This window comes from Bradyrhizobium sp. CCBAU 11357 (genome assembly GCF_028128865.1).
In the GTDB taxonomy this organism is placed as follows: domain Bacteria; phylum Pseudomonadota; class Alphaproteobacteria; order Rhizobiales; family Xanthobacteraceae; genus Bradyrhizobium.
Genome location: NZ_LBJW01000017.1, coordinates 115,344 through 572,766, shown reverse-complemented (window position 1 = coordinate 572,766; position 457,423 = coordinate 115,344). Strand labels below are relative to the sequence as shown.

Here is a 457,423-nt window from a genome sequence, read left to right as displayed (position 1 = left end):
TTCGCAGCGATCACTGCTTCCGTCGAGCCTTCGGATATTGGGATCATCTCGCCCCATCGAGCGTCTTGGTCGAGGGCGGCTGGCCGGTTAGTGAGCATCGCCCCGAGGACATTCCTGTTGCGGACTTCGTGTCCCTCCGTGACGCCGAAGAATGAGTGAACTGGAAGCAGGGCGTTCCGAACTGACACGTGAACAGGCTCTGACCGCTTATACTGCCGGCGACGCGTATGCCGCGGGCGACGAGCGGCGCAAGGGACGGCTTGCGCCCGGTTTTGCCGCCGACCTCGCCGTGCTCTCGCACGTGTCTTGACGATTCCAACGCCGGAACTGCCCGCCACCACGAGTCTGTTGACGATCGTAGATGGTGAAGTGATTTTCGCAGATGCGACATTCACGTCGTCGAAGTAGTCGGCAATGTCCCCCTGGGGCCGTTCGCGTCGGTCTAAGGTTTACAAGGCCTTCCGGTCTACCCCAAACAACAGCCATTCCTCTTGTTTGTTGGCATGTCTCAAACGGCCCACGTCGGGCTTGCGTCAAGCTGCGAACGTCCTGCAGGGTGGAAAGGGATCATTGCGCTCGCGGCCACGACGCGAGCAGTTCTCTTTTGCTTGCTGACGGTGTTTGCTCATCGCGGAGGGAAAACGGGCGGATGCGGGGATCACTCGGGGAGAAGATCGGCGAAGGCACCTCTGCAGACATTCATGCTTGGGCGCCCGGTCAGGTCGTGAAGCTGTTCAAGGCCGGCGTCCCGGAGCGACTCAGCCGGTGGGAAGCGCGCATGACCCGCGCGGTCTTCGCAGCCGGCGGCCCGGCGCCGGAGGTGCTCGACGAGGTCGTACTCGGGGGACGCTTCGGCATCGTGCTGCCGCGCCTCAACGGACCGACCCTGCTGGAGCCGGAGCTCATCTCCCTGCGCGACCGGATGGACGCCGCCTTGAGTCGCTCCGGCGACGTTGTTCCGAAGCACATCGCCACCGGTATCCTCGCCCTGATCGACCGCCTCGGCCGGGGGACGAACTGTGCCATTGCGACCTCCACACCGACAACGTGATCATGACGGCGGATGGTCCGCGTCTCATCGACTGGACCCTTGCGGTCCGCGCGCCCGCTGCTTACGACCTTGCGTGCTGCCACGTCTCGTTGTCCGAGATCGCCCCTGAACGCGTCGACAATCCGCAGCGACCGCGCGCGATCAATGCAGCCGCGCAGTCTGAGTACGCCCGGCTGGCCGGCACTTCGCAAGCGACGCTGACGGCGGCGATGGAGCCTTACTTGCCGATTGCCCGCGCCCGCATCCTCCTAGGCGGTGTATTTCCTGCCCTGCGGGAGTGGCTGATCCAGCGTATCGAAGTGGCCGTACCCCCGGAGGTTTGAGCCGCGCGAACCGGAGCGGCCTTTCGATGCGGCTCGTATGTCCGCTACGGGTCTTGGCTGTGTGAAAAAGGTCTTGGCTGTGTGAAAACGCCAACGTGCGCAATCGTGATAGAAGAAGTTATTCGTCCAAGGCCGCTTTAGTCGCTCAATTCGGGAGCGGATTAAACTTAGGGGTGGGACTGGAAAATACCATTCTTCGCGGCGTTTCGATTTTTTAGTTTTCACACAGCCAGGGTCAAAGGCTGCCCTCGGTGGCTTCACGATCGCTTTCCGCTCGGCCCTCGGAAGCGGACCGTGCGAGGCCAAGAGGGGAAGTCAGCCACGGGCCAGGAGCACACCCCACAATCATTCGATTATTTCGTCAGCTCGAGCGCTTATAGACTGTGAGATGGTCAGCCCAAGCGACTTGGCAGCCTTCAGATTCACGACCAACTGAAATCTGGTGGGCTGAAAAACTGGAATGTCGCCAGGTTTTGCCCCGTTTAGGATTTTGTGCACGTTGTCAGCAAGACGTTGGGCGAGTTCGCCCAGATCAGGCGCGTAAGCCATCAACCCACCTAAGTCCACATAGTCGCGGTACGGATAACAGACCGGAGGACGGTATTTCTCGGCCAATTCAACGATAAGGACTCGTTGCGCCAGAAATCCGCCCCCTTCGTCAATGAGGACAGCTTCGAATTGTTGTTGCGTCATCGCAGCGAAGGTGTGGCGGATTTGAGTTTCGTTGAACTCTGCAGGGAATACCCCATTCACAGACATTCCCAAGTGGCTCCCGGCCTGGCGAGCCGATGATCCTGCGTCGTGCTCCCAGGGCCTTCCGCGCTCGCATTGCTAGGGAGGGTGGAAGGGTGAGCCGCGTCAAATCAATCACCGTTCTACGATGCATGGGGTTGCCTGCCCGCCTGCTCGTCAATCGCAATTTACGTGGAGCGACGCTGTTGCTTGGCGAATGGCTTCTTTGGAATCGTCGCCTTTGCTTGCTTCTTGCCGGCTGCGGGCATCAGGATTTCCTTCTGCGCGACTTGGGCGACTTAGGCGCCGCACTGGCAGGCATCGCCGATACTTCCGTCCTGACGCTCCGACGCAGCGCCATCAGATCGCCGTTCGGCCGCGCCTTCGGGCGGATCAGCTTGCCTGCCCGCTTCTCGTTGATCCAAAGCAAGTGGCCCCTCGGGCCAACCCGGTCCCTTGCGGCTGGAGGGGACAAGTGTGGGGCCAGGCAGTCCGACGGGCAGGCGCGTGAGGACGCGCCGTGCAAGTGGAGGCTAGTCCTAGTTGAGGATATCGCTGTGTTCACTTGTGACCGGGAACAGGTTTGTAATGTTCTGCAGGGGAACACTAATTGTCTACGCGATGCGACCGGCCTTATGAGGCCGTTGGTGCAAGTACTATTGGGTAAGGAAAAAACCGCAAGACAGTCGCGGAAGTTTACCCCGACGCATCATTCGTAGGAGTGCGAAGTTGGGGCGCGTAGTCGATACACCTCGTCGGCTTATGAGCTGCCTACCCTCGGGTTTCCGACATAATCGGCCGGTGCGTCGCCATTCAAATCAAAAGGGCAGCCATCGGCTTCGGATGTCTGCCAAGCATGCCCGGCATCTTTCCGGCTACCCCTCGTTGTCCGCAATGCTCCAGGCGGACGCGAGATCGTCGCGTGATGGGGAATGGCCTTCGTCGCCAACGGCCTTGATGGACGCAGCGAAGAAAGCGCGCTGAGAAGCTCGTTTTGCCGATCTCGCATTCAGGCATGTTGAGCCTTGAAAAAGGAGAGGAAACGATGCGGGCAATCGCGCATGGGCAGGATCGTTAGCGTTCCCGCGGCCGCGTTTGATCCGCGACCGTCCGACGATGCCATCATCCGAGCAAGGCATGCTTTGCGGCGAGTCTTTCCTTTCCCTCCCCTCGATCGAAAAATCACTGGATGGGCGTAGCGGCTGCGGGCGCTGCGTCGCTAACCCGCGGCTTTGCTCCGAACTGCTCGTCGCCACCTGCGCAGTGTCGGGCCTGCGCTTCACCTTCGCGGCTTACCTCGGCTCGTTGGTGCAGGCTCGCGGACGCAGCACTCGCTCTCGTCTACATCTTTCTTCCGTGAATTCGCTCCTGCTCGAACCCCTCGGAAGCTCGTCGATGCGCAGATGCGCAACCCGCCACCGCCGCGCGGCTAGAGGAACCGACTGCTGATATGCGCATGAAGCGCGCCCGTCTGGCTTTGTGCACAAAACCGTGCATTGAGTTCCGTTTTAAGGACCTGGAAACTGTTGAGAATTCACGGCTTTCGCCAGAGGTGTTGCGTAGCGGCTACAGCAATCTCTAGTGGATACCTTACACTCAGTTTGGCAGGTGGGCGAACGCGCTGATTCATTGAACTCGTTATTGTTGGGGAGACACTCGAATGAGAAAACTTTTCGCGGCTGCGGCCGGTGCTCTGGCACTCGGTCTAGCGGCTCCCGCCAGTGCGGCGGACTTGGCGGCTCGGCCCTACACCAAGGCTCCGCCGATGGTGGCTGCGATCTATGACTGGAGCGGCTTCTACATCGGCATCAACGGTGGCTGGGGCTCCTCCCATACTTGCGCCGACATCGTGGCGGTGGGGGTTGTACCGGTCGTGCCGGCTGTGGCTGAGGGTTGCCACGACGCAACCGGGGGAACGGTTGGTGGCCAGATCGGATACCGCTGGCAATCGGCAAACTGGGTCTTCGGCGTTGAGGGTCAGGGCAACTGGGCCGATTTTCACGGCAGCAACATTGGCCTTTTCACTGGTGCCGATAATCGCACCCGCATCGACTCGTTTGGTCTGATCACCGGCCAGGTGGGCTACGCGTGGAACAATGTCCTCCTCTACGTCAAGGGCGGTGCCGGGGTGGTTGGTAATCGCTTCGACAGCTACGTTCCCCCGGGCTTCCTTGGTGCTGGTACGCTCCTGGCTTCAGCACGGGAAACTCGCTGGGGCGGTACGGTCGGCGCCGGCGTTGAATTCGGCTTTGCTCCGAATTGGTCGGTTGGCTTCGAGTATGACCATATCTTCCTGGACCACCATGACACTGTTTTCACGACACCGGCTGGCGCTACTTTCGGGACTGCTCGTATTGGACAAGATGTCGACTTGGCCCTGGTTCGGGTAAACTACCGTTTTGGTGGTTTTGGCGCTCCGGTCGCCGCCCGGTACTGAGCAGCTTCACTACGAGAACAAGGGCCGGCTCGTTTGAGCAGGCCTTCTTTTTTGGGAGGCTCTAATGACGAAGACTTACCCGCCAGTCATGCGCTCGCAGCTCGCCGACGAGCTGAACCAGGCATTCGCTTCAGCCGAGCCTCACAAGATTTCCAGCGCGATCGGACAAGCGCTCAAAGATTTCAACGTTTCAGAAAAAAGACCGGGCTGCCGCGCACAGGCATTTATTGAGCGTTTGGCAACGACCTCCTAGCTGTGCTCACGGCCATGGGGCTGCAGCTGAAGGTTGTCCCTGTCGGTCCTAAGCAGTGCTCAAGACCAGGGAGGCCACCCCCATCTTGAGCTTCTGTGCGAGCTTGTTCATCTCGGCGCGCCCATCGAGTTCATCTCCGAAACGCTGAACCGGACCGAGCAAGAGCTTCGCCTGCGCGGTTACCACATTGGATTGCCAATGAAGTGGTTCAAGCCCCGTAGCGCCGCATAGGTACCGATGCTTTCTAGCGGCACTTTCGCTCGGTCCGACCGTCCATATACTTCACGGCGGCGAATTTGACGCCCAGACTCAACACGGCAACACCGCCGATAATCAAAAGCCTGCCACCATACCCCGACCATTAATTCCTTCGGGCATTAAGACAGCAATTCACGATATACTACGGGTGTGAAACAAACGACCGGGCGGCGCGCTTCCGCAGAAGTTGTAGATTTGCGCTACAGCATTCGCCAACCGTCGTTGCTAGGCTTCTACGCTCAGTGGAGGCCCCAGCCATGTCAACGGAAGTCGCTCAGAGCACTGACCGGGACGAACATCGCACGAAGGTTGCTCCAGTCCACGCTCAAACGATAAGACCAAAAGTTAGTGTTGACCTCTCGGTGTCCCCGGCGTCTGCGGATGGTCCTCTTGATCTCTACTTGCCCAGCAAGTGGAGTTGGGGGCCGGGAAAATCCTCCATTGATTGGTAGGTAGCTGTTCAGGCGTCGCGCGGCCTGCGCCCCTTTGAAATATGACTCGGTAACTTGCCACTCGGCAGCGGTGCTGCTTTGATTTCTGTGTGCCCCGCCAGACGCCACACACCCACAAATGCTGACGGCCGACCTCTCAAGATCACTTTCGGCCAGATGCGCGCGATGGCCGTGCGAAGCGTCGTGGTGTATTGCGCCGATTACCGATGCAGCCTTAGCGTTAACAGGCATGCCTGAGGGGGATTGCGTCTGTGGCCGGCGCGGCTGATGTCCTGTCGCCGCCCGGATTTTCAACAATTGCTCAAATGTCCTGTGAGATCTGACGCAGGCGCTTGAGGATTCGCCAGACTTGCGTGGCGGACCATCTGCCTTGCCCGGCTGGCGTAGGAACGCAGGTCTCATTGAGTTTCTTTGCAAGCGCCCCCAAAGACGTGGCACCTGACTTCTGGAGAGCTTTGACAATTGGAGCCAGTTCGGCTGCCCGTGCGTTCGCGCGAGCCTCCTGAACGGCGCCGGTCGCTCAAGGCTACTCAGCCCATGCCGCTTGGCATGTGATGTCTGCTAGCCATTCGTACGATAATCGACTCGACACCTGCGGGCCACTCTGGCAGTCGCTGGAAAGTACCGCAATAGAGAGGCCGCCAGCCTAAACCGGCCGGACCACGGCAGGTCGTTTTCCACCCCCGACCTGCAGTAGCTCTCGCGCGAGCCAAGGTCCAAGGGATTGATAATTTGCCAGGTACTTACGATGCCGCGTTGATGCGGGTATGCCTCGCCCTCCTCGACGCGACACGTCTGCCCCGCCGACGGCCGGCCGCTCAAGATCACGTTCGGCCAGTTGCGCGAGATGAGCTTGCGCGGCGTCCTGGTCTATTGATGATGTTCGATTGTCCGATATCGAGCCGCGGTTCGTCTGCCGTGGATGCGGCAATCACGGCGCCGAGGTCAGGCCGGTTTCGAGCGGCAGGCCGCCGCAATTTGCGGGCTCGCGGCCTTAAGCGAAGCGGGCCCGGTGTGACTAGGAGGCCGGGCCCATAGCCTCAGCAACGGCTGCACCGTCGTTCGGCTATCAGGCCCTTAAGTGTCTAAAGAAAACATTGGTTCCTTCGGTCGGTGCCGCGACGTTCCGCACGATCGGCGCGGCGGCTGGACCTAGGCATATCCCGCGCCAAACTCGCCACGATCTCAGCCCATCATTGAGCGAGAATCTGATAGGCTATGGGGACACGCGGCCTCTTTCGCAGCGTGAACGACCACGGCGCTAGCAGAGAAATCATCTGGCCTCTTGTTTGCGCGCCTTGCACAACATTTGCGCCCATCCATCGCGCACCGATCGCGTTCACTAGTTATGCGGGGCCTTGGTGCGACACCTCATCCGCGTGAGCCTCGCGCCATCCACCTGCACGGCCCCTGTCGCGTGCACCGGCAAGGGCTTGTTGCTGAGGGTCCATCAGCCAGTCCCCGGCGGGCCTTCCCTCAAAAAACGGCCCCGGCACAACCCGCCGAGGCCGCTGGAGCCTCGACAGTAATGGGGGTGCCGCCGAGGTATGGTCAGGTCTAGGTAAATTCGGCAATCAGGTCTGTATCCCTTTGGACATAACAGACCCCTGATCGTGCTCTTTGAGTGACGCAATACGGATACACCCAAACGAGGCAATGGCGGATCACTCTCGCTGTCCGCCTCGACAGCTCTCACGCAACAGCTGGCCAACTCGGCGGGGACCATCCCACACCTCAACAATAGGATGCGCCTCCAAGAACTTCTCGGCTCTGGTCTGGGCGTCTATATCGGTTGGGCAATCGAGCTCGTAAACAGCGCGAGCAACGCCGGTTAGATCAACCGCGCAAGTAACGTATCGCATTGCAGTCCCCCAGCTGAGGAAAGCTGCTCGCTACGATTCATTTGCGGGCTTAAGGTTCCTGTGCCTAGCGTTTTGGTGGTTAAAAGCCCGCCACGCCAAGCCCTACATCAATGGGGAGTTTTGTCTTCCCGGTTCAGTAGCCCTAATCGCCGTTCAAGCTCTTCCTTCTTAGCGACCAGTCTCGCGGCGAGAATCTCATTGACGACCGTGTGAAGTCGCCAAAGCTCTTCGAGAGACATGCTCTCAAACGGCTTTCGTTGCATGAATCCCCCGACTCACGAACTGTCGTAGCTTGGTGCTATGAGGGCCAGATGGCAACTCGGGGGTTGGTTGCGCTGAAAGTTACCTGCACCTACGCTGCCGACCTAGTCTATTGGAAGGTGAACGACCGGGCCTCAACCGCGAGCGTCAAAGCTGAGCTTGGGCCAATCGGCTTCGCAGGACACCCAATTCAGCAATTTGACCTTCGAGAAAAACGGTACGTTGGTGCAGAGCAATAGCAGCATCAAAAATGCGACCGGAAATACTCATCATTACCTCAACGCAACAGGACTGAAAAATACCTTAACAAACAAGGGATCACGACAGTAGACGAGGACAATTGCAAGGGGAATTCCTCGGCAGGAGCCACCGAGGAGTAGCACGTGAGGCTGCGAGGCCCGCCAGCGTGAACCGGCGGGGTCTTGTATTTCACTGCCTTGCCCTGCAGAAGCGGCCTGTCCATCAACTGAGTTTGATTTCCCGGCTCAGCCACTCGTCTAGCTCCTCGGGATCAATTCGCCAGGAAGGCGATACGCCCTCCGCCGTTCGAGCCGCCAGCCGGTAGCCTTTCCGACGGAGCTTGGCCGCCAGACCGCGTTATCAAGGACGAACAGGACCAGGTGCAGCACGCGCGACGACGCTTGTCGTCATGCTGCTGCATGCGATCACTGATTGTCAGGGCGATCGGAGAAGGGGGCCAAAGGCGTTAATGTAACAGAGGAGTAATCCGATCAAATTGGCTCAAGCATCAGCATTAGTCATTTGTCTGCTCGCCATCGCTCCGGACGTATCGCTCGCCGGAGACGCCAAGACCGATATCGAGAAAGCGTATGCGGCGTGGGACGCCGCATTCAACAAGCAGGACGCGAAGGCCATTACAGCAAACTGTGTCGCAACCGCCAAGCTGATGCCGCCGACCCACCAGGTCGCGTCGGGCCCGGCGGAAATCGAGAAGTTCTGGGCCGAGCTCTTTGCGAGCGGAGTGACGGGTCACAAGCTGGAGATGATCGACGCCGGCGGAGACGACAAAATCGTGTTCGGCACGGCCAAGTGGACCGCCACCGGCAAGGACAAGGACGGCAAGCCGGCGCCCTTCAGCGGTCTCGCAATGCACGTATTCGAGCGGCAAGCGGACGGCTCGTTGAAGCTCCGGCTTCAAACCTTCAACTGAGTTGTTGTTCTACTGAACTGACGACCGGGAGGGCGGATCGGTGTGATCCTCCCCCCTTCGATGCCGATGAAACAAGTAGTCACGGGAGATGATGATGATGATGCGAAGTCTGGCGCTGGTGATTACATTCATGATCGCGTCGATGGTCCCTGCGTCGGCGCAGAAGGCGGAAATTGAGGCGACCAACGCGAAATTGATCGAATTCTTCAAGAAGGGCGATTTCGCTGGAATCACGTCACTCTACGCCACCGACGCGACCGCATTGCCGCCCGGTTCTGCAGCGGTGCGCGGCGCAACGGCCATCGAGGCAATGTGGAAAGGCATGGCGGAACAGGCTGGTAATCTGAAACTGACGACCATTGAGGTCAAACCGCTCGGCGCCTCCGCCGCACGCGAGATCGGGACCTATAGCCTGAAGACCAAGGGCGCGACGCCGCAAGAGGCATCTGGGAAATATGTGGTGGTCTGGGAAAAGGTCGGAAACGACTGGAAGCTCGGGACCGATTCTGGAACGACGGTAAGTAGGCCGTCGATAGCTCGCCTGAAGCTCGCGCATTAGCGGATCTTGGTGATATTAGATTTGAATCATCAATGCGAAAGAGGAACAACGTGGCAAAGACCCAGCCCGAACCCGTCCGCGACCCGAAGGCCGATCACCTTCTGACCCCGAAAAACTGCGTTCTGGTCCTGATCGACTACCAGCCTGAGCAGTATTCCAGCGTGACTTCATCCTCCCGTGAGGAGATCACCCTCAATGCGGTTGCGCTGTGCAAACTCGCTCAGGCCTACGGCATCCCTGTGGTGCTCTCGACGGTGGCGGTCGACATGGGCGTGAACGAAGGCACGATTCCGGAGATCCGCGCGGCTCTGCCGGGAGTGGAAGAAATCGACCGCACGGGCGTCAATGCGTGGGAAGACGATGACTTCCGCAAGGCGGTCCAGGACACGGGCCGGCGCAAGGTGGTCATCGGGGCGCTTTGGACCGAGGTCTGCCTCGCCTTTCCGACCCTCGACATGTTGGCCGAAGGCTACGAGGTCTATCCGGTCGCCGACGCCGTAGGCGGCATCTCGCCGGCGGCGCACGAACGCGCGTTCGACCGAATGATCCAGGCCGGGGCAAGGCCGATCACGGCGATCTCCTTCGGTTGCGAGATCATGCGCAATTGGGCGCGGGGAGATTCCGACAAGCTGCGAGAAGTCATGCGATGGTATTTCCCTCAGCATCGCCGTCTGCATAAGTCGGCTTGAGGAACAACGTCGGCCCTTTTCGTGGTCAGCCACGCGAAGTTGAGATTCCTCAAAGCGAACCGCGTTCGGAGGCGTAGAGTTGGCTTCGTGCCGAGCGAAGAGCGCGCGCTCCGGTGCCGTTACGGTTGCGGAGGCCCGGACTCGGGCTCCGCCCCAAGATTTTGCGACCGCAGATACGGCGTCGGCTCCGAGAGCGACCCGCGGGTACGTTCGATGGAACGAAGCCAGGACCTGCGGGTTGGACGGCGAAAGCATTTGGACAGTTTGAGAGCGCGATCGGCCTCGGCAGCAATACGGCTGCCGGGGCCGATCTGCATTCCATCCTATTCCTCGCTCGGCGCGGCGGCATTTCCGGGCTCGAGCAGGCTGAGCGCGGTCGCGATCTGCGCGAGCAGCCGTTCGATTTCCTCGCGTTCGTTCGGTCCGGGATCGCTCTCCAGCCGCTCCAGGAGTGCCTCCTTGCGCGCAAGCAGCTTTGCCACGGTCGACATCGCACCTCCCCAGCGTTTGGAACCTGCAAACGATTTGGTGCGCCGCCGGCGAACTTGCCAGCCCTCTGGGCGATCGTGGATATACTGATCAGGCGGAGCGCTGGCGACGCGACCAGAAGCAAAGCTTCTGTGGCCCGAAGCTGCCTCCGGCTTTGTCCGGGCGAGCTTCACTGCTTGACGAGACCACGCCAAACCTTGCCCGTATAGGGGCCGATGAACTTTCCGGATTGCATGCAGGCGTTCCCGGCGGCGCTACACTTCGCGTCCGCTTCCGGATGCCGGGAGCCGTCCTGTTTGCAGTGCGCGATGGCTTGAGAGCACGTCTCGGCGGACGCGGCAAGGCGGCCAGGCAGACCAACGAGGAGACGACGACTGACAGTAATCGCATGGCAGCAAACCTCGGGTCGCGGCACTCGAGCGATCATACCAGAACGCTCGCTTGGCAAACGTAGCCCTACTTGGCCGGTGCCCGTAGCGGGCTATCAGCCCACCTGCGGGCGGCGGGATCGTGCATCGGATCGGTATCGCAGTGCGTACAGACATAACGCTGCCGCCCCGCTACGACATCGTCGGGGACAGCCGTCATCGGCTTGCCGCACGTCGGACAAAGCTTCCGGCTCGAAAACAGCACAGCCATCGGATTTCCCCTGCCGGCCGCAGCGTAGGTCGGTCCGGGCCGCCGGCGCAACAGTGTCGCCGAAAAATCGTTCTCGCTCCCCCTCGCTTCTTGACCTTTCCGCCGCCCGATATTGAAATCGGGCTTTCAGTGATTGTTGCGGGGGTGGCGTCGTGGAAGAGTTCTACAGAGGCTTCGCGCAGCGGGCGCGCGATCTGGCGGAGAATGCGGACCCGTTCACCAAGCGGCGGCTGCTCGATCTAGCCAAGCGGTACGATCTCAAGAGCAGCGGATCAAGCTACGGACGCGCTCCGGTGCCAAGGGCAACGCCGCCGAACTTGCTGTTCTCTGGCTCGGGAGAGTCCTGACTCAGTCCTTCGCGTCCGGCGAAGCATTGGCCCGGCGTTCGTATTCTTCCGCCAGGGCGGCGAGCCGGTCGATCACCTCCGGATCGGTGATGGAAGCAGCCAAGCCCCTGCACCTCCGGGCTTCGGCCAGCAATCGGGTCTTCTCGTCTTTCATGGCAATTCCAGCCCGCTTCCAGGCGGGTCGCGGCGTCCTCCGCAGCCGCACGTACGTCAGCCGTCCTTCGGGGCGTCCTTGGTGTCCTTCGCAGGCCAACCGTCGCCGACGGGCCTGACACGCACCTTCCCGCCAGCGCCCAGCAGTTGGTGGGTGGCGACCTCGTCTTCGGCCTCGACGACCGTCAGCTCGGTTTCGGGCTTCCAGTCGAGCGTCAAGTCGAGATCGCCCGGAAAGATCTGCCAGCACGAGCCGTCTTCGAGTTCCACGATGTGGCTTTCGGAATGGGAGCGGATCTTCATCTCAGGCTGCATCAAGAGTCCGAGGCGGGTCGCGCGGCACGAACGGGCGCCGCAGCCGGCCGGCCTCGTCACCGTGACACCTTGGACACCTGAACCGGACATCCGGCTGCGCGGATGACGTCCGCTGCAGGCTCGCGGCCATCGGCCAGGCGCCGCAGCGGAGGCATTTTTCCAAGAGGGTCTCGGTTTCGATCATCGTGACGGCTCCTAAGGCGAGCCCCCAAGCTTGCGAACGGCCTGGACTTGCACAGGTTCCCGCCTCGGCGCCTCTCCTCGATATCTGCCGGCGAACCACCAATCGCTCTTGCCGTTGTGCCGGCATCCGGATCGCCCTCGACCACGTGCACCGAAACGACAACCATGAAGACCTACTCACACCCGCAACTCGATCCAGCCGGCGCTTGGGACCGGACCTACCTGGAGTCGCTGATCCGCGAGGACTACCAGCGATGCCATCCCGGTGAGACCCTGGATGATCTCAAGCGGCGAGCCTCCTTTTCGCGAGAGGACAGAGGCCTGCTGCGGGACTGGATGGCCGTCGCGGCGGCTCGCGCCGCGGCCGCAATGCGCGGCTAAAGGAGAGCGCGGGCAAGCGACGATCGGCCGCTACTGATCGGATGAACGGAAACTCACGACGATGCCGGTTCAAGCCGGCGAGGCCCCGCTCTCGAGTAGCTGCGAGACGGCGGCAGTCAATTGTGCCGGCGCAAAGGGCTTCTGGATCAGGACGCTACCTTCGACGCCCTGCGACTGCCACTCAGGCGCGCTGGCGCTCGTCATGTAGACCACCGGAAAGCCAGGCGTGATTTCCCTGATCTGCTGCGCCAGCTCCCAGCCGCTGATGCCGTGACCCAGGTTGATGTCCGTCAGCAGGACCCGACATCCCTCGCGGCCATCGCGAAACGTGGATATGGCCTCCTCCCCCGAATGGACCGAGCAGGCCTCGAAACCGCCATCAGACAAGGCGTCCTCCACGAAGCCGGCGATGAGAGCTTCGTCCTCCACGACCAGAACACGAACGGCATCATTCACTTTCAAGTCTCCGCGGCGATCAGGCCGGGTCGTCGGCCAGGCGTCGGGGGTGCGGCGAGCTTCGCGTCGAGCCGGCGCCAGAGTGTCCTGCCTTCTCAAGCCACCGGCACGCCGTAGTAGGCGTTCACGGAGCGCGTGGTCGCTGGGTCGCTCAAATTCCAACTGCTCTCGTCGTCGTATTTGGGGGCGCCGCGGAGCTGGTCCTGGGTGATACCGGTGACGTAGCCGCCGAGGTTGGTGTCGTATTTCAACGCCTGCCAGGGCAGCGGATAGTGATCATCGCCGATGCCGAGCAGCCCGCCGAAGCTGAGCACGGCGTACGAAACCTTGCCGCTGACCTTGTCGATCATGACGCGCTCGATGTAGCCGACCTTTTCCCCGTCGGCCCCGTACACGTTCGTACCCTCCACCTTGTCGCTACCGATCAGATTGAACGTCTCGCGATCTTCCATGGCCATGTTGACCTCCTAGGTGTTATCTTCGGAAATCAACGGTGCGACGATGCCTCCGTTCCTGGCACAATCCGCGGCGGAATGTTGATTTCCCAGGGATGAGGCGGCCGGATCGGATGACGCGCCGCAATGTCTCGGACGAAGTCGGCGAGCGGAGGTCGAGGATGGAGCTGACCGATCTGGAGCGTGATTTTCTGAGGAAGCTCCTCGGCGAATCCTGGGTCAGCCCGCCGACGTTCGACCACGAAATCGTGGCGCGGCTCGTGGAGCTGGGTCTCGTGGAAACCGAACCACTTCCATCCGGAGATATCGAGTATCGCATCACCGACGCCGGGCGGGCGGCGGCTACCGCGTGAACCACAGGTCGACGAACCCCGGGCAGATTGGAGGAACGATAACCTTGCTACCCTACTGAACTGCGGGGCCGTCCCCCGCCGTTGAACTAGGGCGCCTGTCGCGGATAGCCAAAGGTCTCGCGACCCGCTATTCAGAACTAGCGCTCGCGAGGACAGCCAAAGGCGGCGGCCTCTCCGGACTTCTGTGTTCTCGAAGCCACGCGCCTAGGCGCCCGCCCGGCCTCGAGGGCCACCCCACACCCGCCTTACCTGCCGGTCAGCGAGAGACTGATGCGCGTTACGATGTCGTCCCACTCGCGCTCTTCGCTCGCCGGGTAGTTGATCAGGACGCAGTGAATCAATCCGCTCGAGAAGTTGCACCGGTTGTACCAGACCTTCTCGCCCTTGTAGCTGGACACCGCAAAGAACCGAGGCGCCGTTCGCTTGTACTGAATGCGCGCGGGCGGATGCTTCTTTGCGAGAAATGCAGCCGGTGAATCGTTCGAGACGTTGGGTGCGGCCTGTATCGTGAGGTCGGCTCGGCCGTCAGCCGTCCGAAATCGCTGTCCGTACCCGTCCGGACGGCCGGCTTCTTCGGTAAAGATCGAGGCCGGGAAATCGACAGAGGTGCCTGTCTGCGGGATGGAATAGATCGTCCATCTCACCCGTTGAGCCGAGACCATGGAGCTCGAGGCGGCAAGTCCGAGAACGAGCGCTGACACCAGCCATTACATCGCGTCTCCTCCCAGGAGTCATGAAGACCCGACGAGCGGCGTCTCGGCTTGGCTATCGATCGCCAACGACAACGTCACTGCTGATCCGGCTTCTTGGCCGGCGGACCGCTCTTGTTTCCGGGCAGCCCCTTGATGTTGGACGTGTCCTGCTGCTGGACTATCGGATTCTGCTGGTTGAGCGTCGAGCTGGAGCCGACGGTCTCTCCCGGTTTTGCCGCCGGGCCATTCTTGTTGCCAGGCTGGCCGGCGATGCCGGCGCCTCAATTCTGCGCGCTCGGCGCGGATGAGACATCCGGTTTGGTTGTCTGGGCAAATGCGGCCGGAGCCGACATCGCCAGGGCGAACACGAGAGCGCTCGCGATGGACCTCATTTGGAATCCTCCACTGTGCGTTCGGAATCGCGGATCGCGAATACCTGGAGCCCGAACGTGCGGTTGCGTCGTGCGTTCCTAGTCCAGACGCCGTCGCTGACGTCGCTCGCCATGATCCGAGAAGGCCGAGCGCGATGCGCCAAACCACCGTCGAGGAGCCGAGCGCGTCGGCGGGCAGATCCCAGACACCTCGAAATGTCGGGATGGATCAAACCCGTTGATCTGGGGTTGATCTGCCGAAACCCGTATCGAAAGGCTCGCCCCTATGGCTGAGCTGACTCCGGCGGCGCCGCAAGGCACACCGGCCACGCGAGTCGCGTCTTCGCCCATGCTGACGGCCGGTGGCATCGTCTTGGCCATCGGAGCGCTCTATCTCGGCCGGGAAGTCTTCGTTCCTTCTGCTCTTGCTATCCTGCTGAGCTTCGTTCTCACACCCCATTGGCTAAGACGCTGGAAAGTACCTCGCATCGCAGCGGTACTAATCGCGGTTTCCCTTGCTTTTATCGGTCGCGGGAATCGCCTTGGTCGTCGGGCGGCAACTTGTCCAGCTCGCCACCAACCTCCCCAATTATCAGACCACCATCACCGAGAAGATCCACTCATTGCAGAGCTCGGCCCCAGGCGGTGGAGTCGTCGACACCGTCACCACGACGATGCAGGATCTTGGCAGAGAGATCTCGGGCGACGAGAAAAGGTCGGGGAACGCCTCGTCCGGGCTTGGCGCAGGTACTGAGCCTCGGGAACCCGTCACTGTGCGGCTCGAGCCGCCACAGCCGAGACCGTTGGAGCTCATTCGCTCTGTCATAGGTCCGTTGCTGGCACCGCTCGCTACTTCCGGGCTAGTCGTCATTTTCGTGATCTTTGTGCTGCTCGAGCGGGAAGACCTGCGCGATCGATTCATCAAATTGGCAGGAGCCGGTGATCTTCAGAAGAGTACGCAGGCCCTCAACGATGCCGCCTCCCGGGTCAGCCGTTATTTGCTGATGCAGCTGGTTGTTAATCTGACTTACGGTATTCCGATCGGTGTTGCACTTTACTTCGTGGGCGTACCGAACGCGATTCTTTGGGGCCTGCTCGCAGCGGTACTCCGATTCATTCCCTATCTCGGTCCTTTTCTGGCCGCGATATTTCCTGTTGCCCTGGCCATCGCCGTCGATCCAGGCTGAACGATGCTGTTCTGGGTCGTCGGGCTATTCCTCACGGCTGAACTCATCAGCAATAATGTCATTGAGCCCTGGCTTTACGGCTCCAGCACGGGGCTGTCATCCCTTGCGATCATCATCGCCGCGATCTTCTGGATCGATGCTGTGGGGACCGGTTGGGCTATTCCTGGCGACACCTTTGACCGTCTGCCTGGTCGTCATCGGGCGTTACGTCCCGCAGTTGGAGTTCTTGGGAGTTCTGCTTGGCAGCGATCCTGTGCTTGCGCCGGAGGAGCAGCTCTATCAGCGTTTATTGGCTGGCAATCTCGAGGAGGCGGTCGAGTTCGCTGAGAACTATGTCGACGAGTGCTCCTCGCGCGAGCTGTACGATAACGTAGGCATTCCGGCTCTGCGCTTGGCTGAAAATGATCGTCAGCGCAGCAGCACCGACACGAACTACCGGCGCCTTGTCGCGGAAACGGCTATCGCGGTTGTGCGGGAGGTTGACGACCATGTGCGCGAGAAGCCGTCTGCGGTGGAAGAGGGAAATCATCTGACGCAGCGACCATGCGTCCTCTGTCTCGCCGGACGTACGGAGCTTGACCATGCAGCGTCCGAGATGCTCGCCCAGGTACTTCAAGAGCGCAACCTCCGCGCAAAAGTGTTGCCGCCGATCGTGGTCAGTCGGGGAGCACTGGAGCAGCTTGATCTCCAAGGGGTGGACGTGGTGTGCCTGTCCTATTTTCACCCGCAGCCCCAGGTCTATGCACGCTATGTCTTTCGTCGCCTACGTCGCCGGGCGCCCCACGTGAAGTTTGCCGTCTGCTGCTGGAATTTGAGTGCCGGAATGGAACAGGCGAAGAGCTCAAGAGGCAAATGGCCGCCGACGCAGCATTCGCATCTCTGCAAGCCTGCACCGAGCAGGTGGAGGCATGGATCGGTCGAGCAGCAACTCGCGGCGATGCGCCCCAGGTTACGGCTGAGGCCGAGCGAGCGCAGCTCACCGCGCTACGCAGCCTTGGCTTGAATACCTCGAAACGTCAGGCCTTAGATGAGGCGTCCAAAAAGGTTGCACAAGCCTTCAACGTTCCGATCGCGCTGGTGTCCTTGGTTGATGATACTCACCCAACTGCCCCCGATAGCCTCCCCCAGGAGGTTCAAGCTGTGCAGGGCAACCACGAGGGCTCCCTCGCGCGCATGTGATCGCTGCAGACGATATGTTGGTTTGCGAGGATGTCTCCGAGGATCCGCGCTTCGCCGATGATCCGCGTGTGCTGGAGAGAGGCATTCTCTTCTACGCAGGAGTCCCCCTGAGAACTTTATCTGGTCATGTTGTGGGTTGCCTTTGTCTAATCGATACCGAACCGCGGGAGTTCGCTGATCGAGATCGACACCGTCTGCAGGAGCTGGCGAACCAATTGATGGCCGATCTCCAGAACGCCCAAGCGACCAATGACGTCGATTCCGAAACTCGAACCTCCGACCCTCGGAATCGAAATCAGGGGACACGCCGATAGTTTCCTGACGGCATCGGACAATTTCCCACGTTCGGAATGCGAACGGGGATGACCATGCCTGAGATCCGGTTAGATAGCGCTCGCATTGAGCGGCAGCGAAACTCGCCGACGTCAACGATGCCGTCGCGCGGGAGCTATGGGATCTGGTGTACGAACGGGGGCACGATCTGCCCCCGGCGATCGCAGTATCTCCTCGCGGATGAGGTAGAAGCCGCCAGCTGAGGCGGCCTTTTCGGGGCGGGCTCGCTAAGCAGCGCCTTCGCCTTGGCTATCAGTTCGGCCGATCGCTGAATCATTTCCTGCTCACGCTCGGTCTTGGCGCGTATCCGCTCCAGCTTGATTTCGATCTGTTCGGCAAGCCATTTCAAGTCGCGTGTAGTCATATGCGCCTCCCAGCCAAGTCCGGGAACTTAACTCAGGTTAAGAGTTCCGGTTCCGTCAAGTCAACCCAGACGAGTTCCCCGCACATTTGAACACCCGCACGTAGCGGGCGGTCTTAGGGCTCAAGAGGCGCTCCAAGAGCTGCATGGGCTTGTGGCACTTGGGGCAGCGAAATATCAGGTATGAGGCTGGGGCTTGCGACACGGGCACGCCTCGACACGTCTGGTTTTCGTCAGAACGTAGCGCAGGCGATTAAGGCCGCAAATTAATTTAAGACACCTGCACGAACAAACTAGAAGACTGAGAAAAATACGGACAGTACCGGCAATGTAATTAGACGGGACCCGGAGAGGGTTTGTCCGGGTCCCAAACATTCCGGAACAGACGCCATCCCTCTGAGGCCGCTCGGAATGCTAGTCCAGATTCGACAAAACGGCTGAACCGAAAATGAACGCGGCCCGCCAGCGGGGCCGGCAATCTCCTCTATTCTACGTTGGCGAGCATGCAAGTTTCATTTTCGGAACCGCCGAAATGATTCGCTTTTCCGTTTTCCCGATTAAGTTTTTTTTCACCGGGGCTGGCCGCATATTTCACTTAATCTTTTTACCCGGATTTTTGACAGACGTGGGCCGCAGCGAATGAAACCTCCGCTGCGGCCTTCGCGTGTGTCTAGGCCCGCCAGTGTGAACCGGCAGCAATAATGTACAGCTGGTCCGAGTATTCCTTGCGACCCGCCGCGATTGGGAGAAATATGCAGCGCGCGCCTATTTTTTGGGCTGCGCCGAACGGCCTCAGCATCCGAGCCAGCCCCGGAGCCTGCTTGAGGCCGTTTTGCTTTGCGTCAAAAACCACCTGGCATTCACATATGCGAATGAATCCACCAAGCTGATGCTCTCCCCTGCTGTCGCTGGGCACCGGGAGCTACTTCATTGATTAACGACATTCCGCCGCCGAGCCGATTTTTTTGTTCGAATGGGCGGCAAGGGTTGGATGATTTACGATCGAGAACGCAAGGGCCCTGCATTGATCGGGGATTACATGGCGGCCAATTTGACGAAGGAGCGAGCTGAACAGATGCTACGTTCTCTTGCGGCCTCGAATGTAAATAAAGAAGCCCGACAGCGTAAACCGGCGGGTTCTCCTCTTTAACGCCTCAGCTTCGGCGGTGCGTCATCAGCCTGTGCCGGTCGCGCTTTGCGATTAGCTTTCCACACCCACGAGGCGCAGTAGCTCTCGCGCGTTCCGATGCCCAAGGGATTGATAATTTGACTCTGGCCGGCGCCGCGCTTCGATGGCGAGATGCCACGCTCTGCACGCCACACCCTCACGCACGCCGACGGCCGGCCGATGAAGATCACTTTCGGCCAGATGCGCGAGATGGGCTTGCGCCGTGTGCTGGTCTACTGTCATTGCGGCCACCACGTCGCGCTGAGCGCCGATCGCTGGTCAGACGATGTTCGCTTGTCTGATGTCGAGCCGCGCTTCGTCTGCGCCGGCTGCGGAAACCGCGGGGCCGACCTCAGGCCGGATTTCGAGAGCGGCAAACCACCGCAATTCGCCAATTGACCGAGCTTACAGGCTCATGGAAAGGATGGCGGCCAAACCCAAGGCCGCTGCCCCCCACGCCAGTACATGAAACATCCAAGGCTTGATCCAAGGTCGCATCGACGCCTCATGCTAGGGAGGCTGTATCGGGATCAGGCGCGCTAGTTGCGATAGATCAATGTCCTTGGAAAAATCATCGGTGCTCAGAGAGACAGAAGCGCTATTGCTGCGAGCACCGTGTTGAGGGCGCCAACTGCGATGATGGCGGGCGTCACAATCCGGTCATTACTCATTGTACTTCCCCATCGCCAATAGTGGAAACCTTAGTACAACAATTTAAGATGGAAAAGGGTGGCGATGCTGACCCTGGGCGCCAACTGAGGCGGCCTTACTCCTTGGCTTCGGTCCAAGTCTGTTCGCCGCAATCGCACTTATAGATGTTCCGCTTATAAATACACGCGCGAGAACAAAGAACGGCCGATTAAATATCACAAATTGTTCTCGCCGGAGAACGCCCGCTGACATAGAGCTTACGACAGGACGGCCCCAGCAGGGGGCGGCTGCTGGGGCCTCCCTTGGGGTCTGCTCCGGCTTCATGGGGGGCGTTGGGGTCGTCGGAGCAGAGAAGTAATCCGCCAGATTGCCACTTGTTCCCGACTCCCAAAGGCGACGAGAAGTCTTATCTTCGGCACATGCGTATGGCGTACGAACTCTGCTTAGCCACCGCCGCCAAGCAAGTCCCCTCGGGGCCCGACTGGATCCACGAAGTGAAGCACGACGGCGAGGAATTCGGGCAGCGGGCCCGCTTCGCCCTCCTGCTCCACCGGCGCCGCATTGGGATGGACGAGTCGCAGGGGCCCCGGCAACCAGCCCGAGCCATCGAGAAGCCGCTCTGCCTCCTTGGCCATGTCAGCCTTCTTCAGGTGGTCGATCAGTTGCGCGGAGGATTCACCCCGTGCTTCCCGGACCGCCTCCAGAATGCGAGGCTTGGTGACCCGGCCGAGATAGTTGTCGGCGGTCGGTCGCCAGCCGGCCTGCACCATGTCGAGCCCGACCGCGCGCGCCAGCACATTTGCCTGGTCGAGACGCGTGCGGACGCCGTGGGCGGAGACACGGCCCTGATTGTAGCGGTTGGCTGGCTCGTAGAGAGCGTTGACCGCAAATGAGGCACAGTGAGCGAAAAGGGACGCCTGAGCAGCACCGTCGAGAGCTGTGAGCGCATCCCAAAGATCGCTTTCGCCCTTCGGCAAACGTGCTTTCCAGGACTCATGCCGCGCCTCAACGGCCTTCGCGGACGCGCTCTCCCTCAGGCCGGGGGCTTGAGCGGGAAACGTCGGCGTACGAAGTCCGATCTCAAGAGAGCTTCCAGAAGACGAGAACCGGTAAAATGCGGTCAGCACGAAGTTGTGCAATACCGCCTGGAACGCGATGGCGGGATTTTCCGCCAGTGCATCCCGCAATGCCAGCGTGCGATGCGCAGTCAGCTCGGTGACCAATCGATCCGGCAATGGCCTCGTCACATCGTCATCATCCTCGTCGGCTTCGACCGGCGCACCTGCCACCGAAACCACCGTACGCTGAACGGAATCACTGGCGTCGCGTCCCTCGGTTGAAGACGTATCGGTGCTCTGGCCGACGTCGGGATCGGTTGCCGGCAGGTCGTCCTCTGGCCGGACGTAACCTCGGTCTACCGAGAGGCGTCCTTCGGAATCGACACTTACGAATACGCCAGCTCGGGCAATCTCCGCGGGATCGTAGAGCACCGACCGCTCTTCGAACGCCATCAGCGCCGCCTCGATCTCGCCGAGACGCTGGTCGACCTCATCGGGGAGCTCATCTGCATCCTGGTAGTCGGATTCAAGCTTGGCCTGTTCGGCGTTCAGCGCGTCAATGGTGACCTGCTCCTCAGGGGAGAGGTCGACAGGTTTGCCCTTCAGTTCGCGCAGGTCTGTCGTATGGCCGTAGGGGAAATCGACGGCCACGGAAATCCACTTCCAACCCTCGGCGGCAATCGTCTCGGCTTCGGCCTTGAGCCTTTCTGTCACGAGGCGGTCGAGCAAAGGGACATCTTGAAGCCAGCCGCCGTCATCGTGCTCGAAGAGGTCCCGCAAAACGGTGCCGCCGGCCTGCTCGTAAGCGTCCAGTCCGACGAACTGGGCGCGACGGTCGGAAGCGCGCACGGTATTCTCCGTCAGCATCCGCCGGATCTGATATGGCTCGTCGTTGCCCGATCTGCTGGCATTGTCCCAGACCTGCTCCTGACGCGCCTGGTCGGCCGCGACGGAAAAGGCCATCAACTGCTCGAGCGTCATGCCATCTTCGGCATAGACGTCGTGCAACTTCGGCGACACCGATGCCAGACGCAGGCGCTGCTTGACGATCGCTGGCGAGACGAAGTGCCGCGCGGCGATATCCTCTTCACTCATGCCACCGTCGTGCAACACATTGAACGCGCGGAACTGATCCAGCGGGTGCAGGCCGACCCGCTCGTCGTTCTCCGCGAGGGAATCGTCTTCGGCGATACCGCCATCCCTGATGACGCAGGGGACAGGTTGCACCCTCGCCATACGCTTCTGCTTGATCAGCAGTTCGAGCGCGCGGTAGCGGCGTCCACCAGCCGGCACCTCGAACATGCCAGTCTCCTGACCGTCGGCATCGACGACCGCACGAACGCTCAGGCTTTGTAACAATGTGCGCTGAGCGATGCTCTCGGCCAGTTGCTCGATCGAGACGCCAGCCTTCACGCGGCGGACGTTGGACTGACTCAAGACTAGCTTGTTGAAGGGAATATCGCGGGAGGGACTGAGTTTGATTTTCTGAACGCTTGCCATGTCGGATTCTCCGACGGGCGGCCGAAAGACTCTCTCTCGACCTCCTACCCGTCACAGGCAAACCGGCGCTCCTCTCACTCTCTGACGCGCAGCACCAACTGTAGGCGGACACTGAGACGACGTGCGGATGCATCACGCGGCCTCCTCATTGCCCTCAACGATGGACTCGATCGCGGGCGGCAGAAAGGCGAGCAGGAAATCGGCGGCCTTCGATGCCGCACTCGCGGCGCGCACGACGGCGTGATTATCCTCGCGCAGCACCTCGAGCCAGGAACCGATATAGTCGGCGTGGCGCACGGTCGGCACGATGCCGAGTGAAGCACAAACGAAGGCACCAGCCATTTCCGCGACCAGTTCTTCTCGCGCGACGATTTTGAGCCGAACGAACCGGAGTGGTCGCGGTTGAGGCGGGACGCCTGGCCGGTCCAATGACCAAGCTCATGAAATGCGGTCCGGTGCCAATTGATCGGCTCGAAATAGACAGCCGGCGGTGGGGCCTGCACGAAATCGCCCACCGTGTTGTAGTAGGCGCGCACACCGCCGATGCGAAAATCCGCGCCGGTGGCGGCGATCAACGCCTCGGCTCGGGGCTCAATCTGATCTGGTGGCGCCGGGACGACCGAGGCAGCGACCCCCTCGGGCAAGCCATCGCACTGGTCCGTGTTGAAGACGGTAAAACGCTTGAGAAACGGGATGGCGCCCGGCTCTTCACCGGCCTCCGCGGCGCGCCGACGTTCGTCGTCCGGGGTGAAGCGATCGGCATAGACGACGGTCGTTCCCCGTTCGCCCTTCCTGACGTAACCGCCAAGCCCAAGCGCCTGGCGAAAGGTGAGCCAGCTCTGTCCGGAAAAGCCGTGCTCGATAACGGCACCCCACAGGATCAGCACGTTGATCCCGGAATAACCGCGCTGCGTCGACGCGTTGCGCGGCATGGCGAGCGGCGCCTTGATCGCCGCCGTCCCCCATGGCTGCCCCCACGGGATACGGCCGGCCTCCAGCTCGGCGATGATCTTGTCGGTGATTTCGGTGTAAAGGCTCGCGCGGTCTTTGCCGGCGCGAACTCGGGCGGTATGTCCAGGCATCGCGGTTCTCCACGACGGGCACCGGAAGCCTGTCCTCCGATCTTCAACCCGTCGCAGCAGACCCGGCCCGCACTCTCACTCTCAGTGACGGTGACGCCACGCGCTCTTAGAGAAGCGGATTCGCGGTCGCGCCGCGTCTTGGCGTTAGGGATGAAAGCCCGGCGAGCGACTCAAGAGCGATCTCACCACTCATTGGTATCAATTTTGCATTTGTGATATCGTCTCAATGTTGCGCATGTCGATTCACGGCGTGCGCATGTTCACTGAGCCAGTTTTTTACAGAGGACGACATGGCCAAGAAAGCGAAGAAGGCAAAGAAGACCGCCAAGGCAGCCACCAAGAAGGTGGCAAAGAAGACTTCAAAGAAAAAGAAGTAGTCGTATCCGCGACTGAGAGATTGCCGCCTGCGGGTCGCCGCAACCGGACGCAAAGCGAACCTGTCCAAAGGATGTGAAATCTCCTTTGCATGCGTTTCTCTAGCGCGGCAAGGCAACATAAGGCCGGCCCTTTGTGCAGCTAGCTACTGCATAAAGGTCTGGTTTTTCGTTTCTGCCCGGCGAGGGCATGATCTGCTCTTACGCGAAGCATCAATACCGCCACTTCCAGCGACGATGACGCCACGATTCTCTGAGAGAATGGTTTTCGCGGCAGCGCAGCCTTCTTTCGCAAGAGTGATGGAAGCCCGAAGAGCGCGGAGCGAAGGGAAGAAGGCACCCGGCGCGCGGGGCAGTGATAGCGATGCCGGCATGAAATGGCGGCGGGACCCGCGACCGAGTGAAGTCGCGAGACCGGTTAACAAGGCACCCGCGTTCGGGGCAGTGATAGCGGCGCCGGCATGAAATGACGGCGGCCCCTAACGCGAGTGCCTCCGGCGAGCGACTCATGATCGCGCGAGGGATCGAAGCCGGATGGCCGAGACGCCTTGCGGCTCGGTTCACGAGAGCCCGGTGCGGCACTTGCCGCACGCGCCCAAACGAAAAGCCAGGAGACTAAGTGCGGGGACTGGGTGTCTGCGCGTCCGCCAAACCTTGAGCTCCCGGCATTGCGAATCCCAGCCATGTGTTAGCAGCCGGAACGAATGACGGACAAAACGATTCGCCGTTCAGGAGCCCTTTCCATGCTGATGACAAATGAACGAAGACCGGCGATACGGACGATGCGCGGATGGGCGATTGACGTGCTTCAGAACGCTGGCGCCATCCGCGAGTGCGAGGAGCACGGTTGGATGCAGGACCGCGCCGATCCGCATGCAAGGGAGCGGGCCTTCGAAAATGCCCGCCTAGAGCCGCCCGCGGGCGTCTCCCCTGATGCAGCGGCGGCCGAGATTCGCGACGTGCTGAACTCGATCGGTGATACCTGCCCAGAATGTTCCCACCGGCGCCGAGCCTGACGCCAACCTAGTTCTCCGGCTCAGCGGCCTAGCCGTTTCTCCACGCGCTTACGCGCGTTGCCAACCTTTTTGACGGCCTTTTTCACCGCGGGTGCGGACTTTCCAGTCTTCTTCGCCTCGTACTGCACTTCGTAACGCTGCCCGCCAGCTACCTTCGCCCGATCCTGTTTTCGCCCGCGCGCCGTCTTCGTCTTCTTCGCTACCGCCATGGGAGCCTCCTGTTGTGACATCGAAGCAACGCGACAAGGATTCGCAGGTTCCAAGCCGAGCTACATCAGACCGTCATGGAGCTCACTCCTGAGGACCGACGTGACCGGGCCGCGTTGAACCAAGCTGCAGCACGCGTGCTAGATCCCGAACGATGAACGCTTGAAGGGGACCGCTTGCCTGCATCCGTGGGTACGGCCAAAGACTAACCTCGCGCGCGCCGCAGCGCAGCTTCAAATCGCTCCTTCTCCTTATCCCAGCGGGCTTTTTCGGCTTGCAATCTCTTCTCGAGAGCCTCGACCTCGGCCTCGATGACGGCGGCCCGCTTCCCGTGCTCCTGCTCGGCCTTGTCCAAAGCAGCCTGCGCCTTGTCGATGGCCTCCTGACGCCGTTCACGGTCCTTCTGCCTGGTGGCCTCTTCCTTCGCCCGTTCACGCTCGACACGCTTCTGCTCTCGTTCGTAGGCGAGAGCCGCCTTTCGTTCCGCCGCCTTGTCGACGGGGCAAGACGAAGGCCCTTTCGGCCTAGAACCTTTCGACTTGCGGGCGGCTTTCGTTGGCCCGGTACCGCCCAGATCGGTGGGCAGCTCGGCATGTTCGCTGAAGGGCCGGTCGGTCCCAACCGGGCGCCTGAGAACGACACCGGGCCTTGCCAGCGTCGCGGCGATGACGTCCGGATCGTGGCTCTCCTTCGCAGCCCCCTGATGGAATCGGCGCCCCACGCCTCCAGAGCTGCCTTCATGGATGGCGCGGCGATCGCCTGATCGAAAAAGCCCAGCGAGGTCTGATAGGTCTTCAATTTTCTGGCCATCAGTCTGATCCGCCCTTACCGAAATCGTTCACCTCGCGCGCCGCGGCGCCTGCGGAACACGACGCGGTCTCGAAGCGTTCCCTCATCCTTGAAGGACGTCCATGCATTTCGCAGCGCGCTCTTAAGGATTGGCCTCGAATGAGCCGGACGTCGACCCTGCCCAAGCGCCTGCAGCCGATGCTCGCTACTCTTACCGACGCGCCGTTCGACGATCCCGACTGGGTTTTCGAGGACAAGTACGATGGCTTCCGGATGATCGCGGAAATCCGGCGGGGTAAGGTTGCGCTCTACAGCCGCAACGGCAAGATCATTAGCCGTAGCTATATCGAGGTCGCCAAAGCGCTGGAGGGCGTGAAGGGCGACGCCGTGATCGACGGCGAGCTCGTCGCGATCGGAAAGGACGGCGTCTCGCATTTCCAGCTGCTTCAAAACGCGCTGCGCCATGAAGCGAAGCTCCTGTATTGCGCCTTCGATCTCATGTTCGAGAACGCAGCGGACTTGCGCAAGCACCCCCTCCTCGAGCGTAAGAAGCGACTGAAGGCGATACTGCCGCGCGACAAGCTGATCGCCTTCAGCCATCACCGTAAAGCGAACGGCACGAAATTCTTCGCCGAGGCCCAGCGGAAGGGTCTCGAAGGCATCATGGCGAAGCGCGCCGACAGCGCGTATGCGTCCGGAAACCGAACCCCGGATTGGCTGAAGATCAAGACGGCAAAGCGCCAGGAAGTGGTGATCGCCGGCTTCACGGCGCCAAGGCGCACTCGGCCGTTCTTCGGCGCCCTGGTCCTCGCCGTGCGGGAAGACGACGCATGGCGCTACATCGGACATGTAGGCACTGGCTTCAGCCACAAGGTCCTCGAAGACCTCAATTCCAAGCTCGTGAAGCTCACGGTCCCAAAATCACCCTTTCCCGCAAAGGTGAAGGACGAGGCCGCCACGACCTGGGTCAGGCCGTCGCTGGTTGCCGAGGTCAAATTCGCTGAGTGGACGAGCAAGGGGGAACTGCGCCAGCCCGTCTACCTCGGGCTCAGGTCCGACAAGCGGGCGAAGGATGTCGTGCGCGAACGAGAACGTTCGCGCAAATAGCGCTTCCGTTCGGAAGTAACCGGCAAAACGAATTAACGCCTTCACCTCCTCCGCTGTGAATTCCCTCCGCGGTCGTGTGTTCAGTCCCCTCCAAGGTCGTGGATCTCCGGCCGCATGCCCTCGGGCGTGACTTCGATCGTCGCAAGCGTGATCGGCAGCTTGAAGCGTCGCCGTCCCGCGCTGCCGGGATTGAGGTAGAGAACGCCACCGAGCGTGTCGATCTTTGGCACGTGGGAATGCCCGGAGACGATGACGTCGATGCCGTCGCCGGGATCGGCCTGCAGCGTCTTCAGGTCGTGCAGAATGTAGATCGACTTTCCGGCCAAGCGCACAAAGTTCGTGTCGGGATATTCGCGAGCCCACTCGCCATTGTCCACGTTTCCACGGATGGCGGTAACAGGCGCGATCCGGCGAAGCGCGTCGACGATCTCGGGGCGCCCGATGTCGCCGGCATGAATGATGTGATCGACGCCCGTCAGGCCTCGTTCCGCCTCTGGCCTCAACAGGCCGTGCGTGTCCGAAATGATTCCAATCCTGAACATCATTTTCCGTCGCTCTCAGCCGCGATCGCCAAAAGACGATCGAGAAGTTCGACCTGAGCGGACAGCATCTTGGTCCGTGCGAACTCGATATCGAACCATTCCGCGCGGTCTACTTCGGGAAAGCTCTGCCGTCGACCGCTTCGGGGCGGCCATTCGATATCGAATGTATTGCTGGTCAGCGCCGCCGGGTCAAAATGGCCCTCGCCGGCGAATGCGATGACGCGCTTCCCTCCTCGCTGCCGGATCTCCCCGAGCGATTGGATTGGACCAATCGAAGCACTTTGGCCGAGCTCCTCGGCAAACTCGCGCCGCGCGACCTGCTCTGGAGCATCCGCGGCATCGATTTCGCCCTTCGGAATCGACCAGGCGCCATCGTCCTTGTTGCGCCAGAACGGACCGCCGGGATGAACGAGCAGGACCTCGAGCCCGCGAGCGCCCTTCCGGTAGGCCAAAATGCCCGCGCTCAACGTCGATCGCTTGGTAGTCTTTGTCAACGCTGCCATATCGCTCCTATTTTGCGGCGCAGACCGAGTATTAAGCAACGGCGGAAGATCTGAGGGCGGCGACTGGCTACTTGCGCAACAAAGAACGTTCGAAACAGGCCAGAAGCGCAGCAGGTCCCGGATACACCTCGGCGCACCCGGCTTTCCGCAATTCGTCCTCCGTGAAGCCTCCGCAGAGTACGCCCACCGTACGAACTCCCGCCTTCCCCGCCGCTTCCGCAGGGCCAGGGTCATTCCGATGCATAGTGTGAGAAAGGCGCGATCGCGGAAAAGGCGGAGGCGGGCAGGCCGGGCGGCCGCTTCAGCGGGCGCGCCGCCGAAAAGAACCGCAGCGGTGAGGGGGCCGCCGTCGGGGGCCTGGTTCAGGCCCTCCGGTGTTCGCGTCAGCACGAAGACTGCCAACGCGCCGAGAGTGGCGAGCATCGCCGCGCTAACCACGAGTGCCGCGGCAGGGAACCACCGGATAAGGGCCTGTCAGACGCTGCCGCGGATTGGAGCTTGCGTTGATTACGCTGAAGGTTCTTCACACGACGACCTATCGATTCAACGAACACGTGCACCTGTTGCCGCACCGCTTGATGCTTCGTCCGCGCGAAAGCCGCGAGCTTCGTTTGATTTCGAGCAACGTCACGGTGACGCCGCATGCGGCCTTGACCTGGGCGCACGATGTGTTTGGCAATGCAATCGCGACGGCCACGTTTCAGATGACAGCCTCCAACCTGGTGATCGCCAGCGTCGCGGAGCTTCAGCTCGACGCGGTTGCATGGCCGGTGTTCGATATCGCTGTCTCGGCCATGTCTTACCCATTCCGCTATTCTGATGACGATTGGACCGATCTCGGCGCCCTGGCTCTCCCCCAGTTCTCGGACACGGCGGGGGTCCTACGAGGTTGGGCACAAATGTTCGTTCGAGGTTGTCGGACTGATACGCTGTCGCTGCTAAAGGACCTGAGCGTCGGCGTTTCGGAAGCTGTCCTGTACCAGAGCCGTGAGGATGAGGGTACCCAAACGCCGGTAGAAACGTTAAATCGTGGCTGGGGGTCGTGCCGGGATTTCGCGGTGCTGTTTACCGAAGCAGCACGCATGCTCGGGTTCGGAGCCAGGATCGTCTCCGGCTATCTTGACAATCCAGAGCAACAGAGCGTCGGATCGAGCAATGCGGGATCAACCCATGCGTGGGCCGAGGTCTTCGTACCGGGCGCCGGCTGGATCACTTTCGACCCGACGAATCGCGGCCTCGGCGGCCTCAATCTGATCCCAGTCGCGGTCGCGCGCGACATCCGGCAGACGATTCCAGTGTCCGGCAGCTTCGTCGGCAGCATCGGCGCCTTCGCCGGGATGTCCGTAGAAGTTCTTGTCACATCATAGATCGACGCATTGGACCTTCGGCAACCTTTCTGATCAGTCGTTCAGCTTCAAGGCCCTCACGTTTTCTAGAAGGGACTTCAGGCGCCCGCTCATGATGGGCATCGCCTGTTGCGCCTACTCGTCAGTGGGCTTGGGCCAAAGAGTGACATTGCGATCAGTGATCGCCGTCCTAATCTGATGGCAAAATCCCTTTCGTTAAATTTTCTTGAATGAGCAATTTTGACCATGAGCTCGCGCCGCGTTGCGGCACAATACTTCTCACCGCCCTGCTCTCGGCATCCATCGATGATTGAGAGAATGTTTGCGAGGAGCGCAGCTATAGCCAAATGATTCCCGCTAACGGCAACACCCGCTGAAGGATCGCCGCTAGGCAGAATGGAATTGGGCGATTGGCATAACCTGTCGACAGACTTTCAGGGCTGTCGCTGACCCACGTCAATCCACACGAAACAAACAAATCGGCGATAGCTGGAACTCTTGTCGGCTTGCCCTGTTCATTCTTTGTCCGATTCCGGACGCATAAGAATTGGTGGATACTATGAAAAGAATTCTATTAGCGACAGTCTCTGTTCTCGCATTCGCTTCTCCGTCATTCGCGGCGGAGACTGGCAAAACCGTTGGCCAATCGCCCTCCTCGTTCTACCTGGCTCAGGATACTGCGACCATGAAGTGTCAGATCGTCGAGAGCCAGCCTGCTGCCGGCGGCAGCATGAAGGTTGTCGGCGCCGCTCACACGACAAAGGCCTCGGCAGAAGCGGCTTTGAAGGCGGACAAAACTTGCGCGAAGTAATCGGTTAAGTCGCGGCGCGAGTACAAAGGCGGCTCTGCGAGTTCGCTAGAACCACGAATCCTCGGATCCGCCCCCACCAGCGCCTCGAGCGCCCTGGGTCGAGGTTCTTTATCGGCCAGCGGCACGCAATCGACTTGCCGCTTGAGATGCTCCAAATTCGAGAGGATACGACCATGAACCAGCAGACAATGAAATACGCGATTGCGGTCGCACTCTTCGGTGCGGCGACGCTCGCCTCGGTGCTGCCTTCGGGGGCAGCTCCGATCTCGCCGAGCACGGCTCTTCTGACACAAGCGGCTTCGTCGTCCGCAGTGACAGAAGTCTACTACCGACGCCACTACCGCGGTCGCGGCTACCACGGCGCTCCGGGGGCCGCAATTGGTCTTGGCATCCTGGGTGCCGCGGCTGGAGCCGCCGCTTATGGAGCCTACGGTGGTAGCTATTACGGGCCAGGCTATGCGCCGGGCTACTATGCGCCAGATTACTACGGCGGCCAGTATCCCTATCGCCGCCAATACTACGCCCCGTATTGAGGGCACGAGCGACGCTGTTTGGGCGTGGCAACCTCTGTCACAGACCATGCCCACTCAACGCGCGCTCGAGCGCGATGGCGCGGCTGCGCCCTTGTGATCCGGTCAACTGCATCGGCCCCTCCCATCCGGGGTCGCCTGCGGACTTTTGCAGGAGTCGGCGAATCGCAAGACAGACAAAACTTGCGCCGGGGAGCTAAAGGCGCGAGCGCGGGGCGGGTCTATCGGCTCGACCAGCAATCCCGAAGCGACTGACTCGTCCCGGCAACGCCACGGGCACCGCCGACCACGAGCCAAACGATACCAAGGCTGCCTCTCTCAAGCTCAAACTGCCTCCTGCTCCGCGTCCGCCGCGCCGGGTGGCATTTCAATCGAGAAGAAGTAGCACAGCACTTGCCCAGTGATGCCGCCGACAGTCGTCGCCGGAAGCTTGAAGATCGCGCACTCAACTCGGACTACCGTGAGACCCAATATCCACAAGGTCCCACCAAAGGAGTCGGACAATGTCGATCGGACTTATCCTCATCATCCTCCTCATCATCTTCCTGCTTGGTGGCTTCAGCGGCCGCTTCGGCGGCTACGGCTACGGCTATGGCCACGGTGGGATGGGGGTCATCGGTACCATCCTGGTCATCCTCGTCGTATTGCTACTTCTGGGTCGGCTCTGACCCTCGCAGGGTCGGCTGTGTCGACCGGGCGCCTCCCAAAATATCCTGTCCCCGGCGTACCGGGTCCCAACGAGCCCCGACCAGCTGAAGCCGACAATGCCCGCCGATGAAGGGGTGTTTGTGCCTGCCTCGGTCCTGCTGCAGCGGCTGCACGACGAGGCACCGGCAAGATCGCTTTACCCTGGGCTGACTGATGGGTCGCCTACACAAGCACTCCTTCGGCCCTATTATGCTGCTGCTCGCTGTGGTCGCTATTGCACCGGGTGTCTCGATCGTAGCCGGCCTGCTACTCATGATCCCCGCGCCCCAGATGATCGCGGTCTTCGGTCTAATCACGGGGGCGACCAACCAAGGCGGAGCTATGCACTTCCCAAAATCCAGTAACGATGGGGTGCGTCCTGACTGGTTGGTAACAATTCTCACCCGCCACCCGGCTGCATCGGCGGCTGAGGATCCGGTGAAGGCCAGCTGTGTGGTGCGAAAGTCGTTGGACGCCGCGTCATCAAATTTAAGAAAGCTTCCCATCGCGCAGGGGCATTGCGTTGTTCTCGACGTGCGCCAGAATACGCCGGACGTCAGTCGCTTCTTGTGCAGCCATTCAGCGGTGCTTGTCGAGATCGAGTGGCTCGTCACTCACGAGGCGCGTCGGCATCAATGCGCTGAGCGTCAGCCAAATCGACCGGGTTGATGGAAATCCTCTCCACCGTTGAAGTGCGCGGCGGCGCCGCCGGCACCGTGATCATAGTGGCAACCCGGCGAAACGCCTCGAACGACAATCCTTCGATCATCTCCTCATCGGTGATGACCTCGTAGGCACCCGGAGGCAGGAGGCGGTCGATGCCCTTGATCCGGAAGGGATGCTTGAAGGTGACCGTTTCGCGTCGGGAGCGCATGGTCATGATCGGCTATCCTTCAGAAACGGCTTTGCATCGGCGCGATAGTGAAGCAATCCGTTTACAGTGCTCTTTGTGCCGAGATTAGCTATCTCTTTATCATGAGATGGCTGCGAAGTCACCAAACACAAGGCAATACACATCGCGGATTTGTTATAGATGCCGGCGGACGAAATGCTTGCTGATGCCGAGTGAAAAAATGCGAGTTGGCGATCGGCAAGCATCGCGACTCGGAGAGAAGAAATGCTATCTCGCAAATCTACCAGCCGAGATAGACTCGCGGCAGTTGGCTACAACCGCCATGGCGCGATGGGACGGTTCTGGCACGGTCTTCATCGTCACGCTCTTATGACGATGATTGCTTACGCCTTCTTGCAGCACTTCCGCATTGCCAAGACGGGGCGCAAAAATCAATCGACGGCCACCACCTCAGCCCAACCTGCCAGCCTCGCGTCCCGCCATCGTCGCTCTCATTCTTAAGCCATCAGATCCGCGATACGGATACTGCAGAACACAGGTCAGCGAAGAGCAAGGCGTGAACAAATCTGCCAAAGTCGTGTTAGCGCCCACCCGAAGCGCCTTTATGATCGTGCAGGAAACGGGCGATCCGCGTCTTCAACACGGTGGCGTCGTGCGATTTGCCCGAGGCCGCGTGCTCGAAGAGCCTGCGCTGGACGTCAGTAGGCAGATCATTCCATTCGCTGACAAGAGCGGCACCCAGACATTCCAGGACTCTGCGCTCCACATCGCGCAAATCGCTGGCTTCATATGGTAAAGGCCACGCCAACTCCTGCGCTCCGCCTTCCTCGTCCCAACGGTCGAGAGCGGTTGCCATTTCTTCTCCCGACGTTGGCCTTCGACCTTTCTTTTTGACCATTCTATATAGTCGCACATGTCGGCATTAAGCGCCATTCGCTCGATCGCGGGGCGATCCGAAGCGCCAATCCTTCTAGTACCGAGAATGCCGCGGCCGCGGAACTCGGTAGTTCGCCCATCGGTTAGTGCAACGGTTTGTTCGCGCGGCGTACAGACCCAAGGTTCACCATGGATGTGAGGGAGGCACGGTTTGGCAGCTGACGGACCTGCTCGGCCGCTCGATGGGGCGCATCACGGCAAGCGCTCCCCGTCAATTCATGATCTATCCGGGGGGCCACGCCTCGGAAACTATGGCCGGCATACAGCAAGGGCCGCACGCCTCGCTCGACGCCGCACTGGCTGAGATCGAAAGGCACACCCGGGGCGTCTGCCGGCGCAATCCTGGCGAAGATCAGCTTTAGACAGCGCCCAACAATCCAGCTCGTCGCTAGAGTATCTACTGCGAGAGGATTTATGTATTTTACAAGTAACACTCTGATCTTGCGGCTCAATGTCCATGCGTCGCGCCCGACCTCAACCGCCCAGATTGCCTGATGACGGGACCATCGGTTCCGGTAGAAGGACTTGTGGATTTTCGCGCGAGGACCGAGGCGAATGTGGGCTCCGGCGGATGTCACCGCTCGATCATTTGCGGTGCCGTGTTCGCCGAGATCTTTTGGCGGCTGGGTTTGACGCAACCCTGACAGTGCGGAGGGAACCCGCTTGAGCCGCTTGGTCATCGTCTCCAACCGTGTCGCCTTGCCGGGGGAAGCTGCGCAGCGCAGCGGCGGGCTTGTGACCGGCCTCGTCGACGCTCTGCATCAGGCTGGAGGCTTATGGTTCGGGTGGAGTGGCAAGCTTGGAGAAACAACACCAGAGCCGAACGTTTTTGAGACCGAGGGAGTGACGTACGCTACCGTCGATCTTACCCGCGCGGACCATGACGGCTACTACAGCGGCTTCTCCAACGCGGCACTGTGGCCCTTATTCCACTATCGCCTTGACCTCATGAACTTTACCCGCGGGGACTTGGCCGCCTATCGACGGGTGAACGCCCTGCTCGCCGACGCCCTCGCGCCCCTGCTCAGGCCGAGTGACCTCGTCTGGGTGCATGACTACCATCTGATCCCGATGGCCGAGGAACTTCGCCGCGCCGGGGCCACACAACGGATCGGGTTCTTCTTGCATACGCCGTTTCCGTCGTTGGGGGTGCTGGCGACCCTTCCTCACTACAGCGACCTGCTGAAATCACTGTGCGCTTACGATCTCGTCGGCTTCCAGACGGTGGAGGATTTGACCGCCTTCCATGACGCCATCCTTCGCCGCGCAGGCGGCAAGGTTTCGTCCGATGGCCCCGTTCACGCCTTCGATCGGGATCTACGCGCCGGCGCCTTCCCGATTGGTATCGATACTGAAGCCATCGCCGACATGGCCGGTCGCGCTGTGAAATCCCGAACGGCACGCCGGCTGCAGGAGAGTCTCCGGGGGCGCAAGCTCATCATTGGGGTTGACCGGCTCGATTACAGTAAGGGACTCGAGCACCGGTTCAAAGCGTTCGCCGCCTTTCTCGACGGCTATCCCGCGTACCGCAACCACGTCCGCTTCCTGCAGATCGCCACCGCAACACGCAGCGACGTTCCTGAATACCGTGCGCTGCGGCAGAGGCTCGGTGCGCTGGCAGGCGACGTGGCCGGTCGCTTCGCGGAACTCGATTGGGCACCGATCCAGTATTTGAACAGGAGCTTTTCGCAGCGCTCGCTCGCTGGCTTCTTTCGGCTCAGTCGCGTCGCTCTTGTCACTCCGTTGCGCGACGGAATGAACCTGGTTGCCAAGGAGTATGTCGCTGCACAGGACCCCGATGACCCCGGCGTGCTCATTCTCTCACCCTTCGCCGGCGCGGCCTATGAACTCGACGCTGCCGTGATCGCCAACCCGTATGACCCCGACGCCGTCGCCGAAGCATTGCAGACAGCGCTGGGGATGCCACTTGGGGAGCGATGCGAGCGTTGGCGGACCATGATGGCGGTACTACGCCGCAATAGCATTGCGGCGTGGCGCGAGAGTTTTCTTGGCGCTCTCAGCCGCTAACTTGGGATGTCGTCCGGAACGTAGCATCGGTGCAGCAAGTCGCGATAATCTCGTTCGTCAACGAGGTTGCCCCAGTCCGCCGATAAGGTGTTACTTCGAAATCATCTCCCCGGCGGAAATGATCCACGAGCGACGGGACCACTTGCATCCGCTTCATCGTCGCGCTGAACCAGATAGACCAAAGGCAAGTCGCCCACAGTTCTCCGCTTTCGCGTCAACGTAGTACACTTCTCCTGCTTCCCATCCCAAAGCGGCCTGTACCGGATCGTCATACCCCTCTTAACCGTGGATGCAACGAATGACCAACGAGCAAAGCCACAAAGTGCACCTAGGTCCCGAAGATCAGGAGCGGTTGCGAGAACTTCGGGCGCAAAAGCCAGCCCGCAACGTACCCAAGCTCGCACTGACGCCGGGCGCGATGCTTGCCGACCGGGTTGCTGAAACAGTTGGTTCTTGGCGCTTCATCATCATCCAAAGCGTCCTTCTTGGCATTTGGATCATTCTGAACATGATAGCATTCATCAACCATTGGGACCCCTATCCCTTCATTTTGCTGAACTTGGTCCTTTCTTTCCAGGCAGCCTACGCAGCGCCCATCATCATGATGAGCCAGAACCGCCAATCTGAGATTGACCGCAGGCACGCAGAACACGACTACCGAATAAATGTGAAGGCTGAACTCGAGATCGAATTGCTGCACAACAAGATTGACGCCTTGCGTGAGCAAGAAATCTTGCAGCTACTCAACATCATTCAGCGTTTGTCCGCGCACCTTGCGCCCGAGCTTGTCGCGGCTATCGAGGCCGAAGCGGTGCCGGGTAAGACCTAGGCGGTGACGACCTTGTCTGTCATGGACCAGAAGGGAAGCGGGAAGCACTGATGTTTATCGGGCACGAGATTTTCATTCCCGCTCTATCGTCGAGGTTGTCAGTTAGAGGGCACTTGTAGCGCTGACACCTTCGAGACGACGCCAAGTTCGACCGGATCCGCTAGTCAAGGCACAGGCTGCTCGCGAGTTCCTGAAGCAGTTCGTCAAGTCGTTTTTCGCACCACGTGAACACCTTCGTGCGGATTCGCTCGATGTCGCCCAGCATTCCGAGATGATCTCGCCCACCGTTCCGATTTGAAGTCGCCCACCCATTCCGAGATGAAGTCGCCCACCCTTCCGGGATGATGTCGCCCGGGTGACGAGGTCTCTTCTGGCTCCCATAGGGTCAACCTTTCGGCTTTGCGAAGGGGGACCCTGGATGCCGACGGAGAGGCTTGCGATGCGCCGTGTGCGCGATGTGATCAGAATGAGGGCGGCCGGGCTGCCGAGCCGCGAGATTGCGCGACGGGTGGGCGCGGCACCCTCGACGGTGCGGCTGGCGCTCCGGCGGTTCGAGGCCGCGGGCTTGAGCTGGCCGTTGCCAGACGACGTCACCGATACGGTTCTGGAACTCCGCCTGTTCGCCAAGACCGGCAATGGCAACCGTCGGGGCCACCGCCGTATCGCCGAGCCCGACTGGGCGACCGTGCACCGCGAGCTCAAACGCAAGCACGTGACGCTGTCGATCCTGTGGGAGGAGTATATCGCCGCCGAGCCCGGCGGATACCGGTACTCGCGCTTCTGTGAGCTCTACCGCGCCTGGGAGGGCCGCCTGTCGGTGACGATGCGCCAAGCCCATGCGGCTGGCGACAAGCTGTTCGTCGACTATGCCGGCGACGGCGTGCCGGTGGTGATCGATCGCCTGACCGGTGAGCGCAGGAAGGCGCAGATCTTCGTCGCCGTGCTCGGCGCCTCGAGCTTCACCTACGCGCAGGCGACGTGGACGCAGGGGCTCGCCGACTGGGTCAGCGCCCATGTTGGCGCCTTCGCGGCGATCGGCGGCGTCCCGGCGCTGCTGGTGCCGGACAACACCAAGGTCGCAGTCATCAAGGCGAGTCTGTACGACCCGCAGATCAATCGTACCTATGCGGAGATGGCTGCGCATTACGGCACCGCCATCTTGCCGGCCCGGCCGCGCAAGCCGCGCGACAAGGCCAAGGTCGAGCAGGCCGTCCTCATCGTCGAGCGCTGGCTGCTCGGTCGCCTGCGCCATCGCACCTTCTACAGCCTGGCCGAGGTCAATGCGGCGATCGGCGAACTGCTCACAAGGCTCAACGAGGAGCGGTCGATCCGGCGGCTCGGCGTGACCCGTCGCCGGCTGCTCGAGGAGGTCGACCGGCCGGCGCTCAAGCCATTGCCGGCGAGTTCCTACGTGCTCGCTGAGTGGCGTATCCGCCGGGTCAGCCTCGACTACCACGTCGAGGTGGAGAAGCATTACTACAGCGTTCCGCATCGCTTCGCCCGCGCCGAGGTCGAGGTGCGGTTCACGGCCCGCACCGTCGAGATCTTCCACAAGGGCGAGCGGATCGCGGCGCATCAGCGCATGAGCGGCAATCACAAACACACCACCGTGCCGGAGCACATGGCCTCCAGCCATCGGCGCTACGCCGGCTGGACCATCGCGCGTATCCGCCAGGACGCCGCCGCGATCGGGCCGGCGACCAGCGCGTTGTGCGACCTCATTCTCGACGAGCGCTCGCACCCCGAGCAAGGCTTCCGCGCCTGCCTCGGCATCCTCAGGCTCGCCGCCTCCTATGGGCGCGAACGGCTGGACGCCGCGGCTTCGCGGGCGATCGACATCGGCGCACGCACCTATGGCTCGGTCAAATCGATCCTCGCCAACAATCTCGATCGGCGTCCTGCTCACCAGCGCTCCGCGGACGATGCGCCGATCCTGCATGCCAACATCCGCGGACCGCGCTACTACAATTAGGAGACCATCCCTTGCTCACCCATCCGACCCTCGACCGCCTCAACGCCCTCGGCCTCCACGGCATGGCCAAGGCCTTCGCCGACATCGAAGCCACCGGTGAGGCCGCAAGCCTCGGTCACGCCGAATGGCTTGCTCTGCTGCTCGAACGTGAAGCCTCGCTGCGGCACGATAAACGGCTTGCCACCCGCCTGCGCTACGCCAAGCTGCGCCAGCAGGCGTGCGTCGAGGACATCGACTACCGCACCCCGCGCGGTCTCGACCGCCCGCTGTTCGCCAAGCTTGTCGAGGGCCGCTGGATCGACGACCACGTCAATCTCCTGATCTGCGGCCCGGCCGGCGTCGGCAAGAGTTGGCTCGCCTCGGCGCTCGGCCACAAGGCCTGTCGCGACAATCGCTCCGTACTCTACCAGCGCGTCCCGCGCCTGTTCGACGACCTGGCGCTCGCCCGCGGTGACGGCCGACATCCACGCCTGTTGCGCATCCTTGGCCGCGTCGATCTGCTGATCCTCGATGACTGGGGCCTCGCCCCGCTCGATGCCGGCGCCCGCCACGATCTTCTGGAGATCCTGGAGGATCGCTACGGCCGACGTTCCACCCTCGTCACAAGCCAACTCCCCGTGGACACATGGCACGTGCTGATTGGGGATCCGACCTACGCCGACGCCGTGCTCGATCGCCTCGTCCACAACGCCCACCGTCTCGACCTCACTGGCGAGAGTCTGCGCCGAACACCGTCATCCACCCGAAAGGCCTGACCCCGCGGCGCTGTGGACATGCCGCTGCGCTTGGACAACGCGATCGCGTTGCCCACATGCCCACAGCAAAAGCAGACGAAGAAAACAGGTTCAAGTTGCGATTCCAGATTGACCACGCGGCTTGACCGATGCCAGAGAACCAATCGGCCAGAACACCTCGCTACTGGGCGAGATCAAATCGGAGAGGTGGGCGACATCGTCTCGGAATCCACGGGCCGACTTCAGATCGGTACGCCTGGGCGACTTCGTCGGAATCCGCACACCTTCGCCTCGGCCAAGGCAACGGCCTCAGTGCGGGGGCATCTGAGGCCGCTAAGCCTTCCGCCGGGCATTGGGGCAAAATGTCGACCGGTCAGTGGGCTTGGTTCTCGAAGATAAGATCTCCGATTGCGGAGGACCAAGAAGTCCCAAGATCAATCGTTCCAGCCGTTTGAGAATATTGCCTGTCCTAACTTGGGCAATATTCGAAAGACTCAGGACGCGCCCCTCCGCCCTCGGGGCTCACCGCCGGCACTGACTTGCCATTTGGCGGAAGCGATGACTTCGGTGCGTCGCCGTCTTTGGGTAGCGCTCGGACAAGCAATCCGCTCAAGCATGCCAGCACGCTACGCCGATTCTGCACCTGATGAATAACTCCCGCTTTGGGTCACCTCGTTGCGGAAGATGAAACCAATTGACCTTCCCGCGACCAAAACGGCTATCTCTTGATCCGGGGGTGGTCAATATTGACCAGCAGCTGTAAGAGTTTCAGGTCATATTTCGCCAAAATGGGGGTTGGCGGATCGATGCAGTCACTCGACGATAAGCTTTTTTACCTCCAATCCATTTCAAAGGATTTCAATACACAGCTGCTCACTTTGATCGCTTTGCGAGAGAGCACCAACGAGGCCTACAGAAAGATCGCCTATCGGGGCAGGCGCAGGCGGCGTCGACGCGAGAGAGAGAGAATTTAACCGCAATCTTCCTGTTCTACGCTTTGCAGAACTTACTTATGTCGGTCGACGCTCGCTCCTCCAACTGCTAAATAGGCCGAAGTCGCTCCTGCGCAGTGAGCCGAAGCGCGAATCAGGTTGAGCTGGACTCGCCACCGGTTGGACCTCGCTGGTCCCAGAGAATGACGGACCAGGCTCTTTCGTGAAGATAGTAGAGGATCATTTTCGTGATCGCTTCAGCGCCGGCGATCGAGCCTGCAACCTTTACGCTGCCCGTGAAGATGAAACTCAGCACGAAGGTGTCGATACTACCGGTAATCCTCCAACTGACGGCCTTGACGATAGAGCGAAAATGGGAATCTCGTACCCGAATGAACATCGGTTCCTCCCGGTCCCGGCGTCGGCATAAGATCTCGAGACCTACGGGCAACGAACTATATCAAAAAAGCAAAAGGCCGGGCGTCGCCATCCGCATTCTCGGGCGCCATGTGTCCGCCGGCGGCCGGAGCTTCGACTCGGCGACGATGGCCATCCTGCTGATCAAGAGAGCTGCCACCGAGGAGGCATTCCGGATCGCATTGGGCACTTTTGTCGGGGTCGATATCGATCTTGTTCTCCGAATTGTTGTTGAATGTACTGTGAGTCGAAACCGTATTGTACTGATCCTCCAGGATATTGCCGCCACGACCGAGCTGTGGTTTCGCGGCTCTGCTTATCGCCAAGCGCAGGTCATTCTTCTACGATTGTGGTACTGAGCGCACATGACTCCAGTCGCGGGACTCTCGTAGTTCAGGTCTCAGGCCAGTCTATGAAATGCTGGCGGCAACGCCTCACGAACGAGTTCACTTAGATCCAAAGCCTCGCCGCTTTCCGTAATGTCAGAGAATAGAACCTCGACAAAAGGATGCTGGCGGTTGAATGCGGCGCCTCGCTGGTATTTCGCGCTCACAATCCGCTGAAGTGCGGCAAGGTTCAGCCTGCCAAGCGCATTGTATTGATCGCGGAACAGACTTTGTCGTCCTCCACGATGCTCGACAGACTCCGCCCAAACGTCCATCGCCTTCCGGCCCATGAACGCCTCGACCCGTTCATTTCCATCCAGAGCAAAAAGCCGTAGCCCGTCCATGGTGTGTGGTCCGTCATCAACTCGAAACTGTGTAAATGACATGGGAGTCCTCCTGTTATTGACGTCTATTTTCATCGGCAGCCAAGTCGCGGACTGCGCCTCCCTCGTTGTCCCACCGTGACAGAGCCAGAGCGACCGTTCTCACATCGCTAGGCCTGCCTTCTGTTAAAGGCAGTTTGCTGCGACCGGCATCATCCTTGTGCTTATGCAGAAATCGGGCGATTTGCCCGCGGAGCGCCGCCGTCTCCAACAACTTGCCGACCGACCCGGCGGTGTCGAAGATCTCTCGCCGCAGCGTCGTGGGCAGGGCGTTCCATTGCATGATGATGGCCGCGCCGAGACAACGCAAAACGAGCTCTTCTTCGGCCGCAAGGGCTGCGCCGCTCGATCCGTCCCGCTCCGCAACGTGCACTGCGTTGTCATAGTCGTCCGCCAGACCCTGCTCGTTATCCGCGAGCGAGGCAAGTCGGTCCTGCAGTTGTTGAAATTTACGGATCTCAGCCGGACCGATCGAACGCTTAATCAGTTCGCCGTACTCGGCTGCCTTTGCACGATATTGCTGAGATTTAAACATGCCGGGCCCCTTTCGTTGAAAGTCTCGGCCCATTCCGATCAACCTCGATGGTTGATCAGACATACATAGATATGGGGACCAAAGGTTCGAATAACGAGCCCAGGGCACAAATAAACTGGCACGAAAAGACCGCGCTAGTTGGCAATGGTTGGCGTCTAACACTCGTGTCTCTCAAAGAGGCTTGCCGCTACAGCTGATTACAATCATCCCGTCAAATTTCTCATGAGTGAGCAATATTGACCAGCGGGCCGCGCTCCGAGTCGATACTGCTGTGATCACCCCCAGACCGTTGGCACCCATCGGTGACAGTGGATAGTGCGCCCGCCTGTCCCACAGGGGGTAAGTTTGCCCGATCACAAGCAAAGACCCTATCACCTCGCGCGGCGGCGCAGCCTCGTTGTCCCAAATGACAGTCGCGTACAGAGGTGCGAAACATTGCGGTGGCCCATGCTGGGTTCGAGCACTGGACCCTGCGTTGCATCAGGTGCGCCCATATTCATGAGGCGCAGATAGCCGCCGACCCGATGAAGTCCGGTGCTGTCGATTGGGAACACAGCCACCTGCGAGGGCCGCAGTAAGGATCATGACATGACAGAGCTGCCGCGCAACGATCTCGGTAGTCACGATTGGGCTGCCCGGGCATCTGAGGCTCTGGCACGGGCAGAGAAGTTGCCGGCCGGATCGATGCGATCCGAAGCCATCAGAAAAGCCGAACAACTTGGCTTTGCCGCTGACATGAGGAAATGGCTGATACCGAAAAAGCCCAACGGCGCACCGAAAGTGACCGGCTGACCGCGATCCAAGACATAGGACGCGTCCTCAACTCGGAACGGCAAACTGCCTTCCCACGCCGATCTCTGGGCTGGGTAGACGTGCACAGGTGGACGGTTGATGGCAAAGACTTATTCCTCGTCCCGCGTCTCACTCCTCGCCCAGCCAACAACCGCATTGTTTAAAATGCAACGCGAGGATGCATTTGGAGCGTTCAGCTGGGCCATCCGGCTTCGATATCCGCACACTTGAGTGCGCCAAGTGCGATCATGCTCACATCGTCACGGTCGCAACTGATCTGGTGAGTGACAGCCGCAGCCTGCACGCGAGAGCGATTGACGCGCTTGAGGAAGCGCAGGCGATGTCGCCCGGCGCACAGCGAACCGAGGGGCTCAAAAAGGCGGGCCTTCTCCGTAGAACTGCGGGCAATCAGGGGGTAATGTCTGCGAAACGGGGCAAGCCCCGCAAAGTGATCAGTTGGCTAAAGCAGCAGCTCGCCGCTCAGTTCGAAAGGCTTGGCGCTTGGCAGCCAACCGAGATCGAGCAAAATCGCTGAGTCAAAGGAGGCTCCCGTGGCGAAGCCAACCAAGGACATGTTTGACCCCAAAACGTTTCTCGCCAAAGTGGGCGCGGGGAAGACGATTCTCGAACTTCCCAAGAACCAACCCGTGTTTCGGCAAGGCGACGTTGCGGACTCGGTCTTTTACATTCAAAGCGGCAAAGTCAAGCTAACGGTCGTGTCGGAGCAGGGCAAGGAAGCAGTCGTTGCAATTCTGGAGCCCGGCCAGTTCTTTGGCGAAGGATGCATGAATGGTCATCCGTTACGCATCGCGACGACAACAGCGATGGACGATTGCGTCATCACGTCGATAACCAAAGAAGCGATGATGGCGGCTATTCGTGACGAGCCGAAATTCTCAGAGCTGTTCATGTCATACCTCTTGACCCGTAACAGTCGGATTGAGGAGGACCTGATCGACCAGCTATTCAATTCGAGTGAGCGGCGGCTTGCTCGGCTGCTGTTGCTGCTCGCGAATTTCGGCAAGGAAGGGAGCCCGCAGCCGATCAGCGTGAACATCAGTCAGGAAACATTGGCCGAAATGATCGGGACCACGCGATCCCGGGTCAGCTATTTCATGAACAAGTTTCGCAGGCTGGGCCTCATCAGCTATAATGGGCACATTGAGGTCCACAATTCGCTGTTGAGTGCGGTCTTGCATGAGAAGCCCCTGCTGAGAGTGAGAGAGCGCGACTAGAAGCACCGTTCCAAGGAACGGCCCCAGCGCGCGGGGGGACGAGCTGAGGCCGTCATTTCATCGGATGCTTGGGGGCACATGCATCCGGTCACCCGTCACCAAGTTGCGCCGACGACATTGGTTCCGGCAGAAGGTCAAGCCGCTTTTGGTCGGTTGATCCTTTTCCGAAGTCCCGGACCAGTTCTCGTGAAAGGGATTTAGCATTCAGCCTCATGCAACGCCGTCAGGGGATCATTTCCGCCTGGCGGCGTTTGTGCATCACAGAGCGAGGGGCGCAATCACTTCGCGCTCAAAATCGCATCATGAGACGGGCTATTTCTTGGAACGATACGAAGCAGCGGACCTTACCTTCTCAGAGCTGAAACGGTCCCATGAGTTAATCCAATGAACATCGTCCCCGTTGATCGCGCGCTAAAGATATACGGCGTCCTTGCGGACCGCTCCGAGACGCAGGGCGCCCGTGAATGTCTTTCCAAGCATCTGATGAAATTGTACATCGGCGGCGAAAAAGACCAGCACCGCTTGACGGTGCACGGACTATCGTACCTTCGCGACCTGGACCGGGCGATCGATTCCAGCAACTGAACAGGCAACCTGTCGGCCTGCACTAGCCCTTCTGCGCTTGACGCTGAGTCCGCAGGGAATTGCGCCGCATCATTCTTGCGTTCGCGGTGCGGACTGCATCCGCCCTTGCTTGTTGTTCTTTCGGAAGTGGCGTCCTGTGTTGCTCGCCGACCGTTGGCGCCATAGCCAGCTGGGTTGGCGCTGTCGAGCTATGCTCGACAGGCTGCACACTCATTGCGCCCGTGGATGGTGATTTGCGTTTAGGCATCAGGGACAACTCGTCGCTACCGAGTTCGTTCAATAGCTCTCCGACGGGACCTTGCTGGCGGAAACCTCAAGGTCACCGGTCCTCTCCACTCTTGCGACGTAGCAACCAGCTGCCGCAAAGTGAATATGCATAGTCGACATTCGACGGCGCGAGCCACCACTCTTCTATGACTGGTTCGATCTGAAGACCGTCGACTAACCGGATATCGACCATCATTTCCTTCGAATGACTTCACGGCAAGCGTACGTGTGCGCAGTTGTTCGGGAATTTCATCACTTTATCGTAGGTCTGATCGCCTTCGCGCACACGTAAACCGCATCCAATACGGCGACTCGACTGGACGGCGGATGGTTCTCCGATCGCGTCATCCCGCAATGTAGGGGGCGCTCCGAGGCAGCCACCGTTCTCAAAACCGTCAGCCCAAAGTCGTCACCCACATTTCCGTTGCTACGGGACATGCAAGCCAGCGGTAATGCCGCTATTCCCCTTCGAGGAAGTGCCCCAAGGCCTTGAGCGGGCGCAACCTGTCACAGATGATCTTCAGAATTAGCCAGCATCGGGACGGCCAGGATCGCGCCAAGCACGCCCCACATCCAAAACCAGAACACCAGCGACAGAATGATCAATACCGGATTCAGCGTGAAGCGCCGCGCCAGCAGCATGGGCGTCACTGTTTCACCTTCGACGAGATGAATGCCAAAGTAGAGGACCGGCGGCAGCAAAGCCCACCATAAGCTTTCGAAGCTCAGCATTCCGACCAGCACGAAGATGCATACCCCGACAAGCGGTCCCAAAATTGGAATGTAGTTGAGCAGGAAGGCTGTGGTGCCCCACAACAAGGGGTCTCCCAGGCCGCAAAGATACATCGCGGCCGCCGTCGTGACACCGACGGCGGCATTCATGGCTGTGATTGTCACCAGATAGCCCGATATGTCCTCCTGGACCTGCTGAGCGATATCGACGGCTTGTCGCTTGTTGTTGAATGTCGGCAGGATCTCAACGGTGCGTCGAAGGAATATATTGCCCGCTACCAAGAGAAAATAGAGCACCAAGACAGTCGTAAACAGGCCGTCGAGTACGGAGCGCGTGCCAGCGAAAAGTACGCCCGTTATGCCCAGATCGCGGCGAACCGAAACAATCGAACCCCGGCCAGGCGGCGCGTCTGCAGCCTGCTCGGCTTACCTTTTGCAGCGCTTGGATCGGCCCGCTTATAACCCGCAGGTGTGCCTCCAGACGCGGTATGCCCTCGGGCAGCCGCTCCGCCCAGGTCGTGGCCGGTACCGATAACGCCGCCACCAGACCTACAAGCGCTCCAATGACCAGGAAGACGGTCAAGAGCGCTCCGACAGCGCGCGGTAGATGCAAACGCCCCAAGAGACGGACAGCGGGTTGAAGCAGGAGATTCAGCACGAGGGCGAGCACGACGGGAAGGAGTGATCGAGCTTGCCACGTAGAGCGCCGCCAAGACACCCAACGCGAACAAACCACCGAGAAAGAACGTCCGCGGATCGGATGGCAGCGGCATCTCCGCCTCGTCGGCGGCCTCCGTCGCAGCGGCATGTGGCTCCGGCCGATCAACATCCAGCGGGAAGGAAGGACACTGTGTTGGCGGTATGGCGGCAACCATGGCTTTCCCTCTGAATGTGAGCGTATGATCGCTTCCGGTGTCAATCATAATCCCTTTCAGCGAACGAGTTCGTCCGGAAGAGCGCGGGCGTAACAAACCTACAGAGGAACAAATTCGAGAACTGAGCAATATTGACCAGTAGTAATCGCCGCCGGGGTACAAACTACCTCATCACCGCCCCGTCAGTGGCAGCTTTCGGTGACTGAGAGTCCGGTAGCGCTCTCGCCGATAACGTCAGGGGAGCATCACGTCTTCCGTCCACCGGTTGCCAACCTTCGAGCAGCGTCACAGCATTGAGGAGTTTATCCAGATAAGGCAAGATATGTTGCGCTATGCCCGCTCGTTCCCGCCGGGGGCTGAGCGCAATCAGCGGCGACAGATAGCCCTATCACTTCGAGCCCTGTTCAAGAACAAGGATTGGCTGAACGCCCATACATGGGAAGGAGCAAAGGTGCTCACTGATCGTCCTTCGCCTTCCCAAGTGAAATAGGGAAAGCTCCAATCCCAACCTTCCACAAGATCGTGCCGGCTGCGCTGGATGCGGTTCACCAATAACCCTTGCGACGATCGAGCCGGCGAAACGGGTTGTGTCCGCTTCGGACCGAGCTCCTCGCGGCATCATGCGGTCAGCCGCAATCGCTTCCGCGGCTGCGCACCATCATGAATTCTAGCGATGGAACTCTTGCCCTGCTCTGTAGAAGCGCAAATAAAGCGGACCGTGAAGCCCACTTAAATGGCAATGAGGACGGTTTCGTCGTGCCTGCACTTTGCGCATTCAAAGGTACGCAGATCAAAACCAGGCTTGTCCGGTTCGACGCAGACCAACCTCATCGCTGTGCGGCATCTCGAGCAGTTATGAATTCTGCAGTCTGCAACACTGAGCCTTGGATTGGATTGAGTTGACAGCATGATACTCCCCTTAAGACCCAGGCGGGAGCGCGACACTCTCAGTCACCGATTGTTGCCTATGCTAGGGCGGTGATCTAATCAATATAGTGTTTTGGCTCCATCCACGCTGGTCAACATTGCTCGCTTTCGAAAAAAGACTCGAAGAGGACAACGGTCGTCCTACTGTCGGGTGTCGAAGGCCTGGTCTCGGCAGTCGGAGATTTCAAGTCCTTTGAGGTGGTGGTCGAATCAGGTGATTTCGCCTTGCTGTCGGCTTTCATGTCGCTCGTCGCCTTGCTGTCAGAAGGCGACTTCGTTTCGGCGGTCGGATTTTTCATGTCCTTCGAAGTGGTGGTCGGAGTAATTGACTCTGAAGTCTTCGACTTGCCATCAGCTTTCATGTCGCCGGTCGTTTATCCGGCTTGCCCTGCGCATGTTGAGGCGCCGCTTCTTTTGACCCAGCGCCGGGTGTAGCGGTCTCGGCGCCCTTTGCGGGTGCATTCATCGGCGCCGCAGTATCACCTTTAGGCGAAGCGACAGTCGGAGATTCCTTCGCTGCTCCTTGATTACCGCCTTGAGCTGTCGCAAGCCCGGTCGTGGCCAACAAGGCCGCAACGGCCACAGACACCATTAATGACTTTCTCATCTGATTTTTCCAATTCAAGCTTCTATCTTGGGTTGGGAGATGAATTGGGAAGTAATGCGAGTGATCGCGTCGATCACTGGGCTGTCGCCAGAACCTTCAACCCCTGTGTGCGCTAAGTCATTTCTTGGGCTCGACCAGGCGCCAAGCAACGAGGAAACCTCTCTGCTCTCGCTCGGACCCACCCGGAAAGGCCGGAAAGGAATGGGCGTACTAGCAAAGAGCGATCTGGCCAAATATAGACCCGCATGAGCAACGCCATATCAGGAACGTTCAGGTTAAAACCGAAAGGCTGATCTTGCCGTCGGTGCAAGCCTGCGTGAAGCGACAAGGAGAATCCGATACGGAGCGAACCTGCACGCACCTGGCGGTGGCTGCGTATCATTTCAACAGAATTCTGTAGGGTACAAAACCCGGCGATCTGCGGGAGGGGGAGACACAACGGTTTTCGAACTGGCGATGAAGCGGCATGCTTCGACGCAACCACAAGCAAAATCAAGCCGACCATCTGTCCTGCTCTTTACGGCAATCGTCTTCGTTGAGACGGTCCGCGATATCCTCTGCGATGTCTGGCGTTTTCGCCTTGGCGATTGGCTTGCCGTCCGCAGTCATTAATTCGTCGCCCTCAACCTCACCGGAAAGTCGTCGGGCTTGAGGGGCTTATCATTTGGCATTGCACCCTCCCACGTTAAAGGAAAAAGCCGCCCGGGCATTACGCCGAGCGGCTTTTCGAGCAACTGCCAGTCGCCCGGTTCTGTTGCTGGAATGACAACATCGATCCGAAGGAAAGGTTTCTCCCGCCAGCAAGGCTATTCTTTCCCGCTTCGGTCCCGTAGCTCCGCTGGTCGTGTGGTCGAGCGAAGCAGCGCTGACGCCTTTGTTTGCGGCTTCAAACGGTCTCCGGACAGAAGCGACGCGAGTATTGTTGGCGCGGCCAACAAGCGGCATCGCACGGTTCGTTACCAGCGACAGGTCGCTACCAGAGATCGATGATCCATTTTGCGCCGACGACCGTCTGCTAAACTACCGCCGTCGCGACCGCACAAATGGCGGCGGCCAGCAAGGCGATCGAGAGACAGGACCCCATCCTCCTCGAGATAGGCAAGGGAGATCAAGGCAAATCACCAAAGCGGGGACGACATTGCTCAGGGTATTGGAATGAAGACCAGAGTAGCGCTCAGTACCACGACGAGCCGACCAGGCGCTTGGTTGCCTCCAACGGGTGCGCCACCGTGGATGAACTACCTTCTCAAGATATCTGAGCACCGGTAAGGATCGCTGCACCACAGCAGCGAGGTGTTTCGTCGGCAAGGAAAGAGTGGCGATGCGGCGTGGAAAGACCGGAGCGGGTTTGCCCGCGATCATCTGGAACGCGGGAATCGTGAGTAGCAGGCCAGCTACGATCGAGAGCCCGGTGCGAGCGCGACCAGCGCGAGCAGGATCATGATGATCCCGAAGGATCGCTTGCGAAGGCCGTGCATCAGCCAGCCCAAGGTGAAATGGTCCGCTGCAGCACGGCGGAGGTAGTAACAAGCCCTATCGGGTCAGCTGGCGGTCTCGACATCAGAACAGCGTCTCCTGGCCTCTTGATTGGCAGGCCGATGTCTCCGTCTCGAAGCCGAAACCGGTCGCTCCGTTGGTTGTTTTAAGTGCCATGCTGCCGATAGTCCACCGGGGTCAATCCAAGGATAGCACGTTCACATAGTTTGTTGGCGTCCCGCTCGCCGCTGCCTGCAGCCTGCAAAATACCCTTGGCAATAATTTCGCGATCTACCTCCAACTGCCCGATATTCTGAAGTGTTCGACATGCCAGGTCGTAGGCCTGGTTCACGGCGGTTACCTGCTCTGGATCAAAGGACAACTCTTGGAAAAGCGGATTAGGATTGGACATAATGCTCCTCGTAGCAAACGCGAGCGCAAGCTCCCAGCTGCCAGGATAGACGGATTAAGTGATGATCGGAAAAAACCTCGCGATGAGCAGGGTATTTGTGCTCTGACACACCGCGGGGAACGATTTATCGATTTGTCGAGGTCATCTTTGCAACAAGATCACCGAATGGCTTGTAGGACTGCTTGGCAAGATCGCTGTACAGTCCGCCAATCTTCTGTGACTCCGTAACGAACGTCTCGTAGGCCGTCTTGGCGAATTCGGTTTGAACTTCAATCGCCTTGTCGAGCGACTTCACGCCAGAGAGCTTCTCAACGAACAGTTTCGTGTCTTCAAACGACTTTTTCGTGTAGTCACCGTAAGCAGTGGCAATCGCCAGGAAGGCGTTAGATGACGCAGTCCCTGTATCGATTTGTTCGTTACTATTCTGCTGGTGCTCGAAATTTTGATTCGAATGAATCTGATTTGCGTTCGACATTTTTTGAACTTTCCCTTGTTTGTTTAACAGTGGACCAATGCCGCGCGCCACCAATGGTTGCTTCGGAATCTCAGTTCTCGCTTTTAATTAGGCGGTGCTTGTATGTTCGTACGATGATCACCAGGCGCAGGTTGCCGGGTAGCGCCGAGCGATCGCAGTCGACTCCGCCGCAATGCCAACGAGCGAAACGCACCTTAAGGTGCAGAATGTGATTTGGGCAAACCGGCTATTATCTACCGCGCGGGTGTCGAGAAGGCCGCAACTCATGCTACTCTCGCGCCGACGAGGCGATCGAATGAGACGCGCAATACTTGAGCCCAGGCGTCAGCCGCTTCTCAGGGATCTCGCCGCATGGGCAATGATTTACTGTTCCGTCGCTGGAACCAAAGTCACACCGCCTTATTGTTCCCAAAACAATGGAGGAACATCATGATTTCCAAATGTCTTGCAATAGCATTCCTGGCTATCGCGTCGATGACCGGCGCGGCGGCGGCGCAAACAGCCACAAACCAAGCGGCTTCGACAACCAGTGCTACCACGCACAAGCAGGGTGAATGGCGCGCGTCCAAGCTCGCCGGCGTCGATGTGTACAATGAAGCAAACGAGAAGATCGGCGACATCCACGACGTGATTTTGGATAGGTCAGGCAAGGTGGCCAATGTCATTCTGGGTGTGGGCGGCGTTCTCGGCCTGGGCGAACACTACGTTGCGGTCGCCTTCGATAAGCTGAAGTGGGTCGACCAGCCGGTGACCTCGACAACTTCGTCAACAACGTCCGCACCGGCAAATGCGCCTGCAACCACTCCCGCTCCAGATAGCACCACGCGAACCACCACCGGTGCCGCAACAACCACCACGACAACCACCACAACCAGCGCCAGTACGCGTTGGTATCCCGATCACGCGGTGTATAACGCCACCAAGGACGAATTGAAGGCCATGCCGGAGTTTAAGTACTAACTCTCGACATGCGGCGTTTTTTGACGAGAAGCGACACTTCGACCCTGGCAAGGGGGGCGGCCGGCGTTCTAGGTGGGTTCGCGTCTTGGCGGTCAAAGCTCACTTCGCTGGCGTCTGAATCAGAATGCGGTCATCTGGCACGCTCCTTACGGCCACCGTCGAGGGTCGAGATTGGCCTGCCATGAGGGCCAGCGCTGGCGTCTACGTGCGATGTCGGAGCGAGCCCGCTCGAGCGCGAGCAGCGTTTTTTTGAACCGCAGCCCTTCGCGGCGCAGGAACGTCCAAACCGCATTGTGGGAGACCTTGACCCCGCGCGCGGCGAGTTCGTCCTTGAGGGCGTGCAGCGTCAAATGCGGCGTCTGACTGATCCTCTCCTTGATGAAGGCGCGATGCGGCTCAAGAACGGGCTTGCGATGGCCGCCCATCTTGCCAGGGGCCACTGAGCCGGTCGCTCGATAACGTTGCGACCACTTCACAACTGACGACACCGCAACGCCAAACCGCGATGCCACCAACGGCAGCTCTCGCCCTTTGCAACCGCCGCAACCGCCCGCTTACGCAGATCATTGGATATCGGTCGGACCATCGGATGCTGGCCTCCAGCCCAGCCAGCATCTTGAATCATATTCGTCCGAAATCGGGAATCCCTCCCGATTTAATCAAGCCATGAACCGCTCTAGGTCTTCCAAAGCCTAGCGGAACCATCTGTTTTTCCTTGCGTTATTGGGATATGCGCAGGCCCGCCATCAGTGATTCACCCATCGTCAAGGTTGTTGCTGAAACCGGTGCCTACGTCGAGCCACCCCCGCCCGAAGTCGTTGAAACCGATCCGGATTTGTCTGCCGAAGATGCGGAGCAAATCCGCCGGGATTATCTGCTCACGCGCTTCTGGATCAGCGCCAAGGGATTTTGGGGGAAAAACGGTGACCGGGTGGCGTGGATATTTTCCATCGTCCTGGTGATCCTGATTGTCACCAATGTCGGCTTCCAATACGGCATCAATGTCTGGAATCGGGCGATCTTCGACGCGATCGAGAAGCGCGATTCCACCGCTGTGTTTTATTTGACCGCGGTGTTCTTTCCGCTCGCGATCGGCAGCGTCCTGCTCGGCGTTGCGCAAGTATTCACGCGTATGGGCATCCAGCGCCGCTGGCGGGCCTGGTTAGCCAATTCCGTGGTGTCGCGCTGGCTCACCAATGGCCGCTATTATCAGCTCAATCTCGTCAGCGGCGACCATCAGAATCCAGAATACCGCATCGGCGAGGATCTGCGCGTCGCCACTGATGCGCCGGTGGATTTCGCCGCCGGCGTCACCTCGGCATTCCTGTCGGCGACCACCTTCATCGTGGTGCTCTGGACCATCGGCGGCGCGCTGACGGTCACGATCGCGGGATCGACCATCACCATTCCTGGCTTCCTCGTGATTGCGGCGGTGTTGTACGCGGCGATTGCCTCAGGTTCGATCATGACGATCGGGCGCGGCTTCGTGCAAGTCTCCGAAGACAAGAATCAGGCCGAGGCCGAGTATCGCTACACGCTGACCCGCGTGCGCGAGAACGGCGAGAGCATAGCGCTGCTCGGCGGTGAGGAGGAAGAGCGCGACGGCATTGACAAGACCTTTACCAAGGTGCTGAGGCAATGGGCGCGGCTCGCCGGCCAGCACATGCGCACCACGCTGGTGTCGCAGGGATCGAGCCTGATCGCACCGGTGGTGCCGCTGCTACTGTGCGCGCCGAAATTTCTCGACGGCAGCATGACGCTGGGACAGGTGATGCAGGCGGCCTCCGCCTTCACCATCGTGCAGAGCGCGTTTGGTTGGCTGGTCGACAATTATCCGCGGCTTTCGGACTGGAACGCCTGCGCGCGGCGCATCGCCTCGCTGATGATGTCCCTGGACGGCCTTGAGCGCGCCGAACGTGGCGACGGCATCGGCCGCATCAAGCGCGGCGAGACCGAAGGCGACGCTATTCTCAGTCTCAACGATCTTTCGGTGACCCTCGACGACGGCACCGCCGTGGTCGGCGAGGCGGAAGTCGTGATCGAAGCCGGCGAACGCCTGCTGGTGGCCGGTGAGACCGGCACCGGCAAAAGCACATTGGTGCGCGCGATCGCGGGGCTGTGGCCGTGGGGCGGCGGCAGCGTCAATTTCCATCCAGATCGCCGCCTGTTCATGCTGCCGCAAAAACCCTATGTGCCGTTGGGCACGCTGCGGCGAGCCGCTGCCTACCCAGCCGCCGCCGAGGACTGGACGGTGGAACAGATCGGCGAAGCGCTCGACAAGGTCGGCCTCAGTCATCTCAAGGACAAGATCGAGGAAGAGGCGCCGTGGGACCAGACGCTATCAGGAGGTGAAAAGCAGCGGCTTGCCTTCGCGCGGCTGTTTCTGCACAAGCCAGATATCATCGTGCTGGACGAAGCGACCTCTGCACTCGATGAAAAGAGCCAGGACAAGATGATGGAGCTGATGACCAGGGAGCTGCCCATGGCCACCGTGGTCAGCGTCGCCCATCGCACCGAGCTTGAAGCCTTCCACAGCCGCAAGATAGTGCTGGAACGGCGCAAGGGTGGCGCGAAACTCGTCAGCGACGTCGATCTCGTCCCACGCAAGGGCAGGCGCCGGCTGCTCGGTCGCTTCCTCGGTCATCGCAAGCCGCGGCTGCAAAGGTGAAAACGGCTCGAAGCGCATTCGATTTTCGAGTTTTGCAACGGTGTCGAAGGCTAAACGGACTCTGGACGAAGGTTGTGTCAGGTCAGTCATGGCCATCTCGGATATGCGCCTTTTTGGGACCAATGTCCGGAGTGATAGCTTCTAAATCCGCTCGGCACCACCGGCAAACAAAGAGGCGGCCACACGGGCCGGCTATCTATTTTCAACTCAACGTGGAGCCCAACTAGTTGCCGGATTGCGCGAGTTCGCCGCCAATGCGGTTGAAGCGCGCCTTTTGCTCACTGCTCAATGACCCATAAAAGTCGTTGAGCGCAGGCTTCACCGTATTAGCTGCATCGATCATGGCCTGCAGGCGCTTCTCCATAGCTCCAACCGGCCGGGCGGAGTGATTGGCGTGTCCTCGGGGCAGGCGGCTTGCATGATCGAGACAGCCTTTGCGGTGGCCCTATCAAGGAGCTTCAAACCACCTTCCTGCGCATTGGTCGGCTTGACCGCGTCCTCGATCCGCTCGATCGGCAGATTAGCAAGCCCGGCTTTCGGTTCGCTGCAGCTCTTGCCATCCCGCGCCGATGTCTGGTTGGCCTCGGCGTTGCTCTTCTGCTTCGGCCCAATTTCGTTTAGGCGCTCCTTCTGCTCATCGTTCAACGAGCTATAGAACTTCTCCATCGCCGGGCGGACCGTCTGCACTGCTTCGAGCGTGGCTGTCAGCCGCAACGTCATCGCCTGTAGGCGACTGGGTGGCGTCATCGCGAAGGCGTTTTTCGCGGGGCATGAGGCTTTGAACACGCTGGCGGCTCTCTGGCCCGAGCTTCGCACCTGGTCGAGAAGCTGCTTCTGCTCGGTATTCAAGCCGACCTTGCTATTGATTTCTGCGAGCGGCCAAGCAGTGATGCCCGTGCCAGGCTGCGTGCACGGTTCTTCCACGGTGGAAGAAGTCGATCGGGCTTGGCGTCCGTTTGGCGGCGCATAGGCATAGCTGTACTCAGGCGGCAGACCGGCTTGGCCCCAGAACACGCCGTCGAAGAAATCATCATAGGCATAGGCAAAGTAACCGTCATCATAGCCAGAGGGCCAGAATGCGTAATCGAATACGTCCGAATAGCCATAGGGCCAGAACACGGGCCCGTGCCACGGCACGAAGGCCGCGCGCAGGCCGAGGCTCCAGGCCCGGCGTGGGGCGAGCGCAGCCGTGTCCGCACGGAAATTGGCACCTTGCGCCCGTGCCGCGAAACGCGCAGCGAAGCGGCCTTGCTGGGCTGCCTGCGGTGTAACACGCGCGACACCGTTACGACGCTCGCCGCGCTGCGCTTGCTCATTGGGTTGAACCAATGCACTCGGCTGAGCATGGCCGTTAGGTTGCAGCCGCTGCTGCACGCGCTGCTCACGCTGCTGATTGATTTCCTGCTGCTTCTGCGCGCGTTGCGCAGTCGGGAGCTTTCGCAGTTCACGGGTTTCCTGTTGGCGCAGCGTGAGCTCCTCGCGTTGCTGGCGGCGCAGCTGCTCGCGCGTTGGCGCAGCGGATACGGCGGCCTTGGGCGCGGCGTTGTGGGTGGTCGGCGGAGTTGCTGTTCGGGCGGGTGCATTGTCCCGCGGACTGTTGATGATGCGTGGCGTTGCTTGACGCGTTGGAGCTGCGGCCCTTTGCGGCGCATGGCCTTGTGGAGCGGCCTCGCGTTGCGGTGCGGCCTGGCGTTGCGGTGCGACTTCACGTTGCGGTGCGGTCTGGCGTTGCGGCACGGCCTCGCGTTGCGGAGCGGCCTGACTTTGCGGCGCGGCCTGCCGCTGTGGCGGCGGCGCGACAGCTGGGGCTGAACGCGCCGCCGGCGCTCCTTTGTTGTTTTCGTGCTTCTGTTCCTGAGCATTTGCGCTCAACGGGATCATCAACACTGCGAGCCCCAGCATTGCAGTCAGCTTCAAAACGCTTTTCATGAAAGAATTCTCCGCTACGACTATACTGATCGCAGCGCAAACAAACTGGCGGTGGCATTGTGCGGGGGTTTTGCCTCGCGGCGCGTTGATATTCACCAATCGTTGTGCGTCCGACATCGGGACAAATAGGGGGTCAGCCAGCAAAAGTTCCTGCCCTACCGCGCGATACAAGGTCGCGCAGATTGATCTGCATTAAATTGGACCCAATTCTGATGTTATCGAACACGACCGGCAATCAGGAAGAGTGCCAGCTTCTTTCGAAGATGATTATCGGGTGCGGATGCTGTACCCCCCGCGCCCCCAGTTTAAATCCAGGGGGTCTGAAATTTAAAGCCGGACAGTGTGGTCAATTTTGACCGGCGGCGTGCTCTAAGCGCACTTAGCCTACCGCCCTCACCAAGGAGGTGACCATGGCACAGGACCCTTCTCGGCCATTGCGGGCGGGTATCGGGCACCTGCTCTAAGCAGCTACCGAGGAGTCCTCAGATCTGTATAGCCTGGGACGGTTAGCGCGCCCCCAAAACCATCATCGCCGGCGTGCGACGGCAACGCCCAACAGGAACGCGACTAACAGCGAACCAAGTGGCGCTTCGCGCGCGATATTGCTCAAGATGCTCAACGGCATCCCTGGCTTTCGAGCCGCTTCTATCGCGCCGCTAACTCGATGGACTGCCCCCTTCACAGCTTCGGAGACTTCCGCGATGGTGGATTTCGGTTCTGGAACGGAATCCAAGCTTTCATGGGCGAAAGGGGCCAGCGGGATGTCATCACTCACGATCTCATCTCCAAGTCAACAAACAGCCAATCAATCAAAAAGCGTGAATAGCTCCGATATGGCCGTCATAGCCGTTGTCGCCCGCGCTGCGGCGGATGGTGCGGCGGGCGCGTCAGCAATAGCCCCAACGCAAAGCCGATCCCGCCCGCGATCAACATCGAACCGAGGGGATTGTCCTGCACCTTCTTCGCGATCGCTTGCGAGCCGTCACGGAAAGTATCACCGCTGTTCTCATAAGCGTCCTTGGCGTAGTTGACGGCGGCATCCGTAGCTTCCCGCGCTGCATCCTTGGCCTGGCCATACAGGTTCTGCGCGGTGCCTGTCGCCTCGCGGACGCGGCCTGCTGCCTGGGTCTTTGCGTCGCCGGCGATATCGCCGACGGTGCCCTCGACCCTACCGGCGAAGTCCTTCGCCGAGCCGGCAATTCGATCGTTCTCCATAGCGAACACTCCCTAAGATGAAGTCTCGGAGCGCTAACTGACAAGATCAGGCTACGTTCCTGCGCGCACAGAAGACCGGCTTGCAAATGTGGTCTGATCTAAGCTCTCACCATTCCACACTTGCTGCTCGCCGACGAGGCGATCGAGTATCAGAAAACTGTTGCGATGCATGGGCTGTCGATCCCCGCACGGCCCAGCGCCGTCTGGATCTTGAGAGAACTCACAGAATGGCTGCGGTTTCCGTTTGCAGCCGCAGCGGCGCTTGCTCACTTTTGCTCACTGTCAAAATTTCAAATTGCGAGTGTCCTGATCAGGACGGCTCGGGACGGTAGGTACTGGCCTGTTTCAGACGACAGTGGCCTAGTCTTAAAAATGGCAATGATCTAATTTGAAAGTGAGCAATTTTGAACAGACGATCGCAGTGCATACCTGCTGTTTTGGTGGTCACCGGGGGATTGCGCTGTCCGGACCTAATCCAACGCCACCAAGCATTATTGGGCTTGGTGGCGTTGTGCTTTCCCGGGTCCTAATTCGTTAACTTTTCGAAAGTGAGCAGAATAGAACGGCGCCGGGATAGCGATGATTCCATGGTGCCTCCATCACCGCCCCCATCACGGCATCTATCGGTGACTGAGAGTTCTGTAACGCTCCCGCCTGAGTTTAGGTGAGCATCATGTCATCCTTAGCAGTCTTGTTCGACCCAAGCCGCATAGCAGTTCAGCCCCATGCCTGCCCCCAATGCTTGGGTCCAATGACCCTGACGCACATTAAGCCCTCTCGGATCGGATTCGAGATTCGTACGTTTCAGGGCGTCAATTGCCATCACGTCGATAAAGTCGTCAGCGAAACCCATTCGATGAAGTGGATTTCTTCCGGGCTGCGGGCTCCGGTTTAGATCCCAACACGGTCCCTAGATGGGGATCTGGGCGACGACACAACCTGTCAGAAGAGAATAGTTTTCAACAAACATCTGGCGGCGCTATTTGCTCAGCCGTGCGCCGACGTTCAGCCTTAAATTCAAGGACATATCTTTGAACAGCGTGCTTGGCATTGGAGCTCCAACGACGCATGAGTTGCCATGCCTGCAGGGATGCGACCCAGTCCTGGTTTTGACAAAACCTGTCGTAGCACCAGGCGAAAACAGGAACTGACATAAGCTTATCGCGGCTAACGCTGAAGAGACGCTCAATAAGCAGGAGCTTGAGAAGCTCGCCAACGATGAGGACCATAAGCCCGTCAACGACGTGGCCTGTCGCCGTCAGGTAAGCCGCAACAGGCTTAACAGGTTCGAGCAAAATGACCGGCACGATGAACAGCGCCAGAGTTGATATGGGCGAAGCGACACAATCCACGCTCGCAAGCTTTCGAATACCCAGCAATCCGCCATCCGGCGAAGGACAGGTTTGAAGAGAGTGAAAAAGACGGCGTCCACCAGGAAGTAGATGGCGGCGATCAGAAGCACAAAGGGTTTGAATATACGGCTCAAGCTAGATTCTCCAACGAACCAAAGCGCGAATCATCATTAAGTTCACGAGCCAAAGCAGCGAATGACACGACCGCAACCAATGATCAAAACGCTCTCGGCCGTCGCAATTTCCGCCTTCATTGCCGCCGCCTTGTTCGTACTGTCTGTATATGCCCCAGAGGTCGAACCTGGGCAGTCGGCCGCTCTCCAGAAGAGCAACCGGCGCGATATTCATGTTGTCGACACGGGCTGTGCAAAGCAGACTTGGCCTCACTTCAGCGGCTCGTGCCTGCACGGGAATGGGGCGAAACTCGAGGCGCGCCTTGTCAGTGCAGCTCGCGAGTCAGAAAACGGTTCGAAATGAGACTTCAAATCGACCGCGCGTGCCTCTACCTGCGACCAAAGGAGTGGTGGACTGCCTGTTACCCTGACAGGCGAGCTCAACCAATTGCGACGAGGCCGATGGCGTGAGGCCATACCTGGCGCCAAAGCCAATATTCCAACAAGCTAATCAAATTTGCACAGACACCAGGCGGATCAGCTTGCAATACTGCGTCCAAACCAGAATGCCGAGGTGTCACAATGAATATGTCGAGCGAAGGCCTGCTGGTCATACTGTTTGTCGGTCTCGTTGCGGGCTGGTTGGCTGGTCAAATCGTCCAGGGGACCGGTTTTGGAATTATCGGTGACCTCATTGTCGGGATTTTGGGCGCCTTTATCGGAAGCTGGTTGTTACCTCAGCTAGGCATCCATCTCGGTAGCGGGATGATAAGCGCGATCGTCAACGCCACCATCGGAGCGATATTGCTGCTGCTAATCATGCGGCTGCTTCGAGGTGGCAGCGGATGGGGAAGTAGGTGGGGCGGCAATTGGGGTCGGCGATGGTAACGCATTCCCGCAGAGTGACTCGCGACCGCCCGCTGTGACCTGGCTATCGGCCCCGCGACTGTGGATCCGCTCTGAGTGATGCAGCACGCTGCATAATCGGCAATGCGCCGGCTCCCAGGGTCCCGCGAATGGGAGACCCCTTCAACGACGGCTTTGCTTTGGTCGTTGCTGTCGATGTTCAATAATTCGCTGATTGGATCGCGGTGGTCTTGGTAGCGGCGAAGGCCTTGGGAGTTTGTCCCGCCAAGGCCTGATGGGGTCTGTGGTTGTTGTAGTAGACGAGGTACTCGAACAGTTCATTGGCGAAGTGATCGAGGTTGTCGAAGGTCGCGCCGTCGATGACGTCGTCATCGAGGGTACGCCAGAAGCGTTCGACCTTGCCATTGGTTTGCGGCCGATAGGGCCTGGTGTAGCGGTGTTTGATGCCGAGCTCGAGCAGCATGGCCTCGAACGGATGCTCGCCCGGCTTGATGCGGGCGGCGAACTCGGCGCCGTTGTCGGACAGGATTTCCTGGAAGACGAGCCCATAGGTGACATTGAGGGTGTTGATCATCTTCAGGGTCTTGAACATGACCGGCAGCGCCTTCTTGGATGTCAGGACCTCGGCCCAGGCCAGACGCGAGCAGCTGTCGATCATTCCCGTTCCGGTCCTGATCGAGCAGGCCGATTTCGAGCGCGTGCAGGCAAAGCTCGCCCGGAGCAATCCCAAGACGACGCCCCCGCGGGTGGTCAACGGCCCTTCACTGCTGACGGGCATCGCCGTCTGCGCATCATGCGGCTCCGGAATGACCCGGACCGGTACGACCAATCAACAGGGTCGGTCGTACTCGTATTATTCGTGCGCAGGTTGCCAGCAGAAGGGAAAGTCGGTTTGCAAGGGCCGCCACATCCCGGCCGCGACCCTGGACGAAATCGTCTTGACCAACCTCAAGCAGCGTGTGTTGGCGCCTGACCGCATCGCCGACCTCCTGACGTCGCTGATCGAGCGCCAAGCCGCGAAGAGCGAGTCCGCCGACGGCCGGCTGCTGGGTCTGCAGAAGGAACTGACTGACTGCGAAGATCGCATGAAGCGGCTTTATCGCTCAATTGAAGACGGCATCGTCGAGCTCGACGATATCTTGCGAGAACGCATCGCCACTCTGAAAGCTCAACGCGACCGGGGTAAAGCAGCCCTCGATCACGCCCGCGCGCAGTGCGGCATGGCAGCCGCCGTCAATGCAGAGAAGATCGACGCCTTCGCGCGACTGATGAACGCGAAGCTAGATGCGAGCGACACCAACACCCGCAAAGCCTATATCAACTCGATCATCGATGCGGTCGAGGTCGACGACCAAGCGATCCGGATCATCGGCAGCAAGGATATCCTCCAGGCGGCCATTGCCGGTAAACAGACCGAGAACGGAAATGTTCGTGGTTTTGTACGCAAATGGCGCGCCATTCAGAACAAAACCACGAACTCTTATATAATTGAAATTACTATATAAGTTCAAGTTGCGGGGGAGCATCGGCGACCTGCGTCCTCCAACGTTGCCGCCGAGCTTATGATGGACGCGGCTTAGCGATCCCTGCAAACTGCCGCGCTCTGAGTTGCCCAGCACCAGAGCTAAGCAGGGTTGGAGACCAGACTTCCAGACGGCGTATGCCCTCCTTGACCGACCGCATTAACTAACTGCTGCTTCGCAGCCTTTTCCAGCGCAACTACTGGTTTACCGTGCGCAAGCTTTATGCAAAGAACGATGTCACCGCTCGAACGAACGCCAATGCCTTGACCGAGAGACGCCTCGCTCACCCAAAGACTCGAGAAAGCCCGCCACGCACTGACGTCGGGACGATCGTCCTCCATTGGGCGACTGCGCTCGCATTCGTCGTAAGCCTCGTGACCGGCCTGCGCATCGCAGCGGACGCGCTGCACGCCCCCTTCTCGAAATGGCTCGCTCCGGTCCTGCCGCAGGGCGAGATCTTTTCCTGGCATTTGCTCGGGGGGCTCGCCGTCTTCTTCTGCGGTTCGGCCTACGTCGTCTACCTCGCGCGCAGCGGCCTCGTCGAGCGTAACAGCCCCAAGAAGACGCGGATCCTCGCGATGCGCGCTCCGGCTCGCCTCAAATGGGGAGCCGTCAACGTCATCCTGCACTGGTTCGTCTATGCGCTCGTGATCTTCCTCACGGCGACGGGGGTCATGATGTATCTCGGCTATGGCGGCTGGTGGGCTTATCTCCACTCGACCGCCGCCTTCGTCGGGCTCGGCTATATCTTCGCGCATGTCGCGGCGCATTATCTCTATGGCGGCTGGCAGCAGATTTTCCGCGTGTTTCGGCCGACGCCGCTCGCGATCACGAAGGCCCTGCGGCCGAGGCCTGTTCTCGTCGCCACTGCAATCGGAGTAGCCGTCACGTGCGGCGTCGCCGGGCTCGACTGGGCGACGCGCGATACGCTCGTCGTGGCGCGGGTGAGCGACGCGCCCAAGCTCGACGGCGCCAGGGGAGATCCCGCCTGGTCGCGCGCGCGCCCCGTCTTCATCCGCACGCAGCAGGGTGCCAATCTCGGCGGATCGGGCGAATCGCTCGTGGAGGTGCGCGCCCTGCACGACGGCCAGAAGATCTATTTCGCCTACCGCTGGGAGGATCCCACGCGCTCCCTGCGCCGCATTCCGATCATCAAGCGAGAGGATGGCTGGCACGTCCTCGACGAGCGTGCGGGTCTGCAGGACGCTGTCGACCTCTACGAGGATAAACTGGCGGTTATTTTCTCGGACAATGCATCGCTCGGCGGCGCGGGCGCGACCGGTCTTGGCGCCAACCCGCTGCCCGGCAAACCGATGCCGATCAACGGCCGGGGGTTCCACTTCACGACGGATGGCAGCTACATCGACATGTGGCAGTGGAAGGCGTCGCGCGGGGGCATGCTCGGGCGTGTCGACAGCCAATATATCGGCCCGCCCTACGCCCCGACCCTGGACGAGCAGAATTACGATGCGCGCTACCAGGGCGGTTATTGGAATAAGCCTGGCCGCAGCCTCTATTCGTATAACTTCAAGTTCGTCCACCGGGACGACAAAGGGCCCGTCACGGTTCTGCGGCTTCCCAAGGACTTGAAGGCGCAGGTGGCAGCGCTCGGCAAATTCGATCTTGATCCCAACAGCAGCGACGACGAGAACGGCCGCTGGTACATGTTCGACTCGGAGAGCGAACCCTACACTCCGGAGGCCGACGCGCGGATTCCCGTTGGCACGATCCTGCCCGGCGTGATCATTGCCGGCGACACCGAAGGAGAGCGAGGCAATGTCACCGGGGTTTCAAAGTGGAGCAACGGACATTGGACGCTCGAGCTGACGCGCAACATGAAAAGCGATGGCCGATATGACAAAGCCTTCGTGCCCGGCCGCGATCTCTACATGTGGGTCGCTGTCTTCGACCATGCACAGACGCGGCATGCGACCCACAACCGCCCGGTGCGTGTCGTGGCGCAGAAATAGCCGTCTCATGCGGAGCGACGCACTCGACCGGCACCCACTCCCAGAGGCCTCGCGATGAAGAGGCATTGTCAGCTCGTCATCAACGGCAAGCCCGTCGAAGCCCGCGCCGGCGAAAGCCTGATCGACGCGGCGCTCGGCGGCTCGATTCTCGTTCCACATGACTGCAGATCGGGACAATGTCAGAGCTGCCGGGTGACAGTCGTTTCGGGCTCGGTCGATGACGGCGGCTCGGGCCATGGCCGCACTGTGCTCGCCTGCCAGGCAGCGGTCGCAGGCGATGCCGAGATCGAATTCGAAGAATTGCCGCTGCCGGTGAAGCGGGCGGGCGCCGTCACCGAGATCAACCAGCTTTCGTCGGAGATCGCCGAAGTCGTGCTGACGACGTCAGCGCCGCTCGAGTTTCGACCGGGCCAATATGTGCGCGTCAAGTTTTCCGGCTATCCTGCGCGCGAGTTCAGCCCGACCTTCAGGCTTGATGGTTCCTTCAAGCAAATCGAGCTCGTCTTCCACATCCGGTGCCTGCCTGACGGGACCGTGTCGGGGCAGCTCGGCAAAGCCATCAGGCCCGGCCATGCGGCGCATGTGCAAGGCCCGTTCGGACAAGCCTATCTGCGACAGGACCATGGGCCGCTGGTGCTGGTCGCCGGCGGCGCAGGCTGGGCCCCGATCTGGGCGCTCGCCCGCTCGGCACGCTCGATCCAGCGCGACCGCGAGATTGTGGTCCTCGCCGGCAGCCGGGATGCCGACAATCTCTATATGCTTCCCTCGTTGCAGTGGCTGATCGACGACGGTGTCCGCGACGTCATTGCGACGACGGAGGTCGGGTCTGCCCTGGGAGTCAGGCCCGGGCGTCCATCGCACTACCTGCCGCTGCTCGGGCTGGAGGATACGGTCTACGTCGCCGGCCCAGTTGGTCTCGTCGAGATCGTGAAGAACAAGGCGCACGCGGCCAATGCGCAATGCTATGCCGATCCATTCCTGCCGAGTTCTCAAGTCCCATCGCTGATGGACAAAGTCACCCGTCTGTGGCGAAGCCGGGAGCAGCCTCATCGCCCCAGTCTGTAAGCCGATGCCGAGAGCGTTTCCATCGGAACGGGATAAAGCTCAAGTTCAGCAGCGCCGGTGGCCGAACCCTGGCGCCTCACGGCTTGACGGGCAGACTACCGAGGCTAGTGATGACGTCGGCTGCCTTCCGTGCTTCGGCAAAGCGCAGAAAGGCCAGCGCGTCCGGATCCTGCAACGTGTCTAAATAGATCAACGCCAGCACCACGCTCGAGGGATAATCCGCGTCCGTCGGGTAGTGGCCGTCCACGCGAAGCACCGTGAGCCCCTGTTCCAACGGCCGCGAGAAAGGACCGAAGCCGATCGCGCCTTGAACATCGCGAACCGTCTCGATCGCTTCCTGCGTGGTCGTTGCCATCTTCGATTTCTCGGTGATCTGGAGATCATTCCAGCCGGGCATGCTGGCCCGCAGCACGGTGAGCGTGCTGTCCTGGTCCTCGCGCCGCACGACGCGGATGCGCATATCGGCGCCGCCCAGCTCCTTCCAATTCGCAATGCGGCCCGAATAGATCCCAACGAGCTGAGCGCTTGTGACGGCACTCACTCCGCAGGCAGGATGGACGATGAAAGCCGAGGGCAGCCGGGCAATCGCCTTGTAGACGATGCCGGACGCCGCTTCGGCCTCGGTCAGGCGGCGTGCGACGCGGCCCAAGATCGCCTTGCCGGACCCCACGGCCGCGATGCCTCCGCCAGAACCAATGCTCGGGGGGATCTCGACCTGTGCCGATCCTTCCTGCTGCATGAAGCTCGCGGCGACGGCGCGCAGGACATCGATGCCGTCTCCCGTCCCGACGATGTCGAGCCTGCGAGTTTCGGCGGCGGCGGCAGTCACCCCCGCAAGGCAAAGGCCCAAAAGGGCTGCCATCATCCTCAAAAATGCCATTGCAAACCCCTTCGAGCCACGAGGCACACAATCTGGCAAAGAAATCTAAACCTTCTGTTGTGGCAACGCCGTGCCTTTTGGAATCATCAATGTGCCGAACAGAAAGTGAAAGCACACAATCTGACGGTTTCGAAAAACCATTTGGTAATTAATCAACCACAAATAGACGACTGATAGACGATTTAGAGGGTACCACTGGCCTAAATTCGGCGCCTGAAACGACAACTCAATGGGGGCCTCGATGAAAGACATTGATCGGCCCCCGTAGTTAGAGTGCTGGCAGTGGCGGCGACTGACACCGATATAGCGAAGGCATCGAGGGCGCCGCCCCGCTGGCGCCGTTGGGCCGTTCCGTCCTGGCTGCCAGGTATTCCCTCGTCGATCGCCACGCGCCTTGTTGCCGTCGTGCTCGCGACCGGCGTGCTCGGGCTCGGCCTCATCGGCGGCTTGACGGCACTACGCCTGCAGCAGCAACTGACGCAGCAGGCTGCGGCACTCGGTGAACTCTCGGAAGACCAGCTCGCTCATCGCCTCGACGGCGAGGCGCAGTTGGCGCGAGCGCGAATCGAGGTCCTCGGCGCCGAAACGGCGTCACGCCTGCGTCAGATCGCTCAGCGCGCCGATGTCGCCAAGGCAGTCGCCTCGAACAACGATGTGACGATCCGCGAACTGCTCAGCATCGTTGCCTCGACCGCCGATTTCGAAAGGCTGATCGCCTTCGACGAGACCGGCCGGGTGATCGGTGCCAACACGCCCCTCGACCTCCTCGCTCTGAACGGGGCGATCGAGGGGACCGACCTCTCCGTCAATCTCGGGGCGATCGTCAAGGACAATAGCCGTTCGCATCCACGGGGTGAGGAAGGCACCCATGAGCTCAAATCGGGTGAATTGTCAGCGCTCCGCCTGCCGCTGCGCCACACTATAGCGCACACCGCAATCGAGCCCGTGTTCGACGACTTCGGCGACCTCATCGGCGCGCTTGTCGCCATCCGACCGCTCGGGCGCACGGAGAAGACTCTCGAGAAGTTCACTTCGCTGGCCAATGCCGGCGTGGTCATCATCACGGCTGACAACGAGATCGTGTCGTCCGCGGGGCCCGAAGGGGTGAAATTCAGCAGCGCCAGGACACGTTCAGGCGGGCTGCAGCGCTCGGATGACGGCAATTACGTCGCGCGCTGTGTCGATTATGAGGCGACGCTCAAGGTGTGTACGTTCGCGAGCGCATCGCTCGTGACGACGACTCGCGATCAGATGTTCCAAATCGGCGCGGCCCATACCCGATCGCTGATGTGGCAGTTCCTGGCATCAGCGGCGCTGGCGCTCGGTGCCCTGGTCGTCGCGTTATTGGCCGCCGTAAGGCACCTCACGAAAGGACTTTCGGCGCTCGCCAGGACCGCCCAGGAAATCGCGGGAGGCAATCTCGACACTCCGTTCCGCGCAACCGGCATGGGCGAGGTTCGCGGCCTCGGCCTCGCATTCGAGCGAATGCTAACGCATTTGCGGGCCAGCACGCGAAGAATTCGTCAGCTCGCCTTCTACGATACTGTGAGCCGCATTCCCAATCGGGAGAAGATGCGCGTCGATGCGCCGGCGCTCGTCGACGCGGAAGAAGGCGCGGCACTGTTCTTCCTCGATCTCGATGGCTTCAAATCCATAAACGACACGTTTGGGCACAAGGCCGGCGACGAGCTGCTCAGGATGGTGGCCGAGCGCTTGAGCAATTTGCTGACGTCCAAGGTCGCTGCCGGCAAGAGCCTGCTCGCCCGCGTCGGGGGCGACGAGTTCGTCGCCATCATCGCTGGGGTGAGGACGACCGAGGCCGCGAGCCTCTATGCCCGCGAGATGATCGAGGCGCTGCAGGTTTCCTTCAAGCTCCAGAGCAACCATGCGACGATCGGCGTCAGCATCGGCATTGCGATCTGTCCCACCCACGGCACAAGGTATGACGATCTCCTGATCCGCGCCGACCTTGCGATGTACGTCGCGAAGAGCTCGGGACGCAACACCCACGCGTTCTTTGCTCCGGATCTCGCAGAGGTCGCGCGCGCCCGGCATGCGCTCGAAACCGATCTCGCTTTGGCGATCCGCAATGAAGAGCTCGTCGTCCATTACCAGCCCAAGGTGTCCTGCGCGGATGGCCGCATCCTGGGGGTGGAGGCCCTGGCGCGCTGGCATCATCCGAAGGAGGGCGACATTCCTCCCCACCGCTTCATCAAGATCGCGGAAGAGATCGGCCTCATCATGGAGATCGACCGCTTCGTGCTCAGGCGCGCGCTCGCCGAAATCGGGGGCTTGATCCGGGGCGGCTCGAAACTCGTGCTCGCCGTCAATGTCGCGGCGTCGGACATCGAGAATCCGCTGTTCATCAAGGATATCGTCACGGCGGTTCGCCAGGCCGACTTCCCGCCGTCACACCTCGAGATCGAGATCACGGAATCGGTCGCGATGCGCAATCCCGATGTCGTGCGTGAGAGAATAAGCCTGCTCAGGCAATTGGGCATACGCTTCGCAATGGACGATTTCGGAGCCGGCTATTCCAATCTTTCGACGATGGCGAGGCTCCCCTTCGATGCCGTGAAGCTCGATCGCACGCTCGTCGCGGGTGTCGCGGAAGACCGCGAGAAGCAGACGATCCTTCGCCTGGCGCTCGGACTTGCGGACGAATTGGGGTTCGAAACGGTCGTGGAAGGCATCGAAACGGCCGAAGACCTTCGGTTCGCGGCCGAAAACGGCGCGACCATGGCGCAAGGCTATATTTTCTCTCCGCCAGTATCGCTCCAGGAGTTCACCGTCCTGCTCCAGCCAGCCCTGCTGGCTTCGGCGGTCGAAGTGCTGCCCAGACGACGCGGAGCGGAGCGGCAGGCCGCTATCCGCTGAGGCGTCAGCGACGACACAGCCGCAGATACCGATCGGGGACCGAATAGGACCACGAGAGCTCTGCAATGGCTCGCGGTTTTATACCGAATGGTGGAAATGGTGCGCCCGGAACGATTCGAACGCGCGCCCCTCAGATTCGAAGTCTGGGCCCGGTCGTTGAAATTGCTCAGGTTTGTTACCGAAAGCGCCCCTGTCACTCACGAGAAACCCTCGCCAAGACTGGGCGCTTTCGGTGGAGACGGTTACCAAGAATGGGGCTGGGTCGACAATCCCGTCGATATCCGACCTACGGTTTAGGAAACCGCTCTCGAGGTAAGAATATCAACAGGTTAGAGGTGTCGTGTTGCACATGTGTTGCTTGTCAAAGCGAGAAAGCGAAGCGAGCACCAGATGGTCTCCGCGAGCGTCAAATCGCGCGATTCTGCGTTGGCGCGCGTCCGCCTCCATCAGCCACCAGCACCGCTCTCGCGACCATAGAGCGCGGACTTCGACTCGCCGAGCCGCGCCACCGCCCGCATGATGCTGTTCGACTCAAAGATCCCGATTGTCCCATCAGGCCCGAAAGCTGCAGGCACATTGCCGAACGGCTGCGCTTCCATGAACGCATCGGTCTTGAAGAGTTGCGAACCGGTCAACCCAACCCGACCGGTTCGCGCCAGCGAAGATAGCGAGACGCGCTCATGCTCCGCCAATGGGCGGGCGTCATAGTCCCATAACCAGTCCCGGAGCTCCTTGGGGGGAGCTCCCCGGAGGAAAGCGCCTCGATGGAAGAGTTCATGGCCTATTTGTTCGGGCCTGATGGGAATATCGTGCAGCGCGTAAGACTAATTTGCGCTGATGAGGAAGCCGCTAGGCAGCGAGCCGAGCAATTGGCTGAGACCCACACAGTCGAGCTTTGGCAGCTCGCGCGCAAGATCGCGACATATACGTCACGCGCCAACTGAGGCAGCCTTAATGCCTTGTGGGGTGCTTCAATCGGGCCACGCAGCGTTCTCGTTGCCAGACTTCTAGGTCGTGCCCATCCAGAAGTTGAGACGCCTTTTCTTTGGCCTCGTCGTCGTTGGCGCAATCCAGCTCGTGGACGCCGATAATGCGCCCGTCATCGTCGAGGACGTAAGCTCGGTAATCCATAAGGCTCAATTCTCAGGCTCAGTTCTCTTTTAGGAACGAGAGTACATTTAAGCAGCAGGATCTAGAAGACCCTCTCGCCAGAAGGCATTTACCGCCAGCCAGGAACTTTTTCTTCCCAGCGGTATTATATTTAGTTTCGCCCCTTTTCTCCACTTCAGGTCCCCTCAATGAAAGCAAACAAGCTGGAAACCAGCCGCAGCCTCGAACTGCTCATTAATGGCATTGTCGACTACGCAATCTTCATGCTGGACCCACAAGGGACCATCAAGACCTGGAATACAGGAGCGGAGCGCCTGAAGGGCTATTCGGCCGACGAGGTCGTAGGGAGGTCCTTTTCGCTGTTCTATACGCCCGGTGATCGTGAAAAGGGACTCCCCGAGCGCGCGTTGGCTTCCGCCGCTGAAATCGGTCGGTTTGCATCCGAGGGCTGGCGGGTTCGAAAGGATGGCACAAGTTTTTGGGCGCTCGTTGTCCTCGACGCCATCCGTGATGACGAAAGAAATCTGATCGGCTTTGCTAAAGTCACCCGCGACATCACGGAGCGGCAACAAGCTCACGAAGAGCTATTGCAAAGCGAACGGAGATACCGCCGGCTCGTTGAAGCGGTGGTCGATTACGCCATCTTCCAACTGGATACCTCGGGCCACGTGGCCACCTGGAACACCGGCGCCCAACGTATCAAGGGGTACGCTCCGGAAGAGATCATCGGCCGCCATTTCAGCACTTTCTACACACCAGAGGATTTGCAGAGGGAGATCCCGAAGAAGGCACTCGCGCAAGCAGCCCATGAGGGTCGTTTTGAGGCCGAGGGCTGGCGCGTTCGCAAGGACGGCTCTCGCTTTTGGGCCTCCGTGGTAATCGATCGAATTACCGACGAGCGCGGAGAGCTCATCGGCTTTGCGAAGGTGACCCGTGACCTGACCGAGCGCAAGCAAGCGCAGGACGAACTGAAAAACATCCAAGAGCAGCTCGCAGCGTCTCAGAAACTTGAAGCAGTCGGTCAACTCAGCGGGGGCATCGCCCACGATTTCAACAATCTGCTGATGATCATCCTTGGAAATCTTGAATCCGCAGAGCGAAACAGTCGCCAAGTAGGCAACGCAAATCTTCAACGCGCATTGGCAAACGCTAAGCGGGGAGCGCAAAGAGCAGCGGCGCTGACCAGCCGCTTACTTGCCTTCTCGCGCCGCCAAGCGCTCGATCCAAAGCCTACCAACTTGAACGTCTTTCTCAATGGATTGCAGGACTTCCTGCAAAGGACGCTGGGTGAGCGGATCGAGTTGCAGACGGTCGGAGGCGCGGGTCTATGGCAAATTGAAGTTGATGTTAATCATCTCGAATCTGCCTTGGTGAACCTAGCAATCAATGCACGAGACGCCATGCCCACAGGCGGCAAGCTAACGGTTGAGGCCGCAAACGTTTTTGCAGATGAGGATTATTCGCGGGCGAACCCGGAAGTCGCTCCTGGTCAGTACGTCGTCATTTGCGTCAGTGACACCGGCGTTGGAATGAACCGTGAGGTTCTCGAACGAGCGTTTGAGCCCTTCTTCACAACCAAAGAGCCTGGACAAGGCACGGGACTAGGGCTCAGCCAAGTCTACGGTTTCGTCAAGCAGTCCGGAGGTAACGTAAAAATCTATAGCGAGCCCGGAGAAGGCACCAGCATTCGGATGTATTTTCCTCGCTATCATGGTACCGTGCCACTTGCGATCGATAGCACCGACCCACGCCCGGCGCAAAGCGAGTCAGCAGAAACGATCCTCGTTGTTGAGGACGACCCTGACCTGAGAACTTACGTTTCAGACGTATTGCGGGACCTCAACTATCGAGTTCTATCGGCGGGTACTGCGCAAGCTGCGCTGACCATGCTTTTGCAAGAAGATGAGAAGGTGGACCTCCTCCTGACGGACGTTGTAATGCCTGGCATAAATGGTCGTGAGCTGGGCCGACGGGCCCAACAGATCAGACCGCAGCTAAAAACACTATACATGACGGGTTATTCCCGAAATGCCGTCGTCCACCAAGGGCGGCTCGATGAAGGCGTGGATCTTCTCGAAAAACCGGTGACCCAAGCGAAATTGGCCCTCAAAGTTCGCGAAATGCTGGATCGACGCTCATCTGATTTAAGCTAATCGATAAGTTCGTGTCCCATCAAAGCCCACTTAGCGAGGCAGCATGTCGAACGCGATGACCGCGGGCGCCGAGATCAGGCGGGGCGACATGGTAAAGTTGGTCGCCGGTGAGCTCTTTCCCACGCTTTTGTTCGAGAGGTACTTCGGGGCTGCAGCTGAAGGCATTCCTGCGGGAACGCGCGCGTATAGCGATCGGCAAGGCGCTTGGAGGATCGTGCCGCCAGGCTAGGACACTAGCATCCGTTACGCCGCGTATCGGACGCCCGCAAGATTGATGGCCCACGGGTTCCTCGTTCAGCGCCGACTTGGCTACCAGTGCCGATGACTTCGGCTATTGGCCGATTCCGTTGAAAAAGGCCGGCAGTAGTTCGTTGTAATAGCTCCGTCGCGACGTGGCGAACTGCTCTACCGACCCTATGCGAGCCTCGGGGCGGGCATCGGGATCAGCTTGGCCATCTTTCGAAGGTTCTGGGCGGTGGCTGCGAGGATGAACTCGTCGCGCGCGCCGTTTGGACCTCGTAGACGCAAACGGTCGAGCTTGAGAATGCGCTTGAGGTGCGCGAACAACATCTCGATTTTCTTGCGGAGCCGGCGCGAGGTGCCTCCCTCCCACGATCTCGCGATCTGGCGCGCCATGTCGCGAGCGCCCTCGTAGATCGAGCGCGGCACCCTCCGTGAAGCCTGCTTGGGGCAACACCGAGCCTTCAATGCGCATCGATCACAATCGCGCTTACTGGCGAGGTAAAGCATGGTGGCACCATCATTCACCAATGTTCCGGTCGTGGTAAGAACTTTGCCACCAGGACAACGATAGATGTCCCCAGCATGGTCATAGGTGAAGTCGTCGCGCGAGAAGAGCCCGTCTGTGCGGGCCGACTTGTCGAAGACTGTAACGTGCGGCTCGATGCCGTGCTCGTAGACCAGCCAGGCGAGCATCTCGGCCGAACCATAACCGCTGTCACCGAGGAGCCGGCTCGGATAGAGATCAAACCGCTCCAGCGAGCGCTCGATCATGCGCTTGGCGGCCAATACCTCCGCCTGCCGGATTGCCGTCGTTGCCTCAACATCGACGATGATCGCGTTCTCGATGTCGATCAGGTAGTTTGTCGAATGGGCGAAAAACGCTTGGCCGCCGTGCGCCCCCGTCCAGCGCGCCGCCGGGTCGGAGGGCGATACGAACTTCGGGGTAACCTCGGTCGCAGCTCCGAAAGCGGCATCATCGAGGACAGCCAGATACTCATCGATTGCTCGGCCGGCAGCCTCCGGCGGAAGTCCCTTATCGCCTTCGATCCCCTTCTGCCGATTGGCATCGGCCTTGATTAGGCTCGCATCAACGGCAAATCCTTCACCGCCGACCAGTCGCTCCTCGATGCAGCGGCGCAGCATGCTCTCGAACACGCGACGGAAGAGGTCGCTCTGCCGGAAGCGGCCATGCCTGTTCTTGGAGAATGTCGAATAATCCGGCACCGCCCCATCCAGACCGAGCCGGCAAAACCACCGGTAGGCCAAATTGAGGTGAACCTCATCGCACAGGCGCCGTTCCGATCGGATGCCGAAGCAGTAACCGATCAGGAGCATCCGGATCATCAACTCGGGATCGATCGAAGGCCGACTTGTCGATGCCCCATCATGATCTTCAGTCCTGCCAACTAGACAGACTGAATCACTGATATCACTGCGTCGCAACAGCCGTCTTTTTCAACAGAATCGGCCCATCGGCGAAGTGGTGGCACCTCGCCACGAGGTCCGCTCACCCAGGCATAGCGGACCAGATTTGCTCACGTTGAGTTCTTCGCACTTTGACGTGAATTCGATCTCGAACGACTGCTCTCTCTTGACTTAAAATCACAAAATTTGGGCGCAAACAAACAAGTCAGCAGCTCAAGTTATCGGTAATGCGGTTGCGCCCAATTGCCGAGATGGCGAGCTGGTGAGCGGAAGCGCGATATTTTGACCCGGGAATTCAATTGGCCCGCCGCTCTGACCCATTTGGAGCGCACAAATCGCTGAGATCGCGCAGGTAGGGGGAAATTGTGAGGTTAATTTCGGCTGTGCGCCGCGTGCGGCAACAGCGACATTCAGGCTGGATTATTAGTCTTGCAGCATTGTGCGCGTGTTTGATGTTGCGTATTGCTATTCAAGATTATAGCGACAGCCTCGCAGCAGGCGCGCTGATGCCCGCCGTGATGATCGCCGCGCTTTTCGGCGGCATCGCCGAAGGTATCGTCACCTTCGCATTGGCCAGCTTTATACTGTTCTTCTTTTTCATCCCGCCCTACCTAACGTTCGAGATCGAACGGCCTCGCGACGTTGTCGGTCTATCTTTGTTCATAGCAACGGGGCTCATTTACAAGTTGGCGGACGAGGCCCGACTGATGCAGCAGCGAACTTCCGTGCTGTTTGCAGAACTGCAACACCGTGTAGCCAATAATCTTGCTTTCCTTACAGCCGTGCTCGACCAAAAAGCTCGGCAATTTGACAAGAATGGTCCGGTCGGGTGTGTGCTGGCTGCGGTTAAGGACAGGCTGATGGCAATGAGCCGTAGTCACAGACGGCTGTATGATCCTCAGCGAGTGAATGAACCCATCGGTCAATATCTGGCTGAGCTGTGCTCAGAGCAAATTTCCGCGTCAGGTTTACCTGTAACCCATTCAATCGAATGCGATCCAATTATACTTGATCTCGGTCAACTGGTGCCGGTTGCACTAATTGTTTCCGAGCTAATCACAAATTGCCTCAAGCACGCCTTCCAAGATCGAACCGACGGGCATATCACACTGCGCTTCCATCGGTGCGGGCAGGAAGCAGAGTTGGCGATCTCAGATAATGGACTGGGCATTACAGTTTCACCAAAGGGAACGGGGCTTGGCCAGAAGATCGTTGCGGGTTTGGCCGCACAGTTAAACGCCGATTTGAGATTTGAAAGCGGTACCGGAACGACAGCGGTATTGCGGTTTCCGGTTCGAGTTGCTTGACTGAGGCGAAATAATCTGATGGCCGGTTTTGGCCCATCGCTACCGTTAGTGCTTGCGCCGAGAAGTCCGGAGTCGGGGGTAAACCGGTCGCGCTCGACCGCTGGTCAAATCGGCGCTTATGACCCGCAGCGGGCTTGCTGCGACCACGCCCAGGGTAACCCGCGGCTGGACGCCCCCCTTTTATCCGTCTTAGTCGCCGTGTCGCCCTCTGACTGGCCGAAACGGAAAGAGTTTGTCGGTTCGGCTGGCCCAAATTCCCAATTTGTTGGCACTTGATAACAGGACTTGCTTGGCATTGTCCGCTAGAGCGCGAGGCACCATGCAAGTAAGACAAAAAGCGGCAGCGATACTAAACGCACTCACCATCATGACGGGAAGCGACTGGTTGTTCTTGGCTTCAATTGTTTGGTTTGTCAGTTTGTTAGTCGCGATGGTCTGGGTGTTGTTCGGGATGTAGTCCTAAACGCATGAACCTACGGTCAGATGCGCACAACACCACATCGATTTGGTCGTCAGTAGCTGCCGTAGCGAGTGCCGACGTTGCCGTTGTACGGGTGTGAGCGTCGAAGATTGATCTAGATCAACGGCAACGCTGACCTCCAGCTTACCGCATCGTGCTAGTGCTGTGAAACTTGCCAGCCGCGCGCACATCAACTGCGCCATCCTCTGGCCGATCCAAATAATGTGGTTTGAGGCCATTGCCCGTTTAAAAGATGAGAGGGCTCGATGCGCAAGAAGCTTACGGGCCGCCTTTCCTCGATACCAACTGCTACCGGAGGAATAGCCCGGCTCGCCTGCGCTCGGCTACGGAAGGCGGGCAAAGACTTAAAGCCAGTTCTGGCGGATGCAGGTCTAGCAATTCAAGTTATTGAGAATCTCGACTGCCGCGTGAAAGCGGAGTCGCAGATCAAGGTACTCGAGCTTGCTGCTACAGAGCTGCACGACGAATATTTTGGATTTCGCCTGGCTCAGGATTTTGAACTGGGCGAAATCGGGTTGGTGTACTATGTCATGGCGTCATCCGATCGGCTCGTCGATGCGCTTCGAAGCGCGGAGCGCTATTGTGCAATTAATAATGAAGGCATTCGGATACGCCTTTCTATCAACACCACTGTCACGATAGGGCTTGAATACCCGACCTTGGATCGTGGCACCGATCGCCATCACACAGAGTTTTGGCTTGTCACCTTGCTGCGCATCTGTCGAGCGTTAACCGGCGGTAGAGTCGCACCGAGGCAGGTCAAACTAAGGCATCTGAGAACGCATATACCGAACGATGTACGAACCCATCTAGGGTGTATGATCACTTATGCGGCCGATACGGACGAGATTCTTTTACCAAAGTCGATCGGCTCTTTGCCAGTTATCGGCGCTGATGTCCATCTGAACAAGCTCTTGCTCAAATATGCCGATGAAGCGCTCGGTCAGCGTAAGAAACTGCGCGCCAGCATCCGGTCCCAAGTCGAAGATCAGCTCGCCCAACTACTCCCCAACGGCAAAGGCAATGTGCCTGAAGTTGCCCGGCGCCTTGGCATGAGCCGCCGCACGTTCGCTCGGGCATTGTCAGAAGAGGGCGCAACGTTTTCGGCGGTACTTACCGATCTGCGACAGGCGTTAGCCAAGCACTACTTGCGCGAAAAGCAATTGCCAATCTCGGAGATCGCGTGGCTCTTGGGGTATCGTGAGGTCAGTTCGTTTACTCACGCCTTTACCAGTTGGACAGGTCTGACACCCCGAGAGTTCCGGGCCTCCGACTCCGTGAGGTGAGTGCCTCAGCAGCACGAAATCCAAAATTTCTGGCTCAAACTCACAAGAATCCTCCTGGTGAACCGCGTAGAGTTTTTTTGCTGAATACTCTTGAACGAGCGACTTTCCTGACGAATCCAACAAAAAGTGGGTCACGCTCATCACCCCCGACGCAAGGGGGCCGAAGAAATATTGCGCGGCTGGATTCCAAGAACCCCACCCGCTCAAAGGAGGGAGCATGTGCGATAGCTTGGAACACGCGGAGTGCCGTTCCGCAGCGAAGAACTGTGCTATGTGTGGCGGGAAGTTTGGCCTGATCCGTTATTACTCCTGGCGAACCGCGCTTTGCTCCAGGAAGTGCCTCGACCTGTTCAGGGCGCGCCGCGAACGTGATCGCCGATGGCTTCTCCAACAGCACACGATTTCGCACCCCCCCTTACCTCCGAGGGCGCGCTGATTGCGACAACGGCGAGGGTGGTGGTCCGCGAGCGAGACCGATCGATGCAAATTGATTCCAACAGTTCTACAGCGCTCCTCAAAACGCCAACAGAAACTTGGTAAGCCAGTCGGCCAGTTAGTGCAGCGTCGCGGAGGGCCGCTCCGTCATCGCCTCGACAAATTGCCGCAAGCGATCCATAGCTTTGCTCCGCCGCCGGCGTATTTCGCCAAGTCCGCACGAAACTCTTCTCCTTCAATGTCCGCACCGCGGGCAAGCAGACGGCGTGCATAGGCCGTGAGCGCAAGATCGCGATGGCGGCGCAACTCAGCGTTAGCTTCCTCTAATATTTTCATTTTCCACGCTTCACGGCCAGTCGCCAAAAATTTCCGCCTTCACCCGGCCGAACGCCGGTGTTTTCCGCGTCGTTATGCCAAACTGAGCCCCGCATGCGTGACGAAGGAAAGGGAAGCGCTTGGGTCTGCAAGAAGCGTTCCTCGAGAGATTGGATGATGATCGGCGACCTGTGCACTGTATCTTCTACCACCTTGCACCGATCGATCGCTGCATGCCATCGCGTCGAAGACATGGATGACAAGATCCTCAAGCCTATTGCTCAAGGCGTGGGCGCTTTCACCGGGGCGTTCTTTCAGCTCGCAGTCCACCATGATCGACCGGTGGCGGTCGAGGATGGCCGTCTTTGCGATGGCTACACCGGTGTTCCCAAGCACTATTCGACGTCGCTGTTGTTGGAAGACCCGCTTTACTCAGCTCCACCGAGCACGCCCGCTTCGCTCAATGGTATCGCCCTTCCTAGCTTCAGAGGCGATCGCGGACGGCGCGTCAGCACTTATCGTGATCAACTTCAAAGAGGATATGGACTCGGCGACGTCCTCGGCATCTACTTTCCGATCGCTTCGGTCGGCGGGACGAAGTACCTGCAGGTCAGCTTCCAACGCGCCGCCGGAGCACCCGACTTTTCTGACACCGAAGTCGGCCTCGTCGATCCAGACGCCGGACGTAATTAGCAAGTTCCACAGCTTGAACTTCCGCGCGTAAGTCAGCTTGGGTGACTTCTCCGTTTCGCCTGGCTTTGGATAGTCATAGGCGGCGACACCGTCCTCCGCGCTACCGACAGAAGCAATAAACCAATCCAGAATGGACATCCGGCCATCAGGCATCATGGATCCGCGGGTGCCGGCAACTTTGGGCGCGATCGGGTTGATGAGCCAAAGCCCGTGAAATCCGTGCGGTTCGAATAGAACCCCTCCTGCACCATCAGATCGATCTGCCCAAGATCGACATAGCCGAGGTTGATCGTGATCTTTTCGGTATCGGGGATCCGGGGTCGCAGCTCGTGTAGGGCCTCTGGATGTTAAATGGATGTTCGGAAGCCACTTTCAAGGGGCAGCGAAAAATCGGTTAGCTGGACGCCGGCAGTTCGTCTGCCGGCCTCGTTTCGCGCCGACGTTCAGCGTGTGGCGCTGCGAATCCCGCAGCCGAGTACCCGGCGGCGGCAGAGATCAATCCGCGGTACGCGCTTTCATACTCGCGCGCCATTCGGTCTGCGGAGAAGCGCTCCTCGAAGCGGGCGCGTACTTTTCGTCTGTCGAGCCGGCCCAGATCGCCCACGGCTCTGACAGCCTGCTCCTCGTTCTCGACGATGAAGCCCGTCACGCCGTCCTCGACGACCTCGGGCACGGAGCCGGAGCGATAGGCGATCACTGGCGTCCCACAGGCCATCGCCTCGATCATGACGAGGCCGAAAGGCTGCGGCCAATCGATCGGAAACAGCAGGGCCGCGGCCGCGGCGAGGAACGGCTGCTTCTTCGCCTCGTCCACCTCGCCGACGAGCTGGACCGCCCGACCGTCGATGTGGGGCTCAAGTTGCTTCTTGAAGAAGACGGTCTCGCCGCGCGGAATCTTGGCGGCGATGCGCAAGGGCATTCCGGCGGCGCGCGCGATGCGGATGGCGTCCTGGGGCCCCTTTTCCGCGGCCAGGCGGCCGAGGAACGCCAGGTAGGATCCTTGATCGAAAGACGGGCGAAAGTTGTTCGATGGCAGTCCGTGCTGGATCGTGGCGATCCAATTCGCCCCCGGCAATGGCAGACGCTGATGGTCCGATATCGACACGAAGCCAGCGCCGGGAAACTGCCGCAACACCTCGGAAAGGCCCGGCAGATCGAGCCGGACCATGCATGGTGGTCACGAAGGGCACGCCGAGCCGACTGAGCAGCGGAAGGGGCAGCCAGTCGATGTGCGCGTGGATCACGTCGAAGTCTTTGGCGCGCCTGGCGATCGCCTCCAGCAGCACGGCGCAGGCGGCATTTGGATCGGCGCCCTTCCGTCCGAGACGCAGTGCGCGCGGCCACACGGGATGAAGCTCGCCTTTCGTCCGGGAGTCGCCGCTCGCGAACAGCGTGACGTCGTGGCCGAGCTCGACCAGCTCATCCACCAGCCACGCCACGACCCGCTCCGTGCCGCCGTAGAGCTTGGGAGGGACGCTTTCGGCCAGGGGAGCAAGTTGAGCGATGCGCATCGATGCCGACCCTCTAGACCGAAGCCATCGAGCGGAAGAGCAGCACGACGGCCGCGGAGGCGAGTTCTGAGACGGCCAGCAACGTCCAATCCGGCCTGGCGCTGTCGACCGCAGCTCGCCTGAGGAGCCCCTCCATCAGCCTCACCATTCGTCTTCGGGAAGGCGCTCAAGGTAAGCCAGGCCGAATCCCGTGAGTTCTTCGGCATCGCTCACACGCGCTTCCCATCTCCCTTGCAGATGACGCTCCAGCAGGCAGCGGCGGGTGTCCGCGGCATCGACGTCGCGATGCCTCGCCAGGTAGAGGGACCAGACCGCATGTACCGCCGTGCGCAACGGGACGTCGTTGACCATGTTCGGCTCCGACGAGAACAGACCTCGCCAGACCAACTCGTCTCCGAAGATGAAGTTTCTACTTTTTCCCAAAAAGTCGGGTCCCGGTCGAAGCTGAGTGAGCCCTCTCGATAGACGGATGGACAACCGGCCTCGGCGATTCTTCGCAAGCTACTTAGCCGGCGGGCGCAGCGGGCTGTCCGCCCATTTTTGGGCGGCGGGGTCGTGCAGCGGATCCTCCTCGCAGGCGGGGCAGACGTATCGCTCGCCGCCCCGGCCCGTCGGCTCGGAGACAAGCTTCATCGCTCTCCCGCAGTGCGGACACCGCTTCCTGATCAGGTGCAGTTCGGACATCTGGATTTCCCCGCCGCGATCAGCTTAGTGCCGCAACGAGCGCTCGCTCAAGCGAAATCGCGGAGCACGCCACTGCGAACGACGCCGCTTGACGCTGCCGCCGCCGATGTCATCAACTTCATCCGGCGGTAGCGTTGATGGAGTGACGCGTCATGGCGCTGGAGCAGGACTTCTACCGGGCGATGGCCCATCGCGTGCGCGAGCTGGCCGGAAGGGCCGACCCCTTCATCAGGCGGCGATTGCTGGCGCTGGCGGAGCGATACGAAGCGAGGGGCGGCAGGCCTTCTCCGGTGCCCCCGTCCGCCGAACGTCCGTTGCCGCCGCTGCGCCTCGTCCCGCCGGCCGCGGCCATGCCCGGATCGGGCGAGGCTTGAGGGATCTCACTCCTTCTCGTCCCCGGCGGCTTGAGCGCGCCGTTCGTATTCATCAGCCAGCGAGTTGAGCCGCTCGGCGGTCTCCGGATCGTTGATCGGAGCCGCCAGGCGCCGGCACCTTTGGGCCGAGCAATCGGTTCTTCTCGTCTTCCATGGGCACCCAACCCGCTACCGGCGGTCCGGCTGCTCCTGGTTAATGGACGCTCACCTTAACGCGTAAGATCCCGGACACCACAATGAGGCAACGCTTACCCGATCGCCGCATCCTGCCGCGTTCGCAAACCAGCCATTAAGGCCCAGGTGGGACCTTGCGCGAAAAGGAGCCACGGTCCGATGCCAAACAACCGCCGCGAGGTCGAGAAAGCTCGCTTCCCGTTGTGGGCCGCGGCCTTCGTCGCGTTGGCTTGCGTAGCCATTCTGGCGCTGAGCGGATGGCGCGAGTGGGAGTCCCGCCAAGTCGAGTTGCGCAACGCCGAAGTCGACATGGCCAACCTTGCCCAGTCGCTGACGCAGCACGCCGAAGACACGTTCGAGCTCGCGGACACCATCCTCGCCGGAATGGTTGACCGGATGGAGGTCGGCGGAACAAGTCCGGTCGCGGTCGCGAAGATCCAGAATTTCCTGCAAGGGCGCAAGTACAACAGGCAACGCATCCGCGGCATCTTCGTCTACGATGAGACCGGCCGCTGGCTGGCGACCACCGAAGACGGCGACTTCTCCGGCTTCAACAACAGCGACCGCGACTACTTTCAGCGCCATCGCGCCGCGGCAGATCGCGGGACCTTGATAGGTCGGCCGGTGAAGAGCCGGTCCGGCGGGCAGTGGATCATCACCGCCTCCCGCCGCTTCAATCATCCCGACGGCAGTTTCGCCGGCGTGGTGCTGACAAGCGTCGAAGTGGCCTACTTCACCCAGTTCTACCGTCGCTTCGACATCGGACCAAACGGTGCGGTCTCGCTGCTGACCGCCGACGGCATCATTCTGTCCAGGAGCCGCGACGACGACGGCGCCTATGTCGGGCGCGACATGTCGGGTTCACCGTTGTTCCGGACCATGGCCCAGCGGCCGAATGCCGGGACCTACTACTTCAAGTCGCCGCTGGACGGACAGGAGCGACTGAGCTTCTACCGAAAGAGCAGCCGCTATCCGCTCGTCGTGCTGGCGACGAAGGCGCAGAGCGACGTCCTCGCTCCATGGCGCCAGCAAGCGGTCACGCGCTTTGGCGTGGTCACCGGTCTAACCCTGTCGATGGCGCTAATCGGCTTCTTCCTGGTGCGTCATCTCTCGAAGGGCCAGCGTATGGCGGCGGCCCTGGTCGCCAAGGAGGGGGATTTCCGCCTGATCGCCGAACAGTGCAGCGACGTCGTGATGCGCGTCGGGCTGGACGAGCGCATCCTCTACGCCTCCCCGTCATGCGCCCGCATCCTCGGCTGGAACCCCGCCAGGCTGCTGGGGACCTCGGCGCTCGCGGGCGTCCATCCGGAGGACCGACCGCGCCTGGAGCAGGTCGTTGCGGCATTGAAGGGCGGAGAGGCCGAAGAGGCGCGCATCATCTATCGCGCCAACCACCGCCAGAAGAAGGAGATCTGGGTCGAGACGGCGCTGCGGGTCACCCGGTCCTCGGAAACTCAGGAGATCGATGGCGTGGTGGCGATCTCGCGCGACATGACCGAGCAGAAGGATCTGCAGGACAAGCTCGCCGCGCTCGCCACGTCCGACGGCCTCACCGGCATCGCCAACCGCCGCCATTTCGACGACCGCCTCGCCGAGGAATGGGCGCGGGCCAAGCGCGACGGCACGCCTCTTTCGCTGCTGCTGGTGGATGTCGACCACTTCAAGAAATTCAACGACCAATATGGCCATCAGGCCGGCGACGCCTGCCTGCGTGCGCTGGCGCGGATCCTCGCCTCGCAGGTCCGCCGCCCGGCCGATCTCGCTGCGCGCTACGGCGGCGAGGAGTTTGCCTTGCTGCTGCCGAACACGGACGCGGATGGCTGTGAACTGGTCGGCGAGAACGTGCGCAAGGCGCTGCGCGACCTCGGCATGCTGCACGCGCTGAACCTGCCGTCCAAGATCGTCACGGTGAGCCTCGGCGGCGCGACCAACGTGCCCTCGCAGGCGATGGACTGCGGCGCCCTGGTGGCGGCGGCCGATCGCGCGCTCTATGCCGCCAAGGACAGCGGCCGCGACCGTCTCGTCATGTCGGGAAAGGTGGTCGCCTGGCCCGGCGCCAGAAGCGCGTAGCAGTTGGAGGCCAAAAGGATTGGTTTGTGAACTGTCCTTCCTTCTAACTCGCGCCTGAGGACGTGTACTCCCCGCTTTCAGCGTTGAAGCAGACGGCTTGCACCGGCTCTGAGAATTCGCCTCGTGACCCTGGCTGTGTGAAAACGCCGCTGCTTTGCCATGATTCTCTCGTGATTCTGCGGGGGAAGCTGATGAGGCGCTTCGTTAAGCAGGCCGATCGTGGGCAATGGACTTTATTGCCCGAATGCCTCGATGATTTCATTGACGAGAGCAACCCTGTTCGCGTGATCGACGTGTTTGTCGATGCGCTCGATTTGGCCGAGTTAAGCTTCGAGGGAGTGGAGCCGGCGGCGACCGGTCGGCCGTCATACCATCCCTCCGTTCTCCTGAAGCTTTACATCTACGGCTATCTAAACCGGGTGCAGTCGAGCCGACGGCTCGAACGAGAGGCCGGACGCAATGTCGAGGCCATGTGGCTGCTGGGCCGGCTCACTCCCGATCATAAGACGATCGCGGACTTCCGCAAAGACAACGGCTTGGCGCTCCGCAAGGTATGTGCACGCTTCGTCGAACTCTGCCGAGAGATGGGTCTGCTGGCGACGGCGAGCGTCGCCATTGATGGCAGCAAGTTCAAGGCCGTGAACAACCGGGACAGGAACTTCACGCGCGCGAAGGTGGAACGGCGGCGTGCTCAACTGGAGGAGAGCGTCGCGCGCTATCTCAGCCAACTTGACGCGGCCGACCGACAGGAGCCGAGCGAAGCGCTGGCCGCCAAGGTGACGAGGCTGACTGAGAAGCTGACGAAGCTGAAGGAGGAAATGGGCAAGCTTGTTGCCTACGAGAAGCAGATGCTTGCCTCGCCGGATCAGCAAATCTCCCTGACTGATCCCGACAGCCGTTCGATGGCGAGGAGCGGTCGCGGCTCCGGGGTCGTCGGTTACTTTGTGCAGGTCGCCGTCGATACCGAGCACCATCTGATTGTGGCGCACCAGGTCACGAACAGCGGCTCAGATCGGGCGCAACTGGCCAATATGGCCAAGCAGGCGAAGGCTGTTCTAAAGACCGAGACACTCGAAGCTGTAGCGACCGCGGCTACTTCAACAGCCCGGAGATCCTCGCGTGCCACGAGGCCGGCATCACGGTAACGCTGCCTAAGCCGCAGACATCGGGCGCCAAATCCGAGGGGCGCTTCGGTAAGCAGGACTTTGCGTATTTGCCAGGGGAGGACGTCTATCGCTGTCCGGCTGGGGAGCGACTACCGTATCGCTACACAAACGAAGAAGACGGCAAGATGCTACGGCGTTACTGGACCACAGCCTGTCAAAATTGTTCGCTCAAATCGCGATGTACGACCGGGCCAGAGCGGCGGATTACGCGATGGGAGCATGAGCATCTGCTCGAGGCTGTGCAGCAGCGACTCGATGCAAACCCACAGGCCATGCGCCAGCGTCGCGAGACCGTCGAGCATCCGTTCGGCACGATGAAGGCTCGCATGGGAGCGAAACACTTCCTCACCAAAACCCTCCCAAAAGTAGCCGCCGAGATGGCACTTTCGGTCCTGGCCTATAATCTGACGCGAGTCATGAACATCGCCGAGCAGCTGATGGCTGCGATCGTGGCCTGAGACCAAGCCGGTCCTGGCTTCTCACCGACTTCCCCAGGGAACGGTGTTTTTACACGACCAAGACCCAAAGGAGACACTGACGCCTCGCTTCGACAGGCCACGTCGGCTCGCGCGCGCGACCAAGACGGTTCAGTCTTCCGAGCGCAGCCCCGCTTCGATGCGCTGGATCAGCCGCTCCCGCAAGGAAGGCACCACGTTGCCAAGGACGACGAAGGTGCGGACGATGGGCAGATACGGCTCCATTGCCGCCGTCAGCTCCGCGAGAGACATGCCGGCCAGCCGTGCATATTCGGATTGCGCCGCCGAATTGGTCGCGCGCGGACGCGCCGGATTGTCGGCGATTTGCGCCGCGAGGATCGTGGTCATGGCGCGAGCCTTGCTGATCTCCTTGCTCAGCGCCTTGCGGTCTCCTCCGGAGAGAGGCGTGGGATGGTGCTTCGGCGCCATTGCGCACGCCTAGTCGGAGACAGCCCAACAGCCGTCCTCTTCGTGGCGGCCTGTCGTCGCCTGGCAGGTGTTGTCCAGCAAGCGGCGGCCGACCTTCGCCGAGATCTCGTCCAGGCCGTACAGTCTGACGGCGCCTACCTTCTGTATCTCGATGGTCCTGCCGCAGCGTCGGCAGCCCACCCTCAGTAAATGCTGGGGAATTTCGTCCAGCCGCAGCGCGCGTCCGGATGCACGGGCGGCCGGATTGGCCCCGTCGGCGCAAGGGTCGTTTAGGAGCGCCTGCAAGTATTCAGGCGGCAGGTCGTCGCTCGGTGCCGGTCCGGGCGTGGCAGGTGCCTTTCTGCCGACGGCGGCGGCCATCCGGTCCATCTGCTTTCGGGTCGGCATGCGCCAGCTGGCGGGGCGATCAGTCATGCCGAATTAGAACATAACAAGAACAACAGAGTCCAGCCGGGAGAGTACCCGGAACGCAAATAAGCTTTGGCGGTATTTCTAACCGCCGAGAGAGGTCGGGCGGATCCTCGCCACTGACGCGGCTGAGAGCCGGAACAGGGACGATCACTCCGATGCCCGGCTGCATTCGGGGCACCTGTCGCCGAAATCCTCCAGAAGCTCTCCCACCAGAGCAATGGCTGCGCTGTCGGAAAGCCCGGCCGGCGGCTCCCGACGCGCGGCATCCAACGCTCGCTCGCGAGCATGCGGGTCGCCGAGGTCCTGCATCCAACCATGCTCCTCGCACTCCCGGATCGCGCCGGCTTCTCTAAGAACAGACACGGCCCATCCCCTGAGGGACTCGGTCTTCAGGACGTGGATTTTGACGGAAGGCTCAACGACTTTCGCGATCTCGCAGAGATGACGGTGATGGGTGAAGTAGACTACCTGACCTCTGCGGGCCATCGCGGCAAGCAAGCGGAAGGCCTCCTCCGCCCGGAAGTCATCGAATGTCTCCATGATATCGTCCGCAAGAAAGGGGGCTGGCGAGCGGGCTTGTGCGATCTCGTGATAGCCGGCGACACGTAGCGCCAAGTAAAGCTGAAATCGCGTTCCTTTCGACAGCTCGGAAGCGAGTTTCGAGCCGCCGTCGGATGCCTTTGCGATCAGGAGTTCGCTGCCGTTCGAGGGCTGAGTGGCGAGTCCTGAGTAGGCGCCACGGCTGATCAGTGCGAATGCCCCTGAAGCCCGTGCCATCATCGAACTTCGATGACGGTCGCGATAGGCCCGCAGGGCCCTCTCGGCGCCGGCCATCCCAAGCTTCAGTTTGAGATACTCGAGCGCCTGCTCTTCGATGGTGAGCAATATCGTGCGTCGCTTGGATTCAAGGACGGCCACCGCCGCATCGCCGCCCACCCCGGCTATGCCGGCTTCTGCTCTGTCGAGTGCAGCGAAGCGATCGCGGGTTCGGCTGTCCTCGTCCTCGAACCGTGCTTTCAGTTCGATCAGTTCACTTTCCGGCGAACCTTGTTGTAGCGCATCGAGGGCGTCTTCGGCCTGCTCGATCGTTTCGACCTTCATCACCTCGACTATCTCTCGCTGCGTCTGCTCCAGACGCGTTTGGAGGTCGGACCTGCGGTCGAGCGAGCGCAGACAACCTTCGACTTCCGCGAGGGAACCGACATCGAAGTGCTTCATCATGAGGTCCGCTCGGCTCTGCACCTCCGCGATGTCATTTGCGAGCGAGCGAGCCTTGTCCTGCTCTTTGCCGAGCCGCTCCTCGAGCTCTTGCCGACGGTCCAGCGCCTTCGTTGCGGAGGCGATGGAGTTCACGATTTCTTCGCAGAGTGCCAGTACGTCAGAGCGACCTCGGGCGAGGCCGATCGCTCCAGCGAGCGCTTCCACCTCGGCCTCGAACTGGGTTTGGTCGCGCTGCATCTTCGCGATGCGATCGGCAAGTTCTGCTTTCCTTTCCAGCGCCGATCCCAATACGGCAAGCGCCTCCAAGGTTTCTCGCACGACGGCCGTCGTAGCTGCTCTGCCGCGCTCGCCCAGCCAGCATGCCGCGCAAGCCTCTTGCCATGCTTCGCGCCATGATCGGTCTGCGAGCCTCGCCTCCTCGAGCCGTGTCTCGCGGAAGTTCAGGTCCCGCCTTCGATCCTCGAGGGTCGCTCGTAGGTTCTTGGCGCCTGCTGCGCGATCCAGAGCTGCTTGTCCCGCGGACAGCATCGCCGCCATGTCGTCGCTCCGCGGAACCTCGAGGCCCGACCTGCGGAGCATCTCGGCAAGGCGCTCGCACGAAGAGGCGGCGGCGTCCTGCACCTGCTGCCATTCTCGCTCGGCTGCCGCGAGTTTTCTCTCAGCCCCCATCGCGCGGTCGAGCCTCTGCAGCCAAAGATTCAAACCGCTCAGACCGACAGTATGGTCCAGCCCGTTCCCTACGGCTCGAAGCGACTTCTCGACGTCCATGATCAACGTCGCACGTCTTGCGAGACTTCCTTGCAGGTGCCGCTCGACCTGCTCCCGCCGCGTGCGAACATCGGCACTGTCTAGAAGCGCGCGATTGAGGTCCGCGATTGCGGAGGCATGACGGGATCGCTGTTCTGTGATCAGGTCCAGTTTCCGCATCGCGGTCTCGAACTCGGCGGCCGTCCCTGCGTCGAGTGCCATCTTGTGCTCGGCCCAGGCGGCTTCGCGGGCGGACCAGGCCTCCGCAGTTTCTTGGTCGCTGACGACGGCAGTGGCGGCGCCAAGCGCTCCAATCTTCGCCTCGAGGCGCTTCGCTTCCGTGTCGATGCGGTCGAACTCTAGTTGCGTGGCGTCGATCTCGCGAGAAAGCTGCGTTTCGGCCGATGCCCAACGCTGAAGCTGGTCGGGCGCGGGCACCATAACGGCGAACAGATCGTCCCTGCCACCGGTCCAGGGGAGCAATTCGCGCAGCCGATCGGCGAATTCGTCCTCACGTTCGCGGCGCATCCGGTCGGCCTCCCGCAGCCGAGCCGCGTCGTCCGATTGTCGGGCGCTCGCGATGGTCGCGGACAGGACGGCTGTCGTCGCCTCGTCAAGACCCGCCCCGTGTTCGCCTACCCTCGCCTCGGCCACCGCAAGCGCACCCTCGGCTTTGGCGAACTCGGCCTCGGCAGATGCAAGAGCCGCCTCGACGCCCGAGCGTCGCTCCATCAGGTCACGGAGAGATCCCGTCACGCCGGTGGAAAGGAGGAGTCGCGCGGGATCCTGCTCGGACGCCCGATCTAGCAGCGTCAAAACATGAGCGATCTTCTGCTCGGCAAGTCCAAGGGCGAGCCGACGATCCGGAAGGTCCTTCGCCGCCGTGACGTACCGTGCCCGCATGTCCGTCAGCAATTCCATGCGGCTGTTCATGGCGCAAGCCGAGGCGTTCACGACGAGCCCATCGAGCTCACGCTGCAGAGCGACAATGGTCTCGGTCGCCGACCGCATCTGCGCCGCCAAAGCCGTCTGGCGGGTCGTCAACGCCGGAAGATCCCGCCCCCACGACGACGGTGCGACGGGCAACCGTGCGAGCGGAGACAGTTCGGTGCGAAGGGCGCGCAAGCCCCGCAACCGCGGCAAGGCGTTGATGAAGCTCTGCACTTGATCCATCCGTGCCTGCGTGCGGCTACGTTGCGCGATGGCTTCGGCGTAGGCCGCGGCCGCGTCGTCGCGCTGGATCACGAGGCGGGCGTACTCGGTAGCGAGGGTATCTATGCGTTCTCGCTCCTCGTTGAGAGCCGCCAAATTCTTCTTGAGCTCGAGGAGACCTCCCGATCGCTTCCCTGGACGGAAGAACGCCTCCGCTTCCGCCTGCACGGATCCGAGACGGGCGCTGAGATCGGCCAGACCGGCGGTTGCAGAAAACAGTAGATGACCGAGATCGCCCTTGCTGGCGAGGATGCTTTCCCCACCGGCCTCTAGGGTCTCGTCGTCGAGGCAGAACATGGTGTGGTAGGCGCCGCGATCGAGGCCTCCCAGTTCGCCGGGAAGCAGCGTATCGGGAACCGGATTGTCGGCCTCGTCCAGCAGGCTGTTGTGAGGACGCTTGATGCGGCAGAACCTGCGGATCCCGCCCGAGGTCTCCACTTCGGCTTCGATACGCATGGCCGCGTAGGGGTGAAGGAAGTTGAACCTGCTCTGGGCTGGGATGCCGAAGATCAGATCTGTGCACGCCGACATCGCGGTGGATTTCCCGGCCTCATTCGGTCCATAGACGATGTGCAGGTCGGCGCAACCCGCGACCCGCTCACCGAAGTCGATGAAAGCGTCCGTGAACTTTCCGTACCGACGAAGTCCGAGTTTGCGGATGCGCATCAGCGCGCTCCATCCGAGTCGCCGATCGAAAGGCGCGCCAGGACCTCTTCCGCGCCCTCTACCGCGAGCCGCGCGACAAGATCCTCGAGGGCGGCCTCGTCCGGAGCGATGGCTCGCCGGCACTCAGGCGGCAACTGCGCCAGCAGCTCCTTAACCGTGTCGGTCGCCTCGTTTCGGAAGCATTCCGATGCGGCGACCTCGTCGTTCATCGTCTTTCGAAGAGCATCTAGCTGGTCGGTACTCGCGGTTGCGCCCGCTTGCGTACGCCGGCAGTCGATTTCGAGCTTGTCGATCCATACGTCGCCCAGCGATTTCGCGCGAGTTTCGGCCTCGGTTCGCAGGAGATCGGCGTCCCGTCTCATGTTCCACGCCAACGGCGTCGTACCGGAAATCGCGAGCCGCACGACGAGATGATCGCTGACCGATCGGGTCGCAGCGTCCTGAAGCGACGTATCAAGCCGCGCGACCAGATCGTGCCAAGTTGCCGTTCCGGAAGCATCAAGTCCGACCCGCTCGAACTGGGCCAGGCTCACGATCCGCTCCTCGAGCGCAATGGAGCCGTCGTCTAGCACGCTCGCCAACGTCACGGACTTGGGTCCGCTCTCGCCGATGTCCCGCCCTTGTGGGATACCGGGCATCACGATGGCGCAGGATCCTTCGATCGTCGATCGCTTGTGTATGTGCCCCAGCGCCCAATAGCGGAAACCAGATCCAAGGAGGTCGCTGGTGGAGCACGGCGCATACACGTCGTGAGAGGGTGACCCGTTCAAGCTGGTATGCATCATTCCGATGTTGGTCGCGTCCTGGACCGGTGGCCGGTACTTGGCGAGGAGCCCCTCGGGGGCGTGCGGTTTCGCGAAGCTGAGCCCGTGCATCACGATCGATCGCTCTCCGCGGTCCCGCTCTATCTCGACGGCTTCGGCACGTCCGCCGAAAAGATGCACGTTCGGCGGAAAGACGAGCTCCTTCGTGATCCTGGCCAACGCGTCATGGTTGCCTCGGATGATGAAGGTTCGGATGCCCGCAGCGTCGAGGCGGCGAAGTTGCTCACCGAGAAAACGCGCGGTCTTCATCGAGGTCTGGTCGCCGTCGTAGAGATCGCCGGCGAGCAAGAGCGCTTGTACCCGTTCCTCGAGGCAGAGATCGATGATGCGCGCGAAGACCTGCCGGCTGGCGTTGCCGATGAAATCGGCCAGTTCGCGATCCCGCAGCGCGAGTGAGCGCAGAGGCGAGTCGAGATGGATGTCGGCCGCATGGACGAAACGATAGGCAGTCATCAAACCACTCGCATTCCTTTCGAATCAAGCGGAGTTTACCGCACTCGGGAAGTCGCGCAGCAAACGCGTCTCGGGGCTGATCTCGATTGCGGTGATCTATCGCGTAACAGGATCGATCGAGATGGCTCTGACCCCTCGCATGCTGTCTACTCCTCACCTGGTGACGGCACCCGCCCGGCTCCGGACGAGGGCACATTCGAGCGTGGGCACGAAAGAGAGGGAAAGGAAAGGTTCCCTCGTGGGCGACGGTCGGAAATGCGGGGAAAACGAAGCGGTGGGAAGCTACCCGTCAAGCATCCCGCAGACGCGGGCGACATCATCGTCGGTGATCAGGACGGCCTTCTTGCATTTCAACCCTCCCTGGCTGCTACGGTCATCGAGAAAGCACTGGCCCAGGAGCAGAAGGAACACGCTACCATCCACGCGATCCGTGAGGGCCGATGGGATCGCGCTTTCGTCGATGCGCTAGAGGCTCGTTGCGCGAACTGAGCGTAACGCGGTATTGCACCTTCCCGGCGGCGCATCATTTGCCCTCGTTCCCTTGAGGGCTTGTCGCGTTGCGAAGGACCAATCCGTGCTCCCCGCGGGCTGGTGGCTGCCCGTTTGCTCCTGGCGCATTGGGAAATGTCTGCACGGCGTCCCAGCACCGTCGGGATGCAGGCGCCTTCTTTTTTGCTGGCAGGAACGGCGGGCACCAAATGAGATCGCACGCCGGCACTGAAGTGAAAGGGCATAACGCAAGTAAGAGGAATACTGGCGCAGCTGTTTCCAACGTCGCTTTCTGAACAGCGTAGTTGGCACCGGCGATCAGCAGCAAAATCGATGCTCCGAGCGGCTCGTGTCTGAAACAAAAATTCGCGACACTTTTTCGACTGAGCCAAAATCCTATCATTGGAGATCCAATGTACCCAGTAGCCCGAACTGTCGTGGCCTGGCCAGGTTAGGGCTGACTCGCCGTCGGCAAGCTTCCGGCGCATATCGGTGATCAGGCTGATAGCCTTACAGAGAAAGCTGCGCAAACAGGTGAATACCGCTCACCGATGATTGCAAAGTTCTCATTTGTCGGCTGGTTCCGCCTCAACGCAGACTAGCCCCAAAACAAGCTCTCGAGCTCTTTTGGGGAGGATACCTGCAGCTGCAAAGCCGACCGGCGCTCATTCGGGCTGGAAGCGGCGAAACTCGCCTGGCAATGCCTGGGCGGCCAATCCTCAACATGGATGAATTTTCTTTCCGGCGCCTGCCGATGGCCGGCACGGCCGGTTGGTGCCTGCGGCTGGCTGACCGGCCTGGGATGACGTGAGAAGCGCTCCGAAGCCCGTGACCGGCCTCCGGACGCTCAGGAGAGGAGGAGGAAGGATGAAGTTTACGACATTTCTCGGCGCAGTCGCTGTCTTAGCGCTCGCTGGTACCTCGGCGCCGGCTGGCGACAAGGATGCGGCCGACACTGCGGTCGAGGCCGCGAAGAAGTACGCGGGCACAACGATCAGCATCGTCTGGGAGGCCGGCCTGCAGTCGCTCGACCCGCTGAACTATTCCGGCCCGCAATGGGAGAAGCTCACCGGCATCAAGGTGAAGGTGGTCGAGGTGCCGACCGACCAGATGTTCACCAAAATCATGCAGGATTTCAAGTCAGGCGCCGGAGCTTATGACGCGCTGAACGTCATTCCGTCCTGGATGCCGGATCTTGCGCGTGCAGGCGCGCTCGAGCCTCTCGACAAGTATGTCGACAAGTTTGGCTACCGCGACGAGCTGCAGGACATCGCGGCCGCCTATCGCGACAACCAGATGCAGTATGACGGGAAGATCTACGGCTTCCCGGACGACGGCGACGTGATGTTGCTCTACTACCGGAAGGACATCTTCGAGGATCCGAAGATGAAGGAGGAGTTCAAAACCAAGTTCGGCTACGAGCTGGCGCCGCCAAAGGACTGGAAACAATTCGACGAGATCGGCCAGTTCATCACCGACAAGATGGCGCCGAAGGTCTACGGCGCCGGATTCTTCCGCACCGCGCCCTATCCGCAATACATGTTCCAGGAGCGCTTCCGCATGGAAGGCGGCAAGTTCTTCAATGCCGACACCATGAAGGCCGCGGTGAATGGCGAGGTCGGCCTCAAGGTGTTCAAGCAGATGCTGGCGGAAAACAAGTTCATGCCGCCGGGCGTGGAGCAGTGGAATTTCGTCGACAATCTCGCTGCGTTCCTTCAGGGCACGACCGCCATGACGATCTCTTGGCCGCCCTACGGCCGCTGGGCCGCGGGCTATGGCTCGGGCGAGCAAGCTTTGAAGTGGGTGCCGAAATCGCAGGTCGCCGGCAAGGTCGGCTACGCGCTCACGCCTCTCGGCCGTCCCGAGCTCGGCGTCGGCTTCGACCTGTCGGTCTCGGCCACCAGCAAGAACAAGGAGGCCGCGTATCTCTTCATCCAGTGGCTGAACAGCAGGAAGACCAGCCTCGAGCGCGTCCAGCTGCCCTATACGCTGCGCGATCCGTTCCGCCTCTCGCACTACGCGAGCGAGAAATACCGTGCGCTCTGGCCCGATGCTCCAGCCTATCTCGACACGATCAAGACGTCGGGCGAGAAGGGCCTGCTCGATCTCTCCTTGCTGCAACAAGACAAGTACGACGAGGCGATGACCAAGGCAATCTCAAGCCTGTGGGCCGGCGAAGATCCCAAGGCCATTCTCGATCGCATGGCGCAACAATTCGACGCGATCACCGAGAAGGTCGGCATCGAGAACCAGAAAGCCGTCTACAAGGTCTGGGCCGCAAAGCCCGGCGCCTACCCGCAATAACTGGCTGGATATCGCACGGGAGGCGTCGCCCTCCCGTGCGGTGCCGTTTTCCGGACTAATGATGACAGTTTCCGTGAGCCTCAATGGCGCCGAGCAGCGCCGCCCCAGCCGCTTCGGGCGCATGCTCGAGGACCGCCTGCCCTATCTCATCGTCGCGCCGGCCATTCTGATCCTCCTCCTGGTCGGCTTGTTTCCCCTGATCTACTCGCTGATCGTGAGCTTCCAGCGCATCACGATGACCGAGAACGACACCTCCTTCGTTGGCTTCTTGAACTATGCCGAGCTGTTCAGGGATGCCCGCCTCTGGGCTTCGCTCGGTCACACCGCCATCATCACCGCGATCGCCCTCCCCTTGGAGCTGCTGATCGGGTTCCTGATGGCGCAGCTCTTCATCGATCGGATGCCGGGTCGACAGATCTTCGTCGCGCTGCTGGTGCTTCCGACGGTGATCTCTCCGATCGTCGCGGGTGCGACCTGGCGTCTGATGTTCGACGTCCGCTTCGGCCCGATTGGCCAGATTCTGAGTTTCTTCGCCGGCGAGCCGGTGCGGATCCTTTGGACCGTCAATCCCGCCTACGTCTATCCGGCGATCATCATCTCCGAGGTCTGGCAGTGGTCGCCGTTTATGTTCCTGCTGCTGCTCGCCGCGCTGTCGAATGTTGACCAGTCGCAGCTTGAGGCCGCGGAGATCGATGGGGCGTCGTACCTGCGCGTGCTTCGCGCAATCGTTCTGCCGGCGATCGCGCCCGTGATCGCCGTCGCCTGCCTGATCCGCGGCCTCGATCTCGTTCGCATCTTCGACGTCATCTGGGCCCTCACCGAAGGCGGACCGGGCTCGATGACCGAGACCATCTCGCTCTACACCTATGTGCAGGGCTTCTCGCAATTCGAGACCAGCTACACGGCCGCGATCTCCTTCCTGGTGATTGCGCTGCTGACGCTGATCACGACCCTGTTCCTCAAGCGCATGGAGCTTGTGCGATGAGGATCGGCAGGTTTCCGGCCAGAAAAGCTCGCATCCTCGCCGTCCGCTATCTCGGCGCCGGCATCGTGACCCTGCTGTTCCTGTTTCCGGTCTATTGGTTGTTCATGATTTCGTTCAAGACGCCAGACGAAATCTATCACGTCCCGCCGTTGTGGATTCCCGGACAGATCCAGTTCTCAAACTATTACGTCCTGTTCAAAGATGGCGACGTCCTGGCCATCCTGAACAGCCTGATCGTCGCCGGCGTCAGCTCCGGCATCGCAATCGTTCTCGGGACGCTCTGCGCCTACAGCCTCGCCAGGTTCGGCACCGGCGGCGAGAACCTCGCGATGTGGATCATCTCCCAACGCATGATTCCGCCGATCGCTGTCGTCTTCCCGATCTTCTTAATCTACGTGTATTTCGGCCTCGTCGACGGCTATTTCGGGCTGATCCTGCTCTACACGGCCTTCAATCTTCCCTACGTGATCTGGATGATGCGCGGCTACATCGTCGACGTTCCGCTGGAGCTCGAGGAAAGCGCTCTCGTCGACGGCCTGAACCGATGGGAAGTGATCTGGAAAGTCGTCTTCCCGATGGTGCGGCCAGGTCTCATGGCGACGTCGGTCTTCACCTTCGTGTTCGCCTGGAACGATTTTCTGTTCGCCCTCGTGCTTACACGCACCGAGGTCATCACGTTCCCGGTCATGCTGACGCACTATTTCGGCGGCCAATCGAATTTCTGGGCAAAGATCGCGGCGATGTCGGTCCTGGGGACGTTGCCGATCTTCGTCGCGGTCTCGGTGATGCAGCGCTATCTCGTGCGCGGCATCTCGCTGGGCGCAGTCAAGGGTTAGGGAGAGCGGAGTGGCTGACGTCAAGCTGTCCGGAGTACACAAATATTACGGCAACGTGCATGCGGTCCGGGGGGTGGATCTCACCATCGCCGATGGCGAATTCGCTGTGCTGGTGGGGCCGTCCGGCTGCGGCAAGAGCACGCTCTTGCGAACCATCGCCGGTCTCGAGGATCCGGATGGCGGAACGATCACCATCGGGGGCGCGGTGGTCAACGATCTGCGCCCGCGCGAGCGCAATATCGCGATGGTGTTTCAGAACTATGCGCTCTACCCCTATCTGACCGTCAGCGAGAACATCGCCTTCGGTCTGCGCGCTCGCAAGACTCCCGAGATCGAGATCAGGAAGCGGGTCAATGAAGCCGCCGAGATGCTCGGCATCGGCAATTTCCTCCAGCGCTATCCGCGGCAGCTCTCCGGAGGACAGCGTCAGCGCGTCGCCATCGGCCGTGCCATCGTCCGCAAGGCCGACCTGTTCCTGTTCGACGAGCCGCTCTCGAATCTCGACGCTCAGTTGCGCGACGAGATGCGCACCGAGATCAAGCGCTTGCATCACGAGATCACGACGACCATGATCTACGTTACCCATGACCAGGTCGAGGCGATGACGCTGGCCGACCGTATCGTGCTGCTGCGCGACGGAAGCATCGAGCAGCAAGGCCCTCCGCTCGAGCTGTTCGAGCAGCCCCGTACGGGGTTCGTGGCAGGCTTTCTCGGCTCTCCCTCGATCAACCTCATCCCGGCGACCCTCAAGACAAACGGTCCCGGCGCAGCATTGGTGTTTCAGTCCGGCGGTGGACTGACGGTTCCGAGCGCGAAGGCGAGGCCGCTGGCCAGTATGGACGGGCGAGAGATTCTCGTCGGCATTCGGCCTCAGCACTTCAGTCGGGCCGGCGGGCCGTTGCGCGAAGGCGTGGTCTGCTATTCGGCCACTGCCGATCTCATTCAGCCGACGGGGACACGCACCTTCACCACCATCAGGATCGGCGGCGTCGATGCGGTTGCCGAGTTGCAGGCCCATGACGTCAGCAGCCATGGCGAGCGGATTGATCTCGCCATCGACCTCAATCGCGTGGTGCTGATCGATCCGGCCAGCGGCCTAGTCATCGCATAACGAGAGCAACATTCGAGAACGGGAGGGATGAATGGCGTCGAGACTGTTTGCAACCGGAATTGGCGCGCCGGAGGGTCCGGTGTGCCTGCCCGAAGGCTCGATGTATGTCACGGAGATGTCTGCGTCGACCCTTTGCGTCACGCGGCTCGATCCTCGCGGCAATCGCCGCGTGATCCGAACGACGGGCGGCCGTCCGAATGGACTGACGACCGATGGCCACGGCCGAATTTGGATCGCGGAAGCTGGCCTCCGGGCGCTGATTTGCATCGACGAAAGCGGAAACGAGATCCGGCGCATGCAGGGCCAAGGCGCGGACCGGTTTCTGTTTCCGAACGACCTCTGCTTTGGTCCGAACGGATTGCTGTACATGACCGACTCCGGAATGGCCGCCGAGGATTTCATCAACGGCCAGGCCTTCGTAGATGGGTATATGGACCTCGACTGGGATGGCCGTGTGTATGAGATCGATCCGGCAGCCATGAAGGTGCTCCGCGTGCTCGATCGCAAGATCCGTTTCACCAACGGCCTTGCCTTCGGTCCCGACACCCACCTCTACGCCAACGCATCCTTCACTGGCGAGATCTATCGATATGACGTGCTTGGCGAGGCAGCGCCCAAACGCGTCGTCTTCGGCAACGTGCTGCAGCCGGATGCCAATCCGGATTTCAAAGGGCCGGACGGGATGGCCTTCGGAACGGACGGCCGGCTCTATTGCACGGTCTACAACCAGAAGAACGTTACGGTGCTAGACCGGCGCGGTGAGGTCGTCGATCGCTTGATCCTGGATGGGCCCCAGCCGACGAACTGTGCCTTTGCGCTCGAAGGCAGGAAGCTACGCGTTACTGAGGTCGGCAAGGGCCAGGTCGAGGAGATTGACATGGCCTGCGAGGGCCTGCCGCTGCATCTGCCGAAATTCGCCTGACCAGGAGCCTCGTGGTGGCCGCGAGGCTCCTTCGGAGCAGTCAAAGGAAGCCGATCGACAGCCAGGGCACGGCGGCAACAATTAAGGTGCCGATCAAGAGTGCGATCATATAGCCCACGATCGGCTTCATGCCCTCGTCCGGATTGATGCGGCTGATCGCGCAGGCCGCGTAATAGCCGACGCCGAACGGCGGCGCAAACAGGCCGATGCCCATGGCGAGGACGACCACCATCGCGTAGTGGACATCGTGCACCCCGACCTGCCGCGCGATCGGGAACAGCAACGGACCGAACAGGACGATGGCCGGGATTCCCTCCAGCACGCTGCCGAGGATCACGAAAGTCACGATCGTAACTGCCAGGAAGACGGGGACCCCGCCGGGTAGGCTGGTCATGAATTTGGCCAGAGAAGCCGAAAATCCCGACTGGGTCAGCGCCCACGCCATGCCTGTCGCCGCGCCGATGATGAGCAGGATCGCCCCTGACAGCGAGGCTGTCTCGACCAGCATCGGGTAGATGCGACGCCAATCGAACTGCCGATACATGAACAGACCGGCGCAGACCGAGTACAGGATGCCGATCGTCGAGACTTCCGTTGCCGTCGCAACGCCCTCGACGACCGCCGTGCGGATCACGAACGGCAGTGCGATAGCAGGTATCGCGATCACAAAGGCCCGCCCGATTTGCCGGCCGGTAGCCCGTTTGACGTGAGACAGGTCTTCGCGGCGGTATCGCCACCAGACCACGGCCGCGAGCATAACCGCGAGCACCACGCCGGGGAGCAACCCGCCAGTGAAGAGGGCCGAGATCGACACGCCGGTCACCGAGCCGATCGTGATCAGAACCAGCGAGGGCGGGATCGTCTCGGTCTGCGCGCCGGTTGCCGCCAGAAGCGCAACGAGGTCGCCCGGCCTGGCCCCGCGCTGCCGCATCTCGGGAAACAGAACCGGAGCCACCGCAGCCATGTCGGCCGCCTTGGACCCAGAAATGCCCGAGACCAGATACATCGCCCCGACCAGCACGTAGTGCAATCCGCCGCGCACGTGGCCCAGCAGGCTCGCCAGGAAGCTGACCATTGCGCGGGCCATTCCCGTCATCTCGATCAGAAGTCCGAGAAAGACGAAGAGCGGCACGGCGAGCAGGATCAGGTGGCTCATGCCCTCGTCCATCCGTCCGATCACCACCACGTCAGGCGTGCTGGTTGTCAGGGCGAGATAGCCGACCGTGGCGAGGCCGAATGCGAACGCGATTGGCACGGCCGCGAAGACCATTGCGCCGACGACGAAAACGAAGAAGATCAGAAGATTCAGATTGCCGAGCGGCTTCAAGACGGGAGCGAGCAGAACGAACGTCGCGAGGATGCCCGCGACCATCGCGACCGAAGCCAGCAGGTTGCGCAGGGTCGCGATGCGGATCAGCCGGATAACCGCTGCGATCAGCATCAAGCCGATGCCGATCGGTAGCGCCGCCGCGCGCCAGCTGTTGACGATCTCGAGCGCCGGCGTAGTGACGAAGGCCTCGTCCGCCGCAAATTCATAGGCTGGCCAGACAACGAGCGCAAGAAATGCCAGCGATGCTGCGGCCGCTACGACATCCAGGAACGCGCGATGCTCCGCACTGAGAACGCCAACGATAGCTGTCATCCGCATGTGTTCGCCGCGCTGAAACGCGATCACGGAACCGAACATGGCGAGCCAGAGGAAGAGAATGCCGGCAAGCTCGTCAGACCAGATGATCGGCGAGCGGAACACGTATCGCCCCACGATGCCGGCAGACAGCACAGCGATCTCCGCCAGCACGAGCAGTGCTGCCGGAACCGCCACGACATGACCAAGCACCGTGTTCGCCGTTATCACCCAACTGCGCCGGCCTGCATGCGGGGCGCTGGCCGCCACAGCGGCATCGACGTGGGGCGGATGGCTCACGCTGGTCATGATAGCTGGCCCGCGGCTTTTTCGAGCTGCGACCATGCCTCCTCGCCAAACTTGGCTTTCCAGTCGGCGTAGAAGCTGGTTTTGGACAATGCCTGGCGGAAGGCGGCGCGGTCGACGTCGATGAATTTGAGGCCCTTGGCCGAAAGATCGGCGCGAAGTGACTGGCTGAGCTTTGCGATGTCGGCGCGCTGATCGACGGCAGAGCGGTCGAGCTCGCGCGTCACGATCTCCTGCATATCCTTCGGCAGGCGCTCGAAGGCGCGCTTGTTGCCGAGGATCCAGTAACCATCCCAGACGTGACCCGTCAGGCTGCACGTGCTCTGCACCTCATAGAGGCGCGCGGTCGCAATGATGGGCAACGGATTCTCCTGGCCGTCGACGACCTTGGTCTGCAGCGCGGAATAAACCTCGTTGAAGTTGATCGGGGTGGGCCCTGCGCCGAGCGACTTGAAGAGCGAGGTGAGCAGCGGCGCGGGCGGAACGCGGATCTGGAAATTCTTGAGATCATCCGGCGTCCGCACCTCGCGGCCGGACGAGGTCACCTGACGAAAGCCGTTGTCCCAGGCCTTCGACACCGCCATGATCGGTGTCTTGGCGATCTGCGCCCGGATGTAGCTGCCGAGCTCGCCGTCCATCGCCTTCCACACGCTGTCGTAGTCGGTGAATGCGAAGCCAGTGTTCACGATGCCGGCGCTTGGCACCAGCGTGGCAAGGATCGAGGACGATTGGTTGAAGAATTCGACGCCGCCGCTGCGAACCTGGGTCAGCAGCTCAGTGTCGGAGCCGAGCTGATTGGCCGGGAACAGCCTGATCTCCAGCCGGCCGCTGGTTGCTTCGCGGATGCGGTCGATCGCCTCTTGCGCGCGGATGTTCACCGGATGGGTCGGGTCCTGTCCGGTTGCGAACTTGTAGACGAACTCGGCGGCCGACACCGGACGGGTCAGAATCCCGCAGAGAGGTACCGCGCTCGCCGCCACCAATAGCGAACGGCGGCTGATGCGTCCGGACTTCGAGAAAGTCATGTTTTCCTCCTGATTCTGTTTCTGTATTGACGTTGTGCCGGCTGCATGGCCTGCGCTGGTTTCCGGCTGTCCTGACTCTTCGACGCCCGCGTTCGGGCAACAGCCATCGCTCGCCTGCCGCAACATGCAGCGGGCGGAACTCTTCACTCGGATTTGGCCTGACTGGCGCTCAGTGCCGGTGCGCTAAAGCCACTGCTTGATCTGCCTTGCGACCTCGGCGGTCGAAATGCCGTAGCGGTCGTGCAGCGTCGGAAGTGCACCCGCATCAAGAAATTCGTCCGGCAATGCAATCTGGCGGAACGGCGGATGGACGCCGGAACGCATCAGGAGTGCGGCGACCGCCTCGCCGAGACCGCCAATCGTCGTGTGGTTTTCGGCAACGACGACCAGGCGGCCTGATTTACCGGCTTCACGCAGGATCGTCTCGGCGTCGAGCGGCTTGATGGTCGGAACGTGCAGCACCGCAGCATCGACGCGGTCGTTCGTCAGAGTTTGCAAGGCTTCGAGCGCACGCATGGTCATGATGCCGGACGAGATGATCAGAACGTCCTTCCCGTCACGGATCAGCTTGGCTTTGCCGAGCTCGAACTTGTAGTCGTATTCGTCCAGCACGAGCGGCACTTGGCCTCGCAGCAGGCGCATATAGACCGGCCCCTGATGCGCCGCGATCGCAGGCACCAGTTGCTCGATTTCATGGGCATCGCAGGGGTCGATGACCGTCATGTTCGGCATGGCGCGAAACAGCGCGAGATCCTCCGCGGCTTGATGGCTCGGACCATACCCCGAGGTCAAACCAGGCAATGCGCAGACGATCTTCACGTTGCGGTCTTCCTCCGCGATGGTCTGGTGGATGAAGTCGTAAGCGCGCCGCGAAGCAAACACCGCGTAGGTGGTTGCGAACGGCATGAAGCCTTCGGCGGCAAGACCTGAAGCTGCGCCGAACAAAAGCTGCTCGGCCATGCCCATCTGATAGTAGCGGTCCGGGAATTCCTTCGCGAAGATGTGCAGGTCGGTGTATTTGCCGAGATCGGCCGTCATGCCGACCACATCGGGACGGCTGCGCGCAAGCTCGACGAGCGCATGTCCAAACGGCGCCGGTTTCGTTTTCTGTCCCTCCGACGCGATCGAGGCGATCATGGCTGAGGTGGTCAGGCGCGGCTTGCCCGGCTGGGGAGCTGATCTGACGGTCTTCATGCCTGCCTCCCGGCTTCCAGCGCGGCCAGCGCGAGCTGCCATTCGTGCTGCTCGACGCGGATGAAATGGTTCTTCTCGCGCTGCTCCAGGAAGGGAACGCCCTTCCCCATCAGCGTGTCAGCGACGATCATCCGCGGCTTGGGCGCGGGATGAGACTTGGCAGCATCGAACGCCGCAATGACCGCATCGAGATCATTGCCGTCGATCCGCTGTACGAACCAGCCGAAAGCCTGAAGCTTGTCGACCAGCGGCTCGAATGCCATGACCTGTGTCGAGGGACCGTCCGCCTGCTGATTGTTGACGTCGATAATACCGATCAGATTGTCGAGCTTGTAATGGCCCGCCGACTGGATCGCCTCCCAGACCGAGCCTTCGTCGAGCTCGCCGTCCGAGAACAACGTGTACACCCGCGCGTCTGATTTCTTGCGCTTGAGCCCCAGGCCCATGCCGACTGCTATGCTGAGCCCAAGCCCGAGCGAGCCGCCCGACATTTCCATTCCGGGCGTGTAGGAGGCCATGCCCGACATCGGCAGGCGGCTCTCGTCGCTGCCATAGGTCTCGAGCTCTTCCTCGGGGACGATCCCCGCCTCGATCAAAGCTGCGTAGAGCGCGATGGCGTAGTGCCCGTTCGAGAGCAGGAAGCGGTCGCGGTCTTCCCAGGAGGGATCTTCCGGCCTGTAGCGCATCGCTTGAAAATAGGCCACGGCGAGGACGTCCGAGATGTCCAGCGCCTGTGCGATATAGCCTTGGCCCTGGACCTCGCCCATGCGCAGCGCATTGCGGCGAATGTTGTAGGCGCGGTCCGCCAGCTTGGGCGTGTTGGTCAGCGTTTCCATCGATCGAGACCTTGTCTTGCCGGCTCAGTGGATGAGCATGCCGCCGTTGACGTCGATCACGGCGCCAGTGACGTAGGCGGAGAGATCCGAGGCCAGGAAGGTGTAGATCCCGGCGACGTCTTCCGCTGTGCCGAGACGATTGAGCGGAATGCCTTCCAGGATCTTCGCCCTCATCTCGTCGGTCAGCTTGCCGGCGGTGATATCGGTGCCGATCAGGCCGGGCGTGACGCAATTGACGCGGATGCCGTCCGGGCCGAATTCACGGGCCATCGCCTTGGCGAGACCAAGCACACCAGCCTTCGCGGCCGAATAGTGCGGACCGCCAAAAATTCCGCCGCCGCGCTGGGCCGAAACCGAGGACATGCAGGCGATCGATCCGGACTTGCGCGCGCGCATGTGCGGGATCACGGCCTGGGAGAGGAACAGAACCCCTTTCAGATTGACGTCCTGAATGCGATCCCAGTTGGCCTCCGTAATTTCCAGGAGCTTCACCGGTTGGGTGATGCCAGCATTGTTGATCAGAATATCGATGCTGCCGAAGGATTCGATCACCCGGGCGACGGCCTGCTCGCAGGACGATTTGTCGGCGACGTCGCACCGAAGGCCGATGTGGGGCTCTCCAAGCGGTGCTGCAGCATCCGCCGCAGCGTCAGCATCGATGTCCAGAATGGCGACCCGAGCTCCCTCGGCAGCGAACCGCCGTGCCGTTGCAAGCCCGATGCCGCGCGGCGATGCCGCGCCCGAAATGATGGCCGTCTTACCGCTGAGCAGCATCAGTTTCTCCCGCAAGATTGTTTTTCCTTGGCAAGACCAATGAACTGCGGAGGCGTAACGGACAAGCGCACAGTTGTCACGGATCGATGAATCTGGTTCACTTATGGAATGCTGTCGAATGTCCCGATATCGGCAATTCGCACCTTTGAGGCCGCCGCTCGCACCGGATCCTTTCGCGATGCGGCGAATGAGCTTCACCTGACGCCGAGTGCCGTCAGTCATGCCATCCGCAAGCTGGAGGGCACACTTCGCACCGTTCTGTTCGAGCGCAGCGCGCGATCCGTGCGGCTCACGCCGGCCGGCGAGAATCTGATGCGCCACACCGGAGCGGCTTTCGACCAACTCCGCCGCGGCCTCGAGGAAGTCGCCGCGCGCGGACCGCAATTGGTGCGCGTCCACTCAGCTCCGAGCTTTGCCGCGCAATGGTTGGCACCCCGGCTTGCACAATTTCTCGCCGCTTACCCGAAGCTCGAGGTTCGACTGGCTGCAAACACGGACTACGCGCGTTTCAGCAATGATGATTTTGATATCGACATCGTCTATGGTCCGCCGCGTGCTGAGGGCGTCGAAATTGTTCCTCTTCCCGAGGAGACGGTCACCCCCCTCTGCTCACCTGCTCTCGCGAAGTCAATAAAAAGACCGATCGACCTTCTCCATCAGACGCTGATCCGCTCTGATGTGAAGCAGGTTCAGTGGCACCAATGGTTCACCGCCAATGGATTGGAAGCCCCCGCGCTCCATGGCATGAGGTTCGATCGCAGCTTTCTCGCGATCGCGACAGCCGCAGAGGGGTTGGGAGTAGCGCTGGAATCGACGCTTCTCGCCGAACGCGAACTGGCGAGTGGGCGATTGGTCGCTCCATTGGCGGAGCGCGCAAACGATATTCGCTACGTTGGCCACCGCCTAATCTACCCGCGCGCAGGCCGGCAAAGATCGGCGGTACGAGCTTTTGCAGATTGGGTCGTGGCGCAACTCGATGTCCGCTCCTCGCAGTGAGCCGCAGCTCTGTCACGGTACCCAACCCAATCAAGCCCAGTGCCTGCTCCATCCACCCCCGACCCTTAGTGGCAGGCATGATGCTAGAAACGCGCATCAGACTAATTTTCCGAAAAGAAGCGAGGGCCTGAGAGGCCCTCGCAGTCAGGGAGGAACCGGTATCCAGAGACTTGGTCGCAGTCTGCTACGACATTGTCGGCATGACGAATTCGGCACCGGCTCGTATTCCGGTCGGCCAGCGGCTGGTGACCGTCTTCATTCGCGTATTAAATCGGACGCCTTCAGGGCCGTGCATGTGGTGGTCGCCGAAGATCGATGCTTTCCATCCACCGAAGGAGTGAAAGGCCATCGGCACCGGAATGGGAACGTTGATGCCGACCATCCCCACCTTGATCTGATTGGCGAATTCACGCGCGGCATCGCCATCACGTGTGAAAATGGCGGTACCATTGCCAAATTCGTGTTCATTGATCATGCGCGCGGCTGTCGCGTAGTCCGGCGCTCGAACGACTGACAGCACCGGTCCGAAGATCTCTTCCTTGTAGATCTTCATGTTCGGCTTGACATGGTCGAACAGGCTTCCACCCACGAAGAAACCATTTTCGTAGCCCTGCATCCTGAACTTGCGTCCGTCGACCAGCAACTTTGCGCCCTCGGCGACACCGGCATCGATATAGCTCCTTACCTTCTCCAGGTGCTGCTTCGTGACGAGAGGCCCCATCTCCGCTTCGCGGTCGGTACCCGGCCCGACCTTCAGGGCTCGGACCTTGGGTTCGAGCGCAGCGATCAGCTTATCCGCCGTCCCCTCGCCGACCGGCACGGCAACCGAGATCGCCATGCAGCGTTCACCGGCGGAACCGTAGGCGGCCCCCATCAACGCATCGACCGCCTGATCCATGTCGGCATCGGGCATCACGATCATGTGGTTCTTGGCGCCGCCAAGGGCCTGGCAGCGTTTCCCGGTGTTCGCGGCCGTCGAATAGATGTACTGCGCGATCGGTGTGGAGCCCACGAAGCTGATCGCCGAGATATTCGGGTGGTGCAGCAGCGCATCGACAGCTTCCTTGTCGCCTTGCACGACATTGAACACACCGTCCGGCAGACCGGCTTCCTTCAGCCACTCCGCCATGAGGAGCGACGGCGACGGGTCGCGCTCAGATGGCTTCAGAATGAACGCATTTCCGCAGGCGAGAGCGACCGGGAACATCCACATCGGAACCATGACAGGGAAATTGAAGGGCGTGATTCCGGCGACGACACCGAGCGGCTGGCGAGTAGAATAGCTGTCGACGCGGGTACCTACATTCTCCGTAAGTTCGCCCTTGAGGAGCTGCGGAGCGGCCGTGGCAAACTCGACCACCTCCATTCCGCGCTGAACTTCGCCCAGAGCGTCGGAGTGAACCTTGCCGTGCTCGGAGACGATCACGTCGGCAAGCTGACTTGCGCGATCCTCGAGAATCCGCAGAAATCGATTGAGAACGCGCGCACGACGTAGAGGCGTCGTGTCGGCCCAACCCTGGGCCGCCCTGCTGGCGGCGGACACCGCGTCGGCCACCACGACCGCGTTGGCGGCCACAACACGGCCGGTCTGCTCGCCCGTTGCCGGGTTGAAGACCGGCAAGCTGCGTTCGCTGCCACCCGGGACCTGCTTGCCATTGATGAAATGATTGATCTGCGTGACCACGAACGTCTCCTTCTTGTTTCTGATCAGACCCGCGCCCTCAAATCAGGCCGCTTTCATTCCCGCCATGTATTTGCCGATCACGCGCTTGTCGGCGCCCTCGGCTGACACTTCATGGACGATGCGACCCGCGCTCATGACGAGGACCCTGTCGACCAAGCCAAGCAACTCGTCGAGATCCTCCGAGATGAGCAGCACTGCGGCTCCGCCGTTCCGGGCCTCGAGGATCCGACGGTACGTTTCTTCGCACGCAACGAAATCGAGACCGAACGTCGGGTTGGACGCGACCAGCAATCGGACGTCCTGCGTGAGCTCCCGCGCCAGTACGGCCCGCTGCACGTTGCCACCGGACAGCGTGCTCATGCTTGCGGTCAGGCCAGGCGCCTTGACACGAAATTGTGCGACCAGCCTCTCAGCCTGCTCTGCGAGCGCGCCGTAGTTCATTGCGATACCACGGCAGAGCGGCACCCGATCGAAATTGCGCAGGGCAAGGTTCTCGGCCAGCGACATGCGATCGATGCAGGCGTTCTTCAGGGGCTCTTGCGGCAGTCCGTAGACGCCGAGGCGAGCGATTTCCTGTCGCGTACCGTTGAACGATGAGCCGGACACGGTCATCGTACCGCTGCGATCCCGCTGCCCCATCAGGGCCTCGACCAACTCCAACTGTCCATTTCCGGATACCCCGGCAATCCCGACAATCTCGCCTGCCCGCACCACGAGCGAGAGATCTTTCACGGCGGGAAGACCATTGTCGCCGTTCACGCGGAGGTCGCTGATGGAGAGAATAATATCGGACTTCGGCGGTGATTTCGGCGCGTGCTGCACCATCTTGCTGACCGGTTCTCCGATCATAGCTTCTGCCAGAGCGTCATCACTCAAATCGGCGACGGCGCCCGTTCGCACCGACGCGCCTCGACGCAACACCGTCACGTCGTCGGCGAATCGGCGCACTTCATGGAACTTGTGGCTAATCAGGATGGCGCTGAGTTCGCCCGTCCGTGTCAGGCTACGAACATGGCCGAGCACTTCATCGGCTTCTGCCGGCGTCAGCACCGACGTCGGTTCGTCTAGGATAAGTAGCTTGCGCCCGAGATAGAGCTGCTTGACGATCTCGGCCTTCTGCTTCTCGCCCGCCGAGAGCTGCGAGACGCGTACGTCGAGTGGCACGTGAAACGGAAGCTTCTTTGTAACTTCGGTCAGCCGCCTTAGCTCGTTTTGCCAGTTGATATAGGCCGGCAATCTCGCTCCGCTGACGACGAGATTCTGCGCCACCGTCATCGACGGCACGAGAGTGAAATGCTGATACACCATGCCGATGCCGAGCGCGTCGGCATCCTTCGGTGAGCTCAGCCGATGCTCGCGCCCATCCACCTCGATGTGACCCTCGTCCGGATGGTAAAAGCCGACGAGGCATTTGACCAACGTGCTCTTCCCAGCGCCATTCTCCCCGAGCAGCGCGTGGACGGTGCCCGAGCGGATCAGTAGCGACACGTTGTTCAAAGCGAGATTCGCTCCGAAACGCTTCGTCATGTTCCTGAGCTCGACTTGCGGAGCGGTCATCGGACTATCCTCCGAGGATGAATTCCCGTCACGGCGCTTCTCACCGGTGCAGCTTGAGCTCGCCCGGCGCATCGGCGAACGGAGCGGCGCGCGACGTCGAGGCCACCATGATCGCCAACGTCAGGATGTAGGGGGCCGCATTGAACAGGTAGTAATAGCCGGTCACGCCAATGCCCTGGAGCGCAGGACCAAGAGCGCCCGCCCCGCCGAACAGCAGCGATGCGCCGAGGGCGTTGATGGAGCGCCAGCGCGCAAAGATGACGAGCGCGACCGCCATGATGCCTTGGCCACTCGACAGCCCTTCACTCCAGCTCCCAGGATACGAAAGCGACAGGAAGCTGCCGCCGATGCCGGCGAGAAAGCCGCCCGCCATGGTCGCGATGATTCGTACCCGCAGTACGGGAAAGCCAAGCGCGCGTGCGGCATCCTCGCTATCTCCCACCGTACGCAGCATCAGCCCCCAGCCGGTCCTGTTCAGGAAAACGTAGACCGCAAAAGCCAGTGCAATTCCGACGAAGAACAGTGCGTTGACGTCCAGCGCAGCTCGCACCTGCGGTACGCTCGACCAGAATCCGAGTGCGATCGAGGGAAGCGGCGGCGCTTTGGGTTCGATCAAGGGTTTGCCCAGGAAGAACGCGAGCCCCGTACCCAGCACGATCAGGCTGATGCCGATCGCGGTATCGTTGACGCGCTTCACACTGCACAGCAGGCCATGCAGGAGCCCGAAGGCCATTCCGGCGAGTCCCGCGAAAAGCACGCCGAGCCAGGGCGAGCCGGACAGGTAGGAGATCGCGTATCCCGCCATGGCACCGAGCATCAGTGTGCCTTCGAGGCCCAGATTGATACGGCCCGATTTCTCGGTGATCAGCTCACCGATGCTCACGAAAATGAAGGGTGTCGACACACGGATCGCCCCACCCAGGATCGCGAGCGGCAGCGCAAGCCAACCGATTGATGTACCATCCATGCCTTTACCTCCGCGTCGTTTCTCGGAGTTGTTGCGCAATTGCATCCGCGACGAGGACGCAGACGAAGATCAGCCCCTGAAACACCAGCATCGTCGCATCGGGCAGTCCGAGACGCCGTTGCAGCAGGCTGGCGCTTGCCTGCATGCCGCCGATCAACAGCGCGACAGCGACAATCGCAAGCGGCTGGTGTCGCGCCAGGAACGCGACGAGGATTCCGCTATAGCCATAGCCGACGATGAGTGAGGAGTTGGCGGTCCCCTGTACGGCCGCCACCTCGATGGCCCCGGCGATGCCCGCCATACCGCCTGCCACGACCGAGGCACCGATGATCCATCGATTCACGGCAAGGCCAATCATCCGCGCGACCCGCGCACTTCCGCCGACCACCCGCAGCGCGAACCCCCAGCGCGTGTAACGGAGCACGACATGTGCGGCGATCGCCAGCAATAGACTGACGGCAAGGCCGGCGTGGACGCCCACGCCTGGCAGCGTCGGCAGCATGTAGGAGGGATCGATAGGGTGGGTCGACGGCTTGTCGAGACTTGCCGGATCGCGCAACATACCTTCGGTCAGGTGGTGGAAGACGGCGATTCCGATATAAGACAGCAACAGGCTCGAGATCGTTTCGTTGAGGCCGCGGTACTGGCGGAGCACGCCCGCCAGACCGAACCAGAGTCCTCCAATCAAGGCGCCGGCCAGCAACATCAGGAGCTGCATGGGAAGCGCGTGCGCGCCCGCGAACGGCAGCGTCACAACGGCACCCGCGAGGCCGCCCAGCACCAAGGCTCCCTCGCCGCCGATAATCACCAGCCCCGCTTGCGCGGGGATCGCAACTGCGAGCCCCACGAGGACCAAGGGAGCGGCGCGCGACAAGGTATCCTGCCAGGCGAAGCTGCTGCCGAAGCCGCCCTGGACGATCAGACCGAACACTGTGACGGGATTCTGTCCGTACAAGGCGACGAACGCCGCGAAGATGGCCGACGCAAGCAGCACCGCCAGCACAGGCAATGCCAAACCGAGTTGGGCTGCAGTTACTGGCGGACTCGATGGCCCGGGTTCGATTCCGGAGATCGAAGACAAGGGCGCCTCCTAGACTTGGCCAATGATGCCTTCGACGAGATAATTGATGCCATCAAGCACACGGTCGTTGCTGCTCTGCGTAGTTCCTGCAGGGATGACGACGTTGCCTTTGTTGTCCTTGAGCGGGCCACTGTAGATCACGCGCGTGCCGCCGATGAGGTCTGCCCGCGCCGTCTCGGCCGCTGCGCGCGCCTCAGGCGTAACGAGTTTCCCGAACGGGCTGTTCTTGACGAAATGATCGCCAAGCCCGGCACGGAGATAGTGCTCCGGCTTCTTGCCGCCACGCACGCTGCCGGCGTAGACCAGGTAGGGCGTGATCCAATTCCACTCGGCCCCCGTGAGATAGCCGTTGGGAGCCACATCGGCCTGACTCGAGTGGTAGCCGCATGACATGACGCCGCGCTTCTCCGCCGTCTCGATCACGACTTTCGGGCTATCGACCTGGGCGGCGATGACGTCGGCCCCCTGGTCGACCAGCGTGTTCGTCGCCTCCGCTTCGCGGACTGGAAGAACCCAGTCGCCCGTGAAGATGACCTGCACCTGAATTGCCGGGTCGACCGAGCGCGCGCCAATCGCGAACGCGTTGATGCTGCGCAGAAGATTGGGTGTCGGCTTTGCCGCGACCAGGCCGAGCTTCTTGCTCTTCGTCATGTGGCCGGCGATGATTCCCGAAATGTACTGCGCCTCGAAGATGTAGGCGTAGAACGTGCCGATGTTCTCGGGCATGCCCGCCGTCCACACGCCGCCGGTGTGGGCAAAGGTGACGTCCGGATACTTGGCCGCCATCTCCAGAACGTGCGGCTTGAAGTAGCCAAAGGACGTCGCCAGGATGAGTTGAGCGCCATCCTGACGGATCATGCCTTCCATGCTGCGCTGGGCCGCGATCGTTTCCGGAACGCGCTCCTCCTCGATCACCTTGATGCCGGGTTGTTTCTTGAGCGACGCGGCGGCCTGCGCGTGGGACTGGTTGAAGCCGTAATCCTGCTTGGAGCCGGAGTAGAGAACTCCGACGGTGAGCGGCGTCTCCGCATGGGCAACGGTACTCTTGAGAACGAATGGTGCGGAGCCGGCAGCGGCCAGCATCTGGAGCACCGAGCGACGGTCGACAGGCTTCAAAGTCATGTTCCCCTCCGTTGAAGATTGCAATCAGCAAGTCACGACGAAATTCGTTCGGCAGCAGACAGCAGGCCGGGCGCACCACATGCGATGAGATCGGCTTCCAGCTCCCGTCTTTCAGCAGCGGACAGCGGCGTGACCGGCGAGCGCACGGCGCCGCCGGCAAGGCCGATCAGATCGCACCAATGCTTGACCGCTGCGTTCGGCATGTGACCGCGCTTCAGCGGGTCCATGATCCACTTGTTGAAGATGATCCGCTGCGGCGCGAGTGAAGCACAGATGCGTGCTGCTTCTTCCGTCCGCGCGGCCGCCAACAGAGCCACATATTCCGCGATCGGGCGAAACTCGCCGCGTTGATAGAGGTAGGGCTCGGGGTCGGCATAGAGGATCGACTGACCCTCGGTCTGCATGTTGGCGAAGAAGTTCTCTTCCAGCGGATCCGACACCAGCACGCCGTTTCGCGCAGCCTGGCGAAGCGCCGCGTTCTCGGCTGCGTTGCCTGTCGTCTTCAGGAGCTTGAGATTGGATAGCGAGCAGAGCTGCGTGAAAACGCCCGGATCCAATGGGCTGCCCGCGGCGGTTCGCGCGTTGAAGATGACGATCGGCATCTCCAAGCGGACACAGACGTGGTGCAAATACGCGAACTGCTGCGCAGGCGATCGCGGCCCCGAGGTTGGGACCATCAGCACGGCGTGGCTGACGCCAAGCCGACGCGCGTGCTCGCCGAGATCGATGGTTTCCTCCACCGAGGGACCGGAGATCACCACGGAAATCCCAAGGCGCCCCCCAGCCTCGTCCGCAATGACCTCGATGACACGCTTTCTCTCCTGCAGCGTGAGCGACCAGACTTCGCCGATCAGCCCATTGCAGAACACCCCTGCCAATCCGGTCGCGATGTAGTGGCGGACGTTCCGGCGGACTCCGGCCTCGTCGATGGCACCGGATGCATCGAAGGGGGTGTGAATTGCCGCCCAGATTTCCGGGATGTTCCGTTCGACCGCCATTCCGCTCCCTTTCGTCCAACCGGTCTATTATATTTATCATGATAAACCGGATTTGCATGAATATGCCTATTATGGGAGAAGTGTCAATCCGTGAGTCGGTCCTTTGCTTGGCCCCGCGCCAGTTCGCACCGCAGCCGGCCCTGGATCCTATTGGTCGCTTTGGAGAATTCGGGAATGACGGTCGAACTGGAAAAATTGCCGCGACCGGGGGGCCGGCTGAAAATTCAAAAGCGGGCCGATCTCGTCACCGAAGAGATCAAGCAGCTGATCACCCAGAAGAACCTTTGTCCGGGCGACAAGCTTCCCATGGAGAAGGAGCTTCAGCGGCTGTTTTCGGTCAGCAAGAGCACGATCCGCGAGGCCCTTAAGTCCCTTGAGGTGCAGGGACTGATCACCATCAGCACCGGCCCGACTGGCGGGGCGACGATCATGGAGGTCCCGCTCGAGCGCACCTTTCAGCTGTTGCAGAACTACCTGTTCTTCAAAGAGGTCAGCATGGAGGACATCTATGCGGCGCGGCGCCTGCTGGAGCCCGAATTGGCTGCCGGCTCGGTGCCGTTTCTGTCGAAGGAGCAGCTCGACGCGTTGGAGCACAACATCGAAACGTGCCAGCCTAGCTCGCAGGAGCCGTCTCTTCTGGTTCGTCAACGCCAGGCGGATCTCGACTTTCACGACATCCTGGCTGCAGCAAACCCCAATCCCTTCCTGCGCTTCGCATGCGAGCTCATCAACGAGATGCTTCGTCGGCTGGTTGTCTTCAGCACCCAGACGCCTCCTGAAGAGCACACGAGATTCGGATGCGCCAACGTCAAGATTCACACGGAGATCGCCAAGGCCGCCCGCGCGCGCGACAGCGAGCGCGTGCGCGCGCTCATGAAGGCGCACATGGACGAAGCTTCAGAGTACGTGAAGCGGTTAGATGGCCGTCTCGATGGTCGACTGATCCTCGATTCGGAAATGGCGCCGCGCCCGCGACCGCTGTCGTGATGGACGTTCTACTTGCAGGGCCAATCAATTAGCTCCTTCCGCCGGACAATTTTGTCGACAGAGTTAGTCTAGCCCAGTTTCCCGAGCGCGATCTGCCGCCGCCTCGTGATTTCCCGGAGCGTCGAATAGCGGCTGCGCGGCTCGACGACGACGACGTTGAAGGACGTAGAGCACACGGCACGCCATCGACGTCGAGCATATCGCCCAGGCGCGGATCGCGCGAAATCATTGTCGGGAGGGAAGCTAACTCGCCTTAGCTTCCCATCTTCCGTCGGATAACGTTCGTGGCGCGAGCGGCATCGATCGGCGAAAGCTTTTTCCGCTCAGTGCGTCGGGTGTATACGGCCCCCTCAGAAAATCCGCTACGACGAAACCGCCAGTTGCAGCGGCTCCGGCATCGTGAACAGGCGCCGACGTCGGAACGCGATCGGCTCTGGAGACACAGGTAGGCCTGCAGCGCGGGCGATGACGGAAGAATGCTGACGCCGTCAGCCGGAAGTGCTGCGGCCGGTTGATCCAGGCCAGCACCGCGAAACTCCAGCGCCGCGCGAGATGATCGTCGACCACGCCGAGACCTGCAAGGCGTCGCCAGTCAGCGCGGCACCGACCTGGTCGACGGATGCAGGTGTAGAAGTCGTCGCCGAACGTCGACCGCGTGCTCGGATCGCTTGCGACCTTCGAACGCGACGGCGGCGGCTAGTGCATCAGCGTGCGACAACGCCGCCGTCGGCGCAAAGATTCAAAATCCTGGGGTACAAAAGTGGGTACAGGGCCTATTTAGGCCGACTGCGAACTCTAGCCTCGAGACCGAAGAAACGAGCGGCAAGAGCAGAAATGGCAGGTCACGTGATGACTTAGGATAGCGGTATCATGGTAGCGGGGGAGCGCTACCTACGTTCCCCCCGACAGCATTTACCCGAGTTTTTGGTCTCCGCTGCTTAGTTCAGCCGGTTCACCCAGTTGATCAACCCCAGGGAGCCGGACCCCACTTACGTCCCGCCCCTAATAGCTCCGCGAGTTTTTCGGTGTGGCCTGTCAGCGCTCGCTCCGGGCGCCTTACCACGCAATGAAATAAAATTTGATGGGATAAGTCAAAATCGAGACTTGATCTTCCATCTATCTCTACCGGCGTAACTCGAATGCGGCCTGAATAGGTAAGAAGCAATGACAGATCAGCAATTGGCTATTCACGCCATCAGCGAAGCCCAATGCATACTGGACGAATACCTTCAGCCTCGCCCCCGCGACAATGAGGGGATGATCTTCGACAAGCTGGTCGAGGTTCTTGAGCGGCCCGATCTGGTGGTCGCCATAGCTCGGCTGCAGCAACGAAGTAGCCCGTAGCGCTCAGATGGCAAAACAACTTCCATCAGTTCGTTTTGCCACTTGCATCGCTGCGCTCCTGTTGATTGGACTGCCAACTGCGCAGGCGAAACAACAATGCAGGGCCGAGGTGCCACCAAATGCGCGGGAGTATTGGTCTTGGCGCATCATCGACGGACGAAGATGCTGGTACGAAGGCAGGCCCATGCTTTCGAAGTCATTGTTGGAGTGGCCCGCTCTAGCTTCGACCCAGTCGCAATCCGATAGAGAACTGGAAGGCGCGCTTACCGAAAAGTCCAGGAATCCGATGGACGCAGAAGCCCGGGCGCCGGCTGACCGAAAAACTTTCGATGCCCTTTGGCGCGCAAGGGTGGAGCAGCGCTAAGACCCGCCCTACTCTGTTAACGTCGACGGACGGCTTCTCCCCTTTGGGTCGTTCAGAAAAAATGCGATGGCGGCTCACTGTCCGCCGTTCTGTCTCGCTCGCCCCGGCCGTCGGAATGGGCTGTGGATGCGCCAATCTGTCACCATGACGTGGGATCACAGCATCCGCGTCCCGCTTAGAGGCTCCGGAAATACAGGACCTATGAAGGTGCACTGCTCACACTCGCAATGCGGGTCGTGGAATGCAGCGGTGACGATGATCCTATTCCACAGCAACATCGCCCAAAAATGCAGGTTATTAACATCGGGGAACACGTGGTCGCTGTAGGCAAACACCCCCGGATAGGGGCCGCGCGTCTTCAGGAGATTTTCGTTTGTTATTGCCAGAAAAGCGTCGGGCGGCTGTTGTCCCGGGAGCGTGATGGTTACTGCGAGCGTCCAGCGTTCAGGCCACACCTCTTGCGTGTCGCTAAAGTGCAAGCCCCGAATAATCTTCCACAGCACGTCGTGAAGACGGTCGGCGTCAAATCGCTTGGCGATGACATTGGCCGGGAGGATAACTCCGCCAACCTTACGCATGAACTCCTGCTTCACCTGCATCACCAAGGCGACGCCTTGCCCCTTGTGGAACTTGTCGAATGTGTGCCTCCACAATGCATTACCGGCCTCCGAACCGCGCACGAACGGGACGAGGCTTTGGACAAAATACTCTTCGTCTAGTTTCCAAGCGTTGTTGCAGGCCCGGTGCGTCGGGAGGGTGAGCAGGTTGGTGGTCTTATATTTCCTCCTGAGCGCTCTGGCATAGAACTGCTTCGGCGGGACGTGATCGTCGTCGCGCGGGTTGCGGAGTGGCTCTCCGCATAGATAACAGATTGAGATGGCCTTACGGGTTTTCAATTCAATCCGGGCGGCTCGCGATTCGTCCTTGGATTGTACTCTGTTTTCGGATTTGCAGGTCCGCTTTGTAACTCACGCGGTTGCATAGTGGCACCCGCATGACTGATCGATAATGTCGCTGGCTATCACCCTGTGAATAGGTCGGAAAAAGCGCTTCGATCCTCGCCCCGCTACCCTGCATTGTGCCACCGTTCAGCTTCCGATTCGATGGAGGCTGGGCAGATTAGCGATGTTGACTGATATTTTTGCTCACCGTTACGCCCTGCCGATTATGTGGGAGACGTTCTACGAAGAGCATCGTCGCCTTCTCGTACAGGGCTTCCAACTCCTGAACGATATTTGCCCATACTACGTGGGGGGCAAAGACTCCGAGCATGGCAAGGGCTTTTGGACGCGGAGAATGTATGGCTCAGTGGTCAAAACACTACGGTGAAGATGTGCGAAGCGTGGATGCTTACACCTTTCGACGGCAACGTATCGGCCGACCGTTTCATTAAAGAGCGCATCAGCCTAGTCGAAATCGGCTTCCGCCAGCATGAGAATTTCGTGGCCGAACTGAACGCTGGGCTCGCGGAGAAATTAACAGCTGCTCGGATTCAGGACCATACGTTCCCTGCAGGAGGTCGCGGTCTTCGGCTGCCCGGCAAGCGCGCTGATGGGATACAAGCTGCAAACGACAAGCTAAACGCTACGTTTCAAGCCGCAGTCAACGAGTTAAATGCCCGCTTTCGCCAAGCGGGCTGCCAGTTGCACTATCACAACGGCTTCATTCAAATCTCGGAGGACCAAACGATCGCGCAACAAATTGAAACCCCTTTTTGGAAATTGGTCGCGGAGCCAAAGTGGCACAACGTCGATCACGATATGAAGGAGGCGATTGACTCCGGGACACAGGAGGTCGCGACCCCGCCTTCTATGCCGCTCGATCTCTAGAAAGCGCCATCAAGATCATCTCGGATGAAAAGCAACTTACCACAGGCAAGGAGAAAGGCGCTGCCAACTACATCGACAACCTGCGAGGCGCGAAACTTATCGAGGTCTGGGAAATGGAGGCGCTGAAGCATTTGTTTGCGAAAGTCCGCAATCCATTCGGACACGGCCCCGGCTCTGCGCCTATGCCGAGCCTCACCGATCACCAGACCAACTGGGCTATCGAGAACTCGATGACCTGGATCAAGAGTCTAATTCGCAGGATGTGACGGACGCCCTTATCCTCGTGCTCCGGCGCTGCATCTTAAGCGATTTCCAGAAGCGCCCAAACCCAACGTCCGTTCGTATCACGCGCTGGCAGAACTTCGAACATGGGTTTGGTCAAGGAGGCACTAGCAGCCCATTCTGCCTCGATTTGCTCGCGGACGCCGAACCACTCAGCCTCTTGCTCCGCTTTCCACTGATCATAGGTCGCAGCCGACTCCAGATCGAATTCTTCGACAGTCATCATCGTATTGATCGCTCTGTCGATGGTTGATGCGCTGGAGATGGGGAAAACTCCAGCGATCCGCAAGTCTATCATCGGACTGTCTGATGGCAGCTTCGGTTGCGTGAAAGTATAAACGCTGGAAATTCAACATGTGACGGCAGCTGTCTCTACTGTTGCCAGCCCATAAATATTTTCCAGCGATATCTTTACAGCTTACAAGTCGGCAACTTGCCGCCGATGCCCCGCGTCTTCCCAGACTATCCGGCGCCTGTGATCCATAACACGGAAGCCGGACTAGAGATGACGATGATGCGTTTGGCGTCAGTTAATCACCACGCGCCAGCTTCGCGACAGCTCGACGGAGCTTGATCTCGATGCACCGAGCGCAGATCAACTCGCCCCCCGGCCGGTGGCGCAAGAACGGTCAGCTCTTGTTGCGCGAACTCTTCTTCGCAGTGATCGCAGCGGCCTGGGATTTCGAGCATCCGCGCATTTGCTGACGTAGTTATGGCGGAATTCGGCAAAGGCCGCCGGAATGAACCTAAGCCGCTGGTCAGTTGGTGTCTCGAGAACAAAAAGTCGCGCCGACAGGAATGGGCGCGACTTTTCTCGAACAGCCAAAGATGATCAGGAATGATGCCCTCGACTATTTCTCTTTGATGACAGTCGTGCTGCTGCTGCTACCAACTGTCCCTTCCTCGCAGACTTTGGTCTGCTTGATGCGATCTTCGGCTTCCACGCGGCTCTTGAAAGCCAGCGGACCGATCTGCGTTACGACCTCCTTGTCCGCCGGACGTGTCGTGGTAACGGTGCATTGGCGGTTCGGACCCTGCACGACATAGTACTCATCGGCTAGTGCCGGGACGGCGCATCCGATGATTAATGCGCCAGCAAGAAGAAGTGGTGCCTTCATTGTCGCCTCTCTCTGTTCAAGCGCTGCCGACCGGCGCGATCGAGAAACCGTCACGTGCTATCGCGCACGCGACCGCATGCTCCATCCAGTCGGCGGCTCTGTAACTCATTGCGGACTGCAAGAGTTCCGAAAGGCCATGTCTGTAGTGAAGATAATAAGAGAGACCCAAGAGACCGTTTCAGAATTCAATTCACGCGCCCTGGAACTCCCCGATTGCGTGTCGCGTCAAAATACCAGAGTGGTAGAATACAAGAATTCGCACCAAACAGGGTGCATTCGTGAGTGCTGCAAGTACCGGCGACGCGCGAGCGATGAACATCTTGCGCGAACTGCACGAGGCCGATACGGAGCTGGTCGGCAAGACCGTCGTCTTGACTGACGGCAAGGCAGGCACAATTGATCGCGTCTTCCTCGATGATGAGCACGGACTTCGCATCTCGGTCGCGGGACATGAAGGTCGCTGGCCGATTTCGACGGTGAAACACATTGAGGGCTGATCGGCCGTGGCCCGGTGGGGCATACCCTCCCAGCAGCGCGCGCTCGACGACCTGCGATCAATCAGTGAATGGTTGACTTCACCGGGTCTGCCGATTGATCGAGAGCTGTATTCTCCTCGGCCTCTCGCACTCGGCCTCGAAGGGTCTCAAGTTCGGCAAGCTGAAAAAGAAGCGCCTGAGCACGCAGGCACAGGACAACGCGGTTCAACGCCCGACTACGGTTAGTCATTGCACGCCCCCGATGTTTGAAGAATTGGCCCATTGGTCGATTTCGCGTTGCAGGAGTTTTTCTCACCCAGCCGGCTCAAGCGAGCTGATTGAGCTAGCGACGTTGCATTCCCGGAAGTGGGACGACAGCTCAAGCTCAGCCAAGTGCTCCCAGCATTCCGCGTCCGCGAGGAGTTTCCATTTGTTCATGCTGTTGTACGCCGCCTGTTGACGGCACAGAGAACCCATCGCGCGCAAGCGTCGCACCTTCTCCACGGCGAACCTCCTTCGGGCTTCTTCTTCGCAAGCCATTGTTTGTGTCGGATCGAAAGTCTCGCAGATTAAAATGATGAGTGAAAGTCCGGTGTTTGACTGGTTTAAATGACAGCGCAATCGTCTGACTTTTTCTGGACGAGCGCTAAGCATTGACGAGATCCAAAAACGCATCGCAGAATGAAGGTGCTCTTCCGAACCTTAAGCCCCCCAATGTCGGAAGCGCTGTTAAGGAAGGTGACGGCTCCAGTCCCACAACTGGAGCCGTTTTTTTGTTGCTCATCGAAACCAGACTTGGCGACGCAAAGGATGCAGGCAGACGCACTCATTTCAGGGTTCAGATGTCCATTGCCGATGACGCCCAGACTTGCACGGCGATCGAAAAATGGCTCGCCTCGTGGTAGATGGCCCAGGGACCAGAGGCTGCGGTGGAATAGGCGGCCGGTGAGAGGCAGTGGACGTGCGTGACAAGGGCTAGAGCTTGGTCGGCTACAGGCTGAATTGCAGACCATCTTCCGCTGACAGAGGCCGCCGAGTGCGCCTTACTTGCTAATGCGGAGATACGAGCGCGGCAACGCTGAATGCCACTATGCAGGCGGCGGCTAGGGACCAGAGCGCTATGGCGATCTCTCTAGGCATGGTGCCCAACATCATGCGCGCGCGTTATTTTATGAAGTAGATGTTCGTAACGACTAGGGCGACCAGTAGCGCGCCACCCACGAGCGCGATGGCAAAACAGACGCGCGCCGGGATCGAATACGTCTCGAAATGGGGTCTGATGATCACGCTACGGCTCCTCCCGCGTTGGAGTGCACCGGCTGACTTTATGGATGGAACCACTGAATTCCCTTTCTGGGACGGCGTCTAGTCCATTCAGTTCCGCAGTGCACCCCCAGGCCAGCGAAACCAACGGTCGCCAAATAGGCCAGCAACTCTGACATTGTGTGATCGGAGCATTCCCGGCGGTCACGCCGCCCGCCATAACCGTCGAGATCGCCAGGGGCATTCAACCCGTGCAGGACGGACGCGTCTTCATCGAGCTGATCAATGTGCACTTCCTGAGACAGGGCGGCACGGGCGAACAATTCAGCGCCGCAGTCGCTTTGGCGCAGGAGCGCGGCTGGCTGGAGCTGCATGAGAGCGGCACGTATGTCCGGCTACCGGGGACAGGAGCCTCGGTTAAGTGAAGAGCCGTGTGCATTCAGCAATTGAGCTTCAATGCTAGGGTGGCGGCCAGCCGCTTTGATGCGGCTGCGCAAAACCCGTTCGGACCAGCCTGCCCTCCTAGGGGCTGGAGCGGACATAGGGCAGGCGGTCCGACGGCTGGCGCGTTGGGGAGGTGCGCCATACAATCGGAGGCTAGTCCCAATCAGCGATATCCCTTGTTCACTTTTGACAGGGAACAGCTATTTGTAATGTTCCTAGAAAGGAACATTGAGGCCGCTAGTGAAAGACATGCAGGCCCAGCTTAGAGAGACTTCGGCGAGACGCCGCTGAGTGCGCACTTATTCGAGATTTGGCGACCGATCCCAAAAAGCGCGAGTTGTTTGCCCGATTGGCCGAACATCTTGCTGGGCTCGCATCCGCGGTGGAGCAAGCTCTCGGTGACAGCACCGGGAGCGAAGTCGCGCCGGATCTGCCGCCAGGGCCGTAGAGGGCAGGCCGTAAGCTTTCAACTGGGCTCCATCTCGTATTCAGGCCGCGAATGCCTATTTTTCCCGCATGCGTTCATTTGAGTTTTGCCTGCCGAGCAAGGGCATTGCAGTCCCGGACGGCCCCGATTGGCTGCATGAAGTAAAGTATGATGGTTACCGCCTCCGCTTGGAGCGCGATGGCGACCGCGTGCGCCTGATCACGCGTGGCGGCTACAATTGGGCCAGTCGTTATCCATGGATCGTCGAGGCCGCGCGCAAGGTCCGCCCGGGAGAAGCACTTCGTGCTGGATGGTGAAGCCGTCGTGCTGGGCGTCGACGGCATCTCAGATTTCAACGCGCTTCACTCCCGCAAACACGATCGCGAAGTGCAGTTCTGCGCCTTCGATATTCTCGCCGAAGGCGGCGACGACCTCCGCATGCTTCCCCTGTCAATGCGAAAGACGAACTTGGCGCGCCTGCTCGCGCGGCGCCCTGAAGGTGTCTTCATCAATCCCTTCGAACGGGGAGAGCTTGGGCCTGATCTGTTTCGCGCTGCTTGTCGCATGGGTCTGGAGGGACTGGTGTCAAAGCGGCGCGACCGGCCGTATCAGGGCGGCAGGACCAAGCATTGGATCAAGGTGAAGAACCGCAAACACCCGGCGATGGAGCGGGAGCTGTGAGCAGAGCAACAGGTCCGATCTGCAACTAACAGCGGACCTCAACGGCCCATTGGACCACTTCGCCTTGGGGCCAATTCCGGACTCGTGCAACGCAGCAGAGGCGTCTCTATTCGATCACCTCGTCGGCGCGGGCGAGCAGCATCGGCGGGACCGTGATGCCCAGCGCCTTCGCGGCCTTGAGATTGATGACCAACTCGAATTTGGTCGGCTGCATAACCGGCAAGTCGGCGGCCTTAGCGCCCTGAAGAATTCTGCCGGTATAAAGTCCAACCTGCCGGTACGCGTCGGCCAGGCTGATCCCGTAGCTCATCAGGCCGCCGGCCACGGCAAACTCTCGGAACTCGTAGATTGCGGGAATGGCGTAGCGCGCTGCCAGTGTGACAATCCGCTGGCGGTGAGCGTTGAAGAACGGATCGGCCGCGACAAGGAGAGCGTCGGCATCGAGCTCGGCCAAGATCGCGAAGGCCCTGTCAATCTCCGGCTCGTTGTGTGCCCTTAGAACGTGAATTTTCCGCGTGAGGCTTTGCGCGGCCGTCTTCGCTTCCGTCAACTGGCTGTCGGCGCCGGGGGTGCCCGGATTGACCAGCATGGCGATGGTTGCGGCGTTTGGCACCAATTCGTGCAGCAGGTCCAGCCGCTTGGCTTCCAAAGAGTTGGTCATCACATGAACGCCGGTGGCGTTTCCGCCGGGTCGGTTCAGGCTGACAACGAGGCCCAGCTCGACAGGATCAGTGGCTGAGGAAAACACAATCGGAATTGTGGTGGTCGCACCCTTTGCGGCTAGCGCCGAGGCGCCACCGCCGGTCGCAACAATCACCGCAACCTGACGCCGGGCCAGATCGGCAGCTAGCGCCGGCAAGCGATCATTGTGATTCTCGGCCCAGCGATATTCGATAACTAGGTTGTGGCTTTCGATAAACCCGGCTTCCTTCAGGCCGTCGCGGAACGCGGCTACGGGGCGGGCGATCGCACCGGGCGACAAGTTGTTGAGAAATCCAATGACCGGTGTGGCCGGCTGCTGCGCGCGTATCGAGAGCGGCGCGACGACGATGGCCGCTCCTATCAAACCTATAAAACACCGGCACCCAATCATGATCGCTCCGATCATGTCATTTCCGATTTCGGCAGCGCGCGACTTGCCACCGGAGCCGCTGGAATGATGGTGGTGAAAGGTTGGTGATGTCCGGTCCGTTCAAAAGCATTGATCAAGCAGGTGAGCAATTTCCGGTCCACGTTCAGGAGCTGACTATCTCGCCGCTAACGTGCTGTTCGGCTGGGCCATGAACGGAAGCTCGGCCTGATGCTCGGGGCCGAGGCTCCTTGCTCAATAGAGCACCGAGGGCAGATAAAAGCCCTTAGGCTCGTTGTAGAGGCCGGTCGTCATTAGGGTCATCTGGTGCACGAGTCGGAGGCCATTTTGCAGACACCAGCGGAATAATTCGCTATTTCGGGTCGGCACCAAAAAGCCGCCGCCGGGAAAGCTTGGAGCAGATCCGATCAGGGCCTTCAGACCTTCGTTGCTCTCGGCGACGGCATGAGCGAAGAACCCGACATCCGTCGCGTAGGCGGTGATCTGGCCGAGATGCACGACGACCCGCGCCGTTCCCGCATTAATCGCGTCATGGAGTTCGCCGCCACGATCATGACCGTGAACCCGGTGGCATAACGCGTTGCAGGCGACGAGATCGGTAGCGCTGGCCGGACGCACGTCGTACCCCGGCAAGCTGACGCCCAGCGGGGCCCCGTTCATTTTCGAGATCGTCTCGCGGGTGTCAAAGCCGAGCTTGGCGTACAAACACAGAGAACGATTGTGAAATGTGGATTGCAGCAGCCTCACCCCGGCCGCACGCCGATCGCTCGCGCGGTCGAGCGCAGCCTGCATCAAGCGCCGCCCAATCGTCGCGTTCTGTGAGGTCGGATCAACTGTGATGGGCCCGAGCCCGGCAATCGGTCCGCGTTCATCGAGAAAGTTGCTGCCGACAACCTTTCCGTCCTTCTCGGCGACAAGCGAGTAGAATCCCGAGTTGGACAGCAGCATCGTCAGGACCTGCGTGGCCACCTCCACCGACGGAAAATCCCACGGGAAGTTGTGCTCATCGTCAATTGTCCTGAACGCCTCGAAGCAGATTTTTCCGCAAACGGTGGAATCCGACGGCGCGCCGGGTCGCAGCACGATGCTCATTCGTCCCTCCCCTGCGAATTGCTCTGACGCCTTATTCGAGCCAACAGTTCCGGGGATTTCAAGCTGCAGCTTACTGCTCTCAGCGTAAATAATCCAGAGCTTCGCTGCTATGCGTCTCGGTCTTTTCCAGAGTACTCGAGAAAGAGTTCCTCCGAATTGTGGTCTACTCGCCGATGTCCGGATCGGGTCTTGGTTGTGTGCAAACAGATGGTCGGCACGCGGCCGTGGTCGCCAATCACCGCAGGCGGCTGATGTTCTCGCGTCAGATCGCCCAATGACGGCCAAAGTGGGTATCGGGACGCGGTATTGCGCTGTTGGACGTACTTTCCGGCCTTCAGACGGCGCGGATGGCTGCAATCAGGCGCGGTTTGCCGACGATGTTCATCACCCGCGTGAGGTTATAAGCGAGAAAATGCAGCGCCATCTCAGCGGCAACATTCCGTAGGCGCTTCATCAGGAAATGGGTCGCACCCATACGGGCTTTGATCGTGCCGAAGGGATGCTCGACCGTCTCGCGCCGCGTCCGCATGGCGTCGGGATTGGAATCGAGCCGTCTCTGGACCTCCTCGACCACATGCTCATGCTCCCAACGGGTGATGCGGCGCTCCTTGGACGGCGTACATTGGCTCTTGATTGCGCAGCCTTGGCACGCTGCTGTCGACCAGTAACGGCGCAGCGTCATTCCATGCTCGATGTTGGTATAGCGATAGGGCAGCAGCTGGCCGGACGGGCAGCGGTAGACGTCCTCATCAGGCAGGTAGGCGAAGTCCTGTTTGCCGAACCGACCCTCCGCCTTGGCGTTCGACGTCATCGGCTTGGGCAGCGTGACTGCAACGCCAGCCTCTTCGCAGGCCAATATCTCCTCTCCGTCGAAGTAGCCACGGTCGGCGACCGCCTCGAGTTTGTCCACTTCGAGCACTTCTTTGGCCTGCTTCGACATCCGAGCAAGCTGCCCACGGTCGTTGCCGACGTTTATGACCTCATGCGTAACAATCAGATGGTGTTCGGTGTCCACCGCGACCTGGACATTGTAGCCGACGACACCCGATCCGCGTCCGCTGGTGGCCATCGAACGAGCATCCGGATCGGTGAGCGATATCTGTTGATCCGGCGTGTTGCGCATCTGCGCATCAAGCACTTCCAGGCGGCTCATCTCCTGCTTCAGCCGAGCAATCTTTTCCTTGATCCTCGTCGTCTTGATGCTGATCGCTTCCGATGGTTCCTGCCGATCGGCGCTATCCAGTTGACGCAGATATCGACCGACGCTTTCCTCGATCTGCGCCATCCGCCTCGCCATCTTGGCATGCGTGAAGTTACGATCGCGATTGTTCACTGCCTTGAACTTGCTGCCGTCGATTGCGACGCTTGGGGTCTGCAACAGGCCCATTTGCCGGCATAGCGCAACGAACTTCGCACAAACCCTCCGAAGCGCCGCACCATTGTCCCTCCGGAAATCGGCGATCGTCTTATGATCGGGAGCCAGGCGGCCGATCAGCCACATCACCTCGATATTGCGGCACGCCTCACGTTCCAGGCGGCGACTGGATTGCACCCGATTGAGATAACCGTAGATGTAAAGCTTCAGAAGGACTGCTGGATGATAGGAAGGCCGGCCCGTCTCCTTGGCGATCACACCCTCAAATCCCATTCCATGCAGGTCGAGCGCCTCGACAAACACATCGATCACATGGACCGGGTTGTCGTCGTCTACCCAATCCTCCAGACATTCCGGCAAGAGCGTCAGCTGGGATCTGTCCGCGCCTTCAACGAAGCGTCCCATCCGTATCCCCCCATTAGGAAACGGAGGAATCGTAACCGACTCGCGGCTTTTCACACAGCCAGGGTCAAAGGCGGCGGTCCGCGCCGGAGGCGATGACTTCCGCTATGCCCCCGATTACAGACCTACCGCTGCACTGCGCCAACGGATGCGATGGGCCAGAATCGGACATGCCGTCGCCCGAGCCGCTGATGACTCTTGCTATCAATCGGCCGCGCACAATAGCGTCCCTGGCGGCGGTAGTGCTAGGCTACATCAAAGGGGGTCGTCATGTACTCTCTCTCCTTCGTCGCTGCGCTCTTCACGCTGACGGCCGCTCCCAGCGTGGCGCTCGCGCAGGTGCCGCCGGACATTGCCGAAGGCATCCGGAAGATCAGCCCCGTTGTCGACGGGCCCGGCACACGGCTCTATGCGCCGCTGTTCGCCAGCCAGAAGGAGCCTTACCCTGATGTGACAGTCGTCCGCGATATCGCTTACGGCGCGGATCCGCTTCAAAAGCTCGACCTCTTTACGGCCACGCCGCCGCCGGGTGCGGCCAAGCCAGTCGTCGTGTACCTCCACAGCGGCGGATTTGAACGCGGGGACAAACACGCGGCGGGTTCACCGTTCTATGACAACATTATGCTGTGGCTCACTCGGCGCGATATGATCGGCGTCAACGTCAACTATCGCCTGGCTCCTAAGCATGTGTGGCCGGCTGCGCACGAAGACTTGGCGGCGGTGGTGCGCTGGATACAGGCGAACATCGCGCAGTACGGCGGCGATCCCGATCACCTCGTGCTCTGGGGCCATTCCGCAGGCGCAGATCTGATTGCCGGCTATGTCGGGCATTCGCAATTCCATGGACCCAAGGGCCACGGCGTCAAAGCGGCGATTATGCTCTCGGGCTATTATGAGAAGGGCATGCCGGCCTATTTCGGGACCGACCCCGCCGAGCGCGAGAGACGCCTCTCAACCGAGGGACTGAAGAAGGCCACCATTCCATTGTTCGTCGCCCGCACCGAATTCGACACGCCGACTGCGGTCGAGCAAGGCGATGCCCTGAAGAAGGGACTCTGCGATGCCGGTCGCTGCCCCACCTACGTGGTCTTCAAGGAACACAGCCACCTCTCGCAAGCGTTTTCGGTTGGGACGACCGACACGTCCGTCAGCGGTCCGATCCTCGAGTTCCTGCGGAAGGTGGAGTGAATCGGCGTTCTTGCTAATGCGCACCGTGGAAAAGTCCGCTGCGGGTCTTGGCTGTGTGAAAACGCCAACGTGCGCAATCGTGATAGAAGAAGTTATTCGTCCAAGGCCGCTTTAGTCTTAAACTTAGGGGTGGGACTGGAAAATACCATTCTTCGCGGCGTTTCGATTTTTTAGTTTTCACACAGCCAGGGTCACAAGCAGCGGTAGAGGAGAGCAAGGACAGGCGGCCGGTCTGGCTTCTCTCAGCCGACAGGACAAAGGCTAGGCGGTGTTCGGCTTAGGGCCAAGCTCGGAAGTCGCTAGACCATTCGATTGCCTCACGACGCCAAGTCGTCGAGCAACGCCTTGGCCTCTTTCAAATCAAGCGTGTCGAACCCTTCAGTGAACCAGCCGTAAACCGGAGCCAGCAGATCACGTGCCGCCGTGCGTTTGCCCTGGTCGCACCAGAAGCGGGCAAGGCTCGTCGCTGCCCGGAGCTCAAGTGATTTCGCCCGTTGTTGCCGAGCGGTCTGTAGGGACTTCAGCAGCCATGCGTTGCTCCCTCCAAGGCCGCGAGGTAATGGCACCAACCCTCGCAGTCGAGAGATTTCCGCATCCCACCAGTGCTCGCCGCTTTGTTCCGCAATGGCAGCAGCATCCGTCAGGGCTTCGGCTCCGGCGGGGTGGTTTCCCGTGCGACAAAGCACCTCGCAAAAGAGCGCAAAGCTATAGGGAGCGTACTGAATCGTGCCTTGCTTCGCCGGATCAGCAAGCACGGCGCGGTAGGAGGCAATCGCCGCCTCAATCCTATCCGGTGCCAACAACGCCCAGCCGCGGAGGACTCGTGGATCGAGCGGCAAGGCAATGCGCTTCTCAGCCGCTAGGGTCTCTGCGCTCTCAATGCACTGCAGTACCGAAGCTGAGTCACGTCGGAACTGGTGCAATATCGACGCATGCAGACGCGCCATAGCAAGACTGAAGGGATGTTTCACCCGTTCCGCAAGCGCCAACGCGTCATTCACGCGAGCGAGCGCCGTGTCAGGGTAGCCGAGCAGCCAGGCGCTCCAGGCACCTAGCGTTCCTGCACAGACTCCCGGGTCGTGGCCGTAGATGTGTGCGTGCGTCCGGTGCTTCTCGAACTCATAAAGGGTTCGGCCCTTCTCGCAATGCTCCTGCGCCGGAGCGAGTTCGCCGCAGAAGAAATGTGTTGTCCAACCCGTATGATGAGCTTCGAGCCGAAGACCGACATTATTACTCTTTTCGACCAGGCTCAGGAGCCTGTCTGAAAGCTGGCGCGCCGCATTCCAATCCGACGTGCGTCGGAAAGTCCACAACCCCCATATCGCGGTGAACTGAGAATCGATGTCTCCTATCTTCTCGGAAAGCTCGTGCGCACGAGCGTGCGCTTTTGCTGCTTCGGCCGAGGAGAAGCCTCTGGCGTTACTGAGAGACACGCCTTTAGCGAGTTGCAGCTTGATCTCTTGCCGATCGCGCTGCTCATCCAACAGAGATGGCAGCAGGGACAAACCACGATCGAAATGACTGACCGCCTCGGCATACGCGGAGCGGGAAGCCGCAAACTGGCCGGCTTTTAGCCATTGATCAGAGGCCCGTTCCGCCTGTCCGGCACCTGTCAGATGATGGGCCAGCATCTCAGGCTGCCGATCCATCACATCTGCGAAATGCTGCTCCAAGGTGGCGGCAACTCGTGCATGCAACTCTTGCCGTCTTCGGCGCAGCAGCGTGCCATAGGCAGCGTCCTGCACCAGCGCGTGCTTGAACAGATAGCTGGAATACGGAGGCACACCTTGCCGGAACAACAAGCCAGCGGAGATCAGACGGTCTAAGGCGGATGCCAACTCTGGCTCCGGCTTGCTCGCAACGGAAAAAAGCAAAGTGTGAGAGAACTCTCGCCCGATCGCGGAACCGATCTGGGCCACCTCCTTGGCGGGCCCGAGCTGGTCGAGCCTCGCCATAAGCGAGGCGTGCAGGCTTGCGGGGACCGCCGCCGCAGGTGACGGAATATTGCCTGTAGTTCGCCGAGCTTCGCCCTCACTCTTGGTCTCCAGGACCGCCTTCGTCATCTCCTCCACGAAAAGGGGAATCCCGTCCGTGCGCTCAATGATGTCCTGCCGCACGCTCGCCGAGATAAGCTGGTTGCCCACGATGTGATCAATCACCGTCTCGATTTCGCGCTGCGCCAGCCGATTGAGGGTGAGAACAGTGACGTAGGGCCGCCCGATCCAGTGCGGTTCGAACCCTGGACGAAACGTCACAATCAACAGCACACGGTAGGTCCGAAGCCGGTCAACGACCCCGCTGAAAGCTTCCTGACTCGTTGGATCGATCCAATGTGCATCCTCGACGATCATCAGCACAGGTTTGGAGCGCGACAATGCCTCCACCTGTGACCCGAGCGCTTTAAATGTCCGCTGGCGGTGTTGCTCGGAGGGTATGTCGAGCGCCGCGTAGCGCCCCTCTTTTGGCAGCGACAGCATGTCGGCGAATAGCGCCGTATCCTCCAAAGTGGTTGAAGTCCGCGCCAATACAGTATCGAGCTTGTCCAGCTTCGTTTCCAGCGCGTCGTCATGCGCAAATCGTGCGGCCCGTTCCATCTGGCCGATTATCGGATAAAAAGCGCTGTCGGTATGCTGCGGCGAGCAGAAATAGCGCAATCGGGTATGCGGCTCGTTAGCGATGCTTTCCAGCAGCGCCGCCGTAAGCCGCGATTTGCCAATACCAGCCTCGCCGGAGAGCAGCACTACTTGGCCTTCACCAATCTTCGCCTTGGACCAGCGTCGCAAGAGCAGTTCGAGTTCTTCGTCCCGCCCAACAAGCTCGGTCAATCCGTTCGCGTGCAGGGCCTCGAAGCGGCTTTCGACTGAAGCCGGCCGCAACGCAGCCCATGCCCCTACGGCGCCTGAGATACCTTTGAGTTCTAGCGGCCCAAATTCTTCAAGCTCGAACAGATTGCCCAACAGCTTCCGAGTACTCTCCGCAATGACGACGCCGTTCGGCTCAGCAACGCCCTGCAAACGCGCCGCAAGGTTTGGCGTTTCACCGACTATGGCGTGCTCCTGAGAAGCGCCGGACCCGATGAGGTCGCCGACAACCACCAGTCCCGTTGCGATGCCGACACGCGTCTGCAGGGGCTCACGGAACTTCAGAGCACCTAGACCAGCTACCAACTCCAGCCCCGCCCGGACGGCCCGTTCCGCATCGTCTTCGTGCGCCTGCGGATAACCGAAGTATACCAGTACCCCATCGCCCATATACTTCGCAACGAAGCCGCCGAACCGCTGCACGATGTCGGCGACGCACTTCTGATACGCGGAAATGATCTCGCGTAGGTCTTCTGGGTCCATGCGTGCGGAAAGTGCTGTTGAACCCACAAGGTCCGAGAACATCACGGTGACTTGGCGACGTTCGGCGGCATCTTGGGGCTTCAACTCGGCCGTAACGCGTTGAGCTACGGCAGGGCTCCCAAGCTCCTGGATAGCCGCAAGCATTATGCGCCGATGCCCGAGCAGCACGCCGATGTCCTTAAGGTCCTGATCAGTCAGATGGCGAAGTGCTGCGAAACCAATCCCGTTTTCAGCAAAGCGCTGCGCGTACCCGGACATTCCGAGCCTTTCGAGCCAGTCGGCAGTTTGCTGCATCGCGGCCCCTCCGGATTTTGTGCAATCCACTCTGGACCGATAGGACCGAAAGTCTACCACGCGCGCCGACTTATTCCAGCGCCCACCGCGAGGTTGCATGTCCGGTCAGGGTCTTGGCTGTGTGAAAACGCCAACATGCGCAATCGTGATAGAAGAAGTTATTCGTTCAAGACCGCTTTAATCGCTCAACGCGCAAGCGGATTAAACTTAGAGGTGGGACTGGAAAATACCATTCTTCGCCGCGTTGCGATTTTTGAGTTTTCACACAGCCAGGGTCAAAATGCGAAGAACTCAGGTTGAGCAAATCTGGTCCGCTCTGGCGCGATAAGCCGACCTCCATCAAACACGGCATAACTTCGCAGATGTGCCAGAGCTGTCATAGGCGAGCAGGCTCTGTTAAGCTGCGTTTAGTCATTGGAGAGCAGCCTTGGCACAATCCAACCTTGAAGTCTTCCGCTCCATAATTGACCGCGGTTTTTCGCGCGGGGATTTGTCAGTCGCAGACGAGGTTTGCGCGGAGCGACTGCTGGAGCACCAGTATTTGACGAATAGCAACCTGCCCGGTCCCGGCATTCTAAAATCTCAAATCGAAAGTGCCAGGAGAAGCATCCAGGACCTAAAGCTTACGCTAGAGGCCTCGGTTGAAACGGAAGATACGGTTTGGGCGCGTTGTAGGGCGACGGGCACCGATCCGGCTTCGGGTAAACCCGTGGCCATCGACGTGCTCGATGTTTGCCGTTTCGACAACGGGAAACTTGTAGAACATTGGGGCGTACCGGATCGCTTCGCGTTGCTGCACCAGATTGGTGCCCTTCCACCACCGCCGAAGTGAGCTGAAACGCTTCATTTACTTCCGCTCACTCTCTTCAGGGACTTGGATGACCAGTCCGGTCGCAATGTTAGCGGATTGGGTTGCGGGTCTCCGATCACCGGCGTGTCAAGGAACAGTTCGGCTCCCTTAGGGACCGCCCGATAATTGGCTGCAGTTTTCAGCACGATCGTTCCCTGGAGCAAAAACCCGGAGTCGTCGCGGACCTGGATAGACACGCAGCCTTGTCTGCCGGCGAGCGCCATGTCGCGCCCCGCGTCGGCCAGCGCAACCAACGCAGCCTTTTCGGCCGCTTCGAGGCTCGACAATTCCTCGCCGGAATCATCCGTCCACAGGCCGATGTCGTCGCGATAGTCAAAATAATAGCGCGGCATGGTTGTGAATCCGGAGGCGCCGCCAACGTTCCTACAGATAGCGAGTCTCTTGATACAGGTTAAACTGAGTTCCGCCGTTCCACTCCTCTGAGGAATGCGACGGGGCGCCTTTCGACTGAGCCTGCTTAAGGGGCGGCTGATCCTGCATCGCGTTGAAGCGAGGGGCATGTGGAGTATATGCGCTGTTGCTCCAAGGCAGCGCGAGTATGAAAGAGAATCTCTTGGTCGCCAGTTCTTTTGATCTCCTCGATCGCCCAGATCAAAAGCTGGATGGCGGCGTCGGCGCTGCGTGCCTCGGGGAGGCGAGCCGAGAGGGACATGCCCGAATTTGGACGTCCGTCGGTCCGTCAACCACGAGCCGGCCAGTTAGTGCAAGGTGGCCGACGGCCGCTCCGTCATCGCCTCGACGAATTGCCGCAAGCGATCGATAGCTTTGCGCCGCCAAGCCTCCAGCTCGCCGGCGTATTTCGCCAGGTCCGCACGAAACTGTTCGCCGTGAATGTCGGCACCTTGAGCGAGCAGACGGTGCGCATAGGCCGTGAGCGCAAGATCGCGATGGCGGCACAACTCAGCGTTTGCTTCATCTAAAGTCATTTTGCTCCCCGCTTCACGGCCAATCGCCAAAAATTTCCGCCTTCACCTGGCCGAATGCCGGTGCTTTCCGCCTCGGCATGCCAAACTGAACCGGAAAACGTGACGAAGCCGCTGTTGTGCGCGATGACGATGACCGCGTTTTCCGCGAAGGCGGTGATGGCCGCGTCGTCGAACCTGTGGCCGGCGACCATCTCGTCGGTGATGCCCGTGAGTGCCGTCACCTCCGCGGAAATCGGCACACTAGGCTCGTTGAAGGCGGAGAAGGTATCGCGGACACCGACGATCCTCCCGTCCGCCGCGTAGTCGAATTTGACCATCCCGAGCTCGATGACCTCGTCCTTGGCGTGATCGAGACCGGTGGTCTCGGTGTCGAGCAGAATGCCGCTCCTGACCTCCTGCCCTGCCGTCGGGACGTAGCTCGGTCGGGCGACGAGGCGTCGCAGCACCCGGTAGTCGGCCGACCGGCTCAATGCCTCGGCCATGGCAACCAGATCAGTCGTGTCCTGTAACATCGCTGCTCGGAAAGGCTGCCAGAACCGGTCGGCTGGCTCACCGCAGAATATCCACAGCGCCTGCAAGGAGGTACCTGAAAAACAAGCGATTCACGGGCTTTTCGGCCGTTGTGAATTCGATGGCGGGCATCCGGTCTGCATTCGTCGTTGCAGCGGCGGCTGATCGTCAGCGCGGGCGGCGATTGGAACATGCATGGCCGCGCATCCGGTCCTGCCGCCAATAGCCGACATTGCGAATGCCCCAGCTTGCTCGGCCAAGGGCCACGTTCAGAGTGTTCGTTGAAAACACCGTGCTTTGTTCTGCGAGGAACCCCTGCGCAACAACATCGTTGTGCTGATCTTCCGGACAGCAAAGGATACGATCATGGACCGCGAACATGTGAAGGGCGCCGCCGACAAGGCAAAAGGCGCCATCAAAGAAGGTGCCGGCAAGCTCACTGGCGACAAGGGCATGGAAGCCGAAGGCAAGATCGACAAGGCCAAGGGATCCGCCCACAACGCTGCGGGGGACGTGAAGGATGCGGCGCGGGACGCCGCTGACGCCCTCAAGAAGTAAGCAGAAGAAGCGAAGATCAAAAACTGGCCGCCTCCGGGCGGCCTTTTTCGCGCCATTTGAGATGGCGCGGGCTTTCAGCCGCAGATCAGAGGAACGAAGCGGACCTCCTCTATCCTTTCCTCGACGAACCTACCGTCCGGCTCGCGTGTCAGCTTCGTCAGCCACTGCACACCGTCAGGACCGCCGAGCGGGATGAGCAGTCGTCCCGACGGAGCTAGTTGAGCCTTCAGGACCGCGGGCGTCTGCGCGCCGGCGGCCGACACCAGGATCACGTCGAACTCGCCGCCTTCCGGCCATCCTGCGGTCCCGTCGCCATGACGCACATCTACGTTGCGGCAGCCGAGATGCCGAAGGCGCGACCGGGCGCGCTGCACCAATGCCTCATGGCGCTCGAGCGCGCAAACCTCCCGCCCGAGCTTGGCGGCGAGCGCCGCCAGGTAACCCGAACCCGCGCCGATCTCCAAAACCCGGTCCGATTTGGCGATCGCGGCAGCCTCGAGCATCTTGGCGACGATGTAGGGCTGAGAGATGGTCTGCCCTTTCGGAATCGGTACGGGAATGTCTTCGTACGCGGCTTCCCGCGAACCGCCGATCAAGGAAAATTTCGCGGGGGACCTGCCGCATCGCAAACAGGACCCGCCTGCTGCGAATGCCGCGGCTGGCAATCTGCACGTCGACCATCGCGTCGCGGAGGAAGCGGGACCTCTTGGACCGTTTGCTCTCCCTGACCGCGCGCATGACCTCTCCAGGCATGGACGATTTCGCTCCAACAGATGGAAAACTCGGAAGCCCGCGACTTGCTCCTCGACGAGACGGCTGAGTCGCTCTCGCCGACGAGACCGAGTTCGCTGCCGATGAGTGAATCGCGGAGCTGCCGTCAGGAACGTGCCCGCAACGGGAACGACCGCCTCCGGATCGAATTGATTTCGCGGAAACCGAGCCCGGAGAACGCTCATGAAATGGATCTTCAAGGCGGCATGCGTGGCCGCAATGGCGCTGGCATCGGCCTCCGGCGCGGACGCCAAGGGCTGCATCAAGGGCGCCATCGTCGGCGGCGTCGCCGGCCACATGGCCGGTCATGGCAAGCTCGGCGCGGCGGCCGGCTGCGCGATCGGCCATCATGAGGCTAACAAGCAGAACCCGAACAATTCGAATGCCCAGGCGCCGTCGGGCCAGAAGTGATTTCCGGATCGGGCCTCCATAGTGTTGGAGAGACGCGATGAAATCGACGGTGTCGGCGCTCGTTCTTGGACTTGCCGTCACGACCTCCATGGTCTCGGCTCAACCGGCGAGATGGACCACCTACTCCATCCCGCAGACAGGTACCTCGGTCGATTTTCCGGCCTCGATCTTTACCGAAGAGGCGGGCCGGCCGGACGGCTACGGACAGCGATTTCGGACTGCTGACGGCCGAGCCGACCTTACGATACAGGCCACGCCCAACGTCTCGAACGATTCACCAGCTGCATTTCTCGCAAAGAAGCATCCGCCCGCGCGCATTCAGTACAAGCGAACGACGCCTCGGTTTTTCGCGGTGTCCAGTTATAAGGGCGACAAGGTCTGGTACGACCGGTGCAACTTCTCAAGGGGATTGATTCACTGCGTCCTGATCAACTACCCGGCGAACGAAGAGCGCGACTGGGACGACATCGTAACGCGGATCAGCCTCTCGCTGAGGGGCAGATAAGGAGGGTGCGGGTGGACCTCGCGCGGGCTGCGCGGTGCCTATGCCCGTGGCTTCGAGAACACGGAAGTCCGAGAGGCCGCCGCCTTTGGCTATCCTCGCGAGCGCTAGTTCTGAATAGCGGGTCGTGAGACCTTTGGCTATCCGCGACAGGCGCCGTAGTTCAACGGCGGGCGACGGTCCCTGCAGTTCAATAGGGCGGCAAGGCTATCGTTCCTCCGATCTGCCCGCGGCTCGCCGATCTGTGGTTCACGCGGTAGCCGCCGCCCGTCCGGCGTCGGTGATGCGATACTCGATATCTCCGGATGGAAGCGGTTCGGTTTCCACGAGACCCAGCTCCACGAGCCGCGCCACGATTTCATGGTCGAACGTCGGCGGGCTGACCTAGGATTCGCCGAGGAGCTTCCTCAGAAAATCCCGCTCCAGATCGGTCAGCTCCATGCTCTAACTCCGCTCGCCGACTTCGTCCGGCACATTGCGGCGCGTCATCCGATCCGGCCGCTTCAATCCTGGGAAATGAACATTCCGCCGCGGATTGTGCCAGGAACAGAGGCATCGTGGCCCCGTTGATTGCCGAAGACAACACCCAGGAGGTCAACATGACCATGGAAGATCGCGAGACGTTCAGCCTGATCGGCAGCGACAAGGTCGAGGGCACGAACGCGTACGACGCGAAGGGCGAAAAGGTCGGCTACATCGAGCGCGTCATGATCGACAAGATCAGCGGCAAGGTGTCGTACGCGGTGCTCAGCTTCGGCGGCCTGCTCGGCATCGGCGACGATCACTATCCGCTGCCATGGCAGACGCTGAAATACGACACCAACCTCGGCGGCTATGTAGTCACCGGCATTTCCCAGGACCAGCTCCGCGGCGCCCCCAAATACGCCGACGAGAGCAGTTGGAATTGGAGCGACCCGGCGACGACGCGCTCGGTGAACGCCTATTACGGTGTGCCGGTGGCTTGACACGGCTCATCACGTTGCCTGGCTGGCTGACGGCGGAGGTCGCTCTTCCGCCGGACTGCGGACCAGCGCACTGCCGCACGCGAGACGACCCGGGTCGGTCGCCGAGGAGATTTGAAAGTGAGTGATGCCGTTCGTGTTCTGGTCGTGGAGGATGAAGCGCTCATCGCAAGCTTCGTCGAGGACGCCTTGTCCGACGGCGGTTTCGAGGCCTGCTCGGTCCATTCGGGGGAGGAGGCCATGTGCACCTTTTGCGATGGCCGCGAGGGATGTCGGGTCCTGCTGACGGACATCAACCTAGGTGACGGCATCAGCGGCTGGGAGCTGGCGCGGCAGATCAGGGAAATCACGCCTGGCTTTCCTGTGGTCTATATGACGAGCGCCAGCGCGCCTGACTGGCAATCGCAGGGCGTCGACGGCAGCGTCCTGATCCAGAAGCCCTTTGCGCCGGCGCAATTGGCTGCCGCCGTCTCGCAGCTACTCGAGAGCGGGGCCTCACCGGCTTGAACCGGGATCGTCGTGAGTTTCCGATCCTTCGATCGCGGGCGGCCGATCGTCGCTTGCCGGCGCTCTCCTCTAGCGCGCGTTGCGGCGGCGGCGCGAGCCGGCGGCGGCGGGCATCCAGTCCCGCAGCAGGCCTCCGTCCTCTCTCGAAAAGGACGCTCCCCGCTTGAGATCCTCCAGCGTCTCGGCGGGATGGCATCGCTCGAACTCTTCGCGGATCAGCTACTCAAGGTAGGTCCGATCCCACGCGCCGGCTGAATCGAGGGGCTGGTGCGAGTCGGTCTTCATGGTTGTCGTTTCGGTGCACGCAGTCGAGGCGGTCCGGATCCCGCACAACGGCAAGAGCGATGTTGGTGCACGAATGGATCTGTCCGTCGAGGCGCTTTCACCGGCAGGTTCTCGAGGGAGAAGGCGCCGAGGCGGGAACCTGTGCAAATCCAGGCCGTTCGCAACCATGGGGCTCGCTTTGAAGGAGCCGTCACGATGATCAAAACCGAGACCCTCTTGGAACAATGTCCCCGCTGCGGCGCTTGGCCCATGGCCGCGAACCTGCAGCGGACGTCATCCGCGCAGCCGATCCGGTTCAGGTGTCCAAGGTGCCATGGTGACGAGGCCGGCCGGCTGCGGCGACCGTCCGTGCAGCGCGACCCGCAGCGGACTCTGGATGCGGCCTGATGAAGATCCGGTCCCATTCCGAAAGTCACCTCGTCGAACTCGAAGACGGCTCGCAATGGCAGGTGTTCCCGGGCGATCTGGATATCACGCTCGCCTGGAAGCCCGAGACAGATCTGACGGTGGCCATGGCGGACGATGAGGTGGCCTCGCACACGCTGGTCGGCGGCGGCGTGAAGGTCCGCGTCATACCAGCTGGCGAAAGCTGGCCAGCGCGTGAGGTCAAGGACGCGCTGAAGCAAGGTTGATCGCGAGAACCCGGCTCCATGTCACTGCGATCTCGTACCTCACTCTTGAAGCCGTCCGTAGACTCCCGGAATCCACAATGCGTCCCCGACGGTCATCTATGCCGGAGCCCGGGACTGGCGTATTTCATCGCTGTTCATATTTTTTGCCGGTGGGCCGCAGGCTGTCAGTCTGCGGCCATTTTGCATCTTCGGCATTTGGAAGCCCTGGCGCGGGCGTTTCCGTGATCAGCGGCGCGTAGACCGGCCCGGATGGGAAGCACTGCCGATCGTGCTGCTTACTTTCCGATGAAACACCTCCGTACACCACGCTTGCTGATCTTCGGGCTTTACGCTCACAAAAGCGCACGTAAAGGGGCCGCCAATGACGCCGGCAAGTTTTCCAGTTGCCTCGCGGATTGTGTTCTCGCCCGTTGCTTTACCATCGGGCGTAACTGTGATGGTAAACGGCCCCTTTAGGTGGTCATCGCCGATGCCCCAAGTGATTTCGCCCTCACCCTTACCGGTCTCTTGTGTGAGACTGTAGGTGCCAGAAGCAGGTGCCTTGTGCAGAAGACCGGCGCCAGCATCATTGAAGGTGACCCCCCACAGGGTTCCGTAGGCAACTCCTTTGTCAACGCGTTCCTGGATCAGCTTCCACCCGCTGTGGATCTTGATCTTGCCAGCGTCTTCTGCCGATGCGGGGAGTACTAAACCGGCGACCAACATCGATGCAAAAACGGTTCTACGCATCTGAGATCTCCTCTTCGGTTTGTGTGTCGAGACAAGAAACAAGAGGATCGCAATTGCGCCGCATAATTGCAGTTCGGGATTGTCGGAGGAAGAACCAGAACGCCGCAGGTAAGCAAAGTTGCCCTGCTAGGCCGATCGCGCGCTCTTCACTCCGCGTTCAACGGCCGAATTCGTCGTTGCCGCTGCTCGGCCTGGAGGAAGTCTGGCGCTGCGCGGACGGCCCCCGTGTCCCGCCGCGTTAGCGAACGGCTTGGCGCTCGGCCGGGTCGCGGCCGACCTTGGACTGCAGCTCGACCAGATCGGTGAAGACGTCGGCCTGGCGGCGAAGTTCGTCGGCGATCATCGGCGGATTGGTGGCGATGGTGGAGACCACGGTGACGCGGACTCCGCGACGCTGCAAAGCCTGGACCAGCGAGCGAAAATTGCCGTCGCCCGAAAACAGCACCATCTCGTCGATCCGTCCGGCAAGCTGCATGGCATCGACCGCGAGTTCGATGTCCATCTTGCCCCTGAGCCTGCGACGGCCGGCCATGTCGATGAATTCGCGGGTCGCCTTGGTGACGACGGTGTAGCCGTTGTAGTCGAGCCAATCGACCAAGGGGCGGATCGAGGTGAACTCCTGGTCCTCGATGACGGCGGTGTAGTAGAAGGCGCGGACCACTGTGCCGCTTCCCTGAAACTCCTTTAGGAGGCGATTGTAGTCGACATCGAAGCCGAGCGTCTTGGCAGTGGCGTATAGATTGGCGCCGTCGATGAAGAGCGCGATTTTGCTGGGTGCGGACGGCATCCTGCTCCCCCGAATGCGGAAAGTGCGTTCCCGCACGCGCCCCATGGATCGGCTATCCGAGCCGACGGTCGGCGGCTTGACGCCGCTTCTCGGCGCATCTTTGCATCCGAATTGGATTGCGGGAGGCTATCTTGGATCATTTGCCGTTTCAAAGTTTTTTCGTGAACTCTTGAACCCCGAGGGCCGCGTCGAAGACGACGGAAATATATCGCCACAAGAAGCGCCATGCCGGACGACCTGCCCCTCTTCGAAATCATCTGAGGCCACGGCGCCGCACATGCAGGTGGTATCTCCGTGCGACCGACGGCCGACCGCTCATGCAAGGGGCGGAAGCGAGCAGAGCCGCTGCCAGGTACCAGGCAAATCGCGCGCTATTCCTGATGTTGCTGGCTTCGGCCTACGGCCGGACCGCGCCCTCCGAGCGCGCCGATAGTCTTCTTCGCCGCTCGGCGGCGAAATAGGCACGGCGCGGGCACGCGCCGCCAAGCGGGCGGGCTCCCGCCCGGATGCGACCCTCCGAAACATCGCCTCGGAATTCATCCGAAACCGGCGAGCGGCGACATCGTTGGTCGGCATGGACGATGACGACGAAAGGACACGTGTCGCTCGGTACCGGAAAAACCATACGCTTGCGCTGCCGGTTCGTATTGACCCAGCTCAACTTCGCGTCCCTTTTCCGTTCCGGGGAGTTCGTCCGTCAGACCTCAGGCGAGCCCGAGAAGAGCGCTGTCGGCGGCATTGCGCGCGGCGCCGACGCCCGGCCGGAGCTCGATCCGCTGCTCTTGAGGTCGTACCGCTTTGCCAGGTCGAGCAGCCGCCGCTTGGTGAACGGGTCCGCATGCTCCGCCAGATCGCGCGCCCGCTGCGCGAAGCCTCTGTAGAACTCTTCCACGACGCCACCCCCGCAACATCACTGAAAGCCAGATTTCAATGTGGGACGCTCTTCGCGTCAAGTGGTCTGACGCATCCAACGAGGGGGCAACATAGGCGGCGAAGCGTCCGCCGGCAAACATGCCCTTGCTTTCCGGTCGCTTGGCTCGGAGCGACCGGACTGACGACATTCCGAATTCGTAGGAACAAACCGCCCGTCTGGGAGTCGTTCGGGTGTGCTGAACATCGCGCGTTGTGCACCGCCATGCGTTATGTGGCCTATGCAGTCGATCTATGCGGCGTCGTCCATGCGGTCTATGAGCTGGAGTGCGGCGCCGATGACGACGCAAGGTGCCGAGCCGCGAAACTCCTTGGGGCACATCCGGTCATAGAGGTCTGGAGCGGCGCTCGGTGCGTCGGGCGATTGACCGCCGATGCGCCCGGGGAAGAGGATCATGCGTCCGCGCCCGATCAACGGCATAGCGCCTGACAAGACCGAGGACGACATTGCGCGCGAGCAGCTCGGTCCGCGCGGCGTTCCTGGCGCTCCCGATCCTGCCCGCATGGTGCCGCAAGCCGAGAAGAACACGCCCAGGCACATCGACGCCGGTCATACTGCCTGATGCGGCCGGGGCCGCGTCCGGCGATAACTGCGGCCATCGTCGAACGCGTTGGTTCGCGCGCTTGGCGAATTGTCTTGAGCGAGCGCTCCGTCCGGAACTAAGCTGGGGGCGGCGGGGGAAATCGGATGTCGGTATCGCACCAGGTGCGGAAGTTGTGCCCGGCCTGCGGGAGGGCGATGAAGCTCGTCCCGGAGCGGACGGGGCGCGGCCGCGACCGATACGTCTGTCCCGTCTGCGACGATGATCCGCTGCACGATCCAGCCGCCCGGAGATGGGTGGACAGTCCGTTGCGCCCGCCGGCGAAGTAGCGCCCGAACGAGCGCCAGTCTCCCCTCGAACGTCCAGGCCTGAGGCGCGTACAAGGAGCGGTGGGCCAGCCGCTGCCGCGACAGAGCAGCCGCGACACTGCGATCGACGCCAGCACCACCTCTCTGGAGGTGGTGCTGGCAGCGTGGGGAGGTGCGGTGTCGACCCTCGGGAAGTTGTTGGCGCGGAAGGAGTGGCTCCAGGCGCGCTCGAGAGCGATCCTGGGCCGGGTCGTGCCTCGGTTGGAAATTGTCGGACCAAGGAACTTAACTTGTGTTAAACCTTCCGGCTTGGGCCGGAGGCGACCACCATGGCGACTGCGGACTTGGAATGGCTTGCCGAGCAAATCCAACTGAAATTTCAACGGATGCACGCCAAGGCCGAGCGCGACAGGGAATTGGTTCGGCGGTCTTTCGAGGCGATAGCCAAAGCCAAGCAGTTGCTTAGTGAACCCGCTCCAAAGGTTTGGTCGGGAAGACGAAAGCAAGACCGCCTCAGTTGACCCCTTCAATCGCAGCCCGCTGCTTATAGGGACCTTGCCCCTGGGCCGAACGAGCGCGAGGCGCCGGCCCGAGCGACGAGTCATCGGTCACAGCGTGCCGAGGTCGTCCGGCACCTCGCCGAACTTGCGGATCAACTTGGCGTCACTGAAGTCGCCTGACGAGGGGTCGCCGGTCCGGCTGAACGCGATCGCGCCCGCGTGACCGGGTTTTCGGGACAGCGCCTCGGCCCGCATGACCGCGGCGTTGGCGCTGAGGCACTCCGTTGCCTCGCCGGCGGCTAGGCCGTCGTCGGAGAAAACGAACGGTAGAGCGACGTAGTAGGTCACATTGTGCATCGGCGTACCATTTGACCCCTTCCAACATTGACCCCATCCATGGCGTTTGAAGCTCTTGCTGCTGCAAAGAAAATCGGCCTCGGCCTGGGGTCATCGTTGGGCGCCGATAGGGGTCAAAGTTCGGAGCCGCTACACAACCGAGTGGGATCGCAAGCGTCCTACCGACAATCTGAGACCTGATGTCGCGTGGAATGCGCTGCACGAATAGTCGATTGCGAGACCCGTCGCGGCGCATTGGCCGAACAACCCTATACAGCAATGTTACGCCCCATTGTTACACAGTCGGGGCCGGCGCAACACTCTGATGGGCTTTAACTATCTGGAACGGCTTGCTGTCCAGAAAAGTTTGGTGCCCAGGAAAGGATTGGGGCTCAATCCGTCAAACCTTAGCAAAAACAGCCACTTACCTCGCGCCAAGTCCGACGCTTGTACCGCTGGACTGTGCTCGTGTCGACCCTGCCCTGATCTCCAAACCACACGCACTGCCGGGGCAGCGAGACTGCGCCAGGAAGAGCGGTTTGGCACAGTTTGGCATGACGACGCCTCGCGTTGCACGCAACGGAGCACCCCCGATGGAAAAACTTGCGGCTTCACCAGCCCAGAGCACAATGTCGTCTCGCGGCACTTTTGAGGGACCGCGTTTCCGTTGCAGGGGTTCGCCGCCCGCGCCTTCGCGCAACTGGTCTGGCAGCAACGGAGGAGAATTTGCATGGCATCATTCGTCCTTGTCCCCGGGGCAGGCGGTATGGCCTGGTATTGGCACCGGGTGGTGCCGCCCATTCACGCGGCCGGGCATGCAGCCATCGCCGTCGATCTACCTGGGGACGACAGGCATGCCGGTCTCGCTGCGTATGCGGAGATCGTCGCCCGCGCGATCGCGGAACGACGCGACGTTGTTCTTGTCGCTCAATCGCTCGCGGGCTTCACGGCGCCGCTTGTTTGCCTGCATGCGCCGTGCGGATGCTCGTGTTCGTCAATGCGATGATTCCAAAGCCCGGCGAAATGGCTGGCGCGTGGTGGGACGCCACAGGAGCTGCCGAAGCGCGGAAAAAAGCCGCGGGGCGCCGAGGCTAGGCGACGGAGTTTGATCTCGCGACCTACTTCCTGCACGACGTACCGGAAGATGTGCTGCGCGCCGGTCCGCCGCAACCGCGCGAGGAAGCCGAGATTTTTTTCGGCGAATTCTGCCGTTTCGAGCGCTGGCCCGACATTCCCATTCATGTTCTGGCGGGAAGAGACGACCGCTTTTTCCCGATCGAATTTCAACGGCGTGTTGCACGTGAAAGGCTCGGCAAGGCGGTGGAGGAAATTCCCGGCGGCCATCTGCTGGCGCTGTCAAATCCGGAAGTGCTTACTGAGCGCCTTCTCGCCTATGGGAGCGGCCTGACGAGCTACTAGTCCTCAGGTAGTTATCGAGTACCAGACTGAATTCGGTCTGTTGGCAACCGGGGAGCTGCATCGTTATTGCCATGACCCGGCGGCCGATCGGCAAGGCCAGGGCGCAGGTCAGCTTGTAATCAGCCCGATCCGATTGAAGGAAAAGCGGGATCGCCCCGATCGATCGGGGACTACCCGGTGGAACCCTGGGGGTTCGCGCCCGTTGCATCTCAAAACAAACCGAGGGAGGACTTGCAATGATGAAGATCGCTCTTTCTGTGGCCGCAGCCGCAGCGATACTGATGACTGCCCCACTCAGCACTCCGACGAAGGCAGAGGGCGTCAAGGTGGCCCAGGGCGTCGATGTTCAGGTCGGCCGGGACCGCGACTACCGCTACGATTACGATAGGGAGCATCGCCGGCGGTATGACTCCGACACCACAGTTGGTGTCGGCCCAGGTGGTGTCACCATCGGCCCACGACGGCACTGTCGCACGGAAACGACCACGGTTGAACGGGACGACGGCCGCATGATCACACGCAGGGAGCGCCGCTGCGACTGAGAACGCGACGCGCTGCGTGAGGCGCGTTACCGCGGAGGCGAGTGGGCAGCATTGGCAGTCGAGATATCCGACCCTGAACCGCCACGAGATACTGCATTGGTTAACTCGGCGATATCGGCGTTCCTCAGGATACCGTACCAATGGATTTCAGTGTGGTTCGAGGCCTCTCTTCACGGTCGCTGGCACACGTTTGATGCAATGCACGTCGCGACCATCCGCGTATCAGCCGGATCCTTATCACCCGCGACCGCGACGCGGCCGATGTCGCTATATCGACAACATTCGGTTCGGCTGCGTTGGCGCGTTTCATCGTCCTCACAGATCAACGAACAAAAGAGCCAAAGTTTTAAGCTGGTAACAGCCGCGTAACGCCCTTTCAAATGAGGCGACGAGCGCTTCGACCAAGCTAACAGCGAACGCGACCCATAATATTAGGAACGCTTCGCGCCGCTCGATGTCAGGCTACGCAATTCCCCTTCGTACGGCGTGGTAGCTGATACATCCGTCTCTTCGGCATGACGCCTGCATGCGTGCTGCAGGTCGTTTATTGGCCGGACCTCGTTGGAGACATCGCGCACGTTTAGTACCAACGTCCACGGCCGTACCAGCCGCCGCCGCCCAGCAGCAGAATGAGAAGAACAATGATGAGAAGCGTGGTGGTATCCATTTGGATCTCCCTCCGAAGGCTGCGCATTACGCCGCAAAAAAATCTAGTTTTGGCAACGTTTTTCCAATCGTCCGGTTCCAGGAACCCACGTGGCGAGGCGGCGCAGGCTTGACGTCCGCGCTCAAGTGCTCATCTACGCGGTCCTTCGCTGAAATGGTGTCCACGATACGTCCGATTTACCCTACCCAATAGCGACCGAAGAACGGACATCGCGGGATATCTCGAATGTGCCGCCGGAAACATGCTCATGCACCGCAGCAACTCGTAGCTTTATTCGATCACCTCGTCGGCGCGCGGCTAACAATCAGGTTTGGCCGGGCGGGATCCTCTGGACTGGGAAACACAGGATGCTCCAGCCGCGCTTAGCGCCCGCGACGTAACCGGGCGGTGACCTCGTCGTTGTGGGCCGCGACGGCTGCCAGTACTACAGCCTCCTTGCGCTTCGTGCCCAGTTCCGCTGCGACCCCATCCAATTCTACGGGGGAGATCCGGAGGTCGCGGTGGGCCTCCTCAAGGCCGAGCGGCGTCGTGCCGGGCTTGGTGGCCGTGAACTGGAAGGGCCACCCGAAACGTTGCAGACCCACATCGTCCGCATGAACTTGAGGCTGGGCAGCCTTCCCAGGTTCTTGGTGTGCCATTCCCGCAGCTGCGGGTTGGCCGCCGCCCTCAAGGGCCGGCCGTGCCGGCTGCCCGAGGGCGATCTGATGCACGCGCTATTCGGCGCTCCTCACTAGTTTGATGCGCGGTTCTGCTGCTTGCATCAGGCTGCGATAGGCCGCGAGATAGTCAAGCGCCATGCGGCGGGCGGTGAAACGCGCCTCAAACTGTTTTCGGACCGCTGCCCGGTTCAGTAGAGAGAGACGGCCGACTGCCGAGACGGCGCTGGTTTCATCCTCGACGATGAAACCGGTCAAGCCTTCGTCGATGATCTCCGCAACCGAACCGCGGTTGTATGCGATCACCGGGGTACCGCATGCCATCGCTTCAATCATGACAAGACCGAACGGCTCCGGCCAGTCGATGGGAAGGAGCAGCCCAATCGCGCCACTGAGAAAATCTGATTTTTCGTGGTCCCCGATCTCACCGATGTATTCGACGAGCGGATGGTCGATCAGCGGGCGGATGATCTCATCGTAGTATTCCTGATCGGCGCGATCGACTTTGGCTGCGATTTTCAAGGGAATGTCGCATCGGATGGCGATCTTGATGGCGCGATCGACGCCTTTTTCTGGCGCAATGCGACCAAGCACTGCCAGATAACCAGGCGTGATCGGTTTCGGCGTCAGCAGTTTTTCCGGGAGGCCGTGATGAATGGTGCGGATAAAGTTGGCCTGCGGCACCGGCCGCCGCTGCGCGTTCGAAATTGAAATCACCGGGATGGATGAAAATGTCGTGAACACCGGCTGATGCTCGGGCAGGTCGAGTCTGCCGTGAAGGGTGGTGAGAAATGGTGTCGGCTGCCGGGCAAACAACGAGAATGGATAGTAGTCGAGATGAAAATGCAGAAAATCGAACTCCTCATCGTCGCATTTTTGCCGCACACGCTCGAGCATCACCATGTGCAACGCGTTGGGATCGCGAACCGACCCGTCGAGGCGCAGCGCCTTCGGCCACGTCGCGTGGAGTTTTGCCGAGGTGCTGGAATCGCCGCTTGCGAACAACGTGACATCATTCCCAAATGCGACCAGTTCCTCGGTCAGCCAGTGCACCACCCGCTCAGTGCCGCCGTAAAGCCTGGGCGGAATAGCCTCCGTGAGCGGAGCAACCTGCGCGATGCGCATCTATTTATCTCCCTGTTTTCGTTAGGAACAGCAGATACCGATGAGGGCGGTGTAGAACGAGCATGCGCTTCTGAGCTCAAGCGCCGCTGGTCAATATTGGTCAGTTTTCTGAAATAAACGGAGCGTGACCTGCTCCATTTGCGTGGTTGAGCGGAAAGACTTTTTTTGTCCTAGCGGTCGAAGATGAGTTTGGCGGTCGGTAGGCGTAACAAGGAAGAGAACGGACCTGCAAGTGCGGCCGCCGCCAATATCAGCGGAAGTATGGAATTTAAGGATTTGAGGCTCTACAATCCGGTCTCCTGTTGAACCGAATACTCATTGGCTCCGCTCAACGATGCCTGGGCGGCACACCAAGGCTCCGTGAATTCAAATCCAGGCGATTTTTTGTGTTTCCGTCCGTGGCGTAGACCACCGACAGGCCAAGCGACCCCGTGCAATGATTCGGCGCCGGTTGTTCGAGGCGGTGCACGATGCCGAATTCAGAATATTCGCGAAAGCATGACTTAGAGTGCCTGCGTCTGGCATCTGACTTGACGCAGTTGGCGAACGGTACCGTAAGTCCTGTTCTGCGATTGCAGTTCCTTCGGATGGCCAAAGTCTGGACCAGGCTGGCGGAATTGGACCAAACGCAAACAGCGCGACAAGGCATTGAATAGCGGCCCCGGCAAGTTCGGTCTCGATCTAGCAGGGCATCCCTGTTTCGCAGTTGCCCTCTGCATGACTCTGCCAGGCATGATGGCCGCGGCTGGTCCTCCGCTCACGCCATAACCGTGCTCGAAAATCGAAACTACCGATGCACTTCACTTGGGTTGCATGCGAACCGAATTGCCGGGTTTGGATCGGCGCGGTTCCGCCGTGGGATGCATGAATTGTCGCCGCAGGAATTGCAGATCACTGGTCTCGTCGCCACTGATGCCGTCGTCGACGTGCTTCCGGAGAACGGGTTGACCAGATCGGCGGTGGCTTCACTGACGCTGAAGCCGGCGCAGGATCGCCTTGTCGGCAGTGCAGACGACGAGAAGATCCCGCCCGCGCCAAAATCCACAAAGACGGCCGAAGCCGCCGTACCGACCGACGAAGTTGTGGCTGTGTCTCCCGCACCAAAGTAGCAGAGCCGTGCGTTCTACCTTTCCCTACGCCCCTCGTTATGGCCCTGCACTGCGATCGACGGTGGCGTCAGGAATGCGTCGAAACGCTCCTTCACGACGGCGTAGCATTCGCACGACGCCTTCTCCAGATTCACGCGGTCGAGCACCTGCATAGTTCCCCGATGGTAGCTAATGAGCCCGGCTGTCTGCATCGATTGTGCCGCGAGCGTCACGGACTTCCGATTGGCGCCCAGGATATGCGAGAGAAATTCGTGCGTATAAGGGAGTGATTCGCCTCCGGCACGGTCATGCATCATCAATAGCCACCGGCACATTCGTTCTTCCGTCGTATGCATTGAATTGCATGCGACAGTCTGTTGGACCTGCGAAAGCAGCGTCTCCGAATAGCTGACGAAGAGATCGCGCACGTGTTCGCTGTTCTTGAATTCATCTTGCAGCAGTTCGATCGGACATCGAACCGCAAGGCCTGCGAGTTGCGCGATGCACCGGTTGAATGAGACGCGGCTATACATCGCAGCGAAGAGGCCGAATGCGCCTTCGCGCCCGATGTTGGCGGTCTCGATCGCGGCGCCATTCTCCAGGACCGTCAGCAACGAAAGCACAGAACCCTGCGGGAAGTAGGCGTGCTTGAGGAGACCACCCGCATCGCAGACCATATCGCCAAGCTTGAACTCGATTGGCTCGAGATGGATATCTATCCGCTTACGGCTGGCCGGCTCCAGCGCGCCGAGCAATCGATTGCTTCGCAGGTCATGATCGGTTTGAGGTTTGGTCATTTCTCTTGTCGTGGTCCGGTTGCCTGGACGTATCCGAGTGGGGGCTCCGGCGCGGCTAGGAGTGAAAGGGAAATCCTCCGATACTAGACAGAAATTCGGCAGCAGGTCTGAGCAATACGGCTCATGTCTCAGGGTCCCGCAAACGCGGGTGTTGCGGACTACAATGGCGGAGAACCCACCAGCGAACGCAATTCCTCGACCATAGCCGCCGCCCGACACGGTTTCCCGACAAAGCAACTGTTGGAAGGAAGTTCGGACTGCTGCAGCCGAACCTCGCCAGATACGACAAGGATTTTATGCGTGGCCAGCGGTCGCGCACCGCGTGGGCTAATTTCAGCCCGTACCAGACGGGACAGACCGTTATATCCAACCATCTGGAGGTAGAGACGCGTTTCCGGACCCCTCAGCTTTTGGCCGATCACGGCGTCAGGCGCGCGATCAACGTGCAGATTGAGAAGGGTGGAGACGGCAACAGCTTCTTCGGCGTGTTGGAAGTTGATAGCGCGGACCCCGGCCAGTTCGATCAGGCGGACGCCGATTTTCTTGCCGGTTTTGCCGGACTACTGGGAGTAGCCATCGAACGTCAGCAGGCAGACGCGAGACTCCAGGAGGCGCTAGAACATCAGGCCCTACTGACGCGGGAGATGAGCCACCGCGTCAAGAACAGCCTCACCTCCGTCGTCGGCCTGCTTCGCGTCCAGGCGCGCAGCGCGCAATCCCAGGATGTCAAAAATGCCCTCGAAGACGCAAGCCTGCGCGTGGCCACCATCGCCGAGGTTCACGATCATTTATGGCGCGGATCGCGGATCGGCTTCGTCGATCTCGCAGATTTTATGACCGAGCTCTGTAAGAAGCTGAAGGGCAACACCGATGGACACACGCTGCATTGCCACGCGGACCCGATGCTACTTTCGGCGGACAACGCCATTCCCTTGGGGCTTCTGATCACCGAACTCGTCACCAACGCGATCAAATACGCCTACCCAGGAGGTCGTGGTGCGATCGAGGTGGCAGCCCGGGAAATCGACGGACATCTTCATGTCGAAGTTTCAGACGAAGGCATCGGCCTTCCCGACGGCTTCGCCATCGATCAGCCACGCGCGAGCCTGGGCTGCAAGGTGATCGCCGGCATGGCGCGGCAGCTTCAGGGCCATCTGACGATCGCTGCGAAGATGATCTGACCCTTTCGATACTTCGATATCGTTTTCCCCGCCCCGACTTTGGCGAGAAACTCTTGCGGATCGAACGTGTCCTTGCTTGGCTTGATTGCCATGTCGTCCTTGGCCTCGAATGTGCCTGTTCGGCTATCATACGCCCTCGCCGCCTCAAATAACACGGCGTTCTGATACGCTCGGCGGACCGCATGCCACGTAAATGAAGGAAGTTTCGCTCGGGGAACGACGAAACTCCTCTAAGCCGCAGATATTTGCGGCGCTCGGGACGTCGGTGATCGCCTTGCCGGCGTTCGCCCCCAAAGCCAAAGCGAGTGAGACTGTTGCCTTGGCAAAAGCAGATCGGCTTCTAGTCCGCTCCGTTGCGCAGAGTTGCTTGCAGCAGGTTTGGCCGGACTTCGCTACGGCGTGTTTGCGAAGCAACGGTTCGGAAGCAAAGATTGTGGAAGCGCGCCTCGTTACCGCCCGTCGTTAAGCGACACTCCCGACGAACAGCAGTTTGGAAATCTCGCTCACCATAATGGGGCTCAAACCGACCGCGTTCACAGCGACGCAATCTGTACGGAAATCGGTGCCACCCTTTCCTTGGCTCTAGGCCCGCAACGCAATGAGCTGCCCCTCCGCTTACTCGCGCTGATGGACAACTTTGCGAAAGTTGGATTGAAGGCATGAAGGATTTTTCAAATGCGTCGTTTCCACCCGACACCATCCAAATCATGACGGTGGCAATGAATAGTGCGCTCTCTACACTTCCGCATCCGATCAGTTCAACGCATGTTCAATCCGTGGCTGAGACAATTCTGCGCACGGCCAAGGACGGAGAGCGGGACCCAAAGGTCTTAGAGCGAATGGCACTTCTGGAACTTCGAATTTCGTCCCGCCCCTAGTCTCCTGCCCGATCGCGTTAAGGCGTTTGACGATCAAGCTAGCGCTGCCGGAACAATTTCTGACCTTCACCTTGTTACGGGCGGAGGGCGGCGGATGTTCAATTCTTTGATGTTGTTGGCCGCCAAGCAAACGGAGTAGTTGCGCTTCGGATGATGAAGTTGATGCACGGCGGCAGAAGCGCCCGCCGCGAAGCTAATCTGATGCTCAGTGAAAAGATAAGCGCAGCTTTCGAAGCTGCCGCAAGTCTCGTCGCTGGTGCTTCCGGGGATGAATTAGTTCATCGATACCGACAGCACGTAGCGAAGAATGCGAAGCGGCTTTCGGGCCAGAGCCGAAACCGTGCGCTTAAGCGGCCAAGACGCCGACGAAAGTAGTGTAGCAGGCATAGACCTTCTGGTCCGAACGGCAAGTTGAAATAATCTGGAAGAGCCACAGTCTCATGTGGAACTTCCATAACTCGCCGTTTGGAACGTCGAACTGCGGAGCCTGTTGTCTTTGCACGAATGACCGCTGTGGTCCCAATCCATCCTTTGGAGTGTCATATGAGCAAACGTAAACCGGCAACGGCGTCAAAGCACGCGCGCAGTCCGAAAATAGCCGCGAAGGCCCAGCGGGCCACTCAGGCTATTGTCAGAAGCCCGAAGGTCAGTCTGCGCTCCGTTGCGGCAGGCTCGGTTAAATCGTCTCCCAAGCGTCATAACGACTCAGAACCAGTGGCTGCCCTTGTTGTACCAGTGGCTCCCCTTGTTATCGCGAATCCAGTGGCGGCCCTACAAGACGATTTCAAAAAGACGATGACGGGTAACAGCTTGAGCAAAGGATTTGATTTATCTTCAGCCACCGCAAGCGTGCGCGCTTATCAAGCAAAGCTGCTGGAAATGGCGCAAGCTAACATGACATTTGCTTTTGAGTTCAGCGAGAGGCTGGTGACGATTGGTTCGCCCCTCGAATTTGTCAATGTCATTGCAGAATTCACAAGCAAGCGTATCGCCATGTTCGGGAAGTATTCGAAAGAGCTTGCCGAAATAAGCGCCAAGCGGTCAGCCTAAGAGACAAGGCCACCCTATTTGCCAAACAGACTATGAAGATTCGCTTCGGCTTTAGCTCTGCGGACTCTACACATAATTTCTTAGGCACGTGCATCTACGGCGTGATCCTTCGCGCTTAAAATAGCATCATGAGACGAGGTATTTTTTGGGAACGATACGAAGCAGCGAACCTTGCCTACTCAGAGCTGAAACGATCCCACGAGTTAATCCAATGAACATTCTCCCCGTTGATCGCGCGCTAAGCATATACGGCGTCCTCGCCGACCGCTCCGAGACGAAGGGCGCCCGTGAACGGCTTTCCAGGCACCTGATGGAACTGTACATCGGCGGCGAAAAAGACCAGCACCGCTTGACGGTGCACGGACTATCGTATCTTCGCGAGCTGGACCGGGCAATTGACGCCAGAACCTGAACAAGCATCCGTGGCCGGGATTAGCGCTCTTGAGCTTGTCGCTGCTTCCGCAGGGAATTGCGCAGGTAGTTTACCAGGGCGTAGCCCGAATAGGGAAATCCAATGAGCACACTGATCGAGGGTTATGTTCGCGCGGACGTTCCATTGAATGTTTTGGAGACAAGTGTGCACAAGTCCTCCACGAGCCCGCTCGGCGGCGTTCTAGAGATTTCGACTGAAGATGGTGTCCTTCGTCTCGCGATAAGCGGCGACGCGGCCAAAGACCTGAAGATCGATTTGGATCAATTCTTAGCCCAAGAATGAGCGCAGGAGGGCGCGAGAACAAACGGGTGGTCTATTTTCAGCGATGAACCTTGCGGCCAGCACCAGTGCGCCCATCGAAAATTCTTTTCCGTGCGCGGTTATCATGCGCTCGGAGAGCTCTGCCAGCTCTTGGAAGAACTGATCCTTGCTTTCGGCTTCATTTTGCACTCGAGTGGCCGTCATGAATTCCCTCCCAGCGCTCGCGGCAAGGCTCCTCGCCCTGCTCGCTGTTACTTGAAGACTTGCGGCGGGAACGTCACGATCGCCGCCTCGCCGCTTCGTGTTCCAATTGCAAGATGCTGGCCGTCTTCGGACCATCGGAGGGTTTGGACGGCACTCCGACCCGGCGGTTTGACGACCAGCTCGTCGGGTTCTCCGATCCTGGCGACAACGACCCTGCCGTCGCTATATCCTGCCGCAACCAACCGACGCCCCGGGTGCATATCCACCGCCTCGACGAGGACGAATCCCGCGCGACCGGTGCTCAGGCTCGTCAGCTGCTCGCTACCATCGTCAAGGCTGGACGCGTCCCATGCGATGATCCGATAGGCGCCGCTCGTCACAAGAAAGCGGGAGTCTGCACTCCACGAAAGAGACGAGACGCTCGCAGGATAGCTGGAAATCCGAATGGTTCGCGCATCGGAAAGGCGCGCCAACAAGATGCCTCCCTTCGCTATCGACATGGCCAACCAGCTTCCGTCGGGGCTCCACGACAAGTTTGAGATTGAGCCTAGCGCGAATGAAGCGGCCGGCTCGGGTCGCGGTCCGAAGGCACGGATAAGCAGGTAACCGTCAGCTGCTATCGCAAAGCTCCGACCATCTCGCGATACGGCCATCACGGATGAAGTCCCTCCCGCGCGTTCCTGGAGCCATCCGACATCACCATTGGAATCATAGTGTATGACCGACCCGCCAGAAGCAGCCAGAACACCGCCGGCATGCACCGAGGCAACGAGATCGATCGGAGCCCCAAGTTTCGCAACTTGTCGGGTAACACCCGATGCCGACACGTGGAGCAACTGGCTGCCATCACCTGCAATAAAGCCCGATGGCTCTCCAGGTAAGGTGAAGCGGACAATCGCTGACAACAACTTTCGTCAACGGAGGCACCGGATTTCGCCGCGGTGAGATCGTCGACCGGCCTCCATCCAAGGAAATACGACAACGATCTTTCGGTGGCTCCGCTCAAGGGCAGGCAGCAAGGTCGGGTGATCGTCGCGCCATATCTGCGTTTTCGCTTTCTTGTTGTCTCGAGCTTGCCCGATCCAACCGTCTCGCGTCGCCGGAGCGCGCGCACCGCATGCTTGCGATGCCAGTCCGTCGTCGCGCACAGCTCGTCGAGGATCCGTCCCTTCTCCCCTCGTTTGGCCGACCGGTAACGCTCCGTTACTGCGAGTCGTAGTCGGCGAACGTGGTATTGCGGCGTTCCCCGTAAAGGCCGATCAGTTGCTCGATATAGGGTGCTTCCTCGTCCTGCGGCAGGTCCGGAGTGACGCCCGGAGGAGCCGCACCTGGGTCGTAGCCGAACCATTTGACGAGCGCTGGGATCGCATATTCGTCCTCGGCGAGCCCCGCGGCATCGAGCCAGTACACGCTATCGAAGGCGAAGCGTTCGATTGCGTCGCGGATCCCCGGCGTGAGCGTGACGACCTGGTTTTCGACGAGCTCCGGGGCGACGAGTTCGTTCCACCTGTCGAGGAACGCTTGGCGAAAGCGTTCCGGATGAGCGACGAAGTTCTGGACGTTTCGGACGACGCCCTTTGGGGCCACGAACGTGTACCCTCGCGGAAGCCGGTACTCTCCGGCGGCCGAGTGCATGAAGATCTTGCCGAGTTCGACGAAGGCGGCCTTCTCCGAAAGCCTGGACGACAGCTGCTTGCACTGGAAATTGTCCCACTCGCCTTCGTGCCGCTGCCTCGTGACATAACCGACCACGTCGCGACCCATGTCGCCCGTGCCGGACCAACGCTGCGTTTCGACGTAGTCGCGCGTCCTGCGTTTGGCCCAATCCGTCACGAATCTTTCCAGCGCGTCGTCGTCGAGCGCCCGTATGCGAGCGGCGTAATTCGTTATCAAGGGTTGCTCCAGATTCGGTTAACAGCCCAGGATAGGAAATCTTGCTGATCCGCACCATTGGCATTGGGCACGCTATGGAGCGGGCCGACCGGCGAAGATGTCAAGCACGGCCCCCGTTTGGCATTGGACGGGAGTGCGTTGCCCCCAGCCCGCTTACTCACAGCGGACGTACTATGCTTCCGGGCCCGGACCAAGATCGGCCTGTAGCGGACGTTCTATGGTCGGTTAGCAGTAGGGACGTTGAGAGGCCCTCTGGTCGGCGCCGGCGCCCGCTGGAAGCGAACCACTTCGCGCTGGCTTTCCGGCCCGCAAGATCCGCGAACTGGCCGCGGCCTACGCCGATCCGCGTGAGATGGCCGTCCTCGCGGCCGGCCAGAGGATCGCTGCCGGCCGCCGCGACCGCCGCGATTTCAAGGTGCGGCCGCGATCTGCCGTGTGCGGCCGCAGCCAGCCGTGTGCGGCCGCACGTTGCGTCCGTAGCCTTCGGAGTAACGGTTCGGCAACATCCCGGTCGCGGTCCTGCGCAAGCGCGATATTCGGCGCGTACTCGACCGCCTGGTCGATGAGGGGCACAAGGTCTCCTACGTCAGCCGCATCGCGAGCGTGCTGCGGGCCGCATTCAATCTCGCCATCGAGGACGAGGAAATTCCGGCCGCGCCCGTGGTGCCCGAGATCCGGGGAGAGGCCGAGATGGAAGCTGAAGAACTCCGCGGCCGCGAACTCACGATTGTGGAGGTCGCCAAGCTCTTCGATGCAATTTCCGACCCTCACGTACTCAACTACAACGTCGGTGAGATCAACACCGCCGCGCGCCCCGAGGCCATTCTCGAACTTGTCGCCGAACAGATCGACTGGCAGCACAACCTTTTCTTCATGAACCCGGAGGGGCGCATCCAGACCAAGAAGGTCCGTCCGATCATGCGCATCTCGGCGACGTGGGCTCCGTGGCTCAAGACCACTACGAAGGGTCCGATCGTGAGCTATCGGGGCGAGGCGGTGAAATCGATTAAGACGGCGATGCGCAATCTGGTCAGCAAGGCCAAGCTCCCCGGTCGGGTGAACTCGACCTCGATCCGGCACACGCTGGGCAGGTACATGGAGAACGTGGCGAAGGTTCCCGGGCGCGAGATCTCGATCTTCCTGGGCCACGTCCCGGTGGGGAAGAAGAAGACGACCCGGCGCTATTCGGGCATCGACCCCTACGCCCCCGATTACCTGAGCAACGCCATCGCCGCCGTCGAGGCCTTCGTGCGCGAGGTCAACAAGCACACCAAGAAGTGGGACCTGGAGAAGCCCTACGCCATCAAGCCGGGCTGGAAGAGGCGGAAATAATGGTCACCAGCCCCCATCCCCAACACGGCGACATGGCTGCGTCCCGCGGCGGCAACACGGTGCGTGCATTTTGCGTGCTAATGGGGCAGAAAAGCGCGGTCTGGAGCTACCGCGAGGCCGGGCAAGCCATTGAATTGATGGTCGGAGTGGCAGGATTCGAACCTGCGACCCCTGCGTCCCGAACGCAGTGCTCTACCGGGCTGAGCCACACTCCGACAAGAAGGCGGCTTATAGCGTCGGGTTTGACGCACTGCAAGCGGCCGAGCTGAGGAATTTTATCCCTGTGAAAACGGGTGTTGAAACGCTGATTTTGCCGGCCGGCGCGGCCGGCGCGGAAGCCGCCGCCCGGCGACTTGCGGCCGGCGGGCTGGTCGCGTTTCCGACCGAGACGGTCTACGGGCTCGGGGCGGATGCCGCCAATGCCACCGCGATCGCCCATCTCTACGCCGCCAAGGGGCGGCCGGCGTTCAATCCGCTGATCGCGCATGTCGCGGACCTCGAGGCCGCGCGGCGGATCGGGCGGTTCGACGCGCGCGCGCTGGCGCTTGCGGAGGCGTTCTGGCCGGGGCCGCTGACGCTGGTGGTGCCGAAGACCGAGGACTGCCCGGTGGCGGATCTCGCCACCGCCGGCCTCGACACGGTGGCGATCCGCATCCCCGCCCATCCCGTCGCGCAGGCGATTCTGCGCGCCTTCGGCGGCGCCGTGGTGGCGCCGTCGGCCAACATCTCCGGCCACGTCTCGCCGACGCTGGCCGCCCATGTCGAGAGCGACCTTGCCGGGCGGATCGACCTGATCGTCGATGGCGGGCCTGTTACGGTCGGCGTGGAATCGACGATCGTCGGCTGCCTCGACGCGCCGATGCTGCTCCGTCCCGGCGGGCTGTCACGCGAGCGGATCGAGGCGGTGCTGGGCGCGCCGCTGGCGCGGCCGCCGGTGGAGGCTGGCAGCGACGACGGCCAGCCGCTGGCGCCGGGCATGCTGGCCTCGCATTACGCGCCGCGCGCCCATGTGCGGCTCGATGCGCGTGAGATCGCGCCGGGCGAGGCGCTGCTGGCGTTCGGCCCCGCGCGCCTGCCCGGCCTTGACGCCGCGTCGGCCGTCATGAATTTGTCGCCCACCGGTGATGTCGATGAAGCCGCCGCCAATCTGTTCGGCTATCTTCGCAGCCTCGATGCGAGAGCGCCGCGGGCGATTGCGGTGATGCCGATACCCGAAGATGGTCTGGGCGAGGCGATCAACGACCGGCTGCGCCGCGCCGCGGTGGCGCGGTGAAGCAAGAGACGAGGACATGAACATCAACAAGCCTGCCACCCCGCCGCTTGCCCCCGAATTGATCGTGCAATTCCGCAAGATCGTCGGCGACCGCCACGCGATCACCGATCCGACTGATATCGAGCCTTACGTCACCGAAGAGCGCAATTTGTTCCACGGCCGCTCGCCGCTGGTGCTGCGCCCGGGCTCGACGGCGGAGGTCTCTGCCATCTGCAAGCTCGCCTCCGCGCACAACATCGCGCTGGTGCCGCAGGGCGGCAACACCGGACTCGTCGGCGGCCAGACGCCGCATAATGGCGAGGTGGTGGTGTCGCTGCGCCGGCTCGACAAGATCCGCGAGGTCGACACCGCCTCCAACACCATGACGGTCGAAGCCGGCGTGGTGCTGCAGATCGCGCAAGCTAGGGCGTCCGAGGTCGACCGGCTGTTTCCGCTGTCGTTAGGGGCCGAAGGCAGCTGCACCATCGGCGGCAATCTCTCCACCAATGCCGGCGGCACCGCAGCGCTCGCCTATGGCGTCGCGCGCGAGATGGCGCTGGGCCTGGAAGTGGTGCTCGCCGACGGGCGCGTGCTGAACGCGCTGTCGAAGCTGAAGAAGGACAACACCGGCTACAATCTGCACAACCTCTTCATCGGCGCCGAAGGCACGCTCGGCATCATCACCGCGGCGACGCTGAAACTGTTTCCGAAGCCGCGGGCGATCGAGACCGCCTTCGTCGGGCTGAAATCGCCGGCGGCGGCGCTAAAGCTGCTGACCATCGCGCAAGGCGAAGCCGCCAATGCGCTGACGAGCTTCGAGCTGCTGTCGCAGCTGGCGGTGGATTTCTCCGTGCGCCACGGCATCGAGGTGCGCGATCCGCTCGCGGAGAAGCATCCCTGGTACGTGCTGATGGAATTGTCATCGCCAAGCGAGGATGCCCGCACGCCGCTGGAGACGATCCTCGCCCGCGCCATGGAGGAGGAGATCGTCGACGATGCCGTGATCGCGGCCAATCTCACCCAGCGCGGCGCGTTCTGGAAGCTGCGCGACGAGATGTCGGCGGCGCAGAAGCCGGAAGGCGGCTCGATCAAGCACGACATCTCCGTCCCGGTTGCGGCCGTGCCTGCATTCATCGCGGAAGCCGATGCGGCCGTGGTGAAGCTGATCCCCGGCGCCCGGCCGGTGCCGTTCGGCCATCTCGGCGACGGCAATCTGCATTACAATGTCAGTCAGCCGATCGGCGCCAACACCGCCGATTTCCTCGCGCGCTGGCATGATGTGAACGCGGTGGTGTTCGAGATCGTGCTGCGCATGGGCGGCTCGATCTCGGCCGAGCACGGCATCGGCGTGCTCAAGCGCGACGAGTTGCCCGAGGTGAAGGACAAGACCGCGATCGAGCTGATGCGACAGGTCAAGGCGATGCTCGATCCGCTCGGCATCATGAATCCGGGGAAGGTGCTGTGAGCGCCCTTTCGATCGAGCCCATCTCCGACGCCGATGTCGAGCCAGTCGTCGCGCTATGGCAGCGCTGCGGCCTGACGCGGCCCTGGAACGATCCGCATGCCGACATCGCGCTGGCGCGGCGCCGGGCCAATTCCACCGTGCTGGTCGGGCGCGACAATGGCGCGATCGTCGCCACCGTGATGGTCGGCCATGACGGCCATCGCGGCTGGGTCTATTACGTCGCCGTCGATCCCACCTGTCAGAAACGCGGTTATGGCCGCATCGTCATGGCCGCGGCCGAGGACTGGCTGCGAAGCGCCGGGATTTCGAAGCTGCAGCTCCTGGTCCGCCGCGAGAACGCGCAGGCCAACGCGTTCTATGGTTCGCTGGGCTTCGAGCTCTCGACCTCCGTGATGTTCCAGAAGTGGCTCGACGGCCGAGCGACCACGCCAAGCAATTGAGATCCAGCCATGACCATTTCCGACCGCGTCCGCATCAAGGACGTCCGCGTGCTCTCGGACGGCTGGACCACGCTGAAGACCACGACGTTCGAGTACCGTCGCGCCAGTGGCGAGTGGCAGACCCAGCATCGCGAGACCTATGAGCGCGACAACGCTGCCGCGGTGCTGCCCTACAATCTCGCGCGGCGGACCGTGATCCTGGTGCGCCAGTTCCGCCTGCCGGCCTTTATCCGCGGCTACGATGACCTGTTGATCGAGGCCGCCGCCGGCGTGCTCGACAACGCCGAGCCCGAGGAGCGCATCCGTGCCGAGGCCGAGGAAGAGACCGGCTATCGCCTGCACCACGTCCACAAGGTGTTCGAGGCCTTCATGAGCCCCGGCGCCATCACCGAGAAGCTGCATTTCTTCGTCGCCGAATACGAGCCCGAGATGCGGGTGAGCGACGGCGGCGGCCTCGAGCACGAGGGCGAGGACATCGAGGTGCTGGAGCTTTCGATCGACGAGGCCCTGGCGATGATCGCCGACGGCCGCATCATCGACGCCAAGGCGATCATGCTGCTGCAGTATGTGGCACTGCACGTGTTCAAGTGACGCGCTTACCCTACCCTGGAGGGGGAGGGTAAGTGGTAGCGTGCGCGTGGCTTCATCGCCTGTTGCAATTCTGACCTGCGCCGCCGCTCCCCTGGTTGAGCAACCGCAAAACTATCTCTAGTCTGGCTCCAACCAAGAACCAGGAGACGCGCCATGTCTGCTCCGCGCGACGAATTCGGCTTTGCGCCCGACTACGATTCCCCCGTTCCCTACATGCAGCGCACCCGCGATTATTACGCGGCGATCGGCTACACCACGCCGTACCGCTGGGCGCATTACACCGAGGCGCCGTTCCAGCCGCTGAAGAAACCGCTGGCCCAATCGCGCGTCACCCTCATCACCACCGCTGCGCCCTACGATCCGGCCAAGGGCGACCAGGGGCCGGGCGCGGCGTATAATGGCAGCGCGAAGTTCTATCAGGTCTATGACGGCGACACATCGATAGAGCACGACCTGCGCATCTCGCACATCGGCTACGACCGCAAGCACACATCGGCCACCGACAGCGGCACCTGGTTTCCGCTGCCGCAGCTGTTGAAAGCGTCCGCTGCGGGGCGGATCGGCGAGATCGCCCCGCGCTTCTTCGGCGCGCCGACCAACCGCAGCCATCGTGTCACGCTGGATACCGATGCGCCGGAGATCCTGGCGCGCTGCCTCGCGGACAAGGTCGACGTCGCGGTGCTGGTGCCGAACTGCCCGGTCTGCCACCAGACCACGGCGCTGGTGGCGCGGCATCTGGAGCGCAACGGCATTGCCACCGTGATCATGGGCTGCGCCAAGGACATCGTCGAGCACGCCGCCGTGCCGCGCTTCTTGTTCTCTGATTTCCCGCTCGGCAATTCTGCCGGCAAGCCGCACGACATCGCCTCGCAGGCACAGACGCTCGAGCTCGCGCTCCGGCTGCTGGAGACCGCGAGCGGTCCGCAGACCACGATGCAGTCGCCGCTGCGCTGGAGCGAGGATGCCTCCTGGAAGCTCGACTACAACAACGTCGCGCAGCTGAGCCCTGAAGAGCTGGCGCGCCGCCGCGCCGAATTCGACAAGCAGAAGGAGATCGCGCGCGGCAACCGCGCTGCCTGACGTCCTCCGATAACAACAATCAAGGGAGAGCGAGGTGACGCGACCGTTCGAGGGCGTGAAGATCCTGGACTTCACGCAAGTGCTGGCCGGCCCCTATGCGAGCTATCAGCTGGCTCTGCTCGGCGCCGACGTCATCAAGGTCGAGCGGCGCGAGGGCGAGGACATGCGCCGCACGCCGCTGTCCCGCGAATGGGCCGAGCGCGGCCTGGCGCCGGCATTCCAGGCCATCAATGGCAACAAGCGCAGCCTGACGCTGGATCTGCAGAAGCCGGAGGCGATCGCGATCGTGAAGAAGCTCGCAGCGACCGTCGACGTCGTCATGGAGAATTTCCGCCCGGGCGTGATGGACAAGCTCGGCATCGGCTATGAGGCGCTGTCCGCGATCAATCCGAAGCTGATCTATTGCGCGGTGTCGGGCTTCGGCCAGACCGGGCCGGATCGCCTGCGCCCCGGCTATGACGGCAAGATGCAGGCGCTGTCGGGCATCATGGCCATCACCGGCCATCCCGAGACGGGGCCTACGCGCGCCGGCTTTGCGGTGTGCGACGTGCTCTCGGGCGCCACGGCTGCCTTCGGCGTGTCGAGCGCGCTCTATCAGCGCGACCGCACCGGCAAGGGGCAGCTGATCGACGTCTCCATGCTGGAGGCGACGCTGGCGTTTCTCTCGGGCCAGATCGCCGACTGGTCGGTCGCTGGTCATCGGCAAACACTCTCTGGCAATCAGGCGGTGAGCCGCCGGACCACGGCGAATTTGTTCAAGTGCGGCGACGGCCATATCCTGCTCGCCGTCAACAACGAGAAGCAGTACCGCGCGTTGATGACCACACTCGGCCGCGAGGATACGCTGTCAGATCCGCGCTTTGCGGACTGGTTCTCCCGCAACGAGAACGAGCCGGCGCTCCGCGCAATCATCGAGGAGGCGCTCGCTGCACGGCCGGCGCGCGAATGGGAAACGATCCTGGAAGACGCCGGCGCGCCCTGCGCCAGCATCTGGAAGGTCGAGGAGGTCATCGACCATCCGCAAATCAAGGCGCGCGGTGCGATCCAGGAGCTGGACACGCAATACGGGCGGCTGCGCTTTGCCGGCAGCGGCTTCAAGCTCGCCCATGGCGGCGGTCGGCTGGACCGCATGGCGCCGGAGCTGGGCGCAGATACGGACGCGGTGCTCGGCGAGCTGGGATTCGACGCGGCGGAGATCGCGGGCTTACGGGCGAGGGAGATTGTCTGAAGCTCCGTGCCGTAGGGTGGGCAAAGCGAAGCGTGCCCACCACCGCGTGTTGAAGAGAGGGATCGTAGGCACGGCGCGTTGCGCCTTTGCCCACCCTACGGCACTGCGGCACCGCGCTTAGAACAACGACCCCTGGCCGTCATCCGACGACGCGGCCGCAGTCTTCCGCACCGCTTTCTTCGGCTTTGTCGCCTCGGCCTCCGCCTCGATCTCCTCTGCACTGATCGGCAGCACAAGCTGCTCGTCATCATTGGCGACGCGGTTGACGCGGGTGGAGACCGGGTGCCAGGCGAATTCGCCGACGTGCGGGGGCCTCATCAGCGGCAGGATCGCATCGACCTCGTCGCCTTTGATGTCGAGCCAGCGCTCGAAGTCGCGCGGGCTGATGGTGATGGGCACGCGGTCATGCAGAGCGGCGAGATCCTCGCCCGCCGCCGCGGTGACGATCGCGACCGTGTCGAGCTCCTCGCCATTCGGCCCGACCCAGGTCTCGAACAAGGCGGCAAAGCCGAGCGGCTCACCGTCGGCGCGGTGGATGAAAAAGGGCTGCTTGCGGCCGGCTTCCGTCTTCCACTCGTAATAGCCATCGGCCGGGATCAGGCCGCGCCGGCGGCGAATTGCGTTCTTGAAGGCGGGTTTCTCCAGCACCGTCTCGGAGCGGGCGTTGATCAGGAGCGTGAACCCGCGGGGGTCCTTGACCCAGCTCGGCAGAAGACCCCAGCGCATCAGGCGGAGATGGCGCGCGCCGTTCTCCACCAGCACCACCGGAATCGGTTGCGTCGGGGCGACGTTGTACCGGGGTGGGAAATTCGGCTGCTCGACATAGCCGAACAGTTGCCGCAAAGCCGCGGGGGCCGAAGTTATGACGAAGCGTCCACACATCCTTGGGGGCCTATATAGGGTCCGTTCAGGTCCTTTTAACCCCGAACGTTAACACTGCGGCAGATGAGCTCAACGGCCACCCAACCCGCGCGGACGCATGTACAGACGGGCCCCGAGGCGGCCGCCTGGGCCGAACGGCTGCGCGTGGCCAACATCAACCCGCGGACCGGGCTTGCCACCGACTATCTCAACCATTTCAATGAAGCCGTGATGCTGCTCGAAATGGTGCCTGATATGCCGGAATGCGCGGATGACTTCCTGACCTGGACGCCGCTGTCCTATGCCGAGCATTTCACGGCGTCGAATTTCAAGGCGCGGGATTTGGCGATCGAAGCCTATGAGAAAGCCGATCCCAACGTGCGCGCCCAGTTCGACCACATGACGGATACCATGACCTCGATCCTGACCGCGGTCGGCTCGGCCATGCGCGAGGTCGAGAAGGACTCGACCCGCGTGCGCCTCGCCGAGCAGGCCACCCTCTGGGTCAAGCCGCTGATCGCAGCCTGCGGCGGCATCATCAATGGCGGGGCGGAAGCCGACGTCGACACCATCATGGCGAACTCGGCCCGATAGGTGACGCGATTGGCCGCAATCGTCCATCCTGCCCATCCCCAGCTAGCGGTCAGCGCGGCGATCTTCCGCGACGGCAAGGTGCTGCTGGTCCGCCGCGCCCGCTCGCCCGCCAAGGGCTTCTATTCGCTGCCGGGCGGCCGCGTCGAGTTCGGCGAATCGCTGCATCAGGCCTTGAGCCGTGAGGTCGACGAGGAAACGGGGCTTCGTATCGAGATCGTTGGCCTTGCCGGCTGGCGCGAGGTGCTGCCGGCCACCGCCGGCGCCGGCCATTACCTGATCATGTCCTTTGCCGCCCGCTGGACGGCCCGGGAGCCGGCTCTCAACGACGAGCTCGACGATTACCGCTGGATCGCGCCGGATGCGCTGGCAAGCCTCGGCGACCTCAAGCTGACCGGGGGGCTGGAGGAGGTCATCCTGTCGGCTCACCGGCTGCTTGGGGCCTGACGGCCCGTCTTGCGCCAGCCGCCCCGAGGGGGCATACAGCCGCCGATGTCGATGCGATTTCTGGCCATTTTTGCCCTGGTTCTCGCCTGCGTCTCCGGGCCTGCGAGAGCCCAGGACGTGGCGGCGCCGTTTGACGGCGGACTGCAGCGGCTGGCCGAGATCCTGGGCGGCCTGCACTATCTGCGCGGCATCTGCGGGGCGAACGAGGGCAACAAATGGCGCAACGAGATGCAGGCGCTGATCGATGCCGAAACCCCCTCCGGGGAGCGCCGCACCCGCATGATCGCCGCCTTCAACCGCGGCTATAACGGTTTTCAGCAGACCTATCGCAGCTGCACGCCGGCCGCGACGGTGGCGATCCGCCGCTATATCGAGGAAGGCTCGAAGATCTCGCGGGATCTCACGGCGCGCTACGCGAACTGATTCCTCGTCATTCCGGGGCGCGCGTAGCGCGAACCCGGAATCCATTGCGCGGCAGACTCTGCGGCCCGATGGATTCCGGACTCGCGACTTCGCCGCGCCCCAGAATGACAAGGGACTGGAACCCTGTCATCGACTTTGTTCACAGCCGTTAACCGTTCTTAAAGATGTGGCCTAGCGGTCGTTAACGCCCGTGCTACACCTTCTCGCACAGCGCATCGCCGTGGATCGCGCCCCAGCCCTGACCGAGTTTCATGAGCCAGCCGATTTCCTACGCCCCCGCCCGCGCGCCGCTGCCCGATCACGAGCAGAAACAGGCTGCGCTGAGCTATCTCAACGAGGCCTGGGCCGAGGCGCGCCATGACGGCGTCGACGGCGACTGCCTGGCGCAGGCGAGCCTGTTCGCGGCGCTCGCCGAGCTCGTCGGCACCTATGGCGAGGACGCGGTGGCAAAATTCGTCGAGGGCTTTCCCGGCCGCATCCGCAACGGCGAATTCTCGGTCGGCATCTCCAGGCAGTAGGCCGCTCCGAAAATGACCCCGCCACGCGGGCGGGGCCAGTTGCGGATGAATGACTTGGCGAAAGGCTTCGCGAAGTCTGCCGCTCTTATCGCACGGAAGCCGCTTTCAGCGGACAAGCATTAGTCTCGCGATCATCGGGAGATGTTCCCGCAGCGCGCGGGAATTCGCTCCCTCGTCATGGCTCGATCTTGAGCGTCGCTTTCATGTTGGGATGATAGCGGCAGTAATACTCGACCGTTCCGGCCTTCTTCAGAACTGACGTCGCTGATTTCTTCGGCGGCAGCATCACATCGAAATCGCCGTTCCTGGCGGTGGCGGTGTGGGCGAAGACGTCCTTGTTGACCCAGGTGATGGTATCGCCGATCTTGGCCGATACCTCAGCCGGCGCAATCACGAGATTGTCCATCGTGATCTCGATCGACGCGGCGCGTGCCGGGACGATCGTCGACAGGAGGTCGACCGCAAGCGCGATCGAGGCGAGGCGTCCCGGCATCATCCGACGCTCCTATTTCAGCTCGGCCGCAACGTGCTCGGCGTGCTGCTGATGGCCCTGGAAGATCTTCAGCCCGGTCTGCAGCAGGCTCTTCAGCTCGGCATTGCTCGCGGACGGAATGAGTTGCGTCTCCAGGGCGCCATTGACCGCCTTGTGGTAGGCGACCTCGTTGGCGACGTAAGCCTTGTCGAACGCTGCGCCATCGAGCTTGTCGAGCTCGGCCAGCATGTCGGCCGCCTGCTTCGACAGCGCCTTGCTGGTGTCGTTGTCCTCCGGCGTGACGTTCAGCTTCTTGACGAGCGCGAGGGCCTGCTTGTTGACCGCCTCGTGGTCGCGCAGCATGTCTTCGGCGAACGCCTTGACGTCCTTGTTCTTGGCCTTCTTCTGCGCCTGCTTGGCGGCGTTGATGTCGATCACGCCCGCGGTGTAGGCGATATGTGCGATCTGGGGATCGGTGGGCTTGTCGGCCGCGCTGGCGCCTTGCAGCAATACGGGACTCGACAACATCATCGCTGCGGCGGCCGCCGCGCTCCATCGGATCAACATGGCTTGACTCTCCTGTGGGCCGGAACGTTCCGGACTGTTGCTTGCACAGGTTGGATGCCAATGCCGCGCGAACGTTCCCGAAAAATTAGGCCCCGATGCCAAGCCGCCTGAGCACGGCCTCCGTCAGGCGCTCGCAACGCTCACCGGCGAACGGAAACGCATCCATCACGACCGGACCGATCTTCTTCTCGACGTTCTCGCGCAGCATCGCGCGTGCACGGTGCAACCGCGTCTTCACCGTCTCGGGCTTGATGCCGAGCAGCCCGGCGGTCTCCTCCACGCTCATCCCTTCCATCACCCGCGCGATGAAGACCATGCGGAAGGTCTCGGGCAGTTCATCGACCGCGCGTTCGACGACACGCTGGATCTCGCGTTGGGCCATGGACTTTTCCGGATCAGTTGCGGCGGACGAAAGCGGAAACTGGATGATTTGCGCTTCGAGCGTTGCCTCCGGCACCGATCCCAGCTCGACCTGCGGCTTCCGACCGCGTGCGCGTGCGAGCGCTTCGTTGATGGCAATGCGCGACAGCCACGTCGACAGCGCCGACTCGCCAAGGAATCCGTCGAGATGCGTGAAGGCGCGGACATAGGTCTCCTGCACAACGTCCTCCGCGTCGCTGTCGCTGCGCAGGATGCCGCGGGCGAGCCTGAAGAGCCGGCGGTTATTGGCCTGCATGATCTCGCGCAAAGCGGCCTCGTCGCGGCGCCGCGCGCGGGCCACCAGCGCGGCTTCCGAAGTCCTGGCGCCGGCGGTCAGGCCGGCTGCGGTCCCTGGCATGGCGGGTATCCTGTCTCCAATTGGTTCACGACATTGGATGCAGGCGCAGAGGAAAGGTTCCCGACTTTCTTACCCGGGATCTTACCCGTTCCTGGAGGGTAAGGACCTCCTAACCGGTCTCGATCGGCAACGAGGCATCCCTCGCCCATTCGCCCATGGAAGCGTCGTAGAGCGTCAGCTTGTCGTAGCCGAGCTGCGTCAGCAGCAAGAGGTCGATCGTCGCCGAGATGCCACCGCCGCAGTAAAGGATCACATTCTTGTCGCGCGTGACGCCCTGAGCGGCGAACTTTGCTTCCGCATCCGCAAGATTCGTCAGCGTCTTGTCGGCATTCACGAGCGTGGCTGCGGGAATATTGACGCTGCCGGGGACGCGGCCCGGCCGGCCATAGCGGCTCGGCTCGAGGCCGCGGTGAAACTGCGGCCCCAGCGCGTTGACGATGACAGTCGCGGGATCGCCGATCTTCGCCAGCACGGCCTCCTTGTCGACGAAGAAGCCTGGGCGCGGCGCCGCCTTGAAGGTCGTCGCTGGATAGCCCCTGGGTGCGCCCGTCTCGACCGGCCGCCCCTGCTGCTGCCATTTGTCGAAGCCGCCGTCGAGCACGCGGGCATCTACGCCGAGCGCGCGCAGCATCCACCAGAACCGCGTTGCCCACATCATCGTTCCGATGCTGTAGAGCACGATTGCTTTGCCCGCATCGAGGCCGTGGCGGCCGAAGGCGGCCTCCAGCTGGGCGACATCGGGCATCATGAAGAAGTGTTGCGAGGAGGTGTCCGAGAACTCGCCTTGCAGGTCGAGGAAATCGGCGCCCGGGATATGCCCCGCTGCGAACGTCTTGTCGCCCGGCACCGCCCGATACGGTACATCGCTGCCCGGCGGGACTGGTTCGTTGTAGGTCGTGCAGTCGTAGAGGCGCAGGTTGGGATCGCCGAGCATGGCGGCGACCTGCTCGGTGGTGATGAGGGGTGTCGGTTGGGACATCGGACTGCACTCCCGTTCGAGAGGAAGTGTAGACCCCTCCCCTCGTCGTTGCGAGCGCAGCGAAGCAACCCAGGGTCTTTCCGCGGCGACAGACTGGATTGCTTCGCTGCGCTCGCAATGACGGGGATGGTGCGTTCGTCCCCGACGGAAAAGCCTACGCCTTCAGCGTCTCCAAAAACCGCACCGGCTCGCCTTGCGCGGCCGTCACCAGCTCGCCCTGCCACATCACGCGGCGGCCGCGGATGAAGGTGCCGACGGGCCAGCCGGTGACCCGAACGCCGTCATAGGGCGTCCAGCCGGCCTTTGAGGCCACCCATTTGTTGGTGATGGTCTCGCTGCGCTTGAGATCGACGATGGTGAAGTCGGCATCGTAGCCGGCGGCGATGCGGCCCTTGCAGGCCATGTTGTAGAGGCGCGCGGGGCCGGCGCTGGTGAGGTCGACGAAGCGCGCGAGCGAGAGCCGGCCGGCATTGACGTGATCGAGCATCAGCGGCACCAGCGTCTGCACGCCGGTCATGCCGGAGGGCGAGGCCGGATAGGTCTTCTGCTTCTCCTCCAGCGTATGCGGGGCGTGGTCGGAGCCGAGCACGTCGATGATGCCCTGCTCGATGCCGCGCCAGATGCCGGCGCGATGATCGGCGCCGCGCACCGGCGGGTTCATCTGCGCCAGCGTGCCGAGCCGCTCGTAGCATTCCGGCGCGACCAGGGTGAGATGGTGCGGCGTCGCCTCGCAGGAGGCCACGTCCTTGTGGTCGCGCAGGAACTCGATCTCCTCCTTGGTCGAGATGTGCAGCACGTGGATACGCTTGCCGGTCTCGTGCGCGAGCTTGACCAGCCGCTGCGTCGCCATCAGCGCCGCGGTCTCGTCGCGCCAGACCGGATGCGAGCGCGCATCGCCTTCGATGCGCAGCGATTTGCGCTCATTGAGGCGGTATTCGTCCTCGGCATGGAAGGCGGCACGGCGGCGGATCACCTGGAAGATGCGGCGCAGGCTCTCGTCGTCCTCGACCAGCAGCGCGCCGGTCGAGGAGCCGATGAACACCTTGACGCCGGCGCAGCCGGGTGCGCACTCCAGCACGGGCAGGTCCTGCACGTTCTCGCGGGTGCCGCCGATGAAGAAGGCGAAATCGCAATGCATGCGGTGATGGGCGCGCTTCACCTTGTCGGTGAAGGTGGCCTCCGTCACGGTCAGCGGCGAGGTGTTGGGCATCTCGAACACGGCGGTGACGCCTCCCATCACGGCGCTGCGTGAACCGGTCTCGAGGTCTTCCTTCTGCTCCAGCCCGGGCTCGCGGAAATGCACCTGCGTGTCCATCACGCCGGGCAGGATGTGCAGGCCCTTGCAGTCGATCACCTCGGCGGCCGAGCCTTGCGACAGCGGGCCCAGCTCCGCGATGCGGCCGCCCGCGATGCCGATATCGCGGACACCCTCGCCGTCCTGGTTGACCACGGTGCCGCCCTTGAGGATCACATCGAAACGCTGGGTCATGGGGCCTCTCTCATCCTCAGGGCGCAGGGCTCGAGGTCTTGTCGTTTATGCGTTGCGGGCTTACGTTCCGGAGCAACATGTCGCAAGAGATTTTCGCATGAAATCGGCGTTTCTTCCCGACCGGGGCGTGATCAAAGTCGCGGGTGAGGATGCGCGCAACTTCCTCAATGGCCTCGTCACCACCGACCTGGACAGGCTGAAACCTGGCCTGGGGCGATTCGGCGCACTGCTGACGCCGCAGGGCAAGATCATCGTGGATTTCCTGATCACGGAAGCGCCCGCGGGTCACGGCGGCGGGTTCCTGATCGATTGCCCCAAGGCGCTGGCGGACACCCTCGCCACCAAGCTGAAATTCTACAAGCTGCGCGCCAAGGTCACGGTGGACAACCTCGACCTCGGCGTGCTCGCGGCCTGGGACGGCGAGTCGGCGGCCCAGCCCGACCTTGCCTTCGCCGATCCGCGGGCCGATGGGCTCGGCACCCGCATCCTGATCCCGGAAGACCTCAAGCAGAAACTGTCGGACCTTATCGGCGCCGAGCTGGTCGATGCGGCGGACTACGAGGCGCACCGCATCGCGCTCGGCGTGCCGCGCGGCGGGCTCGATTTCATGTACGGCGATGCGTTCCCGCACGAGACCAACATGGATCGCCTCGCCGGCGTCGATTTCGACAAGGGCTGCTATGTCGGCCAGGAGGTCGTCTCGCGCATGCAGCATCGCGGCACCGCGCGCACGCGCAGCGTGAAAGTGCTGCTCGAGGACGCCTCGCCCGAGCCGGGCACGACCATTCTCGCCGGCGACAAGCCTGTCGGCACGATCGGCTCGAGCGCCGGCGGCAAGGGCATCGCGCTGGTGCGCATCGACCGTGTCGCAGACGCGCTCGATGCAGGCGAGCCGCTCACCGCCGGGGGGCTGGCTTTGACGCTCGCTGAACCAGACGTCGTTCGAATTCCAGCCAAGCAGCCTATCGCATGAGCCGCGCTGCACGTCTGCATCCCGACGGCGTGAAGCGGTGTCCGTGGCCGGGTGAAGATCCGCTTTACGTCGCCTATCACGACACCGAATGGGGCGTGCCGGAATTTGACGACCGCGCGTTGTACGAGAAGCTGATGCTGGACGGCTTCCAGGCCGGCCTGTCCTGGATCACGATCCTGCGCAAGCGCGACAATTTCCGCAAAGCTTTCGACGATTTCCAGCCGGAGAAGATCGCGCGCTACAATGCCAAGAAGGTTCACGCGCTGATGAACGATGCCGGCATCGTGCGCAACAAGGCCAAGATCGACGGCGCGATCCTGAGCGCGAAGTCGTATCTCGACATCATGGAGAAGGGCCCGGGCTTCTCGAAGCTGCTGTGGGACTTCATGGACGGACGGCCCAAGGTCAACCACTTCAAGACCACGGGAAGCGTGCCGGCCTCGACGCCGTTGTCGGTGCAGATCTCCAAGGAGCTGTCCTCGCGCGGCTTCAAATTCGTCGGCCCCACGATCGTCTACGCCTTCATGCAGGCAACCGGCATGGTCAATGACCACCTGGTCGATTGCCACTGTCATGCGACCTGCGGCAAGACACAGCGCAAGCCGCGCCTCAAGGCCAAATGACGGCGAAGAAGGCGACGCGCAACGAGGAGATCCGCGCCTGGCAGCGCATGCTGTCGGGCCGGCGGCTCGACCTGCTCGATCCCTCCCCGCTCGACATCGAGATCGGCGACATCGCGCACGGGCTGGCGCGGGTGGCGCGCTGGAACGGCCAGACCCTTGGTGCGCACATCTTTTCGGTCGCACAGCATACGCTGCTGGTAGAGACCGTGCTGCGGCACGAGATGCCTCGCGTCGACCAGCGCGTGCGGCTTGCGGCCCTGCTCCATGATGCGCCGGAATATGTGATCGGCGACATGATCTCGCCGTTCAAGGCCGTGCTCGACGGTCATTACAAGGCGGTCGAGAAGCGGCTGCTCGGCGCCATCCACATCCGCTTCGGGTTGCCACCGGTCTTGCCTGACGACATCACGCAGGCCATCAAGGCCGCCGATCGCGGTGCAGCTTATCTCGAGGCGACCGAGCTTGCCGGCTTCAGCGCGAGCGAAGCGCGGCGCCTGTTCGGCAAGGATCCGGGTCTCTCCGACAGCGTCCGGCGCGACTATCTGACGCCCTGGACCGCGGCGCGGGCCGAGAAGCAGTTTCTGGAGCGGTTTGGCGCGGTGTTTGCGTAGGTCCTGTAGGGTGGGCAAAGGCGCTCTTGCGCCGTGCCCACCAAACTAAGCGCGATGCGCGCAGTTGCGAAATGGTGGGCACGGCGCGATGCGCCTTTGCCCACCCTACGAGCGCTCGCTATAATCGGGCGCAAAAAGGTTCGCCATGATCCACGTCTGTTCCCTCGCCGCGCTTCCCGAAACCGTCCGCATCACCGGCGCCAGCCATGTGCTGACCGTGATGGCCAATGTCGAACAGGTGGCGCGGCCGGTGTCGGTGCTGCCGGCCAACCATCTCAAGGTGTCGATGGACGACATCACCGAGGAGATGGACGGCTTCGTCGCGCCGTCGGAGACGCATATCGAGCAGGTGCTGAACTTCGTGCGCGGCTGGGACCGCAGCGCCCCGCTGGTGGTGCATTGCTATGCCGGCATCAGCCGCTCCACCGCCAGCGCCTTCGCCGCGGTCTGTGCCCTCAATCCGCATCGCGACGAGATCGAGATCGCGAAGAAGATCCGCGCGGCTTCACCGATCGCCTCGCCGAACCGGCGCATCGTCGGTCTCGCCGACCGCGCGCTGGGACGCGAGGGCCGCATGCTGCGCGCACTCGACGAGATGGGCCCCGGCGCGATGATGGTCGAAGGCCGCCCCTTCGTGATCGAGCTCGAATGAGGCGGGAGTCGAATAGCAACCACGACGGGACCGCGCCCCCTCTCCCGCTTGCGGGAGAGGGCTGGGGAGAGGGTGTCTCTGCAACGGGACAATCCCCTAGAGGACAAAACCCTCACCCGGCGCTACGCCATAGCCGAGGCTTTGCCTCGGCGTCTCTAGTTACGGCCGCCGAGGGCGGCCTACGCCTCTCCCGCAAGCGGGAGAGGTTGCAGCTTGCCCGGGGAGCGACCGGCTCAACCAACGAAGACATTCTTCTCGCAACACCTGCGATCGTCACCGCATGAGCGAGACGCTGCTGACGCCGATCGAGATCGGCCTGACCGCCGCGATCGTCGCGATCGAGGACCATGAGCCGCTGATCCTGACCGCGCGCGGTGCTGACGGGCTGGCCGGCCTGCCGTTCGGTCCGTTCGACGCGGTGAGCCATCGCACGTTCGAGATCGGCCTCCGCGCCTGGGTCGAGCGACAGGCGGGGCTGCGGCTCGGCTATGTCGAGCAGCTCTACACGTTCGGCGACCGCGGCCGTCATGCCGAGGCCGGCGACACCGGCGCCCATATGGTGTCGATCGGCTATCTCGCGCTGACGCGCCCCGTCGATGGCGAGCTCGCGGCAAACGCGGCGAGCTTCGCGCCCTGGTATCGTTTCTTCCCCTGGGAAGACTGGCGCGAGCAGCCGCCGGCGATCATCGCCCGCGACATCATCCCCGCCCTGACCAAATGGGCCGAGGAGGAGACGCCGGAGACGACGCGCGCGCTGCCGCGGAAGGATCGGGTGCGATTCTATTTCGGTCTCGACGGCGCGCCCTGGGACGAGGAGCGCGTGCTCGACCGCTACGAGCTGCTCTACGAGGCCGGGCTGATCGAGGAGGCGCGCCGCGACGGCCGTCCTGCGGCGTTAGCGCGCAAGACGCTTCCCCCGCTCGGGACCTCGATGCGGTTCGACCACCGCCGGATTCTCGCCACGGCAATCGCGCGGCTGCGCGCAAAGCTGAAGTATCGTCCTGTCGTGTTTGAACTTTTGCCGGCTGAGTTCACACTTACTGAACTGCAGCATACGGTGGAGGCGATCTCCGGCCGGCACCTGCACAAGCAGAATTTCCGCCGCCTGGTCGAAATGGAAGCCCTGGTCGAACCGACCGGGGTGATGTCGACACAGACGGGCGGACGGCCGGCAGCGCTCTACCGCTTCCGCCGCGAGGTGCTCCAGGAGCGGCCCGCGCCGGGCTTGCGCGTGCGCTCCCGGCGCTAGATCCTGATATTTTGGTACCGGCCCCTGCCCGCCGGTTGCCTGGAGGCTTCATGTTCGACGGCCCGTTTGACGCCTTTGCGCTGATCATCGCGATCATCGCCTTCCTCATTGCGATCAAGGCATCCAGCCAGGCGACCGAGTTGCGCCGCCGGCTCAATTCGCTCGAAGAGATGCTTTATGCGCAGCGGCCGGTGCAGCCGCCGCCGCTGATGCCGGCGCAGGCCGAAGCAACCGCGACGAGTGCGGCCGCCGAGCCGCCGCCGCTGGCGCCGGAAGCTGAAACGACGCCGCCGCCGCTCGTCACCGAAGAGATTTCGCCGCCCCCGCTCGAGCCGAGCACGGGCGCCGATGCGCCCCCTCCGGTCCCGGAGGCAGCACCCGGCTTCGAGGAGCGGCTCGGCACCCGCTGGGTGGTGTGGATCGGCGGGCTTGCGCTCGCGCTCGGCGGCTTCTTCATGGTGCGCTATTCGATCGAGGCCGGCCTGCTCGGCCCCGGCGTGCGCGTGTTCCTCGGCGGCCTGTTCGCCGCTGCACTGCTGGGCGCCGGCGAATGGACGCGGCGCAAGGAGAGCATCTCGAGCATCGCGGCGCTGCCGATCGCCAACATCCCCGCGATCCTCACCGCGGCCGGAACGGCGGTGGCGTTCGCGACCATCTACGCGGCTTACGCGCTCTACGGCTTCCTCGTGCCTGCGACGGCCTTCGTGTTGCTCGGCATCGTTGCGATGGGCACGCTGGCCGCAGCGCTCCTGCACGGCCCCGCGCTCGCGGGGCTCGGCGTCGTCGGCGCCTTCGTGACGCCGATCCTCGTCTCCTCGGGCAAGCCCGATTATTGGGCGCTCTACATCTATCTTGCGGTCGTGACGGCCGCGAGTTTCGGTCTCGCCCGCATCAGGCTGTGGCGCTGGCTTGCGGTCACGACCATTGCCTTCGCGGTGCTCTGGATCTTCCCGGGTCTCGATACCGAACAGGTGCAGGTCGCGCCGCACGCCTTCCACGCCATCGTCGGCTTCGTACTCGCCGCACTGCTCGTCGTCTGCGGCTTCATGTTCGGACCCACCTTCGAGGACGGCGAGATCGAGCCGGTCTCATCGGGCGCGCTTGGCGCCTATCTGTTCGGCGCGATGCTTGTCGTGCTGTCGAGCGCGCATGCGGATCTCGCGCTGTTCGCATTCACGCTCCTGGTCGGCGGCACGCTGTTCGTCGCCTGGCGTGCACCGGCGGCGACGGGCGCGCTGGGCGCAGCCGCGGCAGCCGTGTTCATCGTGTTCGCCGAATGGGCGGTGCGCGCCAATCCTGACATGCTGGTGCTGCCGGGCGGCCCGATGCCGGGCGTCGGCCCGGTCGCGACCGACAGCGCGGTGACCCTGCATCTGGTGACGGCCGCGATCTTCGCCGCCGGCTTCGGCATCGCGGGCTTTTTCGCGCAGGGCCGCTCGAATTCGGCGATCATTCCCGTGGTGTGGTCGGCGGCTGGCGTCGCGACGCCGATCGCCATCCTGGTCGCGCTCTATGCGCGCATCGCCCATCTCGACCGCTCGATCCCGTTCGCGATCCTCGCCGTGCTGCTCGCCGCGGCCTTTGGCGCGGCGACCGAGGCACTGATGCGCCGCGAAGAACGCCCGGGCGTTGCCACCTCGGTCGCGCTGTTCGCGACCGGCACGCTCGGCGCGCTGGCGCTGGCGCTGACCTTCGCCCTGGAGAAGGGCTGGCTCACCATCGCGCTCGCGCTGATGTCGCTCGGCACCGCCTGGATCTCGTTGCAGCGGCCGATTCCGGTGCTGCGCCGGTTGGCTGCCATCTTCGCCGCGATCGTCACCGCGCGCATCGTCTATGATCCGCGCATCGTCGGCGATGCCGTCGGCACGACGCCGATCTTCAACTGGCTGTTGTGGGGCTATGGCCTGCCGGCCGCCTCGTTCTGGGGCGCGAGCATCTTCCTGCGCCGCCGCGCCGACGACGCGCCGCTGCGCGTGGTCGAGACCGCAGCGATCCTGTTCACCGCTCTGCTCGCGTTCGCGGAGATCCGGCACTTTGCGACCGGTGGCCGCATGACCTCGCCGCCTTCGCTGCTCGAATTCGCGCTGCAGGTCTGCATCACGCTCGCCATGGCGATCGGGCTGGAGCGCCTGCGGCTGCGCAGCCACAGCATCGTCCACAATGTCGGGGCGATCGTGCTGACGTCGATTGCCGGGATCATCAGCGTGTTCGGCCTCCTGATCCTGGAGAACCCGCTGCTGCTCTCGAGCGTCAATGTCGGCGGCCTCGTGTTCAACCTGCTGCTGCTCGGCTATGCGCTGCCGGCCGTGCTGATGCTGCTGCTCTCCTACGCGGTGGCGGGACATCGTCCCGTCGCATACGCGAACACGATCGCCGCTGGCGCCCTGGTGTTCGCGCTCACCTATGTGACGCTGGAGATCCGCCGCTTCTATCACGGCCCGGTCCTGCTCTACGGCGGCACCTCGGCTGCCGAGCAATACACCTATTCGATCGGCTGGCTCGCCTTCGGCGTGGTGCTGCTTGGCGTCGGCATCCTGGTCAACTCGGAGCGTGCGCGGCTGGCGTCCGCCGCCGTGATCGCGCTGACGATCCTGAAGGCCTTCGTCATCGACATGTCGACGCTGACCGGCGTCTATCGCGCGCTCTCGTTCATGTGCCTCGGCGTCGTGCTGGTCGCGATCGGCTGGCTCTACCAGCGCATCCTGTTCCGGCGGCAGATCGCACCGCCGCCGGCTGCGCCGCAGACCGGCAGCTAGACTAGATCGTCGGGTGGGGTACTTCACCTCTCCCCAGCGGGGAGACGTGAACAACGAGCGAGCGATGCCTCTAGGCCGCGCGGACCGATTCCAGGAACTGCGCGACCTCGACCTTCAGGCGGGTGCTGTCGGTCGCCAGCGACTTCGCCGCCGACAGCACTTCTCTCGAGGCCGAGCCGGTCTCGATCGCGCCGCGCTGCACGTTGGTGATGTTGGACGACACTTCCTGCGTGCCGAGCGAGGCCTGCTGAACGTTGCGCGAGATCTCCTGCGTGGCCGCGCCCTGCTCCTCGACGGCGGCGGCGATCGCCGCGGACACCTCGGACAGCCGCTCGATGGTGCCGCCGATCTCCTGGATGGCGCTGACGGATTCTTGCGTTGCGGCCTGGATGCCCGAGACCTGCGCCCCGATTTCGCCGGTCGCTTTCGCGGTCTGCTCGGCCAGTGCCTTGACCTCGGAGGCGACGACGGCAAAGCCGCGGCCGGCTTCGCCTGCGCGCGCCGCCTCGATGGTCGCGTTCAGCGCGAGCAGGTTGGTCTGGCCCGCGATGGTGTTGATGAGCTCGACGACGTCGCCGATGCGGGCGGCGGCCTGCGACAGCGCGTTGACGCGCTCGTTGGTCCGCGCCGCCTGCTCGACCGCCTCCGCCGCCATCCGCGCCGAATCCTGCACGCGGCGGCTGATCTCGGTGATGGAGGACGACAGCTCCTCGGAGGCTGAGGCCACCGCCTGGACGTTGGTGGAAGCTTCCTCGGACGCTGCCGCAACGACGGTTGCGAGTTCCTGGCCGCGCTGCGCGGTGCCGCTCAGCGTCGCCGCGGAGGCCTCGAGCTCGGTCGAGGCCGACGACACGGTCTCGACGACCTCGCCGATCATGACCTCGAAATTGCGGGTGATGGCGTCGACGCGGCGACCGCGCTCGATCTTGGCCTCGGCGTCGCGCGCCGCCGCCTCGTCGGCGGCCTTCTTGGCGATCAACGCCTCCTTGAAGATCTGGAGCGCATCCGCCATCGAGCCGATCTCGGTCTTCTCGCCGCGATGCGGCACTTCGGCCGAAAGGTCGCCCTCGCCGAGCGACTGCATCGGGCGAATGATGGAGGCGATGCCGCGCGAGACGTCGCGCACGAGATAGTAGGCGGCGCCGATCGCGATCACGACGGCAGCGACGATGATGCCGACCAGCACGCGGAACACGGTGGCGTAGCTGTCGGCCGCCTGCTTGGTCTCCAGCTCGGCGCCCCTGTTGTTGAGCTCGATGCCCTTCTGCAGCAGGGGATCGGCGGCCTGCGCCATCTTCGCGACCTTGGTCTGCAGCAGCTCGTTGGCGTCGGTCGGAAAGCGGCCGACGCTCTTGCGCGACAGCGCCATCACGTCCTGCACGCCATTCAGATACTCGGCCCAGGCCTTGGTCCATTGCTCGTACAGCGAGCGCTCCTCGGCGACCGTGATCAGCGGCTCGTAGACCTTGCGCGTCTTCTCGATGCGCTCGCGCAAGCCTGCCAGCCGCTTCTCCGCGGCCTCCTTGCCTTCGGCGGTGTCCTGCATCAGGTGCAGACGCAGCGCGACGCGGAGCTCGTTGATGTCGGCACGCATCGAGCCGAGCGCACGCACGCTCGGCAGCCAGCTCTCCGCAATCTCGACGGTGTGGGCGTTGATGTTCTGCATCGTGCCGATCGCCATCACGCCGACGCCGGCGAGCGAGAGCACCAGGACCGACAGCACGGTCAGCAGCTTGAAGACGATCGACAACTTCGACATCACGACAATCCCGATGATTACCCGGCAACGCGCACATCCCCTGCGCCGCAGCGTCACGACGGACGACCGGGCGGAGGTCAGTTCAACAATGCTGGCTGGTTCTCTTTCCCGGAGGATTGCGCCCATAGTCGCAAACAGGCGTTAACAGGAGCCTACGTAAGAATACGGCTCGCGCGCAGCGATCGTGTTGTCTCTGCAACTCTCTCTTGCAGCTGCATCGGCTTCTCGCGTTGCGATGCGGGCGCAGCTCGGTGCACCGCAGCATTCGCGCCGGCTGCCGTCACGCCGCCCGCACCGACTCCAAAAAGCGCGCGACCTCGCTCTGCAACCACCGCGCCTCCACGCGCGGCGGTTGCAGATCAAGCCTGCCTGAAGGCCGACGCCGCCTTCAGGCGGCGCGCACGGTGCCGAGGAATTTGCCGACCTCGAGCTTGAGCCGGTTACTGTCGCTCGACAGCGATTGCGCTGCTGCCAACACCTGCGTGGATGCCGACCCGGTCTCGCTCGCGCCGCGCTGCACGTCGGTGATGTTGGAGGACACCTGGTGGGTGCCCGTGGCCGCCTGCTGCACGTTGCGGGAAATTTCCTGCGTTGCTGCGCCCTGCTCTTCCACCGCGGCTGCGATGGTCGAGGAGATCTCCGACAGCCTCTCGATCGTGTGGCTGATGTCCTTGATCGCGCCGACCGAATGCTCGGTGGCGGTCTGGATGCTGGCGATCTGCTGGCCGATCTCGCCGGTCGCCTTCGCGGTCTGCTCCGCAAGCGCCTTGACCTCGGAGGCGACGACGGCAAAGCCGCGGCCCGCCTCGCCGGCCCGCGCCGCTTCGATGGTTGCGTTGAGCGCCAGAAGATTGGTCTGGCCGGCGATGGTGTTGATCAGCTCGACCACGTCGCCGATCCGCGCCGCCGCCGCGGAAAGCTCGCCGACACGATCGGTCGTGCTGCGGGCCTGGTTCACCGCATCGCCGGCGACGCGGGCGGATTCTTGCACCTGCCGGCTGATCTCGGTGATCGACGATGACAGCTCCTCGGTCGCCGACGCCACCGACTGCACGTTGGTGGATGCTTCCTCGGAAGCGGCAGCAACCATGGTGGTGACCTCCTGTCCGCGCGCCGCGGTCGCGGTCAGCGTCGATGCGGAAGCTTCCAGCTCGGTCGCGGCCGAGGACACGGTGTCGACGATTTCACCGATCGCGGCTTCGAAGCTGTCGGCCAGCTTGTGCATCTCGGCCTTGCGCTGCGCGGCCGCAAGCTGGTCCTGCCTGATCTTGGCTTCAGCTTCCTCGCGCGCCTTCTGCTCAGACACGATCTTGAACTTTTCGACGGCCGCCGCGACGCCGCCGACCTCATCCTTGCGGCCGAGACCGGGCAGAACCACGGAGAAATCGCCACCGGCGAGCTTGTCCATGGCAACCGTGAGCGCGCGAACCGGCCGCGCGATGGTCAGGAACGACATCAGCCAGGAGCAGACGAGGACGAGCATGGCGAGCGCGCCGACCACCATCCCGACCTGCTCGCTCGATCTCATCTCTGCGATGGCCGCGGCGTTGTTCTCTTCGGATTTATGCTTCGCATAGTCGGCGATCTGCTCGATCAGCCCGTCGAGTTGAGCTGCGATGGGCAGGGTAACCTCTCGCGCGATGCGAATCGCTTCTTCATTGAGCTTCGCGGCGCGCGAAGCGCCATCGGCGCCGCTCGCGGCGAGGGCTTCGGCGCGCACCGCGGCGATTTGCTGTGCAGCCTTGGTGTAGTCCGCGGCGAGCGATCTCAGCTTCTCCATGCGAGCCCGATTTTCGGCCGAGTGAGAAAGCTTCAGCATCTCATTGACCAGCGAGCCCATCGCTTGCTGCTGATCCTCCAATCTCTGGGTGGCCTTCTGAAGGTCGGCCGCGCTGTTGGCGAGACGAAGATCTCGCACCGCGAGTTGCATGCCGCGAACGGCAACCTCGGCCCGGACGGCGTCGCGCACGATCTCCTGCTGTTCAAGTGCGCTGTGGCTGGTCTCGCGAATGCTCGCATTGCCACGCATCTGGCTCACGATCATGGCGCCCACCAGGAGCACACCGAGCGCCGACGCAATCGCCAGCTTGGTCCCGATCCTCAGATTCTGAACAAGGCTCAGCATGGGCATGTTTCCCCCGAAGGAACGCGCAGCCGAGTTATTGTCGGCTTTCCCTTGCATTGACTGCGCTGCTGCCCAAAAAGTGAGCTTTTCACATTCCGATTTGGTTAACGCGATCCCTCGCAGAAATACTGACTTTGCACGCTAAATGATTGAGCGCGAAGGGATATGATCTCGTCATAGTTGTAAATTGCAGCTTCAAGTCGGATCTACGACGCCTTGCAGCCGATGGTCTCGCCGACGAGGCTGATGCGAAAGACCGGCTGCTTGTTCTCGTCGAGCAGCTCCATGCACCACTCGGCGTTCGGCTTCAGGCTGCGCGCGATGCCGCTGAGCAGATTGGCGCACACCTCTGTCATCTCGGTCCAGGCGGCTGCACGATCCTCGAACTCGTACGGCAGGTCGGCGGCGCCGGAATAGCGACCGGTGCTGATGCGGAAGAAATAGAGCGACATCGTTGAACCCTTGCGTGGGACCGCCCCCCGGCCGCGCGCAAACTGGGGCGCGAACAGCTACCAAGGCGTGAAGGTCGCGGTCCGTATGACTACGGCGCGCCGGCTTGGTGTTCGATGATGTCTTCGACGATCAATGGCGCGGGTCGTCCCGCGCAGGCGAGCTCACTGCGTCGAGCGGCGCAGCTCCAGCGGGCCCTCGTTCTTCGCCGGCTCGGACTTCACCGGCTCGAGCCGGCTGCCTTCGACACGCGGCGTCTCGACGCGCGCGGCGACCTCGGTGGTCGAGGCGGCAACCGAACCGGTGTGCTCCGGCCTGTGCAGCGAGCGCGGCCGCGCTGCGGCGCGCGCCATCAGCATCTGATTGCCGCCCTGGTGATGGAAGTCGCAATAGGCGAAGCCCATGCCCGACACCGAGCCGCGGAAGCTGCGGTCGTCGGTCTTTTCCAGGTTGAAGCAGGGCTCGAACGGGATGCCCTTGATCGAGGCGCACACGTTCTGGCCACGGATCTGGAGGGTGTTGCCGGGCAGGCGAAGATGTTTCACCGGGCCCGAGCCCGAGAACTGCACGGCGCCGGCGGCGCCGAGATCGTCGAGGATGCGGCCTGCACCGCGGGTGCCGTCGAAACAGGTGAAGGCGAACACCTTGCCGGCCACGAAGCGGCGCGCCTCGTCGGCGTTCATGCTTCCAGCGATGGCCGGCGCAAACGTCGCTGCCGCCGTGACAGCCCCCAACACAATACGCGCAAGCATGCTCAACTCCGAACCCAACCCCCGCAGCGGGCGATGCCTTTATCTCTTTACCCGCTGCTTACCATACCAACCATGGCGACATTGAAGCAGCTTGGTTGGTAAAGTCTGAACGCCGTTAGACAATTTTTACCACGACGCGGCCGCGAACCTGGCCGGCCAGGATTTTCGCGCCCCACTCCGGAAGCTGGTCGAGCGAAATTTCCTCAGTAATTTCAGATAGTTTTGTTCGATCCAGGTCGGACGCCAGACGCTGCCAGGCGGCTTTCCGGGGCTCGATCGGGCACATCACGGAATCGATGCCGAGAAGGCACACTCCGCGCAAAATAAACGGCGCCACCGAGGACGGCAGGTCCATGCCGGCGGCCAGGCCGCAGGCCGCGATCGCGCCACCATATTTCGTCATCGAGAGCAGGTTGGCGAGGGTGGTCGAGCCGACGCTGTCGACGCCGCCGGCCCAGCGCTCCTTGGCGAGGGGCTTTGCCGGCGCCGACAGTTCGGTGCGGTCGATGATCTCGGCAGCTCCCAGCTGCTTCAGGTAGTCGGCCTCGGAGACGCGGCCGGTCGAAGCGATGACGTGGTAGCCGAGCTTGGACAGGACGGCGATCGCAACCGAGCCGACGCCGCCGGCAGCACCCGTCACCACGACCGGGCCGCTCTTCGGCGAGATGCCGTGCTTCTCCAGCGCCAGCACCGAGAGCATCGCCGTGAAGCCGGCGGTGCCGATCGCCATGGCGTCGCGCGCCGACAGGCCCTGCGGAAGAGCGACCAGCCAGTCGCCCTTCACCCGCGCCTTCTCGGCATAGGCGCCGAGATGGGTCTCGCCCATGCCCCAGCCGGTGCAGACGACCTTGTCACCCGCCTTCCACTGCGGATGCGAGGAGGCTTCGACCGTGCCGGCGAAATCGATACCGGCGATCATCGGGAAGCGGCGCACCACCGGCGCCTTGCCGGTGAGCGCAAGGCCGTCCTTGTAGTTCAGCGTCGACCATTCCACCCGGACGGTGACGTCGCCCTCCATCAGCTCGGCTTCGTCAAACTGCGCGAGCTGCGCGGTGGTGCCCTTGTCCGCCTTGTCGATCCTGACAGCCTTGAATGTGGCCACGACTGAACTCCCTGACTTTGTTTGTCGGGGATGTTTAGCCGATCAGGCCGGCTGCGCAACCGCCCGTGCCACAGGTTTCTCCACGATCGGAAGATTGATCAGCGCCGAGAGCACGCCGAACAGGATCGAGAGCCACCAGATCGGCGTGTAGGAACCGAACTTTTCGAACACGATGCCGCCCAGCCAGACGCCGAGGAAGCCGCCGACCTGATGGCTGACGAAAGCGAAGCCATAGAGCGTGGCGAGCCAGCGCGTTCCAAACATCAGCGCCACCAGCGCCGAGGTCGGCGGCACCGTCGACAGCCAGGTCAGGCCGGAGATCGCGCCAAACGCGATCGCCGAGAACGGCGTGATCGGGAACGTGATGAAGGCGAGCGTCGCTAGTGCACGCGTGAAATAGATGGTCGAGAGGATGTAGCGCTTGGGCAGTGAGTTCTGGAGATAGCCGACGCTGAGCGAGCCGATGATGTTGAACAGGCCGATTGCCGCGATCACCCAGCCGCCGGTCTGCGCGGAGATGCCGCGATCGACGAGGAAGGCCGGCAGATGCACGGTGATGAAGGCGAGCTGGAAGCCGCAGGTGAAGAAGCCGAGCACCAGCAGCACGTAGGAGCGATGACCGAAGGCTTCGGCAAGCGCCTTGGTGATGGTCTGGTCATCCGCGGGCGTTGCGCTGTTCGCGGTTGTCACCGGCGGCGTCGAGAGCGCCAGCGACAGCGGGATGATCAGCAGCATCAGGAAACCGAACACGGAGAGCGCCTGCTGCCAACCGAAATTGTCGATCAAGGCGACGCCAATGGGCGCGAACAGGAACTGACCGAACGAGCCCGCCGCGGTGCCGGCGCCGAGCGCAAGGCCGCGCTTCTCGGCCGGCAAGAGCTTGCTGAACGCCGACAGAACCAGGTTGAACGAGCAGCCGGCGAGACCAAAGCCGACCATCACGCCCGCACCGACATTCAGCGACAGCGGCGTCGAGGAATAGCGCATCAAGAGCAGGCCACCGGCATAGAGCAGCGCGCCGACGCACATCACCCGGAACAGGCCGAAGCGATCCGCAACCGCACCGGCGAACGGCTGGCCCAGTCCCCACAACAAATTCTGCACGGCGATGGCGAGGCCGAACACGTCACGGCCCCAGCTGAATTCGTGACTCATCGGCTGCACGAAGAAGCCGAGCGCCGAGCGCGGGCCGAAGCCGAGCATGCCGATGGCACAACCGCAGAGGATGATGACGGCCGGGGTACGCCAATTGGAGGAACGCAAGGCCGGTGCGAGTTCGCCGATCGGTGTCGACATGGTTTTCCTCATCTGTCGTTGGCGGATCCGCAAATCAGCAGCGCGGGACAGCTCGTTTAATGCATATGCATGAAAATCCCAAGCCAAAAACGGTTGCATTCCACGAAGAGCTGACGCGGGAGCATTGCGTTTCAATCTGGCCTCGCCTGGCAGGTGCGCAGTGACGGGAATGTGTGCGGCAAGCTCTGGCGGCACGCGCGGGTGCGTGCTATGCTTGATTTACTCAGATTGAGCATATTTGGTAGCAGCGACGTTCGCCCGGCCTTCTCGGCCGGATTTCTCGGGCTCCATATATTCTCAATTTGAGCATAATAGCCGCTCGATTGGCCACACCTGGGAGGCTTCAATGCCGATCACTGGAATTTACGGTCCCGACGACTTTGCCAACCGGCCGCAAGGCCAGCCCATCGCCTCCTCCCGCGCCGCGCCGGTAGCCCCCGGACCGACATGGCCGATGCCGTCACTGGAATGGACGCCGGCGGTCGAACGCGCCACCGCGCCGCTCTATGACCGTGTCAAGCACGTCATCCCGTCGATCGAATGGCCGCTGATGGCGCCGACGATTCACGCGATCAACGAGCTGAAGCGCGCGCGGGGCGCGGTGATCCTCGCCCACAACTACCAGGCTCCGGAGATCTTCCATTGCGTCGCCGATATCGGCGGCGACTCGCTCCAGCTCGCGGTCGAAGCCACCAAGGTGCAGGCGGACATCATCGTCCAATGCGGCGTGCACTTCATGGCGGAGACCTCCAAGCTGCTCAATCCGGACAAGACCGTCTTGATCCCGGACTCGCGCGCGGGCTGCTCGCTTGCCGCCAGCATCACCGGTGCGGACGTGCGGCTGCTGCGGGAGAAATTCCCCGGCGTGCCTGTTGTCGCCTACGTCAACACCTCGGCGGAGGTGAAGGCCGAGGTCGACATCTGCTGCACGTCCTCGAACGCGGTGCAGGTGGTCGAGAGCCTGAACGTCCCGACCGTGATCTTCCTGCCCGACCGATACCTTGCCACTTACGTGGCGTCGAAGACCGACGTGAAGATCATCGTCTGGAAAGGCGCCTGCGAGGTGCATGAGCGCTTCACGGGCGAGGAGCTGCGCAGCTTTCGCGAGGCCGATCCCACCGTGCAGATCATCGCGCATCCGGAGTGTCCGCCGGACGTGCTGGCGGAAGCCGACTTCACCGGCTCGACCGCGCACATGATCAACTGGGTGCGCGCAAAGCGGCCGCGGCGGCTGGTCATGATCACGGAATGCTCGATGGCCGACAATGTCCGGGCCGAGCTGCCCGACGTGGAGATGCTCCGCCCCTGCAATCTCTGCCCGCACATGAAGCGCATCACGCTCGCCAACATCCTGGAGAGCCTGCTGACGCTTGGCGAGGAGGTGACGATCGAACCCGCGCTCGCGGAACGCGCGCGGCGCTCGGTCGAGCGCATGATCAATCTGAGCAATTGAGGGCGAGCAACATGCAACACGACATCCACGATCTCACCCGCTCAACCGACGACGTCGTCATCGTCGGCGGCGGCCTTGCCGGACTGTTCTGCGCGCTGAAGCTCGCGCCGCGGCCGGTGACCTTGATCTCGGCGGCACCGCTCGGGCATGGCGCATCCTCCGCATGGGCGCAAGGCGGCATCGCTGCGGCCGTGGCTGAGGGCGACACGCCGGAGGCCCACGCCGCCGACACCGTCGCGGTCGGCGGCGGCCTCGTCGATGCAGCCGTCGCGCTCGGCATCGCGCGCGAGGCAGCGCCGCGCATCCACGATCTTCTCGCCTATGGCGTTCCGTTCGATCGCGATCTCGACGGCAGGCTTGCCGTCGGACGTGAGGCTGCGCATTCCGCGCGCCGCATCGTGCATGTGCGCGGTGATGGCGCTGGCGCCGCGATCATCGCCGCCTTGAGCGAGGCCGTGCGCCGCACGCCCTCGATCCGCCTGATGGAAGGCTTCGTCGCCGAAGCATTGCTGACCGAGGACGGCGCGGTCACCGAGCTGCAATTGCGCGATGCCGGCAATCCCGCGGCACGACCGCTCGTGCTCGCCTCACGCGCAGTCGTGCTGGCGACCGGCGGGCTCGGCCATCTCTACGCCGTCACCACCAACCCGCCGGAAGCGAGCGGCTCGGGCCTTGCGATCGCGGCCCGCGCCGGCGCCGTGATCGCCGATCCTGAATTCGTGCAGTTCCACCCCACCGCCATCATGGTCGGCCGCGACCCGGCACCGCTCGCCACCGAAGCACTGCGCGGCGAAGGGGCAACGCTGATCAATGGCAACGGCGAGCGCTTCATGAGCGCCCGCCACCCGCTCGCGGAGCTCGCGCCCCGCGACATCGTGGCCCGCGGCGTGTTCGCCGAGATCGCGGCCGGGCGCGGCGCCTTCCTCGATGCGCGCCAGGCGCTGGGCGCGCGCTTCGCGACGAGGTTTCCGGCCGTGCATGCGAGCTGCATCGCCGCCGGCATCGATCCCGCGGCGCAAGCGATCCCGATCGCGCCGGCCGCGCATTACCACATGGGCGGCATCGCGGTGGATGCGCGCGGTCGCAGCTCGATCGACGGCCTCTGGGCCGCCGGCGAAGTCTCCTCCACCGGCGCGCATGGCGCCAACCGGCTCGCCTCGAATTCGCTGCTCGAAGCCGTCGTCTATGCCGCCCGCATTGCCGACGACATCGGCGGCCGCACCGTGCCCCGGCCGGCCCGCTTGCCGGACGCTTTGGTGATGCCGCGCGCTGGCACGGTGGATGCTGCGGAGGTGAAGCGGCTGCGCGCGGCGATGAGCGCACATGTCGGCGTGATCCGCGACGGTGACGGGCTTGCACAAGCCGTGCGCCATTTCGCCAGGCTCGAGCGCAAAGCCGGACACGGTGCCCTCGGCAACATGGCGATCTCGGCCCTGCTCGTTGCGACAGCGGCCTGGACGCGGCGCGAGAGCCGTGGGGCGCATTGCCGCTCCGATCACCCGGCCGAAAACCCAGCGCCAGCGCAGAGAACGATGACCACGCTCGCCGCAGCGCGCGAGGTCGCGGAGAGCCTCGATGAACGCCCGCGGCCACGCATTGCGCAATCCATGATCGCCTGAAGGAGGCCCCATGATCACCCCGACCTCACTGCTCTATCCCGATGCCTTCCTCTCGCCGCTCGCGATCGAGGCGGCCGTTGAGCGCGCGCTCGACGAGGACCTCGGCCGGGCCGGCGACATCACCTCGCTCGCGACGATCCCGGAAGCGACGCGCGCGCAGGCCATCCTTGTCGCGCGCCAGTCCGGCGTGATCGCCGGATTGCCGCTGGCGCTCGCGACCTTGCAGAAGCTGTCGCCCGACGTCGAGGTGCGCGCACATGTCCGCGATGCCGCGCGGGTTGCGCGCGGCCAGCACGTGCTGACGATCTCGGGCCCTGCGCGCGCCATCCTCACGGCAGAGCGGACTGCGCTGAACTTCGTCGGCCGGCTGTCGGGCATCGCCACGCTCACGGCGGACTATGTCGCGCGCACCGAAGGCACCAAGATGCGCATCTGCTGCACGCGCAAAACCACGCCGGGACTGCGCGCGCTGGAGAAATACGCGGTGCGTTGCGGCGGCGGCTTCAACCATCGCTTCGGGCTCGACGATGCCATCCTGATCAAGGACAACCACATCGCCGTGGCCGGCGGCATCCGCCCGGTGCTGGAGCGCGCCCGCGCCCATGCCGGCCACCTCGTCAAGATCGAGATCGAGGTCGATACGCTGGCGCAGCTGCGCGAGGTGCTCGACAGCGGGATGGCCGACGCGGTGCTGCTCGACAACATGGACATTGCGACGCTGCGCGAGGCGGTGAGGCTCAACGAGGGCCGCCTCGAGCTGGAAGCGTCCGGCGGCGTCACGCTGGGCTCGATCGCCGCATTCGCGGCCACCGGCGTCGACTATGCCTCGGCGGGTGCCCTGACGCATTCGGCGCCGAATTTCGATTGTGCGCTGGACATCGAGGCGTGAGGAGCTCTTCTCGCTCTCCCCGTTCTTACGGGGAGAGGTAAGAAAACTACCGCCGCTCGCCCATTTCCGCGGAGCTCTTGGCTTCCTGCGCGAGTTCAGCCGAGAGCGCGGCTGTCTGCGCCGGCGAGCCCCAGCTCGGCACCTCGCTGCCGTCACCCCAGTTGCGCGGCCGATAGAAGGTGTGCACGCCGGTCTTGTACAGCTTCTTCATCTCGGCGACCCAGGACGGGCGCACCCAATAGGCATGGTAGTGCGTGGATTTGCCGACCTCGGGCAGCCAGATCTGGCCGTCGAGCATCGCCTTCGAGATCTTCTTGGCGCGCTCCCACATCTCCGGCTCGCGGATCACGTCCGGATTGTTGTCGCAGGCGAAGGTGAACTGGCAGGCGAAATGGCGGTACTTGTTCTGGTAGACCACGCCGCACACCGTGTCGGGATATTTGCCGGAGAACACGCGGTTCATCACCACCTGCGCCACCGCGATCTGGCCGCGCACGGCCTCGCCGCGGGATTCGAAGTAGACGGCTTCGGCGAGGCACTTTTCCGACTTCGCACGCGACTTGTCGTCGAGCGCGAGCCGCTCCGCCGGCGACTTGGCGCGCTGGTTGTCGGCGTTGACCTCGCCCTTCGGCGCGACGCTCTCGCCGCTCTCGATGTCCTTGGCGATCTCCGCCGTCGGCGGGGTCAGCGAGGCCGTCACCTTCATGTCGGGGTCGGGCATCACGATCAGCGGCTCGGCGCCGGGCTGCCAGCTCTCGATGGTCTCGAGATTGCCGCCGAGCGAGGAGCTGCCGAAGAACAGGCTCGACGTCTTGACGCTGAAGGGATCGCGCGCGGGCGCAGCCGGCGCCGCGGCCCGCTTTAGCGCTTCCAGCGGCTGCACCGCCAACGCGCGCGCAGCTTCGCTCGCCTGCGGGGGATTGGAATATTGCGGCAGCGGCGGCGCCCGCAGCGCTTCCTGCAGCTCGGGATCGAGCGCGGCCGCGGATTCCGGCGACATCGCCGGCGGCAATGCGGCGGTCTTGGCGCCGAACACCGAGCTGTTCGAGGTCGCGGGATCTTCCTTGGCCGGGGCTGCAGCCGGCGTGACCGTCTCGGGAGACTGTGTCGGCGTGACGATTGCGAGGCGATCACCCTTCAAGGCGCGATCGACCTTGGGAAAGTCGGAAGCCTGGTAGCGTGACGGCGCCTGAAGCGCCGGATTGCGGCTGATCGCGCCGGTGACGTCGCGGCCGTCGAGGCTGGCGAGCCGAACCATCGCGCTCTGCGGAACCGAGGTGCCGATGGGGCGGGAAAAACTGTAGGTGGCGAGCTGGATCGAGGACGCGGCGGAGAACACCTGCTTCTGCCACCGCTCGGCGACGCCGGGTTGGCGCGCCAGCAGCGAGGCAATGTCCTGATAGCCGGTCTCTCTCGGCATCAATGCGAAGATGCAGAGACCGATGCCGAAGGACGCGAACCGCGCGCCCTTCGGATGGTTACGCAACACAGACATCGATACACTCACGCTACGCTTACGCTCGTCCGATCGAACTCAGTACATCCGTGCAATTCGATCTTTATCGTGAGTATCTAATTTAGGTTGCCGGGGCGTTAATCGGCGTTGCGCATGCGGCACACTCAAGCGAATGCAGGTGTTTTCACGGGGCGACGTCGCGCATTGGTAAATGCGGCCTGACGTGAAGCGGTAAAGATCGGGTCAACGCGAAGGGTGAAGGAACTCTTGCGGCCGCGTATCATTACGGGACGTTTGTTACAGGAGCCTCGGCGATGGCGACGGAACGTGAGGAGCCAACGCGCCCCTCACTCCGCGATCAGCTTCAGCCACTCGTCTTCGGTCAGCACCTTGACGCCGTGCTTGTTGGCGTCCGCGAGCTTCGAGCCGGCGCCGGGGCCGGCGACGACGAGATCGGTCTTTTTCGACACCGAGCCCGACACCTTGGCCCCTAACCGCTCGGCCGTGGCCTTGGCTTCATCCCGCGTCATCCTCTCCAGCGATCCCGTGAACACGACGGTCTTGCCTGCCACGGCCGAATTGCTCTTCGGCTTCTCGGCGTCGACGATCTCGACCTCCCTGGTCAGGCGTTCGACGATGCCGCGATTGTGGCTCTCGCCGAAATAATCGGCGATGCTCTTGATCACGGTGTCGCCGATCTGGTCGAGCGCATCCATCTCGGCCATCGCCTCCTCGTCACCCTCAGCAACTTTCAGGCAGGCATCGTGGAACGCATCCCACGAGCCGTAGCCGCGCGCCAGCGCCAACGCCGTGGTCTCGCCGACATGGCGCATGCCGAGCGCGTAGATGAAGCGCTCCAGCGCAATTTTCCGCCGGCTCTCGATGGCGCCGAACAGGTTGCGCACCGAGGTCGCGCCGTAGCCCTCGACCTCCTCGAGCTTCAGCTTGGCGTTGCGCTTCTCCAGCGTGAAGATATCGGCGGGCTCCTTCACCCAGCCCTCGTCGAAGAAGTACTGCAGCTGCTTCTCGCCAAGGCCGTCGATGTCGAAGGCCCGCCGCGACACGAACAGCTTGAGATGCTCGATCTTCTGGTAGGGACAGGCGAACTCGCCGGTGCAGCGGGCGCGCGAGCCCTCCTCGCCCGTCGCCGTCTCCTCGCGCACGACGTCGGTGTGCAGCGGACACGGGCACTTCTTCGGGAAGTGGAATTCCCTGGCGGTCTTCGGCCGCTTGTCGAGGACGACGTCGACCACCTGCGGGATGACGTCGCCGGCGCGCTGGATCACCACGGTGTCGCCGATCCTGATGTCGCGCCCCTCGCGCAGCACCTCGCCCTTGTTGCCGATGCCCCTGATGTAGTCCTCGTTGTGCAGCGAGACGTTCTGCACGATCACGCCGCCGACGCCGACCGGCTCGAGCTTGCCGACCGGCGTGAACGAGCCGGTGCGGCCGACCTGGATCTCGATGTCGCGCAGCACCGTCATGGCGCGCTCGGCCGGGAATTTGTGTGCGATGCCCCAGCGCGGCGTGCGCGAGACGAAGCCGAGCCGCTCCTGCCAGTCGATGCGGTCGACCTTGTAGACGACGCCGTCGATATCGTAGTCGAGCCGCGCGCGCTGCTCCTCGATCGCGTGATGAAAGGCGAGCAGCTCCTCGACGGAGTGGCAGAGCTTGGTCAGCGGATTGGTCTTGAAGCCGCAGCGCTCGAACCAGCCGATCATGCCGCTCTGCGTGTCTTCCGGCATCGCGCTCATCTGCCCCCAGGCATAGGCGAAGAACCCGAGCGGGCGGGAGGCGGTGATGGTCGGGTCCTTCTGGCGGAGCGAGCCGGCGGCCGAATTGCGCGGATTGGCGAAGATGGTATCGCCTGCCGCCTTCTGCCGTTCGTTGAGCGCCAGGAACGCCTTCTTGGTCATGTAGACCTCGCCGCGCACCTCGCAGATGTCGGGGATGTTGCGGCCCTTCAGCTTCTGCGGCACGTCTTCGAGCGTGCGGATGTTGGCGGTGACGTCCTCGCCGACCGCGCCGTCGCCGCGCGTCGCGGCGGTGACGAGCTCGCCGCCCTCGTAGCGCAGCGACATCGAGAGGCCGTCGATCTTCGGCTCGGCGGAGAAGTCGATCTTGTCGTCGTCGAGCTTCAGGTAGCGCACGATGCGGCCGACGAAGTCGCGCACGTCCTCCTCCGCAAAGGCGTTGTCGAGCGACAGCATGGGCACGGCATGCGGGACTTTCCTGAAGCGCCCCGATGGTGCGGCGCCGACCTTCTGCGAGGGCGATTCCGCGGTGACGAATTCGGGAAAGCGGGTCTCGATCGCGTCGAGGCGCTTGCGTAGCGCGTCGTATTCGGCATCGGTGACGGTCGGCGCGTCCTCTTGATAGTAGCGCTCGTTGTGTCCCTCGATCTCGAGCGCGAGCCGCATATGCTCGACCTTGGCCTGCGCCTTGGTGAGCTCGGCGACGTCGCGTAGCGGTGCTGCTTTGGATTTTGCTGCTCTGGCCATTATACTTAAAGTTGCGTCTCGTCGTTCCGGGATGGTCCGAAGGACCAGACCCGGAACCTCGAGATTCCGGGTTCGATGCTTCGCATCGCCCCGGAATGACGGTGGGGAGGGGCTCGTGGCGTATTACGTCTATATTCTAGCAAGCCGGAAAGATGGAGCAATCTACGTCGGCATCACCAACGACCTTGTGCGGCGCGTCTACGAGCATCGAATCAAGGCCGTGCCGGGCTTCACGACAAAATACAACATCACGCAGTTGGTCTGGTTCGAGATCTATGATGACCCGATCTCGGCAATCTCTCGCGAGAAGGAGCTCAAGAAGTGGAAGCGGGCTTGGAAGACCCAACTGATCGAGAAGGACAATCCAAACTGGAATGATCTCTACGAATCGATCTGCAAATGACGTGTCATTCCGGGATGGTCCGAAGGACCAGACCCGGAATCTCGAGATTCCGGGTTCGATGCTTCGCATCGCCCCGCAATGACGGTGGTGGCCTAGGCCGTCGCCGCCTTCAGCAGCCTCTCCGCGGCCGCCCTCGCCTCGGCCGTTATCTCGGCACCGGCGAGCATGCGGGCGATCTCCTCGCGGCGATGGTCGGCGGCGAGTGCATTGACGCGGGTGGCGACGCGCTTGCCCTTGTCGAGGGCGTCCTTGGAGATGAGCAGGTGCTGGTCGGCGCGGGCGGCGACCTGCGGGGCGTGGGTCACGGCCATGACCTGGACCTTGCCGGCAAGCCGCGCCAGGCGCCCCCCGATGGCGTCGGCCACCGCACCACCGACGCCGGTGTCGATCTCGTCGAACACGAGCGTCGGCGCCGAGCCGCGGTCGGACAGCACGACCTTGAGCGCGAGCAGGAAGCGCGACAGCTCGCCGCCGGAGGCGACCTTCATCAAGGGCCCCGGCTTGGTGCCCGGATTGGTCTGCACCCAGAACTCGACGCGGTCGAAACCTTGCGGCCCGGGCGCAGCCTCGTCGGTCTCGACCTGGGTCATGAACCTGGCGCGTTCGAGCTTGAGCGGGGCGAGCTCGGCATTGACCGCCTTGTTGAGCTTCTCCGCCGATTTCTGCCGCGCCAGCGAGAGCTTCTTGGCAGCCGCCGCATAGCGGCTGTCTGCCTCGATCGCGGCCTGCTCCAGCTTCTTCAGCCGCGAGGCGCCGGCATCGATCAGGACGACGTCGGCGGCATATTTGGCGGCCAGCGCGGCGAGCCCGTCGACCGGCGTCGAATATTTGCGCGACGCCGCACGCAAGGCAAACAGCCGCTCCTCGATGCGCTCGAGCTCGGCCGGATCGAAATCGGTTGCGGCCAGCGCCGCCTGGAGATGCTGGTCGGCCTCCTCCAGCGCATTGATCGCGGCGTCGATCGCCTTCACCGCCGGCTCGACCAGCGCCGGCGAGTTGACGCCGCGGCGCTCCAGCCGGCGCACCGCCGCCGAGAGGGCTGCGACCGGCGAATGATTGCCGCCGACCGCTTCCTGCGCCTCGCGCAGATCGGAGGCGATCTTCTCGCCCTGCATCATGGTGGTGCGGCGGGAGGCCAGCGCAGTCTCCTCGCCGTCCTTGGGCGCGAGCTGCTTCAGCTCGTCGGAGGCGTGGCGCAGATAATCGGCCTCGCGCGCCGCGCTCTCCATGGCGGCGCGATGCTCCTCCAGCGCGGTGTTGGCGGTGCGGCGCGCGTCCCAGAGCGCTTCGACCGCCGCGACGTCCTTTTCGAGGCCGGCAAAAGCGTCGAGCAGGCGGCGGTGGGTGGCGGCATCGACCAGCGCGCGCTCGTCGTGCTGGCCGTGGATCTCGACCAGGGCGGTGCCGACCGCCTTCAGCGTCTGCACGCTGATCGATTGGTCGTTGATGAAGGCGCGGGTGCGGCCGTCGGCGAGCTGCACGCGGCGGAGAATCATCTCGCCTGTGTCGTCCAGACCGTTCTCGGCCAGGATCTTCGTCGCAGGGTGATTCTTCGGGACATCGAACACCGCCGTGACCTGCCCTTGCTCCGCGCCGTGACGCACGAGGCCGGCATCGCCGCGGCCGCCGAGCGCCAGCGCAAAAGCATCGAGCAGGATGGATTTGCCTGCACCGGTCTCGCCGGTCAAAACCGCGAGGCCGGAGGCGAATTCGATATCGAGCCGTTCGATCAGGACGATGTCACGGATCGACAGACGCGCCAGCATGGAACCAAATTTCCTAGCCGAGACCCATCTTCTTGAAGGTCCGGCTGATCCAGGACCCCTGATTCTCGCTCGGTTCGAGACCGCCGGATTTTACAAGATTATAGGCGTCCTTGTACCAGCGGCTGTCAGGAAAATTGTGCCCAAGCACGGCCGCCGCGGTCTGCGCTTCGCCGACGATGCCGATCGCCATATAGGCCTCGGTCAGGCGGAACAGCGCCTCCTCGACGTGGCGGGTGGTCTGGTACTGCGTGACGACGGTCTTGTAACGATTGATGGCGGCCGTGTAGTCGCGCTTCTGTGCGTAGTAGCGGCCGACGTTCATTTCCTTGCCCGCGAGCTGGTCGCGTGCGCCCTCGATCTTGGCCTTGGCCGAGGTCGCATATTCCGAGTTCGGATATTTGCGCACCACCTCTTCCAGCGCCGCGATCGCCTTTTCGGTGCGGGTCTGGTCGCGGCTGATGTCCGGGATCTGGTCGTAATGGGAGGCGGCGATCAGATATTGCGCATAGGCTGCGTCCGGGCTGCCGGGATGCAGCGTGACGTAGCGGGTGGCGGCGCCGATGCAGCCGTCATAATCGCCGCCCTGATAGGACGCATAGGCCGACATCAGCAGCGATTTGCGGGCCCATTCGGAATAAGGATGCTGGCGGTCGACCTCTTCGAACTTCTTGTTCGCCGCCTTCATGTCCTTCTTCTCGTTCATGAGGTACAGGCCCTCATTGTAGATCTTGTCGGCGGGCTCCTCGACGAAGGTGTCGTCCTTGGCGGTGAACTTGTCCCAGAGCGCGCCCGTGCCGCATCCGGCGAGCGGCAGCGCGAGCATGATGAAGGTGACGGCCTGAAGCAGCCCGCGGGCTCGCGACGAGACCGAGAAATATCCGCGCGTCATACGCTGTGCCGACATGAGTTTAAGCCCTGACGCCCTGTGATGCGGTGTCCGCCAGCCCACGAACCCCTCATGGGCGCGAAATGTAACCGTGGTGCCTGCCGTGCGACCACGCCGATGTATCCGAAAAACGACCGTTAACGAACCGGATAGGGAGGCATTTCGCCCGGATTAAGGCGAACCTGCCGCAATGCTAGCCGATCATGGTTACCAGGAGTTTCCCGGGGGGCCGCCAACCACGTTTCGAAGGCGGCAGGCCGCTCAGGACACATCCGGTCCGAAGGCCGCAGCGATCCGGCCGCCGACGATGCCGCGACCAACCTCGCCCACGGGACGCGTGGTGCGGCGGGCAGCCTCGCCCTCGACCACCCGCCAGGCGGTCCGGTCGGCGAGCAGCGCGGTCAGGACGGCGTGGTTGACCTTGTGGCCACCACGCACCGAGCGGTAGGCGCCAAGCAGCGGCAGGCCGGCCAGCGAGAGATCGCCGATCACGTCCAGCACCTTGTGGCGGGCGCATTCATCGGCGTAGCGCAGGCCTTCGGTGTTGAGCAGCCGCTCGTCGTCGAACACGACGGTGTTGTCGAAGGAGGCGCCGAGGGCATAGCCCGCGCTCCAGAGCCGCGCGACATCGCTCATCAGGCCGAAGGTCCGGGCCCGGCCGACTTCGCGGCGGAAACCTTCCGGATTGACGTCGAAGGCGTACGCCTGCTGGCCGATGACGGGATTGGTGAAATCGATCTCGACCTCGACGCGGAACCCATTGGCGTGGGGCCTGATCTCGCCGAAGGAATCGCCGATCTTGACCGAGATCGGCTTCAAAACCTGAATGAAGCGGCGCTGCGCCGGCTGGGTGACGACGCCGGCCTGGTCGATCGCCGCGATGAAGGCCGCGGCGCTGCCGTCCATGATCGGGACTTCGGGACCGTCGATCTCGATGGTGGCGTTGTCCACACCCATTCCCCGCAGCGCAGCAAGCACATGCTCGGCGGTGGACACCAGCGGACCGGTGCGGTCGCCGAGGACGGTGGCAAAGTCGGTCGCGATCACCTGGTCGGCGGTCGCCTGGACTTCGCGGTCACTTCCCTCAAGTCCGGTCCGGACAAAAATAAAACCTGCGTCGACAGGCGCAGGCCCGAGCGTGAGAGTAACGGGAAGACCGGAATGAACGCCCACGCCTGCCACGGAGGCTTGCGCACGAAGCGTTGTTTGCCGGCTAAATTTCATCAGGAACCCGCCCCACTACGACCCACTGCGACTTATACGAGACCCGCTTGGCCGGCCAGAGCCGACGCTACCGAATCCCCGTATCCCCAAGTCACGGCAAACCATAGTTGCTGCCTCAAACAGCGCCAACTCACGCTTTTTTACCGATTGTTACCCCAAACCTGCCGTATTCGCGCCAAGGCTTAACCAAATTGCGCCGGTGTTCGGGGCCCCTGTCGGCAGTTTTACTGAACCACCGAATGCGTAATTAATGATTTAAAATCAGTTGCTTGGCTGCGCAATCCGGACATGCCCGGGGCAAAAGGAAAGGTCCCGGCAAGCTTCTCGCCGGGACCTTTTTTCGTCTGCCTTATTGTAACAATCCTCAGGTCGCCTGCCGCCGCAGGAAGGCGGGGATATCAAGATGGTCGTCACCCTGTGGCGCCGGCGCAACAGGTGCGGGGCGCCCATGGACGTCCAGGCCCTGCGGCGCAGGACGGCGGGCATACTCCGATACCGGCTCGCTGGATGCGATCTGCTGCGCCACGGTCTTCTGCGGCCGGCGATCGGGCAGCGGCGGCATGGCGGGACCGGCGGTGCGGGCCGCGACCGGCGGCTCGCTTTCCTCGTCGCGACGGCCAAGGCCGACATTGGCGAGGCGCTGCAGCAGCGACAGGCGGGTTTTCTGCGGGGTTTCTTCCTCAGCCTCGCCGCGGGCCTGCCGAATCTCGGCCTGGGCCGGCATCGGCAGCTCCTCGATTCGCGGCATGCGTGGCGCGCGGGCCGGACGCTCGGCCTGCGGGGGGATGAAGGTATCCGGCGTCATCGGCTCCTGCACCGCGACCGGGGCCATGTCGGGCTCCGGGAACAGGGTCGGCTTCTGCGCGATCGGGCGCACGGTGACGTCGCCATAGGTCTGCGGCGCGGGCGCCTGCGGCACCTCGGCAACGGCAGCGGCGATGGCGGCGAGCGCAGCGCGCTCGACGTTCTGACGGGGCGCGGCGACAGCGGGAGCCGGAGCGGCTGTCGGGGTCTGGGCTTCGAGCTTCTGGGCGCGCTCGGCCAGACGCTGGTTGTCGGCACGGAGCCGGGCGGTCAGGTCGGCGAGACGGCTCTCGGCAGCGGCGGCCGGGGCGGCAGCCTGCTGCACCTGCGGCGCCGGGTTGGCGACGGGCGCGGAGGTGGCCTGGCTGTTGCGGGCGATCGCGGCCTGCTCGATGCCGGTGGCCACCACCGAGACGCGGATCAGGCCATCGAGAGCTTCGTCGAAGGTGGCGCCGACGATGATGTTGGCGTCCTGGTCGACTTCCTCGCGGATGCGGGTCGCGGCCTCGTCGACCTCGAACAGGGTGAGGTCCTTGCCGCCGGTGATGGAGATGAGGAGACCCTTGGCGCCCTTCATCGACGAGTCGTCGATCAGCGGGTTGGCGATCGCGGCTTCCGCGGCGGTCAGCGCGCGCTTGTCGCCGGAGGCTTCGCCGGTGCCCATCATCGCCTTGCCCATTTCCCTCATCACCGCTCTCACGTCGGCGAAGTCGAGGTTGATCAGGCCTTCCTTGACCATCAGGTCGGTGATGCAGGCAACGCCCGAATAGAGCACCTGGTCGGCCATCGCGAAGGCGTCGGCGAAGGTGGTCTTCTCGTTGGCGACCCGGAACAGGTTCTGGTTCGGGATGATCAGGAGCGTATCCACGACCTTGTGCAGCTCGTTGATGCCGGCTTCGGCGGTGCGCATGCGGCGGCCGCCTTCGAAGTGGAACGGCTTGGTCACGACGCCGACGGTGAGGATGCCCATGTCGCGCGCGGTCTTGGCGATCACGGGAGCAGCGCCCGTGCCGGTGCCGCCGCCCATGCCGGCGGTGACGAACACCATGTTGGCGCCCGAGAGATGGTCGCGCAGCTCGTCGATCACCTCTTCCGCCGCCGCGGCGCCGACGTTCGGCTGCGAGCCGGCGCCGAGGCCTTGCGTGACGGCCGTGCCCATCTGCACGATGCGCTGCGCCTTCGACATCGTCAGCGCCTGCGCGTCGGTGTTGGCGACCACGAAGTCGACGCCCTGCAGGCCCGCCGTGATCATGTTGTTGACGGCGTTGCCGCCGGCGCCGCCGACGCCGAATACGGTGATCCGGGGCTTCAATTCGTGAATATCAGGAACATTGATGCTGATGGTCATGGTTGCCTCTCGATCACGCGCGCGTGGGTTCGCCCCGGCCGGTGGCCGCGGGAGTTGGTGAAAATCGAAGATTGCAGAATGCGGTCATCAGAAGCCCTCGCGTAGCCATCGTCCGACCTTTCCGAAATATCCGCCGGTCCCTGTCTTGACCTGCTGCCGCGTATGCCGCGGTTCGACATGTTCGAGGTGAACATATTGCGGGTAGACGAGAAGTCCGGTCGGCACCGCGAACGCAGCGTTCTTCGCCTCGTTGGGCAGCCGGCCAAAACCGAGCGGACGGCCGACCCGCACGGGCCGGCCCAGAATTCGGGTGCCGAGATCGACGAGACCGGTCAGCTGCGAGGCGCCGCCCGAGAGCACGACGCGGCCGTTGGGCTCTGCGGCGAAGGGCGAATCCTTCAGCTTGTCCCGAACCATTTCGAAGACTTCCTCGGCACGGTGCTTGACGATGTTCGCGATGGTGGCGCGGGAGACGATCTGCGGCAGATCCTGCTCGTCACCGGCTGTCGGCACAGACATCAGCTCACGCGAGTCCGATCCGCCGGTGATGACGGTGCCGTATAAGGTCTTGATTCGCTCGGCATCGGCAATGGTCGCCGAGAGTCCGCGCGCAAGATCCATCGTGATGTGTTGCCCGCCGACCGCAAAACCCGCCGCATGCACGAAGCGGCCGCCCGAATAAACGGCAATCGTGGTGGTGCCGGCGCCCATCTCGACGACGGCGGCGCCGAGATCGGCCTCGTCGTCGGTCAGCACCGACAGGCCGGCCACATAGGGGCTCGCTGCCATCGCTTCGACATTGATGTGGCAGCGCTCCACCGCCAGCATCAGGTTGCGCGCCACAGTGGCGTCACAGGTGACGACGTTCATGTCGACGCCGAACTGGTGCGCGACCATGCCGCGGGGATCGCGGATGCCCTTGACGCCGTCGAGCGTGTAGCCGACCGGCAGCGCATGCAGCACGGTGCGGCCTTCTCCGGTGGCGTGGCGCATGCCGGTGGAGGTGACGCGGCTGACATCGGCCGGCGTCACGGCGCCGCCACGAATGTCGGCGGCGGCTTCGACCAGCTGGCCGGCGAGCCGGCCGCCGGAGACCGACAGCAGCACCGACTCGACCCGCACCTTGGCCATCTTCTCCGCGAGTCCGACGGCCTGGCGCACCGCCTGCTCGCATTCGCCGAGATCGATCACCGCCCCGGCCTTCATGCCGCGCGACTGGATCTGGCTGTAGCCGATCAATTCCACCGCATGGGTGCGGCCGCGCAGCGCATCGCTCGGCGGCGACGGCTTCAGCCGCGCGATCATGCAGGCGATCTTGCTGGTGCCGATGTCGAGGCAGGCGACGATGCCGCCGCGCTTGTGCGGCATCGGGCGCGTCTTCGGCGTCTGGGTGCGATCGAGACCGGTCATGCGGAATCCCCGGCCTTCTTTTTCTTCTTGTCCTTGAACAGCTCCTCGCGCGCCTTGGCGGCGTCCTCGGAGAGCTGCACCACCAGCCGGTCCGGCAGGCGCATGTCGACGGCGACGATATCGCGGGAGAACAGCCGGTCTTCCTTGTCGAGCTTGGATAGCGTCGCGAGCGCGTTGCCGACGTCCTGCTCGGGCAGGCGGATGTCGAGGCCGTCCTTGAGCCGCAGGTTCCAGCGCCGCTCGCCCACATAGATCGCGGCCTTTGTCACCGAATTGACCTGCGGATAGCGCGCCAGCAGCGCCAGGAAATCGCGCGCCTGGGTGTCGGCGCCCTTGCCCACCACGAGCGGCAGCGACAGGAAGCGGCGCGAGACATAGGGCTCGAGCACGGCGCCATCGTCGGCGATGACGGAGAGCCGGCCGGCCTCCTGCCACAGCGCGAACGCCTTGCGCTCGGTGAGCTCGATCATGAGCTGGCCCGGATAGAGCTTCAGCACGGTCGCATCCGCGATCCAGGGATTGGCCTTGAGCTTGTCGCGCACCGCATCCGCATCGAGGAACAGCAGCGAGGAGCGGCCGCTGACGCCGCCGATCGCGAGAATCTCGTCCTGGGTCAGCTGCTTGCGGCCGTTGATCACGACCGAAGTGATGCGGAAGCCGGCCGAATTGGCCAGCGCGTTGCGGGCATCGCTGACCGCGGTGACGAAATCCTGGAGATGGCCGCCCTTGACGATGCCGAAGCCGCAGCTGCCGATCAGGAGCAGCACGGTCATGCTGAGGCCGACCCGGCGCGGCAGATAGCGCTCGACCAGCGCGACCAGGCGCGGCGGCGGCTCGCGCTCGACGACGGCCCTGACCTTGGCCTTGGCTTTGGCCTTGTCGTTGGCGGCGGCGCGCGCCTCTTCGTGCTTGTCCTGCATCCACTCGCGCAGAAGCACGACCGCTCCGATAGCGGCCGCCTTCAGGTCGGCTTGGGGCCTCAGCGATCTGAAAAGCGACCGGGTGAGGCTTCCTGCTCCATCCATTGCACGAGCTCGTCAACAGTTTGCCCGCGACATCGCGCGGATCCTGGCGAACATGACGTCTCGGACCTGCCGGGCCGGGTGCTGGTCTTCAGCAGAAGAAAACCTCTCCCCTTCAAAGCGTTCGCTGGAGGTGAGATCACCCGCGACAGCTCACGCGCCGGCAGCCAAAGCGCCATATGCGCCGCCAGCGTTAACCTTCGGACGTCCTGGTAAACAAAAGGTAAAATTCGTTAACGACTTGCGCATTTTGCCTCGCGATGTGAGGCATTTGCGCCGCGATGTCCGGCATTTTACCGGTTTTGGCCACCAAACCGGCCGGTTTTGCCGATTCGGCCGTTAACCAGTCCTGACTATTTCCGCAGGCGATGGCAGGCGAGCTCGACCAGGCCGCGCAGGAAGTCGACGAACTCGATGCCTTCGGCTTTCAGCGCCTTGGGGTAGAGCGAGGACTTGGTCAGCCCGGGCAGCGTGTTGGTCTCGAGATAGACCAGGCCCTTGTCCGAGACGATGAAGTCCGAACGGGAATAGCCGGTGCAGGACATTGCGCGATGGGCCAGCATCGCCTGCTCCTTGAGCGCGGCGGTGATCTCGGGTGCGAAGCGGCCGGGGCAGATCTCCTGGGTCGACTTCAGAAGATATTTCGCCGCGTAGTCGAAATTGCCCTCACCCGGAATGATCTCGATCGGCGGCAGCGAGATGATCGAGCCGTCGGTGCGCTCCAGCACGCCGCAGGTCGCCTCCACGCCGGCGATGTAAGGCTCGATGACATACTCTTCATGCTTGGCCGCGCTGCGGACGGCGACGAGGTCCTGCTTGGCGTTGACGAAGATCAGGCCGTAGCTCGACCCGTCGCGCGCGGGCTTTGCGATCAACCGGCCGTATTCGGCGAAGGCCTCGTCGATGTTTTCAAGCGCAAGATTTTCCGGCGGCGTCACGCCGCCGAGCGCGGCGAAATGCTTGGCTGCGATCTTGTCGAAGGCGAGATGCGAGGACGCCGAGCCCGAGCCGGTGAACGGCACGCCGCGCGCCTCGCACATCACCTGCAATTCGCCGTTCTCGGCACGCCCGCCATGCAGGCCGAGCACCAGCACGCGATCTTCCGCCTTGGCCCGGTCGAGCGCCTGCGCGAGCGGAACGCCTGACGTGCCCGGCTTGAACTCGTCCTCGAACGGGCGGGCATGCTCGAGCAGCTGCTTCGACTGCACGACGTGCACCTTGTCCTCGACGTCCCACCACCAGAGGTCGGCCTCGGGCAGCGCCTGATGCAGCGCCTGGGCGGTGGCAACCGAGACCAGACGTTCGCGGTTGGAGCCGCCGAAGAGGATGGTGATGCGCATGTTCCTGTCACCCATGTGTATCGTCATTCCGGGATGCGCCGAAAGGCGCAGGCGCGACTTCGTCGCGCCCCGGAATGACGGAAATCATGAAACCCCGATCCGCTTGATTTCCCAGTGTAGCTCAATTCCGGAATTCGCCTTCACGCGTTCGCGTACGGTCTCGCCGAGCATCTCAATGTCGTGCGCGGTGGCATCGCCCGTGTTGATCAGGAAGTTGCAATGCATCTCCGAGACCTGCGCGCCGCCGACGCGCAGGCCGCGGCAGCCGGCGGCATCCACCAGCTTCCAGGCGGAATCGCCGGGCGGATTCTTGAAGGTCGAGCCGCCGGTCTTCTCGCGGATCGGCTGCGCGGTCTCACGATGGCTCTGCACCTCCGCCATGCGCGCGCGGATCGCCTCCGCGTCCCTGATCTCGCCGCGAAAGCGCGCGGAGGTGAAGATGATGGAGGGATCGACGCCGCTGTTGCGGTAGACGAACTTCATGTCGGCGTTGGAGAACACGTGCTTGGTGCCGTCGCGCCCGACGCCCCTCGCCTCGATCAGCACGTCCTTGGTCTCGCCGCCATTGGCGCCGGCATTCATCCGCAGCGCCCCGCCGATCGTGCCGGGAATGCCGAAATAGAATTCGAGCCCGCCGATATTGGCGCTTGCTGCCACCTCCGCCACGCGCTTATCGAGCGCGGCAGCGCCTGCGGTGACGACGTCGTCGCTCGCGGTCGCCTCGCCGAAGGCGCGCGGCGCGAGACGAATGACGACGCCGGCAATGCCGCCGTCGCGCACGATGAGGTTGGAACCGACGCCGATGACGTAGACGGGAACGTCGGAAGCCAGATGCGCGAGGAAGTAAGCGAGATCGTCCTCGTCCGCCGGCGTGAACAGCACCTGCGCGGGACCGCCGACGCGAAACCAGGTGAGCTCGGCCAGTGACTGGTTCGCCAGCAGCCGGCCGCGCAGCTCGGGCATCGCGGCTTTGAGGTCGGGCGTGATGTCGGGAAATCCCACCGCGTTACCCCAGCGTCTTCAATTCGCCGGGCAATGCATACGCCCATTGCGTGATGTTGCCTGCCCCGAGGCACACGACGAGATCGCCTGGTTTCGCCAATCCCTTGACGATGCCGGCGAGCTCCGTCGCTGCCGGCAGCGGGACCACCTCGCGGTGACCATGCGCGCGCAGGCCCGCGACGAAGTGATCGCGGTCGATGCCGTCGATCGGCGCTTCGCCCGCGGCATAGACTTCGGCGACGACGACCGCATCGGCGTCGTTGAAGCAGGTGCAGAATTCCTCGAACAGCGATTGCAGACGGGTGTAGCGATGCGGCTGCACCACGGCGATCACCTTGCCGGTGTAGGAATCGCGCGCTGCCTTCAGCACGGCCGCGATCTCCACGGGGTGATGGCCGTAATCGTCGATCACGGTGACGCTGTTCCACTCGCCGGTCTTGGTGAAGCGCCGCTTGACGCCGCCGAAGCCGGCCAGCGCCTTGCGGATCGCCTCGTCCGACACGCCGAGCTCATGCGCGACCGCAATTGCAGCCGTCGCATTCGAGGCGTTGTGCCGGCCCGGCATCGGCAGCGCGAGGTCGGCGATCTCATGCGTGGCGCCGGTCTTGCGGTCGCGGATCACGACCTTGAACTTCGAGCCGCCGCCGCCTGCGGTGAGATCGACCAGGCGCACATCGGCCTGCGGGTTCTCACCGTAAGTGATGATGCGGCGGTCCTCGATCTTGCCGACGAGGCTCTGCACCACGGGATGATCGATGCACATCACGGCAAAGCCGTAGAACGGAAGGTTCTCGATGAAATGACGGAACGCGTCCTGCACGGCCTCGAAGGTCTTGAAGTGATCGAGATGCTCGGGGTCGACATTGGTGACGATCGCGACATCGGTCGGCAGCTTCAGGAACGTGCCGTCACTCTCGTCGGCCTCCACCACCATCCACTCGCCGGCACCTAATCGTGCGTTGGAGCCGTAGGCGTTGATGATGCCGCCGTTGATCACGGTCGGGTCGAGCCCGCCGGCATCGAGCAGCGTTGCGACCATCGTCGTCGTCGTGGTCTTGCCGTGGGTGCCGGCGATGGCGACGCAGCTCTTCAGCCGCATCAGCTCGGCCAGCATCTCGGCGCGGCGCACCACGGGAATGCGTTTCTCGCGCGCCGCCATCAGTTCCGGATTGTCGCGCTTGATCGCGGAGGACACGACCACGACCTCGGCGCCGTCGATATTCTCGGCCTTGTGGCCGACCGAGACCTTCGCGCCCTTCTTGCGCAGACGGTCAAGATTGTAATTGTCGGCGGCATCCGAGCCCTGCACGGCATAGCCGAGATTGACCAGTACCTCGGCGATGCCGCTCATGCCGATCCCGCCGATCCCGACGAAGTGGATGGGTCCGATCTCGCGCGGCAGTCTCATGTGGTTTCCTTGGGGTCATCGTCCCGAAGGCGGACGATCCAGTACTCCGCGACGCCAGAGATTCAAATCAACTGCGTCGGTTACTGGATGCCCCGCTTTCGCGGGGCATGACAAGTGGCTTTTTTGGCCATCCGGGCCGGAACAGGCGTCAGATTCCCGCGACCTTGACCACGAGATCCGCCAGCCGCTCGGCCGCGTCGAGCCGGCCAGCGCCGCGGGCGGCTTCAGCCATCGCGGCAAGGCGCACGGGCTCGGCGGCGAAGCCAGAAATTTCGGACGCCAGCCGATCGGAGGTGAACTCGGCCTGCGGGATCCGGATCGCGCCCTCGACCTTGACCAGGACGCCGGCATTGGCGAACTGGTCCTGGTCGATCGAGCCGGGCAGCGGCACCAGGATGGAGGGCCGGCCGATCGCGGCGAGCTCGGCCACGGTGCCCGCACCGGAGCGCGATACCACGAGATGATTGGAGGCGAGGCGCGCCGGCAGATCCGTGAAGAACGGCGCGAGCTCGGCCTTGATCTTGAGCTTGTCGTAGACGGCGCGGACGCGGCTCGTGTCCTCTTCGCGCACCTGCTGGGTGAGAATGAGACGGCTCCAGAGCGCAGACTCGAGCCGCTCGATCGCGCCCGGCACGATGTCGGCCATGATGCGCGCGCCCTGGCTGCCGCCGACGACGAGCAGACGCAGCGGTCCGTTCGGCTCGGGCGCGGCATATTTCACCGCAGCGGCCGCGAGGATCGCCGGACGCATCGGCGTGCCGACGGTCGTCGTCTTGCCTGCCAGCGCCGGATCGCGATCGAGCACGCCGGGCAAGGATGTCGCGATCGCGCGCACGCGGCTCGACAGGAACCGGTTGGCGCGGCCGAGCACGGCGTTGGCGTCGTGGATGATGCCGGGTACGCCCGCGAACTTCGCCGCGACCAGCGGCGGCAAGGTCGGATAGCCGCCGAAGCCGACGACGGCGACGGGCTTCAACCGCTTGATCAGGGCGTAGGCCGACAGCGTGCCGGCGGCGAGCGTGAGGCCGGCATAGGCGAGCTGAAGCGGATTGCGGCCGCGCGCGGTCTCGCTTCTGACGACGTCGATCATGTCCTTGCTGAACAGCCCGCTGTAGCGGAGCGCGCGTTCGTCGGTGACGAGGCGGACGCGAAAGCCGCGCCGGATCAATTCGACGCCGAGCGCCTCGGCCGGGAACAGATGGCCGCCGGTGCCGCCCGCGGCGAGAAGAATCAGGGGGGACGTGTCCATGGTAGGCCTTTTTACAAGGTCTGTCCCGTCATTGCGAGCGCAGCGAAGCAATCCAGAATCCCTCCGCGGGGACAGTCTGGATTGCTTCGCTGCGCTCGCAATGACGACCTACGCGTAACTGCGCATGGCCTCGGCGTGGCCGCTCGCCTCGACCTCGGTGCGCGGGCGCAGCCGCGTCAGCGCCAGCATCATGCCGACGCCATAGGCGAGCGAGATGATCGAGGAGCCGCCATAGGAGATGAACGGCAGCGTCATGCCCTTGGCGGGAATGAGCTGCAAGTTCACCGACATGTTGATCGCCGCCTGCACGCCGAACAGGATCGCAAGACCCGAGGCCGCAAAGCGCGAGAACATGTCCTCGTTGGCATAGGCGCGCGACAGGGTGCGGATGACGACGAAGGCGAACAGCGCCAGCATCGCAAGGCACAGGATGATGCCGAACTCTTCGGCCGCGACCGCAAACACGAAGTCGGTGTGGCTGTCCGGCAGGCTGCGCTTGGCGATGCCCTCGCCGGGTCCAAGGCCGAACCAGCCGCCGTTGTAGAAGGCCTCCATGGCGGTATCAACCTGGAAGGTGTCGCCCGAGGCCGGGTTCATGAAGCGCTTGATGCGCCCCGCCACGTGCGGAACGAACAGGTAGGCGCTGAACAGGCCGGCCGCGCCAAGACCTGCGAGGCCGAACACCCAGATCATGCGCATGCCCGCGATGAAGAACAGCGAGCCCCACACCATCAGGATCAGCATGGTCTGGCCGAAATCCGGCTCCATCACCAGCAGCGAGACCAGCATCAGCAGCAGCACCAGCGCCATCGAGGTCGCCGGCATCTCCGGCCGCCTGGTCGATTCCGCGAATAGCCAGGCCGCGATCACGACGAAGGACGGCTTTGCGATCTCGGAGGCCTGGATGTTGACGCCGAGCAGCGTGATCCAGCGGCGCGAGCCCTTCACCTCGGGGCCAATGGCCAGCGTGAGCACGATCAGGACGATGCTCGCCGCGAAGATGATCAGGGCCGAGCGCCGGATCGCGCGCGGCGACAGGAAGGACACCCCGAGCAGCACGATGCAGGATGGCACCAGGAACAGCACGTGGCGGCTGAAGAAGTGGAAGGCATCGAGCCCGATGCGGGTCGCAACCGGCGGGCTCGCCGCCAGCGACAGGATCACCCCGGTCAGCATCAGCCCCAGGATGGCGCCCATCAACGGCTTGTCGACGGTCCACCACCACTCGGAAAAGGGGGTGCGTTCTTCACGGGAGAGCATGGGCGGCCGCTTTCGGACAGAGGTCCGTCCATTGGTCGCCGAGGTTGGTTACCGGGGGGTTAATGGAATCGATCACTTTTGGGAGGTGTGGGGCGGTGCGCGCTCCGCTTTCGCCAGGACGCGATCTCCTTTTCCAGATCGGGGTCCGAGGACAATTCCTCGATTGCCTGCTTCGCCGCCACGCTCCTCGACTTTCTCAAAGCCCTCAACAGGAGCAGACGGCTAGCCCCGTGTGACCTGTCCCTTGCAAGGGCAATCAATTCATCCATCGTGGCGCTGGTTACCGTCGCGGCCAGCGCGACCGCAAGGCCGTCCTTTGCGCCACGACGACGTGTGCCATTCTCGTAACTGGAAGGAGCTTTGCGGTATTCCTTGACAAGAACCGGCCAAGCGTGGCGTGCGTCGGGAACAGCGAGAATTCTGGCCAAGGTCTCCAACGTTGGATCCGAGTAAGATAGCCCGAGATGCTTCAGGAGAACCGGAATGGCACGGGGATAAGGAACCGATCTCGTGAGAAGGTCAGAGAGCAAATTGACGCCAATCCCTGCGGCCTGGAGATCTCTGACAATTGGCGCCTGCTCTTCCCGATGACGCGCAACCCGCGCCGCCAAGGCGACATCACGCTCTCGCTTCCTGGCCATAAACTCGGGATCAGATTCCAATTCAGCGGTTAGTTCAGCGGCTATTGTTGGTCGGCGATTCTTTGTCATTGAGCACTCGCTTCGACTTGCACCGCTATACCAGCGGCTTCACACCCGGCAGTGCTTGAAGGATTCAGGCGGGAGCCCTGACGAACCGATAGGCTATGCCGCCAAACGCCAGAGTCAAAACGCCATCCTCGGCCAACGAGAACTGCGTGCGTTCAACTTGTGGAGCCGACGGCTGGTCGGCGACAATCGTCGAGCCCTCTACTCGGTATCGAAGATGGATGATCTGACGCTTGCCCTGCTCGCGGATGGTGTAGCGCAGCCCGCCATCCTCATCGAACTCGAGTAGGACATTTCCCAGACGGGCCAGCGCCACCTTGTCGGTCTCGTCTACCAGCCAGGCGCCCAGCAAATTCATACGTCGTTCCTGTTCCGCACCACCGGCTTCACACCCTGGCTTCAGTCGTACGCGATCGAGACGTCCCCTGCTCTCGCCTCACGCTTGTAGACTTGGACTGTCCCGGGAATGAATCCGATCCTGACGGCCTGCTCGCTGCTCCAGGCAACGAGAACATCCTGATGCTCGCGCACGCTGAGAAAAGTCGGCGTACTGTCAGGTGACAATGTCCGGCCGCGCGCGACGATGCTGGCCTGCGTGCTGTCGGGCACAGTGGCTCCGCACTCCTTCCAGACCACGACGACCAATTTGCTGCCGCTTGGGGACGCATATGCTTTCTGGCGAACGACGCGGCACGCGCCGAATCCGCTCATGACGTTGCCAATGAGGACGACAAAGACGAAACCCGCGGCGACCGGAACGGCAAGAGCAGCGGCGACAATCCAGATCCAGCGTCGCCGCGACATCTTCACACCACCGGCTTCACGCCCGGCAGCGCCTGCACCAGCTCGCGGAACTTGGCGCCGCGGATCTCGAAGTTGCGGTACTGGTCGAACGAGGCGCAGGCCGGTGACAGCAGCACGACGGCGTCAGTGAGGCCCGAGCCTTCCGCATCGCGCGCGGCGTCCTCGACGGCGACGTCGAGGGTCTGGCTGATCTCGTGCGGGACGGAGCCGAGCGTGCCGGAAAATTCCTGCGCGGCTTCGCCGATCAGATAGGCTTTTCGAATGCGCGGGAAGAAGCCGGTCAGACTGGTGATGCCGCCGGCCTTCGGCTTGCCGCCGGCGATCCAGAAGATGTCGCCGAACGACGACAGCGCGTGCGCGGTGGCATCCGCGTTGGTGCCCTTGGAATCGTTGACGAACAGGACGTTGCCGCGGCGGCCGACCTGCTCCATGCGATGCGCCAGGCCCGGAAAGCTGCGCAGGCCGTCCTGCAGGACGTCCTGGCCGATGCCCATGGCGAGCGCGGCGGCGGCCGCGCAGGCCGCGTTCTGCGCGTTGTGCTGGCCACGCAGCGAGCCGATGCCGCCGAGCGCGGCGACTTCGCTGCGGGCGCCGCCCGAGGCGCGCACGATGGTGCCGTGCTCGACGTAAATGCCTGACGCGAGCGGGTTCTTGACGGAGATGCGCACCACGTTCTTGCCCGCGCGGTCGAGCCGGTCGGCGATATCGCGGCAATAGCCGTCATCGACGCCGACGATCGAGGTGCCGCCGCCTTGCACGCCGGCAACGAGGCGTTCCTTCACCGCGGCGTAATGCTCGATCGTGCCGTGCCGGTCGATATGGTCCTCGCTGACATTGAGCAGGATGCCGACGGAGGGATCGAGCGAGGGAGTCAGGTCGATCTGGTAGGACGACATCTCGATGACATGGACGCGGCCCATGCGCGGCGGCTCCAGCGACAGGATGGCGGTGCCGATATTGCCGCCCATCTGGGTGTCGTAGCCGGCGACCTTGGTCAGATGCGCAATCAGCGCCGTCGTGGTCGACTTGCCGTTGGTGCCGGTGATGGCGACGAACGGCGCATCGGGCGCGTGGCGGCGCCGCTCGCGGCAGAACAGCTCGATGTCGCCGATCACCTCGACGCCGGCCTCGCGCGCCTTCAAGACGCTCCAGTGCGGCACAGGATGGGTGAGCGGCACGCCGGGCGCGAGCACGAGGCTTGCGAACTTCGCCCAGGAGACGTTGCGCAAGTCCGCGGTGATGAAGCCGGCCTGCGCGGCCTTGGCGACGTTCTCGGCGTTGTCGTCGGCGGCGACCACCTCGGCACCGCCGGCTTTCAACGCATGGCAGGAGGCGAGCCCCGAGCCGCCGAGGCCGAACACCGCGACCGTCTTGCCGGCGAAGGACGTGACGGGGATCATCGATCGGTCACCGCAGCTTCAGCGTCGAGAGGCCGGCGAGCGCCAGCATCACCGAGATGATCCAGAAACGGATCACGATCTGCGGCTCGGTCCAGCCCTTCTGCTCGAAGTGGTGGTGGATCGGCGCCATCCGGAACACGCGCTTGCCCGTGAGCTTGAAGGACACCACCTGCACGATGACCGAAACCGCCTCGAGCACGAACAATCCGCCGATCACGGCGAGCACGATCTCGTGCTTCACCGCGACCGCGATCGCGCCGAGCATGCCGCCGAGCGCAAGCGAGCCGGTGTCGCCCATGAAGATCGAGGCCGGCGGCGCGTTGAACCAGAGGAAGCCGAGACCGGCGCCGAGCAACGCGCCGCAGAGCACCGCGAGCTCGCCGGTGCCGGCGACATATTTGATCTGGAGATAGTCGGCGAACACCAAGTTGCCGGTGAGATAGGCGATCATCGCGAAGCTCGCGGTCGCAATCATCACGGGCACGATGGCGAGGCCATCGAGACCGTCGGTGAGGTTCACCGCATTGCCGGAGCCGACGATGACGAAGGCGCCGAAGACGACGAAGAACCAGCCGAAATGCAGCACGGTATCCTTCAGGAAGGGAATCGTCAGCGCGGTCGAGGCGGGGTCGCGGTTCAGCCGCACCAGCGCGTAGCAGGCGACCAGTGCGATGACGGCTTCGATCAAGAGGCGCAGCTTGCTGCCGAACCCGGTCGTGGTCTGCTTGGTCACCTTGAGGTAATCGTCATAGAAGCCGACGAAGCCGAAGCCGAGCGTCACCGCCAGCACGATCCAGACATAGGGGTTGAGTGGATTGGCCCACAGCACGGTGCCGACCGTGAGCCCGGACAGGATCATCAGTCCGCCCATGGTGGGCGTGCCCTTCTTGGCGAGATGCGATTGCGGACCGTCGGTGCGGATCGGCTGGCCCTTGCCCTGACGGATGCGCAAATGATCGATGATCCAGGGGCCGAACAGGAACACGAACAGCGCGCCGGTCACGATGGCGCCGCCGGTGCGGAAGGTGATGTAGCGAAAGACGTTCAGGACGGTGCGGAAGGCACCGAAGCCCGGAAATGTGTTGGAAAGCTCGATCAGCCAGTAAAACATTCAGACGGTCCTATGGCGCCTTTGCACGTCCAGGTGCCTCACGCGCATTCGCTGGTCTTCGTCATGGGCCGCGCGTTTCGGGAAACGGACGGCTTCCGCCGCAAAGGGTGGGATTCGGGAACGGCGCCTTCCAAGCAGTTTACGCCTTTGCCTGCAAGGCGGCCACCAGCCCCGGCACAAACTTGTTGACCCAGAACATCTTCTTGCTGCCCTTGACAACCACGACGTCGCCTGCCTTCAGCAGATTTGCGACCTCGGCCGGTTTCAGCGTGGCGGGATCGTCATGCCAGCCGAGGCCCTTGCCCGCTGGCAATGCGTCGAACAGGTGGCGCATCAGCGGCCCGACGCAAAAGACGCCGTCGATGCCGTCGAGATGCCTGGCGAGGCCGGTGTGATAGCTCGGTGCGTCCTCGCCGAGCTCGAGCATGTCGCCGAGAATGGCGATGCGGCGGCCACCGCTCATGTTGCGCGCCTGCAGGCTTTGCAGCGCCGCCGCCACGCTGGCCGGATTGCCGTTGAAGCTGTCGTCGATCACCGTGATGTCGCCGATGGCCTGCTCGACGCCGCGGCCGGTCATGATGCCGACGCGATCGAGCTTGACCGCGAGCGTCGCGACATCGAGACGCGCGGCATGAACCGAGGCGAGCGCAGCCAGCGCATTGTGCACCCGGTGCGGCGCGCCAGGGGTGAGGCTGAAGGCGATCTCCTTCTTGCCGATCGCGGCCACGACCTGCCAGCTCTCGCCGTGGGGCGCGTGCGCAACCTCGTGCACCTCGGCATGCTCGCCGCCGAAGCGCACGACCTTGCCCTTCCACTCGGAAGCCTTGATTCCGGCCGGCAGCACCAGCACGCCGTCCTCGGGCAGGCCGAGCGCGATCGACACCTTCTCGCGCCTGATGGCCTCGAGCGAGCCGAGCTTTTCCAGATGCACCGGCTGGACGTTGACGACGAGCGCGACGGTCGGCTGCGTGAGCTCGCTGAGCCGGGCGATCTCGCCTTGCTGGTTCATGCCCATCTCGACGACCCAGAGGCTGGCGTCCCGCCTGGCATTGCACAGCGTCAGCGGCACGCCCCAGAAATTGTTGAAGCTCGACGGGCTGGCATAGGCATTCGGATAGGCGGCGAGAAATTCCTTGGTGCTGGTCTTGCCGGCGCTGCCGGTGAGCCCGATCACCGGGCCATTGAAGCGCGCGCGTGCGGCGCGGGCGAGGCCCCAGAGGCCGTCGATCAGCGTGTCCTTGACGACGATCTGGGGAATGCGGATGCCCGCGATCTCGTGCGGCACGATGATCGCGACCGCGCCAGAAGCTTCCGCCTTGTCGGCGAATTCCCAGCCGTCGCGCGCGCTGGCGAAAGCCGAGACGAAGCCGCCGCTCGGCGTGCCGCTGAGCGCGACGAACAGGCTGCCCGGCTTCACCAGGCGGCTGTCCTGGGTGACGAAATCGATTGCCGTCTCAGGGAACGATCCGGCGGCGCCCAGCGCACGCGCGACCTCGGCAACCGTCCATATTGGCCCGCTCATGCAACCCTCGACGTTAGTGCGGCGGCGACCGCCTCGTGATCACTAAAGGGCAGCGTCTGGCCGCCGACGATCTGCCCGGTCTCGTGGCCCTTGCCGGCGATGAGCAGCGCATCGCCCTCCTGCAGGTCCTCGATCGCGGCGCGGATCGCCTCGGCGCGGTCGCCGATCTCGCGGGCGCCCTTCGCGGTGGCGAGGATCGCGGCGCGGATGGCTTCCGGCTTCTCGCTGCGCGGATTGTCGTCGGTGACGATGACGGCATCGGCATTCTCCGCCGCGATCTCGCCCATGATCGGACGCTTGCCGGCATCGCGGTCGCCGCCGGCGCCGAACACGACGACCAGCCTGCGCTTGGCATAGGGCCGCAGCGCCTGCAGCGCCTTCGCCAGCGCGTCCGGCTTGTGCGCGTAATCGACGAAGATCGGCGCGCCGTTGCGCTCGCCGACGCGCTCGAGCCGGCCCTTGGCGCCTCCGAGATGTTCGAGGCTCGCAAACACGTTATCAGCATCGCTGCCGGTGCCGATGGCAAGGCCGGCCGACACCAGCGCATTCTCGATCTGGAATTCGCCGACCAGCGGCAGCCGGATCGCGTGAGTCCTGCCGCGATGTTCGATCGTGAGCTTTTGCGAGAAACCGTCGACGACGGCCTCCGTGAGGCGGATGCCCTCGCCTGCGCCATCGCCGTTGCGGCCGACTGCCATGACGCGCAGGCCGCGCGAAGTCGCCGCATCGATCACCTCCGCCGAGCAATCATGATCGGCCGAGATCACCGCGGCGCCATCAGGCGGCACCAGCTCGCGGAACAAGCGGAGCTTGGCCGCGAGGTAATGCGCAACGGTCGGATGGTAATCCATGTGGTCGCGCGAGAGGTTGGTGAAGCCGCCGGCCGAGATGCGCACGCCATCGAGTCGATATTGATCGAGCCCGTGCGAGGACGCCTCGAACGCGAGATGCGTGACACCCTCGCGCGCGATCTCATCTAACTGCCGGTGCAGCGCGATCGGATCCGGCGTGGTCAGCGAGCCGTAAACGGTGCGCTTTTGCGACACGAGACCGATGGTGCCGATGCTGGCGGAGGCGTGCCCGAGCCGCTCCCAGATCTGGCGCGTGAACGCGGCGACCGAGGTCTTGCCGCTGGTTCCGGTCACCGCGGCGATCGTCGCAGGCTGCGCCGGGAAAAATCTTGCCGCGGCCAGTGCCAGCGCGCGGCGCGGATTGGCGACCGCGATGAACGGCACCTTGCAGGCGGCCGGTGCGTGGTCACCGACGACGGCCACCGCGCCGGCGGCGACCGCAGCATCGACGAAGCGGGCGCCGTCGGTCTTGCTGCCTGCCAGCGCGAAGAAGAGATCGCCCGGCTTCACCGCGCGGCTGTCGAGCGCAACGCCGCTCACCTCGAGCGCCGCGGCAGCGGGCTCGATCGCGGCATCATTGCCCGGAACATCCTGACCCAAGAGGTCGCGCAGCTTCATGGTCTTCCAGTCGACATGCCCTGACCGAAAGCCGAATCTGAAGGAAAATCCCGACTCAGCACCGGCGATGGCCCACCCGGTTGATTACTGGGTTGTCCTGGATGCTGCAAGAATAAGGCGCTCGGACGGCGGCAGGTCGAACCGCGGCTCGACGCCGAGAAGCGGCGCGATCCGCTCGATCACCTTGCCCCCAGTGGGCACCGCGTTCCAGCCCGAGGTGATGAAGCCCTTCGTTTCAGGTATCGCCTGAGGCTCGTCCAGCATGATCAGGACGTGATATTTGGGATCGTCGCAGGGCAGGATGGCCGTGAAGGAGTTGAGGACGCGCTTCTTGGCGTAGCGGCCATTGATGACCTTCTCGGACGTGCCGGTCTTGCCGCCGACGTAATAGCCTTTGACGTCGGCGGTCTTGGCGGTGCCGATCTCAGCATTGAGCCGCATCAGGAACCGCATTTTGTCGCTGGTCTCCGGCTTGATGACGCGCTTGGCCATCGCCATGGCTTCGGACTCGCTGCGTTTCATGAATGTCGGCGGAACCAGATAGCCGCCGTTCACGAGCGCGTTGATACCCATCACCGCCTGCAGCGGCGCCACCGACAGGCCCTGGCCGAACGCAGCGGTGACCGTGTTCAGCTCGCTCCAGCGCCGCGGCAGCAGCGGCGCCGCGCTCTCCGGCAATTCGGTGCGCAGCCGCGTCATCTGGCCCATCTTGGCGAGGAAGGCCTTGTGCGCCTCCACGCCCTGCCCGAGCGCGATCCGCGCCGCGCCGATGTTGGAGGAGTAGGTGAACACTTCCTTGGTGTTGATGAAACGCCCGAGCGGATGACTGTCGTGGATCGTGAACTTGCCGTAGTGCAGGTTTCCGCGCGCGTCCCACATCGAGTTCAGATTGATCTTGCCGGAATCGAGCGCCATCGCCAGCGTGAACGCCTTGAAGGTCGAGCCCATCTCGTAGACGCCGGTGGTCAGGCGGTTGATCCGGTCGGGGTCGTGCGCTTCCTTCGGATTGTTGGGGTCGAAGTCGGGCAGCGAGACCATCGCCACGATCTCGCCGGTCTTGACGTTGGAGACGATGCCGGAGGCAGCCTTGGCGTGGAACTTGTCCTTGGCCTTCACGAGCTCGTCGCGCAGCGCATGCTCGACGCGCAGATCGACCGCGAGCTCGATCGGCTTCTGCAGCCGGTCGGTGGCGAAGCCGGCCCGGTGGAGATCGGCGAGCCCCTGATTGTCGAGCCACTTCTCGAGGCCGGCGATCCCCTGGTTGTCGATGTTGACGAGACCGATGAGGTGGGCGACCTCGTTGCCGGTCGGATAGACCCGCTTGTTCTCGCGCAGGAAGCCGATGCCGGGAATGCCGAGCTTGTGGACGGCCTGCTGCTGCGCCGCCGTGACCTCGCGCTTGAGCCAGACGAAGCCCTTGCGCGTCTTCAGGCGCTCGCGCACCTCGGCCTCGTCGAGGTCGGGAATGGTCGCGGTCAAGAGCTCGATCGCCTCGTCCTTGTCGATGATGCGGCGCGGTTCGCCGAACAGGCTCGCCGCCTTGACGTCGGTGGCAAGGATCGCGCCGTTGCGGTCGACGATGTCGGGTCGCGCGGTCGCAACCACCTCCTGCGCCGCGGCGCGGCGCGCGCTGTGGGCGTCGGCGCCGATCGCGAACATCACGAGCCGCCCGCCGATCAGGGCGTAGACCGAAGCGAAGGCAAGCATCGCAAGGCCGACGCGCGCGCGCGCCTTCGCGGCGCGATCGACGTTGCGCCCGTAGAGCAGGCTTCGGATCAGCCGCCGCCGCCAGGGTTCAACTGACCGCTCGGTCGACTTTTCGGTTGGTCTTGCAGGCGTTGCCGGGCTCATTGCTTGTCCTCGCGCTGAGGCACGGAGCCCGTGACCGTGTCGGGATCGCTCGCGGCTTCGATGGTCTTGAGCATGGCCCCGATCGGATCGGGCTCGCCCGGCCTGAACATCCGCGGTGGACGTTCCGGCAGGTTCTTCAGCGAATCATATTGCGTGCCGTTGACCGGCTTGAGGTGCAGATGCCGGTCGGACAGCCCTTGCAGGCGGTGAGGCGCATCGAGCTTGGCCCACTCGGCCCGCAGTCCCGCGATCGCATCGCGCTGCTCGCGGATCTCCGCACGCAGCCGCAGCACCTTCTCGGTACGCGCCGTGGAGTCCATCTTGATGCGGTAGACATGGGCGGCTGCGAAGATCAGCGCACCGATGACGAGGAGGTGGATGATGCGCATGCGCTAGCCGCCCCTCATCACGTCGGCGAGCTTGGGCCAGGACGATGCCTCATCGATCTCATGCGCCGGCGCCGAGCTGCGCTCGGCGGCGCGCAGCTTTGCCGAGCGCGCGCGCGGATTGTGCGCAACTTCGTCCTCGCCGGCGACGACCGGCCGCCGCGTCAGCAGCTGGAAACTCGGCGCAATTTGCGCGACTTCCGGCAGATGCCGCGAGCCGCCGCCGGTCTTGGAACGCTCGGAGAGGAAATTCTTGACGATGCGGTCTTCCAGCGAATGGAACGAGACGACGACGAGGCGCCCGCCGGGCTTCAGCACGCGCTCGGCCGCAGCGAGCGCCGTCTGGAGTTCCTCGAGCTCTTCGTTGACGAAGATGCGCAGCGCCTGGAACGTCCGCGTCGCCGGGTGAATGTCGCCGGGCTTCGATCGCACGACCCTGCCGACGAGATCGGCGAGTGCGCGTGTGGTCGTGAACGGAGTGTCCTGCCGGTCCGCCACGATGGCGCGGGCGATGCGGCGCGAATGCCGCTCCTCGCCGAAGAGATAGATGATGTCGGCGAGATCGCCTTCGGAGGCGCGCGCGACGACGTCCGCCGCGGTCGGGCCTGTCTGCCCCATCCGCATGTCGAGCGGACCGTCGAGGCGGAAGGAGAAGCCGCGGCCGGCCTGGTCGAGCTGCATCGAGGATACGCCGACATCCATCACGACGCCATCGATGCCGTCGACGCCTTGCGCGGCGCAGACCTCTGCGAGGTTGGAGAAGCGGTCCTCGACCAGCGTCAGCCGACCCGCGGAGCGTTCGACCAGCTCGGCACCGCCGGCAATCGCAGTGCGGTCGCGATCGATGGCGATGAGTCGGGTTCCCGGCATCTCCAGGATCGCGCGGCTATAGCCGCCGGCACCAAAAGTGGCGTCGACGTAGACGCCGCCCTCGCGCGGGGCGAGATGGGCGATGGCCTCACGGCCAAGAACGGGAATGTGCGGAGCCGAGCTCATGCGCAACGCCTGCCGACCGCCCGGCCCGATACCCAAGCGAGATCGGGGCCGAACAAGCCCATAACGCCTCGAATCATTGCGCGTCGCGGCGGTTCCACGACAAAGCCCCTGTCCAGCATGGTTACCGAGCCCGGCCGTCCCGGGCCACAAACCCAGTGTTCCCAGTGGAATTTGTCGGGCAGCCATGGGATTTCGAGCCAAAATACGCTTTGGCCGCCTCCGGACGCGGGTCGGCTCTTCATCCCTCAGTAACGGCCCTTAGCGTTAAGAAAGCGTTGCTCGGTTCGTGACAAGTGGAAAGGTATCGAGGGCAGTGATGCTTCATCCACACACATCGCCAAAATGAATCCGTTAACCGCGCCGCGCGATTGCGCGCGATGGAGGGTAAAGGAATAGTAAAGAGAAGGGCTTGCCCCACTCTCCGTCCGTCCGAGCTGCTCATGCCCTCCGGTTCGTCCACGCCGTCTGGATCTGATTCGAAGCGTCACCGCGTTCTCCCGGTTCCCAAGACCGTGGCAGGCCTGCGCACGTTCGAGCCCGATTCCTCGATCGTCTCGGACATCATCCCCTCGCCGAACCATGGCGAGCGCAGCAAGGGACGGCAGCCGGACATGATCCTGCTGCACTACACCGGCATGCCCGATGTCGAGGGCGCGCTGGCGCGCCTCTGCACCGCCGGCACCGAAGTGTCGGCGCATTATGTCGTGCTGGAGGACGGCCGCATCGTGCAATGCGTGCCCGAGGCCAAGCGGGCCTGGCACGCCGGCGTCTCCTCCTGGGCCGGCGAGGACGACATCAACTCCTGCTCGATCGGCATCGAGATCATCAATCGCGGCCATGACTGGGGCTATCCGGAGTTTCCGCTGCGCCAGATCGCCGCCGTCATCGCGCTGTGCCGCGGCATCATGCTGCGCCGCAAGGTGCCGGCGCACCGGGTGCTCGGCCATTCCGACGTCGCGCCCGCCCGCAAGAAGGATCCCGGCGAGAAATTTCCGTGGCATTCGCTCGCCAATTCCGGCGTCGGCCACTGGGTGACGCCCGCACCGATCATCCGCGGCGAGAGCCTGATGCTCGGCACCATCAGCGACGCGGTGCTGAGCATGCAGCAGGCGCTGGCAAGGTACGGCTATGGCGTGCCCCTGAACGGCAAGTACGACGCTGCCACGATGGAAGTCGTCACCGCCTTCCAGCGCCATTTCCGCCCGGCGCGGCTGGACGGCGTCGCCGATCACTCGACGCTGTCGACCTTGCAGGCGCTGCTGGCGAGCCTGCCGGCGGAAGCAACGCCGGTCGCGTCGACGTGACGGCGTTGCGCACGCCGTCATTGCGAGGAGCTCTTGCGACGAAGCAATCCAGACTGTCTCCGCGGTGATAGCCTGGATTGCTTCGCTGCGCTCGCAATGACGGCATGTGAGGCCCCTACCCCATCTCCCTCATCCGTCGCGCATAGAGCCTCCGCAACGGCTCGAGCTGCGTCGCCGCGGTCGCCGCACGATAGGCCTCGCGTGCCTCGTCCATCCTGCCGAGCCGCCGCAACAAATCCGCGCGCACTGCCGGTAGCAACTCATAGCCGCGAAGCCCGCCGCGCGCGGCGATCGCGTCGACGAGATCGAGCGCACGTGCCGGCCCATCGACCATCGACACCGCCGCGGCGTGGTTGAGCTCGATCACGGGCGACGGATTGATGCGCAGCAGCACCTCGTATAGCCCCGCAATCTGCGGCCAGTCGGTCGCCTCGAAGCTCGGCGCACGCGCATGCAGCGCTGCGATCGCGGCTTGCACCGCATAGGGCTGCGGCCGGCCCGGCACGCGCAGCGCGTCCTCCACCAGACGTAGGCCTTGCTCGATCTGCGCGCGGTCCCACAGCGCGCGGTCCTGCTCTTCGAGCAGGACGATGTCTCCGGCCGGCGTCTGTCGCCCGGCGCGGCGCGCGTCGTGCAGCAGCATCAGGGCCAGCAGGCCCTTGATGCCGGCGCGATCGGGCATCAGCCGATTCAGCAGCCGGCCAAGCCGGATGGCCTCGGTCGCCAGATCAGGCCGCATCAGGTCCGCGCCCTCGGTCGCGACATAGCCTTCGGTGAAGACGAGATAGATCACGGCGAGCACGCCATCGAGCCGCGGCGCCAGCGCCTCGCGCTCCGGCACCTCATAGGGGATGCCGGCAAGCCTGATCTTCTGCTTGGCGCGGACGAGCCGCTGCGCCATCGCCTCCTCGCCGACGAGGAAGGCGCGTGCCACCTGCGCCGTCGACAGCCCGCAGACGGTGCGCAGCGTCAGTGCGACCTGCACCTCGGGCGCGAAGGCGGGATGGCAGCAAGTGAAGATCAGCCGCAGCATGTCGTCGTCGAGCATCGCCGGCGGCTCGTCGGGGCCCAGGGCATTCAGCTCGAGCTCGTGCACCAGCGCCTGCTGCTTGCCGCGGAACACGGCCTGGCGGCGGATGCGGTCGATTACCTTGTGCTTGGCGACATTGACGAGCCAGGCGCGCGGATTGTCGGGGACCTCACACGCCCAGCGTTCCAGCGCGACCGCAAACGCATCCTGAAGCGCGTCCTCGGCGAGATCGAAATCGCCGACGAGACGGATCAGCGTGGCCAGCGCCCGCCCCGCCTCGTCGCGGAAGATTTTGTCGATCTCGCCAGGGGTCATGTCACGCGATCACTCCCCTCTCGTCATTCCGGGGCGCGGCAAAGCCGCGAGCCCGGAATCCATAACCACGATTCGGGGATATGGATTCCGGGCCTGCGCCTTGCGGCGCATCCCGGAATGACGAAGGTGGGAGCCGTCACTTCTCGTACACCCAGATCGGCCGCACCTCGATCGAGCCGATGCGTGCGCTGGGAATCCGCGCCGCGATCTCGATGGCCGCGTTGAGGTCCTTGGCTTCGATCAGGTAATAGCCGCCGAGTTGCTCGCGCGTTTCCGCGAACGGACCATCGGTCGTCAGCGTCTTGCCCTCGCGCACACGCACGGTCGTTGCGGTCGTGGTCGGCTGCAGGCGGTCGCCGGCCTTGAAATTGCCGCTCTGGATGATGGATTGCGTGAAGGTCTGGTATTCGGCCAGCATTTTCTGGCTGGTCGCCGCGTCGTTCTTCGCGTACTCGACCTCGTTCTGGTAGATCATCAGCAGGTATTGCATCGCTTCACTCCTGTTGTTCGGCTGGATCGCCGACATCCAGTCGAACGGGTTGCGCGCCAAACGACATCTTCAGGATAAATTATTTCTGACCGAGCGTGCCTCGCGATATCGGCTTGACGAAACCGTCACAAATGCCCATGCCTAAGCCGTCAGTCGGCCGGACGGCCGCTCCGGCAGGTGCCGAAAGGCCGCCGGGGAGGAAAGTCCGGGCTCCCTTGACATGCGGTGCCGGATAACGTCCGGCGGGGGTGACCCCAGGGAAAGTGCCACAGAGAACAAACCGCTCCCTCCTCGGAGGAAGTAAGGGTGAAAAGGTGCGGTAAGAGCGCACCGCGGTTCCGGCAACGGAGCCGGCAGGGCAAACCCCACCGGGAGCAAAACCGAATAGGGACGGCTTAAGCGGGCTGTTCGCGAAAGCGATAACGCCGCGGGGCGATGTCAGGCCCGCCGTCCGGGTAGGTTGCTCGAGGCCGTGTGCAAACATGGTCCCAGAGGAATGGCCGTCACGTATCGTTCGCGCAAGCGGACGGTGCCCTACAGAACCCGGCTTACAGGCCGGCTGATGCTCTAAAGCGTTTTCGAGCGAAGTGGGTTTCCGGTTCGCGTGAAGAAAACGCGTCTTGCTAAGGAAGCAACGAGGGGTTCGATGCTAGCGCATCGGACCCCTCACCAATTTGGGCTGCTGTCATTCCGGGGCGTGCGCAGCACGAACCCGGAATCCATTTATCCACCGACTCCGCTGCCTGATGGATTCCGGGCTCTCGCTTCGCGAGCCCCGGAATGACGGCTGTGAGCTACGCGACGATCTCGTTCAACACCTTCATCAACGCCTCGGGCGCCGTCACATTCGGCGCGTGGCTGGCGTCGAGCTCGACATAGCGCCAGCCCTCCTCCCTCTTCGTGCGCTGCGCAAACTGCCCGAACACATCGCCGGGCGGAAGACGCGTGCAATAGATGTAGCTGCGCGGCATCGCCGGCTCGCCGTGCTCGAGCCTCAAGCGCGCCTCGAAGCACTTGATCGGCATCGGGACACGGCGCGCATTGAGCCAGTCGAGATCGGCTTGCGCGGTGTCCGGCGGCGGCGGGTTCGGCGGGATGCGATAGCCGTCGCCCGAGCTGACTGCCTTGCGCATCGGCTCGCGTCCGCCCTCGTTGAGGTCGAACAGCGACTGGCCGTCACGCGGCACGAAGGCATCGAGATAGATCAGCTGCGTCACGCGCTCGCGCGCGCGGTCGGCGACTCCGGTCGCGACCATGCCGCCGTAGCTGTGGCCGAGCAGCACGATGTCGCTGAGATCCTCGAAGGCGATGACGTTGAGGATATCCTGGATATGCGTGTGGAGATCGACCGAAGGATTGGCCAGATGCGCGCGCTCGCCGAGCCCGATGTAGGTCGGCGCCACCAGGCGGTGGCCGGCCTGCGCGATCAGCGGGTGCATCTTCTTCCAGGCCCATCCGCCGGACCATGCGCCATGACAGAGCAGGAAGGTCTTCGCACGCGTGGCCATCGGCGTTTCCATCGTTCTTGTTTCTACGATGGAGTGTAGCGGCCGGCCGCGCGATGTAAACGCCGCTTACGCGGCGCGCGTGTCCTTCACCAGCACCGGCGCAAGCTCGCCGGCCTCGCGCCGCAGCTTGCCCGCCTCGAAACCGTGCATGCCGAGCTGCCATTGCAGGCCGACGATGGCACCCTTGGTCGGTTGCAGCAGCGCGAGCGATGCGAACAGCGTCACCGGCAGCCACACCGCGAGCTGCAGCCATTCCGGCGGCGCGTAGGCGGTCTCGACCGCGAGGATCGCCGGCACCACGAGATGACCGACCACGACCATCACGAGATAGGCGGGAAAGTCGTCGGCGCGCTGGTGGAACAGCTCCTCGCCGCAATGGTCGCAAGCCTCCGCTACCTTCAGGAAGCGGCCGAACATGTGCCCTTCCCCGCAATGCGGACATTTGCCGCCGAAACCGCGCCACATCGCCTTGGCCAGAGAGACCGTCGCCAGAGAGACAGACATGAACACACCTCTTCCTTTTCGACGATCCATACAATAATATCTTGCATCCATACATTCAAAGGTTATGGGCCCAAATTGCATGGAATGGATCCCTACAATCTCGGAGCTTTCGGGCCCGCGCTATCAGCGGATCGTCGAGGCCATGGAGGCCGACATTGCCGCCGGCAGGCTGGTGCGCGGTCAACAGCTGCCGACGCAGCGCGCGCTCGCAAGGGCACTCGGCATCGACCTCACCACGGTGACGCGCGCCTACACCGAGGCGCGGCGCCGCGGCATCATGGAAGCTCGCGTCGGACAGGGCTCGTTCGTGTCGGAGACCAGCGCGCGCCGCGCGGTCGACCTGCCGCACCCGGTTGCGATCGACCTGTCGATGAACGTGCCGCCGCACCCGCTGGAGGCGCAGCTCGACGAGCGCATCATCGCCGGGCTGGAAGCCCTCCGCGCGCAATCGGGCCTGACGGCGTATCTCAACTACCAGCCGCCCGGCGGCAGCGCGCATGAGCGCGAGGTCGCGGCGCGCTGGATGCGCGCCCGCGTTGCGCATGCGCAGGCCGACAGGCTGGTGATCTTTCCCGGCGCACAGACGATCCTCTTCAGCCTGCTCGCCCATCTGGCGCGGCCCGGCGACACCGTGCTGACCGAAGCCCTCACCTTCCCCGGCATCAAGGCCGCCGCGGCCCGGCTCGGCGTCAAGCTCGTCGGTGTCCCCATGGATGAGGACGGCATCCTGCCGGATGCGCTGGCAAAGGCGTGCCGCGTGCACAAGCCGAAAGCCGTCTATCTCATTCCGACGCTGCACAATCCGACCACGGCGACGCTTTCCGCCGAGCGGCGCGGCGCGATCGCGAAGATCATCCACGATGCCGGCACCATCCTGATCGAGGACGACGCCTACGGGCTGCTCGACCGCGCGGCCTCGCCGATCGCGAACCTCATTCCGGAGCGAACATATCTTGCGACCACGCTGTCAAAATGCATCGCGCCGGCGCTGCGCGTTGCCTATCTGACGACGCCCGACAGTGGCGCGCTGCGGGACATGCGCACCTCCTTGCAGGCGACCGTGCAGATGCCGGCGCCCCTGATGGTCGCGCTGGTGACGCATTGGATCGAAAACGGCGTTGCCGATCGCATCATCAGCGCTATCCGCAACGAAGCCGTCGGCCGCCAACAGCTCGCGCAACGCGCGCTGAAAGGTTTTCAGTTCCTGGCCAGGCCCGCGGCGCATCATCTCTGGCTGCGACTGCCGGAAGAGCGGCCCGATCTTGCCGCGCACCTCCTGCGGAATGGGCTTGCGGTCGTCGCCGGCGATGCCTTCACCGTCGACGGGGCACCGCCGCATGCGGCGCGCGTCTCGCTGGGCGCGGCACGAAACAGATCGGAATTGACGGAGGCGCTGCGCATCCTGGTCGGCGCGCTGCAGAAGCCTGCCGACAGCAGGCAGATCGTCTAGGTCGGCGGCGATGGCCGGACAGATCACGCCTGCGTGCGGCATGGATTGACCTCCATGGCGGCAGGCATGTTATGCGAGCCGTGGCGATCGGCTCGGGATCGCCCCCTGGCGACAAGGACAGTCTGTTGGAAATGCTCACCTACGTCCTGCTGCTGCTCGGTGCGCTGGCCGGCGGCTTCGTCTCGGGACTGGCCGGTTTCGGCACGGCGCTGATGGCGCTCGGCATCTGGCTCTATGTGCTGCCGCCCTCGCTCGCGGTCCCCTTGGTGCTGATCTGCTCGGTGATCGCGCAGAGCTCGACGCTGCCCTCGATGTGGAAGAGCTTCAACCTCTCGCTGGTCTGGCCATTCCTGATCGGCGGCCTGCTCGGCGTCCCGCTCGGCACCATGATGGTGGCCACGGCCGATCCAAAAGTGTTCAAGCTGAGCGTCGGTGTGCTGATCCTGGTTTTCTCTACGGCGCTCTATCTGAACAAGAGGCCGCTCGCGATCAAATCCGGCGGCCGGATCGCCGACGGCGCGATCGGATTTGCCGGCGGCATCCTGGGCGGACTTGCCGGATTGTCCGGCCCGCTGCCGATCCTGTGGGCCAACATCCGCGGCTGGAACAAGCACGAGCGGCGCGGCATCTTCCAGCTATTCAATTTCACGGTGCTCGCCACCGCACTGCTGCTGCAGACCGCATCGGGTCTCGTCGAGCTCAAAGTGGTCTGGCTCGCGCTGGTCGCCTTTCCGGGCACCTTGATCGGCGCTTGGGCCGGCGCGCGCGTCTATCATGCGCTGAACGACAAGCATTTCGGCGATATCGTGCTCGCCCTCTTGTTTCTGTCGGGCCTGACGCTCGTCTGGAACAGCCTTGGCGCGCATTAGCCCCACGGCGCCGCAAGCTGGCGGGAGCCGTGGGAGGGATGTCACTTTCGCTACGCGGGAGCACGGGCCGGAGGCGCGACCGGCTCGGCTTCCACTGCCTTCGCGGCCTCGTCCTGCGACGCGAAGCGCTTCCTAAACTCGCGGCGCAGCAGCCACAGGCTCAAGCCCGCCTGCAGCGTCGTCGCTGCGATCGAGAGATACCAGACATTCTCGATGCGGAAGCCCGGCCGCGTCGACAGCCAGAGCACCGGCAGCGAATAGGTGAACACGCGCGTCACCGAGCTGACCAGCACAGGCCTGGTGTTGCCGAGGCCCTGGAACATGCTGGAGCAGGTGAAGATGAGGCCTTGCGCCACCATGTTGAGCGAGATGATCCGCAGGAACAGGAAGCCGATCGCCATCGTCTCCCGGTCGTTGGAAAACCCGGCCAGCAGCAGTTCCGGCTTCAGCTGCGCGAGGATCATGAAGCCGACCGCCACGACGGTGGTGATCAGCGCCGTCTTGACAAAGGTTTCCCGCACCCGCGCGCCGTTGCCGGCACCGACGTTCTGGCCGGCGATCGGCGCGGCCGCCAGCGCAACCGCGAGCGCCGGCATCTGAATCAGGCCGAGCACGCGCTGCCCGATGCCGAAGCCCGCCTGCGCCGCCGCGCCGAAGTCGCGCAGCACGTAATAGACCACCGCCATGAAGATGAACATCATCGCAAACTCGCCGCCGGCCGGCAGGCCGACATTGAGGATGCGCATCAAGTGCCGTGGCTGCTGACGCCACTGCGCCGGATCGAAGGCGACATAGCGCTCGACCTTGCGGAAATACGCCAGCAGTATCAGCACGCCGATGGCCACCGCGATCGAGCTCGCCAATCCGGCACCGAGCACCCCGAGCGCAGCGCCGGTGCCCCAGCCCCCGATCAGAACCGGCGCGAGTGCGATATTGATGGCGACGGCGAGCGCCTGCACCAGCATGGTGGGACGTACAATCCCGGTGGCGCGCAACGCAGCTCCCATCACCTGCGTCGCGAATTGCAGCGCGAGCGCCGGCATGAACCAGAGCAGATAAGTGGTCCCGGCCTCGATCGTGGCTTGATCCGCGGCGATCGAACGCATGTAGGGGCGCGACAGCGCGGCACCTGCGACCAGGGTCAACAATCCGAACAGCACTGACAGCACCATCCCCTGATTGAAGATCAGGTTCGCATCCGGCCGGTCCTTGCGCCCCACGGCATGCGCGATCAGTGCTCCCGCGCCGACACCGAGCACCTGCATCAGCCCGTTGACGAGAAAGCCGGCATTGCCGGCCGCAGCGACACCCGCGACGGCGGCATCGCCGAGGCTCGATACGAAATACAGATCGACCAGCTGGCAGAGCATGATCGAGATCATGCCGGCCATGATCGGCGGCGCCATGGCCAGGATGTGTCGCACGATCGAGCCGTGTGTCAGGTCTTTCATGTCATTCCATCCTCACGCGACGTGGCCGGCATTCGTCCACCGGCCACGCGCGTCATTCCGCTGCTGCGATCTCTCCGAGCTCCACCACCTGGCGCTCGAACAGACTGCGATAGATGCCGCCGGGCTTGGCCGCGAGCAGAGCGTGCGTGCCCTGCTCGACGATCTCGCCGCGGTCGAACACCAGGATGCGATCGAGGCTCTTCACCGTCGACAGCCGGTGCGCGATCACGATGGAGGTGCGTCCCTTCATCAGCCGCTCCATCGCCTCCTGGATCAGCGCCTCCGATTCCGAATCGAGACTCGAGGTCGCCTCGTCCAGGATCAGCACCGGAGCATCCGCCAGGAAGGCGCGCGCCAGCGCCACGCGCTGCCGCTCGCCGCCCGACAATTTCACGCCCCGCTCACCGACCAGGGTGCCGTAACCCTTCGGCAGGCGCAGGATGAAGTCGTGCGCATTGGCAAGCCGCGCCGCCTGCTCGATCGCCTCGAGGCTGGCGCCGGGCCGGCCGTAGGCGATGTTCTCCGCGAGCGTGCGGTGAAACAGGATCGGCTCCTGCTGCACGATCGCGATCTGGCTGCGCAGCGATTGCTGCGTGGCCAGCGCGATGTCCTGCCCGTCGATCAGCACGCGGCCGCCGGTGACATCATAGAGCCGCTGCACCAGCTTGACGAAGGTGGTCTTGCCGGAGCCGGAGCGGCCGACGAGGCCGACCCGCTCGCCGGCGCGGATCGTCAGCGACAGCCCGTCATAGAGCGGCGCACGATGGCCGCCATAATGGAACGTGACGTCATCGAACACGATCTCGCCGCCTTCGATCGCGATCGGCTGCGCATTGGCCGCATCGGCGATGCCGATCGGCTCGTCGTGGATCGCCACCAGCTCCTCCATGTCGTTTACCGAGCGCTGGAGGTTGTTGATGTGCATGCCGACGTCGCGCAAATAGGCGTGGATCACGTAGTAGCTCGTCAGCACATAGGTGACGTCGCCCGGCGAGGCGTAGCCGGAGACCCACAGCAAAACGGAGCCGCCGATCACCGAGGCGCGCAAGGCCAGCAGCAGCGTGAGCTGCGCCATGGCGGTGTAGTTGTAGCGAAACCAGGTCCGCCGCACGCGCACGCCCCAGCGGTTGATGACGCGGGCGAGCCGCGCGTCCTCGCGCAATTCCGCGCCGAAGGATTTCACCACGGCGTTGCAGGTCAGCGAATCCGCCAGCGTGCCGCCCACCTTGGTGTCCCAGGCATTGGAGACGCGCGCCGCGGGCGCGATGAAGCGGGTCGAGAACAGCACCGTCATGGTGACATAGGCCAGCGCGCCGAGCGCGATCACCGCGCCGAGCGAGGCCCAGTGCACGCCGAGCAGGATCATCGAGCCGATCAGAACGACGAACGAAGGCAACAGCGCGAGCAACAGCGTGTCGTTGAGCAGGTCGAGCGCCCACATGCCGCGGGTGATCTTCCGGACCGTGGAGCCGGCAAAGGAGTTCGCGTGCCAGTCGGTCGAGAAGCGCTGCACGCGCGTGAACGCCTCCTGCGCGACCTCGGACATGATCTGCAGCGTGAACGGCACGATCGCCTGCAATCCCGCGAGCCGCAGCACCATCGAGGCCGCACCCAGCGCCACGATGGCGCCGAACGCGACCAGCGCCGCGTGCCGCGCATCGGGATCGGACGGACCGCGGGTCAGCGCATCGATCAGGTGTCCGGAGAAGACCGGCATGAACAAATCGGCGGCGGTTGCGCCGAGCAGGCCGCCGGCCACGACGAGGCCGCGCCCCGGCTGCTTCAGCCAATGCTTGAACACGAAGGGAAGCACGACGCGAATCGCCGCAGGCTTCTTGGACAGAGCGGTCATGGCATCATCCGGCCGCTTCGCGCGGGCCGGCTCCATCGATGGACGCAAGTCGGCCCAAAGGCCGCAACGGCGTCACGTAAGACTGATTTTGATTTGAGATTTGACTTGGGAAACGAAGCGATCGGGACGCTCGGCCAAAACCTAGGCCCAATCGAAGCTGGCGGAAGAGGCCTCTAACAGGCCGCGTACATACCGAACCAGAACGTCATCGAGGTGATCATCGAGCGCGGGCGTACGATCTGCGATTGCGACGAAATCATGCAAATCTCTCCCCGGTTCGAATGAATGAGGTGCGCTTTATAGATGTGTCGCCAGCCGATTGCAACGGGGCTCGCGCGAGATCACGCACGAGTGTTGCAAATTAGTGCGCGTCGCCGCCGGCGCCGAACGGCGACGGCGGTCTCTTCAGCAGCACCACCAGGAAACTGAGGGCGAGATAGAACAGCGTCAGGATGAAGAAGGCATCGCCAAAGCTCATCACCACGGCCTGACGATGAACCAGCTGGGAAAGCTGCTTCATCGCCATCAGCGTGGAATCGCCAAGTCCCTGAAATTTCTGCATGAACATGCTCAGGGTTTCGGTCGCGGTGGCGTTGCCCCAGGTCACGCGCTCCTGCAGACGGGTGATATGCAGGTCGGTGCGGTCGTTGAGCACGGTGTTGATGACGGCGAGGCCGAGCGCGCCGCCGAGATTGCGCATCAGGTTGAACAGGCCGCTCGCGTTCTTCACCTTGTCAGGTGCCAGCGTGCCGAGCGCGACGTTGTTGGTCGGCACCATCGCGAACATCATGCCGATGCCGCGCAGGATCTGCGGCACCAGCAGCTCGTAGAAATCGTACTCGCGGGTGATCCAGGTCATCTGGTAGGAGCCGATCGCGAACACGACGAGGCCGAACGCGATCATGTAGCGCATGTCGAGCTTGGCCATGAGCCGGCCGACCAGCGGTGCGACCAGGAACATGGTGATGCCGGAGACGAACATGGTATCGCCGATCATCAGCGCGCTGTAGCCGCGCACTTCGGCGAGATAGCGCGGATAGATGTAGGTCAGGCCGTAGAGACCGATGCCGATGCAGAATTGCAGCGTGCATCCGACGGCGAAATTGCGGTCGGAGAAGGTGCGCAGATTGACGATCGGCTCGGCCGCCGTGAACACGCGCCAGAAGAAGGCGATGGCCGAGATCGCGCAGATCCAGGCGCAGATCGCGACCGATGTGTCCTGCATCCATTGATATTGCGGGCCCTCTTCCAGCACATATTCCAGCGTGCCGAGGAAGCTGGCCATGAACAACAGGCCCCACCAGTCGAAGCGATCGAGCAGCTCGAAATGCGGCTCGTCGAAATCGACCAGCGCCAGCACGCCCACGGTGATGCCGATGCCGGGCACGACGTTGATGAAGAACAGCCAGTTCCACGACATCGCGTCGGTGATGTAGCCGCCGACCGTCGGCCCGATGGTCGGTGCCAGCGTCGCGACGAGACCGATGATGGGACCGACGATGTGGAATTTCGTGCGCGGGAAGACGGTGTAGGCCGAGGCGAACACGGTCGGGATCATGCCGGCGCCGAGAAAGCCCTGCAGCGCGCGCCAGAGGATCATCTCCTCGATCGTCGTGGCGAAGCCGCAGAGCAGGCTCGAGAAGGTGAAGCCGGCCGCCGAGATCGCGAACAGCAGCCGCGTGCCGAAGGCGCGCGACAGGAATCCCGACAGCGGGATCGCGATCACCTCGGCGATCAGATAGGCGGTCTGAACCCAGGAGACCTCGCTGGAGCTCGCCGACAGCCCGGCCTGGATTTCGCTCAAGGAGGCCGAGACGATCTGGATGTCCAGGATCGACATGAACATCCCGAACACCATGATGATGAACGCAAACAGCCGTTTCGGCGCAATGCGCTCCGAAGCGGGATCCGCCATCATGGCAGGTGAAGCGGTGGTGGCGTTGGCCATGTGTCAGCTCTGACTGGAGCAAGCTGCGAGTTGGTTACACCTCTCCCGCTTGCGGGAGAGGTCGCGCCGAAGGCGCGGGTAAGGGCTTTCTCCTCTAGGGGATTGTCCCATTGTGGAAGCACCCTCTCCCCAGCCCTCTCCCGCAAGCGGGAGAGGGAGCGCACCTGCATTCGGGGCAGCGGCGCGACTCATGTCACCGTTCCTACTGCGGATGGACCGCGGTGGGATCGTCGAGATCGACCGCGCTGTCGGCGTCGGCGGCGCCGTTGTTGGTGTCGACGGTGGCGTAGACCGACATGCCGGCGCGGAGCAGGTTCTGCTTCGCCACCGATTTCGGCACGCGGATGCGGACCGGCACGCGCTGCACGATCTTGGTGAAGTTGCCGGTGGCGTTGTCGGGCGGCAGCAGCGTGAACACCGACCCCGCGCCCGCCGCGATGCTGTCGACGACGCCGGAGAACTTGCGCATGCCGTAGGCGTCGACCTTGATCGTCACCGGCTGGCCCGGGCGGATGCGCTTGAGCTGTGTCTCCTTGAAGTTCGCGTCGATATAGACGTCGTCCAGCGGCACGATGTTGCCGAGGCGCTGTCCGACCGCGACGAAGTCGCCGGTGTTGACAAGGCGGTTCGAGAACGTGCCGTTCACCGGCGCGCGCACCGCCGTGAAGCCGAGGTCGCGCTCGGCTTTGGCGAGCGTGGTCTTGAGCTCGGCGAGCTGGGCCTGCGCTTCGGCCTGCTGCGCCTTGGCGACGTCGACATTGCTGACGGCAACCTCGTAGGCGGCTCGCGCGGCCTTGACCGCGGCGGCGCCCTGGTCGCGTCCGGCTTCCGAGCTTTCGAAGGTGGCGCGCGAGGCAAAGCCCTTGCTGCTCAGCGCCTGCTGGCGCTCATAATCGAGGTCGGCGCGCTTGAGGCCCGCTTCGGCGGAGACGAGCTGCGCCTTGGCCTGCGCGACCTGGCTGTCGAGAGCTGCGACCTGGCGGCCGATGCGATCGATGGTGGCCTGCTGGGTCGCGATCTTGGTCGCGGCGGCCTCGACCGCGATCCTGTAGTCGCCGTCGTCGATGCGGAGGACGATGTCGCCGGCACGCACCGGCGTGTTGTCGCCGGCAAGGATCGAGGAGATGTGGCCGGCAACGCGCGCGCCGAGCATGGTGTTGTTGGCGCGGACATAGGCATCGTCGGTCGATATGTAGAAGCGACCGACCAGGGTGTAATAGCCGGCATAGCCCGCAACGGCGAGCGCGAGGGCGAGGCCGACGCCGGTCAGGACGAATTTGCGCTTGCCGGACTTGGGCGCACCCGACTTGGTCGCGGCGGCGTCCGGCGCAGGTGCGGCGGGCTTGTCGGTCACGGGCTGCTCCGGCGCCTCGCGGGTCGGACGCTTGGTTTCCTCGGCCACGTGAGCGCGTAGCTGCTCGGCAGGGGGTGCGGGTGTCTCGGAGGCAGCATCAGCGCCCGTCTGGTCCTCCACCGTTCCTTGGCGAAGGACGCGAGCCGTCTGATCTCTCGATATGGCCATCAAGGCCTCCCAAAAAACGCAACCCGAGATCGGCCGTGTTGCGGCGATTGCCTCGCGTGCACCTCAAATAGCATTGACCGAACGGTTCGGTCAATATACGATTATTCGCAACGGACCTTACTGCCGCGAATCCTTTATTGGCGTTTCATGGCTTAATCCGGATCCAAAAACCTTCCGAGACCCTAAACCAATGGTTGTAGCTGCCAACGAACAATTGCGCATCGTCCAGGATGAGGACAATTCCAAGCGCCGCCAGATCCTGGACGGTGCACGCAAGGTGTTCATGGATCTGGGCTTCGACGGGGCCAGCATGGGCGAGATCGCGCGCGCCGCGCAGGTTTCCAAGGGCACACTCTACGTCTACTTCGCCGACAAATGCGCGCTGTTCGAAGCCATGGTCGAACAGGAGGCGCTCCAGCACGGCCAGGTCGTGTTCAGTTTCGATTCCGGCCGCGAGGCCGAGAGCACACTGAAGGAGTTCGGCCTCGCCTATCTTCACTTGGTCTGCCGGCCCGGTGGCGGATCGGCGATCCGCACCGTGATGGCGATCGCCGAGCGCATGCCGGATGTCGGCCGGCGTTACTATGCGCGCGTGCTGGACAAGAGCATCAACCGCCTCTCCGCTTATCTCAAGGCACGTGTCGCATCGGGCGATCTTTCGATAGATGATTGCGATCTTGCCGCCTCGCAGTTCATGGAACTGTGCAAGGCCTCGCTGTTCCTGCCCTTCGTGTTTCAGGCGGAGCCCGCGCCGTCGGAACAGCGCATGAGCGCGGTGGTGGAGAGTGCAACGCGGATGTTCCTGGCGGCGTACAAGGCGAGGTAGCCGCGCGTTGCACCTGCGGGCCGGGCCGCACTATATTGCGGCCATGTCTCGTGATCTTCGCCCGCCGGTCAACATCCTCCACTACGAGATCGTCCAGGAACAGGCCTCGGCGCTGGGACGGATGGGCCGCGCCCTCGAACAGAGCCTCTCGCGTTTGCGCGAGTTCGACGCCGCCCACGCAGCAACCGAAGTGCCGGCGGCAATGCAACCGGCGAGGCGCAAGCTGGTGCTGGAAGCCGGCCAGGCGCTTTGGATGTTCGTGGTGCAACGCGAGGCGTCCGGCTTGCGCGACAGCCGCCACATCATGCGCACCTACAACGTTCCGGGTGAAGTGCAGCGCTGCATGGGATTGGCACCATCGAAGCCTAAAGCGCGATGACGACATCATCGCGCTTTAGTCAGTGACCTGCTTCCTCAGCGCCGAGAGATCATTCACGACCATCTTGGTCGGGCCGGTCGTGATGATGCCCTCGTCCTGGAGACGGTTGAGAATGAGGCTGATCGACTGCCGCGTCGCGCCGATCATGCGCGCGAGATTGGCCTGCGTGAGGCGGCCGAGCGAGATCGGACCGTTCTCGTCCTGCGCCGCGTTCTCGCACAGCTTCACCAGTAGCAGCACCAATCGTTCCGCAGCCTTCTGCCCAGCCAGCGTCTGCGCCAGCATCGAATAGGTCTCGCCCTTGAAGCCGAGACATTCGATCAGCGCGACTGCGAACGAGGGCGACTGTGCGATCAGGCGGCGGATGGCATCCTGGTCGAGATGCAAAGCTTCGACCCGCCCGAGCGCGCGCGCCGACCAGCTATGGCGGTGATTGCCGAGAATATAGGGGGCGCCGACGAAGTCGCCGGCTTCCCACGTCGCCAGCATCAGCTCGCGACCTTGCGTGCCGGCATGGGTGCTTTCGACGATCCCGCTCAAAATGACGTGGATGCCGTTCGCCGGCTCGCCTTCGCGCAGCAGATGTTCGCGGTTCTGGTAAGTCGCCAACCTGCCGGTCCGCATCACCAGGTCCAGATCAGACTTGTCCAGCGCCTTCAGCACATAGCGACCCGTTCCGGCGCCTTGCACTTCCGCACAGGGCTCACCCGGATCGGCGACTTCATGCGCATGGCCCCGCCCCACGACCAGTCTCCCTTCGAGTGACGGCTCGAAGGCTAGGAGGTATCGCATCCGATTGCAACGCGGTGCGACCTCTCAACGCACGGCCGCCGCAGCCGTGAACGCACAAGCGAGGTCAGCGAGCAGGCGCTCCCGCCCCGCCGGCGCCAGGAACGTGACTCCATAGGGCACGCCGGCCCCGGTCATCGCATTCGGCACCGCAATCGCGGCGAGCCCGAGCGGATTGGCGTAGTTGGTGTAATAGCCGTTGTTGAAATTGGCCGTCAGCGGATCGCGCGCAACTTCATCAATGCTGAGGACGGTGCCGACCGTCGGCACCACCAGCGCATCGTGAGCTTCCCAGAAGCCGCGAAGCTGACGCTGGACGTCCTTGACTTCGTAGAACGCGCGGTAGGCATCGGCGGCCGAGAACTTCCGGCTGCCGAGAACGAGATCGCGCACGATCTTGACCCCTGCACCGGGATGGGCGTCGAGAAAGGCGCCGACCGAAACATCACGCTCCGCAAGAAACGGCCCGAAGAACATCAGATCGTTGATCGAGGTGAATGGCGAGAAATCCACCGGCACGACCGGCAGGTCGAGTCGGCGCAGCCGGTGCAGCGCGTCGCCGAACAGCCTCTCCGTCTCTGGATTGCCAAAGAACTTGAGCTGATCAAGGCGCGGCGTTGCGATCTTCAGCGGCCGCGCCGGGGACGCCTGCTCTGTCCAGCCGGCGAACTCCAGCGGCGAAAAGCTGTCCGCGGGATCGCGCCGCGCCAGCACGCGATAGACATCATAGCCGTCGGCGGGATCGCGGGTGTAGAGCGAGATCGTGTCAAAGCTCCGGCACGCATACACCATCCCGCGCTGACTGAACGCGCCCGGCGCCGGCTTGAAGCCGGTCACGCCGCAATAGGACGCAGGCACCCTGCCCGACCCGCCGGTGTCGGTGCCGAACGCGAACGACGACGTGCCGGTGGCGACCGACACCGCCGCGCCCGAGCTGGAGCCGCCGGGAATGTAGTCTGCGTTGTATGGATTCCGGGCGATGCCGTAGGGCGAGCGGACGCCGACGAGCCCGGTCGCGAACTGGTCCATGTTGGTCTTGCCGACATAAATCGCACCGGCTGCAATCGCGTCAGCCACCACGGGGCTCGTATCCTCCGCCACATAGGCGAATTCCGGACAGGCCGACGTCGTCTGCTCTCCTGCGACATCGATGCAGTCCTTGACCGAGAATACGAGCCCATAGAGCGGTAGCTCATCGAGCTCGCCGACGCGGGCATCGATCGCGCGCGCCGCGGCCATGACGCTCTCGGGCCTTCCCGTCGATATCCAGACACCGCTCTGGTCGGCATCAGTCAGGCGCGACAGCACGTGCGCGGCGACGTCTGACGGCTTCAGCGTGCCGTTGCGATAGGCAGCGCGAAGATGGCGAGGCGAGATATCCATGGCGTCACATGCTTATGGGAACAGGGCGCGCCGGCGAGACAAGCCCGCCGGCAGCAGGCGTCAACGGCCGATCACCTTCTCGATATAGGCCGGCTGGATGAAGGCTTCGAAGCCGGCGCGCGGCAGCAGCTTCGGGAGACGCTCCTGCTTGACCAGGAAGTCGGCCGTGGAGACCAGCGTGTCGACGAACTTGCCCTTCTTTGTCGTTGTGCCGAGATATTCCTCGGTGAGCTGCTGGTTGCAAGGGACCATGCCCGTGCCCCTCATCATCCGCATCGCATCGGGCAGCGGCAGCGAAAGCTCCTCGGCGATGATCTCGGCCGTCTTCTCCGGGTTCTTCAGCCAGAAATCGATCCCCTCGCATTCGGCCTTGATGAACTTCTCGACGTAGGACGGATATTTTTCCGCAAAAGCATTCATCACGACGCCGATGTCCCAAGTCGGATAGCCGCGCTTGGTCATCTCACCCGAGGTGATCAGGATCTTGCCGCCGTTCTTGACGGCCTTGTCGAGGTTCGGCTCCCAGAACCAGGCGGCATCGATATCGCCGCGAAGCCAGGCGGAGGCGATGTCCGAGGGTGCGAGATCGATAATCTTCAGCGACGCAGGATCGACGCCGTCGTCCTTCAATGCCTGCAACAGCAGGTAATGTGTGGTGGATCCGAACGGCGCGGCGACCGTCTTGCCTTTAAGATCTTTAAGCGAATTGATGTTCTTGTCGGTGCGCACCACCATCGACTCGACATAGTCGAGCAGATTGATCACCAGGATGCCCTTGATCGGCAGGGCCCGGGTCGCGCCGATCGCGGTCGGAGGATTGCCGAGGCCGCCGAAATCGACGTCGTTTCCGGCGATCGCGCGCAGCATGTCGCCGCCGCCACCGATCTTGACGTATTTGATGTCGACACCAGGCATCTCCTTGGCCAGCAGGCCGAGATGCTTGGTGACGAGCTGCGCGTTCACCAAGTTCAGATAGCCGACGGTCACCTTGGCCGGCTTGTCCTCGGCACGAGCGGGGGCCGAGAGCGTCAGCGCAGCGAATGCAAGCGTCGCAACCAGTCTCTTCATCATCTCATCTCTCCTCGATCAGGATCAGGTTCGGGCCCACGGCATCAGTAATTTCGCAATTCCGCGCATCATCAGGTCGAGCACGACGCCGGTCAGGCCAAGCACGATCAGGCCCATGATCACGACGTCGGAAAGCAGGAATTTCGCGGCATCCCAGATCATCCAGCCGATGCCGGCGGAGGCCGCGACGATCTCGGCGGCGACGAGGACGGTGTAGGTGAAGCCGAGCGAGATGCGCATCCCGGCGAGGATCAGTGGTCCCGCTGCGGGCAGGTAGACGTGAAAGAGCAGGTGGCGCCGGGTTGCGCCAAGGGATTGCGCGGCACGTACGTAGACGGGATCGACGCTGGTGACGGCCTGGATCGTCGAAATCACGATGCCGGGCAGGCCTGCAAGGAACAGCAACGACAGTTTGGAGCTCTCGCCGATGCCGAGCCACATCACCAGCAACGTATAGAGCCCGAGTGGCGGTAGCGGACGATAGAACTCGATCAGCGGATTGAGCAGCGCACGGGCATTTTTCGAGACGCCCATGAGCACGCCGAGCGGAATGCCGACGAGACAGGCCAACGCGAAGGCCACGAGGATGCGGTAGAGGCTGGCGCCGAGATGCTGAAGCAGCGTGGCGCCCTGGTAGCCCTTCGTCATGGTCTTGACGAATGCCGCCCACACCGCCTGCGGCTTCGGCAGGAACAGTTCGTTGGCCCAGCCCATCTCCGTAACGATGACCCACGCGGCCAGCAGCAGGGCGACGGTGAGGGTCGAGAGCAGCACCGACCGCGACACTGTTGGCAGCCGCAAGCTGCCCCGCCGTGTACGGTCGGCCGAGATCGGAATGGCCATGGGACTTGCCTCGACGCTCATGTGCGCACTCCCAAGATCTGCATGATGGTCAGTGCATAGATCCGCGTTGCCATCACCGACTTGGTGATCGAGATGTTCTCGTTGTCGACGGCCCAGCCGTCCTCGCCCGGACCGAAGGTGACCGCATTGATGCCTGCTTCGCGGAAGCGGATGGTGTCGTTGAAGGCATTCTTGCGATTGACACCGGGCTCACGGCCCATCAGCCGCCGATACACCGCACGAAGCGAACGGCAGGGCTCCTCCTCGACCGGCACCGGCTCGGTCGCGTTGACGAATAGCGAGCCGGGCACCTGGCGCACTCCGACCTTGACGTCGTTGATTCCGGCAAATGTTTCCAGCCCGAGCCGCTCGACGTCGGAGATCACGCTGGCGAGCGTCATGCCCGGCACGATGCCGACCACCGCGAGCGTGATGGTGCAGGCATCCGGCGAGAACTGCATCTCGCCGGGCAGGCCGCCACGGATGCGCACCACCGAGCAGCAGGGCGGCGTATGCCCCATGAACTTGCTCGGCACGTGGGTGAACGTCATCTCCTTCAGTTTAGGCAGCAACTTGCCCGCCTCCATGATGGCGTTGACGCTGATATCGGGCCGCCAAATGTGCGACTTGATTCCCTCGACCGTGACCTCGATCAGGCAGTGGCCGGAATTGGCCACCGAGAGGTTGATGCCCCAGTCTTTGCTGACATCTCCCCAGGCAGTCGGCTCGGCCGTGATCTCGTAGTCGGCAGTGAGACCGAACTTCTCGAGCATGTAGATCGAGCCTTCGGTGCCGTTACGCTCCTCGTCGACGGTGTAGCAGCACATCAAGGTGCCATCGAACGTCACGCCCTCCTCGATTAAGGCCTGCACCGCGAGCAGCGATGCGGCAAGGTTGCCGCGCGTGTCCGACGTGCCGCGCGCGTAGAGCAGATCGCCATGGCGCGTCGCCTTGAACGGATCGAAATCCGTCATGTGCCATTTCTCGGGCTCGACCACCGGATAGGTATCGAGATGATCGTTCAGGATCAGCGACGGTGCGCCCTCCCGCCCTTTCAGCACGCCGAGCACGTTCGGCCGGTGCGGCTGCGCACTGTGCTTGGTGACCACCATGCCGAGGGCCTCGAGCTTGCCCGCGACCAGCATCGAGATCGCCTCCTCCTCGGCCGGCGGCAGATCGGGATCGAGCGGATTGCCGGAGCGCGGCTGACCGGTTCGGATCAGCTCGGAGGCAAGGTCGAGCCATCGCTGCTCCGTGATGCGCGACAGCACGCGCTGCTCGAGATCGGAGTAGGGCGGGGCGACGGGCATCTGCATGATGGGTTCCGCTGGCTCACAGCGCCGGCTGCGCTGCTTCGTTTCAGCACCATCATTGCAGCGACCGTGCCAATCGCGGGAAAAGCCCGTCCTGGCCCGATTAGCGATTTTGATTCAATGAGTTGGAGGCGAATCGGGACGGCGCAAATTTTTGCGCTTCAACTGGGCTTTGCCGAAGACGCAGCGTCCACTGAACAGCCGGGCCTCAGCCGGCCGCTGACCCCAGGTCTTCCATCCTGCGCCATCCATGCAGGATGCGACGCCCTTCCGGCGCGAACGCAAAGTAGTTGCCGCCGCCTGCCGGCTGATCGTGGACGCGATCGATGGAATGGCCGGAATAGTGACAGAACAGCAGCGTGCCGACTGCGCCGTGGCCGACGAACAGGACGTCGCCGGGTCGGTTTCGCGTCAGCACCGCCTCAGCCTCGCGCACGATCCGCATCTGTGCATCCGTAGCGCGCTCCCAGCCGCGCACGCTGAGATGAGGCGCGGCGAAGAACTGGTCGGCGACAGCTTCGAACTCGGCCGGCTTCAGGAAGCCGGTCGCCGAACGGTCGTTTTCGTGCATGGCCTCGCGGATCTCGATCGTGAATCCGAGCCGAGCGGCAATGATCTCGGCGGTCTCGATCGCCTTCCGCTCGCCGCTGGAGACGATCTGCGTGGTGCTTGCGAGCCAGCCTGCTTCCGCCAAGGCCTCGGTACGCGCGCGGCCGAGCGGGCTCAGGCTCCATTGCGGCACCGGCACATCGGGATCGATTTGCACCTGCGGGTGGGTGAGATAGCGGACGATGTCGGCGGTCATAATGAATCTCAGTCTCTCCTCGTCATTGCGAGGAGCTCGCGACAAAATTGCGAAGCAATTTTGCGCTGATGCGACGAAGCAATCCAGACTGCCGCCGCGGTGACAGTCTGGATTGCTTCGCTCCGCTCGCAATGACGGTGGAGGTCGATTTTCGCAAGGTAATGCCTAATCGTCGGCGTACTCGTCCTCTTCCCGCTTGTGCATCGTGCTCTTGCGCGCACCGAGTGAACCGGTCACCGACGGCTCGCGTGCACTCGCATAGGGTCTGCGCGACTGGGCGCGCGAGGCGACCTCTTCGCCCGACACCGCGGCGGGCTGGCAGATCAGGCGGCGGCTGGCGCGGCGCATCAGATCGACGTGGATGTGATCGTAGTGGTAGACGTTCGAGCCCGGCGCCAGCACGGTGCTGAAATGCGCGCACGCACCCGACTGCACATCGCGCAGGAATCCCTGCTCTTCCGGCATGCCGCGCCAGCCGTCCTTGATGGTGACGCGGCGTCCGTCGGCGAGCACGAAGGCCGAAATGTCGAGCGCATTGCCGTAGGCGTGCTCGGAGATGTGGGCGTGCGGATTGCCGTTCATGCCGCGGCAGGAATAGGCGGAGATCTGCTTGATCTCGGCGACGCGCACGCCGAACCAGCGCATCGCCGAAGGCTGCACCGTGTCGGCGAGCCAGCGATCGAGCTCGGACACGATCGGACAGGCGAGCGTCGCGGTCGGCTTGATCGCGACCGGACCGACGCTCGTGACAGGATTGCCCTGCGCAGGACCAAGACGCGGCAGCGGTTGCTGTGCCGGCGCCTGCGAGTAAGGCGCCGGACGAGCCGGATAGCTCGGTGCGTTCATGTAGCGCGCCGCACCCGCGGCATCGGTGCCCTCGGGCGGCAGATCGATCTCGTCCTCCTGCGCGGCCACGCCGGGTGCGTTCAACGACATCGGCCCCGACGATGCACCATAGCCGGCCGGCTGGCGCACCGCGCTTTCGGGATAGTTCGAGCGCTGCGGATAGGACGATGCGGGATACCCTTGGCTCTGCGGATAGTTCGACCGCGGCTGCACCGGCCAACGCGGCTGGTTGCCGATGCTGCCGGGCGGGCGCAGCGACTCGTCGGCAAAGCCATAGGTGCTGGAGCCTTCGCCGATGGCGGCGACCTTGAGCGGAAACTCGGCGCCGCAGCTGCCGGGCCCGGAGATCGGGTCGATGCGGACGATGTCCGCACTTTCCTTGACCGCGCCCGATTTCAGGCATGCGGCTTCCGCCTCGGCCCGCCACGGTTCGCGTTCGGCCTGGAAGAAGCCGCGACCGCAACCCGCTAGCGAAACAAGGACGATGGAGCCGACGAGATACAAACGAACTCCGCGCGTCATGCACGCACGTTCGGTGAATTTACTTAAAGACTCTTCAACACGTCGGTTTCAGCCTTCCTTAACCATGCCGGCCGCACTCGCGCGGCCGCCGCCGCCGATGAGCGACAGCAAGACTGACTTTTTCGGTGAGAGACTCTCTGTTAACCATGACGGCTGCGGCAAAGCGCGACCAGCGGAGCGACCTCATGACGTTCGCCGGCAGACTGAGCGTGATCACCGCCTACCTCGCCATGGCCTTCGTCGGCGCCATCGTGCTCGGGATGATTTAGACGGCATCGATCGACACACCGCGGCAGCTTACCCTCCCCTGGAGGGGAGGGTAAGAAAAGCACTACGACCGCGTGCGCGAGGGCTGCGACGAGGCGGTGATCTCCTCCCGCGGCGGCTCGACCCGCGTCCAGTCATTGCCGGAGCACCAGAAGCGGCCGAGCGCGCAGGCTTCGACGTGCAGCTTCGCGGGGCTCTTCAACCTCATCGTCGCGTAATAGGTGTTGCCGCTGGAACGGCTGTAGATGCTCCCGGTCCAGACATCGTGCTTCTTCGGCTTCATGTTGACGAGCACGCTCTCGCCCCGGCCCGAGGCTTCACTGAGCGCGTAGCCGCACAATGCGGGTCCACAACGCTCGATGCGGACCGTGCCCTTGGCACCGGCGCTCTCCCATTCACCGAGCGGCGCAAGGCTGTCGTCGCCGCTGACCTGCGCCACAATTGTAGTCTGATTGATCTCGGCGCTGGGGACGATGACTGGCGGCTCGATGCGCGGCGGTTCTAGCGCGGCGGTCTTCGGCCGATCGATCCGCTCCACATCAACCCGCGGCGGACCGGGGCTCGGCGTCTCCAATCTCGAGATCTCCAAGCTTGGTGCCGGCGGCGGCGCAACGGGCTGCGACGTCGCCGCGGCAAGGACGGGAGGCGCCGGAGCCGGCACGACAGCAGTTGCTTGTGGCGGCTTGACCGCTGCCGCCGGACAAGCCGGCTGCGGTGCCTGGACTACCGGCGCGGGCGCCGGCTGCAAGGCCTGTGCTGCGGAGACCTCGTCCGATGGCCGAAGGCCGCGATTGGAGGACACGGTGACACAGGACGAGGATCGGCAATTACGCGGCGCCTCGACATGGACCCGGTGGCCGCCGATCGAGAACGTGTAGGAGCCGGCCTGCGCGGTCGGCGCGATCGCCAGCAGCGCGATCGATGTGGCAAGCCAGGTCGCAAGTCGCTGCATCTGCGTCTCCCTCGGTGTCACGACGACGTTACGCAGGGCAGGCGCGGCCGAATGTGCGCTGCATCACCCAGGCGGCGTCAGGTCGTTGTGACGCCCATCACAGAACGCCAAGCCGCCCCAGCGTAGGGTCGAACCACGCTTCATCCACCAGCGACTTCGGTCCATCTCGGGACCACGCAATTTTCGGAGGTTGTCATGAGCAAGCTCTCCATCGCCGCCACCGCCCTCTTCCTCGCTTCGACCGCCGCCGCGCATGCCGGCAATTCGATTTCGTTCCAGATCGAGGGCCAGCACATCCGCATCGAGACGCCGCGCAACTGCGCTTCGCTCAATTGCGTGACCATCGTCGCGCCGGGTCTGTCGGACAAGCCGATCAAGCTGAACAACATCAACCTCAAGGACCTCGGTGGCTCCAAGGACGATGACGTCGACGCCACGCCGGCTCCGGCGCCCACGACGGCGCAACCCGCGCCGGCTCCGGTGCAGCAGCAGCCCATGCCGCAGGCGGCGGTGCAGGCGACCGCGCCGGCCGCGCCCGCTGCCCCAGCCGCGACTGTTGCTGCCGCTCCTTCTATCGGCTTCGACAACTCGCAGCCGGCTCCGGTTGCGGCGCCCGCGCCTGTTGCCGCACCCGCTCCCGTCGCCGCGGCTCCCGCGCCGGCCCCGGTGGCCGCCGCGCCCGTGGCTGCAGCGAACTCGCCGATCGGCGTCTGGGCGACCGAAGAGAACAAGGGCAATGTCCGCGTCGAGCAGTGTGGCGCCAATCTCTGCGGCTATGCCGAGAAGACCAACGAACGCATCCTGATCAACATGAAGCCCGAGGGATCGAAGTGGAGCGGTCGCATTCGCGATCCGAACTCCGGCCGCAATTACGACTCGACCATCTCGATGAAAGGTCCGAATGCGATGCGCGTGCAGGGCTGCGCCTTCGGCGGCATGTTCTGCGGCGGCCAGACCTGGAAGCGCGTGAGCTGACGCGCGGAGCGGGTCACATCGCGAAGCATAGGACGTCGTCATGCCCGGGCTTGTCCCGGGCATCCACGTTCTCAGTGCCGCAAAGCGTGGATGGCCGGGCCTTCGCCGCGCCGTAGCGGCTTCGGCCGCGCAGGCGGGACAAGCCGGGGCATGACGCTGCGGAGAAGACAGGATCCAATTCGCGAGCATCGCGCTCCTTTGAACGTTCGCCTCTCCTGTGCCACACACATTCATCCGACATTCAGCTCTGTCCGGCTGATATCAACCCATCTCGCCTCACGTTCTCACCGGGACTTCCTCGTGACATCAATGCTGGCTTAGCGCCGCTTCGTGTTCGCGCTCGTGCTGCCGGCATTGCCGCTGGCGGGCAGCAGCGCGGCTCGTGCATCCGAGACGATCGAATTCGCACAGGCGCAGCCGCAAGCCCAGCCAACGCCCGCACCCTCGCCGACGCCATCCGCCGCCCCGACACCGTCCGCAGAGGCACAGCCCGCCGCCGTCGAGCCGATCGGCAACGTCGCAACCGTGACGGGGATCGCGACCGTGATCCGCGACAAGAATTCCTATCCGCTGCGCGTGCGCGACGACCTCTATCTCAACGACGTCGTGCAGACCTCGTCGAACTCCGCGCTCGGCATCACCTTCAACGACGCCACCACGTTCAATCTCTCGGCCAGCGCGAAGATCACCATCGACAACTACGTCTATGAAGACGGCGGCAAGCAGAATTCGGCGATCTTCGACGTCGGCAAGGGCACGGTTGCCTTCGTGGCGGCCGCGGTGGCGAAGACGGGCGACATGAAGATTACGACGCCAACGGCAACGCTCGGCATCCGCGGCACCACCGGGGTCGTCGACGTGCCCGAAGGCGCGGCGGCGAACCGGGCGAGCAACGTCAACATCAAGCTCTATCCCGACGCCGACGGCCGCGTCGGCCACATCGATGTCGACGAGCGCTCGAGCGGCGCGCGGCTCGGCGCGCTGACGCAAGCCGCGAGCGGCTTTGCGATCGGCCCGGGCGCGGCCACCGCCGGCGTCATGCGTTTTGCGGCCGTGCCGATCACGATCCCCGCGCCGCAGATCGCGCGCGACCGCGGCTTCGTCAGCCAGGTGCATCTGGCGCAGAGCGCGGGCCGGCAGATCGTCATCGAGCAGCGCGACTTCCGTCGCGCCAATCCGACGGCGCTCAGCCGCATTCCGCGGCCGGCACAACCGCCGCAGCAGCAACAATTGCGGCCGACGACGGCCCCAGGCCAATTGCCGCAACGGCCGAACGGCCAGCCGCGTCAGGACAACCGTCCGGGTCAGCAGCAGCCGGGCACGCCGGGCCGGCAGGGAACACAGCAAGGCGCGCAGCCGCCGCAGCGGCAGGGACAAGGACAACACGGCGGCGCGGTGCAGCCGGGCACGCCGCGTGCCGGGCAAGGGCAACGGCAACAGGGCGCTGGTCGCCCGACGGGCGCGCCTCGCGCCGGACAGGGCACGGCGCCCAGCAACACGCCGCAAATTCAGCCGCAGCGTGGTGGACAGATTCTGCCCGGAGGAATCGTGCCGCCGCAACCGGGCGGGACACAGCAAGCAGCCCCGCAGCAGCCATTGCCGCGCACCGGCCTGCAGCCGGGCCAGCCTGCGGCTCAGCAGCCGGGCATGCAGCGCCCCAGCACCTTCCAGCCACGCCTCCCCGCCGCGCAACGTCCCGCAGCGCCGCGCAGACCCGCGCCCGCCCCGAAGGAGAAAGAGCGGCGGTGACCCGCTCTCTCCCGTCATTGCGAGGAGCCCTTGCGACGAAGCAATCCAGAGTGTCTCCTCGGAAAGACTCTGGATTGCTTCGCTGCGCTCGCAATGACGACTTGGAGGAAGCAGCGCTCTCCCGCACGCTTATCAGCTCGCGGACGTTTCCAAACTCACAACCAGCGCGGCGACCCAGACTCACGCCTCGCCGCGCAACCACGCCTTCACCTTCTGCAACAGGCCGTGCCGCAGCTCGTCGACGGAAGCTGCTTCGGCGGGTGTCAGTGTCTGCAAAGCTGCATCCACGTCGTCGTTCGACGGCGTCGGCTCTTGCGGCGGCGACGGCGCCAGCCCTGCCGCCGCGAGCGCAATCGGGCCGATCTGGGTCAGGAACGCGCGCTCATATTCGCGCGACAGGCGGGCGATCGCATCGTCCAGCGTCAGCCAGTCGACCGCCTTGATGTCGTTCGTCAGCTTGCGAACGGGGGCCCCGTCGGCCTCCATCCGCCAGAAATGCACGACCTTGGAGCGCCCGCCGGACTGATAGACGAGCGTGCCCAGAAATTCGTGCACGGCGACGTCGTGGCCGGTCTCCTCCAGCACCTCGCGGTGCGCGGCTTCCTTCGGCGTCTCGCCGTCATCGAGCTTGCCCTTGGGCAGGACCCATTCGTTGCGCTTGCGCTGGCGCACGACTGCAACCAGCGGCACCGGCCCGCGCCGCAGCACAATACCACCCGCTGCCATGACCGGCGCCCGCGCCATCACCACATCCGTATCAAATCGCCCCGCCCGACGATATAGGCGGCGGGGACGGCGGATTGAAGGCTACTTTCTTCTGAGCAGCGCTTGACCGGCGCGAATGCGCGTGCCCTCGGCAATGCCGTCGCAGAAGGTGAAATCGCCGGGCGCGAGGATGATGATGGTCGAGCCATGCTCGAACCAGCCGAGCTCCTCGCCTTTGGTCACGTTGACGTCGCAGGGAAAATTGACCGGGCCGCGCGTCTGCGCGTTCAGCACCATGTCGAGAAAGTGCAGGCGGATGCTCGCAACCAGGATGGCCGCAACGGGCACCAGCGTCACGGCTTCGCCGGTCGACAGATGCGTGCGGATCACCGCGCGCTCGTTCTTGCAGAACAGACGCTCGACGCGCTTGAGCGCGATCGGGTTGACGTTCCAGACGTCGCCATGGATCAGCGTGACCCGCTCGATGTGCGCATCATAAGGCGCATGGAAGCGGTGATACATGCTCGAGGTCAGCCGCAGCGTGACGAAGGAGCCGTTGCGGTGCTGCTCGACCAGCGCGGAATCGCCGACGAGATCGAGCAGCGAATAGGGCGCGCCCTTGACCTGGAACAGCTCGGTGTCCGCGATTTTCCCATGAGCGCCGACGATGCCGTCCGAGGGGCTCGCCACCACCGCAGTGTCAGGATCGAACGGCCGCAGGCCGGGCTTCAGCTCCCGGGTGAAGCAGTCGTGCAGACTCCTGAAATGCGTCTTGCGCGCCTCCGACAGATCGAGGTCGGAGAACAGCTTCCACAGCGCGATCGAGAAGTCCCGCACCAGGGGATTCTCGATCTTGGAGAACCAGCCCATGAAGCGCGTCAGGGCCGCGCGCGGGATGCGATTGGTCAACAGGAAGTTGAGGTCTTCCTGCTGGGTGAAAGAGGAGATGAGGGCTTTGACTGTCATGAATCTGTCAGCTCACAGGTTTAGCGCTTGTTGTCATGGAAACGACACTCCCGATTCTCTCGATGTCCGTGGCCGCCGCAGCGTCCGCTGCCGCCGTCCTCCCGAAGATCAAGGCCCGGGTCGAACTCTCCCGCGCCAAGCACCGCTCGCTCGCCGGGCACTCCAAGATGTCGCGCAGGGTGGCGCGGCTGCTGCCGTTCTACGAGTTCGAGGGTGAGCAGTACTTCGCCTGCGACGGCGCGCCGGCGAACATCGCAGCACAACGCAAGGACGCCTTCTTCCGTCTCGCCAGGCTCTACGCCGAGCGCTACCCCAAAGGCCGCGCGATGACGAAGGAAGCGGCGGAGACGATCTCCGACCTGAACTTCACCGAAAGCTACCGCGTGCCGTTCCAGTTCTCGCGTCTCGTCCGCGAGCATCTGGGCACCTCGACCTTCATGGAATCGTCGAGCGGCGTCACCGTCACCGATGTCGACGGCAACACTGCTTACGACCTCACGGGCTCCTACGGCGTCAACATCTTCGGCAACGACTTCTACAAGGAGTGCATCGAGGGCGCCGAGAAGCGCGCGCATGCGCTCGGCCCCGTGCTCGGCCCCTATCATCCCGTCATCCTCGAGAATGTGCAGCGGCTCTGCCAGATCTCGGGCCTCGACGAGGTCTCGTTCCACATGTCCGGCACCGAAGCCGTGATGCAGGCGGTGCGGCTGGCGCGCTACCACACCAAGCGCACGCATCTCGTTCGCTTCGCCGGCGCCTATCACGGCTGGTGGGGCGACGTGCAGCCGGGCGTCGGCAATCCCATCCCTGCGCACGAGACCTACACCCTCGCCGAGATGTCGGAGAAGACTCTGCACGTGCTGCGCACGCGCAAGGACATCGCCTGCGTGCTGGTCAACCCGCTGCAGGGGCTGCATCCCAACGCCAACGCGCCCGGCGATTCCTCGCTGGTCGATTCCTCCCGCGGCGGCAACTTCGATCGCGCGGCCTACACCGAATGGCTGAAGAAGCTGCGCGAGGTCTGCGACCAGCGCGGCATCGTCCTGATCTTCGACGAGGTGTTCGTCGGCTTCCGTCTCGCCGCCGGCGGTGCCCAGGAATTTTTCAGCGTCAAGGCCGACATGGTGACCTACGGCAAGAGCCTCGCCGGCGGCCTGCCGGTCGGCGTGGTCTGCGGCAAGCGCGAATTGATGCGCCGCTTCCGCGACGACCGCCCCGCCGACATCTGCTTCGCCCGCGGCACCTTCAACTCGCACCCCTACGTCATGACGGCGATGGACGAGTTCCTGAGCCGCCTCGCCAGCCCCAACTTCCGCGCGGTCTATGACGGGCTGGAAGAGACCTGGAACGGGCGCGTGAAGAAGCTCAACCAGATGATGACGGACGCCGACCTGCCGGTGCGCTTCGCCAACTTCTCCTCGATCTGGACGGTGAAATACACCACGCCGTCCCGCTACAATTGGATGCTGCAATATTACCTGCGCGCCGAAGGCCTGGCGTTGAGCTGGGTCGGCACCGGCCGGCTGATCTTCAGCCTCAACTACACCGACGCCGACTTCACCGAAGTCGCCGACCGCTTCGTTCGCGCCGCACAGAAGATGAAGGCCGACGGCTTCTGGTGGCACGACGGCGCGCTCACCAACAAGCAGATCAAGCGCCAGATCCTGAAAGAGATGCTGGCCAAGCGCTTCGGGCGCTGAGGCTGCCTTCCCGCAAATCGCAACCCTCATTCCGGGGCGGCTCGAAGAGCCGAACCCCGGTGCGCAATTGCGCACCTGAGAATCTCGAGATTCCGGGCTCGATGCTTCGCATCGCCCCGGAATGACTGCGCTTGCAGCAACCCTCAAGACGTGGATGCCCGGCACAAGGCCGGGCATGACGTAGCCATCGGACATCGGAGCGTGTCGCGTGCGCAGCGCGCTCAGGCGTGCTGCTCTTCGAGCACGGGCTCGTCGATGAAGCCCAGTGTGTGCTCGGGGTTGAGGTGCAGGCCGGGGTCCATCAGCTCGCCGCGCATCAAGGCGAGCGGAGCGCCGCGATAGAGCATCAGATCGTGGAACGGGTCGGTCAGGATCTTGGTCATCCAGACGAGGCCGGTCTCGACGTCGCGGATGAAGAACAGATGCACGGTGCGGAACAACAGGCCGCCGCCGCCGACCACGAGCCAGATCTTCGCCACCTGCCGCATGAAATCGGTCGCGCTGGCCCACGGCGTGAACAGGCCGAACAGGGTGGGATCGATGACCAGGACCAGCGGCGACAGCGCCCAGATCGCCATCAGCACCACCTTGCGCTGTAGATTGTAGCCGACCTTGATCTCTTCCTTGTACTCGTGCGTCGCCTGGTTGATGTGGTCGTAAGTGTGCGGCTCGAAGAAAAAGTGGCCGGCCTGGCGCGAGGTCATCGAGACCAGCCAGCCAACCAGCGCGGAGACGACGGGATCGATGAACAGCCAGACATAGGCGAAGAGGAAGCTCAGCGCGCTGACGAAGTGCAGGCTCTGATTGATGCGGCTGTGGTGATAGTAGCGATGGTCGTCCCAGCGCTGGATCCGCAGCTGCTCGAGATAGTTCTTGATCATGCTCTCCCCCAAAATGCTTTCGGGTTCAGGATTTACAGAGATTCGATGTAGGCCGTGTGACATCATCATTTTGTCATGTGACGATGTGCAGCGGCGCGATGACGCACGCGACGCGTAAACTCACGCTGCCTTGGCGACATCGACCTTGCGGAAGCGCACCAGCGAGAAATGGCCGAGCGGCGGAATCAAGCGGCGCTCGGCGAGTTCGATGCCGTGCGCGCCGGCGAGCCATTTGGCGTAGCGCGACCAGGCGAACTCGGCGGTGCGGAAGCCGAGCGGACGCACCACCGGCTGCAGCTTCTGCTCGATGAAGCGGCGCATGCCGGTGTCGGCGCTGACGCGGGTGAGGATGATCAATTCGCCGCCCGGACGCAGCACGCGGGCGAATTCGTCGAGCGCCTTCTCCGGGTTCGGCACGGCGGTGACGACGTATTGCGCCATCACGACGTCGAACGAGTTGTCGGGGAATTCGAGCTTCTCCGCGTCCATCACCGCGAGGCCCTCGACGTTCTTCAGATTGCCTTCGCTGACGCGGCGGCGCGCCTTGTCCAGCATCGCTTCCGAGATGTCGGTGCCGAAGATGCGCAGGTTCGGCGCGTAGAGCGGCAGCGAGATGCCGGTGCCGACGCCGACCTCGAGCACGCGGCCGCCGATCTTGTTGGTGGCCGCAATCGCGGCCTGCCGGCCCTTGGCGAACACGCCGCCGAACACGAGATCATAGACCGGCGCCCAGCGGTCATAGGCCTGCTCGACCGTGCCGCGCGTGAGGTCGAGCTGCTGGGTGCCGTCAAGGTTCATGATCTTTGCCATCGATGAGGTTCTCGCTGTGGTTCGAATGGACGATCAACCGCGTACCGGCCGCCGCGCCATGCGAGGCGAGGCGCGCAGGACGCGGCTGGGCTGCAGTGAGGTGAGGTTGCCGACGAACTGGCGCGCGCTGTTCTCCCAGGAGCGCTCCAGCGCGAAGTTGCGGCAGGTCTGACGCGACATGGTGAGCGCGCGCAGGCACGCGGTGCGCAGATCGTGGTCGATGGCGCCGATCGGGTGATCGGCAATGACGTCCTTCGGTCCCGTGACCGGAAACGCCGCAACCGGCGTGCCGCAGGCGAGCGCCTCGAGCTGCACCACGCCGAACGTATCGGTCAGGCTCGGAAACACGAACACGTCGGCGGCGGCGAGGTGCGCGGTGAGATCCGCACCCTTCTTCTCGCCGAGGAATACCGCGTCCGGATATTTCTTCTCCAGCGCCGCCTTCTGCGGGCCGTCGCCGACGACGACCTTGGTGCCGGGCAGGTCGAGCGAGAGGAACGCTTCGAGATTCTTCTCCACCGCCACGCGCCCCATCGTCATGAAGATCGGGCGCGGCAGGTCGAGCTCTGCCGGAGCGTCGGGATGAAACAGCTCGGTGTCGACGCCGCGCGTCCAGAAGCCGAGCCGCTTGAAGCCGCGCTCGGACAGCTCCTGCCGCAGCGAGGGCGTCGCCACCATCGTCATCGCGGCGGCATCGTGGAAATGGCGCAGCACCGCATAGCCGACCCCCGCCGGGATGCCGGTCCGCACCGAGACATATTCCGGAAAGCGCGTCGTATAGGAGGTGGTGAAGGCGAGCCGGTTGCGGCGGCAATAGGCGCGCGCGGCCCAGCCGATCGGGCCTTCGGTGGCGATATGCAGCGCCTCCGGCGCGCACCTCTCGATCCGCCGCGCGATCTCCTTCCCGCTCGGCAGCGCAAAGCGCAGGCCCGGATAGGTCGGCAGCGGCCAGGACGGAAAGCCGTCGGGCGTGAGGAAGTCGATCTCGACATCGAGGGCCTTGGCCGCATTCGCCAGCGAGGTCAGGGTGCGCACCACCCCGTTGACCTGCGGATGCCAGGCGTCGGTCGCGATTAATACCCGCATGGGAAAGTCCCGAGAGTTTGATGATTCTCAGGCATCGACCATCAACGAAGGATATTTCAGGCGTGTGACGTCACAGAAGTGTCGGCGTGCTGTTTTGTTCGTTAACGGGCCCGCAGGGCCACGAAACTGTCATGAAACAATTCTTGCCGCCGTGAAACCGTTTTCGGTTTTCCGCGCAAATGTCCCGAAACGTTTTGCCGTTAGGACTTTAGGCAACGGAGCACCGCAATGGTGCCGCGGTGAGCAAAACACCGAGCAAACAGGGGCGATCACATGTTCAATCTGGACACGTTCAAGACGTTTTCGCGTGCGGTTGCGCTCAGTGCAGTCGCGGTCTCCGCCATCGCGTTCGCGAGCGCAGCCAAGGCGGCGCCAGTCCAGATCTTCCCGTTCTTCCAGCCGCTGCCGCCGATGACCGCGCCGCAGCCGCTGCAGCCCTATCAACCGTATCAGCCCTATCAGGCGCCGACCTACCAGACCGAGCCGTCCGAGGATCAGGACGCGGTCGAGATGCCGGCCCGCTTCCGCCGCCAGACCGTCTCTTACGCAACGCGCGAAGCGCCGGGCACGATCATCATCGATACGCCCAACACCTATCTCTATTACGTGCTCGGCAATGGCCAGGCGCTGCGCTACGGCATCGGCGTCGGCCGCGACGGCTTCACCTGGTCCGGAATCCAGTCGGTCAGCCGCAAGGCCGAGTGGCCGGCCTGGACTCCGCCGCCGGAGATGATCGCCCGCCAGCCCTATCTGCCGCGCCACATGGCCGGCGGCCCCGGCAACCCGCTGGGGGCCCGCGCGATGTATCTCGGCGGCACCATCTACCGCATCCACGGCACCAACGCCCCCGAAACCATCGGCAAGCGCGTCTCCTCCGGCTGCATCCGCATGACCAACGAGGACGTCACCGACCTCTATTCCCGCGTCAATGTCGGCACCAAGGTGATCGTGCTGCCGATGACCGAGCGTCGTGCAGACCTCGGCGCCACGAACCGCTAAAACGACAGGACATCATGACGCGAACGGCCCCGGAACCCACCGGGGCCGTTTTCGTTTGCCCTCGACATCCCGCTTGCTGCGGCGCGATCCCCGCTGGAGGCGCAAATGCGACCACGAAGGCACACCTCGCCACGCCCATGGCTGCACGCCCTCGCCGGCACGGGAGCACTGGCGCTGCTCGTGTCCGCGCCCTGCTCGCTCGCGCAGCAACCCGCGGGTGACGACGCGGGCCAGCAGGCCTTCAACAATTCCTGCCGCACCTGCCACTCCATGAAGGAGGGCGACAATCGCCTCGGTCCCAATCTGAACAAGATCGTCGGACGCAAGGCCGGCTCGCTGACGGACTACAATTACTCCTCGTCGATGAAGGACGCCGGCTTCGCCTGGGACCAGGACAAGCTCACCCGCTTCATGGTCAAGCCCGACGAGGTCGTGTCCGGCCACAAGATGCAGCCCTATGGCGGTATCTCGGCGGAAGAGGCCACCCGCGTGATCGCCTATCTGCAATCGGCGGCAGGGCAGCGCTAGACGCAGCGCTTGCGCAGGCTTGCGGTTGCTCGCTAGCCTGGCTTCAGCAGCCATGGCACGCGCATGACACGAACACCCCTTCCCTATCGCGATAGCACCGCCGATCTCCAGGGCATCCTGGTCACGGACGACACGACATCAGGCCGGCGACCCGGCATCGTGCTGTTTCCGGACGCCCGCGGAATCGGGACGCATGCGATCGCCTGCGCGGAACGACTGGCCGGGCTCGGCTTCGCCGTGCTGGTGGCCGATCTCTATGGCGGCGGCAGGACGGCGCCCGACGTCCCCGAAGCGATCAAGCTGATGAATGAGCTGCGAGCCGACGAAGAGCGCTGGCGCGGGCGGGCCGAGGCGGCGCACCTCGCCCTGTCAGGGCACGACGCGGTCGACGCCATGAGGCTTGCCGCCATCGGCTATTGCTTCGGCGGCACCACCGCGCTCGAGCTGGCGCAAACCGGTGCGACGCTCGCCGCAGTCGTCTCCTTCCATGGCGGACTCACGAGCCTGAAGCCGGATCGTGCTGCCTATATCAAGGCCAAGGTTCTGGTCTGCCACGGCGCCGCCGATGCGCTGGTGACGATGGCCCAGCTTGCGAGCTTCGAGGAGCATATGAGCAGGACCGGCGTGGACTGGCAGGTCAACGTCTATGGCGGCGCGGCGCATGGCTTCACCAATCCGGAGCTGGTCGGCGCCGCCTTGCCGAACCACGCCTACCATGCCGCCGCGGATCGGCGGTCATGGGCCGCGATGCTCGGCCTGCTCGAGGAAGTGTTTGGGCTGAAGCTGCGCTAGTCTAGGCGGCCGCGCCCGCCACTCCGCGATCAATCTCAGCCACGCCCCAGCATGAAACGCGCTCATCAGGAGATACATCGGCACCATCCCGCCGAGCAGAGAGCCCTGCCCGGCGCCGCACAGCGTGTCCGCCGGGCCACCGCCGAGCATGGCCGTCAGCAGCGCCATCATCGCGAAGGTCGGCGTGGCCGCCAGGCCCAGCCATCTGGCGAGGTGGCGCGCGGCCGCCACAGCGTCGGGGCTGACGCCGGGGGCCGCGCTGACCGGACCGGTCATTGCCGTTCTCCTGCGGCCTCCTCGCGGAAGGCCTTCTCGCCGGCGTCCGAGATCTCCACCCATTTCTTGTCGGGCGCCGCACCGTCTGTGTAGCTGTCGTGCCAGTTCCACCATTTGTAGGTCGGGGTCTGCGGATAACCCGGAGGCGAATCCTCCCACACCTCCTGCCGGCCGAGCGGGGTGATGTCGAGATAGTTCCAGGTCCCGCCCATCTGCTCGTCGCCACGGCTCTTGACGAAATAGGTGCGGAAGATGCGGTCGCCGTCGCGGTAGAACACGTTGGTGCCGTGCCATTCGTCCACGCCGAAATCCGCATCGAAGCTGTCGGTGACCGTGACCCAGGGCATGGTCCAGCCCATCCGCTGCTTCAGCCTGATGATGTCGGCCTGCGGCGCGCGCGAGGCGAACACCAGCGTGGTATCGCGGGCGTTCAAGTGCGAGACATGGGCGACCTGGTCGGCCACCATGGAGCAGCCGCGGCAGGCATGATCGGGCCAGCCGAACACGCCGGGCTCGAAGAAGGCGCGGTAGACGATCAGCTGCCGCCGGCCCTGGAACAGATCAACCAGGCTGACCTTGCCGCCGGGCCCCTCGAACGCATAGGTTTTGCTAACTTCCATCCATGGCATGCGCCGGCGCTCGGCGGCCAGGGCGTCGCGGGCACGGGTATGCGCCTTTTCCTTCACGAGCAGTTGCTGGCGGGCGGCCTCCCAGTCGTGCGCCGACACCACCGGCGGGGTCTGCATGGCGGTCTGTCCGTTGGTTCCGGCCTTTTCTGCTGATGTCATCATGACTCTCCAAAGCTTTTGCTTGACGTCCTGCCAACGATTTCTGGCACCAAGCGGTTGCGCGGTGGGAGTAACAAGTGTGGCGGGATTGACATGGAGTCGCTGATCACGGCCGCCGCGCGCGCATTGGAGGCCGGCGATCCGCTTGGCGCGCTGAACCGCGTCGCGCTGCGCAACGACGCACCGTCGCTGGCGCTCCGCGGCATCGCGATGGCGCAGCTCGGCGATCTCGCCAAGGCCAAGACGCTGCTGCGGAGCGCTGCGCGCGCATTCGGACCGCGCGAGGCGGTGGCCCGCGCAAGATGCCTGGTGGCCGAAGCCGAGATCGCGCTGGTCTCGCGCGATCTGAACTGGCCGGTGAAGACGCTCGCGGCGGCCCGCACGACGCTCGAAAAGCATGGCGATCTCGTCAATGCCGCCCATGCAGGCCATATCGAGGCGCGCCGCCTGCTTCTGGTCGGGCGCCTTGACGAGGCCGAGCGAACGCTGGCCGAGGTCCGTCCCACGCCGCTCCCGCCCGCGTCCCAAGTCGTCCGCGAGCTCGTGGTCGCCGGCATCGCCATCAGGCGACTCAGAACGAAAGACGCGCGCGCGGCGCTCAGCCGCGCGGCTGACGCGGCGCGCCTTGCCAGCATCCCGGCGCTCCTGGCCGAGGTGGACAGCGCGAACCTGATCCTCGTCACGCCGGCAGCACGCCTGATCGCGCGCGGCAGCGAACATCCGTTGTTGCTGGGGGAGGTCGAACGGCTGGCGACCTCCACGGCGCTCGTCGTGGACACCTTCCATCACGTTGTGCGCAGGCAAGGCGTCGTGGTGTCGCTCGGAACGCGTCCCGTGCTGTTCGCGCTCGCGCGTCTCCTGGCGCAGGCATGGCCCGCGGATGTCTCGCGCGAGACGCTGATCTCGGGCGCATTTCAAGCCAGGCACGCCGACGAATCGCACCGCGCGCGCTTGCGCGTCGAGATCGGACGGCTCCGCACCCAGCTCGAGCCGCTGGCCGACATCAGCGCGACGCAGCAGGGCTTCGTGCTGGCGCCGCGGAAGACGCGCGACGTCCTCGTGCTGGCGCGGCCCGATGAGGAAAAGCACGCCGCTGTCCTCGCCTTTCTCGCCGACGGCGAGCCATGGTCGAGCTCGGCACTCGCACTTGCGCTTCGCATCAGCCCGCGCACCGTGCAGCGCGCCCTCGAAGACCTGGCGCGGTCGGGCAAGGTGCAGTCGTTCGGACACGGACGGGCGCGCCGCTGGATGACACCGCCCGTCCCCGGTTTCCCGACAGGCTTGTTACTCCCCACACCGCTCCTGAAGACATAGGATGCGCGTTAAGCACAGGGATCGAGCACATGAAACGTTCAGCCGCCGAGATCATCACGGAGTATGGGCCCTTTCAGGGCGTTGAGGCCGTGCATGGCGTCACCTATGACGGTACGCATGTCTGGTTCGCCTCCGGCGACAAGTTGAACGCGGTCGATCCGGCCGACGGCAAGATCGCGCGCTCCATCGACGTCGCCGCGCATGCGGGAACGGCGTTCGACGGAAGGCACCTGTTCCAGATCGCCGAGGACCGCATCCAGAAGATCGATGCGGCTTCGGGCAAGGTGCTCGGCACCATCCCGGCGCCCGGCGGCGGCGGCGATTCCGGCCTGGCCTGGGCCGAGGGCTCGCTCTGGGTCGGACAATATCGCGAGCGCAAGATCCATCAGATCGATCCCGAGACGGGGAAGATCCTCCGCACCATCGAGAGCAAGCGCTTCGTCACCGGCGTGACCTGGGTCGACGGCGAGCTCTGGCATGGCACCTGGGAAGGCGAGGACAGTGATATCAGGCGGATCGATCCTGAAACGGGCAAGGTGCTCGAGCAGCTCGACATGCCCGCTGGCACCATGGTCTCGGGCCTGGAGTCCGACGGCGGTGACCGCTTCTATTGCGGTGGCGGAGATCGCGGCAAGGTGAGAGCAGTCCGCCGTCCGCGGCACGGCTAGCCCCGCAATACGCGGCAACGTCCCGTTCACACCCGTTAACCTGTTCGCCCCAATTCCACCCCACCGGTGCGCTCTAGCGCCCTCCTCGCCCGCCCTGTAGAATCCCCGCCCGGGCGGCTTGGGGGATTGATGCGTCTGACGTGGAATCTGAAGACTATCCTGATCGGCGTCGCGGTGCTCGCGGCGTCGTTCTTCATCAGCCTGAAGGCGATGGACCTGCTGTCGCCGCGCGCGACGAATTCGGCGCCGCCGGTCGCGCAGCTGCCGCCGCTGCCGCCGACTTCGAAGAGCTCCATCGTGATCGCGCCGGTCGCCATCGCGCTGTCGGCGATCCGCGAGCAGGCCGAGAAGGCCGCGCCGCGCAATTTCGCCGGGAAGGCCGACAACCCGATCTCGCAGATCCTGGAGAACGCCGATATCGGCTGGTCCGCCGTCCGCGGCCCGATGGCGGCAAACGGCGACAAGGACGTGCTGACGATCTCGACGCCGCTCACCGGCAAGCTCAACGTGACGGGCTCGCTGTCGTCGAAGGCCACCGGCGCGCTTGGCGACGCGCTCGGCAGCGTCCTCGGCGGTGACGCCGCGAAGCGGATCGGCGCGGTCAACATCAAGAACCTGAACGCGAGCGCGGAGATCAAGGGCAACGTCGTCGTCACCTCGCGCCCGAAGCTCGCCGCCGCCTGGCATCTGGAGCCCAACCTCGGCGCCCAGGTCAATCTGGGCGACACCAACGTCAACGTCGCCGGCGCCAAGGTCAACGTGCCCGCGCAGGTCAAGCCGCTGATCGACAAGACCGTCGGCGAGCAGATCAACGCCGTCTCCGAGCGCATCCGCAGCGATCCCAGCCTGCGCGAGAATGCGAAAGCGCAATGGATCAAGGCCTGCCGCTCGATCCCGCTGCAAGGATCCAGCGCCTCGGCGGCGCTGCCGCCGCTCTGGCTCGAGATGAAGCCGGTGCGCGCGATCGCGGCGCAGCCGCGCGTCGATGCGCAGGCCGTGACCTTGCTGCTTGGCCTCGAAGCCGAAACACGCGTGACCTCGACGCCGACCAAGCCCGATTGTCCGTTCCCCGACAAGATCTCGATCGTGCCGCCGACCGGCACCGGCGTGAACATCGGCGTGCCGATCGACGTGCCCTTCACCGAGATCAACAAGCTGATCGCGGCCCAGATGGTCGGCCGCACCTATCCCGAGGACGGCTCCGGCCCCGTCGACGTCACCGTCAAGAGCGCCAACGTCATCCCCTCGGGTGACCGGCTGCTGATTTCGCTTCTGGTGCGCGCCAAGGAAAAGAAGAGCTGGTTCGGCCTCGGCGCCGAGGCGAATGTGCACATCTGGGGCCGGCCGGTGCTCGACCAGGCGCAGCAGACGCTGCGGCTCACCGACATCCAGCTCGCCGTGGAATCCGAGGCTGCCTTCGGCCTCCTGGGTGCCGCCGCCCGCGCGGTGGTGCCGCAGATGCAGCAGGCGCTGCTGCAGAAGGCAACCCTCGATCTGAAGCCGATCGCCGCCAACGCCCGCGAGAAGATCGCGGCCGCGATCGCCGATTACCAGAAGAGCGAGGACGGCCTCAAGGTCGAGGCCAAGATCGACAGCCTGACACTCGCCGACATCGCCTTCGATTCCAAGACGCTGCGCGTGGTCGCCGAAGCCGGCGGAACGCTGAACGTATTCGTGACGAAGCTGTCGGGGATGTAGCGCGTCCCTGCTCACCGGACCCGCACACGTCCTCGTCGCTTGCGCCGCTGGCATTCTCGCTGCAGGATGCTAATCTCGCTCGGCATTGTAGGGGACAACGCGAGGACAACATGGAAGCCGGCATGGTCACGCCTGCGCCGGCGCTGGTGCGTTTTTCAGGCATTCAGAAGACCTATGATGGCGAGCATCTCGTGGTGAAGAACCTCGACCTCGACATCAGGAAGGGCGAGTTCATCACCTTGCTCGGGCCGTCGGGCTCGGGCAAGACGACCACGCTGATGATGCTGGCCGGCTTCGAGGTGCCGACCCATGGCGAGATCTACCTCGCGGACCGGCCGATCAAGAACGTGCCGCCGCACAGGCGCGACATCGGCATGGTGTTCCAGAACTACGCCCTGTTTCCGCACCTGACGATCGCGGAAAACATCGCCTTCCCGCTATCGGTTCGCAAGTCGAGCAAGGCGGAAACGCAAGAGCGCGTCAACGCGGCGTTGCGCATGATCAAGATGGAAACCCTGGCGCACCGGCGGCCCGGGCAATTGTCCGGCGGTCAGCAGCAGCGCGTGGCGCTGGCTCGCGCGCTGGTGTTCAATCCGCAGCTCGTGCTGATGGACGAGCCGCTCGGCGCCCTCGACAAGCGTCTGCGCGAGCAGATGCAGCTGGAAATCAAGCAGCTGCACGAGACCATGGGCATCACGATCGTCTATGTCACCCACGACCAGAGCGAAGCGCTCACCATGTCGGACCGCATCGCCGTCTTCAACGACGGCATCGTGCAACAAATCGACCGCCCCGACGCGCTGTATGAGCATCCCGTGAACAGCTTCGTCGCCCATTTCATCGGCGAGAACAATGTGCTCGCCGGCACCGTCGAGACGATCGACAAGGACTATTGCAGCGTCGCGCTGGCCGGTGGCGGCACCGTGACAGCGCGGGCGGTCAACGTGTCAGGCGCGGGCGCATCGACCTCCCTGTCGGTGCGGCCGGAGCGTGTCGCAATCGTCACGAATGGCAATTCCGGTGAGGGACCGAACCGGCTCCCGGCGACGGTCCAGAACACGATCTATCTCGGCGATCACGCGCTGGCCGTGCTCGATGTCGCCGGCAACGCCGAGTTCATGGTCAAGCTTCAGCCGGGAGCGCATGACAGCCTGAAACATGGCGGAACCGTATTCATCACCTTCCGCCCGGAGGACTGCCTCGCCCTCAATCCGGTCTGATCTGCCGCCGGCGAAGCTGAAACAATCAATGTCAACGCAACTCACATGAAGAAGGAACGAAGACCATGCTGAAGCGCAAGATTGCTCTGGGTTTCGCCGCGGCACTGAGCGCCAGTGCTGCGCTGGCCACGATCGCAGAGGCGCGTGACCTCACCGTCGTCTCGTGGGGCGGCGCGTATCAGGAGGCCCAGAAGAAGGTCTATTTCGAGCCGTTCAAGAAGGCATCCGGCGTTGCGATGAACGACGAATCCTGGGACGGCGGCGTCGGCGTGTTGCGCGCCAAGGTGCAGGGAGGTGCCGCCACCTGGGATGTCGTCCAGGTCGAGAGCGACGAGCTCGCGGTCGGCTGCGAGGAAGGCCTGTTCGAGAAGCTGGACTATTCCAAGATCGGCGGCGAGGCCGCCTATATCCCGCCGTCGGTCAATCCTTGCGGCGTCGGCGCCATCCTCTACGATTTCGTGCTCGGCTACGACAAGGACAAGCTGAAGGAGGCCCCGAAGGGCTGGGCCGACTTCTTCGACACCAAGAAGATTCCGGGCAAGCGCGCTCTGCGTCAGGGTCCGAAGACCACGCTGGAGATCGCGCTGATGGCCGACGGCGTCCCACCAAAGGACGTCTACCACGTGCTGGCGACCGACGAGGGCGTTGAGCGCGCGTTCCAGAAGCTCGACACCATCAAGGGCGACCTCGTCTGGTGGAAGGCCGGCGCGCAGCCGCCGCAATTGCTCGCCTCCGGCGAGGTGGCGATGACCTCGGTCTACAATGGCCGCATCGACACCGCGAACAAGAACGAAAAGAAGAACTTCGGCATGGTGTGGGACGGCGCGCTGTTCACCCTCGACAGCTGGGTCATTCTGAAGGGGAGCCCGAACAAGGACGCGGCCTACAAGTTCCTGGATTTCGTCGGCAAGGCGGAGAACCAGTCCAAGCTGTCGGAGAACATTGCTTACGGGACGTCGAACAAGGACGCCGCCGGCCGGCTCGCGCCCGCCGTTCTGAAGGATCTGCCGACTGCGCCCGACAACATCAAGAACGCGGTCGAGATCAACGTCGCCTTCTGGCTCGAGAACATCGACCGCCTGACCGAGCGCTTCAACAAGTGGGCCGCGAAATAGCGATCAATGACGAACGTGCTCCTGACTGGCGCTGACGCCAAGACCGAGGTGCCGCTCAAACGCCGATTGAGGCGCGCTGAGCGGACACGCCAGGTCAAGGCGTTGGCGCTGGTCCTGCCGCTTCTGCTGTTTCTGCTCTTCACCTTCGCAGGCCCGATTGCCGGTATGCTGTGGCGCGCGGTCGAGGACTGGGAGGTGCGTCAGGTCCTGCCGCAAACAACAGCGGCTCTCGCCAGCTGGGACGGCAAGGACCTGCCGGATGAGAAGGCCTATGCGGCGTTGGCAAGCGACATCCTGGCGGCGCGCGCCGCCGGCACCGTCGCGATTGCGGCCAAACGGCTCAACTACGCGCTCAACGGCTTCCGCACGATCCTGACCAGCACGGCACGCAATCTGAAGGCGGTGCCGGAGCCTGGGACGGCCAAGGAGACGCTGGGCAAGATCAACCCCGCCTGGCGCGAACGCGCCACCTGGACCACGATCAAGGAGGCGCGCGGCCCGATCACCGGCTTCTACCTGCTCGCTGCGCTCGACCTGACGCGGAACGCGGACGGCGCGATCGTCGCCGCTCCACCGGATCAGGCCATCTACCGCGACATTTTCCTCCGCACCTTTCTCATCAGCCTCGGTGTCACGGCGCTCTGCCTGATCCTCGGTTTCCCGGTCGCTTACCTCCTGGCGACGCTGCCGCCTGGCCGGTCGAACCTCTTGATGATCTTCGTGCTGCTGCCGTTCTGGACGTCGCTCCTGGTCCGCACCTGCGCCTGGATCGTCCTGTTGCAGAGCAAGGGCGTCGTCAACGACAGCCTGCACTGGCTCGGCATCATCGATGCGCCGCTCCGCCTGATCTACAACCGCTTCGGCGTCTGCGTCGCCATGACCCACGTCCTGCTGCCGTTCATGATCCTGCCGCTGTACAGCAGCATGAAGGCGATCTCGCCTGCTTACATGCGGGCCGCCGCTTCGCTCGGTGCGCCACCCCTCACCGCCTTCCTGCGGATCTACCTGCCGCAGACGCTGCCCGGCATCGGCGCGGGCAGCCTGCTCGTCTTCATCCTGGCGCTCGGCTACTACATCACGCCGGCCCTCGTTGGCGGCGCCGCCGACCAGATGATCAGCTACTTCATCGCGCTCTACACGACCGAGACGGCCAATTGGGGCCTTGCTTCGGCGCTGGGTGCGGTGCTGCTGCTGGCCACCGTTCTGCTCGCTCTCGTCTACGGCAAGCTGGTGCAGGGCCAGCAGGTCACGGGAGGGATGAAGAATTGAGCGACAATTCCTCCTTGCGCACGCCCAGCCAGCGCATCGCGTGGACCGCGACCATCGTTGTCTCCACGCTGGTGTTCATCTTCCTGATCGCGCCGATCCTCGCGATCATGCCGCTGTCGTTCAGCTCTAGCGCGTACCTCACCTATCCGCTGCCGGGCCTTTCCTTGCGCTGGTACGACGACTTCATCACTTCGCCGCGCTGGATGAACTCGCTCAAGAACAGCATGATCATCGGTGTCGCCTCGACGCTGCTGTCCATGGTCCTTGGGACGATGGCCGCGCTGGGGCTGGCGCAGTGGAAGAGCCGGTTCAAGCCGCTCGTGCTGGCCTTCGTGCTGTCGCCGGTGGTCGTGCCCGGGGTCATCACCGCGGTCGGCCTGTACTTTTTCTTCGCACCGATCGGGCTGACGGGCAGCTATCTCGGCCTGATCCTGGCTCACACCGCGCTGGCGACACCCTTCGTGGTGATCACGGTCGGTGCGACGCTGCAGAGCTTCGACACCAATCTGGCACGCGCCGCCGCCTCGCTCGGCGCCTCGCCGCTCGAAGCCTTCCGTCGCGTGATCCTGCCGCTGATCCTGCCAGGCCTGGCGTCAGGCGCGCTGTTCGCCTTCGCGACCAGCTTCGACGAGGTGGTGATCGTGCTGTTCATGGCAGGTCCCGAGCAGCGCACCCTGCCGCGCGAGATGTTCAGCGGCATCCGCGAAAACATCAGCCCCACCATCACCGCAGCGGCGGTGATTTTGACGACAATCTCGGTCATCCTCCTCGCCACCCTGGAAGCCCTGCGCCGGCGCAATGAACGGCTCAAGGGCACCGGGAGCTGATTGCCGGCACAATTTCCGTCATTGCGAGCGCAGCTCGTCGCAACAGCTCCTCGCAATGACGCGGGCGAACGAAGACACGACGGCGCGCCCGGTGAAAACCAGGCGCGCTTCGTTCAGGCCGTTACGCGAACGGCATTACTCCGCGTACTTGAACTGCGGCATGTTCTTCAGCTCGTCCTTGCTGGCATTGAACACGGCGTGGTCCGGATACCATTTCGACGCGGACGACGTCGCCGCGGGCGCCGCGGGCCTGTCGGTGCCGGTCGCAGCGCCGGTCGTCGTCCCGGCGGGCTTGGCGCCGGTGTTCGCGCCGGTGCCGGTATAGGCGACGGGCTCGTTGACGAACTTCAGCTTCTCGTAGGGCACGGCCACCAGATGCTCGCCCATGCCGAGGAAGCCGCCGACGCCGATCACGGCGATCTTGATGTCACCGTTCTTGTCCATCAGCAGGTCGTTGATCGTGCCGATGTTCTCGTTGGCCTCGTTGTAGACCTTCAGGCCGTCCATCTTCGAGGTGCGCCACTGGCCGGAAGCCGTCGTGGTCGTTGCGGTGGCCGCAGGGGCCGCCTTGTCGGTGGTGGCGGGCGGCGTTTGCGCGAACGCGACGGTCGCGAGCAGGGCGGTACCGGCGAGGCCGGTGACGATCGATTTCATCATGGTGTCCTCTCCTTGCGAAAACCTTGTGCGGAGAAAACAGCGCTGATCACGCGCAGTTCCGTGCGCGCCGCAATTTCGTCGCGCAATGCGCGAACTGTTCCTACTGTTCCTGCGTGACTCCGGAACATTTTGCGATGCACGGTTCCCCGCCGATGATGCGCGCAAGCAAGAGATGCTGGAGCCGTTCGTGCGCGGCGACGAGGCGCGCACCATGGACGAGTCCACCGGCTTCGGGCTCGGCCTGTCGATCGCGCGCGCGATCGCACTCGCCCATGGCGGCGAGCTGTCGCTGCACGACCGCAAGCCGCATGGCCTGATCGTACGGATGCAATTGCCGGTCTCGCAGGCGCCGCGCCTTGCCGCGTGATCAAGCCGCGAGCGGCGGGTGCTCGATGGCCTCGTGCGGGAAGATCGCCACCGCCTCGAAGCGATAATTGCAGGCGCGGCAGGTCCAGAGATAGGAGACGCGGCCTTCGCCTGGCTCGATCCAGTCAGGGAACGGGATCGGTGTGCCACATTGTGCACAAGGGTTCTGCTTGGGGATGTCGTCGATGTCTACAGGGGTCATGGACGTCCTCCCGAGTGCTGGTCTTGAGTGACGATTGTTGGGCGAATGCGCGAATGGACAGACCCGCTGTCGGGTAAGGCGCTCCACCAACTCGGAGCTTAACGCAGGTTTAAGTCGTAAACGCGACGAGCCGGCGAAAATCGCAGCTGGTGACATTTCGCCACATCATCGCCGTGTTCCCACGGCCTAACGCGCTGGGGTGCGGGTCCGTTCTGCCGAGGAATATTTCGATGAAAATCTTACGAGTCGTCGCGCTGCTCGCGGCCGGATTGACGTTGCCGCAGGCAGCTTTCGCCGGCGAAGCCGAATATGCCGAGATGGTTGCCGCCCATGCCCGCGCCAACGGCGTGCCGGAGGCGCTGGTGCACCGCGTCATCATGCGCGAAAGCCGCTATCAACCGTACCTCGTCGGCCGCGGCGGCACCATCGGGCTGATGCAGATCAAGCTCGCGACCGCGCGCGGGGTCGGCTACACCGGCGATGCCGCGGGCCTGCGCGATCCCAACACCAACCTCACCTACGCCGTGAAGTACCTCGCCGGCGCCTACCGCGCCGCCAATGGCGATCACGCGCGAGCCGTGCGTTATTTCGCAGGCGGCTATTACTACGCTGCAAAGCGCCAGCGACAGGAGGCCATGCAGGTCGCCAATGCGGGCGAGACCATGGGCCAGGCCACTATGGGTCAGCCTTGGCTCGAGCCGAACGGCAATCCGCAGCCGATGTTCGGCGCGCCGACGCACAGGAAGCTCGCCCAGCGCGTCCGCAACGCACGGGCGCAGGCGCTCAAGTAAGCTCGCGTCCGGGGCACGGTCGGGTTCCGAGCCAACACGCGTTGACCACCCCGCCCCGCTGGCATACATTGGCACCGTTCCGAGGGGTGCTCCGAGGAGGAGCTGAGATACCGCTAAATGGGCAATACCGCCCAGGACCGCGGTGACCCTTTGAACCTGATCCGGGTCATGCCGGCGAAGGGACAGGGATGTTGCAGACCACCAAGCGACCGGATTCACCGGTTTCCATCATCGGCGCAGGCATCGCGGGCGCGTGGCAGGCGCTGCTGTTCGCACAGGCCGGCCACGCCGTCACCCTGCACGAGCGCGGTGACGAGGCGATGACGGATGCCACCAGCCATTGGGCCGGCGGCATGCTCGCGCCCTATTGCGAGGCCGAAATCGCCGAACCCATCATCAGCCGCCTCGGTCTGCGCTCGCTCGATCTCTGGCGGCGCGAGCTGCCGGACACGCCGTTCAACGGCTCGCTGGTCGTTGCCCACCCCCGCGAGCGCAACGATTTCGAGCGCTTCGCCCGCATGACCGAGCATCACCGCCGGCTCGATGCAGCTAGCCTTGCCGCGCTCGAGCCATCGCTGGAAGGCCGCTTCCGCGACGCGTTGTTCTTCCCCGCCGAGGGCCATGTCGAGCCGCGCCGCGTGCTGCCGAAGCTGCACGAGCGCATCAAGGCTGCCGGCGGCACCATCAAGTTCTGCAGCGACGTCAGCGCGAACGACCTCGACGGCATCGTAATCGATTGCCGCGGCATCAATGCCCGCGACGAACACAGCGAGCTTCGCGGCGTCAAGGGCGAGATGATCCTGATCGAGACGGACGAGGTGCAGCTGGCGCGCCCGGTGCGGCTGATCCATCCGCGCTGGCCGCTCTACGTGATCCCGCGCGAGAACGGCCTGTTCATGCTGGGCGCGACCTCGATCGAGGCGGAGGACACCGGCGTCAGCGTCCGCTCGGCGCTGGAGCTTTTGGGCGCGGCCTACACCGTGCACCCGGCGTTCGGCGAAGCCCGCATCGTCGAGTTCGGCTCAGGGCTTCGGCCTGCTTTTCCCGACAATTTGCCGCGCATCGGCATTCGCGATCGCAGGATCAGCGTCAACGGCCTCTACCGCCACGGCTTCCTGATCGCGCCGGCGCTCGCTGAGCTGACGCTCGCCTATGTCGAGCGCGGCCAGATCGACAACGAGGTGATGCAATGCGCGTGATCGTCCAATGCTTGTGATCATAAACGGCGAGCAGCGCGAGGTCAGCGCGGCCAGCGTCGATGCGCTGCTCGCCGAGCTCGACTACGAAGGCAGCCATTTCGCCATCGCGCTCAATTACGACGTCGTGCCGAAAAGCCGCTGGGCCGAGACAAGCTTGAAGCCCGGCGACGAGATCGAGATCATCACGCCGCGGCAGGGAGGGTGAGGATGAGGACGAAGCGCGCCTTCTATCTGTTGCCCGTTCAGGTCGGTTCCTCCCGTCATTGCGAGGAGCGCAGCGACGAAGCAATCCAGAGTGTCTCCGCGGATGAATCTCTGGATTGCTTCGCTTCGCTCGCAATGACGGCGGAGAGAGCGTCAATCGAGGAAACACCCACATGGTGACCTTCTACGGCAAAACCTTCGCCTCCCGCCTGCTGATCGGCAGCGCGCTCTATCCCTCGCCTGCGATCATGCAGGAGGCGATCCGCGCCTCCGGTGCCAGCATCGTCACGGTGTCGCTGCGCCGCGAATCCGCCGGCGGCAAGACCGGGGATGCGTTCTGGAATCTGATCCGCGAGCTCGACGTGACCGTGCTGCCGAACACCGCCGGCTGCCGCACCGTGCGCGAGGCCGTGACCACCGCCAAGCTCGCGCGCGAACTGTTCGCTACCTCCTGGATCAAGCTCGAGGTCATCGCCGACAACGACACGCTGCAGCCCGATGTCGTCGGCCTCGTCGAAGCCGCCAGCATCCTGATCAAGGACGGCTTTGAGGTCTTCCCCTATTGCACCGAGGACCTCTCGGTCGCGAGCCGCCTCGTCGACGCCGGCTGCAAGGTGGTGATGCCGTGGGCCGCGCCGATCGGCAGCGCCAAGGGGATCACCAACCGCGATGCGCTGAAACTGCTGCGCGAGCGGCTGCCCGACATCACGCTGGTGGTCGACGCCGGCCTGGGCGCGCCCTCCCACGCCGCGCACGCGCTGGAGCTCGGCTATGACGCCGTGCTGCTCAACACCGCCATTGCCAAAGCCGCCGATCCCGTCGCGATGGCGAACGCCTTCCGCCTCGGCTGTGAGGCCGGCCGCACCGCTTACGAGGCCGGGCTGATGAACGCCCGCGACTTCGCCTCGCCCTCCACCCCTGTCGTTGGGACCCCGTTCTGGCATGCCGTATCCTGATCGCTTCTATCCCGTCGTCGACAGCCTCCAATGGGTCGAACGCCTGACCAAGCTCGGCGTCGGCACCATCCAGCTGCGCGCGAAAGAGCTGAACGACGCCGACGCGCTGCAGATCGTCAGCGACGCGCTCGCCATCACGAAGGACACGCAGGCCAAGCTGGTGGTGAACGATTATTGGCGCGCGGCCATCGTCGCCGGCGCGAAGTACCTGCATCTCGGACAGGAGGATTTGGCCGAAGCCGACCTCAACGCGATCCGCGAGGCCGGCCTCTCCCTCGGCATCTCCACCCATGACGACGCCGAGCTTGAAACCGCGCTCAAAGCCAAGCCGGACTACGTCGCGCTCGGCCCGATCTTCTTCACCACGCTCAAATCGATGCGCTTCGAGCCGCAGGGCATTCCGAAGATCACCGAATGGAAGCAGCGCATCGGCACCATTCCGCTGGTCGCCATCGGCGGCATCAAGTTCGAGCACGCCGCGGAGATCTTTGCGGCGGGCGCGGACTCAATCGCGGTCGTGTCTGACGTCACCCAAAACCCCGATCCCGACGCCCGCGTGCAGCAATGGCTCGGCCAGTCGAAGGAGGCGGCATGATGCAGGCCCCACTCCTACCCCACACTCAACTGTCATCGCCCGGCTTGACCGGGCGATCCAGTACGCCGCGGCTTCACGGCTCCAGCCGCACTGCCTCGGAGTACTGGATCCCCGCTTTCGCGGGGATGACGGCGGTAATTGTCTCTCGCGCAGCGAAACTGACGAATTAAGGAGGATCCCATGAACATCCGCTCCAACCCCGACAAAACCATCCCCGCCGTCACCACCGGCCCGCTGCCCTCCTCGCGCAAGATCTTTGCGACCCCCGACGCCGCGCCGGACATCCGCGTGCCCTTGCGCGAGATCATCCTCTCCGAAGGCGCCGGCGAGCCGAACCTGCCCGTCTACGACACCTCGGGCCCCTACACCGACCCCAGCGTCACCATCGACGTCAACGCGGGCCTAGCCCGCAATCGCAAGCAATGGGTGCTGGAGCGCGGCGGCGTCGAGGAATATGAGGGCCGGCAGATCAAGCCGGAGGACAATGGCAGCGTCTCCACCGACAAGGCCGCGCGCGCGTTCAGCGCCTATCACAGGCCGCTGCGCGGCCTCGACGGCCACAAGATCACGCAGCTCGAATTCGCCCGTGCCGGCATCATCACCAAGGAGATGATCTACGTCGCCGCCCGCGAAAACCTTGGCCGGAAGGCACAGCTCGAGCGCGCGGAAACGGCCCTCGCCGACGGCGAGAGCTTCGGCGCATCGGTGCCGGCCTTCATCACGCCGGAGTTCGTGCGCGACGAGATCGCGCGCGGCCGCGCCATCATCCCGTCCAACATCAACCACTCTGAGCTCGAGCCGATGATCATCGGCCGCAACTTCCTGACCAAGATCAACGCCAATATCGGCAACTCGGCGGTGACGTCTTCGGTCGAGGAAGAGGTCGAGAAGATGGTGTGGGCGATCCGCTGGGGCGCCGACACCGTGATGGACCTCTCCACGGGGCGCAACATCCACACCACGCGCGAGTGGATCCTGCGCAACTCGCCGGTGCCGATCGGCACCGTGCCGATCTACCAAGCGCTGGAGAAGTGCAACGGCGACCCGGTGGCGCTCACCTGGGAGCTCTACAAGGACACGCTGATCGAGCAGTGCGAGCAGGGCGTCGACTATTTCACCATACACGCCGGCGTGCGCCTGCAATACATCCACCTCACCGCCAACCGCGTCACCGGCATCGTCTCGCGCGGTGGCTCGATCATGGCGAAGTGGTGCCTGGCGCATCACAAGGAGAGCTTCCTCTACACCCATTTCGACGAGATCTGCGACCTCATGCGCAAGTATGACGTCTCGTTCTCGCTCGGCGACGGCCTGCGTCCGGGCTCGATCGCAGACGCCAACGACCGCGCACAGTTTGCCGAGCTCGAAACCCTCGGCGAGCTGACGAAAATCGCGTGGGACAAGGGCTGCCAGGTCATGATCGAAGGCCCCGGCCACGTGCCGATGCACAAGATCAAGATCAACATGGACAAGCAGCTGAAGGAGTGCGGCGAAGCGCCGTTCTACACATTGGGACCGCTGACCACCGATATCGCGCCGGGCTATGACCACATTACCTCGGGCATTGGCGCAGCCATGATCGGCTGGTTCGGCTGCGCCATGCTCTGCTACGTCACGCCCAAGGAGCATCTCGGTCTGCCCGACCGCAACGACGTCAAGACCGGCGTCATCACCTACAAGATCGCCGCCCACGCCGCGGACCTCGCCAAGGGCCACCCCGCCGCACAACTGCGCGACGACGCCCTCTCCCGCGCCCGGTTCGAATTCCGCTGGACCGACCAGTTCAACCTCGGCCTCGATCCGGACACGGCAAAGAGCTTCCACGACGAGACCCTGCCGAAGGAAGCCCACAAGGTCGCCCATTTCTGCTCGATGTGCGGTCCAAAATTCTGCTCGATGAAGATTACGCAGGACGTGCGGGATTATGCGGCAACGCTGAACGATCCGAACAGCGTGGGCATGTCGATGCAGGGCACGGCCGAAGACGGCATGGCCAGGATGAGCGCGAAGTTCAAGGAGATGGGGAGCAGCGTTTATCTGGATGCGGAGAAGGTGAAGGAGAGCAATCGGGTGCTGTGAGCCTCTCCACTTTTTATACCCGGGCTTGCTCGGGCATCTTTCGAGGGGCCGGGCGAAAGCCCGGCCCCTCTTTATCGCGTGGAAGCCAACTTATCCGACCGACCTTCGACAGCGCCGCAAGGCACTTCTCTTGTTGAGGGGCACCCTTCGCGATTCGCAAACCTCAGCTAGAAATATTCAAGTTATGAATTATAACAGCAGCCTCCCTTTAGAATGGTGACCGCCGCAATAAGGTATTCTAGTTGATCGCCAGCGCTATCATATGAGACTTCAACTACTGGCCTAGGAAAGCGGACATCCTCTTTGCTTTGGCTAAACTGCCGCAGCGTATCTAGCCCGTAGAATATCGCTTGGTTTCCTGTTCTTTTGTCTCTTCCTAGAATCGCGCCGGCTTCGGCCATAATTTTGCGAACCTGCTCACTCTGTAGCTCAGAGACATCGATGGCAACATTCCCTATCGTTTCTAGCTGCACGTTAAGCTCATCGATGCGTAGTTTGATTATAACGTCGTTCGGGACGCCTTCGAACGCTTTAGCGCCATCGCTAAACACAACCTCATCTTCGCTCGACGCAAGCATGCTATACGAGCTAACTGAATATCGCTCTTGCTCTTTCCCCTCTATGGCCGAAGCGCTCGACGCTCTGTCCAAAAGATCATCAGGAATTCCCTCCGACTTACCAAAAGAGATAATTTGGAACACTTGGTCGTATATGTTTTTCCGAGCAGATTTCGGCTTGCCATAGCTGTGCTCAAGGTACACGGACGCGATCCGCTCCCAAACTGCGACTTCAGTCTCGGGGTTCGTATCTCTGCGAAACCCGTCAATCCATTCGTTCATCGACATTGGATAGACATCGAGGAGCGCCGCGCGAATCAAACGAATTCTCGAGGTAAGCTCCGTCGAAAGTTTGGCATGTCGAATAGGGGCCTTTTTAGCGTACTTCGGATCCAGATCAACGGCACGTCCAAATCGACTGTACTGCATTGTGGCTAGGCGCTGATGAACCCGCGCAAACAGATCAGGCTTCACCAGCTCGATTATCTTGAATCCGGTCGTTTCAACAGATTTGTTATCTGCGGTAAGAGCAAACTTGTCCGCTAGTGTGGGGCTGAATTTTAGGACATCGCGCTTAGTTATATTAAACCAAACCGGAATGATCGTCTTTCTTCCGTTTACTTCCTTTGCAACAAGCCCACTTAATTCATACTCGGTCCAGCGCTTTTTGAGAAACGCCTCTGATAAAATTACAATTCCGAATTTACTTCCAGCGAGCCCCTTGTCTATTGATCGGGACAAACTGTCACCCGCCTTCAATGAGAATTCGTCATACCAAACAATTACTCCCGCAGCTCTCAGGAATTCTGCTAACGGACGAACAAAACTCGCCTTGTCTTCGCTTGCGTGACTTATGAACGCGTCATGAAGCTTCGCCACGTTCCCTCCAAAATCTCTTTGGTCTTATGCATACGCAATCAAGTTAACTTACAAGACGCCATCGATAGATGGAAGCATCTTACATCTTTAGCGAGCGCAACCGCTTGACCACTCCCCACCGCCTCCCCGACCTCCTCCGCCCCAGCCTCCGCCTCGTCTTCGTCGGCACCGCCGCCTCGACGCGCTCGGCCGAGCTCGGGCACTATTACGCTCATCCCGGCAACCGTTTCTGGCGTGCGACCCATGAAGCCGGGATCACGCCGCGGCGCTATCAGCCGAGCGAATTCGCTAGCCTGATCGAGCTCGGGATCGGCCTTTCCGATCTCTGCAAGACGGGCGCCGGGATGGATCACCAGATCGCGGCGGAGACGATCGACGTGCGGGGCTTCAGGGCGAAGATGGACAAGTACCGGCCGCGGACGATTGCGTTCACGAGCAAGAAGGCGGCGAGCTTGTTTTACGGCAGGCCGTCGCGCGGGATTGCGCTCGGGCGGCAGCCACCCCATGGAAGCTGGCTGGAGACATTCGTGCTGCCCTCGCCGTCGGGTGCTGCATCGGGGCATTGGACGCTGGAGCCGTGGCGGGAGCTTGCGGCGTGGATTGCTGCGTAGGGTGGATTAGCCCGCGGCTGCGCGAAGCGCAGTCCGCCGGCGTAATCCACCAATTTCGTCCAGCAATCGAGGAAGGATGGTGGGTTACGGCTTCGCCTAACCCACCCTACGGCACCGTCGACCCCCTCACCCCGCATACGCCTTGTCCAGATCCGCGATCACGATCTTCCGCATCCCCATCATCGCCTGCATCACGCGGTTCGCTTTGGTGCGGTCGGGGTCGCCGAGATAGCGCCCGAGCGCTGCCGGGATCACCTGCCAGGACAGGCCAAACTTGTCCTTGAGCCAGCCGCAGCGGGACTCTTCTCCGCCGTCCGCAATCAACCGGCTCCAAAAGTAGTCCACCTCCTCTTGCGTCTCGACGCTGATGAAGAACGACACCGCCTCGTTGAAGCGGTATTGGGGGCCGCCGTTGAGCGCGTTGAAGCGCTGGCCTTCGAGCTCGAACACCGCCATGAAGTCACTGACGGTCTCGACTTTTGCGTTGGGAAACACCGATTTGTAGAACGCGACGGCTTCCGGGACGTTGTTGTCAAACCAGAGAAACGGCGTGATGGAGGTCATGAGCGGGGTCCTTTGGGGGCGGCTGCTCCAAGGACGCGGCCGGGAGCGGCGTTCCGACATTGAGAAGCGGAATTTTTTCGACCGGCGGGAAATCCCACTAACCTGTCGGAAACCGCGCCCGCCATTCGTCCTCCGAGCGCAACCGCCCACCTCCCGGAGCCCCCATGCCCACCATCACAGCCTTCGAAAACTCGCCCGACCGCGGCCGCGGGCAGGCGCGTGACATGCGCGTCCGCTGGGCGTTGGAGGAGGTCGGCCAGCCCTACGACGTTCGCCTCCTCTCCTTCGCCGCGATGAAGCAGCCTGCGCATCTTGCACTGCATCCGTTCGGGCAGATCCCGACCTACGAGGATGACGACCTCGCCCTGTTCGAATCCGGGGCGATCGTGCTCCACATCGCCGAGCGCCATGACGGCTTGCTGCCGAAGGATGCGAACGCGCGCGTCCGCGCCATCGCATGGATCTTCGCCGCGCTGAGCACGGTGGAGCCGCCGATCGTCGAGCTCAGCATGGCCATGATGCTCGAACGCGACAGGAGCTGGTACGCCGAGCGCCTGCCGAGCTTGCAGGAGCACGTGCGCATCAGGCTCGACGAATTGTCCCGCCGCCTTGGCAAGGCCGACTGGCTCGACGGCGCCTTCAGCGCCGGTGATCTCATGATGGTGACGGTGCTGCGGCGATTGAACACGTCAGGCCTGCTCGACGAATTCCCCGACATTGCCGCCTATGTCGCGCGCGGCGAGGCGCGGCCGGCGTTCAGGCGGGCGTTCGAGGCGCAATTGGCGGTGTTCAACGCGGCATCGCGTTCGTAATTCGTAGGGTGGGTTAGACGCGCGGCTGCGCGAAGCGCAGTCCGTGCGGCGTAACCCACCGCTTCTGTTTCGGCGGATACGAAGGTGGTGGGTTACGCCTTGCACCTTCGCGCGTTGAACGACTGCGCTCGTGAGCGGCTAACCCACCCTACGAGAGCTGTGCCAGGCCCAACCGTTGCGCCCGCCGCGCCCCTCCTGCATTCTAGCCTCCACCACCCCGGAGGAGCCCGCCCATGCTGACCCTCTACTCCTACCCAAAGCTCTTCGGCGTCGCCGACAACAACGGCTACGGCCTCAAGGTCTTTGCCTTTCTCAAGCTCGCGGGCGTGCCGTTCGTGCATGAGCACGTCTTCGATGCCTCCGCCGCCCCGCGCGGCCAGCTGCCTTACGTCGTCGACGACTTTGAGACCATCGGCGACAGCGAGACCATCATCGCGCATGCGATCGCAAAATATCGCCTGACGATCGATGCCGGCTTGTCGCCAGAGCGGCGCCGCACCAACCATTTCGTCACGCGCATGCTCGACGATCTCTACTGGGTGATGTCCTATTCGCGCTGGAAGGACGAGTGCTTCTATCCGGCGTTCCGCGACGCCTTCATCGCGCAGCACCCGCAGATCGACGCTGATGGCTTCGAGAAAGCCAAGGCCTACAACGCGCAGCGCTATCACTTCCAGGGCATCGGCCGCTACACGCCCGAGCAGGCCTATGCCCGGGGGCTCGCCGACTTGCAGGTGCTGGCGGAGATCGTGCCGGCGCAAGGCTTCGTGCACGGCGCGGCGCCGACGAGCGTTGATGCCGGCATCTACGGCTTCATCGCCAACATCTCTTACTTTCCGATCCCGACGCCATTGAAGGCCTTCGTCGATGCGCACGCAAACCTCGTCGCGCATTGCGAGCGCATTCATGCGATGGTGAGCGCGAAGTCCGCAGTCTCGTAGGGTGGGCAAAGCGAAAGCGTGCCCACCAGCGCCGTCGCCTCGGCCACAGGCCTCATCCTGGGGAGGCTGCGAAGCAGCCGTCTCGAAAGATGGCCGCCGGCCATCGCCGAGAGTTGGTGGGCACGGCGCAAGCGCGCCTTTGCCCACCCTACGGCACCTCGCTTTACCGCATCGTGATCGCAAGCCCGCTGAGATCCGCATTCGCCATCAGGCCGACCTGCGTGCCGGTCAGCTCCAGCACCGCGCCCTTCTGGTTGGTCAGCACGATGGCGCGGGCGCCGGCGCCGACGGCGAGGCCCGCGCCGGCGGCGCCGTAGACGCCGGCGACGTCCGAGGGCCGGTTGATGTTGCTGACGCGGCCGCGCAGCACGGTCTTGGATCCCCCGAACACGAGGCCATAGTCGATGCCGCCGGTGGAGAGCCCGTAAGAGCGGCCGCGGAAGTTCAGCACGCCGGAGCCGCCGGAGCCGCCGATGATCCAGCCGGCCTTGTAGATCGTCAGCGTCACGAAGCCGCTGTCGGCGCGCGCGGTCGTCGAGAGGCCAGCCAGCGCGACGATGGCGAGGCACGCGGCGCGGAAGGTGGATGCGAGCTTCATGGGGGTCTCCGGGGGCTGTTTTTTTAGGGGAGGATTCGAATCAGACGGAGCGAATGTACCTGATCGATCGGGGCGGCAACATGATGGGACGGCAGTTTCCGCAAGTGCAGCGGCAGCGAGACTCGCGGAAGGTCCTCATGCCCCGTCATTGCGAGCGTAGCGAAGCAATCCAGAATCGTTCCGCGGAGGCAGTCTGGATTGCTTCGTCGCAAGAGCTCCTCGCAATGACGAGATGGATGGATACCGGCTCTTGCCGCCGGCAGGAAAAGGCGAACCGCCAGCGATCAAAGGCACCAACCGCCATCGTGCCATACTGCCCCTGTTTTGCCCGACGGAGCAAGCGGATACTTCCGCAATCCCGAATTTCCAAAAATCCCAATGATCTCCGCACCATCCCTACTGTGCATGGGGTTGTTTTCGCACTTTTGTTTTGAGTAGCCCACGTCTTGCCGCTACGCTCATGCGTCCTCCCCCGTCCTGAGGTGATCCCATGCCGATCCAGCATTTCGCGCCCCCGCCGCACGTCAAGGCGCCGCCGCTGTCCTTTGCGACGCGCATCAGTGATCTCCTGTTCGTCTCCGGCATTCCCGGCTTCGATGTATCAGGCGCGCTGCCCGATGGCTTCGAGGCGCAGTTCGCCAACGTCGTCGTCAACATCAAGCGCGTGCTGGGCGAGGCCGGCGCCGGCATGCACGATCTCGTCAAGGTCAACGTGCTCCTGACCCGCGCCTCGGACGTTGCCGCCATGAACGCGCTCTATGCCGGCGCCTTCGGCCCGCCGCCGTATCCGGCGCGCACCACATGCGTGGTGCAGGCGCTGCCCGATCCGAAGATGCTGATCGAGATCGAGGCGGTCGCCTCGTTGGCCAAGTAGGAGCGGATTAAGCTGCGTGTGGCCCATCGGGCACGCTGCCAAACCAAATGCTCAAGGCACGGCTGACATGTCCGTGAATGGCGGCTCCCCGGCTTGCAAAGGGCCTGCTTTTACCGCACGAATTTTTCCGGTCCCATGTCCCACAAGGAGATACTTCATGCGCCGCCTTCTCGCGCTTTGTGCCGTTGCCGGCATCGCCTCTTCCGTGTTCGCCGTGCCGGCCTCAGCCAAGGTCGGCTATTACGTGATCCGCTGGGACAACACCGGCATCTGCCAGGTCTGGAACGAGGACCTGCAGTACAAGCCGTTCCAGTTCGGGGTCTCGACCTACAAGGTCGTCAGCAAGCCGCTCCCGACCTTCCAGCAGGCCTCCGACCTGCAGATCAAGATGCGCACCGAGCGGAAGTGCACGCTCTGAGCCGGACGCGAGAATCGCATTCGAAGGGCGGGTCGCACGGGCGATCCGCCCTTTTTCTTTGCGCTGGCCTGAAGCGTTTCCCGCCCGAAATCACGCAGGTCCAGCACACATTCTTTGAACCTCGGCGGCCGGTGGAACTACTCACATCTTGTCCGGGGCGCATGCCACAGCGTCCCGCACCACCCCTCCCCGTCATTGTCGGGAGGCGCATCACATCATTCATTTGAGGAGCTGATCATGCGTCGTATTTCCATGCTGTGCGCTGCCGCCGGTCTTGCCGTCACTGCGTTCGTCGCCGCGAGCCCGGCTGAAGCCAGCTATCATCTGATCCGCTGGCAGGACACCGGCTTCTGCCAGATCTGGGACGAGAGCATCCCGACCACGCCGTGGCCGGCCGGCTACCACCGCGCCAGCGCCAGCGTGCCGACCTTCCTCGACGCCCTCGCGGCGAAGGACGCCGCGCTCAAGAGCGGTAGCTGCACCTGGTAAACTTTCGATCGGCGGACGAAGAGCCGGGCAAGGACGGGCATGCGTCCTTGCCCGGTTGTTTTTGTGTTGCGTGAACGCGTGCCGTGGCGCCTTCACGCGTCCTTGTGCGCGCCGGGATGGATCAGGATGTCGCGCGCGGCGGCGAGATCGATGAAGGCTTCGGCGCTGCCGCCGAGATCGGGATGCAGGCCCTTGGCGGCGCGGCGATAGGCCTGGTTGATGTCCTCGCAGGTGAGTTGCACCGCGAGCGGCAGGCCGAGCATCTTGCGGGCGCGATCCTCGCTGGAGAGCTTCTTCGGCGCGGCGTTGCGGCGGCCGAAGCGCGGTGCGGTCAGATCGTGCACGACCTCGAGCACCACACCGAGACGACGCTGGGCCGCCAGCGTCACGCTGTGATCGTCATTGTCGACGGCCTGGCGCAGCACCGGCAGCGCCTGCTCGGCGGCCTGGCGCAGCGTGACGTCGCCGCTCATCCGCGCGATCTCGGCCACGAGCCGGCCGGCCTCGGCCCAATCGGCCGATTGCGCCGACCGCAGGCGTTCCAGAGCGAGTTTCCAGGAGTCGAGCCGTTCCATCATGCGCGCAACGTTTAGCAATCAAGATCAGTATGCCAAGGCCGCCGTTTCCGACCCCTTAATTTCGAGTTAGCTTTTCGTGAAACTTCGAAACGAAAACGGGAGGAATATGCCATGGCGTTGCTCGCGAACCACATTGCCGTCGTCACCGGCGCGGGTTCCGGAATCGGCCGGGCGATTGCCGCCGGCTATGCGCGGGAGGGCGCGCAAATCGTGCTGCTCGACGTCAACGCCGAGACGGTGGCGGAGGCGGCGCAGGAGATCCGAACATCGGGCGGCAAGGCCGAGAGCTTTGCGCTCGACGTGACCCGACGCGAGGATTGCTTTGCGCTGGCGAAGCAAGTCGCGGACAAGGTCGGGCAGGTCTCGATCCTCGTCAACAACGCCGGCATCACCCGCCGCAACGCCTTCACCGCGGAGACCGAGACGGTGGCGAAGGACTGGAACGACATCATCTCGCTCAACCTCAACGGCGTCTTCAACATGACGCAGGCATTCCTCGCGCCCTTGCGCGCGAGCAAAGGCCGCATCGTCAATATCGGCTCGATCCAGTCCTTCGTGCATCTGCGCACGCCGAGCTCGGCGGCCTACACCACCTCGAAGCATGGCGTGCTCGGCTTCACCAAGGCGCTCGCGGTCGAGCTCGGCAAGGACGGCGTGCGCGTCAACGCGATCGGGCCCGGCTTCATCGAGACCAACATCAACGTCCATGTGCGTGCGACAAATCCGGCGCTGGTGCAGGCTTTCGTCGATCACACGCCGCTGGCGCGCACCGGCAAGCCCGAGGACATCGTGGGGCCTGCGGTGTTCCTCGCCTCCGATCTGTCGGCCTTTGTCACCGGCAGCATCGTGATGGTGGACGGCGGCTATCGAACGGTATGAGGCGCGAGGCCCCCAATCGCGGCGGCTTCGCGGCATTCCCAAGATCAATTCGGTACAGCACCTCCCAATTAACCCTTCATTAACCAAACCCGGCCACCGTAGATTCACGGCTTGGGGGTCGTTGGTTCTCGATCCGCTTCCGACGATGGAAGCGGGCGTTGATCGGGAGGTGTATTGATGACCACTGTTCATGTCGCCGCGTCCGAACCGGACGCACAATTCCTTGCGCCAAACCAGATCGTTCCGCTTCTGATCGGCGCCACCGTCGACGAGGTCGAGCGTGAGCTCGTGCTGCAGACGCTGGCGCGCTGCGACGGCAACCGCACGCGGGCCTCGCGCGTGCTCGGCCTTTCGGTGCGCACGCTGCGCAACAAGATCAAGCTCTATGCCGCCTCTGGCATCGACGTGCCTGCCCATCAGGACTAGCGCGCGACTTTAGCCCGCCCGCGACAACGCGCTGCGCAGCCGCGCGCGATCGATGACACGGCCGCTCGCGCCGCCGATTGATGTTGATCAAGCCTGGCACGATGCGCGGGCAGAATTGCTGCTGTCGTCAAACGCCGCTAAGTAGCTTGCTTCGGGTGAAGGGAGCAGTGGCGTGGCAGACGACCAGGGACGACGGCCGGGGCCTCAGGGTCCTCGTGGGCGGCAAGGCGAGCCGGGACGACCGGGGCCACAAGGTCATCCGGGCCGGCGCGGCCCCGACGGCGCGCGCGGCAAGCCCGGGCCACAAGGCAAGCCGGGCCCGGTCGGAAAGGCCGGAGCGCAAGGAAAGCAGGGCGAAGCCGGTCCGCGTGGGCCAGCCGGCGCGCCGGGACCTGCCGGACCGCAGGGGCCGGCGGGGCCGCAAGGCCCGCGCGGCGAGCCGGGTCCGCCCGGCCAATTGCCGTCGATCGAGCAGGTGCTGCCGTGGCTCGACCAGCTCTTCGACGCCTGGGACGAGCGCCGCCGCCAGCGCGAGCGCGAAGCCGCTGAGCGCGAAGCGCTCGAAGCCGCCGTCCAGGAGACCGACGAGGCAATCGTCGGCGACGAGGGCGACGACGGCGACGATCACAAGAAGAAAAAGAAGAAGAAGAAGCAGGGCCACAAGCAATAGCCGACCAGTCTATTCGGGCTGATCCTCGCGCCGCGGCAGCATGCCCATGCGCTCGAACTGCCAGCGCATGGCGCGATACCAGAGATAGCCGACCGCCGCGCCGCACAGGGCGAGGATGACCACATTCGCGCTGGAGAACGAGCCGCTCCACCACATCATCCACGCGGTCCACAGCAGCGTGAAGACGATGGCACCTGCTTTCAAGGGAAGAAGGGGGCGGCTCATGTCGTGCTCCGGGCGATCAATACCCCGGCCGGCACCTTCGCAAGCCGAGGCAGCAGATACCGTGAGGCAGATCACGGAGCACGCTGCCCGAGCTCACGTACCGAAGCGCAGCCGCGAGCGCTCTTTGGCCTTTTCCGCCTCAACCTCGCGGTCGCGCGCCGGCGCATGGGTATGCAGTGAAGTCAGGAGTTTTCGCGCGGCCTCGGAGACCTCGGCCACCGCACGCTCGAACGCCGCTTCGTTGGCCTGAGACGGCTTGTTGAAACCCGACAGCTTTCGCACGAATTGCAGCGCGCTGGCGTGGATCTCATCCTCGGTCGCCGGCGGCTCGAAGTTGAACAGCGTCTTGATATTGCGGCACATGCACTTTCTCCGGATATTCCCTCGAGGACGGTTGGCGGAGGGGAAATCCTACATCCTTCCCGCATTTGTGCTAGGTTCCGCCGCAAAGCGGCCGCCGGACACGAGCCGCACGGGGGATTAGGAACATGAGAGCTTCTTGCGTCGCGCTGTCGGCCATCCTGCTATCGATCTCGACGTCAGGAGGGGCAGCCGACTATCCGCCCCCGAAGCAGGGCGACTGGATCGCCCGGGATTTCAAGTTCCACACTGGCGAGACCATGCCGGAACTGAAGCTGCACTACACCACGGTCGGCGAACCCTCGGGCCAGCCCGTGCTGGTGCTGCACGGCACAGGCGGGTCGGGTGCGAGCATGTTGACGCCTTCCTTTGCCGGCGAGCTGTTCGGCCCGGGGCAGCCGCTCGACGCCGCCAAATATTACATCATCATTCCCGACAATATCGGCCACGGCAAATCGTCGAAGCCCTCCGACGGCATGAAGACGAGCTTTCCGAAATACAATTACGAGGACATGGTCGAGGCGCAATATCGCCTGGTGACGGAAGGCCTCGGGGTCAAGCATCTGCGGCTCGTGATCGGCAATTCGATGGGCGGCATGCACACCTGGCTGTGGGGCGAGAAATATCCGAAGGCGATGGACGCGCTGGTCCCGATGGCCGCGCAGCCGACCGAGATGGCATCGCGCAACTGGATGATGCGGCGGATCATGCTCGACACCATCCGCAACGATCCCGACTACAATGGCGGCAATTACACCGGCCAGCCGCGCATGATGAAATATGCCATCACCGCCTACGGGATCGCCAGCATCGGCGGGACGCTGGCCTATCAATCGCAGGCGCCGACCGCGGCGAAGGCCGACAAGATCGTCGATGACCGGCTCGCGACGCCGATCACGGCGGACGCCAACGACTTCGTCTATCAATGGGAATCCTCGCACGACTACAATGCGAGCGAGAAGCTGGAGGCGATCGAGGCCCCGCTGCTGCTGATCAACTCGGCCGATGACGAACGCAACCCGCCCGAGACCGGCCTCACGGACGCTGCCATGAAGCGGGTCAAGAACGGCCGCCTCTATTTGATCCCGGCGAGCGCCGAGACGCGCGGCCACGGCACCACCGGCAATGCAAAGTTCTACAGCGAGCAGGTCAGGCAATTGCTACAGACCGCGCCGCAGCGGACGATGTAGGAGCGGCAGCCAGACGATATGTCGAAAGCCCGCTTTCGTAAGGCCGCACTCGCATTTCCCGGTGTTATCGAGGGCGCGCATCACGGCCATGCCGACTTCCGCGTCGGCAAGCGCGTGTTCGCGACGATGGGCTATCCCGATGACACATGGGGTATGGTGAAGCTGACGCCGGACCAGCAGGCCATGCTCATCGATGCGGAGCCGGCGATGTTTCGCCCGGTGCCCGGCGCCTGGGGCAAGAACGGCAGCACGAATGTGAAGCTGGCGAAGGTCGATCAGGTGACGCTGCGAAGCGCGCTCGATATGGCCTGGCGCAATGTCGCGCCAAAATCGCTGCTCGCCTCGATCGAGACGCCATAGCGAAGATCATGCCGCAACGCATCATCCGCCGCGCCTCTCGCGCGCATATTATTTGAGCATGCAATGCGCTGTCAGCTCGGGCTTAATCGCATCAACGATACGAATCGGAATGCGGCGGAGGATCGCATGCGAAGGCTCGCACTGTGCGTTTGGCTGATCGCGATGACGGCGCTGACGAGCGCTGCGTTCGCGTTCGACAACGGGCAATATGATCACGTCCCGCCCGACATCCGCGCCTGGTTCAAGAGCGTGATCGCGCCGAACGGCGTGCCCTGCTGCGACATCTCCGACGGCCATCGCACCGACTACGACGTGCGCGCGGGCAGCTATTGGGTGCCGATCGAAGGGCAATGGATGGAAGTGCCCGAACGCGCCATCATCCGCGACCAGGGCAATCCGATCGGCCAGGCCGTGGTGTGGTACGTCCACCACCGCGGGGCCATCATCATCAGCTGCTTCGTGCCGGCGGATGCGGTGTAGCGCGTCTTGATGAATTCCATTGGCTGGAGATGGCCCGATCGGGTAGCCTAGAGCCAAGCTTGAAGCGGAGGCACGCCGTTGACCGATCTTAGCGCCGAAGACCTCGCCACCATCTATGCCAAGCCGAGCCCGCGCGTGATCGCGAAAGCACGGCCCGCGATCGACGCACACGCGAAGAAGTTCATCGAGATGTCGCCGTTCTGCGTGCTCGCGACATCGGGCGCGGACGGCAGCGTCGACGCTTCGCCGCGCGGCGGCGGCATCGGCTTCGTCCGCGTCGCCGGCCCCAACCAGCTGCTGATGCCCGACCGCTCCGGCAACAACCGCATCGACAGTTTCCGCAACGTGGTCGAAGGCTCAGGCTTCGTGCATTTGCTGTTCTTCGTGCCGGGCATCGACGAGACGCTACGCGTCGGCGGACGCGGCACGCTGTCGGCCGACCAGGATCTGCTCGCCTCGATGGAGGAATTCGGCAAGCCGCCGCGCGCGGTGCTGAACGTCACCGTGAGCGAAGTCTATTTTCACTGCGGCAAGGCGCTGATGCGCTCGAAGCTGTGGTCGTCGGAGAAGGTGCCGCGCTCGGTGATGCCGAGCATCGTCACGGTCGTTCACGAGCAGACCGGCCTCGGCGAGCCCGCGAGCCAGGAGGCCGTGGAAGAGCTCTACAAGACGCAGCTGTAGGCCGCACGGCATCACAGCGTCGTCCCAGCCTCGCGCCACACTCCTCCCTGGGGTTATGGGTCCCCGCTTTCGCGGGGACGACTTGGGAGTGTGTCGCGACGGCCTCTGTCGCGGCGTTAGCGCTTAATGCCCGTCGCCTTCCAGCCCGCCGACATGCTTCTGGGTGTAGAGTTCGAGGCCGATGCGGCCGATCAAATCGAGCTGGGTTTCGAGGAAGTCGATGTGATGCTCCTCGTCGCTCATCAGCTTCTCGAACAGGTCGCGGGTGACATAGTCCTTGACGCTGTGGCAGTAGGTCGCCGCTTCCTGATAGAGCGCCCGCGCGCTCATCTCGGCGGCGAGATCGCACTCGATGATCTCCTTGACGTTCTGGCCGATGCGCAGGGGGTCGAGCACCTGCATGTTCGGAAAGCCGTCGAAGAACAGGATACGCTCGGTGAGCTTGTCGGCGTGCTCCATCTCCTCGATGGACTCCTTGCGCCAGACCTTGGCCATGTCCAGCAGGCCCCAATTGTCGAGGAAGCGGTAATGCAGCCAGTACTGATTGATCGCAGTCAGCTCATGACGCAGCGCCTTGTTGAGATATTCGATGACCTTTGCGTCGCCCTGCATGGTTCACTCCAGCTCTTGCAATCCAAATCGGCCCTAAACCGAATTTAGAACGCTTCTAAATCACTTTGCGAACGAGGGCAACCGGCTGCGGGAACGCAGCCGGGGAAAAGCTCAGCCGGGGTTGCGGAAGTTTTCAGCAGGCCGCGAGCGCGAACTCGGCGGGCTCGGCGGTCTCGTCGTTGGCGGCCACGGTGTGGCTATGCGGACAGCCGGCGCAGCAGGACTGCGCGCAGGGCCCAAGCGCTTCGTCGATGATGGTCTTGATCGTCCGCGCGCAGCGGCCGCATTCGGCGCTACAGCCGAGACACCCATAGACCTGTTTGGCATGGCGCACGGCATCGTCGGACTCGGCGACGGCGGCGCGGATATCGTCATCGCTCAGCACGTTACAGGAACAAACGATCATGGAAGCGGCAGGCCTTTCGGTGATGCGCCATCATCGATATTTAACAGGCCGGCCGGATGCAAAAGGAAAAACCGGTATTTGAAGCTATTCCAAACTGGCCTGATCAAAGCCTAGAACGGCTCTAAAATTAGCTGTTGCGCTGGATCAAGATTGGGCCGGACTAGTCGCCGCCACCGCCTCCTCCACCGTCGCCACCGCCTCCGCAGTCGCCGCCGCTGCTGCTGCCGCTATCGCTGTTCGAACAGCTGCCGCCGTCGCTCGAGCTCCCCGAACTGCCGCCGGAGAACCAGCTTCCCAGCGAGAAGCCGTCACTCGTCCCGGAATAGCTGCTGTCCCCGCCGCCACTCCCGCCGTCGCTGCCTGCGGTGGCGCGGGAGCGCCGTGCGCGGTTCTGGAGATGTGCGATCCAGCCGTAGCCGATCGCGAAAACGATCCCGGCCGCAATCAAGGCATTGACCATCGCGTTGCCCATCATCGTCTCCCAGTGGGGCCCATATTACTTGGTCGTCTCCGGCAAAGGTGCCGTTCATTGATCATTTCAGCGAAATATGGAACCTTGCGGCCCAAAGGGTTCCCGTGTGTCGGTCTGAAAGGTCAAGCAATGAAGAAGTCGCTCCTGGCGGTCGCTGCCGTCGCCACCCTGGCCCTGACGGCCGGATCGCCGGCCCATGCCCAGCGCGGCGTCGCGGCAGGCGTGGCAGCCGGGATCATCGGCGGCGCCATTGTCGGCGGCGCATTGGCTTCTCCGTATTATTACGGACCCGGCTATGGCTACTATCAGCCGGGCTACTACCCGCCGCGCTACTACGCCCCTGGTCCAGGCTATGTGGCCGACGACTATTACGGCGGCTGCGTCTGGCAGAAGCAGCGCTTCTGGGATGGCTATGCCTGGCGCGTCCGTCGCGTCCGAGTCTGCGGCTGAGGCACGCCAAGCCGGTTGACTACGGAGTTGCCGTTCATCTCGGGGCCTGAAAAAGACCGCTTTTTCTCGTCACAGGTCCGTGTGCGTTTACCGTGGATTGACCATTTGCGCGCTTCCTAGCTGCAAGGCCAATTTCCATCAGAGTGTGCGTGAACCTTTGAAACCCGGGCGCCTCTAACAGGAGGAACCCATCTCCCAGGAGAGCCAAGAGCATGAACAAGACTTTAGTTGCCGCCCTCACGGTCGCGACGGTCGCCGGTTCGCTGGTGACCGCTGCTCCGTCCGCCAAAGCCGGTGACAACATCGGCGCCGGCATCGCAGCCGGCCTGATCGGCGGCGCGATCGTCGGCGGCGCCATCGCGTCGAGCCGGCCCGCCTATGGCGGCCCCGTTTACGTTGCCGAGCCCCCGCCGCCCGCGCCCTGCTACTGGCGCCGCGAGCGCTATTGGGATGGCTACGGCTGGGTCAGCCGTCCGATTCGCGTCTGCTACTGATCTGATCGCCTGGCGCATGCGCGCCGCGATCAAGAGCCCGGCCGAGAGCATCGGCCGGGCTTTTTCTTTGCTCAAACGTTATCGCGCCGCCTGGATCGAACGCAGCACCTCTTCACTCGGCCAGCAATCGACTTTGAGTCCCGCCGACTTCTGATAAGCGCCGAGCGCGGCGCGCGTCTGCATGCCGGCCTTGCCGTCGATCTTGTCCTTGTAGAGTCCGATGCGCGTCAGCCCGCGCTGCATGGTCTCGACGTCCTTGGTGCGCAACTGCTTCGAAGCCGACCAGGGCGTTGCGAAGGGCAGCGGGCTCATCATGCGGTCGCTGAGATGGCCGACGAACAGCACGTAGAGATCGGAGAAATTGTATTCCTTGATGACGAAGTAGTTCTTCGTGGTCAGGAACGACGGCCCGTAGATGCCCTCGGGCTGGAGCAGCGAGGCCGGCTGCGCCTGCTCGGCCGCGCTGAGCTTTTGGCCGCGCACCGGGACAAAACCCTCGCGCAGCCATTGGCCGATCGGCTTGGTCACCTCCGGCACGCCCGTCGTGCAATCGACCTTGGCCGGGGCCTGCACCTCGTAGGCCCAACGCAGGCCGCTCTGCCAGCCCTTGTTGACGAGCTGCTGCGCGGCCGAGGCCAGCGCATCCGGCACGGAGTGCCAGATGTCGATGCGGCCATCGCCGTCGAAATCGACGCCGTGCTTGTAATATTCGGACGGCAGGAATTGCGTGAGCCCGGTGGCACCCGCCCAGGACGAGCGCATGTCCTTGCGCGTCACCACGCCTTCGCCGAGGATCTTCAGCGCGAGGATGAACTCGTTGCGATACTGATCCTTGCGCCGGCCGACATAGGCCTGCGTCGCCAGCACACGAACCAGATCATAAGGGAGCGTGTAGCGGCCATAGTCGGTCTCGCGGCCCCAGATCGCAAGCATCACCGTTGCCGGCACGCCGGAGCTCTTCTCGATCTCGGTCAGCGCCGCGCGATATTTCTGCAGCAGCCGTTGGCCCTCGCCGGCCAGCCGCGCGATCGAAGCTTCCTTGACGTAGTCCGCCGGCACCTGCACGAACTCGGCCTGCGACGGCGCGCCGGTCGCCGGCCGCCCGGGCAAGAGCAGATCGGGCAGCTTGTAATCGGGCTCCAGCCCGCGCGTCTGTTCGTCGAACGTTGCGCGCGAGACGCCGGCCTGTTGGGCTTCCGGCCACAGCGAGGCGATGAACTGCGTGAAGGCGGCGTCGGCAGCACGGGCGGGCGACCAAGCGCAGGTGATGACGATCACCGCAGCGATGAGCGCCCGCCGCATCATGCCGCCATCACCGCGTCAGCTTCTTGTACTTCACGCGGTGCGGGATGATGCTGTCCTGGCCGAGCCGGCGCATCTTGTCCTTCTCGTAATCCTGGAAATTGCCTTCGAACCATTCGACGTGGCTCTCGCCCTCGAAGGCGAGGATGTGCGTCGCGATGCGGTCGAGGAACCAGCGATCGTGGCTGATGATGACGGCGCAGCCGGCGAAATCCTCCAGCGCCTCTTCGAGCGCGCGCAGCGTATCGACGTCGAGGTCGTTGGTCGGCTCGTCGAGCAGCAGGACGTTGGCGCCGGACTTCAGCATTTTTGCGAGATGCACGCGGTTGCGTTCACCGCCCGAGAGCGCGCCGACCTTCTTCTGCTGGTCCGCGCCCTTGAAGTTGAACGACGAGCAATAGCCGCGCGAATTGACTTCCTTCTTGCCGAGCAGGATCAATTCGTTGCCGCCGGAGATCTCCTCCCAAACGGTCTTCTTGCCGTCGAGCGCGTCGCGCGACTGGTCGACATAGCCGAGATGCACGGTCTCGCCGACCGTGATCGAGCCCTTGTCCGGCTGCTCCTGCTTGGTGATCATCTTGAACAGCGTGGTCTTGCCGGCGCCGTTGGCACCGATCACACCGACGATGCCGCCGGGCGGCAGCTTGAAGGTGAGATCGTCGATCAACAAGCGATCGCCATAGCCTTTGCTGAGACCTTCGAAGTCGACCACGTTGGCGCCGAGCCGCTCAGCGACAGGGATGATGATCTGCGCGGTCTGAGTCTGTTTCTCGCTGGCCTGCTTGAGCAGTTCCTCATAACGCTGGTAGCGCGCTTTGGACTTGGCCTGGCGTGCCTTGGGCGAAGACGCCACCCATTCCTGCTCGCGCGCGAGCGTCTTCTGGTGCGCGGCGTCCTCGCGGCCTTCCTGCTCCAGACGCTTCTGCTTCTGCACCAGCCAGGACGAGTAATTGCCTTCGTACGGGATGCCGCGGCCGCGATCGAGCTCGAGGATCCAGCCGGTGACGTTGTCGAGGAAGTAGCGGTCGTGGGTGACGATCAGGATCGCGCCGGGATAGTTGCGCAGGTGCCCTTCCAGCCACGACACGGATTCCGCATCGAGATGGTTGGTCGGCTCGTCCAGCAGCAAGAGCTCGGGCTGGTCGAGCAGCAGGCGGCACAGCGCGACGCGGCGGCGCTCACCGCCCGAGAGCTTGGTCACGTCTGCATCATCGGGCGGACAGCGCAGCGCGTCCATGGCCTGATCGACCTTGCTGTCGAGATCCCACAGGCCCTGGGCCTCGATCTCGTCCTGCAGCTTGGTCATCTCGTCGGCGGTCTCGTCCGAATAGTTGACCGCGAGCTCGTTGTAGCGGTCGAGGATCGCCTTCTGCTTGGCGACGCCCTGCATGACGTTCTCGCGCACGGTCAGCTTGGGATCGAGGTGCGGCTCCTGCTCCAGATAGCCGACGCGGGCACCCTCGGCGACCCAGGCCTCACCGGTGTATTCCTTGTCGAGACCGGCCATGATCTTGAGCAGCGTCGACTTACCCGAGCCGTTGACGCCGAGCACGCCGATCTTGGCGTCCGGGTAGAAGCTCAGATGGATGTTATCGAGCACCTTCCGGGTCGGGTAGCTCTTGGTCAGGCCCTGCATGAAATAGATGAACTGGCGCGCCATCGGTCCCGTGAAACCTTCGATTTGAGGAAATTTGCTTCGCCAGCGATGTAACGATCCCGCCCTCAAAGGGCAACGTTTTCCCTCCGTTCACCACGGATGAATACGGGACAGACACCATCCGGCCACCGATCCGGACAATTGAAACCATCTTTTAATAAATCAGGCCAAAGCTCGGTTTCGCGCGGAAACAGCGCCACCCGCTCAGAACGAACGGGGAGCACAGCGAGGCCGCATCATGGCTCTGATCGAGACCCATTCTCTTCCCGTTCCGGCAGGAGCCGGGCGCGTCTCCGGGTTCGCCTCGGAGATCAAGGCCTTCTGGAAGCGCTTCTTCGCCACCGCCTTCAATCCCTACCGGCCCGAGCTGCATTACATGCGCGGCCCCGGCCCCGCCTGGCGCGCCAAGCACGGCATGGATGCGCCGTTCCGCTTGAAGCCCCGCGACGTCTGAGCGACGACTTCCTATCGGACTTTTGAAGGCGCAGGCTGCTTGCGCGGTGGCGCGATTGCGCGCAACCATGGCGAGGTTCCGACGACGGCGCCCGCCCGGCGCCTTCACCTCTCGCCATGGACGAACGCTGATGAGCCGGCTGCGCTGCGCAATCCTCGACGACTATTTCAACCTCGCCCTCGACGTCGCCGACTGGCAGAAATTGTCGGACCGCCTCGACGTCACCGTGTTCAGCCATCCCTTCGCCTCCGAGCAGGCCGCGGCCAGCGCGCTCGCCGACTTCGAGATCATCTGCGCGATGCGCGAGCGCACGGCGTTTCCCAAGAGCTTGTTCGATCGCCTGCCGAAGCTGAAGCTGCTGCTGACGTCGGGCATGCGCAACGCTGCCATCGACATCGAGGCTGCAAAGGGACGCGGCATCGCCATCGGCGGCACGCAATATTCGCGCGATCCGACCGCGCCGCTCGCGATGGGCCTGATCCTGGAATTGACCCGCGGCATCGGCCGCGAGAACGCGCGGATGCATGCGGGCGAATCCTGGCAGACATTTGCCGGCGTCGAGATCGACGGCCTGACGCTCGGCATCGTCGGGCTCGGCAAGCTCGGCAGCAAGATGGCGGGCATTGCGAAGGCGTTCGGCATGAACGTGATCGCCTGGAGCCTGAACCTGACGCCGGAGAAGTGCGCGGCTGTCGGCGTCGGCTACGCCACCAAGGAGGAGCTATTCGCCAAGGCCGACATCGTCACCATCCACGTGGTGCTGAGCGAGCGCTCGCGTGGCCTCGTGAGCCGCGCGGATCTTGCGCGGATGAAGCCGACGGCCTTCCTCGTCAACACCGCACGCGGGCCGATCGTGGATGAGCAGGCGCTGCTGGAAGCCTTGCAGGAGCGCAAGATCGCGGGTGCAGGCCTGGACGTGTTCTCGGTCGAGCCGCTGCCGGTCGACCATCCCTTCCGCAAGCTCGACAATGTCGTGCTGACGCCGCATCTGGGCTACGCCACCACGGATGGTCTGCGCATCCATTACGGCCAGATGGTCGAGGCGATCGACGCCTTCACCAAGGGCGGCGAGCTGCCGCGCAGGCTGGCCTGAAATCAAAAGGGCGTGCCGACGGCACGCCCTTCGCAATCTCATTGATGTCGAGGCGCTCAGCGCACGGTGACCGGCGCGGGCAGCGGCGGCACGACGGTGGGCTGCGTCCCCGGGACCGGGCCCGCCTGGGCGGACATCGGAGCCGGCCCGGCCGCGCTCTGCGTCGGCGCGGCGGACGCCGTTGCCGTTCCCGGTGGCGGGCCGCCCGGCATCACGACAACGCGGGTGCCGACCTTGACGCGATCGAACAGGTCCGAGACGTCCTCGTTCAGCATGCCGATGCAGCCCGACGAGACGAACTTGCCGATGGTCGAGGGCTGGTTGGTGCCGTGGATGCGATACACGGTCGAGCCGAGATACATCGCGCGGGCGCCGAGCGGATTGCCGGGGCCGCCGGCCATGAAGCGCGGCAGATAGGGCTGACGCTCGATCATCTCGGTCGGCGGATGCCAATCCGGCCACTCGGCCTTGCGGGTGATCTTCTGCACGCCGGTCCAGGTGAAGCCGTCGCGGCCGACACGGACGCCGTAGCGGATCGCGCGGCCGCCTCCAAGCACGTAATAGAGGTAGGTGTTGGGCGTATCGACCACGAGCGTGCCGGCCGGCTCCTTGGTCTGGAACGCGACCTCCTGACGGCGCAGGTTCGGCGGCAGCTGCACCGGCGCGGCATCGGGCTGCTCCTCGGGCGGCAGCGCGGCCAAGGTCACCGGGCGGCCATCCGTGCCCACGGGCGGCTGCCCGGCCTGGACCGTGCCGGTCGCGGCAGGACCGCCGACAGCCTCGGGCGGACGCAGGCCATCATTGGCAGGCGCCTGCTGAGGGGGACGGTCGGCGTAGATCACCGCCGGCGGACCGGCGGGCCGGCCGTAGCGGGGATCGTCGGGCGACATCACAGGGCCCTGCGGCGCTGCCGAATAGACCGGCGGGGCGCCAGCCGGACGACCGTAACGCGGATCATCCGGCGACATCACCGGGCCTTGCGGCGGGGCGGCCGAATAGACCGGAGGCGCGCCCATCGGACGGCCGTAGCGCGGATCGTCAGCCGGACCGGGCGGCGGCAGCGAGGCATGCGGCATCGCGTCGTCGTCTTCATCGAGCGCGTCGAAATTCGGTACGCGGTCACCGGGCCGATATTCGGCCGGGGCGCCATAGCTCGGGACCTGCTGGACCGGATAGCTCTGAGCCTGAGCGAGCGAGGTTCCCGCCGCAGCGACTGTTGCGGCAGCGCATATCGTCAGAAAATGTTTGATCATCATCGCTCTTGTATAGTCCCCAAGCCCGATCGGACCGTTAACGGCCAGATGACGGAAGATAGCGGCACATTCAAGACATATCAGGCTTATTTGCGCCGGACTTGCCGTTTTGTGATCCGCAAGACTACCGTTGCCCCGTTGCATCACGGGGCTGAAATCGTATCGCGCCATCAATTGCCGCGATGTTGGGCCGCGATTTTAACGGAACGATCCGGAAGCGTTGCGATATGGTCGAATCAGCCTGATTCGCCACCTTTTTGAGCTTCGGTCCCGCGTGGCGAACGCGGCCAGCAGTACCGTCACCGCGTTCAGATGGCTCTTGGGCCCCGGCCACTCCGCCGCCGGGGCGGAAATTCGCAACCGCTCGATGCTTCCCGGCTTTCGCTTCCTGTTTGCCGCGATCCTGCTGTCAACCTCCATCCTGGTGTTCGGCCTAGGGGCCGCCGCGCTGCTGCGGGCGACCCATCAGCAATATGCCAGCAACCCCGGCTGGCGGAACGGCCCGCAGGAGCAGGTGTTTGCGCAAGCGCCAGAGCCGGCCCAGCCGGTGCTCGCGGTGCTGCGGCCCGAACCGGAGCCGCCCGCCGAGACCACGCCATCGCTCCGCGACCAGGTGCCGACCATCGCGCTGCCCCTGAGCGAGCCCGACCAAGTTGCCGCACTGACGACCGAGACCGACGTTCAGCCTGAGGCCGCCGCGCGCCTGGCCGAAGTGCCGGCCGTCGAGCCAGCCAGGCCCGAACCGATCGTGGCGGCCGCCGCGCCGGCTTCCACGGATACGCTGACCCCCGCCGACACCACGGCCGCGATCCCCGAGGCCCAGCCTGCCGTGACCGCCAGCGAGCCGGCACAGGCCGACACCGCCCTCGCGGCCGCGGCGATCGATGTCGCCTCGGCAAGGCTCGCTGCGCTGAACGCTGCCCCGGCCGCCAGCGATGCGCCGGCGAAAGCCAAGGCCGAGAGCGGCAAGTCGGACAGCAAGGCGACCAAGCGCAAGGCGAAGGCCAAGAAGCCCCAGCGCGTGGTGCGGCGCCCGCCGCCTCAGCAGCTGCAGCAGCAGCAGCAGCAGCTTGATCCGTTCGGTCAGCGGCAGCCGGCTTTGGCGACAACAACGACCGCACGCACGCGCTGACCCTTCACTCCGACAACCTCACGCCGGCCCGGTCGCGATGGCCGGGCCGCCGGCCTGGCCCCATTCCGACCACGAGCCGTCATAGAGCGCGGTGTCGGTGATGCCGAGGCGGTAGAGCGCGAGCGTCAGCACCCCGGCGGAGACGCCCGAGCCGCAGCTCGTCACGATCGGCGCATCCAGCTTGACGCCGACATTGGTGAAGGCGGCGCGCAGATCCTCGAGCGGCTTCATCTCGCCGGTCGCGGCGTCGAACAACAGGTTGTAGGGCACGTTGCGGGCGCCGGGGATGTGGCCGGAGCGGATGCCCGGCCGCGGCTCGGGCGCGCGGCCTTCGAAGCGATCGGCAGCGCGCGCGTCGATCACCTGCTCCTTGCGGCTTTCGACGTTGGCGATCAGCTGCTGCATGCTGCGCACGCGGTTTGAATCGTAGCTCGCCTTGAACGTCGCCGGCTTCGGCTTGACCTCGCCGCTCTCGGTCGCACGTCCCTCAGTGCGCCACTTCTGCAGGCCGCCATTGAGGATGCGCACCTTGCTATGGCCGTAGGACAGGAACATCCACCAGGCACGCGGCGCTGCGACCCAGCCGCCGGCATCGTAGAGGACGACGGTGTCGCTATTTCCGATGCCGAGATTGCCGACGTCGCGGCCGAACTGCTCGGCGCTTGGAAACATGTGCGGCAGCGGGTTGGAATGATCCGAGACCGCATCGACATCGAAGAACACGGCGCCAGGCAGATGCGCCGCGAGGTAGTCGTCCTTCGGCAGCGGCAGCACACCCGGCAGCTTGAAGCTGGCGTCGAGGATCTTGACGTTGGAATCGCCCATGTGAGCGGCGAGCCATTCGGTGGAGACGAGGGGGTCGGGGGCGGTCATTGGCTTTTCCTTGCTGTCATTCCGGGGCACGCGTAGCGCGAGCCCGGAATCCATCGCGCGGCAGTGTCGGTGGATGAATGGATTCCGGGCTCGCGCTTCGCGCGCCCCGGAATGACGTTACCCCTTCTTCTTCGGCTCCCACTTCTCCGTCGGCCCGCCGGCATCGCGCCAGGCGGCGTAGCCGCCGGCGATGTGGGCGACGGGCTTGAGGCCCATGTCCTGCGCGGTCTTGGCCGCGAGTGCGGAGCGCAGGCCGCCGGCGCAGTGGAAGACGAACTTCTTGTCCTCCTGGAAGACCGGCTTGGCGTAGGGGCTCTGCGGGTCGATCCAGAATTCGAGCATGCCGCGCGTGCAGGCGAAGGCGCCGGGGATGCGACCGTCACGCTCGATCTCGCGGGGATCGCGGATGTCGACGATGACGACGTCGCCGTTCTTGGAGATCTCGATCGCGTCCTTGGCGGTGAGCGTCTCGATCTCGGCATTGGCCTCGTCGATCAGCGCCTTGATGCCGCGGGTGATGGTCTGGGGCATATGGTTCTCCCTCTTGTTGTCATTCCGGGGCGCGCGTAGCGCGAGCCCGGAATCCATTGATCTACGCGTGCTGCGGCCCGATGGATTCCGGGCTCGCGACTTCGTCGCGCCCCGGAATGACAACAGCTAGTGCGTCAATTCCTTCATCGCACTCTCCAGCCCTTCGATCGTGATCGGATACATCCGGTTGGCGAAGATGCGCTTGATGATGGTGGTGGATTCCGAATAGTCCCAGTGCTTCTGCTGCACCGGGTTCAGCCACACCGTGTGCGGATAGGTGCGGATGATGCGGTCGAGCCAGACCGAGCCGGGCTCCTCGTTGACGTGCTCGACCGAGCCGCCGGGCACCATGATCTCGTAAGGCGACATCGACGCGTCGCCGACGAACACGACCTTGTAGTCGTGCGGGTATTTGTGCAGCACGTCCCAGGTCGGCGTGCGATCGGTGAAGCGGCGCTTGTTCTGCTTCCACACGCCCTCATAGAGGCAGTTGTGGAAGTAGAAATACTCCATGTGCTTGAACTCGCTCTTCGCGGCCGAGAACAGCTCCTCGACCTGCTCGATATGCGCGTCCATGGAGCCGCCGATGTCGAAGAACACCAGGAGCTTCACCGCGTTGCGCCGCTCGGGCCGCATGTGGACGTCGAGATAGCCGTGATTGGCGGTCTCGCGGATCGTGGTGTCGAGATCGAGCTCGTCGGGCGCGCCGGTGCGGGCGAATTTGCGCAGGCGGCGTAGCGCCACCTTGATGTTGCGGATGCCGAGCTCGACGTTGCCGTCCAGATCCTTGAACTCGCGCTTGTCCCACACCTTCACGGCGCGGTTGTTGCGGTTCTTCTCCTGGCCGATACGGACGCCTTCGGGATTGTAGCCGTGCGCACCGAACGGCGAGGTGCCGGCGGTGCCTATCCATTTGCTGCCGCCCTGGTGGCGGCCCTTCTGCTCCTCGAGGCGCTTCTTCAGCGTCTCCATGAGCTTGTCCCAGCCCATGGCCTCGATCTGCTTCTTCTCTTCTTCCGTCAGATACTTCTCAGCGAGCTTCTTCAGCCACTCCTCGGGGATCTCCGCCTTGTCCATGGCGTCGAGCAGGCTTTCCAGCCCCTTGAACACCGTGCCGAAGACGCGGTCGAACTTGTCGAGATTGCGCTCGTCCTTCACCAGCGAGGCGCGCGACAAATAGTAGAAGTTCTCGACCGTGTAGTCGGCGAGGTCGGCGTCGAGCGCCTCCATCAGCGTGAGGTATTCGCGCAGCGTCACGGGGACCTGCGCATCGCGCAGAGAGGTGAAGAATTGCAGGAACATGGGTGACAGATTGCCCGTCGGGTGGCTGACGTCAAGGGGCGGCGCTTCACCTCTCCCATCGGGAGAGGCCGGCACGCAGTGCCGGCTGAGGGGTTTCGCTTCCTCGTGGGACCGGCGCCCCCTCACCCGATTTGCACCGGACGATGCTCCGCATCGCCGGGAGCAAATCGACCTCTCCCCCGCTGGGGAGAGGTGAAGCAAGATCACGACCGCGGTGATTCAACGTGGACCGGCAGGCTTTTTGCTCTAGAATTGCCGACCTCAAGGGGTTGTTTGGGGGACGTTTGCAATGGGAATTGTCGCGGCGCTCATCATTGGCGCGATCGCCGGCTGGCTAGCCGGCAAGATTGTCCACGGGGCGGGATTTGGGCTGGTCGGCAACATCGTCGTCGGCATCATCGGCGCGCTGGTTGCGAGCTGGGTGCTGCCGCAGCTGCACATCCAGCTGGCAACGGGCACGATCGGCGCCATCGTGGATGCCACGATCGGTGCGGTGATTGTGCTCGTCATCCTTTCGCTGATAAGACGGGTCTGAAAGCCTGACCGAACCAGGAACGGCCGCCCTGCGCGGCCGTTCCCATGTCGCGACCGGGGCGATGCAATTGGCAATTTCCCGGGACGACGACCAACAAGGACGCGCGATGAAATTTACCGGCACCAAGGACTATGTTGCGACCGATGACCTCAAGGTCGCCGTCAACGCTTCGATCGTGCTGGAGCGCCCGCTCCTGGTGAAGGGCGAGCCCGGCACCGGCAAGACCGTGCTGGCGGAGGAAGTGGCGAAGGCGCTCAACGCGCCGCTTCTCACCTGGCACATCAAGTCCACCACCAAGGCGCAGCAGGGCCTCTACGAATACGACGCGGTGTCGCGCCTGCGCGACAGCCAGCTCGGCGATGAGCGCGTGTCCGACATCCGGAACTACATCAAGCGCGGCAAGCTGTGGGACGCCTTCACCAGCGAGCAGCGCCCGGTGCTCCTGATCGACGAGATCGACAAGGCCGACATCGAATTCCCGAACGACCTGCTGCTCGAGCTCGACCGCATGGAATTCCATGTCTACGAGACCGGCGAGACGATCAAGGCCAAGCAGCGCCCGATCATGATGATCACCTCCAACAACGAGAAGGAGCTGCCGGACGCGTTCCTGCGCCGCTGCTTCTTCCACTACATCAAGTTCCCCGATGCCGACACGATGGGCCGCATCGTCGACGTGCACTTCCCCGGCATCAAGAAGCGCCTGGTCGAGGAAGCGTTGCGCATCTTCTTCGAGGTGCGCGAGGTGCCTGGCCTGAAGAAGAAGCCGTCGACCTCGGAGCTTTTGGACTGGCTCAAGCTGCTGCTCAACGAGGACATGAGCGCCGAGCAACTGCGGGAGCGCGACCCGCGCAAACTGATCCCGCCGCTGCACGGCGCGCTGCTGAAGAACGAGCAGGACGTGCATCTGTTCGAGCGGCTGGCGTTCTTGAGCCGACGGGAAGTGTGAGCCTCGGGCTCGCTCGCGATAGCCCCCGCTGTCGCCCAAAACATTGGTGTCATTCCCCGCGAAGGCGGGGAATCCAGTACGCCGCAGCCTGTCGATTCCATCACAGCCGCCGCTGGAATACTGGATCGCCCGGTCAAGCCGGGCGATGACAGTGAGAATGTGGCACGCGCCTGCTTCCACATCGTCATTGCGAGCGCAGCGAAGCAATCCAGAATCCCTCCGCAGCGGCATCGGCGACGTTCTCGAACTCGCGTCTTGATCGCAGACACAGCTTCGCATCCTCGCGGCTCATCTCGCCCGAGCTTTGCTTCATTCCGTCGCCCCAAAAGAAAAAGGGCGCAGGGAAGACCGGGTGCCGACGGGCACCCGCGGTCCGCTGCGCGAAAGCACACGCAGAGAAACCGCACAGCAGCATACAGGTGTCGCCGATCACTCGGCCTTCCCTGCGCGATGGTCGGACGGCTTATGCCGCGCTCTCCCGGGAGCCGAATTCCTTCTGGCCTCCCTCGCCCCGCGAATTGACGATGCCGTCTGCCCGGTTGGGCTCGCGCGCATCTCCGCAGGCAGCTTGACCGTAGCAACGACGGCCAGGACCACACGGTTTTGCCGTACGCAGCTCATCCGGCTTCGCCAAGAGGCTACGCCGGACTTCGGCGCCGTTCGTCTGCACGTGGCCGCGGACTCACAGGGACTACCCGCCCTGCCCGCTACCAATCGTGCCGACGCTGCCGCGTCCATCGCAACCCGGCCCGCGTTTCGAACGACTCGCGAACCGCCCCTCTTCGTCAGGCCGGGCTGTTTCGGGTTATGCCGCAATTCCGAATTTCGGTAAAGTGGAATATTTTTGCGAAGAGGGGTTGACGGGCGGGGCGACACAGCAAGCTTGTAGGGTGGGCAAAGGCGCACTTGCGCCGTGCCCACCACCTCTACAATATTGCAACAGAAGCGTGGGCACGCTTCGCTTTGCCCACCCTACGCAATTGCGCTGCTCACGCCACCGCCGTCTCCGGAATCCTTGCCGCTTCCATCGGCTGCTTGCCGCGGATCAGGTCGGAGGCGCGGTCGGCGATCATCATGGTGGAGGCGTTGAGGTTGGCCGAGATCATGCGGGGCATGACGGAGGCGTCGATGACGCGGAGGCCTTCGAGGCCGTGGACGCGGAGGTGGTCGTCGACCACGGCCCAGGTCGAGTCCGCCGGGCCCATGCGGCAGGTGCAGCCGGGATGGAAGGTGGTGGTGCCGCGCTCAGTGGCGGCGTGCAAAAATTCGTCGTCGGTGTTGACGTTGGGGCCGGGGAAATCCTCGTAGGCGTAATAGGGCGACAGCGGCGCACTCTTCAGCAGGCGCCGCGCGAGCTTCATGCCGCCGACGATGACGCGGCGGTCGAGCTCGGCGTCGAGATAATTGGTCTGGATGATCGGTGGCGCGAACGGATCACTGGAGCGAATGCGGACATAGCCACGGCTCTCGGGGCGCTGCTGCCAGGATGCCACCGTCATGCCGGGCTCGTCCTCGAGCTGGCCCTGCACGCCTTCCTTGTAAGAAGCCGGCGTGAAGGTGAGCTGCAGGTCGGAGCTCTCCGCGCTCTCGCCGGAATGCCAGAAGCAATAGACCATGGTGGGCGACAGCGACAGCAGGCCGCGGCGCGCGGTGGCCCATTTCATCGCCTCGACCCAGAGCCGCCAGCCGCGGCGGAGTTCGTTGATGGTCTTGATGTCTTTTACGCGCGCTACCGTGCGCGGGGCGTAATGGTCCTGCAGGCCTTCGCCGACCGGCAGCGCGTGACGCACGGCGATGCCGTGCTGCTGCAACAGATCCGGCGAGCCGACGCCGGAAAGCTGAAGCAGTTGCGGCGAATTATAGGTGCCGCCGGAGAGGATGACCTCCTTGTTGGCGCGCACCTCCACCGGCGTGCCGCCGCGGCCGCCCTTCATGTAGCGCACGCCGACCGCGCGCTTGCCCTCGAAGATGATCTCGGTCGCATGCGCATGGGTGTGCACATGCACGTTGGGCCGCTTCATCGCCGGCTTGAGAAACGCGGTGGCGCCGGAGACGCGCAGGCCGTTGTTGATGGTACGCTGGCAGTAGGAGACGCCTTCCTGGGTCTTGCCGTTGTAATCGGGGTTGCGGGGAATGCCGAGCGAGACCGCGCCTTCCATGAAGGCCTCGCACAGCGGATCGCGCCAGTTCATGGTGGTGACGATGAGGTTGCCGTCGCGGCCGCGATAGGTGTCCTCGCCCTCGCCGACCCGCTTCTCCAATCGCCGGAAGTAGGGCAGCACGTCGGCATAGCCCCAGCCGCGATTGCCCATCTGCGCCCAGGTGTCGAAATCCATGCGCTGGCCGCGGTTGTAGATGTGGCCGTTGATCGAGGACGAGCCGCCGAGCGTCTTGCCGCGCGGCGCGTAGATGCTGCGCCCGCCGGTCCAGGGCCCTGGTTCCTGCTGATAGGCCCAGTTGATGCTCTTCATGTGGAAGGTCTTGATGAAGCCCGCCGGCAGATGGATGTAGGGATGCCAGTCGGAAGGGCCCGCCTCGAGCACGCAGACGGAGGTGTTGGGGTCCTCGCTGAGCCGGCTGGTGAGCACGCAACCGGCGGAGCCCGCGCCGACGATCACATAATCAAATCTATCCATGGTCCCTCGGCCGCCCCTAGCGCGGCTTGTCGTTGAGTTGAAATTCGAGATGCGCCTGCACCGTCGGCCATTCGGCGGCGGTGATGCTGTAAACGACAGTATCGCGCAAGGTGCCGTTCGGCGCGATCTGATGGCTGCGCAGGATGCCGTCCTGCTTGGCGCCCAGGCGCTCGATGGCGCGGCGGCTCTGGTGGTTGAAGAAGTGCGTGCGGAACTCGACCGCGATGCAGTTCAGCGTCTCGAAGGCGTGGCGCAGCAGCAGCAGCTTGCACTGGGTGTTGAGCGGGCCGCGCTGCGCGCTCTTGCCATACCAGGTCGAGCCGATCTCGACGCGGCGGTTCGTGGCATCGATGTTCATGTAGGTGGTCATGCCGACGATGGTGCCGCCGGCGTCGAACACGGTGAAGGGCAGCATCGAGCCCGCGGCTTGAAGCCCGAGGCGGCGGTCGATCTCCTTGTCCATGTTCTCCGGCCGCGGGATCGCGGTGTACCACAGCTTCGACAGCTCGCCGTCCTTGACGGCCTCGACCAGCCCCTCGCGATGATCATGCGACAGCGGCTCGAGACGGGCGTGCTGTCCGCGCAGGGTGATGGGGTCGGGCCAGGGCATTGAAGTCTCTCTCCGTTGTCATTGCGAGCGAAGCGAAGCAATCCAGAGTCTTACCGCGGAGGCAGTCTGGATTGCTTCGTCGCCAGCGCAAAATTGCTTCGCGATTTTGTCGCGGGCTCCTCGCAATGACGGCTTGGCTCACTTGTTCAGAAAATTCAACGGCAATCCGCCGCGCGGCCAGTCCATCGCAATCAGCTCGCCCCTGCCCGACAGCGTGATGTAGGCGGTTTTCAGCTCGGGGCCGCCGAAGGCGATGTTGGTGGTGACGCGGTCGCCGGTCGGGACCTGTTCCACCAGGGTGCCGTCGGGCGCGATCACCGAGATGCAGCCGGAGACGAGGGTGGCGACACAGACATTGCCGTTCGCCTCCACCGCGAGCGAGTCGAACATCTGGTAGCCGCCGAGGCCGCAGATCGGCTGGCCGCGCTCGCCGCGATAGATCGGATCGCGCGGCTTGAGCGTGCCGGGCGCGGAGAGCTCATAGGCCCAGAGCCGTCCGGTCGGCGTCTCCGCGATGTAGACCGTGCTCTCGTCCGGCGACAGGCCGATGCCGTTGGCCGGCAATATGCCGTGCACGATTTCGACGATCTCGCTCATGCCGGGCTTGAGGTAATACATGCCGCCGACGTCCAACTCGCGCGCGCGGCGCTTGCCGAGATCGGAGAACCAGAGGCCGCCGTGCTTGTCGAAGACGAGGTCGTTCGGCCCGCGCAGATCGTGGGCGCCGCATTTGCTCACGACGGTCTCGACCTTGCCGGACTGCAGGTCGACGCGCTGGATCGCGCCGCCGAGATAATCGTCCGGCTGCGGGCCCGGCATGATCATCTTGCCGGCCGGAATCCAGGAGAAGCCGCCATTGTTGCAGATGTAGATCTTGCCGTCGGGCCCGAGCGCGGCGCCATTCGGACCGCCGGGAATTTTCGCCACGATGTCCTTGCGACCGTCGGGATAAATGCGCGTCAGGCGCTGGCCGCGGATCTCCACCAGCACCACCGAACCGTCCGGCATCACGACCGGCCCTTCGGGAAATTCGAGGTCGGTGGCGAGAACGCGGACGTTGGACATTGGAGACCCTCCCGGCTGCTTGTTATGGCTTGCACGGGATGTCCGGCACGGGCCCCCGCAGGCAAGATTTGCCTGCGGTTATGGCAAAGTCGCCGGAGCTTGCCAAGCAATCGGGACGGTATGCCAGCGTTGCGTGTTATTCTTTGACCGGTATCCAGATTTCGAAGCCACCATTGCCGGTCGCGGGATCGAATTTCTCGTCATAGCGCTCGAAGTTCGGCGCGTCCGCGGCTGTCAGGCCGGACGTTGGCAGCCATTGATTCCAGATCGTGTTGACGGTGCGCCGGATCGAGGCGACGTGGTCCTTGTGCGTGAACACCGCATAGCGCTGCTCCGGAATGCGGATGCGACCGAAGCGGCGCGGCAGGTCGGAGAAATCGGCGACCTCGACGCCGGCGATGTAATCGAAATTGCCGGCATCATCGCCGTTGCAGCAGACGCCGTAGGCGACTTGATTTTTCCCTTGGCCGACGCGCACGGGGATGTCGGAGACCTCCTGATGGAAGCGTTGCCAAAGGCCGGGGATCATGGCGCCGTTGTCGCAGGCGATGCGCTCGGCGGGACCGGCGATGAGGAAGGCCTTTGCCGTCTCGAAGCGCGGTGGGCCAAGATGGTCGAGCATGGTGGAGTCCATGAGGATCGGCTCCTGTAGCCTGAGCTGGTTGACGCACGCTGCCGCCCTCACCGCTTCGGGCGTGGTGCCGAATTGGTCGCGGAACGCGCGGGTGAAAGCTTCGTGCGAGCCGTAATCCGCCTCCAGCGCCAGTGACAGGATGTCGGGTGCGCCCTTTGCCAGGCAGCGCGCCGCCTCCGTCAGCCGCCGCGCGCGCACGTAGCGCATCACCGGCACACCGACTGCTGCGGCAAACGCACGCACGATGTGGAACCGCGACACGCCCGAGATCGCAGCGATCTCGTCGAGCGTCAGCGGCTCGGCCAGATGGCTCTCGATGTACCAGAGCGCGCGCTGGGCTGGATTCATGGCGGTTCAGACCCTCGTTCGAAGCGCGGCGATGATGCGCTGCTCGGCATCGCCCTGCTTGATCGGCATTGCTGTCCTTCGCACGAGGATAGCCGGCCAACGGCCACTGGCAACGCCCCGGTGTTCGTGGCTAAACTCGGCGAAACCGCTCACGAGAAAGGGGAACCGGGTCATGGAAATCACCGATGTGCGGGCGCACCATATCCGCATCCCCTATGATTCCGGTGTCGCGAGCTTCCGCCAGGGCGCTTCCGCCATCACGGCCCTCGACATGGTCCTCGTCGAGGTCACGACCGATGCCGGGCTGACGGGCTGGGGCGATGCCTTCGCCTATGTCTGTCCGCGCACGACCCGCAGCGCGGTCGATGAGATGATCGCGCCGCAGGCCCGCGGGCTGAAGGTGCCCGATGCGGCCGGCATTGCCGCAGTGATGGAACAGATCCAGCGCAACCTGCATCTGTTCGGCCGCTACGGCATCACCATGTTCGCGATCTCCGGCCTCGATATCGCGCTGTGGGACCTGGCCGCGAAGGTCGCAGGCGTGCCGCTGCACCGCCTGCTGGGCGAAATCAGGCGCACGGCGATTCCGGCTTACGCGAGCCTGCTGCGGATCGGCTCGCCGGACAACATCGCCGCCGAATGCAGGAAGGCGCTCGCGCTCGGCTATGGCGCGATCAAGCTGCACGAGACCACGACGCCTGCGGTGCTCGCCGCGCGCGCGGCGATCGGCCCCGACATTCCGCTGATGGTCGACATGAACTGCCCGCTGACCGGCGAGCAGGCGATCGCCTTCGCGACGACATGCCGCGATGCACAGCCGATGTTTCTGGAGGAGCCGGTCTGGCCGCCGGAAGATTTTGCCACGCTTGCCGAGGTACGCAGCAAGAGCGGGCTCGGCATTGCCGCCGGCGAGAATGCCTGCACGGAATATCAATTCCGCCAGATGATCGAGGCGGGCGCGGTCAGCCACGCCCAGCCATCGGTGACCAAGGTCGGCGGCATCACGGAATTCATGAAGGTCGCAGCGCTGGCCGATCGGTCCGGCATCAAGATCGTGCCGCACTCGCCTTACTTTGGCCCGGGCCTGCTGGCGACGCTGCATCTGCTCGCGACGCGCGACGACGGGCTGGTCGAGATGTTCTACCTGAAACGCGAGGCCTGCCTTTGGGGCGGCCGCGCCGATGTCGATGCGAGCGGCCACGTCGCGGTGCCCTCGGGTCCCGGGCTAGGGTACGAGCCCGATCGTGGCGTGATGGAGCGCTATCGCGTGATGTGACCGGCGCGATTATTTCGCGGCGTCCTTCGCCGGCGGCGCGTCCTGTTTCTTCTTCAGATCCTCGGCAGTCTTCGCCTGCGCGGCCTGGAGATCGAGAAGCGTCTTCTGCAAGCCGGCGACGGCTGTCTTCAACGCATCGATCTGACGACCCGCGGCATCCAGCTTCTGCTGATGGTCGAGGGTGAGCTTGGTGATCGTCTTCTGCAGGAAGTCGACATTGCTCTGGAGGCAGCTGGTGCGGCGCTCCATGGTCTTCTCGACCGTGCAGATCTCGATGCCGGGCACGTCCTGCGCGAGCACGGGCAGAGGCGCCAGCGCTGCGAGCAGCAATATCGCGAAACAAATGCCGGCGTTTCGAAGCAGCATGAAAGTTCCTCGGCCAGTCGATCAAATCAATGTGCGCTGTTTGTGCGCAGCCGCGTGAAGCTACCACACTCGCACCGCATTCTCGCGTTGAGCTTGGGACCGTTCCCTGGGACGGGGAACGATGATCCGCGCGCGGAAGATGTGGGGCGCTCTGTCCGCGGCTTTGTTTAGGGGAGAATATTAGAATGGCAACGCGCGATAGACGTTTGGCGGAATTCGACGGCGCCGGAGAACCACCGCCGGGCCTGCCACTCGAAGTGCTGTGCGAGGATCACAGCGGGACATATCAACTGCCGTTCGCCTGCCGCTATGTCGAGGGACGCTGGCAAAACCACGAGGCCGGGATTGCGGTGGAAGCAACCGTGATCGGCTGGCGCCTGCCGCGCGTGAAGCAGCAGCGCGGGGCCGCCTGAAGGCGTTCTCTGTTTCAAAATGCGACGGAGCCGCGCTCCGCTTTAACCTTCGGAACGCGGCCCGAACGAATCACGTCCGAATCAGCCGAAGCGCTCTGTACGCATCTGTTCACGGCTAGATCTCGCGGCCGCCCGGCAGGCGCGCACAATATGTGCGCAGCGGCGGGATCGCAGACGCCTCTCACCGGCACCAAAGGTTAATTGTTGCAAAGGCATAGCGCTGCGGTCGCAGCGGACAGCCCCGCGCCGCCGAAACAGGCAGGGCCGTGCGACACCTGCCTAATATTCGACCTCGAGCTCCTCGATCTCGGCCGGCTCCTCCTTCGCCGCCGCGATCCATTCCTGCATCTCGGGCATTGCCACGATGGTGTCGGCATAGGCCTTCAGGGGCGGCGCGAGCTTGACGTCGTAGGTCACGAAGCGCGTCACGACAGGGGCGTACATCGCGTCCGCCATAGTGCGCTTCTCGCCGAACAGGAAGGGGCCGCCCGATTTCTCCAGGCAGTCGCGCCAGATGAACCAGACCCGGTCGATGTCGGCCTGCGCCCGCGACCAGATCTTGAAGCCGGGAAAGTGCCCCTTCAGGTTGACCGGCAGCGAGGCGCGCAGCGTGGTGAAACCGGAATGGATTTCGCCTGAGATCGAGCGGCAATGGGCGCGCTGGATGCGGTCGGGCGGCAACAAGCCTGCGTCCGGCATCACCTCGTTGAGATATTCGGCAATGGCCAGCGTGTCCCAGACCACGGCGCCCTCGTGCCGCAGGCACGGCACCAGGATCGAGGACGACAGCAGCAGGATCTCGGCCCGCGCCGACGGATCGTCCGGTGCGGTGACGATCTCCTCGAAATCGAGCCCGGAGAATTTCGTCAGCAGCCAGCCACGCAGCGACCAGGACGAGTAGTTCTTGCTGCTGATGGTCAGTGTCGCCTTCGCCATATGACCCTTTCCCTGGTCCCGACCTCGGCCCGGCCTGCCCGCGGCCTTTGGCTTCCACGGCTTGAACAGCAAGCGACGTGCCAGTTTTACGCGGGGCCACGATCGCCGTCTGGCGTCCTTATTGCATAGCAGCACGGGACGGGGTGGGCGATTCAGTATGATGTCGATGTACTATCAGGCTTTTCAGAACCACATGGACCTGACGGCGCCATGGCGCGCGGGGGCTTCGTCCGCGCTCAAATTCCTCCATCTGGTGCCTCAGGGCCAATCGGACCAGGTGGTCGGCCGGCTGTCGGCCGCGCTGGAGCTGATCTCGCGCTCCACCCTCACCTATGACCGTCCCGCCTACGGCATCGACAGCGTCATGGTGGGCAATCGCGAGGTCGCCGTCAGAGAGGAGATCGCCTACGCGACCCCGTTCGGCTCGCTGCTGCACTTCAGGAAAGAGGGCGTCGGCGAGCAGCCGCGCATGCTGCTGGTGGCGCCGATGTCCGGCCACTTCGCGACGCTGCTGCGCGGCACCGTGAAGACGCTGCTGCAGGACCACGACGTCTACATCACCGACTGGCACAATCCGCGCGACATCCCGCGCAGCGAGGGCCGCTTCGGGCTCGACGACTATACCGAGCACCTGATCGACTTCCTCGGCCAGCTCGGGCCGCGCCCGCACATGGTGGCGATCTGCCAGCCGTCCGTCTCCGCGCTCGCGGCCGCCGCGATCATGTGCGAGGACAACCATCCCTCGCGCCCGGCGACGCTGACGCTGATGGCCGGCCCGATCGACACGCGGATCCAGCCGACCAGGGTCAACGAGTTCGCCAAGAGCAAGCCGATCGAATGGTTCGAGCGCAATCTGATCAATTACGTGCCGGTGCAATGCCGCGGCGCCTTGCGCAAGGTCTATCCCGGCTTCGTGCAGCTCACCGCCTTCGTCTCGATGAATCTCGAGCGCCACATCAAGCAGCACATGGATCTCGCCAACCACATCGCCAAGGGCGAGAAGGAGAAGGCCGCGACCATCAAGACGTTCTACGACGAATATTTCGCCGTGATGGACCTGCCGGCCGAGTTCTACATCGAGACCGTGCGCGACGTGTTCCAGGAGCACCTCCTGCCGCAAGGCAAGCTGATGCATCGTGGCCGTCCCGTGAACACCAGGGCCGTCAGCCGCATGGGCCTGATGACGGTCGAAGGCGAGAAGGACGACATCTGCTCGATCGGCCAGACGCTGGCCGCCCAGGACCTCTGCACCGGCGTGCGCGCCTATCGCCGCGTCCACCACATGCAGGCCGGCGTCGGCCATTACGGCGTGTTCTCCGGCAAGCGCTGGAACAACGAGATCTATCCGCTGCTGCGCGACTTCGTGCACGTGAATTCGTGAGGCGGCCCGGTCATCACGAGCGGCTCGGCAGGGCACGGACGAATTCGATCAGCGCCGCACTGACATCGTTCGGCCGCTCCTGCTGGGTCCAGTGGCCGCAACCGGGAAGCATCCTGATCCCGCGCAGGCCGGGCACGAGGCCTTTCATGTTCGCGAGCAATTGGTCGGTGCCCGGGAAGGCGACGATGAAATCGCGATCACCGGCGATATAAAGCGCCGGCACGTTTACTTGCAGGCCGGACAGCGCACCGGTGATCTCCCAATTGCGATCGATGTTGCGGTAATAGTTCAGCGCACCCCTGAAGCCGCTGCGCTTGAACTGTTCTCCGTAGAAATCGATGTCGGCTTCGGTGATCCAGGACGGTAACGTTGCCGGCGCACCGGGGCCTTGCAGGAATCCGCCGCCCTTCGGAACCATGCCGAGGTTTGGCGCAGGTCCACCGGCCGCGGCGGCTGCACGTGCTGCGGCGACACCATCTCCGGATGCACCGAACAGCATGTTGCGAATGGTGGCGCGCGGATCGCGCTCCAGCTCGGCCTCGGCCTTCCCCGGCTCCTGGAAATAGAGCTGATAGAATTGTGCGTTCTCGGTCCGCGGCATGAGACTGGTCGGCAGCGTCTTGCCCCGCGGACGGAATGGGACGCTCAGTGCGGCGATGGCCCTGAACCGATCGGGCCGCGTCAGCGCCGCCTGCCAGGCAACGCTGGCGCCCCAATCATGACCGACGATGACTGCATGCGATTCGCCCAGGGCATCGAGAATGCCGACCATGTCACCCACGAGGTGAAGGGTGGTGTACTGATCGATCGCCTGCGGTGCATCGCTCTTGCCATAGCCGCGCATGTCGGGCGCGACGACTCGGAAGCCGGCTGCCGCGAGATCGTCGATCTGGCGTCGCCAGGAATACCAGGATTCCGGGAAGCCGTGCACCAGAAGCACCAGCGGCCCCTCGCCTTGCTCGGCGATGTTGATGTGAATGCCGTTGCCGGCGATGATCCGTTGCGTCGTCTTGCTCATTTGTCGATCTCGTTCCGAAGTTGCGGCGAATGCATTCGATGAAGGAAGCCCGGGCATCGCCCGAAATGCGAGCGCCCCCATTGTCCCCGTCAGCAATTGACGCCTGTTCATGAGCTGTGCCTCCAGTCAGGCCGTTGCGCGTACCGCCGGCGAGGCCAGTTCGGCCCCGCGCTCGCGGATGAATTGCTCGAAGGTCTTCGGCTTGGCGCCGCCGATCGTCTCGATCGTGTCGCTTGCGCTGAAGCGCGCTGCCTCCGCCGTAGCGCTCGCGGCACGCAGCGACTTCCAGAGCGAGGAGAGATGCTCGACCGCATGCGCGTTCCAGCCCCGTGCGAGCGCTTCGCCTCGCCACTGCTCGTCGGTGATCTCCTCGTAGTGCGTGTCCCTCTGAAGGACACGCGCAAACGTCTCGACGACGTCGCGAACGGAGATCACGCTTCCGATCACGGGATAGGCAGCTCCAGCCTCCAGCGCGGGCGCCGTCAGCAAACCGACGGCGATCCGCGAGACGTCCTCGGCCGCGATCAGCGGGAGAAGCGTATTCTGGTCGCCGAGCGGCAGCCGGATGGCTCCCTTCGCAGGCAGGTTCGCCCCCACAAGACGCGCGACGTTTTCATAGAAGACGGTGGCGCGGATGTGGACCGGGCCGACGCCAGCCCATTCGAACACCTGTTCGGACAGGTAGTTCTGCCGCATTCGCGGCGTGGGCGCATCGAGCGAGGATTGATACATGACGAGGTTGACGAGGCGGGAGACGCCATGCCTGCGCGCTGCGAGCGCCATCGCCGCCGTCGCATCCGCCAGCCCGTCCTGAACCGGATAGGCGAAATAGATCGATGACACCCCCTGTGCGGCCGCATCCACCGATCTCGCATCGAGGAAGTCGCCGACGACGATGTCAGCACCGAGCGACTTCAGGCGATCGGAGCGCTCGTCGCGCTGGCGTACGAAGGCGCGGACGCCGACACCGCGTTCGAGCAGCATGTCCGCGACATGCCTGCCTGTCCTTCCCTGCATGCCGCCGGCGGCAGAGGTCACGAGAACTGTGTTCGACATCACAATGGTCCTTTACGATTGCTACGGCCATTGGTACTGATCAGTACCTGATGGATCGAAATATGGTACTGACTAGTACCAAGTCAAGCGGAAAGTTTGCGATGAGCGCGAAGATCAAGCCGCCCGTTAAGGAGGCGGAAGGTCCCGAGATCCGAAAACGAATCCTCGGTGCGGCCCTTTCCGCTTTCATGGAGGGAGGTTATGCGCAGACCAGCACGCTCGAAATCGCGACGCGTGCGCGCGTTTCGAAGCGGGATCTCTACACGCTGTTCGGCAACAAGGAGGCGATGCTCGTCGCCTGCATCTCCGAGCGCGCTCAACGGCTCCAGGCGCCGGTCGATCTGCCCGCACTGCGCGACCGGAAAACGCTCGCCGGCGTGCTCACCGCGTTTGGAACGAAGCTCCTGACGGAAACGACCGACCCGGTGGTCGTCGCCGTGTTCCGGCTGGCCATATCCGAAACGGTCAACGCGCCGAAAGTCGCGCAAACCCTGGAGACGATGGCCCGCAAGCCGATCCGCGAAGCGTTGCGGACTATCATGGCGAACGCGGTGTCGGCCGGGCTGCTGACCGGAGAGCCGGAGGCGATGACCGATACTTTTCTGGGCGTGCTGTGGGGAGACCTGATGACGGGGCTTCTGCTCCAGACCATCGACCGGCCGAGTACCGCCGACATCGCACGACGGGCCGGCGAGGCGTCGACAGTCGTGATCGAACGTCATGCGGCTTGAGGTACTGTCGAGACACGATACTCGATGAACTTGTGACGCAGCCCGACTTCTGAAATTATGCGCCTCATGCACGATAGATCCCCAGCAGGACGGCAAAAGCCTTCGGAAGCAAGCGAGGCCGCCATCACCCGCAAGGCCGCGGCAAAATCGAAGGGCCAGGCGCGCGCGACCCGTGGAGGCGACGATGCCCTCATCGTCGAGCTCGGCAGCCGCGTGAAGCGGCTGAGGACTCAGGCCGGCCTCACCCTCGAAGAGTTTGCGGCACAGTCCGGCGTCAGCCGCGCCATGCTGTCCAAGGTCGAGCGTGGCGAGAAGAGCCCGACACTGGCGATCATCGTGAGGATCGCGAAGGGACTCAACGTCTCGATGTCCGCGTTGATGGGCGCAGAGCCCGATGCTGCCCAGGTCGCGGTGATCCGGAAGGCGAATCGCCTGGCCTTCAAGGATCCCGAAACCGGTTTCGAACGTCACAACTTGTCGCCGTCTCACCTCGACAACGACCTCGAATTTCTGCTGCACCGCATTCCAGCCGGCGAATCCTCGGGCGAGCTGCCGCCCTACAAGGTCCCGACCGAGAAATACCTCGTGGTGCACGAGGGCGAGTTGACGGTGCAGACCGGCGAGGCCAACTACGTGCTCGGCACCGGAGACTCCTTCTACTTCGACGTGCGCGAGCCCTACCGCTTCATCAACGCAGGCAGGATTCCTTGCGCCTACTACCTCGTGATCCGCCGCCGCCGGGTCTGAGCCGTTTCCCGCCTATTGCAATGTAAACGGGTTGGAGATCGCGGGCCTCGGATTGATGAAGACGCTCTTGGCCTCCATGTATTCGTAGATCGCTTCGAGCCCGTTCTCCCGGCCGAGGCCGGACTCCTTGAAGCCGCCGAACGGCGACAGGTAGCTCACCACGCGGTAGGCGTTGACCCAGACCGTTCCCGCCCGCAGCCGCTTCGGCAGCGAAAGCGCGCGGGCAAGGTCGGTGGTCCACAGCCCTGCAGCGAGGCCAAACGGCGTGTCGTTGGCGAGCGCCACCGCCTCGTCGTCGGAGTCGAACCGGATCACGCTGAGCACCGGCCCGAACACCTCTTCGCGTGCGATGCGCATGTCGTTGGTGACGTCGGCGAAGATGGTCGGCTCGACGAACCAGCCCTCGCCGCATTCGGGGCGGGTCGCCCGCCACCCGCCGAGGACGCAGCGGGCGCCCTCCTCCTTGGCAAGCTCGATATAGTCCAGCACCTTTTGCAATTGCTGTTCGGTCGCGACCGGCCCGACGTCGGTGTCCGGGCTGTTGGGATTGCCGAGGCGCGCCGCCTTCATCACCTCGACGAGGCGCGCGAGAAAGGCGTCGTGGATCGAGGAATGCAGCAGCAGCCGTGACCCCGCCATGCAGGTCTGGCCGCTCGCGGCGAAGATGCCCGAGATGACACCCTTGACCGCGTCCTCGATGCCGGCATCGCCGAACACGATGTTCGGTGACTTGCCGCCGAGCTCGAGCGAGACGCGCTTGAACTGCCGCGCCGCCGCTTCATAGATGTTGCGGCCAGCAAGGTTGCCGCCGGTGAAGGCGATGCGATCGACGCAGGGATTCTCGACCAGAGGCCCGCCCGTCTCGGCGCCCAGTCCGGTCACCACGTTGACCACACCCTTGGGAAAACCCGCCTGCTCGAACAGCCCCACCAGCGCAAGCAGCGACGTCGAGGCGTATTCGGACGGCTTGATCACGACGGTGTTGCCGGCAGCCAGCGCCGGCGCGAGCTTCCAGACCGTGAGCAGCAAGGGTGAATTCCAGGGCGTGATCGCGCCGACGACGCCGACCGGCTCGTAAGACACGTAGTGCAGCATGCCCTTCTTGTCGGTCGGCGGCATCCGGCCCTCGATCTTGTCGGCGAGCCCGCCATAATACTGGAACCAGCGCGGCAGATATTTCATCTGCCCCAGCATCTCGACCCTGAGCTTGCCGTTGTCGCGCACCTCCAGTTCGGCCAGTCGCTCCGCATTGGCGGCGATCAAGTCGCCAAGCCGATGCAACAACAGGCCGCGGTCGCTCGGATGCATGCTGGCCCAGGGGCCGCTCACGAAAGCACGATTGGCTGCCTGCACGGCGCGATCGACGTCTTGCGCATTGCCGCGCGGGATCACGGCCCAGGCCTTTCCCGTGTACGGGTTCTTGGTCTCCAGCCACCGTCCCGAAACCGACTCGCACCATTCGCCGTCGATATACATCTTGAATGCCTCGAGCTGAGGCAAGACATCAGCTCGCACCTGGCCAGACAACACCGACGAACCTTCCGCATTCATGGGACACCTCGACTTCCAGACAACACTCCTACCTCACGGCGAGGTAAGGACATCCGCTCTTCTCTGCCGGCACGAACAGGCCATCACCCGGGAGCGTTGCCACGAGCTTGTAGAGATCCGCCGGGCTCTTGGAGTCCTGGGGGCTCTTCACCTCGAAGATGTGCATATCGGACACGACGCGCCCATTGGCCTGAATGTGCGCATGCTGAATCAGATTGCCTTCGATCGGCTGCTGCAGCATCTTGGCCTGAACTTGCGCGGCCTCGTCCGTGCCGATCGCCGCGACCGCCTTCAGGTAGTGGGTGGTGGCAAGGTAAGCCAGCACATGGCCCATGGTCGGAACGGCATTGCCGCTGCGGGCCATGAAGCGCTTCGACCAGGCGCGAGTCTCCTCGTTCATGTCCCAGTAGAAGGATGCTGCGAGCCGCAGGCCTTGCGCGGTGGAAAGGCCGAGCGCCGTCACGTTGTTCTCGAATACCAGCATGGTTGCAAGTTTGGCGCTGACGCCGAACTCCTTTGCCTGCTTGATGGCGAGCACGAGGTCAGGACCGGCGTTGGCAAGCCCGATCACGTCTGCGCCTGACCCTTGCGCGGCGAGGAGCTGCGAGGCCAAATCGGTGACGTTCAGGGGATGTAACACCTGGCCCACGACCTGACCGCCGGAGGCCTTCACGGTCTCGCCGGCATCGGCAGCCAGATTCTTGCCGAACACATAATCGGCGACGATGAAGAACCATTTCTTGCCGCCCCCGTCGACGATGCCCTTGGCGATGGTCTTGGACAGCTCGCTGGTCGACGGCGCCCATTGCGTGCCATAGGGCGAGCAGCCGTCGCCGCTGAAATTCGAGGCGTAGCCGCCGCTGACCAGCGTGGTCTTCTTCAGCGTGCGGGCGATCGCCTGCACGGCCAGCCCGACCGAACTCGCCCCGCCGGGAATGATGGCGCTGACGCCCTGCTGCTCGATGAACTGACGTGCCAACGCCGCGCCGATATCGGGCTTGCTCTGATGGTCGGCCGAGACCACTTCGATTTGGCGGCCCAGCACCTTGCCGGCGAAATCCTCGACCGCCATCTTCGTGGCCAGCACGGTGCCCGGTCCGCCGTTGCCGGAATAGATGCCCGACATGTCGTCGATCACGCCGATTCGGAACGGCGCATCCTCGGCGTAGGCGGCTGCGGGAACAGCGCCGAGCAGCACCGCGACAGAGGTCGCGCGAAGCAGTGAAACGATCATGGTCTCCTCCCTGTGATTGGCGGATTCTTCATTTCCATGGCCTCAGAACGCGACCTTCACCGCGCCCTGCACGGCAAATTGCGGGTTGCTGTTTCCGAACGTGCTCGCCGCGGTCAGAACGCCGCTGACATTGCCGGTCAACGCGGTCGAAACGCCGCCCACCACCTTGCCATAGGTGCGGTCGGGATTTCCCGCCACGACGGTATAGATCGGGAGCGCGAGCGCGGCCGTCTCGGCGGCGAGCAGCGTGCGCGCGCCGCCCAGGAAATCGTGCTCGGCCGTCAAGTTGACGAAGGAGTTGAAGGCCCGGGCACCGACCAGGAACGGGATGCGGAACTGCACGCCGGCACTGCCGGTCAAGCCTTCGAGCTTCTGGCGCGCCACGAACTGGGTGATGATGGGATCGCCGGTTTCGGTGTAGGGATCGACGTTGGTGTAGTCGTAGAGCAGCCCGACCAGCGGGCCGACGCGGACGCGGCCAATGTCGAACAGATAGGCCGACTTGAACCCGGCCGTGAAGGTGTCGCCTCTCGTGCTGCCGCGGATCGTATCGACGACGCCGGGCCGATCGACCCGATAGTTGTTGTAGCCATAGGTTGCGACGATATCGGTCAGAAGATGCGAATGGGTCAAGGACGCATAGCCGGCGACCTGATAGCTGTCGAGATTGAGGTGGCCGCTGCCGCCATGCAGATTGGCGACCGGATTGGTGTAGTTGAGCGCGCCGCCGACGCGGATGTCGGGACCGAGCTTGACGTCGGCGCCGAGAGTGCCGCCCGCCAGCGTGTAGTCGAAACCGACGGCGTTACCGTCAGCGCCGAAGCGGTCGCCGCGGCTGCCGCTGCCATAGGCAGCGGCGAGATAGACCGACAGAGGCAGCTCGGGCGCAAGACGTCCCGGCGCCTTCGTGCTCAAGCCCGGCCGATCCATGGACGCGAAGGCCTGAGACGGTCCGCCCGTGACACGCGGATCGTCGACACGAAAGGCGTCGAGCCGCGAGAAGATCGAGCTGGAGAAGTTCTGCGCGGTCAGCTGCGCGATATCGGCCTGCGCCGCGAGCCCATCCTGCGCCGCGAGCAGGTTGGCCTCGTAGCGCGCGATCACGGCATAGCCGGCTTCGGTCGGGTGCAGGTCGAACATGAAATGCTGGTTCTGCACGTCCTTTGACGCGTTCACACAATTGCCGTCGAAGACGCAGGCGGTGCCCGTCTTGAAGCCGAGGCTTGCCGGATCGGTGTAGGCCTTGGTGTAGATCGCGGCGAGATCGATGACGCGGAGGCGAACGCCTGGCGCCGCGAGCGGCGCGAGCGTGCTCGCAAGATTTGCGTTCACCAGGCCGAAGAAGGTCGTGGCCCCCGGAATGTTCGGAAATGCATAGGGGGGACCGAACGGATAGAATCCGCCGGTCACATAGAAATTGTAGGCCGACGAGGAGAACATGTTCTCGACGACGAAATTGCGCCCGCCCGCTTTGATCAGCTGTGCAATGTTGTCGTATTGTCGCGACAGCGTTGCCGCGGACAGCGTTTGCGGCGTGTAGGGGGCTCCGTTCGGATCGAGAATTCCGAGCAAGGGCGCAGCCGAGTTGTTGGGCATGCCGCCGACGACGATCAGGTCGTTCGGCTGAAAGCTCCGGCCAGCGGCCGTGAACTCGACGATCTGTTGCGCGACGGTCGGCCCGCCGTTGAACGCGGGAAAGACGCCATTGCCGACGCCGTTGTAGGCGTAGTCGTTGGTCTTGATGAAGCTGAAGCTCGTGAGCTGCGAGAGCCATTGCAGCGTCCCGCGGCCGTTGCCGCAGGCGCCATAGGGCGCCGATTGCGGGAATGCGATCGGACAATTGCGCGACACGTCGAGCAGGCTGTCGCCAAACCCATAGATCGTTCCGAGCTGCTGCGCCTGCGCGCTGGCAACAGGCATTCCTGCGGCCAGCAGCCAGGCTGCGGCCGACACCGCTGACTTGAGTCTCACGGCTGCGTCCCCCGATGTCGTGTTCGTCCCTTAGATGGCGTCTTGCGTGCGCCTCGTTGTGAAGAAGCCTAGCAGAAATTTTCTATTATGAAAGAGAAATCTTCTATAGGAGATTTGAGACATCAATGGAGGGGGAGGGTTCGAGATGGAAGGTCCACTTGCCGGCATTCGCGTGCTCGAGCTCGGTACGTTGATCGCCGCGCCTTTTGCAGCGCGGCTGTTCGCCGAGTTCGGCGCCGAGGTGATCAAGATCGAACAGCCGGGCCAAGGCGATCCCTTGCGCAAGTGGCGCAAGCTGCATCAGGGCACTTCGCTGTGGTGGTACCTGCAATCGCGCAACAAGAAATCGATCGCGCTCGATCTCAAATCGGCGGACGGCATTGCAATCGCGAAGGCGCTCGCGGCCAGAGCAGACGTCGTGATCGAGAACTTCAGGCCGGGCGCGCTCGAGAAGATCGGTCTCGGCTGGGACGTGCTCTCGGAGCTGAATCCGAAGCTGACGCTGGTGCGGATCTCCGGCTACGGGCAGACCGGCCCGTACCGCGATCGCCCCGGATTCGGCGCGATCGGCGAGGCGATGGGCGGGCTACGCTACACGACGGGCGATCCACAATCGCCGCCGGCGCGCACCGGCATCAGCATTGGCGACAGCCTCGCCTCACTGCACGCGGTCATCGGCGCGCTGATGTCGCTGCTACATGTCAGGACCGGCGGCAAGGGACAGATTGTCGACGTCTCGCTGTTCGAGAGCGTCTTCAATCTGATGGAGAGCCTTATTCCGGAATACGACCTGATGGGCCATGTCCGCGCGCGCAGCGGTGGCGCCCTGCCCGGCATCAGTCCATCCAACACCTATCCGACGCGCGATGGCAGCTACATCGTCATCGCCGGTAACAGCGATGCAATCTTCAAGCGGTTGATGAACGCGATCGGCCGGCCCGATCTCGGCACGGATAAGACACTCGCGACCAATGACGGGCGCGTGGCCCGGAACGCCGAGCTCGATGCGGCCATTGCGGACTGGACGGGCCGGCACAGCGTCGCGGATGCCCTGGAGGCGCTCGAAGCCGCAGGCGTACCGGCGGGGCGCATCTATTCGGTGGCCGACATCGTCGACGACCCGCACTATCTCGCGCGCGAGATGATCGTGCCGGCCATGCTGCCCGGCGAGGTCCCGGTCAAGATGCCGGGGATCGTCCCAAAGCTCTCGGCCACCCCCGGCGCAATCCTCTGGAGCGGCCCTGAGCTCGGCGCGCACACCGAAGCCGTCCTCGCCGAACTGGGCAAGACCGAACAGGATATCCGGGAGCTGCGACAGCGCGGGGTCGTCCAATGAACACCACACCCGATATCGTCATTCAGGAGGTCTGCCCGCGCGATGGCCTCCAGATTGAGCCGGTCATCGTGGCAACGCAGCGCAAGGTCGGGTTGATCGATCGCTTGTCCGCGTTTGGCTTTCGCCGGATCGAGGCGGGGTCGTTCGTCTCCCCCAAGGCAGTCCCTGCGCTCGCCGATGGAGAGGCCGTATTCCGTTCTATCGTCCGACGTAAAAACGTGATCTTCGTTGCGCTTGTCCCCAATCTCAGGGGCGCCGAACGCGCGCTGGCGGCGCGTGCCGACGAGCTGAATTTCGTGATGTCGGCGAGCGTGACGCACAACCTCGCCAATATGGGCATGGACCACGAGGGCTCACTATCGGCCCTGGCCGAGGCCATCGCAGCGACCGCGGGGCGCACTCCTGTCAATGCCACCCTCGCGACCGCCTTCGGTTGTCCGTTCGAAGGCGAGCAGGACGAGGGCAAGGTGCTGCGCCTGATCGAGGCATATCTTTGCTTCGGCGCACGAAGCATCACGCTTGCAGATACCACAGGCATGGCGAACCCGAAGCTCGTGAGGCAGCGCGTCAAGTCCGTGCTTGGTCTCGTCCCACGCGACGCGTTGACCTTGCATTTCCACAATACGAGGGGACTCGGGCTCGTCAATGTGATGGCCGCATTCGACGCAGGCGCGCTCCGTTTCGATGCATCTCTGGGCGGTCTCGGCGGCTGCCCGTTTGCGCCCGGCGCGTCGGGCAATGTCTGCACCGAAGACCTCGTCAATCTCTGCGAGGAGATCGGCCTGACCACCGGCCTCGATCTCGCAGGCCTGATTGCACTGTCCCGCGAATTGCCCTCGATCGTCGGACGTCCTGGGCCGGGACAGGTCGCCAAGGCGGGCCGCTCCTGCGATCTCCATCCGGCTCCGCTCAGGATCACGCTGACGGACTAGGCCGCCGTCGGCCATCGCGCCGTGTTCTCCGGCAGGCGCTGGGACAACGAGATCTATCCGCTGCTGCGCGACTTCGTGCACGTGAATTCGTGAGGGTCGCGCCGCGGCGCACTAGAGCTGCTCTTCAAGCTCGTATCGCGCTGGGCCACGCGATGACTTGTCCTGACATCACAAGGCGGTTGCGCCCGCTCAGCACTCAACTCGGCGCGACGACCTCGAGCACTGTGCCGGCCACCCGGCCAAAGCCAGGTTCAGTGAAACTCGTCGGATGCAGGCTTCGAGCTCCGGCAAGACGTGCAAAATCGTCCGTCCGGGGCTGAGGCCGAATGACCATGCTCTCTGCCGGCAGACGCTCGGTCGGCGAGATCGACGCGGGCTTCGCGCCGCCTGCAACAATGTGGGGCAACGGCGCGGCCAACGACCAGATGTTCTTAAGCATCGCCCTATTAACCGAGCTCGCGACGACACCGTTCCGCTTCAGACGGGCGACGGTAAAGAGCTTGCGGATCAGCAGGTCTCGTTCAAGCGACTGCGGCAATTTGAACTGCACCCCGATGAGCCGGCCCCTTTGTTGCGCAATCACCGCATCGACCCATCCCACCTGCATGATGTGCAGGCGCAGCGGTTCTCCGGCGCGAGGACAGTCAATGCCGGGGCCAAGCAGAACGCCGGCGCCAGAGAGGGAGATGTTGCTCCCGCGTCCAGAAAGCTGCTCGCCGGTCCCGGTCCGGATCAAGATAGTTTCGTCGATCTCGAAACGCTCCTCGGTCCGTCCCATCCGCGCCTGCAGCGAGGTCATGCAGACGAAGAAAAGCACGACGATGTTCACGACTGACCAGAAGGCGACCATCGGTAGAGCCGCCGGATGATCGATGATGCGCCATTCCGGGATCGTGTTCAGAACCACACCGACAACCGTCAACGCCATCAGGACCGCCGACGGCCAGAATATCTCAGCAGAGTAACTTGCGCGCCGCGCGGCAGCGCCCTTCGGCGTCACCCTGAACGCATGTCCCGCCGGCTTGACGAGAGTCCCCAGCACCGTCGGCAGTATCTTGAAGCTCTGGATCGTCGCCGACACCTGAGCGGCGAGCGGAAAATGCACGTGCGGCGCGAACCAGGAGATGCCGCCGTTGAGCGCCAGGATCGCGGGGAACAAGTAGTAGAACACCGATTCTGGGGTGACATCGACGACCGGCGCCAAGCCGGTCCACATGAACACGATCGGAACCACCACGACCATGAGCGCCCGCAAGCCCAATGAGAGCCAATGCGTCGGAAAGAAGAGGAGCCGATGCATCAAGCCCAGTCCGGGGCCGAGCGGGCCGGCGGCGAGGTACAGCGTTTGGATCGCGCCACGCGCCCAGCGTTGCCGCTGCACGAAAAAGGCATCAAGGCTTTCCGGCGCCAGTCCAATCGCCAGCGGTTCGCAGAGATAGCGGGTGACGTATCCCTTGCGCAGCAGGACGAGCGTCAGCAGGATGTCTTCCGTAATGGACTGGGTCGGCAAGGCATCGCCTACCGCGCGGAGTGCTGCGCGACGCGTGACGGAGTTGGAACCGCAACAAAAGGCGCCATCCCAGCCGTCGCGCGCCGGCATGATGGAATCGAAGAAGAACCGTTGTTCGTCCGGCAGTCCCCTGTGCAGGCCGAGATTCGCCTGCATCGGGTCCTCATTGTAGAAGGCGTGCGGGATCTGAACGATTCCGACCTTTGGATCAGCGAAGAAGCCCATCGTGCGCATCAGGAAATTGCGCTGCGGCACGAAGTCCGCATCAAAGATCGCGAAGAACTCGCCACCCGTCTTGGTCAGGGCATGATTGATATTGCCGGCCTTGGCATTCAAATTGTCGGCGCGCGTGAGATAGCCGGCGCCCTTTTGCGTGCAGAGTGCCCTGAGCCAAGGCCTGCGACCATCATCCAAGACCCAGACCTGGAGGTTCGGATAGTCCAGGCACAGCGCGCCGGTGATCGTCTTTTCGAGCACCTCGAATGGCTCGTCATAGGTCGGAATAAAGACGTCGACCGAGGGCAGCTCATCATCCGGCAGGCTGCGAAGCCGACGCTCGTGCTGATCTGCTTCGCTTCGGCGATCGGTCCTGCGAAGGAACGTCAGATAGAGAATGAACTGATCTGTGAAAGTCAGAAGCTCGACGAACAGACAGAACCAGATCCAGCCGACCTGATACCAGGTCCCGGTTGCCGGCAGCGCGGTGGTGAAAATACGCCATTCGAGATAGCGGGCCACCACAAGCCAAACCACGACAAAGACCGCAAGACGCGCCCAAGGGCGCGCGACTGGGAAGGTCGGCGCCAACAGATACATCGCAGCAAAGATGCCCAGCATCGGCGCGAACAGCTGAGAGAGAGGCAGAGTCATGGCTTGCATGGAACATCTCGCTCACAGGGGCGATTGGTCGAGCTCCAGGCGAGCGGTCAGCCATTTCAACTTCGAGCCCACCAATCGTAGCAGGCCGTCGGTTCTGCGCTCGAAGCGCACCTCAGCCAACCGTCCGATATCGCAGGAGCCGTTGCGGTCGGCCGACGTCTCATTGGGCGGAAGCGATATCTCAATGGTAATGTTGCCCGGATCAGGCCGCGGCACCCGAGCCGCAAGCAGCCGATCATCGCCATACGCGGCCGATCCGCGGACCTGCCGGATCTGGCCGCTCTTCCATTCGCGACTCCCAATCAGACGGACGGTAGCCGCATCTCCGGCCTTGATCTTCTCGAAATCGCGCTCGGGTAGTTCAACGACGATAAACCGGCGTTTGCAATCTGCGAAATCGAAGACCGACTGCCCTTCCGTTACCATCGAGCCCGGGCTGGCCGCGACCGACCAGACCACGTGGGCTGCGGGCAAGGACAGATCGTAGTGATCGAGACGATCAAGTCGAGTGCGTTCCTCTGCAATTTCCGCGGCCAACTGCGCGGCACGTGAGCTGTTCTGCAACAGGTCTGTCTCGAGCTCCTGGCGGCGGAGGACAAGCCGCTCGCGCTGCTGCTGAGAATAGGGCACGTCGTTGGCATCGCCACGAAGATAAATGCCCTTCTCGGCCGCCCCCAATTCCGTCTTGAGGCGCTGCAGGCGTTCACCGGCCATCTGGCACCGCGTTGCGGTTGCCTCCTGCGAGGCCTGGGCCTCACCGGAGCGGATCTGCGAACTGATGCCGAGCTTCACGAGCCTCTCCATTCGGCCCGCGACATCGTTCCGCTGCCGCGCCTCAGCGAGACAGCCGCCTTTTTCAACTTCCGTTTCACCTATCTCGTGGCTCAGGCGCGCGACCATCCCCGAACGATAGTCCTCGCTTCGCTCGCGGAGCTTGCGATCGAGCTCGGCGATTTCCTCGAGTTGCCGGCGTGCGAGCTCGGCGCGTTTGGTGGACATGGCCAGCTGCTGATCAAGGTCCATGAGGTGCCGGCGATCCGGCGAACGCGCCTCGACCAGCGCCACCATCCGGGTGTGCTCGAAATATTCACCCTTGCGTGGAAGATCTGACGAGAGCTGACCCGCCATCGGCGCAGTCACCCGCATGAGCTCGGCATTGACATAGGCGGAGGGAGCGATTCGGTAAGTCACATACGGCAACAGGGCCCATCCGCTGAGAGCGATGATCCCGAGTGCCAGGGACCGCCGAGCGATCCGACTGCGAATGAAACGTTCGACATGCAAGCGAACCACGACTGGATCTCCAAATGGGCTTTGGTCGCTCCGCCTGCCCCTGCGAAGGCAAGCCAATCGCCGCATGGCCGCCGCAGCAGCAGACTCCCCCTCGCAACCACGAGAAGCATATCTAGCTTTCACCACAACAGGTTAAGACGTGTCAAAACCGGAGAACTACGGCTCCGAAATCGAGAACAAGATGCCGACCTATTCTGGCTTCAAGTCGGCGCGGCGCTTGTACCGATCGAATGCGGCGCGGCTAACGCCCATTCCTAAACAGCTCTTTCGCTTCCGCGAATTCGGGAAGGCCATGCTCCGCTTCGAATTGAGCGAGCACGGGAGCGAGCACTTCGGATAGCGCACCCGCTCGGCCATTTGTCTTGTGCAGGCGTGCAAGCTCAAGGGCGCCGCGCAGCTCGAAAGTCCTGGTCTGCTGATGTCGTGCGATGTCCAGCGCTCGCCTGAGGGCGTCTTCGGCACTGGATTCGTCCGAAGGGTTTTGGCGGGACAAGAGTTTACCGCGAACACGATGCAACTCGGCATCAAGCCAATGCTGGCCGGATTGTCCCGTCCCGGCGATCAATTCGTCCAGGATTTCCAGCCCGGTCTCGACTTCGCCGACATCTGCAATCGCCAGGGCGACATGCATCCCCCAGAACGGTTCGCAGAGGTAGCAATCGTTCTCGTGCAGGAAGGTCCAGCCGTGACGCATGTCCGCCAGTCCGGCCATTCGGTCGCCGGCACGCCACTTGGCCAGGCCGTTCAGGTAGGTGCCGGCGGCCGCGTACAGCGGCATCGTATGGTCGCGCGCGAGACCGAGCGCCAGGATCGTCTCTGTCTGCTGCAACATGCCCCCGCATACTCCGTCGAACACAGCGCGATGAACCAGCGCATTGGCCTGGGACAGCGCCCGTTTTTCACCCGGAGTACCCACCGCTTCCGCGGCGAGCCTGCGCGCACGAGCGATGTCGCCGAGCGGCCAGAGCACCAGGGCGAGAAATCGCATGATGACGAACGGAAGATCCAGCGCCGAAGCTCTGAAGGTCGCGGGATCCGGTTCGGCCCGATAGATCGCCAGCGCCCGCTCAAGATGCGTACGCGCATTCGAATACTCGCCGGCGAACCAGCACGTCACGCCGCCGGTCCAATGCGCCACGACGGCGGCCACCGGCGAGTCCGGCCGTCGCTCAGCGGCGCTCCTGATGGCATCCGCCAGCTCCCGCATCGGAGCAAGTTCGCCATGCGTCAGGCAGGCATTGAAGAGGCCGGAATGGACCGGCGCAAGTTCAACGGGATCATCGATACCGGCCGCGAATTGTCGCGCGCGCGTCCATGCCGCGACCGTTTCCGGAGCGCTGTGCCCGAGGCTGCCCCGCAAGGCGCGGCCATATGCGATTTGAAGATGCAGCCTGCTCATCATCCGGCGGGGCTCGTCAGGCAATTGATCGGCGATCGCGATGGCCTTGCCGAGATGCGCGATCGCCTCGGAATAGGCCGAGCGTTTCAACGCCTGCTGGCCCGCCTTGCGCCACCACTCGAGTGCGATCTCGCTCAGCCCCGCTTCGGTGAAGTGGTGCGCCAGGACTTCCGGCTCGGTCTCGGCGACGACTGGAAACTTCTCGCGCAGGACATCGCCAATCCGCGTGTGAAGCACCTGCCGTTTGCTCCTGAGCAGACTCTCGTAGGCCGCTTCCTGAACGAGGGCGTGCTTGAAACTGTAATTTGCTTCGGGCGGCGTCCCACGACGCAGCAGCAGTTCGGCCTCTTCGAGTTGTGCCAGCGCCGCGCCCAGCGTCAAATCGTCCCGTCCCGCCACGGTTTTCAGCAGCGCGTATGAGAAGTCGCGGCCAATGGCGGCGCCTATCTGGGCCACCTCCTTGACCGGAGCGAGCCGGTCGAGCCGCGCCATCAGCGAATCCTGCAGCGTCGCAGGGATGGCAAGCGGCGGCAGCGGGCTGTTCAGGCGGTAGCGCCCGGCATCCTCGACGAGCAGCCCGGACTCCAGCACCATCTTGGTCAATTCCTCGACGAATAGCGGAATGCCATCGGTCTTGTCGATGATCTGCTCCATCATCTCGCGTGGCAGCTGGCGACCGACGACAATCTGCTCGACGAGCGCGCGCGTGTCCTGCCGATCGAGCCGGTCGAGCCGCAACAGACTGACGTTGGCAAGGCCCGACCAGGAGGGCTCGAACTCCGGCCGGGACGTCAGGAGCACGATTATCGGCAGTCCTCTGATCCGATCGACCGCGAGATCGAACAGCTCAAGTGTCGTCGCATCGGCCCAATGCATATCCTCGCAGATGATCAGCAGCGGCTGGTCTCGCGCCAATCCCTCAAGCTGATCCAGAAGGGTGGCAAATGTCTGCCGCCGCTGCTGCGCCGGGCTCAAGCCGAGCGGCGGGCAATGGTCGCCGGTGGGAATCGAAAGCAGCGCCGCAATCAGCGGCGTTGCCCGGGCGACCTGCTGGGTTCCTATCGCCAGCATTGCCTCGAGCTTGTCGAGCTTTTGATCCGGCGTGTCGTGCGAGCGAATTCCGGCGGCGCGCTCGAGCTGCGCGACAAAGGGATGAAGCGCACTGTTGGTGTGGTAAGGCGAACACTGATATCGCACGCGACGGTGCGTTCCCAACGAGGGGCTTTCCGATAGCGTTGCCACAATCCGCGACTTGCCAATGCCAGCTTCGCCGGAAATCAACACGATCTGGCCCCGCCCTTGCCATGCCTCCCGCTGACGCGAGAGGATGTACTCGATCTCGTTCTTGCGGCCGACAAAGCCGATCGAGCGCGCGGCACGGACTGCCTCGAAGCGACTCTCGGATGCGGTTGCTCCTTCCACCGCCCAGACTGCGATGGGGTCTGCCATTCCCTTGACCTCCCGGCGGCCGAGATTGCGCAGGGAGAAGAGATCGCCAAGCAGCCGGCGCGTCGATGAAGCAACGACGACGACCCCCGGCTCCGCCAGGCTCTGGAGCCGGGCGGCGAGGTTTGGTGTGTCGCCGATGGTTGCGTGCTCCTCCGACGCATCTCCGCTGATGAGGTCGCCGACCACCACAAGTCCGGTCGCAATTGCGATCCGCAGTTCGGCTCGTTCGTCAGTCCCTGTCTTGAGCTGGCGTATCGCGGCGATCATGTCGAGCCCGGCGCGCACCGCGCGCTCGGCATCGTCTTCGTGGGCGCGCGGATAGCCGAAATAGACGAGTATTCCGTCACCGACGAATCTGGCGATCCTGCCATCATAAGCACCAACCACGCTCGCGCAGGCAGCGCGATAGGCGCGGATCACCTCCCACATGTCCTCGGGATCGAGACGCGCCGAGAGCGCAGTCGAGCCGACCAGATCGCAGAACATGACGGTGAGGTGACGCCGCTCGGCGTCCTGAGGAGGAGCGGGAGATGCGATCAACGCGGCTGGATCGAGGTCAGCGATAGCCCGCAGCATTTTGCGGCGATGGCCGAGCAGGACTCCGAGCTTCTCGAAGTCCTCGTCCATCAGTTCGGGAAGGACGCCTATGTCGATCCCATTTTGGGCAAAGCGCTGCGCGTATTGCGCAAGCCCCAGCTTATCGAGCCACTCCGCAATCTGCATTGGCTCCACCGATCGTGTGGTTGGCGGTTAGCAGAATTTTGGACCACGGCGCGCGGGGACAATATACCAACACCACCATGATGGCACGTTTTGTTTGTTGCGCGATAACCTAGGTTTCTCAATACCGATATTGCGTTCAAGCGGTGACGCTGCTCGATGCGAACAGGCTTGCTACCGAACATCGTCGGCACGCAGCATTGGACGGCAGAGGTTGCGAAGAATCGTCGCGGTCGTTTCGAACCAGAGCCGAACCAGCACTGCGGCTTGTGCCAAGCGGATGTTCTCCGCGACCGCAACTTCCTTCATTGCTCGCTGATAGGCGCTTCATAACTGCGAGCCATCGTGCCCGCCGCAACCTGAAGCGAAGAACCAACCACCCAGCAGCCGGCAACAAAGCCGATCAGGCCGTTAGGCAGATTTTGATCAAGGACAAGGATGCTGACGGACAGAGTTGCAGCGATTGCCGCGCCGAACGTTCCCGCCGCACTCATGATCTCGACTGGCTCGGAACCGTTCCATTCTTCCGAGATACTCGATGTCGGCCTCTGTGCACCATTGCCGGACAAATCAATTCCCACGTAATAGCCAAGCGCTCCGTAGAGCATCGTTATCAGGACGATCCAGCCGCTTTCAAACAGTCCGGCTTTCTGACGTAACAGGGTCGCTCCAACATAGAGCCCGCCAGAGGCCCCAACGGCGGCCAGCCCTATTCTTTCAAGAAGATGGGCCGATTTAATCAGACTGGAGCGGGCGATCCGAAGATTGCCGACGCGCCTTGTTGCAGAGAAGGCGCTGGAAATTGCGCTGCTTATCTTCATAGGAGCTCCTTCTGAGTAAGTAGCAGCCTACCGGCCGACCCCGAACAGAAGCTGCATGAGTTGCGCGATGCCCTTTCATTCCAAATTTCTGAAGGATCGTTGCTGAGTGATGGGACTGGCTTTGCTCGTGAACGAGACGGAGCCAATCCAAAGCTGCGAGCATGTGGCTGCGCAGGCATTGCGTCTCACCCGTGTTTGAAATGATCCGGGTGCGGCAATTTCGTTGGATTAGTGGTAATTCCGAAAAAGAGCGATCGCGTATGAAGCGGTTCACACACGGCTCCTCCCTGACGCTCCATTCAGTCACAATTTCCGGAGGACGCGTCTGCATTGTCGCGATAACGGAAGGCGAACACGCTGGATCTGCAACGCGCGGTTGGTCAGCAGGCTGACACGTCTGGCCGAAATCAAAGATCCGCGCTTGGGTTCGTGCAGCTCGCAGCGTCAGGCCGACCATTCCTCGCCCCACACCTGCACGACGTGGCCGGGCGATACCTCGCGATATTGCCGCACCGGCGGCTGATAGTCCGGCGCGCGGACCGGGCTTCTGATCTCGTCGTTGGAGGCCTGGCGCCGCGTGCCGCGGCGTGACGGGTCGGGCACCGGCACGGCGGCCATCAGCTTCTTGGTGTAGGGATGCTGGGGGTTGCCGAACACCGATGCGCGCGGGCCGATCTCGACGATCTCGCCGAGATACATCACCGCGACGCGGTGGCTCATGCGCTCGACCACGGCGATGTCGTGGGAAATGAAGAGATAGGCGAGGCCCATGCTGGCCTGCAGGTCGAGCATCAGGTTGACGACCTGCGCCTTCACCGAGACATCGAGCGCGGAGACCGCTTCGTCGGCAACGATCAGCTTCGGCCCGAGCGCGAGCGCGCGCGCGATGCAGATGCGCTGGCGCTGGCCGCCGGAGAATTCGTGCGGGAAGCGCGCGGCCATGTCGGCTGAGAGGCCGACGCGGACGAGCAGGTCGGCGACCTTGTCGCGCGCCTGCGACGCCGTCGCGAGTCCGTTGGCAAGCAAGGGCGCAGCGATCGCCGTTCCCACCGACATGCGCGGATTGAGGCTCGCGAACGGATCCTGAAACACGATCTGCATGTGCTTGCGGACATCGCGCAAGGCTCGGCCATTCATGGTCAGCACATCCTGGCCGTCGATCAGGACCGTCCCGCTGTCCGGCTCCGTCAGCTTCAGGATGGAGCGGCCGGTGGTCGACTTGCCGCAGCCGGATTCACCGACCAGGGCCAATGTCTCGCCGGCACGCAAGGTGAAGGAGACGTTCTCGACCGCATGGACGCGGCCCGAGACCTTGCCGAACAGGCCCGAGCGGATCGGAAAGCGCGTGGTGAGATTTGAGACTTCGAGCAAAGGCCGCGCGGCGGGTGAGACAGTGTCAGGCGTCTCGGACGGCTCGTCCGACGTCCCGGTCACCTTGTCGACGATCGGAAAACGCATCGGCCGCGGCCGCCCATCCATCGAGCCGAGGCGCGGCACGGCCGCGAGCAGCGCGCGCGTATAGGGATGCGCAGGCGCGGCGAAAATGCGCGCGGTGGCATCCGTCTCCACCGCCTGCCCGCCATACATCACCACGGTGCGGTCCGCGATCTCGGCGACCACCCCCATGTCGTGGGTGATGAAGAGGATCGACATCCCCTCCTCCTGCTGAAGCTCCTTCAAGAGCTCGAGGATCTGGGCCTGGATAGTGACGTCGAGCGCGGTGGTCGGCTCGTCCGCGATCAGGAGCTTCGGCTTGCAGGCCAGCGCCATCGCGATCATCACGCGCTGGCGCATGCCGCCGGAAAAGCGATGCGGATGCTCGTGGAAGCGCGATGCCGCCGCAGGGATGCGGACGCGATCGAGCAGGCGGATGGTCTCCGCCTCCGCCGCCGCGCGCGACAGGCCGCGGTGCTGGATCAGCGCTTCCGCGATCTGGAAGCCGATCGTTAGCACGGGATTGAGGCTCGTCATCGGCTCCTGGAAGATCATGGCGACGTCATTGCCGCGGATGTCCTTCATGCCCGCCTCGGGCAGCGCGAGCAGATCGCGCCCCTCCAGCATGACCCGCCCCTCGACGCGGCCGATCTCCTTCGGTATGAGCCGCATGATTGACAGCGCGGTCACGCTCTTGCCCGAACCGGACTCGCCGACGATCGCCACGGTTTCCCGGGGCGCGATGTCGAACGAGACATTGCGGACGACGGGAATCCAATGCCGCTCGAGCATGAAGGAGGTGGTGAGGCCGGCGACCGACAGCACCGCCGCCTGCGCGGCAACGATCTGGTCGGATGCGTTTGCGCCGATGCTCATGCGCGGACCCTAACGCTCGCCGCGAAGAAGGTGCGCTCCCTCCCCCGCTTGCGGGGGAGGGTCGGGGAGAGGGTGTCTCGGCAAGCGAGAACCCCCAAGAGGAGAGAGCCCTCTCCCGGCGCTGCGCGCCGACCTCTCCCGCAAGCGGGAGAGGTGAACTTCGCTCGTGGCTGCACCGGTGTTCCCATTATGACCTCAGTACCCCCGCTTGCGATCGACCAGTCCCGGCAAGGCCTCGCCGCGGCGGTGTCGCGCGATGGTATCAAGCACATAGCCGACCGCCGTTTCCGGCTTTGTCGTGCTGGCGATGTGCGGCGTCAGGAGAATGCGCGGATGACTCCAGAACGGATGGCCCGCAGGCAGCGGCTCGGGCTCGGCGACGTCGAGCACGGCAGCCGACAGCACACCGCTGTCCAGCGCCGCGATGAGGTCGGCCTCGACCAGATGCCCGCCCCGCCCGACATTGAGCAGCCGCGCACCGCGCGGCAGGCGCGCGAACAGCTTTGCGTTGAGGATACCGCGCGTCTCCGAGGTCAACGGCAGCAGGCAGACCAGAATGTCGCTCTGCCCCAGAAAATCCGGCAAGGAGTCGGCGCCCGCATAACAGGTGACGCCTTCGATCTCGCGCGGCGAACGATTCCACGCCGAGAGCGGAAAGCCGAACGTCTTGAGCCGTTCCAGCACCGCCCGGCCGAGCAGGCCGAACCGACACGCCGCTCGCTCGTGTACGTCGCCGGCAGCTCGCGCCAGACTTGATCGCGCTGCTGCGCGATGAACTGCACGAGATCGCGGTGCAGCGCCAGCACCGACATGCAGGCATATTCGACCATGCGATCGGTGATGCCAGGCTCCATCATGCGGACCAGCGGAACATGCGGCGGCAACTTGGTGATGTCGAACTGATCGACGCCGGCGCCGACCGAGACGACCAGCTCCAGATTCGGGAACGTCGTCGCGATGTCATCCGGCGGCACCCAGGCCACGAGATAGCGCACATTGGCGGGATCGCCGATGTCGGGCCAGAGTCGGAACGGGATGTCGGGCGCGCGCTCCGCGAAGAAGCGCGCCCACTCGGCACCGCGCACCATGTTGGCCTTGTAGAGAACCGTCATGCCCGCCTCAGAACGGGCTGACCGGCGCGAGCCGACGGCCGTCGATCATGCGCTTGTGGCTGTAAGCGGCGGGATCGACCAGCGGCGTCGAGCCGGTCACGATGTCGGCGGCGAGCTTGCCGGCCGCGGGACCGATGCCAAAGCCATGGCCCGAGAAGCCGGTGGCGAGGAAGAAGCCCGGCAGCGCGTCGACCGGCGAGATCACCGGAATCGTGTCGGGCGTGCAGTCGATGGTGCCGCCCCAGGCTTCTGCGATCTCGATGTCCTTCAGCCCGGGGTTCGACTTGATCAGCGCCGCCAGCGCCGCATTGACCAGCGACATGTCGGGCGCGGGATCGCGCACGCGCTCGGCCTCGAACGGGGACGGCTTGTCGAAGCTCCAGCTGGTACCGCGCATGAGCTGATCGAAGAACGACTTACCGAACGAGAGCTTCAATCCGTTCTTGCGGTGCTGATAGGTCGGCCAGAACGTGCGCGCGTAACGGAACAGGTCCGGCGACAGCTCGACCGTGCCGCGGTTGCGCAGCGCCAGCGTGAAGCCGCCGTCGAGGCGGCGGCGTATGCAGTAGAAATCCGTGCCGAGCGCGCCGGAGGTGATCTCCGGTCCCGGCGTGGTCCGGCACGCGGTGGCGTTGACGAGGCCGATCGGCAGCTCGATGCCGTGGCGGCGGCAGAACAGCGACGACCACGCGCCGCCCGCCAGCAGCACGGACTGGGTGCGGATGGTGCCCTTCTCGGTGACGACGGCGCTGACGCGTCCGCCAGTCGTCTCCAGCCCGCGCGCGGCGCAGCCCTGGTGGACGGTGACGCCGTGCTTGCGCGCGGCGGTGGCGAGCGCAGGGACAGCCATCGACGGCTCGGCGCGGCCATCACTCGGCGTGTGCAGGCCGCCGACCCATGTGTCGGCATTACCAGGCATGCGCTCGGCGACCTCCGCCGGCGTCAGGACGGTGGAGTGGACCTGCTGCTCGCGCGCAACCGCTGCCCAGCGCTCCCAGCCGGCGAGCTCGTCCCTGCTCTTGGTGAGGAACAAGACGCCGGTGCGGCGGAAGCCGGCATCGACGCCGGCATCGTTCTGCATGTCCTCCCACAGCCGCAGCGCCTCGCGCGCGAGCGGGATCTCCTCGCGGGCGCGGCCCTGCTGGCGGCACCAGCCCCAATTGCGGCTCGACTGCTCGCCGCCGACATGGCCCTTCTCGACCACCGCGACGGAGTGGCCCTTCCTCGCCAGATGATAGGCCGCGGACACGCCGATCACGCCGCCGCCGATGACGACGACATCCACCTGCGCCGGCAGGCGTTCGTCGCTGTTGATGCGGTTGAGCGGCGGGGACATGGGGCACTCCTGGAGTTCAGTTCGAGGTCTTGCGCGTCAGAGAGTCTTGCGCGTCACGGGATGTTCATTCGCGGATCCAGCGCGTCGCGCAGGCCGTCACCGAGAAAGTTGAAGCTGGTCACCGCGAGCGTGATGGCGACGCCAGGCGCGATCGCGAGCCAGGGCGCGCTGGTCAGATAGATCTGCGCATTGTTGAGCATGTTGCCCCAGCTCGCCGCCGGCGGCTGGATGCCGTAGCCGAGATAGCTGACATAGGATTCGAGCAGGATCGCCTTGGCGACGTTGAGCGTCGCGGCAACGACGATCGGCGCGATCGCATTGGGCACGAGCTCGCGGAACATGATGCGCAGGTTCGAGGAGCCGAAGGCGAGCGCGGCGAGTGCAAATTCTCGCTCGCGCAACGAGCGCACCTGGGCCTCGACGACGCGCGCGACCGCCATCCAAGCCGTCGCCGCGATCAGCACGGTGGTCGTGACGAGGCCGGGCTCGGTGAGCGCTGCGAGCGCCAGCAGCAGGAAGATGGTCGGAAAGCACAGCACGGCGTCGACGAGCCGCATCAGCACCGCGTCGACGGCGCCGCCATAGAAGCCGGCAAACGCGCCGACGACGATGCCGACCGCCATCGCGATCACCATCGCGACGATGCCGATCGACAGCGAGACCCTACCGCCCATCAACAGCCGCGCCAGCACGTCGCGGCCGAGCTCGTCGGTGCCGAGGATATGCGCGCCGGAGAGCGGCGGGGCGAACCGCTTCATGATGTCGATATAGGTGTCATCGAACGGCAGCAGATAGGGACCGAAGGCCGAGCCGAGCACGAGCACCAGGATGATCAATGCGCCGGCGAGTGCCAGCCGATGCCGGCGGAAGCGCCGCCACGCGGCCTGGCCGGGCGCGAGCTGAACGGTGGAGAGGGTTGCGGTCGCCATCGCTTCAGCCCACCCGGATGCGCGGATCGACGACGGCATAGAGGATGTCGGCCAGCAGCGAGCCGATCAGCACCATCGTCGCCGAGAACATCAGGATGCCCATGACCACGGGATAATCGCGATAGCCGATGGAATCGAGAAACAGCCGGCCCATGCCCGGCCAGGTGAACACGGTCTCCGCCACCAGCGCGCCGCCGAGCAGGGTCGGAAACTGCAGGCCGGCGACCGTGATCATCGGCAACAGCGCATTGCGCAGTGCGTGCACCGTGAGGATGCGCCATTCCGGCATGCCCTTGGCGCGCGCGGTGCGGATGTAGTCCTGGTTGATCACCTCGAGCATCGAGGAGCGCATGAAGCGGCCCCACATCGCGGTCTCGACCAGCGCCAGCACCACGGCCGGCGCGATCAGATGATGCAGCAGGTCGAGGAAGGAGCCGTCGCCAATGGTGTGCCGATTGCCCGCCGGCAGCCAGCCGAGCTTGACCGAGAAGACGTAGATGGTGACGAGACCGAACCAGAACGTCGGGATCGACAGCGCGATCATGGCGCCGACGGTGGCGAGCGTATCGAACAACGAGTAGCGGCGCAGCGCGCCAAGGATGCCGATCCAGCAGCCGAGCAGCACGGCGATGATGGTCGCCGTCGCCATCAGCTCCAGCGTGGCGCCGAGATGCGAGGAGATCACCGACAGCACCGGCTCGCCGTCGCGATACGACTTGCCCCAATCGCCCCGCACCATGCGGCCGAACCAGTCGAGATACTGGATCGGCAGCGGCCGATCGAGGCCGAGTTGCCTGGTGACGCGGTCGAGATCCTCCTGCGTCATCTGTCCGGAGACGGCAAACTGCGAGAGCGGGCCGCCGGGCGCCAGATGCAGGATGGCAAAGCCGATCCCCGAGACGATCACGAGCAGCATGATCGCCTGGGCCAGGCGGTTGACGACGTAACGGGCCATCTCAGGCGATCCAGCGCATTGGACGCATCACGCCCAATACCATTCGCGCATGTTCCAGCTGTTGATCGACATGTTGATGTTTGGACGGAAGCCTTGCAGCCCCTCCTTGATGCCCTCGGCGATGAAGCCTTGGAACAGCGGCAGGATGGCGAGGTCGTTGCGGATCAGCTTTTGCAGCTCGCCATAGGTCGCCTTGCGCTGCGCCAGGTCGAATTGCTTGGCGCCTTGAGACAACAGTCGGTCGGCCTCCGCGCTCTGATATTGATACGTGTTGTAGCCGCGGCCGCCCTTGGCGGGAATGGCGCCGGAGCCGAAGCGCGGTGTCACGTCGGGGTCGCTGCCCAGCATGAAGTTCACGCCGACGATCACCGAATTGAACTTCGATTGCTGCCAGAAGTCGCCCCAGATCACGGCCGCCGGCATGTTGTTGACGCGCATCGCCGCGCCAATGGCCCGCCAGTCCTGGATCAGGAGCTGCTGGCACTGTTCGCGCACGGCACTGCCCGCCGTCGTCGAGTTGGCGAACTCGAGCTTGACGCCGCCCTTCTCGCGAATGCCGCTGGAGCCGCGAACCCAGCCCGCGGCGTCGAGCAGCGCGTTGGCCTTGGCAGGATCGTATTTGTGCTGCGGCAGCCCCTGCTGGAACGACCAGGCCTGCTGCGGCACGAAGCTCTCGGTCTGCGTCGGCAGGCCGTAATAGAGCGCGTCGATGATCGCCTGCTTGTTGATGCCGAGATAGAGCGCCTCGCGCACGGCACGATCGGTGAAAGGGCCAAAATCCAGGTTCGGCGCGATATGCTCTACCGAGGACGTCGAAGAAACGAAGATCTTGCGGCCCTTCAGCGTCTTTGCCTCCTGCACGAAGTTCGGCAGGATGCCTTGCAGGCCCGTGTAGTCGACCTGACCGGTGCGGAACTGGGTGTAGAGCACGGTGAGATCAGGGATGTATTTGAAGACCACGCGTTCGAGGTACGGCCCCTTGCCATGATAGCCGGTGTGGGCGTTCAACTGGATATGGTCGCCGGGCACGCGCTCGCCCCAGCGAAACGGGCCGGTCCCGACAGGCGCATTGTGGAACGGTGAGGCGTTCGGATCGGACACCTTCTCCAGGATGTGCTTGGGCACGATGAAGGTGAACGACGCCAGGATCGACATATAGGGCGAATAGGGCGCTTCCATCCGCCAATGAATCTCGTCGGGCGCCACGACGGTGATGTCCTTGACGAGGCTGTGGCCGACCCGGCTGCGCGCGCGGAAACCGGGATTGTTGATCAGCTCGATGGAGAATTTGACATCCTCCGCCGTGAACGGCGTGCCGTCGTGCCACTTCACGTCGCTGCGGAGCTTGATCTTCCAGGTCAACCCATCGGCCGACAGGCCGCCGTTCTCGAGGGTCGGGACTTCGCGGGCGAGGTCGGGGACGAACTTGCCGTCGGGATCGATGTACCAGAGCGGCGAGAACACCTGCCACCAGATGCCCAGATCGACCTCGATGCCCGGCATCAAGGGATGAAAGACGGTCGGCTCCTGCGAAAGCGCCGCGATCACCTGCCCGCGCGGCTTGTCCGGCGGAGCGGTCAGGCGTTCAGTCTGGGCCAACGCACTGCTCGAAAGCGTCCATCCCGCCGCCGCGCCTGCGCCGAGCTGGAAGAATTGACGGCGATTCGGAATGCCGAGATGCCCTGCCCCAACGCCGAACTTGCCGGTGTCGTCTGCCATGACCCACTCTCCGTTTCCGCACGCGGCACCGTCTCCCGCGCCCCCGAGACCCCGGCAAAGGGACAGGAGTGGGCTTTAGTGCTTCTAAATTTTTCTTCCAAAAGTTCATCACGACTAAATACAGCTGTCAATCGCATTGCTAGAATGCGTTCGCTTTTCAATCCGACTGAAGCCACGAGGCGCGATGCCCGAGGCTGAGATGATGCATGGGAGAGCGACATGGATGGTCGAGGCGATACCAACGGCACCAAGGACGCTTCCACGATCGAAGCTGACGATGCGGTCGACCAGCGCCTGGGTGAAACCGTGCGGCTGCTGCGACAGCGCGCCGGCCTTTCGATCCAGGACGTCGCCAACAAGACCGGCCTGTCGACCGGCATGATCAGCCAGCTCGAACGCGCACGCGCGATGCCCTCGATCCGCACGCTGCGCCTGCTCGGCATCGCGCTCGACGTCCCCATCTCCTATTTCTTCGAGAGCAGCGATCCCGCCGACGGGCAGCGCTACATCGTGCGCAAGAGCAACCGGAGGCTGCTCCGGCTCACCGCCAGCGGCGTCGTCAAGGAAGCGCTGACCCCGGAAGGCAAGGGCCAGCTCGAGCTCTACGAGCTCACGCTCAACCCCGGCGCCTCCTCCGGCACCGACTTCCTGCAGCACACCGGCGAGAAGGCGGGCTACATCCTCGCGGGCAGCCTGCGGCTGTGGCTCGACAACCAGGCCCATGTGCTGGAAGCCGGCGACAGCTTTCGTTTTCCGAGCATCGTGCCCCACATGTTCGACAACCCGACCCAGCAGGTGGCGCGCGTGATCTGGGTGACGACGCTGCGGCAGACCGACTCGCCGGCGGGTTGAAGCGGCCCCGTCCCGCACCACCGGAAATTGCCCCTCGACGCCGCCGCGCCTAGTCTGTAGCTCACATGATGCCCGCAGCTCGCGAAGCGGCGGGGGCGGCCGGCGTCTTTGGTGTGAGACCATGAAACTCAGGAGGCTTCTGACCCTCGCGTTGGCCGCACAGGCCATCGTGACTGCTGCAGCCTTCCTCGCCTCCTCTCTGGCGACCGGCAGTGCCGAATTCGGCACGGCCCAGCTCCTCGCGCTCTTGGTCAGCGCCGCCGTGGCGGTGCTGCTCGTCCCTCTCTGCGCGCGTGCGATCGAGACGTCGCGGGAAATACGCACCGCTGAGCTGCTGGCCGGGCAGGCGCAGACCAACACGCACATGATGCAAGCCGTCATCAGGACCGCGCTCGATGCCTTCATTCAGATCGACGAGAGCGGCACCGTGCTGGAGTGGAGCTTTCAGGCGGAGGCGCTGACCGGATGGACGCGGCAGGAGGCGCGGGGCGCCGATGTCGTCGATCTTCTCGTTGCCGACCCGCTGCGCGCCGCCTTCAGGCAACGTATGGCGCGGCTCGTTCCGGAATTGTCCGCCGCGCCGGCCGGCATGCGCTTCGAAGTCACCTTGGTCCACAGGAACGGCGAGAATATCCTGGTCGAGGCGTCAAGCACGGTGTTGCGGATCGAAGAGCGCTCCATCATCAACACCTTCGTCAGGGACATCACCCAGACGCGCGCCGCCGAGGAGCAGCTGATCCAATCCCAGAAGATGGACGCGGTCGGGCAGCTCACCGGCGGCATCGCGCATGAATTCAACAACATGCTCACGGTGATAACAGGCACGATCGAGATCCTCGCCGACGCCGTCAAGGACAACCCGCCGCTGGCGACCATCACCAAGCTGATCAGCGAGGCCGCCGATCGCGGCGCCGCGCTGACGTCGAGCTTGCTCTCCTTTGCCCGCAAGCAGGCGCTGCAGCCGGCCGAGATCGACGTCAATGCGCTCATCGAGGAGCTCGCCAAGCTGCTGCTCGCAACCTTCGACAAGAAGATCGAGATCGTGACGAAGCTGGGCGGCAATGTCTGGCTGGCCTACGCCGACCGCGGGCAATTGAGCTCGGCGCTGCTCAACCTCGCCATCAATGCCCGCGATGCCATGCTGGACGGCGGCAGGCTGACGCTGACGACGCGCAACGTCGTGTTCGGCGTGCGCGAGGCCCTGGCGGTCGGCGCCGGCTATGCCGGCGACTATGTCGAGATCGAGATTGCCGACACCGGCACCGGCATTCCGCAAGCCATTCTCGAACGCATCTTCGATCCGTTCTTCTCGACCAAGGAGGTCGGCAAAGGCACGGGGCTCGGGCTCAGCATGGTGTTCGGCTTCGTCAAGCAGTCCGGTGGCGGCATCAAGGTCGCCTCCGAAGAAGGACGCGGCACCATCTTCACGATCTACCTGCCGAAGGCGGAGGCGAGCACGTTGCGTCCGACCGGCTACGACGACCGCAAGATCGTCGGCGGGACCGAAACCATCCTCTGTGTCGAGGATGACCGCGAGGTCCGCCGCTACGTCACGGTCCAGCTCGAAGGGCTCGGCTACAAGGTCATCCCCGCCGCCGATGCGACCGAGGCCCTCGCCATCGCGGCCGAAGGCGCCCCGTTCGACCTGCTCTTCACCGACATCGTGATGGCCGGCAGCATGAACGGACGCGAGCTCGCCGAGCAGATGGTGGCCGCACGACCGTCCTTGCGGGTCCTCTTCACCTCCGGCTACGCCTACGATTCCCTGCATGCACAGGGACGCGCCACGATGGGTGCGCCGCTGCTGCGAAAGCCCTACCGCAAGGCCGAGCTGGCACGCCTGCTGCGGCGCAGCCTCGACACCGCAGTCGATTCCGCCGGCGATGCGATCCCGACGCCCTACTCGGTACAGGCCGACGTCGAGGCGTTTCTGCGCAGGCAGGCCGCGGAAGATAGTGGCACGACGCGGTCGCGGAAGTAGCATCCGCGCTAGCTCATCCTTCGGCGCAGCGTCGCCGATGGCGTCTCGCCGAACTTTTCGCGGTAGGCGCCGGCCATGCGGCCGAGATGGGTGAAGCCGAGATCGAACGCGATGTCGGTGATGGAGGCATCGGGCGCGGCCTGCGCGAGGCGCGCATGCAGACCGGCGAGGCGCATGTCGAGCAGCATCTGCGAGATCGACAGGCCGAAGTGACGGCGGAAGCCGAGCTGCAGCGCGCGGATGCCGATGCCGGAGGCGCAGGCGAGCTGCGCGAGATCGAGCGGCTCGCCGGCATTGTCGGCCAGATGTTCGCGTGCGGCGCGGAGCGCGCGCGGCAGGCGCTCGGCCTGGCCGGAGAAGGTTTCAATCGCATCCGAGTGGCTATGCCGCTGCCCGTTGAGGAGATGATCGAGAAGCGCTTCGCGCCGATCGGCCATCGCGACCGGCGACAGTCGGCCTGATGGCCCGAGACGCTCGGCGAGCGTCATCAGTTCGGCGAGCCGGGCCTGCAGGGCTCGCCCGGACGGCGCATCGAGCTCGATCACCGGATCGAACTCGACCGCCCCGGCCGCCCTGCCCGACAAGGCCGCGGCGCGCTGCTCGACCATGCGGCGGTCGAGCAGCAGGATCGCCTGCGCGCAATCGCTCCACATCATCCGGGTCGGAATCGTCGGCGACAGCAGCGACGCCGTCCGGCCCGGCGCCGCATCGAGCTCGCGATGACCGGCACGAATGCGGGCGCCGCCCGCGAGCGGGACCTGCACCAGGAAGAAGCGCTCGAGGCAGCCCGGATCGATGCTGACCGATCCGCCATAGGCGACGTAGTTGATGGAAAAGCCGTCGAAGGCCGCGCAATTGTGCCGGGCCGAGAAGCCGGCCGCGCGCGCCTGCGTCGGCTCGAGATCATGCGGGCAGAAGATGCGCCCGATCTGCTCGGCCGCCTCGTCGACATCGTCCGTGGTCACGCGGGCGAAGGCCGCAAGCCGTTCGGCTGCAGAGGCTCTTGCGCTCATTTCCAGCTCGGCTGCGGACATCGTCGACCATGCTTCGCGCCCGGAATTACTTTAAGCCTATAATAGTTCCGCGGGCGCGAAAAGGGCCGAAGCTCGCAAAATCATCGTGCTGCATGGCAACAGGCGCTCCGGATTCGTTTAGCGGATAGACAGGCGGCCCGTCCCCGGCCGATGCTCCGTCCCCGCCGGAATCCATGAGGAGCGAGCCATGACTGCACTCGAAAAAGGCATTACCGCCAACGGCACGGGCTATGGCGGCAAGAGCTGGAACATCCTTGGCCAGGTCTATTTCCCCAAGGCCGTGACCGATTCCACCTTCGCGTTCGAAACCAACAGCGATCCCGGCCAGTTCGTGCCGGTGCACATCCACCCGACCCAGGACGAGTTCATCCTGGTGCAGGAAGGCACGCTCGATCTCAAGCTCGACGGTCAATGGGTCAAGGCCCATGCCGGCGACCTCGTGCGCATGCCCCGCGGCATCCCGCACGGCTATTTCAACAAATCCGACAAGCCGTGCCGGGCGCTGTTCTGGGTCTCGCCGATGCAGAAGCTGGAGGCGCTGTTCAACCAGCTGCACAATCTGACCGACCCCGCGGAAGTCGTGCGCATCTCGGCCCTACATGAGGTCGACTTCCTGCCGCCCGAGGCCAACGACTAGCCGTCGCCGCTTCCTTCCGCTTCCATCTGCTTGCAGCCGGCCGGCCGCGCCTTGCGGCCGAACGCGGCCGCTTGCGCGCCAAACACAACGAGCAATCCCATGGTCAGCCCAAAACCAAAACATGTCTGCGTGATCGGCGCCGGTGTCTCCGGCCTTGCCGCCGCGAAAGCATTCTCCACCCGTGGCCACCGCGTCACCATCGTCGAGCGCAGCTCGGATCTCGGCGGCGTCTGGGAGCCGGCGCGCTCCTACCCTGAGGTGCAGACCCAGAGCCCGAAGGAGCTCTACCGCTACACCGACCGCGCCATGCCGGAGGCCTATCCGGAATGGCCGACCGGGCCGCAGGTCCACGCTTATCTCGCCAACTATGCCAAAAGCTTCGGCCTCGACCACATGCTGCGGCTCAACACCGAAGTCGCCGGCATGGCGCGCCGTGCCGACGGCAGACCGGGATGGACACTGGCCTTGAAGGACAAGAACGGCACGGGCACGAACGAGGATTTCGATTTCGTCGCGGTCTGCACCGGGCAATTCAACGAGCCGCGCGAGCTGCATTGCCCTGGGGAGGACGGCTTTCTGGCGCAGGGCGGCCAGATCCTGCACTCGTCGAAATACGGCGATCCGACGCTGGCGAAAGGACGCCGCGTCGTCGTGCTCGGCGGCTCGAAGTCCGCGACCGACATCGCCGTGAACGCGGTGAAGTCGGGCGCGCGCGAGGTCACGATCGTGATGCGCGAGCCGGTCTGGCGCATTCCCTATTTCATCGGCGGGCTCGTGAACTTCAAGCGCATCCTCTACATCCGCGCGCAGGAGGAGATGTTTCCCGGCTGGGGCATCGGCGCGATGGGGCGGCTCGCCCATCGCATCGCCGCGCCGCTGGTCTGGGCGAACTGGCGCGGGCTGGAGAGCCTGCTGAAGGCGCAGCTCAAGCTCGGCCGCTGCAACATGGTGCCGAAGGAACGGATCGAGGACGGCGTCAACTGCTCGGTGCCGATCGCAACGCCGGGCTTCTATCCGATGGTCGCCGACGGCCGCATCAAGGCCGTGTTCGGCACGTTCGACCATTATGAGGGCGACAGCATCGTGATGAGCGGCGGCGAACGCGTGGGCGCCGACGTCGCGGTGCTCGCGATCGGCTACAAGCTCGGCGTGCCGTTCCTGCCCGAGGCCTATCAAGCGAAGCTGGTCGATGCCGACGGGCAGTACCGGCTCTATCGCCTGATCGCCAACCCCGATCTGCCGGAGCTCGGCTTCGTCGGCTTCAACTCCTCGTTCTGCACCGTGCTCTGCGCCGACCTCGCGGCGAACTGGCTGGTGCGCTACGCCGACGGCCAGCTCGCCAACCAGCCGACGGCGCAGGCGATGCGCGACAACATCGAGATGATGCTGCACTTCAAGCGCGTCGAGCGGCCGGCGGCGGGCGTCTATGGCGGCCTCTGCGTCGCACCCTTTCACTACCGCCATTTCGACGAGCTGATGGCCGACATCGGCGCAAAGCAGCAGAAGCGCGGCGGACTCGCGGGGCGCTTCCAGCCGCCGGATGCGGATGCTTACGCCAAGTTCCTGGCGACGGCGCCGGATTACCGGGCGGCGTGAGAGGAGAATTGCGGCAGCTCGCCTCCGACGTTTACGATCTCGCTGGCCATCGAATCGACAGGAACCAGCCATAGGATCGGCCATGGGATCGAGACGACTTGCCGCCGCGGCCCTTGCGGCTGTTGCCTTCTGCGTCGCGGTGCCCGCCGTAGCGCAGAAGGCGGCGCCGACGCCACAGCAGTCGGAGGCGCTCGCGGCCTACGAGCGCGCGCTCGGCGACTTCAAATCCATCCTCGCCGAGCGGCGGCGCCAGATCGAGGCGAAGGAGCCGCTGCCGAACCTGCCGGGACAGGCGCTCTATCTCGCGCGCGTCGCTGTGATCAGTGCTTACAAGGACCTCACCGACGTCATGCCGTCGCGGATCGGCCGGCCGAACAAGTTCGAGATTCCTCCGCCCTATTTCGATGCCGAGATCGAGCCGCTGGTCCACGAATACGGCAGGCTGTTCGACCTCATGGAGGCGCCGCCTGCGAGCGCGCAGAACTCGCCGACGCCGTTTAGGGACGTCGTCGATCTCGCCGTTGCGATTGCGCGCGCCAAGGGGCTCGCGCCTGAACACGCCGAGGCTGCCGGGCGGATCAGCCTCGGGCTGTTCTTTGCGGAGACCAACGGCAAGCAGAACGTCCGCAACGCACGCTCGAACACCTATATGGGCAGCTTCCAGACCGGCCCCTCCGAAGACCGCAACGGCAGGCGGAAATGGGAGGCCATCAAGGGCGTCATCGCCGCGATCGATCCGCACCTGAGCGCACGCGACGACAAGGAGGAGGCGCGCGCCCGCGGCACCGACCATCGCTTCAACCACTGGACCAATGTGCGCGACGGCCTGATGAACGCGCACGCCGATCTGTTTCGTGAGATCCCGAAAATCGTGAAGACACTGCCCGACCCGATCGACCAGATGAAGCTGTTCGAGCTGATCCAGATCGTTCCCACCCCGACGCGGTCGGCGCTCAAATCCGGCGATCTCCTGAACTATGGGGTCTCCAGCCCCACGATCATGAAACACCTCCGCAACAACAGCATCTTTGCCTTCGGACGGGCCGACCGGGCGAAAACCTCGGCAAGCTACCGCGAGATCCTCGCTGCGATGTGGCTGTTCAACCGGAAGTTCGAGAAGGCGATGGCGAAATACGCGGAGATCAGGGGCCGCTGAGGAGGCGGGTTGCAACTGCCGGCGCAGGTTGTAGTCTCGCGATCGCATCGGCCACACGGACCGTTCCATGCGCATTCTCGTTCTCGGCGGCAGCCAGTTTCTCGGCCGGGCGGTCGCAAGCCATGCTTGCGCTGGCGGTCATGACGTGACCTGCGCCGTCCGCGGCCTTGCGGGGCCGATTGCCGCCGGCGCCCGCTTCGTGCGGATTGACCGCGACCTAGCCGACGGACTTGCGCCGCTCGCCGGTGAGACATTCGACGCCGTGGTCGATGTCGCGCGTCATCCCGGCCAGGTCCGCCGCGCGGTCGCCGCGCTGAAGCAGCCGGGCGTGCATTGGACCTTCGTCTCGACGATCAGCGTCTATGCGGACAACCGCGTCCCGGGGCAACGCGCCGACACCGCGCCGCTGCGCGAGCCTGTTGCGGCGGAGATCAAGCACAGCAGCGAGGCGATCTACGGCGCCGCCAAGGTCGCCTGCGAACAGGCGGTCGGCGATGATGCCTTCATCTGCCGTGCCGGACTGATCGCAGGGCCCGAGGATCCGACCGGACGGTTCGCCTACTGGCCGGCGCGGCTTGCGCGCGGCGGCGAGGTGCTGGCGCCGGGATCGCCGGAGGATGCGGTGCAGTTCATCGACGTGCGCGATCTCGCGCCGTGGATCGTGCATGCGGCAGAGACCGGTCTCACCGGCATCTATGACGGGATCGGGCCGATCCGCACGCGCGGCGAATTCCCTGAGCGAATGCGCATCGGCGCTGAACGCGTCCTGCACCTTCACCTGGGTCGATCGCGCCTTTCTGGAAGCGCATGACGTCAGGCGTTGGGCCGGCCCGCGGTCGCTGCCGATGTGGCTGCCCCTGCCCGACTTCGCCGGCTTCATGACGCGCGACACCTCGTCGGCGCGCGAGGCCGGCTTGACCTCGCGACCGGCGGGAGACACCGCGCGCGATACGCTTGATTGGCTCAACGCCAGCAACGGGCCGGTCGTCGGTCTCACCGCCGAAGACGAAAAGGATGTGCTCGCGGCGTGGCATGCGCACCAGCCCTAGTGCGGACGGGTCGATCGTCCGCCCCGTGAAAAAGCGCCTTGTCACGACAAATCTGTCAACAGCCACACAGCCGTTTGCAGTGCAAGGGACGTGACCGCCATGGCTATGGTGTTTCACGGCCGCGCATTTGTTGGTAGCCTGCCGCACCGACAGACAGCAATCGGGGACCACCGAATGACGCGCGCGAATCCCACCTCTCCCGCACGACGCAATGAAGCGTGGACGCGTATCGGACAGGTCCTTTCCGCCGCGACCGCCGTGATCATGCTCGCCGGCTGTGAGGACAAGAACACGTTCGTGGCGCCGCCGCCGCCCAAGGTGGACGTCGCGACGCCGGTGCAGCGCCCGGTGACGCGCTACATCGAGGCCACCGGCAACACGGCGCCGATCAAGAGCGTCGATCTCGTCGCGCGCGTGCAGGGCTTCCTGCAAACGATCGACTATCAGGACGGCACGTTCGTCAAGCAGGGCACCCAGCTGTTCACGATCGAGCCGGAGACCTACAAGCTCAAGGTCGAGCAGGCGAAGGCCGCGGAGGTCGGCGCGCAGGCCACGGTCAAGCAGACCGAAGCCGATTACAAGCGGCAGGTCGAGCTGGTGCAGCGCCAGGCGGTCTCGCAGTCCACCCTCGACACCTCGACATCGACCCGCGACAACGCCCAGGCCAACCTCCAGCAGGCCCAGGTCAATACGAGGCTGGCCGAGGTCAATTACGGCTACACCAGGGTGACCGCGCCGTTCGACGGCGTCGTCAGCGCGCACATGGTCTCGGTCGGCGAGCTGGTCGGCGTCTCCTCGCCGACCCAGCTCGCCACCATCGTCGCGATGGACCCGATCTATGTGAACTTCACCGTCAACGAGCAGGACGTGCTGCGCATCCGCGCCGAGGCGGCCCGTCGCGGACTGACGCCCACGGACATGAAGCAATTCCCGATTCAAGTGGGGCTGCAGACCGAGACCGGCTATCCGCATGAGGGCAAGCTCGACTACGTCTCGCCGACCCTCAATCAATCGACCGGCACGCTGGCGGTGCGCGGCCTCGTCCCCAACGACAAGCGGGTGCTGCTGCCCGGCTATTTCGTCCGGGTCCGCGTGCCCTTCGACCAGGAGAAGAGCGCGCTGCTCGTTCCCGACACAGCGCTCGGCAGCGACCAGGGAGGCCGCTATCTGCTGGTGGTCAACAGCGACAACGTCGTCGAGCAGCGCAAGGTGCAGATCGGCCCCGTCGACAACGGGCTGCGCGTCATCGAAAGCGGCCTGAAGCCGGAGGACCGCGTCGTGACCGCGGGGCTCTTGCGCGTCATCCCGGGCCAGAAGATCGATCCGCAGATGACGAAGATCGAGCAGTCGCAGGCCTCGAGCAAGTAAGGGCTGCCAGCCATGATCTCAAAGTTCTTCATCGAGCGGCCGGTCCTCTCCAACGTCATCGCGCTCCTGATGATCCTGATCGGCGGCGTCGCGCTGTTCAATCTCGCCATCGCGCAATATCCCGACGTGGTGCCGCCGACCGTGCAGGTCACCACGCGCTATCCCGGCGCCAGCGCCAAGACGGTGATCGACACCGTGGCGCTGCCGATCGAGCAGCAGGTCAACGGCGTCGAGGACATGCTGTACATGCAGTCCTACAGCGGCTCCGACGGCACCTACACGCTGACCGTCACCTTCAAGATCGGCACCGACCTCAATTTCGCGCAGGTGCTGGTGCAGAACCGCGTCTCCAGCGCGCTGTCGCAATTGCCGCAAGCCGTGCAGAACCAGGGCGTCACCGTGCAGAAGCGGTCGACCTCGATCCTGTTGTTCGTGACGCTGACCTCACCGGATGCGAAATACGACAGTCTCTACTTGAGCAACTACGCCACCATCAACATCCGCGACGAGCTCTCGCGCCTGCCCGGCGTCGGCAACGTCACCGTGTTCGGCGCCGGCCAATATTCGATGCGGATCTGGCTCGATCCCAACAAGCTGCAAGTCCGGGGTCTGGTGCCGCAGGACGTCATCAACGCAATCCAGCAGCAGAGCCAGCAGGTCTCCGCCGGCCAGGTCGGCGCGCCGCCGACGCCGCCGGGACAGGCGTTCCAGTACACGCTGAACGTCAACGGACGGCTCGACGACGCCGGCCAGTTCGAGAACATCATCGTCAAATCGGGCAGTAGCGGCGACGTCACGCGGGTGCGCGACGTCGGCTGGGTCGAGCTCGGCGCGCAGACCTACAGCCAGATCTTCTCGCTCAACAAGCAGCCGGCCACCGGCATCGGCGTGTTCCAGTCGCCCGGCGCCAACGCGCTCCAGGTCGAGCAGGCCGTCGAGAAGAAGATGGCGGAGCTCGCCAAGCGCTTCCCCGAAGGCATCAAGTACGACACGCCGTTCGACACCACCAAGTTCGTGGAAGCCTCGGTGCACGAGGTCTACATGACCCTGATCGAGGCCGGCCTGCTGGTGCTGGTCGTGATCCTCGTCTTCCTGCAGGACTGGCGCGCGATGCTGGTGCCGGCGACGACCGTGCCCGTCACCATCATCGGCGCGTTCGCGGCGATGGCGGCGCTCGGCTTCACCATCAACATGTCGACGCTGTTTGCGATCGTGCTCGCGATCGGCATCGTGGTCGACGACGCCATCGTCGTGGTCGAAGGCGCCGCCCACAACATCGAGCAGGGCATGAACGGCCACGACGCCGCGATCCGCGCGATGGACCAGCTGTTCGCGCCGATCGTCGGCATCACCCTGGTGCTGATCTCGGTGTTTTTGCCGGCCTCGTTCCTCGCAGGACTGACCGGGCGCATCTACTCGCAATTCGCGCTGGTGATCGCCGCGACCGCCCTGCTCTCGGCGATCAACGCAGCGACCTTGAAGCCGACCCAATGTGCGCTGTGGCTGCGGCCGGCGGTACCGCCGGAGCAGCGCAATTTCTTCTATCGGGGTTTCAATGCGGTCTACGACCGCGTCGAGCGCGGCTACACCAGGCTGATCACGTTTCTGGTGAAGCACGCCACCATCTCGGTCGCGTTCGCGCTGCTGGTCATCGCAGCCAGCGGCTACGGCCTGTCGCGGGTGCCGACCGGCTTCCTGCCGATCGAGGACCAGGGCTATCTGATCGCCGCCGTGCAGCTGCCCGACGGCGCCGCGCTGGAGCGGACGCAGGCCGTGCTCGACAAAGCGAGCGGGCTGATCAAGGAGACACCCGGCGTGGCGCAGGTCATCACCATCGCCGGCATCTCCGCGCTCGACAACAGCGCCAGCCTCGCCAATGCCGGCGTCGCCTACATCATCCTGAAGGACTGGGACGCGCGCAAAGGGCCAGGCGAGGATTTGCGCTCGCTGGTCTTTGGCCTCAACGACAAGCTCGCGGCCATCATGGAGGCCCGCACCATCGTGCTGCCGCCGCCGCCGATCCAGGGCATCGGCAACGCCGCGGGCTTCTCGATGCAGGTCGAGCTGCGCGACGGCAACAGCGATTTCGCCAAGCTGCAGGCCATCACCGGCGCGATGGTCTCCAACGCTCAGAGCCAGAGCGCGCTGCAGCGCGTGCAGTCCTCGTTCCGCTCCTCGGTGCCGCAATTCAACATCGAGATCGACCGCGTCAAGACCCAGACGCTGCACGTGACGACGGATCAGGTGTTCTCGGCGCTGTCGACCTATCTCGGCTCGTCCTATGTCAACCAGTTCAACAAGTTCGGCCGCGTGTTCCAGGTCTACACCCAGGCCGATCCGGCGTTCCGCGTCACCGAGCGCGACATCGCCAACATGCAGGTGCGCAACTCGAACGGCGACATGATCCCGATCGGCACCGTCGCCAAGATCACGCCGGCGACCGGGCCGTCGCTGATCAGTCTCTACAACCTCTATCCGTCCTCGACCGTGATCGGCCTGCCGGCGCAGGGCTATTCCTCCGGTCAGTCGCTGAAGCTGATGGAGGAGATCGCGGACAAGACGCTGCCGCCCGGCACCGGCTATGAATGGACCGCGATGTCCTATCAGGAGAAGGCGGTCAGCAACCAGATCTACTGGGTGTTCGGGCTCGCCATGCTGCTGGTCTATCTCGTGCTCGCCGGCCAGTACGAGAGCTGGTATGCGCCGATCTCGGTGATCCTCGCCGTGCCGCTGTCGCTGCTCGGGCCGATGCTGATCCTCTCCGCCCTGAAGATCGACAACAACCTCTATTGCCAGATCGGCTTGATCCTGCTCATCGCGCTGTCGGCGAAGAACGCCATCCTGATCGTCGAGGTCGGGCTCGAGCTGCACGGCCGCGACGGCAAGGGGGTCGTGGAAAGCGCGATCGAAGCGGCGCGTGCCCGCTTCCGGCCGATCCTGATGACCTCGTTCGCCTTCATCCTCGGCGTCGTCCCGCTGGTGCTCGCGACCGGCGCCGGCGCCAGCGCGCGCAAGTCGATCGGCATCACCGTGTTCTCGGGGATGCTGGCCTCGACCTGCCTCGCGGTGCTGTTCGTACCGGCGTTCTTCGTGGTGGTGCAGCGCTTCGAGAACTGGCGGGCGAGCAAGAAGGCGGTGAAGGCGGTGGCGGAGGTGAAGCCTTAGCTTCCCTTCGTCCGCTCGAAACAAAAAGTCCGAAAACAACCCCATGCACAGTAGGGATGGGGTTGAAAAGTCTTGCGAAAATTTCGGTCTTGCCGAATCGACTTGCTCCGTCGGGCAAAACACTGGCAGAATGGCATCATCGGCGAAATGAGCGATCGGCCGCGACCTCCCTCGTCATTGCGAGCGAAGCGACTTGTCCGCCGAAGCCTTGGCGAAGGCGGAAGCAATCCAGACTGTCTCCGCGGAGCGACCCTGGATTGCTTCGTCGCAAGGGCTCCTCGCAATGACGAGTGGAGAGAGTTCGGCTCACGCCGCCTGCGGCGTCCGGATCTCGCGCGGCAGGATCAGTGCAGCGGCGATCGCGAGCAGGCAGAGGGCGGCGAAGGCGTGCAGCATGGTGACGAAGCCGCCCTGCTCGTAGAGCCAGGCGACCAGACCGACGGAGGCGCCGGCCGCGGTGAAGCCGACGAAATAGCGCACGGCATAGGCGCGCGAGCGCCACTCTTCCGTGGTGTATTTGCCGACCATGGCATCATTCACCGTGACCTGACCGAACGCGCCCATGACGATGCCGATCGAAACCACGATCAGCGGCAGGTTGGACAGGCTCGCCGCCAGATACAGGAACGGCGCCAGCATGAAGGACAGCGGCAGCGCCACCGTCTTCAGCGAATAGCGGTCGAGCAGCCGGCCGATCGTGTACTGCGTCATCGCGCCGAACACGTAGACGCCGGCGGCGATGACCCCGAGCAGCGCCGGGCTCCTGGTCAGGTCAGCAAGGCGCTCGGCGAACAGTTTTGGCAGCGCGACGGTGACGGCGTTGAAGGTCGTGGAGATCGCGATCACCACGATCAGCAGCGCCAGGATCACGCGCCACATGTCCTGCTTGGCCACCCGCGCCTGCGCTGCGGCCTGCTTCGAGCCCTTGCGGTCTTCGTGCACGACGCTCAGCGCGAAGGCGATTCCGATCAGGACCGTGACGACGCCGGGAACGATGAAGGCAAAGCGCCAGCCGAGATATTGGCCGATCACGCCGGTGACCAGGGCCGACGAGGCCACGCCGAGATTGCCCCAGACGCCGTTGATGCCCATCTCGCGACCGAGCCGGTCGGCATAAGACACGATCATGGCCGTGCCGACGGGGTGATAGATCGAGGCAAAGATGCCGATCGCGAGCAGCGCCGCGCCGAGCTGGACCTGCGTTTGCACGAAGCCGACCGCGATCATGGAGAGGCCGATGCCGACGAAGAAGATCAGCATCATGTGGCGGCGGCTCCAGCGATCGCCGAGCCAGCCGGTGAGCAGCGAACCGGCGCCGAAGGCGACGAAGCCCGGTGTCGCGTAAGGCAACAGTTCCGAATAGGCCATGCCGAGCGCCGGGCCCATGATGATGACAGCGGCGGCGAAGATCAGCATCGCATAATGGTCGATGAAATGGCCGGCATTGACGAAACCGATGACCCGGCTGGGGCTGTTCATTCCCGAATCCTCTCCTGCTCCGAAATGAGTTATATGTCCTCGCCATGACGGGATGCTGCCAATGACTGTCTTGCAAACGCCAATCTTGGAAACGCCAATCCTGCGGGAGGTCCGGAGCAACCACCGCTCGCCCGCGGGCGTGCATCTGGTCGCTCGCGATTATCCCAAGGGGATGCGGATCGATCTGCACATGCACCGCGAGGCGCAGCTGATCTATGCGGCGAAGGGCACGATGCAGGTGACGACACCAGGGGGACGCTGGCTGGTGCCGCCGGACCGCGCGGTCTGGGTGCCGGCCGGGCTCCAGCATGCCATCGACCTGCTCGCCGACATCGAAATGCGCACGCTCTATTTCGACCTGCCTTGGCTGGAACGCGAGCAGCGCTATGACGGCCTGTCCCGGGAATTCGTGGTGCGGGTGTCGCCGCTGCTCAATCAGGCGATCCTCGCCCTGTTCGACGGGCGCAGCACCGAGGAGCGCACCGAGCTCCTGGTGCGCCTGGTGATGCTGGAACTGCAGCAGGCCGAGGATTCCGCGACCTTCGTGCCGCTGCCCCGAGAGCCACGCTGCCGCCGCGCCGCGATGATCGTGCTCGACGATCCCACCGGCCTGCACGACATCGACACGCTGGCGCGCGAGGTCGGAACCTCCGGGCGTACGCTGTCGCGGCTGTTTTCGAGCGAGACGCAGCTGAGCTTCAAGAGCTGGTGCCAGCGCGCGAGGATTGCGGCAGCGATCGAGCGGATATCGACGGATGCGAGCGTGTCGATGAAGCAGCTCGCGACCCAGCTCGGCTATGCCAGCGTGCCGGCGTTCTCGGCCGCGTTCCGCCAGGTGACGGGGCGGACGCCGACGGAGTTTGCGGGGAAGGGGTGAGGCAGCCGCCACACCACGACAACTCGTAGGGTGGGCAAAGCGAAAGCGTGCCCACGTCTTTCGCGGTCGTCCACAGATGGTGGGCACGGCGCAAGCGCGCCTTTGCCCACCCTACGGCGGCGATGCCCTCGGTGGCGTTGTCCGCATCCAACGGCATGCCGCCATTCTCCAAACGCACACTCCAACTAAAGATGCCGCATTCGCCTGCTTGATTGTGATCGGCTTGCACCCAAATCCCGTGTAAGCTCCCGCATTGCACCGACCTGATACGAAAGCCCAGATGGCCAACGCCTTCTTCTCCGACCTGCTTGCCACCATCTCCGAGCGCGGCCGCACGTTGCTTCGCCGGGGGGACGCCTCGAATACCAAACGGGATGCCGATGGACTGCTCGAGCTTTGCGGCGCGCTGCTGTCCGGCCGGGGCGAAGCATCCGGCACCGCCATGGCGCGCGAGGTGCTCGATCTCTATCAGGAGCTGGATGCGGAGGGACGCCGCACCTTCTTCGAAGGACTGGTACGTTTTTTCGGACCCGACCGGGAACGATTGTCCAAGGCCATCGAGCAATGGCGCGCCAAGCCGAGCGACGAGGATGCCAGCGCCCTGCACTTCGCCTCCGAGCCGCGCCGGCAGGAGCTGATCCGCCGCCTCAACCGTGCGCCGGGCGGTACCGGCGATCTCGTCAACATGCGCGCCGATCTGCTCGGCATGATGAACGGGCACACCGATCTCGCCGCGCTCGACCGTGACGTCTCGCATCTTCTCTCTTCGTGGTTCAACAGGGGGTTTCTCGTGCTGCGCAGGATCGACTGGTCGACCCCGGCCAACATCCTCGAAAAGATCATCCGCTATGAAGCCGTGCACGAGATCTCGGACTGGGACGACCTGCGCCGCCGCATCGATCCGGTCGACCGGCGCTGCTACGCCTTCTTCCATCCTGCGATGGTGGACGAGCCCTTGATCTTCGTCGAGGTGGCGCTGACCGAGACCATCCCCGGCGCGATCCAGCCCCTGCTCGCGGTCGACCGCCAGCATCTGCCGATCGAGCGCGCGCGCACCGCCGTGTTCTATTCGATCTCCAACACCCAGCGCGGCCTGGGCGGCATCTCCTTCGGCAGCTTCCTGATCAAGCAGGTGGTGGAAGAGCTGCGCCGCGAGCTGCCGAAGCTCGACACCTTCGTCACGCTGTCGCCGGTGCCCGGCTTCATGGCCTGGGTGAAGCAGGACAGGGATCTGCCGCTGTCGGACGAGGATCGCGAGGTGCTCAAGCGCCTCGACGATCCCAAATGGTTCGAAAGCCCGGAGACGGCGGCGCTGCTCCGCGCCGTGCTGGAGCCGCTCGCGGCGCACTATTTCCTCAAGGCGCGCACGCCGAAGGGCAAGCTGATCGATTCCGTCGCCCGCTTCCATCTCGGCAACGGCGCGCGGCTGGAGCGCATCAACTGGCTGGGCGACCTCTCGCCCAAGGGCCTGCGCGAGTCCGCGGGCGTCATGGTCAACTACCTCTACCGCCTCGACGACATCGAGAAGAACCACGAGGCCTATGCCAATGACGGCGAGGTCGTGGCGTCCAGTGCGGTGAAGAAGCTGCTGAAGGGTGAAGGGCGAAGGCTGCTGGATATGCGGTTGTCGTAGGCCACAGGCTCGGCCGCTTGCGTTGGTTCGCAGCTACAATCTCGGTGTCATCGCCCGGCGTTGACCGGGCGATCCAGTATTCCAGAGGCCGGCGTTGAAGCGCTCGCTCTTGCTATATTCGCCGCGGCGTACTGGATGCCCCGGTCAAGCCGGGGCATGACAGCGGAGGAATTGGCGAGGTCGTGGCTGCAAACTCAATCGTCGTCCCGGCGAAGGCCGGGATGACAGTAGACGGCGCCGCCATCGCGCCCCCAGCTCTACTCCGCCAGCGCCTTCATTTCCTTGTAGAGATCCGACTTGCCTTCGAAGCCGATGCCTGCAAGCTCGGGCATGGTGATGTGGCCGTTCTCGACGCGGACGCCGTCGGGGAAGCCGCCATAGGGCTGGAACAGGTCGGGGTAGCTCTCGTTGCCGCCGAGACCTAAACCCGCGGCGATGTTGAGCGACATCTGGTGGCCGCCATGCGGGATGCAGCGGCTGGGGGACCAGCCGTGGGTCTTCAGCACTTCGAGCGTGCGCTGGTATTCGCACAGGCCATAGGACAGCGCGCAGTCGAATTGCAGCCAGTCGCGGTCGGAGCGCATGCCGCCGTAGCGGATCAGGTTGCGGGCGTCCTGGTGGCTGAACAGATTCTCGCCGGTTGCCATCGGGCCCGGATAGAACTCGGCGAGCGCGGCCTGCAGCGCGTAGTCGAGGGGATCGCCGGCCTCCTCGTACCAGAACAAGGGATAGTCGCGGAGCATCCTGGCGTAGGCGATGGCGGTCTCCAGGTTGAAGCGGCCGTTGGCATCGACGGCGAGCTGCGCGTCCTTGCCGATCTCCTTCAACACCGCCTCGATGCGGGTGCGGTCCTCCTCGATGGATGCGCCGCCGATCTTCATCTTCACGACGTTGTAGCCGCGGTCGAGATAGCCCCGCATTTCCCCGCGCAGCATCGAGAGATCTTTGCCGGGATAGTAATAGCCACCGGCTGCGTAGACAAAGACGCGCGGATTTGCTTTGACGCCGTGGCGTTCGGCGAGCAGACGAAACAGCGGCTTGCCCGCGATCTTCGCCACCGCGTCCCACACCGCCATGTCGATGGTGCCGACCGCGACCGAGCGCTCGCCGTGGCCGCCCGGCTTCTCGTTGGTCATCATCGCACCCCAGACCTTGTCGGGGTCGAGATTGTCGCCGGCCGCATTCAGCAGCGACTTCGGATCGGCCTCCGTGATGCGCGCGGCAAAGCGCTCGCGGATCAAGCCGCCCTGCCCGTAGCGGCCGTTGGAATTGAAGCCGTAGCCGACGACGCGCTTGCCGTCGCGGACGACGTCGGTGACGACGGCAACGAGGCTGGTCGTCATCTTGGTGAAGTCGATAAAGGCGTTGCGGATCGGCGATGAGATCGGCTTGGTGATCTCGCGGACGTCGACGATGCGGACGGACATGGGTGGCCTCGGTGGTTGTCGTCGTCATTGCGAGCGAAGCGAAGCAATCCAGAAATGCATCTGCGAAGGCAGTCTGGATTGCTTCGTCGCAAGGGCTCCTCGCAATGACGAGGAGAGAGTGTGCGCTTCTCGCAATGACGAGGAGAGCGGCGCGCGCTCAGTTCAAACTATTTCTTGTCCCTGAAATACGGCTCCACCGGACCGTGCACCTTGATGGTCAGCGGGTTGCCATGGCGGTCCTTGGCGTTGCCTGCGGTGACGCGGACCCAGCCTTCGCTGATGCAGTACTCCTCGACATTGGTCTTCTCGATGCCCTTGAAGCGGATGCCGACGTCGCGCGACAGGATCTCCGCGTTGTAATACGGGCTGTTCGGGTCGACCGACAGGCGGTCCGGAAATTCGTCGCTCATGATTGTCTCGCTCACAACAGTGTTTCGATTTGGTTGCGCAAACCTTCGGGCCGGGCGGTCGGCGCGTAGCGCGCGACCACGCGCCCCTCACGGTTCACCAGGAATTTGGTGAAATTCCATTTGATGGCGGCGCCGAGAAGCCCGGATTGCTGGCGTTTCAAGTACTCGTACAAGGGATGCGCCTTCGGCCCGTTGACGTCGATCTTCTCAAACAGCGGGAAGGTGACGTCGTAATGGGTCGAGCAGAATTCCTGGATCTCGCTCGCCTGCCCCGGCTCCTGCGCGCCGAACTGGTTGCAGGGAAAGCCGAGCACCGAGAAGCCGCGCGGCGAGAGGTCACGATGGAGATCCTCGAGGCCGCGATATTGCGGCGTGAAGCCGCATTTGCTCGCGGTGTTGACGATCAGCAGCACCTGCCCCTCGAAACGTCGCAGGGGGACCTCCTCGCCGGCCAGCGAGTTGGCCTTGAAGTCGTAGATGGCGGTCATCGCTAGCCCACAGGATCGATCGGCGACGGCGGCACGCCGCCGGCCTCGATCGCTTCGCCTGCCAGCAGGCACAGATCCTCGCGATAGCGCCCCGACACGACGTGCGCGCCGACCGGCGCCTTGCCGACGAGACCTGTGGAGACCACGAGGCCCGGCAGTCCCATGAAGGGGATCGCGATCTGCGGCAGCTGCGCTTCCCAGACGCGCTTGAAGGAGTCCACGTCCTTGCGGTCGAGATGATCCGGGAACGGCAATTCGCCGGAGACCGGCGTCAGCAGCACGGCGTATTTTTCGAAGAACAGCATCCACTCGCGGGTCAGCGTGGCGCGCCGGGTCAGCGCCTTGGCGTAATTGGCCTGGTCCATCGGCGTGACCCTGGCGCGGTTGCCGCGTAGGCAGGCCAGCGCGCCGGGATCGCCCTCGCGCTCGGCCATCTCCAGCTGCGACTCGTAGCCGTCGCCGAGCCACAGCTTGATCTGCCAGTCGACAGCCTCGCGCATCGGCGGGGTGTCCTCGATCACATCGACGGTCCAGCCGGCGCGCTCCAGCCGCTTGCCGGCATCGCTCACCGCGGCCTTCACCTCCGGCGCGGTGGCAAGGCCGCCCGGATTGAGGCAGAGCGCGGCGCGCTTGTCCCGGGTCGGGCCTTGCAGCGGCACCGGCACGAACCAGGGATCGCGGATGTCGCGGGCCGACATGGCTTCGAGCGAAATCCTGAGATCATTGACCGTGCGCGCCAGCGGGCCCGACACAGCCGTGATCTGCGGCCCGATCGGTCGCTCCGGCAGCGCCGGGTTGAAGGCGGGAATGCGGCCGAGCGTCGGGCGCAATCCGTGCACGCCGCAGGCATAGGCGGGATAGCGGATCGAGCCGGCGATGTCGGTGCCGTGGGCGATATGGCCGATGCCGGCCGCGACCGCCGAGCCGGCGCCGCCGGACGAGCCGCCCGGGGTCAGCGAGGGGTCGCGGGGGTTCTTGGTGTCGCCATGGACCAGATTGGTGGTGAACCAGCGGTAGGAGAAGGCCGGGCAATTGGTGCGGCCGAGCAGGATGGCGCCCGATTTCCGGAAATTGGCGACGACCGGATTGTCCTCGCGCGCGATCAGGTCGCGCTGCAGCTTCAGGCCGTTGGTGGTGGCAAAGCCCTCCTGGTCGACATTGGCCTTGATGGTGACGGGCACGCCGGCGAGAACGCCGGGGTCCTCGCCCCTGGCAATCGCGGCATCGACGGCATCGGCCTGCTTGAGCACGTCCTCCGGCCGGTGGTCGATCACCGCGTTGAGCTGGGGATTGACGGCATCGAGCCGCGCGAGACCGGCCTTGGCGGCCTCCCTGGCGGAGACTTTCCGGGATTTGACGAGGGTGGCGAGGTCGGCGGCCGACAGGCGCCAGAGATCTTGCATGGCTTGCTCCGTATGACCGGCGTCTTTTAGCGCCGGGAACGGGGCAAAGCCATGCGGATTTCGCGGGGGTACCTCCGTCATTGCGAGCGCAAGCGAAGCAATCCAGACTGCCTCCGCGGAGGCAGTCTGGATTGCTTCGTCGCTTCGCTCCTCGCAATGACGTGGAGGGAGTTGCGCCCCCTCACCCGTCGTCAGCTTCTAATGCCGTGTCGCGGACTGGTCCGGCATGTCGAGCAGCGCCTCGGTGAATGGAAACTCCAGCACGATCTCGCCGTCGGCGTCGGTGACCTCGATGACCGCCTCCAGCAGCGCCGGCTGGGTTCCTTCCGACTTCACGACCTCGAGGATCATCTGGCGCGCGACCTCCCAGGCGCGGTCGGGGTTGCGCAGGTCCTCGCCGTCAGGATCCACGATCAGTTCGTCGCCGATGCGGGTGTTGAAGAAATATCTGGGCATGCCTGATCCAATGGGGTCGTCTGTCGCCGATGAGAAGCCGGTCCATACTCACAACTGCTTTATCCCGACAGGGATCACGACCTATCGGCAATTTTGCGTATCTGATCCGCTCATCTTTGCGGCCGCAATACGCCATCTTTGCAGTGCAACATTCCTCAGCCTACTACCTAGGTCGGGAAAATTTCACTGGCGAAGTTCTCCGCCCGCATTAATTTATCTGCGGGCGGATGCGTCCGAATTTGCGAAAATGGAGAGCCAAATGGCCTGGAAAGCCCCGAAGATCGTCGAAGTGCCCTGCGGCATGGAAATCAACATGTATGTGAGCGCCACCCGCAAGTAAGCGGCTGGCGAGATCGCGTTCTGCGCAGGTGGTTCTTGGTCACGATACGTTTCCGGCAGACAGAAACCTTGTCCGAAACTGTCTCGGCCTGAGATCCACCTCGCGAATTCGCCTCCAGGAGACGGATCATGCTTCGCGTCGTCGTCCTGGGCGCCGGGGCCGGCGGCGGAGTTCCGCAGTGGAATTGCGGTTGCGAAGGCTGCCGCGCGGCTCGTGCGAATGGACATGAGCTCTTTCGAACCCAGGCCTCGGTCGCCTTCAGCGGCGACGGCGAGCACTGGTTCCTGATCAATGCCTCGCCCGATCTTCGCCAGCAATTGAATGCCACGCCGCAGCTGCATCCCAAGGCGGGCGCGCTGCGCCACACGCCGATTGCGGGCGTGATTTTGACCAACAGCGAAGTGGATGCCTTGGCAGGCCTGCTGTCGATGCGCGAAGGCTCGCCGTTTACGGTGTATGCGCACGAGAAGGTGCTGGCGATCCTTGCCAGCAACAGCATCTTCAACGTGCTGAACGAAAAGAACGTGCGGCGCCAGCCGATCGCGATCCGCGAGCCGTTCGAGCCGCGGCTGCCGGGCGGCACGCGCTCAGGGCTCGAGGTGCTGCCCTTTGCCGTGCCGGGCAAGTCGGCCTGGTATCTCGAAGGCAAGGTGCATCCGGGCGGGGTGAGCGGCGACGGCGACACGCTGGGCCTGAAGATCACCGACAAGGCCACCGGCAAGTTCTTCTACTTCATCGCCGCCTGCGCCGAGGTGACCGACGCGCTCAAGGCCGAGATCGACGGCGCTTCACTGGTGTTCTTCGACGGCACGGTCTGGCGCGACGACGAGATGATCAAGGCAGGGCTTGGCCACAAGACCGGCAAGAGCATGGGCCATGTCGCGATGTCCGGCGAGGACGGCGTCATCGCACGGCTGGCCGACCTCAATATCGACAGGAAGCTGTTTCTGCATATCAACAACTCGAACCCGGCGCTGCTGCCTGCCTCCCCGGAGCGGAAAATGGTAGAACAGGCGGGCTGGCAGATACCTGGGGATGGAATGGAGATCGTGCTGTGAATGCCGCGTCCATGACTGGAATGACCGCGCTCTCGATCGGCAAGGACATCAGGCTCACGAGCGCCGAGGAGCTCGAGGCGACGCTGCGCCATATCGGGGCGACGCGCTATCACAGCCTGCATCCGTTCCATAAGCTGCTGCATGGCGGCAAGCTGAACAAGGGCCAGGTGCAGGCCTGGGCGCTCAACCGCTACTATTACCAGAGCACCATCCCGATCAAGGACGCGGTGGTGATCTCGCGGTTCCGCGACCGCGCCACGCGCGTGGAATGGCGCCACCGCATCGAGGACCATGACGGCGATATCGACAGCGAAGGCGGCATCGAGCGCTGGATCAAGCTGACCGAAGGGCTCGGGCTCGACACCGCATACGTGGAATCCACCGAAGGCATCTTGCCGGCGACGCGCTTCGCGGTGGAAGCCTATGTGCACTATTGCCGTGAGAAGAGCCCGCTGGAGGCGATCGCCTCTTCGTTGACCGAGCTGTTCGCGCCGAACCTGCATGAAGAGCGCATCGCCGGCATGCTGGAGCACTGCGACTTCGTCAACCCCGACATCATGAGCTACTTCAAGCGCCGCCTGACCCAGGCGCCGCGTGACGCCAATTTCGCGCTGGACTATGTCAAGAAGCACGCAACGACGCCGGAGCAGCGCGCGCAGGTCTGCAACGCGCTGATCTTCAAGACCAACGTGCTATGGGTGCAGCTGGATGCGTTGCAGCACGCCTATGTCGAGGGCCACATTCCGCCGGGCGCGTTCGTGCCGAAAGCGAGTTAAGAGGAACAGCGATGGCCGGGCCGCGTCATATCAGCGTCAGCGAGGCAAGCCGCCCCGTGCTGCCGCGGCATGCCAAGCTCAGATATGACGAGACGCGGAAGGTCTGGGTGATCCTGGCGCCGGAGCGGGTGCTGGCGCCGGACGAGATCGCGGTCGAGGTCTTGCAGCTCTGCAACGGCGAGCGCAATGTCGGTGAGGTCGCCAATCAGCTCGCCGCGAAATACGCCGCGCCGCGCGAGGCGATCCTGGCCGACATCATCGTCATGTTGCAGGATCTCGCCGACAAGGGCTTTCTCACCGAGATCAGGGAGAAGACGTCATGAGCGACGTGACCATCCCGCCCAGCGACAGCCTCGCGGTGCTGGAGAAGCAGCGCTCGACGGCGGAGACGTTCGGCATTCCGCTTGCGGTGCTGCTCGAGATCACCCATCGCTGCCCGCTGCAATGCCCCTATTGCTCCAATCCGGTCGAGCTCGACCGCTCGGGCAAGGAGCTGACGACAGACGAGTGGAAGAAGGTGCTGAGCGAGCTCGCCGAGATCGGCGTGCTCCAGGTGCATTTCTCCGGCGGCGAGCCGACGGCACGGAAGGATCTCGTCGAGCTGGTCAAGCATGCCAGCGACGCCGGGCTCTATACCAACCTGATCACATCGGCCGTGCTGCTGACGCGCGAGAAGGTCAGCGATCTCGCGGAGGCCGGCCTCTGCCATGTGCAGATCTCTTTCCAGGGCATCGAGGACGGCCTCGCCGATCGCGTCGCCGGCTACAAGGGCGGCCACCGCAAGAAGCTCGAGGTCGCGAAATGGACGCGCGAGCTCGACCTGCCGCTCACCGTGAACGCGGTGATGCACCGGCAGAACCTGCACCAGCTGCCCGATATCATCCAGATGGCGCTCGATCTCGATGCCGACCGGCTCGAGGTCGCCAATGTGCAATATTACGGCTGGGCCCTGAAGAACCGCGCAGCGCTGATGCCGACCGTGGTGCAGTTAGAGGAATGCACCCGGCTCGTCGAGGAGGCGCGCGAGCGGCTGAAGGGCCGGCTGACGATCGACTATGTCGTGCCGGATTATTACGCGCTGCGGCCGAAGAAATGCATGGGCGGCTGGGGCCGGCAGTTCTTCAACATCTCGCCCGCCGGCAAGGTGCTGCCCTGCCATGCCGCCGAGAGCATCACGGGGCTCGATTTCGAATCGGTGCGCTCCAACCATTCGATCGCCTGGATCTGGCAGAACTCGGAGGCCTTCAACCGCTATCGCGGCACCGGCTGGATGAAGGAGCCGTGCAAGTCTTGCGAATTCCGCGAGATCGACTTCGGCGGCTGCCGCTGCCAGGCCTTTGCGCTGACCGGGGACGCCGCCAACACCGACCCGGCCTGCGCGCTGTCGCCGCTGCACGAGACCATCTTCAAGCAGGCGGAAGCCGAAGCCGAGGGCGCGACCAGCCGCTTCCTCTATCGCAACTTCGCCGGCGGCACCCTGGAACCCGAGAATGACGCCTGACGCGGACGCAGGCACAGCGGCCAAACGCACCGATCCCTTTGCGCCGCTGACCTCCGACATGCTCGATGTCGGCGACGGCCATGAGCTCTATGTCGAGAGCGTCGGCCGCAGCGAGGGGGTCCCTGCAGTCTACCTGCATGGCGGGCCCGGCAGCGGCTGCCAACCCGACCATCGCCGGCTGTTCGATCCCGACCGTTTCTGCGCCGTGCTGTTCGACCAACGCGGCTGCGGCCGCAGCCGTCCCAAGGGCTCGCGCGAGCACAACACCATTGCGCATCTAATCGCGGACATGGAGACGATCCGCGAAAAATTCGGCTTCGAACGCTGGATGGTGGTCGGCGGCTCCTGGGGCGCGACGCTGGCGTTGGCTTATGCAGAGGCCTATCCCGAGCGCGTCTCGGGCATTGCGCTGCGCGCGACGTTTCTCGGCACGCGGACCGAGGTCGAGACCGCCTTCACTTCGCGCCTGTCGCAATTCCATCCGGCGCTGTACGAGGATTTCCTCAGCGTGCTGCCGCCCGAGGAGCGCGAGCGGCCGGTGGATGCCTATTGGCGCCGCATGCTCGATGCCGACCCTGCCGTGCATGGCCCGGCGGCGAAGGCTTGGCACGACACCGAGCGCACGTTGTCCGAGCACAAGCCCGCACGGACACGGCTCGACCTCGCCGCGCTCAACGTCTGGCGCACATTGCCGGCGACGCCGTTCATGGAAGCGCATTATTTCGTCAACGACAGCTTCATGACAGAGAACCAGCTGCTGCAGAACGCGGGCCGGCTCGAAGGCATTCCCGGCATCATCGTGCAGGGGCGTTATGACCTGCTGTGTCCTCCCGCGACCTCCCAGGCCCTTGCGAAAGTCTGGCCCGGTTCCGAGCTTCGCATCGTGGAAGAAGCCGGCCATTCGCTCTATGATGGCGGCGTGAGGGACGCGGTCATGAAGTCGATCGCGAACCTTGCGTCGAAGATCGGGCGATGAGAGGACAAGAAGAATGCCGCTCGCCGGAAAGGGCATGCTGCTGACGTCGATGAACATCGACGCTTCGGATGAAGCCGATTTCAATCGCTGGTACGATCGCGAGCATCTGGAAGAGCGTGTCGCGATCGACGGATTTCTCGAAGCGCGGCGCTATGTCGCGCACGCCGCCAATCCCAAATATCTGTCCCTGTACTCGACCGCGACGTTGGAGGTGCTCGACAGTCCTGCCTACAAGGCGCGGCTCGCGAACCCGACCGACTGGTCGCAACAGACCATGGCGCGCTTCCAGGACATGCTGCGCGTGGTCGCGCGCATCACCATCAGCAAGGGCACCGGGCGCGGCACCGCGCTCGGCGTGGTGCGGCTGCGGCCGACGCGGGATAATGCCGCGCCCTGGCGTGATGCACTGCAAGAGAAGCTCGTGCCGGACAAATGCGACCGCATCATCTCGATGCATCTGCTGGAAACCGAGCCGGAATTGTCGGGCGCAACGGCGGGAATTCCGGCGGCGCGCAACGAGGGCGCGCGCGACTGGTTCGTCCTGATCGACGGCACGCATGTCAATGCCGTCTCCGCCGTCATCGCCGAGCGCTTCACCGGCCCGGCTGCGGCGCCCTTCCCGCTCCCCGTCTCCGTCGGCACCTACTGCCTGATGTGGGACCTCGCGAAGAGCGACATCGCACGCGGCTGAACCAGGAGATTGCTGCGCTGCCGCCAACGCCGTCATTGCGAGCGCAGCGACTTGTCCGCCGAAGCCTTGGCGAAGGCGGAAGCAATCCAGACTGCCTCCACGGAAAGACACTGGATTGCTTCGTCGCAAGAGCTCCTCGCAATGACGAGGTGAGAGCACATGTTGCGCCGCACGCGGATCGCGCACGGCATTAATGCCGTGCACGCGCAGCTCCCATGAAAGCGGGGAAGCGCGCAAATTTGCCGTTGTACTTCGGAACGGTTCTAATAAGCTAACCCAATGACGTCATTCAGAAACCAGATCGAAGCGCGTTAAGCGCTCGCCAAAGCTCAACAAAAAAGGCCGCGGGGTCTTTGAGCCTGCGCGGACAGGGTAGGAATGAAACCGACCGATATCGCGGCCCCCGACTACTTTCACAAAGTGGTCGATTGCCAATGGGCCTGTCCTGCGCACACCCCGGTTCCCGAATACATCCGACTGATCGCCCAAGGCCGCTACAGCGACGCCTACATGATCAATTGGAAATCGAACGTGTTTCCCGGAATCCTGGGACGCACCTGCGACCGTCCATGCGAGCCGGCGTGCCGGCGCGGACGCGTCGAGGAAACCCCCGTCGCGATCTGCCGCCTCAAGCGCGTTGCAGCGGATTTCAAGGACGACATCAAGCAGCGACTGCCGAAGCCCGGCCCGAACAACGGCAAGCGCGTTGCGCTGGTCGGCGGCGGTCCTGCTTCGCTGACGGTGGCGCGCGATCTCGCGCCGCTCGGCTATCACTGCACCGTGTTCGATGCCGACCCGGAAGCCGGCGGCATGATGCGCACGCAGATTCCGAAATTCCGCCTGCCCAATTCCGTGATCGACGAGGAGACCGGCTACATCCTGAACCTCGGCGTCGAGTTCAGGGGCGGTCACCGCATCGACAGCATGAAGGCGCTGCTTGCGGAGAAATACGACGCGATCTTCGTCGGCTCCGGCGCGCCGCGCGGCCGCGAGCTCGACATTCCCGGCCGGAAGGAAGCAGCTGGCAACATCCATATCGGCATCGAATGGCTGGCCAACGTGTCGTTCGGCCATGTCGACAAGATCGGCAAGCGCGTCATCGTGCTCGGCGGCGGCAACACCGCGATGGACTGCTGCCGCACCGCACGCCGGCTCGGCGGCGAGAAAGTCACGGTGGTCGTGCGTTCCGGCTTCGAGGAGATGAAGGCCTCGCCCTGGGAGAAGGAAGACGCGCTCCACGAGGACATCCCGATCCTCAACTACATGGTCCCGGTGGCTTTCAAGCACGTCGCCGGCAAGCTGATCGGCGTCACCTTCCAGCACGTCAAAGCCGAATACGACGCCAAAGGCCGCCGTAACCTCGTGCCTTCGGGCGATCCCGATCAGACCATTCCCTGCGATGACGTGCTGGTCGCGGTCGGACAGGAGAACGCCTTCCCCTGGATCGAGCAGGATTGCGGCATCGAGTTCGACAAATGGCACATGCCCAAGGTCGATCCCAAGACCTTCGCCTCGACCAACCCGAAAGTGTTCTTCGGCGGCGACGCCGCGTTCGGCCCCAAGAACATCATCTGGGCGGTCGCGCACGGCCATGACGCCGCGCTGTCGATTCACAAGATGCTCTCGGGCGAGGACATCACCGAACGTCCGCTGCCGGAGGTGCAAATCTCCTCGCAGAAGATGGGCATCCACGAATGGAGCTATGACAACGACATCTCCAACGACAAGCGCTTCAAGGTGCCGCATCGCGACAAGGTGATCGCGCTGAAGGACATCCGCGCCGAGGTCGAGCTCGGCTACGACGTCAAGCTCGCGCTTGGCGAAGCCGAACGCTGCCTGAACTGCGACGTCCAGACCGTGTTCTCGACCTCGCTCTGCATCGAGTGCGATGCCTGTGCCGATATCTGCCCGATGGACTGCATCACCTTCACTGACAATGGCGAAGAGAGCGACCTGCGCCAGCGCCTGAAGGCGCCCTCGCCGCGCCCGGACCAGGACCTCTATGTGTCCAGCGATCTCAAGACCGGGCGCGTGATGGTGAAGGACGAGGATGTCTGCCTGCATTGCGGGCTGTGCGCCGAGCGTTGTCCCACCGGAGCTTGGGACATGCAGAAATATTTCATCGATATGACCCACGCAGGTTCGACATGTCCGACAAAAAGCCGCTCAGCAGCGTAAACGACTTCGTCGTCCGCTTCGCCAACGTCAACGGCTCGGGCTCGGCCAGCGCCAACGAGATGTTCGCGCGTGCGATCCTGCGTCATGGCGTGCCGGTGTCCCCGCGCAACATCTTCCCCTCCAACATCCAGGGCCTGCCGACCTGGTACGAGGTGCGCGTGACGGAAGAAGGCCATCTCGGCGCCCGCGGCGGCGTCGACCTGATGGTGGCGATGAACCCGCAGACCTGGGACAAGGACGTCGCCGGTATCGAGCCCGGCGGCTATTTATTCTACGATTCCACCAAGCCGATGCCGTCGAGCAAATTCCGCGACGACATCACCGTGATCGGCGTGCCGCTGACCGCGATCACCAACTCGACCTATACCGATCCGCGCCAGCGCCAGCTGTTCAAGAACATCATCTATTTGGGCGCGCTCAGTGCACTGCTCGACATGGACCCCAAGCTGATCGAGCAGCTGATCGGCGAGCAGTACAAGGGCAAGGAGAAGCTCTTGTCCTCCAACGTCCACGCGCTGCATCTCGGCCGCGACTGGGCGCTGCAGAATCTGAAATGCCCGATCGGGCTCAGGGTAAAGAAATCAGACAAGGTCGGCGACCGCATCTTCATCGAAGGCAACAGCGCCGCCGCGCTCGGCGCGGTCTATGGCGGCGCCACCGTGTGTGCGTGGTATCCGATCACGCCGTCATCCTCGGTGGCGGAGGCCTTCACCGCCCATTGCAAGAAGTACCGGCACGATCCTGAAACCGGCAAGGCGAAATACGCGATCGTGCAGGGCGAGGACGAGCTGGCCTCGATCGGCATCGTCATCGGCGCCTCCTGGAACGGCGCCCGCGCCTTCACCGCGACATCAGGCCCCGGTATCTCGCTGATGACGGAGTTCATCGGCCTCTCGTACTTTGCCGAGATTCCGGCCGTGATCATGAACATCCAGCGCGCCGGCCCCTCCACGGGCATGCCGACCCGCACCCAGCAATGCGACATCATCGCCTGCGCCTATGCCTCGCATGGCGACACCAAGCATGTGCTGCTGTTCCCCGAGGACCCTGCCGAAGCTTTCGAGTTCGCGGCTGCCGCCTTCGATCTCGCCGAACGGCTGCAGACCACGATCTTCCTGATGCTCGACCTCGACATCGGCATGAACCACCGGCTCTGCCGCCCGCTGAAGTGGGACGACGCCAGGCAATATGACCGCGGCAAGGTGATGACGGCGGAGATGCTGGAGGAGGGCCGCGACTTCGGCCGCTATCTCGACGTCGACGGCGACGGCATTCCCTACCGCACCTATCCCGGCACGCATCCGACCAAGGGCTCCTACTTCACCCGCGGCACGTCGCGCGACCGCTATGCGCGCTATTCCGAGGAAGGCACGGTCTACGCCGACAACATGCAGCGCCTGGTGCGCAAGTTCGAAACGGCGCAGGACCTCGTCCCGCGGCCACTGCAGGCCAATGCGGAACGGCCGACCAAATATGGCGTGATCTATTTCGGCTCGACCTCGCCGGCTATGGACGAGGCGATCGGTCTTTTAGAGGCGCGCGGGCATCAGCTCGACCGGATGCGCATCCGCGCCTTCCCATTCCATTCGAGTGTGGCCAGCTTCCTCGCCGAGCACGACTTCGTCTATGTCGTCGAGCAGAACCGCGACAGCCAGCTCCGACAGCTCATCGTCAACGAGAACGGCATCGATCCCGTCCGTCTGGTGCCGATCGTGCATTATGACGGCACGCCGATCACCGCCCGTTTCATCGCCAAAGCCATTGGCGACCACCAGGACCACCTCAAGGTGACCCCGCTCCGCAAGGCCGTGTCATGATGGCAGACTGCATCCACATCGTCATTGCGAGCGCAGCGAAGCAATCCAGACTGCCTCCGTGGAAAGACTCTGGATTGCTTCGCGGAGCCTGTCATCGGGCCGCGCTCCGCGCGGACCCGTTGGCTCGCAATGACGGAGTGCGGTTGCGACAGCCCGGCCGCGTCCAAGGAGACGTCGGATTGCGGCAAGGGAGCAGAGAGAAACGGTCATGACCTACATCGCAAAACCGAAATTCCACCATCCCGGCCTGAAGAAGAACGCGCTCGGCTACACGCATCGCGATTACGAGGGCAAGATCTCGACCCTGTGCGCCGGCTGCGGTCACGATTCGATCACGGCTTCGATCATCGAAGCGTGCTACGAGCTGTCGATCGAGCCGCATCGGGTGGCAAAGATCTCCGGCATCGGCTGCTCGTCGAAGACGCCGGACTATTTCCTCGGCAATTCGCACGGCTTCAACTCCGTGCACGGCCGCATGCCATCCGTGCTCACCGGCGCCAACCTCGCCAACCGCGATCTGATCTATCTCGGCGTCTCCGGCGACGGCGATTCCGCCTCGATCGGCTTCGGCCAGTTCGCGCATTCGATCCGGCGCGGCGTCAACATGACCTACATCGTCGAGAACAACGGCGTTTACGGCCTGACCAAGGGCCAGTTCTCGGCGACCGCCGACCGCGGCTCGAAGAGCAAGAAGGGCGTCACCAACACCGACAACGCCATCGACCTCGTCGCGATCGCGCTGCAGTTAGGGGCCACCTTCGTGGCGCGCTCGTTCTCGGGCGACAAGAGCCAGCTGGTGCCGCTGATCGCCGCTGCGATCGGCCACAAGGGCGCGTCCTTCATCGACGTCATCAGCCCCTGCATCGCCTTCAACAACCATGCCGGCTCGACCAAGAGCTTCGATTATGTCCGCGAGCACAACGACGCCGTGAACCGGCTCGACGTGCTGGTCGGCCGCGACCCGATCGCGGTGGACTACGCGCCTGGCACCGTGCAGGTGGTCGAGCAGCACGACGGCAGCAAGATCGCGCTGCGCAAGATCGACGCCGACTACGATCCGCATGACCGTCTCGGCGCCCAGACCTTCCTCGCGCGGCACGCCGCCAAGGGTCAGATCGTCACCGGCCTTCTGTACGTCGACCCCGATGCCGACGACCTGCACGAGCATCTCAACACGGTCGAGACCCCGCTCAACGCGCTGGAGGCGGACACGCTCTGCCCGGGCTCGGCGGTGCTGGACAAGATCAACGCCAGCCTGCGGTGATCAACGGCGCCGGACCGGAACGGGCTGCCTGACTCGGACGGTGATCTTGTCAGACACGACGGGCGGATCGAACGGGTAGTGCTTCGCATCGCCCAGCACCAGTTGCAGCGTGTGCGTGCCGGGCGGAAGCTCGAGAAACGTTTCGGTTTGCCCTGCCCCGAAATGCAGATGGGACTTGTCCTGCGGGATCGGTTCCTTGATATCGATGGGCTCGTTGACGTCGACCAGCAGATGATGATGACCGGCGTTCTGGTAGTCATCGCCGGCATGCGTCACGCCCATGTTGCGCAGGCCGAACCGGACCCAGAACCCACCTCGGATCTTCTGCCCGTCCTGCGGGGTGATGAAATAGAGCTTTGCGTCTTTGGGAGCGGTTTTGCCCTGGGAGTAAGCACGGCTTGGCAGCAAAACGACTGACAGCAAAACGACTGGAAGCAATGCAAGTGCCGCCGCCAGCGCGGCGCAGCGAATGATTTTCATCAAACCTCCTCCAGCCTCAAGGAGTGAGCGCGACACGGAATCCATGCGTGGGGTAACGGACGTTGGTATCATAGCCATCGCGGTTGGACGGCCGCACGTATCTCGAATCGTTCTTCCAGGAGCCCGAGCGCAGGACGTGCGATGAGCAGTCGCCGCCGGTCCATGCCGAACCGTCGGCCGGTGCACCCTGATAATTCTTGTGCCAGCAATCCTCGACCCACTGGTCGACGCCGCCGCCCATGTCGTGGAGCCCGAAGGGATTGGGCTTGAAGCTGCCAACCTTCGCCGGCTGCTCGGCCGCGAGGTCGCCGCAATCCTTGCATCCGGCCATGCCAGGCTGGAGCTTGTCGCCCCACCAATACTTTGTCTGCGTACCGCCGCGCGCCGCGTATTCCCATTCGGCCTCGCTCGGAAGCCGGTACGGCTTCTTCGTCGCCTTGGAGAGATACGCCACATATTGCTGCGCGTCAGTCCAGCTCACATTGCTGACCGGCGCGTCGTCCTTGCCGGTGGCCGTGAAGGAGCACGCCTTCGCGGCCGCGCATTCGTTCCACTCCCGCACCGTGACCGGATATTTTCCGATCGAGAACGGCTTGATCGTGACCTGGTGGACGGGACGCTCGGTCGGATCGTCGTTGCTTCCCATGGCGAAGCTGCCGCCGCGAATGGCGATCATCTCGGGTTCCCGGACCGGCGTCACCGACGGACTGGATGCCGGAGACGGTGAAGGCGATGCTGCGGGCGATGGCACCGTTGTGGGCACCGGAGAACCCGCGGGTGCGGCTTGTGGCGCCGGTGCTGCCGGGCTCGGTAACGACGGAACGGATTGCGGCGTCGGCGAAGCCAACGGCGCCGCGATCGGGGGAGCGGCAGCCTGTTGCCCCACCTGGTTGCGGTGCTGCACCAGCACGTACCAAAGCACGTAGCCGGCAATCACCAGCAATGCCGTGATCAGAAGAGAGAGCAGGACGTTTTCGCGCCGGCTTCGCGTCTTGCCGACGGCATCTGCATCCGGCAGCACGCGATAGACGCGCACGGGATCTGTGATGTTCTTGACCTTGCGGTCGCCGAGCGACTCATAACCGCACACGATCTTGTGCTTGATCTGCTCGTAGATCGCGCCGGATATGTAGACCTGCCCCGGCTCTGCGATGCCCTCGATACGCGTAGCGATGTTGACGCCGTCACCATAGATGTCGTCCGGCTCCACGATGACGTCACCGAGATTGACGCCAATCCGATATTCGAGCCGGGAATGCTTGGGAATCGAGGCGTTGCGACCGACGAGATTCTGCTGGATGACGATGCTGCATCGAACGGCCTCGACGGGACTGTCGAAAATGGCGATGAAGCCGTCGCCGGTCGTCTTCACCAGACTTCCATGGTGCTCGATAATGCTGGGCTGGATGATGTCGCGCTCGATCCGCTTGACGCGGGCATGCGTGCCTTCCTCGTCGGCCTGCATCAACCGGCTGTAGGAGGCGATGTCACCGACGATGATCGCGGCGAGACGACGAGGCAGTCCGCTGTGCGGCGGCAGCTCATCGGGATTTCCGGGTCTGAAGTTGCGAATTTCACCCATGCGGGGACTCCACAAACTTACAAGGCAGCCCCAGCCTACGACTGCCAAAGGCGGTCGTCTGTGAAGGCTACCACATTGACGAACCGAGACAATGTCGCAGCAAGCACCGGCGTCGGGTTCCGAAGAATCAAGTCGTCGCACCCGTTGAACCTTCTCGATTGGAGTGGTGACTAAGGCGCGCCGTTGCCGCTGCCCGACATCGACCGACGTGCGGCGGTTGAACGCGCTCCACCGCGCCTGCGACCAATGACAGACCGGCCCGCCGATGGCGGGCCAATGCCCATCACGCGCTCGGTGCGATCATGAAGCTTGCCCTTGTCCTTCCGCTCGCCCTGGCTGCATTCATCGGCACTGCCCGGGCCGAGGACGGCGACGATATTCGCGAGGCCAGCAAGGCCGAGGCAGAGACGTTCAATACGCGCGTGTATGCGGGCGCCCCCGGCAACAAGGCCTATGCCTGCTTCGTCCGCCGCTACGATGCCGACCATCTGGCGCGGCACCCGAAGCAGAAGGTCGCTTCGATGAAGCTGCTGATGTCGGCGGAACTCGACAAGGAGGACAAGGAGCTCCACCACTCCTTCCGCCTCGGCTTCAGGTACCGTCATCGCAGCGGCGATTTCGACTCCAGCGGCTCGTGCAACCACGCCGTGTTCACCAAGGCCGGCAACGAGGTGCGGCTCGGCTGCGGCGTCGACTGCGAGGGCGGCGGCATCGGCGTTGCGCTCTCCAAGGACGACAAGTCGGCGATCGTCCGGCTCGAACGGGTGCGCGTCTGGCAGAACAACAAGCCGGACGACGATGCCGAGCATTCGCTGACGGCCGGCGCCGACGACAAGATCTTCCGCCTCGACCGCACCGACAACAGCGAATGCGCTTCGCTTGTGACCGACCGCAAGGAACTCGCGGCGCTACGCCACAAGTGATATGCCTTCGGCAAATTTGGTCTCGTCGAAGGAAATCGCCATGAACCGCCGGAACATCTTGTGGAGCGCCATCTCGGCACTGGGTGCAGCGCTCGGCGCCTCCAGCGCGAAAGCCGCAACGGACGCGGGCACCGGCGCCAAGCTGAAGGTGGTCTACCACCTCAGCGATGCCGAGAAGGTCAATTTCGTGCTCGGCAACATCCAGAACCACATCGACGGCGTCGGCGGCCCCGAGCATGTGACGATCGCGCTGGTGATCCACGGCCCGGCGCTGAAGGCGTTTCACTCGGCGCAGGCCAATCCCGATGTCAGCAAGCGCGTCGGCGACTTCTCCAAGGGCGGCGTCGAGCTCGCCGCCTGCGGCAACACGATGAAAGCGCAGAACGTGACGCTCAACGAGCTGCTGCCGGGTTTCGTCAACGCCGAGAAGGGCGGCGTGGTCCGGTTGGCCGAGCTGCAATCGCAGGGGTATTTGTATTTGCGGCCGTAGGCGGGGCACGGCGCCGCCACATTCGCCGTCATTGCGAGCGCAGCGAAGCAATCCAGAATCCTTCCGCGGAGGGACTCTGGATTGCTTCGTCGCAAGGGCTCCTCGCAATGACGGGGAGAGGGCTGCGCCGGCCGTCGCTGTATCCTCCCGTCGCACTTGACTCACCTATAACTCCACAGTTATGAATTAAACCATAACTTTCCAGTTATGGATCCCGCATGCCCTCCACCCCCGACCTCCTGTTCAGGACGCTCGCCGACCCGACCCGGCGGGCGATCTTCGAACGGCTGTGCCGGGAGGGGGAGCAGACGGTCGGGGCGCTGACGGCGCGATCCGGCGTGTCGCAGCCGGCGGTGTCGAAACATCTCGGCGCGTTGAAGCAGGCGGGCCTGGTGCGCGACCGCCATGAAGGAAGGCAGACCCATTACAGCGCGCAGCCCGGTGCGCTCAATCCGCTGATCGACTGGACCGGCCAGATGGCCGGGTTCTGGCAGAAAAGGCTCGACGCTCTCGACGATCTCCTGAAGAGGATGGACCAATGAACGAACCCGCCGAGACGCGCTCCGTCGTGATCGAGCGCGAATTTGCTTATCCGGCCGAGCGGCTCTGGCGCGCGCTGACGCAGCCGCATCTGATCGAGGAATGGCTGATGAAGAACGACTTCAAGCCGGTCGTCGGCCATCGCTTCAATCTGCGCGGCGAATGGGGCGGCGTGCTGGATTGCGAGGTGCTCACCATCGAGCCGCAGAAGTCGCTGGCCTACACCTGGAATTTCTCGCATGAGGACGCCGCCTTCGATCTGAAAAGCATCGTCACCTTCACGCTGACGCCGACCGGCGCGGGCACGCATCTGCGCGTCGAGCAGGCGGGCTTCCGCCCGACGCAGAAGCAGGCGTTCGGCGGCGCGCATGCCGGCTGGAAGCAGTTCCTGGCCAAGCTGGACGATTTGCTGGCGCGGGCGAGCTAGCTCCGCCGGCGTCCATTTCGATCAATTCAACAGGAGGTCCCCAATGAGCACGCAGATGTGGATTCGGCAAATTCACCGCTGGCTGTCGATGGCATTCACGCTCGCCGTCATCGCCAACATCGTGGCGATGACGATGCAGGTCCAGGCCGTGTGGATCGGCTTGCTGGCGCTGGTGCCGCTGATTCCGCTGCTTGCGACCGGGCTGTATCTGTTCGCGCTGCCTTATCGCGGCCGCAGCAACGCGTGAGCGAGGCCATGATGAAGAAGCCCGTGGCGGCGAAGACGAGCAGCGCGAAGGAAGCAGGCAACGCTTCGCCATCGAAGCTGATCGACGGCCGGATCAGGGAGCTCGGCGACTGGCGCGGCGCGATGCTCGCCCGCGTCCGCGGCCTGATCAGGGAAGCCAATCCTGACGTCGTCGAGGCGTGGAAATGGCGCGGCGTTCCCGTGTGGGAGCACGACGGCATCATCTGCACCGGCGAGACCTACAAGGAGGTGGTGAAGCTGACCTTCGCCAAGGGCGCGGCGCTGGCCGATCCCGCAGGTCTCTTCAATTCCAGCCTCGACGGAAACGTGCGCCGGGCGATCGACATCCGCGAGGGCGAAAAGGTCAACGAGAAGGCGTTGAAGGCGCTGATCCGCGCGGCGGTGGAGCTGAATGCAAGCAAGGCGAAGCCGGGGAAGAAACGGCCGGCGTAGAAATTTCATGGGTTCACGTTGATCGCAATGCCAGCCGCGGACTGGCTCTAACCTCTCCCGCTTGCGGGAGAGGTCGGCGCGTAGCGCCGGGAGAGGGCTCTCTCCTCTGGGGGAGCCCCACTGCGGAGACACCCTCTCCCCAGCCCTCCCCCGCAAGCAGGGGAGGGAGCGCACCGTCTTCGGCGCGCGAGCTTCACTTCAAAAGAGGAGACAGCCTCACGCCACTGCGGCGGGGATCGGGCGCGGGCTGACGACGTATTCGCGCAAAACCTTATCGTTGGCGTCGACCTCGATCAGCGCGACGTCGTAGGTCCAGAGGTCGGCCAGGTGCTGCAGCACGCGCTTGGCGTCGGTCTCGTTGAGCTGCGAGCCCTTGATGACGTGGTGATGCAGGATCAGGCGGCGGTCGCCGGAGAGATCGACGTCGACCACCTCGATATTGGCGTCGATGAAGCCGACATCGTGCTGCCGCGCCAGCTCGCGGCGGACGCGGCGGAAGCCGCGCTCGTCGTGGATGGCATCGACGCGGATGCCGGCACGCTCCTCGGGATCATCGTGCAGGTGGAACATGCGGAAGTGCCGCATCAATTTGGGGCTCAGGAACTGGCCGATGAAGCTTTCGTCGCGGTAATTGGCCCAGACGTCGCGCAGCACACCCATGACGTCGTTCTTGCCGGCGATGTCGGGGAACCACTCGCGGTCCTCGTCTTCCGGATTGGTGACGATGCGCTCGATGTCCTGCATCACCGCAAAGCCGAGCGCGTAGGGGTTGAAGCCGGAGAAGCGCGGGTCGTCGAACTCGGGCTGGAACACCACGTTGGTGTGCGACCCCAGGAATTCCAGGAAGTTGCCGTCGCTGATGCGACCCTGCTCGTGCAGCTTGGTCATGATGCGATAGTGGACGTAGGTCGCCGTCCCCTCGTTCATGACCTTGGTCTGGCTCTGCGGATAGAAATATTGCGCGATGTGGCGGACGATGCGGAGCAGCTCGCGCTGCCAGGGCGCCAGCCGCGGCGCGCTCTTCTCCAGGAAATAGAGCAAATTCTCCTGCGGCAGGCCGAGCAGCTTGCGGCGGCGCTCGATGCTGAGCGTGGACCGGCTCTTGGCGGCGCCCTTCGGCACCGTGCGCCAGAGATCGTTGAAGACCTCCTCCTCGTGCTGGCGCCGGCGCCCTGCCCGCTTCTCCTCGGCGCGCAGGTCGAGCTTCTTCTTGCCGGGATAACGGTCGATGCCGTGCGACATCAGCGCGTGCGCGGCATCGAGCGTGCGCTCGACCTCGATGCGGCCGTAGCGATCCTCGCACTGCATGACGTAGTTCTTGGCGAAGTCGAGATAGTCCAGGATGCCGTCGGCATCGGTCCACTGCTTGAACAGATAATTGTTCTTGAAGAAATGGTTGTGGCCGAAGGCGGCGTGCGCGATCACCAGTGTCTGCATCGTCGCCGTGTTCTCCTCCATCAGATAGGAGATGCAGGGCGAGGAGTTGATGACGATCTCATAGGCGAGCCCCATCAGGCCCTTGCGGTAGGAGGCCTCATGGAACGCGAAGTGCTTGCCGAACGACCAGTGCTTGTAGAACAAGGGCATGCCGACCGACGAATAGGCGTCCAGCATCTGCTCGGCGGTGATGACCTCGATCTGGTTCGGATAGACGTCGAGACCGAGATCCTTCAACGCCACCTCCTCGCAGGCATCGGTGATGCGCTGCAAGGTGCGGAAATCCCAATCGGCGCCTTCGAACAAACGTTCCGTCATGGAGCGGCCTTCTCCTGGGCAGTGTCGCGGCGCTGGAACAGATCGTGGAATACCGGAAAGATCTCGCTGCGCTCCGAGACCTTGCGCATCGAGAGCGGTGCGCCGCTGTTGCGCAGGCGTTCGTAGAGGCTCCAGAGCGAGGAGTCGGAGAGATCGAAGGCGCTGCCGCCGGCCTCGCCGACCTCGAGATAGGCGAAGAACTGGCAGACCGGCAGGATCTTCTCGGTCAAGAGGAGCCCCGTGAGCTCGCCGTCGGAATAGGAATTGTCGCCGTCGGAAGCCTGCGCGGCGTAGATGTTCCAGTCCGACGGGTTGAAGCGCTCGCGCACGATCTCGTGCATCGCCTGCAGCGCGCTGGAGACCAGCGTGCCGCCCGAGGCCGGACCGTAGAAGAAGGTCTGCTCGTCGACCTCCTCGGCACGGTCGGTGTGGCGGATGAAGACGATCTCGACGTGCTTGTAGCGCCGCTTCAGGAACACGTAGAGCAGCATGTAGAAGCGTTTCGCCAGATCCTTCATGTGCTCGGACATCGAGCCGGAGACGTCCATCAGGCAGAACATCACGGCCTGCGCGACGGGCTTGGGCACCGTCTCGAAGCGCCGGTAGCGGATGTCGAGCGGATCGATGAAGGGGATGCGCTTCGACTTTGCTTTCAGCGCATCGAGCCGGGCCACGAGAGCCGCACGCTCCTCCTCGTCCGTGCAGGCTGCGATCGCGGCTTCCAGCTCTTCGATCTCGTCCTTGCGCGGACGCTTCAGCGCGATGCGGCGGGCGAGCGCGAGCTTCACGGTCCGGCTCACCGAGATGTTGGCGGGCGAGCCGGTCATGGTGTAGCCGGCGCGCTGGATGCCTTCGCTCTCGGTCTGCGCGATCTTGCGCTTGGCGAGATCCGGCAGCTCGAGGTCGTCGAGGAACAGATCGACGAACTCGTCGCGGCTCAGCACGAAGCGGAAGGCGTCCTCGCTGTCGCCTTCGCCGGGGCCAGAATCCTTGGCGCTGCCCTGGCCGGAGCGCTGCAGATAGTCGCCTTCGATGAACTTCTTGTTGCCGGGCAGCACCATGTCGCGCGTCCCGCCTTCACGGCGGAAACGCGGCTCGTGCATGCCGTCGAGCGGGATCGTGACCTCACCACCCTCCAGGACGTCCTTGATGTCGCGTTCCTGCGAGGTCTTCTTGACGGCGCCCTGCACCAGGGACTTGGCCCGACGCAAGAACCGCTGGCGGTTCTCAAGACTCTTGCCGCCTGGATTCAGGCGCCTGTCAATAATGTGAATGGGCACTTTACCATTCGCCTCCCATCCGCCTCAACCGGCCTGCTTCACGCGCATGTACCATTCGACGAGCCGGCGAACCTGACGTTCGGTATAGCCGCGCTCCACCATGCGTGCGACGAACTCGCCGTGCTTCTTCTCCGTCTCGCCGTCCTTCTTCGACCCGAAGGAGATGACCGGAAGCAGGTCCTCGACCTGGGAGAATATCCGCTTTTCGATCACATCGCGAATCTTCTCGTAGGAGGTCCAGGTCGGATTCTTGCCGCCGTTCTGGGCCCGCGACCGTAACGAGAATTTGACGACCTCGTTGCGGAAGTCCTTGGGGTTGGCGATGCCCGCCGGCTTCTCGATTTTCGTCAGCTCCTGGTTCAAAAGCTCGCGATCGAGCAGCTGGCCGGTGTCGGGATCCTTGAAGTCCTGGTCCTCGATCCAGGCGTCGGCATAGTCGACGTAGCGATCGAACAGGTTCTGCCCGTAATCCGAGTAGGATTCGAGATAGGCCTTCTGGATCTCGTTGCCGATGAACTCGGCATAACGCGGCGCCAAATCCGCCTTGATGAATTCGAGATAACGCTTCTCGGTCTCCTCGGGCAGCTGCTCGCGGCGGATCGCCTGCTCGAGCGCGTACATCAGATGCACGGCGTCGGCGGCCACCTCCTGCGGATCGTGGTTGAAGGTGGCGGCCAGGATCTTGAAGGCGAAACGGGTCGAGACGCCGTCCATGCCCTCGTCGACACCGGCGGCGTCGCGATATTCCTGGACGCTGCGCGCCTTCGGATCGGATTCCTTCAGGCTCTCGCCGTCGTAGACCCGCATCTTGCCGAACAGGGTGGAGTTCTCATGCTTGCGCAGGCGCGACATCACCGAGAACCGCGCCAGCGTCTCCAGCGTCGACGGCGCGCAAGGAGCCGAGGCGAGCTCGGAGCCCTGGATCAGCTTCTCGTAGATCTTCTGCTCCTCGGTGACCCTGAGGCAGTAGGGCACCTTGATGACGCAGATGCGGTCGATGAAGGCTTCGTTGTTCTTGTTGGCCTTGAAGCTCGCCCACTCGGCTTCGTTCGAGTGCGCCAGGATGATGCCGGTGAACGGGATCGCGCCGATGTTCTCGGTACCGATATAATTGCCTTCCTGGGTTGCGGTCAGCAACGGGTGCAGCATCTTGATCGGCGCCTTGAACATCTCGACGAACTCGAGCACGCCCTGGTTGGCGCGGTTGAGGCCGCCGGAATAGCTGTAGGCGTCGGGATCGTTCTGGGCGTAGGTCTCGAGCTTGCGGATGTCGACCTTGCCGACCAGCGAAGAGATGTCCTGGTTGTTCTCGTCACCGGGCTCGGTCTTGGCGATCGCGATCTGGCGCAGCCGCGACGGCTGGATCTTGGCGACCCGGAACTGCGAAATGTCGCCGCCGAACGCTTCGAGCCGCTTGTAGCACCACGGGCTCATCAGGCCGGTGAGGCGACGGCGCGGAATGCCGTACTTCTCCTCCAGCATCGGACCGAGCTGATCGGGATCGAACAGGCTGAGCGGGCTCTCGAACACCGGCGAGAGCTCGTCGCCGGCCTTGAGCACGTAGATCGGCTGCACTTCCATCAGCGACTTGAGTCGCTCGGCGAGCGAGGACTTGCCGCCGCCGACCGGGCCGAGCAGGTAGAGGATCTGCTTGCGCTCCTCGAGACCTTGCGCCGCGTGGCGGAAGAAACCGACGATGCGCTCGATGGTTTCTTCCATGCCGTAGAAGCCGGCGAAGGCCGGATAGGTGCGGATGGTGCGGTTCAAAAAAATACGGCCAAGGCGTGGGTCCTTGGCCGTGTCAATCGTCTGGGGCTCACCGATCGCCGCTAGGAGTCGTTCGGCCGCGTTCGCGTATTTCATGGGATCGCTTCGACACGATTCCAGATATTCCGCCATCGACATGTCGTGCTGGCTTCTCGCCTCGAACGACCGAGCGAAAGCGTTGAATAGAGAATCGTTGTACATGATCCCTCTCCGCGTGAGTTCCGCTACAAGCTGAAACGAAAGCAGTTACCGGAGCGTTCCTCAGGCCGTTTCGAATCAGCGTGAGCACATGACGATCATTGGACACCCGGGTGCCAACTCGACGCAACGCACAACGTAGGCACTCCATGAGTTACGAACAGGCACATGCCTGTAATTTGTGCGAATCTCTCTCTATTCTGGCTCATTTCCAGAAAATGTCACTCGGTCGCCACATCCGGGCGTTCCCGGATATGATCCCATCCGGCGATGCAGCATAGCGGTCCGGGAGCGGCGATCTTATGACGCTTGTACGGCGAAGCCTTGCGGCCGCCGTTCATCTTCCTGCTGCAATGCGGTGCGCGCGCTGGTGCCAGCGTGGAAGTCGCGACAAGCGCGCAGCAATGTATCAAAATCGGTCGCCAGGCCCTCGGAGCGGATGACGATGCGGCCATCCTGCGCGCGACGGGCCAGGGTCGGGATGGCGGACAGCTGGCGCTGCAGCGCCGGCGAGGGCGTGAGCACGATCGCCTTGTGGCCGCGGCTTTCTTCAGCCGAAATCTCCGCGATCGATTCCCAGAGGAGAAATTCATTGCCGATACGGAGATCGCGGATGCCGTAGGGGGTGACGACCACCACCGCTCCTCGTTCGGCGGGAAGCATCCAGATCAGCCAGGACGTGACCAGGCCAAACACGACGACGCCGGCATAACCGACCATCGTATCGTAGCCGCCGGGCCCGTCCCACCAGTCGAAGGCAAGGCTCGCACTGAGCAGGGTCATGGCAAAGCCCGCCGCGACCAGCAGCCGCAGCTGCGTCACGCAGCGGTTGATTTCGAGATCGCGCGATGCGTCGATGCTGACCGACGCAACCGCTGGCTGGCTGTCGGCGACGGCCGGACCTTTCTTATTGGTCTTATTGGCGTACATGCTCTTCCCCCAGCATGGCCATTCGCGGCCGAGCCACGATGCGACGGCGGATCGAAATCCGCCGGTGGCACTCTACGCAACCACTGGCCGACGAGGCACGACGGCTGACATTACGCAAGGAGACCTCGGCCATGTCCTCTGGCCAACGACTTTTACGCAACATAGCCCTGCCCGCCTGGATCGCCATGATCGCGACGGAGTTACACTGGAGGGTATGACTCCCATACCCTTGATTGGTTCCCTCCCGGGTGCATGTAAGCTAGAGGATAGCGCGTCAGGACCGGCGCGAAAACCCCTCGCCCGCAGGCTTGGAGATAAATAAGCATCATGAATCCCGTCAAAGAACTGGAAAAGCACGGACAAGCGGTCTGGCTCGACTTCCTGGCCCGCGGCTTCATCGCCAAGGGCGACCTGAAGCGGCTGATCGACACCGACGGCGTCAAGGGCGTCACCTCCAATCCATCGATCTTCGAGAAGGCGATCGGCAGCTCGGACGAATACGACGCCCCGATCGGCAAGGCGCTGAAGCGCGGCGACCGCAATGTGGCCGATTTGTTCGAAGCCGTCGCGGTCGAGGACATCCAGAACGCCGCCGACGTGCTGCGCCCGGTCTATGACCGCCTCAAAGGCGGCGACGGTTATGTCAGCCTGGAGGTGTCGCCCTATCTCGCCATGGACACATCAGGCACGATCGCGGAGGCGCGGCGGCTCTGGAAGGACGTTAGTCGCAAGAACCTGATGGTGAAGGTGCCGGCGACACCGGAGGGTCTGCCGGCGATCGAGCAGCTGATCAGCGAGGGCATCAGCATCAACATCACGCTGCTGTTCTCCAAGGCCGTCTATCTCGAGGTGGCCGAGGCCTACATCGCCGGTCTCGAGACCTACGTCGCCGGCGGCGGCGATCCCTCGCACGTGGCCAGTGTCGCCAGCTTCTTCGTCAGCCGGATCGATTCGGTGGTCGACAAGCAGCTGGACGAGAAGATCGCCCGCGCCAACGATCCGTCCGAGAAGGAGCGGCTCGCCGCGCTCAAGGGCAAGGTCGCGATCGCCAACGCCAAGCTGGCCTACCAGGACTACAAGCGCCTGTTCTCAGGTCCCCGCTGGGAGAAGCTCGCCGCCAAGGGCGCCAAGCCGCAGCGCATGCTGTGGGCCTCGACCGGCACCAAGAACAAGGACTACAGCGACGTCCTCTATGTCGAGGAGCTGATCGGGCCCGACACCATCAACACCGTGCCGCCGGCAACGCTGGATGCGTTCCGCGACCACGGCAAGCCGCGCGACAGCCTGGAGGAGAACGTCGAAGACGCGAAGCGCGTGCTGGAGGAGCTGGAGCGCTCCGGCATCTCGCTAGATGCGATCGCCGAGGAGTTGGTCAAGGACGGCGTCAAGCTGTTTGCGGATGCCGCCGACAAGCTCTACGGCGCCGTCGCGCACAAGCGCGCCGTCGTGCTCGGGCCCGCGCTCGACCGCCAGCAGCTTTCGCTGGGCGACGGGCTCGGCAAGGTGCTGGCCAAGACCACCGAGGAGTGGCGGGCGTCGGCCAGGATCCGCAGGCTGTGGCAGCGCGACAAGTCGGTCTGGACCGGTGCGGACGAGGACAAATGGCTGGGCTGGCTCGACAGTCCGCACCAGGCCGACATTGCCGATTACGAGGACTATGCCGGCCGCGTGAAGGGCCAGAAATTCTCCGACGCCGTCGTGCTCGGCATGGGCGGATCCAGCCTCGGCCCCGAGGTGCTGGCCGAGACCTTCGGCAAGAAGCCCGGCTTCCCCAAGCTGCACGTGCTCGATTCCACCGACCCGGCACAGGTGCGGGCGATGGAAGCGAAGATCGACATCGCCAACACCGTCTTCATCGTCTCCAGCAAGTCCGGCGGCACCACCGAGCCGAATGCGATGAAGGACTATTTCCACGAGCAGGTTGCCAAGGCGGTGGGGGCGAAGGTGAAGACCGGCCATCGCTTCATCGCGGTGACCGATCCCGGCTCGTCGCTGGAGAAGGCGGCGAAGCAGCTGAACTACGCCCGCATCTTCCATGGCGAGCCCTCGATCGGCGGACGCTATTCGGTGCTCTCGCCGTTCGGACTGGTGCCGGCGGCAACCGCGGGCATCGACGTCAAGACCTTCGTCAAGCATGCGCTGGCGATGGCCCGCTCCTGCGGCCCGGACGTGCCGCCGTCCGAAAATCCCGGCGTGCAGCTCGGCCTCGCCATGGGTCTCGCCGGGCTCGAAGGCCGCGACAAGGTGACGATCCTGGCGTCGAAGAAGATCGCCGATTTCGGCGCCTGGGCCGAGCAGCTGATCGCGGAATCGACCGGCAAGGAGGGCAAGGGCCTGATCCCGATCGAGGGCGAGCCGCTGGGCGATCCCTCCGTCTACGGCAACGACCGCTTCTTCATCGATATCCGTGTCGAAGGCGAAGCGGATGCCGCACACGATTCCCAGCTTGCCGCGATCGAGGCGGCGGGTCATCCCGTGGTGCGCATCGTCATGAAGTCGATCGAGCATCTCGGCCAGGAATTCTTCCGCTTCGAAATGGCAACCGCCGTGGCCGGCAGCATTCTCGGCATCAACCCGTTCGACCAGCCGGACGTGGAAGCGGCCAAGATCAAGACCCGCGAGCTCACGGCCGCGTTCGAGAAGACCGGCAAGCTGCCGGCAGAAGAGCCGGTGGTCAGCACCAAGGACGCCGATCTCTACACCGACGCGGCCAATGCCACGGCGCTGCGCGCCGCCGGCGCCAATGGCGATCTCAGCTCCTGGCTGAAGGCGCATCTGTCGCGATCCAGCGACGGAGACTACGTCGCCCTGCTCGGCTACATCGCGCGCGACAAGGCCACGATCGACGCGCTCCAGGCGATGCGGCTCGAGGTGCGCGAGAAGCGGCACGTCGCGACCTGCGCCGAGTTCGGCCCGCGCTTCCTGCACTCGACGGGACAGGCCTACAAGGGCGGGCCCGACAGCGGCGTGTTCCTGCAGATCACCGCGGACGATGCCAAGGACCTGCCCGTGCCGGGCCAGAAGGCGAGCTTCGGCGTGATCAAGGCGGCGCAGGCGCGCGGCGATTTCGACGTACTGACGGAACGCGGCCGGCGCGCGTTGCGCGTGCACCTGAAGGGCGGGCTCAAGAAAGGCCTCGCCGCGCTCAATGCGGCGCTCAACGACGCGCTGAACTGAAGGAATAAGGCAGATGCAACTCGGCATGATCGGCCTCGGCCGAATGGGCGGCAACATCGTTCGCCGCCTGATGCGCCACGGGCATTCGACGGTGGTCTACGACAAGGACGCCAAGGCCGTCGCCGGCCTTGCCGCAGACGGCGCGGTCGGCTCGGCGACGCTGGAAGAGTTCGTCGCCAAGCTGGAGCGGCCGCGCACGGCCTGGGTGATGCTGCCGGCTGGACGCATCACCGAGACCACGATCGAGACGATCGCCGGCGTGATGCAGGAAGGCGACGTCATCATCGACGGCGGCAACACCTTTTGGCAGGACGACGTCCGCCGCGGCAAGGCGCTGAAGGCGCGCGGCATCCATTACGTCGATGTCGGCACCTCGGGCGGCGTCTGGGGGCTCGACCGCGGTTACTGCATGATGATCGGCGGCGAGAAGACGGTGGTCGACCGGCTCGATCCGATCTTCGCGGCGCTCGCGCCGGGCGCCGGCGACATTCCGCGCACGCCGGGGCGCGAGGGCCGCGATCCCCGCATCGAGCAGGGCTACATTCACGCCGGCCCCGTCGGCGCCGGGCACTTCGTCAAGATGATCCACAACGGCATCGAATACGGCCTGATGCAGGCCTATGCCGAAGGTTTCGACATCCTCAAGAACGCCAATATCGAGGCCTTGCCGGCGGATCACCGCTACGATTTCGATCTCGCCGACATCGCCGAAGTGTGGCGGCGCGGCAGCGTGATTCCATCCTGGCTGCTCGACCTCACCTCGACCGCGCTCGCCGACAGTCCGCAGCTTGCCGAATATTCCGGCTTCGTGGAGGATTCCGGCGAAGGACGCTGGACCGTGAATGCCGCGATCGACGAGGCCGTGCCGGCCGAAGTCCTGACCGCGGCGCTCTACACGCGTTTCCGCTCCCGCAAGGAGCACACCTTCGCCGAAAAAATTCTCTCCGCGATGCGTGCCGGGTTCGGCGGGCACAAGGAGCCGGGTGCGGCGAAGCCAAAGTGACGAGTAACCAAGCGAAGGCCGACCATTCGTGACAAAAGACCCGCAGCCAAAGCGCAAGCCGGACAATTGCGCCTTCGTCATCTTTGGCGTCACCGGCGATCTCACCCATCGCCTGGTGATGCCGTCGCTCTACAATCTGGCCGCCGAGCATCTGTTGCCGGAAAAGTTCTGCGTCGTCGGCGTCGCCCGCAGGGGCCAGTCCGATGAGGAGCTGCGCGACAGTCTGCTGAAGGGCTTGCGGCAATTTGCGACGCGCCCCGTCGACGACGACATCGCGACGAGGCTGCTGGAATGCGTGACCTTCGTCGAGGCCGATCCGAAGGATCCGCCCTCCTTCGATCGCCTGCACCAGCATCTGGATTCGCTGGAATGCGCGCAAGGCACCGGCGGCAACCGGCTGTTCTATCTGGCGACGCCGCCCGCCGCGTTCGCGCCGACCGCGCGGGAGCTCGGCCGCACCGGCATGATGAAGGAGAACGGCGCCTGGCGGCGGCTCGTGATCGAAAAGCCGTTCGGCACCGACCTCGCCTCGGCCCGCGCGCTGAATGCCGAGCTGCTGAAGATCATGGACGAGCACCAGATCTACCGGATCGACCATTATCTCGGCAAGGAAACGGTGCAGAACATCCTGGTGCTGCGCTTTGCCAACGGCATGTTCGAGCCGATCTGGAATCGCAACCACATCGACCACATCCAGATCACCGTGGAGGAGAAGCTCGGCGTCGGCCACCGCGGCGGCTTCTACGATGCCACCGGCGCGCTGCGCGACATGGTGCCGAACCACCTGTTCCAGCTGATGTCGCTGGTCGCGATGGAGCCGCCCGCCCGCTTCGACGCGCATTCGGTGCGATCCGAGAAGGCCGAGGTGCTCACCGCGGTCCAGAAGCCCAGCAAGGAAGAAGCGCTGAGGAATTCGGTGCGGGCGCAATATCTCGCCGGCCGCATCGGCGACGAGGAGATTCCGGACTATCGCAAGACTGAGGACGTCAAGCCGGACAGCACCACGGAGACCTTCGTCGCGCTCAAGCTGATGATCGACAATTGGCGCTGGGCCGGCGTGCCCTTCTATTTGCGCACCGGCAAGGCGCTCAAGCACAAGCGCACCGAAGTCGCGATCAAGTTCAAGCAGGCGCCGCTGTCGATGTTTTCGAACACGGACGTCGACCGGCTGTCGCAGAACTTCCTCACCATCGGCATCGCGCCGACCGAGACGATCGAGCTCCAGTTCAACGCCAAAGTCCCGGGGCCGAGCATCACCATCGACGGTGTCGAGATGAAGTTCCGCTACGGCGACTATTTCCGCGCCGATCCCTCGACCGGCTACGAGACGCTGATCTACGACTGCATGATCGGCGACAACATCCTGTTCCAGCGCGCGGACGGTGTCGAGGCCGGATGGCAGGCCGTGCAGCCGTTCCTGGACGCCTGGAAGAGCGCGGGCACCAACGGCATTGAAACCTATGAGGCCGGCAGCGACGGCCCTGCCTGCGCCGACGAGTTGCTCCGGCGCGACGGGCGCAGCTGGCGGAAGTACTCGTGATGGCTCTGGCCGAGCAGCCGAAGCTGATCGTCGAGGCCGATGCCGAAGCCCTCGCCCGCGCCGCGGCCGAACGGGTGATGGCGCGGATCGCGGCCAATCCCGGCCGCATCGCGATCTGCCTCACCGGCGGCTCCAGCCCGAAGAAGCTGTATCAGTTGTTCGGCAGCGAGGCCTGGCGCAGCAGGATTCCGTGGGACCGCGTGCACTGGTTCATCGGCGACGAGCGCTTCGTGCCTGAAAGCGATCCCCTCAACAACATGGCGGTCGCGCGCGCGACCTTTCTCGACCGCGATGCGCCCGCCGGCCATATCCACCCGATCCCGACCACGGCTGACAATCCCGATGCCGCCGCGGCGGGCTATGCGCGCGAGCTGCAGGCCTTCTATGGCGCAGACCAGCTCGATCCGGCCCGCCCGCTGTTCGATCTCGTCCTGATGGGCGCGGGGCCGGACGGCCACACCGCCTCGCTGTTTCCCGGTTACCCCGAGATCGAGGAGACCCGACGCTGGGTCGTCGGCGTGCTCAAGGCGAACGTCGCGCCGTTCGTGCCACGGGTCTCGCTCACCCTGCCCGCTTTGGCCTCCTGCCGCGAGATGCTGTTCGAGATTGCCGGGCACGACAAGCAGCCGATCTTGACGCGCCTCGTCAATGGCGAGAATCTGCCGGCCTTACGCGCGCGCTCGAACGGCGAGACCGTCTGGCTGGTCGACAAGACCGCGCTTCCGGAGGACATTCGTGGGCCGCGCTGAAGCACCTTGTGCATTGATCGTGATGGGCGTGTCGGGCTCGGGCAAGAGCACGGTCGCGAAGGCGCTCGGCGAGCGCCTCGGCTGGCGTTTCGAGGACGGCGACAGCTTCCATCCCGCCAGCAATGTCGAGAAGATGCGGGCCGGACATCCCCTCACCGACGAAGACCGCTGGCCCTGGCTGAATGCCATCGCCGACGAGATCGCGCTGGTGTGCGGACGCGGCGGGCACGTCATCATCGCCTGCTCGGCGCTGAAGCACGCCTATCGCGACGTGCTGCTGCGCGGCCGCGACGACGTCCGCTTCGTGTTCCTAAAGGGCACCAAGGAGCTGATCGCCGAACGGCTCGCGCAGCGCAAGGGACATTTCATGCCGCCCGGACTGTTGACCAGCCAGTTCGAGACGCTGGAGCCGCCGGAGGCGAGCGAGCACGTCATCACCGTCTCGATCGACGAGACCGTCGAGGCGATCGTGGACGGCATCGTGCGGCAATTGAAGCTGGGCGGCGCAATACCCAAGGTCCTGCCATGACGCAAATCTCACTCGTGGTCTCCGACGTCGACGGCACGCTGCTGACCAAGGACAAGACGCTGACCGAGCGGGCAAGACGCGCGGTGCAGCGGCTGCACCAGGCCGGCATCGGCTTCACCATCACCTCCAGCCGGCCGGCGATCGGCATGCGCTTTTTGATCGAGCCGCTGGCGCTGTGGCTGCCGGTCGGCCCGTTCAACGGTTCCTCGATCGTCGATCCCGAAATGCGGCCGGTCGAGCAGCACCTGATTCCCGCGCGCGCGGCCGAGCGCGCCTTGCAGATCCTGCGCGACTACGGCGCCGACATCTGGCTGTTCACCACCGACAAATGGCTGATCGACAATCCCAGCGGCAGCTACGTCGCGCACGAGCAGCACACGATCCGCGCCGACCCGACCATCGTGAAGGACTTTTCGCCGTATCTTGCGAGCGCCTGCAAGATCGTCGGCGCCAGCGCCGATGCGGCCGGGCTCGCCGCTTGCGAGAAGGCGATGCAGGAGGCGCTCGGCAGCGAGGCCACCGCGGTGCGCTCGCAGACCTATTATCTCGACGTTACCCCGCCCGGCTTCAACAAGGGCACGTTCGTGCAGGCCATGGCCCAGCGCCTGGGCATCTCGACCGACGCGGTCGCCACCATCGGCGACATGCAGAACGATCTCGCGATGTTCCGCGTCAGCGGCACCTCGATCGCGATGGGCAACGCCGCCGACAACGTCAAGGACGAGGCCACGCATGTCACTGCGAGCAACGAGCAGGACGGCTTTGCCGAGGCGATGGAGATGATCTTGACGCGGAATGGGGTGGGCTGAGCGGAATGGCTTTGGGTTGATCGTGCCACGAGCTCGGTGCAACCTCTCCCGCTTGCTTGCGGGAGAGGTCGCGCCGAAGGCGCGGGTGAGGGCTTTCTCCTCTAGGGGGCTATCCCATTGCGGAGACACCCTCACCTCAACCCTCTCCCGCAAGCGGGAGAGGGGAGCACCGTCCTTGTGGAGGCAAAAGAGCCTGACGGCTCTTGCTACTACTTCGACCGCTGCATCGCCGGCTTCTCGCTCTTCTGTCGTGCTGCCGACAGATTGTGCGCCGTGTTGACCAGCGCAATGTGGGTCAGCGCCTGCGGGAAATTGCCGGTTTGGCGGCGGGCGACGGAATCGTATTCCTCGGCGAGCAGCCCGACGTCATTGGCGACACCGACCACGCGATCGAACAATTCCTGCGCCTTGTCGAGATCACCCGACAGCACGTAGGCATCGGCGAGCCAGAGGCTGCAGGCCAGGAACGCGCCTTCGAGCGGCGGCTGTCCCGGAGGCAGCTCGCGCGGATCGTGCCGCAGCACGAATCCGTCGCGCATCAGGCATCTCTCGACGGCGGCGATGGTGCCGCAGATGCGCGGGTCCGACGCCGGCAGGAAGCCGACGGCCGGCAGCAGCAGCACGCTGGCATCGAGCAGCTTCGTGCCGTAGGATTCCACGAAGGCGCCCACCTCCGCGTCAAAGCCCCGGGTGCAGACGTCGCGGTGGATCGCATCGCGCAAGGTGCGCCAGTGCAGGAGCGGCGCCTTGAAGCCGAAGGTCTCGGCGCTCTTGATGCCGCGGTCGAAGGCGACCCAGGTCATCACCTTGGAGAACACGTAGTGCCTGGGCTGGCCGCGCCGCTCCCAGATGCCGTGATCGGGCTGGTCCCAGACTTCGGCGAGATGATTGAGCACGGCGCATTCCAGCGCCCAACTCTCTTCGTCGAGCTTGAGCTTGGCCATGCGCGACTGGTGGAAGGCGTCGATCAACTCGCCGTAGACGTCGAGCTGGAGCTGGGCATGCGCGGCATTGCCGACCCGCACCGGCTGCGCGCCCTCATAGCCGCCGAGCCAGCCCGCCTCCCATTCCAGAAGCCGCCGCTGGCCCCAGATGCCGTACATGATCTGCATGTTCGAAGGCGAGCCGGCGGCCGCGCGCAGCAGCCAATTGTGCCAGGCCAAGGCTTCCTCGGTGTAGCCCGAGTTCATCAGCGCCAGCAGCGTGAAGGTGGCATCGCGCAGCCAGCAGAAGCGGTAGTCCCAGTTCCTGCTGCCACCCAGCTTTTCCGGCAAGGACGTGGTGGGTGCCGCGACGATGCCGCCGGTCGGAGCGAAGGTCAGCGCCTTCAGGGTGATCAGCGAGCGCAGGATGAGGTCTTGGTAGTCGCCGTCGCGGGTGCAGTGGCCGCACCAATCCCGCCAGAATGTCTCGGTCTCCTGGAGCGCGACCTCGGGATCGATCGGCGCGGGCGGCTCGAGATGCGAGGGGCCGTAGGTCAGCACGAAGGGCACGGTCTGGTCCGCACCGACCTCGAATTCGGCAATCGTCGTCAGATCCTCGCCGCGGGTCTCGACGGGTGTTCGCAGCACCGTCATGTCCTGGCCGCAGATTGCCAGCAGCGAATGATCCATCCGCCGCACCCAGGGAATGTCGGCGCCGAAGCCGAAGCGGATGACGAGCTCCATCCGAATCTTCACGGTGCCCTTGAGGCCGCGCACCAGCCGCACGATGTCGGACGCCTTGCCGCGCGGCGGCATGAAGTCGATCAGCGCAACCGTGCCGCTCTTCGTCTCGAATCGCGTTTCGAGGATGAGGGTGTTATCGTGATAGCGCCGCGAGATGCGGGTCGCGTCCTCGCATGGCGCGATCAGCCAGCGCCCGTTCTTGTGGGTGCCGAGAATGGCGGCGAAGCAGGCGTCGGAATCGAAGGCGGGCCAGCACAGCCAGTCGATCGAGCCGTTGCGCCCGACCAGCGCCGCGGTCTCGCAATCGCCGATCAGCGCATAGTCTTCGATCCTCTGAGACAATGTCGTGCGAGCCTAGCAATGCCCGGCCGTTCAACTCCCGCCGGGCAATGAACGTTCCCGTGTCGCGGCCTTCAAGGCTGCGACATCGATCTTGGACGCGATCTCGTCGAGCGCGACCGGAAGGCGCTGCCGCCAGTTCGGATGCTCGTCGATCGTGCCGGGGATGTTGGGCTGGTCGATCACCCCCAGCAGATCCTCCAGCGACACCGCAAGCAGCCGCGAGGGCGTGCGCGAAAGGAACGCGAGCACGGAATACACATCGTTGGCGTTGATGCCGTTCTGGCCCAGAATCTCGTCGAGCCTGCCGAGCGCATCCCAGCGTGCCTGGTCGTTCTCGCCGGGATCGAGCCCGAGCGAGCGCTTCATCCTGAGATCGCTGAAGGAGCGCCAGCCGGCATAGGTCGAGAGGTCATGCGTGTTCAGCGTCACCAGCGCATTGGGCCGGTAATGGTCGACATTGCGGAAATGTCCGGCATCGTCGCGCTCGAACATCATGACGAGATAGGACCAGATGCCGAAATCCTGCATCATCTCGCGGAAACCTTCCGGCACGGTGCCGAGGTCCTCGCCGATCACGATGCATTTATGGGCCGCGCTCTCGCGCGCCACGGCTGCCAACAGCGCCTCGAACGGCATCTGCACATAGGCGCCGTTGTCGGGCTTGAAGCCGCGCGGCACGAGATATAGCCGTTTCAGGCCGAGCACGTGATCGAGCCTGATGGCGCCGGCATGGCGCATCGAGGCCGCCAGCATGTCGGCGAAGGGGACGAAGGACTGCGCTTCCAGCCCGCCGGCATTGAAGCCGGCGAGGCCCCAATCCTGGCCGATGGTATTGAGCACGTCCGGCGGCGCACCGACCGCGAGATGTCGCGAGATCGCCGTCTGCTCGTTCCAGGCATCGAAGCCGTTGGACTGCACGCCGACGGCAACGTCGAGATAGAGCCCGACGCGCATGCCGAGCTGGCTGGCGAGCTCCTTGGCCGCATGCAGCTGGCTGTCGGCTGTCCATTGCACGAACTCGACGAACTCGACCTCGCGCCTATCCGGACCGTTGCGCAGCTCGGCGAATTTCGCCTCATCCGGCTGCTGCCACTCTTGCGGCCATTCCCACCAGGGTCCGGTGAAGCGATGCCGCAGCACCTCGAAACAGGCAAAACGGGACAACAGCGGCACGCGCTCGGCACGGAAGGCGTCAAACGCCTTGCGACGCGCCCCGCTCGCGCTTCTGACGAAGCTGTCGAAGGCCGCGCGCAGGCCCAGCCATTTCAGCGCCGCCATGTCGGTATAGGGGACGCGATCTCCTTCGCGCAGACGGGCGGCCGCCGCGGCCGCGTCGGGCACGAGGTCGGCCGAGAATTCAGGTATCGCCTCGACGTCGATATAGAGCGGGTTGAGGAACAGCCGACTGTTCGGCGAATAGGGGCTGCAATCGGCCGGGTGGTCGTCGAACAGGACATGCAGCGGATTGAGCCCGACGCCATCGGCCCCGAGCTGCTTGGCGAGCCTGACCAGACCTGCAAGGTCAGTGAAGTCGCCGATGCCCCAATTGCGGCCGGAGCGGACGCTGTAGAGCTGCACGGCGAGCAGCCAGCCGCGATCGAAATCGCCGCCGAAGCAGCGTTCCGGCGCCACGATCATCGGCACGTCTTCGCTGGCACCTTCGGCATCGGTCAGCGTCAGGCGGTGATACCCGAGCGCCAGGCCCGCGGGCCAGGCGATCACGGGCTCGCGCGTCTCGCCTGCCGCGATCACATTGCCGTTGCCGGAAATTTTCCATTGCAGCGGCGGGGCGCCGATCGAGGCCAATTCCGTGCGCGGATGTCCGAGCGCACGCACCACGACCGGCCCGCTAACGAAGCGATAGACCCGCTTCTCCGGCAGGGCGTCGAGGATGGATTTGAGGGCCTCGGGCGCGGTGACCCGCAGCTTGCCGAGGGCATCGATGAATTCGGATTGAACGCCCTTGATCCGGGCTTGAGCTAAAAGATCCATTCGGCACGCAGCTTGCAGGCCATGGTTTGGCCGGGGGCATCGATTTTAACGAGATCGCGGAAGAGGTTAGTCAGGGGTAACTCGCAAACTGCGCTTGCCGTTCCCGAGGGAACCAATGACACACAAGCGGCTTTCTATAATGGTACCAAGCGTGGGTTCCCGACAAGGGAAACGGGCTCCTGCTTTCTTGTCAATGGCATCACCGTGAACAAGACAATTCAAACTGTCGAAAGTGCCGCGGCCGGCAGCGCTTTCCTGATCGAGGACGTTTATCCCGCGATCGACGGCGGCCGCTTCGCCGTGAAGCGGATCGCGGGCGAACGGATCGAGGTCTGGGCCGACATCTACCGCGATGGCGAGGCCGTGATATCAGCCGCGCTGATCTGGCGAGGAGAGCAGGAGCGCGAATGGCGGAGCGAGCCGATGACCCATCACGGCAATGACCGCTGGTCCGGCGCGTTCACGCCCCCTGAGCCCGGCCAATATGTCTACGCGATCGAAGCCTGGACCGACGAGTTCGCCACCTGGTCGCACGCCGTCACGCGGAAACGGCGCACCGGGGCCGATATCAGCCTCGATGCGATCGAGGGCGCCGGCCTTTTGACCAAGGCGCATGGCGCGCAGCAGGACGCCGCAGCGATCATCATCAGGCAGTGCGAGGACTATTTGAGGAACGGCGACATCACCTCGCTGCTCGCGACCGAGCTCGGCGAAGCCATGGCCGAGAGCCAGTCGCGGCCAGACCTGACGCGCTCGCCATTCTTCCCGCTGACCGCGGACCGCGACAAGGCGCGCTTCAGCACCTGGTATCAGATGATGCCGCGCAGCCAGGGCGCATGGCCGGGCCGGCATGGCACGCTGCGCGACTGCATCGCGCGCGTTCCCGACATCGCCGCGATGGGCTTTGACGTGCTCTACTTCACGCCGATCCACCCGATCGGCAAGACCAGCCGCAAGGGCCGCAACAACGCAGCCGTCGCCGGTGAAGGCGATCCCGGCTCGCCCTATGCGATCGGCTCGGCCGAGGGCGGCCACGATGCGCTGCATCCGGAGCTCGGCACGATCGAGGATTTTCGCGCGTTAGTCGCCACCTGTCTCGAGTATGGGCTCGAGCTTGCGCTGGACTTCGCGGTGCAGTGCTCGCCGGATCATCCCTGGCTGACGCAGCATCCGGAATGGTTCAAATGGCGGCCCGACCGCTCGGTGAAGGCGGCGGACGGCCCCTATTCCGACATCGTCATCCCCGATTTCAATTCGGTCGATCGCGTCGGGCTTTGGAACGCGTTTCGCGATGCCATGCTGTTCTGGATCGACAAGGGCGTGACCATCTTCGCCATCGACAATCACGACACCGCGCCGCTTGCGTTCTGGGAGTGGCTGATCCGCGACATAAGCCGCCGTCATCCCGACGTGGTCCTGTTCTCCAAGACCTATGCACGGCCAAAGCTGATGAAGGGCCTCGCCAAGCTCGGCTTCGCGCAGTCCTTCACGTACTTTCCCTGGCGCACAGAGAGGTGGGAGCTGGAGCAATATCTCGGCGAGCTGACGCGCTATCCCGAACGCGATTTCTATCGTCCGCACATGTTCGTCAACACGCCTGACCTGTTGCCCTTTCACCTCCAGAGAGGAGAGGCCTGGGCCTTCAAGTCGCGCGTCGCGCTGGCGGCGACGCTGTCAGGCAATTACGGCATCTACAGCGGATTCGAGCTGCTGGAGCATGACGCCATTCTCGGCCGCGAAGAATATCTGGATTCCGAGAAGTACCAGATCAGGCAGCGCGACTGGGACAAACCCGGCAACATCAAACCCTACATTGCGGCGCTCAACCGCATCCGCAACGACAACGCGGCGCTTCAGCAGACCGCGAATTTGCGCTTTCTCGCCATCGAGGACGGCGAGACGGTGGCCTTCGCCAAGGAAGCGGCCGATCCGGCCAACATCGTCGTCGTCGTGATCGCGCTGGCGCGGCATGTGCGAGAATGCTGGCTGCCGCTCGGCGATCTCACCGTTGACGTCGGCGGACGGCGTCACCATGTGACGACACTCGAAAACCTGCTCACCGGCGAACAATCCCGCATCGAATGGGGCGGCATCAAGTTGCGTATCGATCCCGACCGCGATCCGGCACTTCTGTTCCGCTGCCTGGCGTAAGGGGTCACGCCATGAATGTTCTGTCTTCCGTCGACACCAAGAAGGTTGAGGCTGCCGAGATCGTGGATGAGCTCTGGTACAAGGACGCCATCATCTACCAGCTCCACGTCAAGGCCTTCGCCGACAGCAACAATGACGGCATCGGCGACTTCGCCGGGCTGACCGAGAGGCTGCCCTATCTGCAGGAGCTCGGCGTCACCGCGCTGTGGCTGCTGCCGTTCTATCCCTCGCCCGGCCGCGACGACGGCTACGACATCGCCGATTACGGCTCGGTCAATCCCGATTTCGGGACGATGAAGGATTTCAAGCGCTTCATCCAGGAGGCGCAGAAGCGTGGCCTGCGCGTCATCACCGAGCTCGTCGTCAACCACACCTCGGACCAGCACAAATGGTTCAAGCGCGCGCGGCGCAGCCATCCAGGCTCCAGCGCCCGCAACTGGTATGTCTGGAGCGACACCGACCAGAAGTACCAGGGCACGCGCATCATCTTCACCGACACCGAGAAGTCGAACTGGACCTGGGATCCGGAGGCCGGCGCGTTCTATTGGCACCGCTTCTTCTCGCACCAGCCGGACCTCAATTTCGACAATCCGCGCGTGGTCAGCGCCATCATCCAGGTGATGAAGCGCTGGCTCGATGCCGGTGTCGACGGCTTCCGGCTGGATGCGATTCCCTATCTGTGCGAGCGCGAGGGCACTTCGAACGAGAACCTGCCCGAGACCCATGCGATCATCAAGCGGCTGCGCCAAGAGCTGGACGCGTATTCCAAGGGCAAGCTGCTGCTGGCCGAGGCCAATCAATGGCCGGAGGACGTGCAGGAATATTTCGGCCGTGGCGACGAATGTCACATGGCCTATCACTTCCCGCTGATGCCGCGCATCTACATGGCGATCGCGCAGGAGGACCGCTTCCCGATCACCGACATCCTGCGCCAGACGCCTGATATCCCGGCGAGCTGCCAATGGGCGCTGTTCCTGCGCAACCACGACGAGCTGACGCTGGAGATGGTCACCGACGTCGAGCGCGACTATCTCTGGACCACCTACGCCAACGATCCCCGCGCGCGCATCAATGTCGGCATCCGCCGCCGCCTTGCGCCGCTGATGGACAACGACCGGCGCAAGATCGAACTGATGAACTCGCTGCTGCTGTCGTTCCCGGGCACGCCGATCATCTATTACGGCGACGAGATCGGAATGGGCGACAACATCTATCTCGGCGACCGCAACGGCGTACGCACGCCGATGCAGTGGAGCCCGGACCGCAACGGCGGCTTCTCGCGCTGCGACCCGGCCCGGCTCTACGCGCCGCTGATCATGGATCCGGTCTACGGCTATGAATCCGTGAACGTCGAGGCGCAATCGCGCAGCCTGTCCTCGCTGCTCAGCGCCACCAAGCGGCTGATCTCGGTGCGCAAGTCGACGCTCGCCTTCGGACGCGGCACCATGACCTTCATCCGCCCGGCCAATCGCGCCGTGCTGGCCTATGTCCGGCAATATCGCGACGAGGTGATCCTCTGCGTCGCCAATCTGTCGCGCGCCGCGCAGGCCACCGAGCTCGACCTGTCGCCGTGGAAGGACCGCATTCCGCAGGAAATGCTCGGCCGCACGCGCTTTCCCGCGATCGGCGAATTGCCCTACATGATCACGCTGGGGCCCTACGGCTTCTACTGGTTCCAGCTTCAGGAGCGGGACAAGTCGGAGCCGGTGATTCCGCGCGCAGTGCCGGAATTCGAGACGCTGGTGGTGCCGGTGAATTCGAATTGGGTCTCGCTCGCCCGCGAGCGCGGGGTGTTCGAGCGCGACGTGCTGCCGGGCTTCCTGTCGCGGACGCGCTGGTATCCGGAGCACAATCCCAAGCAGATCAAGGCCACGCTCACCTCGGCGGTGCCGTTCAGCGACATCGGCGACAACAGACCCTGGATCGCGTTCTTCGAGACGACGCGGAACGACGTCACCACGCGCTACGTGATGCCCATGCAGATCGAGTGGGTGCGCTTCGACCGCGAACGCTTCAACCCGAAGGCGCTCGCCGCCGTGCGCCAGGGTGCGCGAGAGGGCACGCTGCTCGACGTCGCGACCGAGCAGATCTTCATCGGCCTGTTCCTGCGGGGCCTGTCGCAAAACCTAGTGGTGGAGGAGAACAATCTGCGGCTGGAGTTCAAGGCGACCAGCCGGTTCGCCGACTACACCATCAAGGAGCCCGAACGCATCCGCGCCATCGAGCAATCGAACAGCACCGCGCTGGTCGACAACAAATACGTCGCCAAGATCTATCGCCGGCTCGAAAGCGGCGTCAGCCCCGAGATCGAGATCGGCCGCTATCTCACCGAGGTCGCTCGCTTCGCCAACACGCCGGCGCTGCTCGGCAGCGTCGAGCTTGTCGACAATAACCAGCGCAGCGCGCTCGGCGTGCTCCACGCCTATGTCGAAAACCAGGGCGACGGCTGGACCGTGACGACGGGGTATCTCGATCGCTATGTCGACGAGCAGCGCCTGGCGCCGGCCGATGAGATGCCGCGCGAAACCCAGGAGCAGGCGCCGTATCTGCACTTCATTGCGCAGATCGGCCGGCGGCTCGCCGAGCTGCACGTCGCGCTCGCCGCGGCAAAGCCCGACGATCTCGCCCCCGTGCCGATCGAGCCGGCCCAGATCAGGACCTGGCTCTCCGACCTCAAGGCGCGTGCCGAGCGGGTTCTCGAGCGGCTGGCCGACAGCCGCGACGGGCTGCGGGAGGCGGACCGGCCCCTGGTCGACCGGCTCGTCGCGGCACGCGGCAGCCTGTTCGACGGGCTGAATGCGCTCTTGCCATCCGACATCGGCGGGTTGAACATCCGTCATCATGGCGACTTCCGGCTCGGGCAAACTCTGATCGTGAAGGACGATATCTTCATCATCGACTTCGACGGCGATCCACGCGTGCCGCTGGCCAACAAGCGCCGCAAGGCGCCGGCCGCCCGCGACGTCGCCGGGCTAATCCATTCCATCAACCTTTCGGTCAACGCGGCGCTGAGCCGTGCGCGCACGGGCGCTTCCGACGAGCAGGACCGGCTCGCGGCCGCCCTCGACGAATGGCGCGAGCGCGCCGCCGCGATCTTCCTGTCCGCCTACCGCGAGGCCATGACGGACCGGAGGCTGTGGCCGGACGATGGGTCCTCCGCGAAAGGCCTGTTGAGATTCTTTCTGCTAGATCGAGCGTTCCACGACGTAGAGTACGAGCTGTCCCACCGGCCTGAGGGGCTCCATGCGCCGCTGACCGGACTGCTTCGCATTCTGTCCAGTGCCGAGAGCGAAGCCCATGCCTAAACTGCCCGCCGAAGCCTACGCGATCATCGAGGGCCGCCACTCCGACCCCTTCCACTATCTCGGGCTGCATCCCGAGGGCGGCAAAAGCGTGGTCCGCGCATTTCTGCCCGAGGCCACCAATGTCGAGGCGGTCGGCGACCATGGCGAGGTCGCGCCGCTCGACCGCGTCCACGATTCCGGCCTGTTCATCGGCGCCCTGCCCAACGGCTCGAAGCACTACCAGCTGCGCGCCAAGTTCGGCAGCAACGTCGTCGAGTTCGAGGATGCCTACCGCTTTCCGCCGATCCTGACCGATTTCGACCTCTACCTTCTCGGCGAAGGCACCCATCAGCGCCTCTACGACAAGCTCGGCGCGCACCCCTTGCGGCTCGAGGGGGTCGACGGCATCGGCTTCGTCGTGCTGGCGCCGAATGCGCGGCGCGTCTCCGTGGTCGGCGACTTCAACTTCTGGGACGGGCGGCGCCATCCGATGCGGGTGCGCGGCAACGGCTATTGGGAATTGTTCATCCCGCATGCGAAGGCAGGCGATCACTACAAGTTCGAGATCGTCGGACCGCATGGTCATCTGCTGCCGCTGAAATCCGATCCGATGGCATTCGCCAGCGAGCTGCGGCCGAAGACGGCGTCGATCGTGTTCGACGAGGCGCATCTGCCGCGGCCGCGCCCGGCGCCCGAAGGCATCAATGCATTGTCGGCGCCGATGTCGATCTACGAGGTCCATCTCGGCTCGTGGCGGCGCAAAGGCAACAATGAATGGCTGACCTATCGCGAGCTGGCCGAGCAGCTGCCGGCCTATGCCCGCGACATGGGCTTCACCCATCTCGAATTCCTGCCCGTGAGCGAGCATCCGTTCGACGGCTCGTGGGGCTATCAGCCGACCGGCCTCTATGCGCCGACCAGCCGTTTCGGCAGCCCCGAGGATTTTGCGGCGCTGATCGATGCCTGCCACCGCGAAGGCATCGGCGTGCTGCTCGACTGGGTGCCGGGTCACTTCCCGGACGACCCGCACGGGCTCGGCCATTTCGACGGCACCGCGCTCTACGAGCACGCCAACCCGCTGCAGGGCCGCCACCTCGACTGGGGCACGCTGATCTACAATTACGGCCGCACCGAAGTGACGAACTTCCTGGTGTCGAACGCGCTGTTCTGGATGGAGCGTTATGCCATCGACGGCCTGCGCGTCGATGCGGTCGCGTCCATGCTCTATCTCGACTACAGCCGGCCGCCCGGCGCGTGGATTCCAAACCAGTATGGCGGGCGGGAGAACATCGAGGCGATCAACTTCCTGCGCCGCTTCAACACGGAGATGTTCGCCCGCTTCCCGCAGGCGACCACGGCCGCGGAGGAATCCACCGCCTGGCCCCAAGTCTCGCGCCCGGTCGAGTTCGGCGGGCTCGGCTTCGGCTACAAGTGGAACATGGGCTGGATGCACGACACGCTGAACTACATCAGCAAGGATCCGATCCACCGCAAGCATCATCACGGCGAGATCCTGTTCGGCCTGCACTATGCGTTCTCGGAAAACTTCATCCTGCCGCTGTCGCATGACGAGGTCGTGCACGGCAAGCGCTCGATCCTCGGCCGCATGCCCGGCGACGAGTGGCAGCGCTTCGCCAATTTGCGCGCCTATTACAGCTTCATGTTCGGCCATCCCGGCAAGAAGCTCTTGTTCATGGGCGCGGAGATCGCGCAGAGCCGCGAATGGAATCACGACCAGTCGCTCGACTGGCACCTGCTCGACTACAAGGTCCATTCCGGCGTCCAGGCCCTGATCCGCGACCTCAACCGGCTCTATCGCGCGGTGCCGGCGCTGCACCAGATGGATTGCGAGGAGGCCGGCTTCGAATGGCTGATCACCGATGATGCCAACCGCAACGTTTTCGCCTGGCTGCGCAAGGGGCTCGACGAGAACGCGCGGTGTATCGTCATCGTCAACTTCTCGCCCAACGTCTACCAGAATTATCGCGTTCCCGTGCCCTTCGGCGGCAAGTGGAAGGAAGTGCTCAACTCCGATTCCGCCCATTACGGCGGCAGCAATGTCGGCAATATCGGCGAAGTCCATGCCGAGGGCGGCGCGCTCCGCCTCACCATTCCGCCGCTCGCTGCGATCTTCCTCGTTCCGGAAAGCTGATCGATGCGCCTGACCGCCGGATCGCCCGCACGGCTCGGCGCAAGCTGGGACGGACGCGGCACCAATTTCGCGCTGTTCTCCGCCAACGCGCAGAAGGTCGAGCTCTGCCTGTTCGACGCGCAAGGCCGCCGCGAGCTCGAGCGCATCGAGCTGCCCGAGAAGACCGAGGACGTCTGGCACGGCTATCTCAACGACGTCTCGCCGGGCCAGCTCTACGGCTATCGCGTGCACGGCCCCTACGAGCCCGAGCACGGCCATCGCTTCAATGCCAACAAGCTGCTGCTCGACCCCTACGCCAAGCGGCTCGCCGGGCGCCTGGTCTGGAGCGATGCGCATTTCGCCTATCGCACCGGAAGCCCGCGCGAGGACCTGTCGTTCGACCGGCGCGACAACGCGCGCGGCATGCCCAAGGCCGTCGTGGTCGACGAGACCTTCAACTGGGGCCGCCGCGAAATCCGGCCGAACATTCCCTGGGAAGACACCATCATCTACGAGGCCCACGTCAAGGGCCTGACCCAGAAGCGCGACGACGTGCCGCCGAACCTGCGCGGCACCTATGGCGGCCTGTCCTCGCCCGCGATGATCGAGCACCTTAGGAAGCTCGGCGTCACCACGGTCGAGCTGCTGCCGGTGCACAGTTTCGTCGACGACCGCATCCTCGTGGAAAAGAAGCTCGCCAATTACTGGGGCTACAACACGCTGTCCTTCTTCGCGCCGGAGCCGCGCTATGCCCAGGACAATGCGCTCGATTCCTTCCGCACCACGGTGGCGCGGCTGCACGATGCCGGCATCGAGGTGATGCTCGACGTGGTCTACAACCACACCGCCGAGGGAAATCATCTCGGTCCGACGCTGTGCTATCGCGGCATCGACAACGCCTCCTATTATTGGCTGAACCGCGAGAACCCGCGCTATTACGACGACTTTACCGGCTGCGGCTCCTCGGTGAACCTCACCCATCCGCGCGTGCTGCAGATGGTGATGGATTCCTTGCGCTACTGGGTCGAGGTCTGCCACGTCGACGGCTTCCGCTTCGACCTCGCCACCACGCTGGCACGCGGGCCGAACGGTTTTGATCGCGGCAGCTCGTTCTTGACCGCGGTGCGACAGGATCCGGTGCTGGCGACCGTCAAGCTCGTCGCCGAGCCCTGGGACCTCGGCCTCGGCGGCTACCAGGTCGGCGCCTTCCCCTCGCAATGGTCGGAATGGAACGACCGTTATCGCAGCGCCATGCGCCGCTATTGGAGCGGTGAAGGCAGCCTGATCGGCGACATCTCCAGCCGCATGACCGCGTCGTCCGATCTGTTCAATCACGACGGGCGGCGGCCGCGCGCCAGCATCAACCACATCACCGTCCACGACGGCTTCACGCTCGCCGACCTCTTCAGCTACAACGAGAAGCACAACGAGGCCAACGGCGAGGACAATCGCGACGGCTCCAACGACAATCACAGCAACAATTGCGGTGTCGAGGGGCCGACCGACGATCCTGATATCATCAGCCTGCGCCGTCAGCTGCGCAAGAACGTGCTGGCCTGCCTGATGCTGGCCCAGGGCGTTCCGCTGATCCTCGCCGGCGACGAGGTCGGCAACTCGCAATCCGGCAACAACAACGCCTATTGCCAGGACAACGAGGTCGGGTGGGTGGGCTGGGACAATCTCGGCAAGGACGGCGACGACATGATCGACTTCGTCGCCCAGCTCGCCGACATCCGCCGCCGTTTCTCGCAGCTGCGCAGCCATCGCTGGCTCGATGGCCGGCCCAAGGACGGCGTCTCCTACGGCGCGTTGTGGCTGACGCCCGCCGGCGACGAGATGACGGAGAGCGACTGGACATTCCCGGATGGGCGGTTTCTCTCCTATGTGATGGGCCCGATGGAACCGGGTGGGGCCGCGATCTTTATCGTACTGAACGCCGCTCCCGAAGAGATCGCATTCAAATTGCCCAAAATGACCGAATACAAGAGCTGGCAGCAGCTCCTGAACACGACCGATGCCAAGCTGAATACGATCGACTTCCTGCCCGGGAGCGACAGCAAGGCGCCGCCGCGATCCGTGCTCGCCTTCGCAGGCGCGCTATGAGGCCATCCTTCGGGGCGAGGCCGACCAAGGACGGCGTGTCGTTCCGGCTGTGGGCGCCGGCCGCGCGCCGCGTCGATCTCCTGCTCGACCGCAGGCACGCGATGCAGCGCCGGCAGGACGGCTGGTACGTCACCGAGATCACTGGCCTCACCGCCGGCAGCAAATACAAGTTCAGGATCGACGACGAGATCGACGTGCCGGATCCCGCTTCGGCCTTCCAGCCCGAGGACGTGTTCGGCCCGAGCGAGGTGATCGATCACGATGCCTTCGCCTGGCGCGCGCGCGAGTGGCGCGGCCGTCCCTGGGAAGAGACGGTGCTGGTCGAGGCCCATGTCGGCACCTTCACGCCGGAAGGCACCTATCGCGCCATGATCGACAAGCTCGATCATCTCGCCGCGACCGGCATCACGGCGCTGGAATTGATGCCGCTCGCCGATTTCGCAGGACGCCGCGGCTGGGGCTATGACGGCGTGCTGTGGTACGCGCCGGACAGCGCCTATGGCCGGCCCGAAGACCTGAAGACGCTGATCGACGAGGCGCATCTGCGCGGGCTGATGGTGTTCCTCGACGTCGTCTACAATCATTTCGGCCCGGAAGGAAACTATCTCGGCCGTTATGCGCCGACCTTCTTCACCGATGCGCACACGCCGTGGGGCAGTGCGATCGATTATCGCGTGCCGCAGGTGCGCGCCTTCGCCGTCGAGAACGCGCTGTCCTGGCTCGGCGACTACCGCTTCGACGGCCTCAGGCTCGACGCCGCCAATCACATCATAGCTGTCCCGGGCGAGCAGTCCATGCTGCAGGACCTCAGCGTTGCCGCCGGCGAGCTCGCCAAGGCTACGGGACGCCACATCCACCTCGTGCTGGAGAACGGCGACAACCGCGCCAGCCTGCTCGACGCTGCGCAGGATCCGCCGAACGGCAAATATCGCGGCCAGTGGAACGACGACTATCATCACGTCTGGCACGTGATGCTGACCGGCGAGCATGCCGGTTACTATGGCGACTACCAGACGCCGCTCATGGACCTGGCGCGCGCGCTCGCATCCGGCTTCGTCTATCAGGGCGAGATCTCGGAATTCTGGGGCAAGAGACCGCGCGGCGAGCCCAGCGGCCAGCTGCCGCCGGCAACCTTCGTCAATTTCCTGCAGAACCACGACCAGATCGGCAATCGTCCACTCGGCGAGCGGTTGGAAAGCCTGGCATCGCCAAAGCAGATCGAGGCCGCGCTCGCCGTGACCCTGCTCGCGCCGATGGTGCCGATGCTGTTTCAGGGCGAGGAATGGGGCTCGACGGTCCCTTTCCCGTTCTTCTGCGATTTCCAGGGCGGACTCGCCGATGCCGTGCGCACGGGGCGCAAGCGGGAATATGCCTGGGCTTACGAAAAATACGGCGACGAGGTGCCCGACCCGCTCGATCCGGCAACGCTGCAATCGGCCGTGCTCGACTGGACCGGCCGCACGCCGCAACACGATGCGCGGCTTGGGCTGGTGCGAGAGCTGCTTGGCGTCCGTCGCAAGCAGATCATGCCGCGGCTGAAAGGCGCAAGCTTCGGTGATGCAGAGGCGGCCGACAACGGCCTCCTCGCCGCGCATTGGCGCATGGGCGACGGCTCGACGTTGCGCCTTGTCGCCAATCTGTCCGATCACGAGATCACCTCCGGCGTCAGCGCGGGCACGCCGATCTGGGGCGGCGGATCCGGCGAGCGGCTCCCGCCCTGGTCGGTGGTCTGGCGCCTCGGAGCTTAGGATGCCTCCCGCCATTCCGCTCGCGACCTACCGGCTCCAGCTCACCGCAGATTTCGACTTCGACAAGGCTGCCGCCGTCGTTCCTTACCTCAAGGCGCTTGGCATCACGCATCTCTACGCCTCACCGGTGATGAAGGCCCGCAAGGGCTCGGCCCATGGCTACGACACCGTCGACCACGGCCAGTTCAATCCCGAACTCGGCGGCGAAGCCGGCTTTGCGCGGCTGAGCGAGGCGCTTCAGCAGCACGATCTCGGGCTCATCATCGATTTCGTCCCCAACCATGTCGGCGTGCATTTTGCCGACAATCCCTGGTGGCTCGACGTGCTGGAATGGGGCCAGGCCTCGCCGCACGCCGCCTCCTTCGACATCGACTGGGACCAGCTGGCCTACCGCGCCCGCGGCGGCGTGCTGCTGCCGATCCTCGGCTCGTCCTACGGCGAGGCGCTGGAGCGCGGCGACATCGAGCTGCGCTACGACCCGGATGATGGAAGTTTCTCCGCCTGGTATTTCGAGCACCGCCTGCCCATCGCGCCGGAGCGCTACGGCGAGATGCTGCGGATGGTCGTCAAGGAGGCGGACGCGGCGGAAACGGAGCCCGGCAAGCGCCTGCTGTCGCTCGCGACCCGTTACACGGGGCTGCGGCGTCCCAATCGCAAGGAAGCACCCGGCTTCAAGGCCGAGCTCAAGGAGATCGCAGGCGCCGCCGACATCATCAAGCGCGGCCTTGCCGCCTATCGCGCCGGCAAGGACCGCCCGGCCCAGACGCTGACGCTGCATCATCTCCTGGAGCGCCAGCACTACAAGCTCGGGCACTGGCGGCTTGCCTCCAGCGACATCAATTATCGCCGCTTCTTCGACGTCAACGGCCTCGCCGGCCTGCGCGTCGAGGACGCGAGCACATTTGCCGCCACGCACCGGCTGGTGAAGCAGCTCATCGCCGACGGCAAATTGCAGGGAATCCGGCTCGATCACATCGACGGCCTGCGCGACCCCGCCCAATATTGCCAGCGATTGCGCCGGCTGGTGCGCGACGCCCAGGGCAACACCGCCCAAGGCAACACAAAGCCGTTCTATACGGTGGTCGAGAAGATCCTGTGTGAGCACGAGCGCCTGCCGCATTTCGCCGGTGTCCAGGGCACCACCGGCTACGAGTGGATGAATGTCATCACCCACGTGCTGATCGATCCCAGGGGGCTGGAGGCGCTGGACGAGACCTGGCGGCAGATCAGCAACCGGCCGCCGCGGCTTGTGCCTTACGTCAAGGACGCCAAGCGGCGCGTGCTCGAGACGCTACTGACCAGCGAATTCACCGTGCTGACCCGCCTGCTCGCGCGCATCGCCAACGGGCATTATTCGACGCGGGACTTCTCGGCCGACAGCCTGCGCCAGGCGCTCGAGCTCTATGTGCTGCATTTCCCGGTCTATCGCACCTATCTGACGCATGGCGGCCCGACGGCACCGGACCGCAAGCTGATCGACGACACCATCGCGCGCGCCCGCCGGGACTGGTTCGCCGCCGACGAAGGCATTTTCGACTTCCTGCGCGATGCCTTGACCATGGACCTGCTCAAGCCCGGCCGTCCGCCGCACAGCGCCCCGCGCGTGCGCCGCTTCGCGCTGAAGGTGCAGCAATTCACCGGGCCGATGATGGCGAAGTCGCTGGAGGACACCGCGTTCTATCAGTTCCACCGGCTGCTCGCGTTGAACGAGGTCGGCGGCGATCCCTCAAGCACCGGCCTCAGCATTCCCGCGTTCCATCAAGCCATGCAGGCTCGCGCCAGGGAATGGCCGCAAGGCATGACGGCAACCGCCACCCACGACACCAAGCGTGGGGAGGATGCGCGCACGCGCATCGCGGCGCTCAGCGAGATTCCCGGTGAATGGACCAGCGCGGTGGCGCGCTGGAAGGTGCTGAACGCACCGCATCTCACGCTCCACGGCAATTTCCGCGCGCCGTCGGCAACGTTCGAATACATGCTCTACCAGACCCTGCTCGGAGTCTGGCCAATTCAAGCGCCGGCCGATGCCGCCTTGGTCGAGCGCATCCAGGCTTATGCCCTCAAGGCTGCGCGCGAGGGCAAGGAGGAGACGAGCTGGCTCAACCCGCATGAAGCCTATGAGAACGGCATCCGCGACTTCATCGCGAAGATCCTCGACCCTGATCAGTCCGCGGAATTCCTCCAGGCGTTGCAGACGCTCGCGCGCCGCGTCGCGCTGCTCGGCACGTTGAACTCGCTGAGCCAGCTCACGCTCAAGGCGACGCTGCCGGGCGTGCCGGACTTCTATCAAGGCACCGAATTCTGGGACCTGTCGCTGGTCGATCCCGACAACCGCCGCCCGGTCGATTTCGCCGCGCGCCATGCGGCGCTGACATCATTGGAAGCGCCGGATTGGAGCGACCTGATCGGGAGCTGGCCGGACGGCAAGCTCAAGCTGGCCTGGACGCGGCATCTGCTCAAGCTGCGCAACGAGCTTGGCGACGTCTTCGCGCAGGGCGACTACCAGCCGCTGGAGGTACGAGGTGCCCATGCCGACCATGTCATCGCCTTCGCGCGCCGTCATGGCCGCGCCGCCGCGATCGTCGTGGCCGGGCGTCATTTCGCGCCGTTCAGCCAAGCAGGCCGGGAATGGCCCGCACCGGAAGGTATTGACGCCACCATCGACATCACGGGCTATTCAGTGCCGGGCCTTGCGGGCAACGACTTGCCGCTCGCGCAGGCCTTCCACGACTGTCCTGCCTCGGTCATCGCGGCCCGAACCGCGAATGCGGTCAGGGCGCCGCGGCAACGCGTGCGCGCCTGAGGTCACTTGCCCCCGTCCTTGGTCAGCAGCAATTGGCCGCGCTTCCTGATCGTGGCCTGCGCCATCTCGGCAAAGCGCTGCAACAGCCAGGGCAGCACCACCTCGACCCGGACCTGATCGTCGCCGACATCGACCTGCCCTGTCGCGACCTGGCCGAGCGCGCGGATGCGGAAGGCCATAGTGTCGCCGCTCCAGCGTTCCTCCTCGACCTGCATCACGGGAATGCTTGCTGCGGCGCGGCCAAGCCCAGTCTTCAGCCGGCGCACGGCCTCTTCTCGGCCGAGACGATGCGGAATTGAGACGACAAGCGGTGCTGACATGGCCATGGCCCCTGCTGACTGATCCTCATTCCATCATGCCCGATGGCAGGGCAAAAGTTCCATGCATGTGGCGTCGGAGCCTACGTTGCAAGGCCGGAACTTTAAAACCTGCGGCAAGTTGCCCTCGCATAAGGGACAGGTGCAACGACCCTTTGAACAAAGGGGTGGAGGAGATTCGCATGTCAATCGGCACGATCATTCTGATCATCCTGATCATCGCCCTGCTCGGCGGCTTCAGCGGTATCGGCGGCGGGCCGTTCTACGGCACCGGCTATTACGGCGGCGGCGGCCTCGGGCTTGTCATCGTCATTCTGCTGATCCTGCTGCTGATGGGCCGGATCTAGTACGAGATTCCGTAGGGTGGGCAAAGGCGCAACGCGCCGTGCCCACCTCTTCGCTCGAGCGAAAGCAGGTGGTGGGCACGCTTCGCTTTGCCCACCCTACGAGACCCGCCTTCGTGGCAACAGCGACAGACCTACTTCACCTTCCCTGCCAGCTTTTTCATCGCCGCCTTGATCGATGCGGCGGCATCGTCATAACCCTCCCACGCCTTCGAGCGCGCCAGCAGCGCCGGCACGGTGCGTAGCGTGTATCGCTTGGGATCGAGATCGCTCTTCACCTGCGCCCAGGTCAGCGGCATCGAGACCGTGGCCCCGGCACGCGCTCGCGGCGACAACGGGGCCACCGCCGTCGACATGCGGTCGTTGCGCAGATAATCCAGGAAGATCTTTCCCTTGCGCAGCTTCTTCGACATGTTGAGCAGATAGCGTTCGGGATCATCGTCGGCCATCCACTGGCAGACGCCTTGCGCAAACGCCTTGGCCTCCTTCCAGCTCACCCTGTCGCGCGCGCCATGAAGCAGCGGCACCACGACATGCAGGCCCTTGCCGCCCGTGGTCTTGCAGAAGCTGTCCATGCCGATGTCGGCGAGCCGCTGCCGCATCTCCTTGGCCGCCTCGACGACGTCGGCGAAGTCGACGTCGGGCGCGGGATCGAGGTCGAACACCAGCCGGCCCGGGGTGTCGTAGGCATAGGGCGCGCAGTTCCAGGGATGCAGCTCGACGCCGCCGATCTGCGCCACCGCGGCGAGCCCTTCGATCCGGTCGATCTGAAGATAGGGCTTGCGGTCGCCGGAGACCCGCGCGAGCTCCAGAAGGTTCGACGTTCCCTGCATCGCATGGCGCTGGAAGAAGCACTCGCCCTTGATGCCGTCGGGCGCGCGGATCAGCGAGCACGGCCGGCCCTTGAGATGCACGATCATCCATTCGCCGACGGCTTCGAGATAGCGGGCAAGGTCCAGCTTGGTGACGACGCCACCATCGCCGTCGTCCGGCCAGAGCTCCTTGTCCGGCTTCGAGATGACGACGCCCATGACCTCGGCATTTGCAGCGGCCTGCTTCGCTCGCCCGCCCGCCTTCGTGCGCGCCGCCTTCTTGCCCCGGGGCTCGGCGAGCTCGGTATCGACGGGCGTCTCGGCCTGGACTTCCTCGGCCGGCTTGTCCTGCCGCAAGCCTTTGAACGCCGCCTGGCGAATATTGCCGTCGGCCGTGAAGCCCGCGAACTCGATCTCGGCGACGAGCTCCGGCTTCAGCCAATGCACGTCCCGCGTCTTCTTCGGCGCGTTCTTGCCGCCGAACGGGCTTTCCTTGCTCTCCATCGCCTTCAGCACCGGCATGATGCGCTTGATCTTGTCCGCGCCAAAGCCGGTGCCGACCATGCCGACAAAGGCGAGATGATCGCCGCGCTGCACGCCTGCCATCAGCGAGCGGAATTTGCCGTTGGTGGTCTTGTAGCCGCCGATCACCACCTCGTGGCCGGCGCGGCATTTCGACTTGACCCAGCTCTCGGTGCGGCCGGAGCGATAGGGCGCGTTCAGCTTCTTCGACACCACGCCTTCGAGCTCGAGCTTGCAGGCCGATTGCAGCACGGCATCGCCGCCGCTCTCGAAATGTTCGACATAGCGGAGCTGGGTCGATTTCCGCTTGCGCTGGCCCAGCAGCTGCTTCAGCCGGGCCTTGCGTTCGCTGAGCGGCAGCCGGCGGTAATCCTCGTTCTCCGCGAAAAGCAGATCGAAAGCGAAGAAGATCAAGTCGTCGGTCTTGCCGTCGGACAGGGCTGCTTGCAGCGAGGAGAAGTTCGGCGCACCGTCATGGTCGAGCGCGACGATCTCGCCGTCGATCATCACGTCCGGCAGCGCGGCGGCCTCCTCGGCGATGGAAGCGAACTTGCTCGTCCAGTCGAGACCCTTGCGGGTCTTCAGCGTCGCCTCGCCGTCCTCGACCCGGAGCTGAACGCGATAGCCGTCGAACTTGATCTCGTGGCACCAGCCCTCGTCTCCGGGCGGCCGCTCGACCAGCGTGCAGAGCTGCGGCGCAACGAAATCCGGCATCTCCGACACCTTCTTGGCGCTCGTCGCGGTCGTGGCACTTGTCTTCGCCGCCTTGCCGGCCTTCAACGCGGTACGCGGCGCCGGCTTCACCGTGCGCCCTTTCGTCTCTTCGGCACGATTGGACTGCCAGACTGCGTCGGCCTTGCCCTTGGTGCCCTTGGCCAGCATGAACGGCTTCGGCGCGCGGCCCTTGCCCGCGGCGATCTGCTCCATGGTGCGGCCGGAGGCAACAGACTTGTCCTGCTCGAGAATGTCGTTGTCCGCACCTTCGCGAGCATCTTCGTCACGATGCTTGATCAGGAGCCAGTTGGTCCGCTTCTCGCCGCCGCGGTTGCGCATCCGCACCAGGACCCAGCTGCCCTGCAGCTTGTCGCCATGGAGGGTGAACTTCAGATCGCCCTTCTTCAAGCCGGCTTCCGGATCGTCCGATTCCCAGGTGCCGCGGTCCCACAGCATCACGGTGCCGCCGCCGTATTGGCCTTCCGGAATCGTGCCTTCGAAATCGCCATAATCGAGCGGATGGTCCTCGACCTCGACCGCCAGCCGCTTGTCGTGGGGATCGAGCGAAGGCCCCTTCGTCACCGCCCACGACTTGAACACGCCGTCGAATTCGAGCCTGAGATCGTAATGCAGCCGGCTCGCATCATGCTTCTGGATCACGAAGCGCCGCTGTTTCGAGGGCGCCACGGCGGACTTGCCCGATGGCTCCGGCGTTTTCTCGAAGTCGCGTTTCTGTCGGTAGGTGGAGAGTTTTTGCAGCACGACCGGTCCCGCTTCTCGTTCGGCACTCAAAGCCTATCACGGCGAAAGTCCCGCCCGGAACCAAAACCCGATGGGACGGTTGGGGTTCCAAAAGGCCTTGAAAACGCTGGAGAATGGAATGGCCCCGCGCGCCTATTGGAAGGGAACGTTGAAGCTGTCGCTGGTCAGTTGCCCGGTCGTGCTTTATCCGGCGACCACCGCGGCCGAGAAGACGCGCTTTCACCTGATCAACCGCGAGACCGGGAACCGGCTCAAGCAGCAGATGATCGATTCCGAGACCGGTGACGTCGTCGAGAGCGACCAGAAGGGCCGCGGCTACGAGCTGCGCAAGGGCAAGTACGTCGAGATCGAGCCGGAGGAGCTCGAGGCGGTCCAAATCGAGAGTAACCATACCATCGACATCGAGAGCTTCGTGCCGCGCGAGGAGATCGACCAGCGCTACCTCAACCATCCCTATTACATCGCGCCCGACGGCAAGGCGGCGGTCGATGCGTTCGCGGTGATTCGCGACGCGATGAAGGACCAGGAGCGCGTCGCGCTGGCCAAGATCGTTCTGACCAACCGCGAGCACGTCATGGCGATCGAGCCGCTCGGCAAGGGTCTGCTCGGCACCACGCTGCGCTTTCCTTACGAGCTGCGCGAGGAGGACCAGTTCTTCGACGACATCAAGAGCCCGAAGATCACCAAGGACATGGTCGAGCTCGCCGGTCACATCTTGCAGACCAAGGCGGCGCATTTCGACCCCAGAAAGTTCAAGGACGAATACGAGGACGCGCTGAAGGCCCTGGTGAAGCGCAAGGCCAGCGGCAAGAAGATCGAGCTGCCCGAGCCCGAGGAACGGCCGAGCAACGTCGTCAGCCTGATGGACGCGCTGAAGCGGAGCCTGAAGGGCGGCAAGAAGACGGCGGCGAAGTCGCATGCGCGCCGCGCGACCGGGCGACACCGCGCGCCGAGGAAAACACATCGGTCAACGGCGCGGCACAGGAAGGCGGGTTGAGGAGCCTCCCCGACTAGCCCTCGATGTCGTAGGGTGGGCAAAGGCGCAACGCGCCGTGCCCACCAACTTTCCATGATGGCGACGGATGGTGGGCACGCTTCGCTTTGCCCACCCTACAGCTCCATAGGATGAGCATCGACTGACGCGCGCGCCGGAAAGGACAGCAGTGATCAATCCCCCGCCTTCAGCCGATACCCGATCCCCGTCTCCGTCAGCACGTATTGCGGCCGCTCCGGATCGGCTTCGATCTTCTGGCGGAGCTGGCGGACATAGACGCGCAGATATTGCGCATCGGTCAGTTCGTCCCACAGCTCCTTCAGCAGGAAGCGGTGGGTGAGCACCTTGCCGGCGTGCTGCACCAGCACGCGCAACAGGTCATATTCCTTCGGCGAGAGCTTGACGTCGCGATCCCCGATCTTGACGATGCGGCGGACGAGATCGACCGAGAGATCGCCGGTGCGGAACACCGGACGTTCACCCTTGACCTGAAGCTGGTGGCGAAGCGCCGCGCGCATGCGCGCCAGCAGCTCCTCCATGCCGAACGGCTTGGTCAGATAGTCGTCGGCGCCGAGATCGAGCGCCTCGACCTTGCCGGCTTCGTCGCCGCGGCTCGACAGCACCACGATCGGCACGCCTTCGTTGCGCGTGCGGATGGTGCGGAGCAGCTCATGGCCCTGAACGTCGGGCAGCCCGAGATCGAGGATGATCAGCGCCGGCTCCTCGTCGAGCTTCTCCAGCGCCGTCTTGCCGTTCGGCGCTTCCAGGATGTCATAGCCCTGCGTCGTCAGCCCCAGCCGCAGCAATTTGCGGATCGGCGGCTCGTCGTCGATGACCAGGACCTTGATCGGAGCAGCGCTCATGCGGCGGTATCCAATGCGAGGCTCTCTGCCGGAATCGGCAGGCGAATGGTGAGGACCGCACCGCTCCGCTCGCTGCGATTGGCAGCGGAGATCGTGCCGTGCATCGCCTCGACGAAGCCGCGCGAGATGGCAAGCCCGAGCCCGGTGCCGGGGCGGACGTGATCGCCCTTCTGCACGCGATAGAACTTGTCGAACACGCTCTCGAGCTCGCCCGCTGGAATGCCGGCGCCCTCGTCGGCAACCTCGAGCACGACATGAGTACTGTCGCGCCGGGCACGGATCGAGATCGTGGTCTCCGGCGGCGCGTACTTGGCGGCGTTGTCGAGCAGATTGAACAGCACCTGCTCGAACAGCACGGCATCGAGTTGGAGCATCGGCAGATCGGCGGCCAGCAGCAGTTCGACCTTGTGGCGGCTGAGGATCTTGCTGGCGCGCCGCAGCGCGCTGCCCACGATTTCGCTGAGATCGTGCAGCGCCGTGTTGGGCACGATCGCGCCGGATTCGAGCTTGGTCATGTCGAGCAGATTGGCGATGAAGCGGTTGAGTCGCTCGGATTCGTCGATCACGGTGGCGAGCAGGTCGCGCTTCTCGGTGTCGGAGAGCGCACCGGCGAGATCGCGCATGGTCGAGGCTGCGCCCAACACCGACGCCAGCGGCGTCTTCAGATCGTGCGAGATCGAGGTCAACAGTGCCGAGCGCAGCCGCTCGGATTCGACGGTGCGCTTGACGCGGTCCATGTCCTCGACCAGCAGCACGCGCTCGATCGCGAGCGCGCCCTGGTCGACCAGCGCGTCGAGGAGGCGGCGCTGGTCCGGCGTCAGCAGCGGGCCGGTGCGGTCGTCGTCGATGCCGATCACGCCGATCGGGCCGCGCCCGGTGCGCATCGGCAGGAACAGCCGCTTGGCGCCCGGCAAGGTGTCCGAGCCGCGGCCGGCGGGGCGATCGTTGCTCCACGCCCAGTTTGCGGCGGCAAGGTCGGCCTGGTCGAGCTCGTCCTCGGGCGGATAGCCTGATTTCACCGTGAGCAAGCCTTCATCCGGCAACAGCAGCACCACGCGCACCTTGAGCATCAATGCGATCTGGTAGGCACTCGCCCACAAGACGTCGTCGAGCGTTGCAGTGCCGGCGAGCTTGCGGCTGAAGGCATAGAGCTGCTCGGTCATCCTGATCCGGCCGATCGCGGTGTCGGCCTGGATGCGCACGCGCGCCGCGACATTGGAGACGATCATCGCCACCACCAGGAACAGCACGAAGGCGGCGACATTGGTCGGGTCGGTGATCGTGAAGGTGTAGATCGGCGGCAGGAAGAAGAAATTGTAGGACAGCGAGGCCGCGACGGTCGCCAGCAGCGACGGCCACAGGCCGTAGCGCACGGCCACCGCGACCACCGCGGTCAGCAGCACCAGGTCGACGTTCTCAATGCCGAAATAAGGCTGGATCAACTTGGCCGCGCCGAGACCCACAAGCACGATTCCAAGCGCCTTGAGATAAGGCAAGGGATCGAACGGCTCGGATCGTGCGGCGGTCTGCACCGCCATCTTGGGCGCGGCCTCTCCGGAAAGCTCGTTGCCGGGGATGACGTGAACGCTGATATTGCCCGCGCGGCGCACCAGATCGTGCACGACGGAGCCGCGCGTCATCTCGAACCAGCGCGAGCGCGTCGACTTGCCGATCACGATCTGGGTGACGTTGTTGCCTTGCGCGAAATTGACGACGTCGTCGGCGATGCGGCGGCCGACGGCGGGAATGGTCAGCGCCTCGCCGCCGAGCGATTCCGCGAGCCGCAACGTGTCGGCCAGCCGATCCCGCTCCTCGTCGGACAATTGCAGCGATCGCCGCGTCTCGATCGAGATCGCGGTGAACGGCGCATGGAGCCGGTCGGCCAGCCGCTTGGTGTAGCGCACGAGGCCGGCCGCGCGCGGATCCTCGCTGACGCAGACCAGGATGCGCTCACCCGCGGCCCAGGGCCCGGGAATCGCATTCGCCTGCATGTGGTTGAGCAGCTGCTCGTCGACCCGCTCGGCGGTGCGGCGCAGGGCGAGCTCACGCAGCGCCGTGAGGTTGCCCGGCGAGAAATAATGCTCCAGCGCCCGCTCGGCCTGCTTGGGCACATAGACCTTGCCCTCCTTCAGCCGCTGGATCAGGTCGTCGGGCGTGAGGTCGATCAGCTCGATGGCGTCGGCGCGGTCAAACACCGAATCCGGCACGGTCTCGCGCACCCTGATATGGGTGATCTGCGCAACGACGTCGTTCAGGCTCTCGATGTGCTGGATGTTGACGGCGGTGTAGACGTCGATGCCGTGCGAGAGCAGCTCCTCGACGTCGAGATAGCGCTTGGGATGGCGGCAAAGGGGCGCATTGGTGTGGGCGAGCTCGTCGACCAGCGCAATCTGCGGCCGCCGCGCGATCACCGCGTCGAGGTCCATCTCCTCGACGATCTGGCCGCGGTAGTCCAGCCTCTTGCGCGGGACCACTTCGAGGCCGCGCACCAGCGCCTCGGTCTCGGCGCGGCCATGGGTCTCGACGAAGCCGACCACGACATCGATGCCGGCCTTGCGCTTGGCATGCGCGCTTTGCAGCATCTCGTAGGTCTTGCCGACGCCGGGAGCGGCGCCGACGAAGATCTTCAGCCTGCCGCTCGCGCTCTCCTCGCGGCGCGCCGCTTCCAGCAGGGCCTCCGGGGACGGACGTTGTTCGGGATCGCGGCGCTCTCGGACCATCTTGCCAGTATAATCACCCCCACACTGCGAGCCTAGACGGCTACTTCGCAGCCATGCGATCGAGCGCGAGATTCAGCGCCAGAACGTTAACCCTGGGCTCGCCGAGCAGGCCGAGCAGGCGGCCTTCGGTGCTGGCCGTCACAAGCTGCTTGACCTGATCCTCAGGCAGATTCCGTGCCTTCGCCACGCGCGGCACCTGGAATTGCGCCGCTTCCGGCGAGATGTCCGGGTCGAGGCCGCTGGCCGACGTCGTCACCAGGTCGACCGGCACGGCGGCGTTCGGATTTTCGCTCCTGAGCTTGTCCACATCCTCCTTCAGCCGGTCGGCCAATGCCTTGCTGGTCGGGCCGAGATTGGAGCCGCCCGAATTGGCGGCGTTGTAGGGCGCGGGCACCGTCTTGGTCGAGTCCTTCGGGTCCGGCGCCAGCGTCGCCGAGGGGCGGCCGCGGAAATATTTGTCGTCTTTGAACTCCTGCCCGATCAGGGCGGAGCCGATCACCTTGCCGTCCTTCTCGATCAGGCTGCCTTGCGCCTGTACGGGAAACAGCGCGCCGGCAATGCCGGTCATGGCGAGCGGATAGGCAAGCCCGGTGATGGCGGTGAGCGCCAGCAGCAGGACGATGGCGGGGCGGATTTCTCTGAGCATGTCTTTCTCCAAATTTCTCCCGTCATTGCGAGGAGCGAAGCGACGAAGCAATCCAGGCTATCAACCGCGGAGATAGTTCTGGATTGCTTCGCTTCGCTCGCAATGACGGATTCAAGCCAAGTGCAAGGCGGTCACCGCGAGGTCGATCACCTTGATGCCGATGAACGGAATGACGATGCCGCCGAGCCCGTAGATCAGGAGGTTGCGGCGGAGCAGCGCGCCGGCGCCGACGGCGCGGTAGGCGACGCCCTTCAGCGCGAGCGGGATCAGCGCGATGATGATCAGCGCGTTGAAGATGATCGCCGACAGGATGGCGCTCTGCGGGCTCGACAGGTTCATGACGTTGAGCACGTTCAGTTGCGGGTAGAACGCCAGGAACATCGCCGGGATGATCGCAAAATACTTGGCGACGTCGTTGGCAATCGAGAACGTCGTCAGCGCACCGCGCGTCATCAGGAGCTGCTTGCCGATCTCGACCACCTCGATCAGCTTGGTCGGGTTGGAGTCGAGGTCGACCATGTTGCCGGCCTCGCGGGCGGCCTGGGTGCCGGTGTTCATGGCGACGCCGACATCGGCCTGGGCGAGCGCCGGCGCGTCGTTGGTGCCGTCGCCGCACATCGCCACCAGCTTGCCCTTGGCCTGCTCGTCGCGGATCAGCTTGAGCTTGTCCTCAGGCGTTGCCTGCGCCAGGAAATCGTCGACGCCGGCTTCCGCCGCGATGGCAGCGGCCGTCATCGGGTTGTCGCCGGTGATCATGATGGTGCGGATGCCCATACGGCGGAGCTCGGCGAAGCGCTCGCGGATGCCGCCCTTGACGATGTCCTTGAGCTGGACGACGCCGAGCAACTTGCCGTCTTTCGCAACCGCAAGCGGCGTGCCGCCGGCCTTCGAGATTTCGTCGGCAATGGTCTGGATCTCGCGGCCGACCTCGGAAAGCCCGCCGGGCTGAAGGGCGCGCGCGGCGTTGCCGGAGGCAATCGCCAGCGGCGCGCCGCCACCGACATAGTTGAGCATGGCATCGACCGCACCCTTGCGCACCGACGAGCCGCCGGCATCGACGCCGCTCATGCGGGTCTGCGCCGTGAACGGGATAAAGGTGGCCCCCAGCTCGGCCATGTCGCGGCCGCGGATGCCGTATTTCTCCTTGGCCAGCACGACGATGGAGCGGCCTTCCGGCGTCTCGTCCGCGAGCGAGGCGAGCTGGGCGGCATCCGCCAGCTCCTGCTCGGTCACGCCGCGAACGGGACGGAACGCGGTCGCCTGCCGGTTGCCGAGCGTGATGGTGCCGGTCTTGTCGAGCAGCAGCGTGTCGACGTCGCCGGCGGCCTCGACCGCACGGCCCGACATCGCCAGCACGTTGAAGCGCACCAGGCGGTCCATGCCGGCGATGCCGATCGCGGACAACAGCGCGCCAATCGTGGTCGGGATCAGCGTCACGAACAGAGCCACCAGCACGACCACCGAGATCGAGCCGCCGGCATAGGCCGCGTAGCTCGGAATGGTGACGGTGGCGAACACGAAGATGATGGTGAGGCCGGCGAGCAGGATGTTGAGCGCGATCTCGTTCGGCGTCTTCTGCCGCTCGGCGCCCTCGACCAGCTTGATCATGCGGTCGATGAAGGTCGAGCCCTGGGCTGCGGTGATGCGGACGCGGATCAAGTCCGACAGCACCTGCGTGCCGCCGGTCACCGCCGAACGGTCGCCGCCGGATTCGCGGATCACGGGCGCGGACTCGCCGGTAATGGCGGCCTCGTTGACAGAGGCGACGCCCTCGATCACCTCGCCGTCGGACGGAATGGTGTCGCCGGCTTCGACCAGCACGATGTCGCCGACCTTCAGGCTGGTGCCCGGCACCAGCTTGAAAGCCTGGCCGGCGCCGGTCAAAAGCTTGGCCTGGCTCTCGGTGCGGGTCTTGCGCAGCGATTCGGCCTGCGCCTTGCCGCGGCCTTCCGCAACGGCTTCAGCGAAATTGGCGAACAGCACCGTGAACCAGAGCCAGAGGATGATCTGGAAGGTGAAGCCCAGGCCGGCACCACCCGTGACAACATCGCGCAGGAAGATCACGGTGGTGAGCGCGGCCACGATCTCGACCACGAACATCACGGGATTCTTCACCATCAGCCGCGGATCGAGCTTGGTGAAGGAGCCCCGGATCGCCGGCATCACGATCTTTGGATCGAGCATTGCCGACATCGGCGCGCGCTTTTGCAGTTTCATCGTTTCCATGGAGGTCACTCCAAACCAATCAGAAGTCAGAACACTTGGCCGGCGTTCATCGCGAGATGCTCGACGATCGGGCCGAGCGCGAGCGCCGGGAAGAAGGTGAGACCGCCGATGATCAGGATCACGCCGACGACGAGGCCGACGAACAGCCCGCCGGTGGTCGGGAACGTACCCGCCGACGGCGGAATCGACTTCTTGGCCGCGAGCGATCCCGCAATCGCCATCGCCGGGATGATCATGAAGAAGCGGCCGACGAACATCGCGGATGCGAGCGTGAGGTTGTAGAAGAAGGTGTTGCCGGTGAGGCCCGCGAAGGCCGAGCCGTTGTTGCCGGTCGCCGAGGTGAAGGCGTAGAGCACCTCGGTGAAGCCGTGCGGGCCGGCATTCGCCATCGAGGCGACAGCAGCCGGATAGACTACGCCGACCGCGGTCCAGCCGAGATACATCAGCGGCAGCACCAGGATTGCGAGCATCGCCATCTTGACCTCGCGCGCCTCGATCTTCTTGCCGACATATTCCGGCGTGCGCCCGACCATCAGGCCAGCGACGAAGATCGCGAGCACGACGAACAGCAGCATGCCGTAGAGGCCGGCGCCGACGCCGCCGATGATGATCTCACCGAGCTGCATGTTGATCAGCGGGATCATGCCGCCGAGCGCGGTGAAGCTGTCATGCATGGCGTTGACCGCGCCGCAGGACGCCGCCGTCGTGATCACGGCGAACAGCGAGGAGGCGACGATGCCGAAGCGGACCTCCTTGCCTTCCATGTTGCCGCCGGTCAGGCCCAACGCCTGGAGCGTCGAGGTGCCATTGGCTTCCGCCCAATAGGTGACAGCGACGCCGGCGACGAACAGCACGCCCATCACGGCGAGGATCGCCCAGCCCTGGCGCTGGTTGCCGACCATACGGCCGAACACGTTGGTCATGGCTGCGCCGATCAGGAAGATCGACAGCATCTGCACGAAATTTGACAGCGCGGTCGGGTTCTCGAAAGGATGCGCAGCGTTGGCATTGAAGAAGCCGCCGCCGTTGGTCCCTAACATCTTGATCGCGACCTGCGAGGCGACCGGGCCGACCGCGATGGTCTGCTTGGCGCCCTCGAGCGTGGTCGCTTCGACGTAGTCTCCAAGCGTTTGCGGCATGCCCTGCCAGACCAGGAACAGCGTGAACACGACGCAGATCGGCAGCAGGATGTAGAGCGTGCAGCGGGACACATCGACCCAGAAGTTGCCGACCGTGCGCATGGATGCGCGGGCAAAGCCACGGATCAGGGCAACCGCGAGCACGATGCCGGTGGCCGCCGACAGGAAATTCTGGTGCGTCAGGCCGACCATCTGGGTCAGATAGGACAGCGTGCTTTCGCCGCCGTAGTTCTGCCAATTGGTGTTGGTGATGAAGGAGATCGCGGTATTGAAGGACAGATCCTCGGCGGCCGCGGACTGGCCGGCCGGATTGAACGGAAGCACGGCCTGCAGCCGCAACAGGCCGTAGATGATGAGGAAGCCGCCGACATGGAACAGCAGCATCGCGACCGTGTAGGTCAGCCAGTGCTGCTCGCGCTTCTCGTCGACGCCGGAGATCCAATAGATGCCGGCCTCGATCGGGCGCAGAACGGGCGACAGGAAAGTGCGCTCGCCCTTGAATACGGACGTCATGTACCAGCCGAGCGGCTTGGTCAGCGCAACCACGATCGTGCAATAAAGAATGATCTGGAACCAACCGATTACAGTCATGGCATTAACCCTTCAGGCTTTTGGTCCGGCGCAAGTGCGGCAGGAGCAGCGCGAGCAGGCCCGCGACGAGCGCAGCGTCGGCCAGCAGCAATTCGACGAGCAGCAGCACGGCGTCAGAACCGCTCGGGCCGCAGCAGTGCATAGGTGAGATAGATCAGGAGGCCGAACGAAACGGCGCCGGCGAGCGCATAATCGAAGATCATGGTCCGCTCCCTCACAGCCGTTCGCAAGAATAGGTGTAGCCGATCGCGAGGGCAAAGAAGACGAAGCCCAGCGCCAGCATCAAAAGGTCCATCATGGCGATACTCCTCGAGAGAGACGATGTCCGGCATAGCCGTCTCTGGATCCCGGCGGGCCGCTTGCTGCGATCGAGCGCGGCACGGCCGGAAACTTCACCGCGCTGAGGTGCCACCGCGCCCATAGGTTTTCGAGATGAGGCCGATGGCGACGTTATAGGAATCTCATAAAGGCCGGCCCGTCCCGGCGCAGGGCTATCGCATATGAATTTCACCTGGATTGTCCGCGGGCTTACTCCGCCTCTCCCGCTTGCGAGAGAGGCCGACGCGCTCGCAGAGCGCGGCGGGTGAGGGCTCTCGCCACGCGGGGAAATCTTCTGCAGTCCCGAGCAATCCCGACGCGGAAGCACCCTCTCCCCAGCCCTCCCCCGCAAGCGGGGGAGGGAGCCCAGTGCCGATGCCGCCGCACCGCGCGCACCATATGCGATAGCCCTGCTCCCCGGCGGGCGGTTTTGGCGAGAACGAAAGCCGAGGGACGATCGCGCTGCCCCGGAAGACCCTCCACTTATGGAATCCCTATATCTCGCGCCCGATCCCCATCTCGTTTTCAAATGCTCTTCCCGCCATCTTGGCGAGGCCGGCCGACTGACCGACGCCAATTCCAGGAGGCCTGACATGACCGCCGCTCTCCAACCGCTCGATCTCCCCTCGCTCGCCGAGCGGCTGTGCAAGGCGCATGCGGCGACGCGGCCGCTGATGCTCGACATCATCGGCGACGCCTGCCGGCGCATCCACTCGCTCGGAGACAGCGAGCGCACCGCACGCCTCACGCGCCTGGTCGACGCCGAGGCATGGGCCGATGCCGCGCTGGTTGTGATGGCGCTGGAGCTGCCGATGTGGCAGGTCCGCCGCATCGCCTACGATGACGGCGAGTGGCATTGCGCGCTGTCGCGCGAGCGCGAGCTGCCGGACTGGCTGGATGCCGCGGTCGAGGTGCGCCATGCCGACCTCGCGCTCGCCCTGCTGTCGGCATTCGTCGAGGTGCGGGCGCTGACCGCCGACGTATCGCGGCCGAGCGTTCCGTCGGTGCGCCCGGCGCTGGATCCGCTTTACGAGCCGGTCGCTTGCGACAATTTCGGCTAGGCCGTGCCGGCGGATCGACGCTCCGCTCCGTCTCGCCAAGCTCGTGCCTTTGAAACGAGCAGCCGAACGCGCAGCGCAGTCGCGATGCCCGGTTGAGGCCGGCTATCCCGCGGAAAAGGCATTGCCTAAAAGTACCGGCCGATCTGGCGCAGTTTCGCGGAACCGTGTAGAGCGGTTTCATGAGCACCAGCAACGTCAATGTCGTCGCCCACCCCCTGGTCCAGCACAAGCTCTCCCTGATGCGGGAGAAGGACCGCTCGACCAAGAGCTTCCGCGAGATCCTGAACGAGATCGGAATGCTGCTCGGCTACGAGGTGACGCGCGACCTGCCGCTGGAGCTGGTCGAGATCGAGACGCCGATTGCGGCCATGCAGGCGCCGAAGATCGCCGGCAAGAAGCTCACGCTGGCGCCGATCCTGCGCGCCGGCGTCGGCTTCCTCGACGGCATGCTGGCGCTGATGCCCTCGGCGCGCATCGCCCATATCGGGCTCTACCGCGACCCCGAGACGTTGCAGGCCGTGGAATATTACTTCAAGGCGCCGCAGGACCTGTCCGACCGCACCGTGATCCTGATGGATCCGATGCTGGCGACCGGCAACTCGGCCTGCGCCGGCGCGTCCCTGCTCAAGGCGCGCGGCGCCCGCGACATCCGCTTCGTCTGCCTTCTGGCCGCGCCCGAGGGCATCGCCAAGTTCCAGAGCGAGCACCCCGACGTGCCGATCTGGACCGCGGCGATCGACGAGCGGCTGAACGATCACGGTTACATCGTGCCGGGCCTGGGCGATGCCGGCGACCGGATGTTCGGCACCAAGTAGACAGGCTTGCGCGACCGGGTTAGTCCGATGGCCATGAGTGCCAACGACATCTCGCTGCAATCGCTGCTCCGGATCGAGACCGCCGCCGATCCTGCCTTGGTTTTCGACGGCAAGCCCGTCTCGCGCGCAGAGTTCTCGGTAAAGGTCGAGCAGACCGCCGCCTGGCTTGCGGCGCAAGGCATCGGCAAGGGCGACGTCGTCGCGGTCTGGCTGATCAACCGGGTCGAATGGCTCGCACTGTTGTTCGCCGCCGCACGGCTCGGCGCGATCGTCGCCGCCGTCAATACGCGCTATCGCAGCGCGGAAGTCGCGCACCTGCTCAAACTATCAGGCGCGAAGCTGATGGTGGTCGAGGCTGCCTTCCGCGCGATCGACTTCGCTGCAATCCTCGCCGATGTCGCCAAGGCCGAAGTGCCCGCACTGCAACGGCTGGCGGTGGTCGGCGCAAATGCGCTGCCGGCGCACTGGCCCTGCGTGCGGTTGGATGCCTTCGAGACGCCCTACCCGCCCCCTCCGCCGATCCAGGATGATGTCGACCTGCCCGTGCTGCTCTACACGACGTCGGGCACGACCAAGGGGCCGAAGCTGGTCGCGCATTCGCAGCGAACGCTGGCGACGCACGCTGTCTCCATCGCCCACGCGCTCCAGCTCGATCCGCGGCGTCATTCGCTGCTCGCCATGCTGCCGTTCTGCGGCACGTTCGGCATGACGAGCCTGCTCGGCTTCCTCGCAGCCGGTGCAACCATTCATGTGCTCGATGCCTTCGAGGCCGCGCCAGCCCTGCAGATCCTCGGCACGCAACCGATCACGCATTGCTTCGGCTCGGACGAGATGTTCCGGCGCATCCTCGCCCTCACCGATGCGCCACGCCCGTTTCCGCAGCTCGAAGTCTGCGGCTTCGCCGCGTTTCAGCCCGGCTGGCGCGAGCTGGCTGCGGAAGCCGAGGCGCGCGGCCTGAAGCTGTTCGGCCTCTACGGTTCGAGCGAGGTGCAGGCGCTGTTCTCGATCGGCCGCCCCAGTGATGCCTTTGCCGATCGGATCGAGGGCGGCGGCTGGCCGATGTCGCCCGACGCGAAAGTCCGCGTGCGCGATGTCGAGACGGGCGAGCTCGCCGCCAGTGGCGTCTCCGGCGAGATCGAGATCAGCGCGCCCTCGCGCTTCCTCGGCTACTTCAACAATCCGGCGGCGACGCGCGAGGCGATCACCGCCGACGGCTTCTTCCGCACCGGCGACATCGGCCGGCTGCGCGGCGACGGGTCGTTCGTCTACGAGACCCGCGCCGGCGATGCGATGCGGCTCGGCGGCTTCCTGGTCGCGCCCGGCGAGATTGAGGACGAGCTCAAATCCTGCGCCGGCGTCGCCGACGCCCAGGTCGTCGCAGTCGATCTCAAGGGGCAGGCGCGCTGCGTCGCCTTCGTGATCCCGACGACGGAGCCACCAATGCAGGAGACGCTGATCGCGCGTCTGCGCGAGCGGCTCGCCGCCTACAAGGTGCCGGCGCGGATCTACGTGGTGGACGCCTTCCCCGTCACCGACAGCGCCAACGGCGTGAAGATCCAGCGCGCCAGGCTTCGCGCCATGGCGATGGAGCGGATCGCTGCCGAATAGACCCGTTCAGTACGACTTGTTCAGTACGATTTGGCGAGCCCCAGCACCTTTTCCGCGATGAAGCTGAGCGCAAGCTGCGGGCTGACCGGCGCAATGCGCGGGATCAGCACCTCGCGCAAATAACGCTCGACGTGGAATTCCTTGGCGTAGCCGAAGCCGCCATGGGTCATCACCGCCTGCTCGCAGGCCGAGAAACCCACTTCGCCCGCCAGATATTTTGCGGCATTGGCAGCGGCGCCGCAGGGCATGCCCTTGTCGTATTGCCAGGCCGCCGACATCACCATCAGCCAGGCCGCTTCGAGCTCGACCCAGTTCACCGCGAGCGGATGCTGGATGCCCTGATTCTTGCCGATCGGACGGTTGAACACGACGCGCGTCTTGGCGTATTCGGTCGCACGCGACAGCGCGAGCTTGCCCAGACCAACGGCTTCTGCCGCGATCAAGATGCGCTCCGGATTCATGCCTTCGAGGATGTACTGGAAGCCTTTGCCCTCTTCGCCGATGCGATCCTCCATCGGGATTTCGAAGTCCTCGAAGAACAGCTCGTTGGAATCGACGATCTTGCGGCCCATCTTCTCGATCTCGTGGACCTTGATCCTGTTGCGGTCGAAATCGGTGTAGAACAGGCTGAGGCCATGGGTGGGCGAGCGCACCTCCTCCAGCGGCGTGGTGCGCGCCAGCAGCAGGATCTTGTGTGCGACCTGCGCGGTCGAGATCCACACCTTCTGACCATTGACGATATAGCGATCGTTCTTGGCGACCGCGCGGGTCTTCAGCTGCGTGGTGTTGAGGCCGGTGTTCGGCTCGGTGACGGCGAAGCACGCCTTCTCGCGGCCATCGACCATCGGCGGCAGCATGCGCCTGCGCTGCTCCTCGGTCCCGAACACGACGACGGGGTTCAATCCGAACACGTTGATGTGCACCGCCGAGGCACCGGACATGCCGGCGCCCGACTCGGCGATGGTGCGCATCATGATCGCAGCTTCCGTGATGCCGAGCCCGGAGCCACCATATTCCTCGGGCACGCAGATGCCGAGCCAGCCGGCATCCGCCAGCGCCTTGTGGAAGTCGTGCGGGAAGCCGCCGTCGTGGTCCTTCTTCAGCCAATAGGCGTCGGGAAAGCCTTCGCAGATCTTGGCGATGGCGTCGCGAATGGCTTCCTGCTGATCGGTGAGCGCGAAATCCATGGCCTTGATCTCCCTTCGCCAAGCGTTCTTTAGCTCGAAAAACCGCATGCAGATACGTGAATTTGCCCGCGAAGTGTGTCTACCATGCATGGGGTCATGCGGCGCGACGTGACGAGCGCGCCGTTATTTCGCAGGGAGGAAACCGCGATGGCCGGACTTTATTTCGAGGACTTTTCCGTGGGCCAGGAGTTCAGGCATCCGCTGAGCCGGACCGTCACGGAGATGGACAACACCCTATTCAGCCTGCTGACGCTCAACCCGCAGCCGCTGCACATCGACGCCCATTTCGCCGAGAAGACCGAGTTCGGCCAACGCATTTTCAACAGCCTTTACACGCTCGGCATCATGATCGGCATGACGGTCTATGATACGACCCTGGGCACCACCGTCGCCAATCTCGGCATGACCGACGTCACCTTTCCAAAGCCGGTCTTCCATGGCGACACGTTGCGGGCGACGACAAAGGTGCTCTCGGTGCGGGAATCCAGATCGCGGCCCAGGGCCGGTATCGTCGAGTTCGAGCACCACGCCCTGAACCAGAACGACGAGATCGTCGGCAAATGCCGCCGCATGGCGATGATGCACAAGAGGCCGATCTGATGCGTTCGATGCTGTTCGTGCCGGGCGATTCCCCGCGCAAATTCGAGAAGGCGAGCGAAGGCAAGGCCGACGCGCTGATCATCGACCTCGAGGATTCCGTCGTCGCCGAGAAGAAGGCCGAAGCGCGTGAGCTCACGCTCTCGATGCTGACGAGCCGCCCCGGCCCGCATCAGCTCTACGTCCGCGTCAACGCGCTCGACACCGGCCTGACGCTGGCCGATCTCGCTGCGGTGATGCCGGGCAGGCCTGACGGCATCGTGCTGCCGAAATCGCAAGGCGGCGACGACGTGCGGCAGGTCGCGACCTGGCTCGAGGCTTTGGAAGCCGCTGCCGGCATCGCGGCCGGTTCGACCCGCATCGTCTGCGTCGCGACAGAGACCGCCGGCTCGATCTTCGGGCTCGGCAGCTACAAGGGCTGCTCCCCTCGCCTCGCCGGCCTGATGTGGGGCGCGGAGGATCTCTCCGCCTCGCTCGGCGCCACCGAGAAGGCGAGCGGCGGCGTGTTCCACAGCCCCTATCGCCTGGCGCGCGATCTCTGCCTGATGGCGGCGGCCGCGGCCGAGGTCGCGCCGATCGACACGGTTTACACCGACATCGACAATCTCGCCGGCCTCGAGCAGGAGACGCGCGCGGCGCGGCGCGACGGCTTTTCGGCCAAGGCGCTGATCCATCCCAAGCATGTCGACATCGTCAACGCGGCCTTCGCGCCGACGGAGGCCGAGCGCGCCTGGGCGGAGAAGGTGATCGCAGCATTCGCGAGCAATCCCAATTCCGGCACACTGCGGCTCGACGGCCAGATGATCGACAAGCCGCATCTGCGCGCCGCGAAGAAGATTCTCGGGCAATCCTAGAGCGGGCGTAGGCTGCGGCCTGAAGTTGGCGGCCTCAATCGAATGCCTGAACGGGCGGTGCGGGCGGTTGCGCCGGCGCGGCAGGCGCGGCCTGAACCGGCATTGCCTGGACCGGCGGAGCCGGATTGCCGGCAGCTCTCATCTGGCCGTTGGCGGCCATCGCCTCGCGCGTGCGCGGCGGGCTGCCGGTCGCGGCGGCGCGACGCGGCGGCGGCTGCCGGTGCCTTGCCGACTGCGAGCCTCTCAGGCCCCAGGAACGGGCGATCGACGGTCCGGCCGTGTAGCCGATCAAGGCGCCGGCGACCGCACCGACCGGGCCCAGCACCACCGCACCCGAGACCGCGCCGAGCGCCGCATCGCCCGCGCGCTCCTGCGCGAGCGCGCTCGCGGGCATGCAAGCCAGCATTGCGACAGCAGTGATCAGTGCCTTGGTCATCGGAGCGCCTCCCTCGCGAAGGATCACTCCTGCTCAAATATGGCCACACGAGGTTCGCTTGCCGGCCAACAAAAGGCAATCGCGCCCGGAACCCGGCCGTCCGGACAGGTCGATTGGCCGATCATCGATCTCCAGGGAGCCAGCAACAAGGACAGGCGCGCCAAGATCTTGACAGCGCTCGCCCGTTGAATATTTTTTCGCCGAGAAGAGACCTTCTCATCCTCGCACAACCAAAGGATCCAACGCGACCGTCTGGAGAGACGACGATGCTCGATGAGAATCTGGCCCGCATTCGTGCGCACCGCAACAACATCCACCGCTACCGGCGCCTGCTGAAGACCAGGTTGTCGCAGCTGGAGCGCCAATTCATCGAGAGGCGCCTCGCCGAAGAGCAATCGGCGCTCGATGGCCTGACCGCAGCGACCTTTCCCGTCGGCCTCCGCGCCTCTGAGGCGCCGGCTGGCGCAATGGAGATGGCGCAATGAACAGCCAACGCGACCTGCTCATCCGCGGCAGCGAGAAGGTCATCGGCCAATACGAGCTGCTTCTTGCCAGCGCCAAGAGCGAGCATGAGCGCGAGCTCTATCGCCAGCGCATCGAACGCGAGCGGCGGCTGATCCGGGACCTGCAAGGCGGACTGGATCACCGCGCCGCCTGAGCCCGGAGATCACACGTCCCGTGATCATCGCGCCGACGAACCGCTTCCGCGGTTCGTCGGCGCATTCGTTTCAGCGGACGAGACGATTGGGGCCTGCGAGCGCGCTGCTCGGCTCAGTTGCGGGCGCCACTCTCACGGTGGCCGTGAACGGCGCACCATTGCGCAGCAGCGTGAGCTTCACGTCCTCGCCGACGCGCGCAAGGCCGATCGTATTGCGGAGCTGGGCGGCAGTGCGGATCGGGCGGTCGTCGGCGCCGGTCACGATGTCGCCCTTGCGCAGTCCCGCCTTGTCTGCGGGCGAATCCGCCGCGATCTCGGCAATGACGGCGCCCTGATTCAATCCCTTGTTGACCGACGGATGCAGGTCTTTCAGCGAAACGCCAATGCGGCCGCGCTCGACGCGGCCGCTCACGATGATCTGCTCCATCACCTTGCGCGCCATGTTGACCGGAATGGCAAAGCCGATGCCGACATTGCCGCCCGCGGGCGAGATGATCGCCGAGTTGATGCCGACGAGCTCGCCGCGCAGGCTGACCAGCGCGCCGCCGGAATTACCGGGATTGATCGCCGCATCGGTCTGGATGAAATCCTCATAGCCCTGCTTGCCGAGGCCGGTGCGGCCCAGTGCGCTGACGAGCCCCGAGGTCACGGTCTGGCCGAGGCCGAAGGGATTGCCGATCGCAAGCACGAAATCCCCGACATCGAGTCCGTCGCTGTCGCCGAACGGAAGCGCCTTGAGCCCGACCGGGTTCTGGACCTGGAGCACAGCGACGTCCGTCGGCGGATCACGGCCGATGACCTTGGCGGAAAACTGCCGGCCGTCCTTGGTCGTGATCTGAACGGCGGAGGTGCCTTCGACCACGTGATTGTTGGTCAGCACATAGCCGCGCTGGGCGTCGACGATCACCCCGGAGCCGGTCGCATTGACCTCCTTCTCGATCTGCCGGGGAACCTCGAAGAATTCGCGGAAGAGCGGATCGCGATAGAGCGGGTTGTCCTCGCGCACGCGGCCGTGCACGGAGATGTTGACGACGGCCGGCGTCACCTGGCGCACCAGCGGCGCCAGGGTCGGCACCGGGCCGCCGGTCTTGAGATCCGGGATCTGGCCGGCGGCAGGCTGCGATGCCGTGAGCGTCAGCATCAGCAAGGCTAGGAATAGCAGACGCACAGCATTCATCATCGTCACCCTGCCGCTTGTGTTGTGGGGAGATTCGAAACCTTCGTGGCTTCAGCCTTCGTCGCCTGACGCGACGATCCAGCCCTGCAAGGCCAAGAGCGGGACGGTCCAGGCTGCCGCGGCTTGGCCGAGCAGCACAAGCGCGAGGACGGTGGGCGTGACCATCATGCCGCCTGCCCTTCTGCGGCGGCCCATGGCCGCCGCAGCCGCATCGGCACGCCGCCGCCGCGCGGCGGGTCGTCATTGTCGTTGTCGCCGTCGAGCTTGCACAAGGCGGCCAGAATGTCGGCGAGCCGGACCGTGTGGCTCATCCCGGGAATCTCGCGCAAGGCGGGACAGGATTCGACCGCGTACATGTCCGATGCCCAGGACGACAGGATGACGCGCTTCTCGGGCGAAGAGAGCTCTTCGGCATTCAGGACGTCGGCAGGCGAATCGTAGTGGGCGGCAGGATGAAACAGCGGATTGAGAGTGCCGGAACTGGTATTCACGTTGGTCATCGGTGGGTCTCCCACATGCTCCTTTCCAGGGGGACGGCGTGTTGACGGTGAGACGGCGGCGCCACATCGCCGCCGTCCCGCTTGACGTCAATGCGTATTGATCGCGATGCGCTTGACGCCTTCGCGCGCCTTCTCCGATTTCGGCAGCGACACGGTCAGGACGCCGTTCTGGAACGACGCCTCGGCCTTGTCCTCCTCGACGCCCTCCAGCGGAATCTGCCGCTCGAAGGCGCCATAATAGCGCTCGGTGAAGAACCTGCCTTCGCCGCTGCGCTCCGCCCTCTTCTCGCCGCGGACGGTCAGGACGCCATTGGCGATCTCGAGCTGAACGTCCTTCTCGGTCAGGCCGGGAAGCTCGGCCGAGACGGTCAGCGTCTTGTCGGTCTCGCTGAGCTCGACCTTCGGCCAGCCGAAGCGGCCTTCCATCAGCGGCGACAGGCCGGTCCCACTGACGCCGCGGAAGACGTCGTCGAACAGACGGTTCATCTCGCGGTGAAGCGTCAGGAATGGATCGAAATTGTCGCGCGCCGGCGCAAGCTCCTGGTTCCTCGACCAGGGAATGAGATCACGAAAAGCCATGGGACTCTCCTTCATGCATCGGGAGCGCGGCCCGCGCATCGGCGCGCCGCGTTCCGCTATCCTTTCGATCGAGCGCTCAGGCTGCCTTCTTCTGCTCGATCTGCGATGCCGCGGGAGCGCCGCCCGCGATCGGAATGCGGCGCGGCTTCATGGCTTCCGGAACCTCGCGGACGAGGTCGATGATCAGGAGCCCGTCCTGGAACGAGGCCTGCTTCACCTGGACATAGTCGGCGAGGTTGAACACGCGCCGGAACGGACGCGCGGCGATGCCCTGGTACAAATATTCGCGCGCGGCCGTCTCGGGCTTCTTGCCCTCGATGGTGAGCGCGTTCTGTTCGGCCGTCACCGTGATGTCGTTGGCGCCGAAGCCCGCTACGGCAAGGCTGATCCGGTAGTGATCTTCGCCGGAGCGCTCGATGTTGTAGGGGGGATAATTGTCCTCGGTCGCCTGGCGTAGCGTGCTGTCGACGAGGTCGGCCAGGTGGTCGAAGCCGATGGTGGATCGCCACAGGGGCGCGAAGTCAAAACTGGTCCTCATAACCAAGTCCTCCAAAGAGCAAGATGGATACGAAGGAGCGCAAGGCGGGGATTCAGACGGGTCCGAAAGACCTGCCCGGCGCCCGTGCCGGACCCGATCTGGCATCCGGCACACCGCTCTCGCGGCGAAAAACGACTTAGAAAACCGGAAAACGGTTTCAAGAGGGGCCGACGAAATTTTTCTGCCCCATCGATAGCCCGCGGGCCCGGACGCTCTCGGCGGCAACGGCAAGGTAAATAGGGGTAAAGTCGGCGGGTCGAGGGTAAGGCCGGATTGCCTCCGGGCGTCTGGCCCCGGGCAACGCGCATGACGAACCAGGCGACAACACACCGCAGACCAGGGTCCCCACGGCGTCCAGCTGGTCTCGCGGCCGGCGCGATTGCCCTGCTCGCCGCCGCAACGGCCTGTGCGGCGCAGGCCGAGGACATCGCCATCTCGCCCACCGGACTGAAGCCGATCGGAACGGTCGATGCGCGCTTTCAGTCCTACAATATCGAAATGGTGGAGGTGACCGGCGGGCGGTTCTGGAAACCTTATCCGCGAACCGCACGCGCCTTCGACCAACGGGACCGTTACAGCGCGCGGCCGCCGATCGATCTTGCCAATGCGCAACTGCGCCGGCTCGCGGCGGCGTTGTCGCCGGCCTATCTGCGCGTGAGCGGCACCTGGGCCAATGCGACGTTCTTTGCCGAGGCGCCGGGACAGCCGCCGCCGGGATTCAACGCGGTGCTCAGCCGAGCGCAATGGCGTGGCGTGGTGGAGTTCGCGCGTGCGGTCAATGCGGAGATCGTCACCTCCTTTGCGATCAGTCCCGGCAGCCGCGATGCCCACGGCATTTGGAAGCCGGATCAGGCGCAGCAGCTGGTCGAGGCGACGCGCGCGCTCGATGGCCGCATCGTCGCCGCCGAATTCATGAACGAGCCGACGCTCGCAGCGACGAACGGCGCACCAGTGGGCTATGACGCGGCCGCCTATGGCCGCGACTTCAAGGTCTTTCGCGATTGGATGCGGCGCGCCGCACCGGAGACGCTGATCCTCGGCCCGGGCTCGGCTGGTGATGCACCATCGCCATCCGGGGCGGAGCTCACCACACGCGATCTGCTTGCCGCATCCGGTCCCGGCGTCGATCGGTTCTCCTATCACCATTACAACACGATCTCGCCGCGCTGCGGCGGGCACGACGATCCGGCGCAGGCCCTCTCGGAGCAATGGCTGGGCCGCACGGATACGACACTCGGGACCTACCAGGCCCTGCGCGACGCATTCGAGCCGGGCAAGCCGATCTGGCTGACCGAGACGGCTGATGCTGCCTGCGGCGGCGGCTTATGGGACCGGACTTTTCTGGACACGTTCCGCTATCTCGACCAGCTCGGACGCCTGGCGAAGGCCGGCGTGCAGGTGGTGATGCACAACACGCTGGCCGCCAGCGATTACGGTCTGCTCGAGGAAACGACGTTCCGGCCGCGGCCGAGCTATTGGGCCGCTATGCTCTGGCGCCAGCTGATGGGAACGATCGTGCTCGACGCAGGCAATTCTGCTCCGCGCGATCTCCATGTTTATGCGCATTGCCATCCGGCCAAACCAGGTGCGGTGTCGCTGCTCGCGATCAACACCTCGCGCAGCACATCGCGCACGCTATCGCTGCCGGATTCCGCCGAGCGGTACACACTGCACGCGGCGCGGCTGCAGGGCACGATTGTGCAGCTGAACGGCAAGACGCTCGCGTTGACCCCTGATGGCCAGCTGCCGCCGCTTCAGGCACGCGCAACACCACCGGGCGCGATCCGGCTCGCGCCGACAACGATCACCTTCCTGGTGCTTTCGAACGCTGCAAATCCGGCTTGCCTGTCCCGACGCTCAGGATCTTAGCGAGTCCCGCGCCGTCTCCGGCGCCAGCAGCGTTGCGAAGATGGTGATGATCGACAGCGCAACGATGTAGACCGAGACCGCCCAGTACGATCCGGCCCATGCCAGCAGCGCCGCCGCGATCAGCGGCGAGAAGCCGCCGCTCAACGCCGCCGCGACATTCGCGCCGAGCGAGGCGCCGCTGTAGCGCACCTGGGTGCGGAACAGCTCCGGCATGAACGCGGCCTTCGGCCCGAACAGCAGCGCATGGGTGAGCGTCATCGTGACGACGAGCGCAAGCGTGATCAGCGCCGGCTCTTTGGTGTCGAGGAACCAGAACAGCGGGAACGCCAACGCCACCGAGAAGACGCCGCCGGCCAGGTACAGCGCCTTGCGTCCGAACATGTCGGACAGCCAGCCGGCCAGCGGCAGCGTCGCGAACTCGACGATCGCGGCATAGACCACGGCATCCAGGATCACCTGCCGTGGCAGGCCAAGCTTGGTCGTCGCGTAAACCACCGTGAACACGGTGAGGAGATAAGCGAGCCCGACCTCCGACACCGTGATGCCGATCGCGAGCAGAAAGCTGCGCCAGTCGCGGCGCAGCACTTCGAGGGCCGGCTGTGCCAGCACCTCCTTGCGCTCGACGATCTCCTTGAAGTGAGGCGTCTCAGCCAGCTTGAGCCGCACGATGAAGCCGACGCCGACGAGCAGGATGCTGATCAGGAACGGCACCCGCCAGCCCCAACTGAGGAAATCCGCCTCGGGCAGCTTCGTCATCAGGCCGAAGATGCCGGTCGAGGCGGCGACGCCGACGGGAAAGCCGACCTGCACCAGGCTGCCGTAGAAGCCGCGGCGGTTGCCGGCGTGCTCGATCACCATCACGACCGCGCCGCTCCACTCGCCCCCGAGCCCGATGCCCTGAACGAAGCGAAGGATCACGAGCAGGATCGGGGCCCAGACGCCGATCTGGCTGTAGGTCGGCAGGCAGCCGATCAGGAAGGTGCCGAGCCCCATCGCGATCATGGTTGCAACCAGCATGGTCTTGCGGCCGAGCCGGTCGCCGTAATGCCCGATGATGGCGCCACCGATCGGCCGCGCGACGAAGCCGACCGCATAGGTCGAGAATGCCGCGAGCGTGCCGACGAAGGGATCGAAGCTCGGGAAGAACAGCTTGTTGAAGACCAGCGCCGCCGCCGTGCCGTAGATCAGGAAATCGTACCACTCGATGGCGGTGCCGAGCGCACTCGCCCACACCACATGCGCCGTCGTCGATCTCTCCGCGGACGCGGAGACGCCCATTGCTGTCGTCATGCCCTGCCCCAACGATTCCAGTGGGCATCATGGCCAAACGTTGTGACGGTTGCAACTTGTGGGAGTTCTGTTTGCTCTCGTGCCCCGGACGCTGCGCAGCACGAAGTGATGCGCAGCAGAGCCGGGGCCCATCCTTCCTCAGGCAGCCCGTGCATGGGTCCCGGCTCTGCGCAGCAGTGCAAGAGCGCTGCAGCGCGTCCGGGACACGAAAGCGACCGGTGCCGCCGCTCCGACACCCGTCATTGCGAGGAGCCCTTGCGACGAAGCAATCCAGACTGCCTCCGTGGAAAGATTTTGGATTGCTTCGCTTCGCTCGCAATGACGGGTGTTGAGGCATTAGCGCTACCTACGCGAACGTTGCCCAACTATCGGGGAACCCATTCCGCCCCCTTATTCGCCATTGACAAACTAATTCGCCAATATCTAATTTACCTCCACAACAACCCTGCCGCGCCAAGCGGCCAATAAGAGAGGAAACGACAATGAGAGGGCTCCTGGCCTGCACCATGCTCGCGGCCATGACTTCGGCGGCCATGACATCGGCGGCGACCGCGCAAGTGTCCGACGACGTGGTGCGGATCGGCGTGCTGACCGATCTGTCGAGCTGGGGCCGCGACAACTCTGGGCCGGGCTCGGTCGAGGCCGCGAAGATGGCCGTGGAGGAATTCGGGCCGACCGTGCTCGGCAAGCCGATCGAGATCATCAGCGCCGACCACCAGATGAAGACCGACGTCGGCGTGCAGATCGTCCGCGGCTGGTTCGACAACGGAAAGGTCGACGCCGTCGTCGACATCCCCAACTCCGGCATTGCGATCGCCGTCCACAACATGGTGCGTGAGCGCGGCAAGATCGCGCTGCTCTCCGGCCCCGGCGCGAGCTCGCTGACCGACGAGCTGTGCAGCCCGAACACCGTGCACTTCACCTACGACACCTTTGCGCTGTCGAAGGTGACCGCGTCCGCCGTGATCAAGGAAGGCGGCAAGTCCTGGTACTTCATCACCGCGGACTACGCTTTCGGCCAGCAGCTCGAGAAGGATGCTACCCGCTTCATCAACGAGATGGGCGGCAAGGTGCTCGGCGGCGTCAAGCATCCGACCAACACCGCGGACTTCTCATCCTTCGCGCTGCAGGCGCAGAGCTCGAAGTCCGACGTCGTCGCCTTCGCCAATGCCGGTCAGGACACCGATAACGCCATCAAGCAATCCGGCGAGTTCGGCCTGGTCCAGGGCGGCCAGAAGCTGGTCGGCCTCTTGATGTTCGATACCGACGTGCACGCCATCGGCCTCAAGGCCGCGCAGGGCACTTACATGACCACTGCGTCCTACTGGGCCATGGACGAGGCCACCCGCGCCTGGTCCAAGAAGTTCTATGAGCGCACCAAGGTGATGCCGACCATGATCCAGACCGGCGTCTATGGCTCGGTGCTGCATTATCTCAAGGCGATCAAGGCGGCCGGCGCCGACGATTCCGCCAAGGTGATGGCGAAGATGCGCGAGCTGCCGATCGAGGATACATTCGTCCACGGCGGCAAGTTGCGCGAGGACGGCCGTGTCATCCGCGACATGTATCTCGCCAAGGTGAAGTCGCCCGAGCAGTCCAAGGAGCCGTGGGATTATCTGGACATCGTCAAGACCGTGAAGGGCGAGGACGCCTTCCGCCCGGTCTCCGAATCCAAGTGTCCGCTCCTGAAAAAGTGAGGCCCGATATGGCTGGCAACGAGCATGGCGCCATGGAGACCTACGAGTGCGACGTGCTCGTGGCCGGATCGGGTTGCTCCGGCATGTCGGCCGCGATCACCGCGCGCTACCGCGGCCTCGACGTGCTGATCGTGGAAAAGGAGCCGCGCTTCGGCGGCACCACAGCCCGGTCCGGCGGCTGGCTCTGGATCCCCGGCACCTCGCTGGCGAAGGCGTACGGCATCGAAGAGACGCCGGAGCAGGCCCGCACGTACTTGCGGCACGAGGCCGGCAACAATTACGACGGCGCACGCGTCGATGCCTTCCTGAGCGCCGGCCCTGAAGCGGTCGATTTCTTCACCACCAAGACCGCGCTGCGCTTCGACATGCCGCTGGTGTTTCCCGATTACCACGCGGAAGCGCCCGGCGGCGCCCAGGGCGGCCGCTCCATGGTGACGCGCCCGTTCGACGGCCGCGAGCTCGGCGAGCTCATCAAATCGCTCGGCATGCCGCTGCCCGAGCTCACCGTGTTCGGCATGATGCTCGGGTCCGGCAAGGAGATCATCCATTTCATGCGGGTGACGAAGTCGCTGACCTCGGCGGTCTATGTCGCCAAGCGCCTGTCGCGGCATCTGATGGACGTACTGCGCTACGGCCGCGGCATGACCTTGACCAACGGCAATGCGCTCGCTGGGCGTCTCGCGAAATCTACGCAGGATTTGAAGATTCCGATGTGGCTGTCCTCGCCGGTGCGCGAGCTGACCGTCGAAAACGGCGCTGTGACCGGCGCCATCGTCTCGCGCGAGGGACGAACCGTGCGTGTCCGCGCCCGCCAGGGCGTCGTGCTCGCCTGCGGCGGCTTTCCGCACGACGTCGAGCGGCGCAGGAAGATGTTCCCGCACGCGCCGACCGGCAGCGAGCATTATTCGCCCGGGCCTGCGGGCAACACCGGCGACGGCCTGCGCCTTGCGGAAGGCGCCGGCGGCCGCATCGAGGATCGCCTGCCGAACGCGGCGGCCTGGGTGCCGGTGTCGCTGACCACCCGCAAGGACGGATCGAAGGGCGTGATGCCGCATTTCATCGACCGCGCCAAGCCCGGCGTGATCGCGGTGATGCGCGACGGCAAGCGTTTTGCCAATGAAGGCAATTCCTATCACGACTTCGTCCAGGCCATGACCAAGGCGGCCAAGCCCAATGAGGAGATCGCCGCCTTCCTGGTCTGCGACCACAAGACGTTGCGGACATACGGCCTCGGCTGCGTGCCGCCGTTCCCGATGCCGCTGGGTCACCATTTGAAGACCGGCTATCTCATGCGCGGCGATACGCTGGAAGCGCTGGCGGCGAAAGCCGGGATCGACGCCAAGGCATTCGTCGAGACCGTCAAGCAGTTCAATGTGACGGCGCCGCAAGGCCTTGATGCCGCCTTCGGCAAAGGTTCAAAAGCCTATAACCGCTACCAGGGTGATGCGCTGCACGGCCCAAACCCCTGCGTCGCGCCGATCGAGAACGGGCCGTTCTACGCCATCAAGATGGTGATCGGCGACCTCGGCACCTATGCCGGCATCCTCACCGACGAGAACGCGCGGGCGCTCGACGCCGAGGGACGGGTGATTCCCGGCCTCTATGCCGCCGGCAACGACATGGCGAGCATCATGGGCGGCAATTATCCGGGTGCAGGCATCACGCTTGGGCCGGCGCTGACCTTCGGCTACATTGCCGGCAGACACCTTGCCGACAGCGCCGCCAAGCGCGACGCGGCGTGAGCATGATCCGGAAAAGTGAGCAGCGGTTTCCGAAACGATCATGCTCAAACGAAAACTCAGGCGCATCGGAGGCGCATGAAGAGAGAGAGCCGGGGCATCCAGTCGATCGAGGTCGGCGGCGAATTGCTTCGCGCGCTCGCCCGCAGCGGCGAGCCGATGATGCTGCGCGATCTCGCCCGCGAAGCCGGCATGACGCCGGCCAAGGCGCATCCCTATCTCGCCAGCTTCTCCCGCATCGGCCTGATCGAGCAGGACGAGAGCACCGGCCGCTACGAGATCGGCGCGCTGGCGCTGGAGCTCGGCCTGATCAGCCTGCGTCGCCTCTCCGGCGTGCGCATCGCGCGTCCCAAGATCGCGGCCCTCGCGGGCCAGATCGGCCACGCCGTCTCGCTCGCGGTCTGGGGCACACACGGCCCGACCGTGGTGCAGCTCGAAGAGCCGGCCCAGCCGGTGCACATCGTGATGCGCGTCGGCTCGGTGATGGCGCTGCTGGAGACCGCGACCGGCCGCGCGTTCGCGGCCTTCCTGCCGGAGAAGACGATCAGCGCCGCGCTCGACAGCGGCCTCGACCGCCATGGCGTCGGCTACAACCCGAAGCGCGCCGTGAAGGGTACCAAAGTGGCCGAGATGCTCACAGAGGTGCGCAAGCACGGCCTCGCCCGCGCGCTCGGCGATCCCCTGCCCGGCGTCAACGCGTTCTCCGCGCCGGTGTTCGATCATTCCGGCCACGTCGCGCTGGTCATCACCGCGATGGGCCCGGAAGGCACGTTTGATGCCCGCTGGGACAGCCCGATCGCGCATGCCCTGCGCGAGTGCGCCGGCGGGATTTCCAAACGGCTTGGCCACGGGATGACGGTTGCGGCGGAGTGAGGCCCCGCAGCCCAACACAAACACGCTGTCATGCCCCGCGCAGGCGGGGCATCCAGTACGCCGCGGCGGACGTGGCGAGAGCGAGCTCTTCAACGCCGGCCTCTGGGATACTGGGCGATGACAGCGAATGTGGAGCGACCTCGCCCCCTACTTCTCCTTCACCGGCACCGTGTAGTTCAGGACCAGCCGGCCGCCATCCGGATAGATCGTCTGCCCGGTGATGTAGGACGCATCGTCGCTGGCAAGGAACGCCACGACGGAGGCGACCTCGCTGGGCTCGCCGCCGCGGCCGGCCGGCGTGCGTGACATCACGGTCTTGCGGGCGTCCTCCGAGGTGTAGATGGACGACGCCACCATGTCGGTCAGGATCGTGCCCGGCCCGACCGCGACGACGCGGATGTTGTGCGGGGCGAGCGCGACGGCCGCGACGGAGGTCAGCTGCTTCATGCCGCCCTTCGACATCGCGTAGGTCGCAAGCGAAGGGATCGCCAGCAGCGCGTTCACCGAGGACATGTTGATGATGACCCCGCCGCCTTGCGCGATCATCTGCCTCGCCGCCGCCTGCACGCCGAAGAACGCGCCTTTCAAATTGATGCCGATGATCTCGTCGAATTCCTCTTCGGTGATGTCGAGGATGTCGCGGTTGCGGGCGACGCCGGCATTGTTGACCATGATGTCGAGCCGGCCGAACTCCTTCACCGCGGTCGCGACCAGCTGATCGACGTCCGCGCGCCTGGCGACGTTGCCGACAATCGTGCGCAACGCATCCGGCCGGCCAAGCTCGGCGGCCGTGGCGGCGAGGCCTTCGGCATCGACGTCGGAAATGACGACCTTGACGCCGTCGTCCAAAAATCTCTGCGCGCAGGCCCTGCCGATGCCGCGCGCCGCGCCGGTGATGGCCGCGACCTTGCCGGATTGTCTCATGGTCTCACTCCAGGACTTGGGACGATCTCACCTTGCTCTCAGAGGAAACGATCGGGCGCGAACGGCGCGAGCGGAATCTCCGGCGCCTTGCCGCTCACGAGCTGGGCGACGAGACGGCCGGTGCGGGCCGAGCCGACCAGGCCGACATGGCCATGGCCGAAAGCATAAACGATGTCGCGGGAGGCGCGCGCATAGCCGATGCAAGGACGTCCGTCCGGCATGCTCGGGCGATGGCCGAACCAGGTCTTGACGCGCGAGGCCGAAATGTCCTTCGGCAATTTCGGGAACATGCCGAGCAGGTGGTTGCGCAGGATCTCGGCGCGCTTCCAGTTCGGCGCGGCCTCGAGGCCGGCGATCTCGACCGTGCCGGCTGCGCGCAGGCCTTTGTTCGTCCAGTTCACCACAAGCTTGGCGTCGGAGGCCATCATCGAGCTGCGCGGACCACCTTCCGGATTCTCGATCACGACATGATAGCCGCGCTCGGTCTCGAGCGGGAGGGCATCGCCGACGGACGCGGTGAGCTGCTTCGAGCGGGCGCCGGCCGCGACCACAGCGGCATCGCAAGCGATCTCGCCGGCCTCGGTGAGAACGGCCACGAGCTTGCCGCCGTTGAGCTTCAGCCCGGTCGCCTTGGCGCGCACGTGCTTGGCGCCGCTGGCGATCGCGTGATTGGCGAGCGCGGCAACGTAAGCGCCGGGATCGCGGCAGCGCCCGGCCTCCTCCACCACCACGCCAAAGGTGTAGCGCGGATGCAGATCCGGCTCACGCTGGCGCATCTCGTCGGCATTGAGCTCCAGCCATTCGACGCCGACCTTCTTGCGCAGGCGCCAGCCGAGATCGTTGTCGAAATTGCCGCGCGAGGTGAACACGTGCATCACGCCGTTGCGCTCGATCAATTCGGGGACACCGGCTTCTTCCGCGAGCTTCCGGTGCAGCAGCGGCGCATCCTTCAAGAGGTCGCGCAGCGCGAACGCCGTGGTCTCGACCCGCGCCGCGGTCCAGCCCGAGAGCAGGTACTTGATCAGCCAGGGCAGCGCCCTCGGCAAGTAGGACCAGCGGATCGCGAGCGGGCCGAGCGGGTCCATCAGATAGCCCGGCACCTTCTTCCAGACGCCGGGCTCTGCCGGCGGGATCACCGAATGCGACGACAGCCAGCCGGCATTGCCGTAGCTCGCCGCCTGTTCGCCGCCCGGGTCGCCGGGATCGATCAGCGTGACGCGGTGGCCCTCGCGCAGCGCCTCGATCGCGCTGATCACGCCGACCGCGCCGGCTCCGATGATGGCGACGTGGCGGCCGGCCGGCATCGCTTTAAGCCTTCACTGCGGGCGTAAAATCCTTGCCGACCGAGATCGCCCTGGGATCGATGATGCAGTGGAGGATCGACGGCTTGCCCGAGGCCAGCGCACGCTCGAACGCCGGCGCGAATTCTTCGGTACGCTCGACACGCTCGCCATGGCCGCCGAACGCCTTCGCATACATCGCAAAGTCCGGGTTCTTGAGCTGGGTGCCGACGACGCGGCCGGGATAGTCGCGCTCCTGGTGCATGCGGATGGTGCCGTATTGCGAATTGTCGATGATGATGACGACGAGCGGCGCGTCGTATTGCACGGCGGTGGCGAATTCCTGACCGTTCATCAGGAAGCAGCCATCGCCCGCAAACGCGACGACGACCCGATCCGGATATTGCCGTTTGGCCAGCACGCCCGCCGGCACACCGTAGCCCATCGAGCCCGAGGTCGGCGCGAGCTGGGCGGCAAAGCTGTGGAAGCGGTGATGGCGATGGATCCAGCCGGCATAATTGCCAGCGCCGTTGCAGACGATCGCGTCCTTGGGCAGGCGATCGCGCAGCCAGGTCATCACCTGGCCGTACTGGAACGTGCCCGGCAGCTCGCGCGCCTTCCCGGTCCAGGCGAGATAATCGGCATGCGCCTTGGCGGCCTCGCCCTTCCACGTCACCGCGCCGGAAGGCTTCAGCGTCTCGACGGCAGCGGCGAAGGCGGCCGGCGCGGCCTGGATCGCCAGATCAGGCTGATAGATGCGGCCGAGCTCTTCGGAGCCCGGATGCACATGGATCAGCTTCTGCTTCGGATTGGGAATGTCGAGCAGCGTATAGGACGAGGACGGCATCTCCGACATGCGGCCGCCGATCAGCAGGAGAACGTCGGCATTGTCGATGCGCGCCTTCAGGCCCGGGCTCGGCCCGATGCCGAGGTCGCCGGCATAGTGCGAGTGGTCGGCATCGATCAGCGAGGCCCGGCGGAACGAGGTCGCGACCGGCAGGTCGAAACGCTCGGCGAACCGCGCGATGCTCTTGGCCGCCTCATCGGTCCAGCGCGAGCCGCCGAGAATGACGAGCGGCGCCTTGGCGCCGGCGAGCATGGCGCCGAGCTTCTCGATATCCGCAGGCGCCGGCCAGCTCACCGCCGGCTCGATGCGCATGGCATCGGCAACGGCCGCCGTTTCGGTCAACATGTTTTCCGGCAGCGCGATCACCACGGGACCGGGGCGGCCCTGCATGGCGACGCGGAAGGCGCGCGCCACCAGCTCCGGAATGCGGTCGGGACGATCGATCTCGACCGCCCATTTGGCCATCGAGCCGAACACCGCCTTGTAATCGAGCTCCTGGAACGCCTCGCGCTCGCGCATGCCGGTGTCGACCTGGCCGACGAACAGGATCATCGGCGTCGAATCCTGCATCGCGATGTGGACGCCGTGGCTGGCATTGGTGGCGCCGGGGCCGCGGGTGACGAAGCAGATTCCGGGCCGGCCCGTGAGCTTGCCATAGGCTTCGGCCATCATCGCCGCGCCACCTTCGGCACGGCAGATCACGACGTCGATCGGGCTGTCATGCAGCGCATCGAGGGCCGCCAGATAGCTCTCACCCGGCACGCAGGTGACGCGCTCGACGCCCTGGGCGACGAGCTGATCGATCAGGATCTGGCCCCCGGTGCGGGTGTTGCGAATGGTCATGTCGGCTCCCTCAAGACTTCGGCGATGCGCACTTAATCCGGAACTGGCCTAGGACAGGCCGAGAGCGTGCGCAAGGTCGAAAGGCTTCTCGCAGCCTGCGCAGGCGTCATGCCCGTCCCTGCCGTTTGCACTACAGTCCCTGCCGCGGCCGCGATGGCGAGCTTCGAGATCTTCGTCTACGATCCGGCCGAACCAAATCGTTGGGAGCACCGGAATGCAAACCATTGGCCTGATCGGAGGCATGAGCTGGGAGAGCACCGCGCTTTACTACAAGCTCATCAACGAGCGGGTCCGCGACCGCATCGGCAAGCTGCATTCGGCCCCGCTCTTGATGTATTCCTACGATTTCGAGGAGATCAAGCAGATGCAGTATGCCGGCCGCTGGCAGGAGGCGGCGACGAGCCTCGCTGAGGTCGCGCGGCTCCTCGAAAGTGCCGGCGCGCGGGCCATCGTGCTGTGCACGAACACGATGCACAAACTGGCGCCCGAGATCATCTCGAGCGTCACCGTTCCGTTCATCCACATCGGCGATGCGACGGCCGAGCGGATCCGGGCCAAGGGATATCGGCGGGTCGGGTTGCTCGGCACCAAGTTCACGATGGAGGAGGACTTCTACATCGATCGATTGCGTGCGCACGATCTCGACGTCATGGTCCCTCCCGCGGACGCGCGCGCCGAGGTGAACCGCATCATCTACGACGAGCTGTGCCTCGGAAACGTCGCCGCGCCCTCGCGCCGCCGCTACCAGGAGGTGATGGCGGCGCTCGTCGCCGGCGGCGCCGAGTGCATCATCCTCGGCTGCACCGAGATCACCATGCTGGTCGGCCCGGACGACACGTCTGTCGAGACGTTCGACACCACCGCCATTCACGCGGAGACGGCCGCCGATTTCGCGATCGGGTGATTTGATCCCCTCGATTTCAGCCCCGTGCCGGGATCGAGGTCCCCTGGGTCGTGGGCTATCCTCACCCGCTCCGCTTCTGTCGCGCGCTCGCCAGCAGCACCAGCATGAATGAGGCCGCCGTCATCAAGGTCGAGATCGCGGCGATGGTCGGATCGATCTCGTCGCGCAGCGCGGTGAACATGCGCTTGGTCAACGGCTGGTACTGGCCGCCGGAGATGAACAGCGCGACGATGGTCTCGTCCATTGCCGAGATGAAGGCGAAGATGCCGCCGGCGACCACGCTGGACTTGATCTGCGGCAGCGTCACCGCGAAGAAGCTGCGCAGGCGGTTCATGCCGAGGCTGCGCGCCACCATCTCTTGCGCGGGGTCGAAGCTCTGCAGACCCGCGAGCACCGAGATGACGACATAGGGCAGGCCCAGCATCACGTTCGCCAGCACGAGGCCGGGCATGGTCGCGACCAGGCCGACCTTGGCATAGACGAAGAAGATGCCGACCGCGGTGATGATGATCGGCACCACGAGCGGCAGCAGCAGCGCCATGTGAATCAGCCGCATGATCCGTAGCTTCGACTGGCTGATGGCGTAGGCAGCGGCCACTCCGAACGGGGTCGCGATCACGACGGTGAGGAGGGCGACCGTCAGCGTCACCCGCGTCGCCTGCATCCAGGCGGGATTTGAGAAATATTGCTGGTACCAGCGCAGCGAAAAGGACGGCGGCGGGAAGGTCAGAAAGCGCGCGCTGGAGAACGAGATCGGAGCGATGATCAGGACGGGAAGGATCAGATAGACCAGCACCAGCACGCTGATCACGTACAGGGCAATCCGTGCGGGCGAGGCGCGCATCATTTCTGCCCCAACACACGATCGAGCGAGATGAAGCGGCTGACGACGAAGAAGATCGCGAGCACGCTCAGGAGCAGCACCACGGCAACCGCGCTCGCCGCCCCGAACTGGTTGTAGAGCTCGACGTTGCGGCTCACCAGCATCGACACCATCACGGTGCGTCCGCCGCCGAGCAGCTCCGGTGTGATGTAGAAGCCGAGGCAGAGCACGAACACCATGGTGCAGCCCGCGAGCACGCCCGGCAGCGACAACGGCAGGAACACGCGCATGAAGGTCAGCGAGGGGCTCGCACCGAGGCTGGCGCCGGCCTGCATCAAATCGTTCGGAATCTTCTGCATCGTGGCGTAGAGCGGCAACACCATGAACGGCAGCAGGATGTGCACGGTGGCAACCACAGTACCAAAAGTGTTGTGGACCAGCGCGAGAGGCTCGGAGATGACATCGAGATAGCGCAGGAACTGGTTGATCACGCCGGTGCGCTGCAGCAGCGCCAGCCAGGCATAGGCGCGCACCAGAACGCTGGTCCAGAACGGCAGCACGACCAGCGACAGGATGAGGATGCTCCACCCTTTCGGCACCGAATTGGCGAGATAGGCCACGGGATAGCCGAGCAGCAGCGCGATTGCCGTCACCGCAAGGCTGATCTCGAAGGTCAGCGCGAAGCTGCGCCAGTAGACGTCTTCGGTGAAGACGCGGCGATAGTTCTCCAGCGTGAAGCCGTCATGATAGATCGACTGCCAGGCGAGCCAACCGACTGGCAGCACGATGAGCAGCAGAATCACGAGCAGCGCCGGCGACACCAATGCCAGCATCAGGCCGTGCTCGCGGCGCTGATGCTTTTTGGAGGGATCTGGCACGGATGTCGTCAACGCTGCCTCGCCCTACTTCTGCATGAACGACGCCCAGCGCTTCTCGGCGGCCTCTCCGGCCGGCGAGGACCACCAGGCGTAGGACATCAGCGCTTGCTTCGCCGCATTCGCCGGCTCGCTCGGCAATTGCGCCGCGCGCTCGGGCTTGATCACGCCCGTCTCGAACGCCTTGGGATTGCCCGGACCATAGTCGATGTGCAGCGGCAGGTTGGCCTGGTGCACGGGATCGACGGCCTCGTTGAGGAATTTTATCGCCGTACCGAGATTCGGCGCGCCCTTGAGGATGCAGAGCGAGGTGCTCTGCAAGATGCCCTGGTTGTAGGTGAAGGTGACCTTTGCGCCTTCCTTGGCGACCGCGCTGACGCGACCGTTCCAGGCCATCTCCATGTCGACCTCGCCGTCATTGAGCAGCTGCGCCGACTGTGCGCCCGAGGTCCACCACACCGTGATGTGCGGCTTGATCTCTTCCAGCTTCTTGAAGGCGCGGTCGACGTCGAGCGGATAGAGCTTGTCGGGCGCGACGCCATCGGCCATCAGCGCCGCCTCGAGCGTCGCGAACGGGTGGTTGCGCAGCGCGCGGCGGCCGGGGAATTTCTTGACGTCCCAGAAATCGGCCCAGCTGTTCGGCGCGTCCTTCGGGAACGTCTTCTGGCTGTAGGACAGCACGCTGGAATAGAACTCGTAGGACACCGAATAGGGACTGCGATAGGCCTCCGGCATCGCCGCGCCGTTTGGAATCTTCGAAAAGTCGAGCTTCTCCATCAGCCCCTGCTCGCCGCCGCGCAGGCAGTTGCCGGTCGGGGTGTCGACGACGTCCCAGATCGGCTTGCCGCTGCCGACCTGCGTCTTGATCGCGGGCCAGGCGTCGGGAATGGAGTCCTGGTTGATGGTGATGCCGAGCTTCTTGGCGGAGGGATCGAGGATCGCCACCGTCTGCGCCTGCTGATAGGCGCCGCCCTGCGAAACGAAGGTGATCTGCTCGGCGGCATCGGCCGCACCGGTCAATCCGATTGCGCCCAGCAGCGCGCAGCCCAATCCAAATTTCTGCTTCGTCGTCATCCTCACCTCCTCCAAATGATCCTACTTGCCGATCGCATCGAGAAACTGGTACCAGCCGGCGACCATGCGCACGACGGGCTCACGCAGCGGATAGAACGGTATAGCCTTCATGCGTCGTGCATCGAGCAGGCCGACGTCGGGCGTCTCGCCGCGCACGAAGGCGGCGAGATAGCGGCCCATCAGGCTCGACATCGCAACGCCGGCGCCGTTGTACCCCACCGAGAACAGCGTGCGCTCGTCGAGCCGGCCGATATGCGGCACCGAGTCCAGCGTCATGGCGACCAGGCCCGACCATTTGTATGCGAGCGGGACATCGGCGAGATCGGGGAAGATGCCGACCATCGCCTTGCGCAAGGCGTCGAAGGCGGCCTGCGAGTCCTGCTTGCCGAAGGCGCCGCGGCCGCCGAAGATGACGCGGTTGTCGACCATGCGGAACCAGCGCATCATGCGCTTGGTTTCGGTGTAGGTGCGCCCCGTCGGCATCAGTTTTCCGGCGAGATTGCGCGGCAGTCGTTCGGTCGCGATGATGGCGCTGCGGAACGGGATCAGCGTCCGCTGAAGCTGCGCTGTGGCGCCGGTCAGATCCGAATAGCTGTTGGTGGCGATGATCGCCTGTTTTGCGCGCACCGCGCCTTGCGGCGTCTCGGCAACGATGCCGCCGTTCTCGCGCCGCAACCGCACGACCGGCGACTCTTGGAAGATGGGCACGCCGCGGCGCGCCACGCCGTCGGCGAGGCCGCGCAGATAGTTCAGCGGATGGATGCCGCCCGAACCGGGATTGAGCACGCCGCCGACGAAGATGTCGGAGCCGGTTTCCTCGCGCACGCCGTTCTTGTCGAGGATGCGGACCTCGGCGGAACCCATCTCGCGCGTCATCCAGTTGGCCTCGTCGATGGCGGCCTTCAGCGTCGTCTCGTTGTGCGCAGCCTTGACCTGGCCGGTGCGCGTCAAATTCGCGCTGGTGATGCCGAATTCGGAGACGAGCTCCTCCACCATGTCGGTCGATTCATGCGCGATCTCGTACATGCGCCGCGCCATGGCTCGGCCATGCACGGCGTCGATCTCGCGGAATGACAGGCGGAATTTCGCTGTGATCACCCCGCCATTGCGCCCGCTCGCGCCCCAGCCGGGGCGGTTGGCTTCGAGCACGATTGGGCTGAGCCCGCTCCTCGCAAGGTGATGCGCGGCGGAGAGGCCGGTGTAGCCCGCGCCGATGATCACCACGTCGGCCTGTTGCTCACCCGCCAGAACGGGATAGTCGCGCGCCGGCTCCGCCGTGGCTTCCCACAGCGAATTGACCGATGGCAGCGCGCTCCAGTCCCGTGTCATGCCACAGCTCTCCGTTATGCCGCCGGCCCGATCGCGGCGTCGGCGAGCGCCTTCAGCGTCGGGAAGTGGAAGTCCGGCTTGGTCAGCGTCTCCACCGCCGGCGTGCCGCCGAAGCCGGCGATGCCCTGGCGGCGCTCGATCCAGCACACCTTGTAGCCGAGCTTCCGCGCGATACCGATGTCGTGATACTGGCTCTGCGCGACGTGCAGGATGTCGGACTGCTTGTAGCCGAAGGCGGACTGGCGGCCCTTGTTGTAGGCGAAGAATTCCGGATCAGGCTTGGCAACGCCGGTGTCGTCGGCACAGACGGTGTCATCGAAGGGATTGCCAAGCGCATGCGCGTAGCACGACAGTGCGACGCGGTCGGCATTGGTCATCGCGACCAGGCGGAACTTTGTGCGCAGCCGCTTGAGCGCCTCGACCGAATCCGGGAACGGCCCCCAGCGCAGCACGGCGAGTTGGAACACGTCGCAGGAGGCGTCATCCGCCGGCAGCCCGAGCTCCTTGGCGAGATAGCGGTACACGTGGAACATCACCTCGCTCGAACGCTCGTAATGCTTGTCGCGCCCGCGCTTGTAGGATTCGAAGATCTTGTCGTCGCTGAGCTCGGCCGGCGTCTTGCCCGAGATCCTGCGCACCGCGGAGAGCACGCCGGTCTCGAAATCGATCAAGGTGCCGACGACGTCGAAAGTGAGGACCTTGAAATTGCTGAACGCGGCTTGGGTCGACATATCAGTTTCTTCTCTCGGGTTGGATGAGGCTGAAGTTCAGTCCCCCACCCTGGGGACGACGATGGTGTCCTCTGGATGGAGCGTGACGGTGAGGCTGCCGCCGAGCGGCGGAATGCGGTGATAGGCCTGGTGATAGCTCGGCTGGCGCAGGCTGAGCGCGATGCCGTCGGCGAGCGCGAGGAAAATGCGCAGGCTCTCGCCCTGGTAGACGATGTCGGTGACGGTCCCGGTCAGCCGGTTGCAGGCGGCATCCTGCGCGCCGTCGTCGATCAGCAGCTTCTCGCTGTGCACGGCCAGCATCAGGGCATCGCCATCGGGAATGGCGCGCGCGCTGCGCAGCAAGGCATTGCCGAGCGCGACGCTGGAGGCATCGACGCGGCGGACCGGCAGCATCGTCGCTTCGCCGATGAAGCTGGCGACGAAGGAATCGGCGGGATGATCGTGCAGCCGCGCCGGCTCGTCGATCTGGACCAGCCGGCCGTCCTTCATGACGGCGACGCGGTCGCTCATGGTCAGCGCCTCGCGCTGGTCATGGGTGACGTAGATGATGGTCGCGCCGATCCGTCTGTGCAGCGCACGCAACTCGATCTGCATGGATTCGCGGAGCTGCTTGTCGAGCGCGGAAAGCGGCTCATCCATCAGGATCAGGCGCGGCTCGAAGATCATGGCGCGCGCCAACGCCACGCGCTGGCGCTGGCCGCCGGAGAGCTGCGCGATGCCGCGCTCTTCGTAGCCGGCAAGGCCGACCATGCTGAGCGCTGCGCGCACCTTGTCCGGCCAGAAGGATTTCGGCAGGCGTCGCGCGCGCAAGGGAAAGGCGACGTTCTCGCCGACGCTCATATGCGGAAACAGCGCGTAGTTCTGGAACACCACGCCGATGTCGCGCTTGTGCGGCGGCATCCAGGTGACGTCACGGCCGCCGAACAGAATCGTGCCTGACGTCGGCAGGATGAAGCCGCCCAAAATGCCGAGCAGCGTGGTCTTGCCGGAGCCGGAGGGGCCAAGCAGCGAGACGAATTCGCCGGCGCCGACATTGAGCGAAACGTCGTCGAGGGCGCGAACGGCGCCATAGGCCTTGCTGGCGGACCTGATCTCGACGCTTTCCGCTCGCTTGTCCAACGATCGACCTCGCGACTGGCGTGCCTCACTGCGCGCCATAAGGCTGCTTTATAGACACGGCTTTGGAGCACTCACGGCCGAAGCGTGCGCTGCACCAAATCTTCTCTCGAAGCGCCTGTCTTTAGGCTGTCATGCTCATGACACCAGACTTGCCAAAACTCGGCAATTGCCAAATTCTCACCGCGCCCATAACATGACGTTATGCCTGAGCTCCGCCGCATGCTGCCGTCCAGTAACGCCCTGTTCGTCTTCGACGCGGCCGCGCGCAATGGCAGCTTCACGGCGGCGGCGGCCGAATTGAACGTGACGCAGCCGGCGGTGAGCCGGATGCTCGGACAGTTCGAGGAGCATCTCGGCGTCCGCCTGTTCGACCGCAAGGCGGGTCGCGCGGTGCTCACCGAGGAAGGCGAGCTGCTCTATCGCCGCGTGCTCGAGGGCTTCCGCAGCATCGAGAGCGGGCTCGTCGAGATCGAGCGGCGCCGCAAGGGCACCGAGACGGTGACGCTATCGGTCTCCTCCGCCTTCACCACGCATTGGCTGATGCCGCGCATCGACAAGCTGCAGAAGCAGTTTCCGCAAGTGGATCTGCGCTTCCAGCTCATCTCCGGCGCGCTGCGCGGGCCGGTGGAGAATGTCGATCTCGGCATGCGCTTCCGTGACCGCGACGAGCCGTCCTCCGGCGGCACGCTGGTGATGAAGGAAGTGATGCTGCCGATGTGCAGCCCCGGCTATCTCGGCGAGACTGATCCCGCCGAGGGCAACACCATCATCCGCCTCGCCGAGACGCCGGGCGACTGGGCCGCGGATTACGCATCGCTCCTCACCGGCCGCCGCGGCGCCGCCAAAGGCTTGAGCTTCACCGACTATGCCGTCGTGGTGCAGGCGGCCCTGCTCGGGCAGGGCATTGCGCTCGGCTGGCTGACGGTCGCCTCGCACTGGCTGCTCACCGGCGCGCTGGTGCCGGCCTCCGACACGCTCACCACCACGCGCCGCATCTGCGAATTCCTGCCGCCGCGCAACCGGATCATGCGTCCCATCGCCGCCGAGATCCGCGACTGGATCATCGCGCAGATGCAAAGCGAGATCGCCGCGATCGACCGGCTCTATCCGAAGCTGGGGGCGATGGAGGCGTGCTACTGAGCAGGCGGCGCGCGGTGAAGCCCCGCTCTCTCCACGTCATTGCGAGCGCAGCGAAGCAATCCAGAATCCCTCCGCGGAAAGACTCTGGATTGCTTCGCTGCGCTCGCAATGGCGGCGGATAGAGCTCCGTCTACCGATGCTCGATCGCCCTGATCGCACCACGTAGCTCCGCGAGGCCTCGCAGCCGGCCGATGGCGGTGTAGCCGGGATTGGTCCGCTTGGTGGTGGCGAGATCGTCGAGCATGCGGTGGCCGTGGTCCGGCCGGAACACGATCCTCTTGTCGGGTGCGCGCCGCGCGTTCTCCTTGAGCAGCGCCTTGAGCACCGCGATCATGTCGACGTCGCCGTCGAGATGATCGGACTCGTAGAACGACAACCCGTCGGCCTCGCGCTTGGTCGCGCGCAGATGGGCGAACGCAATGCGCGGGCCGAAGCGCTCGGCCATCTCGGGCAGGTTGTTCTCCGCGCGCACGCCGAGCGAGCCGGTGCACAGGCAGATGCCGTTGGCCTTGGACGGCACCGCATCGAACAGCGCCTGATAATCGTCGGCTGACGAAGCAATGCGCGGTAGGCCGAACAGCGGCCGCGGCGGGTCGTCCGGGTGCAGCGTCAGCGACACGCCGAGCTGCTCGGCCACCGGCGTCACGCGCGCGAGGAATTCCGCAAGGTGCTGCCGCAGGATCTCAGGCGTGATGTCGCGATAGGTCTCCAGCCGGTCGCGGAATTGCGGAATGGTCATCGGCTCGGTGGTCGAGCCCGGCAGCGCGCTGGCGATAACCATGACGAGATAGTCGATGTCGGCCTGGCTCATCTGCTCGAACAGCTTCTTTGCGCGCGCCTGTTGTTCCGGCGAATATTCCTGTACGGCGGCCGGGCGCTTCAGGATGTGCAGCTCGAACGCGGCAAAGCGGTCCTGGTCGAAGCGCATGGCGCGGGCGCCGTTCGGCAGCTCCCATTCCAGATCGGTGCGGCACCAGTCCACCACGGGCATGAAGTTGTAGCAGATGATCTTGATGCCGCTGGCCGCCACCGCCTCCAGGCTCGCGATCCAGGCTTCGATCGACTCCGTCGCTTTTCCGCCAAGGCGCTTGACGTCGTCGGGGATCGGAATCGATTCCACCACCGACCAAGTCAATTGAGAACGGCCGGGCTGGCCGTTCTCAATGAAATTCTTGCGCTCCTCGACCGCCTTGCGCGTCCAGGCCTCCCCGATCGGCACCTGATGCAGCGCCGAGACGATATCGCTCGCGCCGGCCTGCCTGACGTCATCGAGCGAGACCGGATCATCCGGTCCGTACCAGCGCCATCCCTCGAGCATCATGAATAGTCTCCGATCAGTTCGCGGTCAGCACGACCTTGACGCTCTGCGAGCGGTCCAGCGCCAGCCGCAGCGCGTCGGGCGCGGTCGAGAGCGGCCGCTCGGCGGTGACCAGCGACAGCACATCGACGCTGCCGTTGCCGATCAGTTCCACCGCATTCATGAACTCGAAGCCGAAGCGGAACGAACCGCGCAGGTCGATCTCCTTGGCCATCACGGCGTTCGACGGCGTCGGGATCTGGCCGCCGGGCAGATTGCCGATCTGCACCACGACGCCGCCGCGCCTGACGATCTGAATCGCGCTCGCAAGGCCTGCCGCCGTGCCCGAGACCTCGAAGGCGACGTCATAGGGACGCGAAGCCGCCTGTGCCTTCAGGCCCTCCTCCCCGGCGGAGACGTTCTCGACGTGGGAGGCGCCGAGCCTGGTCGCAAAGGCCAGCGGCGCCGGCGCGATGTCGGCGACCGTGATGTCAGCCATGCCGGCACGGTGTGCCGCGAGCATGGTCAGAAGCCCGATCGGGCCGGCGCCGAAGATGATGCCGCGCTTGCCCTCGATCTTGCCGGCGCGCGCGACCGCGTGCAGGCAGACCGCGAGCGGCTCGGCCAGCGCCGCGGCCTGGTAGGAGACGTGATCGGGAATCTTCACGCACTGCGCGGGGATCGCGTCGAAGTAGTTGGCGAAGCCGCCCTGCATGTGCGGCGTCTTCGAGGCCGAGCCCATGAAATAGATGTTCTCGCACAGGTTCGGCCGGCCCTCGCGGCAGGCGACGCAATGGCCGCACCAGCGCGACGGATTGACGGCAACGCGATCGCCGACCTTCAGATTGGCGGCGACACCGGAGATCTCCACGACCTCGCCCGAGATCTCGTGCCCCAGCACCAGCGGCGACTTCACCACGAAGTCGCCGGTGCGGGCATGGCGGAAATAGTGCATGTCCGAGCCGCAGATGCCGCCGGCACCGAAGCGGATGCGGACCATGCCCTGGCTAAGCTTGTCGAGCGGATGCTCGATCATGCGCAGATCTTCGGGGCCGAACAGGGTCGCGGCGAGAGCAGTCGAGGTCATTTGGAGAGTCCCATGTATTTTGGCAGCCAGAGGGTCAGGTCGGGAATGTAGGTGATCGCGATCAGCGCGAGCAGCAGCGGCACCAGCCAGGGCAGGATCGCCACCGTCGTGCGCTCGACCGAGAGTTTTGCGACGCGGGCGAGCACGAACAGCACCATGCCGAGCGGCGGATGCAACAGGCCGATCATCAGGTTCAGCGTCATGATCAAGCCGAAATGGATCGGGTCGATGCCGAGCTTGAGCACGATCGGCAGCAGGATCGGCACCAGGATGGTGATCGCCGCCGTGGTGTCGATGAAGCAGCCGACGAACAGGATCAGCACGTTGGCGAGCGCCAGGAACACCCATTTGTTGTGGGTGATGCTGAGCATCCCGTCCGACAGCATCTGGGCCGCCTGCGACACCGTCAGCAGCCAGGCGAAGATCGAGGCCGCTGTGACGATGAACAGCACCGAGGCCGTGGTCTCGATGGTGTCGAAGGTCGCCTTGGCCACGGTCTTCAGCGTCATGGTGCGGTAACGGATGAGGCCGAGGAACAGCGACCAGATCACGGCTGCGACCGCCGCTTCTGTCGGCGTGAACCAGCCGAGCGTCATGCCGCCGATCAGGATCACCGGCGCCATCAGCGCCATCACCGCGGAGAAGTCGAAATACCAGTCGATCAGGAGCAGCGTGCCGAGACCGATGACGACCGCCATGTTCACCGACATGCCCGCAACAACCATCAGCCAGATCGCGAGCGGGAAAGCGAGCACGATGGCGATCTCGAGACCGGCCGAGCCGAGCTGCGGCCAGGAGAACGGGGTATCGCTGCCCCATTTGTTCTTGTGCGCGAAATAGGTGACGGTCGCCATCATCATCAGCGTCATGACGATGCCGGGAATGACGCCGCCCAGGAACAGCGCACCGATCGAGACGTTCGCCATCATGCCGTAGATCACGAAGGGCAGCGACGGCGGGATGATCGGCCCGAGCGTGGCCGAGGCCGCGGTGACGCCGACCGAGAATTCGGTGGAGTAGCCGTGGTCCTTCATTGCCTTGATCTCGATGGTCCCGAGGCCGGCAGCATCCGCGATCGCGGTGCCGGACATGCCGGAGAAGATCACCGAGCCGATGATGTTGACGTGGCCGAGGCCGCCGCGCATCCACCCGACCAGCGCGACGGCGAATTTGTAGATGCGCCCCGTCACGCCCGCGATGTTCATGAGATTGCCGGCCAGGATGAAGAAGGGCACGGCGAGCAGCGGAAAACTCTCGACGCCGGCGATCATGCGCTGCGCCAGCGTGACGTCGGGCGTCACGCCACTGACCAGGATGTAGAGCAGCGACGACGCGGCCATGGCGATCGCCACGGGGACGCCGAGCAGCATCAGAAGGAGAAAGCCTCCGAGCAATAGCAACATGGTCTTATCCTTCCGATCCGTCGTAGGCACCGGGACGTTCGAGGACCGAGTAGCCCTGCCGCCAGTTCTGGAGTGCCACCTGCACGGAGCGTGCGAACATCAGCACGAAGCCGAGCAGCACGGCGTAATAGACGTAGTCCTTGGGAAGATTGATCGTGGTCATCTGCTCGTCGCCGATGATGCGGATGTAGACCCAGACCAGCTTGATGGCGTAGCCGAAGAAGGCGATGCGGATCAGGTCGATCGCCGTCGACAGCACACGCCCTGCGGCATGCGGCATGTAGCGATAGACGAGGTCGACCTGAATGTGTCGCGACAGCCGTACGCACATTGACGAGCCGATGAAGACCACGCCGATCAGGCAATAGGTCGCGATCTCCTCGGTCCAGGCATAGCTGTCGTTGAGGACGTAGCGGGTGAAGAACTGGAGAAAGACGGCAAGCGCCATCACCCAGAAGATCGCCAGCGCGACCCAGTCCTCGAAGGCGTAGACGCCGAGATCGACCTTCGGCGTCGCCTCCTCCTCGAAAGTGTGGGCGATCTCGTCCGCGGTGATCTGCCGGTGGATTTCGGCGGTGGACATGTTACCTCTCAAACCTCTCTCACGTCGTTCCGGGGCGACGCGTCAGCGCCGGACCCGGAATGACACACTTGTTCTGCGAACTCCGCTCCTCATCCTGAGGAGCTTGCGAAGCAAGCGTCTCGAAGGATGGCCCCGGGCGACATCGGGCCTTCATGGTTCGAGACGCGCTTCGCGCTCCTCACCATGAGGGTCTTGCTCATTTCACCGCCTGGATCTTCTCCCAATCCGCCTTGCGATAGCCGAACGTCTCGAATGCGACGTTCTTCAGCACGGTGTCGCGGAACTCGTTCTTGTCGACGTCGGTCACGGTCAGGCCCTTGTCCTTGAAGAAGGCGACCAGCTTGGCCTCGTTCTGCTTGATCTCTCCCGTGGCCTTGGCCGCCGCCTCCTGGGCGACGTCGGTGAAGATCTTCTTGTCCTCGTCGGAGAGCTTCTTCCACAGCGCGCCGGCGATCACGGTATTGAGGTGATCGACGATGTGGCCGGTCAGCACGATGTGCTTCTGCACCTCGTAGAACTTCTTGGCCTCGATCGTGGTCAGCGGATTCTCCTGCGCCTCGACGGTGCCGTTCTGGAGCGCGAGATAGACTTCGGCGAACGCGATCGGCGCGGTGTTGGCGCCGCAGGCGCGCGGCATGGCGAGATAGGCCGGAACGTCGGGCACGCGCATCTTCAGGCCCTTCATGTCGGCGCAGGTCTTGATCGGCTTGTTCGACGAGGTCTGGCGCACGCCGTAATAGGTCACCGCGACGATGTGGTGGCCGCTCTTGTCCTCATAGCCCTTGGCGAGCTCCTTGAAGATGTCGCTCTTGGTGTAGGCGAGCAGATGATCGGCGTCGCGGAAGGTGTAGGGATAATAGGTCACGCCGATCGGCGCGAAGCTCTTGGCGGCGAAGCTCGAGCCGGAAATGATGATGTCGACCGAGCCGAGCGACAGGCCCTGGTTGATGTCGGCTTCCTTGCCGAGCTGCGAGGCCGGATAGACCTCGATCTGGTAGCGCCCGTTGGTGCGCTTGGCGATCTCCTGCGCGGCCCAGACCGAGGCCGTGTGGAACGGCTCCGAGGTCTCGTAGACATGGGCCCATTTGAGCTTGGTCTGCGCCATGCTCGCGCTGGTCGCCGCCAACAGCGTGGCGGCGGAAATCACTGCTGTAATCGTCATCTTCTTCAACATCGACTTTTCCTCCATCGTTCAAGTCTGCTTCTTGTTGGCCCGCCCCGGCATGGATGCGAGCCGCCCAATCTCACCGCCGCCGCGAGCTGCCGCTCTTGACGCGTTCTTTGGCCTGCTTCTTCGGTTGCGTCGGCTTCGCCAGGGATCGCGCGGTCCGGCTCCGCTCCGCAGACGCCCCTGCTGCGCCCTCCGCACCAAAGTTCTGTGCAAAGCGCTCCTGGGATCGCGCCAGGTGAACGCGCATGGCTTCACGCGCGGCATCGGGATCATGCGCCGCGATCGCGTCGCGCACGGCGCGATGCTCGTCGAGCGCGGTGCGCCACGTGCCCGGGCTCTCGAAATAATGCGCGAGCTGCGCGAAATAGGGATTGAGACGCTGGTCGAACAGCTCGCCGACCACGCGCACCAGCACGGCATTGCCGAGGCTTCCAGCGATCGCGACGTGGAACGCGCGGTCGTGCACCATCGAGGCTTCGCCGGGATGCTCGACATTCTCCATCGCGACAAGCGAGGCGTCGATGCGGGCGAGATCGTCTTTGGTCGCGACGCGCGCGGCCTGCTCGGCGATGGCGCTTTCGAGGAATTCGCGGGCGCGCAACAGCTCGAACGGCCCCTCGATGACGGCAGCGGGTGCAGGCGCCGCAACGGCCGCAGGCTCGATCACGTAGATGCCGGACCCGACGCGGATGCGGACGCGGCCCTCGACCTCGAGCGCGATCAAGGCTTCGCGCACCGTGGGCCTCGACACCTTGAGCTGCTCGGCGAGCTCGCGTTCGGTCGGCAAGCGGCTGCCGACCGCGTACTCGCCGCTGTCGATCAGGCTTCGCAATTGATCGGCGACCTGGCGATAGAGCCGTCTCGCCTCCACAGCTTCCAGCGGCACGCTGGTCCTCCCGAAAGGGTCCCCGCGAGGTCGTCCAGACCCGCGGCCCGCCAATTTTGGAAAATTGGTCTTACCAATTGACCAGAGCATTGACCTGATACGGAGGCCGTGTCAAGCAGCGGCAAAGCAAAGGGGGAGACGTCCATGCGCCAGAGCTCGATGCGCCTTGGTCGCGCCAATCTCGACCGGCTGGCACCTGCCATCCGCCGTCCGGCCTATGACCGATCGCGCGTCACGCCCGGCATCGTGCATCTCGGCCTGGGGGCATTTCATCGCGCGCACCAAGCGGTTGTCATCGACGATTGCCTTGCTGCGGGAGCGACGTCCTGGGGCATCGTCGGCGCCAGCCTGCGCAGCCCGGATACGCGCGACGCCCTCGCCCCGCAGGACCATCTCTACACAATTGCCGTACGTGCCGCCGAAGGTACCGAGCACCGGGCCATCGGCGCACTGCTCGACAGTATCGTCGCGCGCGAGAAGCCGGCAGCCCTGGTCGAACGGATGGCCGATCCCACCACCCGCATCGTTTCGCTCACCGTCACCGAGAAGGGCTATTGCCACACGCCGCAGACCGGCGATCTCGACGAGCGGCATCCCGACATCGTGCATGATCTGAACAATTTCGAAGCGCCGCGCTCGGCGCCGGGCTTCATCGTCGCCGCGCTGGCACGGCGGCGGGCGCAGGGTCTTTCGCCCTTCACCGTGCTGTGCTGCGACAACCTCGCCGCCAACGGCGATACCGTGCAGCGGATCGTGACGCAATTCGCCGCGCTGCGCTCTAGGGAACTCGGCAAGTGGATCGCCGAGACGGTCGCTTTCCCCTCGACCATGGTCGACCGCATCGTGCCGGAGACGACGGATGACGACCGCGATGCGGTCGCGTCAGTGCTGGGCATGCGCGACGCCTGGCCTGTCATGACCGAACCGTTCACGCAATGGGTGGTCGAGGACCGCTTCACCGCGGGCCGGCCGGACCTTGCCGCAGCGGGGGTCGAGCTCGTCGGCGACGTCAAGCCGTTCGAGCTGATGAAGCTGCGGCTGCTCAACGCCAGCCATTCCGCGCTGGCCTATCTCGGCTATCTCTCCGGCTACGAGACCATTGCCGACACCATGCAGGATCCCCACTTCGCGCGCCTCGCCGCACAGGTGATGGAAGAGGCCGCGGTGACGCTGACGATGCCCGCAGGCACGGATCTCTCCGCCTATCACGCCTCGCTGCTCAAGCGTTTCGCCAATCCGGCGCTGCATCACCGCACCTGGCAGATCGCCATGGATGGCTCGCAAAAGCTGCCGCAGCGGTTGCTCGGCGCGATGCAGGATCGCCTTGGCAGGGGCCTGCCGATCGCAACGCATGCGCTCGCGGTCGCCGGCTGGATGCGCTATGTCAGCGGCGTCGATGAGCAGGGCCGCGCCATCGACGTGCGCGATCCGCTCGCCGGGGAGTTCGCCGCGCTGGCGCGCGAGGCGGGGCCCATTGCCGAGCGCCTCGCCCCCGCACTGCTGGGGGTGGCGAAGGTGTTCGGGCCGCTCGGCGCCGAGCCGCGCCTGCGCGAGGCCGTCACCGTGGCGCTCGGCCGCCTCTATGCCGACGGCGCGCGGCGGGCCGTGGCGACGCACGTTTCGGCGTGACCACGACGCCGGCAGCATCTTGAATGCTGCACTGCGGCCAAAATCGACGGAAGTCGCGCTTGATTTTTGCCCGTCGTTGCCCCACCCGAGAGCGATGGGAAACGACACCAAGGTCATCGCCGCCAACGCGGCCTTCTACGCCGCTTTTTCAACGGGCGATTTCGCCGGCATGGAACGGATGTGGGCGGACGACGACGGCATCTCCTGCATCCATCCCGGCTGGCCGGCGATCATCGGACGCGCCACCGTGATCGGAAGCTGGCGCGACATCCTGCAAAACCCGCAGCGGCCGCAGATCGTCTGCGCCGAGCCGCAGGCCATCATCGACGGCGACAGCGCCCGCGTGCTCTGCATCGAGATCGTGGATGGCACTGCGTTGGCCGCTGCGAACCATTTTCGTCGCGTCGGCAACGACTGGCGCCTGGTGCACCATCAGTCCAGCCCGATCGCGCAGATTGTCGAGCAGGCTGAGGACGATAGAGCCAGTCACCGCGTCCACTGAGCACGGCGATCACGCGAGCGTGATCTACTGTGCATGGGGTTGTTTTTCAGTTTTTTGTTGGACGGTCCGAAAGTTCCGACAGATCGTCGAGCACGCCATGTGCCCCGGTGAAGTCATCGTCCCCGAAGAACATGCTGCGGGTGATCAGAACCGGGATGCCGGCGCGCGAGGCCGCAATCAGGCCGTTGGCGGAATCCTCGATCGCAACGCAATCGGATGCCTCGAGCTTCAGCCGCGCCAGGATCTCGCAATAGACGTCCGGCGCCGGCTTCTTGTGCCTGACGTCATCGCCGGCGACGATCGCGTCGAAATCCGCGGCCCAGCGTTGGCCCAGCGCCTGCGACAGCAGCGCATCGATATTGCCGTGCGAGGTGGTGGTCGCGATCGCAAGCCGCTGGCCGCGCGCCTTCGCGGTCGTGAGCAGATCCGTCACGCCCGGCCGTAAGGGACAGCGGCCAGTCTCGACCAATTCGGCGTAATGCGCGGTCTTGATGCGGTGAAGCTCTGCGATGTGCCTGTCCGATAATGGCGAAGCGGTCTCGAGCCCTTTGTGGTAGGCGCGCATGCGTTCCTTGCCGCCCGTCACCCGCAGCAGGTCCTTGTAGACGGCGCGGTCCCATTGCCAGTCGAGACCGTGGCGGGCGAAGGCAAGGTTGAACGCCTGCCGATGCAGCTCCTCGGTTTCGGCCAAGGTGCCGTCAACGTCGAAGATCAGCGCGGCCGCGCGGCGGATCAATTCGGCGGCGCCTGCTGGCGACTGAACCAACGCTTCGGCCTGCATGATCGATGCCTCCCTTCCGATGCTGCGAGAAGCGAGCATCGACCGCGGCGGGGGACGAGACAAATCGCAATATCTTTTGTCGGACCCAAAAATCTCTTATGAGCGAACTGCGCCTGACGGCGCGAACGGGAACTTTCGACCTGCACAGGAAGCGCATGCGGCTCTTCATTCTCGGCCTCGGCTATAGTGCCCGGCACTTCGTCCGCAAGCACGGCGACAGCTTCTCGCATGTCGCCGGCACCGTGCGCGATCCCGCGCAGCGGAACGATCTCGCCGGCATCGAGGTGCATCCGTTTTCCGGTAGCGATCCGTCGCCCGAGATGGTTGAGCGGGTTCGCGATTCCGACGTCCTCCTGGTGTCGATCCCGCCCGGCAGCACCGGCGATCCCGCGATCGCGGCGTTCGGCGGCGTGCTCAAGGGAAACCGCTGCAAGGTCGTCTATCTCTCCACTATCGGCGTGTATGGCGATCACGCGGGCAGCTGGGTCGACGAGAGCACGCCGCCGCAGGCCGTCCTCGACCGCACACGGATGCGGATCGCGGCAGAGCAGGCCTGGACGGACGCGACGGGCGCCGATGCGGCGATCCTGCGGCTTGCCGGCATCTACGGTCCCGGCCGCAACGCGCTGGCGACGCTGCGCGCGGGAACGGCGAGGCGCATCATCAAGCCGGGACAGGTCTTCAACCGCATCCACGTCGACGACATCGCGAGCGCGATTATGGCCGCCATCCGGCACGGGCGCGGCGGCACCTGGAACATCTGCGACGACGAGCCCGCGCCGCCTCAGGACGTGATCACCTATGCCGCGCAGCTGATGGGCGTGGCGCCGCCGCCGGAAGAAGCGTTCGCCACCGCCGAGATGTCGGCAATGGCCCGCAGCTTCTATGCCAGCAGCGCCCGCGTCTCCAACGCGAAATTGAAGCGCGAGCTCGGTGTCACGCTTGTCCATCCCACCTATCGGCACGGCCTCGACGCTCTCTGGCGCGCGGGCGAAGGACGTTAGGGTTCCTGCACCGCGACGCCTGCCAGACATGCCTTGCCCACGCTTGACTTCGTCCCCGTGCGGTCATGATCTAGCCATCGAGCGAGCCACCGCACAACGAGCTCGCCCCTTGGGAGGATGCAATGAACAAGACGATCGCCATGATCGCGGCGACGATTGCCGTCGTCACGCTCAACACCGCGCGCGCCGCGCCGCTGCCCGAAGCCAATCCCGACGATGTCGGATTTTCGAAACAGGGCCTTGCACGCCTCGATGATTTCTTCGCACGCGAGATCGCGGCCAAGCGCGTGCCCGGCGCAGTGGTCGCCATCGCCCGCGACGGCAAGCTCGTCCACTACAAGGCCTATGGCCAGCTCGACCCGGCCAAGGGCACGCCGATGCCGGTCGATGCGATCTTCGCGCTGGCCTCGATGACCAAGCCGATGGCAGCGGTCGCCGGCCTGACGCTGATGGAGCAGGGACGGCTGCCACTCCAGGCCAAGCTGTCCGACTACTACCCGGGCTTCGCCGACATGAAGGTCGCCGTTCCCCAGGCCGACGGTTCGCTCAAGCTCGAGCCGCAGGCCTCGCCGATCTTCATCCACGATCTCTACCGGCATACGTCGGGGTTGATGTATGGCGGCCGTCCGGACTCATCGAGCCCGGTGGCGCGGCAATATCCCGATGGCACAGCGCCGGCGATCGAAGGCGACACCCAGGCCTTCATCGATCGCCTCACCAAGCTGCCACTGGCGCACCAGCCCTCGACCGAGTTCGAATACGGCTTTTCGATCGATGTGCTCGGCGCGGTGGTCGAGAAGGTCAGCGAGCAGAAGCTCAGCGACTATCTCGCGGCCAATGTCTGGCAGCCGCTCGGCATGAAGGATGCGACCTTCCATCCGACCGACGCGCAGCGCCCGCGCCTCGCCCGCCCCTTCGCGAACGATCCGCTGACAGGCAAGCCGCAGGCCATCAAGCTCCTGGACATCCCGACCAAGTTCGACTGCGGCGGCGCCTGCTCGTTCGCGACGGTCGGCGACTACATCCGCTTCGGACAGATGCTGCTCAACGGCGGCGAGCTCGACGGACAGCGCATCCTCGGTCCGAAGACCGTCCGTCACATGACGGCGAACCATCTCGGCCCCGAGATCAAGAACAACGTCGCCAACGTCGAGCCGCATCGCGGTGGCTTCGGCTTCGGCCTTTCGGTCGCGGTCCGGACGGCCGAAGGATTATCGTCGGTCCCCGGCAATCCCGGCGAGTTCACCTGGAACGGAGCTTACGGGACGCAGTTCTTCTGCGATCCCAAGGAACGTCTCGTCGTCGTGGTGGGCACGGCGGCGCCGGGTGAGCTCCGGAAATATTATCGCGAGCAGGTCCAAGACATCGTCTACGGCGCGATGACGAAGTGAGATCGTCACGCCCGGAAAGAGAAAGGGCGGCCGCTCTGACCGCCCTCTAGATTGAGCGTCAGCTCAACACGCCGTATTTCTTGAACCAGGCCTGTGCCTGCTTCCAGGCATCCTCCGCGGCGTCCTTGCGATAGCTGCCGCGATAATCGGCATGGAAGCCGTGCGGCGCTTCGGGGTAGATCTTGAAGTCGGCCGGCTTTTTGCTCTGCTCGAGCGCTGCCTTCATCTGCTCGACCTGGGCGACGGGAATGCCGGTATCGGCGCCGCCGTAGAGGCCGAGCACCGGCGCCTTCATCTCGGGCGCGAGCTGCAGCGGGCTCTTCGGCCACAACGGGTTGGCGGGATCGACCAGGGTCCCATAGAAGGCAACGCCCGCCTTGAGCGCACCGCTGTGGGCGGCATATTCCCAGACCGTGCGGCCGCCCCGGCAGAAGCCGATGGTGCCGAGCCGCGTTGCGTCACCGCCTTGCGATCCTGCCCAGGCGACCACAGCATCCAGATCCGACAACAGCTCCGCGTCCGGCTTCGCATTCACCACCGGCAGCAGCTCCTTGACGTCCGCGACCTTGGTCAGGTCGACGCCCTTGCGGAAATAATAGTCGGGCGCGACCGCGAATGCGCCGAGCTTGGCGAGGCGTCGCGTCACGTCCCTGATGTATTCGTGCAGGCCGAAGATCTCCATCGCCACGATGATCACCGGCGCCTTGGTATTGCCGGCCGGGCGGGCGAAATAGGCGGGCATTTCCTCGGAGCCGACCTTGATCTTGGCATCACCGGCCTGGAGGCCGCTGGTATCCGTCGTGACGATGTCGGCCCGGACCGGACCGGCCGCGAGCGTGTAGCCAGCGGCGACGGCTGCGGTGGCGCTCATGAATCCGCGGCGCGAGAGCGGGGCGACTTTCGTCAGTCCAATGACGTCGGATGTTATGGTGTTTTCAAAGCTCATCGATCTTCCCATTCCTGATTCCCATGCTGATGCCCCTCGGGCGCCGCATTCGCCAATAATTGCGGGACAAAGGCAACTCACCAGCCTGCGAGGACACGGCTCACCGCCTCACCCCTTCGTTGGCGAGCACCGGTCCGCCGGCCGCCGGAGCCCGATCTTGTGCCGGACTTAACCGTCTAGCTGCACTGCATCGCAACATCCATTAACCGAAAGAAGCGGTTCTTTCCCTGCCGCCAGGCCTCCTGGCGTTGCAGAGAATGCTCCTATTCGCGCACCCGACAGGCTCTGCAGCAACAAATTGCAATCCCGGTGACGATGGTGACACATCATGTTGTTCGTGCACCGTGCGTCATCACCAATTCACGTGCAAACCGCCGTCATTTGATTGAAATTTTCGGAGGATCTGGGCCGCGCGATTTACCCGGTCTTTCTTTGTGACACCCTAGTTCCACGGCCGGAAGTTCCATCTTCGGAAACGCAGAGGCTTCTTCCCGCGACGCGCGACGCTCGCCGGCAACGGAGGACGAAGCGCAAGCGGGTTCATTCCCGTCCGCCCCGATTGCGCTACCCAAGGCTCAATTGAATAAAGTTTATCCGACCTGGAACTGAAATGAATTTGGCGCGCGAATCGATAGAACTGTTGGAGCAAGCCGCACGCATCCTGTGGTTCGAAGGCACCAAGCATGGTTTGCGCGACCGCGAATGGATGGCGCTACGCTTCCTCTCCCGCGCCAACCGGTTTTCGCGAACCCCCTCGGCGCTGGCGAGCTACGTCGGCACCACGCGAGGCACCGCCTCGTTCATCATCGGCGAGCTCGAGCGGCTCGGCTATCTCGAGCGGAAGCGCTCGGCCACCGACAAGCGGTCGGTGACGTTGAGCGTAACCCAGCAGGGCAAGAAGTTCCTGGTGCGCGACCCCGTCAACGTCCTCGTCGAAGCGATTGCCGTTCTCGACGACGCGGTCAAGATCCGCTTCCGCGACACGTTCCGGCACGTGCTTGATCAATCCGATGCCGCCGAGCAGCGGCACCACACCGACGTCTGCAAGCGGTGCATCTTCCTGCGGGAGGATCGCGCCGGTACCGACAGCAAGACGGCGGCCGAGTTCAGCTGCCGCCTGTTTCGCGCGCCGATTGCCGAGGCGGAGGTCGATCTGCTGTGCACCAGCTTCGAGCATCACCGCCAATAGTAGGCCGCTCGATCAGGGCGTCGCCTTGCGCGACGAATAGATGGCGCCGCCGCTGGCTTCCACCACCAGGCGCCCGTTCTCGTTCTTGATCTCTTCGATGCGGCCAAGACCGGGCACCTGCTGTCCCAGCACGGCTTCGATGACGCCGTTCGGGCCTTGCAGGATCGCGATCCCCTCATAGGCCTGACGGACCGACCAGCCCTTGATTGCCTTGCGCGGCGCCGACGCCCGCTCGGGTGCAGGCACCGATCCGGTGAATTCGGGCGCGGCGACTGCGGCCATCATCGGCCCTTGCGGCGACACCGGCTGCGTTTGCACCGTCGCCGGCGCAGGAGTCTGGGCCTGCACCTGAGCGAGCCTGTCGAGCTTTGCCGTCGAGGACGAGCTCACCCGCTCGATCCGGTCCAGATTCTCCGCAAACCTGCCGAAGCGATCGTTCGTGACCTTGCTGGATTGATCGACCGCCGTGCGCAAGCCGTCGAGATTTTCAGACACGCCCGATACCTGCTTGCGCAGCTGCGCGACGGTTTCGCGCAAATTCCTGATCTCCGCATTGGCCGCAACGTTGTTCGGCGCCGGCTGGGTGGTGAGATAGGCGATCACGCCGGTGCAGGCGCAGACCACCAACATGGCAGCGACCGCCAGCGTTGCGAGCGGCACGACCCATGTCGGACGAGGCGGCGGCGGCTTCGCCACGATCACGGCCGGCTTGATCACGGCCGGCGCGGGTTTCGGGATTGCCATCTTGTCGAGGCGTGCCTTGGCACGAATGCGCTTCAAGCCCTCGAGTGCCTCCTTTGCGAGAGCTTCGTCGCTCGCCGCGGCCGATACACGCTTTGCGCTCGCGGCAGGCTTGGGCGTTCGCGCCGCGTTGTCCATTGTATCGCTCGCCTCCGGCGCCGGCTTCGCCGCCGCGGAAACATCCACGGTCGCGTTGGGACGAGCTTGTCCATCGGACAACATATGCAAATGCTCCGTTCGGTTCGGTCTGTCGAGCGGTGACGCTATTTGCCGAAGCTTGCCTGAAACGTGCGTGTCGAAAGCTTTTCATCACGCGCGATGAGGCGTCGCTTGAGTCGATCGCGGCATACACGTGGCGAGAGTGCGACTCGAAAGACACACACTCGCCAAGATTTCACCAAGCTGGAGTCGCGGCGCAGACGTGAGTCGAATTGTCGCACGCGGAAAAGCCGGTTCCAGTGTCAATCCGGGGTTGAAAACCCGCAATTTGCATGACCCGGAGCACCACCCAAAACGGCTGTAATTGTACGGGGATGCGGAACCATACAACCACGACGGTGCAAAACTAGTTTAGGATTCAAATCAACTGATACGATTGGATACATCAAGAAACAACCCGAAACGAATCAACAGCATCAAGCACACGTAGCAATCGCTTTCTTACGCACGCTTGATCGGGAATCGGCAATTGTTACGGTCCTACTCAAGTGATTCTCGCCAGTTGGCGAGGAGATCGACACAGTTCAGCAGTGTTCGGACGCGATGAGCAACTTGGCGCAACTGTTCTAGGTCGTTTCTCAATCTGCTCCGCGAGGTGATCCGTAAGACACCCGCCGAGCCTCACGCAGTAAGCGTTTCAGTATCGAGTTGAAGTAACAGGCCCGCGAGACGCAGGCACTGAACGCGTAGGGCTGCCCGCGAATATCGAAACCATAACAACGGTTCGCGGGATGGAATGTCGTCAAACAGCATCGTTGCCGAGCCGGGCATCACAACAACCCAACCGGCCGCAACAAGTGCGAAACAGGGGCGAAAGACTGATGTATATTATCGTTGATGATCGCGAGAGCGTCGCGAACAGCTACGTCGGAGGGCTCGTTCGCGAAGGCGTATCGTCGATCGGCTTCTCCTCCGGAGAATTCTGGGACTGGTTGCAATCTGCGAGCGAATCCGATCTCGCGGCGGTGGACGCCTTTCTCCTCGGGGATTGCGATGCCCGCGGAAGCCTGCCGCGGGCGATGCGCAAGCGCTCATCGGCTCCCATCATCGCCATGAGCGGCCAGAAGATGCTCAAGAACACGCTGGAGCTGTTCGAATCGGGCGTGGACGACGTCGTGCACGTGCCTATACACCTGCGCGAGATCCTCGCCCGAACGGCCGCGATCGCGCGCCGCCGGGTGGGCGAGTTGCCGAGGCCCTGCGAGAGCAGGATCCAGGTCTTCTTCAACGGCCGTGACCCCGAAATCGCGGGCCACGCCCTCACCCTGCCCCGCCGCGAACTGCGCATTCTCGAATATATGGTGGCCAACCACGGCAAGTGGATCACCAAGACGCAGATCTTCAACGCGGTCTACGGCATCTTCGAGTCCACCTTCGACGAGAGCGTGATCGAGAGCCACGTCAGCAAGCTGCGCAAGAAGCTCCGCGACCGCCTCGGCTTCGACGCGATCGTGGCCCGGCGTTACGTCGGATACCGCCTCAACATCCCGGCGGGCGAAACCCTCGACGAGCCGGTGCAGGAACTCGACGACGTCGGCATCCTCCTGAACCGGGCGCAGGCCGCCCCGGCCGCATACCCGGCCGGCAACTGACGCGGCAGGACATCGCCACCAAACCGGCAGCGGCCTCTGCGATCAGCAGAGGCCGTTGCGCTTTCAGCGGCAGAGACGGCAGCACGCGGGCTTGCCGTGGCGGCGCAAGCGCCGCGCTATTCCGAACAACATGCCCTACGGCTTCTGCTGGAACTCTTCCTTGGAGACGTAGTTGAAGTCCTCGACCAGGACGTCCTGGACGATGTCACCCTGCATCCGTTCGTTGACGCGTTGCTTGATGGCCGTGGTCAGGACGGAGAGGTCGTAGCGGGCGAGCTTCCTGAAGTCGAGACGATCGTCGGCATAGATCCTGCGGAAGGCCTCGTCGACGACGAACGGCTCCGGTGGAACGTTCAGCTGGTGCACGGTCCGCCCCTCCATGGTGTAGACGAAGCGCGCGACGATGTAGCCCTGCACATTGCCGTTCTCGACCATCGGCACGCTCAGCGCCCGCGTCTTGTGATATTGCAGTCCTTCGAGATATTCGTCCTTCGCCGGCAGCAGGCTGCCCTTCTCCTTCCAATAGGCGACGGCATAGCTCGTTCCCGCCGTGAGGATGCATACCCAGAGCCCGGCCAGCACCAGTCTGATCATTTTCCGTCCTGCGCTGTGCGACCGGTATAGGTGCCGTCCGACTCGGCGTCCTTGACCGCCTTGACGATGATGCTCGCGACCTCGCGGACCGCGTCGTAGTGCATTTCCAGAATGGAACGATTCCGTTCGAGCTTCTCGCGCAGCCGCTGAATCTCCTCGGTGATCTCGACCTCGCCGCCGAGGTGCATCCGCGCCCGCATCAGGCGGACGAACTCGAGCATGCTCCGGCTCTTCCGCGCGCTGAAGTCGTCGAAATCGATCTTCTGGCCCGTCGCGAGTGCGGTCGTCTCCTCCTCGACGATACTCGCGAGCCGGCGGATTGCGGCCAGCAGGCCACGCATCTCATCCGATCTCACCGCATCCGCGGCGTCGACCATCGCCTCGCCACCCCCGATCGGCAGCAGCACGGGCAGCAGCGCATCGCTCGCTGCGGCTTCCGTCGTCATCATCTCGGTGTCCGCGACCGCCTGGTCCATCGCCACGGCCACCGCGCCCTCTTGTGCCTGCATTGGAAATTCACCTCTCAACTTCTGTCACCCGTTCGCCGATCACGATCCGGCCTTCCCCGCAGCGTCCGGTCCGGCCGGATGCGCGGCGGCGAGCTGCCGGGCGATGCCGACGCCCTTGCCCTTTGCCAGCTGGTTGCCGAGCTGCTCTGCAAGCATCGACTTCCAGACGCCGCCAGCCGTGCCCTTGCCAAAGACCTCCTCCGACTCCTTCGGCAACATCGTCTCGACGAAAGTCTGGAGGATGAAGGCCTCGAACTTGCGATAGACCTCGCCGGATGCCGGCGCCTTGATCACCTGCACCGGTGCCCCGTTCACCGCACCCGACTGCGCTTCGGCGACTTTCGCCGCGGCCTGGTCCGCAGTCGCCGCTTTGGCCTTGCCGACCTCCGCCTCCATCGTGGCGGCGAAATCGGCGTCCGATGATTTCAGCGCATCGAGCTTCGCGGTCGCGGCGCGCTGCGTCACGGGGTCGGCGGCTTCGAGGACATCGAGGACGAGGTCGGACGTCGCTGTCACGATCATGTCTTGTTCCGGTTGGCTGGCAGTGGCGTCCACGCGCGCACGGTAAGGCTCGTTCCCGTCATGTCCTCGAGCGAGCGCTTCTCGGCATCGCGGAGCTTGTCGGCGAGCGCGGCCTTGGCGACCTCCTCGAGCTGTTTCACGCGGCGGGTCTCGCGGCGAACCTGGTCGAGCTGCCGCGCGGCCTGCGCCTGCACCGCGCGGGCGCCGACGCTCGTCCTGTTGAGCCGCCGGGCGATCGATTCGTTCGACGATCCCGCCGGCGGCTTTCCATCGTTCAAGGCTCCAACCAGCCATTCCTGCTCGTCCTGCATGCTGCGCTCCTGCTGCCGCAATTGCGCGAGCTGCCACTCGGAGAGCCGAAGCTGGAGCTTCACCAGCGAGACCATCCGGCCGAGCTTGTCCGCGCGCGACGTCATGACCCGGTCACTCCGCCAGCCACGACGACACGCCCAGCATGAACTGCGTCAGCAGCTCGTCGCTGGTGAGATAGAGCAGCAGGAAGCCGCCGAACAGCACGAAGGGCACCGAGATGAAATAGACCGGAATGGCCGGCGTCAGCTTGTTGATCAGGCCGACCGCCAGGTTGACGATGACCGAATAGACGATGAAGGGGCTCGAGATCCGCAGCGTCAGCACGAACGCTTCCGAAAGGCGGCCGACGAGCAGGTCGAGCGCCACGCCGCCGCCCAGCCTGT

General features: G+C 63.7%; 421 protein-coding genes, 1 tRNA gene, 1 other RNA gene, 19 pseudogenes and 1 riboswitch (1 of these 443 running past the window's edge). Of the genes and pseudogenes, 215 read left to right on the top strand and 227 right to left on the bottom strand.

Annotated features, from left to right (window positions below):
* Positions 1–151: 151 nt before the first annotated feature.
* Positions 152–310, top strand: a complete 159-nt coding sequence (locus XI05_RS07790; RefSeq protein WP_271500139.1) for an amidohydrolase family protein — start codon at positions 152–154, stop codon at positions 308–310.
* 455 nt (positions 311–765) lie between these two features.
* Entirely contained in the window at positions 766–1,374 is a 609-nt protein-coding gene (locus tag XI05_RS07785) for a phosphotransferase (protein ID WP_271500136.1), read from the top strand.
* A 345-nt stretch (positions 1,375–1,719) separates the two neighbouring features.
* Here the strand turns inward: XI05_RS07785 and XI05_RS07780 are convergent, their stop codons facing one another.
* Positions 1,720–2,133, bottom strand: coding sequence for an ABC transporter substrate binding protein (locus XI05_RS07780; protein WP_271500133.1), 414 nt, complete (start codon positions 2,131–2,133; stop codon positions 1,720–1,722).
* A 1,633-nt stretch (positions 2,134–3,766) separates the two neighbouring features.
* Here XI05_RS07780 and XI05_RS07775 point away from each other — a divergent pair.
* The 5 genes from XI05_RS07775 to XI05_RS07750 all read left to right on the top strand — a co-directional run bounded on the left by XI05_RS07775 (position 3,767) and on the right by XI05_RS07750 (position 10,048).
* Positions 3,767–4,543, top strand: a complete 777-nt coding sequence (locus tag XI05_RS07775; protein WP_172785403.1) for an outer membrane protein — start codon at positions 3,767–3,769, stop codon at positions 4,541–4,543.
* A gap of 64 nt (positions 4,544–4,607) precedes the next feature.
* Positions 4,608–4,796, top strand: coding sequence for a hypothetical protein (locus XI05_RS07770; protein WP_271500128.1), 189 nt, complete (start codon positions 4,608–4,610; stop codon positions 4,794–4,796).
* Between the two features lie 3,563 nt (positions 4,797–8,359).
* The gene (locus XI05_RS07760) at positions 8,360–8,800 is read left to right on the top strand and encodes a YybH family protein (RefSeq protein WP_442869240.1); all 441 of its coding nucleotides are present in this window, start codon (positions 8,360–8,362) and stop codon (positions 8,798–8,800) included.
* An 88-nt stretch (positions 8,801–8,888) separates the two neighbouring features.
* Positions 8,889–9,359 (top strand): YybH family protein, encoded by a 471-nt coding sequence (locus XI05_RS07755; protein ID WP_271500123.1) that lies wholly within the window; start codon positions 8,889–8,891, stop codon positions 9,357–9,359.
* A 50-nt stretch (positions 9,360–9,409) separates the two neighbouring features.
* Positions 9,410–10,048 (top strand): hydrolase, encoded by a 639-nt coding sequence (locus XI05_RS07750; RefSeq protein ID WP_271500120.1) that lies wholly within the window; start codon positions 9,410–9,412, stop codon positions 10,046–10,048.
* Between the two features lie 323 nt (positions 10,049–10,371).
* Here XI05_RS07750 and XI05_RS07745 read toward each other — a convergent pair whose 3' ends face one another.
* Positions 10,372–10,539, bottom strand: coding sequence for a hypothetical protein (locus tag XI05_RS07745; RefSeq protein WP_271500117.1), 168 nt, complete (start codon positions 10,537–10,539; stop codon positions 10,372–10,374).
* A gap of 789 nt (positions 10,540–11,328) precedes the next feature.
* Between XI05_RS07745 and XI05_RS07740 the strand changes: the two genes are divergently transcribed.
* On the top strand, positions 11,329–11,523 hold the full coding sequence (locus XI05_RS07740) for a hypothetical protein (protein ID WP_271500114.1): 195 nt from the start codon (positions 11,329–11,331) through the stop codon (positions 11,521–11,523).
* 1 nt (position 11,524) lies between these two features.
* Here XI05_RS07740 and XI05_RS07735 read toward each other — a convergent pair whose 3' ends face one another.
* Together XI05_RS07735 and XI05_RS07730 are read right to left on the bottom strand one after the other, a co-directional pair.
* Positions 11,525–11,677: a hypothetical protein gene (locus tag XI05_RS07735; protein WP_271500111.1), complete on the bottom strand. Its 153-nt coding sequence runs from the start codon at positions 11,675–11,677 to the stop codon at positions 11,525–11,527.
* 56 nt (positions 11,678–11,733) lie between these two features.
* Positions 11,734–11,979, bottom strand: coding sequence for a hypothetical protein (locus XI05_RS07730; protein ID WP_271500108.1), 246 nt, complete (start codon positions 11,977–11,979; stop codon positions 11,734–11,736).
* A 360-nt stretch (positions 11,980–12,339) separates the two neighbouring features.
* Between XI05_RS07730 and XI05_RS07725 the strand changes: the two genes are divergently transcribed.
* Positions 12,340–12,555: a hypothetical protein gene (locus XI05_RS07725; RefSeq protein ID WP_271500105.1), complete on the top strand. Its 216-nt coding sequence runs from the start codon at positions 12,340–12,342 to the stop codon at positions 12,553–12,555.
* 69 nt (positions 12,556–12,624) lie between these two features.
* Here the strand turns inward: XI05_RS07725 and XI05_RS07720 are convergent, their stop codons facing one another.
* Together XI05_RS07720 and XI05_RS07715 are read right to left on the bottom strand one after the other, a co-directional pair.
* Entirely contained in the window at positions 12,625–13,011 is a 387-nt protein-coding gene (locus XI05_RS07720; RefSeq protein WP_271500102.1) for a response regulator, read from the bottom strand.
* 95 nt (positions 13,012–13,106) lie between these two features.
* Complete coding sequence (locus XI05_RS07715) at positions 13,107–13,469, bottom strand: PRC-barrel domain-containing protein (protein ID WP_271500098.1); 363 nt, start codon at positions 13,467–13,469, stop codon at positions 13,107–13,109.
* A gap of 158 nt (positions 13,470–13,627) precedes the next feature.
* Between XI05_RS07715 and XI05_RS07710 the strand changes: the two genes are divergently transcribed.
* Complete coding sequence (locus tag XI05_RS07710; RefSeq protein ID WP_028150789.1) at positions 13,628–13,819, top strand: hypothetical protein; 192 nt, start codon at positions 13,628–13,630, stop codon at positions 13,817–13,819.
* Between the two features lie 245 nt (positions 13,820–14,064).
* On the opposite strand, the gene XI05_RS07705 is transcribed toward XI05_RS07710, so the two are convergent.
* Positions 14,065–14,481: a hypothetical protein gene (locus XI05_RS07705; RefSeq protein ID WP_271500646.1), complete on the bottom strand. Its 417-nt coding sequence runs from the start codon at positions 14,479–14,481 to the stop codon at positions 14,065–14,067.
* A gap of 125 nt (positions 14,482–14,606) precedes the next feature.
* Positions 14,607–14,903: pseudogene (locus XI05_RS07700) on the bottom strand (hypothetical protein).
* Positions 14,904–15,397: 494 nt separating this feature from the next.
* Here XI05_RS07700 and XI05_RS07695 point away from each other — a divergent pair.
* The 3 genes and pseudogenes from XI05_RS07695 to XI05_RS39670 all read left to right on the top strand — a co-directional run.
* Positions 15,398–16,069, top strand: coding sequence for an AI-2E family transporter (locus XI05_RS07695; protein WP_271500095.1), 672 nt, complete (start codon positions 15,398–15,400; stop codon positions 16,067–16,069).
* 175 nt (positions 16,070–16,244) lie between these two features.
* A complete protein-coding gene (locus XI05_RS07690) occupies positions 16,245–17,072 on the top strand; it encodes a hypothetical protein (RefSeq protein WP_271500092.1) in 828 nt (275 codons plus the stop codon).
* Between the two features lie 154 nt (positions 17,073–17,226).
* Positions 17,227–17,562, top strand: a pseudogene (locus XI05_RS39670) (GAF domain-containing protein); the annotation flags it as partial.
* 134 nt (positions 17,563–17,696) lie between these two features.
* Here the strand turns inward: XI05_RS39670 and XI05_RS07680 are convergent.
* A complete protein-coding gene (locus tag XI05_RS07680) occupies positions 17,697–17,945 on the bottom strand; it encodes a hypothetical protein (RefSeq protein ID WP_271500089.1) in 249 nt (82 codons plus the stop codon).
* A 1,297-nt stretch (positions 17,946–19,242) separates the two neighbouring features.
* Between XI05_RS07680 and XI05_RS07675 the strand changes: the two genes are divergently transcribed.
* Positions 19,243–19,509, top strand: a complete 267-nt coding sequence (locus tag XI05_RS07675) for a hypothetical protein (protein ID WP_271500087.1) — start codon at positions 19,243–19,245, stop codon at positions 19,507–19,509.
* 695 nt (positions 19,510–20,204) lie between these two features.
* Here the strand turns inward: XI05_RS07675 and XI05_RS07670 are convergent.
* Complete coding sequence (locus tag XI05_RS07670; protein WP_271500084.1) at positions 20,205–22,319, bottom strand: ParB/RepB/Spo0J family partition protein; 2,115 nt, start codon at positions 22,317–22,319, stop codon at positions 20,205–20,207.
* Positions 22,320–22,451: 132 nt separating this feature from the next.
* Positions 22,452–23,401: pseudogene (locus tag XI05_RS07665) on the bottom strand (ArdC family protein).
* Between the two features lie 226 nt (positions 23,402–23,627).
* Here XI05_RS07665 and XI05_RS07660 point away from each other — a divergent pair.
* Positions 23,628–23,855 carry a hypothetical protein gene (locus tag XI05_RS07660; RefSeq protein WP_271500080.1) on the top strand — a complete coding sequence of 76 codons (228 nt, stop codon included), beginning with the start codon at positions 23,628–23,630 and terminating at the stop codon, positions 23,853–23,855.
* 663 nt (positions 23,856–24,518) lie between these two features.
* Positions 24,519–24,791, top strand: coding sequence for a hypothetical protein (locus XI05_RS07655; protein ID WP_271500077.1), 273 nt, complete (start codon positions 24,519–24,521; stop codon positions 24,789–24,791).
* A 20-nt stretch (positions 24,792–24,811) separates the two neighbouring features.
* On the opposite strand, the gene XI05_RS07650 is transcribed toward XI05_RS07655, so the two are convergent.
* Together XI05_RS07650 and XI05_RS07645 are read right to left on the bottom strand one after the other, a co-directional pair.
* The gene (locus XI05_RS07650) at positions 24,812–25,000 is read right to left on the bottom strand and encodes a DUF3606 domain-containing protein (RefSeq protein ID WP_271500074.1); all 189 of its coding nucleotides are present in this window, start codon (positions 24,998–25,000) and stop codon (positions 24,812–24,814) included.
* A 203-nt stretch (positions 25,001–25,203) separates the two neighbouring features.
* A pseudogene (locus tag XI05_RS07645) lies at positions 25,204–25,808 on the bottom strand (cell envelope biogenesis protein TolA).
* A gap of 138 nt (positions 25,809–25,946) precedes the next feature.
* Between XI05_RS07645 and ligD (XI05_RS07640) the strand changes: the two are divergent.
* Positions 25,947–26,894 carry a non-homologous end-joining DNA ligase gene (gene ligD, locus XI05_RS07640; protein WP_271500071.1) on the top strand — a complete coding sequence of 316 codons (948 nt, stop codon included), beginning with the start codon at positions 25,947–25,949 and terminating at the stop codon, positions 26,892–26,894.
* Positions 26,895–26,974: 80 nt separating this feature from the next.
* Here ligD (XI05_RS07640) and XI05_RS07635 read toward each other — a convergent pair whose 3' ends face one another.
* Positions 26,975–27,439 carry a metallophosphoesterase family protein gene (locus XI05_RS07635; protein WP_271500068.1) on the bottom strand — a complete coding sequence of 155 codons (465 nt, stop codon included), beginning with the start codon at positions 27,437–27,439 and terminating at the stop codon, positions 26,975–26,977.
* On the bottom strand, positions 27,436–27,939 hold the full coding sequence (locus XI05_RS07630; RefSeq protein ID WP_271500066.1) for an NUDIX domain-containing protein: 504 nt from the start codon (positions 27,937–27,939) through the stop codon (positions 27,436–27,438). The genes XI05_RS07635 and XI05_RS07630 overlap by 4 nt, the downstream gene beginning before the upstream one ends.
* A 503-nt stretch (positions 27,940–28,442) precedes the next feature.
* Between XI05_RS07630 and XI05_RS07620 the strand changes: the two genes are divergently transcribed.
* The 3 genes from XI05_RS07620 (at position 28,443) to XI05_RS07610 (ending at position 31,294) form a co-directional block, all read left to right on the top strand.
* Positions 28,443–29,306, top strand: coding sequence for a transglutaminase family protein (locus XI05_RS07620; protein WP_271500063.1), 864 nt, complete (start codon positions 28,443–28,445; stop codon positions 29,304–29,306).
* Between the two features lie 963 nt (positions 29,307–30,269).
* Entirely contained in the window at positions 30,270–30,629 is a 360-nt protein-coding gene (locus XI05_RS07615) for a hypothetical protein (RefSeq protein WP_271500060.1), read from the top strand.
* 500 nt (positions 30,630–31,129) lie between these two features.
* Complete coding sequence (locus tag XI05_RS07610) at positions 31,130–31,294, top strand: DUF3309 family protein (protein WP_018646276.1); 165 nt, start codon at positions 31,130–31,132, stop codon at positions 31,292–31,294.
* Between the two features lie 629 nt (positions 31,295–31,923).
* Here the strand turns inward: XI05_RS07610 and XI05_RS07605 are convergent.
* Positions 31,924–32,193, bottom strand: coding sequence for a hypothetical protein (locus XI05_RS07605; protein WP_038958099.1), 270 nt, complete (start codon positions 32,191–32,193; stop codon positions 31,924–31,926).
* Positions 32,194–32,392: 199 nt separating this feature from the next.
* On the opposite strand from XI05_RS07605, the pseudogene XI05_RS07600 reads away from it, so the two are divergent.
* Positions 32,393–32,667 (top strand): annotated as a pseudogene (locus XI05_RS07600) (IS701 family transposase); the annotation flags it as partial.
* A gap of 79 nt (positions 32,668–32,746) precedes the next feature.
* Here XI05_RS07600 and XI05_RS07595 read toward each other — a convergent pair.
* Positions 32,747–33,022, bottom strand: a complete 276-nt coding sequence (locus tag XI05_RS07595) for a hypothetical protein (RefSeq protein WP_018648614.1) — start codon at positions 33,020–33,022, stop codon at positions 32,747–32,749.
* Positions 33,023–33,765: 743 nt separating this feature from the next.
* Between XI05_RS07595 and XI05_RS07590 the strand changes: the two genes are divergently transcribed.
* The 4 genes from XI05_RS07590 to istB all read left to right on the top strand — a co-directional run bounded on the left by XI05_RS07590 (position 33,766) and on the right by istB (position 38,686).
* On the top strand, positions 33,766–35,130 hold the full coding sequence (locus XI05_RS07590) for an alpha,alpha-trehalose-phosphate synthase (UDP-forming) (protein WP_271500056.1): 1,365 nt from the start codon (positions 33,766–33,768) through the stop codon (positions 35,128–35,130).
* 298 nt (positions 35,131–35,428) lie between these two features.
* A complete protein-coding gene (locus XI05_RS07585) occupies positions 35,429–35,959 on the top strand; it encodes a DUF1003 domain-containing protein (protein WP_038935046.1) in 531 nt (176 codons plus the stop codon).
* 439 nt (positions 35,960–36,398) lie between these two features.
* Positions 36,399–37,931, top strand: a complete 1,533-nt coding sequence (gene istA, locus XI05_RS07580) for an IS21 family transposase (protein ID WP_271500643.1) — start codon at positions 36,399–36,401, stop codon at positions 37,929–37,931.
* 11 nt (positions 37,932–37,942) lie between these two features.
* The gene (istB, locus tag XI05_RS07575) at positions 37,943–38,686 is read left to right on the top strand and encodes an IS21-like element helper ATPase IstB (protein WP_271500053.1); all 744 of its coding nucleotides are present in this window, start codon (positions 37,943–37,945) and stop codon (positions 38,684–38,686) included.
* Between the two features lie 1,065 nt (positions 38,687–39,751).
* On the opposite strand, the gene XI05_RS07570 is transcribed toward istB, so the two are convergent.
* Complete coding sequence (locus tag XI05_RS07570) at positions 39,752–39,913, bottom strand: DUF2061 domain-containing protein (protein ID WP_244436661.1); 162 nt, start codon at positions 39,911–39,913, stop codon at positions 39,752–39,754.
* Between XI05_RS07570 and XI05_RS07565 the strand changes: the two genes are divergently transcribed.
* A complete protein-coding gene (locus XI05_RS07565; protein ID WP_271500665.1) occupies positions 39,846–40,373 on the top strand; it encodes a hypothetical protein in 528 nt (175 codons plus the stop codon). The genes XI05_RS07570 and XI05_RS07565 overlap by 68 nt on opposite strands.
* Before the next feature lie 41 nt (positions 40,374–40,414).
* On the opposite strand, the gene XI05_RS07560 is transcribed toward XI05_RS07565, so the two are convergent.
* Positions 40,415–40,786, bottom strand: a complete 372-nt coding sequence (locus XI05_RS07560) for a signal transduction histidine kinase (protein ID WP_271500051.1) — start codon at positions 40,784–40,786, stop codon at positions 40,415–40,417.
* A gap of 13 nt (positions 40,787–40,799) precedes the next feature.
* Positions 40,800–41,318, bottom strand: a complete 519-nt coding sequence (locus XI05_RS07555) for a hypothetical protein (protein WP_271500049.1) — start codon at positions 41,316–41,318, stop codon at positions 40,800–40,802.
* A 588-nt stretch (positions 41,319–41,906) separates the two neighbouring features.
* Between XI05_RS07555 and XI05_RS07550 the strand changes: the two genes are divergently transcribed.
* The 4 genes from XI05_RS07550 to XI05_RS07535 all read left to right on the top strand — a co-directional run bounded on the left by XI05_RS07550 (position 41,907) and on the right by XI05_RS07535 (position 43,930).
* Complete coding sequence (locus XI05_RS07550) at positions 41,907–42,110, top strand: hypothetical protein (protein WP_244433026.1); 204 nt, start codon at positions 41,907–41,909, stop codon at positions 42,108–42,110.
* A gap of 184 nt (positions 42,111–42,294) precedes the next feature.
* Positions 42,295–42,645 carry a hypothetical protein gene (locus XI05_RS07545; protein ID WP_271500047.1) on the top strand — a complete coding sequence of 117 codons (351 nt, stop codon included), beginning with the start codon at positions 42,295–42,297 and terminating at the stop codon, positions 42,643–42,645.
* A gap of 16 nt (positions 42,646–42,661) precedes the next feature.
* Positions 42,662–43,345, top strand: coding sequence for a Crp/Fnr family transcriptional regulator (locus XI05_RS07540; RefSeq protein WP_271500045.1), 684 nt, complete (start codon positions 42,662–42,664; stop codon positions 43,343–43,345).
* 384 nt (positions 43,346–43,729) lie between these two features.
* The gene (locus tag XI05_RS07535; protein WP_271500044.1) at positions 43,730–43,930 is read left to right on the top strand and encodes a hypothetical protein; all 201 of its coding nucleotides are present in this window, start codon (positions 43,730–43,732) and stop codon (positions 43,928–43,930) included.
* Between the two features lie 774 nt (positions 43,931–44,704).
* On the opposite strand, the gene XI05_RS07530 is transcribed toward XI05_RS07535, so the two are convergent.
* A complete protein-coding gene (locus tag XI05_RS07530; protein WP_271500042.1) occupies positions 44,705–45,226 on the bottom strand; it encodes an AI-2E family transporter in 522 nt (173 codons plus the stop codon).
* Between the two features lie 1,703 nt (positions 45,227–46,929).
* On the opposite strand from XI05_RS07530, the gene XI05_RS07525 reads away from it, so the two are divergent.
* Positions 46,930–47,166 (top strand): hypothetical protein, encoded by a 237-nt coding sequence (locus XI05_RS07525; RefSeq protein WP_271500040.1) that lies wholly within the window; start codon positions 46,930–46,932, stop codon positions 47,164–47,166.
* Between the two features lie 1,192 nt (positions 47,167–48,358).
* On the opposite strand, the gene XI05_RS39665 is transcribed toward XI05_RS07525, so the two are convergent.
* From XI05_RS39665 to XI05_RS07515, 3 genes are all read right to left on the bottom strand, one after another.
* Positions 48,359–48,868, bottom strand: coding sequence for an exopolysaccharide biosynthesis protein (locus XI05_RS39665; protein WP_442869236.1), 510 nt, complete (start codon positions 48,866–48,868; stop codon positions 48,359–48,361).
* Positions 48,869–48,980: 112 nt separating this feature from the next.
* Positions 48,981–49,226, bottom strand: a complete 246-nt coding sequence (locus XI05_RS07520; protein WP_018643672.1) for a hypothetical protein — start codon at positions 49,224–49,226, stop codon at positions 48,981–48,983.
* Positions 49,227–49,350: 124 nt separating this feature from the next.
* Positions 49,351–49,701, bottom strand: a complete 351-nt coding sequence (locus XI05_RS07515) for a phasin family protein (RefSeq protein WP_038954963.1) — start codon at positions 49,699–49,701, stop codon at positions 49,351–49,353.
* Between the two features lie 429 nt (positions 49,702–50,130).
* Here XI05_RS07515 and XI05_RS07510 point away from each other — a divergent pair, with 429 nt between their 5' ends.
* Entirely contained in the window at positions 50,131–50,661 is a 531-nt protein-coding gene (locus tag XI05_RS07510) for a PRC-barrel domain-containing protein (protein ID WP_271500640.1), read from the top strand.
* A 155-nt stretch (positions 50,662–50,816) separates the two neighbouring features.
* Here the strand turns inward: XI05_RS07510 and XI05_RS07505 are convergent.
* Positions 50,817–51,247 (bottom strand): annotated as a pseudogene (locus tag XI05_RS07505) (helix-turn-helix domain-containing protein); the annotation flags it as partial.
* 144 nt (positions 51,248–51,391) lie between these two features.
* On the opposite strand from XI05_RS07505, the gene XI05_RS07500 reads away from it, so the two are divergent.
* Positions 51,392–53,329, top strand: a complete 1,938-nt coding sequence (locus XI05_RS07500; RefSeq protein WP_271500038.1) for an ABC transporter ATP-binding protein/permease — start codon at positions 51,392–51,394, stop codon at positions 53,327–53,329.
* A 223-nt stretch (positions 53,330–53,552) separates the two neighbouring features.
* Here XI05_RS07500 and XI05_RS07495 read toward each other — a convergent pair whose 3' ends face one another.
* The 5 genes from XI05_RS07495 to XI05_RS07475 all read right to left on the bottom strand — a co-directional run bounded on the left by XI05_RS07495 (position 53,553) and on the right by XI05_RS07475 (position 57,852).
* The gene (locus XI05_RS07495) at positions 53,553–53,693 is read right to left on the bottom strand and encodes a Spy/CpxP family protein refolding chaperone (RefSeq protein WP_271500036.1); all 141 of its coding nucleotides are present in this window, start codon (positions 53,691–53,693) and stop codon (positions 53,553–53,555) included.
* Complete coding sequence (locus XI05_RS07490; RefSeq protein ID WP_271500034.1) at positions 53,669–55,258, bottom strand: Spy/CpxP family protein refolding chaperone; 1,590 nt, start codon at positions 55,256–55,258, stop codon at positions 53,669–53,671. Before XI05_RS07490 ends, XI05_RS07495 begins: the two co-directional genes overlap by 25 nt.
* Positions 55,259–55,784: 526 nt before the next feature.
* Positions 55,785–56,033 carry a hypothetical protein gene (locus XI05_RS07485; protein ID WP_271500032.1) on the bottom strand — a complete coding sequence of 83 codons (249 nt, stop codon included), beginning with the start codon at positions 56,031–56,033 and terminating at the stop codon, positions 55,785–55,787.
* A gap of 65 nt (positions 56,034–56,098) precedes the next feature.
* Positions 56,099–56,473, bottom strand: a complete 375-nt coding sequence (locus tag XI05_RS07480; protein WP_271500030.1) for a CsbD family protein — start codon at positions 56,471–56,473, stop codon at positions 56,099–56,101.
* Between the two features lie 959 nt (positions 56,474–57,432).
* Entirely contained in the window at positions 57,433–57,852 is a 420-nt protein-coding gene (locus XI05_RS07475; RefSeq protein ID WP_271500028.1) for a hypothetical protein, read from the bottom strand.
* 186 nt (positions 57,853–58,038) lie between these two features.
* Here XI05_RS07475 and XI05_RS07470 point away from each other — a divergent pair, with 186 nt between their 5' ends.
* Both XI05_RS07470 and XI05_RS07465 read left to right on the top strand, forming a co-directional pair.
* On the top strand, positions 58,039–58,302 hold the full coding sequence (locus XI05_RS07470) for a hypothetical protein (protein ID WP_092218765.1): 264 nt from the start codon (positions 58,039–58,041) through the stop codon (positions 58,300–58,302).
* A 218-nt stretch (positions 58,303–58,520) separates the two neighbouring features.
* Positions 58,521–58,826 carry a GlsB/YeaQ/YmgE family stress response membrane protein gene (locus XI05_RS07465; protein WP_271500026.1) on the top strand — a complete coding sequence of 102 codons (306 nt, stop codon included), beginning with the start codon at positions 58,521–58,523 and terminating at the stop codon, positions 58,824–58,826.
* A gap of 178 nt (positions 58,827–59,004) precedes the next feature.
* On the opposite strand, the pseudogene XI05_RS39660 reads toward XI05_RS07465, so the two are convergent.
* A pseudogene (locus XI05_RS39660) lies at positions 59,005–59,250 on the bottom strand (integrase core domain-containing protein); the annotation flags it as partial.
* Positions 59,251–59,277: 27 nt separating this feature from the next.
* Positions 59,278–59,463 (bottom strand): annotated as a pseudogene (locus XI05_RS39655) (hypothetical protein); the annotation flags it as partial.
* Here XI05_RS39655 and XI05_RS07455 point away from each other — a divergent pair.
* The 3 genes from XI05_RS07455 (at position 59,396) to XI05_RS07445 (ending at position 63,363) form a co-directional block, all read left to right on the top strand.
* Complete coding sequence (locus XI05_RS07455) at positions 59,396–60,310, top strand: zinc ribbon domain-containing protein (RefSeq protein ID WP_271500023.1); 915 nt, start codon at positions 59,396–59,398, stop codon at positions 60,308–60,310. The pseudogene XI05_RS39655 and the gene XI05_RS07455 sit on opposite strands and share 68 nt — an antisense overlap.
* Before the next feature lie 227 nt (positions 60,311–60,537).
* Positions 60,538–62,298, top strand: a complete 1,761-nt coding sequence (locus XI05_RS07450; protein ID WP_271500021.1) for an ethylbenzene dehydrogenase-related protein — start codon at positions 60,538–60,540, stop codon at positions 62,296–62,298.
* Positions 62,299–62,352: 54 nt separating this feature from the next.
* Positions 62,353–63,363, top strand: a complete 1,011-nt coding sequence (locus XI05_RS07445) for a 2Fe-2S iron-sulfur cluster-binding protein (RefSeq protein ID WP_271500019.1) — start codon at positions 62,353–62,355, stop codon at positions 63,361–63,363.
* A gap of 76 nt (positions 63,364–63,439) precedes the next feature.
* Here XI05_RS07445 and XI05_RS07440 read toward each other — a convergent pair whose 3' ends face one another.
* A complete protein-coding gene (locus XI05_RS07440; protein ID WP_271500017.1) occupies positions 63,440–64,243 on the bottom strand; it encodes a PstS family phosphate ABC transporter substrate-binding protein in 804 nt (267 codons plus the stop codon).
* A 282-nt stretch (positions 64,244–64,525) separates the two neighbouring features.
* Between XI05_RS07440 and XI05_RS07435 the strand changes: the two genes are divergently transcribed.
* Entirely contained in the window at positions 64,526–67,120 is a 2,595-nt protein-coding gene (locus tag XI05_RS07435; RefSeq protein ID WP_271500015.1) for a bifunctional diguanylate cyclase/phosphodiesterase, read from the top strand.
* Positions 67,121–67,566: 446 nt separating this feature from the next.
* On the opposite strand, the gene XI05_RS07430 is transcribed toward XI05_RS07435, so the two are convergent.
* Positions 67,567–67,755: a hypothetical protein gene (locus tag XI05_RS07430; protein ID WP_271500013.1), complete on the bottom strand. Its 189-nt coding sequence runs from the start codon at positions 67,753–67,755 to the stop codon at positions 67,567–67,569.
* Positions 67,756–67,884: 129 nt separating this feature from the next.
* Between XI05_RS07430 and XI05_RS07425 the strand changes: the two genes are divergently transcribed.
* Positions 67,885–68,064, top strand: coding sequence for a hypothetical protein (locus tag XI05_RS07425; protein WP_271500011.1), 180 nt, complete (start codon positions 67,885–67,887; stop codon positions 68,062–68,064).
* Positions 68,065–68,418: 354 nt separating this feature from the next.
* Positions 68,419–70,383, top strand: a complete 1,965-nt coding sequence (locus XI05_RS07420; protein WP_271500009.1) for a hybrid sensor histidine kinase/response regulator — start codon at positions 68,419–68,421, stop codon at positions 70,381–70,383.
* Positions 70,384–70,797: 414 nt separating this feature from the next.
* Here the strand turns inward: XI05_RS07420 and XI05_RS07415 are convergent.
* Positions 70,798–72,006: pseudogene (locus tag XI05_RS07415) on the bottom strand (transposase); the annotation flags it as partial.
* Between the two features lie 410 nt (positions 72,007–72,416).
* Between XI05_RS07415 and XI05_RS07410 the strand changes: the two are divergent.
* From XI05_RS07410 to XI05_RS07400, 3 genes are all read left to right on the top strand, one after another.
* A complete protein-coding gene (locus tag XI05_RS07410; RefSeq protein WP_333939826.1) occupies positions 72,417–73,358 on the top strand; it encodes a sensor histidine kinase in 942 nt (313 codons plus the stop codon).
* Positions 73,359–74,084: 726 nt separating this feature from the next.
* A complete protein-coding gene (locus tag XI05_RS07405; RefSeq protein WP_271500007.1) occupies positions 74,085–75,125 on the top strand; it encodes an AraC family transcriptional regulator in 1,041 nt (346 codons plus the stop codon).
* Positions 75,126–76,049: 924 nt separating this feature from the next.
* Complete coding sequence (locus tag XI05_RS07400) at positions 76,050–76,568, top strand: hypothetical protein (RefSeq protein ID WP_271500005.1); 519 nt, start codon at positions 76,050–76,052, stop codon at positions 76,566–76,568.
* 24 nt (positions 76,569–76,592) lie between these two features.
* Here XI05_RS07400 and XI05_RS39650 read toward each other — a convergent pair.
* The 5 genes and pseudogenes from XI05_RS39650 to XI05_RS07380 all read right to left on the bottom strand — a co-directional run.
* Positions 76,593–76,721: pseudogene (locus XI05_RS39650) on the bottom strand (hypothetical protein); the annotation flags it as partial.
* A gap of 59 nt (positions 76,722–76,780) precedes the next feature.
* Positions 76,781–76,894: pseudogene (locus XI05_RS07395) on the bottom strand (CopG family transcriptional regulator); the annotation flags it as partial.
* Between the two features lie 68 nt (positions 76,895–76,962).
* A pseudogene (locus tag XI05_RS07390) lies at positions 76,963–78,079 on the bottom strand (glycosyltransferase family 4 protein).
* Positions 78,080–78,092: 13 nt separating this feature from the next.
* Positions 78,093–78,215 (bottom strand): hypothetical protein, encoded by a 123-nt coding sequence (locus tag XI05_RS07385; protein WP_271500004.1) that lies wholly within the window; start codon positions 78,213–78,215, stop codon positions 78,093–78,095.
* A 5-nt stretch (positions 78,216–78,220) separates the two neighbouring features.
* Positions 78,221–78,430, bottom strand: a complete 210-nt coding sequence (locus tag XI05_RS07380; RefSeq protein WP_271500002.1) for a hypothetical protein — start codon at positions 78,428–78,430, stop codon at positions 78,221–78,223.
* Between the two features lie 485 nt (positions 78,431–78,915).
* Here XI05_RS07380 and XI05_RS07375 point away from each other — a divergent pair, with 485 nt between their 5' ends.
* The 3 genes and pseudogenes from XI05_RS07375 (at position 78,916) to XI05_RS07365 (ending at position 83,005) form a co-directional block, all read left to right on the top strand.
* Entirely contained in the window at positions 78,916–79,137 is a 222-nt protein-coding gene (locus XI05_RS07375; RefSeq protein ID WP_333939825.1) for a hypothetical protein, read from the top strand.
* Between the two features lie 333 nt (positions 79,138–79,470).
* A complete protein-coding gene (locus XI05_RS07370; RefSeq protein ID WP_271500000.1) occupies positions 79,471–81,381 on the top strand; it encodes a diguanylate cyclase domain-containing protein in 1,911 nt (636 codons plus the stop codon).
* Positions 81,382–81,572: 191 nt separating this feature from the next.
* A pseudogene (locus tag XI05_RS07365) lies at positions 81,573–83,005 on the top strand (IS1182 family transposase).
* 129 nt (positions 83,006–83,134) lie between these two features.
* Here the strand turns inward: XI05_RS07365 and XI05_RS07360 are convergent.
* The 4 genes from XI05_RS07360 to XI05_RS07340 all read right to left on the bottom strand — a co-directional run bounded on the left by XI05_RS07360 (position 83,135) and on the right by XI05_RS07340 (position 88,986).
* The gene (locus tag XI05_RS07360) at positions 83,135–83,452 is read right to left on the bottom strand and encodes a hypothetical protein (protein ID WP_271500662.1); all 318 of its coding nucleotides are present in this window, start codon (positions 83,450–83,452) and stop codon (positions 83,135–83,137) included.
* A 9-nt stretch (positions 83,453–83,461) separates the two neighbouring features.
* Positions 83,462–83,812 (bottom strand): hypothetical protein, encoded by a 351-nt coding sequence (locus tag XI05_RS07355; protein WP_333939824.1) that lies wholly within the window; start codon positions 83,810–83,812, stop codon positions 83,462–83,464.
* 198 nt (positions 83,813–84,010) lie between these two features.
* Entirely contained in the window at positions 84,011–87,709 is a 3,699-nt protein-coding gene (locus tag XI05_RS39465) for an AAA family ATPase (RefSeq protein WP_333939823.1), read from the bottom strand.
* Positions 87,709–88,986, bottom strand: a complete 1,278-nt coding sequence (locus XI05_RS07340) for a metallophosphoesterase family protein (protein WP_271499998.1) — start codon at positions 88,984–88,986, stop codon at positions 87,709–87,711. The genes XI05_RS39465 and XI05_RS07340 overlap by 1 nt, the downstream gene beginning before the upstream one ends.
* A 1,356-nt stretch (positions 88,987–90,342) precedes the next feature.
* Between XI05_RS07340 and XI05_RS07335 the strand changes: the two genes are divergently transcribed.
* The 5 genes from XI05_RS07335 (at position 90,343) to XI05_RS07315 (ending at position 95,633) form a co-directional block, all read left to right on the top strand.
* Positions 90,343–91,779, top strand: coding sequence for an ABC transporter substrate-binding protein (locus tag XI05_RS07335; RefSeq protein ID WP_271499996.1), 1,437 nt, complete (start codon positions 90,343–90,345; stop codon positions 91,777–91,779).
* Positions 91,780–91,840: 61 nt separating this feature from the next.
* Positions 91,841–92,764, top strand: coding sequence for a carbohydrate ABC transporter permease (locus XI05_RS07330; protein ID WP_271499994.1), 924 nt, complete (start codon positions 91,841–91,843; stop codon positions 92,762–92,764).
* Complete coding sequence (locus tag XI05_RS07325; protein ID WP_271499992.1) at positions 92,761–93,600, top strand: carbohydrate ABC transporter permease; 840 nt, start codon at positions 92,761–92,763, stop codon at positions 93,598–93,600. The genes XI05_RS07330 and XI05_RS07325 overlap by 4 nt, the downstream gene beginning before the upstream one ends.
* Before the next feature lie 10 nt (positions 93,601–93,610).
* Complete coding sequence (locus XI05_RS07320; protein WP_271499991.1) at positions 93,611–94,711, top strand: ABC transporter ATP-binding protein; 1,101 nt, start codon at positions 93,611–93,613, stop codon at positions 94,709–94,711.
* Between the two features lie 31 nt (positions 94,712–94,742).
* Positions 94,743–95,633: an SMP-30/gluconolactonase/LRE family protein gene (locus tag XI05_RS07315; RefSeq protein WP_271499990.1), complete on the top strand. Its 891-nt coding sequence runs from the start codon at positions 94,743–94,745 to the stop codon at positions 95,631–95,633.
* A 40-nt stretch (positions 95,634–95,673) separates the two neighbouring features.
* On the opposite strand, the gene XI05_RS07310 is transcribed toward XI05_RS07315, so the two are convergent.
* The 5 genes from XI05_RS07310 to XI05_RS07290 form a co-directional block, all read right to left on the bottom strand.
* Complete coding sequence (locus XI05_RS07310) at positions 95,674–97,566, bottom strand: TRAP transporter large permease (protein WP_271499989.1); 1,893 nt, start codon at positions 97,564–97,566, stop codon at positions 95,674–95,676.
* Complete coding sequence (locus XI05_RS07305) at positions 97,563–98,588, bottom strand: TRAP transporter substrate-binding protein (RefSeq protein WP_271499988.1); 1,026 nt, start codon at positions 98,586–98,588, stop codon at positions 97,563–97,565. The genes XI05_RS07310 and XI05_RS07305 overlap by 4 nt, the downstream gene beginning before the upstream one ends.
* Before the next feature lie 183 nt (positions 98,589–98,771).
* Positions 98,772–99,782 carry a transketolase family protein gene (locus XI05_RS07300; RefSeq protein ID WP_271499987.1) on the bottom strand — a complete coding sequence of 337 codons (1,011 nt, stop codon included), beginning with the start codon at positions 99,780–99,782 and terminating at the stop codon, positions 98,772–98,774.
* A complete protein-coding gene (locus XI05_RS07295) occupies positions 99,779–100,618 on the bottom strand; it encodes a transketolase (protein ID WP_271499986.1) in 840 nt (279 codons plus the stop codon). Before XI05_RS07295 ends, XI05_RS07300 begins: the two co-directional genes overlap by 4 nt.
* 24 nt (positions 100,619–100,642) lie before the next feature.
* Entirely contained in the window at positions 100,643–101,392 is a 750-nt protein-coding gene (locus XI05_RS07290) for an SDR family NAD(P)-dependent oxidoreductase (protein WP_271499985.1), read from the bottom strand.
* Positions 101,393–101,500: 108 nt separating this feature from the next.
* On the opposite strand from XI05_RS07290, the gene XI05_RS07285 reads away from it, so the two are divergent.
* Positions 101,501–102,388 carry a LysR substrate-binding domain-containing protein gene (locus tag XI05_RS07285; protein WP_271499984.1) on the top strand — a complete coding sequence of 296 codons (888 nt, stop codon included), beginning with the start codon at positions 101,501–101,503 and terminating at the stop codon, positions 102,386–102,388.
* 184 nt (positions 102,389–102,572) lie between these two features.
* Here the strand turns inward: XI05_RS07285 and XI05_RS07280 are convergent, their stop codons facing one another.
* The 6 genes from XI05_RS07280 to XI05_RS07255 are packed head-to-tail and all read right to left on the bottom strand — an operon-like array spanning position 102,573 to position 109,797.
* On the bottom strand, positions 102,573–104,072 hold the full coding sequence (locus XI05_RS07280; RefSeq protein ID WP_271499983.1) for a CoA-acylating methylmalonate-semialdehyde dehydrogenase: 1,500 nt from the start codon (positions 104,070–104,072) through the stop codon (positions 102,573–102,575).
* A gap of 42 nt (positions 104,073–104,114) precedes the next feature.
* Positions 104,115–105,629 (bottom strand): ABC transporter ATP-binding protein, encoded by a 1,515-nt coding sequence (locus XI05_RS07275; RefSeq protein WP_271499982.1) that lies wholly within the window; start codon positions 105,627–105,629, stop codon positions 104,115–104,117.
* Positions 105,630–105,669: 40 nt separating this feature from the next.
* A complete protein-coding gene (locus XI05_RS07270; RefSeq protein ID WP_271500622.1) occupies positions 105,670–106,596 on the bottom strand; it encodes an ABC transporter permease in 927 nt (308 codons plus the stop codon).
* A gap of 4 nt (positions 106,597–106,600) precedes the next feature.
* Positions 106,601–107,677, bottom strand: a complete 1,077-nt coding sequence (locus XI05_RS07265; protein ID WP_271499981.1) for an ABC transporter permease — start codon at positions 107,675–107,677, stop codon at positions 106,601–106,603.
* 9 nt (positions 107,678–107,686) lie between these two features.
* On the bottom strand, positions 107,687–108,799 hold the full coding sequence (locus tag XI05_RS07260) for a BMP family ABC transporter substrate-binding protein (RefSeq protein WP_271499980.1): 1,113 nt from the start codon (positions 108,797–108,799) through the stop codon (positions 107,687–107,689).
* A 32-nt stretch (positions 108,800–108,831) separates the two neighbouring features.
* A complete protein-coding gene (locus tag XI05_RS07255) occupies positions 108,832–109,797 on the bottom strand; it encodes a dihydrodipicolinate synthase family protein (protein ID WP_271499979.1) in 966 nt (321 codons plus the stop codon).
* A gap of 174 nt (positions 109,798–109,971) precedes the next feature.
* Here XI05_RS07255 and XI05_RS07250 point away from each other — a divergent pair, with 174 nt between their 5' ends.
* Both XI05_RS07250 and XI05_RS07245 read left to right on the top strand, forming a co-directional pair.
* A complete protein-coding gene (locus tag XI05_RS07250) occupies positions 109,972–110,784 on the top strand; it encodes a FadR/GntR family transcriptional regulator (RefSeq protein ID WP_271499978.1) in 813 nt (270 codons plus the stop codon).
* A 1,164-nt stretch (positions 110,785–111,948) separates the two neighbouring features.
* Positions 111,949–112,128, top strand: a complete 180-nt coding sequence (locus tag XI05_RS07245; protein WP_271499977.1) for a hypothetical protein — start codon at positions 111,949–111,951, stop codon at positions 112,126–112,128.
* Between the two features lie 519 nt (positions 112,129–112,647).
* Here the strand turns inward: XI05_RS07245 and XI05_RS07240 are convergent.
* Positions 112,648–113,388: a hypothetical protein gene (locus XI05_RS07240; RefSeq protein WP_271499976.1), complete on the bottom strand. Its 741-nt coding sequence runs from the start codon at positions 113,386–113,388 to the stop codon at positions 112,648–112,650.
* A 450-nt stretch (positions 113,389–113,838) separates the two neighbouring features.
* Between XI05_RS07240 and XI05_RS07235 the strand changes: the two genes are divergently transcribed.
* Positions 113,839–114,321 (top strand): AbiJ-NTD4 domain-containing protein, encoded by a 483-nt coding sequence (locus XI05_RS07235; protein ID WP_271499975.1) that lies wholly within the window; start codon positions 113,839–113,841, stop codon positions 114,319–114,321.
* 301 nt (positions 114,322–114,622) lie between these two features.
* Here XI05_RS07235 and XI05_RS07230 read toward each other — a convergent pair whose 3' ends face one another.
* Positions 114,623–114,892 (bottom strand): hypothetical protein, encoded by a 270-nt coding sequence (locus XI05_RS07230; protein ID WP_271499974.1) that lies wholly within the window; start codon positions 114,890–114,892, stop codon positions 114,623–114,625.
* A 562-nt stretch (positions 114,893–115,454) separates the two neighbouring features.
* Complete coding sequence (locus XI05_RS07220) at positions 115,455–115,721, bottom strand: hypothetical protein (RefSeq protein ID WP_271499973.1); 267 nt, start codon at positions 115,719–115,721, stop codon at positions 115,455–115,457.
* Positions 115,722–116,032: 311 nt separating this feature from the next.
* Here XI05_RS07220 and XI05_RS07215 point away from each other — a divergent pair, with 311 nt between their 5' ends.
* The 3 genes and pseudogenes from XI05_RS07215 (at position 116,033) to XI05_RS39645 (ending at position 119,012) form a co-directional block, all read left to right on the top strand.
* Entirely contained in the window at positions 116,033–116,218 is a 186-nt protein-coding gene (locus XI05_RS07215) for a PRC-barrel domain containing protein (RefSeq protein WP_271499972.1), read from the top strand.
* Between the two features lie 1,424 nt (positions 116,219–117,642).
* Entirely contained in the window at positions 117,643–117,885 is a 243-nt protein-coding gene (locus XI05_RS07205; protein ID WP_271499971.1) for a hypothetical protein, read from the top strand.
* A gap of 535 nt (positions 117,886–118,420) precedes the next feature.
* Positions 118,421–119,012 (top strand): annotated as a pseudogene (locus tag XI05_RS39645) (ATP-dependent DNA ligase).
* A 106-nt stretch (positions 119,013–119,118) separates the two neighbouring features.
* Here the strand turns inward: XI05_RS39645 and XI05_RS07190 are convergent.
* The 3 genes from XI05_RS07190 to XI05_RS07180 form a co-directional block, all read right to left on the bottom strand.
* Entirely contained in the window at positions 119,119–120,120 is a 1,002-nt protein-coding gene (locus XI05_RS07190; protein WP_271499968.1) for an ABC transporter substrate-binding protein, read from the bottom strand.
* Between the two features lie 216 nt (positions 120,121–120,336).
* Positions 120,337–121,194 carry a GNAT family N-acetyltransferase gene (locus XI05_RS07185; protein WP_271499967.1) on the bottom strand — a complete coding sequence of 286 codons (858 nt, stop codon included), beginning with the start codon at positions 121,192–121,194 and terminating at the stop codon, positions 120,337–120,339.
* Between the two features lie 334 nt (positions 121,195–121,528).
* Complete coding sequence (locus XI05_RS07180; protein ID WP_271499966.1) at positions 121,529–122,974, bottom strand: IS1182 family transposase; 1,446 nt, start codon at positions 122,972–122,974, stop codon at positions 121,529–121,531.
* Positions 122,975–123,241: 267 nt separating this feature from the next.
* Here XI05_RS07180 and XI05_RS07175 point away from each other — a divergent pair, with 267 nt between their 5' ends.
* Positions 123,242–124,159: an alpha/beta hydrolase gene (locus tag XI05_RS07175; RefSeq protein WP_271499965.1), complete on the top strand. Its 918-nt coding sequence runs from the start codon at positions 123,242–123,244 to the stop codon at positions 124,157–124,159.
* Positions 124,160–124,476: 317 nt separating this feature from the next.
* On the opposite strand, the gene XI05_RS07170 is transcribed toward XI05_RS07175, so the two are convergent.
* Positions 124,477–127,797 (bottom strand): adenylate/guanylate cyclase domain-containing protein, encoded by a 3,321-nt coding sequence (locus tag XI05_RS07170; protein WP_271499964.1) that lies wholly within the window; start codon positions 127,795–127,797, stop codon positions 124,477–124,479.
* Between the two features lie 427 nt (positions 127,798–128,224).
* Here XI05_RS07170 and XI05_RS07165 point away from each other — a divergent pair, with 427 nt between their 5' ends.
* On the top strand, positions 128,225–128,629 hold the full coding sequence (locus XI05_RS07165; protein WP_271499963.1) for an ester cyclase: 405 nt from the start codon (positions 128,225–128,227) through the stop codon (positions 128,627–128,629).
* Between the two features lie 11 nt (positions 128,630–128,640).
* Here XI05_RS07165 and XI05_RS07160 read toward each other — a convergent pair whose 3' ends face one another.
* Positions 128,641–129,000: a DUF6894 family protein gene (locus XI05_RS07160; protein ID WP_271499962.1), complete on the bottom strand. Its 360-nt coding sequence runs from the start codon at positions 128,998–129,000 to the stop codon at positions 128,641–128,643.
* 237 nt (positions 129,001–129,237) lie between these two features.
* Here XI05_RS07160 and XI05_RS07155 point away from each other — a divergent pair, with 237 nt between their 5' ends.
* The gene (locus XI05_RS07155) at positions 129,238–129,588 is read left to right on the top strand and encodes a hypothetical protein (RefSeq protein ID WP_271499961.1); all 351 of its coding nucleotides are present in this window, start codon (positions 129,238–129,240) and stop codon (positions 129,586–129,588) included.
* Positions 129,589–129,590: 2 nt separating this feature from the next.
* Here the strand turns inward: XI05_RS07155 and XI05_RS07150 are convergent, their stop codons facing one another.
* On the bottom strand, positions 129,591–130,172 hold the full coding sequence (locus XI05_RS07150; protein ID WP_333939822.1) for an exonuclease domain-containing protein: 582 nt from the start codon (positions 130,170–130,172) through the stop codon (positions 129,591–129,593).
* Between the two features lie 298 nt (positions 130,173–130,470).
* Here XI05_RS07150 and XI05_RS07145 point away from each other — a divergent pair, with 298 nt between their 5' ends.
* Positions 130,471–130,662 carry a CsbD family protein gene (locus tag XI05_RS07145; protein WP_028153403.1) on the top strand — a complete coding sequence of 64 codons (192 nt, stop codon included), beginning with the start codon at positions 130,471–130,473 and terminating at the stop codon, positions 130,660–130,662.
* A gap of 74 nt (positions 130,663–130,736) precedes the next feature.
* Here the strand turns inward: XI05_RS07145 and XI05_RS07140 are convergent, their stop codons facing one another.
* Positions 130,737–131,258: a protein-L-isoaspartate(D-aspartate) O-methyltransferase gene (locus XI05_RS07140; RefSeq protein ID WP_271499960.1), complete on the bottom strand. Its 522-nt coding sequence runs from the start codon at positions 131,256–131,258 to the stop codon at positions 130,737–130,739.
* Between the two features lie 358 nt (positions 131,259–131,616).
* Here XI05_RS07140 and XI05_RS07135 point away from each other — a divergent pair, with 358 nt between their 5' ends.
* The 5 genes from XI05_RS07135 to XI05_RS07115 all read left to right on the top strand — a co-directional run bounded on the left by XI05_RS07135 (position 131,617) and on the right by XI05_RS07115 (position 134,732).
* Positions 131,617–131,844: a hypothetical protein gene (locus tag XI05_RS07135; RefSeq protein WP_035681739.1), complete on the top strand. Its 228-nt coding sequence runs from the start codon at positions 131,617–131,619 to the stop codon at positions 131,842–131,844.
* Between the two features lie 37 nt (positions 131,845–131,881).
* Entirely contained in the window at positions 131,882–132,349 is a 468-nt protein-coding gene (locus XI05_RS07130) for a hypothetical protein (RefSeq protein WP_035681743.1), read from the top strand.
* A gap of 596 nt (positions 132,350–132,945) precedes the next feature.
* Positions 132,946–133,311: a PRC-barrel domain-containing protein gene (locus XI05_RS07125; RefSeq protein ID WP_018643617.1), complete on the top strand. Its 366-nt coding sequence runs from the start codon at positions 132,946–132,948 to the stop codon at positions 133,309–133,311.
* A 117-nt stretch (positions 133,312–133,428) separates the two neighbouring features.
* Complete coding sequence (locus XI05_RS07120) at positions 133,429–133,815, top strand: response regulator (RefSeq protein WP_028181439.1); 387 nt, start codon at positions 133,429–133,431, stop codon at positions 133,813–133,815.
* A gap of 671 nt (positions 133,816–134,486) precedes the next feature.
* Positions 134,487–134,732 (top strand): hypothetical protein, encoded by a 246-nt coding sequence (locus tag XI05_RS07115; protein WP_271499959.1) that lies wholly within the window; start codon positions 134,487–134,489, stop codon positions 134,730–134,732.
* 225 nt (positions 134,733–134,957) lie between these two features.
* On the opposite strand, the gene XI05_RS07110 is transcribed toward XI05_RS07115, so the two are convergent.
* From XI05_RS07110 to XI05_RS07095, 4 genes and pseudogenes are all read right to left on the bottom strand, one after another.
* Entirely contained in the window at positions 134,958–135,461 is a 504-nt protein-coding gene (locus tag XI05_RS07110) for a hypothetical protein (protein ID WP_271499958.1), read from the bottom strand.
* Positions 135,462–135,702: 241 nt separating this feature from the next.
* Positions 135,703–136,248 (bottom strand): annotated as a pseudogene (locus tag XI05_RS07105) (LabA-like NYN domain-containing protein); the annotation flags it as partial.
* Between the two features lie 697 nt (positions 136,249–136,945).
* Entirely contained in the window at positions 136,946–137,140 is a 195-nt protein-coding gene (locus tag XI05_RS07100) for a hypothetical protein (protein WP_035680856.1), read from the bottom strand.
* Positions 137,141–137,410: 270 nt separating this feature from the next.
* Positions 137,411–137,575 carry a hypothetical protein gene (locus XI05_RS07095; RefSeq protein WP_271500659.1) on the bottom strand — a complete coding sequence of 55 codons (165 nt, stop codon included), beginning with the start codon at positions 137,573–137,575 and terminating at the stop codon, positions 137,411–137,413.
* On the opposite strand from XI05_RS07095, the gene XI05_RS07090 reads away from it, so the two are divergent.
* Both XI05_RS07090 and XI05_RS07085 read left to right on the top strand, forming a co-directional pair.
* Positions 137,574–137,741, top strand: coding sequence for a hypothetical protein (locus XI05_RS07090; RefSeq protein ID WP_271500656.1), 168 nt, complete (start codon positions 137,574–137,576; stop codon positions 137,739–137,741). The two genes, XI05_RS07095 and XI05_RS07090, sit on opposite strands and share 2 nt — an antisense overlap.
* A 616-nt stretch (positions 137,742–138,357) precedes the next feature.
* The gene (locus XI05_RS07085; protein ID WP_271499957.1) at positions 138,358–138,549 is read left to right on the top strand and encodes a hypothetical protein; all 192 of its coding nucleotides are present in this window, start codon (positions 138,358–138,360) and stop codon (positions 138,547–138,549) included.
* 87 nt (positions 138,550–138,636) lie between these two features.
* Here the strand turns inward: XI05_RS07085 and XI05_RS07080 are convergent, their stop codons facing one another.
* Positions 138,637–138,885 carry a hypothetical protein gene (locus XI05_RS07080; RefSeq protein WP_271499956.1) on the bottom strand — a complete coding sequence of 83 codons (249 nt, stop codon included), beginning with the start codon at positions 138,883–138,885 and terminating at the stop codon, positions 138,637–138,639.
* A gap of 709 nt (positions 138,886–139,594) precedes the next feature.
* Between XI05_RS07080 and XI05_RS07075 the strand changes: the two genes are divergently transcribed.
* From XI05_RS07075 to XI05_RS07065, 3 genes are all read left to right on the top strand, one after another.
* Positions 139,595–139,870 (top strand): alpha/beta fold hydrolase, encoded by a 276-nt coding sequence (locus XI05_RS07075; RefSeq protein ID WP_271499955.1) that lies wholly within the window; start codon positions 139,595–139,597, stop codon positions 139,868–139,870.
* Between the two features lie 140 nt (positions 139,871–140,010).
* Positions 140,011–140,283, top strand: coding sequence for an alpha/beta fold hydrolase (locus XI05_RS07070; protein WP_271499954.1), 273 nt, complete (start codon positions 140,011–140,013; stop codon positions 140,281–140,283).
* A 236-nt stretch (positions 140,284–140,519) separates the two neighbouring features.
* Positions 140,520–140,825, top strand: a complete 306-nt coding sequence (locus tag XI05_RS07065; RefSeq protein ID WP_038387527.1) for a hypothetical protein — start codon at positions 140,520–140,522, stop codon at positions 140,823–140,825.
* 1,380 nt (positions 140,826–142,205) lie between these two features.
* Here XI05_RS07065 and XI05_RS07055 read toward each other — a convergent pair.
* Positions 142,206–143,273 (bottom strand): glycosyltransferase family 4 protein, encoded by a 1,068-nt coding sequence (locus tag XI05_RS07055; RefSeq protein ID WP_271499953.1) that lies wholly within the window; start codon positions 143,271–143,273, stop codon positions 142,206–142,208.
* Between the two features lie 869 nt (positions 143,274–144,142).
* Between XI05_RS07055 and XI05_RS07050 the strand changes: the two genes are divergently transcribed.
* A complete protein-coding gene (locus XI05_RS07050; protein WP_271499952.1) occupies positions 144,143–144,382 on the top strand; it encodes a hypothetical protein in 240 nt (79 codons plus the stop codon).
* 14 nt (positions 144,383–144,396) lie between these two features.
* On the opposite strand, the gene XI05_RS07045 is transcribed toward XI05_RS07050, so the two are convergent.
* Positions 144,397–145,158 (bottom strand): Crp/Fnr family transcriptional regulator, encoded by a 762-nt coding sequence (locus XI05_RS07045; RefSeq protein ID WP_271499951.1) that lies wholly within the window; start codon positions 145,156–145,158, stop codon positions 144,397–144,399.
* A 341-nt stretch (positions 145,159–145,499) separates the two neighbouring features.
* Between XI05_RS07045 and XI05_RS07040 the strand changes: the two are divergent.
* The 5 genes and pseudogenes from XI05_RS07040 to XI05_RS07010 all read left to right on the top strand — a co-directional run.
* A pseudogene (locus tag XI05_RS07040) lies at positions 145,500–146,339 on the top strand (sensor histidine kinase); the annotation flags it as partial.
* A gap of 659 nt (positions 146,340–146,998) precedes the next feature.
* Positions 146,999–147,217: a hypothetical protein gene (locus tag XI05_RS07030; RefSeq protein ID WP_271499950.1), complete on the top strand. Its 219-nt coding sequence runs from the start codon at positions 146,999–147,001 to the stop codon at positions 147,215–147,217.
* Positions 147,218–147,760: 543 nt separating this feature from the next.
* Positions 147,761–148,267 carry a phasin family protein gene (locus tag XI05_RS07020; protein ID WP_271499948.1) on the top strand — a complete coding sequence of 169 codons (507 nt, stop codon included), beginning with the start codon at positions 147,761–147,763 and terminating at the stop codon, positions 148,265–148,267.
* A 211-nt stretch (positions 148,268–148,478) separates the two neighbouring features.
* Complete coding sequence (locus XI05_RS07015) at positions 148,479–148,679, top strand: hypothetical protein (protein ID WP_038387535.1); 201 nt, start codon at positions 148,479–148,481, stop codon at positions 148,677–148,679.
* A 102-nt stretch (positions 148,680–148,781) separates the two neighbouring features.
* Complete coding sequence (locus XI05_RS07010) at positions 148,782–148,982, top strand: hypothetical protein (protein ID WP_038387444.1); 201 nt, start codon at positions 148,782–148,784, stop codon at positions 148,980–148,982.
* Here XI05_RS07010 and XI05_RS07005 read toward each other — a convergent pair.
* The 3 genes from XI05_RS07005 to XI05_RS06995 form a co-directional block, all read right to left on the bottom strand.
* Positions 148,968–149,165: a hypothetical protein gene (locus tag XI05_RS07005; protein WP_081494501.1), complete on the bottom strand. Its 198-nt coding sequence runs from the start codon at positions 149,163–149,165 to the stop codon at positions 148,968–148,970. The genes XI05_RS07010 and XI05_RS07005 overlap by 15 nt on opposite strands.
* Positions 149,166–149,212: 47 nt before the next feature.
* The gene (locus XI05_RS07000) at positions 149,213–149,665 is read right to left on the bottom strand and encodes a WD40 repeat domain-containing protein (protein ID WP_333939820.1); all 453 of its coding nucleotides are present in this window, start codon (positions 149,663–149,665) and stop codon (positions 149,213–149,215) included.
* A gap of 703 nt (positions 149,666–150,368) precedes the next feature.
* On the bottom strand, positions 150,369–151,058 hold the full coding sequence (locus XI05_RS06995) for a hypothetical protein (protein WP_271499947.1): 690 nt from the start codon (positions 151,056–151,058) through the stop codon (positions 150,369–150,371).
* A gap of 603 nt (positions 151,059–151,661) precedes the next feature.
* Between XI05_RS06995 and XI05_RS06990 the strand changes: the two genes are divergently transcribed.
* A complete protein-coding gene (locus tag XI05_RS06990; RefSeq protein ID WP_271499946.1) occupies positions 151,662–152,390 on the top strand; it encodes a hypothetical protein in 729 nt (242 codons plus the stop codon).
* A gap of 138 nt (positions 152,391–152,528) precedes the next feature.
* On the opposite strand, the gene XI05_RS06985 is transcribed toward XI05_RS06990, so the two are convergent.
* A tRNA-Pro gene (locus XI05_RS06985) sits at positions 152,529–152,605 on the bottom strand.
* A 68-nt stretch (positions 152,606–152,673) separates the two neighbouring features.
* On the opposite strand from XI05_RS06985, the gene XI05_RS06980 reads away from it, so the two are divergent.
* From XI05_RS06980 to XI05_RS06955, 6 genes are all read left to right on the top strand, one after another.
* A complete protein-coding gene (locus XI05_RS06980; RefSeq protein ID WP_271499945.1) occupies positions 152,674–153,663 on the top strand; it encodes an L-threonylcarbamoyladenylate synthase in 990 nt (329 codons plus the stop codon).
* Positions 153,664–153,679: 16 nt separating this feature from the next.
* Positions 153,680–155,107 (top strand): FAD-binding oxidoreductase, encoded by a 1,428-nt coding sequence (locus XI05_RS06975; protein ID WP_271499944.1) that lies wholly within the window; start codon positions 153,680–153,682, stop codon positions 155,105–155,107.
* Positions 155,104–155,547: a GNAT family acetyltransferase gene (locus XI05_RS06970; RefSeq protein WP_271499943.1), complete on the top strand. Its 444-nt coding sequence runs from the start codon at positions 155,104–155,106 to the stop codon at positions 155,545–155,547. Before XI05_RS06975 ends, XI05_RS06970 begins: the two co-directional genes overlap by 4 nt.
* A gap of 9 nt (positions 155,548–155,556) precedes the next feature.
* Positions 155,557–156,138 carry an NUDIX domain-containing protein gene (locus XI05_RS06965; RefSeq protein WP_036003663.1) on the top strand — a complete coding sequence of 194 codons (582 nt, stop codon included), beginning with the start codon at positions 155,557–155,559 and terminating at the stop codon, positions 156,136–156,138.
* 153 nt (positions 156,139–156,291) lie between these two features.
* Positions 156,292–157,218 (top strand): glycine reductase, encoded by a 927-nt coding sequence (locus XI05_RS06960; protein WP_271499942.1) that lies wholly within the window; start codon positions 156,292–156,294, stop codon positions 157,216–157,218.
* Between the two features lie 34 nt (positions 157,219–157,252).
* The gene (locus tag XI05_RS06955; RefSeq protein WP_271499941.1) at positions 157,253–158,446 is read left to right on the top strand and encodes a CaiB/BaiF CoA transferase family protein; all 1,194 of its coding nucleotides are present in this window, start codon (positions 157,253–157,255) and stop codon (positions 158,444–158,446) included.
* Between the two features lie 117 nt (positions 158,447–158,563).
* Here XI05_RS06955 and XI05_RS06950 read toward each other — a convergent pair whose 3' ends face one another.
* Positions 158,564–159,328, bottom strand: a complete 765-nt coding sequence (locus XI05_RS06950; RefSeq protein ID WP_271499940.1) for an SOS response-associated peptidase — start codon at positions 159,326–159,328, stop codon at positions 158,564–158,566.
* A gap of 63 nt (positions 159,329–159,391) precedes the next feature.
* Here XI05_RS06950 and XI05_RS06945 point away from each other — a divergent pair, with 63 nt between their 5' ends.
* The 4 genes from XI05_RS06945 (at position 159,392) to XI05_RS06930 (ending at position 161,286) form a co-directional block, all read left to right on the top strand.
* A complete protein-coding gene (locus XI05_RS06945; RefSeq protein WP_172787278.1) occupies positions 159,392–159,901 on the top strand; it encodes a hypothetical protein in 510 nt (169 codons plus the stop codon).
* A gap of 9 nt (positions 159,902–159,910) precedes the next feature.
* A complete protein-coding gene (locus XI05_RS06940) occupies positions 159,911–160,345 on the top strand; it encodes an NUDIX hydrolase (RefSeq protein WP_271499939.1) in 435 nt (144 codons plus the stop codon).
* A gap of 45 nt (positions 160,346–160,390) precedes the next feature.
* Positions 160,391–160,768: a TIGR02301 family protein gene (locus tag XI05_RS06935; protein WP_271499938.1), complete on the top strand. Its 378-nt coding sequence runs from the start codon at positions 160,391–160,393 to the stop codon at positions 160,766–160,768.
* A gap of 251 nt (positions 160,769–161,019) precedes the next feature.
* Entirely contained in the window at positions 161,020–161,286 is a 267-nt protein-coding gene (locus tag XI05_RS06930) for a hypothetical protein (protein ID WP_025034564.1), read from the top strand.
* Positions 161,287–161,461: 175 nt separating this feature from the next.
* Here XI05_RS06930 and XI05_RS06925 read toward each other — a convergent pair whose 3' ends face one another.
* The 5 genes from XI05_RS06925 to XI05_RS06905 form a co-directional block, all read right to left on the bottom strand.
* Complete coding sequence (locus XI05_RS06925) at positions 161,462–161,782, bottom strand: cupredoxin domain-containing protein (RefSeq protein ID WP_271499937.1); 321 nt, start codon at positions 161,780–161,782, stop codon at positions 161,462–161,464.
* Positions 161,783–161,791: 9 nt separating this feature from the next.
* Positions 161,792–162,325 carry a DUF4142 domain-containing protein gene (locus XI05_RS06920; RefSeq protein ID WP_271499936.1) on the bottom strand — a complete coding sequence of 178 codons (534 nt, stop codon included), beginning with the start codon at positions 162,323–162,325 and terminating at the stop codon, positions 161,792–161,794.
* An 85-nt stretch (positions 162,326–162,410) separates the two neighbouring features.
* Entirely contained in the window at positions 162,411–163,103 is a 693-nt protein-coding gene (locus XI05_RS06915) for an RNA polymerase sigma factor (RefSeq protein WP_271499935.1), read from the bottom strand.
* A gap of 109 nt (positions 163,104–163,212) precedes the next feature.
* Positions 163,213–164,082, bottom strand: a complete 870-nt coding sequence (locus tag XI05_RS06910; RefSeq protein WP_271499934.1) for a sulfurtransferase — start codon at positions 164,080–164,082, stop codon at positions 163,213–163,215.
* 154 nt (positions 164,083–164,236) lie between these two features.
* Positions 164,237–165,571: a dihydroorotase gene (locus XI05_RS06905; RefSeq protein ID WP_271499933.1), complete on the bottom strand. Its 1,335-nt coding sequence runs from the start codon at positions 165,569–165,571 to the stop codon at positions 164,237–164,239.
* 97 nt (positions 165,572–165,668) lie between these two features.
* On the opposite strand from XI05_RS06905, the gene ygfZ reads away from it, so the two are divergent.
* The 6 genes from ygfZ to XI05_RS06875 all read left to right on the top strand — a co-directional run bounded on the left by ygfZ (position 165,669) and on the right by XI05_RS06875 (position 172,435).
* Complete coding sequence (ygfZ, locus tag XI05_RS06900) at positions 165,669–166,544, top strand: CAF17-like 4Fe-4S cluster assembly/insertion protein YgfZ (RefSeq protein ID WP_271499932.1); 876 nt, start codon at positions 165,669–165,671, stop codon at positions 166,542–166,544.
* Entirely contained in the window at positions 166,541–167,167 is a 627-nt protein-coding gene (locus XI05_RS06895; protein WP_172787269.1) for a DNA-3-methyladenine glycosylase I, read from the top strand. Before ygfZ ends, XI05_RS06895 begins: the two co-directional genes overlap by 4 nt.
* Positions 167,164–167,778 carry an HD family hydrolase gene (locus XI05_RS06890; RefSeq protein ID WP_271499931.1) on the top strand — a complete coding sequence of 205 codons (615 nt, stop codon included), beginning with the start codon at positions 167,164–167,166 and terminating at the stop codon, positions 167,776–167,778. The genes XI05_RS06895 and XI05_RS06890 overlap by 4 nt, the downstream gene beginning before the upstream one ends.
* Before the next feature lie 145 nt (positions 167,779–167,923).
* Positions 167,924–168,430 carry a tyrosine phosphatase family protein gene (locus XI05_RS06885; RefSeq protein WP_172787267.1) on the top strand — a complete coding sequence of 169 codons (507 nt, stop codon included), beginning with the start codon at positions 167,924–167,926 and terminating at the stop codon, positions 168,428–168,430.
* Positions 168,431–168,710: 280 nt separating this feature from the next.
* Positions 168,711–169,679 (top strand): NUDIX hydrolase, encoded by a 969-nt coding sequence (locus XI05_RS06880; protein ID WP_260382620.1) that lies wholly within the window; start codon positions 168,711–168,713, stop codon positions 169,677–169,679.
* A gap of 50 nt (positions 169,680–169,729) precedes the next feature.
* On the top strand, positions 169,730–172,435 hold the full coding sequence (locus tag XI05_RS06875) for a DUF2339 domain-containing protein (protein ID WP_271499930.1): 2,706 nt from the start codon (positions 169,730–169,732) through the stop codon (positions 172,433–172,435).
* Between the two features lie 70 nt (positions 172,436–172,505).
* Here the strand turns inward: XI05_RS06875 and XI05_RS06870 are convergent, their stop codons facing one another.
* From XI05_RS06870 to XI05_RS06845, 6 genes are all read right to left on the bottom strand, one after another.
* A complete protein-coding gene (locus tag XI05_RS06870) occupies positions 172,506–174,194 on the bottom strand; it encodes a methyl-accepting chemotaxis protein (RefSeq protein WP_271499929.1) in 1,689 nt (562 codons plus the stop codon).
* 388 nt (positions 174,195–174,582) lie between these two features.
* Positions 174,583–176,319, bottom strand: a complete 1,737-nt coding sequence (locus tag XI05_RS06865) for a methyl-accepting chemotaxis protein (RefSeq protein ID WP_271499928.1) — start codon at positions 176,317–176,319, stop codon at positions 174,583–174,585.
* A gap of 206 nt (positions 176,320–176,525) precedes the next feature.
* Positions 176,526–176,771, bottom strand: coding sequence for a DUF6894 family protein (locus XI05_RS06860; RefSeq protein WP_172787262.1), 246 nt, complete (start codon positions 176,769–176,771; stop codon positions 176,526–176,528).
* Positions 176,772–176,933: 162 nt separating this feature from the next.
* Positions 176,934–177,521, bottom strand: coding sequence for a hypothetical protein (locus XI05_RS06855; RefSeq protein WP_172787261.1), 588 nt, complete (start codon positions 177,519–177,521; stop codon positions 176,934–176,936).
* A gap of 115 nt (positions 177,522–177,636) precedes the next feature.
* The gene (acuI, locus tag XI05_RS06850; RefSeq protein WP_271499927.1) at positions 177,637–178,623 is read right to left on the bottom strand and encodes an acrylyl-CoA reductase (NADPH); all 987 of its coding nucleotides are present in this window, start codon (positions 178,621–178,623) and stop codon (positions 177,637–177,639) included.
* A 42-nt stretch (positions 178,624–178,665) separates the two neighbouring features.
* On the bottom strand, positions 178,666–179,919 hold the full coding sequence (locus tag XI05_RS06845) for an MFS transporter (protein ID WP_271499926.1): 1,254 nt from the start codon (positions 179,917–179,919) through the stop codon (positions 178,666–178,668).
* Between the two features lie 346 nt (positions 179,920–180,265).
* Here XI05_RS06845 and nadA point away from each other — a divergent pair, with 346 nt between their 5' ends.
* The 3 genes from nadA to nadC are packed head-to-tail and all read left to right on the top strand — an operon-like array spanning position 180,266 to position 183,880.
* On the top strand, positions 180,266–181,372 hold the full coding sequence (nadA, locus tag XI05_RS06840; protein WP_271499925.1) for a quinolinate synthase NadA: 1,107 nt from the start codon (positions 180,266–180,268) through the stop codon (positions 181,370–181,372).
* A gap of 11 nt (positions 181,373–181,383) precedes the next feature.
* Positions 181,384–182,991, top strand: a complete 1,608-nt coding sequence (locus tag XI05_RS06835) for an L-aspartate oxidase (RefSeq protein ID WP_271499924.1) — start codon at positions 181,384–181,386, stop codon at positions 182,989–182,991.
* Between the two features lie 10 nt (positions 182,992–183,001).
* Positions 183,002–183,880 (top strand): carboxylating nicotinate-nucleotide diphosphorylase, encoded by an 879-nt coding sequence (gene nadC / locus XI05_RS06830; RefSeq protein ID WP_271499923.1) that lies wholly within the window; start codon positions 183,002–183,004, stop codon positions 183,878–183,880.
* Positions 183,881–183,926: 46 nt separating this feature from the next.
* Here the strand turns inward: nadC and XI05_RS06825 are convergent, their stop codons facing one another.
* Both XI05_RS06825 and ligA read right to left on the bottom strand, forming a co-directional pair.
* Entirely contained in the window at positions 183,927–185,375 is a 1,449-nt protein-coding gene (locus XI05_RS06825; protein ID WP_271499922.1) for a cell wall hydrolase, read from the bottom strand.
* Positions 185,376–185,683: 308 nt separating this feature from the next.
* Positions 185,684–187,837, bottom strand: a complete 2,154-nt coding sequence (gene ligA, locus XI05_RS06820) for an NAD-dependent DNA ligase LigA (RefSeq protein WP_271499921.1) — start codon at positions 187,835–187,837, stop codon at positions 185,684–185,686.
* A 115-nt stretch (positions 187,838–187,952) separates the two neighbouring features.
* Here ligA and XI05_RS06815 point away from each other — a divergent pair, with 115 nt between their 5' ends.
* The gene (locus XI05_RS06815; RefSeq protein WP_271499920.1) at positions 187,953–188,240 is read left to right on the top strand and encodes a GIY-YIG nuclease family protein; all 288 of its coding nucleotides are present in this window, start codon (positions 187,953–187,955) and stop codon (positions 188,238–188,240) included.
* Between the two features lie 92 nt (positions 188,241–188,332).
* Here XI05_RS06815 and recN read toward each other — a convergent pair whose 3' ends face one another.
* The 21 genes from recN to rsmH all read right to left on the bottom strand — a co-directional run bounded on the left by recN (position 188,333) and on the right by rsmH (position 213,205).
* The gene (gene recN, locus XI05_RS06810; RefSeq protein WP_172787253.1) at positions 188,333–190,006 is read right to left on the bottom strand and encodes a DNA repair protein RecN; all 1,674 of its coding nucleotides are present in this window, start codon (positions 190,004–190,006) and stop codon (positions 188,333–188,335) included.
* Between the two features lie 13 nt (positions 190,007–190,019).
* Entirely contained in the window at positions 190,020–190,910 is an 891-nt protein-coding gene (locus XI05_RS06805) for an outer membrane protein assembly factor BamD (RefSeq protein ID WP_172787252.1), read from the bottom strand.
* 243 nt (positions 190,911–191,153) lie between these two features.
* Positions 191,154–192,116 (bottom strand): UDP-3-O-acyl-N-acetylglucosamine deacetylase, encoded by a 963-nt coding sequence (gene lpxC, locus XI05_RS06800; protein WP_271499919.1) that lies wholly within the window; start codon positions 192,114–192,116, stop codon positions 191,154–191,156.
* A 364-nt stretch (positions 192,117–192,480) separates the two neighbouring features.
* A complete protein-coding gene (gene ftsZ, locus XI05_RS06795; protein ID WP_271499918.1) occupies positions 192,481–194,268 on the bottom strand; it encodes a cell division protein FtsZ in 1,788 nt (595 codons plus the stop codon).
* An 87-nt stretch (positions 194,269–194,355) separates the two neighbouring features.
* Complete coding sequence (ftsA, locus tag XI05_RS06790) at positions 194,356–195,678, bottom strand: cell division protein FtsA (RefSeq protein ID WP_271499917.1); 1,323 nt, start codon at positions 195,676–195,678, stop codon at positions 194,356–194,358.
* Positions 195,675–196,703 carry a cell division protein FtsQ/DivIB gene (locus tag XI05_RS06785; protein ID WP_271499916.1) on the bottom strand — a complete coding sequence of 343 codons (1,029 nt, stop codon included), beginning with the start codon at positions 196,701–196,703 and terminating at the stop codon, positions 195,675–195,677. Before XI05_RS06785 ends, ftsA begins: the two co-directional genes overlap by 4 nt.
* A gap of 350 nt (positions 196,704–197,053) precedes the next feature.
* Positions 197,054–198,040 carry a D-alanine--D-alanine ligase family protein gene (locus XI05_RS06780; RefSeq protein WP_271500613.1) on the bottom strand — a complete coding sequence of 329 codons (987 nt, stop codon included), beginning with the start codon at positions 198,038–198,040 and terminating at the stop codon, positions 197,054–197,056.
* Between the two features lie 84 nt (positions 198,041–198,124).
* Positions 198,125–199,042: a UDP-N-acetylmuramate dehydrogenase gene (gene murB, locus XI05_RS06775; protein ID WP_271499915.1), complete on the bottom strand. Its 918-nt coding sequence runs from the start codon at positions 199,040–199,042 to the stop codon at positions 198,125–198,127.
* 4 nt (positions 199,043–199,046) lie between these two features.
* Positions 199,047–200,450: a UDP-N-acetylmuramate--L-alanine ligase gene (murC, locus tag XI05_RS06770; protein WP_271499914.1), complete on the bottom strand. Its 1,404-nt coding sequence runs from the start codon at positions 200,448–200,450 to the stop codon at positions 199,047–199,049.
* A 148-nt stretch (positions 200,451–200,598) separates the two neighbouring features.
* Entirely contained in the window at positions 200,599–201,699 is a 1,101-nt protein-coding gene (murG, locus tag XI05_RS06765) for an undecaprenyldiphospho-muramoylpentapeptide beta-N-acetylglucosaminyltransferase (RefSeq protein WP_271499913.1), read from the bottom strand.
* 108 nt (positions 201,700–201,807) lie between these two features.
* Complete coding sequence (gene ftsW, locus XI05_RS06760; RefSeq protein WP_271499912.1) at positions 201,808–202,959, bottom strand: putative lipid II flippase FtsW; 1,152 nt, start codon at positions 202,957–202,959, stop codon at positions 201,808–201,810.
* A 59-nt stretch (positions 202,960–203,018) separates the two neighbouring features.
* The gene (locus XI05_RS06755) at positions 203,019–203,669 is read right to left on the bottom strand and encodes a hypothetical protein (protein WP_271499911.1); all 651 of its coding nucleotides are present in this window, start codon (positions 203,667–203,669) and stop codon (positions 203,019–203,021) included.
* Between the two features lie 64 nt (positions 203,670–203,733).
* Positions 203,734–204,024 (bottom strand): hypothetical protein, encoded by a 291-nt coding sequence (locus XI05_RS06750; RefSeq protein WP_271499910.1) that lies wholly within the window; start codon positions 204,022–204,024, stop codon positions 203,734–203,736.
* Between the two features lie 41 nt (positions 204,025–204,065).
* The gene (locus XI05_RS06745; RefSeq protein WP_271499909.1) at positions 204,066–204,476 is read right to left on the bottom strand and encodes a hypothetical protein; all 411 of its coding nucleotides are present in this window, start codon (positions 204,474–204,476) and stop codon (positions 204,066–204,068) included.
* Positions 204,473–205,870, bottom strand: coding sequence for a UDP-N-acetylmuramoyl-L-alanine--D-glutamate ligase (gene murD, locus XI05_RS06740; RefSeq protein WP_271499908.1), 1,398 nt, complete (start codon positions 205,868–205,870; stop codon positions 204,473–204,475). Before murD ends, XI05_RS06745 begins: the two co-directional genes overlap by 4 nt.
* 7 nt (positions 205,871–205,877) lie before the next feature.
* Positions 205,878–206,981: a phospho-N-acetylmuramoyl-pentapeptide-transferase gene (mraY, locus tag XI05_RS06735; RefSeq protein WP_172787242.1), complete on the bottom strand. Its 1,104-nt coding sequence runs from the start codon at positions 206,979–206,981 to the stop codon at positions 205,878–205,880.
* Positions 206,982–207,120: 139 nt separating this feature from the next.
* A complete protein-coding gene (locus XI05_RS06730) occupies positions 207,121–208,503 on the bottom strand; it encodes a UDP-N-acetylmuramoyl-tripeptide--D-alanyl-D-alanine ligase (RefSeq protein WP_271499907.1) in 1,383 nt (460 codons plus the stop codon).
* Positions 208,500–209,972, bottom strand: coding sequence for a UDP-N-acetylmuramoyl-L-alanyl-D-glutamate--2,6-diaminopimelate ligase (locus tag XI05_RS06725; protein WP_271499906.1), 1,473 nt, complete (start codon positions 209,970–209,972; stop codon positions 208,500–208,502). The genes XI05_RS06730 and XI05_RS06725 overlap by 4 nt, the downstream gene beginning before the upstream one ends.
* A gap of 84 nt (positions 209,973–210,056) precedes the next feature.
* Positions 210,057–211,823 (bottom strand): peptidoglycan D,D-transpeptidase FtsI family protein, encoded by a 1,767-nt coding sequence (locus XI05_RS06720; protein WP_271499905.1) that lies wholly within the window; start codon positions 211,821–211,823, stop codon positions 210,057–210,059.
* Positions 211,820–212,212, bottom strand: a complete 393-nt coding sequence (gene ftsL / locus XI05_RS06715; RefSeq protein WP_212254604.1) for a cell division protein FtsL — start codon at positions 212,210–212,212, stop codon at positions 211,820–211,822. The genes XI05_RS06720 and ftsL overlap by 4 nt, the downstream gene beginning before the upstream one ends.
* Before the next feature lie 3 nt (positions 212,213–212,215).
* On the bottom strand, positions 212,216–213,205 hold the full coding sequence (gene rsmH / locus XI05_RS06710) for a 16S rRNA (cytosine(1402)-N(4))-methyltransferase RsmH (protein ID WP_271499904.1): 990 nt from the start codon (positions 213,203–213,205) through the stop codon (positions 212,216–212,218).
* Between the two features lie 440 nt (positions 213,206–213,645).
* On the opposite strand from rsmH, the gene XI05_RS06705 reads away from it, so the two are divergent.
* Positions 213,646–214,509 (top strand): N-acetylmuramoyl-L-alanine amidase, encoded by an 864-nt coding sequence (locus XI05_RS06705; RefSeq protein ID WP_271499903.1) that lies wholly within the window; start codon positions 213,646–213,648, stop codon positions 214,507–214,509.
* A 115-nt stretch (positions 214,510–214,624) separates the two neighbouring features.
* Here XI05_RS06705 and XI05_RS06700 read toward each other — a convergent pair whose 3' ends face one another.
* Together XI05_RS06700 and XI05_RS06695 are read right to left on the bottom strand one after the other, a co-directional pair.
* Positions 214,625–215,854 (bottom strand): RNA polymerase sigma factor, encoded by a 1,230-nt coding sequence (locus XI05_RS06700; protein ID WP_271499902.1) that lies wholly within the window; start codon positions 215,852–215,854, stop codon positions 214,625–214,627.
* A 136-nt stretch (positions 215,855–215,990) separates the two neighbouring features.
* A complete protein-coding gene (locus tag XI05_RS06695; protein WP_271500610.1) occupies positions 215,991–216,344 on the bottom strand; it encodes a YciI family protein in 354 nt (117 codons plus the stop codon).
* Positions 216,345–216,493: 149 nt separating this feature from the next.
* Between XI05_RS06695 and rnpB the strand changes: the two genes are divergently transcribed.
* Positions 216,494–216,911: RNase P RNA component class A (gene rnpB / locus XI05_RS06690), an RNA gene on the top strand.
* A gap of 227 nt (positions 216,912–217,138) precedes the next feature.
* On the opposite strand, the gene XI05_RS06685 is transcribed toward rnpB, so the two are convergent.
* Both XI05_RS06685 and XI05_RS06680 read right to left on the bottom strand, forming a co-directional pair.
* Positions 217,139–217,852, bottom strand: coding sequence for an alpha/beta fold hydrolase (locus XI05_RS06685; RefSeq protein ID WP_271499901.1), 714 nt, complete (start codon positions 217,850–217,852; stop codon positions 217,139–217,141).
* 66 nt (positions 217,853–217,918) lie between these two features.
* Entirely contained in the window at positions 217,919–218,356 is a 438-nt protein-coding gene (locus XI05_RS06680) for a DUF983 domain-containing protein (RefSeq protein WP_442869234.1), read from the bottom strand.
* Positions 218,357–218,435: 79 nt separating this feature from the next.
* On the opposite strand from XI05_RS06680, the gene XI05_RS06675 reads away from it, so the two are divergent.
* Entirely contained in the window at positions 218,436–219,806 is a 1,371-nt protein-coding gene (locus XI05_RS06675; RefSeq protein WP_271499899.1) for an aminotransferase-like domain-containing protein, read from the top strand.
* A gap of 125 nt (positions 219,807–219,931) precedes the next feature.
* Positions 219,932–220,675 carry a sulfite exporter TauE/SafE family protein gene (locus XI05_RS06670; RefSeq protein WP_271499898.1) on the top strand — a complete coding sequence of 248 codons (744 nt, stop codon included), beginning with the start codon at positions 219,932–219,934 and terminating at the stop codon, positions 220,673–220,675.
* Between the two features lie 50 nt (positions 220,676–220,725).
* On the opposite strand, the gene XI05_RS06665 is transcribed toward XI05_RS06670, so the two are convergent.
* The 4 genes from XI05_RS06665 to XI05_RS06650 all read right to left on the bottom strand — a co-directional run bounded on the left by XI05_RS06665 (position 220,726) and on the right by XI05_RS06650 (position 227,448).
* Positions 220,726–222,126, bottom strand: a complete 1,401-nt coding sequence (locus XI05_RS06665; RefSeq protein ID WP_271499897.1) for an MATE family efflux transporter — start codon at positions 222,124–222,126, stop codon at positions 220,726–220,728.
* 52 nt (positions 222,127–222,178) lie between these two features.
* Entirely contained in the window at positions 222,179–223,978 is a 1,800-nt protein-coding gene (locus tag XI05_RS06660; protein WP_271499896.1) for an ABC transporter ATP-binding protein, read from the bottom strand.
* Positions 223,979–224,339: 361 nt separating this feature from the next.
* Entirely contained in the window at positions 224,340–225,926 is a 1,587-nt protein-coding gene (locus XI05_RS06655; RefSeq protein ID WP_271499895.1) for a DHA2 family efflux MFS transporter permease subunit, read from the bottom strand.
* 202 nt (positions 225,927–226,128) lie between these two features.
* The gene (locus XI05_RS06650; RefSeq protein ID WP_271499894.1) at positions 226,129–227,448 is read right to left on the bottom strand and encodes an HlyD family secretion protein; all 1,320 of its coding nucleotides are present in this window, start codon (positions 227,446–227,448) and stop codon (positions 226,129–226,131) included.
* A gap of 190 nt (positions 227,449–227,638) precedes the next feature.
* On the opposite strand from XI05_RS06650, the gene XI05_RS06645 reads away from it, so the two are divergent.
* The gene (locus XI05_RS06645; protein ID WP_271500606.1) at positions 227,639–228,274 is read left to right on the top strand and encodes a TetR/AcrR family transcriptional regulator; all 636 of its coding nucleotides are present in this window, start codon (positions 227,639–227,641) and stop codon (positions 228,272–228,274) included.
* A 43-nt stretch (positions 228,275–228,317) separates the two neighbouring features.
* Complete coding sequence (locus XI05_RS06640) at positions 228,318–228,653, top strand: DUF6665 family protein (protein WP_271500602.1); 336 nt, start codon at positions 228,318–228,320, stop codon at positions 228,651–228,653.
* Positions 228,654–228,668: 15 nt separating this feature from the next.
* Here the strand turns inward: XI05_RS06640 and XI05_RS06635 are convergent, their stop codons facing one another.
* The 7 genes from XI05_RS06635 to XI05_RS06605 form a co-directional block, all read right to left on the bottom strand.
* The gene (locus XI05_RS06635; protein WP_172787224.1) at positions 228,669–229,397 is read right to left on the bottom strand and encodes a Crp/Fnr family transcriptional regulator; all 729 of its coding nucleotides are present in this window, start codon (positions 229,395–229,397) and stop codon (positions 228,669–228,671) included.
* Between the two features lie 72 nt (positions 229,398–229,469).
* Positions 229,470–230,825: an amidase family protein gene (locus tag XI05_RS06630; RefSeq protein WP_271499893.1), complete on the bottom strand. Its 1,356-nt coding sequence runs from the start codon at positions 230,823–230,825 to the stop codon at positions 229,470–229,472.
* Between the two features lie 60 nt (positions 230,826–230,885).
* A complete protein-coding gene (locus XI05_RS06625) occupies positions 230,886–231,896 on the bottom strand; it encodes a taurine ABC transporter substrate-binding protein (protein WP_271499892.1) in 1,011 nt (336 codons plus the stop codon).
* A gap of 21 nt (positions 231,897–231,917) precedes the next feature.
* Positions 231,918–232,757, bottom strand: a complete 840-nt coding sequence (locus tag XI05_RS06620; RefSeq protein ID WP_172787221.1) for an ABC transporter permease — start codon at positions 232,755–232,757, stop codon at positions 231,918–231,920.
* A complete protein-coding gene (locus tag XI05_RS06615; RefSeq protein WP_271499891.1) occupies positions 232,754–234,052 on the bottom strand; it encodes a M20 family metallopeptidase in 1,299 nt (432 codons plus the stop codon). Before XI05_RS06615 ends, XI05_RS06620 begins: the two co-directional genes overlap by 4 nt.
* A 205-nt stretch (positions 234,053–234,257) precedes the next feature.
* Entirely contained in the window at positions 234,258–234,854 is a 597-nt protein-coding gene (locus XI05_RS06610) for a histidine phosphatase family protein (RefSeq protein WP_271499890.1), read from the bottom strand.
* Between the two features lie 165 nt (positions 234,855–235,019).
* On the bottom strand, positions 235,020–236,222 hold the full coding sequence (locus XI05_RS06605) for an extensin-like domain-containing protein (RefSeq protein ID WP_271499889.1): 1,203 nt from the start codon (positions 236,220–236,222) through the stop codon (positions 235,020–235,022).
* Between the two features lie 146 nt (positions 236,223–236,368).
* On the opposite strand from XI05_RS06605, the gene XI05_RS06600 reads away from it, so the two are divergent.
* Positions 236,369–236,491: a hypothetical protein gene (locus XI05_RS06600; protein WP_257187567.1), complete on the top strand. Its 123-nt coding sequence runs from the start codon at positions 236,369–236,371 to the stop codon at positions 236,489–236,491.
* 62 nt (positions 236,492–236,553) lie between these two features.
* Here the strand turns inward: XI05_RS06600 and XI05_RS06595 are convergent, their stop codons facing one another.
* A complete protein-coding gene (locus XI05_RS06595) occupies positions 236,554–237,441 on the bottom strand; it encodes a DUF2147 domain-containing protein (protein WP_271499888.1) in 888 nt (295 codons plus the stop codon).
* 195 nt (positions 237,442–237,636) lie between these two features.
* Between XI05_RS06595 and XI05_RS06590 the strand changes: the two genes are divergently transcribed.
* Both XI05_RS06590 and XI05_RS06585 read left to right on the top strand, forming a co-directional pair.
* On the top strand, positions 237,637–238,416 hold the full coding sequence (locus XI05_RS06590; RefSeq protein WP_271499887.1) for a DUF2147 domain-containing protein: 780 nt from the start codon (positions 237,637–237,639) through the stop codon (positions 238,414–238,416).
* Between the two features lie 330 nt (positions 238,417–238,746).
* A complete protein-coding gene (locus XI05_RS06585; RefSeq protein WP_271499886.1) occupies positions 238,747–240,165 on the top strand; it encodes a FecR domain-containing protein in 1,419 nt (472 codons plus the stop codon).
* A gap of 180 nt (positions 240,166–240,345) precedes the next feature.
* Here the strand turns inward: XI05_RS06585 and XI05_RS06580 are convergent, their stop codons facing one another.
* Both XI05_RS06580 and asd read right to left on the bottom strand, forming a co-directional pair.
* Positions 240,346–240,909, bottom strand: a complete 564-nt coding sequence (locus tag XI05_RS06580; protein ID WP_271499885.1) for an NUDIX hydrolase — start codon at positions 240,907–240,909, stop codon at positions 240,346–240,348.
* Positions 240,910–240,972: 63 nt separating this feature from the next.
* Entirely contained in the window at positions 240,973–241,836 is an 864-nt protein-coding gene (gene asd / locus XI05_RS06575) for an archaetidylserine decarboxylase (protein WP_271499884.1), read from the bottom strand.
* A 35-nt stretch (positions 241,837–241,871) separates the two neighbouring features.
* Between asd and XI05_RS06570 the strand changes: the two genes are divergently transcribed.
* Entirely contained in the window at positions 241,872–243,536 is a 1,665-nt protein-coding gene (locus XI05_RS06570) for an aminotransferase class III-fold pyridoxal phosphate-dependent enzyme (protein WP_271499883.1), read from the top strand.
* Positions 243,537–243,757: 221 nt separating this feature from the next.
* On the opposite strand, the gene XI05_RS06565 is transcribed toward XI05_RS06570, so the two are convergent.
* The 3 genes from XI05_RS06565 to XI05_RS06555 form a co-directional block, all read right to left on the bottom strand.
* Positions 243,758–244,417: a hypothetical protein gene (locus XI05_RS06565; RefSeq protein ID WP_172787213.1), complete on the bottom strand. Its 660-nt coding sequence runs from the start codon at positions 244,415–244,417 to the stop codon at positions 243,758–243,760.
* A gap of 120 nt (positions 244,418–244,537) precedes the next feature.
* Positions 244,538–245,227 carry a class I SAM-dependent methyltransferase gene (locus XI05_RS06560; RefSeq protein WP_271499882.1) on the bottom strand — a complete coding sequence of 230 codons (690 nt, stop codon included), beginning with the start codon at positions 245,225–245,227 and terminating at the stop codon, positions 244,538–244,540.
* Positions 245,228–245,260: 33 nt separating this feature from the next.
* Entirely contained in the window at positions 245,261–246,313 is a 1,053-nt protein-coding gene (locus tag XI05_RS06555) for a glycosyltransferase family 4 protein (protein ID WP_271499881.1), read from the bottom strand.
* A gap of 273 nt (positions 246,314–246,586) precedes the next feature.
* Between XI05_RS06555 and XI05_RS06550 the strand changes: the two genes are divergently transcribed.
* The 3 genes from XI05_RS06550 to XI05_RS06540 all read left to right on the top strand — a co-directional run bounded on the left by XI05_RS06550 (position 246,587) and on the right by XI05_RS06540 (position 248,632).
* On the top strand, positions 246,587–247,312 hold the full coding sequence (locus XI05_RS06550) for a L,D-transpeptidase (RefSeq protein ID WP_271499880.1): 726 nt from the start codon (positions 246,587–246,589) through the stop codon (positions 247,310–247,312).
* A 105-nt stretch (positions 247,313–247,417) separates the two neighbouring features.
* Entirely contained in the window at positions 247,418–247,840 is a 423-nt protein-coding gene (locus XI05_RS06545) for a c-type cytochrome (protein ID WP_271499879.1), read from the top strand.
* Positions 247,841–247,903: 63 nt separating this feature from the next.
* The gene (locus XI05_RS06540) at positions 247,904–248,632 is read left to right on the top strand and encodes a dienelactone hydrolase family protein (RefSeq protein WP_271499878.1); all 729 of its coding nucleotides are present in this window, start codon (positions 247,904–247,906) and stop codon (positions 248,630–248,632) included.
* Here XI05_RS06540 and XI05_RS06535 read toward each other — a convergent pair.
* Entirely contained in the window at positions 248,576–248,908 is a 333-nt protein-coding gene (locus XI05_RS06535) for a hypothetical protein (protein ID WP_271499877.1), read from the bottom strand. The genes XI05_RS06540 and XI05_RS06535 overlap by 57 nt on opposite strands.
* Entirely contained in the window at positions 248,905–249,699 is a 795-nt protein-coding gene (locus XI05_RS06530) for a DUF899 domain-containing protein (protein ID WP_271499876.1), read from the bottom strand. Before XI05_RS06530 ends, XI05_RS06535 begins: the two co-directional genes overlap by 4 nt.
* Before the next feature lie 90 nt (positions 249,700–249,789).
* On the opposite strand from XI05_RS06530, the gene XI05_RS06525 reads away from it, so the two are divergent.
* From XI05_RS06525 to XI05_RS06495, 7 genes are all read left to right on the top strand, one after another.
* Positions 249,790–251,010, top strand: a complete 1,221-nt coding sequence (locus XI05_RS06525; RefSeq protein ID WP_271500599.1) for a helix-turn-helix domain-containing protein — start codon at positions 249,790–249,792, stop codon at positions 251,008–251,010.
* A 29-nt stretch (positions 251,011–251,039) separates the two neighbouring features.
* Positions 251,040–251,678: a Vgb family protein gene (locus tag XI05_RS06520; protein WP_271499875.1), complete on the top strand. Its 639-nt coding sequence runs from the start codon at positions 251,040–251,042 to the stop codon at positions 251,676–251,678.
* Positions 251,679–251,807: 129 nt separating this feature from the next.
* Entirely contained in the window at positions 251,808–253,376 is a 1,569-nt protein-coding gene (locus XI05_RS06515) for a DUF4403 family protein (protein WP_271499874.1), read from the top strand.
* Between the two features lie 110 nt (positions 253,377–253,486).
* Complete coding sequence (locus XI05_RS06510; protein WP_271499873.1) at positions 253,487–254,596, top strand: ABC transporter ATP-binding protein; 1,110 nt, start codon at positions 253,487–253,489, stop codon at positions 254,594–254,596.
* Positions 254,597–254,661: 65 nt separating this feature from the next.
* Positions 254,662–255,711, top strand: coding sequence for an ABC transporter substrate-binding protein (locus XI05_RS06505; RefSeq protein ID WP_271499872.1), 1,050 nt, complete (start codon positions 254,662–254,664; stop codon positions 255,709–255,711).
* Positions 255,712–255,717: 6 nt separating this feature from the next.
* Entirely contained in the window at positions 255,718–256,980 is a 1,263-nt protein-coding gene (locus XI05_RS06500; protein ID WP_271499871.1) for an ABC transporter permease, read from the top strand.
* A complete protein-coding gene (locus XI05_RS06495) occupies positions 256,977–257,807 on the top strand; it encodes an ABC transporter permease (RefSeq protein ID WP_271499870.1) in 831 nt (276 codons plus the stop codon). Before XI05_RS06500 ends, XI05_RS06495 begins: the two co-directional genes overlap by 4 nt.
* Positions 257,808–257,942: 135 nt before the next feature.
* Here XI05_RS06495 and XI05_RS06490 read toward each other — a convergent pair whose 3' ends face one another.
* The gene (locus XI05_RS06490; protein WP_172787198.1) at positions 257,943–258,464 is read right to left on the bottom strand and encodes a PRC-barrel domain-containing protein; all 522 of its coding nucleotides are present in this window, start codon (positions 258,462–258,464) and stop codon (positions 257,943–257,945) included.
* 154 nt (positions 258,465–258,618) lie between these two features.
* Here XI05_RS06490 and XI05_RS06485 point away from each other — a divergent pair.
* Positions 258,619–258,831: pseudogene (locus XI05_RS06485) on the top strand (ATP-binding protein); the annotation flags it as partial.
* Here the strand turns inward: XI05_RS06485 and XI05_RS06480 are convergent.
* Entirely contained in the window at positions 258,832–259,032 is a 201-nt protein-coding gene (locus XI05_RS06480) for a hypothetical protein (RefSeq protein WP_172787194.1), read from the bottom strand. It abuts the pseudogene before it with no gap.
* Between the two features lie 230 nt (positions 259,033–259,262).
* Between XI05_RS06480 and XI05_RS06475 the strand changes: the two genes are divergently transcribed.
* The 6 genes from XI05_RS06475 to thiC all read left to right on the top strand — a co-directional run bounded on the left by XI05_RS06475 (position 259,263) and on the right by thiC (position 264,856).
* Positions 259,263–259,823: a lytic transglycosylase domain-containing protein gene (locus XI05_RS06475; protein WP_271499869.1), complete on the top strand. Its 561-nt coding sequence runs from the start codon at positions 259,263–259,265 to the stop codon at positions 259,821–259,823.
* 72 nt (positions 259,824–259,895) lie between these two features.
* A riboswitch (TPP riboswitch) is annotated at positions 259,896–260,024 on the top strand.
* The gene (locus XI05_RS06470) at positions 260,012–261,022 is read left to right on the top strand and encodes an FAD-dependent oxidoreductase (protein ID WP_271499868.1); all 1,011 of its coding nucleotides are present in this window, start codon (positions 260,012–260,014) and stop codon (positions 261,020–261,022) included. It overlaps the preceding riboswitch by 13 nt.
* 7 nt (positions 261,023–261,029) lie before the next feature.
* On the top strand, positions 261,030–261,227 hold the full coding sequence (gene thiS / locus XI05_RS06465; protein ID WP_271499867.1) for a sulfur carrier protein ThiS: 198 nt from the start codon (positions 261,030–261,032) through the stop codon (positions 261,225–261,227).
* 172 nt (positions 261,228–261,399) lie between these two features.
* Positions 261,400–262,182, top strand: coding sequence for a thiazole synthase (locus XI05_RS06460; RefSeq protein ID WP_271499866.1), 783 nt, complete (start codon positions 261,400–261,402; stop codon positions 262,180–262,182).
* Positions 262,169–262,777 carry a thiamine phosphate synthase gene (locus XI05_RS06455; RefSeq protein ID WP_271499865.1) on the top strand — a complete coding sequence of 203 codons (609 nt, stop codon included), beginning with the start codon at positions 262,169–262,171 and terminating at the stop codon, positions 262,775–262,777. The genes XI05_RS06460 and XI05_RS06455 overlap by 14 nt, the downstream gene beginning before the upstream one ends.
* Before the next feature lie 180 nt (positions 262,778–262,957).
* Positions 262,958–264,856, top strand: coding sequence for a phosphomethylpyrimidine synthase ThiC (thiC, locus tag XI05_RS06450; RefSeq protein WP_271499864.1), 1,899 nt, complete (start codon positions 262,958–262,960; stop codon positions 264,854–264,856).
* A gap of 182 nt (positions 264,857–265,038) precedes the next feature.
* Here thiC and XI05_RS06445 read toward each other — a convergent pair whose 3' ends face one another.
* The gene (locus XI05_RS06445; protein ID WP_271499863.1) at positions 265,039–266,292 is read right to left on the bottom strand and encodes a toll/interleukin-1 receptor domain-containing protein; all 1,254 of its coding nucleotides are present in this window, start codon (positions 266,290–266,292) and stop codon (positions 265,039–265,041) included.
* 68 nt (positions 266,293–266,360) lie between these two features.
* Here XI05_RS06445 and XI05_RS06440 point away from each other — a divergent pair, with 68 nt between their 5' ends.
* Positions 266,361–266,903 carry a mismatch-specific DNA-glycosylase gene (locus XI05_RS06440; protein WP_271499862.1) on the top strand — a complete coding sequence of 181 codons (543 nt, stop codon included), beginning with the start codon at positions 266,361–266,363 and terminating at the stop codon, positions 266,901–266,903.
* Between the two features lie 126 nt (positions 266,904–267,029).
* On the opposite strand, the gene XI05_RS06435 is transcribed toward XI05_RS06440, so the two are convergent.
* Positions 267,030–267,467 (bottom strand): VOC family protein, encoded by a 438-nt coding sequence (locus XI05_RS06435; RefSeq protein ID WP_271499861.1) that lies wholly within the window; start codon positions 267,465–267,467, stop codon positions 267,030–267,032.
* A gap of 164 nt (positions 267,468–267,631) precedes the next feature.
* On the opposite strand from XI05_RS06435, the gene XI05_RS06430 reads away from it, so the two are divergent.
* Both XI05_RS06430 and XI05_RS06425 read left to right on the top strand, forming a co-directional pair.
* A complete protein-coding gene (locus tag XI05_RS06430; protein ID WP_271499860.1) occupies positions 267,632–268,279 on the top strand; it encodes a glutathione S-transferase family protein in 648 nt (215 codons plus the stop codon).
* Between the two features lie 233 nt (positions 268,280–268,512).
* A complete protein-coding gene (locus tag XI05_RS06425) occupies positions 268,513–269,220 on the top strand; it encodes a glutathione S-transferase family protein (protein WP_271499859.1) in 708 nt (235 codons plus the stop codon).
* A gap of 163 nt (positions 269,221–269,383) precedes the next feature.
* Here the strand turns inward: XI05_RS06425 and XI05_RS06420 are convergent, their stop codons facing one another.
* Entirely contained in the window at positions 269,384–269,818 is a 435-nt protein-coding gene (locus XI05_RS06420) for a hypothetical protein (protein WP_271499858.1), read from the bottom strand.
* A 490-nt stretch (positions 269,819–270,308) separates the two neighbouring features.
* On the opposite strand from XI05_RS06420, the gene XI05_RS06415 reads away from it, so the two are divergent.
* The 3 genes from XI05_RS06415 (at position 270,309) to XI05_RS06405 (ending at position 271,599) form a co-directional block, all read left to right on the top strand.
* Positions 270,309–270,692 carry a RidA family protein gene (locus tag XI05_RS06415; protein ID WP_271499857.1) on the top strand — a complete coding sequence of 128 codons (384 nt, stop codon included), beginning with the start codon at positions 270,309–270,311 and terminating at the stop codon, positions 270,690–270,692.
* Positions 270,693–270,849: 157 nt separating this feature from the next.
* Positions 270,850–271,110 carry a hypothetical protein gene (locus tag XI05_RS06410; protein ID WP_172786764.1) on the top strand — a complete coding sequence of 87 codons (261 nt, stop codon included), beginning with the start codon at positions 270,850–270,852 and terminating at the stop codon, positions 271,108–271,110.
* Positions 271,111–271,347: 237 nt separating this feature from the next.
* Complete coding sequence (locus XI05_RS06405; RefSeq protein ID WP_172786765.1) at positions 271,348–271,599, top strand: hypothetical protein; 252 nt, start codon at positions 271,348–271,350, stop codon at positions 271,597–271,599.
* Positions 271,600–271,691: 92 nt separating this feature from the next.
* On the opposite strand, the gene XI05_RS06400 is transcribed toward XI05_RS06405, so the two are convergent.
* Positions 271,692–272,177, bottom strand: coding sequence for a J domain-containing protein (locus tag XI05_RS06400; RefSeq protein ID WP_271499856.1), 486 nt, complete (start codon positions 272,175–272,177; stop codon positions 271,692–271,694).
* A gap of 111 nt (positions 272,178–272,288) precedes the next feature.
* Between XI05_RS06400 and XI05_RS06395 the strand changes: the two genes are divergently transcribed.
* The 3 genes from XI05_RS06395 (at position 272,289) to XI05_RS06385 (ending at position 274,152) form a co-directional block, all read left to right on the top strand.
* A complete protein-coding gene (locus tag XI05_RS06395; RefSeq protein WP_271499855.1) occupies positions 272,289–273,056 on the top strand; it encodes an SDR family NAD(P)-dependent oxidoreductase in 768 nt (255 codons plus the stop codon).
* A 177-nt stretch (positions 273,057–273,233) separates the two neighbouring features.
* Complete coding sequence (locus XI05_RS06390) at positions 273,234–273,482, top strand: helix-turn-helix domain-containing protein (RefSeq protein WP_271499854.1); 249 nt, start codon at positions 273,234–273,236, stop codon at positions 273,480–273,482.
* 172 nt (positions 273,483–273,654) lie between these two features.
* The gene (locus XI05_RS06385; RefSeq protein WP_271499853.1) at positions 273,655–274,152 is read left to right on the top strand and encodes a collagen-like triple helix repeat-containing protein; all 498 of its coding nucleotides are present in this window, start codon (positions 273,655–273,657) and stop codon (positions 274,150–274,152) included.
* Between the two features lie 9 nt (positions 274,153–274,161).
* On the opposite strand, the gene XI05_RS06380 is transcribed toward XI05_RS06385, so the two are convergent.
* Together XI05_RS06380 and XI05_RS06375 are read right to left on the bottom strand one after the other, a co-directional pair.
* The gene (locus XI05_RS06380; RefSeq protein ID WP_271499852.1) at positions 274,162–274,377 is read right to left on the bottom strand and encodes a hypothetical protein; all 216 of its coding nucleotides are present in this window, start codon (positions 274,375–274,377) and stop codon (positions 274,162–274,164) included.
* Positions 274,378–274,470: 93 nt separating this feature from the next.
* Complete coding sequence (locus tag XI05_RS06375) at positions 274,471–274,740, bottom strand: DUF2277 domain-containing protein (protein WP_271499850.1); 270 nt, start codon at positions 274,738–274,740, stop codon at positions 274,471–274,473.
* Positions 274,741–274,865: 125 nt separating this feature from the next.
* Between XI05_RS06375 and XI05_RS06370 the strand changes: the two genes are divergently transcribed.
* From XI05_RS06370 to XI05_RS06355, 4 genes are all read left to right on the top strand, one after another.
* Complete coding sequence (locus XI05_RS06370) at positions 274,866–275,927, top strand: alpha/beta fold hydrolase (protein ID WP_271499848.1); 1,062 nt, start codon at positions 274,866–274,868, stop codon at positions 275,925–275,927.
* An 18-nt stretch (positions 275,928–275,945) separates the two neighbouring features.
* Positions 275,946–276,287 (top strand): MmcQ/YjbR family DNA-binding protein, encoded by a 342-nt coding sequence (locus XI05_RS06365; RefSeq protein WP_271499846.1) that lies wholly within the window; start codon positions 275,946–275,948, stop codon positions 276,285–276,287.
* A gap of 126 nt (positions 276,288–276,413) precedes the next feature.
* A complete protein-coding gene (locus XI05_RS06360) occupies positions 276,414–276,767 on the top strand; it encodes a hypothetical protein (RefSeq protein ID WP_271499844.1) in 354 nt (117 codons plus the stop codon).
* Between the two features lie 78 nt (positions 276,768–276,845).
* Complete coding sequence (locus tag XI05_RS06355; protein WP_271499842.1) at positions 276,846–277,448, top strand: MSMEG_1061 family FMN-dependent PPOX-type flavoprotein; 603 nt, start codon at positions 276,846–276,848, stop codon at positions 277,446–277,448.
* A gap of 123 nt (positions 277,449–277,571) precedes the next feature.
* On the opposite strand, the gene bfr is transcribed toward XI05_RS06355, so the two are convergent.
* From bfr to XI05_RS06340, 3 genes are all read right to left on the bottom strand, one after another.
* Complete coding sequence (gene bfr / locus XI05_RS06350) at positions 277,572–278,060, bottom strand: bacterioferritin (RefSeq protein WP_172786776.1); 489 nt, start codon at positions 278,058–278,060, stop codon at positions 277,572–277,574.
* 133 nt (positions 278,061–278,193) lie between these two features.
* Complete coding sequence (locus XI05_RS06345) at positions 278,194–278,466, bottom strand: (2Fe-2S)-binding protein (RefSeq protein ID WP_172786777.1); 273 nt, start codon at positions 278,464–278,466, stop codon at positions 278,194–278,196.
* Between the two features lie 160 nt (positions 278,467–278,626).
* On the bottom strand, positions 278,627–278,938 hold the full coding sequence (locus XI05_RS06340) for a hypothetical protein (RefSeq protein ID WP_271499839.1): 312 nt from the start codon (positions 278,936–278,938) through the stop codon (positions 278,627–278,629).
* Between the two features lie 129 nt (positions 278,939–279,067).
* On the opposite strand from XI05_RS06340, the gene XI05_RS06335 reads away from it, so the two are divergent.
* Together XI05_RS06335 and XI05_RS06330 are read left to right on the top strand one after the other, a co-directional pair.
* Positions 279,068–279,388 (top strand): hypothetical protein, encoded by a 321-nt coding sequence (locus XI05_RS06335; RefSeq protein WP_271499837.1) that lies wholly within the window; start codon positions 279,068–279,070, stop codon positions 279,386–279,388.
* A 212-nt stretch (positions 279,389–279,600) separates the two neighbouring features.
* Positions 279,601–279,882 carry a hypothetical protein gene (locus XI05_RS06330; protein ID WP_271499835.1) on the top strand — a complete coding sequence of 94 codons (282 nt, stop codon included), beginning with the start codon at positions 279,601–279,603 and terminating at the stop codon, positions 279,880–279,882.
* A 78-nt stretch (positions 279,883–279,960) separates the two neighbouring features.
* Here the strand turns inward: XI05_RS06330 and XI05_RS06325 are convergent, their stop codons facing one another.
* Complete coding sequence (locus XI05_RS06325; RefSeq protein ID WP_271499832.1) at positions 279,961–281,187, bottom strand: lytic murein transglycosylase; 1,227 nt, start codon at positions 281,185–281,187, stop codon at positions 279,961–279,963.
* 7 nt (positions 281,188–281,194) lie between these two features.
* On the bottom strand, positions 281,195–282,844 hold the full coding sequence (gene ettA, locus XI05_RS06320) for an energy-dependent translational throttle protein EttA (RefSeq protein ID WP_271499830.1): 1,650 nt from the start codon (positions 282,842–282,844) through the stop codon (positions 281,195–281,197).
* A 235-nt stretch (positions 282,845–283,079) separates the two neighbouring features.
* On the opposite strand from ettA, the gene XI05_RS06315 reads away from it, so the two are divergent.
* Complete coding sequence (locus XI05_RS06315) at positions 283,080–283,295, top strand: hypothetical protein (protein ID WP_271499828.1); 216 nt, start codon at positions 283,080–283,082, stop codon at positions 283,293–283,295.
* A 130-nt stretch (positions 283,296–283,425) separates the two neighbouring features.
* Positions 283,426–284,388, top strand: coding sequence for a D-2-hydroxyacid dehydrogenase family protein (locus tag XI05_RS06310; RefSeq protein ID WP_271499825.1), 963 nt, complete (start codon positions 283,426–283,428; stop codon positions 284,386–284,388).
* Positions 284,389–284,444: 56 nt separating this feature from the next.
* On the opposite strand, the gene XI05_RS06305 is transcribed toward XI05_RS06310, so the two are convergent.
* Entirely contained in the window at positions 284,445–285,641 is a 1,197-nt protein-coding gene (locus tag XI05_RS06305) for a L,D-transpeptidase family protein (protein WP_212254549.1), read from the bottom strand.
* Between the two features lie 367 nt (positions 285,642–286,008).
* Between XI05_RS06305 and XI05_RS06300 the strand changes: the two genes are divergently transcribed.
* A complete protein-coding gene (locus tag XI05_RS06300; RefSeq protein ID WP_271499822.1) occupies positions 286,009–286,773 on the top strand; it encodes a hypothetical protein in 765 nt (254 codons plus the stop codon).
* An 18-nt stretch (positions 286,774–286,791) separates the two neighbouring features.
* On the opposite strand, the gene sseA is transcribed toward XI05_RS06300, so the two are convergent.
* The 3 genes from sseA to XI05_RS06285 all read right to left on the bottom strand — a co-directional run bounded on the left by sseA (position 286,792) and on the right by XI05_RS06285 (position 289,479).
* Positions 286,792–287,646, bottom strand: coding sequence for a 3-mercaptopyruvate sulfurtransferase (sseA, locus tag XI05_RS06295; RefSeq protein ID WP_271499819.1), 855 nt, complete (start codon positions 287,644–287,646; stop codon positions 286,792–286,794).
* A 117-nt stretch (positions 287,647–287,763) separates the two neighbouring features.
* Positions 287,764–288,177 carry a rhodanese-like domain-containing protein gene (locus XI05_RS06290; protein ID WP_257193215.1) on the bottom strand — a complete coding sequence of 138 codons (414 nt, stop codon included), beginning with the start codon at positions 288,175–288,177 and terminating at the stop codon, positions 287,764–287,766.
* 126 nt (positions 288,178–288,303) lie between these two features.
* Positions 288,304–289,479 (bottom strand): vWA domain-containing protein, encoded by a 1,176-nt coding sequence (locus XI05_RS06285; protein WP_260383638.1) that lies wholly within the window; start codon positions 289,477–289,479, stop codon positions 288,304–288,306.
* A gap of 289 nt (positions 289,480–289,768) precedes the next feature.
* Here XI05_RS06285 and XI05_RS06280 point away from each other — a divergent pair, with 289 nt between their 5' ends.
* Together XI05_RS06280 and XI05_RS06275 are read left to right on the top strand one after the other, a co-directional pair.
* On the top strand, positions 289,769–290,014 hold the full coding sequence (locus XI05_RS06280; protein ID WP_172786788.1) for a GlsB/YeaQ/YmgE family stress response membrane protein: 246 nt from the start codon (positions 289,769–289,771) through the stop codon (positions 290,012–290,014).
* Between the two features lie 106 nt (positions 290,015–290,120).
* Positions 290,121–290,963: an AAA family ATPase gene (locus XI05_RS06275; protein WP_172786789.1), complete on the top strand. Its 843-nt coding sequence runs from the start codon at positions 290,121–290,123 to the stop codon at positions 290,961–290,963.
* Between the two features lie 184 nt (positions 290,964–291,147).
* On the opposite strand, the gene XI05_RS06270 is transcribed toward XI05_RS06275, so the two are convergent.
* The 5 genes from XI05_RS06270 to XI05_RS06250 form a co-directional block, all read right to left on the bottom strand.
* Positions 291,148–291,396 (bottom strand): hypothetical protein, encoded by a 249-nt coding sequence (locus XI05_RS06270; RefSeq protein ID WP_271499816.1) that lies wholly within the window; start codon positions 291,394–291,396, stop codon positions 291,148–291,150.
* 556 nt (positions 291,397–291,952) lie between these two features.
* On the bottom strand, positions 291,953–293,599 hold the full coding sequence (locus XI05_RS06265) for a GMC family oxidoreductase (protein ID WP_271499814.1): 1,647 nt from the start codon (positions 293,597–293,599) through the stop codon (positions 291,953–291,955).
* Positions 293,600–293,615: 16 nt separating this feature from the next.
* Positions 293,616–294,209, bottom strand: coding sequence for a GNAT family N-acetyltransferase (locus XI05_RS06260; RefSeq protein ID WP_271499811.1), 594 nt, complete (start codon positions 294,207–294,209; stop codon positions 293,616–293,618).
* Positions 294,210–294,347: 138 nt separating this feature from the next.
* A complete protein-coding gene (locus XI05_RS06255; RefSeq protein ID WP_271499808.1) occupies positions 294,348–295,274 on the bottom strand; it encodes an SMP-30/gluconolactonase/LRE family protein in 927 nt (308 codons plus the stop codon).
* Between the two features lie 136 nt (positions 295,275–295,410).
* Positions 295,411–296,256 carry an AraC family transcriptional regulator gene (locus XI05_RS06250; RefSeq protein ID WP_271499805.1) on the bottom strand — a complete coding sequence of 282 codons (846 nt, stop codon included), beginning with the start codon at positions 296,254–296,256 and terminating at the stop codon, positions 295,411–295,413.
* Between the two features lie 172 nt (positions 296,257–296,428).
* Here XI05_RS06250 and XI05_RS06245 point away from each other — a divergent pair, with 172 nt between their 5' ends.
* The gene (locus XI05_RS06245; protein WP_271499802.1) at positions 296,429–297,532 is read left to right on the top strand and encodes a mandelate racemase/muconate lactonizing enzyme family protein; all 1,104 of its coding nucleotides are present in this window, start codon (positions 296,429–296,431) and stop codon (positions 297,530–297,532) included.
* Between the two features lie 9 nt (positions 297,533–297,541).
* Here XI05_RS06245 and XI05_RS06240 read toward each other — a convergent pair whose 3' ends face one another.
* Entirely contained in the window at positions 297,542–297,898 is a 357-nt protein-coding gene (locus tag XI05_RS06240; protein ID WP_271499799.1) for a hypothetical protein, read from the bottom strand.
* A 185-nt stretch (positions 297,899–298,083) separates the two neighbouring features.
* Between XI05_RS06240 and XI05_RS06235 the strand changes: the two genes are divergently transcribed.
* On the top strand, positions 298,084–298,311 hold the full coding sequence (locus XI05_RS06235; RefSeq protein WP_271499798.1) for a hypothetical protein: 228 nt from the start codon (positions 298,084–298,086) through the stop codon (positions 298,309–298,311).
* A gap of 279 nt (positions 298,312–298,590) precedes the next feature.
* On the opposite strand, the gene XI05_RS06230 is transcribed toward XI05_RS06235, so the two are convergent.
* A complete protein-coding gene (locus tag XI05_RS06230) occupies positions 298,591–299,247 on the bottom strand; it encodes a glutathione S-transferase family protein (RefSeq protein WP_271499795.1) in 657 nt (218 codons plus the stop codon).
* Between the two features lie 157 nt (positions 299,248–299,404).
* On the opposite strand from XI05_RS06230, the gene XI05_RS06225 reads away from it, so the two are divergent.
* Entirely contained in the window at positions 299,405–300,628 is a 1,224-nt protein-coding gene (locus XI05_RS06225; RefSeq protein ID WP_271499792.1) for a polyhydroxyalkanoate depolymerase, read from the top strand.
* Positions 300,629–300,641: 13 nt separating this feature from the next.
* Here the strand turns inward: XI05_RS06225 and XI05_RS06220 are convergent, their stop codons facing one another.
* Positions 300,642–301,646, bottom strand: a complete 1,005-nt coding sequence (locus tag XI05_RS06220) for an alpha/beta fold hydrolase (RefSeq protein ID WP_271499789.1) — start codon at positions 301,644–301,646, stop codon at positions 300,642–300,644.
* 126 nt (positions 301,647–301,772) lie between these two features.
* Positions 301,773–302,702 carry an NmrA family NAD(P)-binding protein gene (locus XI05_RS06215; RefSeq protein ID WP_271499786.1) on the bottom strand — a complete coding sequence of 310 codons (930 nt, stop codon included), beginning with the start codon at positions 302,700–302,702 and terminating at the stop codon, positions 301,773–301,775.
* 101 nt (positions 302,703–302,803) lie between these two features.
* Here XI05_RS06215 and XI05_RS06210 point away from each other — a divergent pair, with 101 nt between their 5' ends.
* Both XI05_RS06210 and XI05_RS06205 read left to right on the top strand, forming a co-directional pair.
* On the top strand, positions 302,804–303,433 hold the full coding sequence (locus XI05_RS06210) for a TetR/AcrR family transcriptional regulator (RefSeq protein ID WP_271499783.1): 630 nt from the start codon (positions 302,804–302,806) through the stop codon (positions 303,431–303,433).
* A 66-nt stretch (positions 303,434–303,499) separates the two neighbouring features.
* Entirely contained in the window at positions 303,500–304,180 is a 681-nt protein-coding gene (locus XI05_RS06205; protein ID WP_271499780.1) for a helix-turn-helix domain-containing protein, read from the top strand.
* A gap of 12 nt (positions 304,181–304,192) precedes the next feature.
* Here the strand turns inward: XI05_RS06205 and XI05_RS06200 are convergent, their stop codons facing one another.
* The 3 genes from XI05_RS06200 to XI05_RS06190 all read right to left on the bottom strand — a co-directional run bounded on the left by XI05_RS06200 (position 304,193) and on the right by XI05_RS06190 (position 308,936).
* Positions 304,193–305,656 carry an aldehyde dehydrogenase gene (locus tag XI05_RS06200; RefSeq protein WP_271500596.1) on the bottom strand — a complete coding sequence of 488 codons (1,464 nt, stop codon included), beginning with the start codon at positions 305,654–305,656 and terminating at the stop codon, positions 304,193–304,195.
* A 103-nt stretch (positions 305,657–305,759) separates the two neighbouring features.
* On the bottom strand, positions 305,760–306,965 hold the full coding sequence (locus XI05_RS06195; protein ID WP_271499777.1) for an ABC transporter substrate-binding protein: 1,206 nt from the start codon (positions 306,963–306,965) through the stop codon (positions 305,760–305,762).
* A gap of 42 nt (positions 306,966–307,007) precedes the next feature.
* Positions 307,008–308,936, bottom strand: coding sequence for an autotransporter domain-containing protein (locus XI05_RS06190; RefSeq protein ID WP_271499774.1), 1,929 nt, complete (start codon positions 308,934–308,936; stop codon positions 307,008–307,010).
* A gap of 145 nt (positions 308,937–309,081) precedes the next feature.
* On the opposite strand from XI05_RS06190, the gene XI05_RS06185 reads away from it, so the two are divergent.
* The 3 genes and pseudogenes from XI05_RS06185 to XI05_RS39640 all read left to right on the top strand — a co-directional run.
* On the top strand, positions 309,082–310,272 hold the full coding sequence (locus XI05_RS06185; RefSeq protein WP_271499770.1) for a CaiB/BaiF CoA transferase family protein: 1,191 nt from the start codon (positions 309,082–309,084) through the stop codon (positions 310,270–310,272).
* Positions 310,269–311,204, top strand: coding sequence for a hydroxymethylglutaryl-CoA lyase (locus XI05_RS06180; protein ID WP_271499768.1), 936 nt, complete (start codon positions 310,269–310,271; stop codon positions 311,202–311,204). The genes XI05_RS06185 and XI05_RS06180 overlap by 4 nt, the downstream gene beginning before the upstream one ends.
* A pseudogene (locus tag XI05_RS39640) lies at positions 311,205–311,297 on the top strand (hypothetical protein); the annotation flags it as partial.
* Positions 311,298–311,400: 103 nt separating this feature from the next.
* On the opposite strand, the gene XI05_RS06175 reads toward XI05_RS39640, so the two are convergent.
* From XI05_RS06175 to XI05_RS06130, 10 genes and pseudogenes are all read right to left on the bottom strand, one after another.
* Positions 311,401–313,593, bottom strand: a complete 2,193-nt coding sequence (locus XI05_RS06175; protein WP_271499767.1) for a glycosyltransferase — start codon at positions 313,591–313,593, stop codon at positions 311,401–311,403.
* Positions 313,594–313,605: 12 nt separating this feature from the next.
* Positions 313,606–314,886, bottom strand: a complete 1,281-nt coding sequence (locus XI05_RS06170; protein ID WP_271499765.1) for an HlyD family efflux transporter periplasmic adaptor subunit — start codon at positions 314,884–314,886, stop codon at positions 313,606–313,608.
* Between the two features lie 241 nt (positions 314,887–315,127).
* Positions 315,128–318,457 carry an adenylate/guanylate cyclase domain-containing protein gene (locus XI05_RS06165; RefSeq protein ID WP_271499764.1) on the bottom strand — a complete coding sequence of 1,110 codons (3,330 nt, stop codon included), beginning with the start codon at positions 318,455–318,457 and terminating at the stop codon, positions 315,128–315,130.
* A gap of 302 nt (positions 318,458–318,759) precedes the next feature.
* Positions 318,760–319,275, bottom strand: a complete 516-nt coding sequence (locus XI05_RS06160) for a hypothetical protein (RefSeq protein WP_260382541.1) — start codon at positions 319,273–319,275, stop codon at positions 318,760–318,762.
* A gap of 444 nt (positions 319,276–319,719) precedes the next feature.
* Complete coding sequence (locus XI05_RS06155; protein ID WP_271499762.1) at positions 319,720–321,585, bottom strand: ABC transporter ATP-binding protein; 1,866 nt, start codon at positions 321,583–321,585, stop codon at positions 319,720–319,722.
* 195 nt (positions 321,586–321,780) lie between these two features.
* Positions 321,781–322,697, bottom strand: a pseudogene (locus XI05_RS06150) (2-hydroxyacid dehydrogenase).
* 7 nt (positions 322,698–322,704) lie between these two features.
* Entirely contained in the window at positions 322,705–324,033 is a 1,329-nt protein-coding gene (locus XI05_RS06145; protein WP_271499759.1) for an NAD(P)/FAD-dependent oxidoreductase, read from the bottom strand.
* 53 nt (positions 324,034–324,086) lie between these two features.
* Positions 324,087–324,962: an ABC transporter permease gene (locus tag XI05_RS06140; RefSeq protein WP_271499756.1), complete on the bottom strand. Its 876-nt coding sequence runs from the start codon at positions 324,960–324,962 to the stop codon at positions 324,087–324,089.
* A gap of 4 nt (positions 324,963–324,966) precedes the next feature.
* Entirely contained in the window at positions 324,967–325,917 is a 951-nt protein-coding gene (locus tag XI05_RS06135) for an ABC transporter permease (RefSeq protein WP_212254533.1), read from the bottom strand.
* Positions 325,918–325,944: 27 nt separating this feature from the next.
* The gene (locus XI05_RS06130) at positions 325,945–327,636 is read right to left on the bottom strand and encodes a peptide ABC transporter substrate-binding protein (protein WP_271499754.1); all 1,692 of its coding nucleotides are present in this window, start codon (positions 327,634–327,636) and stop codon (positions 325,945–325,947) included.
* A 219-nt stretch (positions 327,637–327,855) separates the two neighbouring features.
* Here XI05_RS06130 and XI05_RS06125 point away from each other — a divergent pair, with 219 nt between their 5' ends.
* Entirely contained in the window at positions 327,856–328,488 is a 633-nt protein-coding gene (locus tag XI05_RS06125) for a cupin domain-containing protein (RefSeq protein ID WP_271499752.1), read from the top strand.
* Positions 328,489–328,609: 121 nt separating this feature from the next.
* Positions 328,610–330,469, top strand: coding sequence for an ATP-binding protein (locus tag XI05_RS06120; protein ID WP_271499750.1), 1,860 nt, complete (start codon positions 328,610–328,612; stop codon positions 330,467–330,469).
* Between the two features lie 8 nt (positions 330,470–330,477).
* On the opposite strand, the gene XI05_RS06115 is transcribed toward XI05_RS06120, so the two are convergent.
* On the bottom strand, positions 330,478–331,503 hold the full coding sequence (locus XI05_RS06115; protein WP_271499747.1) for an AraC family transcriptional regulator: 1,026 nt from the start codon (positions 331,501–331,503) through the stop codon (positions 330,478–330,480).
* Positions 331,504–331,690: 187 nt separating this feature from the next.
* Here XI05_RS06115 and XI05_RS06110 point away from each other — a divergent pair, with 187 nt between their 5' ends.
* The 7 genes from XI05_RS06110 to XI05_RS06080 all read left to right on the top strand — a co-directional run bounded on the left by XI05_RS06110 (position 331,691) and on the right by XI05_RS06080 (position 340,474).
* Positions 331,691–332,140, top strand: a complete 450-nt coding sequence (locus tag XI05_RS06110; RefSeq protein ID WP_024339447.1) for a cupin domain-containing protein — start codon at positions 331,691–331,693, stop codon at positions 332,138–332,140.
* A 99-nt stretch (positions 332,141–332,239) separates the two neighbouring features.
* The gene (locus XI05_RS06105) at positions 332,240–333,736 is read left to right on the top strand and encodes a flavin-containing monooxygenase (RefSeq protein ID WP_271499744.1); all 1,497 of its coding nucleotides are present in this window, start codon (positions 332,240–332,242) and stop codon (positions 333,734–333,736) included.
* Positions 333,737–333,818: 82 nt separating this feature from the next.
* Positions 333,819–334,892 carry a hypothetical protein gene (locus XI05_RS06100; RefSeq protein ID WP_271499742.1) on the top strand — a complete coding sequence of 358 codons (1,074 nt, stop codon included), beginning with the start codon at positions 333,819–333,821 and terminating at the stop codon, positions 334,890–334,892.
* A 67-nt stretch (positions 334,893–334,959) separates the two neighbouring features.
* Positions 334,960–335,703: an NAD-dependent epimerase/dehydratase family protein gene (locus tag XI05_RS06095; RefSeq protein WP_271499739.1), complete on the top strand. Its 744-nt coding sequence runs from the start codon at positions 334,960–334,962 to the stop codon at positions 335,701–335,703.
* A gap of 34 nt (positions 335,704–335,737) precedes the next feature.
* Complete coding sequence (locus XI05_RS06090) at positions 335,738–335,941, top strand: hypothetical protein (RefSeq protein WP_271499737.1); 204 nt, start codon at positions 335,738–335,740, stop codon at positions 335,939–335,941.
* A 174-nt stretch (positions 335,942–336,115) separates the two neighbouring features.
* The gene (locus tag XI05_RS06085) at positions 336,116–337,309 is read left to right on the top strand and encodes an efflux RND transporter periplasmic adaptor subunit (protein ID WP_271499734.1); all 1,194 of its coding nucleotides are present in this window, start codon (positions 336,116–336,118) and stop codon (positions 337,307–337,309) included.
* Positions 337,310–337,321: 12 nt separating this feature from the next.
* On the top strand, positions 337,322–340,474 hold the full coding sequence (locus tag XI05_RS06080) for an efflux RND transporter permease subunit (protein WP_271499731.1): 3,153 nt from the start codon (positions 337,322–337,324) through the stop codon (positions 340,472–340,474).
* A 306-nt stretch (positions 340,475–340,780) separates the two neighbouring features.
* Here the strand turns inward: XI05_RS06080 and XI05_RS06075 are convergent, their stop codons facing one another.
* Positions 340,781–341,953 carry an MFS transporter gene (locus XI05_RS06075; RefSeq protein ID WP_271499728.1) on the bottom strand — a complete coding sequence of 391 codons (1,173 nt, stop codon included), beginning with the start codon at positions 341,951–341,953 and terminating at the stop codon, positions 340,781–340,783.
* Between the two features lie 52 nt (positions 341,954–342,005).
* Here XI05_RS06075 and XI05_RS06070 point away from each other — a divergent pair, with 52 nt between their 5' ends.
* A complete protein-coding gene (locus tag XI05_RS06070) occupies positions 342,006–342,830 on the top strand; it encodes an AraC family transcriptional regulator (RefSeq protein ID WP_271499725.1) in 825 nt (274 codons plus the stop codon).
* Between the two features lie 280 nt (positions 342,831–343,110).
* Positions 343,111–344,463, top strand: a complete 1,353-nt coding sequence (locus XI05_RS06065; protein WP_271499723.1) for a malonyl-CoA decarboxylase — start codon at positions 343,111–343,113, stop codon at positions 344,461–344,463.
* Positions 344,464–344,720: 257 nt separating this feature from the next.
* Here XI05_RS06065 and tarD read toward each other — a convergent pair whose 3' ends face one another.
* From tarD to XI05_RS06040, 5 genes are all read right to left on the bottom strand, one after another.
* The gene (gene tarD, locus XI05_RS06060; RefSeq protein ID WP_271499720.1) at positions 344,721–345,890 is read right to left on the bottom strand and encodes a D(-)-tartrate dehydratase; all 1,170 of its coding nucleotides are present in this window, start codon (positions 345,888–345,890) and stop codon (positions 344,721–344,723) included.
* A 167-nt stretch (positions 345,891–346,057) separates the two neighbouring features.
* Positions 346,058–346,300, bottom strand: coding sequence for a DUF3297 family protein (locus XI05_RS06055; RefSeq protein ID WP_036007363.1), 243 nt, complete (start codon positions 346,298–346,300; stop codon positions 346,058–346,060).
* Positions 346,301–346,311: 11 nt separating this feature from the next.
* Entirely contained in the window at positions 346,312–346,788 is a 477-nt protein-coding gene (locus XI05_RS06050; protein WP_271499717.1) for a glutathione peroxidase, read from the bottom strand.
* Between the two features lie 2 nt (positions 346,789–346,790).
* Entirely contained in the window at positions 346,791–348,191 is a 1,401-nt protein-coding gene (locus tag XI05_RS06045; protein ID WP_271499714.1) for an amidase family protein, read from the bottom strand.
* Between the two features lie 198 nt (positions 348,192–348,389).
* Positions 348,390–348,647 (bottom strand): DUF6894 family protein, encoded by a 258-nt coding sequence (locus XI05_RS06040; protein ID WP_036007354.1) that lies wholly within the window; start codon positions 348,645–348,647, stop codon positions 348,390–348,392.
* A gap of 259 nt (positions 348,648–348,906) precedes the next feature.
* Here XI05_RS06040 and pqqA point away from each other — a divergent pair, with 259 nt between their 5' ends.
* From pqqA to XI05_RS05990, 10 genes are all read left to right on the top strand, one after another.
* Entirely contained in the window at positions 348,907–348,987 is an 81-nt protein-coding gene (pqqA, locus tag XI05_RS06035) for a pyrroloquinoline quinone precursor peptide PqqA (protein WP_007595659.1), read from the top strand.
* Between the two features lie 128 nt (positions 348,988–349,115).
* A complete protein-coding gene (gene pqqB, locus XI05_RS06030; protein WP_271499711.1) occupies positions 349,116–350,045 on the top strand; it encodes a pyrroloquinoline quinone biosynthesis protein PqqB in 930 nt (309 codons plus the stop codon).
* Between the two features lie 20 nt (positions 350,046–350,065).
* The gene (pqqC, locus tag XI05_RS06025) at positions 350,066–350,821 is read left to right on the top strand and encodes a pyrroloquinoline-quinone synthase PqqC (RefSeq protein WP_442869239.1); all 756 of its coding nucleotides are present in this window, start codon (positions 350,066–350,068) and stop codon (positions 350,819–350,821) included.
* 11 nt (positions 350,822–350,832) lie between these two features.
* A complete protein-coding gene (gene pqqD / locus XI05_RS06020) occupies positions 350,833–351,144 on the top strand; it encodes a pyrroloquinoline quinone biosynthesis peptide chaperone PqqD (protein WP_271499705.1) in 312 nt (103 codons plus the stop codon).
* Positions 351,141–352,322, top strand: a complete 1,182-nt coding sequence (gene pqqE / locus XI05_RS06015; protein WP_271499702.1) for a pyrroloquinoline quinone biosynthesis protein PqqE — start codon at positions 351,141–351,143, stop codon at positions 352,320–352,322. The genes pqqD and pqqE overlap by 4 nt, the downstream gene beginning before the upstream one ends.
* Positions 352,312–353,298: a prolyl aminopeptidase gene (gene pip / locus XI05_RS06010; RefSeq protein ID WP_271499700.1), complete on the top strand. Its 987-nt coding sequence runs from the start codon at positions 352,312–352,314 to the stop codon at positions 353,296–353,298. The genes pqqE and pip overlap by 11 nt, the downstream gene beginning before the upstream one ends.
* Before the next feature lie 13 nt (positions 353,299–353,311).
* The gene (locus tag XI05_RS06005; protein ID WP_271499697.1) at positions 353,312–353,989 is read left to right on the top strand and encodes a DUF4286 family protein; all 678 of its coding nucleotides are present in this window, start codon (positions 353,312–353,314) and stop codon (positions 353,987–353,989) included.
* Between the two features lie 378 nt (positions 353,990–354,367).
* Positions 354,368–356,167, top strand: coding sequence for an FAD-dependent oxidoreductase (locus XI05_RS06000; RefSeq protein WP_271499696.1), 1,800 nt, complete (start codon positions 354,368–354,370; stop codon positions 356,165–356,167).
* Positions 356,137–357,984: a 2-oxoacid:acceptor oxidoreductase subunit alpha gene (locus XI05_RS05995; protein ID WP_271499693.1), complete on the top strand. Its 1,848-nt coding sequence runs from the start codon at positions 356,137–356,139 to the stop codon at positions 357,982–357,984. The genes XI05_RS06000 and XI05_RS05995 overlap by 31 nt, the downstream gene beginning before the upstream one ends.
* 208 nt (positions 357,985–358,192) lie before the next feature.
* On the top strand, positions 358,193–359,248 hold the full coding sequence (locus tag XI05_RS05990; protein WP_025034408.1) for a 2-oxoacid:ferredoxin oxidoreductase subunit beta: 1,056 nt from the start codon (positions 358,193–358,195) through the stop codon (positions 359,246–359,248).
* Here the strand turns inward: XI05_RS05990 and XI05_RS05985 are convergent, their stop codons facing one another.
* Both XI05_RS05985 and XI05_RS05980 read right to left on the bottom strand, forming a co-directional pair.
* Positions 359,249–359,728, bottom strand: a complete 480-nt coding sequence (locus XI05_RS05985; RefSeq protein ID WP_271499690.1) for a DUF4399 domain-containing protein — start codon at positions 359,726–359,728, stop codon at positions 359,249–359,251.
* A 16-nt stretch (positions 359,729–359,744) separates the two neighbouring features.
* A complete protein-coding gene (locus XI05_RS05980) occupies positions 359,745–361,310 on the bottom strand; it encodes an SUMF1/EgtB/PvdO family nonheme iron enzyme (protein WP_271499687.1) in 1,566 nt (521 codons plus the stop codon).
* Positions 361,311–361,612: 302 nt separating this feature from the next.
* On the opposite strand from XI05_RS05980, the gene XI05_RS05975 reads away from it, so the two are divergent.
* From XI05_RS05975 to XI05_RS05950, 6 genes are all read left to right on the top strand, one after another.
* Entirely contained in the window at positions 361,613–362,233 is a 621-nt protein-coding gene (locus XI05_RS05975; protein ID WP_271499684.1) for a hypothetical protein, read from the top strand.
* Between the two features lie 40 nt (positions 362,234–362,273).
* Positions 362,274–362,723: a DsrE family protein gene (locus XI05_RS05970; protein ID WP_271499681.1), complete on the top strand. Its 450-nt coding sequence runs from the start codon at positions 362,274–362,276 to the stop codon at positions 362,721–362,723.
* A 218-nt stretch (positions 362,724–362,941) separates the two neighbouring features.
* The gene (locus XI05_RS05965; protein ID WP_172786872.1) at positions 362,942–363,265 is read left to right on the top strand and encodes an ArsR/SmtB family transcription factor; all 324 of its coding nucleotides are present in this window, start codon (positions 362,942–362,944) and stop codon (positions 363,263–363,265) included.
* On the top strand, positions 363,262–363,690 hold the full coding sequence (locus tag XI05_RS05960; RefSeq protein ID WP_271499678.1) for an SRPBCC family protein: 429 nt from the start codon (positions 363,262–363,264) through the stop codon (positions 363,688–363,690). Before XI05_RS05965 ends, XI05_RS05960 begins: the two co-directional genes overlap by 4 nt.
* A gap of 43 nt (positions 363,691–363,733) precedes the next feature.
* Complete coding sequence (locus tag XI05_RS05955) at positions 363,734–363,937, top strand: hypothetical protein (protein WP_271499675.1); 204 nt, start codon at positions 363,734–363,736, stop codon at positions 363,935–363,937.
* An 11-nt stretch (positions 363,938–363,948) separates the two neighbouring features.
* Complete coding sequence (locus XI05_RS05950; protein WP_271500593.1) at positions 363,949–364,389, top strand: DUF1801 domain-containing protein; 441 nt, start codon at positions 363,949–363,951, stop codon at positions 364,387–364,389.
* A gap of 216 nt (positions 364,390–364,605) precedes the next feature.
* Here the strand turns inward: XI05_RS05950 and XI05_RS05945 are convergent, their stop codons facing one another.
* The 4 genes from XI05_RS05945 to XI05_RS05930 all read right to left on the bottom strand — a co-directional run bounded on the left by XI05_RS05945 (position 364,606) and on the right by XI05_RS05930 (position 370,319).
* Entirely contained in the window at positions 364,606–366,144 is a 1,539-nt protein-coding gene (locus XI05_RS05945) for a SpoVR family protein (RefSeq protein ID WP_271499673.1), read from the bottom strand.
* Positions 366,141–367,418 (bottom strand): YeaH/YhbH family protein, encoded by a 1,278-nt coding sequence (locus XI05_RS05940; protein WP_271500590.1) that lies wholly within the window; start codon positions 367,416–367,418, stop codon positions 366,141–366,143. Before XI05_RS05940 ends, XI05_RS05945 begins: the two co-directional genes overlap by 4 nt.
* 30 nt (positions 367,419–367,448) lie before the next feature.
* A complete protein-coding gene (locus XI05_RS05935) occupies positions 367,449–369,392 on the bottom strand; it encodes a PrkA family serine protein kinase (RefSeq protein ID WP_025034398.1) in 1,944 nt (647 codons plus the stop codon).
* Between the two features lie 297 nt (positions 369,393–369,689).
* Positions 369,690–370,319 (bottom strand): STM3941 family protein, encoded by a 630-nt coding sequence (locus XI05_RS05930; protein ID WP_271499670.1) that lies wholly within the window; start codon positions 370,317–370,319, stop codon positions 369,690–369,692.
* A gap of 327 nt (positions 370,320–370,646) precedes the next feature.
* Between XI05_RS05930 and XI05_RS05925 the strand changes: the two genes are divergently transcribed.
* The 6 genes from XI05_RS05925 to XI05_RS05900 are packed head-to-tail and all read left to right on the top strand — an operon-like array spanning position 370,647 to position 378,126.
* Positions 370,647–373,496, top strand: a complete 2,850-nt coding sequence (locus XI05_RS05925; RefSeq protein ID WP_271499667.1) for a bifunctional transaldolase/phosoglucose isomerase — start codon at positions 370,647–370,649, stop codon at positions 373,494–373,496.
* A gap of 13 nt (positions 373,497–373,509) precedes the next feature.
* On the top strand, positions 373,510–374,499 hold the full coding sequence (gene gnd, locus XI05_RS05920; protein ID WP_271499663.1) for a phosphogluconate dehydrogenase (NAD(+)-dependent, decarboxylating): 990 nt from the start codon (positions 373,510–373,512) through the stop codon (positions 374,497–374,499).
* A 28-nt stretch (positions 374,500–374,527) separates the two neighbouring features.
* Positions 374,528–376,039, top strand: a complete 1,512-nt coding sequence (zwf, locus tag XI05_RS05915) for a glucose-6-phosphate dehydrogenase (protein WP_271499660.1) — start codon at positions 374,528–374,530, stop codon at positions 376,037–376,039.
* On the top strand, positions 376,039–376,788 hold the full coding sequence (gene pgl / locus XI05_RS05910) for a 6-phosphogluconolactonase (protein WP_271500586.1): 750 nt from the start codon (positions 376,039–376,041) through the stop codon (positions 376,786–376,788). Before zwf ends, pgl begins: the two co-directional genes overlap by 1 nt.
* Positions 376,775–377,317, top strand: a complete 543-nt coding sequence (locus XI05_RS05905; RefSeq protein WP_271499657.1) for a gluconokinase — start codon at positions 376,775–376,777, stop codon at positions 377,315–377,317. The genes pgl and XI05_RS05905 overlap by 14 nt, the downstream gene beginning before the upstream one ends.
* Positions 377,314–378,126: an HAD family hydrolase gene (locus XI05_RS05900; RefSeq protein ID WP_271499654.1), complete on the top strand. Its 813-nt coding sequence runs from the start codon at positions 377,314–377,316 to the stop codon at positions 378,124–378,126. Before XI05_RS05905 ends, XI05_RS05900 begins: the two co-directional genes overlap by 4 nt.
* Positions 378,127–378,335: 209 nt before the next feature.
* Here XI05_RS05900 and XI05_RS05895 read toward each other — a convergent pair whose 3' ends face one another.
* A complete protein-coding gene (locus tag XI05_RS05895; protein WP_271499651.1) occupies positions 378,336–380,135 on the bottom strand; it encodes a glycoside hydrolase family 15 protein in 1,800 nt (599 codons plus the stop codon).
* Positions 380,136–380,165: 30 nt separating this feature from the next.
* Complete coding sequence (malQ, locus tag XI05_RS05890; protein ID WP_271499648.1) at positions 380,166–382,127, bottom strand: 4-alpha-glucanotransferase; 1,962 nt, start codon at positions 382,125–382,127, stop codon at positions 380,166–380,168.
* Positions 382,128–382,331: 204 nt separating this feature from the next.
* On the opposite strand from malQ, the gene XI05_RS05885 reads away from it, so the two are divergent.
* Genes XI05_RS05885 through treY form a run of 6 tightly spaced genes read left to right on the top strand, consistent with a single transcriptional unit; the run spans position 382,332 to position 396,347 of the window.
* Complete coding sequence (locus XI05_RS05885; RefSeq protein WP_271499644.1) at positions 382,332–384,278, top strand: maltotransferase domain-containing protein; 1,947 nt, start codon at positions 382,332–382,334, stop codon at positions 384,276–384,278.
* An 11-nt stretch (positions 384,279–384,289) separates the two neighbouring features.
* Complete coding sequence (gene treS, locus XI05_RS05880) at positions 384,290–387,583, top strand: maltose alpha-D-glucosyltransferase (RefSeq protein ID WP_271499642.1); 3,294 nt, start codon at positions 384,290–384,292, stop codon at positions 387,581–387,583.
* Entirely contained in the window at positions 387,576–389,714 is a 2,139-nt protein-coding gene (gene glgB / locus XI05_RS05875) for a 1,4-alpha-glucan branching protein GlgB (RefSeq protein WP_271499638.1), read from the top strand. The genes treS and glgB overlap by 8 nt, the downstream gene beginning before the upstream one ends.
* Before the next feature lie 3 nt (positions 389,715–389,717).
* Positions 389,718–391,796 (top strand): glycogen debranching protein GlgX, encoded by a 2,079-nt coding sequence (glgX, locus tag XI05_RS05870; protein ID WP_271499636.1) that lies wholly within the window; start codon positions 389,718–389,720, stop codon positions 391,794–391,796.
* Positions 391,793–393,544 (top strand): malto-oligosyltrehalose trehalohydrolase, encoded by a 1,752-nt coding sequence (gene treZ, locus XI05_RS05865; protein WP_271499632.1) that lies wholly within the window; start codon positions 391,793–391,795, stop codon positions 393,542–393,544. Before glgX ends, treZ begins: the two co-directional genes overlap by 4 nt.
* Position 393,545: 1 nt before the next feature.
* The gene (gene treY / locus XI05_RS05860; protein WP_271499629.1) at positions 393,546–396,347 is read left to right on the top strand and encodes a malto-oligosyltrehalose synthase; all 2,802 of its coding nucleotides are present in this window, start codon (positions 393,546–393,548) and stop codon (positions 396,345–396,347) included.
* Positions 396,348–396,349: 2 nt separating this feature from the next.
* Here treY and XI05_RS05855 read toward each other — a convergent pair whose 3' ends face one another.
* Positions 396,350–396,667, bottom strand: a complete 318-nt coding sequence (locus XI05_RS05855) for a polyhydroxyalkanoic acid system family protein (RefSeq protein WP_271499627.1) — start codon at positions 396,665–396,667, stop codon at positions 396,350–396,352.
* A 179-nt stretch (positions 396,668–396,846) separates the two neighbouring features.
* Between XI05_RS05855 and XI05_RS05850 the strand changes: the two genes are divergently transcribed.
* Positions 396,847–397,011 carry a DUF3309 family protein gene (locus XI05_RS05850; RefSeq protein WP_008560028.1) on the top strand — a complete coding sequence of 55 codons (165 nt, stop codon included), beginning with the start codon at positions 396,847–396,849 and terminating at the stop codon, positions 397,009–397,011.
* 131 nt (positions 397,012–397,142) lie between these two features.
* On the opposite strand, the gene ligD (XI05_RS05845) is transcribed toward XI05_RS05850, so the two are convergent.
* Positions 397,143–399,818 carry a DNA ligase D gene (gene ligD, locus XI05_RS05845; protein WP_271500582.1) on the bottom strand — a complete coding sequence of 892 codons (2,676 nt, stop codon included), beginning with the start codon at positions 399,816–399,818 and terminating at the stop codon, positions 397,143–397,145.
* Between the two features lie 118 nt (positions 399,819–399,936).
* On the opposite strand from ligD (XI05_RS05845), the gene ku reads away from it, so the two are divergent.
* Positions 399,937–400,815 (top strand): non-homologous end joining protein Ku, encoded by an 879-nt coding sequence (ku, locus tag XI05_RS05840; protein ID WP_271499623.1) that lies wholly within the window; start codon positions 399,937–399,939, stop codon positions 400,813–400,815.
* Between the two features lie 170 nt (positions 400,816–400,985).
* On the opposite strand, the gene XI05_RS05835 is transcribed toward ku, so the two are convergent.
* The 7 genes from XI05_RS05835 to XI05_RS05805 form a co-directional block, all read right to left on the bottom strand.
* Entirely contained in the window at positions 400,986–401,675 is a 690-nt protein-coding gene (locus XI05_RS05835; RefSeq protein ID WP_271499621.1) for a response regulator, read from the bottom strand.
* On the bottom strand, positions 401,672–404,395 hold the full coding sequence (locus XI05_RS05830; protein WP_271499618.1) for a sensor histidine kinase: 2,724 nt from the start codon (positions 404,393–404,395) through the stop codon (positions 401,672–401,674). Before XI05_RS05830 ends, XI05_RS05835 begins: the two co-directional genes overlap by 4 nt.
* A gap of 40 nt (positions 404,396–404,435) precedes the next feature.
* Positions 404,436–405,041, bottom strand: coding sequence for a K(+)-transporting ATPase subunit C (locus XI05_RS05825; RefSeq protein ID WP_271499615.1), 606 nt, complete (start codon positions 405,039–405,041; stop codon positions 404,436–404,438).
* Positions 405,042–405,152: 111 nt separating this feature from the next.
* Entirely contained in the window at positions 405,153–407,267 is a 2,115-nt protein-coding gene (kdpB, locus tag XI05_RS05820) for a potassium-transporting ATPase subunit KdpB (RefSeq protein ID WP_271499613.1), read from the bottom strand.
* 26 nt (positions 407,268–407,293) lie between these two features.
* Positions 407,294–408,997, bottom strand: a complete 1,704-nt coding sequence (gene kdpA, locus XI05_RS05815; protein WP_271499610.1) for a potassium-transporting ATPase subunit KdpA — start codon at positions 408,995–408,997, stop codon at positions 407,294–407,296.
* A 113-nt stretch (positions 408,998–409,110) separates the two neighbouring features.
* Positions 409,111–409,200 (bottom strand): K(+)-transporting ATPase subunit F, encoded by a 90-nt coding sequence (locus tag XI05_RS05810; protein WP_035698142.1) that lies wholly within the window; start codon positions 409,198–409,200, stop codon positions 409,111–409,113.
* A gap of 11 nt (positions 409,201–409,211) precedes the next feature.
* The gene (locus XI05_RS05805; protein WP_271499607.1) at positions 409,212–409,418 is read right to left on the bottom strand and encodes a hypothetical protein; all 207 of its coding nucleotides are present in this window, start codon (positions 409,416–409,418) and stop codon (positions 409,212–409,214) included.
* Positions 409,419–409,908: 490 nt separating this feature from the next.
* On the opposite strand from XI05_RS05805, the gene XI05_RS05800 reads away from it, so the two are divergent.
* From XI05_RS05800 to XI05_RS05790, 3 genes are all read left to right on the top strand, one after another.
* Positions 409,909–410,376 (top strand): hypothetical protein, encoded by a 468-nt coding sequence (locus XI05_RS05800; protein WP_271499604.1) that lies wholly within the window; start codon positions 409,909–409,911, stop codon positions 410,374–410,376.
* A 179-nt stretch (positions 410,377–410,555) separates the two neighbouring features.
* Positions 410,556–411,191, top strand: a complete 636-nt coding sequence (gene upp, locus XI05_RS05795; protein ID WP_172786898.1) for a uracil phosphoribosyltransferase — start codon at positions 410,556–410,558, stop codon at positions 411,189–411,191.
* Positions 411,192–411,224: 33 nt separating this feature from the next.
* Positions 411,225–412,799: an AMP-binding protein gene (locus XI05_RS05790; RefSeq protein WP_271500579.1), complete on the top strand. Its 1,575-nt coding sequence runs from the start codon at positions 411,225–411,227 to the stop codon at positions 412,797–412,799.
* A gap of 20 nt (positions 412,800–412,819) precedes the next feature.
* On the opposite strand, the gene XI05_RS05785 is transcribed toward XI05_RS05790, so the two are convergent.
* Positions 412,820–413,986 (bottom strand): acyl-CoA dehydrogenase family protein, encoded by a 1,167-nt coding sequence (locus tag XI05_RS05785; RefSeq protein ID WP_271499602.1) that lies wholly within the window; start codon positions 413,984–413,986, stop codon positions 412,820–412,822.
* Positions 413,987–414,082: 96 nt separating this feature from the next.
* Here XI05_RS05785 and XI05_RS05780 point away from each other — a divergent pair, with 96 nt between their 5' ends.
* Positions 414,083–414,586 (top strand): MaoC family dehydratase, encoded by a 504-nt coding sequence (locus tag XI05_RS05780; protein WP_333939819.1) that lies wholly within the window; start codon positions 414,083–414,085, stop codon positions 414,584–414,586.
* On the top strand, positions 414,586–415,437 hold the full coding sequence (locus tag XI05_RS05775; RefSeq protein ID WP_271499596.1) for an HpcH/HpaI aldolase/citrate lyase family protein: 852 nt from the start codon (positions 414,586–414,588) through the stop codon (positions 415,435–415,437). Before XI05_RS05780 ends, XI05_RS05775 begins: the two co-directional genes overlap by 1 nt.
* 34 nt (positions 415,438–415,471) lie before the next feature.
* Here XI05_RS05775 and XI05_RS05770 read toward each other — a convergent pair whose 3' ends face one another.
* A complete protein-coding gene (locus XI05_RS05770; protein ID WP_271499593.1) occupies positions 415,472–415,873 on the bottom strand; it encodes a hypothetical protein in 402 nt (133 codons plus the stop codon).
* Positions 415,874–415,986: 113 nt separating this feature from the next.
* Here XI05_RS05770 and XI05_RS39635 point away from each other — a divergent pair, with 113 nt between their 5' ends.
* Complete coding sequence (locus XI05_RS39635) at positions 415,987–416,358, top strand: hypothetical protein (RefSeq protein ID WP_442869232.1); 372 nt, start codon at positions 415,987–415,989, stop codon at positions 416,356–416,358.
* Positions 416,355–416,531: a hypothetical protein gene (locus tag XI05_RS05760; protein WP_271499591.1), complete on the top strand. Its 177-nt coding sequence runs from the start codon at positions 416,355–416,357 to the stop codon at positions 416,529–416,531. Before XI05_RS39635 ends, XI05_RS05760 begins: the two co-directional genes overlap by 4 nt.
* A 70-nt stretch (positions 416,532–416,601) precedes the next feature.
* Here XI05_RS05760 and XI05_RS05755 read toward each other — a convergent pair whose 3' ends face one another.
* The 4 genes from XI05_RS05755 to XI05_RS05740 form a co-directional block, all read right to left on the bottom strand.
* Entirely contained in the window at positions 416,602–417,708 is a 1,107-nt protein-coding gene (locus XI05_RS05755) for a trypsin-like peptidase domain-containing protein (protein ID WP_271499588.1), read from the bottom strand.
* A gap of 164 nt (positions 417,709–417,872) precedes the next feature.
* On the bottom strand, positions 417,873–418,208 hold the full coding sequence (locus tag XI05_RS05750; RefSeq protein ID WP_271499585.1) for a hypothetical protein: 336 nt from the start codon (positions 418,206–418,208) through the stop codon (positions 417,873–417,875).
* 87 nt (positions 418,209–418,295) lie between these two features.
* Positions 418,296–418,787 carry an Hsp20/alpha crystallin family protein gene (locus XI05_RS05745; RefSeq protein WP_271499582.1) on the bottom strand — a complete coding sequence of 164 codons (492 nt, stop codon included), beginning with the start codon at positions 418,785–418,787 and terminating at the stop codon, positions 418,296–418,298.
* 76 nt (positions 418,788–418,863) lie between these two features.
* The gene (locus tag XI05_RS05740) at positions 418,864–419,325 is read right to left on the bottom strand and encodes an Hsp20 family protein (protein ID WP_212254478.1); all 462 of its coding nucleotides are present in this window, start codon (positions 419,323–419,325) and stop codon (positions 418,864–418,866) included.
* A gap of 306 nt (positions 419,326–419,631) precedes the next feature.
* Between XI05_RS05740 and XI05_RS05735 the strand changes: the two genes are divergently transcribed.
* Positions 419,632–421,194, top strand: a complete 1,563-nt coding sequence (locus tag XI05_RS05735; protein ID WP_271499580.1) for a hypothetical protein — start codon at positions 419,632–419,634, stop codon at positions 421,192–421,194.
* On the opposite strand, the gene XI05_RS05730 is transcribed toward XI05_RS05735, so the two are convergent.
* Positions 421,183–422,484: an MFS transporter gene (locus XI05_RS05730; RefSeq protein ID WP_271499578.1), complete on the bottom strand. Its 1,302-nt coding sequence runs from the start codon at positions 422,482–422,484 to the stop codon at positions 421,183–421,185. The genes XI05_RS05735 and XI05_RS05730 overlap by 12 nt on opposite strands.
* Positions 422,485–422,966: 482 nt before the next feature.
* Here XI05_RS05730 and XI05_RS05725 point away from each other — a divergent pair, with 482 nt between their 5' ends.
* The 3 genes from XI05_RS05725 to XI05_RS05715 all read left to right on the top strand — a co-directional run bounded on the left by XI05_RS05725 (position 422,967) and on the right by XI05_RS05715 (position 426,793).
* Positions 422,967–424,181 (top strand): ABC transporter substrate-binding protein, encoded by a 1,215-nt coding sequence (locus tag XI05_RS05725; protein WP_271499576.1) that lies wholly within the window; start codon positions 422,967–422,969, stop codon positions 424,179–424,181.
* An 8-nt stretch (positions 424,182–424,189) separates the two neighbouring features.
* Positions 424,190–425,923 (top strand): FAD-dependent oxidoreductase, encoded by a 1,734-nt coding sequence (locus XI05_RS05720; RefSeq protein ID WP_271499574.1) that lies wholly within the window; start codon positions 424,190–424,192, stop codon positions 425,921–425,923.
* Between the two features lie 75 nt (positions 425,924–425,998).
* Positions 425,999–426,793 (top strand): IclR family transcriptional regulator, encoded by a 795-nt coding sequence (locus XI05_RS05715; RefSeq protein WP_271499571.1) that lies wholly within the window; start codon positions 425,999–426,001, stop codon positions 426,791–426,793.
* 147 nt (positions 426,794–426,940) lie between these two features.
* Here XI05_RS05715 and XI05_RS05710 read toward each other — a convergent pair whose 3' ends face one another.
* Genes XI05_RS05710 through XI05_RS05700 form a run of 3 tightly spaced genes read right to left on the bottom strand, consistent with a single transcriptional unit; the run spans position 426,941 to position 430,687 of the window.
* Positions 426,941–427,717, bottom strand: coding sequence for an SDR family NAD(P)-dependent oxidoreductase (locus tag XI05_RS05710; RefSeq protein WP_271499568.1), 777 nt, complete (start codon positions 427,715–427,717; stop codon positions 426,941–426,943).
* Between the two features lie 38 nt (positions 427,718–427,755).
* Positions 427,756–429,021 carry an NAD(P)/FAD-dependent oxidoreductase gene (locus tag XI05_RS05705; RefSeq protein ID WP_271499565.1) on the bottom strand — a complete coding sequence of 422 codons (1,266 nt, stop codon included), beginning with the start codon at positions 429,019–429,021 and terminating at the stop codon, positions 427,756–427,758.
* 4 nt (positions 429,022–429,025) lie between these two features.
* Positions 429,026–430,687, bottom strand: a complete 1,662-nt coding sequence (locus XI05_RS05700; RefSeq protein ID WP_271499562.1) for a thiamine pyrophosphate-binding protein — start codon at positions 430,685–430,687, stop codon at positions 429,026–429,028.
* Positions 430,688–430,901: 214 nt separating this feature from the next.
* On the opposite strand from XI05_RS05700, the gene XI05_RS05695 reads away from it, so the two are divergent.
* Positions 430,902–431,591 carry an aspartate/glutamate racemase family protein gene (locus tag XI05_RS05695; protein ID WP_271499559.1) on the top strand — a complete coding sequence of 230 codons (690 nt, stop codon included), beginning with the start codon at positions 430,902–430,904 and terminating at the stop codon, positions 431,589–431,591.
* A 61-nt stretch (positions 431,592–431,652) separates the two neighbouring features.
* Here the strand turns inward: XI05_RS05695 and XI05_RS05690 are convergent, their stop codons facing one another.
* The 6 genes from XI05_RS05690 to XI05_RS05665 all read right to left on the bottom strand — a co-directional run bounded on the left by XI05_RS05690 (position 431,653) and on the right by XI05_RS05665 (position 437,542).
* The gene (locus XI05_RS05690) at positions 431,653–432,438 is read right to left on the bottom strand and encodes an ABC transporter permease (RefSeq protein WP_271499556.1); all 786 of its coding nucleotides are present in this window, start codon (positions 432,436–432,438) and stop codon (positions 431,653–431,655) included.
* Positions 432,435–433,247, bottom strand: coding sequence for an ABC transporter permease (locus tag XI05_RS05685; protein ID WP_271500577.1), 813 nt, complete (start codon positions 433,245–433,247; stop codon positions 432,435–432,437). Before XI05_RS05685 ends, XI05_RS05690 begins: the two co-directional genes overlap by 4 nt.
* A gap of 69 nt (positions 433,248–433,316) precedes the next feature.
* On the bottom strand, positions 433,317–434,363 hold the full coding sequence (locus tag XI05_RS05680; protein WP_271499553.1) for an ABC transporter substrate-binding protein: 1,047 nt from the start codon (positions 434,361–434,363) through the stop codon (positions 433,317–433,319).
* 21 nt (positions 434,364–434,384) lie between these two features.
* The gene (locus XI05_RS05675; RefSeq protein ID WP_271499551.1) at positions 434,385–435,692 is read right to left on the bottom strand and encodes an NAD(P)/FAD-dependent oxidoreductase; all 1,308 of its coding nucleotides are present in this window, start codon (positions 435,690–435,692) and stop codon (positions 434,385–434,387) included.
* 14 nt (positions 435,693–435,706) lie between these two features.
* Complete coding sequence (locus tag XI05_RS05670; protein WP_271499549.1) at positions 435,707–436,423, bottom strand: HAD family hydrolase; 717 nt, start codon at positions 436,421–436,423, stop codon at positions 435,707–435,709.
* A 36-nt stretch (positions 436,424–436,459) separates the two neighbouring features.
* The gene (locus XI05_RS05665) at positions 436,460–437,542 is read right to left on the bottom strand and encodes an ABC transporter ATP-binding protein (protein WP_271499547.1); all 1,083 of its coding nucleotides are present in this window, start codon (positions 437,540–437,542) and stop codon (positions 436,460–436,462) included.
* Between the two features lie 201 nt (positions 437,543–437,743).
* Between XI05_RS05665 and XI05_RS05660 the strand changes: the two genes are divergently transcribed.
* Complete coding sequence (locus XI05_RS05660) at positions 437,744–438,682, top strand: LysR family transcriptional regulator (RefSeq protein WP_271499543.1); 939 nt, start codon at positions 437,744–437,746, stop codon at positions 438,680–438,682.
* Between the two features lie 130 nt (positions 438,683–438,812).
* Here the strand turns inward: XI05_RS05660 and uxuA are convergent, their stop codons facing one another.
* From uxuA to XI05_RS05630, 6 genes are all read right to left on the bottom strand, one after another.
* The gene (gene uxuA / locus XI05_RS05655) at positions 438,813–440,003 is read right to left on the bottom strand and encodes a mannonate dehydratase (protein WP_271499540.1); all 1,191 of its coding nucleotides are present in this window, start codon (positions 440,001–440,003) and stop codon (positions 438,813–438,815) included.
* 13 nt (positions 440,004–440,016) lie between these two features.
* Complete coding sequence (locus XI05_RS05650) at positions 440,017–441,066, bottom strand: L-idonate 5-dehydrogenase (protein ID WP_271499537.1); 1,050 nt, start codon at positions 441,064–441,066, stop codon at positions 440,017–440,019.
* Positions 441,063–442,469, bottom strand: coding sequence for a TRAP transporter large permease (locus XI05_RS05645; protein ID WP_271499535.1), 1,407 nt, complete (start codon positions 442,467–442,469; stop codon positions 441,063–441,065). Before XI05_RS05645 ends, XI05_RS05650 begins: the two co-directional genes overlap by 4 nt.
* A gap of 4 nt (positions 442,470–442,473) precedes the next feature.
* Positions 442,474–443,052, bottom strand: coding sequence for a TRAP transporter small permease (locus XI05_RS05640; protein WP_271499534.1), 579 nt, complete (start codon positions 443,050–443,052; stop codon positions 442,474–442,476).
* 196 nt (positions 443,053–443,248) lie between these two features.
* Positions 443,249–444,214, bottom strand: a complete 966-nt coding sequence (locus XI05_RS05635; RefSeq protein ID WP_442869238.1) for a sialic acid TRAP transporter substrate-binding protein SiaP — start codon at positions 444,212–444,214, stop codon at positions 443,249–443,251.
* A gap of 82 nt (positions 444,215–444,296) precedes the next feature.
* Positions 444,297–445,109 carry a FadR/GntR family transcriptional regulator gene (locus XI05_RS05630; protein ID WP_271499531.1) on the bottom strand — a complete coding sequence of 271 codons (813 nt, stop codon included), beginning with the start codon at positions 445,107–445,109 and terminating at the stop codon, positions 444,297–444,299.
* A gap of 144 nt (positions 445,110–445,253) precedes the next feature.
* Between XI05_RS05630 and XI05_RS05625 the strand changes: the two genes are divergently transcribed.
* Together XI05_RS05625 and XI05_RS05620 are read left to right on the top strand one after the other, a co-directional pair.
* Complete coding sequence (locus tag XI05_RS05625) at positions 445,254–446,738, top strand: mannitol dehydrogenase family protein (RefSeq protein ID WP_271499530.1); 1,485 nt, start codon at positions 445,254–445,256, stop codon at positions 446,736–446,738.
* 94 nt (positions 446,739–446,832) lie between these two features.
* Positions 446,833–447,240, top strand: coding sequence for a nuclear transport factor 2 family protein (locus XI05_RS05620; protein ID WP_212254458.1), 408 nt, complete (start codon positions 446,833–446,835; stop codon positions 447,238–447,240).
* Positions 447,241–447,286: 46 nt separating this feature from the next.
* On the opposite strand, the gene XI05_RS05615 is transcribed toward XI05_RS05620, so the two are convergent.
* Entirely contained in the window at positions 447,287–448,021 is a 735-nt protein-coding gene (locus XI05_RS05615; protein ID WP_271499529.1) for an HAD family hydrolase, read from the bottom strand.
* A gap of 155 nt (positions 448,022–448,176) precedes the next feature.
* On the opposite strand from XI05_RS05615, the gene XI05_RS05610 reads away from it, so the two are divergent.
* Together XI05_RS05610 and XI05_RS05605 are read left to right on the top strand one after the other, a co-directional pair.
* On the top strand, positions 448,177–449,025 hold the full coding sequence (locus XI05_RS05610; protein WP_271500574.1) for an SDR family oxidoreductase: 849 nt from the start codon (positions 448,177–448,179) through the stop codon (positions 449,023–449,025).
* 122 nt (positions 449,026–449,147) lie between these two features.
* A complete protein-coding gene (locus XI05_RS05605) occupies positions 449,148–450,416 on the top strand; it encodes a serine hydrolase domain-containing protein (protein WP_271499526.1) in 1,269 nt (422 codons plus the stop codon).
* A 58-nt stretch (positions 450,417–450,474) separates the two neighbouring features.
* Here the strand turns inward: XI05_RS05605 and XI05_RS05600 are convergent, their stop codons facing one another.
* Entirely contained in the window at positions 450,475–451,362 is an 888-nt protein-coding gene (locus tag XI05_RS05600; protein WP_271499525.1) for a dienelactone hydrolase family protein, read from the bottom strand.
* Between the two features lie 610 nt (positions 451,363–451,972).
* Between XI05_RS05600 and XI05_RS05595 the strand changes: the two genes are divergently transcribed.
* The gene (locus tag XI05_RS05595; protein WP_271499524.1) at positions 451,973–452,551 is read left to right on the top strand and encodes a MarR family winged helix-turn-helix transcriptional regulator; all 579 of its coding nucleotides are present in this window, start codon (positions 451,973–451,975) and stop codon (positions 452,549–452,551) included.
* 12 nt (positions 452,552–452,563) lie between these two features.
* Here the strand turns inward: XI05_RS05595 and XI05_RS05590 are convergent, their stop codons facing one another.
* The gene (locus XI05_RS05590) at positions 452,564–453,514 is read right to left on the bottom strand and encodes a hypothetical protein (RefSeq protein WP_271499523.1); all 951 of its coding nucleotides are present in this window, start codon (positions 453,512–453,514) and stop codon (positions 452,564–452,566) included.
* A gap of 818 nt (positions 453,515–454,332) precedes the next feature.
* On the opposite strand from XI05_RS05590, the gene XI05_RS05585 reads away from it, so the two are divergent.
* A complete protein-coding gene (locus tag XI05_RS05585) occupies positions 454,333–455,103 on the top strand; it encodes a response regulator transcription factor (RefSeq protein ID WP_333939830.1) in 771 nt (256 codons plus the stop codon).
* 135 nt (positions 455,104–455,238) lie between these two features.
* Here XI05_RS05585 and XI05_RS05580 read toward each other — a convergent pair whose 3' ends face one another.
* The 5 genes in view from XI05_RS05580 to fliR are tightly spaced (at most 39 nt apart) and all read right to left on the bottom strand, a layout consistent with a single transcriptional unit that may run on beyond the window.
* The gene (locus tag XI05_RS05580) at positions 455,239–455,697 is read right to left on the bottom strand and encodes a hypothetical protein (protein ID WP_271499518.1); all 459 of its coding nucleotides are present in this window, start codon (positions 455,695–455,697) and stop codon (positions 455,239–455,241) included.
* Complete coding sequence (locus XI05_RS05575; protein ID WP_271499515.1) at positions 455,694–456,206, bottom strand: flagellar biosynthesis protein FlgN; 513 nt, start codon at positions 456,204–456,206, stop codon at positions 455,694–455,696. The genes XI05_RS05580 and XI05_RS05575 overlap by 4 nt, the downstream gene beginning before the upstream one ends.
* Positions 456,207–456,245: 39 nt before the next feature.
* Complete coding sequence (locus XI05_RS05570; protein ID WP_271499512.1) at positions 456,246–456,728, bottom strand: rod-binding protein; 483 nt, start codon at positions 456,726–456,728, stop codon at positions 456,246–456,248.
* Positions 456,725–457,144 carry a hypothetical protein gene (locus tag XI05_RS05565; protein WP_271499509.1) on the bottom strand — a complete coding sequence of 140 codons (420 nt, stop codon included), beginning with the start codon at positions 457,142–457,144 and terminating at the stop codon, positions 456,725–456,727. The genes XI05_RS05570 and XI05_RS05565 overlap by 4 nt, the downstream gene beginning before the upstream one ends.
* Before the next feature lie 7 nt (positions 457,145–457,151).
* Positions 457,152–457,423, bottom strand: partial view of a flagellar biosynthesis protein FliR gene (fliR, locus tag XI05_RS05560; protein WP_172786940.1) — the final stretch only. It continues 481 nt past the right edge of the window; 272 of the gene's 753 nt are visible here — the last part of the coding sequence; its start codon lies off the right edge, out of view; the stop codon is at positions 457,152–457,154.

Bases quoted from the DNA above. Each gene is read 5' to 3' on its own strand.
- XI05_RS07090 (WP_271500656.1), top strand. From the start codon at position 137,574: ATGCGTCCGCGCCCGATCAACGGCATAGCGCCTGACAAGACCGAGGAC.
- XI05_RS07290 (WP_271499985.1), bottom strand. From the start codon at position 101,392: ATGCTGCTCAGCGGTAAGACGGCCATCATTTCGGGCGCGGCATCGCCG.
- XI05_RS06700 (WP_271499902.1), bottom strand. From the start codon at position 215,854: ATGACCCCTGGCGAGATCGACAAAATCTTCCGCGACGAGGCGGGGCGG.
- XI05_RS06580 (WP_271499885.1), bottom strand. From the start codon at position 240,909: ATGGCGCGGGCGCCGGTCATGGCAGCGGGTGGTATTGTGCTGCGGCGC.
- XI05_RS06890 (WP_271499931.1), top strand. From the start codon at position 167,164: ATGACGGCGAAGAAGGCGACGCGCAACGAGGAGATCCGCGCCTGGCAG.
- XI05_RS05750 (WP_271499585.1), bottom strand. From the start codon at position 418,208: ATGACCAACGTGAATACCAGTTCCGGCACTCTCAATCCGCTGTTTCAT.
- XI05_RS07340 (WP_271499998.1), bottom strand. From the start codon at position 88,986: ATGACTGCCTATCGTTTCGTCCATGCGGCCGACATCCATCTCGACTCG.
- XI05_RS07775 (WP_172785403.1), top strand. From the start codon at position 3,767: ATGAGAAAACTTTTCGCGGCTGCGGCCGGTGCTCTGGCACTCGGTCTA.
- XI05_RS06965 (WP_036003663.1), top strand. From the start codon at position 155,557: ATGACCATTTCCGACCGCGTCCGCATCAAGGACGTCCGCGTGCTCTCG.
- XI05_RS06065 (WP_271499723.1), top strand. From the start codon at position 343,111: ATGGCCAACGCCTTCTTCTCCGACCTGCTTGCCACCATCTCCGAGCGC.
- XI05_RS07515 (WP_038954963.1), bottom strand. From the start codon at position 49,701: ATGTCGAACGCAAATCAGATTCATTCGAATCAAAATTTCGAGCACCAG.
- XI05_RS07355 (WP_333939824.1), bottom strand. From the start codon at position 83,812: ATGGCCGCCGCCGTCGGCAGAAAGGCACCTGCCACGCCCGGACCGGCA.
- XI05_RS06870 (WP_271499929.1), bottom strand. From the start codon at position 174,194: ATGTCGAAGTTGTCGATCGTCTTCAAGCTGCTGACCGTGCTGTCGGTC.
- XI05_RS07370 (WP_271500000.1), top strand. From the start codon at position 79,471: ATGCCAAACAACCGCCGCGAGGTCGAGAAAGCTCGCTTCCCGTTGTGG.
- XI05_RS05610 (WP_271500574.1), top strand. From the start codon at position 448,177: ATGCGGCTCTTCATTCTCGGCCTCGGCTATAGTGCCCGGCACTTCGTC.
- XI05_RS05755 (WP_271499588.1), bottom strand. From the start codon at position 417,708: ATGAATGCTGTGCGTCTGCTATTCCTAGCCTTGCTGATGCTGACGCTC.
- XI05_RS07465 (WP_271500026.1), top strand. From the start codon at position 58,521: ATGAATATGTCGAGCGAAGGCCTGCTGGTCATACTGTTTGTCGGTCTC.
- ftsA (WP_271499917.1), bottom strand. From the start codon at position 195,678: ATGACCGGTCTCGATCGCACCCAGACGCCGAAGACGCGCCCGATGCCG.
- XI05_RS05830 (WP_271499618.1), bottom strand. From the start codon at position 404,395: ATGGTCCGAGAGCGCCGCGATCCCGAACAACGTCCGTCCCCGGAGGCC.
- XI05_RS06620 (WP_172787221.1), bottom strand. From the start codon at position 232,757: ATGAGCGTCGAGGCAAGTCCCATGGCCATTCCGATCTCGGCCGACCGT.
- XI05_RS07455 (WP_271500023.1), top strand. From the start codon at position 59,396: ATGACCGGCAGCGCCTTCTTGGATGTCAGGACCTCGGCCCAGGCCAGA.
- XI05_RS06660 (WP_271499896.1), bottom strand. From the start codon at position 223,978: ATGACCGCTCTGTCCAAGAAGCCTGCGGCGATTCGCGTCGTGCTTCCC.
- nadA (WP_271499925.1), top strand. From the start codon at position 180,266: ATGCCGATCACTGGAATTTACGGTCCCGACGACTTTGCCAACCGGCCG.
- XI05_RS06665 (WP_271499897.1), bottom strand. From the start codon at position 222,126: ATGAAAGACCTGACACACGGCTCGATCGTGCGACACATCCTGGCCATG.
- asd (WP_271499884.1), bottom strand. From the start codon at position 241,836: ATGACAGTCAAAGCCCTCATCTCCTCTTTCACCCAGCAGGAAGACCTC.
- XI05_RS07130 (WP_035681743.1), top strand. From the start codon at position 131,882: ATGAAATCGACGGTGTCGGCGCTCGTTCTTGGACTTGCCGTCACGACC.
- XI05_RS05625 (WP_271499530.1), top strand. From the start codon at position 445,254: ATGCGCCAGAGCTCGATGCGCCTTGGTCGCGCCAATCTCGACCGGCTG.
- XI05_RS06095 (WP_271499739.1), top strand. From the start codon at position 334,960: ATGCGCATTCTCGTTCTCGGCGGCAGCCAGTTTCTCGGCCGGGCGGTC.
- XI05_RS06405 (WP_172786765.1), top strand. From the start codon at position 271,348: ATGCGTCGTATTTCCATGCTGTGCGCTGCCGCCGGTCTTGCCGTCACT.
- XI05_RS06570 (WP_271499883.1), top strand. From the start codon at position 241,872: ATGGAAACGACACTCCCGATTCTCTCGATGTCCGTGGCCGCCGCAGCG.
- XI05_RS07315 (WP_271499990.1), top strand. From the start codon at position 94,743: ATGGCGTCGAGACTGTTTGCAACCGGAATTGGCGCGCCGGAGGGTCCG.
- XI05_RS07160 (WP_271499962.1), bottom strand. From the start codon at position 129,000: ATGCCGCGCTATTATTTTGACTATCGCGACGACATCGGCCTGTGGACG.
- ygfZ (WP_271499932.1), top strand. From the start codon at position 165,669: ATGAAATCGGCGTTTCTTCCCGACCGGGGCGTGATCAAAGTCGCGGGT.
- XI05_RS06525 (WP_271500599.1), top strand. From the start codon at position 249,790: ATGGAGTCGCTGATCACGGCCGCCGCGCGCGCATTGGAGGCCGGCGAT.
- XI05_RS05955 (WP_271499675.1), top strand. From the start codon at position 363,734: ATGAGCACGCAGATGTGGATTCGGCAAATTCACCGCTGGCTGTCGATG.
- XI05_RS05995 (WP_271499693.1), top strand. From the start codon at position 356,137: ATGTCCGACAAAAAGCCGCTCAGCAGCGTAAACGACTTCGTCGTCCGC.
- XI05_RS05900 (WP_271499654.1), top strand. From the start codon at position 377,314: ATGACGCAAATCTCACTCGTGGTCTCCGACGTCGACGGCACGCTGCTG.
- XI05_RS06415 (WP_271499857.1), top strand. From the start codon at position 270,309: ATGCCGATCCAGCATTTCGCGCCCCCGCCGCACGTCAAGGCGCCGCCG.
- ligA (WP_271499921.1), bottom strand. From the start codon at position 187,837: ATGGCCAGAGCAGCAAAATCCAAAGCAGCACCGCTACGCGACGTCGCC.
- XI05_RS06530 (WP_271499876.1), bottom strand. From the start codon at position 249,699: ATGATGACATCAGCAGAAAAGGCCGGAACCAACGGACAGACCGCCATG.
- XI05_RS06950 (WP_271499940.1), bottom strand. From the start codon at position 159,328: ATGTGTGGACGCTTCGTCATAACTTCGGCCCCCGCGGCTTTGCGGCAA.
- kdpA (WP_271499610.1), bottom strand. From the start codon at position 408,997: ATGACTGTAATCGGTTGGTTCCAGATCATTCTTTATTGCACGATCGTG.
- XI05_RS05990 (WP_025034408.1), top strand. From the start codon at position 358,193: ATGACCTACATCGCAAAACCGAAATTCCACCATCCCGGCCTGAAGAAG.
- XI05_RS05570 (WP_271499512.1), bottom strand. From the start codon at position 456,728: ATGATCGTGACAGCGACGTCCGACCTCGTCCTCGATGTCCTCGAAGCC.
- XI05_RS06605 (WP_271499889.1), bottom strand. From the start codon at position 236,222: ATGACGCGCGGAGTTCGTTTGTATCTCGTCGGCTCCATCGTCCTTGTT.
- XI05_RS07610 (WP_018646276.1), top strand. From the start codon at position 31,130: ATGTCGATCGGACTTATCCTCATCATCCTCCTCATCATCTTCCTGCTT.
- XI05_RS05800 (WP_271499604.1), top strand. From the start codon at position 409,909: ATGACCGCCGCTCTCCAACCGCTCGATCTCCCCTCGCTCGCCGAGCGG.
- XI05_RS05605 (WP_271499526.1), top strand. From the start codon at position 449,148: ATGAACAAGACGATCGCCATGATCGCGGCGACGATTGCCGTCGTCACG.
- XI05_RS06930 (WP_025034564.1), top strand. From the start codon at position 161,020: ATGAGCCAGCCGATTTCCTACGCCCCCGCCCGCGCGCCGCTGCCCGAT.
- XI05_RS06520 (WP_271499875.1), top strand. From the start codon at position 251,040: ATGAAACGTTCAGCCGCCGAGATCATCACGGAGTATGGGCCCTTTCAG.
- XI05_RS39465 (WP_333939823.1), bottom strand. From the start codon at position 87,709: ATGCGCATCCGCAAACTCGGACTTCGTCGGTACGGAAAGTTCACGGAC.
- XI05_RS06225 (WP_271499792.1), top strand. From the start codon at position 299,405: ATGATGTCGATGTACTATCAGGCTTTTCAGAACCACATGGACCTGACG.
- XI05_RS06785 (WP_271499916.1), bottom strand. From the start codon at position 196,703: ATGGATGGAGCAGGAAGCCTCACCCGGTCGCTTTTCAGATCGCTGAGG.
- XI05_RS05770 (WP_271499593.1), bottom strand. From the start codon at position 415,873: ATGACCAAGGCACTGATCACTGCTGTCGCAATGCTGGCTTGCATGCCC.
- XI05_RS05725 (WP_271499576.1), top strand. From the start codon at position 422,967: ATGAGAGGGCTCCTGGCCTGCACCATGCTCGCGGCCATGACTTCGGCG.
- XI05_RS07660 (WP_271500080.1), top strand. From the start codon at position 23,628: ATGTTGCGCATGTCGATTCACGGCGTGCGCATGTTCACTGAGCCAGTT.
- thiC (WP_271499864.1), top strand. From the start codon at position 262,958: ATGAACATCCGCTCCAACCCCGACAAAACCATCCCCGCCGTCACCACC.
- XI05_RS06090 (WP_271499737.1), top strand. From the start codon at position 335,738: ATGTGGCTGCCCCTGCCCGACTTCGCCGGCTTCATGACGCGCGACACC.
- XI05_RS06360 (WP_271499844.1), top strand. From the start codon at position 276,414: ATGCGAAGGCTCGCACTGTGCGTTTGGCTGATCGCGATGACGGCGCTG.
- XI05_RS06725 (WP_271499906.1), bottom strand. From the start codon at position 209,972: ATGAAGCTGCGCGACCTCTTGGGTCAGGATGTTCCGGGCAATGATGCC.
- murC (WP_271499914.1), bottom strand. From the start codon at position 200,450: ATGAGACTGCCGCGCGAGATCGGACCCATCCACTTCGTCGGGATCGGC.
- XI05_RS07770 (WP_271500128.1), top strand. From the start codon at position 4,608: ATGACGAAGACTTACCCGCCAGTCATGCGCTCGCAGCTCGCCGACGAG.
- malQ (WP_271499648.1), bottom strand. From the start codon at position 382,127: ATGGATCTTTTAGCTCAAGCCCGGATCAAGGGCGTTCAATCCGAATTC.
- XI05_RS05960 (WP_271499678.1), top strand. From the start codon at position 363,262: ATGAACGAACCCGCCGAGACGCGCTCCGTCGTGATCGAGCGCGAATTT.
- XI05_RS06460 (WP_271499866.1), top strand. From the start codon at position 261,400: ATGGTGACCTTCTACGGCAAAACCTTCGCCTCCCGCCTGCTGATCGGC.
- XI05_RS07285 (WP_271499984.1), top strand. From the start codon at position 101,501: ATGCTGTCGAATGTCCCGATATCGGCAATTCGCACCTTTGAGGCCGCC.
- XI05_RS06045 (WP_271499714.1), bottom strand. From the start codon at position 348,191: ATGCAAGATCTCTGGCGCCTGTCGGCCGCCGACCTCGCCACCCTCGTC.
- XI05_RS07790 (WP_271500139.1), top strand. From the start codon at position 152: ATGAGTGAACTGGAAGCAGGGCGTTCCGAACTGACACGTGAACAGGCT.
- XI05_RS06085 (WP_271499734.1), top strand. From the start codon at position 336,116: ATGACGCGCGCGAATCCCACCTCTCCCGCACGACGCAATGAAGCGTGG.
- XI05_RS06610 (WP_271499890.1), bottom strand. From the start codon at position 234,854: ATGACCGCCGACATCGTCCGCTATCTCACCCACCCGCAGGTGCAAATC.
- XI05_RS06305 (WP_212254549.1), bottom strand. From the start codon at position 285,641: ATGATCAAACATTTTCTGACGATATGCGCTGCCGCAACAGTCGCTGCG.
- XI05_RS06960 (WP_271499942.1), top strand. From the start codon at position 156,292: ATGTCTGCTCCGCGCGACGAATTCGGCTTTGCGCCCGACTACGATTCC.
- XI05_RS06300 (WP_271499822.1), top strand. From the start codon at position 286,009: ATGCTTCCCGGCTTTCGCTTCCTGTTTGCCGCGATCCTGCTGTCAACC.
- XI05_RS05685 (WP_271500577.1), bottom strand. From the start codon at position 433,247: ATGCTGGCATTGGTGTCGCCGGCGCTGCTCGTGATTCTGCTGCTCATC.
- XI05_RS07520 (WP_018643672.1), bottom strand. From the start codon at position 49,226: ATGTCCAATCCTAATCCGCTTTTCCAAGAGTTGTCCTTTGATCCAGAG.
- XI05_RS05745 (WP_271499582.1), bottom strand. From the start codon at position 418,787: ATGGCTTTTCGTGATCTCATTCCCTGGTCGAGGAACCAGGAGCTTGCG.
- XI05_RS06645 (WP_271500606.1), top strand. From the start codon at position 227,639: ATGGTTGTAGCTGCCAACGAACAATTGCGCATCGTCCAGGATGAGGAC.
- XI05_RS06115 (WP_271499747.1), bottom strand. From the start codon at position 331,503: ATGTCCGCAGCCGAGCTGGAAATGAGCGCAAGAGCCTCTGCAGCCGAA.
- XI05_RS06640 (WP_271500602.1), top strand. From the start codon at position 228,318: ATGTCTCGTGATCTTCGCCCGCCGGTCAACATCCTCCACTACGAGATC.
- XI05_RS06625 (WP_271499892.1), bottom strand. From the start codon at position 231,896: ATGATGAAGAGACTGGTTGCGACGCTTGCATTCGCTGCGCTGACGCTC.
- XI05_RS07255 (WP_271499979.1), bottom strand. From the start codon at position 109,797: ATGGCGGTCGAACGGAACATCCCGGAAATCTGGGCGGCAATTCACACC.
- XI05_RS06630 (WP_271499893.1), bottom strand. From the start codon at position 230,825: ATGGATATCTCGCCTCGCCATCTTCGCGCTGCCTATCGCAACGGCACG.
- XI05_RS07380 (WP_271500002.1), bottom strand. From the start codon at position 78,430: ATGGTCAACGACGTCCCGTTGCGCACGGCGGTACATGCGGTCTGGTCC.
- XI05_RS07440 (WP_271500017.1), bottom strand. From the start codon at position 64,243: ATGGCATTTTTGAGGATGATGGCAGCCCTTTTGGGCCTTTGCCTTGCG.
- XI05_RS06615 (WP_271499891.1), bottom strand. From the start codon at position 234,052: ATGCAGATGCCCGTCGCCCCGCCCTACTCCGATCTCGAGCAGCGCGTG.
- nadC (WP_271499923.1), top strand. From the start codon at position 183,002: ATGATCACCCCGACCTCACTGCTCTATCCCGATGCCTTCCTCTCGCCG.
- XI05_RS06500 (WP_271499871.1), top strand. From the start codon at position 255,718: ATGACGAACGTGCTCCTGACTGGCGCTGACGCCAAGACCGAGGTGCCG.
- XI05_RS07305 (WP_271499988.1), bottom strand. From the start codon at position 98,588: ATGACTTTCTCGAAGTCCGGACGCATCAGCCGCCGTTCGCTATTGGTG.
- glgX (WP_271499636.1), top strand. From the start codon at position 389,718: ATGCGCCTGACCGCCGGATCGCCCGCACGGCTCGGCGCAAGCTGGGAC.
- ftsW (WP_271499912.1), bottom strand. From the start codon at position 202,959: ATGCTCTCCCGTGAAGAACGCACCCCCTTTTCCGAGTGGTGGTGGACC.
- XI05_RS06680 (WP_442869234.1), bottom strand. From the start codon at position 218,356: ATGTCTGTCTCTCTGGCGACGGTCTCTCTGGCCAAGGCGATGTGGCGC.
- pqqC (WP_442869239.1), top strand. From the start codon at position 350,066: ATGACCGCGCTCTCGATCGGCAAGGACATCAGGCTCACGAGCGCCGAG.
- pqqB (WP_271499711.1), top strand. From the start codon at position 349,116: ATGCTTCGCGTCGTCGTCCTGGGCGCCGGGGCCGGCGGCGGAGTTCCG.
- XI05_RS06395 (WP_271499855.1), top strand. From the start codon at position 272,289: ATGGCGTTGCTCGCGAACCACATTGCCGTCGTCACCGGCGCGGGTTCC.
- XI05_RS07405 (WP_271500007.1), top strand. From the start codon at position 74,085: ATGCGCAAGAAGCTTACGGGCCGCCTTTCCTCGATACCAACTGCTACC.
- XI05_RS06335 (WP_271499837.1), top strand. From the start codon at position 279,068: ATGAAGAAGTCGCTCCTGGCGGTCGCTGCCGTCGCCACCCTGGCCCTG.
- XI05_RS05695 (WP_271499559.1), top strand. From the start codon at position 430,902: ATGCAAACCATTGGCCTGATCGGAGGCATGAGCTGGGAGAGCACCGCG.
- XI05_RS06515 (WP_271499874.1), top strand. From the start codon at position 251,808: ATGCGTCTGACGTGGAATCTGAAGACTATCCTGATCGGCGTCGCGGTG.
- XI05_RS06925 (WP_271499937.1), bottom strand. From the start codon at position 161,782: ATGATGCCGGGACGCCTCGCCTCGATCGCGCTTGCGGTCGACCTCCTG.
- XI05_RS07095 (WP_271500659.1), bottom strand. From the start codon at position 137,575: ATGATCCTCTTCCCCGGGCGCATCGGCGGTCAATCGCCCGACGCACCG.
- XI05_RS06110 (WP_024339447.1), top strand. From the start codon at position 331,691: ATGACTGCACTCGAAAAAGGCATTACCGCCAACGGCACGGGCTATGGC.
- XI05_RS06235 (WP_271499798.1), top strand. From the start codon at position 298,084: ATGGCAACGCGCGATAGACGTTTGGCGGAATTCGACGGCGCCGGAGAA.
- gnd (WP_271499663.1), top strand. From the start codon at position 373,510: ATGCAACTCGGCATGATCGGCCTCGGCCGAATGGGCGGCAACATCGTT.
- XI05_RS07295 (WP_271499986.1), bottom strand. From the start codon at position 100,618: ATGGAAACGCTGACCAACACGCCCAAGCTGGCGGACCGCGCCTACAAC.
- XI05_RS06825 (WP_271499922.1), bottom strand. From the start codon at position 185,375: ATGTCTGTGTTGCGTAACCATCCGAAGGGCGCGCGGTTCGCGTCCTTC.
- XI05_RS07030 (WP_271499950.1), top strand. From the start codon at position 146,999: ATGAAGGATTTTTCAAATGCGTCGTTTCCACCCGACACCATCCAAATC.
- pqqD (WP_271499705.1), top strand. From the start codon at position 350,833: ATGGCCGGGCCGCGTCATATCAGCGTCAGCGAGGCAAGCCGCCCCGTG.
- XI05_RS07180 (WP_271499966.1), bottom strand. From the start codon at position 122,974: ATGGGACGCTTCGTTGAAGGCGCGGACAGATCCCAGCTGACGCTCTTG.
- XI05_RS06730 (WP_271499907.1), bottom strand. From the start codon at position 208,503: ATGAGCGGGCCAATATGGACGGTTGCCGAGGTCGCGCGTGCGCTGGGC.
- XI05_RS06260 (WP_271499811.1), bottom strand. From the start codon at position 294,209: ATGCCCTGGCCCGACCCCATCACCCTGCGCGGACAGCACGCCCGTCTC.
- XI05_RS05760 (WP_271499591.1), top strand. From the start codon at position 416,355: ATGAACAGCCAACGCGACCTGCTCATCCGCGGCAGCGAGAAGGTCATC.
- XI05_RS07745 (WP_271500117.1), bottom strand. From the start codon at position 10,539: ATGTCGACCGTGGCAAAGCTGCTTGCGCGCAAGGAGGCACTCCTGGAG.
- XI05_RS06510 (WP_271499873.1), top strand. From the start codon at position 253,487: ATGGAAGCCGGCATGGTCACGCCTGCGCCGGCGCTGGTGCGTTTTTCA.
- XI05_RS06250 (WP_271499805.1), bottom strand. From the start codon at position 296,256: ATGAATCCAGCCCAGCGCGCGCTCTGGTACATCGAGAGCCATCTGGCC.
- XI05_RS06255 (WP_271499808.1), bottom strand. From the start codon at position 295,274: ATGTCCAACGTCCGCGTTCTCGCCACCGACCTCGAATTTCCCGAAGGG.
- XI05_RS06560 (WP_271499882.1), bottom strand. From the start codon at position 245,227: ATGGCAAAGATCATGAACCTTGACGGCACCCAGCAGCTCGACCTCACG.
- XI05_RS06185 (WP_271499770.1), top strand. From the start codon at position 309,082: ATGGAAGGTCCACTTGCCGGCATTCGCGTGCTCGAGCTCGGTACGTTG.
- XI05_RS07585 (WP_038935046.1), top strand. From the start codon at position 35,429: ATGACCAACGAGCAAAGCCACAAAGTGCACCTAGGTCCCGAAGATCAG.
- XI05_RS07080 (WP_271499956.1), bottom strand. From the start codon at position 138,885: ATGCACAATGTGACCTACTACGTCGCTCTACCGTTCGTTTTCTCCGAC.
- XI05_RS07615 (WP_271500060.1), top strand. From the start codon at position 30,270: ATGAACCAGCAGACAATGAAATACGCGATTGCGGTCGCACTCTTCGGT.
- XI05_RS07675 (WP_271500087.1), top strand. From the start codon at position 19,243: ATGCCACGCTCTGCACGCCACACCCTCACGCACGCCGACGGCCGGCCG.
- XI05_RS07075 (WP_271499955.1), top strand. From the start codon at position 139,595: ATGGCATCATTCGTCCTTGTCCCCGGGGCAGGCGGTATGGCCTGGTAT.
- XI05_RS06860 (WP_172787262.1), bottom strand. From the start codon at position 176,771: ATGTCGCTCTATTTCTTCCGCATCAGCACCGGTCGCTATTCCGGCGCC.
- XI05_RS06000 (WP_271499696.1), top strand. From the start codon at position 354,368: ATGAAACCGACCGATATCGCGGCCCCCGACTACTTTCACAAAGTGGTC.
- XI05_RS07495 (WP_271500036.1), bottom strand. From the start codon at position 53,693: ATGGAGAAGCGCCTGCAGGCCATGATCGATGCAGCTAATACGGTGAAG.
- XI05_RS06285 (WP_260383638.1), bottom strand. From the start codon at position 289,479: ATGTTCCTGCAATTCTTCACCTCTCTGCGCGATGCGCAGGTCCCCGTG.
- XI05_RS07125 (WP_018643617.1), top strand. From the start codon at position 132,946: ATGACCATGGAAGATCGCGAGACGTTCAGCCTGATCGGCAGCGACAAG.
- XI05_RS07020 (WP_271499948.1), top strand. From the start codon at position 147,761: ATGAGCAAACGTAAACCGGCAACGGCGTCAAAGCACGCGCGCAGTCCG.
- XI05_RS07185 (WP_271499967.1), bottom strand. From the start codon at position 121,194: ATGAGCATCGTGCTGCGACCCGGCGCGCCGTCGGATTCCACCGTTTGC.
- XI05_RS07670 (WP_271500084.1), bottom strand. From the start codon at position 22,319: ATGGCAAGCGTTCAGAAAATCAAACTCAGTCCCTCCCGCGATATTCCC.
- XI05_RS07680 (WP_271500089.1), bottom strand. From the start codon at position 17,945: ATGACTACACGCGACTTGAAATGGCTTGCCGAACAGATCGAAATCAAG.
- XI05_RS07755 (WP_271500123.1), top strand. From the start codon at position 8,889: ATGATGATGATGATGCGAAGTCTGGCGCTGGTGATTACATTCATGATC.
- XI05_RS07555 (WP_271500049.1), bottom strand. From the start codon at position 41,318: ATGTTTAAATCTCAGCAATATCGTGCAAAGGCAGCCGAGTACGGCGAA.
- XI05_RS06055 (WP_036007363.1), bottom strand. From the start codon at position 346,300: ATGAGCGACGAATTTCCGGACCGCCTGTCGGTCGACCCGAACAGCCCG.
- XI05_RS05835 (WP_271499621.1), bottom strand. From the start codon at position 401,675: ATGAGCGCTGCTCCGATCAAGGTCCTGGTCATCGACGACGAGCCGCCG.
- XI05_RS07275 (WP_271499982.1), bottom strand. From the start codon at position 105,629: ATGACCGCTCCGCAAGTCGAGCTCAGGAACATGACGAAGCGTTTCGGA.
- XI05_RS07330 (WP_271499994.1), top strand. From the start codon at position 91,841: ATGACAGTTTCCGTGAGCCTCAATGGCGCCGAGCAGCGCCGCCCCAGC.
- XI05_RS05580 (WP_271499518.1), bottom strand. From the start codon at position 455,697: ATGATCAGACTGGTGCTGGCCGGGCTCTGGGTATGCATCCTCACGGCG.
- XI05_RS06675 (WP_271499899.1), top strand. From the start codon at position 218,436: ATGGAATGGATCCCTACAATCTCGGAGCTTTCGGGCCCGCGCTATCAG.
- XI05_RS07735 (WP_271500111.1), bottom strand. From the start codon at position 11,677: ATGAAAGACGAGAAGACCCGATTGCTGGCCGAAGCCCGGAGGTGCAGG.
- XI05_RS05780 (WP_333939819.1), top strand. From the start codon at position 414,083: ATGCGGCGCGACGTGACGAGCGCGCCGTTATTTCGCAGGGAGGAAACC.
- XI05_RS05740 (WP_212254478.1), bottom strand. From the start codon at position 419,325: ATGAGGACCAGTTTTGACTTCGCGCCCCTGTGGCGATCCACCATCGGC.
- XI05_RS06655 (WP_271499895.1), bottom strand. From the start codon at position 225,926: ATGGCCAACGCCACCACCGCTTCACCTGCCATGATGGCGGATCCCGCT.
- XI05_RS07550 (WP_244433026.1), top strand. From the start codon at position 41,907: ATGACAGAGCTGCCGCGCAACGATCTCGGTAGTCACGATTGGGCTGCC.
- XI05_RS06935 (WP_271499938.1), top strand. From the start codon at position 160,391: ATGTCGATGCGATTTCTGGCCATTTTTGCCCTGGTTCTCGCCTGCGTC.
- XI05_RS06220 (WP_271499789.1), bottom strand. From the start codon at position 301,646: ATGAGCAAGACGACGCAACGGATCATCGCCGGCAACGGCATTCACATC.
- XI05_RS07310 (WP_271499989.1), bottom strand. From the start codon at position 97,566: ATGACCAGCGTGAGCCATCCGCCCCACGTCGATGCCGCTGTGGCGGCC.
- XI05_RS06695 (WP_271500610.1), bottom strand. From the start codon at position 216,344: ATGCAATACCTGCTGATGATCTACCAGAACGAGGTCGAGTACGCGAAG.
- XI05_RS06895 (WP_172787269.1), top strand. From the start codon at position 166,541: ATGAGCCGCGCTGCACGTCTGCATCCCGACGGCGTGAAGCGGTGTCCG.
- treY (WP_271499629.1), top strand. From the start codon at position 393,546: ATGCCTCCCGCCATTCCGCTCGCGACCTACCGGCTCCAGCTCACCGCA.
- XI05_RS06330 (WP_271499835.1), top strand. From the start codon at position 279,601: ATGAACAAGACTTTAGTTGCCGCCCTCACGGTCGCGACGGTCGCCGGT.
- XI05_RS07635 (WP_271500068.1), bottom strand. From the start codon at position 27,439: ATGATGTTCAGGATTGGAATCATTTCGGACACGCACGGCCTGTTGAGG.
- XI05_RS06505 (WP_271499872.1), top strand. From the start codon at position 254,662: ATGCTGAAGCGCAAGATTGCTCTGGGTTTCGCCGCGGCACTGAGCGCC.
- XI05_RS07270 (WP_271500622.1), bottom strand. From the start codon at position 106,596: ATGGATGGTACATCAATCGGTTGGCTTGCGCTGCCGCTCGCGATCCTG.
- treS (WP_271499642.1), top strand. From the start codon at position 384,290: ATGAATGTTCTGTCTTCCGTCGACACCAAGAAGGTTGAGGCTGCCGAG.
- XI05_RS07535 (WP_271500044.1), top strand. From the start codon at position 43,730: ATGAACATCGTCCCCGTTGATCGCGCGCTAAAGATATACGGCGTCCTT.
- XI05_RS06600 (WP_257187567.1), top strand. From the start codon at position 236,369: ATGACGGCTGCGGCAAAGCGCGACCAGCGGAGCGACCTCATGACGTTC.
- XI05_RS06480 (WP_172787194.1), bottom strand. From the start codon at position 259,032: ATGACCCCTGTAGACATCGACGACATCCCCAAGCAGAACCCTTGTGCA.
- XI05_RS06650 (WP_271499894.1), bottom strand. From the start codon at position 227,448: ATGGCCATATCGAGAGATCAGACGGCTCGCGTCCTTCGCCAAGGAACG.
- XI05_RS06705 (WP_271499903.1), top strand. From the start codon at position 213,646: ATGCCCTCCGGTTCGTCCACGCCGTCTGGATCTGATTCGAAGCGTCAC.
- XI05_RS06430 (WP_271499860.1), top strand. From the start codon at position 267,632: ATGCCCACCATCACAGCCTTCGAAAACTCGCCCGACCGCGGCCGCGGG.
- XI05_RS05715 (WP_271499571.1), top strand. From the start codon at position 425,999: ATGAAGAGAGAGAGCCGGGGCATCCAGTCGATCGAGGTCGGCGGCGAA.
- XI05_RS07470 (WP_092218765.1), top strand. From the start codon at position 58,039: ATGATCAAAACGCTCTCGGCCGTCGCAATTTCCGCCTTCATTGCCGCC.
- XI05_RS07260 (WP_271499980.1), bottom strand. From the start codon at position 108,799: ATGACTTTGAAGCCTGTCGACCGTCGCTCGGTGCTCCAGATGCTGGCC.
- XI05_RS07170 (WP_271499964.1), bottom strand. From the start codon at position 127,797: ATGCAGCAAACTGCCGACTGGCTCGAAAGGCTCGGAATGTCCGGGTAC.
- XI05_RS06920 (WP_271499936.1), bottom strand. From the start codon at position 162,325: ATGTTGATCCGATGGAGCGCGGCGGCCGCCGCAGCGATGATGTTGTCG.
- XI05_RS07005 (WP_081494501.1), bottom strand. From the start codon at position 149,165: ATGACGGCCACTCGAGTGCAAAATGAAGCCGAAAGCAAGGATCAGTTC.
- XI05_RS06945 (WP_172787278.1), top strand. From the start codon at position 159,392: ATGAGCTCAACGGCCACCCAACCCGCGCGGACGCATGTACAGACGGGC.
- XI05_RS05640 (WP_271499534.1), bottom strand. From the start codon at position 443,052: ATGTCCACCGCCGAAATCCACCGGCAGATCACCGCGGACGAGATCGCC.
- XI05_RS06265 (WP_271499814.1), bottom strand. From the start codon at position 293,599: ATGGATAGATTTGATTATGTGATCGTCGGCGCGGGCTCCGCCGGTTGC.
- murD (WP_271499908.1), bottom strand. From the start codon at position 205,870: ATGATCCCCGTCACGTCCTTCGCCGGCAAGACGGTCGCGGTGTTCGGC.
- XI05_RS07010 (WP_038387444.1), top strand. From the start codon at position 148,782: ATGAGCACACTGATCGAGGGTTATGTTCGCGCGGACGTTCCATTGAAT.
- XI05_RS06345 (WP_172786777.1), bottom strand. From the start codon at position 278,466: ATGATCGTTTGTTCCTGTAACGTGCTGAGCGATGACGATATCCGCGCC.
- XI05_RS05735 (WP_271499580.1), top strand. From the start codon at position 419,632: ATGACGAACCAGGCGACAACACACCGCAGACCAGGGTCCCCACGGCGT.
- XI05_RS06410 (WP_172786764.1), top strand. From the start codon at position 270,850: ATGCGCCGCCTTCTCGCGCTTTGTGCCGTTGCCGGCATCGCCTCTTCC.
- XI05_RS06080 (WP_271499731.1), top strand. From the start codon at position 337,322: ATGATCTCAAAGTTCTTCATCGAGCGGCCGGTCCTCTCCAACGTCATC.
- XI05_RS06390 (WP_271499854.1), top strand. From the start codon at position 273,234: ATGACCACTGTTCATGTCGCCGCGTCCGAACCGGACGCACAATTCCTT.
- XI05_RS05785 (WP_271499602.1), bottom strand. From the start codon at position 413,986: ATGGATTTCGCGCTCACCGATCAGCAGGAAGCCATTCGCGACGCCATC.
- XI05_RS05970 (WP_271499681.1), top strand. From the start codon at position 362,274: ATGAACCGCCGGAACATCTTGTGGAGCGCCATCTCGGCACTGGGTGCA.
- XI05_RS06100 (WP_271499742.1), top strand. From the start codon at position 333,819: ATGGGATCGAGACGACTTGCCGCCGCGGCCCTTGCGGCTGTTGCCTTC.
- XI05_RS07480 (WP_271500030.1), bottom strand. From the start codon at position 56,473: ATGGAGAACGATCGAATTGCCGGCTCGGCGAAGGACTTCGCCGGTAGG.
- treZ (WP_271499632.1), top strand. From the start codon at position 391,793: ATGAGGCCATCCTTCGGGGCGAGGCCGACCAAGGACGGCGTGTCGTTC.
- pip (WP_271499700.1), top strand. From the start codon at position 352,312: ATGACGCCTGACGCGGACGCAGGCACAGCGGCCAAACGCACCGATCCC.
- tarD (WP_271499720.1), bottom strand. From the start codon at position 345,890: ATGTCCGTCCGCATCGTCGACGTCCGCGAGATCACCAAGCCGATCTCA.
- XI05_RS05700 (WP_271499562.1), bottom strand. From the start codon at position 430,687: ATGACCATTCGCAACACCCGCACCGGGGGCCAGATCCTGATCGATCAG.
- XI05_RS06910 (WP_271499934.1), bottom strand. From the start codon at position 164,082: ATGTCCCAACCGACACCCCTCATCACCACCGAGCAGGTCGCCGCCATG.
- XI05_RS06180 (WP_271499768.1), top strand. From the start codon at position 310,269: ATGAACACCACACCCGATATCGTCATTCAGGAGGTCTGCCCGCGCGAT.
- ettA (WP_271499830.1), bottom strand. From the start codon at position 282,844: ATGGCGCGCCAGTTCATCTATTTCATGCAGGGCCTGACCAAGAGCTAC.
- ftsL (WP_212254604.1), bottom strand. From the start codon at position 212,212: ATGCGCATCATCCACCTCCTCGTCATCGGTGCGCTGATCTTCGCAGCC.
- XI05_RS06130 (WP_271499754.1), bottom strand. From the start codon at position 327,636: ATGGCAGACGACACCGGCAAGTTCGGCGTTGGGGCAGGGCATCTCGGC.
- upp (WP_172786898.1), top strand. From the start codon at position 410,556: ATGAGCACCAGCAACGTCAATGTCGTCGCCCACCCCCTGGTCCAGCAC.
- XI05_RS07710 (WP_028150789.1), top strand. From the start codon at position 13,628: ATGGAGCTGACCGATCTGGAGCGTGATTTTCTGAGGAAGCTCCTCGGC.
- XI05_RS07335 (WP_271499996.1), top strand. From the start codon at position 90,343: ATGAAGTTTACGACATTTCTCGGCGCAGTCGCTGTCTTAGCGCTCGCT.
- XI05_RS07000 (WP_333939820.1), bottom strand. From the start codon at position 149,665: ATGTCGATAGCGAAGGGAGGCATCTTGTTGGCGCGCCTTTCCGATGCG.
- XI05_RS06435 (WP_271499861.1), bottom strand. From the start codon at position 267,467: ATGACCTCCATCACGCCGTTTCTCTGGTTTGACAACAACGTCCCGGAA.
- XI05_RS07705 (WP_271500646.1), bottom strand. From the start codon at position 14,481: ATGGTCTCGGCTCAACGGGTGAGATGGACGATCTATTCCATCCCGCAG.
- XI05_RS05585 (WP_333939830.1), top strand. From the start codon at position 454,333: ATGTATATTATCGTTGATGATCGCGAGAGCGTCGCGAACAGCTACGTC.
- XI05_RS07730 (WP_271500108.1), bottom strand. From the start codon at position 11,979: ATGAAGATCCGCTCCCATTCCGAAAGCCACATCGTGGAACTCGAAGAC.
- murG (WP_271499913.1), bottom strand. From the start codon at position 201,699: ATGGACACGTCCCCCCTGATTCTTCTCGCCGCGGGCGGCACCGGCGGC.
- XI05_RS05565 (WP_271499509.1), bottom strand. From the start codon at position 457,144: ATGACGTCGCGCGCGGACAAGCTCGGCCGGATGGTCTCGCTGGTGAAG.
- XI05_RS05945 (WP_271499673.1), bottom strand. From the start codon at position 366,144: ATGACGGAACGTTTGTTCGAAGGCGCCGATTGGGATTTCCGCACCTTG.
- XI05_RS07595 (WP_018648614.1), bottom strand. From the start codon at position 33,022: ATGGCAACCGCTCTCGACCGTTGGGACGAGGAAGGCGGAGCGCAGGAG.
- XI05_RS06880 (WP_260382620.1), top strand. From the start codon at position 168,711: ATGAGCGAGACGCTGCTGACGCCGATCGAGATCGGCCTGACCGCCGCG.
- XI05_RS06075 (WP_271499728.1), bottom strand. From the start codon at position 341,953: ATGAACAGCCCCAGCCGGGTCATCGGTTTCGTCAATGCCGGCCATTTC.
- XI05_RS06315 (WP_271499828.1), top strand. From the start codon at position 283,080: ATGGCTCTGATCGAGACCCATTCTCTTCCCGTTCCGGCAGGAGCCGGG.
- XI05_RS06845 (WP_271499926.1), bottom strand. From the start codon at position 179,919: ATGTCGACACCGATCGGCGAACTCGCACCGGCCTTGCGTTCCTCCAAT.
- XI05_RS06545 (WP_271499879.1), top strand. From the start codon at position 247,418: ATGCGACCACGAAGGCACACCTCGCCACGCCCATGGCTGCACGCCCTC.
- XI05_RS07500 (WP_271500038.1), top strand. From the start codon at position 51,392: ATGCGCAGGCCCGCCATCAGTGATTCACCCATCGTCAAGGTTGTTGCT.
- XI05_RS06205 (WP_271499780.1), top strand. From the start codon at position 303,500: ATGCACGATAGATCCCCAGCAGGACGGCAAAAGCCTTCGGAAGCAAGC.
- XI05_RS05850 (WP_008560028.1), top strand. From the start codon at position 396,847: ATGTCAATCGGCACGATCATTCTGATCATCCTGATCATCGCCCTGCTC.
- XI05_RS06160 (WP_260382541.1), bottom strand. From the start codon at position 319,275: ATGAAGATAAGCAGCGCAATTTCCAGCGCCTTCTCTGCAACAAGGCGC.
- XI05_RS05980 (WP_271499687.1), bottom strand. From the start codon at position 361,310: ATGGGTGAAATTCGCAACTTCAGACCCGGAAATCCCGATGAGCTGCCG.
- XI05_RS06120 (WP_271499750.1), top strand. From the start codon at position 328,610: ATGAAACTCAGGAGGCTTCTGACCCTCGCGTTGGCCGCACAGGCCATC.
- ftsZ (WP_271499918.1), bottom strand. From the start codon at position 194,268: ATGACCATCAGCATCAATGTTCCTGATATTCACGAATTGAAGCCCCGG.
- XI05_RS06550 (WP_271499880.1), top strand. From the start codon at position 246,587: ATGTTCAATCTGGACACGTTCAAGACGTTTTCGCGTGCGGTTGCGCTC.
- XI05_RS07135 (WP_035681739.1), top strand. From the start codon at position 131,617: ATGAAATGGATCTTCAAGGCGGCATGCGTGGCCGCAATGGCGCTGGCA.
- XI05_RS06865 (WP_271499928.1), bottom strand. From the start codon at position 176,319: ATGCTGAGCCTTGTTCAGAATCTGAGGATCGGGACCAAGCTGGCGATT.
- XI05_RS07215 (WP_271499972.1), top strand. From the start codon at position 116,033: ATGAACATCTTGCGCGAACTGCACGAGGCCGATACGGAGCTGGTCGGC.
- XI05_RS07065 (WP_038387527.1), top strand. From the start codon at position 140,520: ATGATGAAGATCGCTCTTTCTGTGGCCGCAGCCGCAGCGATACTGATG.
- XI05_RS07175 (WP_271499965.1), top strand. From the start codon at position 123,242: ATGTACTCTCTCTCCTTCGTCGCTGCGCTCTTCACGCTGACGGCCGCT.
- XI05_RS05650 (WP_271499537.1), bottom strand. From the start codon at position 441,066: ATGACCTCGACTGCTCTCGCCGCGACCCTGTTCGGCCCCGAAGATCTG.
- XI05_RS06195 (WP_271499777.1), bottom strand. From the start codon at position 306,965: ATGATCGTTTCACTGCTTCGCGCGACCTCTGTCGCGGTGCTGCTCGGC.
- XI05_RS05790 (WP_271500579.1), top strand. From the start codon at position 411,225: ATGAGTGCCAACGACATCTCGCTGCAATCGCTGCTCCGGATCGAGACC.
- XI05_RS06380 (WP_271499852.1), bottom strand. From the start codon at position 274,377: ATGAGCCGCCCCCTTCTTCCCTTGAAAGCAGGTGCCATCGTCTTCACG.
- XI05_RS07445 (WP_271500019.1), top strand. From the start codon at position 62,353: ATGAAGAGGCATTGTCAGCTCGTCATCAACGGCAAGCCCGTCGAAGCC.
- XI05_RS07425 (WP_271500011.1), top strand. From the start codon at position 67,885: ATGGAAGAGTTCATGGCCTATTTGTTCGGGCCTGATGGGAATATCGTG.
- XI05_RS06340 (WP_271499839.1), bottom strand. From the start codon at position 278,938: ATGGGCAACGCGATGGTCAATGCCTTGATTGCGGCCGGGATCGTTTTC.
- uxuA (WP_271499540.1), bottom strand. From the start codon at position 440,003: ATGATGCTCGAGGGATGGCGCTGGTACGGACCGGATGATCCGGTCTCG.
- XI05_RS06875 (WP_271499930.1), top strand. From the start codon at position 169,730: ATGTTCGACGGCCCGTTTGACGCCTTTGCGCTGATCATCGCGATCATC.
- XI05_RS06105 (WP_271499744.1), top strand. From the start codon at position 332,240: ATGGTCAGCCCAAAACCAAAACATGTCTGCGTGATCGGCGCCGGTGTC.
- XI05_RS07300 (WP_271499987.1), bottom strand. From the start codon at position 99,782: ATGAAGACCGTCAGATCAGCTCCCCAGCCGGGCAAGCCGCGCCTGACC.
- XI05_RS05720 (WP_271499574.1), top strand. From the start codon at position 424,190: ATGGCTGGCAACGAGCATGGCGCCATGGAGACCTACGAGTGCGACGTG.
- recN (WP_172787253.1), bottom strand. From the start codon at position 190,006: ATGCTGGCGCGTCTGTCGATCCGTGACATCGTCCTGATCGAACGGCTC.
- XI05_RS06155 (WP_271499762.1), bottom strand. From the start codon at position 321,585: ATGAGCATCGGCGCAAACGCATCCGACCAGATCGTTGCCGCGCAGGCG.
- mraY (WP_172787242.1), bottom strand. From the start codon at position 206,981: ATGTTTTACTGGCTGATCGAGCTTTCCAACACATTTCCGGGCTTCGGT.
- XI05_RS07220 (WP_271499973.1), bottom strand. From the start codon at position 115,721: ATGAAGGCACCACTTCTTCTTGCTGGCGCATTAATCATCGGATGCGCC.
- XI05_RS07110 (WP_271499958.1), bottom strand. From the start codon at position 135,461: ATGCGTAGAACCGTTTTTGCATCGATGTTGGTCGCCGGTTTAGTACTC.
- XI05_RS07510 (WP_271500640.1), top strand. From the start codon at position 50,131: ATGATTTCCAAATGTCTTGCAATAGCATTCCTGGCTATCGCGTCGATG.
- XI05_RS06805 (WP_172787252.1), bottom strand. From the start codon at position 190,910: ATGTCGGCACAGCGTATGACGCGCGGATATTTCTCGGTCTCGTCGCGA.
- XI05_RS07235 (WP_271499975.1), top strand. From the start codon at position 113,839: ATGCTTACACCTTTCGACGGCAACGTATCGGCCGACCGTTTCATTAAA.
- XI05_RS06565 (WP_172787213.1), bottom strand. From the start codon at position 244,417: ATGATCAAGAACTATCTCGAGCAGCTGCGGATCCAGCGCTGGGACGAC.
- XI05_RS07715 (WP_271500098.1), bottom strand. From the start codon at position 13,469: ATGGCCATGGAAGATCGCGAGACGTTCAATCTGATCGGTAGCGACAAG.
- XI05_RS06835 (WP_271499924.1), top strand. From the start codon at position 181,384: ATGCAACACGACATCCACGATCTCACCCGCTCAACCGACGACGTCGTC.
- XI05_RS07400 (WP_271500005.1), top strand. From the start codon at position 76,050: ATGATGATCGGCGACCTGTGCACTGTATCTTCTACCACCTTGCACCGA.
- XI05_RS06470 (WP_271499868.1), top strand. From the start codon at position 260,012: ATGTTGCAGACCACCAAGCGACCGGATTCACCGGTTTCCATCATCGGC.
- pgl (WP_271500586.1), top strand. From the start codon at position 376,039: ATGGCTCTGGCCGAGCAGCCGAAGCTGATCGTCGAGGCCGATGCCGAA.
- XI05_RS06555 (WP_271499881.1), bottom strand. From the start codon at position 246,313: ATGCGGGTATTAATCGCGACCGACGCCTGGCATCCGCAGGTCAACGGG.
- XI05_RS06215 (WP_271499786.1), bottom strand. From the start codon at position 302,702: ATGTCGAACACAGTTCTCGTGACCTCTGCCGCCGGCGGCATGCAGGGA.
- XI05_RS05705 (WP_271499565.1), bottom strand. From the start codon at position 429,021: ATGCCGGCCGGCCGCCACGTCGCCATCATCGGAGCCGGCGCGGTCGGC.
- XI05_RS06750 (WP_271499910.1), bottom strand. From the start codon at position 204,024: ATGAATTTGCTGGGCGCCTGGCTGGTAGACGAGACCGACAAGGTGGCG.
- XI05_RS05595 (WP_271499524.1), top strand. From the start codon at position 451,973: ATGAATTTGGCGCGCGAATCGATAGAACTGTTGGAGCAAGCCGCACGC.
- XI05_RS06230 (WP_271499795.1), bottom strand. From the start codon at position 299,247: ATGGCGAAGGCGACACTGACCATCAGCAGCAAGAACTACTCGTCCTGG.
- XI05_RS06590 (WP_271499887.1), top strand. From the start codon at position 237,637: ATGAGCAAGCTCTCCATCGCCGCCACCGCCCTCTTCCTCGCTTCGACC.
- XI05_RS05805 (WP_271499607.1), bottom strand. From the start codon at position 409,418: ATGGGCGCGGTGGCACCTCAGCGCGGTGAAGTTTCCGGCCGTGCCGCG.
- XI05_RS06070 (WP_271499725.1), top strand. From the start codon at position 342,006: ATGCTGCCAATGACTGTCTTGCAAACGCCAATCTTGGAAACGCCAATC.
- XI05_RS06175 (WP_271499767.1), bottom strand. From the start codon at position 313,593: ATGCAAGCCATGACTCTGCCTCTCTCTCAGCTGTTCGCGCCGATGCTG.
- XI05_RS05670 (WP_271499549.1), bottom strand. From the start codon at position 436,423: ATGTCGACCCAAGCCGCGTTCAGCAATTTCAAGGTCCTCACTTTCGAC.
- XI05_RS05950 (WP_271500593.1), top strand. From the start codon at position 363,949: ATGAAGAAGCCCGTGGCGGCGAAGACGAGCAGCGCGAAGGAAGCAGGC.
- XI05_RS06375 (WP_271499850.1), bottom strand. From the start codon at position 274,740: ATGTGCCGCAATATCAAGACGCTGTTCAACTTCGAGCCGCCGGCGACC.
- XI05_RS06165 (WP_271499764.1), bottom strand. From the start codon at position 318,457: ATGCAGATTGCGGAGTGGCTCGATAAGCTGGGGCTTGCGCAATACGCG.
- XI05_RS05660 (WP_271499543.1), top strand. From the start codon at position 437,744: ATGCCTGAGCTCCGCCGCATGCTGCCGTCCAGTAACGCCCTGTTCGTC.
- XI05_RS06975 (WP_271499944.1), top strand. From the start codon at position 153,680: ATGAACATCAACAAGCCTGCCACCCCGCCGCTTGCCCCCGAATTGATC.
- XI05_RS05825 (WP_271499615.1), bottom strand. From the start codon at position 405,041: ATGCTCAGAGAAATCCGCCCCGCCATCGTCCTGCTGCTGGCGCTCACC.
- rsmH (WP_271499904.1), bottom strand. From the start codon at position 213,205: ATGAGCTCGGCTCCGCACATTCCCGTTCTTGGCCGTGAGGCCATCGCC.
- XI05_RS05985 (WP_271499690.1), bottom strand. From the start codon at position 359,728: ATGAAAATCATTCGCTGCGCCGCGCTGGCGGCGGCACTTGCATTGCTT.
- XI05_RS06685 (WP_271499901.1), bottom strand. From the start codon at position 217,852: ATGGCCACGCGTGCGAAGACCTTCCTGCTCTGTCATGGCGCATGGTCC.
- glgB (WP_271499638.1), top strand. From the start codon at position 387,576: ATGCCTAAACTGCCCGCCGAAGCCTACGCGATCATCGAGGGCCGCCAC.
- XI05_RS05680 (WP_271499553.1), bottom strand. From the start codon at position 434,363: ATGACGACGAAGCAGAAATTTGGATTGGGCTGCGCGCTGCTGGGCGCA.
- XI05_RS05775 (WP_271499596.1), top strand. From the start codon at position 414,586: ATGCGTTCGATGCTGTTCGTGCCGGGCGATTCCCCGCGCAAATTCGAG.
- XI05_RS06145 (WP_271499759.1), bottom strand. From the start codon at position 324,033: ATGTCCCCGCCGCTCAACCGCATCAACAGCGACGAACGCCTGCCGGCG.
- XI05_RS06245 (WP_271499802.1), top strand. From the start codon at position 296,429: ATGGAAATCACCGATGTGCGGGCGCACCATATCCGCATCCCCTATGAT.
- XI05_RS05590 (WP_271499523.1), bottom strand. From the start codon at position 453,514: ATGTTGTCCGATGGACAAGCTCGTCCCAACGCGACCGTGGATGTTTCC.
- XI05_RS07250 (WP_271499978.1), top strand. From the start codon at position 109,972: ATGACGGTCGAACTGGAAAAATTGCCGCGACCGGGGGGCCGGCTGAAA.
- XI05_RS07190 (WP_271499968.1), bottom strand. From the start codon at position 120,120: ATGATCGGAGCGATCATGATTGGGTGCCGGTGTTTTATAGGTTTGATA.
- XI05_RS07725 (WP_271500105.1), top strand. From the start codon at position 12,340: ATGAAGACCTACTCACACCCGCAACTCGATCCAGCCGGCGCTTGGGAC.
- pqqE (WP_271499702.1), top strand. From the start codon at position 351,141: ATGAGCGACGTGACCATCCCGCCCAGCGACAGCCTCGCGGTGCTGGAG.
- XI05_RS05615 (WP_271499529.1), bottom strand. From the start codon at position 448,021: ATGCAGGCCGAAGCGTTGGTTCAGTCGCCAGCAGGCGCCGCCGAATTG.
- XI05_RS06595 (WP_271499888.1), bottom strand. From the start codon at position 237,441: ATGCAGCGACTTGCGACCTGGCTTGCCACATCGATCGCGCTGCTGGCG.
- XI05_RS05810 (WP_035698142.1), bottom strand. From the start codon at position 409,200: ATGATCTTCGATTATGCGCTCGCCGGCGCCGTTTCGTTCGGCCTCCTG.
- kdpB (WP_271499613.1), bottom strand. From the start codon at position 407,267: ATGGAAACGATGAAACTGCAAAAGCGCGCGCCGATGTCGGCAATGCTC.
- XI05_RS05935 (WP_025034398.1), bottom strand. From the start codon at position 369,392: ATGTACAACGATTCTCTATTCAACGCTTTCGCTCGGTCGTTCGAGGCG.
- XI05_RS05930 (WP_271499670.1), bottom strand. From the start codon at position 370,319: ATGTACGCCAATAAGACCAATAAGAAAGGTCCGGCCGTCGCCGACAGC.
- XI05_RS07655 (WP_271500077.1), top strand. From the start codon at position 24,519: ATGCTGATGACAAATGAACGAAGACCGGCGATACGGACGATGCGCGGA.
- XI05_RS06535 (WP_271499877.1), bottom strand. From the start codon at position 248,908: ATGACCGGTCCGGTCAGCGCGGCCCCCGGCGTCAGCCCCGACGCTGTG.
- XI05_RS06365 (WP_271499846.1), top strand. From the start codon at position 275,946: ATGTCGAAAGCCCGCTTTCGTAAGGCCGCACTCGCATTTCCCGGTGTT.
- XI05_RS06425 (WP_271499859.1), top strand. From the start codon at position 268,513: ATGCTGACCCTCTACTCCTACCCAAAGCTCTTCGGCGTCGCCGACAAC.
- XI05_RS07630 (WP_271500066.1), bottom strand. From the start codon at position 27,939: ATGGCAGCGTTGACAAAGACTACCAAGCGATCGACGTTGAGCGCGGGC.
- XI05_RS07780 (WP_271500133.1), bottom strand. From the start codon at position 2,133: ATGTCTGTGAATGGGGTATTCCCTGCAGAGTTCAACGAAACTCAAATC.
- XI05_RS05925 (WP_271499667.1), top strand. From the start codon at position 370,647: ATGAATCCCGTCAAAGAACTGGAAAAGCACGGACAAGCGGTCTGGCTC.
- XI05_RS06310 (WP_271499825.1), top strand. From the start codon at position 283,426: ATGAGCCGGCTGCGCTGCGCAATCCTCGACGACTATTTCAACCTCGCC.
- XI05_RS06050 (WP_271499717.1), bottom strand. From the start codon at position 346,788: ATGACCGCCATCTACGACTTCAAGGCCAACTCGCTGGCCGGCGAGGAG.
- XI05_RS06005 (WP_271499697.1), top strand. From the start codon at position 353,312: ATGCCGCTCGCCGGAAAGGGCATGCTGCTGACGTCGATGAACATCGAC.
- XI05_RS07115 (WP_271499959.1), top strand. From the start codon at position 134,487: ATGAAGATCCGGTCCCATTCCGAAAGTCACCTCGTCGAACTCGAAGAC.
- pqqA (WP_007595659.1), top strand. From the start codon at position 348,907: ATGGCCTGGAAAGCCCCGAAGATCGTCGAAGTGCCCTGCGGCATGGAA.
- XI05_RS05575 (WP_271499515.1), bottom strand. From the start codon at position 456,206: ATGCAGGCACAAGAGGGCGCGGTGGCCGTGGCGATGGACCAGGCGGTC.
- XI05_RS07605 (WP_038958099.1), bottom strand. From the start codon at position 32,193: ATGACCATGCGCTCCCGACGCGAAACGGTCACCTTCAAGCATCCCTTC.
- XI05_RS07560 (WP_271500051.1), bottom strand. From the start codon at position 40,786: ATGTCATTTACACAGTTTCGAGTTGATGACGGACCACACACCATGGAC.
- XI05_RS05710 (WP_271499568.1), bottom strand. From the start codon at position 427,717: ATGAGACAATCCGGCAAGGTCGCGGCCATCACCGGCGCGGCGCGCGGC.
- XI05_RS05635 (WP_442869238.1), bottom strand. From the start codon at position 444,214: ATGACGATTACAGCAGTGATTTCCGCCGCCACGCTGTTGGCGGCGACC.
- XI05_RS06440 (WP_271499862.1), top strand. From the start codon at position 266,361: ATGGAAGCATCTTACATCTTTAGCGAGCGCAACCGCTTGACCACTCCC.
- XI05_RS06290 (WP_257193215.1), bottom strand. From the start codon at position 288,177: ATGCCCCAGACCATCACCCGCGGCATCAAGGCGCTGATCGACGAGGCC.
- XI05_RS06420 (WP_271499858.1), bottom strand. From the start codon at position 269,818: ATGAAGCTCGCATCCACCTTCCGCGCCGCGTGCCTCGCCATCGTCGCG.
- XI05_RS07055 (WP_271499953.1), bottom strand. From the start codon at position 143,273: ATGCGCATCGCGCAGGTTGCTCCGCTCACGGAGGCTATTCCGCCCAGG.
- XI05_RS06280 (WP_172786788.1), top strand. From the start codon at position 289,769: ATGGGAATTGTCGCGGCGCTCATCATTGGCGCGATCGCCGGCTGGCTA.
- XI05_RS06780 (WP_271500613.1), bottom strand. From the start codon at position 198,040: ATGCGCATCACCATCCTCTTCGGCGGCTCCAACCGCGAACGTCTGGTC.
- XI05_RS06905 (WP_271499933.1), bottom strand. From the start codon at position 165,571: ATGACCCAGCGTTTCGATGTGATCCTCAAGGGCGGCACCGTGGTCAAC.
- XI05_RS06720 (WP_271499905.1), bottom strand. From the start codon at position 211,823: ATGAGCCCGGCAACGCCTGCAAGACCAACCGAAAAGTCGACCGAGCGG.
- ku (WP_271499623.1), top strand. From the start codon at position 399,937: ATGGCCCCGCGCGCCTATTGGAAGGGAACGTTGAAGCTGTCGCTGGTC.
- bfr (WP_172786776.1), bottom strand. From the start codon at position 278,060: ATGCAGGGCGACGCAAAGGTCATCGAATATCTCAACAAGGCGCTGCGT.
- XI05_RS06540 (WP_271499878.1), top strand. From the start codon at position 247,904: ATGACACGAACACCCCTTCCCTATCGCGATAGCACCGCCGATCTCCAG.
- XI05_RS06755 (WP_271499911.1), bottom strand. From the start codon at position 203,669: ATGACAAAGAATCGCCGACCAACAATAGCCGCTGAACTAACCGCTGAA.
- sseA (WP_271499819.1), bottom strand. From the start codon at position 287,646: ATGACCGCCCCCGACCCCCTCGTCTCCACCGAATGGCTCGCCGCTCAC.
- XI05_RS05975 (WP_271499684.1), top strand. From the start codon at position 361,613: ATGAAGCTTGCCCTTGTCCTTCCGCTCGCCCTGGCTGCATTCATCGGC.
- XI05_RS05645 (WP_271499535.1), bottom strand. From the start codon at position 442,469: ATGTTGCTATTGCTCGGAGGCTTTCTCCTTCTGATGCTGCTCGGCGTC.
- istA (WP_271500643.1), top strand. From the start codon at position 36,399: ATGCGCCGTGTGCGCGATGTGATCAGAATGAGGGCGGCCGGGCTGCCG.
- XI05_RS07375 (WP_333939825.1), top strand. From the start codon at position 78,916: ATGGCGCTGGAGCAGGACTTCTACCGGGCGATGGCCCATCGCGTGCGC.
- XI05_RS07360 (WP_271500662.1), bottom strand. From the start codon at position 83,452: ATGGCGCCGAAGCACCATCCCACGCCTCTCTCCGGAGGAGACCGCAAG.
- XI05_RS07245 (WP_271499977.1), top strand. From the start codon at position 111,949: ATGACAGATCAGCAATTGGCTATTCACGCCATCAGCGAAGCCCAATGC.
- XI05_RS05675 (WP_271499551.1), bottom strand. From the start codon at position 435,692: ATGACACGGGACTGGAGCGCGCTGCCATCGGTCAATTCGCTGTGGGAA.
- XI05_RS07650 (WP_271500074.1), bottom strand. From the start codon at position 25,000: ATGGCGGTAGCGAAGAAGACGAAGACGGCGCGCGGGCGAAAACAGGAT.
- XI05_RS05620 (WP_212254458.1), top strand. From the start codon at position 446,833: ATGGGAAACGACACCAAGGTCATCGCCGCCAACGCGGCCTTCTACGCC.
- XI05_RS06325 (WP_271499832.1), bottom strand. From the start codon at position 281,187: ATGATGCGGCGGGCGCTCATCGCTGCGGTGATCGTCATCACCTGCGCT.
- XI05_RS07015 (WP_038387535.1), top strand. From the start codon at position 148,479: ATGAACATTCTCCCCGTTGATCGCGCGCTAAGCATATACGGCGTCCTC.
- XI05_RS06915 (WP_271499935.1), bottom strand. From the start codon at position 163,103: ATGCCAGGGACCGCAGCCGGCCTGACCGCCGGCGCCAGGACTTCGGAA.
- XI05_RS06400 (WP_271499856.1), bottom strand. From the start codon at position 272,177: ATGATGGAACGGCTCGACTCCTGGAAACTCGCTCTGGAACGCCTGCGG.
- XI05_RS06490 (WP_172787198.1), bottom strand. From the start codon at position 258,464: ATGATGAAATCGATCGTCACCGGCCTCGCCGGTACCGCCCTGCTCGCG.
- XI05_RS06140 (WP_271499756.1), bottom strand. From the start codon at position 324,962: ATGGCGACCGCAACCCTCTCCACCGTTCAGCTCGCGCCCGGCCAGGCC.
- XI05_RS07490 (WP_271500034.1), bottom strand. From the start codon at position 55,258: ATGAAAAGCGTTTTGAAGCTGACTGCAATGCTGGGGCTCGCAGTGTTG.
- XI05_RS07045 (WP_271499951.1), bottom strand. From the start codon at position 145,158: ATGACCAAACCTCAAACCGATCATGACCTGCGAAGCAATCGATTGCTC.
- lpxC (WP_271499919.1), bottom strand. From the start codon at position 192,116: ATGAAATTTAGCCGGCAAACAACGCTTCGTGCGCAAGCCTCCGTGGCA.
- XI05_RS06240 (WP_271499799.1), bottom strand. From the start codon at position 297,898: ATGCTGCTTCGAAACGCCGGCATTTGTTTCGCGATATTGCTGCTCGCA.
- XI05_RS06125 (WP_271499752.1), top strand. From the start codon at position 327,856: ATGGATGGTCGAGGCGATACCAACGGCACCAAGGACGCTTCCACGATC.
- XI05_RS06210 (WP_271499783.1), top strand. From the start codon at position 302,804: ATGAGCGCGAAGATCAAGCCGCCCGTTAAGGAGGCGGAAGGTCCCGAG.
- XI05_RS05855 (WP_271499627.1), bottom strand. From the start codon at position 396,667: ATGTCAGCACCGCTTGTCGTCTCAATTCCGCATCGTCTCGGCCGAGAA.
- XI05_RS07145 (WP_028153403.1), top strand. From the start codon at position 130,471: ATGGACCGCGAACATGTGAAGGGCGCCGCCGACAAGGCAAAAGGCGCC.
- XI05_RS07385 (WP_271500004.1), bottom strand. From the start codon at position 78,215: ATGGAGGGGCTCCTCAGGCGAGCTGCGGTCGACAGCGCCAGGCCGGAT.
- XI05_RS06455 (WP_271499865.1), top strand. From the start codon at position 262,169: ATGCCGTATCCTGATCGCTTCTATCCCGTCGTCGACAGCCTCCAATGG.
- XI05_RS07325 (WP_271499992.1), top strand. From the start codon at position 92,761: ATGAGGATCGGCAGGTTTCCGGCCAGAAAAGCTCGCATCCTCGCCGTC.
- XI05_RS06475 (WP_271499869.1), top strand. From the start codon at position 259,263: ATGAAAATCTTACGAGTCGTCGCGCTGCTCGCGGCCGGATTGACGTTG.
- XI05_RS06040 (WP_036007354.1), bottom strand. From the start codon at position 348,647: ATGCCCAGATATTTCTTCAACACCCGCATCGGCGACGAACTGATCGTG.
- XI05_RS06200 (WP_271500596.1), bottom strand. From the start codon at position 305,656: ATGTATATCGACGGCGAATGGTGCGAGTCGGTTTCGGGACGGTGGCTG.
- thiS (WP_271499867.1), top strand. From the start codon at position 261,030: ATGCTTGTGATCATAAACGGCGAGCAGCGCGAGGTCAGCGCGGCCAGC.
- XI05_RS07085 (WP_271499957.1), top strand. From the start codon at position 138,358: ATGGCGACTGCGGACTTGGAATGGCTTGCCGAGCAAATCCAACTGAAA.
- XI05_RS06885 (WP_172787267.1), top strand. From the start codon at position 167,924: ATGATCCACGTCTGTTCCCTCGCCGCGCTTCCCGAAACCGTCCGCATC.
- XI05_RS05730 (WP_271499578.1), bottom strand. From the start codon at position 422,484: ATGACGACAGCAATGGGCGTCTCCGCGTCCGCGGAGAGATCGACGACG.
- XI05_RS07420 (WP_271500009.1), top strand. From the start codon at position 68,419: ATGAAAGCAAACAAGCTGGAAACCAGCCGCAGCCTCGAACTGCTCATT.
- ligD (WP_271500071.1), top strand. From the start codon at position 25,947: ATGAGCCGGACGTCGACCCTGCCCAAGCGCCTGCAGCCGATGCTCGCT.
- XI05_RS06135 (WP_212254533.1), bottom strand. From the start codon at position 325,917: ATGGCCCGTTACGTCGTCAACCGCCTGGCCCAGGCGATCATGCTGCTC.
- XI05_RS06275 (WP_172786789.1), top strand. From the start codon at position 290,121: ATGAAATTTACCGGCACCAAGGACTATGTTGCGACCGATGACCTCAAG.
- XI05_RS06370 (WP_271499848.1), top strand. From the start codon at position 274,866: ATGAGAGCTTCTTGCGTCGCGCTGTCGGCCATCCTGCTATCGATCTCG.
- XI05_RS06855 (WP_172787261.1), bottom strand. From the start codon at position 177,521: ATGCTTGCGCGTATTGTGTTGGGGGCTGTCACGGCGGCAGCGACGTTT.
- XI05_RS05690 (WP_271499556.1), bottom strand. From the start codon at position 432,438: ATGATGCGCGCCTCGCCCGCACGGATTGCCCTGTACGTGATCAGCGTG.
- XI05_RS05965 (WP_172786872.1), top strand. From the start codon at position 362,942: ATGCCCTCCACCCCCGACCTCCTGTTCAGGACGCTCGCCGACCCGACC.
- XI05_RS05600 (WP_271499525.1), bottom strand. From the start codon at position 451,362: ATGAGCTTTGAAAACACCATAACATCCGACGTCATTGGACTGACGAAA.